Below are 461,373 nucleotides of genomic sequence, written 5' to 3'. Positions count from 1 at the left end.
GAAGGTCCGCCTCGTTCTGCTCGACAAAGAGTCGCCGAGCAAGCCCGTCGTCAAGGAAGTGAAAGAGCAGGAAGTGTACATGGGCGAAATTCCGCTCATGACGCCGACCGGCTCGTTCGTCATCAACGGTACCGAGCGCGTGATCGTGTCGCAGCTCCACCGTTCGCCTGGCGTGTTCTTCGAGCATGACAAGGGCAAGACCCACAGCTCGGGCAAGCTGCTGTTTTCGGCGCGCATCATCCCTTACCGTGGTTCGTGGCTCGACTTCGAATTCGACCCGAAGGACGTGCTGTATTTCCGCGTCGATCGTCGCCGCAAGATGCCGGTCACGATCCTGCTGAAGGCCATCGGGCTTTCGCCGGAACAGATCCTCGCGAACTTCTTCGTGTTCGACAACTTCGCGCTGATGAACGAAGGCGCGCAGATGGAATTCGTGCCTGAGCGTCTGCGCGGCGAAGTCGCCCGCTTCGACATTCAGGACCGCGAAGGCAACGTCATTGTCACGAAGGACAAGCGGATCAACGCGAAGCACATTCGCGACCTCGAGAACGCCAAGACGAAGTTCATCTCGGTGCCCGAGGAGTATTTGCTCGGCCGCGTGCTGGCGAAGAACGTGATCGACCCCGAGACCGGCGAAGTCATCGCGAACGCGAACGAGGAAATCACGGAATCCGTCCTCGAAAAGCTCCGCGAAGCCAAGGTCAAGGACATCCAGACGCTCTACACGAACGATCTGGATCAAGGCCCGTACATCTCGTCGACACTGCGCATCGACGAGACCGCCGACAAGATGGCCGCGCGCATCGCGATCTATCGCATGATGCGTCCGGGCGAACCGCCGACCGAAGAAGCAGTCGAGGCGCTGTTCAACCGTCTGTTCTACAGCGAAGACGCGTACGACCTGTCGAAGGTCGGCCGCATGAAGTTCAATCGCCGCGTGGGCCGCGATGAAATCATCGGACCGATGACGCTGCAGGACGACGACATCCTCGCGACGATCAAGATCCTGGTCGAGCTGCGCAACGGCAAGGGCGAAGTGGACGACATCGACCACTTGGGCAATCGCCGCGTGCGTTGCGTCGGCGAACTGGCCGAAAACCAGTTCCGCGCAGGTCTCGTGCGTGTGGAGCGTGCAGTCAAGGAACGCTTGGGCCAGGCCGAAAGCGAAAACCTGATGCCTCACGATCTGATCAACTCGAAGCCCATTTCGTCGGCAATTCGCGAGTTCTTCGGTTCGTCGCAGCTCTCGCAGTTCATGGACCAGACCAACCCGCTGTCGGAAATCACGCACAAGCGCCGTGTCTCCGCACTGGGCCCGGGCGGTCTGACGCGCGAGCGCGCGGGCTTCGAAGTCCGCGACGTGCATCCGACGCATTATGGCCGCGTGTGCCCGATCGAAACGCCGGAAGGTCCGAACATCGGTCTGATCAATTCCCTGGCGCTGTACGCGCACCTGAACGAATACGGCTTCCTCGAAACGCCGTATCGCAAGGTAGTGGACAGCAAGGTCACGGACCAGATCGACTATCTGTCGGCAATCGAAGAAGGCCGTTACGTGATCGCTCAGGCGAACGCGGCGGTGGCCGAAGACGGCACGTTGACCGACGAACTCGTGTCGTCGCGTGAAGCGGGCGAAACGCTGATGGTCACGCCGGATCGCATCCAGTACATGGACGTGGCGCCGTCGCAGATCGTGTCGGTGGCAGCATCGCTGATTCCGTTCCTCGAGCACGACGACGCGAACCGCGCGTTGATGGGCTCGAACATGCAGCGTCAGGCGGTGCCGTGTCTGCGTCCGGAGAAGCCGGTCGTCGGTACGGGCATCGAGCGTACGGTGGCGGTCGACTCGGGTACGACGGTTCAGGCAATGCGCGGCGGCGTCGTCGATTATGTCGACGCGGGCCGTATCGTCATTCGGGTGAACGACGACGAAGCCGTGGCCGGCGATGTCGGCGTGGACATCTACAACCTGATCAAGTACACGCGTTCGAACCAGAACACGAACATCAACCAGCGTCCGATCGTGAAGATGGGCGACAAGGTTGCGCGCGGCGACGTGCTGGCCGATGGCGCCTCGACGGACCTGGGCGAGCTCGCGCTCGGCCAGAACATGCTGGTCGCGTTCATGCCGTGGAACGGCTACAACTTCGAAGACTCGATCCTGATCTCGGAAAAAGTCGTGGCCGACGACCGTTACACGTCGATCCACATCGAAGAACTGAATGTGGTTGCTCGCGACACGAAGCTCGGACCGGAAGAAATCACGCGCGACATCTCGAACCTCGCAGAAGTGCAGCTTGGCCGTCTCGACGAGTCGGGCATCGTGTACATCGGCGCGGAAGTGGAAGCGGGCGACGTGCTGGTCGGCAAGGTCACGCCGAAGGGCGAGACGCAGCTGACGCCGGAAGAAAAGCTGCTGCGCGCGATCTTCGGCGAGAAGGCATCCGACGTGAAGGACACGTCGCTGCGCGTGCCGTCGGGCATGAGCGGCACGGTCATCGACGTCCAGGTGTTCACGCGCGAAGGCATCACGCGTGACAAGCGTGCGCAACAGATCATCGACGACGAACTGAAGCGCTATCGCCTCGACTTGAACGATCAGCTGCGTATCGTGGAAGGCGACGCGTTCCAGCGTCTCGCACGCATGCTGAACGGCAAGGTCGCGAACGGCGGTCCGAAGAAGCTCGCGAAGGGTACCAAGATCGACCTCGCGTACCTCGAAGATCTCGACCACTACCACTGGTTCGACATCCGCCTCGCGGACGAAGAAGCAGCGGCGCAGCTGGAGGCGATCAAGGACTCGATCGAGCAGAAGCGTCACCAGTTCGACCTCGCGTTCGAAGAGAAGCGCAAGAAGCTCACGCAAGGCGACGAACTGCCGCCGGGCGTGCTGAAGATGGTCAAGGTGTATCTCGCCGTGAAGCGTCGCCTGCAGCCTGGCGACAAGATGGCGGGCCGCCACGGTAACAAGGGTGTCGTGTCGAAGATCGTTCCGATCGAAGACATGCCGTACATGGCCGATGGCCGTCCGGCCGACGTCGTGCTGAATCCGCTCGGCGTTCCGTCGCGGATGAACGTGGGTCAGATTCTCGAAGTGCATCTGGGCTGGGCCGCGAAGGGTCTCGGCTGGCGCATCGGCGAGATGATGCAGCGTCAGGCGAAGATCGAAGAACTGCGCGTGTTCCTCACGCAGATCTACAACGAGTCGGGTCGCAAGGAAGAGCTGGAAAGCTTCTCCGACGACGAGATCCTCGAACTCGCGAAGAACCTGCGCGAAGGCGTGCCGTTCGCAACGCCGGTGTTCGACGGCGCCACGGAAGGCGAAATGGAGCGCGCGCTGGATCTGGCGTTCCCCGACGACATCGCTCAGAACCTGGGCATGAATGCGTCGAAGAACCAGGTCCAGTTGCACGACGGCCGCACGGGCGAGCCGTTCGAGCGCAAGGTCACGGTCGGCTACATGCACTACCTGAAGCTGCACCACCTGGTCGACGACAAGATGCACGCGCGTTCGACCGGCCCGTACTCGCTCGTCACGCAGCAGCCGCTGGGTGGTAAGGCGCAGTTCGGTGGTCAGCGCTTCGGTGAGATGGAAGTGTGGGCGCTCGAGGCGTACGGCGCGTCGTATGTGCTGCAGGAAATGCTGACGGTCAAGTCGGACGACGTGACAGGCCGGACGAAGGTTTATGAGAACCTGGTCAAGGGCGATCACGTGATCGACGCGGGCATGCCGGAATCCTTCAACGTGTTGGTGAAGGAAATCCGCTCGCTCGGTATCGATATCGATCTCGACCGCAACTAATCGGACTACGGAGAGAAAGCAATGAAAGCTCTGCTCGATCTATTCAAGCAAGTCCAACAAGAAGAAGTTTTTGATGCGATCAAGATCGGCCTCGCGTCGCCCGACAAGATCCGTTCGTGGTCGTTCGGCGAAGTGAAGAAGCCGGAGACCATCAACTACCGCACGTTCAAGCCGGAGCGGGATGGTCTGTTTTGCGCGAAGATTTTCGGGCCGATCAAGGACTACGAGTGCCTGTGCGGCAAGTACAAGCGCCTGAAGCACCGTGGCGTGATCTGTGAAAAGTGCGGCGTCGAAGTGACGCTGGCGAAGGTGCGCCGTGAGCGGATGGGCCACATCGAGCTGGCCTCGCCGGTCGCACACATCTGGTTCCTGAAGTCGCTGCCGTCGCGTCTAGGCATGGTGCTCGACATGACGCTGCGCGACATCGAGCGCGTGCTGTACTTCGAAGCCTACGTGGTCATCGATCCGGGCATGACGCCGCTGAAAGCGCGGCAGATCATGACCGAAGAGGATTACTACAACAAGGTCGAAGAGTACGGCGACGAATTCCGTGCCGAGATGGGCGCGGAAGGCGTGCGCGAGCTGCTGCGCGCGATCAACATCGACGAACAGGTCGAAACGCTCCGCACCGAACTCAAGAACACCGGTTCGGAAGCGAAGATCAAGAAGTACGCGAAGCGCCTGAAGGTGCTCGAGGCGTTCCAGCGTTCGGGCATCAAGCCTGACTGGATGGTGCTCGAAGTGCTGCCGGTGCTGCCGCCGGAACTGCGTCCGCTCGTGCCGCTGGACGGCGGCCGTTTCGCGACCTCGGACCTCAACGACCTGTATCGCCGCGTGATCAACCGTAACAACCGGTTGAAGCGTCTGCTCGAACTGAAGGCGCCTGAGATCATCGTCCGCAACGAAAAGCGGATGCTGCAGGAAGCCGTCGATTCGCTGCTCGACAACGGTCGTCGCGGCAAGGCCATGACCGGCGCGAACAAGCGTCCGCTGAAGTCGCTCGCCGACATGATCAAGGGCAAGGGCGGTCGTTTCCGTCAGAACCTGCTCGGTAAGCGTGTCGACTACTCGGGCCGTTCGGTCATCGTCGTGGGCCCGACGCTCAAGCTGCATCAGTGCGGCCTGCCGAAGCTGATGGCGCTCGAACTGTTCAAGCCTTTCATCTTCAACAAGCTGGAAGTGATGGGCGTCGCGACGACCATCAAGGCCGCGAAGAAGGAAGTCGAGAACCAGACGCCGGTGGTGTGGGACATCCTCGAAGAGGTGATCCGCGAGCATCCGGTCATGCTGAACCGCGCGCCGACGCTGCACCGTCTTGGCATTCAGGCTTTCGAGCCCGTGCTGATCGAAGGTAAGGCAATTCAGCTGCACCCGCTCGTTTGCGCGGCGTTCAACGCCGACTTCGACGGTGACCAGATGGCCGTGCACGTGCCGCTGTCGCTCGAAGCGCAGATGGAAGCGCGCACGCTCATGCTGGCGTCGAACAACGTCCTGTTCCCGGCCAACGGCGATCCGTCGATCGTGCCGTCGCAGGACATCGTGCTGGGCCTGTACTACGCGTCGCGTGAAGCAGTGAACGGCAAGGGCGAAGGCCTGACGTTCACGGGCGTGTCGGAAGTCATCCGCGCGTACGAGAACAAGGAAGTCGAGCTGGCTTCGCGCGTCAACGTCCGCATTACCGAAATGGTGGCGAACGAAGACCAGAGCGAAGGCGCGCCGAAGTTCGTGCCGAAGGTCACGCTGTACGCGACCACGGTCGGCCGTTCGATCCTGTCGGAAATTCTGCCGCCGGGGCTGCCGTTCTCGGTGCTGAACAAGCCGCTCAAGAAGAAGGAAATCTCGCGCCTGATCAACACGGCGTTCCGCAAGTGCGGTCTGCGCGAGACGGTGATTTTCGCCGACCAGCTGATGCAGATGGGTTTCCGCCTCGCAACGCGCGCCGGCATCTCGATTTGCGTGGACGACATGCTCGTGCCGCCGCAGAAAGAGACGATCGTCGGCGACGCCGCGAAGAAGGTGAAGGAGTACGACCGTCAGTACATGTCGGGTCTCGTCACCGCGCAGGAACGCTACAACAACGTGGTCGACATCTGGTCGGCGACGTCGGAAAGCGTCGGCAAGGCGATGATGGAGCAGCTCGCAACCGAGCCCGTGGTGGATCGCGAAGGCAAGGAAACGAAGCAGGAGTCGTTCAACTCCATCTACATGATGGCCGACTCTGGCGCGCGTGGCTCCGCCGTGCAGATTCGTCAGCTCGCCGGTATGCGTGGCCTGATGGCGAAGCCGGACGGCTCGATCATCGAAACGCCGATTACCGCGAACTTCCGCGAAGGCCTGAACGTGCTGCAGTACTTCATCTCGACGCACGGCGCACGTAAAGGTCTGGCGGATACGGCGCTGAAGACGGCGAACTCGGGTTACCTGACGCGTCGTCTCGTCGACGTGACGCAGGATCTCGTCGTGGTCGAAGACGATTGCGGTACGTCGAACGGCGTCGCGATGAAGGCGCTGGTCGAAGGCGGTGAAGTTGTCGAAGCGCTGCGTGACCGTATCCTCGGTCGCGTCGCGGTGGCGGACGTCGTCAATCCGGAAACGCAAGAGACGATGTACGCGTCGGGCGAACTGCTCGACGAAGACGCGGTGGAAGAGATCGAACGCCTCGGCATCGACGAAGTCCGCGTGCGCACGCCGCTGACCTGCGAAACGCGTTATGGCCTTTGCGCCGCGTGCTACGGCCGCGACCTGGGTCGTGGCTCGCGCGTGAACGTCGGCGAAGCGGTCGGTGTGATCGCGGCGCAGTCGATCGGCGAACCGGGCACGCAGCTCACGATGCGTACGTTCCACATCGGTGGTGCGGCATCGCGTGCGGCAGTGGCATCGACGGTCGAAGCGAAGTCGAACGGTACGGTGCGTTTCACGGCCACGATGCGCTACGTCACCAACGCGAAGGGCGAGCAGGTCGTCATCTCGCGTTCGGGCGAAGCGATCATCGCGGACGACTTCGGTCGCGAGCGTGAGCGTCACAAGGTGCCGTACGGTGCGACGCTGCTGCAGCTCGACGGCGCGCAGATCAAGGCCGGCGCGCAACTCGCGCAGTGGGACCCGCTGACGCGTCCGATCATCACCGAGTGGGGCGGTACGGTGAAGTTCGAGAACGTCGAAGAAGGCGTGACGGTTGCCAAGCAGATCGACGACGTGACCGGTCTTTCGACCCTCGTCGTGATCGATGCGAAGCGCCGCGGTTCGCAGGCCGGCAAGAGCGTGCGTCCGCAGGTCAAGCTGCTAGACGCGAACGGCGAGGAAGTGAAGATCCCGAACACCGAGCATTCGGTGCAGATCGGCTTCCAGGTCGGCGCACTGATCACCGTGAAGGATGGTCAGCAAGTGCAGGTCGGTGAAGTGCTCGCACGTATTCCGGTTGAAGCGCAGAAGACGCGCGACATTACCGGTGGTCTGCCGCGTGTGGCCGAACTGTTCGAAGCGCGCTCGCCGAAGGACGCCGGCATTCTGGCGGAAGTCACGGGCACGACGTCGTTCGGTAAGGACACGAAGGGCAAGCAGCGTCTCGTCATTACGGACCTCGAAGGCAATCAGCACGAGTTCCTGATCGCGAAGGAAAAGCAGGTGCTGGTGCACGATGGTCAGGTCGTCAACAAGGGCGAAATGATCGTCGACGGTCCTGCCGATCCGCACGACATCCTGCGTCTGCAGGGTATCGAGGCGCTGTCGCGCTACATCGTGGACGAAGTGCAGGACGTGTACCGTCTGCAAGGCGTGAAGATCAACGACAAGCACATCGAAGTGATCGTGCGTCAGATGCTGCGCCGTGTGCAGATCACCGACAACGGCGATACGCGCTTCATTCCGGGCGAACAAGTCGAGCGATCGGACATGCTCGACGAGAACGACCGCATGATCGCGGAAGACAAGCGTCCGGCGACCTACGAGAACGTGCTGCTGGGTATCACGAAGGCGTCGCTGTCGACGGATTCGTTCATCTCGGCGGCGTCGTTCCAGGAAACGACTCGCGTGCTGACCGAAGCCGCGATCATGGGCAAGCGCGACGATCTGCGCGGGCTGAAGGAAAACGTGATCGTCGGCCGTCTGATTCCGGCCGGTACGGGTCTCGCGTTCCACAAGGCGCGCAAGACGAAGGAGTCGGCGGATCGCGAACGCTTCGACCAGATCGCTGCCGAAGAGGCATTCGATTTCGGTACGCCGGAAGCACCGGCAACGGAGCAGCAGCCGCATACCAACGAGTAAGCGAGCCGCGTTTCTCGCAGCACCATCGAACCGCCCGGTACGCCGGGCGGTTTTTTTTGACCTCACGTTTCTCAGCGCATCTCGTCCGAATGGCCAACGTCGCGATCAACGCGTGTCGTTCGAGCGTGCGTTGATAAAATCGCGTATCCCTCCATGCCGCAGTTCGCGCCTCCCCCTATGACCCGTTCGCTCCAGATTCTCAATGAAGTTTTCGGCTATCCGGCGTTTCGCGGACAGCAGGCGGAGATCGTCGAGCACGTTGCCAACGGTGGCGATTCCCTGGTGCTCATGCCCACGGGCGGCGGTAAATCGCTGTGCTACCAGATTCCGTCGCTGGTGCGGAAGGAAGCGGGCTTCGGCGCGGGCATCGTCGTCTCGCCGCTGATCGCGCTGATGCAGGATCAGGTCGCGGCGCTCACCGAACTCGGCGTGCGTGCCGCATATCTCAATTCGACGCTGTCGGGCGCAGAAGCGGCCGCAACCGAGCGCGCGCTGCGCAACGGCGCGATCGACCTGCTCTATGTGGCGCCGGAGCGCCTGATGACGCCGCGCTTCCTCGACCTGCTCGAGAGTTCGCCGGTCGGCCTGTTCGCGATCGACGAGGCGCACTGCGTCTCCCAGTGGGGCCACGATTTCCGGCCCGAGTACATTCAGCTTTCGGTGTTGCACGAGCGGTTTCCGAACGTTCCGCGGATCGCGCTGACGGCGACGGCCGACGCGATCACGCGCGACGAGATCGTGCATCGGCTGGCGCTCGACGACGCGCGCATCTTCGTGTCGAGCTTCGACCGGCCGAATATCCGCTATCGGATCGTCGAAAAGGATAACGCGCGCTCGCAACTGCTCGACTTCATTCGCGCCGAACACACGAACAGCGACGGCACGACGGACGCGGGCGTGGTTTATTGCCTCTCGCGCCGCAAGGTGGAGGAAACCGCCGACTGGCTCAAAGGGCAGGGCGTTCGCGCGCTGCCCTACCACGCGGGCATGGAATTCGAAACGCGGCAGAGGCATCAGGAGATGTTCCAGCGCGAGGAAGGCATCGTGATGTGCGCGACGATCGCGTTCGGCATGGGCATCGACAAGCCGGATGTGCGTTTCGTCGCGCACCTGGATCTGCCGAAGAGCGTCGAGGGCTACTATCAGGAAACCGGGCGTGCCGGCCGCGATGGCATGCCCGCGAACGCATGGATGGCCTACGGCCTCGGCGATGTCGTGCAGCAACGCAAGATGATCGACGAGTCTGATGCCGACGACGCTCACAAGCGCGTTCAGGGCGGCAAGCTGGATGCACTCCTGGGCCTCTGCGAAGCTGCGACGTGCCGTCGCGTTCGCCTGCTCGCATACTTCGGCGAGACGAGCAAGCCATGCGGAAATTGCGATACCTGTCTGGAGCCGCCCGCGTCCTTCGATGCCACCCGCGAAGCGCAGATGGCGCTGTCGTGCGTCTACCGCGCACACAAGGCGAGTGGCTTCCATTTCGGCGCGGGGCATCTGATCGACATTCTGCGCGGGACGCGTAGCGAGAAGGTACTGCAGCGCGGCCACGAGAAGATCTCCACGTTCGGCGTCGGAGCAGCGCTGTCCGAGCAGGAATGGCGCGCGGTGTTCCGGCAACTCGTCGCGTTCGGCTATCTGGCCGTCGATCACGACGGCTTCGGCGCGCTCGTTCTCACCGACGCGAGCAAGCCCGTGCTGAAGGGCGAAGAGCGTGTCACGCTTCGCAAGTATGTGAAGCCGGTGCGCAATCGGCAATCATCGGGGCGCACCGGCGAACGCGCCGATCCGACGGCGGGCATGTCGCCCCGCGAAAAGGCGCGTTGGGATCGCTTGCGGACCTGGCGTGCCGAAACCGCCAAAAGCGACGGCGTGCCGGCGTATGTCATCTTCCACGACGCGACGCTCGCCGAAATCGCCCGCAGCGATCCCGATAGCATCGACGATCTGCGTCATATCCCCGGCATCGGCGTACGAAAACTCGAGCGTTTCGGTGACGAACTGCTGGACGTGGTCGGCGCGGACTAATGTTCTCGCGCCGCGCGGTGCATTAATTCACGCAACGTGTTGACCGGATTGGGATTTTCAGAATATCATGCTAGGTTCTCGTTCTTGGGTGATTTCGGACGCGGCCTAAAGCCGGTCAGTTCGGGCGAAGCCCTATACGAGAAGGTCAGACGCGCGGTTCTTGATGCTTTGCCCGTTCGGAATCGCGCCGATTTTGTTCATTTTTAGGATTAGACAATGCCAACCATCAATCAACTGGTTCGCAAAGGCCGCACGTCGGAAACGACGAAGAGCAAGTCGCCGGCCCTGCAGGACTGCCCGCAGCGTCGTGGCGTGTGCACGCGCGTGTACACCACGACGCCGAAGAAGCCGAACTCGGCACTTCGTAAGGTCGCCAAGGTGCGCCTGACGAACGGCTTCGAAGTCATTTCGTACATCGGTGGTGAAGGCCACAACCTGCAGGAACACTCGGTCGTGCTGATTCGCGGCGGCCGTGTCAAGGACTTGCCGGGTGTGCGTTACCACATGGTTCGCGGCTCGCTGGATACCCAGGGCGTCAAGGATCGTAAGCAGGCTCGCTCGAAGTACGGTGCGAAGCGTGCCAAGGCTGGCAAGTAATAGCCGGCTTTTGCAGTAGTTTGAGGTCGCCGCAAGGCGGTTAAGGCGGTGGTGCCGGAAGTGCCGGTGCTGTCGAGTAAGTGGTCACCCGGCCAAGCTGGTTTAGTCGAGAGATGGATCGGGTTAGTTGGTGGCCGCGGAGCGAAAGCGCTCCAACTGAAAAAGTAAAGGAAGAATCATGCCGCGTCGTCGCGAAGTCCCCAAGCGGGAAGTGTTGCCGGATCCGAAGTTCGGCAACGTAGATGTAGCCAAGTTCATGAACGTGCTGATGCTCTCCGGCAAGAAGTCGGTTGCCGAGCGTATCGTGTACGGCGCTTTTGAGCAGATCCAGACCAAGGGTGGCAAGGACCCGCTGGAAGTGTTCACGGTCGCGCTCAACAACGTGAAGCCGGTGGTCGAAGTGAAGAGCCGTCGCGTTGGTGGTGCGAACTATCAGGTTCCGGTCGAAGTGCGTCCCTCGCGTCGTATGGCATTGGCGATGCGTTGGTTGCGCGAAGCCGCGAAGAAGCGCAGCGAAAAGTCGATGGCCCTGCGCCTGGCAGGTGAGCTCTCCGAAGCGGCTGAAGGCCGCGGCGGCGCGATGAAGAAGCGCGACGAAGTTCACCGCATGGCAGAGGCCAACAAGGCATTCTCGCATTTCCGTTTCTAAGCTCCCGCTCGTAGGGCAAACGGAAAAATCAGGGCGGGTGCGCTTTTCGAGGCGCCTCGCCCGTTTGTGTTAGGGCGCTGCCGGCTCATAAACAATGATCCGGCGCGTCAACCGAATAAAGGATCCCAAGTGGCTCGCAAGACACCTATCGAGCGCTACCGCAACATCGGTATTAGCGCTCACATCGACGCCGGCAAGACGACGACGACCGAGCGCATCCTGTTCTACACGGGCGTGAACCACAAGATCGGTGAAGTTCACGACGGCGCAGCAACGATGGACTGGATGGAGCAGGAGCAGGAGCGCGGCATCACCATCACGTCGGCTGCTACCACGGCCTTCTGGAAGGGCATGGGCGGCAACTATCCCGAGCACCGCATCAACATCATCGACACCCCGGGGCACGTGGACTTCACGATCGAAGTGGAGCGCTCGATGCGCGTCCTCGACGGCGCGTGCATGGTCTACTGCGCGGTCGGCGGCGTGCAGCCGCAGTCGGAAACCGTGTGGCGTCAGGCGAACAAGTACAAGGTTCCCCGTCTCGCGTTCGTCAACAAGATGGACCGTACGGGCGCGAACTTCTTCAAGGTCTATGACCAGCTGAAGACGCGTCTGAAGGCGAACCCGGTTCCCGTCGTCGTGCCGATCGGCTCGGAAGAGAACTTCAAGGGCGTCGTCGATCTGCTGAAGATGAAGGCGATCATTTGGGACGAAGCGTCGCAAGGCACGAAGTTCGACTACGTCGACATCCCGGCTGAGCTCCTCGACTCGTGCAACGAGTGGCGCGAGAAGATGATCGAGTCGGCTGCTGAAGCCAGCGAAGAGCTGATGGAAAAGTACCTCGGCGGCGAAGAGCTGAGCGAAGCGGAAATCGTCAAGGCGATCCGCGACCGGACCATCGCGTGCGAAATCCAGCCGATGCTGTGCGGCACCGCGTTCAAGAACAAGGGCGTGCAGCGCATGCTCGACGCGGTCATCGACTTCCTGCCGTCGCCGGTCGACATTCCGCCGGTCACGGGTGAACTGGAAAGCGGCGAAAAGGCCGAGCGCCGCGCTGCCGACGACGAGAAGTTCTCGGCGCTGGCGTTCAAGATCATGACGGACCCGTTCGTCGGTCAGCTGATCTTCTTCCGCGTGTATTCGGGCATCGTGAATTCGGGTGACACCATCCTGAACGCGACCAAGGACAAGAAGGAACGTCTGGGTCGTATTCTGCAGATGCACGCGAACCAGCGCGAAGAAATCAAGGAAGTGCGCGCGGGCGACATCGCCGCAGCCGTCGGCCTGAAGGAAGCGACCACCGGCGACACGCTGTGCGATCCGCAAAGCCCGATCGTCCTGGAACGCATGATTTTCCCGGAACCGGTGATTTCGCAGGCAGTCGAGCCGAAGACGAAGGCTGACCAGGAAAAGATGGGCCTGGCGCTGAACCGTCTCGCGCAGGAAGACCCGTCGTTCCGCGTCCAGACGGACGAAGAATCGGGCCAGACCATCATTTCGGGCATGGGCGAGCTCCACCTCGAAATTCTGGTCGACCGGATGAAGCGCGAATTCAACGTGGAAGCGACCGTCGGGAAGCCGCAGGTTGCGTACCGCGAAACCATTCGCACGACGGCCGCCGATGTCGACGGCAAGTTCGTCAAGCAGTCGGGCGGTCGCGGCCAGTACGGTCACGCGGTCATCACGCTGGAGCCGAACGAGCAGGGCAAGGGCTACGAGTTCCTGGACGAGATCAAGGGCGGCGTGATTCCGCGCGAATACATCCCGGCCGTGGACAAGGGTATCCAGGAAACGCTGAAGTCGGGCGTGCTAGCTGGCTTCCCCGTCGTGGACGTGAAGGTTCACCTGACGTTCGGTTCGTACCACGACGTCGACTCGAACGAAAACGCGTTCCGCATGGCCGGCTCGATGGCCTTCAAGGAAGCAATGCGCAAGGCAAGCCCGGTCATCCTCGAACCGATGATGGCCGTGGAAGTCGAAACGCCGGAAGACTACATGGGCAACGTGATGGGCGACCTGTCGGGCCGTCGCGGTATCGTCCAGGGCATGGAAGACATGGTTGGCGGCGGCAAGATCGTGCGCGCCGAAGTGCCGCTGTCCGAAATGTTCGGCTATTCGACGTCGCTGCGGTCGCTGACGCAAGGCCGTGCTACGTACACGATGGAGTTCAAGCACTATGCTGAAGCTCCGCGTAACGTCGCCGACGCGATCATCAACGCCAAGGGTAAGTAATACCCGCAAGTCATTCGGCGCGAGCCACAAGCTTTAACCGACAAACAATCTTTGAACGAAGGTAATCATGGCAAAAGGTAAATTCGAGCGGACCAAGCCGCACGTGAACGTGGGCACGATCGGTCACGTTGACCACGGCAAGACCACGCTGACGGCAGCGATCACGACGGTGCTGACCAAGAAGTTCGGCGGCGAAGCGAAGGCATACGACCAGATCGATGCAGCGCCGGAAGAAAAGGCGCGTGGTATCACGATCAACACCGCGCACGTCGAGTACGAAACGGCTAACCGCCACTACGCACACGTCGATTGCCCGGGCCACGCCGACTACGTGAAGAACATGATCACGGGCGCAGCGCAGATGGACGGCGCGATCCTGGTGTGCTCGGCCGCTGACGGCCCGATGCCGCAAACGCGTGAGCACATCCTGCTGGCGCGTCAGGTCGGCGTGCCGTACATCATCGTGTTCCTGAACAAGTGCGACATGGTCGACGACGCCGAGCTGCTCGAGCTGGTCGAAATGGAAGTGCGCGAGCTGCTGTCGAAGTACGACTTCCCGGGCGACGACACCCCGATCGTCAAGGGTTCGGCGAAGCTGGCGCTGGAAGGCGACACGGGCGAGCTGGGCGAAGTGGCGATCATGAGCCTGGCCGACGCGCTGGACACCTACATCCCGACGCCGGAGCGCGCAGTCGACGGCTCGTTCCTGATGCCGGTGGAAGACGTGTTCTCGATCTCGGGTCGCGGCACGGTGGTGACGGGTCGCGTCGAGCGCGGCGTGGTGAAGGTCGGCGAGGAAATCGAAATCGTCGGTATCAAGCCGACGGTGAAGACCACCTGCACGGGCGTGGAAATGTTCCGCAAGCTGCTCGACCAGGGTCAGGCAGGCGACAACGTCGGTATTCTGCTGCGCGGCACGAAGCGTGAAGACGTCGAGCGTGGCCAGGTGCTGGCCAAGCCGGGTTCGATCACCCCGCACACGCACTTCACCGCTGAAGTTTACGTGCTGAGCAAGGACGAAGGCGGCCGTCACACGCCGTTCTTCAACAACTACCGTCCGCAGTTCTACTTCCGTACGACGGACGTGACGGGCTCGATCGAGCTGCCGAAGGACAAGGAAATGGTGATGCCGGGCGACAACGTGTCGATCACGGTCAAGCTGATCGCCCCGATCGCCATGGAAGAAGGTCTGCGCTTCGCTATCCGTGAAGGCGGCCGTACCGTCGGCGCAGGTGTCGTTGCGAAGATTATCGAGTAAAATCTCGGTCTTACTCGAAGTCGTAGTACAGAAGTAATGTGACCGGGGCCGGGTGTTCGCCCTCAGCGAATGCCCGGCCCCTCGCTCTTTTGCCAAATCGGCGGCGCAATACCGCCTCGCTCTTTTCTAAGGAATCGTCATGCAGAACCAGAAAATCCGCATTCGTCTGAAGGCTTTCGACTATCGCCTGATCGATCAATCGGCAGCCGAGATCGTCGATACGGCGAAGCGGACTGGCGCGATCGTCCGTGGCCCGGTGCCGCTGCCGACGCGTATTCAACGTTTTGACATTCTGCGTTCGCCGCACGTCAACAAGACGTCGCGCGACCAGCTCGAAATCCGTACGCACCAGCGCCTGATGGACATCGTCGATCCGACCGACAAGACGGTCAACGCGCTGATGAAGCTCGATCTGCCGGCCGGTGTGGACGTCGAAATCAAGCTGCAGTAAGCCTACAAAGCTCCGCCGGCGTGCCGGACGGAGCTAAGTCTTTGATTGCTTGCGGAAAACGAAAGGCCTTGTTATACTCCAAGGCTTTTCGCGCATTTGCGCAAAAAAGTCTGTCGGGTTTTCGGGCGTAAGTCACTTGAACGCGGCGGGCATTTTGTAATCAGCCCCGACCAATCGCAGTCGGGAATGGAGAAAACGATGAGCCTTGGACTCGTAGGTCGCAAGGTTGGCATGACCCGTATCTTCACGCCTGAGGGGGATTCGATCCCCGTCACCGTGCTGGACGTGTCGGACAACCGCGTGACGCAGATCAAGACCGTTGAAACGGATGGTTATACCGCCGTTCAGGTTGCATTCGGTACTCGCCGCGCATCGCGCGTGACGAAGCCGCTGGCGGGCCACCTCGCCAAAGCCGGCGTTCAAGCCGGTGAAATCCTCAAGGAATTCCATATCGACGCAGCCAAGGCAGGTGAACTGTCGAACGGCGCCGTCGTCGGTACGGACATTTTCGAAGTCGGCCAGAAGGTTGATGTGCAAGGCACGTCGATCGGTAAGGGCTACGCCGGTACCATCAAGCGCTACAACTTCGCCTCGGGCCGCGCAACGCACGGTAACTCGCGTTCGCACAACGTTCCGGGTTCGATCGGTATGGCGCAGGATCCGGGTCGGGTGTTCCCCGGCAAGCGCATGACGGGTCACCTCGGTGACGAAACCGTCACGGTCCAGAATCTCGAAATCGCCCGCATCGACGCTGAGCGCAATCTGCTGCTCGTTCGCGGTGCTGTTCCGGGTGCGAAGGGCGGCAAGGTCTTCGTGACCCCGGCTGTCAAGACGCGTGCTGTGAAAGGAGCGAAATAATGGAACTTAAGCTCCTGAATGCCAATGGTCAGGAAGGCGCTGGCGTGACCGCATCGGACGTCGTGTTCGGTCGCGATTACAACGAAGCCCTGATTCACCAGGTCGTGGTGGCTTATCAAGCCAACGCGCGCAGCGGCAACCGTGCTCAGAAGGACCGTGAGCAGGTCAAGCACACCACCAAGAAGCCGTGGCGTCAGAAGGGTACGGGCCGCGCTCGTGCCGGTATGTCGTCGAGCCCGTTGTGGCGTGGCGGTGGTCGCATTTTCCCGAACTCGCCGGAAGAAAACTTCTCGCACAAGGTCAACAAGAAGATGCATCGCGCAGGCCTCTGCTCGATCTTCTCGCAGTTGGCTCGCGAAGGCCGCATCTCGGTGGTCGAGGATCTCGCGCTCGAAGCGCCGAAGACCAAGCTGTTGGCCGAAAAATTCAAGGCGATGGGTCTCGACTCCGTGTTGGTCATCACCGATACGGTTGACGAAAACCTGTACCTCGCGTCGCGCAACCTGGCCCACGTGGCGGTTGTCGAGCCGCGTTACGCCGACCCGCTCTCGCTGATCTACTTCAAGAAGATTCTGATCACGAAGGCTGCGGTCGCTCAGATCGAGGAGTTGCTGTCATGAGCGAAGTTCGCAAAAACGATCATCGTTTGATGCAAGTTCTGCTCGCGCCGGTGATCTCCGAAAAGGCGACGCTGGTTGCCGACAAGAACGAACAAGTCGTGTTCGAAGTCGCGCCGGACGCCACGAAGCAGGAAGTCAAGGCTGCTGTCGAGCTGCTGTTCAAGGTCGAAGTCAATTCCGTCAACGTGCTCGTCACGAAGGGCAAAGCCAAGCGCTTTGGCCGCTTCAACGGCAAGCGCAAGGACGTGAAGAAGGCGTACGTCTGCCTGAAGCCCGGCCAGGAAATCAACTTTGAAGCGGAGGCCAAGTAATCATGGCAATCGTGAAAGTTAAGCCGACCTCGCCGGGTCGCCGCGCGATGGTCAAGATCGTCAACAAGGATCTGCATAAGGGCAAGCCGTTCGCAGCGCTGCTCGACTCGCAATCCAAGTCGGCGGGCCGTAACAACAACGGCCGTATCACCACGCGTCACCAGGGCGGTGGTCACAAGCAACACTACCGTATCGTCGATTTCCGTCGCAACAAGGACGGCATTCCGGCGAAGGTCGAGCGTCTCGAGTACGACCCGAACCGTAGCGCGAACATTGCGCTGGTTTTGTACGCAGACGGCGAGCGTCGCTACATCATTGCGCCGAAGGGCGTGACGGTTGGCACGCAGCTGATGTCCGGCTCGGAAGCGCCGATTCGCGCAGGCAACACCCTGCCGATCCGCAATATTCCGGTCGGTACGACGATCCACTGCATCGAAATGCTGCCGGGCAAGGGTGCGCAGATCGCGCGTTCGGCTGGTACGTCGGCCATGTTGCTGGCTCGCGAGGGCGTCTACGCACAGGTCCGCCTGCGCTCGGGCGAAATCCGCCGCGTGCACGTCGAGTGCCGTGCGACGATCGGTGAAGTGGGTAACGAAGAGCACAGCCTCCGTCAGATCGGTAAGGCCGGTGCGAACCGCTGGCGCGGTATTCGTCCGACGGTGCGCGGTGTTGCGATGAACCCGATCGATCACCCGCACGGTGGTGGTGAAGGCCGCACGGCTGCAGGTCGCGATCCGGTGAGCCCGTGGGGCACGCCGACGAAGGGCTACCGCACCCGCAGCAATAAGCGCACGACGACGATGATCGTCCAGCGCCGTCACAAGCGTTAAGGAGTAGGCAATGACACGTTCTGCTAAAAAAGGTCCGTTCTGCGACGCTCATTTGCTGAAGAAAGTTGAGGCGGCTGCGTCCACGCGTGACAAGAAGCCGATCAAGACCTGGTCGCGTCGTTCGACGATTCTGCCGGACTTCATCGGTCTGACGATCGCTGTTCACAACGGCCGTCAGCACGTTCCGGTGTACGTCACGGAAAACATGGTCGGCCACAAGCTTGGCGAGTTCGCACTGACCCGTACGTTCAAGGGTCACGCGGCCGACAAGAAGGCCAAGAAATAAGGGGCTATCAAGATGGAAGTGAAAGCAATTCATCGCGGTGCCCGCATCTCGGCGCAGAAAACGCGCCTTGTGGCTGACCAGATTCGTGGTTTGCCGGTTGACAAGGCGCTGAACGTTCTGACGTTCTCGCCAAAGAAGGCGGCGGGTATCGTCAAGAAGGTCGTGCTGTCTGCGATCGCGAATGCGGAACACAACGAAGGCGCCGATATCGACGAGCTCAAGATCACGAGCATCTACGTCGACAAGGCCGCTTCGCTGAAGCGTTTTACCGCGCGCGCAAAGGGTCGTGGTAACCGCATCGAGAAGCAATCCTGTCACATCACTGTGACGGTCGGGAATTAAGGAGCCATACGATGGGACAGAAAATTCATCCGACTGGCTTCCGTTTGGCCGTCAGCCGCAATTGGGCTTCGCGCTGGTACGCGAACAACAACAATTTCGCGGCGATGTTGCAGGAAGACATCGGTGTTCGTGACTACCTGAAGAAGAAGCTGAAGAACGCGTCCGTCGGCCGCGTGGTGATCGAGCGTCCTGCAAAGAACGCACGCATCACGATTTTCAGCTCGCGTCCGGGTGTCGTGATCGGCAAGAAGGGCGAAGACATCGAACTGCTGAAGTCCGAGCTGCAAAAGCGCATGGGCGTTCCGGTTCACGTCAACATCGAAGAAATCCGCAAGCCGGAAACCGATGCTCAACTGATCGCCGATTCCATCACGCAGCAGCTCGAGCGCCGGATCATGTTCCGCCGCGCGATGAAGCGTGCGATGCAAAACGCGATGCGTCTTGGCGCCCAAGGCATCAAGATCATGAGCGCGGGCCGTCTGAACGGTATCGAGATTGCACGTACCGAGTGGTATCGCGAAGGCCGCGTGCCCCTCCATACGCTGCGTGCCGATATCGACTACGCGACGTCGGAAGCGAAGACCACGTACGGCATCATCGGCGTGAAGGTGTGGGTCTACAAGGGCGACACCCTCGGTCGTAACGAAGCGCCGGTGGTGGAAGAAGTCGCGGAAGAGAAGCGTCCGCGTCGCAACGCACGTCCGGGTGGCGATCGCCGTCCGCGCCGTGACGGTGAAGGTGCGCCGGCTGGTGCACGCCGCGGCGGCCCCCGTCGTGGTGGCGCCGGTGGTGACGCGAAGAGTGGAGAATAACGATGCTGCAACCGAAACGCAGAAAGTATCGCAAAGAGCAGAAGGGTCGTAACACCGGCAAGGCGACGCGCGGCAACGCAGTGTCGTTCGGTGAATACGGTCTGAAGGCTATCGGTCGCGGCCGTTTGACCGCGCGTCAGATCGAAGCGGCGCGTCGTGCCATGACGCGTCACATCAAGCGTGGCGGCCGGATCTGGATCCGCATTTTCCCGGACAAGCCGATTTCGCAAAAGCCGGCTGAAGTACGTATGGGTAACGGTAAGGGCAACCCGGAGTACTACGTCGCGGAAATTCAACCGGGCAAGATGCTGTACGAAATGGACGGTGTCTCCGAAGAACTGGCGCGCGAAGCGTTCCGTCTGGCTGCAGCCAAGCTGCCGCTCAAGACGAACTTCGTCATCCGCCAGCTCGGCGCCTAAGGAGTAAACGATGAAGGCATCTGAACTTCACCAGAAGGACCAGGCCGCGCTCAACCAAGAGCTGTCGGACCTGCTTAAGGCGCAATTCGGCCTGCGCATGCAACTCGCGACCCAGCAGCTTACGAACACGAGCCAGCTGAAGAAGGTTCGTCGCGACATCGCACGTGTGCGGACTGTCCTGACTGAAAAGGCGAACCAGAAATGAACGATAGCGTAAAAACCTCGCTCAAGCGGACGCTGGTCGGCAAGGTCGTCAGCAACAAGATGGACAAGACGGTTACCGTGCTGGTCGAGCACCGCGTCAAGCACCCGATCTACGGCAAGTACGTCGTGCGTTCGAAGAAGTATCACGCGCATGACGACGCAAACACGTACAACGAGGGCGACCTCGTTGAAATCCAGGAAACGCGTCCGATTTCGAAGACGAAGGCCTGGGTTGTGTCGAAGTTGCTCGAAGCAGCTCGCGTGATCTGAAGTAGAAGTACCGCGACGCAGTAGGTCGTAAGTGTCGCAGTAAGTTTCGCTTGCAAGACCGAGATTATTTGCTATAATCTCGGTCTTCCCTCTTTGTGGGAGCCCCGTCGCGGGCGAAATTGGTGGGGGAAGCCGGTTCAGGCGCCAGCCTGTATCGACAGATTCACCGGATTGCGATGGCGGGTTTCGTCTGCCCTCGCTGCCTGTTCTAACCCAAGCAGCCGAATGGCTGACGGGACCAAGACTGACCGGATGTGCCATGGTGGTGCGACCGGATTAAGTTGGGAAAGATAAACCATGATCCAGACCGAAACTCGGCTTGAAGTGGCCGACAACACGGGTGCACGTGAAGTCATGTGCATCAAGGTGCTCGGCGGCTCGAAGCGTCGTTACGCTAGCATTGGCGACATCATCAAGGTGACCGTCAAGGAAGCGACGCCGCGCGGACGCGTGAAGAAGGGCGAAATTTATAACGCCGTGGTCGTTCGCACGGCCAAGGGCGTGCGTCGCCAGGATGGCTCGCTTATCAAGTTCGACGGCAATGCCGCCGTTCTTTTGAATACGAAGCTCGAGCCGATCGGCACGCGTATCTTCGGGCCGGTCACGCGTGAACTGCGTAGCGAACGATTCATGAAGATCGTTTCGCTCGCGCCGGAAGTGCTGTAAGGAGTCGCGATGAACAAGATTCGCAAGGGTGACGAAGTCATCGTCATCACCGGCAAGGACAAGGGCAAGCGCGGCACCGTGCTGGTCGTTGCGGAAGACCGTGTGACGGTCGAGGGTATCAACCTCGTCAAGAAGCACGTGAAGCCGAACCCGATGAAGGGAACGACGGGCGGTGTGGAAGCCAAGTCGATGCCGCTGCATATTTCGAACGTCGCACTGGTCGACGCGAATGGCAAGGCGTCGCGTGTTGGCATCAAGGTCGAAGACGGCAAGAAGGTTCGCTTCTTGAAGTCGACCGGCGCCACGCTTAACGCCTGATGCGGAGTTAAAAAATGGCTCGTCTGCAAGAAATTTACAAAGAGAAGGTTGTACCGGAACTCGTCGAAAAGTTCGGTTACAAGTCGGTCATGGAAGTGCCGCGCCTCACCAAGATCACCCTGAACATGGGTCTTGGCGAAGCCGTCGCTGACAAGAAGGTCCTTGAGCACGCCGTTGGCGACCTCACGAAGATCGCTGGCCAAAAGCCGGTTATCACCAAGTCGCGTAAGGCAATCGCTGGTTTCAAAATCCGCGAAGGCTACCCGATTGGCACGATGGTTACCCTGCGTGGCAATGCCATGTACGAATTCCTGGACCGTTTCGTGACAGTGGCGCTGCCTCGCGTGCGCGACTTCCGTGGCGTGTCGGGCAAGGCGTTCGACGGCCGTGGTAACTACAACATCGGTGTGAAAGAGCAGATCATTTTCCCCGAAATCGACTACGACAAGATCGACGCGCTGCGTGGGCTGAACATCAGCATCACGACGACTGCGAAGACCGACGAAGAAGCAAAGGCGCTGCTCGCCGGCTTCAAGTTCCCGTTCAGAAACTGAGGTTACCGTGGCTAAACTGGCACTGATCGAACGTGAAAAGAAGCGCGCGCGCCTGGCAGCCAAGTACGCTCCGAAGCGTGCTGAGCTGAAGGCTGTGATCGACGACGCAAGCAAGTCGGACGAAGAGCGTTACTTCGCCCGCCTGGCGCTGCAACAACTGCCGCGTAACTCGAACCCGACTCGCAAGCGTAACCGCTGCGCGATCACGGGCCGCCCGCGTGGCACGTTCCGCAAGTTCGGACTCGCGCGTAACAAGATTCGTGAAATCGCGTTCCGCGGCGAAATCCCTGGCCTCACCAAGGCGAGCTGGTAATAGGAGAAACATAAATGAGCATGAGTGATCCTATCGCCGATATGCTGACTCGCATCCGCAATGCGCAGATGGTCGAGAAGGTTTCGGTGACTATGCCCTCGTCGAAAGTCAAGGTTGCGATTGCGCAGGTTTTGAAGGACGAAGGTTATATCGACGACTTCGCAGTGAAGGCTGAAGGTGCGAAGACGGAATTGAATATCGCGTTGAAGTACTACGCTGGCCGTCCGGTTATCGAGCGCCTCGAGCGCGTTTCGAAGCCTGGTCTGCGCGTGTACCGCGGTCGCAACGACATCCCGCAGGTCATGAACGGCCTGGGCGTTGCAATCGTGTCGACGCCGAAGGGTGTGATGACCGACCGCAAGGCGCGCCAGAACGGCGTCGGCGGCGAAGTCATCTGCTACGTCGCTTAACGCCGAAGGGAGAGGAAACATGTCTCGAGTAGGTAAAAGCCCGATCGCGCTGCCGCAAGGCGCGGAAGTGGCCGTCAAGGGCGACGTCATCACCGTGAAGGGTCCGCTCGGCACGATTTCGCAAGCGGCCAATCCGCTCGTGAACGTGGCGAACGAGAACGGCACGCTGAACTTCGCGCCGGCTAACGAAAGCCGCGAAGCAAACGCGATGTCCGGCACGATGCGCGCCCTGGTGGCGAACATGGTGTTCGGCGTCACCAAGGGTTTCGAGCGCAAGCTGACGCTGGTTGGCGTTGGTTATCGTGCGCAAGCGCAAGGCGACAAGCTGAACCTGTCGCTGGGTTTCTCGCACCCGGTGGTGCACCAGATGCCGGAAGGCGTCAAGGCTGAAACCCCGTCGCAGACCGAAATCGTGATCAAGGGGATCGACAAGCAGAAAGTCGGACAAGTCGCTGCAGAAGTGCGCGGCTATCGTCCGCCGGAGCCCTACAAGGGCAAGGGCGTGCGCTATTCCGACGAGGTCGTGATCCTCAAAGAAACGAAGAAGAAGTAAGGGTGCGCAATCATGGATAAGACTCAATCTCGCCTGCGCCGCGCTCGTCAGACGCGTATCAAGATCGCTGAGCTGCAGGTCGCGCGTCTCGCCGTGCATCGCACGAATACGCACATCTACGCGCAAGTGTTCTCGGCATGCGGCACGAAAGTGCTGGCCAGCGCATCGACGCTGGAAGCCGAAGTTCGCGCTGAGCTGGCCGACAAGTCGGGCAAGGGCGGCAACATCAACGCTGCAACCCTGATCGGCAAGCGTATTGCCGAGAAGGCCAAGGCTGCCGGCATCGAATCCGTCGCCTTTGACCGCTCGGGTTTCCGCTACCACGGCCGCGTGAAAGCGCTGGCTGACGCGGCGCGCGAAGCCGGGCTCAAGTTCTAAGGGAAGAATTCGTCATGGCAAAGATGCAAGCGAAAGTTCAGGCTGACGAACGCGACGACGGCCTGCGCGAAAAGATGATTTCGGTCAACCGCGTGACCAAGGTCGTGAAGGGTGGCCGGATTCTCGGCTTCGCCGCACTGACCGTGGTTGGCGACGGTGATGGCCGCGTCGGCATGGGCAAGGGCAAGGCGAAGGAAGTTCCGGTTGCCGTTCAGAAGGCAATGGAACAAGCCCGCCGCAACATGTTCAAGGTGCCGCTCAAGAACGGTACGTTGCAACACGAAGTGCACGGCAAGCATGGCGCTTCCGCAGTCCTCCTCGCTCCGGCGAAGGATGGTACGGGCGTGATCGCCGGCGGTCCGATGCGCGCAGTGTTCGACGTGATGGGCGTGCAGAACGTGGTGGCCAAGAGCCACGGCTCGACGAACCCGTACAACCTCGTTCGTGCAACGCTCGACGGTCTGCGCAAGCAGTCGACCCCGGGCGACATCGCGGCGAAGCGCGGCAAGTCCGTCGAAGATATTTTGGGCTAAGCCTCGAGGTCATCATGTCTGAGAAAACTGTCAAGGTTCAGCTCGTCAAGAGCCTGATCGGGACTCGCGAAACGCACCGCGCGACGGTGCGTGGCCTCGGCCTGCGCCGCCTCAACTCGGTTAGCGAGCTGCAGGACACGCCGGCTGTGCGCGGGATGATCAACAAGGTCGCGTACCTCGTTAAGGTCATCGGCTAAGCGGCCGACCCACGGATCCAAGGAGTTGAACATGGAATTGAATAACCTGAAGCCGGCGGAAGGCGCGAAGCACGCTAAGCGTCGCGTCGGTCGCGGCATCGGTTCGGGCCTCGGCAAGACCGCAGGCCGCGGCCACAAGGGTCAGAAATCGCGTTCGGGCGGCTTCCACAAGGTTGGCTTCGAAGGCGGTCAGATGCCGCTGCAGCGTCGCCTGCCGAAGCGCGGCTTCACGTCGTTGACGAAGGAATTCGTCGGTGAAGTGCGCCTCGCTGATCTGGAAAAGCTGCCGGTCGACGAAATCGATCTCTTGGCGCTGAAGCAAGCGGGTCTGGTCGGCGAGCTCATCAAGAGCGCGAAGATCATCAAGACCGGCGAGATCACGCGCAAGGTCACGGTGAAGGGTCTGACGGCAACGAAGGGCGCCCGTGAGGCAATCGAAGCCGCTGGCGGCTCGTTCGCCGAGTAACGCGCTTTCGCCGTTACTAGCACTTGCATCGGAGAAGGTTCTTGGCTAACAGCCCGAGTCTCGCAAAACCCGGTCGAAGCGCGGCGAAATTTGGCGATCTGCGTCGGCGTGCAGTGTTTCTGCTGCTGGCGCTGGTCGTCTACCGCATTGGTGCGCACATTCCGGTCCCCGGCATCGATCCGGATCAACTGGCGAAGCTGTTCCAAAGCCAGTCGGGCGGCATCCTTGGCATGTTCAACATGTTCTCGGGTGGCGCGCTGTCGCGATTCACGATCTTTGCGCTGGGCATCATGCCCTACATTTCGGCGTCGATCATCATGCAGTTGCTGTCGATCGTATCGCCGCAAATGGAAGCATTGAAGAAGGAAGGGCAGGCGGGGCAACGGAAGATCACGCAGTACACGCGTATCTTCACCGTCGTGCTCGCGACCTTCCAGGCGTTCGGTATCGCGGTCGCGCTCGAGAATCAGCCCGCTCTGGTAGTCGATCCCGGCATGGTGTTCCGCCTGACGACGGTGGTGACGCTGGTGACGGGCACGATGTTCCTGATGTGGCTGGGTGAGCAAATCACGGAACGCGGTCTCGGCAACGGCATCTCGATCATCATCTTCGGTGGCATCGCGGCGGGCTTCCCGAACGCGATCGGCGGGTTGTTCGAGCTTGTCCGCACTGGTTCGATGAGCATCATCTCGGCGATCATCATCGTCGTGCTGATCGCGGCGGTCACGTATCTGGTCGTGTTCATCGAACGCGGTCAGCGCAAGATCCTCGTGAACTACGCGAAGCGCCAGGTCGGCAACAAGATTTACGGCGGACAGTCGTCTCATCTGCCGCTGAAGCTGAACATGTCGGGTGTGATTCCGCCGATCTTCGCGTCGTCGATCATCCTCTTCCCGGCAACCATCCTGAACTGGTTCAGTTCGGGTACGCGTACCGGCTGGTTCGCAAACACGCTGCACAGCGTGGCTGAGGCCATCAAGCCCGGTCAACCCGTGTACGTGCTGCTGTATGCGTTGGCGATTGTTTTCTTCTGCTTCTTCTACACCGCACTGGTGTTCAACAGCCGAGAAACCGCCGACAACTTGAAGAAGAGCGGTGCATTCGTTCCGGGTATCCGTCCGGGCGATCAGACTGCACGGTATATCGACCGCATCCTCACGCGTCTGACGCTGGCCGGTGCGATCTATATTGTGTTCGTGTGCCTGTTGCCTGAGTTTCTGGTGTTGCGCTGGAACGTGCCGTTCTATTTTGGTGGAACGTCGCTGCTGATCATTGTCGTCGTCACGATGGACTTCATGGCTCAGGTGCAGTCGTACGTCATGTCGCAACAATATGAGTCGCTGCTCAAGAAGGCAAACTTCAAGGGCGGCAACGTCCCGATGCGTTAATTTAGGACTATGGCCAAAGACGATGTAATCCAGATGCAGGGTGAGGTCATCGAAAACCTCCCCAACGCTACTTTCCGGGTGAAATTGGAAAATGGCCATGTCGTCCTGGGACACATTTCTGGAAAGATGCGGATGCACTATATCCGCATCCTGCCAGGCGACAAGGTTACGGTTGAATTGACGCCTTACGATCTGTCTCGTGCACGGATCGTATTCCGGGCGAAGTGATTTGAAAAAAGGGTAATATCATGAAAGTGATGGCATCGGTTAAGCGCATTTGCCGCAATTGCAAGATCATCAAGCGCAAGGGCGTTGTGCGCGTGATTTGCAGCTCTGATCCGCGCCACAAACAGCGTCAAGGCTGAACGCCGCGCTTTTGCTTGCGCTTTTTGTTTGAGGAAAAACAATGGCTCGTATCGCAGGGGTTAACATCCCGAATCACCAGCATACCGAGATCGGCCTGACGGCAATCTTCGGCATCGGACGCACGCGTTCGCGCGGCATTTGCATCGCTGCTGGTGTGGAATTTTCGAAGAAGGTCAAGGACCTCACCGACGCAGACCTCGAAAAGCTGCGTGACGAAGTGGGCAAGTTCATCGTCGAAGGCGACCTGCGCCGTGAAGTGACGATGAACATCAAGCGCCTGATGGACTTGGGTTGCTACCGCGGCATGCGTCATCGCAAGGGCCTGCCCCTGCGTGGCCAGCGTACGCGCACCAACGCCCGTACTCGCAAGGGTCCGCGTCGTGCAGCGCAATCGCTGAAGAAGTAAGCGGAACTGACAGTTACAGGAAAACGTAATGGCTAAGGCTTCGAACAACTCCGCGGCGCAACGCGTTCGCAAGAAGGTCAAGAAGAACGTCGCCGAGGGCGTGGTTCACGTTCACGCGTCGTTCAACAACACCATTATCACGATCACCGACCGTCAAGGTAACGCGCTGGCATGGGCGACCTCGGGTGGCCAGGGTTTCAAGGGCTCGCGCAAGTCAACGCCGTTTGCAGCTCAGGTCGCAGCGGAATCGGCTGGCCGCGTGGCAATGGAATACGGCGTGAAGAACCTCGAAGTGCGGATCAAGGGCCCTGGTCCTGGCCGTGAATCGGCGGTGCGCGCGTTGCATGGTCTTGGCATCAAGATCACCGCGATCTCCGACGTGACGCCGGTCCCGCACAACGGTTGCCGTCCGCCGAAGCGCCGCCGCATCTAAGGCGACGACGCGAGCGCATGTTCCTGCTGATGCGTAAGTATCGGCGGGTTTCGTGCGTGATGAATTTGACTAAGCCCACCGTTCGGCCCAAAGGGTTCGGACTAGCGCGAATGAAAGTTCGCGTGATTAATTTTTAAGGATTCAACGTGGCACGCTATACCGGTCCTAAAGCCAAGCTGTCCCGCCGTGAAGGCACCGACCTGTTCCTGAAGAGCGCACGCCGCTCGCTCGCCGACAAGTGCAAGCTCGACAGCAAGCCCGGCCAACACGGCCGTACCTCGGGCGCGCGTACGTCCGACTACGGCACCCAGTTGCGCGAAAAGCAAAAGGTGAAGCGTATTTACGGTGTGCTGGAGCGTCAGTTCCGCCGCTACTTCGCCGAAGCCGACCGCCGCAAGGGCCCGACGGGCGAAAACCTGCTGCAGTTGCTCGAGTCGCGTCTCGACAACGTCGTGTATCGCATGGGCTTCGGCTCGACGCGCGCTGAAGCGCGTCAGCTGGTCAGCCACAAGTCGATCATGGTGAACGGCCAGGTCGCGAACATCCCGTCGATGCAAGTCAAGTCGGGCGATGTCGTCTCCGTTCGCGAGCAGTCGCGCAAGCAGGCTCGTATCGTCGAGGCGCTGTCGCTGGCAGAGCAAGGCGGCATGCCGAACTGGGTGTCGGTCGATGCGAAGAAGTTCGAAGGAACGTTCAAGTCGATGCCGGAGCGCAGCGATATCGCTGGCGACATCAACGAAAGCCTGATCGTCGAATTGTATTCGCGTTAATCGCGCGGTAATCGGATTAGCAGCCGGGGAGCCTGATTGCTCGTGGCAAATCGGCGTCCTCGGCTGTTTAATTTTCAGGTTGTTACCGGTCAGCCTTATCGGTGTAACGAGCCGAGGGTATTGAAAAGGAAAACCTATGCAAACCAGTTTGTTGAAGCCCAAGATCATTGCAGTTGAATCGCTTGGCGAGAGCCATGCGAAAGTGGTTATGGAGCCGTTCGAACGCGGCTATGGCCACACCTTGGGTAACGCGCTTCGGCGCGTGCTGCTGTCGTCGATGGTGGGCTACGCGCCGACCGAAGTGACGATCGCAGGCGTCGTGCACGAATACTCGACGCTCGATGGTGTGCAAGAGGATGTAGTCAACCTGCTGTTGAACCTGAAGGGTGTCGTCTTCAAGCTGCACAACCGCGACGAAGTCACGGTGACGCTGCGCAAGGAAGGCGAAGGCGTGGTCACGGCCGGCGATATAGAACTCGCGCATGATTGCGAGGTCATCAACCCGGATCACGTGATTGCTCACCTGTCGAAGGGCGGCAAGCTCGACGTTCAGATCAAGATCGAAAAGGGCCGTGGTTACGTGCCCGGCAACGTGCGTCGTTATGGCGAAGAATCGGCGAAGATTATCGGCCGTATCGTGCTGGACGCGTCGTTCTCGCCGGTGCGCCGCGTGAGCTACGCCGTGGAAAGCGCGCGTGTCGAACAGCGTACCGACCTCGACAAGCTCGTGATGAACATCGAAACCAACGGTGTGATCTCGCCGGAAGAAGCGATCCGTCAATCGGCGCGCATTCTGGTTGATCAACTGTCGGTGTTCGCAGCGCTGGAAGGCACGGAAGCCGCAGCGGAAGCGCCGTCGCGCGCACCGCAGATCGATCCGATCCTGCTGCGCCCGGTGGACGATCTCGAACTCACGGTTCGTTCCGCGAACTGCCTGAAGGCCGAGAACATCTACTACATCGGCGATCTGATCCAGCGTACGGAGAACGAGCTGCTGAAGACTCCGAATCTCGGTCGCAAGTCGCTGAACGAGATCAAGGAAGTGTTGGCCTCGCGCGGTCTGACGCTTGGCATGAAGCTCGAGAACTGGCCGCCGGCCGGGTTGGACAAGTAAGGTGCTGTAACTGGCATAGACGCGGATTTTGCTTTAAAATCCGCGTCTTGCTTTTTCTTCGACCGGCCCGTGCGCAGCCATTTTCCGGCAACGCGCAATAGAAGAGCTGGATCAAAACTCGTTAAAGGAACTGAAAATGCGTCATAAGCACGGTTTGCGGAAACTGAACCGCACGAGCAGCCACCGCCTGGCAATGCTCCGCAATATGTCGAACTCGCTGATCGAGCACGAAGTCATCAAGACGACGCTGCCGAAGGCCAAGGAACTGCGCAAGGTCGTCGAGCCGCTGATCACGCTCGGCAAGAAGCCTTCGCTGGCAAACCGCCGTCTGGCGTTCAACCGCCTGCGCGATCGTGATTCCGTCGCGAAGCTGTTCGACGTCCTCGGCCCGCGTTACGCGAACCGTCCGGGTGGCTATCTGAGCATCCTGAAGTTTGGTTTCCGCGTCGGCGACAACGCTCCGATGGCGCTGGTCCAACTGATGGATCGCCCGGAAATCGAAGAAACCGAAGAAGTTCAAGAAGCGGAATAAGTTCGGTAAGCAGTTCAGCGAAAAGGCCAAGCGTTGCTTGGCCTTTTTGTTTTTGGGCTCGTGCGACCGCGTTTCGCGAACCGCCGGGGGCCACTCCCGAATGCTACGATATCAGCCGTAGTCCGCAATTTCTGGAGCCGTAGGTGAACGTTCCTGTCATTCTGATGTTGACGACGCTGCCCGACGCCGAATCGGCGGGCGCGCTCGCGCAAGCGGTTCTCGAGGCGCGACTGGCAGCCTGCGTGACCAAGCTGGGCGCGGTTGAGTCGCACTATCATTGGAGAGGCGTGCGCGAATCGGCGGAGGAAGTACAAGTGCTGCTCAAGACGAGCGTCGCGCGCAGCGAAGAATTGCAGCGCTTCGTCGAGGCGCGGCATCCGTATGAAACGCCCGAGATTCTCGTCTGGCAGGCGGACGCGTCGCCGCGTTACGGTCAGTGGGTCAATGCAGAAACGCAGCGTCATCTTCATGTTTGAGCTTTCCCGTAGCGCCGCGCTTCGTGTCTTCGGCGCGTTCGTCCTGTTGATGTTGTGCTGTGCCGTCATCGGTGCGGCGCGCGCAGACGACGAATTTCTCGATCCCGCCGCCGCTTTCAAGTTCAGCGCCTCCGAGCAGCCAGGCGAAGTCGACGTGCGATACAAGATTGCCGACGGCTATTACATGTACCGCGAGCGATTCGCCTTCGGGGTGAAGAGCGGCGACGCCACCATTGGCGCGGCGCAGTTGCCGGCCGGAAAAGTCCACTTCGATCAGACGTTCAACAAGGACGTTGAGACGTATCGCGGCGAACTGGTCATTCGTATCCCCGTCGCACAAGCCAAGGGGCCGTTCGAACTCGCGGTAACGTCGCAGGGTTGCGCTGAAAAGGGCATCTGCTATCCGCCGATGGAGCGCACGTATCGCGTGAAGGGCGCGGCGTTGCAAGCAGCGGGCGCGTCGCCTTCGACGCCCTCGGCCGCCGATGCATCCCTGTCATGGTTCGATCGCGCGACGAGCGCCGATTACGCCCAGTCCATGCTCGAAGGCGGCGGCTTCTTCGCAGTCGTGGGCCTGTATTTCGTCGCGGGGATGGTGTTGAGTCTGCTGCCGTGCTCATACCCGATGATCCCGATTCTGTCCGCGATCATCGTCGGCGAAGGTGCGCGCGTGACGCGCGCGCGCGGTTTTTCGCTTTCGGCGTGCTATGTCGTCGGCATGGCGCTCGTCTACACCGTGCTCGGTGTGGCGGCGGCGCTGGTCGGCCAGAGTCTCGGCGCCTGGCTGCAGAACCCGTGGGTGCTCGGGGCTTTCGGCGTGCTGCTCGCGGTCTTCGCTATCGCGCTGATTTCAGGTGTCGATATCGCGTTGCCCGAGCGGTGGCAGAGCAGCGTGAACGAGGCGTCGCAAAAGCGCCCCGGCGGCAAGTTCGCCGCGGTCGCCGCGATGGGCGCGTTGTCTGCGCTCGTCGTGGGCGCGTGCATGACGGCGCCCCTCTTCGCGGTGCTGGCGTTCATCGCGCATACCGGCGATGCGGTGCTTGGCGGCGCGGCGCTCTTTGCCATGGGCATCGGCCTCGGCGTGCCCTTGCTCGTCATCGGACTGGGCGCCGGCTCGATACTGCCGCGCGCAGGCGCCTGGATGGGCAGCGTGAAGGTGTTCTTCGGCGTCGTGCTGCTTGCTGCGGCGTTGTGGATCGTTTGGCCGGTAATCGGCGGCGTCGCGCGGATGTTGCTGAGTGCGCTGTGGCTGCTGATTGCCGCTGCGTCGCTCGGTGTGTTCGGGCGTGGCGCGGCAACGCCGGCAAATGTCTGGAAGCGCCTGGGACGCGGACTCGGCGCGGCGCTCGCCGTGTGGGCCGCGACGCTTCTCGTTGGCCTGGCGGCAGGCTCGACCGACCCGCTGCGTCCATTGGCGGTGCTGGCCTCGCGCAGCGGCGCATCCGGCGCGCAGGGTGCGCCGAACCAGGGCCCGGTCTTCGCCCCGGTGCGGACATCGGCTGAACTGGATTCGGCAGTAAAAGCGGCCGCGCGTCCCGCGATGCTCGATTTCTACGCAGACTGGTGCGTGTCCTGCAAGGAAATGGAGAGCCTGACGTTCTCGGATGCGCGCGTCCAGGCGCGACTCTCGCAGTTGAACTTGCTGCGTGCGGACGTCACCGCGAACAACGCCGACGATCAGTTCCTTCTCAAGCGCTTCAAGCTGTTCGGCCCGCCCGGCATCATCTTCTTCGATGAAAAGGGCAACGAGGTGGCGCGGGTCGTCGGTTATGAATCGGCGGACAAGTTTCTCAAGAGCCTCGACAAACTCAGTCCGTCGAATGGATAAAAAAGGGCGATGCCGCGAAGCATCGCCCTTTCTGCATCAGCCGCGCAGAACCTTACTTCGATGCCCGCAGAATGCGCGCCGCATCGAGCGCGAAGTAGGTCAACACGCCATCTGCGCCCGCGCGCTTGAACGCAAGCAACGATTCCATCATCGCCTTGTCGTGGTCGAGCCAGCCGTTCTGGGTGGCGGCCTTGATCATCGCGTATTCGCCGCTGACCTGATATGCGTACGTCGGGAAGCGGAACTCGTCCTTCACGCGCCGCACGATATCCAGATACGGCATGCCCGGCTTGACCATCACCATGTCTGCGCCTTCCTCGATGTCCATTCGCACTTCGCGCATCGCTTCATCGGAATTCGACGGGTCCATCTGGTAGGTCATCTTGTTGCCCTTGCCCAGATTCGCCGCCGAACCGACCGCGTCGCGGAACGGGCCGTAGAACGCGGACGCGTACTTCGCGGCATACGCCATGATGCGCGTGTGGATGTGGCCGTCGCTTTCGAGCATCTCGCGGATCGCGCCGATGCGGCCATCCATCATGTCCGACGGCGCGACGATATCCACGCCGGCTTCGGCCTGCGTGCGCGCCTGCTCGACGAGAATCTCGCTCGTTTCGTCGTTCTTCACGTAGCCTTCGTCATCCAGCACGCCGTCCTGGCCGTGGCTCGTGTAGGGGTCGAGCGCGACATCGGTGAGCACGCCGAGCGTCGGAAAATTCTTCTTGAGTTCGCGCACGGCGCGCGGAATCAAACCTTCGGGATTGGTCGCTTCGCGGCCATCGGGCGTCTTCAGCGACGGCTCGATCGCCGGAAACAGCGACATCACCGGCACGCCCAGTTCGACGCATTGTTCGGCGACCTTCATCAGCAGATCGACGGACGTGCGCTCGACGCCGGGCATCGACGGAATCGACTGCCGCTCATTCGTGCCTTCGACGATGAAAACCGGGTAGATCAGGTCGTTCGTGGTGAGGATGTTTTCGCGCATCATGCGGCGCGAGAAGTCATCGCGGCGCATGCGGCGCGGACGATGATGGGGATAGAAACTCATGACGTGACTCGATGTGATGTGCTTCGGAGGAAGATCGGAAACGTTGCTCGCGTGCGTGACAGCCCTATGCGACAAGCCCGTCCGCGTCGCGGTAACGTTTTGAGACAATGGTATATCATACCGATCGAGCAACGCGCTTGCGCCGCGCTCCCCGCTTCTCCTCCCTGAGCGGGCGCCAATCGTTATTCGATTAGGCTGTTGACCCGCCGTTATGCGGCGGGTTTTTTTATGCCGGCTCGCGCTCGAATTGCGATGGCGTCGGTCGCGTCGGTCACTCTGCCGCGTCGTCGGATGCGGCCTGCTCGGGGATCAGCCAGCTTTCGATCAGTTCATGCGCTTCGTCGAGACCCGTGCGCTTGAGCGCCGAGAAAAGCTGCACGCTGAGTTCGCCCCGATACCCCGCCGTCTTGTACTCACCGAACGCCTTCTGCGTCGATCGCAGTGCGTTAGTCATTTCCTGTCGCGTCAATTTGTCGCATTTTGTGAGGAGCGCGTGGATCGGCTTTCCGGTCGGCGCGAACCAGTTGACCATGATGCGGTCCAGTTCGGTCAACGGACGGCGCGAATCCATCATCAGGATCATGCCGCGTAGCTGCGCGCGGCTTTGCAGATAAGTGGAGAGCAATTGCTGCCAATGCGCCTTGGCCGCGCCCGGCACTTCTGCGTAGCCGTAGCCCGGCAAATCGACGAGATGCGCGGCAGGCTCATCCTTCGGGCCGACGGAGAAGTAATTGATATGCTGCGTGCGGCCCGGTGTCTTACTGGCGAACGCGAGCCGCTTCTGATTGCAGAGAATGTTGATCGCGGTCGATTTCCCCGCATTCGAGCGTCCGGCAAACGCGATTTCCGGCTGCGGCGTCGGCGGAAGGTCGCGCAGATGATTGACGGTGGTGAAGAAGCGAGCTTGATGGAGCAGAAATGACATTGGCGGGCGATCGAGAGAGAGGCGATGACTGAAGCCTTGAGAACCCCGGCAAATACTGGGCATGCCCCGACTGGCGTCTTTGCGTGTAGCGGGTTATTGTACAATACGACGGTTTCTTAATGACCCGCAGGGCGTAAGACCCAAGGCCGCAGGGGCCACCCATCAAGGAGCGAGACGGTTTTCAGGGCGTTCTTGACGCTCTTTCGTTCGGGTATCTTGCGGCATGTCCGGTTGCCGTCGTTTTTGCAGAACCTCACATTCTCACAAGACGAAAAACAGGGTACGCGAATGAACCGACTGTACAGGTCTCTGGTGGTGCTCAAGGCAGCGGCGGCTTTCGGTTTTGGTGCGAGTTTGAGTGGGTTCGGGGTATCGGTGAACGCGGCGGAGCCTGCTCAGCCGGCCAAGCCCGATGTGGCGAGAGGGCAGGCCATCGCCACGCAGGTCTGCGCCGCGTGTCACGCGGCGGACGGCAACAGCGCCGGCGCTGCGTTTCCGAAACTCGCGGGCCAGCACGCGGAATACATCGGCAAGCAGTTGAAGGACTACAAGACGCAGCCGGGCGCGAAAGCGCCGGCGCGCAACAATCCGATCATGACGGGCATCGCGAGCGCGCTGACGGATCAAGACATGGTCAACGTCGCCGCTTACTTCGCTTCGCAAAAGGCCAAGCCCAACTTCGCGCGTGACAAGAACACCGTCGCGCTCGGCCAGAAGATCTACCGTGGCGGCATCGCGGACAAAGGCGTACCGGCGTGCGCGGCGTGTCACGGGGCAACGGGCATGGGTATCCCGGTGCAATATCCGCGACTGTCGGGACAGTGGGGCGATTACACCGCCGCACAGTTGAACGCCTTCGCGCAGGGCACGCGCAACAACAGTGAGCCGATGCACGCCATCTCGTCTCGCCTCAACGATGCCGAGATGAAAGCGGTAGCGGATTACATCGCCGGATTGCATTAACGCAGCACGCAGCGTCCAGCGGTTCCCGCGAAGGAGCACGAAAGCGGGGAATCGCCCATACTACGATACGAAGCCGGCCCACGAAGGCCGGTGCGAGAACAAGAAAAGGGTGGGACGTCGGTCGGTCAGACCGTTGGCGTCTCCACCCTTTTTTGCTGTCAGCCGGAGTTTGAATGAGCGTCACCACATCGGGTATGCAGTCGAAGTCGAGCCGCCGCGTCATCAGGCATTTCGTCGAACTCGTCAGTTCGATGCGCTTCGCCATCGCCTTGCTGGTCGTGCTGGCGATCGCAAGCATCATCGGGACGGTGCTCACGCAAGACGACCCTTACCCGAACTACGTCAATCAGTTCGGCCCGTTCTGGGCGGACATCTTCCGGGGTCTGAGCCTCTACACCGTGTACAGCGCGTGGTGGTTCATGCTGATCCTGATCTTTCTCGTGATCTCGGTGTCGCTGTGCGTGTTGCGCAATGGCCCGAAGATGATTGCGGACATCAAGAGCTGGAAAGATCGCGTGCACGAAGGCAGCCTGCGCGCGTTTCATCACAAGGGCGAGTTCGTGGTCGCAGTGGATCGCGCGCAGACGGCCGCGACGCTCGAACGCCTGAGCGCGAAGATGGGCTACCGCTTCGTTCGGCGCGAGACGGACAACGGCGCGACGCTGATCGCGGGCAAGCGGGGCGCGCTCACCAAGATCGGCTATATCTCGGCGCATCTGGCGATCGTCGTCATCTGCATCGGCGGGCTGCTCGACAGCAACTTGCCGATCAAGCTGCAGATGTGGCTCTTCGACAAGACGCCGATCAACACCAATGCCGTCATCAACGACATTCCCGCCGAACATCGCCTGTCCACGTCGAACCCGACGTTCCGTGGCTATGCGTGGGTGCCGGAAGGCCAGTATGTCGGCACCGCGATTCTGAATCAGCAGGACGGCTCGATCATTCAGGACCTGCCGTTCTCGATCCAGCTCGACAAGTTCATCGTCGATTACTACTCGACCGGCATGCCGAAGCTTTTCGCGAGCGATATCGTCGTGATCGATCACAAGACCGGCAAGCGTATCCCGGCGCGCATCGAAGTGAACAAGCCGTTCACGTATGAAGGCGTGTCGATCTATCAGTCGAGCTTCCAGGACGGCGGCTCGAAGCTGGAAATGACCGCGTGGCCGATGGCCGGGGGCAGCGCGAAGACGGCGCCGGTCAACGGCGCCATCGGCGGCACGGCGCCCATCGGCGCGCAGTTCGCGGCAGCCAAAGGCGAAACCGTCGAGTTCACGGACTTCCGCGCGATCAACGTCGAAAACATGACGGACGGCAGCGGCACGCCGGACGCACGCGGCGTCGGCAAGAAGGACACACTGCGCGATGCGTTCGACGAGCGCCTGGGCTCCGGCGCGAAAACGTCGAAACCGACCGATTTGCGCAACGTCGGACCATCGGTGCAGTACAAGGTGCGCGGCACGGATGGCCAGGCGCGCGAATACAGCAACTACATGCTGCCGGTCGATGTCGGTGGCCAGCGAATGTTCCTCGCCGGCATGCGCACGAGCCCGAACGATTCGTTCCGCTATTTGCGCATTCCCGCCGACGAGCAAGGCTCGGTCAAGCAGTGGATGGAACTGCGCGCCGCGCTCGCGACGCCCGCGACGCGCGCCGAAGCGGCGCACCGCTTCGCGCTGCGCTCGGTGCCGCAGACGAATACGGACATGCAACAGCACCTCGAGGAAAGCGCGATCCGCGTGCTGAACCTCTTCGCCGGTGCAGACGAGAACGGCGCGGCGACGGCCAATCCGCAGATGATTGGCGGCTTTCAGAGCATTGCGGCGTTCATCGACCGTTCAGTGCCGAAGGGCGAACAGGAGAAAGCCGCGGGCCTCCTGATGCGCATGCTCGAAGGCGCGATGTGGGACGTCTGGCAGATTTCCCGCGAGCAGAACGGCCTGCCCGCCGCGAAGATCGACGAGAAAAGCACGGCGTTCGTTCAGGCGTCCATCAACGCGCTTTCCGACAGCTTTCTGTACGGTTCTCCCGTCTTCCTGCAACTGGATACCTTCAAGCAGATCCAGGCTTCGGTATTCCAGCTGACGCGCGCGCCGGGTAAAAAAGTGGTGTATCTTGGCAGCCTCCTGCTGGTGGTCGGCATTTTCGCGATGTTTTACGTGCGCGAACGCCGGCTCTGGTTCTGGCTCAAAGATACAGGGCAGGGCGGCGCGAACGTCCTGATGGCGATGTCCACCGCACGCCGCACGCTCGACTTCGAGAAGGAGTTCGAGCGCACGCGCGCGACGGTGGCGGCGGCGCTCGGCGCATCGCCGCTGGATCCCGCTGCGGCGAACGCGCCCGTCGCCGCCTCGTCGCAATCGACATCCGAAGCTGCCAGCTCGGAAGTTTCATCACGGTAAGATCATGGACCTCATACAGACTTCCTCCCACGCCTCCGCCAAGACGGAACGTCCGGCATCGGGCCTCCCCGACGCTCTCGTGTTCGACGATCGTCCGTTCTTCCGCAAGCTCGGCGCGCTCGACTGGCTTTTCGCCCTCGCGATGGTCGCGGGCGCGGGCTTCGCACTCAACCGCTATCACACGTACATGGATGTGTACGACATGGCGGTGCTGATCGGCGCGGTGCCCACGTTCGTCGTCCTCGGCTGGCGCTGGAAGCCGGTGCGCCTGCTGATCGCGTTCATCGCGGTGCTGGCGCTGTCGTCCATTCAGCTTTATCAGCACGACCTCGCGCGCGCGGACACCAATTTCTTCCTCAAGTATTTCCTGTCGAGCCAATCCGCCATTCTGTGGATGAGCGCGCTTTTCATTCTCGCGACGCTGTTCTACTGGATCGGCTTGCTGACGCGCTCGCAGACGGGCGGCGCGATCGGTTCGCGCATGACCTGGGTCGCGGTGCTGATGGGCTTCACCGGTCTCATGGTGCGCTGGTACGAGTCGTACATGATCGGCAGCGATGTCGGCCATATTCCGATTTCGAACCTGTACGAAGTGTTCGTGCTGTTCTGCCTGATTACGTCGCTGTTCTATCTCTATTACGAGCAGCATTACGCGACCCGCCAGATGGGCGCGTTCGTGTTGCTCGTGATCAGCGCAGCGGTCGGCTTCCTGATGTGGTATTCGATCGCCCGCGACGCGCAGCAGATTCAGCCGCTCGTCCCGGCGCTGCAGAGCTGGTGGATGAAGATCCACGTGCCGGCGAACTTCATCGGTTACGGCAGCTTTGCGCTCTCGGCGATGGTTGCCGTCGCGTATCTGGCGAAGCAGCGCGGCGTGTTCGCCGACCGCCTGCCGTCGCTCGAAGTGCTCGACGACGTCATGTACAAGTCGATCGCCGTCGGTTTCGCGTTCTTCACCATCGCCACGATTCTCGGCGCGCTGTGGGCGGCGGAAGCGTGGGGCGGCTACTGGAGCTGGGACCCGAAGGAAACGTGGGCGCTGATCGTCTGGCTGAACTATGCGGCCTGGCTGCACATGCGGCTGATGAAGGGACTGCGCGGCGCAGCGGCGGCATGGTGGGCGCTAACGGGCCTCGTCGTGACGACGTTCGCGTTCCTCGGCGTCAACATGTTCCTGTCCGGCTTGCACAGCTACGGCAAGCTCTGATCCGGCCGCATCGAAGGAAAAAACCGCCACGCATCGCGCTGGCGGTTTTTTTTCGTTCTAACGTGGAATACGGGCACCGGCCGTGCTGTTTGCACCGGTAAGCACCCATGCAAAAGGAGTCATCCTCATGTGGATCAAACGAAATGGCGCGCTTTACGGCGACGACATCGACAGCAGCGAGATCACGCCACGGCACGTGTTCGAAAATCGGCGGCGCGTGTTGCGCTCGATGGGCGCGCTCGCCGCGACGGGTCTCGCCGGCGCGAGCGGTATCGCTCACGCGACGCTGACGTCACCGGATGCCAAAGGACAGAAGCTGGCGGCAAAGACGAATGCGAAATTCGTCGCGCTCGACAAGCCGACGTCGCTCAAGGACATCACGACGTACAACAACTTCTACGAGTTCGGCACCGACAAGAGCGATCCGGCGCAGCACGCGGGCACGCTTCGTCCGCGGCCGTGGAAAGTGTCGGTCGAAGGCGCGATCAGGAACCCGAAGGTGTATGACATCGACGAACTGCTCAAGCTCGCGCCGCTCGAGGAACGCGTCTATCGGCTGCGCTGCGTCGAAGGCTGGTCGATGGCGATTCCGTGGATCGGCGTGTCGCTGTCGGAACTGATCAAGCGCGCGGAGCCGACGGGCAACGCGAAGTACGTGCAGTTCATCAGTCTTGCCGATTCCTCGCAGATGCCCGGACTCTCGACGCCGATCCTCGACTGGCCGTACTCCGAAGGACTGCGCATGGACGAGGCGATGAACCCGCTCACGCTCCTGACCTTCGGGCTGTACGGCGAAGTGCTGCCGAACCAGAACGGCGCGCCGGTGCGGATCATCGTGCCGTGGAAATACGGCTTCAAGAGCGCCAAGTCGCTGGTGAAAATCCGTTTCGTGGAGAAGCAGCCGCCGACGAGCTGGAACAGCTATGCGCCGAGCGAATACGGCTTTTATTCGAACGTGAATCCGAAGGTCGATCACCCGCGCTGGAGTCAGGCGACGGAGCGGCGCATCGGCGAGGACGGCTTCTTTTCGCCGAAGCGCAAGACGCTGATGTTCAACGGATACGGCGACCAGGTCGCGTCGTTGTATCAGGGCATGGACCTCAAGAAGAACTTCTGAATCATGCCGACCGCATCCGAAATAAAGCTGAAACGCGCAGCGGCCGCCGCGCCGCAGACTCGAAACTGGATCGCGCCCGCAAAGGTAGCGGTTTTCGTCGCGATGCTCTATCCGCTGGCGCGCATCGTCGTCCTCGGCTTGACGTCGGGGCTGGGCGCGAATCCGATCGAATTCATCACGCGTTCGACCGGGCTCTGGACGCTCGTCTATCTTTGCATCACGCTCGCCGTCACGCCGCTGCGCCGCCTGACGGGCGTGACCGCGCTCGTGCGCTTTCGCCGCATGATCGGGCTATACGCGTTCTTCTTTGCCGTCTTGCACTTCACGACGTACATCTGGTTCGACAAGTGGTTCGACCTCACGGAGGTGCTGAAGGACATCGGCAAGCGGCCGTTCATCACGGTCGGCTTCGCGGCGTTCCTGCTGCTGATTCCGCTCGCGGCGACTTCCCCCAAGGCGATGGTGAGACAGCTCGGCCGCCGGTGGCAAACGCTGCACCGAACGATCTATCTGATCGCGGCGCTCGCCATCCTGCATTTCTGGTGGATGAAAGCCGGCAAGCACGACTTCGAGCTGCCGAAGATTTACGGCGCAATCGTGATCGTGTTGTTGGGCTGGCGTCTGATTGCCTGGCTCCGGGCGAGATCCGCGCGCGCATGAAAAAAGGCGACGCTTGTTCGAGCGTCGCCTTCGTTCCTGGTCTACCGGGTAAAGAAGATCAGTCCGGCAGGATAGATTCCCCGGCGAACAGCGCTTTCACCGTTTCGCGCTCGCGCACGACGCAGACGCGCTCACCGTCCACCATGACCTCGGCGGCGCGCGGGCGGGTGTTGTAGTTGGAGCTCATCACGAAGCCGTACGCGCCCGCCGAGCAGATGGCGAGCAGATCACCCGGTTCGACGGCCAGATCGCGATCGCGCCCGAGCCAGTCGCCGCTTTCGCAGACCGGGCCGACCACGTCGTATCGGTGCGCGGCGGCATCGCGCTTCGCCACCGGCACGATGCGATGAAACGCCTCGTACATCGCGGGGCGCGCGAGATCGTTCATCGCGGCATCGACGATGGCGAAGTTCTTCTCCTCGCCCGGCTTCAGATATTCCACGCGCGTCAGCAACACTCCCGCATTGCCCACGAGCGAGCGCCCCGGCTCGAAATACACTTCGCGCTGACCGTGGCCGCGCTTCTCGATGTGATCGAGCAGTGTGCGCACGAAGTCGCCGATATCCGGCGGAGTCTCGTTGTCGTACGTGATGCCGAGACCGCCGCCGACATCCACGTGACGAATGCTCATGCCGTCCGCTTCGATCTGCGCGACGAGTTCGAGCAGCTTGTCGAGCGCGTCCAGATACGGGCTGATCTCCGTGATCTGCGAGCCGATGTGGCAGTCGATGCCGACGACGTCCAGATTCGCCATCGCGTGGGCGGCGCGGTAGGTCGCGCGCGCGTCGCTGAACGCCACACCGAACTTGTTCGACTTCAGCCCCGTGGAAATGTAGGGATGCGTCTTCGCGTCGACGTCCGGATTCACACGCAAGGAAACGGGTGCGCGCGTTCCGAGCGACTTCGCCACTTCATTCAACGCATGGAGTTCGGGAATCGATTCCACGTTGAAGCACTTCACGCCGGCCTCGAGTGCTTCGCGCATCTCGGCGGCCGTCTTGCCGACGCCCGAGAACACCGTGTTCTGTGCCTTGCCGCCTGCGGCGAGCACGCGCGCGAGTTCGCCCGACGACACGATATCGAAGCCCGCTCCGAGACGCGCGAACACGTTGAGGACGGCGAGATTGCTGTTGGCCTTCACCGCGACGTGCACGGTCGCGCGTCGGCCGGCGCACGCATCGGCGTAAGCGCGATAAGCGCGCGTCAGGGCATCGCGGGAATAGACGTAGAGCGGCGTGCCGAACTGCTGCGCGAGCGACGCGGCGGAAACGCCTTCGGCGTGGAGTGCGCCGTCAACATAATGGAATGCGGAATCACTCATGCGTGGGCGTGGGTGGAAACGGGTCGGGGATGCGCCGGAGGGCGCACAGGCTTGCTGTCAGTACGCGGACGAGGCCGCTTTCGGTGCGGCGGGCGTCGATTTCAGATTCGTCTCGGGCGCGAGCGAGAGCGCTTCGCCGGACGTATCGGGAATGTCGCCGGTGACGTCCGACGATGCGCGAGCCTTGCTTGCGCCAGATGCGGTTTCGTCGCTCGGAGTCACGTCGGAAGGCGGCGTATCCTGCAGGTTGTCAGGACGCTGCGGCATGGGAGGCACGACGGGAAGATAAAGCGGACCGCGTTGCCCACAACCGCCGAGCGTGACTGTCGCTGCGGCGCAAACGCTGACAGCCGCTACAATCGCGCTCATCCTGAAAACAACTCGCATGACCGTCCCTGTACATAGAATCGATGGAGTTTAGCATGACAGACCAGGAATACCTGACGTTGGCGGAGGCCGTGCTGACCGCGATCGAGCGCGATGTGGACACGGCCGAAGCCGACATCGAGTTCGAGCGAAGCGGCAACGTGCTGACGCTGGAATTCGAGAATCGCACGAAGGTGATCGTCAACTTGCAGCCGCCCAAGCACGAAATCTGGCTCGCGGCGAAGGCGGGCGGATTCCACTACAAATACGTCGATGGTCAGTGGCGCGACACCCGCGACGACAGCGAGTTCTTCGCTGCGCTGAGCAAGTATTCGACCGAGCAGGCAGGCGAGCCGATCTGCTTTTTAGCGTGACCGGCTCGTGAGGTGAGGGGAAAGCAGGCCGTGTGACGAAGGGTCACTGACCCTTGAACAGATTCATGATGTCCTGCTTTTCCTGCTCGCCGACATCGGGCGTCGGCGCGGTCACGCCGGACACGCCGTCGTGTGGCGGCGCCTGACTGACGCCGATCGTCGCGATGAAGCCGTGGCCCGGCGTCATGTCGTCGTAGTACAACTCGCCGCCGAGCGACTTCACATCGGGCGGCATCATCGGCTTGTACTCGGGCACGCCTTGCAGCGCGCGGCCCATGTACTCCATCCACACGGGCAGCGCGAGGCCGCCGCCGGTTTCCCGGTCGCCGAGGCTGCGCGGATTGTCGTAGCCGATCCAAGCAATTGCGACCAGCGAACGCTGATAACCGGCGAACCACGCGTCGCGCGAATCGTTGGTCGTGCCGGTCTTGCCGGCCAGGTCGCCGCGCTTCAGCTGATTCGTCTTCGCGGCCGTGCCGTGCTGCGCGACGCTTTGCAGCAGGCTGTTCATCACGTACGCGTTGCGCGGCGGGATGGCGAGCGGCGCGCTGTCCTGCGCGACGAGCGGCTGCGGATGCGACACCACCGCGCCGCGCGGATCGGTGATATCGGCGATCAGATACGGATTCACGCGATAGCCGCCGTTCGCAAAGACCGCGTAACCCGAAGCCATCTGCAGCGGCGTCACCAGACCCGCGCCGAGCGCCATCGGCAGATACGCCGGATGACGGTCGGCATCGAAGCCAAAGCGCGTGATGTACTGCTGCGCGTACTTCGTGCCGATGTTGTTCAGGATGCGGATCGACACCATGTTCTTCGACTTCTGCAGCGCGGTGCGCATGCTCATCGGGCCGTCGAAGCCGCCGCCGTAGTTCTTCGGCTCCCACGCCTGACCGCCCGTTTCGGCGGCGCTGAAGAAGAGCGGGCCGTCGTTGATGATCGTCGCCGGCGACAAACCCTTCTCGAGCGATGCCGAATAGATGAACGGCTTGAAGCTCGAGCCCGGCTGACGCCACGCCTGGGTGACGTGGTTGAACTTGTTCTTGTTGAAGTCGAACCCGCCGACGAGCGCGCGGATCGCGCCGTCCTGCGGCACGAGCGAAATCAACGCGCCTTCGACTTGCGGCAGTTGCGTGATGGACCAGTCGCCGTCGTCGCCTTTGACGAGACGCACGATCGCACCCGCACGAATGCGCTGGTTCGGCTGCGCGCGCGGGGAAAGCGCGTTCGCGACGAAGCGCAGATCGTTGCCGGTGATGGTGGCCACGTTGCCGTCGATGAAGCTCGCCTTCACTTCCTTGGGACTTGCCGACGTCACCACGGCCGCGACGATTTCGCCGTTGTCCGGATGCTCGGCGAGCGCGTCGTCGATGGCCTGCTCGCGGTCGTCCGGGTCCGACGGCAGGTCGATGAAGCCTTCCGGCCCGCGATACCCGTGACGCCGTTCGTAGTCCATCAGGCCCTTGCGCAGCGCGCGGTAGGCGGCGTCCTGGTCGGCGGAATCGATCGTCGTCACGACGTTCAGGCCGCGTGTATAGGCTTCTTCGCGATATTGCGCGTACATCATCTGACGCACCATTTCCGCGACGTATTCCGCGTGGACGCTGAACTCGCGCCCTTGTCCCTTCACGATGAGCGGCTGTTTCGCCGCCTGGTCGTACTCTTCCTGCGTGATGAAGTTCAGCTCGCGCATGCGCTGAAGGATGTACTCCTGCCGGACCTTCGCGCGCTTCGGATTCACGACCGGGTTATACGCCGACGGCGCCTTCGGCAGCCCCGCGAGCATCGCCGCTTCAGCAAGCGTGATGTCCTTCAGGTCCTTGCCGAAATAGACGCGCGCCGCGCTCGCGAAACCGTACGCACGCTGGCCGAGATAGATCTGATTCATGTACACCTCGAGAATCTGATCTTTCGTGAGCGCGCGCTCGATCTTGTAGGCGAGCAGCATCTCGTAGATCTTGCGCGTGTACGTCCTTTCGCTCGACAGGAAGAAGTTTCGCGCGACCTGCATGGTGATCGTGCTCGCGCCCTGCGATGCGTGTCCGTTCGAGAGTGCAACCGATCCCGCGCGCAGAATGCCCATGACATCGACGCCGCCGTGATCGTAGAAACGCGCGTCTTCGATTGCGAGCACGGCTTTCTTCAGGCGATCCGGCACGTCCTGAATACGCACGACGCTGCGGCGTTCCTCGCCGAATTCGCCGATCAGCACGTGATCCGCCGTGTAGATGCGCAGCGGCACTTTCGGCCGATAGTCGGTCAGCGCATCGAGCGAGGGCAGGTTCGGCATCGCGACGACGAGCGCATAGCCGAACACGAGCGCAATGCACACGATCAGCGCGAAAACGCTGACGAGAGAGCCTAGGAGGAGCCGCTTGAACCACGAGCGTCGAGGCTTTTTCTGGCCTTCGGGCGGCGTGGCCGGCGGATGAGTCGGGGAAGAGGATTGCATAGCACCACCAAAAACAGTCCCGGGATTATAGCCGTCCGGGTTTCGGGATTTTCCTAGGCACTCGGGCAACAGTCCGATGCATCCCGCGCCGTTTTCCTATCGCCAAGATACGCGCGATGCTCCGCGAAAACATCGTGTCATCGCTTGCGTTAGCCATTCGGCCGAATGTTCGCCGCGCGCCGCCTTCACGAGAATTCCTGCATCGAAAGCGCGCGAATGTTTCGGCGCGCGAGTGAAAGAAGGAGTGGACATGAAGAACGAAAGCGCCCTGCGCGGCACGGTACTGACGGCTACGCGCCGGTTCGCGGCGGGTATCGACGTGAGCGAGGACGCGGTGCGGCTCGCGGTTCTCAGCCGGCGGCTGAAGCGGGATTCGACCGTGTGCGTCGAGCATCTGGATGCGGTGCCGATAGCGGCCGGTGCGGTCGTCGGCGGCGATTTCGTCGATCGCGCCGCCGTCGCTGCGGCGCTGCGCGAAGCGGTCGAACGCATGCCGCAGAACGGCGCATGGCGTGCGCTGCGCTGCTCGATGGGGCTGCCGGCGTCGGCGACGCTCACGACGCGCGTTCCGCTCGCGCGGCTTATCGAAGCGCGTCAGACGGACGTGTCGGACATCGGCAGCGATCCGTGCGGCCTGCTGGAGCCGGCGGTGCTCGCCGAAGCCGAGCGCGCCGCGGGCATGGAGCGCGGCGCGCTCGCGGTCGACTGGTCCGTCGAGGCTCGCGACGACGGAAATGCGCACGTCACCATTGCCGCGACCGCGCGACGGCACGTCGAGGCGCGCGTCGAAACAGCGGCGTCGGCGGGCGTCGCGTTATGCGCCATCGACGGTGAGCCGGCTGCGGCTCTGCGTGCGATGCGTCATTCGGGCCGCGTCGAACTGGATGCCGACGCGCGCTATCTCGTCTGCTGGCTCGAAAGCTCGGGGCTGCACGGATGGGTCGTGAACGCCGGCGAGGTCGAGAGCGAAGCGCGTTATCCCGCGCCGGAATACGCGAGCATCACCGACGCGCTGTGCCATCTGGCGGGCGAGACGACGCCCGTCGATTGCGCGTACGTCGGCGGCCAGACGCAATTGCTGGCAAACGCGGGCCTTCCGCTGCCCGCGCTCGCCAGAATGTTCGGCTGTCCCGCGCTGCCGTTCGAATCCGCGCCGTATTGCAACGGCGCGTCGGACATCGATGCCGCGATGAAGCACTCGCCGCTCTTCGCCACCGCCTTCGGGCTCGCCTTGCGCGAGGTGCTGCAATGACGAGCGCCGCCATCGCCGACGGCTTCAATCTGCTGCCGCATCGGTCGCGCAAGCGTCGTGCGCTGCGGCGGCAGCGGCTCGCGATCCTGGCCGTCGCGAGTCTGGCCGGATGCGCGGATGTCGGAAGCGTCGCCGGCTGGGACGCGTTCGAACGCATGCGTCTCGATGACCGGCGTATCGCGCTGGACGCGACACTGCGCGCGTCGAACGCGGCACTGGACGAGCACGCGCGTCTGCTTCGCGTCGAGGCCGAGCGACGCCGGGCGCGTGAAGCCGCGCAACCGCTCGCCGTACCGCGCAACCGGTTTCTCGCGCTGCTGGAAGCGCTCGCCGATGCACCCCCGCGCACCGATGTCGTCTTGCAACGCGTTACGCAACGGGCCGACGAAGTCGAGCTCGCCGCGCTCGCGCCCGATTCGCAGACGGCGGCGCGCTGGCTCAAGAGGCTGGAGAACCTGCGCGGCGTGCAATCGGTGGAGGTCGTGGAGATGAAGCGGCGCGCGGAAACGAGGCCGTCCGTTAAGCGGGATGCCGTCGCGCCGGCGATCGATCGGTATGAATTCACGGCGCTCGTGCGCTATGAGGCGGCCGGGCAGAAGACTGTCGCGGCACCGGCCAAAGCGTCTGCGAAGGGGGAAGCCCCAATGAACTTCCGGACATCGAACAAAAGGAACCCGCAATGAACACGCTGACGATGACTCTCCCCGGGCGCGCGCGTCCCCGCGAACGCGGTCGCAAGCCGATCCTTCGACCGCTGCACGAGTGGTCGGCGCGCCGTACCGCTTTCACGGCGTTCGCGCTTTTCGCATGTGTCTTCCCGCTCGGCCTCGAAGGCTGGCTCGCGTCCGGCCTGAACCAGCGCGATGCGGCCCGCACCGCGCTCGCCGCCACCCAGCGCAAGGCCGACGATGCCCGCACGATCGTCGCGACACTGCCGGAACTGCGGGCGCGGGCCGCGGCCACCAGCCTGGCGCCGGCAACGTGGACCGCCGCCGATGCGCTCCACGCCGTGGCGGCACTCGCCGCGCAGAGCGGGTTGCGCGTGACGGAGATCGAACCGCAATCGGCGGCGAAAGGCCGTTCGCGCGATTCGGCGCAACCCGCAACCCCGCCCGCGACGCAACGCGCGCTGACTTTCCGCGCGGAGGGCGCGTTTCCCGAAGTGCGCCGCTTTCTGGAAGCGCTCGCCGGTCTGCCGCGCCTGATCGTGCCCGAGGCCGTGCAGATCAAGCGTCAGGCCGGCGCGGTGACGGTCGACGCGACGCTACGCATCCACGACACGCTGCCGGCCGTTCCGCTTTCGGAGCCCGCACGCACGAACGCGTTCATCGTCGATCCGTTCGGCAAGGACGGTGCAACCGGTCTCGCACGCGATGCGGGCATGCTGCTCGTCGGCACGATGGTGGCGCGCCATCGCGCGATGGCGCTCGTGCAGAGCGCGAAGAACGTCGAGCATTACGAACCGGGGCAGAAGATCGGCGACGAGCGGCTCGAGCGCGTGCAGCCCCGCGCGATACAGCTTGCAAGTGGCGAGGGCGCATCGCGCACGCTGACGTTCGCGGAGGATCGCAAGTGAGCAAGGCACTATGCATCTTCCGCGCGATGAGCTTCGCAGCGGTCATCGTCGCGCGTGCGGCAATCGCGGCGGAAGCCGGCGATGCGCCCGTCGCGCTATTGCCGCCGCTGCCCGCATCGCTCGACATCTTGCCGACGGACCAGTTCGCGCTCGAAAACGCGGTGCCGCTGGTGGCCCCGGCGCCCACGCCGACGCCATCGACGCCGCCGGAGGCGACGACTTCCGCGAACGCCGACAAGCCCGAGCCGCTCGAAGGACCGCCCGTGCCGCTGCGGCAACTCGAACGTCTCAGCGGGCAGAAGGCCGACGACGGCAAGCCGATCACGCTCGACCTGAAAAATGCGGACCTGAGCGCCGCGCTGCAGGGCTTCGCGCGCTTCACCGGCCTCAACATCATCGCGAGTGAGAAGGTGCGCGGGCAGGTATCGATCAATCTCGTCGCGGTGCCGTGGCGGCGCGCGTTCGACACGCTTCTCGAAGTCAACGGCCTCGCGATGGAGCAGCACGGCAACGTGATCTGGGTCGCGCCGCTCGCCGAACTGGCGGCGCGCGAGAAGCTGCGCTACGAGGCGCACGCCCGCGCAGCAGACCTCGAACCGCTCGCGAGCCGCACGTTCACGTTGCGGTATCCGCGCGCGGAAGACGTGCGCAAGCTGCTGACCGGCTCGGGCACGCAGCGCGTGCTGTCCAAGCGCGGCTCCGCCATGGCCGACACCCGGACCAATCTTCTCTTCGTCACCGATCTCGACGCTCGCGTGCAGCAGATCGCCGAACTCATCGCGTCGATCGACAGGCCGACGCCGCAAGTGATGATCGAAGCGCGAATCGTCGAGGGCGAGACGGGGCTTTCGCGCAATCTCGGCGTCAAACTGGGCGTCGCGCCGACCGGCGATTCGGCGCGCGGCGTCGCGGGCGGCAAGGACGGGGTGGTATACGATCTGTCGGCGCGGCCCGTCAACGGCTTCGACGCCGCGACCGCCGGGCTCACGCTCTTCGCCGCGCAAGCTACGCGGCTGCTCGATATCGAACTGAGCGCGCTCGAATCCGAAGGGCGGGGACAGATCGTTTCGCGACCGCGCGTCGTGACGGCGGATCGGGTGAAGGCGGTCGTCGAGCAGGGCACGGAGCTGCCGTATCAGGCGAAAGTCGGCAATGGCGTCTCGGGCGTGCAGTTTCGGCGCGCTGCGCTCAAACTGGAGGTCGAACCGCAAATCACGCCGCACGGGCATGTCATTCTCGATCTGGATGTCGCGAAAGACAGCGTCGGCGAGCAGACCGCGGCGGGACCCGCCATCAACACGAAGCACGTTCAGACGCGCGTGGAAGTCGAGGACGGCGGGACCGTTGCGATCGGCGGCATCTATTCAGAAGACGAACGGGTCGATGTCACCGGCGTGCCGGGCCTGTCGAAACTGCCGATCATCGGCTGGCTGTTCCGTCACGACGCGCGGCGCAAGTCGCAGAGCGAGCTGGTCATCCTGATCACGCCGCATGTGGTGGCGGCGAAGGGATGAGGCCGGGCGCGCGACTCGACAAAGCGGGCGGTTTGCCCTTAAGCTGCCGCACGAACAAATTGCATATCGTCAAAGGATCAAGGTTGCAGGAAGGGCACGCGAACGCGAACATCTTTTTCGTCGGACTCATGGGGGCGGGTAAAACCACCGTGGGCCGTGCGGTTGCGCGCCGTCTGCAGCGCTCGTTCATCGATTCCGATCTGGAGATCGAAGCGCGTACCGGCGCGCGCATCCCGGTGATATGGGAACTCGAAGGCGAGGACGGATTCCGCCAGCGCGAGGCGAATGTCATCGACGAGCTTTCGCAGAAGAGCGGCATCGTGCTCGCGACGGGCGGCGGCGCGGTGCTGCGGCAGGAGAATCGCGAACATCTGAGGAATCGCGGCATCGTCATCTATTTGCGCGCGAATCCGCACGACCTTTGGCAACGCACGCGCCGCGACAAGAACCGGCCGCTGCTTCAGACCGAAGACCCGCGCGGCAAGCTCGAAGCGCTCTTCAAAACGCGCGATCCGCTCTATCACGAGTGCGCGCATTTCGTCGTGGAGACCGGGCGGCCGACCGTCAACGCGCTCGTCAACATGGTCCTGATGCAACTGGAGGTGGCCGGCGTCATCAAGTCGGCCGAGTCATAATGTCCCCCATGATTACAGTCAACGTCGAACTGGGCGAGCGCGCCTATCCCATTCATATCGGTGCAGGGCTGATCGGGCGGACGGAGCTTTTTGCGCCGCATATCAAGGGCTCGTCGGTGGCCATCGTCACCAACACGACCGTCGATCCGCTCTATGGCGATACATTGCGCGCCGCGCTCGAACCGCTCGGCAAGAATGTGACGACCGTCGTCCTGCCCGATGGCGAAGCGCACAAGAACTGGGAAACGCTCAACATCATCTTCGACGCGCTCCTGACCGATCGCGCCGATCGCAAGACGACGCTCATCGCGCTCGGCGGCGGCGTCATCGGCGACATGACCGGTTTTGCAGCGGCGTGCTACATGCGCGGCGTGCCGTTCATCCAGGTGCCGACCACGCTCCTTTCGCAGGTGGATTCGTCGGTCGGCGGCAAGACGGGCATCAATCATCCGCTCGGCAAGAACATGATCGGCGCGTTCTATCAGCCGCAGGCCGTCATCGCGGATATCGGCGCGCTCGATACGCTGCCGAAGCGCGAACTGGCGGCGGGCATCGCGGAAGTCATCAAGACGGGCGCAATCGCCGATGCCGGATTCTTCGAGTGGATCGAAGCGAACATCGGCGCATTGAACAGCCGCGACGGAAACGCGCTCGCGCACGCGGTCAAACGCTCATGCGAAATCAAGGCGTCGGTCGTGGCATCGGACGAGCGCGAGGGCGGGCAACGCGCCATCCTCAATTTCGGCCACACGTTCGGTCACGCTATCGAAGCAGGCCTGGGCTACGGCGAATGGCTGCACGGCGAAGCGGTCGGCTGCGGGATGGTGATGGCCGCGGACTTGTCCGTGCGGCTCGGCAAGCTCGACGACGCCGCGCGCCAGCGGCTCGTGCGCGTCATCGAGGCGGCGAAGTTGCCGGTCGTCGGCCCGAAACTCGGCGATGACCGCTACGTCAACCTGATGAAAGTCAACAAGAAGGCCGAAGCCGGCGAGATCAAATTCATTCTGCTGACCCGCTTCGGCGCGACGGAGATCACGAGCGCGCCGGACCAGGCCGTGCGTGCGACGCTCGCAGCCAGCGTCTGAGCGACGCAGCAGCCGGAACCACGACGATGCGGAGGCAGCCGGTGAGCGAAACAGAAGTCGGATTCGGAGCGCCGTCGCAAGCGGCGCTGGAAGCCCATCTTGCGCCGTACGCGGCGCGTTCGTCGTCGTCGCGGGGGCGCCGTTATGCGGAACAGCCGCCCGCCGCGCGGACCGAGTTTCAGCGCGACCGCGATCGCATCGTCCATTCGACGGCCTTTCGCCGGCTCGAATACAAGACGCAGGTTTTCGTCAATCACGAAGGCGACCTGTTTCGCACGCGGCTGACGCACAGTCTGGAAGTGGCGCAGATCGCGCGTTCCATCGCACGTAATCTGCGGCTGAACGAAGACCTCGTCGAAGCGATATCGCTCGCGCACGATCTCGGACACACGCCTTTCGGCCACGCCGGTCAGGACGCGCTGCACGAGTGCATGCGCCATCACGGCGGCTTCGAGCACAATCTTCAAAGTCTCGCGGTTGTCGATCAACTCGAAGAACACTACGGCGCGTTCGACGGCCTGAACCTCTGCTTCGAAACGCGCGAAGGCATTCTCAAACATTGCTCGCGCGAAAACGCACGCAAGCTCGGCGATCTCGGTGAGCGCTTTCTCGCGGGCCGCCAGCCGTCGCTCGAAGCGCAGATCGCGAACGTCGCGGATGAAATCGCCTACAACAATCACGATGTCGACGATGGCCTGCGCTCCGGCCTGCTCACGCTCGATCAACTGTCCGAAGTCAGTCTCTGGCACACGCATTTCGATGCCGCGCGCGCGGAGTTTCCGGTCATCGAAGGCCGCAGGCTCATCCACGAGACCATACGCCGCATCATCAACACGCTGATCGTGGATCTGATCGAGACCACGAGCCGCAATCTCGCGCGCGTGGCCCCGGCGTCCGTCGAAGATGTGCGCAATGCGCCGCTGCTCGTCGCGCATAGCGATGAAGTCGCTGCGCAAGCCGCCGCGCTCAAGCGCTTTCTGTTCAAGAACCTGTATCGCCATTACCGCGTGATGCGCATGGCCAACAAGGCGAAGCGTGTCGTCACCGGCTTGTTCGACGCCTTCACCGACGACCCGCGCCTTCTGCCGCCCGCCTATCAGGCGCGGCTCGCCGTGGCGGAGGAGTCCGCGAACGACGCCGCCGCGCCGGGCCACGAGAGCACGCAGGCCCGGCTGATCGCGCACTACATCGCGGGCATGACCGATCGATACGCACTGAAGGAATACCAACGTCTGTTTGTCATCGACAACAACTAAGATCGCGCGTTTCAACGCGCGAATCTGCAAAAAGGAGACTCATCGATGAAATGCACGCCCTCGTTCCGCTCGATCACGGCTGCGGCCATTCTGGCGTTCGGCGCCAGCACCGCCGCCCACGCCGCGACCGAAATCCAGTTCTGGCACGCGATGGAAGCCGCCCTCGGCGAGCGCGTGAACGACATCGCGAAAGACTTCAACGCGTCACAGAGCGACTACACGATCGTTCCGGTGTTCAAGGGCACCTATGACCAGACGCTCGCGGCGGGCATCGCGGCGTATCGCAGCGGCAATGCGCCCGCGATCCTGCAAGTCTACGAAGTCGGCACCGCGACGATGATGCAGGCCAAGAAGGCCGTGCTCCCCGTCTCGGACGTGTTCAAGCAAGCGGGCGTGCCGCTCGACGAGAAGGCGTTCGTGCCGACCATCGCCGGCTATTACAGCGACGCGAAGACCGGTCATCTCATCTCGATGCCCTTCAACAGTTCCACGCCCGTCCTCTACTACAACAAGGATGCGTTCAAGAAGGCCGGCCTCGATCCGAATCAGCCGCCGAAGACTTGGGCCGATGTCGAAGCCGACGCGAAGAAGCTGAAGGCGGCGGGCTATTCGTGCGGCTATTCGTCGGGCTGGCAGAGCTGGATTCAGCTCGAGAACTACAGCGCGTGGCACGCGGCGCCGTTTGCATCGAAGAACAACGGCTTCGACGGGCTGGATGCAAAGCTCGAGTTCAACAAGCCGCTGCAGGTCGCGCACATCCAGTTCCTGCAGAAGATGGCGAAGGAAGGCACGTTCACTTACGTGGGGCGCAAGGACGAGCCGGTATCCAAGTTCTACAGCGGCGACTGCGGGATCATCACGAACTCGTCGGGCTCGCGTGCGACTATTCAGAAATACGCGAAGTTCGAGTACGGCGTCGGCATGATGCCTTACGACGCGAGCGTGAAGGGCGCGCCGCAGAACGCGATCATCGGCGGCGCGAGTCTGTGGGTGCTGTCGGGCAAGGACCCAGCCGTGTACAAGGGCGTCGCGAAGTTCCTCGCGTATCTGGCGACGCCGCAGGTCGCGGCCAAGTGGCATCAGGACACCGGTTATCTGCCGGTGACGACCGCCGCCTACGAGCTCACGCAAAAGCAGGGCTTCTACGACAAGAACCCCGGCGCGGATATCGCCATCAAGCAGATGCTGAACAAGCCGCCGCTTGCTTATACGAAGGGTTTGCGTCTCGGCAACATGCCGCAGATTCGCACCATCGTCGATGAAGAACTCGAGCAGGTCTGGGCCGAGAAGAAGACGCCGCAACAGGCGCTCGATTCTTCCGTACAGCGCGGCGACGAACTCCTGCGCCGCTTCGAAAAGAGCGGCGGCTAAGCGGCAAGCATTCAGCGCCAACGTCAGGCATGCGCCCGCGAAAAACGCGGGCGCCGTTCAGGACATACCAATGGAAAAACGGTCTCGTTTCGATACGAGCGTGTTGCCGTATCTGCTCGTCGCGCCTCAGCTCGCGATCACCGCGCTCTTCTTTCTCTGGCCCGCCGGCGAAGCGCTCTGGCAAGCGACGCAAAGTCAGGACGCGTTCGGTACGTCGAGCGAATTTGTCGGCTTCGCCAACTTCAGGCAGCTTTTCGCGGACCCGCTGTATCTGTCGTCGTTCAGTACGACGATGATCTTCTGCGCGCTGGTCACCGTGTCCGGGCTCGTCATCTCGCTGCTGCTCGCTGCGTGCGCGGATCGCGTGACGCGCGGAGCGAAGGCGTATCAGACGCTGCTCATCTGGCCGTATGCGGTCGCGCCGGCCATCGCGGCGGTGCTGTGGTCGTTTCTGTTCAATCCGAGCATCGGGCTCGTGACGTATGCGCTGGCGAAGCAGGGCATCGTGTGGAATCACGCGCTCAACGGTACGCAGGCGATGTTTCTCGTCGTGCTCGCGTCGGTGTGGAAGCAGGTCAGCTATAACTTCCTGTTCTTCTATGCCGGCCTGCAGGCGATACCGCAATCGCTGATCGAAGCCGCCGCGATCGATGGCGCCGGTCCCGTGCGGCGCTTCTTTGGCATCGCGTTGCCGCTGTTGTCGCCGACGAGCTTCTTCCTGCTCGTCGTGAATCTCGTCTACGCGTTCTTCGATACCTTCCCCGTCATCGATGCCGCCACCGGCGGCGGTCCCGCGCAATCCACCAAGACGCTCATCTACAAGATTTTCGCGGAAGGGTTCCAGGGGCTCGACATCGGCAGTTCCGGTGCGCAGTCGGTCGTGCTGATGGTGATCGTCGTCGCGCTGACCATCGTGCAATTCCGCTTTGTCGAACGCAGGGTGCAATACTCATGATCGAGAACCGTCGCGGCTTCGATATCTTTTGTCACGCAGTGCTGATTCTCGGCGTCGCGCTGATCGTTTTCCCGGTCTACGTCGCGTTCTGCGCGGCCACGATGAGCGCAAAGGAAGTGTTCAGCGTGCCGCTATCGCTGATTCCGAGCACGCATCTCTTCGAGAACATTGCGAACATCTGGACGCACGGCAGCGGCAATGCAGCGGCGCCTTTCGGACGCATGCTCATCAATAGCCTTGCGATGGCGCTGGTCATCTCCATCGGCAAGATCGCGGTGTCGATCATTTCGGCGTATGCGATCGTGTTCTTCCGCTTCCCGATGAAGAACCTTGCGTTCTGGCTCATCTTCGTCACGCTCATGCTGCCCGTCGAAGTGCGTATCTTTCCGACAGTGCAAGTCGTATCATCGATGCATCTCGCCAACACGTATGCCGGCCTCACGCTGCCGCTGATCGCATCCGCAACCGCGACTTTCCTGTTCCGGCAGTTCTTCATGACGCTGCCCGACGAACTGATGGAAGCGGCGCGCATCGACGGCGCGGGGCCGCTGCGCTTCTTCTGGGACGTGGTGCTGCCGCTGTCGAAGACGAACATCGCGGCGCTGTTCGTCATCACGTTCATCTACGGCTGGAACCAGTACCTCTGGCCGATTCTGATCACCAATCAACAGTCGCTGCAAACGGCGGTGGTCGGCATCAAGAGCATGATCGCCTCGGGCGATACCGCGACCGAATGGCATCTCGTGATGAGCGCGACGCTGCTCGCGATGCTGCCGCCGCTCGCCGTCGTGCTGACGATGCAGCGCTGGTTCGTGCGCGGTCTCGTGGACGCGGAAAAATAAAAATGGAGAGCAGGTATCAATGGCTGCGCTGACACTCAAAGGCGTCAAGAAGACATACGACGGCACGCAATACGTGCTTCATGGCATCGATGTATCGATCAACGATGGCGAGTTCGTCGTGATGGTCGGGCCATCCGGCTGCGGCAAGTCGACGCTACTGCGCATGGTGGCGGGACTGGAGAGCGTGTCGGAAGGCACGATCGAAATCGCGGGCAAGGTCGTGAACAAGCTGGAGCCGAAAGATCGCGATATTGCGATGGTCTTTCAGAATTACGCACTTTATCCGCACATGAGTGTCGCGCAAAATATGGCCTATGCGCTGAAGATCGGCGGAGTGGATCGCGGGACCATCCAGAGCCGCGTTGCGAATGCCGCGCGTATCCTCGAACTCGAGCATCTGCTGGCGCGCAAGCCGCGCGAGTTGTCGGGCGGACAGCGCCAGCGCGTTGCGATGGGGCGTGCAATCGTGCGTGAACCGGCGGTCTTTCTGTTCGACGAACCGCTGTCGAATCTCGACGCGAAACTGCGTGTGCAGATGCGCCTCGAGATTCAGCGCCTGCATGCGCGTCTCGCAACCACGAGCCTGTACGTGACGCATGACCAGATCGAAGCCATGACGCTCGCGCAGCGCGTGATCGTCATGAACAAGGGGCACGCGGAGCAGATCGGTGCGCCGACCGAAGTGTACGAACGGCCGGCTACGGTGTTCGTGGCGAGCTTCATCGGATCGCCGGCCATGAATCTGCTCGAAGGCAAGTTGTCCGAGGATGGTTCGGTGTTCGAAGTAGCGGGTGGCGGGCCGAAGCTGAGGGTCGCGGGCGCGAGCGGTATATCGCGTGCAATGTTCGGGCGCGAGTGGACCGTCGGTATCCGTCCCGAGCACCTGACGCCCGGCAGCCATGAGGCGACGCAAGCGGTGCTCGACGTGGATTCGGCGGAGTTGCTCGGCGCGGACAATCTCGCGCACGGCAAGTGGGGCAAGCATGACGTGGCGGCCCGCTTGCCGCACGCGCATCGGCCGGTGCGCGGCGAGAAGCTCGCGGTATCGGTGCCGGCGCGGCATCTGCATTTGTTCGATCCGGCTACCGGATTGCGCGCCAACTGAAGGAGCTTATGCGATGAGAACCTGGCCGTATCCCGCCATCGTCGCGCATCGCGGCGGCGGCAAGCTCGCGCCCGAGAACACGCTGGAAGGCATCGACACCGGCGCGCGTCTCGGCCTGAAGATGATCGAGTTCGATGCGAAGCTGTCGGCCGACAACGTCGTGTTCCTGCTGCATGACGACGATATCGACCGTACGTCGAACGGGCATGGCGCGGCCAAGTCGATGACCTATGCGCAGTTGCGCGCGCTCGACGCCGGTTCCTGGTTCGGCGAGGACTTCGCGGGCGCGCACATGCCGACGCTCGCCGAAGTGCGGGAGCGATGCGCGTCGCTGAACATGGCCGCGAACATCGAGATCAAGCCGTGTCCGGGGCGCGAAGTGGAAACAGGCGAATGCGTCGCGCGCGAGGCGGCGCGACTGTGGAACGACGCCGAGCCGGAGCCGCTGCTGTCGTCGTTCTCGTATGCGGCGCTGGAGGCGGCGCGCGATGCCGCGCCGAATCTCCCGCGCGGCATGTTGTACGAGCGCGTGCCCGCGGAGTGGCGCGCGCAGACGGCGGCGCTTGCGTGCGTGTCGCTGCACGCGGACCATCGTTCGCTGGACGAAACACGCGTGCGCGAAATCAAGGGCGCGGGCTTGCGCGTGCTCGCCTACACGGTGAACGATCCCGAGCGGGCGCGGTTGCTCGCGCAGTGGGGCGTCGATGCAATCTGCACGGATCGCATCGACGTCATCGGCGCGGACTTTCTGGAAGGCGCGTCGAGGTAAGACGCGCTAGCGGGCGCGCGAAAGAAGAATGCCCGCGACCAGCGCGAGACCGCCAACGATGGCAATGGTCTGCCAGGGCCTGTCGTGGACATAGGCGTCGGCGTCATCAAATGCGGCGGCGGCGCGTTCGCGGACCACGGCGGGTGTGGCGTTGAGGCGTGCGCGCGCGGAATCGATCTGATCGCCGATTCGCGAACGAAGCGCGGCGGCGTCAGCTGACGCGCCGTCCGATAGCATTCCTTCGAGTTCCGAAAGAAGGACGCGCAGTTCGGCGCCGATATCCTGGGCAGCTTCGCGGCCATGACGCGCCATGCGGCGTGCGCGGCGGCCCGTGGCGTTCCATGAATCTCCGATGGCGTCTCGCGTGTTAGGCAGTGCGTTCATAGATCGCTCCGTCGATGGATGAATCGTGGATGGACATACCCGCTTGCATCGCGGGGAAGGTGCTAAGAGCAAGTTGGGTGCCGGCGCATCGCGAGCCTGCCGTGCGGCGTCGGAACACGTAATAACTGCGGTGCCTCGCACCGGCGCGAGTCACATTTACAAGGGGCGTGTAAAAGCAAACGCCGCCATGCGATATCGCATGACGGCGCGTGCCGTGAGCTTGAACCAGTGAAACGCCGGCATGCGAATCAGAAGCGATAGCCGACGCGCAGATACGTCACGATCGGGTTGATCGTGATCTTTGCCTGCGATTGAACGTTGAGCGTACCGACCGGCGTCTGGGCTTGCGTGCTCAGCTTGGCGGTCGCCTTCAGCGGAATGAACGACACGGAGAAACCCGCGAACCAGTGTTCTGTGAAATTGTAGACAGCGCCGACGTTAAAGACCGGCGCCCACGAACTATCCGTATCAACGCTGGTCGGACCATGCAGAACGGAGCCTTCGAATGCGGCGTTGGTAATCTTCGCGTCGGTGAACCAGGTGCGCGTCACGCCCACGCCGACATACGGGCGAAACTTCGCCTGCGGTTCGTTAAAGAAGTATTTGAAGAGCAGCGTTGGGCTCCATTGCTTCGCGCTGCCGATCTTGCCGAACCGATCGAGCGTTCCTGTGCCGTTGAGATCGAACTCTGGCGGAATGCCCATCTCGAATTCGGCGGCGATGTGGTCGGTCGCGAAGTAGCCTACCGTGAAGCCGGCCGTATCCGAGCTGCTGATACCCGCGCCCGTACCCGGCACGCTGATATTGACGGGAGATCCGCCTACACTTGTTTCTTTGAGCGGACCGCTGCTGTCTTGTGGGGCGAGATGAAACCAGCCTGCAGTGGCATAAATGGACCCAGCCGACTGTGCATGTGCCGCGGTCGACACACACGCCAATGCTGCGATCCCCGTTACGACTTGTTTTATTTTCATTTGTGCTCCTCCAGAAAGCACGCCCATTATGAACACAACGTTTCAAAGTAACCATAGCGGCGCCGTAGAGCATTTTCCCTAGGATCGCAGCGGTTCCGGAGTCCCGTTGCACGGCGCTTGCATGCGCCTGTAACCCTGTAGCAGCGGCGTCTCCCGTCAGCCCCCGATCGGGGTAACACAAACGCGATCAACGGAATATCCAGAATGGCACGGCTTGCACGACTCTACGTTCCCGAACAGCCGCAGCATGTCATCCTGCGTGGTCTCGACCAGCAACCTGCCTTCGTCGACGACCAGGACTATCAGCTTTTCATCGACTGCTTGAGGACGGCTTCACGTGATCATCACCTTTCCATCCATGCCTATGCGTTGATGCCGCAGGCCGTGCATCTGCTCGTCACGCCGCGCGACGAAGCCAGTCTGCCCAAAGCGATGCAGGCCGTGGGGCGTCGTTACGTGGCGCACTTCAATCGGCGATACACGCGGCGTGGCACGCTGTGGGAGGGGCGGTACCGCGCGACGGTCATCGAAGGCGAGCGGTATTTCCTGCTCGCGACGCGAGTGGTCGAAACCGCGCCGGTTCGTGCGCAACTCGCTGCATCGCCGCAGGATTACAAGTGGTCGAGCTACCGGCATCACATCGGCGTGACGCTCGATGCGCTCATCACCGATCACCCGCTGTTCTGGTCGCTCGGCAATACGCCGTTCGAGCGTCAGCATGCGTACAAGGAACTGTGCGAGCAGCCGCTCGACGAGCGGGAGACCAACCGTCTGCTGCAAGCCACGCTCAAGGGCTGGGTGCTCGGCAGCGATGCGTACCGCGAATGGGCGTCGCGGGCGGCGAATCGGCGCGTGTCGCCATTGCCGCGCGGGCGCCCGCGTAAAGTGCGCGAAACGCCGCAGACGCAGTAACGGCGGGACTTTTCGCAGGAAGATTCGCAAGCAACGGCGCTTCGCATCTAGGGAGCGCCGTTTATTTTTGACCCGCATTGATGTGGCACTTATTTATTGGGCAGTTCTTGCACCATAACGATAATAGGTGCCAGATCATCAGTTTTTATTTGCCATCGTTTTGATTCGTCGCGTATATTTCGATTTCCGGCGGTTTTGCGGTGCAGCGCGTCAAATGCGCAACCCGCCTCGGTGCCCGAATCTGGACTGCGGGCAGCGGGCAACAAAAAAACGATTCAACGGCCGAGTCGGCCCCTCACAGCAGAGACGGTGTCCCCATGAACGATCATCAGCAGCCGGCAGCCGGTTCGCTTCCCGCCGCGCAGGGCATGTACGACCCTGCGAACGAACATGACGCTTGCGGCGTCGGCTTCGTCGCCCATATCAAGGGCAAGAAAAGCCACGAGATCATTCAGCAGGGTCTCAAGATCCTCGAGAACCTCGATCACCGGGGCGCGGTCGGCGCAGACCCGCTGATGGGCGACGGCGCGGGCATCCTGATTCAGGTGCCGGACGGCTTCTATCGCGAGGAGATGGCCAAGCAGGGCGTGACGCTGCCGCCGGCCGGCGAATACGGCGTCGGCATGATCTTCCTGCCGAAGGAACACGCGTCGCGTCTCGCGTGCGAGCAGGAACTGGAGCGCACGGTCAAGGCAGAGGGCCAGGTGGTGCTCGGCTGGCGCGACGTGCCGGTGGACGGCAACATGCCCATTTCCCCCGCCGTGAAGGCAAGCGAGCCGCTGATCCGCATGATCTTCATCGGGCGCGGCAAGGACATCGTCGTGACGGATGCGCTGGAGCGCAAGCTGTACATCATCCGCAAGACGGCGAGCCATCGCATTCAGGCGCTCAAGCTCAAGCACGGCAAGGAATATTTCGTACCGTCGATGTCCTCGCGCACGGTCGTCTACAAGGGTCTGCTGCTCGCCGGCCAAGTGGGCGTGTATTACCGCGATCTGCAGGACGAGCGCGTCGTGTCGGCGCTGGCGCTCGTGCATCAGCGCTTCTCGACCAACACGTTCCCGGCGTGGGAACTTGCGCACCCGTATCGCATGATCGCGCACAACGGTGAAATCAACACCGTGAAGGGCAACGTGAACTGGCTGAACGCCCGCACCGGCGCGATCGCCTCCTACGTGCTCGGCGACGATCTGCCGAAGCTCTGGCCGCTGATCTATCCGGGCCAGTCGGACACGGCTTCGTTCGACAACTGTCTCGAACTGCTCGTGATGGCAGGCTACCCGCTCGTCCACGCGATGATGATGATGATTCCCGAGGCATGGGAACAGCACACGCTGATGGACGAGAACCGCCGCGCGTTCTACGAATATCACGCGGCGATGATGGAGCCGTGGGACGGACCCGCCGCGATCGCGTTCACGGACGGCCGCCAGATCGGCGCAACGCTCGACCGCAACGGGCTGCGCCCGGCGCGTTACATCGTGACCGACGACGATCTCGTGATCCTCGCGTCGGAAGCGGGCGTGCTGCCGATTCCCGAATCGAAGATCGTCAAGAAGTGGCGTCTGCAGCCGGGCAAGATGTTCCTGATCGACATGGAGCAGGGCCGCATCATCGAGGACAAGGAGCTCAAGGACAACCTCGCGAACGCGAAGCCGTACAAGAGCTGGATCGACGCCGTGCGCATCAAGCTCGACGAGATCGAGCCGAAGGCCGAGGACGTCGAAACGCAGCGCCGCGAAGCCGCCGCGCTGCTCGACCGTCAACAGGCGTTCGGCTATACGCAGGAGGACGTGAAGTTCCTGATGGCGCCGATGGCGCAAGCGGGCGAAGAGGCCATCGGCTCGATGGGCAACGACTCGCCGCTTGCCGTGATGTCCAGCAAGAACAAGACGCTGTATCACTACTTCAAGCAGTTGTTCGCGCAAGTGACGAACCCGCCGATCGACCCGATCCGCGAAAACATGGTGATGTCGCTCGTCTCGTTCATCGGACCGAAGCCGAACCTGCTCGATACCATCAACATCAACCCGACGATGCGCCTCGAAGTGTCGCAGCCCGTGCTCGACTTCAAGGACATCGCGAAGATCCGCGCGATCGATACGTACACCGGCGGCAAGTTCCGCTCGTACGAACTGAGCATCTGCTATCCGGCTGCGTGGGGCAAGGAAGGCGTGGAAGCGCGCATCGCGTCGCTGTGCGCCGAAGCCGTCGATGCCGTGAAGTCCGGCTACAACATCCTGATCGTGTCGGACCGCAAGATGGACCGCGACAACGTCGCAATTCCGGCGCTGCTCGCCACGTCCGCGATCCACACGCATCTCGTGCAGCACGGCCTGCGCACGAGCACGGGTCTCGTCGTGGAGACGGGTTCGGCGCGTGAAACGCATCACTTCGCGCTGCTCGCGGGCTACGGCGCGGAAGCCGTTCACCCGTATCTCGCGCTGGAAACGCTCGCCAACATGGCCGAGGGGCTGAAGGGCGACCTGTCGGCGGACAAGGCCATCTACAACTTCACGAAGGCGGTCGGCAAGGGCCTGCACAAGGTGATGTCGAAGATGGGCATCTCGACGTACATGTCCTACACCGGCGCGCAGATTTTCGAGGCGGTCGGCTTGTCGTCGGATCTCGTGGAGAAGTACTTCAAGGGCACGGCGTCGAAGGTCGGTGGCATCGGCATCTTCGAGGTGGCGGAGGAAGCCATTCGCCTGCATCGCGATGCGTTCGGCGACAACCCCGTCCTCTCGACCATGCTCGACGCGGGCGGCGAATACGCGTACCGCGTGCGCGGCGAAGAACACATGTGGACGCCGGATGCGATCGCCAAGCTGCAGCACTCGGCGCGCAGCAACTCGTACCAGACGTACAAGGAATACGCGCACCTGATCAACGACCAGACCAAGCGTCACATGACGTTCCGCGGTCTGTTCGAGTTCAAGGTCGATCCGGCAAAGGCCATTCCGCTCGACGAAGTGGAGTCGGCAAAGGACATCGTCAAGCGTTTCGCGACCGGCGCAATGTCGCTCGGCTCGATCAGTACGGAAGCGCACGCCACGCTGGCGGTCGCGATGAACCGCATCGGCGGCAAGTCGAACACCGGCGAAGGCGGCGAGGACGAAACGCGTTATCGCAACGAGCTGCGCGGCATTCCGATCAAGAACGGCGACACGCTGCAATCGATCATCGGCAAGGAAGTCATCACCGACATTCCGCTGAAGGACGGCGATTCGCTGCGCTCGAAGATCAAGCAGGTCGCGTCGGGACGCTTCGGCGTGACGGCGGAATATCTGTCGTCGGCGGATCAGATTCAGATCAAGATGGCGCAGGGCGCGAAGCCCGGCGAAGGCGGCCAGTTGCCCGGCCACAAGGTGTCGGACTACATCGGCAAGCTGCGTTACTCGGTGCCGGGCGTGGGCCTCATTTCGCCGCCGCCGCACCACGACATCTATTCGATCGAAGACCTGGCGCAACTCATTCACGATCTGAAGAACGTGAATTCGTCGTCGAGCATTTCGGTGAAGCTCGTGTCCGAAGTGGGCGTCGGCACGGTCGCGGCGGGCGTTGCGAAGGCGAAGGCCGATCACGTCGTGATCGCCGGCCATGACGGCGGTACGGGCGCGTCGCCGCTGTCGTCGCTGAAGCACGCGGGTACGCCGTGGGAACTCGGTCTTGCCGAAACGCAGCAGACGCTGGTGCTGAACCGCCTGCGCGGCCGCATCCGCGTGCAGGCCGACGGCCAGATGAAGACCGGCCGCGACGTCGTGATCGGCGCGCTGCTCGGCGCCGACGAGTTCGGCTTCGCGACGGCGCCGCTCGTCGTCGAAGGCTGCATCATGATGCGCAAGTGCCATCTGAACACGTGCCCGGTCGGCGTCGCGACGCAAGATCCGGTGCTGCGCGCCAAGTTCACCGGCCAGCCTGAGCATGTCGTCAACTACTTCTTCTTCGTCGCCGAAGAAGTGCGCGAAATCATGGCGCAACTGGGCCTGCGCAGGTTCGACGACCTGATCGGCCGCGTCGATCTGCTCGACACGAAGAAGGGCGTCGAGCACTGGAAGGCGAAGGGCCTCGACTTCTCGCGCATCTTCTATCAGGTGCCGGTGGCGAGCGAAGTCGCGCGCAAGCATGAAGACGTGCAGGATCACGGTCTGGACAAGGCGCTCGATCACGTGCTGATCGAGAAGTCGAAGGCGGCGATCGAGAAGGGCGAGCATGTCTCGTTCATTCAGCCGGTGCGCAACGTGAACCGCACGGTCGGCGCCATGCTCTCCGGTCTCATCGCGAAGAAGTACGGCCATGACGGCCTGCCCGACGACACCATCCACATCCAGTTGAAGGGCACGGCGGGCCAGAGCTTCGGCGCGTTCCTCGCGAAGGGCGTGACGCTCGATCTCGTCGGCGACGGCAACGACTACGTCGGCAAGGGCCTGTCGGGTGGACGCATCATCATTCGCCCGACTAACGACTTCCGCGGCAAGTCCGAGGAAAACATCATCTGCGGCAACACGGTGATGTACGGCGCGATCGAAGGCGAATCGTATTTCCGCGGCGTCGCCGGCGAGCGCTTCTGCGTGCGTAACTCGGGCGCGAGGGCGGTCGTCGAGGGCACGGGCGATCACGGCTGCGAATACATGACGGGGGGCACGGTGGTCGTGCTCGGCGAGACGGGCCGCAATTTCGCGGCCGGCATGTCGGGCGGTATCGCGTTTGTGTACGACCCGGACGGCACGTTCGCCGCCAAGTGCAACAAGTCGATGGTCGCGCTCGATCCGGTCCTGCAGCAGGCCGAACAGGAGCGCACGGTGGATCGCGCGCTGTGGCACGCCGGCCAGACCGATGAAGCGCTGCTGAAGGGCCTCGTCGAGCGTCACTTCCAGTTCACGGGATCGCCGCGTGCGAAGGCGCTGCTCGAGAACTGGGATGCGTCGCGTCGTCAGTTCGTGAAGGTCTTCCCGACCGAATACAAGCGCGCGCTCGGCGAACTCGGCGCGAAGAAGGCGAAGGAAGCTCTGGCGGCCTGAAGCCCGACACACACAAAAGCAGGGCTCTCCGATGCGCGGCATCGGAGAGCGCGATCCTCACCAAATACAGAGAAAGAAATGGGCAAGGCAACCGGTTTTCTCGAGTTCGAACGCCGCCATGAGGCGTACGAAGCACCGCTGACCCGCGTCAAGCATTACAAGGAATTCGTCGCCGCACTGACCGATGACGACGCCAAGGTGCAGGGCGCGCGCTGCATGGACTGCGGCATTCCGTTCTGCAACAACGGCTGTCCGGTCAACAACATCATTCCGGACTTCAACGATCTCGTGTTCCGCCAGGACTGGAAGACCGCGATCGAAGTCCTGCATTCGACGAACAACTTCCCGGAGTTCACGGGCCGCATCTGTCCGGCGCCGTGCGAGGCGGCGTGCACGCTCGGCATCAACGAAGATCCGGTCGGCATCAAGTCGATCGAACGCAAGATCATCGACAAGGCGTGGGAAGAAGGCTGGGTCGCGCCGCAGCCGCCGAAGCACAAGACGGGCAGGAAGGTGGCCGTCGTCGGTTCAGGTCCTGCCGGTCTCGCCGTCGCGCAGCAACTGGCGCGCGCGGGGCATGACGTCGTCGTGTTCGAGAAGAACGATCGCATCGGCGGATTGCTGCGTTATGGCATCCCCGATTTCAAGCTGGAGAAGTGGCTGATCGACCGCCGCATGCGCCAGATGGAAGCGGAAGGCGTGTCGTTCCGCACGAACGTGTTCGTCGGCCGCGATCCGCTGCCGGCGCATATCGGCAATACGGCGAAGGAAAGCATCACGCCGGAAGAGTTGAAAGAGCAGTTCGATGCGGTCGTGATCGCGGGCGGTTCGGAAACGCCGCGCGATCTGCCGGTGCCGGGGCGCGAACTGGAAGGCATTTATTTCGCAATGGAATTTTTGCCGCAGCAGAACAAGGTCAATGCGGGCGACAAGCTCGCCGATCAATTGCTCGCGAAGGGCAAGCATGTCGTCGTGATCGGCGGCGGCGATACGGGTTCAGACTGCGTGGGCACATCCAATCGGCATGGCGCGAAGGACGTGACGCAGTTCGAGTTGCTCGCGCAGCCGCCCGAGGAAGAGAACAAGCCGCTCGTTTGGCCTTACTGGCCGATCAAGCTGCGCACCTCGTCGTCGCATGAAGAGGGCTGCGAGCGCGACTGGTCGGTGGCGACGAAGCGCTTCGAGGGCAAGAACGGCAAGGTCGAGAAGCTGATTGCGGCGCGCGTCGAGTGGAAGGGCGGGAAGATGGTCGAAGTGCCCGGCTCGGAGTTCGAGATGAAGGCGGACCTCGTGTTGCTCGCGATGGGCTTCACGCAGCCGCTGTCGCCGGTTCTGGAAGCGTTCGGCGTGGACAAGGATGCGCGCGGCAACGTGCGGGCATCGACGGAAGGCGACAAGGCGTATTACACGTCGGTGGACAAGGTGTTCACGGCGGGCGATATGCGGCGCGGACAGTCGCTCGTCGTGTGGGCGATTCGGGAAGGCCGCCAGTGCGCGCGATCGGTGGATGCCTATTTGATGGGGAGCAGTGAGTTGCCGCGGTAAGTTTGTGCCGGCGGAAAAGAAGGGCGGAAGGCCGTGAGGCTTTCCGCCTTTTTTTGTTTCTAAGCCACGCGCATGCGATGGCGGATCTTCTTGGCGAGCGCGGCTTCGGCGTCGATCGAATCGACCATGTCGTTGGCTGCGTTCATGAGGCGGCGAAGATCGATACTCGGGATAGCACGCGCATCCTGGAAAACGATGATCGAATCGAAGCGTTCGACGTACTGCTCGACGTGTTGCAGCACGATCGTAGCGACGCGGGCGCGTTCCGAATTGAGCACGCCGAAAACGAACAGCGGGGTTTGCGAGCCTTTCAGGAGGAAGTCGATGGGGTAGTCGGCGGCATCCGGTACTCCCGCGCAGATGTATCTCGGCACGACGTTAGCCTTGCCGACGATATCTCCGAGCCTGCGTTCCAGATCATCAAAAAATGTCGAGGCAACGCGCGGCTTGCTCCAACTCCTTAGATCACCCACGCGCAGTAGTGCTTGTCCGAAGCGCAGCAGCGAAAGGCCCAACTGCGCTTCGGCGGAATCCGCGACGACTTGGCCATCGTCAGCGAGGCGTGCGCCATACTCGGCTAGCGTCTGATCAAGCAACACGCGCCGGGGGCCGCGTAACAAAGCGGTTGCATCGGAATCGTAGGACATCCGCATGAACGTAGTGCCTGCGTCTTCGAGCCGCCAACCGCCCATGATTTGCCTTAACCACACGGTGATGTAATCACCGTCAGGTTCCATGAGGGGCATGCATAAGCGAATCGAATCACCGTCCGGGGCGACGTTGATTTCGGAGCACCATGACTCGCACAGCAGGCGCTTTACTGCAGCCGACGCGTCGTTGAGCATCTCAGAACTCTAATTGCGGTTGAAACGGATCGTAGGCTAGCGCAGCGACTCCGCAGTCGCGGCATAGGCATTCGAATGCGCCTTCCAGGGAATTGTAGGATGACATTGCTTCCGCGTAGCCATCGACATGATGTCCCGCTCGGATGTAGCGTTCCGTAGCTAAATGCCGATGGCAGCCGAGGGAAACTTTATTTCCTTCGATGATATTGCCATGCGCATGATAAGGGCCGTTGTAGCGAGCGAGGATGAGTGTTTCATCAGTTGGCCAGACACGGGCCAGGCCAACGGAGAATGCGCTCGGTCGAGTGGCGGACGACCGCAGGAACAGTCGATATAACTGAGTAGCGTCGCGCGCATCGTGCAGCGTGAAATTCTTCTCTTTGTGCCCGCCTTTGAAGACCCATCTCGCGCGTGGATTGGTGATGATCTTCGGAGCGCGTCGCATGGAATCCAGGTCGTGATCCGTTAAGAGTCGAGGGTCCATGAACTGTTGGGTATGAGGAGACGCGTCAGTCTATGACGATATGACGCGCTGCCGTTCAACCAGCCCAACAAATCAGAAAAACCGCACCTGCAATCGCGGGCGGATGCGGCATTCCCAACCCACCGACGCAGCGTCAAGCCTCCACCATCGCCCTCTCGATCTCGATCCGGTAATCATGAAACAGCGCCACCGATTCCCGGTGCGCGACGCTCAGAATCGCGGCCTTCGGCAGCCGATCGACGAGCGTGTTGTAGATATGCAGTTCGTTGTCCGCATCGAGCGCGCTGGTGGCTTCGTCGAGGAACACGAAATCCGGCTTGTGCAAGAGCACGCGCGCCGCGGCGAGCCGTTGCTGTTCGCCCGGCGACAGGCTCCGCGCCCAGTGCCCGCTCTCTTCCAGCCGATCCCCATATGCCTCGAGGTTGCACGCGCGCAGCACTTCGCGCGATTCCTCGTCGGTGAACGTGCCGCCCGGCGACGGATATGCCAGCGCCGCGCGCAGCGTGCCGATCGGCAGATAGCTTTGCTGCGGGACGAACATCATCTTCGCGTCGACGGGGGCGTCGATCGTGCCGTCGCCGAACGGCCAAAGGCCCGCGAGCGCGCGCATCAGCGTGCTCTTGCCCGACCCGGACGGCCCCACGACGAGCCATCGCGATCCCGGCTCCACCGATACATCCGCCACCCGCGACAGCGGCGTGCCGTTCGGCAACGCGAGCAGCAGGCCGGTCGTCGTCAAGGCTTCCGTGCTCGTGTAATGCAGATTGATGCCGCCGCGTTCCGTCGCGGGCGAGTTCTCCTCGCGGATGTGCGTCGAGCGCATCACGCGCTTGAATTCGCGCAGACGGTTGACGGTTGCGCGCCATTCGACCAGCGTCGAATAACTGTTGATGAACCACGAGAACGAATCGCTCACGGTGCCGAATGCCGACGATATCTGCATCAGCACGCCGAAGGAAAACGCGCCCGCGAAGTAGCGCGGCGCGGCCACCATGATCGGAAAAATGATCGCGATCTGGCCATAAAAACTCAGCACGAAGGTCATGCGCTTCGTGTACTTCATGATGAGCCACCAGTTATCGCGGATGCGCTGGAAGATGCTCTTCGCATTCGCGGTTTCGGTGGCGATGCCGTCGTAAAACGCGATCTGCTCGGCGTTCTCGCGCACGCGGATCAGCCCGAAACGGAAGTCCGCTTCCACCTTCTGCTGCTGATAATTGATCGACACGAGCGGATGCCCGACCTTCTGAATGATCAGCGAGCCGAGAATCGCATACAGCGCCGCCGCCCAGACCATATAGCCCGGAATCACGATGGGCGTGCCGCCGAGCGTCAGCGTCAGCGCGCCAGCGAGGGTCCAGAGGATGGTGATGAAGGTGACGAGCGTGACGAGCGTCGAAAGCAGATCGAGCGACAGCGTGAGCGTGGTCGTCGCGAACGATTGCAGGTCGTCGCTGATACGCTGGTCGGGGTTGTCGGCGAGACGGTCGCGCTCGATACGATAGAACGCGCGGTCGCCGAGCCATTGCTCGAGAAACCGGTTCGTGAGCCATTGCCGCCAGCGGAACGCGAGCATCTGGCGCAGATAGCGTCCGTAGACGGCGAGCAGAATATAAGCAAATGCAAGCCCGGTGAAGATCAGCAGCAGATGCGGAAAGTCGCGGACATTCTTGTTCTGCAGCGCGTTATAGAAGTCCGCGTTCCAGCTGTTGAGCCGCACGTTGATCCACACGACCGTCATGTTGATCGCGATGATCGCGACGAGCAGCCCCCACGCCACGCCTCGTTCTTCGGATATCCAGTACGGTTTGATGAGACTCCACGCCGAGACTTCGTCCGCCTTCTGTTGCGTGCTTTCCGGGTTTGAGTTGGCCATGACCTTTCTGCTTGTGCGCCGGCTTGCCGGCGGGTTGACACATGTCGCTGCGGGATCGGGCTGCCGCGATGTCGCGTGCAGCCCGATCCCAGCCTCGCAGATTGTTGAGACGTTCCCTTAACTGCCACTTAATACGGTGCGATCGTTCGATGAACTGCGTTCGGGGCATTGTGCCAGAGTGACGCAGCCGGCGATCAGGCGGCCAAGCGCGCGCGGGCAATCCCGGTTTGCAGCGGCTTCGGCTTTTATGCTCTAATGACTTCCGGCGAAACAGGGGTGCTTCGTGCGCGAGCGGTATCGAAAGTATCGAGCGCGGCGAGGCTGAGAGAGACCCTTTGCACCCGATCCGGGTAATACCGGCGAGGGAAGTTTCCGGAGAACGCGCGACTCCCGCGCCTTCCTCCAGTTTCTTCCAGTCCTCCTTTCCGCTCGGTGCGTCGTTCTCGCGCCGGGCCGGTCTCTCCGCTGTTTCGTCCTTGTTCGCGTGGATTCGCCTACGGCCGCTTCGTTGCGATGCGAAGACGCGTCCGTCGCCAAAGGAGACATCGGATAGTGATTAGCATCGATCAGACCGCAGCGAAGCCCGACTTCGCCGTGATCGGCGGCGGGCTCGTCGGACGGCTCGTCGCGTGGCAACTCGCGGGCGCGGGACACGGCGTTGCGCTGTACGAGCGCGGCGACGAGTCGGGCGCGCAGTCGGCAGCGTGGGTCGCCGCCGCGATGCTCGCGCCGCTCGCCGAAGCCACGAGCGCCGAGCCGCTGGTCGTCGAACTCGGCGCGGCGTCGCTCGCGCGATGGCCGGATCTCCTCGCGGCGCTGCCCGAGCCGGTCTTCTTCCAGCGCAACGGGACGCTCGTCGTCTGGCATGGCGCGGATCGCGCGGAAGCGCCGCTGTTCGAGCGCCGCTTGCGGGCGAACGCGCCCGCCGAATTGCTCGATGGCGGTTTCGTGAAGCTCGCCGGCGCGCAGGTCGCGAAGGCCGAACCCGCACTCGGCACGCGTTTCGCGCAGGGCTGGCTCCTGCCGCACGAAGGCCAGCTCGACAACCGTCAGGCGCTCGCGGCGCTCGCTGCGGGGCTGGCGGCGCGTGGCGTGCAGACGCACTGGAACACGCCCGTCGATGCGATGCCCGACGCGCGCTGGATCATCGATTGCCGCGGACTCGGCGGTAAGCCCGCGTGGCCCGCGCTGCGCGGTATCCGCGGCGAAGTGGCGCGCGTGCATGCGCCGGGCATCGGATTGACGCGGCCGGTCCGGCTGCTGCATCCGCGCTATCCGCTCTACATCGCGCCCAAAGAGAACGACCTCTACGTGATCGGCGCGACCGAAGTCGAAGGCGAGGACATGTCGCCCGTCAGCGTGCGATCGGCGCTTGAACTGCTGAGTGCCGCGTTCGCGGTTCATCCGGGATTCGGCGAGGCGCGCATTCTCGAACTGAACTCGCAATGCCGGCCGACGCTGCCGGATCATCGCCCGGCTATCGCGTGGGACGGGGCGCAGATCGTGCGCGTGAACGGGCTGTATCGGCACGGCTTCATGATCGCGCCCGAAGTCGCGGATTCCGCCTGCGCGCTCGCGGATGCGCTCGTCGGCGGAACCGTGCGCGACGCCGCCTCCTTCGACGACTTCCGCCGCCAGGCGCTATGGTCCGAGCTGCTGCACGGCGCCTTCGAGACGGCGACCGCGTGACCGAGATCAGAGAGAACGCATGAACATCCACATCAATCAGCGCGAGTTCACGTTGCCCGACACGGCGACCGTCACCGACGCGCTCGCCGCTTTCGGTGCGAAGCCGCCGTTCGCCGTCGCGCTGAACGGCCAGTTCGTCGCGCGTGGCGAGCACGGCACGAAGACGCTTTCCACGGGCGACAAGCTCGACATCGTTTCGCCCGTCGCGGGCGGCTGAGCGCATCACCAGAGGACGATCATGACCACACATCCCGCCGCCGATACCCTGACGCTGTACGGCCAGTCGTTTCCGAGCCGCGTGCTGCTCGGCACGTCGCGCTATCCGTCGCTGCAGTCGCTATCGGACTCCATCGACGCCGCGCGTCCCGGCATGGTGACCGTCGCGCTGCGCCGGCAGTCGGAGACCGGCGAGGCCGGCTTCTTCGACGTGCTCAAGCGCCACGGCGTCGCGCTGCTGCCGAACACGGCGGGCTGCCAGAGCGTCGATGAAGTGCTGACCACCGCGTACATGGCGCGTGAAGTGTTCGATACGCCGTGGATCAAGCTGGAACTGATCGGCGACGACTACACGCTGCAGCCGGACCCGATCGGTCTCGTCGAAGCCGCGGCAAAGCTTGTGCGCGACGGCTTCAAGGTGCTGCCGTACTGCACCGAAGACCTCGTGATCGGCCGGCGTCTGCTCGATGCCGGCTGCGAGGCGTTGATGCCGTGGGGCGCGCCCATCGGTACGGGCAAGGGCGTGACCAATCCGTATGGCTTGCGCACGCTGCGCGAGCGCTTGCCGGATGTGCCGCTGATCGTCGATGCCGGTCTCGGCGTGCCGTCGCATGCGTGTCAGGTGATGGAGTGGGGCTTCGACGGCGTGCTGCTGAATACAGCGGTCTCGCAGGCTACGTATCCGCCGCAGATGGCGCGCGCGTTCGCGATGGGCGTCGAGGCGGGACGCACGGCGTTTCTCGCCGGACCGATGGCCGAGCGCGACAGCGCGCACGCGAGCACGCCGGTCGTCGGCATGCCGTTCTGGCACCAGGACGGAGGTGCGGCATGAGCCTGCTCGGACGCGAAGTCTTCTGGCCGCCGGCGGACGAACTGGTCGAAGTTGCCGAGCGCATCCGCGCGCGACTGGGCGACTGGCCCGCCGCCGCGACCCGCTGGCGCATCTGTCTGACGCCGCCTGAATCGCCGGGTGCGCAGGATTTGGCCGTGTTCGCGGAAGCACATGACGTCGACGTCGAATCGCTCGAAGCGGGCGGCGCGGCGGTCGTGCAAGCGCACGGCGAACGCGTGACGCTCACGCGCGGCGGCGACCGCTTCGTGCTCGAAGGCGCGCGCTCCGACGACTGGCTCGCCGCGCTCGCTGCGTTTCTCGACTGCAACTTCGAACCGCACGATGCGCTCGTTCTCGCGCTCGCGTGGCGCAGCGGCGACGAGGCAAAGGCCGACGCATGGCCCGTCGATTTCGCGACGTTTCCGCGCGTCGGCGATCTGCCGCCCGCGCCGCAACCGGCGTTTCCCTCGTGCCCCGACAAGCTGGGGCTGTATCCCGTGCTGCCGAGCGCCGAATGGACGGAGCGCGTGCTCGACCTCGGCGTCGTCACCGCACAGTTGCGCCGCAAGAGCAACGACGCTGGCGACCTCGAGCGCGAGATCGAGCGTTCGGTCGCGGCGGGCCGGCGGCATCAGGCGCGGCTTTTCATCAACGATCACTGGCGCGCGGCGATTGCGGCGGGCGCATACGGCGTCCACCTCGGGCAGGAAGACGTGCAGACCGCCGATTTGAACGCAATCGCGCGGGGGGGATTGCGGCTCGGCCTTTCGACGCACGGCTATTACGAGATGCTGCGCGCGCTGCATTTCCGCCCGAGTTATCTGGCGCTCGGCGCCGTATTCCCGACGACGACCAAAGTGATGCCTACGAAGCCGCAAGGCCTCGCGCGCCTTCGCCGCTACGTGCAGTTGCTCGATGGCCGCGTGCCGCTCGTCGCGATCGGCGGTATCGACGGTCAGGTGATCGCCGACGTGCTCGCCACGGGCGTCGGCAGCGCGGCGGTCGTGCGTGCGGTCACGGAAGCGTCGGATACGGCTGCGGCGGTATCGTCGCTGCAACAGAAGTTTGCAAGTCAATGCTGACAGTTCTTAAAAAGCAAGGAGTGACGGCCTAGGGCGAAGCACCGATTGCACGCAGGCCCTATAATGCGGCGTTTTGCGTCAACGGAATTTCTTACCCAGTGCCAGCCTCTTCAGAGACTCTGCTAGAGCTTCGCGACGTCGACTTCGGTTACGGCGACCGGCTCGTCCTGTCGAACCTGAACATGCGATTCACGCGTGGGCAGGTGGTCGCGGTCATGGGCGGCTCCGGCTGCGGAAAAACCACGACGCTGCGGCTGGTCGGCGGTCTCGTCAGGGCGAGCCGCGGCCAAGTGCTGTACGGCGGCCAGGACGTCGGCGCGCAGACGCGCGACGGCCTCTACGCGCTGCGCCGCAAGATGGGCATGCTCTTTCAATTCGGCGCGCTGTTCACGGACCAGACCGTGTTCGAGAACGTCGCGTTCCCGCTGCGGGAGCACACCGATCTGCCGGAAGAACTCATCCGCGATCTCGTGCTGATGAAGCTGAACGCGGTCGGCTTGCGCGGCGCGCGCGATCTCGCGCCGTCGGAAATCTCGGGCGGCATGGCGCGTCGCGTCGCGCTTGCCCGCGCCATCGCGCTCGACCCCGAACTGATGATGTACGACGAGCCGTTCGCCGGTCTCGATCCCATCTCTCTCGGCATCACCGCCAAGCTGATCCGCACGATCAACGACGCGCTCGGCGCGACCTCCATCCTCGTCACGCACGACGTGCCCGAATCGTTTGCCATCGCGGATTACGTGTACTTCATCGCCAACGGCGGGATTCACGCGGAAGGCACGCCGGACCAGTTGCGCGCGTCGCAAGACCCGACGGTGCGCCAGTTCATCGACGGCACGCCGGACGGTCCTTTCAAGTTCCACTACGCGAGCCAGCCGCTCGCGGCGGATTTCGGCATCGGAGGCAAGGCATGATCAGCGCACTCGGACGCTGGGTGCTCGACGGCTTCGGCACCGCCGGCTACGCGACGCGCATGCTTGTGCGCCTCGTGCTCGAATTCTTCCCGCTGTTGCGCCGCCCGCGGCTTGTCACGAAACAGATCCATTTCGTCGGCAATTATTCGCTTGTCATCATCGCGGTGTCGGGCTTGTTCGTCGGCTTCGTGCTCGGGCTGCAGGGCTATTACACGCTGAATCGCTACGGCTCCGAGCAGGCGCTCGGGCTGCTCGTCGCGCTGTCGCTCGTGCGCGAGCTCGGGCCGGTCGTCACCGCGCTGCTGTTCGCGGGGCGCGCGGGCACGTCGCTCACCGCCGAAATCGGCTTGATGAAAGCGGGCGAGCAGCTAACGGCGATGGAAATGATGGCCGTCGACCCCATGAAAGTGGTGGTCGCGCCGCGCATGTGGGCGGGCATCATCGCCATGCCGGTGCTCGCGGCCATCTTTAGCGCGGTCGGCGTAATCGGCGGCTATGTGGTCGGCGTGCTGCTGATCGGCGTGGATTCCGGCGCGTTCTGGTCACAGATGCAAGGCGGCGTGGACGTGTGGCGCGATGTGGGCAACGGCGTCGTGAAAAGCGTCGTGTTCGGTTTCGCGGTGACGTTCATCGCGTTGTTCCAGGGCTACGAAGCCCGGCCGACGCCCGAAGGCGTCTCGCGCGCGACGACCAAGACGGTCGTGTACGCGTCGCTCGCGGTGCTCGGCCTCGATTTCCTGCTGACCGCGTTGATGTTCAGCTGATGGACCGGGCGCGAACGTCCGCTACGGCGTGGGCGTTGTGAAGGGCACAGACCGTCACGCGCGTTCCGCGACAAGATTTTCTTTGGAAAGACGATGAAAAAGACTGCTCTCGACTTTTGGGTCGGCCTCTTCGTGGTGCTCGGTTTCGTGGCGCTGCTGTTCCTCGCGCTGAAGGCCGGCAACATGAGTTCCCTGTCGTTCCAGCAAACCTATGCGGTGCGGCTCAAGTTCGACAACATCGGCGGGCTCAAGCCGCGCGCGCCCGTGAAAAGCGCGGGCGTGACGGTCGGGCGCGTCGGCTCGATCGGCTTCGATGCGAACACGTACCAGGCGGTCGTGACCATCGATATCGACAAGCAATATCAGTTTCCAAAGGACTCGTCCGCGAAGATCCTGACCTCCGGCCTGCTCGGCGAGCAGTACATCGGCCTGGAGCCGGGCGGTGACGACCAGATGCTCAAGAATGGCGACACGCTCACGATGACGCAATCGGCAGTCGTGCTTGAAAACCTGATCGGTCAATTCCTCTACAACAAGGCTGCGGATTCCGGCGCGTCGAAGTCGGCTGCACCGGCCGCGGCTGCGCCGGCGTTCCCGGGAGCGGCAAGCGCGATGGGCGCTGCGCCTGCACCGGCGGCATCGGCGGCGGGTGCGGCGTCGGACGCCGCCCAATAAGGAGAATCGTATGTACGCGATGGGGCTGCGGCGCGTGCTTGTCTCGGCGGCGGCGGTAACGCTCGCCGGCTGTGCGACGGTGACGACGCCGACCAAAGGCGATCCGTTCGAAAGCTACAACCGCACGATGTTCACGATCAACGACAAGGTCGATCAGGTCGCGCTGAAACCGGTTGCAAAGGCATACGTGTGGGCAGTTCCGGAGCCGGTGCGCAACAGCGTGACCAACTTCTTCTCGAATATCGGCGACGTCTACATCGCGGCGAACAACCTGATGCAGCTGAAGATCGCGGACGGTGTGTCGGACATCATGCGCGTCGCGATCAACACGGTGTTCGGCGTCGGCGGTCTGTTCGACGTCGCGACCGTCGCGAAGCTGCCGAAGCATGCGGGCGACTTCGGCCTGACGCTCGGGCATTACGGCGTGCCGCCCGGGCCGTACGTCGTGTTGCCGTTGCTTGGCCCGAGCACCGTGCGCGACACGAGCGGGCTCGTCGTCGACTATTTCGGCAATCCGCTCAGCTACGTCAGTCCGGATTCGGTGAGCTGGGCGCTGTACGGTGTGAATCTCGTTAATGTGCGAGCGAATTTGCTCGGCGCAACGGATGTCCTCGCGGACGCCGCGCTCGACAAGTACTCGTTCGTGCGTAACGCCTATTTGCAGCGACGCCAGTATCTGATCGGCGAAAGCATGGGCGCCGACGCGGATGCCGCACCGCCCGACTACGACGAAGCGCCGCTGCCGAGCTACGCCGAGCCGGACGGCACGGCAGGCGCCGTTGGCGCTGCCGGCGCGTCGGCGACGGCCGTTGCGCCTGCAGGGGCTGCGTCGGGCGCGGCTCCTGCTTCGGAAACCGCTGCGGCGCCGAACGCGGCCAGTTCGACGGGCAACACGACGGTGCCGGGCAATCAGTATGTCCCGCCGCGTGCTCCGCCGGGCTTCCCTTCGTTCCGCTTGCGCTAGGTGTATCGACGCTAACGCGCGGTAACAAAACCGACAGCATTTTTTACAGCTTGAGCTGCGTGTTCACTGAACTACGGTCACGTGAACGCGCTCAAACCCAAGCCACTTTTTGCAGGAACTGCGATGAAAAAACTCTTTTTGCTTCCCTTGTTTGCCATGTTCATGGCGTTCTGCGGCGCGGCCTCGGCGCAGACCGTCGATACCAACTCGCCCGACGGCATGATCAAGACCGTGACGCAGCAGGTTCTCGATCAGATCAAGACCGACCCGCAACTTCAGTCGGGCAACATTCAGCGCATCACCGAACTCGTCAACCAGAAGATCCTGCCGTACACGGACTTCACGCGCACGACGCGTCTCGTGATGGGCCGCAACTGGAATTCGGCCACGCCGGAACAGCAAAAGCAGATCGTCGAGCAATTCAAGATGCTGTTGATCCGCACGTACTCGGGCGCGCTCGGCCAAGTTCGCAACCAGACCATTCAGTACAAGCCGTTCCGGGCATCGCCGGAAGATACGGATGTCGTCGTTCGCTCCGTCGTGATGAACAACGGTTCGCCGGTGGAGCTGGACTATCGCCTGTACAAGACGCCCCAAGGCTGGCGCGTGTATGACATCAACGTGCTCGGCGCATGGCTGATCCAGGCATACCAGCAGCAGTTCAGCGAGCAGATTTCGCAGCACGGCGTCGATGGCCTGCTGCAGTTCCTGACGCAGCGTAACCAGCAACTGGCGAACGGCAAGGCTTCGTCGTGAGTTCACCCGGCACCGGCGGCCGTTTCCAGACGGCCGCAACGCTGACCCACGAGAGCGCAAAGTCCGCGCTCGAGTCGGGTCTTTCGCGCATCGCCGCGGGCGCGACGGAAGTCGATTGCGCGCCGTTGCGGCAGTTCGATTCGTCCGCGCTCGCCGTGCTGCTCGCATGGCAGCGCGCGGCCACCGCACGCGGCGCCGCGCTCGGTATCGTCAACACTCCCTCCGGGCTTGCCAGTCTCGCGCAAGCCTATGGCGTCGACACGCTGCTTACCTTCCGACATTGATCCTGTACTGACTTTCTTCAGCGGCGCGCTCATCGGGCGCCATTTCCGCCGCAAACAGGATCGTTCCGACGTCGGGTCAATCGGCTTTGCCCTATAATCAAACGTTTTTTCGGGCCGACACCCGGCTCCTTCCGAGCGAGCCCCGGTCCCGTCAAGCAACAAATCCGCCAATCGAGGCGCGGCCGCTGATGCACGCGCACTGTCAATGTCAGCCATAGAAATCCGAAACGTCAGGAAGCGCTACAAGGACCTCCAGGCGCTCAAGGGCGTGAGCCTCACGGTGGAAGAGGGCGAATTCTTCGGCCTGCTCGGGCCGAACGGCGCGGGCAAAACCACGTTGATCAGCATTCTCGCCGGGCTCGCGCGTGCCGACAGCGGCACGATCGCCGTGCGCGGCCATGATGTCGTCAGCGATTTCCGCGCGGCTCGGCGCGCGCTCGGCGTCGTTCCGCAGGAACTCGTGTTCGACCCGTTCTTCACGGTCCGCGAGTCTTTGCGCATTCAGTCCGGCTATTTCGGCTTGCGTAACAACGACGACTGGATCGACGAGGTCATGGCGAATCTCGATCTCACCGAAAAGGCCGATGTCAACACGCGCGCGCTGTCGGGCGGCATGAAGCGCCGCGTGCTGGTCGCGCAGGCGCTGGTGCATCGGCCGCCCGTGATCGTGCTGGACGAGCCGACGGCCGGCGTCGATGTCGAGTTGCGTCAAACGTTGTGGAAATTCATCTCGCGTCTGAACCGCGAAGGCCACACGATCGTTCTGACCACGCATTACCTCGAAGAAGCGGAATCGCTGTGCGACCGCCTCGCGATGCTTCGCCGCGGCGAAGTGGTCGCGCTGGAGCGCACGAGCACGCTGCTGCAGCGTTTCTCCGGCATGCAGCTCTATCTGCGTTTCTCGAGCGGCGTGTTGCCGGCCGAACTGCGTTCGCTGGAAGTCGATCCGCATGCCGTGGGAGGCGCGCAACATTTGCTGCGCCTGTCGAGCTACGACGAAGTCGAGCCGATTCTCGCAAAGTGCCGCGCGGCCGGTTGCACGTTCGATGAAATCGAAGTGCGCAAGGCCGATCTCGAAGATGTGTTCGTGCAGGTCATGAACGAGCCCGAAGTCGTCGAGGGCCTGTCATGAGCGGCTTTCGCACGTTGTTCTACAAGGAGCTGCTGCGCTTCTGGAAAGTGTCGTTCCAGACGGTGCTCGCGCCCATCGTGACCGCGCTGCTTTACCTGACCATCTTCGGCCACGCGCTGTCGGGCCACGTGCAGGTTTATCCTGGCGTCGGCTATACCAGCTTTCTCGTGCCGGGTCTCGTGATGATGAGCGTGCTGCAGAACGCGTTCGCGAACAGCTCGTCGTCGCTGATTCAATCGAAGATCACCGGCAATCTCGTCTTCGTGCTCCTGCCGCCCATCGCGCATTGGGAAATGTTCTTTGCATATGTGCTCGCGTCGGTCGTGCGCGGGTTGTGCGTCGGACTGGGCGTGTTCATCGTGACGATATGGTTCATCCCGATGTCTTTTTCCGCGCCGTTCTACATCATTGCGTTCGCGATGCTCGGTTCGGCGATCCTCGGCACGCTCGGCCTCATCGCCGGCATCTGGGCCGACAAGTTCGATCAGCTGGCCGCGTTCCAGAACTTCCTGATCATGCCGCTCACGTTTCTCTCCGGCGTGTTTTATTCAACGCATACGCTGCCGCCGGTGTGGCGCGCGGTGTCGCATCTAAACCCGTTCTTTTACATGATCGACGGTTTTCGCTACGGCTTCTTCGGCCTTTCCGATGTCAACCCGCTGGTGAGTCTCGGCATCGTCGGCGGCTTTCTGGCCGTGCTGGCGCTGATCGCCGTGCGTCTGCTCGCGAGTGGCTACAAGCTGCGTCACTAACTCATCTCAAGGACACGTTATGTTGCCGACTCCGGAGCAAGTGAAGGATTACATCGCTGGCGGCTTGCAGTGCCAGCATCTCGAAGTGGAAGGCGACGGTCAGCACTTCTTCGCGACGATCGTGAGCGATGCGTTCGTCGGCAAGCGGCTGATCGCGCGTCATCAACTGGTGTATGCAGCGCTCGGCGAGCGCATGCGCGAGGAGATTCATGCGCTCAGCATGAAGACCCTCACTCCCGACGAATGGAAATCGGCCTGATCCATCCGGCGAATCCAGGCAGGCCACAGTCACTCTCAGCAATACCGCAACACCCGGCATCACCCGGCAGGAAACAGTGCGAATCATTCAAGATAACCGCGGCGCCGAATCTGGCTCCGCAGCAGGACGCTCGGTCGAAGGACAAGCAACCATGGACAAACTGGTCATCACAGGGGGCGCGAAGCTCTCCGGCGAAATCACCGTATCGGGCGCGAAGAACGCGGCTTTGCCGATTCTGTGCGCGAGCCTTCTCACCGCCGAGGACGTCCAGCTGTCGAACGTTCCGAATCTGAAGGACGTGCGCACGACGCTCGAACTTCTGCGTCAGATGGGCGTGCAGTCGCAGGCGCTGAACGACGGTTGCGTGACGCTGAACGCATCGAAGGTCGACCAGCTCGTCGCGCCGTATGAGATGGTCAAGACCATGCGCGCGTCGATCCTCGTGCTCGGGCCGCTCGTCGCGCGTTTCGGCGAAGCGAAGGTGTCGCTGCCGGGCGGCTGCGCAATCGGCGCGCGTCCGGTTGACCAGCACATCAAGGGTCTGCAGGCGATGGGCGCCGAAATTAACATCGAGCACGGCTTCATCGAGGCGCGGGCGAAGCGGTTGAAGGGCGCGCGCATCATCACCGACATGATTACCGTCACCGGCACCGAAAACCTGCTGATGGCGGCGGTGCTCGCCGATGGCCAGACGGTCATCGAGAACGCGGCGCGCGAGCCCGAAGTCAGCGACCTGGCGAATCTGCTCGTCGCGATGGGCGCGAAGATCGACGGCATCGGCACCGACCGGCTGGTGATTCAGGGCGTCGAAAAGCTGCACGGCGCGAAGCATGCCGTGGTGCCGGACCGCATCGAAGCGGGCACTTTCCTGTGCGCGGTTGCTGCCGCCGGCGGCGATGTCACGCTGCGTCGCGTCACCCCGTCGCTGCTCGATGCGGTCACCGCAAAGCTGCGCGAGGCGGGCGTGTCGATCGAGGAAGGTGACGACTGGATGCGCGTTCGCATGGACAAGCGTCCGGACGCCGTGAACATTCGCACGTCCGAATACCCCGCGTTCCCGACCGACATGCAGGCGCAGTTCATGGCGCTCAACGCGATTGCAAACGGCACGTCGCAAGTCGTCGAGACCATTTTCGAGAATCGCTTCATGCACGTGCAGGAGCTGAATCGTCTGGGCGCGCGCATCACGATCGACGGCAACACGGCCCTTGTCGCCGGCGTCGAGCAACTGTCGGGCGCCAAGGTAATGGCCACCGATCTGCGCGCGTCGGCGAGTCTCGTGATCGCGGCGATGTGCGCGGACGGGGAAACGCTGATCGACCGCATCTACCATCTGGATCGCGGGTACGACCGCATGGAGTCGAAACTGACGGCCGTGGGCGCGAACGTTCGCCGCATCAAGGGCACCGGGAGCGAGCAATGAGTTCGCTGCCGCAGACATCGGCGTCGGTCGGCGCGAGCGCGCCCCTCACGCTCGCATTGTCGAAAGGGCGTATCTTCGAGGAAACGGTGCCGCTGCTCGCGGCAGCCGGCGTGCAGGTGGCCGAAGATCCGGAAAGCTCGCGCAAGCTGATTCTGCCGACGACCAATCCGAACCTGCGCGTCATCATCGTGCGCGCGACCGATGTCCCGACGTACGTCGAATACGGCGCGGCGGACTTCGGCGTGGCGGGCAAGGACGTGCTGATCGAACACGGCGGCAGCGGGCTGTATCAGCCGGTCGATCTCGATATCGCGCGCTGCCGGATGTCGGTCGCGGTCAAGGCCGGTTTCGACTACGCGAGCGCGGTGCGCCAGGGCGCGCGCCTGCGGGTTGCGACGAAGTACACGCAGACGGCGCGCGAGCACTTCGCCGCGAAGGGCGTGCACGTCGATCTGATCAAGCTGTACGGGTCGATGGAGCTCGCGCCGCTCGTCGGCCTGGCGGATGCGATCGTCGATCTGGTCAGTTCGGGCGGCACGCTGCGCGCCAACAATCTGGTCGAGGTCGAAGAGATCATGCAGATTTCGTCGCGCCTCGTCGTGAATCAGGCGGCGCTGAAGCTGAAGCGCGCGGCGCTCAAGCCGTATCTCGATGCGTTCGAGCGCGCCTCGGCAGGAACGAACAACTAGGGCGGCCGCATCGCGCGGTGCGCCACAGCACACGGAAACCAGCATGTCTATCAAGATTCGTAAGCTCGATTCCAGCACCGCCGGTTTTCAGAAGGCGCTGCGCGCGGTTCTCGCGTTCGAAGCGAGCGAGGACGAAGCCATCGAGCGCGCCGTCGCGCAGATTCTCGCGGACGTGAAATCGCGCGGCGACGCCGCCGTGCTCGAGTACACGAATAAGTTCGATCGCCTGAAAGCGGACAGCGTCGCGGCGCTGGAACTGCCTGCTTCGGAGATGGAAGCCGCGCTCGAAGGGCTCGAACCGAAGCGCCGCGCGGCGCTCGAAGCGGCGGCGGCGCGCGTGCGTGGCTATCACGAGAAGCAGCGCATCGAATGCGGAAGCCATAGCTGGCAATACACGGAAGCCGACGGCACCGTGCTCGGCCAGAAGGTCACGCCGCTCGATCGCGCCGGTATTTACGTGCCGGGCGGCAAGGCGGCGTATCCGTCGTCGGTGCTGATGAATGCGATTCCGGCGCGCGTCGCGGGCGTCAAGGAAATCGTGATGGTCGTGCCGACGCCCGACGGCGTGAAGAATCCGCTCGTGCTCGCGGCTGCGCTGCTCGGCGGTGTGGACCGCGTGTTCACGATCGGCGGCGCGCAGGCGGTCGGCGCGCTCGCGTACGGTACGGAATCCGTGCCGGCCGTCGAACAAGATTTGCGGGCCGGGCAACGCGTATGTCGCGTCGGCGAAGCGGCGGGTGTTCGGGACCGTGGGCATCGACATGATCGCGGGTCCGTCCGAAATTCTCGTGATCTGCGACGCCACCACCGACCCGCGCTGGGTCGCAATGGATCTGTTCTCGCAAGCCGAGCACGACGAGCTCGCGCAATCCATTCTGCTGTGCCCCGATGCGGCGTTCATTCAGCGCGTGGAAGACGCGATCGTCGAGTTGCTGCCCGCGATGCCGCGCCGCGACGTGATTCAGCGGTCGCTCGAGGATCGCGGCGCGCTCATCAAGGTGAAGGACATGGCCGAGGCGTGCGCGATCGCCAACGACATCGCGCCGGAGCACCTGGAAATCTCCGCGCTCGATCCGCATCAGTGGGCCGCGCAGATTCACAACGCCGGTGCGATGTTCCTCGGCCGTTACACGAGCGAAAGTCTCGGCGATTACTGCGCCGGGCCGAATCACGTGCTGCCGACTTCGCGGACTGCGCGTTTCTCGTCGCCGCTCGGCGTCTACGACTTCATGAAGCGTTCGAGCGTGATCGAAGTGAGCGCGGACGGGGCGCAGACCCTCGGAGAAATCGCGGCGGAACTGGCTTACGGCGAAGGCTTGCAGGCGCATGCGAAGAGCGCCGAATACCGAATGAAAAACCTCGGCTGAACCTTGCCGGTCCTATCGAACGAGGCGGCCCGAGAGCCGCCGGCGGCATCATGACGACACCACAAGACATCATTCGTCCCGACATCCTCGCGATGACGAGCTATCCGGTGCCCGATTCGTCGGGCCTCATCAAGCTCGACGCGATGGAGAATCCGTACACGCTTCCCGCCGATCTCGCGGAGCGCCTCGGCGCGCATCTCGCGAGCGTCGCGCTGAATCGCTATCCGGCGCCGCGTCCCGCGCATCTGCTCGCGAAGCTCAAGCGGACGATGCACGTGCCCGACGCCTGCGACGTGCTCCTCGGCAACGGCTCGGACGAACTGATCAGCATGATGTCGGTGGCGTGCGCGAGGCCGGGCGCGAAAGTCGTCGCGCCGGTGCCGGGTTTCGTCATGTATCAGATGTCGGCGGCGTTCGCGGGAATGGAGTTCGTCGGCGTGCCGCTCAACGCGGACTTCACGCTCGATGCGAACGCGCTCATCGCCGCCATCGAAGAACACGCCCCGGCGCTCGTCTATCTCGCGTATCCGAACAATCCGACCGGCACGCTCTACAGCGACGCCGACTTGGAACGCGTGATCGCGGCGGCAGGCCGGAGTCTCGTCGTGATCGACGAAGCGTATCAGCCGTTCGCGGAGAAGACGTGGATGCCCCGCGCGGCCGAGTTTGACAATGTCGTCGTGATGCGCACGGTGTCGAAGCTCGGGCTGGCGGGCATTCGCCTGGGCTACATGGCCGGGCGGCCCGAGTGGATCACGCAGTTCGACAAGGTGCGTCCGCCGTACAACATCAACGTGCTCACGCAAGCCACTGCCGATTTCCTGCTCGATCACCTCGATGTGCTCGACGCGCAGGCGGCTGCGCTGCGAGAAGCGCGCACGGAACTCGCACGCGAAGTGGCCGCATTGCCGGGCATGACGGTCTATCCGAGCGCGGGCAACTTTCTGCTCGTGCGCGTGCCGGACGCCGCGCTCGCGTTCGAAACGCTTCTGACGTCGCGGGTTTTGATAAAAAACGTGGGTAAAATGCACCCATTGCTTTCAAATTGCGTGCGATTGACGGTCGGAACCGCAGAAGAAAACGCGCACATGGTCGCCGCACTCAAGAAGCTCTCCACTTTCGATTAAGTCTCAAGGAAACACCATGCGCATTGCGGAAGTCGTTCGCAACACCAGCGAAACGCAGATCCGTGTGAAGCTCGATCTGGACGGCGCCGGCAAGCAGAAGCTCGCCACCGGCGTGCCGTTCCTCGATCACATGCTCGATCAGATCGCCCGTCACGGCCTGTTCGACCTCGAAATCGAAGCGCATGGCGACCTCCATATCGACGATCACCATACCGTCGAGGACACCGGCATCACGCTTGGGCAAGCTGTGGCGAAGGCCATCGGCGACCGCAAGGGAATCCGCCGCTACGGGCACTCGTACGTGCCGCTGGACGAAGCGCTCTCGCGCGTGGTCATCGACTTCTCAGGGCGGCCGGGGCTCGAATTCAACGTGCCGTTCACGCGGGCGCGCATCGGCAATTTCGATGTCGACCTCACCATCGAATTTTTCCGTGGCTTCGTGAATCATGCCGGCGTGACGCTGCATATCGACAACCTGCGCGGCATCAACGCGCACCATCAGGTCGAGACCGTGTTCAAGGCCTTCGGCCGCGCGCTTCGCATGGCCGTCGAACTCGACGAACGTGCGGCGGGGCAGATTCCATCGACCAAAGGCAGTCTCTGAACGCTGCATGCCGGTTCGGCGCGACCTCGCGTTCAACCCGGCTGGCCATCCGCGATGGATCTTTTCAAGTCGTTCATATCCTTGCTCGCGCTGATCAACCCGATCGGCGCGATACCGTTTTTTCTCAGCCTCACCGCGCAGCAGTCGGATGTGGAGAAGCGCAACACCATCCGCGTCGCGTGCATTTCGGTGTTCTGCGTGATCGCCGTGACCGCGCTGCTCGGACAGCAGATCATCGCGTTCTTCGGCATTTCGGTCGGATCGTTTGAAGTCGGCGGCGGCATCATCATGTTGCTGATGGCGATCAGCATGCTGAACGCGCAAGTCGGCAACGCGCGCTCGACGCCCGAAGAACGCATGGAAGCCGAGGAGCGCAACAGCATCGCCGTCGTGCCGCTCGCCATTCCGCTGCTGACCGGGCCGGGATCGATCAGCACGGTGATCGTCTACGCCGCCAACGCGCAGCACTGGTACGACCGCTTCGGGCTCGTCGTGCTGGGCGCGATCATCGCGGCGCTGTGCTTCGGCGCGCTGAATCTGGCCGAGCCGATTGCGCGCTGGGTCGGACGGACCGGCATCAATATCGGCACGCGTCTGATGGGATTGATGTTGTCGGCGCTGGCGGTGGAGTTCATCGTCAACGGATTGAAGGCCCTGTTGCCTACTTTGAAATGAAAACTTCAATTGCGATTGTTGATTACGGAATGGGCAACCTGCGCTCGGTGTATCAGGCGCTGAAGAAGGCCGCGCCGGACGCCGACGTGGCGATCGTCGACCAGCCGCAAGCCATTCATGCGGCCGATCGCATCGTGTTGCCGGGCCAGGGCGCCATGCGCGACTGCATGGCGCATCTCGGCGCATCGGGGCTGCAGGAAGCGGTGATGCAGGCGTCGCGCGAGAAGCCGATGCTCGGCGTCTGCGTCGGCGAGCAGATGCTTTTCGACTGGAGCGAGGAAGGCGATACGAAGGGTCTCGGGCTCTTTCCCGGCAAGGTGCTGCGCTTTCATCTGGAAGGCCGCGTGCAGGACGACGGCTCGCGCTTCAAGGTGCCGCAGATGGGCTGGAATCGCGTGCGTCAGACGCAGGCGCATCCGGTGTGGGACGGCATCGCGGATGGCGCGTTCTTCTACTTCGTGCACAGCTACCACGTAGTGCCCGACAATCCGGCGCATACGTCGGGCGAAACCGTCTACGGCGATGCCTTCACGTCCGCAGTCGCGCGCGACAACATCTTCGCGACGCAGTTTCACCCTGAAAAAAGCGCGGACGCGGGGCTGAGGCTGTATCGAAACTTCGTGCACTGGAATCCGTGAGACCTACCGCACGTTAGCCGTCCGGCCTATGCCGGCGGCCGACAGGATGCTGCAAGACTTGTACTACACTAGCGAGACGGCCCGGGCGGCCGTTCTCATCAATTTCATCCAGACACTACGCGATACCTATGCTGCTCATTCCGGCCATCGATCTTAAAGACGGTCAGTGCGTGCGCCTCAAGCAGGGCGATATGGACCAGGCGACCATTTTCTCGGAGGATCCGGCGGCGATGGCCCGGCATTGGGTCAACAAGGGCGCGCGCAGGCTGCACCTCGTCGATCTGAACGGGGCATTCGCGGGCAAGCCGAGAAACGGCGACGCCATCCGCGCGATCATCGAAGAAGTGGGCAGCGAGATCCCGGTGCAACTGGGCGGCGGCATTCGCGATCTGAACACGATCGAACGTTATCTGGACGATGGCCTCTCGTACGTGATCATCGGCACGGCGGCGGTGAAGAATCCCGGTTTCCTGCAGGACGCGTGCACCGCGTTCGCCGGGCACATCATCGTCGGCCTGGACGCGAAGGACGGCAAGGTCGCCACCGACGGCTGGAGCAAGCTGACCGGCCACGAAGTCGTGGACCTCGGCCGCAAGTTCGAGGACTACGGCTGCGAGTCCATCATCTATACCGACATCGGCCGCGACGGCATGCTTCAGGGCATCAACATCGACGCCACCGTGCGGCTCGCGCAAGCGGTAAAGATTCCGGTGATCGCGAGCGGCGGCTTGTCGAGCATCGCGGACATCGAGTCGCTGTGCGAAGTCGAGAGCGAAGGCATCGAAGGCGTGATTTGCGGGCGCGCGATCTACTCCGGCGATCTGGATTTCAACGCCGCGCAAACGCGCGCCGACGCGCTGCGAGAAGCGGACGACGCATAAATTCGGTGCTTCGCCTCTCGCGCGGACTTTGCAGCGCGCCGGGCGGCGCTGGCCGCCCTCACTTGTATCGAACCGGCAGTGGCAAGAACATGGCTCTCGCAAAACGCATCATCCCTTGTCTGGACGTAACCGCTGGGCGCGTCGTCAAGGGCGTCAACTTCGTGGAATTGCGCGACGCGGGCGATCCCGTCGAGATCGCGCGGCGCTATGACGATCAGGGTGCCGACGAACTCACGTTCCTCGACATCACCGCGACGTCCGATCAGCGCGATCTCATCCTGCCGATCATAGAGGCCGTCGCGTCGCAGGTCTTTATCCCGCTGACGGTCGGCGGCGGCGTGCGCGCGGTCGAGGACGTCCGGCGGCTGCTGAACGCGGGCGCGGACAAGATCAGCATGAATTCGTCTGCGGTGGCGAATCCGCAACTCGTGCGCGACGCGTCGGACAAGCATGGTTCGCAGTGCATCGTCGTCGCGATCGACGCGAAGCGCGTATCGGCGGAAGGCGAGCCGGCGCGCTGGGAAGTGTTCACGCACGGCGGCCGCAAGGCGACGGGCATCGGCGCCGTCGAATGGGCGCGCAAGATGGCCGAACTCGGCGCGGGCGAAATTCTGCTGACGAGCATGGATCGCGATGGCACGAAGGCCGGCTTCGATCTCGCGCTGACACGCGCCGTCTCGGACGCCGTGCCGGTCCCGGTGATCGCTTCGGGCGGCGTCGGCTCGCTGCAGCATCTGGCGGACGGTATCGTCGACGGTCACGCCGACGCGGTGCTCGCAGCGAGCATCTTCCACTATGGCGAGCACACGGTCGGTGAAGCGAAGCGCTTCATGGCCGGCCAGGGCATTTCGGTGAGGATCTGACTGTGACCGATCAAGCCAGCTGGCTGGACAGGGTGAAGTGGGACGCCAACGGGCTAGTCCCGGTTATTGCGCAAGAGGCGTCGACGAACGACGTCCTCATGTTCGCGTGGATGAATCGCGAGGCGCTTCTCAAGACCATCGAACTGAAACGCGCCGTGTATTTCTCGCGTTCGCGCCAGCGCTTGTGGTTCAAGGGCGAGGAATCGGGGCACGTACAGCTCGTCCATGACGTGCGTCTCGATTGCGACGAGGACGTCGTGCTGCTCAAAGTCGAGCAGGTTTCGGGCATTGCCTGTCACACGGGCCGCCACTCCTGTTTCTTCCAGAAATTCGAAGGAACGGCTGACAACGGCGAGTGGATCGCCGTCGAGCCGGTCCTGAAAGACCCAGAAAGCATCTATAAATGACGCAAGCCACCACGCTGGACACGCTGCTGCGCCTCGCCGCCGTCATCGACAGCCGCAAGGGCGGCGATCCGGAACAATCCTACGTTTCGCGACTCTTTCATAAAGGTGACGATGCGGTCCTGAAGAAGATCGGCGAGGAAGCGACGGAAGTCGTGCTCGCCGCAAAGGACGCGCGGCACGGCGGTGCGCCCAAGGCGCTCGTCGGCGAAGTCGCCGATTTGTGGTTCCACTGTCTCGTGATGCTGTCGCACTTCGACCTGAGCCCGGCCGACGTGGTCGCTGAACTTGAGCGGCGCGAAGGCTTGTCGGGTATCGAAGAGAAGGCGCTGCGCAAGTCGCGCGAGCGCGAGCGGAACGGCGGCTGACGAGGTTTCGCTCACTTTCTCGCGCACGCGTTGGAGGCAAGCATGAGAACGTCCGATCAGCCGTATCCGCCGACTGTATTCACCGACCCCGGCGAAGCGGAGCGCCTGCGCCGGCTGCGCACGCTGACCCACATCGTCTACGCGCTGTATGCGCTTTATTGGCTGACGGGCGGCTTGACCGTGCTCGTCGCGATCATCATCAACTACCTGAAGCGCGGCGATACGGTGGGCACGCCATACGAAGCGCACTTCACGTGGCAGATCCGCACGTTCTGGTGGGCGGTGCTCGGACACGTTATCGGCGCAGCGTTGCTGTTCGTCGGCATCGGCTTCGTCATCTTGTTTGCGGTCGGTATCTGGACCCTTTATCGCGTCATCAAGGGCTGGCTGTTCCTATACGAAAACAAAGCGATCGAACCGCGCGCGTGGTTCTGATCGGCAACGCCGGGTCTCCGGGCATTGGATATTCATGAGCCAAGACAACTGCATCTTCTGCAAGATCGCCTCGGGGCAGCTTCCGAGCACGAAGGTCTACGAAGACGACGAATTCGTCGCGTTCAACGACATCAATCCGGCGGCGCCGGTTCATGTGCTGGTCATCCCCCGCAAGCACATTGAAACACTTTCGGACTGCTCCGAAAGCGATGCGCCGTTGCTTGGTAGAATGGTGAGTCTCGTTGGCCGTCTGGCAAAAGACCTGGGCGTTTCCTACACAGGGGGCGACACCGGGTTCCGCACGGTCATCAACACCGGGCCGGGCGGCGGGCAGGAGGTGTATCACATTCATGCGCATCTCTTGGCCGGGGAGCGCCCTTGGCGGCGGATGGGCTGATACGGTTTCATCGGCGTGTCGGCTTTTCAACGCAATATTGGGCGCGGAAAATCGATATACGTAAGCTGAAGCGCCATCGCTTCGGCAGGGCCGCAGAGTCGGGCTTCCGTCGCGGAAAATGGCTTGGCGGTCGAACTAAGGAGAGTTTTCATTCATGGGTTCGTTGAGCATTTGGCATTGGTTGATCGTGTTGCTGATCGTGGCGCTCGTCTTCGGGACGAAGAAGTTGCGCAATATCGGCGGCGATCTGGGCGGCGCGGTGAAGGGCTTCAAGGAAGGCATGCGCGAAGGGGACAACCCCGCCTCGCCCGAACAACGTGAACTGCCGCGCAACGGCGCAGTGGACGTGGAAGCGAAGGACAAGACCCGTTCCGGCGACTACCGCTGATCGGGCCGCTGACCGCAACCATTCACTTCTTCGTCAATGCTCGATCTCGGTCTGACCAAAATGGCGCTCATCGGCGTCGTCGCGCTGGTGGTGCTCGGGCCGGAGCGGCTGCCCGGCGTGGCGCGCACGGCTGGTGCGCTCTTCGGCCGCGCGCAGCGATACATCAACGACGTGAAGTCGGAGGTGGCGCGCGAGATGGAGCTCGACGAGCTCAAAAAGATGCGCACGCAGTTCGAAACGGCGGCGTCGAACGTCGAGACGACGATTCACGACAATCTCAAGCGCCACGAATCGGAATTGAACGACGCCTGGAATCAGGGGACGTCGGTTTCACCGAGCATCGCGGGCGGTGAATCGCCGGCGGTGGACGACGGCGGTTCCGGCGAGCAATGGCCCGCCGCTACGCCAGCGCGGCTCAAGCGCAAGAACTGGCGTGTCAAGCAGAGCGCGGTTCCGAGCTGGTACAAGCGCACCACCGCGCGCCGCACGCGCGTGCAGTCGGGCGCGGCGCGCGTCGCGCGGCATACACCCGCCACCCTGCGGCGTCCGACCAAATTCTTCTGATACGGCCGCATTTCTTCCATCGATGACCCATACCGAGGGCCGGCGTGAGCGACCCGCAACAAAATAAAGACGAGCCCGTCGAAGAGACGTTCATTTCGCATCTGGTCGAACTGCGCGATCGCATCATCCGTGCGGGCGCCGCGGTCATCGTCGTATTCATTTCGCTCGTGTACTGGGCGCCCGATATCTTCAAGCTGCTCGCGCGACCGCTGATGCAGAACCTGCCGCGCGACGGCAAGATGATCGTCACGGACGTCACCGGCTCGTTCTTCGTGCCGATGAAAGTCACGATGCTCGTTGCGTTCGTCATTGCGCTGCCCATCGTGCTGTATCAGATCTGGGCGTTCGTCGCGCCCGGCCTGTATCAGCACGAGAAGAAGCTGGTCGGCCCGCTGGTTTTCAGCAGCTACACGCTGTTTCTTTGTGGAATGGCGTTCGCGTACTTCATCGTGTTCCCGACGATTTTCCGCGTGATGGCGCATTACAACGCGCCGCTCGGCGCCGAAATGACGACGGATATCGACAATTACCTGAGCTTCGTGCTGACGATGTTCATCGCGTTCGGCGTGACGTTCGAGGTGCCGATCGTCGTCGTGTTGCTTGCGCGCATGGGCGTAGTGTCGATTGCGAAGCTGAAGCAGATTCGCCCCTATGTGATCGTCGGCGCGTTCGTCATCTCGGCGGTGGTGACGCCGCCGGACGTGTTCTCGCAGCTGATTCTCGCAATTCCACTCGTCATTCTTTATGAGGCGGGGATCGTGGCGGCGCGTTTCGTTGTCGGCAAGGAATCGGTCAAGAGTGAGGAAGCAGCGGCGGACTAGTGCGGTCGCTCTGCGGCGGATTGTCGCGTCTCTGCTTCCGTCACACGTAAAAAAGGCAGATTCCGTTCAACGGAGCTGCCTTTTTCTGTTTCGGGCGCCGACGCATTACTCGTCGCCCTGATCGCCTTGATCCTCGTCGGGCATCTGCGGGGCGCGCGGCTGAGCGGGCCGCTTGCCGATGGTGACGCTGACGTCCAGTTCCCTGTTCTTGCGCATCAGGTGGACCTTTACCGCCGTGCCCGGCTTGATCTGCGCGACGACGTTGAGCAGGCGCGTGGTGTCGGTAATCGTGTCCTCGTTGATGCTGACCAGGATGTCGCCCGGCTTGATGCCCGCTCTGTCAGCAGGACCGCCTTGCAGCACGCCCGCGACAATCGCGCCCGACTTCTGGTCGAGCCCGAACGATTCCGCGATCTCCGGGGTGACGTCCTGTGGCTCGACGCCGATCCATCCGCGCGTGACCGTGCCCGTCGTGATGATGCTTTCGAGCACGCTGCGTGCCGTCGAAACGGGAATGGCGAAGCCGATGCCCAGCGAGCCGCCGCTTCGCGAATAAATTGCGGTGTTGATCCCGAGCAGGTTGCCGTCTACGTCGACGAGCGCACCGCCCGAATTGCCGGGGTTGATCGCCGCGTCGGTCTGGATGAAGTTTTCGAAGGTGTTGATGCCGAGGTGATTGCGCCCGAGCGCGCTGACGATGCCCATCGTTACCGTCTGACCGACGCCGAACGGATTGCCGATCGCCAGCACCACGTCGCCGACGTGCGCCTGATCCATCCGGCCGAGCGTGATCGTCGGCAGATTCGTCATGTTGATTTTCAGTACCGCGAGGTCGGTTTCAGGATCGACGCCGATCACCTTCGCGCTCGACGTGCGACCGTCCGCGAGCGCGACTTCGATCTGATCCGCACCGTCCACGACATGCTGGTTCGTTAGAATGTAGCCTTCCGAGCTGACGATCACCCCCGAGCCCAGATTCGATGCGGGCGGCTCGTCGCTCTTGCGCCGGTTCTTGTCGCCGAAGAAGTAGCGGAACAGCGGGTCTTTCGAGCGCGCGTCCGGCGGCAGATTGCCGTCCTTGCTGGAGAACACGTTGACGACCGCGGGCATGGCCTTTTGCGCGCCTTCGGCATAGGAAGACTGAAGCGGGCGCGAACCGATGCTCGGCGCCACTTCCTGCAGCGCGACGATCGGCTCGGCGAGTTGCTTGCCAAACTGGCCCTGACGTTGAAGCCACTGCGGTTTCAGGGTCGCGATGATAAACATCAGAGCCAAAAGCACGGTGACCGCTTGGGCAAAAAACAGCCAGAAGCGTCTAAGCATTTGAAGGGATAGAGGATTTCATGGATCGGATCGAACTCGAATTGTATCTGAACAATCTGCTGGAAATCGGCCGCTTCAAGGACTATTGCCCGAACGGCCTACAGGTCGAAGGGACTCGCCGTGTTCACAAAATCGCAACCGGCGTGACGGCGTCGCTGGCATTTCTCGAAGCCGCGCTGGACTGGGGCGCGGACACGGTGCTGGTTCATCATGGCTACTTCTGGCGCAACGAAGCGCCGCAGATAACGGGGCGAAAGCATCGGCGTCTGCGCACGCTGATCGCCAACGACGTCAATCTGTTCGCGTACCATCTTCCGCTCGATTCTCACCCGGAACTCGGCAACAACGCGCAACTGGGCGCACGGCTCGGTCTGATTGCGGATGGCCGTTTCGCCGATCAGGATCTCGGTTGGATCGCGCCGCTCACGATGCCGCTGTCGCTCGAGCATTTCACCGCGACCGTTGAAAATGCGCTCGGCCGAAAGCCGCTAGTATTCGGCGATTCGGACCGCGAACTGCGACGCGTCGCATGGTGCACCGGCGGCGCGCAGGGCTATTTCGAGCAAGCGGTTGCGGCCGGCGCGGATGTCTACGTGAGCGGCGAAGTCTCCGAGCAGACCATGCACATTGCGGCGGAGTCAGGCGTCGCGTACATCGCGGCGGGGCATCACGCCACTGAACGATATGGGGTGCAAGCGGTAGGCGCGCATCTGTCCGAGGAGTTCGATATCGAGCACTTGTTCATCGATATCGATAATCCGGTTTAATAGGCGTGCGGCCGATTTTGAAGGGCTGCGGGGCAGTCGGCTTCGGCTTAAAACATTGCTTCACGAGAACGTGCGAAAACGTGGGGAAAACCCGCAAGGCCTGTGACTTCGAGTGATTTTTACTGCGCGGGCCTTGTAAATGGCAACTCCATTCGCGCACACTAGCGGCGGAACACTGATGTGACGGTATAAATCCAACTCAGAAGTGGGGCGTGTGATGCGAGACAAGGACGATAACCGCGTCGACGGCGGCCGCCGTACCTGGCTGATTGCGACGACCGTAGCAGGTGGTTTCGGAGGTGTGGCAACCGTAGTGCCTTTCGTCAGTTCGTTTGCGCCATCGGAAAAGGCGAAAGCGGCGGGCGCGCCTGTCGAGGTCGATATCAGCGGGCTCAAGCCGGGCGAAATGATGACGGTCGCGTGGCGCGGCCGTCCGGTGTGGATCGTGAATCGCACCGACGAAATGCTGGCCGATATCAAGAAGGCCGACAGCGAAGTGGCAGACCCGAATTCCAAGATGGAATTCTCCATGCCGTTGCCGGAGTACTGCAACAACGAATATCGTTCGCGCGCGGATCACAAGAATATTCTCGTGACCGTCGCCGTGTGCACGCACCTCGGGTGCACGCCGACGCCGCGATTCACCGAAGGGCCTCAACCCAATCTCCCTGATAACTGGCCGGGCGGTTTTCTTTGCCCATGCCACGGCTCGACTTATGACCTGGCGGGCCGCGTCTTCAAGAACAAGCCTGCGCCGCAAAATCTGGACGTGCCTCCATACATGTTCACTTCGGCGACGCAACTCGTGATCGGCAAGGACGAAAAGGGAGAGGCTTAAATGGCGACCGCAGACAAGGATGTCGAAACGACGGGCCTCACGGGCTGGATCGACCGCCGGTTTCCGCTCACCGCGAGCTGGAAAAAGCACGTCTCGGAGTATTACGCGCCGAAGAACTTCAACTTCTGGTATTTCTTCGGCTCGCTTTCGCTGCTCGTGCTCGTCATTCAGATCGTGACGGGCATATTTCTCGTCATGAATTACAAGCCGGATGCGACGCTCGCTTTTGCATCGGTTGAATACATCATGCGGGAGGTGCCGTGGGGCTGGCTCATTCGGTACATGCATTCCACCGGCGCTTCCATGTTCTTCGTCGTCGTTTATCTGCACATGTTCCGCAGCCTGATTTATGGGTCATACAGGAAACCGCGCGAACTGGTATGGATTTTCGGCTGTGCTATTTTCCTGTGCCTGATGGCGGAGGCGTTCTTCGGGTATCTGCTGCCTTGGGGGCAAATGTCGTTCTGGGGCGCGCAGGTCATCGTGAATTTGTTTTCGGCCATTCCTTTCATCGGTCCGGATCTTTCGCTCTGGATTCGTGGCGATTATGTCGTGTCGGACGTCACGCTGAACCGCTTCTTCGCGTTTCACGTAATTGCGATTCCGCTCGTGCTGATCGGCTTGGTGGCGGCCCATCTGGTCGCGCTGCACGAGGTCGGATCCAATAATCCCGACGGCATCGAAATCAAGGCAAAGAAGGATGCGAACGGCATTCCGCTCGATGGCATTCCGTTTCATCCGTACTATTCGATCCATGACTTCTTCGGTGTCTGCGTATTTCTGCTGATTTCCGCGGCAATCATCTTCTTCGCCCCGGAAATGGGCGGATATTTCCTTGAAGCGAACAACTTCGTTCCGGCGAATCCGCTGCAGACGCCGCCAGAAATCGCGCCGGTCTGGTATTTCACTGCGTTCTACGCGATGCTCCGCGCGACCACCGATCCGTTCAAGATCGTCCTCATGATCGTGATCGCGCTGCTCGGTGTATTTGCGCTGTTGAGGGCTCGCGGAAAGTGGCGTATTGCGTTGCCGGTACTTGCGCTTGTCGTGATCGTGTTCATGGCGCTGACCGAGTCGAAATTCTGGGGCGTCGTGGTAATGGGCACCGCAGTCGTGTCGCTGTTTTTCCTGCCCTGGCTCGATCGCAGTCCGGTGAAATCCATTCGCTATCGGCCACTCTTCCACAAGGTTTTTTACGCGATCTTCGTGATCGCCTTTCTCGTGCTCGGCTTCCTGGGGACGAGGCCGCCATCGCCGGCGGGGACACTCATCGCACAGATTTGCGCACTGATTTATTTTGCGTTTTTCCTGGGCATGCCTTTCTGGACGCCGCGCGGCAGATTCAAGACGCCGCCCGAGCGAGTGAACTACAAACACCACTGAGCTCACGTCCGGAGATTACGCGATGAAAAAATGGCTCTCGATGATGGCGATGATCGGCGCCGCGATGTTCGCATTCGGCGGCGCGCCGGCCCACGCGGAAGAGGAGGCGGTCCTCGACCGGGCGCCGAATAACGCGGACAATTTTGCGTCGTTGCAGCATGGCGCTCAAATGTTTGTAAACTATTGCCTGAACTGCCACAGTGCGAACCTGATGCGCTACAACCGGCTGACCGATCTCGGCATCAGCCAGAAGGAGATTCAGGACAATCTGCTGTTCACAACGGACAAAATCGGCAACACGATGAGCATCGCGATGCGCCCGGACGACGCGAAAGCGTGGTTCGGCGCGTCGCCGCCCGATTTGTCGGTGGAGGCGAGGGCGCGTGGACGCGACTGGCTCTACACGTATATGCGCAGCTTCTACCGCGATCCGACGCGGCCGACCGGCTGGAATAACCGCGTGTACGAGAACGTCGGCATGCCCCACGTGCTGTGGACGCTGCAAGGCATCCGCGACGCCCGGTTCGCGACGGAAACGGACGAAAAGACCGGCGAAAAGGTAAAAAGATTCGTGGGTTACACTCAGGTGACGCCTGGCGCCATGTCAAACGTGGATTATGATTCAGCTGTGGCCGATCTGGTTTCGTACCTTTCGTGGATGTCCGAACCCGCCCAGCAAACCCGCAAGCGCCTCGGCGTCTGGGTCCTGCTGTTCCTGGCGCTCCTGAGCTTCCTCGCATGGCGTCTGAACGCGGCATACTGGAGAGATATCAAATAGCACGCCAATCGACGGCGTGGGTCGGTGCGACGGCGCTTCCGCCAGGGAGCCGCCTCGGCCGGCCCTTCGAGTTTACTGAAGGGACTTTAAAAACATGATGGTTCTGTATTCCGGCACTACTTGCCCGTTCTCCCAGCGCTGCCGGCTGGTGTTGTTCGAAAAGGGCATGGATTTCGAGATCCGCGACGTCGATCTGTTCAACAAGCCGGAAGACATCGCGGTGATGAACCCCTACGGACAGGTACCGATCCTCGTCGAGCGCGACCTGATTCTGTACGAGTCGAATATCATCAACGAATATATCGACGAGCGGTTTCCGCATCCTCAACTCATGCCGGCTGACCCGGTCCAGCGCGCGCGTGCGCGCCTGTTCCTGCTGAACTTCGAGAAAGAATTGTTCGTGCACGTCGGGACGCTGGAGAACGAAAAGGGCAAAGCGGCCGAGAAGAACCACGAGAAGGCGCGCAGCGCCATCCGTGATCGCCTCACTCAACTGGCGCCGATCTTCTTGAAGAACAAGTACATGCTGGGCGAAGAGTTCTCGATGCTGGACGTGGCGATCGCACCGCTGCTGTGGCGCCTGGATCACTATGGCATCGAACTGTCGAAGAATGCTGCGCCGTTGATGAAGTACGCCGAGCGGATTTTCAGCCGTCCGGCCTATATTGAAGCGCTGACGCCTTCCGAAAAGGTGATGCGTCGATAGTTTGCGAGAGCGGAGCACGGCGGCGCGAGTTCGCATGCCTTGCTCCGGCAGAGGAAAGTTGATGCAAGAAATTTCCACCAAGCCGTATCTGCTTCGCGCGCTCTACGAGTGGTGCACGGATAACGGCTTCACGGCACATATCGCCGTGCGGGTTGACGGGGCCACGCGCGTGCCGCGCCAGTTCGTTCGCAACGACGAGATCGTCCTGAACATCAGCTTCGAGGCGACGAGCCAGTTGCAGATGGGCAATGAATGGATCGAGTTCAGCGCACGATTCTCGGGCAAGTCGCACAAGATCGAGGTGCAGGTAGCCAACGTGCTCGCGATCTACGCGCGAGAGAACGGGCAGGGAATGGCGTTCCCGGTAGAACCGTCGCAGCATGCGGCAGAGCCAGCGCGGTCCGCGGAGCGTGAGGCGCGTCCGGCCGCCCCGGCGGCGGACGAGCGATCGGGTTCTGACGACGCTTCGGCGCCCGAGGAGCCGAGCGTCGGTTCAGCCGAAGATGAAGCTGCGAAATCTTCCACGAGATCGCACCTCAAAGTCGTCAAATGAAGTAGAATCTCGTCCTTCGCCGGCTTAGCTCATCTGGTAGAGCAGTTGATTTGTAATCATCAGGTGGCGGGTTCGAGTCCTGCAGCCGGCACCAAGACTAAGTTGACGGGTCGTGTGATGTCCGCACGGCCCGTTTGATTTCAAGGATCAAGTGTGATCCTGTCTTGGATGAGGTGCCGAAAGGCAAGTTGACAAGAAGCTTCAAAAACTTGTTGACAGACTTCGAAGCGATATTCATAATCTCGTTTCTCTGCTGCTGACGCAGCGACGCAAGACGAGGCAGGAAAGTCTCGCGAATGTTCTTTAAAAACTAACAGCCGATAAGTGTGGGCGCTTGATGGCGAGTGCGGTTCTGGTGCTTAGGTGCTGGAGCGACAAGCAAAAGTAATCAAGAGTCTCACACGAAGTATTAAGAGGAAGGTTTGTCTGTCTTCGGACGGATTAATCATCGTCAGTACGTTGAGTGAGCGACCGGTTTCTAACGGAACCGAAAAACAGTAACAGGTTTGAACTGAAGAGTTTGATCCTGGCTCAGATTGAACGCTGGCGGCATGCCTTACACATGCAAGTCGGACGGCAGCGCGGGCTTCGGCCTGGCGGCGAGTGGCGAACGGGTGAGTAATACATCGGAACGTGTCCTGTAGTGGGGGATAGCCCGGCGAAAGCCGGATTAATACCGCATACGATCTACGGAGGAAAGCGGGGGATCTTCGGACCTCGCGCTGCAGGGGCGGCCGATGGCAGATTAGCTAGTTGGTGGGGTAAAGGCCTACCAAGGCGACGATCTGTAGCTGGTCTGAGAGGACGACCAGCCACACTGGGACTGAGACACGGCCCAGACTCCTACGGGAGGCAGCAGTGGGGAATTTTGGACAATGGGGGCAACCCTGATCCAGCAATGCCGCGTGTGTGAAGAAGGCCTTCGGGTTGTAAAGCACTTTTGTCCGGAAAGAAAACTTCGTCCCTAATATGGATGGAGGATGACGGTACCGGAAGAATAAGCACCGGCTAACTACGTGCCAGCAGCCGCGGTAATACGTAGGGTGCGAGCGTTAATCGGAATTACTGGGCGTAAAGCGTGCGCAGGCGGTCTGTTAAGACCGATGTGAAATCCCCGGGCTTAACCTGGGAACTGCATTGGTGACTGGCAGGCTTTGAGTGTGGCAGAGGGAGGTAGAATTCCACGTGTAGCAGTGAAATGCGTAGAGATGTGGAGGAATACCGATGGCGAAGGCAGCCTCCTGGGCCAACACTGACGCTCATGCACGAAAGCGTGGGGAGCAAACAGGATTAGATACCCTGGTAGTCCACGCCCTAAACGATGTCAACTAGTTGTTGGGGATTCATTTCCTTAGTAACGTAGCTAACGCGTGAAGTTGACCGCCTGGGGAGTACGGTCGCAAGATTAAAACTCAAAGGAATTGACGGGGACCCGCACAAGCGGTGGATGATGTGGATTAATTCGATGCAACGCGAAAAACCTTACCTACCCTTGACATGGTCGGAACCCTGCTGAAAGGTGGGGGTGCTCGAAAGAGAACCGGCGCACAGGTGCTGCATGGCTGTCGTCAGCTCGTGTCGTGAGATGTTGGGTTAAGTCCCGCAACGAGCGCAACCCTTGTCCTTAGTTGCTACGCAAGAGCACTCTAAGGAGACTGCCGGTGACAAACCGGAGGAAGGTGGGGATGACGTCAAGTCCTCATGGCCCTTATGGGTAGGGCTTCACACGTCATACAATGGTCGGAACAGAGGGTTGCCAAGCCGCGAGGTGGAGCCAATCCCAGAAAACCGATCGTAGTCCGGATCGCAGTCTGCAACTCGACTGCGTGAAGCTGGAATCGCTAGTAATCGCGGATCAGCATGCCGCGGTGAATACGTTCCCGGGTCTTGTACACACCGCCCGTCACACCATGGGAGTGGGTTTCACCAGAAGTAGGTAGCCTAACCGCAAGGAGGGCGCTTACCACGGTGGGATTCATGACTGGGGTGAAGTCGTAACAAGGTAGCCGTATCGGAAGGTGCGGCTGGATCACCTCCTTTCTCGAGCTTCGCGCTTAAAGTTAAGCGCTCACGCTTATCGGCTGTCAGAAAGACAGGCTAAGGGTCTGTAGCTCAGTCGGTTAGAGCACCGTCTTGATAAGGCGGGGGTCGTTGGTTCGAATCCAACCAGACCCACCATCCGAATCAGGCGTGGCTGGGCAACACCTTAGTCAGGCCTCATCGGGGGATTAGCTCAGCTGGGAGAGCACCTGCTTTGCAAGCAGGGGGTCGTCGGTTCGATCCCGTCATCCTCCACCAATCCTCAATGCCTAGCGCTTCGGGTAAGCGTTAAGCATTGGCGATTGCTAGCCAGTTGATGTCGCAAGTATTGAAACACGCTTGTCGGCTAAACGTTCTTTAACAATCTGGAAGAAGTAGTAAAGAGAATCTGGGAAAGCGCTTAGAGATGGGCGCGAGTAGCAGGTTCAGGGTAGTGATTGTATCGAGTATGAAAAGTGATCTTAATGATGACTTGGAATACGGCACAACGCGAAAACTCAGCCTATGGCGGATGTGGCTCGATGAGAGACGCACTCGTTATAGGGTCAAGCGAACAAGTGCATGTGGTGGATGCCTTGGCGATCACAGGCGATGAAGGACGCGGTAGCCTGCGAAAAGCTTCGGGGAGCTGGCAAACGAGCATTGATCCGAAGATGTCCGAATGGGGAAACCCGGCCCGTATGGGTCACCCATGACTGAATACATAGGTCATGTGGAGCGAACGCGGTGAACTGAAACATCTAAGTAACCGCAGGAAAAGAAATCAACCGAGATTCCCAAAGTAGTGGCGAGCGAAATGGGAAGAGCCTGTACTCTTTATCTGCATTGTTAGCTGAACGCTCTGGAAAGTGCGGCCATAGCAGGTGATAGCCCTGTAAGCGAAAGCAGCGTGGAAGAACTAGGGGTACGACAAGTAGGGCGGGACACGTGAAATCCTGTCTGAAGATGGGGGGACCATCCTCCAAGGCTAAATACTCGTGATCGACCGATAGTGAACCAGTACCGTGAGGGAAAGGCGAAAAGAACCCCGGGAGGGGAGTGAAATAGATCCTGAAACCGCATGCATACAAACAGTCGGAGCCTCGCAAGGGGTGACGGCGTACCTTTTGTATAATGGGTCAGCGACTTACGTTCAGTAGCGAGCTTAACTGATTAAGGCAGGCGTAGCGAAAGCGAGTCCGAATAGGGCGATCAGTTGCTGGGCGTAGACCCGAAACCAAGTGATCTATCCATGGCCAGGTTGAAGGTGCGGTAACACGTACTGGAGGACCGAACCCACTAACGTTGAAAAGTTAGGGGATGAGCTGTGGATAGGGGTGAAAGGCTAAACAAACTTGGAAATAGCTGGTTCTCTCCGAAAACTATTTAGGTAGTGCCTCGTGTATCACCTTCGGGGGTAGAGCACTGTCATGGTTGTGGGGTCCATTGCGGATTACTACGCCATAGCAAACTCCGAATACCGAAGAGTGCAATCACGGGAGACAGACATCGGGTGCTAACGTCCGGTGTCAAGAGGGAAACAACCCAGACCGCCAGCTAAGGTCCCCAAGATTGGCTAAGTGGGAAACGAAGTGGGAAGGCTAAAACAGTCAGGAGGTTGGCTTAGAAGCAGCCACCCTTTAAAGAAAGCGTAATAGCTCACTGATCGAGTCGTCCTGCGCGGAAGATGTAACGGGGCTCAAGCCAGTCACCGAAGCTGCGGATGCGTACGCAAGTACGTGTGGTAGGAGAGCGTTCCGTAAGCCTGCGAAGGTGTGTCGAAAGGCATGCTGGAGGTATCGGAAGTGCGAATGCTGACATGAGTAGCGATAAAGGGGGTGAAAAGCCCCCTCGCCGTAAGCCCAAGGTTTCCTACGCAACGTTCATCGGCGTAGGGTGAGTCGGCCCCTAAGGCGAGGCAGAAATGCGTAGCTGATGGGAAGCAGGTCAATATTCCTGCACCATTGTTAGATGCGATGGGGGGACGGATCGCGGAAGGTTGTCCGGGTGTTGGACGTCCCGGTCGCTGCATTGGAGAAGGTGCTCAGGCAAATCCGGGCACAGGATTCAAGGGTGTGGCGCGAGCTTCTTCGGAAGCGAAGCAATTGGAAGTGGTTCCAAGAAAAGCCTCTAAGCTTCAGTCTAACGATGACCGTACCGCAAACCGACACAGGTGGGCGAGATGAGTATTCTAAGGCGCTTGAGAGAACTCGGGAGAAGGAACTCGGCAAATTGGTACCGTAACTTCGGGATAAGGTACGCCTCTGTAGCTTGACTGGCCTGCGCCAGAAGGGTGAAGAGGTTGCAATAAACTGGTGGCTGCGACTGTTTAATAAAAACACAGCACTCTGCAAACACGAAAGTGGACGTATAGGGTGTGACGCCTGCCCGGTGCCGGAAGATTAAATGATGGGGTGCAAGCTCTTGATTGAAGTCCCGGTAAACGGCGGCCGTAACTATAACGGTCCTAAGGTAGCGAAATTCCTTGTCGGGTAAGTTCCGACCTGCACGAATGGCGTAACGATGGCCACACTGTCTCCTCCCGAGACTCAGCGAAGTTGAAGTGTTTGTGATGATGCAATCTCCCCGCGGCTAGACGGAAAGACCCCATGAACCTTTACTGTAGCTTTGCATTGGACTTTGAACCGATCTGTGTAGGATAGGTGGGAGGCTATGAAACCGGAACGCCAGTTTCGGTGGAGCCGTCCTTGAAATACCACCCTGGTTTGTTTGAGGTTCTAACCTTGGTCCGTGATCCGGATCGGGGACAGTGCATGGTAGGCAGTTTGACTGGGGCGGTCTCCTCCCAAAGCGTAACGGAGGAGTACGAAGGTACGCTAGGTACGGTCGGAAATCGTGCTGATAGTGCAATGGCATAAGCGTGCTTAACTGCGAGACCGACAAGTCGAGCAGGTGCGAAAGCAGGTCATAGTGATCCGGTGGTTCTGTATGGAAGGGCCATCGCTCAACGGATAAAAGGTACTCTGGGGATAACAGGCTGATACCGCCCAAGAGTTCATATCGACGGCGGTGTTTGGCACCTCGATGTCGGCTCATCTCATCCTGGGGCTGTAGCCGGTCCCAAGGGTATGGCTGTTCGCCATTTAAAGAGGTACGTGAGCTGGGTTTAAAACGTCGTGAGACAGTTTGGTCCCTATCTGCCGTGGGCGTTGGATATTTGAAGGGGGCTGCTCCTAGTACGAGAGGACCGGAGTGGACGAACCTCTGGTGTACCGGTTGTCACGCCAGTGGCATCGCCGGGTAGCTATGTTCGGAAGAGATAACCGCTGAAAGCATCTAAGCGGGAAACTCGCCTTAAGATGAGATATCCCCGGGGCTTCGAGCCCCTTGAAGGGTCGTTCCAGACCAGGACGTTGATAGGTCAGGTGTGTAAGTGCAGTAATGCATTGAGCTAACTGATACTAATTGCCCGTAAGGCTTGATCCTATAACCAGTGTGTTTCGCAGTGAGTTAGCGCTTTAGCGCTTACTCAATGCAACCCCCGAAGGGGGCACGCCGGTTGAGTGACGCGACTGTGCCCAACAGTCACTACCGAATCTACTTCTTCCCAGATTGGTTGTGCCGTCCCCAACGCGCACAACAACAAGTCATGCCTGATGACCATAGCGAGTCGGTCCCACCCCTTCCCATCCCGAACAGGACCGTGAAACGACTCCACGCCGATGATAGTGCGGATCCCCGTGTGAAAGTAGGTAATCGTCAGGCTCCTCATGCCTTAAACAAAAACCCCACCCCTCAAAGGTGGGGTTTTTGCGTTTCAGCCGTGTTTCACGTAGAGGCCCGAGACATCAGCGCGTGATGGCCCGCGCGCTAAAATCCCCACTTCGTATTCCCGTTCGGCTGCTGCCATCGAGTTCCCATGCTACGTTTAAGCGAAATCAAGCTCCCGCTCGATCATCCTGATTCGGCCATCGAACCGGCTGTTGTCGCGCGTCTGGCAGAAATCGGTGTCGCTGCCGAGGAGCTCGTGCATTTCCACGTGTTCCGTCGCGCGCACGATGCCCGCAAGCGCGCCGATATCAAGCTCACGTACATCATCGATGTCACGCTGCAAGACGAGGCATCGGCGCTGGCGCGTCTGAAGGCTCACGCGCATCCGCATTGCGGCGTCACTCCCGACATGAGTTACCACTTCGTAACGAAGGCGCCCGAACGCTCGACGATGCTCCGCCCTGTCGTCATCGGGATGGGGCCCTGCGGGCTTTTCGCCGGCTTGATTCTGGCGCAGATGGGCTTCCGGCCGATCATCCTCGAGCGTGGAAAAGCCGTGCGTGAGCGGACGAAAGACACCTGGGGCCTTTGGCGACGCAACGAACTCAATCCCGAGTCGAACGTGCAGTTCGGCGAAGGCGGCGCCGGTACTTTCTCGGACGGCAAACTCTACAGCCAGATCAAGGACCCGAAGCACTACGGACGGAAGGTGCTCGACGAATTCGTGAAAGCCGGCGCGCCGGAGGACATCCTCTATCTGAGCCGGCCGCACATCGGCACATTCCGTCTCGTGAGCATGGTCGAGAAGATGCGCGCGACCATCCACCAGTTGGGCGGAGAAGTGCGATTTCAGCATCGCGTCGAGGATATCGATATAGACGACGGCAAAGTGCGCGGCCTGCGGCTGTCGACCGGCGAAGTGCTGCGCTGCGAACATGTCGTGCTCGCCGTCGGCCACAGCGCCCGCGATACCTTCGAGATGCTGCATGAGCGCGGCGTCTACATGGAAGCGAAGCCGTTTTCGCTCGGGTTCCGCATCGAGCATCCGCAGGGAGTAATCGACAGGGCGCGCTTCGGCAAGTTCGCCGGTCATGAGCGCCTGGGCGCCGCGGACTACAAGGTGGTGCACCACTGCAGCAACGGACGGGCAGTCTATAGCTTCTGCATGTGCCCGGGCGGGACGGTGGTAGCCGCTACATCGGAGGCGGGGCGCGTCGTCACCAACGGCATGAGCCAGTATTCGCGTGCCGAACGCAATGCGAACGCGGGCATCGTCGTTGGCATCACGCCAGAAGATTATCCGGGCGGCCCGCTGGCCGGCATCGCGTTTCAGAGAAAGTGGGAAGAGCGCGCGTTCGAGCTCGGCGGCGGTGATTACAGCGCGCCGGGGCAACTCGTCGGCGACTTCATCGCTGGGCGTGCGTTGACGTCGCTGGGTTCGGTAATGCCGTCGTATAAACCGGGCGTCAAGCCGACCGACCTGAGCACCGCGTTGCCCGACTACGTGATCGAGGCGATCCGCGAGGCGCTGCCCGAACTGGACAAGAAGATCCCGGGTTTCGCGATGCACGACGCCGTGCTGACCGGCGTCGAAACGCGCACATCGTCGCCACTGCGAGTGCGCCGCAACGACGACTACCAGAGCGTCAATGTCGATGGACTGTACCCGGCGGGCGAGGGCGCGGGCTATGCTGGCGGGATTTACTCGGCGGCGATCGATGGAATCGAGGTTGCCGAAGCTGTCGCGCTGAAGATGATGGCGGAATATTCGGCGACGGTCTGACCCGCGATACCCTGCACGGACGCTGTGAACGCATGTCGCTCGTCGCGACCGATTGAGGCGCGACATCGGCGATTACCTGCCGTCCATCCAGACCGACGGCGCACTGCGGATCCCGGCAACTCGGGCGGCCCGCTCATCAACTTAGCGGAGTGATCGGCATCAACTCGCAGATCTAAAGCCGCACCGGCGGTCTCACGGGCATCTCGTTCGCGTTTCCGATCGACGAAGCGATGCGCGTCGCCGATCAGTTGAAGACGTCGGGCAGATCGTGCGCGGGCGGATCGCGGTGGTTATCGTGAAGCGACGGAGGATGTCGCGGATTCGGTCCAGCGCCTTACGTTGGCCATGAAGCTAGCCGCCGCATCGCTCGCGTCAAGCACGATGCGATGCGACGTCTACGGTACGACAATCAATCAGGTCACCACGCCCACCTGCCACGGCACGAACTCGCTCTGCCCGTAACCGTTGAGCTCACTCTTCGACGCAACGCCCGACGCGCAATCCAGCATCATCTGGAAAATCTGCTCGCCGAGTTCGTCGATGCTCGCAGTACCATCGATCACGCCGCCGCAGTTGATGTCCATATCCTCTTCCTGGCGCTCCCACAACGCGGTGTTCGTCGCGAGCTTCAGTGAAGGGGAGGGCGCGCAGCCATAGGCCGAGCCGCGCCCTGTCGTGAAGCAGATAAGGTTCGCACCGGACGCGACCTGACCCGTCGCGGACATCGGATCGTAGCCCGGCGAGTCCATGAATACGAAACCCTTCGCGTGGATACGCTCGGCGTATTCATAGACTTCGACGAGATTCGTCGTGCCGCCCTTGGCAACCGCGCCCAGCGACTTCTCGAGAATCGTGGTCAGCCCGCCGACCTTGTTGCCCGCCGACGGATTGTTGTCCATGGCCGCGCCGTTGCGCGCGCAATACTCTTCCCACCACTTGATGCGCGTGAGCAGCTTTTCTCCGACTTCGCGGCTCACCGCACGGCGCGTTAGCAAATGCTCCGCTCCGTACACTTCCGGCGTCTCCGAAAGGATGGCCGTGCCGCCATGACTCACGAGCTTGTCGACGGCTGCGCCCAACGCGGGATTCGCCGAAATGCCCGAATAGCCATCCGAGCCGCCGCACTGCAGTCCCACGATCAGATGCGATGCAGGCACCGGCTCGCGCTGCACCCGATTCGCCTCCGCCAGCATTTCCTTGACCAGCGCGATGCCGCGTTCGATCGTCTTCTTCGTTCCGCCGCTGTCCTGAATCGTGAAGCTGCGCAGCCGCTCGCCGTCCTTCAGTCCACTGGATTCCAGCACGCCGGCAATCTGATTCGTCTCGCACCCCAAGCCGACGAAGAGCACCGAATGAAAGTTCGGATGCACCGCATATCCGGCCAGCGTGCGCCGCAGAATGCCGAGCCCTTCGCCCTGCATGTCGATACCGCATCCGAGACCGTGCGTCAGCGCGATCACGCCATCGACGTTCGGATAATCCGCGAGCGCTTCCGGATGCACATCGCGGCGGAAGTGATCCGCGATCGCGCGCGCGACGGTGGCCGAGCAGTTCACGCTCGTCAGCACGCCGATGAAATTGCGCGTCGCGACGCGCCCATCGTCGCGACGGATGCCCATGAACGTCGCGGGCTTGTTGACGACAGGCGTCGGGTGCTTGTCGACACCGAATTCGTGCTCGCGCGCGAAATCGGCCATCGACAGATTCTGCGTATGCACGTGCTGCCCGCGCGCGATCGCCTCTTTCGCCACACCGATTATCTGGTTGTAGCGCTTGACGGGCTCGCCCGCGGCGATCGCCCGCGTGGCGATCTTGTGGCCCGGCGGAATCAGCCCCGCGACGACCAGGTCCTCCGACGCGATGCGCGCGCCGGAGACAAGTTGCCGCGTCGCGATCACGACGTCGTCATTGGGGTGCAGCCGGATGACCGCATGGTCGGTGGATGTGGTGGACATGATGTTTTCTTAGATCGTGGACGGTGCGCGCTTTTCGGACAGCGAATCCTGCTCGGCTTTGTTGAGCGGTTCGATCTTGCCGACAATCACAAGATAGCTGAATGCGCCCAAAAAGCAGAAGCCGCCCGCCACGCACAGCGGAATGACAAACGAACCCTTGGTGATCGCCAGCATGACGCCGGTGAACGTCGTGATGACGATCCCCGCCAGGTTCGACGCGAAGTTCTGAATGCCGCCGATCGACGCAACGTGATCCGGCGTCGGCGCGACATCGCTCGGCAAGGACCAGATGCTTGCAGCAGCAAAGGCCAGCGAAGCGTAGGCGATGCCGAAGAACGCGAGCATCAGATAGGTATTCTCGGTGAACGCGCAAAGCGTGATGACCGACGAAAGCAGCATGCCGCCGACCATGCAGGTCTTGCGTGCGGCGGTCAGGCTCCAGCCGCGCTTGAAGAGCGAGTCCGACACCCAGCCGCCGAGCCAGCCGCCGGGAATCGACATCAGCGCGGGGATGGTGCCGAGCGTGCCAAGAGACTTCAGCGAGAAGCCGTGCGCCTGAACGAGATAGCTCGGGAACCACGTGATGAAGAAGTAGATCACGAAGTTGAGGCAGAAGAAGCCGAGCATCATGCCCCACAGCGTGCGGTACTTGAAAAGCGAAGCCCACGACACCTTGTTTCTCGGTGCGACGGGCGCCGGATCGACATCGACTTCGCCGGTCAGGTCACCCTTCGACTTGTTGCGATAGATGAGGAACCAGCCAAGAATCCACACGAAGCCGATCGCGCCGGTGATGATGAACGACGCTTCCCAGCCGAACGCGCTGATGATGAGCGCAACGACCGGGATCGACAGGGCCGAACCGACGCGCGAGCCGCTATCGAAGATACTCGTCGCGAACGCGCGCTGCGCCTTGGTGAACCATTGCGAGACCAGTTTCGCGCACGACGGATACGCGCCCGCTTCGCCGATGCCGAGCATCAGGCGGCAGCCGAACATGCCGGTGACGCTCGTCGCGACGGCGGTGAGGGCCGTAAACACCGACCACCAGCCGACCGCGAGCGGCAGCGCAATGCGCGCGCCGACGCGATCGACGAACCAGCCGAACGGCATCTGCATCAGCGCGTAGCTCCAGAAGAAGCCGCTCAGAATGAAGCCCATTTCTGCCGGGCCGATATTGAGCGCCTTCTCGATCTGCGGCGCGGCGACCGCGAGATTCGCCCGGTCGATGTAATTGATCGCGATGGCCAGAAAGGCCAGAAATATCACCACCCAACGCATTTTCCGCATCGTTTGTCTCCTCAGTGAAGCGGCACTTCGTTCATATGGCCCTTGCGCGTTCAAGACGCGGTGGGGCCGTGATTGCAAAAAACAATCCGTCGTGCGCGTTCCGCTTTCTAGGGCGGATTCGCGCGCCGGTTCAGCCGACGTCCGCGTTCAGCGCGTCGCGCAGCCGCTTTTGTCCGATGTCGAGCTTCAATTCACGAGCAAGATCGATGACAGGCTGAAAGCGCCGCATCTTCTTTTCTTCGTGATTGCGCGCGATGTCCGATAGCCGGTGCACGAGAAACGGGTTCTCGAAGCGATCGCGCACGCTCGCCAGGTATTCAGCCGCGACATCGTGCTGGCCGAGCGCCGTGAAGACCGGCAGGACTTCGTCGCGCCAGACGGCTTCGAGCGGCTCGCGGAAGGCGGGATCGCGCATCGCGTCGAGGACGGTCATATCGGCTGCGCCGTCGCGTGTGCGCCAGAACTCGGCGAGCATCGTGTGGCCGAGATTGAGCAGCAGCAGCTTGAGGCGTTCGTAATGCGCGAGATCGTCGGTCACGACGATGTCTTCGTGTTCGCACGGCAGCACCATGCCCGCCTGCCGTTCGATGGCCCAGAGCGCGTACGGCTCGGCGATCGCGCCGACCGGCAGGATCGGCTCCGAGACGATGCGGTCGACGAGCGAATTCACCCAGACGCAGTCGCTCGTCAGATAGCGGATAAACGCGTCGTCCGTCCGCCATTGACGAGCGATGCCCAGGACGAGATCGCGCAGCGTGTCGCCGTTGCGCGAAACGAGCTCGCACGGCAGCAGCGTGATCGGCGCGGCGCCGGCGCGAAAGCGCGCGTGCAGCAGAACCGCGAGCTTGGCTGCGAAGCCGCGCGGGGTCTGCTTTCCGTCGAGCAGATCGGCGGTGTCTTCGTCGAAGAGGGCGTAGCCGGCATCGGCCGTGTTGGAGACGATCACTTTTACATCGCGTTGAATCCGTTGCAGCAAGAGCGCCCAATCGTCGTTGGCGTGCAATGCTTCGGTGATCGAATCGCATTCGATCGTCATGTCGATGGTCTCATCACGACGGCGTCCGCGAATGCGGACCGGATAGCGGCCGGTTGCCTTCAGCGCGTCGGTGCGCGCGCGGCTGTCGGCGCTGGACGTGGTCTGCACGACGGTGATCTTGCCGAGCGCGGTGGCCGGATCGCGCCGCGCCGCTTGAGTGACGAAGAAGTCCACGTGCGCTTGCAAAAAGCGGCTCGTGCCGAACTGAAGGATCGGATTGCTCATGGTTGCGTCGCTCGGGGGCCGCTTCCGTCGCTACATGCAGACGGCGGCGAAGGTTGTATTGGGGCGCTTGTGATTGGAAACGGTTCCAACGCGACATAAAAAAATTCGGCCGCGTGGCCTTACCAGATTGCATACTAGTGGCTTGACTCGAAATTGGTCAAGCCACTTGTAAGCGTAAAAAACGGTTCGGACGCCCGGCCCACGGTGCGTCAACCCTTCGCCTGATTACAATCCACGTTTTCCCCGAGCCTTGAGGAGTCTGCCCGTGAGTGTCAAACCCGCCGAAACGCGCCGTCTCTACCTTCAGATCGCCGACAAACTGCGCGGCATGATCGGGCAAAAAGACTTCGCGCCGAACGGCCGGCTGCCATCGGAACGGGAACTGGCGCAGACGCTCGGCGTATCGCGGCCGTCCGTGCGGGAGGCGCTCGTCGCGCTCGAACTGGAGGGGCGCGTAGAGATTCGCATGGGTTCGGGCGTCTATATCTCCGCGACGCCCACGGCCAGGCCGCCAAGCAGTGAGGCGGAGCTTGGCGAGAGTCCCATCGAAATCATGAATGCGCGCAGCGTGATCGAAGGTGCGATTGCGGCGAGCGTCGCGCCGTTCGCCAAGCCGAAGGCACTGAAGGCGCTGCGAACCGTCTACGAAACGATGGCGCGCGAAGTGGAAAGCGGTCAGATACCGATGAGCGCGGATCGCGCCTTTCATATCACCATCGCGCAAATGTCCGGCAACGACGTACTGGTGCGCACCGTCGGCGCGCTGTACGACGAGCGGCACAGTCCGCTGTCATCGACGTTACGGGGACACTTCGAGGGGGAGGAAACGTGGGCGGCCGCGCTGACGGAGCATCGCGACATTCTCGAAGCGCTCGAAGCCCGCGACGCCGTGCAGGCTCAGGCTGCGATGCAGCGCCATATGCGAAATTCCGCCGCGCGGCTGATGACGCGGCGCAAAAGCTGAAGCCGGCGCGTCCTCGGAAGACGAACCGGCGTCCGGAATCCGGGCTTGTCAGCCCGGATAGGCTTCATCCACCTTCAGGCCGGCGAGCTTGAAAATCACCCGCAGCGTTTGCGGCGCGATCTCGCGGCGCGATGCGAGCGTCGTCAGCACGAAGTCCATCACCTTGGCGTACTTGAGCATCGTGAGACACGTCTCGATGTCGGTGGAGCCGTCACGCATCGACTCGGCGAGCCGCAACATCTCCACGGAAATCTCTCGGGCCATCTCGAGCTCGAGCTGCTGCTTTTCGCTCCACGCGGGCATCGCGGTCAGAGCCGCGAGCATCTCCTGAAACTGTTTCTCTGCTTTCTTGTCCGGGATCGCATCCATCGCCGTCCTCTCTTGATCATGGCGCCGGCGAGTCGCATCGCCGCGCTGTGCGTTAGGGTGTTACGTAACGGAACCGGACGCGGTGACGACGCAGGCGTGTCGAGACGCGGCTCGTTACTGACTATATGTTTCTGCGTGCTGCATCTGCGCGTGGCAGCCAGTGACCACACGTGCGTGCCGTCTGTTGCAATGGTCTCATTGTCAGACGATGCACGATCCGTTCCATGCGCTCGTTGTGACGCATAAGCCGATGATTCGATGGCCGGAACAAGAGCGTCTCTGCGCTTTTCGGTAAACTTCCTCTTTTGAGACGGCAGAACCAGCGGTTAGCGCACATTCAGCGCGAACATGCTCCGCTTTTTCATCAACCAGTCACTGATCACGATGGCCAAGAAGTCCCCCGCGTCGGTTCCCGGCACGTCCGAACCTTCGAACAAACATGAAATTCGTCCCGGTCAGTCGATCGAACTGCTGAAGGAATTGCACATCCTCACGCGCGACGGCAAGATGAACCAGGACAGCCGCCGCAAACTGAAGCAGGTCTATCACCTGTTTCAGTTCATCGAACCACTTCTATCCGATGTGCATCAGCACCAGGGTTCCGTATCGCTCGTCGATCACGGCGCGGGGAAGTCATACCTCGGGTTCATTCTCTACGATCTCTTCTTCAAGACTCTGCGCGATCGGTCACACATCTATGGCATAGAGACGCGTGAAGATCTGGTGAAAAAGTCGGAGGAATTGGCGAAACGGCTGGAATTCGACGGCATGTCGTTCCTGAATCTGTCGGTGGCCGAATCGATCGACTCGAATCTTCTTCCCGAGACGGTTGACATCGTCACCGCATTGCACGCCTGCAACACCGCAACCGACGACGCCATCCACTTCGCTCTGCAGAAGAAAGCGCAGTACATCGTGGTGGTGCCGTGCTGTCAGGCGGAAGTCGCGTCCGTGCTGCGCAAGAACAAGGGGCACTCGCTGTCGAAGAACGTGCTGACGGAGATGTGGCGGCATCCGCTGCACACGCGCGAGTTCGGCAGTCAGATCACGAACGTCCTGCGGTGCCTTCAACTCGAGTCGCACGGCTATCAGGTCAGCGTGACCGAACTGGTCGGATGGGAACATTCGATGAAGAACGAGCTCATCATCGCTCAGTTCAAGGACCTGCCGCGCGGCAGGCCGGCACAACGGCTATCGGAAGTGCTGGAAACGCTGGGCCTCGAAGAACTACGCGAGCGCTTCTTCGCGTAACCGTTCAACGTTTGTCCATCCAGGCCCTGAAGCCCTCGTGACCGAGGCGGCGCAGCGTTTCGATGTTGCGCTCATAGATATCGGCGGCGTCGGGAAACGCCGCGACCGCCCGATCGATGCTCGCCTCACGCAACAGATGGAAGATCGGATACGGCGCGCGATTCGTGTAGTTGTCGATATCGTCCGGCTCGGTGCCTTCGAACCGATAATGCGGATGGAAGCTCGCGATCTGCAATTCGCCCGCGAGCCCCATGTCGTTCAGCAGACGATCGGCAAAGAAGAGCGCGTCGTTGTAATCGATGAAGTCGGCGAAGGCGTGCGGCGTGATGAGGAGCGTCGTATCGACCGCTTCCGGATCGCTGTCACGCAGAAGACGCAGTTCGTCCGCCAGTTCGACCACGATGTCCTCCACGCCTCGCGCTTCGCTCACGACGTAGCGAATCTGTCCCTTCACATGGACGCTCTTGGCGAACGGGCAGAGATTGAGGCCGATTACCGCGCGCGTCAGCCAGTGTTGTGTGACCGCGATGACATCGTCGCGCGTGCTTGCATCCATCATGAGTTTTCCTGATTTCCTTGCTCGATGCGCTTCGACGCACATGCCGCATCGATGAGCGTGCGCGCGATGCGCGGCGCGGCGCACAGCGGCCCCGAGCCGGGGCCATAAGTCTGACTGGTCGCGTAGATGCCGTCGACCAGCAGCGCCAGCGATTCTGCCAGTTCCTGCGGATTATCCGCGCCCGCCGCCGCCGAGATTTCCACGAAGCGCGACATCACATAACCCTTGTTCTGGTCGACGAGTTGCCGCGCCGGATGCGCCGGATCGCCGAACTCGCACGCGATGTTGACGAACGGGCACCCGCGATAGTCCGGCGCCGACGCGCGCTTCACCAAATCTTCGAACGCCTGAACGAGTTGCTTCGCCGGCTCGCCGGGATGCTTCGCCACGCTCGCCTCGAAGCGGCGGCGAAAGCCGTCGTCCATGCGCTCAAGATACGCGACGACGAGTTCGTCCTTCGACGCGAACCGCCGATAGAGACTCATCTTGTTGACGCCCGCGCGCTCGACGACGGCATCGACGCCGACCGCGCGAACGCCTTCGCGGTAAAACAACTCCTGGGCTGCGTCGAGCAGTTGTTCCTGCGCGGTCGCGCCATCGGTGCGAACCTGGCGGCGACCCGTGGACTTGGGCTGATCGGCGGATGATCGTGTCAAAGCGCTTCCTCGAAATGTGCGTCGGCCTTGACATGTTACCGATCGGTAACTAAGCTCGCAACTCTGATGTGACAGAGCGGTCACGAATCTCCACGAAACATAACGAAACCGGAGCGGCGATGAATTGGGTTGCGAGACGGCTGAATGGCCGGATGCATTACGGGTGGATCGCGGTAGGCGTCGTATTTCTGGTTCTGCTCGCGGCGGCCGGCACGCGCGCGACGCCGAGCGTGATGATGCTTCCGCTCGAAAAGCAATTCGGCTGGTCGCGCGGCACGATCTCGCTCGCGATTTCGATCAATCTCGCGCTGTATGGCCTTACCGGCCCGTTCGCCGCCGCCGCGATGCAGCGTTTCGGGGTGCGGCCGACACTGCTTGCCGCGCTCGCGACGCTGGCTGCGGGCGTCGGCATTTCGTCGATGATGACCGCGCCGTGGCAGATGGTGATCGTGTGGGGCGTGATGGTCGGCGGTGCGACGGGCGTCGCGGCGCTGACGCTCTCGGCGACGGTGGTGAATCGCTGGTTCACGACGCATCGCGGTCTCGCGATGGGCATCCTCACCGCCAGTTCGGCGACCGGCCAGCTCGTGTTCCTGCCGTTCCTCGCGTCGCTTTCCGAGCATCACGGCTGGCGGCCGGTGGTGTTCGTCGTCGCGGCCGCAACGGCGCTTGTGTTGCCGCTCGTCGCGTGGCTCCTTCCGGAGCGTCCCGCGGATCTCGCGTTGCGTCCCGTCGGCGAAACGGCCGAAGCGCCGCCCGGCGCCGCGCCTACACAAAAAAATCCGATCAAGGTGGCGTTCGGCGCGCTCGGATCGGCGAGCAAGACGCGCGATTTCTGGCTGCTCTTCTTCAGCTTCTTCGTCTGCGGAGCGAGCACGAACGGCTACGTCGGCACGCACCTGATCGCGATGTGCTCGGATTACGGCATGACGCAAGTGCAGGGCGCGACGCTTCTCGCCGCAATGGGCATCTTCGATCTCTTCGGCACGACGCTCTCCGGCTGGCTCTCCGACCGCTTCAACGCGCGGGTGCTGCTGTTCTGGTACTACGGCTTGCGCGGCTTGTCGCTGATTTACTTGCCGTATGCGTTCGGCATCGATTTCTTCGGCCTGCCGCTCTTCGCGGTGTTCTACGGCCTCGACTGGATCGCCACCGTCCCGCCGACGGTGCGCCTCGCCACCGATGTCTACGGCAAGGAATCCGCGCCCATCGTATTCGGCTGGATCGTCGCGGGGCATCAGCTCGGCGCGGCGTTCGCGGCGCTCGGCGGCGGCATGTTGCGATCGAGCCTCGGGAGCTACACCGTCGCGACGATGATCTCGGGCGGCCTGTGCCTCGTCGCAGCCGTAGCGGTGCTGCGCATCAACCGGGCAGGACGGGCTGTCGGCGTGGCGGCCACCTGATGCCCACAGCCTTGTTCTATGCTTGTCGTCGGAGCGGCGCGCCGTTTGCCGAAGCGCGCCGCACGTCTTTCAACGAACGAGGACTGACGCCATGAGTGCGAAACCCGCTCCGACCGATGTTGACATCCACGAACTGATCGCCGGCCGATGGAGCCCGCGCGCGTATGCCGGGGAGCCCGTCGACCGTGCGCAGTTGCATCGGCTGCTGGAGGCGGCGCGCTGGGCGCCGTCTTCCAACAATCTGCAGCCGTGGCGGTTCATCGTTTTCGACCGTCATCGCGATGACGCCGCGTTCCAGCGCGCGTTCGCCACGCTCGCACCGTCCAACCAGACATGGAATGCAAACGTGCCGGTGCTGATCTGCGTCGCGGCGTTAACGCTCACGCCCAGAGGCGAGCCGAACCGCACGGCGGCTTATGACACCGGCGCCGCGGCGATGGCGCTCGTGCTTCAGGCACACGCGATGGGCCTCGCGACGCATCAGATGGGCGGCTTCGACCGCGACGCTTTCCGTGCCGCCTTCTCGATTCCCGAAGACGCGCAACTTGTCGCGATGATCGCAATCGGCCATCACGGCGACGCAAGCCAGCTCGACGACGCGTTGCGCGAGCGCGAAGCCGCGCCGCGAGCGCGTCGCGCCATCGGCGAGACGGCATTCGACGGCGCGTGGGGCAAGGCGTTCGACTGAGTGAGCGCCGGTCAGTGTTCGTCGGCGGCGGAAAGCGGACGCGCCACGTCTTCGAGCGATTTGCGCTCCGCCGCGACGCCCCAGATGCCGGCCACGACCGCCGCTGCCAGCATCAGCGCCGAGCCGATCAGATAGCCGGCGAAGACCGCGCTTCGCTCGTGCGTGTCGATCAGCCGCCCGAAGAGCGTCGGCCCGATGATCCCGCCGAGCGCGGTGCCAAATGCGTAGAAGACCGCGATCGCGAGTGCGCGGATCTCCAGCGGAAAGGTTTCGCTCACGGTCAGATACGCCGAACTCGCCGCCGCGGAGGCAAAGAAGAAAATCACCATCCACGCGATCGTCTGCGTCGTGACCGTGAGCAGGCCCTGCGTGAACATCCAGCCGCTCAGCGTCAGCAGCACGCCCGAGATGGCATACGTGAAAGCGATCATGCGACGCCGGCCCAGCACGTCGAACAAGCGGCCGAGCAGCAGCGGGCCGAGAAAGTTGCCGGCGGCGAACGGCAGCACGTACCAGCCGATGTGATCGCCCGGCACGTGGTAGAAGTCCGTCAGCACGAGCGCGTACGTGAAGAAGATCGCGTTGTAGAAGAACGCCTGCGCGGTCATCAACGTCAGCCCGACGAGCGAACGCCGCCGGTGCGCGTGGAAAAGCGTATGGGCGACTTCCGCGAGCGGCGTGTGGTCGCGCGCGCGCAGCCGTAGCGGCTTGACGGGCGCACGGGCAATTTCCACGCCTCGCTCCTGAAACTCCGCTTCGATTCCTTCGACGATCCTCCGTGCCTCGTCGGCCCGGTTATGCGTGATGAGCCAGCGCGGACTTTCGGGCACCCACATCCGCATGAAAAGCACCGTGAGCCCGAGCAGCGCGCCGATCAGGAAGCAGGCGCGCCAGCCCCAGTCGGACGGGAGCATCGCAGGATCGAGCAGCACGATCGACCCGGCAGCGCCGATGCCCGCGCCGACCCAGAACGTCCCGTTGATGGCAAGATCGGTCCAGCCGCGCAGCCGGGCGGGCGTGAACTCCTGGATCGTCGAGTTGATGGCCGTGTATTCGCCGCCGATGCCCGCGCCGGTCAGAAAACGAAACAGCACGAACGACGCGAGGTTCCAGGAGAACGCGGTTGCAGCGGTGGCGGCGACATAGAGGAAAAGGGTGATAAAAAATAGCTTGCGGCGGCCGAGCCGGTCCGTGAGCCAGCCGAAGCCGAGCGCGCCCAGCACCGCGCCCGCGATATACGCGCTCCCGGCAATGCCGACATCCGCGTTGGAGAACTGGAGCGCCGGACTCGTCTTCAGCGCGCTCGCGACCGCGCCTGCCAACGTCACTTCCAGGCCATCGAGCAACCAGGTGACGCCGAGCGCCATGACGATCAGCGTGTGGAAGCGTCCCCACGGCAGGCGGTCGAGCCGGCCGGGCAAATCGGTTTCGATGATGCCGGCCCGATCGCTCGATGCGGCTGCCGGCCGGTTGTCTTGCGGTGTGGTTGTCTCGTTCATGAAGTCGGGGCGTCCCCTTGTGAACTGCATGGCGGCGAGCAAGGTGCATTCCGCTCTGGTGAGAGGAATGCGGTCAGTTTATATTTATCTTGGCTGCGATTGATGCGTCTCTCCGAACGTGTTAAAAACGCCGTCCACGTTTTTGATATGCGGTGTCGCAGGCTGACGCCGCCGCGACTTCCATGACCTACTGCGCGATCGATTTCGGCACGTCGAATTCCGCCGTTGCCTTGCCCGACGGCCTGCGGATGCGGCTCGCGCCCGTCGAGGGCGACGCGACGACCCTGCCGACCGCCGTGTTCTTCAACACCGACGAGGACAACCAGTCGTATGGCCGCGCGGCGCTCGAGGCGTACATCGACGGCTTCGACGGCCGTCTGATGCGCTCGATGAAGAGCATTCTCGGCTCGCCCCTCGCGGAAAACGTCACCGATCTCGGCGACGGCTCCGCGATCAAGTACACCGATGTGATCACGCTGTTTTTGCAGCATCTGAAGCAAAAGGCGCAGGCGGTCGCCGCCGAACCGCTGACGCGCGCGGTGCTCGGCCGCCCTGTGTTTTTCGTCAACGACGATCCGCGCGCCGACCGCATGGCGCAGAACCAGCTCGAAGCGTGCGCGCACGCCGTCGGGTTCCGCGAGATCGAGTTCCAGTACGAACCGATCGCCGCCGCGTTCGACTACGAGGCGCGTCTCACGCAGGAAGGGCTGGTTCTCGTTGCCGACATCGGCGGGGGCACGTCGGACTTCTCGCTCGTGCGCGTCGGGCCTGAACGTGCGCGTCGTCTGGATCGGAAAAGCGATGTGCTCGCGCATCACGGCGTCCACGTGGCCGGAACCGATTTCGACCGGCGCGTCGAACTGGCGACCATTCTTCGCCAGCTCGGTTATCAGGCGCTCGATCCGCAGGGCCGCGAAGTGCCGAACCGCGTGTACTTCGACCTCGCGACCTGGCACTTGATCAACACGGTCTACGCGCCGAAGCGCGTCGGCGAATTACGGCTGATGCGCCATCTCTACGTCGAGCCGCGTCACCACGACCGGCTGATGCGCGTCGTCGATCGACGGCTCGGCCATGCGCTCACCGCGCACGCGGAGGAGGCGAAAATCGACGTATCGGCGGGCGGTGCGACCGAGATCGACATGGAGGAAATCGAGGAGGCGCTGCGCGTGCCGTTCGACGAGCAGCAATTGATCGATGCGGGCCAGGACGAAACGCGGCGCATCGTCGAGACCGCGCTCGAAACGGTGAAACGCGCGGGCGTCGGCCCGGCGGACGTGGGAGCGGTCTACTTCACCGGCGGCACGACCGGTCTGCGTTTTCTGTCGGATGCGCTGGCGGCGGCGTTTCCGGGCGCGCAGGCCGTGTTCGGCGACCGGCTGGCCAGCGTGGCGACGGGCCTCGGCATCTACGCGCAACGCGTATTCGCCTGAAGAAGGAAAGCGGCGGAAAACGGCGCTCCAATGCAAAAACCCCGCATACGCGGGGTTTTCTCTGAACTCAGCGGGCTTAGGCCGGCTTGATGTTCGCAGCTTGCTTGCCCTTCGGGCCAGTCTTCACTTCATAGGTAACCTTCTGGTTTTCCTGAAGCGTCTTGAAGCCTTCGATGCGGATTTCCGAGAAGTGCGCGAACAGGTCTTCGCCGCCGCCATCCGGGGTGATGAAGCCAAAGCCCTTTGCGTCATTGAACCACTTGACGGTACCGGTTTCCATATTACTTATTCCAAAAAATTTGATGATTAAGGCCGAAGCCAGGGGTGCATGAAAATCAAGGAAGGGGCAATGGGACCAACCGGAGTACCGTAATGGCGAACTACGAAAGAACCACTTCACTCGCCACTTGAAATCCTGCAAGAAGGTTTATACGGCGAAACCATTTCGCGGTCAAATAATATCCGACAACGCTGAGGGGGTTTTTGAGACAGTCCCCGAGCGCTCGCCCATATCCCGGTTCGTCGCTGGACTTTCGTCAGATGGTCTCCGAAAAAAGGTGTTTCCTGACAGCCTTGCACTGCATTAGAAAGGTGCAACCGTTAAACTACGCGCCTTCGTTAAGAAGAGTTGCACCAGCGTCGCTGGATCGCCGGATCGGTTGCCGGCATCCCGGCGGATGCGGCCGCTTAGCCGTGTTCGACTCGCGTGCGACGCGAGACATTGGAGAAGGATAGTGAAGAGTTCGATTCAAAGAAATATCGGGCCGTGGGCGCTGATGCTGACCGGTCTTGGGTCCATCATCGGTTCCGGGTGGCTGTTCGGAGCGTGGAAAGCATCGCAGATCGCCGGGCCCGCCGCGATTTGCGCCTGGGTGATCGGCGCGGTCGTCATCCTGGCTATCGCGCTGACCTACGCGGAACTGGGCGCCATGTTCCCGGAGTCCGGTGGCATGGTGCGCTACGCGCGCTACTCGCACGGCGCACTCGTCGGCTTTATCGCGGCGTGGGCCAACTGGATCGCGATCGTTTCCGTCATTCCGATCGAAGCGGAGGCGTCGATCCAGTACATGAGCACGTGGCCCTACGAATGGGCGCACGAGCTGTTCGTCAACGACACGCTGACGACGAGCGGCCTCGCGCTGTCCGCGTTGCTCGTCATCATTTACTTCATGCTGAACTACTGGGGCGTGAAGGTCTTCGCGCGCGCGAACACCGCCATCACGATCTTCAAGTTCCTGATTCCGGGCGCGACCATCGCCGGCCTCGTCTTCTCCGGCTTCCATGCCGAGAACTTCGGCACCGTGTCGAACTTCGCGCCGTACGGCTGGCCCGCAGTGCTGACAGCCGTCGCGACGAGCGGCATCGTGTTCAGCTTCAACGGCTTCCAGAGCCCGGTGAACCTGGCCGGTGAAGCGCGTCATCCGGCGCGCAGCGTGCCGTTCGCGGTCGTCGGATCGATTCTGATCGCGCTCGTGATCTACGTGCTGCTGCAAGTCGCGTACATCGGCGCGGTGAACCCGAACGACGTGGCGCTCGGCTGGAAGCACTTCCACTTCGCGTCGCCGTTCGCGGAACTGGCCATCGCGCTGAACCTGAACTGGCTGGCCGTCCTGCTTTACATCGACGCCTTTGTCAGCCCGAGCGGCACCGGCACGACTTATATGGCGACGACCACCCGCATGATCTACGCGATGGAGCGCAACAACACGATGCCGAAGATGTTCGGCAACGTGCATCCGTTCTACGGCGTGCCGCGTCAGGCGATGTGGTTCAACCTGATCGTCTCGTTCATCTTCATGTTCTTCTTCCGTGGCTGGGGCACGCTCGCCGCGGTCATCTCGGTGGCGACGGTCATTTCCTACCTGACCGGCCCGATCAGCCTGATGGCGCTGCGCCGCTCGGCGCCCGACCTGGATCGTCCGCTGACGCTGCCGCTGATGGGCGTGATCGCGCCGTTCGCGTTCGTGTGCGCGTCGCTCGTGCTGTACTGGGCGAAGTGGCCGCTGACGGGCGAGATCATTCTGCTGATGGTCGTCGCGCTGCCCGTGTACTTCTACTATCAGGGCAAGACGGGCTTTGCCGGCTGGAGCCGCGATCTCAAGGCGGCATGGTGGCTGATCGGCTATCTCCCGTCGATGGCGGTGATGTCGCTCGTCGGCAGCAAGGAATTCGGCGGAAGCGGGCTTCTTCCGTACGGCTGGGACATGGCCTGCGTGGCCGTGCTTTCGCTGATCTTCTATTACTGGGGCGTGCACACCGGGTATCGCACCGATTACCTCGATGAACGCGAGAGCCGCGACGACATTCTTCACGAAGTCGGCGCGTAAATCTCCGCTGCAATAGAACGAAGCCCGCCCGAGCGATCCGGCGGGCTTCTTCGTTTTGCGGCCCGAATCAGGCGTCCGCGAACACGTAGTTGGTCATCGCGAGGGCGCGCTGGAAAGTCCCGAGCGACTGAATCCCGAGCCGATAATCGTCCGACGCCGCACCGAGCGCGCCGAAGACCGGCAACAGATGCTCGTCCGTGGGATGCATCAGTGCCGCGTGCGGCGCGCGGGCGCGATAGTCGAGGAGGGCGTCGATATCGCGGGCGGCGAGCCGGGATTCGAACCAGTCGGTGAATTCGACGACGCGCGGATCGGCATCTTCGGGGCGCGCGCTGAAATCGGCCATGCGCAGGTTGTGCGTGATCTGCCCCGAACCGACGATCATCACGCCGTCGTCACGCAATTCGCGCAGCGCACGGCCGACGCGAAAGTGATGCGCGGCGTCCAGACGCGGTTGAATCGACAGTTGCGCGACGGGAACGTCCGCGTCGGGGAACATGAGCAGCAGCGGCACCCACGCGCCATGATCGAGCCCGTGAACCGTGGTCGCGCTCGCGATGCCGTGCTCGCAGAGCATCGCGGCGGCGCGTTTGGCGACATCCGGCGCGCCCGGCGCGGGATAGCGCAGTTCGTATAGCGCACGCGGAAATCCGTAGAAGTCGTGGATGGTGTCCGGGCGCTCCGCGATGCTCGCAGCCGGCTCCGCCGTGTTCCAGTGCGCGGACAACGTCAGAATCGCCCGTGGACGCGGCAGCGTCGCGGCGAGCGAGGCGAAACCGGCGGACGGCATCGATGGATCGATCGGCAGCGTCGGCGCGCCGTGCGAAATGAAGACAGTGGGCAGTCGGCTCATGGCGTCAATCCGAAAGTGATGCCATGCAATGTACGTCTTGCCACGGCGGTGATAAAGCGCACCGCTGGTAACGGATTATGTCCCGCCAGTTCGCAATCAGTCCACTTCGCCGCGCAGCCCTTGCCACGCAGCGGCGACCGATTGCGAAACGCCGAACAGGTCGATGACGCGCGCCACCGTGTGATCGACCATTTCGTCGATGCTCGCGGGCTTGTGATAGAACGCCGGCAGCGGCGGAAAGATCACGCCGCCCATTTCCGTCACGGCCGTCATGTTGCGCAGGTGCGCGAGGTTGAACGGCGTTTCGCGCACGAGCAGCACGAGCCGGCGACGCTCCTTGAGCACGACATCGGCGGCGCGGGTGATGAGGTTATCGGAGAGGCCGTGCGCAATGCTGGCGAGCGTGCGCATCGAGCAGGGCGCGACGATCATCCCGTCCGTCGCGAACGACCCGGACGCGATGCTCGCGCCGACATCGCGCACGTTGTGGACGACATCGGCGAGGGCGTGGACAGCGGATTTATCGAGTTCGAGTTCGTGCTGAATGTTCAGCCAGCCCGAGGCGGAGACGAGCAGATGCGTCTCGACGTTCGGCAATCGGCGCAGCGTCTCGAGCAGACGCACGCCGTAGATGGCGCCCGTTGCGCCGGTGATCGCGACGATGAGCCGTCGCTTCACGGCAGCGGGCGCATTCACTTCCAGCGGCTTCTGATGCGGCTCACGCAGCGGCGAACAGCTGCTGCAGTTCGCCTGACTGGTACATCTCCATCATGATGTCCGATCCGCCGATGAACTCGCCCTTTACATAGAGCTGCGGAATGGTCGGCCAGTTGGAGAATTCCTTGATGCCCTGGCGGATGCCTTCGTCTTCGAGGACGTTGACCGTCATGATCTGATCGACGCCGCACGCCTTCAGCACTTGAATGGCGCGGCCGGAGAAGCCGCACATCGGGAATTGCGCCGTGCCTTTCATGAAAAGGACGACCGGGTTTTGATCGACGATCTGCTTGATGCGTTCTTGCGTATCCATGGCGTTCCTGCGCTGTAATGTCGGTTGGACTCAGGTCTCGAAATGATAGCGGATTTCGCCCGCGCGGTTCGGTGCCCGCCTTCAGACGATGAACGTTCCGCCGCTCGTGCGTTCGATGCCCGCGAGGTCGCGCAGCGAACGAACATCGGTGAAGCCGCGTGCTGCGAGCAAATGGCGCACGGCGTCGGCCTGATCGTAGCCGTGCTCGATCCACAGCACGCCGTTGGGCGCGAGCAGCAACGGCGCTGTCTCGACGATGACGCGTATCGCAGAAAGGCCGTCGGCGTCGTCGGTGAGCGCGCCGCGCGGCTCGAACCGCAAGTCGCCTTGCGTCAGATGCGGATCGTCGCTGGCGATGTAGGGCGGGTTGCTCACGATGGCTTCGAAGCGCAGCGACCGGTCGATTTGCGCGGTCCAGTCGCTCTCGATGAACGTCACCGTGCGCGCCGGATCGAGCAGATTCCGCGCATTGCGCCGGGCGACGTCCAGCGCGGCGGGCGAGCGGTCGACGGCCCAGACGCGCGCATCGGGCCGGGCGTGAGCGATTGAAATTGCGATGGCCCCGGTGCCGGTGCCGAGGTCGAGCACGCGCGCGTTCGGCGTCCCGGCGATGGCGTCGAGCGCCGTTTCCACGAGGAGTTCGGTTTCCGGGCGAGGAATCAGCACGTCCGGCGAGACTTCGAATTCCAGACCGAAGAACTCGCGCTTGCCGGTCAGTTGCGCAATCGGCTCGCCGTTCAGGCGCCGCTGCGCCAGCGCCTCGAAGCGTTGCACGGCTTGCGGATCGAGCGGTTCGTCGTCGCGCGTGATGAGTTCCGTGCGCCGCCAGCCGAGCACATGTGTCAGCAGCACGCGTGTTTCCAGCGCGGGCAGCGACGAAGCGCGCTCCAATTGCGCGACCGTCGTCACTCGGCGTCCCCGAGCGCCGCGAGCTGCTCCGCCTGATGCTCGGAAACGAGCGCGCTGATCAGTTCGTCGAGATCGCCGTCCATGATGTATTCGAGCTTGTAGAGCGTGAGATTGATACGGTGATCCGTCATGCGCCCTTGCGGGAAGTTATAGGTGCGGATGCGTTCGGACCGGTCGCCCGAACCGATCAGGCTCTTGCGCGTTGCGGCTTCCTTCGCGTGCTGCTCGTGATACTGCTTGTCCTTGATGCGCGCGGCGAGCACTTTGAGCGCGCGATCCTTGTTCTTGTGCTGCGAGCGGTCGTCCTGACATTCGACGACGATGCCCGTCGGCAAGTGCGTCACGCGCACGGCCGAGTCCGTCTTGTTGATGTGCTGCCCGCCCGCGCCCGATGCACGGAACGTGTCGATGCGCAAATCCGCCGGATTGATCACGACTTCGCTGATTTCATCGGCTTCCGGCATCACGGCGACGGTACACGCCGACGTATGGATGCGTCCCTGCGTTTCGGTCGCCGGCACGCGCTGCACGCGGTGGCCGCCCGATTCGAACTTGAGCCGCGAATACGCGCCCTGACCCGCAAGCCGCACGATTACTTCCTTGTAGCCGCCGAGGTCGGACACGCTTTCGGACATCGTTTCGGCGGTCCAGCGGTTGCGTTCCGCGTAACGCAGATACATGCGCAGCAGATCGCCCGCGAACAACGCGGATTCGTCGCCGCCGGTGCCCGCGCGAATTTCGATGAAGATGTTGCGGTCGTCGTTCGGATCTTTCGGCAGCAGCATCGTCTGCAAGTCGCCTTCGATCTTCGCCATGCGCTCGCGCGCCTCGCCGATTTCCTCTTCGGCGAAATCGCGCATCGACGGATCGGAGAGCAGCTCTTGCGCGGTGGCTTCGTCGTTGAGCGCCTGACGCCAGAGCGCGTACTGATCGACGATCGGGCTGATTTCCGCGTGTTCGCGCGTGAGCTTGCGATACTGGTCCATATCGGACGTCACGTCTTCGCGGCTCAGCAGTTCATTGAGATCGACCTGCCGTTTTGCAAGCTGGTCGAGCTTGCTTTGCATGCTCGTTTTCATCGGGCGGGGATGGAGCGCTCGCTCCAGGAAAGACTGCAATCGGGCGCTGCCGCGCGCTTCGCGCGGAGCATTCGGGAATAGCAAACGGGACGCCGCTAACGGTCCGACGATTCGGACGACGATCCGTGGCGGTAGAAGCCGCTCATCAGGTCGATGAGCTGGTCGCGCTCCTCACGGCTCGCGCGGTTAAGCGCATGCGTGGGGCCGTGAATGAGCTTGTTCGTGAGCGATTGCGACAGCGCTTCGAGCACGGCGGCGGGGTCGTCGCCGCGCGCGAGCAGCTTGCGCGCGCGTTCGACTTCGGCGCGACGCAACGCATCCGCTTGCGTGTGCATGTGACGGATGACCGGCACGATGCTGCGCGCATCGAGCCACTGCATGAAATTCGCGACGCGCGTCTCGATGATGGCCTCGGCCTGCGCGACGGCAGCCTGCCGCGACGCATTGCCTTCGCGAACGATCGCGCCGAGGTCATCGACGGTATAGAGGAAGACGTCTTGCAGATTGCCGACTTCCGGCTCGATGTCGCGCGGCACGGCGAGATCGACCATGAAGATGGGCCGATGCCGGCGCGCCTTCACCGCGCGCTCGACCGCGCCGAGGCCGATGATCGGCAGCGTCGACGCCGTGCACGACACGATGATGTCGAACTCGTGCATGCGCGCGGGTAAGTCGGACAGCGGAATGGCCCGCCCATTGAAGCGTTCGGCGAGCTTCTCGCCGCGCTCGGCGGTGCGATTCGCGACGACGAGTTCACGCGGGCTCTGCGCGGCGAAGTGCGTCGCGCAGAGTTCGATCATTTCCCCCGCGCCGATGAAGAGCACGCGCTGGCTCGACACGTTCTCGAAGATGCGCTGCGCAAGCCTGACGGCGGCGGCGGCCATCGATACCGACTGCGCGCCGATTTCGGTGGTGGAGCGCACTTCCTTCGCGACCGCGAACGTGCGCTGGAACAACTGGTTCAGGTAGGTGCCGAGCGCGCCGGCTTCCGACGCCGTCCGCACGGCGTCCTTCATCTGGCCGACGATCTGCGTTTCGCCGAGGACCATGGAATCCAGTCCCGACGCGACGCGGAACGCGTGGCGTACCGCCTCCGATTGCGGCAGCGCATAGACGTGCGGCGCGAGCTCGGAAACGGGCAGATTGTGGTACTGCGACAGCCAGTGGACGGCGGCTTCGCGCGCGGCGGTGTCGTCGGTGGCGCAGTAGAGTTCGGTGCGGTTGCAGGTCAACAGGATGGCCGCTTCCGGCGATGCCTTGACCTTCGGGCCGAGCCAGACATCCTTCAATGCGGACAAAGCCGGCTTGATCTGTTCGAGCGGAAACGCCACGCGTTCGCGCAGAGCGACAGGCGCAGTGTGGTGGTTGATCCCGATCGTGAGGAGCTGCATGTAATTATGCGTGTGGCCTAAGCCGTTGGCCTTTCAGATAGCCCAATATTATAGCGTTTTACGAATCCCTTCATTCATACGCGGCATTCGGGGAGCGATCCGGCACCGCCGCGCGGCGTATGCGGCCAAAGCTGCTTTCGCCCGGCGCGGCAATCGACCGCACCGTGCGGTCAGGCGAAATACTTCGCAAGCTCCGCTGCTCGCGCTTCGAGTTTCGGCAGCGGCATATCGCGCGTTTCGGCTGCGGCTTGCCGGTTGCGTTCGGCGGCAATCAGCGCGTCGCGCCGGGAGGTGGAGTCGTGGTGAAGGTGGAAGAGCGCGGCGCGCGGTTCCTGAATGGAATGCCAGCGCACCCCGAGCCGGATGGCGCGGCTGAGAAAATCGTCGTCCTCGCCGCCCCAACCGGTGTATCGCGGATCGTATCCCCCAACGCGTACATAATCCGCGCGCTTGATGAGTACGATTGCGCCCGGCGTATTCTCGTACAGCATTTCCATTGCTTCCGGTAACGCTGTTTCCAGATACGGTTCGAATAACGCGTAATTGCCGGCGTCGATGAAATCTTTTCGAAGCGCGTTCGTGACGTTAAACACGCGCAGGAACGGGCACAATGCATCGCTGGATACGCCATTTTTAATTGCGTGAATGCAAAGCGGCAGATATTCGGGATTCGCAATCTTATCCGCATCGTGGAAACAGATCACCTCTCCCGTGCATAAGCGTGCGCCAAGGTTGCACAGTTTCGCTTTGGGAAAAGGGCCGTCGTCGTGAACGAAGACATGGCGGATTTTTTCATCGCCGAGGCCGGACCAGTGGAACGTCGGCGTGGCGTCGGCTTCCATCAGGTAGAGCGTGTAATCTGAATACGTCAGGTTCAAATGGCGGAGCACGCCGCGAAGATTTTCGCGCCGTTCCTGCGTCGAGCCGCGATAGGTCATGATCATCTCAAGACCGTGAAGGGAAATCAGCTTTTTTTCGCTCATGCGTCGCATCCGGGTAAAGCGAAGTCGAAAGAGTATGCCGCCAGACATATGATTGCCGGGCATATTTGCTCGGTGCACTTTATTAGACGCTAATCATTGACTGGCGATAGTGAAATCGAGTGTAACACTTGGGCATTGCGCCGATCTTAAGGATATTCTCAGTAGTCTTTGAGACAGTACAGCGTCTTATTCGCTTTTCGGGCCGCTTGCCATCGCTAACCTGGCCCCCTAAACTCATTCGTTTCGCCCCGGCGCCCTGCGCCGTTTCTGAATCGAAGCCAAATGGAGCGGCCGCCCGATGAGTTGGATCGGCATGGTTTTTCTAGGCGCGGTTATCGGCGCGGCGGGTTGGTGGCTCCATCCGCTGCGGCGCGCCGGACGTGTCGGGCAGGGCGCGGCAGGCCGCATATGGACCGCTGTCATTGCAGGCGTGCTGGCGGCCGTCATCGCGCGCATGTTCGGCAACGTCGTCGGTGTCTATCACGATGGCGATACCCTCGAGTGGTTCGCCTGCACGCTGTTCGCGCTGGTCGTCGTCACCGCGACCGTCGCACTGGCGGCGCGCCGCTGAAATCTCCCCCAACATCGCATCCATCCGGCATTCAAGGCAGGTCACTCATGAACGATCGCGTTGCACATTCCGCCACCCCCGACGCAGCCACATTCGCGCACCGCGTCGAGACCTTGCGCCGCCGCCTGGCCGCGGACCGGTTCGACGCGGTGCTCGTCCCGTCCGCCGATCCGCACCTGTCCGAGTATTTGCCGGAACGCTGGCAGGCGCGTCAGTGGCTGTCGGGTTTCACCGGCTCGGTCGGCACGCTCGTCGTGACGCAGGATTTCGCGGGCGTCTGGGTCGATAGCCGCTATTGGACGCAGGCGGAGACGCAACTCGCCGGGACCGGCATCGTCTTGATGAAGATGATGGGCGGGCAGCAGACCGCGCCGCACGTCGAATGGCTCGCGGAAAACGTGCCGTCGGGCGGCGTCGTCGTGGTCGATGGCGCGGTGCTCGGCGTCGCGGCGGCGCGCGCACTCGGCGATGCGCTCACCGCGCGAGGCATCGCGCTGCGCACGGATGTTAACGTGCTCGACGCAGTCTGGCCCGATCGCCCAGGCCTGCCGGACGCACCCGTGTACGAGCACGCCGCGCCGCACGCGAGCGTCGCCCGCGCCGACAAGCTCGCGAAGATCCGCGAGGCGATGCGTGCGAAAGACGCGCAGTGGCACTTCATCTCGACGCTCGACGACCTCGCGTGGCTCTTTAACCTGCGCGGCGGCGACGTGAGCTACAACCCGGTGTTCGTCGCGCATGCGCTCGTCGGTCTCGACGACGCCACGATTTTCGTCGCCGAGGGCAAGGTGCCGGACTCGCTGAAAGAGACGCTTTCGCGCGATGGCGTGCGCGTCGCGCCGTACGCGAGCGCGCCCGATGCGCTCGCCGCGTTGCCTGCCGGCGCGACGCTGCTGATCGATCCGCGCCGCATCACACATGGCCTGCTGGAGAAGGCGCCGTCCGGCGTGAAGATCGTCGAGACGGTGAATCCGTCGACGTTCGAGAAGTCGCGCAAGACGCCCGCCGAAGCCGAACACATTCGCTCGACGATGGAGCAGGACGGCGCCGCGCTCGCCGAATTTTTCGCGTGGTTCGAAGAAGCGCTGGGCCGTGAGCGCATCACGGAACTGACCATCGACGAAAAACTCACGGCGGCGCGCGCGCGTCGGCCGGGCTTCGTCAGCCTGAGCTTCGCGACGATCGCGGGCTTCAACGCGAACGGCGCGATGCCTCACTACCGCGCGACCGACGCGTCGCATTCGGTGATCGAAGGCAACGGGCTGCTTCTGATCGATTCCGGCGGGCAATATGTCAGCGGCACGACGGACATCACCCGCGTGGTGCCCATCGGCGAAATCACGGCGGAGCACAAGCGCGATTTCACGATCGTGCTGAAGGGCACCATGGCGCTGTCTCGCGCTCGTTTCCCGCGCGGCATCCGCTCGCCCATGCTCGATTCGATCGCGCGCGCGCCGATCTGGGAAGCGGGCGCGGACTACGGACACGGCACGGGCCACGGCGTCGGCTACTTTCTGAACGTGCACGAAGGACCACAAGTCATTTCCCACTACGCGCCCGCCGAGGCGTGGACGGCGATGGAAGAGGGCATGATCACGTCGATCGAGCCGGGGATTTATCGGCCGGGCAAGTGGGGCATTCGGATCGAAAATCTGGTGATGAACGAGAGCGCCGGCAAGACCGAGTTCGGCGATTTCCTGTCGTTCGAAACGCTGACGCTTTGCCCGATCGATACGCGCTGCATCGACCTTTCGCTGTTGCGCGACGACGAGCGCGCGTGGCTCAACGCGTATCACGAGACGGTGCGGCGGCGCGTGTCGCCGCATGTCGAGGGGGCGGCGAAGGCGTGGCTCGAGAAGCGGACGCAGGCGATCTGACACAGACAGGGAGCGACCAACGATGACCATCAAAGCAGTCGTATTCGATTTCGGCGGCGTGCTGATCGACTGGGACCGGGAGTATCTCTACCGGCAACTGATTCCGAACGAGACCGAGCGCCGCTGGTTTCTCGATAACGTCTGCAAGATGGATTGGGTCGTCCAGCAAGACGGCGGACAGAGCACCGAGGAAGGCACCGCCGAGCTCGTCGCGCTGTACCCGGAGCACGAAGCGCTGATTCGCGCGTTCTATGCGCGCTGGCATGAGATGGTGGCCGGCGTGCTGCAGGAGGGCGTGGCGCTGGTCGACCGTCTGGATGCGGCAGGCGTGCCGCTGTTCGGGCTGACGAACTGGTCAGCCGAGACGTTCCCCTACGCGTGGGAGCGCTTTGATGTGCTGCGCCGCTTCCGGGAAATCGTCGTGTCGGGACGCGTCGGCCTCGTCAAGCCGGATCCGCAAATCTTCGCGTTGATGCGCGCGGAAATCGAGAAGCATCTGCCGGGCGTCGAACCGCAAGAACTCGTGTTCATCGACGATAACCTGAAGAACGCGGAAGCCGCGACCGCGCTCGGCTGGCACGGCGTTCATTACACCGGCGCGCTCCATACGGAATCGAAGCTGCGCGCGCTGAACCTGCCCATCTGACAGCACGCGAACGGCACGCGCTACTGCGAGAGCAGATTCTTCAGCGCGTTGCCGATGCCCCGCACCGTATCGCCTGCGCCTTTCGCGACGCCTTCGGCGCTCACGCCCAGCGCCTTCGCGAACCCGGCCGCGAGCTTCCTGGACAGGCTCTCCGAGAGCGAGAATGTCGGATCGCGCAGATCCCCCTCGAGCACGAAATCGAGCTTGATCTCGTCCTTGCGATCTTTCAGCGCGGCGATGGCGGCTTTCGTCGGTATCGAGAGAAAGGTGTCGAGCGGACCGGCGCCGTCGCTGATCTGCAGGTGATTCAGCGTCAGGGAGCCGGGCGCGTGAATGCGGTAGTCGCGCACGCTGGCGTCGATCGTCATGTCGATGGTGCCGCCCGTCACTGCCGCCTTCGCGCCGGCTTTCTTCAGCAGGTAAGGATCGAGCGTCGAAATGTCGACGCTGCGCAGCGTCGCGCGCGTCTGCGAATCCTTGCTGGCGATCACCATCCAGCCGCCCCACGATACCGTGCCCGTGTGCGACGGACCTTTGATGGAGCCGGTCATCGAAAGGGACGTGCGTTCGGCGAGCGCCGGCAGATGCAGATGATCGATGGTCGCGCGTGCGTCGCTGATGAGCACCCGATACGGCGGCTGCTGAACCGATGCATCGAAGAATTCCATCGCGCCGCGTTCGAACGACACGCGGTCGATCAGCTTTTCTTCCTGCGCGGGGCGGGCGGTTTTGTCGGCGGGGCTGGCGTCGGCGGTGCGCGCGGTTTCCTTGAGACCGGGGAGGATGAGCACGCGGCCATCGGCGGCGCGCACGATCGACAGATAGTAGTTGTCGACGCTGACATTGCGCAGATGCACGCGATTCGACAGCGCCGCGCGCATATCGACATCGAGGACGATGCGCTCGGCGCGCATCGCGTCGGACGCCGGCCAGTCGTTCGGGCCGCGCAGCCGCACCCGCGTGAGCGTCACCTGGCCGAAGCCGACATCGATCTCGTCGACGGAACCGTTCGGCCCGAGCGTCTCGCGGATGCGCTCTTTCATCTGATGGGCGATGAAGAACCATCCGCCGATCGCCACGACGACGATCGCAATGACGATCCCCACTGCCCATCGCGCTCCCCGCCGCGCGCCCGATGCCGCCATGTGTTGCGTCTCCCCGTGCTAGCTCGTCGATTGGCGAAAGCCGCCGCGCAAAGAAAAAATGGCGACGTGCCCGAGACAGTCGCCATTTTTGTGCTTGATGTCCGTGCGCGCGCCCGCATTGAGCGCACTCCGGCGCCGGTCAGCGCGTGATCGGCTTGTAGCGCAGGCGCTTGGGTTTCGCGCCTTCTTCGCCGAGGCGCTTGCGCTTGTCGGCCTCGTACTCCTGGTAGTTGCCGTCGAAGAACTCGACGTGCGATTCGCCTTCGAACGCGAGAATGTGCGTGGCGATCCGGTCGAGGAACCAGCGGTCGTGCGAAATCACCATGACCGAGCCGGCGAATTCGAGCAGCGCGTCTTCGAGCGCGCGCAGCGTTTCGACGTCGAGGTCGTTCGACGGTTCGTCGAGCAGCAGCACGTTGCCGCCCGCGATCAGTGTCTTCGCGAGATGCAGACGTCCGCGCTCACCGCCCGACAGGTTGCCGACGAGCTTTTGCTGGTCGCTGCCTTTGAAATTGAAGCGGCCGATGTAGGCGCGCGACGGCGTTTCGTACTTGCCGACGGTGAGCACGTCGGCGCCGCCGGAGATTTCCTCGAAGACGGTCTTGTCGGCTGCGAGCGCGTCGCGGCTTTGATCGACATAGGCGAGCTTGACGGTCGGTCCCTTGATGATTTCGCCCGAATCCGGCTGCTCCTTGCCGGTCAGCATGCGGAACAAGGTGGACTTGCCCGCGCCGTTCGGCCCGATGATGCCGACGATCGCGCCGGCCGGAATCTTCATGCTGAGGTTGTCGATCAGCAGCCGATCGCCATACGCCTTGCTGACGTTCTTGAACTCGATGACTTCGTTGCCGAGCCGATCGCCGACAGGAATGAAGATTTCCTGCGTTTCGTTGCGCTTCTGATATTCCTGGCTGTTCAGTTCCTCGAAGCGTGCGATACGCGCCTTCGATTTCGCCTGACGTCCCTTCGGATTCTGGCGCACCCATTCGAGTTCTTTCTTGATGGCCTTTTGACGCGCGGATTCGCTCGCCTCTTCCTGCTTCAGGCGGTCTTCCTTCTGGTCGAGCCAGCTCGAATAATTGCCCTTCCACGGGATGCCGTGGCCGCGGTCGAGTTCCAGAATCCATTCCGCGGCGTTGTCGAGGAAGTAGCGATCGTGCGTGACTGCGACGACGGTGCCGGGGTAGCGTGTGAGGAACTGCTCGAGCCATTCGACGGATTCGGCGTCGAGGTGGTTGGTCGGTTCGTCGAGCAGCAGCATGTCGGGCTTTTGCAGCAGCAGCTTGCAGAGCGCGACGCGGCGTTTTTCGCCGCCCGAAAGATGTTCGATCTTCGCGTCCCAGGCGGGCAGGCGCAGCGCGTCGGCGGCGACTTCGAGTTGTTGCTCGGGGCTGCCGCCGTCGCTCGTGGCGAGGATGGCTTCGTATTTCGCCTGTTCGGCGGCGAGCTTGTCGAAGTCGGCGTCGGGTTCGGCGTAGGCGGCGTAGATTTCGTCGAGTTTCTTTTGAGCCTGGAAGACATCGCCGAGACCTTCCTCGACGGCCTGACGCACGGTCTGCTGCGGGTCGAGCTGCGGCTCCTGCGGCAGGTAGCCGATGTTGAGGTTCGGCATCGGCTGGGCTTCGCCTTCGATGTCCTTATCGACGCCGGCCATGATGCGGATGAGCGTCGACTTGCCGGAACCGTTCAGCCCGAGCAGGCCGATTTTCGCGCCGGGGAAGAACGAGAGCGAGATGTCTTTCAGGATCTGACGCTTCGGCGGGACGATCTTGCCGACGCGGTTCATGGTGAAGACGTATTGGGCCATGTGGATTGTCTGTGATCGTTTGAAGATGCGAACGCCGTGCGCGGGCGGCGCGTGAACCGGCGTTCGATGGATTCGTTCGCGCGGGATGGTGCGCGTGCCCGCTTCGCTGAACGGGGCGCGGCGGGGTCGTGTGTCATTGTACTTCGGGCTTGAGTCGGGTTATTGCCAGCCGTATCGCCCGCCATATTGCCACCGCGCGACGCCGCCGTGCCGCGAGCATGTGCCGCTGTGATGGCGGCTGAAGCTGTAGGTCCCGTCGCGACACTGGGCGCTCGCGCCTTCGGGGACGACGCCGGAGCGCGAGCGGGCGGGGGAGTGGATGATGTTGCCGTCGCGGTTCTTGTAGTGGCCGTGGTTGTCGAGGTCGGATTCGTTCGGTTGCTGCTGGTACGTGCCGTTGTAGTAGGCGTGGGCTGGAACGTGGGGTAAGACGCCGGTTGCCAGCGCGAGCGCGCAACCTAGCAGGAACGTGCGGATGCTTCTATGTCTCTTCATTTTGTTTTGGCCTCTCATTGTTCTTATCGGCGATCGTTCGCCATGCGCCGCTCATGAAAAAAGCGGAGTGCCATTTTTCAGGCGCTCCGCTTCTAGAAGCAAGGTGTTGTGACGACTCTTGACGCTTCTATCGATTCGTCGGTTTGCTACATGACGCTTCGTTGCTCCTAACAGCGTGAAGCGCTCAATGGAGGGCTGTTGTCAAAGGCTGCGTCGCGGATGGTTGCCTGGAATGATTCGTCGCGGCCATGGTCTTTTCCATCAGCGTGCAGAACGCATCCTGCGTTAAGTCAGGAAACAGCGAGGGCGAGTAGTGCATTCCGCACGAAATCTCTCTGTCCGCAGTCAATTGGGGAGAACGATAGTAAATTCGTTGCAACACATATTTTAAGCCTTCGTCTTTCGTCGCGAAACGAACGCGAATCAGTGGCGCATGGCGGCGCACGGCGGCAACGACTAAAAGCATCCGCGGAATAACGTGTATGTCGCTAAGTACGTTGAAGATGCGTGGACTGTGCGGCTTCAATACGCGACGGGCATGAGCACTGCCGTACAAGCATGCGAGAGCCAAGACGACGAGCGGATCGCTAGTGGGCAAACTGCATTCATGTGCGGATTGGATGATCCGGTTTTCTATTTTGTTTCTACCACGCTTTTCAACGCCCGTGGCGATCATTGGCGCTACGCACTGCAAGAAGCTGGATCGAGCTTCGCTTCTAAAATTAATGTTTCCAGCAAAGGCCTCTGCTAGCTCTTGTGATGCCACGTCAAGGTGGTCGGAGTCAGTGACGGCCAAGCGAAAGAATAGGCGAATAGCTTGGTATTCCTTTTTCTGCGTTACTTGCTTCTCTGTAACCGATTCAGGCTCGCCCAACTGTCCTTCGATAATTGAGAGTAACGGGCTTATGAGATTGCCCGGACGATCCAACTTGCGGGTCTTTCCGAGGTGCTCGATTTTTTTCTTCTCTGTCTGAACAATGCCGTTGTTGCCGTCCTTTATAAGCGACACAAGGCAGCGGTCGAGAAAGTAGACGTATCGAATCGATGGACACCTTTGCATGTCAGCCTCACAACGAAAAAGCGGAGTCCCTTTATCGCGGACTCCGCTCGGCGAGGCAAGCTGCGTTGACCGTTCTTGACGCTCACACGTTAAACAGAAAATTCATCACATCCCCATCCTGCACGACATACTCCTTCCCTTCCGCCCGCATCTTCCCGGCTTCCTTCGCGCCTTGTTCGCCCTTGTACGCGACATAATCATCGAACGAAATCGTCTGTGCGCGAATGAAGCCGCGTTCGAAGTCCGTATGGATCGCGCCCGCCGCCTGCGGCGCCGTATCGCCGATATGGATGGTCCACGCGCGCACTTCCTTCACGCCCGCCGTGAAATACGTCTGCAATCCCAGCAGCTTGAAACCCGCGCGAATCACGCGATTCAGCCCCGGCTCGTCCATGCCCATGTCAGCGAGGAAGTCCTGCTTGTCGGCGTCGTCGAGATCGGCGATTTCCGCTTCGATCGCCGCGCACACCGCCACCACCGGCGCATTTTCTGTTTCCGCATGCTTGCGCACGACGTCGAGATACGGATTGTTCTCGAAGCCATCGTCCTTGACGTTCGCGACATACATCGTCGGCTTCGCGGTGATCAGGCAGAACGGCTTGATAAGCGCCTGTTCATCTTCGTTCAGATTCAGGCCACGCACCGGCTTCGCCTGATCGAGCTGCGCGCGCACTTTCTCGAGCACCGCGACGAGCTTCGCCGCTTCTTTATCGTTGCCCGACTTCGCCGCCTTGGAATAACGCGTGAGCGCCTTCTCGACCGTCGCCAGATCGGCGAGCGCCAGTTCGGTGTTGATGACTTCGATATCCGCGATCGGATCGATCTTGCCCGCAACGTGAATCACGTTCTCGTCTTCGAAGCAGCGCACGACGTGCGTAATGGCATCCGTCTCGCGGATGTTCGCGAGAAACTGATTGCCGAGGCCTTCGCCCTTGCTCGCACCGGCGACCAGGCCCGCGATATCGACGAACTCGACGACCGCCGGCAGGATGCGCTCCGGCTTCACGATTTCCGCCAGCGCCGTCAGACGCGCGTCCGGCACTTCCACGACGCCGACGTTCGGCTCGATCGTGCAGAACGGATAGTTCTCGGCGGCAATCCCCGCCTTGGTCAGTGCATTGAAAAGTGTGGACTTGCCGACGTTAGGCAAGCCGACGATGCCGCATTGGAGGCTCATGGAATCCTTCGAACTGGTGAGACGGCGCTTCGTCGCGCGCATTCGCCAAACGATGCTCGCGAGGCGGCCAGAAATGCGCGCCAGCGCCGGGCCGCATCCGCAGCCGGGCAAACCGACATTGTACCGCCGCCCGGCATCGGGGTTTCCGCGCGATCCGCGTCAAAGCTGCGCCAAAACCCGCGCAACCCTCGCGGCTATAATGCCCCACATGACTTCGCATCCCTTGACCTATCACGCGGTCGTCGTCGGCGGCGGGCTCGTCGGCAAGACGGCTGCACTCGCGCTTGCCCAGTCCGGCCTGCGCACCGCGTTGCTCGCGCCGCAGGCAGCAGGCTTGCCGCCCGGCGCCATCTTCGATTCGCGCATCTACGCGCTGTCGTCCAGTTCACAGGAATTGCTCGAACGGCTGCGCGTCTGGCAGGCGCTCGACCGCTCGCGCCTCGGCCCCGTCTTCGACATGCGCGTGTTCGGCGACGCCCACGCGGAACTGCACTTCTCCGCTTTTCAGGCGTCGGTGCCGCAGCTCGCGTGGATCGCCGAATCGACATTAATCGAACAGGCGCTCGACGCCGCTTTGCGCTTCCAGCCGAGCCTTTCGTGGTTCGAAGCACGCGCGCAAGGCATGACCGTCGAAGAAGACGCGGCGTTCGTCACGCTGTCGAGCGGTGAAACGCTGCAGACCGATCTGATCGTCGGCGCGGACGGCGCGCATTCCTGGGTGCGCGCGCAGATGGGCGCGAAGATGGAGCGTCGCGACTATCGGCAAACGGGCGTCGTCGCGAACTTCAAGGCGGAACGGCCGCACGGCGAAACGGCGTATCAATGGTTCCGCGATACGGAAATCATCGCGTTGCTGCCGCTGCCGGGCGATTACGTGTCGCTCGTCTGGTCGGCGCGCACCGAGCATGCGGACGAACTCGTCGCGCTCGATCCGGCGCAGCTCGCCGCGCAAGTGGAACACGCATCGCAACACATGCTCGGCGCGCTCGATTGCGTGACGCCCGCGCGGGGCTTTCCGCTCGGCCTGCAGACGGTCGACCGGCTGATCGCGCCGCGTGTCGCGCTCGTCGGAGATGCCGCGCATCTCATTCATCCGCTGTGCGGCCAGGGCATGAATCTGGGTCTGCGCGATGTCGCCGCGCTCGCGGATGTCATCGCCAACAAGGAAGCGTTCCGCGACCTCGGGGATTCGATCCTGCTGCGCCGCTACGAACGCGCGCGCCGCGAAGATATTCAGAAGCTGGTGATCGTCACGGACGGCATGCAGCGCCTCTTCTCCGCGCCGGGCACGATCGCACGCGCGATCCGCAACACGGGCATGGCTTTCGTCGGGGCGCAGCCGCTCGCCAAGCGCTGGCTCGTCTCGGCGGCGCTCGGCTGAGCGGTCAACTCACATTCAGCGGGGCGCTCGACCACGTCGCCCCGCGTTCACGGGAAACGGCATGAAAACCACGCTTCGCCTGAGTCTCGCCGCGGTCACGACGCTGGCCGTGACGCTCGGCCTCGGCTGTTCGGCTCAGGCCGATCAAACCACCGACAAGCTCAAATCGACGCTCGAATCGCGCATGGGCGATTCGACCATCAAGAGCATCGAGAAAACGCCCGTTTTGGGCCTTTACGAAGTGAACCTTGGTTCCCAAATCATTTATAGCGATGCAGCCGGCAACTACGTGCTGCTCGGCGATCTCGTCGATACGCGCAACAGCAAGAACCTGACCGAAGCGCGGCTCGCGGAAACCAACAAGATCGATTTCGCGAAGCTGCCGTTCGAGAACGCGGTGAAGGTCGTGAAGGGCAACGGCAGCCGGAAGATCGCCGTGTTCTCCGACCCGAACTGTCCATACTGCAAGCAGCTCGAATCGACGCTGAAGTCGATCGATAACGTGACTGTCTACACGTTCCTGTATCCGGTGCTGTCGCCGGACTCCACGGCGAAGTCCAAGTCGATCTGGTGCGCGAAGGATCGCGCGATGAGCTGGGAAGGCTGGATGCTCGACCACAAGGCGCCGACGAGCGCCGCCGCCTGCGACACGACAGCCATCGACAAGAACCTCAAGCTCGGCCGTTCGATGAACATCACCGGCACGCCGACCGTGTTCCTCGCCGATGGCCGCCGTTTGCCGGGCGCGGTGCCTGCGGACCGGTTGGAGAAGGAATTGTCAACGGCACGCTGAAGGCGGTGTGATCGACGGGAAGGAGGCGCATCTGCGCCTCCTTTGGTTTTTCGGCCTGCCATTGCGCACGCGCGCCGTGCAGCCCCAAAAAGAACAAGGACTACGCGATGAATTCCCCGCTGCAACCGGTGCGCTACAGCATCGTGCCGAAGAACCCGGCCGCCCACGTTTTCGAAGTGACCCTCACCGTTGCGGAGCCGGACCCGGCCGGCCAGCGGTTCATGCTGCCGGTGTGGATTCCCGGCAGCTACATGATTCGCGAATTCGCGCGCAACATCGTGACGCTCCAGGCGTTCAACGCGGCGGGGCGGCGAATCGCAATCGAAAAGACCGACAAGCACGCATGGCAGGCCGCCCCGATCGATGGCCCGATCACGCTGCGCTACGAGGTCTACGCGTGGGACATGTCGGTGCGCGCCGCGCATCTGGACGACACCGTCGGCTTTTTCAACGGCACGAGCGTGTTCCTCGCGGTGGAAGGGCAATCGACTGCGCCTTGCATCGTCGATATTCAACCGCCCGCCGGCGGCGCACTTCGCAACTGGCGCGTGGCGACGGCGCTTGCCGAATCGCGTGGAACGAAGCGTTACGGCTTCGGCGCTTACGAGGCGGCGAACTACGACGAACTCGTCGATCATCCCGTCACGCTCGGCGAATTCGCGCTCGGCGGATTCACGGCGCATGGCGTGAAGCATGACATCGTGATTGCGGGACGCGTCGTCGGGCTAGACATGCAGCGGCTCGCCGTCGACCTGAAGCGCGTATGCGAGGCACAGATCGCGCTGTTCGAACCGCGCACGAAGAAAGCGCCGATGGACCGCTACGTGTTCATGACCGTCGCCGTCTCGGATGGCTACGGCGGCCTCGAGCATCGCGCATCGACGGCGCTGATCTGCAATCGCGGCGATCTGCCGGTGCAGGGCCGACCGGAAATGAGCGACGGCTATCGCACGTATCTCGGTTTGTGCAGCCACGAGTACTTCCATACGTGGAACGTGAAGCGCATCAAGCCGGCGGCGTTCGCGCCGTACGATCTGTCGCAGGAGAATTACACGTCGCTGCTGTGGCTCTTCGAAGGCTTCACGTCGTATTACGACGACCTCATGCTCGTGCGCAGCGGACTCATCAGCGCAAGCGACTATTTCTCGCTGCTCGGCAAGACTATCGGCGGCGTGCTGCGCGGCAGCGGCCGGCTGAAGCAATCCGTCGCGCAGAGTTCGTTCGATGCCTGGGTGAAGTACTACCGCGCCGACGAAAACGCGCCGAACGCGATCGTCAGCTATTACCAGAAGGGTTCACTGATCGCGCTCGCATTCGATCTGTCGATTCGCGCGCAAACCGGCAATCGGAAGTCGCTCGACGACGTGATGCGTCTGCTGTGGCAGCGCTACGGCCGCGACTTCTATAACGGCAAGGCGCGGGGCATCCGCGAGGGAGACGTCGAGGCGCTCTTCGCCGAAGCGACCGGCGCGGACTTGCGCACGCTGTTTCGCGACGGCGTGCGCGGCACTCGCGATCTGCCGCTCGACGTGCTGCTGGAGCCGTTCGGCATCGCACTTGCGCCCGACGTGGCGACCAACGGCACGGCCGGCAAGCCGTCGCTCGGCGCGCGCGTGCGAGGCGGCGCGGATTGCACGCTGGCGGTCGTTCACGACGGGGGCGCGGCGCAGAAAGCGGGGCTGTCGGCGGGCGACGTGCTCGTGGCGATCGATGGCCTGCGCGTCACCGGATCGAATCTGGATGCGCTGCTGGCGCGATATCTGCCGGGCGCGAAAGTCGAAATTCATGCGTTCCGACGCGATGAATTGCGTCGCACCGAGTTGCGGCTCGACGCGCCGGAAGTATCGCGTTACGTGCTGACCGCGATGGACGGACGCGGTCCGTCGAAGCAATGGCGCGAGCGCTGGCTGAGAGGTTGAACGCGAGGCTGAGGGCGATTGTTCTACCGGTGCAACGATCCTTCACGGTCGCGCGGCTTTTTCGCGGACGTCGAAAAACTGAGAATGCTTTCCAACGCGGGCGCTTCCGGCGCCCGGATTCATACAGGAAGGAAGACATCATGACGACGATTCTGCAAATCAACTCCGCTGCTCGTTCGCAAGGCGCTCAATCGACGCTGCTGGCCGACGAACTGACCGCAAAGCTGCAACAGAGCAATCCGGGCGCGAAGGTTGCCGTGCGCAATCTGCTTGCGGACAACCTCCCGCACCTCGACGATGCCACGCTCGGCGCGTTCTTCACGCCCGCCGATCAGCGCAGCGCGGAACAGGCGGCGATCGTCGCGAAGAGCGACGCGCTGATCGCGGAACTGCAAGCGGCGGATATCGTCGTGATCGCGGCGCCGCTGTACAACTTCGGCATTTCGTCGCAACTGAAGGCGTACTTCGACCAGATCGCTCGTGCGGGCATCACGTTCCGCTACACCGCGAACGGTCCCGAAGGATTGGTGACGGGCAAGAAGGTGTTCGTGGTGTCGGCGCGTGGCGGAAAGTATGTCGGCACGCCGCACGATTCGCAGACGCCGTATCTGCAGTCGTTCCTCGGCTTCCTCGGCATGACCGATGTGAACTTCATCTACGCGGAAGGCCTGAACATGGGCGCGGATGCGGCCGGTGCGGCGCTCGCGCAAGCACGCGAGGCGATTGCGGCGCTGTAAGCTGGCGATACGCCGGTGCATGAAAAAACCCGCTGGGTCTCGCGACCGCAGCGGGCTTTTTTGCGTCGATCACGTTCCCGGGTGCGCGGTGAAGATCCCCGCGATCAAGGCGCTGATACACGCGATGGCCGGCACAACGGCGATGGCTCGCATTGTCGAGTCTTGTGAACGCGCGGCCCATGTCGCCATTGCTATGGTCAAGACGAAGAAAACAGCGGCGGCCGGGAAAGCATAGCAGCTCAGAGACGCCAGATTGACTCGCCAAAGGTTCGTCAGAATCAAGTACGACACAGAAACTCCTCGAAGTGCCCGCACGTGACCTCGCAGCAGAGAGTCCGTGGAGAATGTCAAACGGCAGCGAATCTGTGCTGTTCGGCACACTGCTCGTGCGTTGAAGCTCACATGATAGTTCGTCATCCTTATATTGAAATTAAGCGCAGTTGATTCATTCTGTGCCAAAAGCCCGCGGGCGATTCAACGGAAAGAGCGCGCTGTCCTCCAGCCGCGTCCAAAAAAAACCCGCTGGGTCTCGCGACCGCAGCGGGTTTTTTTGCGTCGATTCCTTCAATCCGGCAGCCGCCAGTCGATCGGCTCCCGCCCTTGTTGCACGAGATACTCATTCGCGCGCACGAAATGCCCGCATCCGAGAAATCCGCGATGCGCCGACAGCGGCGAAGGATGCGGCGCTTCCAGTACGCAATGCGCCTTTCCCGTCCCTTCGATCAACCCGCGCTTCGCCTGGGCATGCGCGCCCCACAGCATAAAGACGAGGCCATCGTGCCGAAGCGCCATCTCGTGGATGAGCGTGTCGGTGCATTGCTCCCATCCGCGTTTCGCGTGACTGCCGGCTTTATCGCGCTCGACGGTCAGCGATGTGTTGAGCAACAGCACGCCTTGCTTCGCCCACGCATCGAGACAGCCGTGCGACGGCGCTGCAAAGCCGAGACTCGCGTGAATCTCCTTGAAGATGTTGCGCAGCGACGGCGGCGGGCGCACCGGCGCGGGCACCGAGAATGCAAGGCCGTGCGCCTGTGGCGCACCCTTGTCCTCGCCGTGGTACGGGTCCTGGCCGAGAACGATCACCTTGACGTCTTCGGGGCGCGTCAGGCGCAGCGCGCGGAAAACATCGGCGGGATAGACCGTCTTGCCCGTGGCGCGCTCCGCATCGACGAATTCGCATAGCGCCACATAGCGCGGGCTGTCGATGAACGCCTTCAGATGACGCCGCCAGTCGGCGGGCAGGGCGTCGAACTGGCTTTCGAGCGTAGTAAAGCCCGACGCGTCGGATGCGTCCGGTGCGGCTTCGGCTTCCCCGAAAAGAGACGGCTGACGATTCATGCTTCGGCGTCGTTGATATGAGTCTCTGGCCGCTCGCGCAGCCGATACCCGCGCTGCGCCTTGCTGACGTCCTCGGGATCGAGCGCCGGAAAGGCGCCGCGCAACTCGGCGGCAAGCGTTTCGAGCGCGCTTGCGTCGCCCGATTTCAGCTCGATCTCCAGTTCGCTGATCTCCGCGCGGCGCGGCTCGCCATCGACTTCCGCAGTGATCGCGCCGGAATCGAGCGCGACTTCGATCTGCGATCCTTCGCGCTCGACATCCCACACGATGCGCGTGAAATCGGTCCGAAACAGCGCGATGAGATCCGGCGCGGCGGCTTGCAATGCGTCGCGGGCGGCGTCGTCGTCGCAGGCGGCGAGAAGGGCATCGATTTCGAGCGCCTCGCCCAGGACCGGCAATTCCCATTCGTGCCGGCTATGCAATCCGGCCTTCGCTTCGCCGAGCGTCTTGTAGGTCTGCAGCCATTGCTCCGGCGTGCGGCGCAGGCGCAACGCGGACTTCGCCTTGGCGAGCGTCAGCGACGGCGTGTCGAAGTAGACATTGCCGAGCGTCATCGGCTTTCCCGCGCCGGTGCGTTCGTCGAAGAAACGTGCGACATCGTCTTGCGACGAAGGCGGCAGCGCCAGCTTGATTTCTCGTTCGATACCCACGATTGTGCCCGTCAGAAGAACATGCGGGCGAGTTCCGCGCCCGGATCGTCGGCGCGCATGAACGCTTCGCCCACGAGGAAGCTATGCACGTGCATCGCGCGCAGCCGCTCGACATCGACGCGCGACAGAATGCCCGACTCCGTCACGACGATACGATCATCCGGCACCGATTCGAGCATGCCGATGGTCGTGTCGATCGTCGTCTGAAACGTGCGCAGATTGCGGTTGTTGATGCCGATCAGCGGCGTCTTGAGCGTCAGCGCATTGCGCAGTTCGTCGGCGTCGTGCACTTCGACGAGCACCGCGAGCCCGAGCGAATGCGCATACGCTTCGAGGTCCTGCATCTGCGACAGTTCGAGCGCGGCGGCGATCAGCAGGATGCAGTCGGCGCCCATCGCGCGCGCTTCGATGATCTGATACGGATCGATGATGAAGTCTTTGCGCAGCACCGGCAGACTGCACGCGGCGCGCGCTTCTTCGAGATACGCGACGCTGCCCTTGAAGAACTGCACGTCGGTCAGCACGGACAGACACGCGGCGCCGCCTTGCTCATACGAACGGGCGATGTCGGCCGGCACGAAATGCTCGCGCAACACGCCCTTGGACGGACTCGCCTTCTTCACCTCGGCAATGACAGCAGCCTGATTCGCCGCGTGCTTCGCGCGCAAGGCGCCGACGAAATCGCGCAAGTCCCGCGCGCTGGCTTCGAGCTTCAGTTCTTCGAGCGGCGCGCTTTGTTCGGCGGCGCGGATTTCCTCGCGCTTGACCGCAATGATGCGATCCAGAATGTCACTCATGTCGGCTTCCGTTTAACTTTTGAACTGCTGCGTGAACTTGACCAGCGTCTCGACCTTCTCGCGCGCCGCGCCGCTCGCGATAGCCTCGCGCGCCGCAGCCATGCCATCCGCGATCGAATCGACGACATCTGCGGCATACAGCGCCGCGCCCGCGTTCATCGTAACGATTTCACGCGCGACGCCCGCCTTGTTGTTCAGCGCGCCGAGCAGCATGGCCTTCGATTCCTGCGCGTCCTGCACCTTCAGCGTGCGGTTCGACACCATCTGCAAGCCGAAGTCCTCGGGATGAATTTCGTACTCGGTCACTTCGCCGTTCCTCAGTTCGCCGACCTTGGTCGCGGCCCCCAGCGACACTTCGTCCATGCCGTCCTTGCCGTACACGACGAGCACGTGTTTCGCGCCGAGCCGCTGCATCACGCGGACCTGGATGCCGACGAGATCCTCGTGGAACACGCCCTGCAGCTGATTCGGCGCGCCCGCCGGATTCGTCAGCGGCCCGAGAATGTTGAAGATGGTCCGCACGCCGAGTTCGCGTCGCACCGGCGCGATGTTTTTCATCGCTGGATGATGATTCGGCGCGAACATGAAGCCCATGCCGGTTTCGTGAATCGATGCGGCCACCTGTTCAGGCGTCAGATCGATATTGACGCCGAGCGTTTCGAGCACGTCCGCGCTGCCCGACTTGCTCGACACGCCGCGGTTGCCGTGCTTGGCGACCTTCGCGCCGGCGGCCGCCGTGACGAACATCGACGCAGTGCTGATATTGAAGGTATGCGAGCCATCGCCGCCGGTGCCGACGATATCGACGAAATTGGAGTTGTCGTCAACTTCGACGTGATTGGCGAACTCGCGCATGACGGTGGCCGCCGCCGCGATTTCACCGATGGTTTCCTTCTTCACGCGCAAGCCGGTGATGATCGCGGCGGCCATCACGGGCGACATCTCGCCGCGCATGATCGTGCGCATCAGGTGCAGCATCTCGTCGTGGAATATCTCGCGATGCTCGATCGTGCGTTGCAGCGCTTCCTGTGCAGTGATGGTCATCGTTTCGCGCCCTTGCCTGCGGTAGTGTTTTTCACGAAGTTCTCGAGCAGGGCGTGACCGTGCTCGGAGAGAATCGATTCCGGATGAAACTGCACGCCTTCCACTTCCAGGTCCCTGTGCCGTACACCCATGATCTCGCCGTCCGGTGTCCACGCTGACACTTCCAGACAGTCGGGCAGAGCCTCACGTTCAATTGCAAGCGAGTGATAGCGCGTGACGTTGAAGTGTTTGGGCAGATCGGAGAACACGCCCTTACAGTCGGTTTCGATCTGGCTCACCTTGCCGTGCATGATGGTCTGCGCGCGCACGACGCGTCCGCCGAACGCCTCGCCGATCGCCTGGTGGCCGAGGCACACGCCGAGAATCGGCAGCTTGCCGGAGAACTCGCGCAGCACGTCGAGCGTGATGCCCGCGTGCTGCGGATTGCTCGGTCCCGGCGACAGGCAAATGCGGTCGGGTTCCAGCTTCGCGATGTCATCGAGCGTGATTTCGTCGTTACGATAGGTGCGCACGTCCTCGCCGAGCTCGCCGAAGTACTGGACCAGGTTATAGGTGAACGAGTCGTAGTTATCGATCATCAGCAGCATGGTCTTGTCTCCTCAGAAGTCGCTGTCGAGGCCGTCTTGCACTTGCTCGGCGGCGCGCAACACGGCGCGTGCCTTGTTTTCCGTCTCTTGCCATTCGGACTCGGGCACCGAATCGGCCACGACGCCCGCCGCCGCCTGAACATACAGATTGCCCTTGTTGATGAGGCCGGTGCGGATCGCGATCGCCAGATCCATCTCGCCGCTGAACGACAGATACCCGACCGCGCCACCATACAGTCCGCGCTTGACGGGCTCCAGTTCGTCGATCAGTTCCATCGCGCGCACTTTCGGCGCACCGGACAGCGTGCCGGCCGGGAACGTGGCGCGCAGCACGTCGAAGTTGTTCATGCCGGGCTTCAGCTTTCCTTCGACAGAACTCACGATGTGCTGAACGTGCGAGTATTTTTCGATGACCATCTTGTCCGTCACCGCGACCGAACCCGTCTGCGCGATGCGGCCCACGTCGTTGCGCGCGAGGTCGATCAGCATCACGTGTTCGGCGATTTCCTTCGGATCGTTCAGCAATTCGGTGGCGAGCTCGGCGTCGCGCTCGGGCGTGTTGCCGCGCGGACGCGTGCCGGCGAGCGGGCGAATCGTCACGATGCGATCCTCGGCGCGCTTCTCCTGCCGAACGAGAATTTCGGGCGACGCGCCGACCACGTGCACATCCCCGCCGAAGTTGTAGTAGTACATGTACGGCGACGGATTCAACGACCGCAGCGCGCGATACAGCGAGAGTGGATTGTCGCGGAACGGCTTGATGAGACGCTGGCCGACCTGCACCTGCATCAGTTCGCCCGCCGCGATATATTCCTTCGCGCGTCGCACGGCGTTCAGATAATCCTCTTTCGCGAACTCGCGATAGGTCTCCGTTCGCACGCTCGCGGAGGTCACCGGCGGCTGCACGGTCGCGCGCAGCCGGCCGCGCAGTTCGCGCAGACGATGCTTCGCCTTCGCGTAGGCTTCGGGCTTCGTGGGATCGGCGTAGACGATCAGATACAGCTTGCCCGCAAGGTTGTCGATGACCGCGACTTCCTCGGTCAGCAGCAACTGGATGTCGGGCAGGCCGAGGTCGTCGCGCGGGGCCGTGTCCGCCAGTTTTTTCTCGATGTAACGCACTGCGTCATAGCCGAAGTAACCGGCGAGACCGCCGCAAAAACGCGGCAAGCCCGGACGCAGCGCCACTTTGAAGCGCTTCTGGAATCGCTCGATGAACGCGAGCGGATCGCCTTCGTGGGTTTCCGTCACGGCGCCATCGGTGACGACTTGCGACACGCCGTTCTGCACACGCACCATCGTGCGCGCCGGCAAGCCGATGAACGAATAGCGCCCGAAACGCTCGCCGCCGACCACCGATTCGAGCAGGAACGAGTTCGCGCCATTGCGTTCAGGTTGCGCGAGCTTGAGGTAAAGCGAGAGCGGCGTTTCGAGATCGGCGAGCGCTTCGGCGATCAGCGGAATGCGGTTGTAGCCTTCATTGGCCAGCGATTGGAATTCGAGTTCGGTCATGTTGCGATCCTTGATCGACGCGCGCTTTCATCTGGAGATGCGGCATCGGGAAGAATTGGGGCGCTGCGATCGGCTTGTTTCTCGCGTTGTCGGCAGATGCGTGCGAGCCGCACGGATACGGTTCGGACGGCGATCGAACGCCTCGCGGCAGCGCGCGGCATGCGCCACATAGGACGCACGGCAACGCATGCCGAAGCACGGCTCGATGTACCAAATAACGGAAACGGCGCGGGGTTGCGCAGCGAAACAAAAAACGGATGCTGAAGCGAGTGCAGTCAGATGCGACATGGCTTCAGCGTACCTCGGGCGAGGTTAGCGCGACCAGCGACGCCAGGGCCAGGCTCCCCGGTCGATGCTGCTCAGACTCCGTTTTCTGTTGAGAAACATGAAAGATGGACTATTCAGTCAGGGTGGTGTCGGGCGGCGCCAGTGTCGCGGCGATCGCCATGGCTGCGGTTCGCAGCGTGGAAACTATACCATCGGATTTCACCGATTGCACTGCTTTCCCGTGGTTATAGCCATAGGGCACGGTAAGCGTGGCCATGCCGGCGGCGCGGCCCGCGAGCGCATCGTTCTCCGAATCGCCGACCGCGACGGTGTCGCGCGGCAGCACGTCGAGGCGTTCGCACGCGGCGAGCATCGGCAACGGATCGGGCTTCTTGAGCGCGACCGAATCGCCACCGAGAATCACCTTGAAATACTGCGCCACGCCAAAGTGCGACAGCAGTTCCACCGCAAAGCGATGCGGCTTGTTCGTCACGCACGCGAGCGCGATGCCGAGTTCGCGCATTGCTTCCAGACCTTCCTTCACGTCGGGAAAGAGCGTCGAATGCTTGCCGTTGATCTTCGCGTATTCGCTTTGATAGGTGGCGAGCGCGTCGTCGAATCGGGCGGTGGCCTGCGGGTGCGGCAGACGGGCGGCGAGCACGCTGCGGATCAGATTCTCCGAGCCCTTGCCGATGTAGCCGACGACTTCATCGCGCGTAACGAGCGGTTCCACGTCGATGTGCGCGAGCATGCCGTTGAGGGCGGCGACGAAGTCGTCGGCGGTATCCACCATGGTGCCGTCGAGGTCGATGATGGCCGCGCGGATGGGCCGGTTCGCAAAGGCGGGCAACGCCGCCTGGGTATCGCTCATTGTTGCGCTCCCGAATTCGCCAGTTCGACACGCATCGCGTCGATCACCTGCTTATAGTCAGGCTTGCCGAAGATGGCCGAGCCCGCGACGAACGTGTCCGCGCCGGCCGCGGCGATTTCCGCGATGTTGTCCACTTTCACGCCGCCGTCGATCTCGAGGTGGATGTGACGGCCCGTGCGCTCGCGGTAAGCGTCGATGCGCGCACGCGCTTCGCGCAGCTTGTGGAGCGCTTCGGGAATGAACGACTGGCCGCCGAAGCCCGGATTGACCGACATGATCAGAATGAGATCGAGCCGGTCCATTACGTGATCGAGATAATTCAACGGCGTTGCGGGATTGAACACGAGGCCCGCCTTGCAGCCGTGGTCGCGGATCAGCGACAGCGTGCGGTCGATGTGATCCGAACCTTCCGGATGAAAGCTGATCACATTGGCGCCGGCTTTCGCGAAATCGGGCACGATGCGATCGACGGGGCGCACCATCAGATGCACGTCGATAGGCACATCCACGTGCGGGCGGATGGCCTCGCAGACCATCGGGCCGATGGTGAGATTCGGCACGTAGTGGTTGTCCATTACGTCGAAGTGAATCCAGTCGGCTCCGGCGGCGACGACGTTGCGGACTTCCTCGCCGAGCCGGGAAAAATCCGCCGAAAGAATGCTGGGAGCGATGTGAAATTGCGCCATGAGCGTATCTGATAGAGAGGCCAGAGGACGTGAAAGCCTGGTGGCTCGCAGGCCAGCAGGCGCGAAGCGCGGTCAGCGTGCGGCCCCGAGTCCGAAGCCGTGATTCTAACCCGCGATTTTCCCGGCGTAATTCGGCCGAATGGCCAACCGAACGCTACTCGCTACGCTCCGCGCGCAGGATTGCGTGTTGCGGGCACGGGCTGCATCAAGCAGAATGCGTGACCAATAGCGGCACACTCGCTTGCTGTCTGCCGGCAGTGAAGCGACGAATTGACTTGGAACAACGATGAGCCAGTACGAATTCAGCGTGTCCGTCGAGACGCGATACCTGCCCGAACAGTCCGATCCGGACAGCCGCCAATATGCCTTCGCCTACACACTGACGATCCGCAACACCGGCGAGGTCGCGGCTCAGCTCATTTCGCGGCACTGGATCATTACCGACAGTGACAGCCACGTACAGGAAGTAAAGGGACTCGGCGTAATCGGGCAGCAGCCGCTCCTGCCGCCCGGCGAGCAGTTCGAATATACGAGCTGGGCGGTTATCGCGACGCCGGTCGGCACGATGCGCGGCGAATACTTCTGCGTCGCGGAAGACGGCGAGCGCTTCGAGGCGCCGATTGCTGAATTTGCGCTGCACATGCCGCGTACGTTGCATTGAGATTAACGGCGCCTGGCTGCGTCGTTCTCGCGGTTCCGGTGTTTCTTCTTGCCCGATGCCGTCCACGCGACGATGAAAATCAGCAAGGCAAGCGCCACGAGCGCCTCGAGCGCAAAAATCAGCATTGGATATTCGTCGAACAGATCAGACATGGCGGTTCCCATCAAGAACGAGCATTGTATGCGCAGTATCGTGCGAAGCGCCGCACGGGGAGCGGCGTGGGCCGCATCGATCGCAGCGGCCGTGCTGCTCGCCTCGTGCGGCGGCGGGAGTTATGTGAAGCCGGGCCCGAGCACGGCCGGCAGCACGCCCATCCAGACGGGGCAGCGCGCTTCGTCGCGGCTGACCGCTGTGAGCTGGCAACAGGTTCCCGGCTGGAACGACGATTCGCTGATCGGCGCGACCGCCGCGCTGCGTCAGAACTGCAGCCGGCTTGCGCGTCAAGCCAACTGGCAGAAGGCGTGCGCGGCAGCACAGCGTCTGGACGACCTCGACATGTCGGAGGCGCGCAGCTTCTTCGAGACGTATTTCACGCCGTTCCAGTTGGCCAACACCGACGGCACGCTCGACGGCCTCGTGACCGGCTACTACGAACCGCTGTTGCGCGGTTCACGCACGCGGCACGGTGTCTATCAGTATGCGTTGTATCGATGGCCGTATCGCTATAAGGCCGGCACGGCCCTGCCTGCCCGGGCTCAGCTCGAACGCTCTGGCGTGCTGAACGGCAACGAACTGGTCTGGGTCAACGATCCGATAGAAGCGTTCTTCCTGCAAGTGCAAGGCTCGGGACGCGTCGTCATGGAAGACGGCAGCGTGATGCGCGTGGGCTTCGGCGGGACCAATAATCAACCGTACCGGTCGATCGGCAAGGAATTGCTCGATCGTGGCGAACTGACGCCCGGGCAAGCGACGATGCAAGGCATCAAGGCGTGGGCGAAGGCCAATCCAGCGCGCGTCGATGCGCTCCTCGACGTGAATCCGCGCTTCGTGTTCTTCCGCGAAATGCCCGCCACCACGGCGCTGACGACGAGTCTCGGCGACGGCCCGGTCGGCGCGCTCGGGGTGCCGCTGACGCCCGAACGTTCGATCGCGGTCGATCCTTCCGCGATTCCGCTCGGCACGCCCGTGTTTCTGCAGACGACGCGCCCTCTCAGCAACCAGCCGATGAACCGGCTCGTCTTCGCTCAGGACACCGGCACCGCAATCAAGGGCGGCGTGCGCGCCGATTACTTCTGGGGCCTCGGCGACGATGCCGGCGATCTCGCGGGACGCATGAAGCAGGGCGGCCGGATGTGGCTGCTGATGCCCAATTCGTAGTCGCAAGACTTATGGCTTGAAGCTACGCTTGTCCACCACGCGCCGCGCTTTGCCGACAGAACGCTCGATGCCGTTCACCGGCAGCACGTTCACCACGGCGCTGACGCCGATCAGCGCCTTGATGTCGTAGGCGAGCGCAGTCCGGGCGCTGTCCAGCGCAGTCATGTCAGGCGCCGATTCGGGGCACGGCTCGCAGTTCAGCGTGAACACGTCGAGCGGACCGTCCTTCGTCAGCACGATCTGATAGTGCGGCGCGAGCACCGGCCGCTTCAGCAACAACTCCTCGATCTGCGTCGGGAAGACGTTGACGCCGCGCACGATCATCATGTCGTCCGAGCGGCCGGTGATCTTCTCCATGCGGCGCATCGTGCGCGCAGTGCCGGGCAAGAGGCGCGTGAGATCTCGCGTGCGATACCGGATGATCGGCAGCGCTTCTTTCGTTAGCGACGTGAACACCAGTTCGCCGAATTCGCCGTCCGGCAGCACTTCGCCGGTGTCGGGATCGATGATCTCGGGATAGAAGTGGTCTTCCCAGATCGTCGGGCCGTCCTTCGTCTCCGCGCACTCCGAAGCCACGCCCGGTCCCATCACTTCCGAAAGACCGTAGATGTCAACGGCATCGATGCCCATGCGCTGCTCGATTGCACGGCGCATGTCGTTCGTCCAGGGTTCCGCACCGAAGATGCCGATGCGCAGCGAACAGCTTGCCGGATCGACGCCTTGCCGCTCCAGCTCGTCAGCGATGGAGAGCATGTAGCTCGGCGTCACCATGATGATGTCGGGGCGGAAGTCCTGAATCAGTTGCACCTGCTTTTCGGTCTGTCCGCCGCCGAACGGGATGACGGTAAGGCCCGCGCGCTCCGCCCCGTAGTGCGCGCCGAGGCCGCCGGTGAACAGGCCGTAGCCGTAGCTCACGTGCACCTTGTCGCCGCGACGCGCGCCAGCCGCGCGGATCGAACGGGCGACCAGATCCGACCAGGTTTCGATGTCCTTCGCCGTATAACCGACGACGGTTGGCTTGCCCGTCGTGCCCGACGAAGCGTGGATGCGCGCGACCCGTTCCTGCGGCACGGCGAACATGCCGAACGGATAGTTGTCGCGAAGGTCCTTCTTCGTGGTGAACGGAAAGCGCGCGAGGTCGGCGAGCGACTGCACGTCGTCGGGATGCACGCCGGCTTCATCGAACTTGCGGCGATAGACAGGCGAATTGTCGTAGGCGTGCCTGAGCGTCCATTTCAGACGCTGCAACTGCAGCGCGACGAGTTCGTCGCGGCTCGCCTTCTCAATCGCTTCGAGCGGCAACGGTGTAGTCATCGATGTCTCCTTCATGCTCGCTATGCGTCGCGGTCGTCGCCGCGTTCGCGTGATCGATCGGTTCCGTTAAAGGGGAACCACGGCGCCTTTGATCTGGGCGGACTTGCCACGAAACATCGCGACGACTTCGCCTTCGCGATTCGTGACGCGGATATCGTAGATTCCGGTGCGCCCGCTCAATGTCTGCTCCACCGCCTCGGCGGTCAGGCGGTCGCCGCCGTGCACGGGGCGCAGGAATTCGATGGAACATCCCGCCGCCACGGTGCTGACATTGTAGGAGTTGCACGCGAAGGCGAACGCGGAGTCTGCCAGCGTGAACATCAGGCCGCCGTGGCAGATGGCGTGGCCGTTGAGAAAGTCCGGGCGCACGTTCATCGCGAGCCGCGCATAGCCGGGCCGCACTTCGACTAGCTCGATGCCCAGCGCGCGCGAGCAGGCATCCGCTTCATACATGGCCTTGGCCGTGGCTTCGGCGATTTGTTGAGGCGTCATGCGAGTCTCCCTGATGGTGTCAAAGCCCTTCGAAGCGCGGCGCGCGCTTTTCCTTGAATGCGGCGACGCCCTCGATGTAGTCGGGCGATGCGCCGAGTTCGCGCTGCAGGTCGCGTTCAAGGTCGAGCTGCGCATCGAATGTGCTGGTCGTGCTCGCACGCATGGCCTGTTTGATCGCGGCGATCGCACGCGCGGGCTGCTGCGCGAGTTGCGCGGCCAGTTGCGCGGCGGCGTGCGGCAACTCGGCATCGTCCACGACGCGCCAGACGATGCCCCACGCTTCGGCTTGCTCCGCGCCGAGCTTGTCGCCGGTCAGCGCCAGCCCCAGCGCACGCGCCTCACCGACGCGGCGCGGCAAGAGCCACGTCCCGCCCGAGTCCGGCACGAGGCCGATTTTCACGAACGCCTGAATGAAGCTCGCCGAACGTGCGGCGATGGTGATATCGCAAGCCATCGCCAGGTTGGCGCCCGCGCCGGCGGCTGTGCCATTGACCGCTGCGATGACGGGCAGCGGCATTGTCTGCAGGCGGCGCACGAGCGGATTGAAATGAGCGTCGATCAGTTCGCCGAGATCGGACATCGAACCGGGCGTGAAGTCCAGATCCGCGAGATCCTGACCGGCGCAGAACGCCCGTCCCGCACCGGTCAACACGATCGCGCGCGCGTTCGCTGCCTGGGCTCGATCGAGCGCCTCGCTCAATTGGCCATGCATCTCGCGAGTGAAACTATTCAGTTTGTCGGGCCGATTCAGAGTGATCGTCGCGACGCGCGTATCGCCATTGATTTGAAACAGAACAGACTGCTCGGGCATGGCATCTCCTTTGGCACGGGCCGCGTTCGGGTTCGTCAATTGGTGATGCTAGACGCGCGGCCCGATGCTTTCCATTCGGCCGAACGGCATAAGCCGATTGCACGAATTCGCGTTCTCGTCGTTTTGCTTATGCCGTCTGGCCGGCTTCCGCGAGCGCGGCCTTGGGCGCAACATGCACTCGGCTCTGAACGACGCGGAATCGATTCGCGACGAAGGCGGCATCGGCGAGAGCGGCGTTCGCGGCCGGGTTCGCGCCCGTGCCGTGAAAGTCGGAGAACGCTGCGGACTGGTTGACGAAGACACCGCCCGTCAAGTTGATCGAGAGCGCGACACCGCCGCGTATCGCGGCTTCGTGTGCGGACTCGATGACCGCGTCGTCCGTGCTGTAGACCGACAGCGTCAGCGCGCCGTGCTTTTGCGCGATGGAGCCGGCGAGGTCGAGCGACTGCGCCGTGGATTCGGTCGCGACGACGAACGCGATCGGGCCGAACCATTCTCTCGTGTACGTAGTTTCGTGAGTGCGTGCGTCGAGCTTGAGCAAGAGCGGTGTATGGACCCGCGCCTCGGGGAACGCGGGGTGCGTGAGCGTTTGGCTATCGACCAGCACCTCGCCGAGCCCGCGCGCTTCGGCGATTCGCGCCACGATGCCTTCGTTTTGGATCGCGCCGGTCAGCTCGACGGCGCGCGTGGCATCGGACGTAAGCTTCTCGACCGCGCCGGCGAGCGACGTCGCGACTTCGTCGAAGGTCAGCTGGCCGTCGGCGGTGCGGATGCCGTCGCGCGGCACGTAAATGTTTTGCGGCGCGGTGCACATCTGGCCGGAGTACAACGCGAGCGAGAACGCGATGTTGCGCGCGGCGGCTTTCATATCGTCGACGGAATCGATGACGATCTGATTCACGCCTGCTTTCTCGGTGAAGACCTGCGCCTGATGCGCGTTGCGCTCCAGCCAGGCGCCGTTCTGCGTGCTGCCCGTGAAATCGATCAGCTTGATCTCGGGACGCACGGCGAGTTGCTGAACGAGCGGGCCATCGTTCGGCTCGGTGGCGAGCAGCGTGACGATGTTGGGATCGAAGCCGGCTTCGCCCAACACTTCGCGAGCGATGCGCACTGTGATGGCGAGCGGCAGGATCGCGCCGGGATGCGGCTTGACGATGACGGTGTTGCCCGTGGCCAGATCGGCGAAGATGCCGGGATAACCGTTCCATGTCGGGAACGTGCAGCAGCCCAACACGAGACCGGCGCCGCGCGGGACGATGGTGAAGCGCTTCTGCATCGCGAGCGGCGGATTCTTGCCTTGCGGCTTTTCCCAGTGCGCTTCAGCCGGAATGCGGCGCAGCTGGTCCCAGGCATAGACGACGGCCTCGAGCGCGCGATCTTGCGCATGCGGGCCGCCGGCCTGGAAGGCCATCATGAACGCCTGGCCGGTCGTGTGCATCACGCTGTAGGCGATCTCGAAGCTCGCGCGATTCAGCCGCGCCAGGACCTCGAGGCTGACGCCGACCCAGGCTTGCGGGCCGGCGGCGCGCCACTGCTTTTGAGCGTCAAGCGAGGCACGGACGAGAACGTCCGGGTCCGCCTTCGGATACTTGATGTCGAGCGAGATGCCGAAGGGCGACCGCTCGGCGCCGACGGTTTCGCCCGTCGATGGTTGATCGATTTCGAAGGTCTTGCCCAGATGTGCCTTGAACGCCGCTTCGCCGTCCGCGCTGGCTGTTTCCCCGTACACTTTGGGACTCGGCATTTCGACAAACGGGCTCCAATAGCCGCGTGTTTCGATAGCGGAGAGCGCTTTGTCGAGCATCGCTTCGTGCTTCGTGAACAGGGAATGTGTCATGGTCGCGAGAGAGGATTGGTGGACGGTGCCGATCGATTAATTGACCGACCGGTTGGTTGGTGATGGTAGCATTATCGAGATGATGTACAAGATGGTCTTTCACTAGGACTTACCAGAGGATCGCCAGGAGGAGCGAATGACTTACGAGAACGTGCTGGTAGAGACACGCGGACGGGTCGGACTGATCACGCTGAATCGGCCGAAGGCGCTGAATGCGCTCAACGATGCGCTGATGGACGAACTGGGTACAGCGCTGAAGGCCTTCGACGCGGACGAGAACATCGGCGCGATCGTACTGACTGGCAGCGAGAAGGCGTTTGCGGCGGGCGCGGACATCGGCATGATGGCCGGCTACTCCTATATGGACGTCTATAAAGGCGACTACATCACGCGCAACTGGGAGACCATCCGCTCGATCCGGAAGCCGGTCATCGCTGCGGTGGCGGGCTTCGCGCTCGGAGGCGGCTGCGAGCTGGCCATGATGTGCGACATCGTCATCGCGGCCGACACGGCGAAGTTCGGACAGCCGGAGATCAAGCTCGGCGTGATTCCTGGCGCGGGTGGTACGCAACGCTTGCCTCGAGCGGTGTCGAAGGCGAAGGCGATGGATATGTGCCTGACCGCGCGCATGATGGACGCTGCGGAAGCCGAGCGGGCCGGACTGGTGTCGCGCATCGTTGCGGCGGATCGTTTGCTCGATGAGGCCGTGGAAGCGGGGACTATCATCGCCGGCTTCTCGTTGCCCGCGGTCATGATGGCCAAAGAGGCGGTCAATCGCGCATACGAAACGACGTTGGCGGAAGGCGTCCATTTCGAGCGGCGTCTGTTCCATTCCCTCTTCGCAACGGAAGATCAAAAGGAGGGGATGACGGCGTTTGTCGAGAAGCGAAAGCCGATTTTCAAGCACCGTTAATCGCAGCAAAGAAATCCCTTGCATATTGCCTCGGCGCTAACTAGAATTCCGTTCCTTCGCGATTCACTGAACGCGAAGGAAGCGGGATGAGGCGGTTTGGAAGGGCGCGGGAGAGTGGCGGTAGAAGGTCTCCAGCGCAGTCAGCAAGTAAAGCGATTCAAAAACTTGTTGACAGACTTCGAAGCGATGTTCATAATCTCGTTTCTCTGCTGCTGACGCAGCGACGCAAGACGAAGCAGGGTGGTCTGGCGAATGTTCTTTAAAAACTAACAGCCGATAAGTGTGGGCGCTTGATGGCGAGTGCGGTTCTGGTGCTTAGGTGCTGGAGCGACAAGCAAAAGTAATCAAGAGTCTCACACGAAGTATTAAGAGGAAGGTTTGTCTGTCTTCGGACGGATTAATCATCGTCAGTACGTTGAGTGAGCGACCGGTTTCTAACGGAACCGAAAAACAGTAACAGGTTTGAACTGAAGAGTTTGATCCTGGCTCAGATTGAACGCTGGCGGCATGCCTTACACATGCAAGTCGGACGGCAGCGCGGGCTTCGGCCTGGCGGCGAGTGGCGAACGGGTGAGTAATACATCGGAACGTGTCCTGTAGTGGGGGATAGCCCGGCGAAAGCCGGATTAATACCGCATACGATCTACGGAGGAAAGCGGGGGATCTTCGGACCTCGCGCTGCAGGGGCGGCCGATGGCAGATTAGCTAGTTGGTGGGGTAAAGGCCTACCAAGGCGACGATCTGTAGCTGGTCTGAGAGGACGACCAGCCACACTGGGACTGAGACACGGCCCAGACTCCTACGGGAGGCAGCAGTGGGGAATTTTGGACAATGGGGGCAACCCTGATCCAGCAATGCCGCGTGTGTGAAGAAGGCCTTCGGGTTGTAAAGCACTTTTGTCCGGAAAGAAAACTTCGTCCCTAATATGGATGGAGGATGACGGTACCGGAAGAATAAGCACCGGCTAACTACGTGCCAGCAGCCGCGGTAATACGTAGGGTGCGAGCGTTAATCGGAATTACTGGGCGTAAAGCGTGCGCAGGCGGTCTGTTAAGACCGATGTGAAATCCCCGGGCTTAACCTGGGAACTGCATTGGTGACTGGCAGGCTTTGAGTGTGGCAGAGGGAGGTAGAATTCCACGTGTAGCAGTGAAATGCGTAGAGATGTGGAGGAATACCGATGGCGAAGGCAGCCTCCTGGGCCAACACTGACGCTCATGCACGAAAGCGTGGGGAGCAAACAGGATTAGATACCCTGGTAGTCCACGCCCTAAACGATGTCAACTAGTTGTTGGGGATTCATTTCCTTAGTAACGTAGCTAACGCGTGAAGTTGACCGCCTGGGGAGTACGGTCGCAAGATTAAAACTCAAAGGAATTGACGGGGACCCGCACAAGCGGTGGATGATGTGGATTAATTCGATGCAACGCGAAAAACCTTACCTACCCTTGACATGGTCGGAACCCTGCTGAAAGGTGGGGGTGCTCGAAAGAGAACCGGCGCACAGGTGCTGCATGGCTGTCGTCAGCTCGTGTCGTGAGATGTTGGGTTAAGTCCCGCAACGAGCGCAACCCTTGTCCTTAGTTGCTACGCAAGAGCACTCTAAGGAGACTGCCGGTGACAAACCGGAGGAAGGTGGGGATGACGTCAAGTCCTCATGGCCCTTATGGGTAGGGCTTCACACGTCATACAATGGTCGGAACAGAGGGTTGCCAAGCCGCGAGGTGGAGCCAATCCCAGAAAACCGATCGTAGTCCGGATCGCAGTCTGCAACTCGACTGCGTGAAGCTGGAATCGCTAGTAATCGCGGATCAGCATGCCGCGGTGAATACGTTCCCGGGTCTTGTACACACCGCCCGTCACACCATGGGAGTGGGTTTCACCAGAAGTAGGTAGCCTAACCGCAAGGAGGGCGCTTACCACGGTGGGATTCATGACTGGGGTGAAGTCGTAACAAGGTAGCCGTATCGGAAGGTGCGGCTGGATCACCTCCTTTCTCGAGCTTCGCGCTTAAAGTTAAGCGCTCACGCTTATCGGCTGTCAGAAAGACAGGCTAAGGGTCTGTAGCTCAGTCGGTTAGAGCACCGTCTTGATAAGGCGGGGGTCGTTGGTTCGAATCCAACCAGACCCACCATCCGAATCAGGCGTGGCTGGGCAACACCTTAGTCAGGCCTCATCGGGGGATTAGCTCAGCTGGGAGAGCACCTGCTTTGCAAGCAGGGGGTCGTCGGTTCGATCCCGTCATCCTCCACCAATCCTCAATGCCTAGCGCTTCGGGTAAGCGTTAAGCATTGGCGATTGCTAGCCAGTTGATGTCGCAAGTATTGAAACACGCTTGTCGGCTAAACGTTCTTTAACAATCTGGAAGAAGTAGTAAAGAGAATCTGGGAAAGCGCTTAGAGATGGGCGCGAGTAGCAGGTTCAGGGTAGTGATTGTATCGAGTATGAAAAGTGATCTTAATGATGACTTGGAATACGGCACAACGCGAAAACTCAGCCTATGGCGGATGTGGCTCGATGAGAGACGCACTCGTTATAGGGTCAAGCGAACAAGTGCATGTGGTGGATGCCTTGGCGATCACAGGCGATGAAGGACGCGGTAGCCTGCGAAAAGCTTCGGGGAGCTGGCAAACGAGCATTGATCCGAAGATGTCCGAATGGGGAAACCCGGCCCGTATGGGTCACCCATGACTGAATACATAGGTCATGTGGAGCGAACGCGGTGAACTGAAACATCTAAGTAACCGCAGGAAAAGAAATCAACCGAGATTCCCAAAGTAGTGGCGAGCGAAATGGGAAGAGCCTGTACTCTTTATCTGCATTGTTAGCTGAACGCTCTGGAAAGTGCGGCCATAGCAGGTGATAGCCCTGTAAGCGAAAGCAGCGTGGAAGAACTAGGGGTACGACAAGTAGGGCGGGACACGTGAAATCCTGTCTGAAGATGGGGGGACCATCCTCCAAGGCTAAATACTCGTGATCGACCGATAGTGAACCAGTACCGTGAGGGAAAGGCGAAAAGAACCCCGGGAGGGGAGTGAAATAGATCCTGAAACCGCATGCATACAAACAGTCGGAGCCTCGCAAGGGGTGACGGCGTACCTTTTGTATAATGGGTCAGCGACTTACGTTCAGTAGCGAGCTTAACTGATTAAGGCAGGCGTAGCGAAAGCGAGTCCGAATAGGGCGATCAGTTGCTGGGCGTAGACCCGAAACCAAGTGATCTATCCATGGCCAGGTTGAAGGTGCGGTAACACGTACTGGAGGACCGAACCCACTAACGTTGAAAAGTTAGGGGATGAGCTGTGGATAGGGGTGAAAGGCTAAACAAACTTGGAAATAGCTGGTTCTCTCCGAAAACTATTTAGGTAGTGCCTCGTGTATCACCTTCGGGGGTAGAGCACTGTCATGGTTGTGGGGTCCATTGCGGATTACTACGCCATAGCAAACTCCGAATACCGAAGAGTGCAATCACGGGAGACAGACATCGGGTGCTAACGTCCGGTGTCAAGAGGGAAACAACCCAGACCGCCAGCTAAGGTCCCCAAGATTGGCTAAGTGGGAAACGAAGTGGGAAGGCTAAAACAGTCAGGAGGTTGGCTTAGAAGCAGCCACCCTTTAAAGAAAGCGTAATAGCTCACTGATCGAGTCGTCCTGCGCGGAAGATGTAACGGGGCTCAAGCCAGTCACCGAAGCTGCGGATGCGTACGCAAGTACGTGTGGTAGGAGAGCGTTCCGTAAGCCTGCGAAGGTGTGTCGAAAGGCATGCTGGAGGTATCGGAAGTGCGAATGCTGACATGAGTAGCGATAAAGGGGGTGAAAAGCCCCCTCGCCGTAAGCCCAAGGTTTCCTACGCAACGTTCATCGGCGTAGGGTGAGTCGGCCCCTAAGGCGAGGCAGAAATGCGTAGCTGATGGGAAGCAGGTCAATATTCCTGCACCATTGTTAGATGCGATGGGGGGACGGATCGCGGAAGGTTGTCCGGGTGTTGGACGTCCCGGTCGCTGCATTGGAGAAGGTGCTCAGGCAAATCCGGGCACAGGATTCAAGGGTGTGGCGCGAGCTTCTTCGGAAGCGAAGCAATTGGAAGTGGTTCCAAGAAAAGCCTCTAAGCTTCAGTCTAACGATGACCGTACCGCAAACCGACACAGGTGGGCGAGATGAGTATTCTAAGGCGCTTGAGAGAACTCGGGAGAAGGAACTCGGCAAATTGGTACCGTAACTTCGGGATAAGGTACGCCTCTGTAGCTTGACTGGCCTGCGCCAGAAGGGTGAAGAGGTTGCAATAAACTGGTGGCTGCGACTGTTTAATAAAAACACAGCACTCTGCAAACACGAAAGTGGACGTATAGGGTGTGACGCCTGCCCGGTGCCGGAAGATTAAATGATGGGGTGCAAGCTCTTGATTGAAGTCCCGGTAAACGGCGGCCGTAACTATAACGGTCCTAAGGTAGCGAAATTCCTTGTCGGGTAAGTTCCGACCTGCACGAATGGCGTAACGATGGCCACACTGTCTCCTCCCGAGACTCAGCGAAGTTGAAGTGTTTGTGATGATGCAATCTCCCCGCGGCTAGACGGAAAGACCCCATGAACCTTTACTGTAGCTTTGCATTGGACTTTGAACCGATCTGTGTAGGATAGGTGGGAGGCTATGAAACCGGAACGCCAGTTTCGGTGGAGCCGTCCTTGAAATACCACCCTGGTTTGTTTGAGGTTCTAACCTTGGTCCGTGATCCGGATCGGGGACAGTGCATGGTAGGCAGTTTGACTGGGGCGGTCTCCTCCCAAAGCGTAACGGAGGAGTACGAAGGTACGCTAGGTACGGTCGGAAATCGTGCTGATAGTGCAATGGCATAAGCGTGCTTAACTGCGAGACCGACAAGTCGAGCAGGTGCGAAAGCAGGTCATAGTGATCCGGTGGTTCTGTATGGAAGGGCCATCGCTCAACGGATAAAAGGTACTCTGGGGATAACAGGCTGATACCGCCCAAGAGTTCATATCGACGGCGGTGTTTGGCACCTCGATGTCGGCTCATCTCATCCTGGGGCTGTAGCCGGTCCCAAGGGTATGGCTGTTCGCCATTTAAAGAGGTACGTGAGCTGGGTTTAAAACGTCGTGAGACAGTTTGGTCCCTATCTGCCGTGGGCGTTGGATATTTGAAGGGGGCTGCTCCTAGTACGAGAGGACCGGAGTGGACGAACCTCTGGTGTACCGGTTGTCACGCCAGTGGCATCGCCGGGTAGCTATGTTCGGAAGAGATAACCGCTGAAAGCATCTAAGCGGGAAACTCGCCTTAAGATGAGATATCCCCGGGGCTTCGAGCCCCTTGAAGGGTCGTTCCAGACCAGGACGTTGATAGGTCAGGTGTGTAAGTGCAGTAATGCATTGAGCTAACTGATACTAATTGCCCGTAAGGCTTGATCCTATAACCAGTGTGTTTCGCAGTGAGTTAGCGCTTTAGCGCTTACTCAATGCAACCCCCGAAGGGGGCACGCCGGTTGAGTGACGCGACTGTGCCCAACAGTCACTACCGAATCTACTTCTTCCCAGATTGGTTGTGCCGTCCCCAACGCGCACAACAACAAGTCATGCCTGATGACCATAGCGAGTCGGTCCCACCCCTTCCCATCCCGAACAGGACCGTGAAACGACTCCACGCCGATGATAGTGCGGATCCCCGTGTGAAAGTAGGTAATCGTCAGGCTCCTCATGCCTTAAACAAAAACCCCACCCCTTAAAGGTGGGGTTTTTGCGTTTGGGCGCACTTCAGCACGCAGCGTCTTCAAGCGCTGCGCGCTGCCTCAATCAGCGCTGAGGCAAAAATTGCTCTGCCAGTCGCACCCAGTACGATGATCCCACTGACAACAACGCGTCATTGAAGTCGTAGCTGGCGTTGTGCAGCATGCAAGGCCCTGCGCCATGTCCGTGGTCTCGGTGCCCGCCATCGCCGTTGCCCAGAAACGCGTAGCATCCCGGTTTCTCGAGCAGCATGAACGAGAAGTCCTCAGCGCCCATCGTCGGCTCCACTGAACTATCGACCTTATCTGCTCCCACCACCTGGGCCATCACTCGCGCGGCAAACTGCGCCTGTTCTGCGTCGTTGATCGTCGGCGGATAGTTCCGGTGAAAGAGCACTTCTGCTTCGCAGTCGTAGGCGGAAGCCGTTGCCTCCACAATTTTCCGCATCCGCGCTTCGATCAAATCGAGCGTCTCCACGGTAAACGTCCGAACTGTCCCGCCTAACCATGCCTGGTCGGGGACTACGTTCGCAGCCTCTCCCGCATGAATCTGCGTGACGGAAAGCACTGCCGTATCCAACGGCTTCTTGTTGCGCGTGATGATGCTTTGCAACGCATTCGCGATCTGGACAGCTGTGAACACCGGATCGCGACCGTTATGCGGTAGTGCCGCGTGCGAGCCGGTTCCGTTGATGTTGATGCGAAACTCATTACTCGATGCCATGATCGGGCCCTCGGTCACCCCAAAGTGACCAGCCGCGATGCCCGGCCAATTGTGAATGCCGAACACCGCATCGACGGGAAAGCGCGTGAAGAGTCCATCGTCGATCATGGCTTTTGCGCCCGCACCGCCTTCCTCCGCCGGCTGGAAGATGAATACGATCGTCCCATCGAACGTTCCATGTTCGGCCAGGTATTTGGCGGCGCCGAGCAGCATCGCGGTATGGCCGTCGTGGCCACAGGCGTGCATCCGCCCTGCGTGCGTGGATCGATGTTCGAATGTGTTCACTTCCTGGATGGGCAACGCGTCCATGTCGGCGCGCAATCCGATGGACGCGCTACTCGATCCGCGTTTCAAGATGCCGACGACGCCAGTCTTACCCACGCCGCGATGCACGGCGATGCCCCACCGTTCGAGACTTTCAGCCACGAGCTTGGCGGTGCCGACTTCTTCGTATCGCAACTCGGGATGAGCATGGATCGTTCGTCGGAGGGCCTTGATTTCATCGTGAGATGCTTCGATTTCAGGGATCAAACTCATTTGAACTGCTCTCTCGTTGATATTCGGATCGCGCGGATTGACACGCGGCATGACTCATTCTACGCCGCCACTATTTGCTCGATCGGACAGTCGATCGCATAGCCGGCGTAATAGAATTCGTTCATCTGCCGCCGCCCGTTTCTCTGACTGACCGGACTTTTCGATGAACGCTCCCGCCGAGTTTGCACGCGCCGTATGCCCGCATGATTGTCCCGATACCTGCGCGATGCGCGTCACCGTGCAGAACGGCAAGGCCATCAAAATCAGCGGAGATCCCGATCACCCCCCGACGCAGGGCGTCCTCTGCACGAAGGTCACGCGATACGCCGAGCGCACGCATCACAAGGATCGTCTGGTTACGCCATTGCGGCGCGTCGGACCCAAGGGCGCAGGAAAATTCGAAGCGATCGGCTGGGACGAAGCGCTGCGCATCGCTGCTGACCGGCTGCAGCCGATCGCGCGTCGCGCGCCGGAAGCGATTCTGCCGTATAGCTATGCAGGCACGATGGGCCTCGTGCAGGGCGAAAGCATCGCAGCGCGCTTCTTCAACGTGCTCGGCGCATCGCGTCTGGACCGCACGATCTGCGCCGCCGCCGGCGCGGCCGGCCTGCGTTATACCTATGGCGCGAGCGTCGGCATGCACGTCGACTTTTTCGAGGAAAGCGAACTGATTCTGATCTGGGGCGCGAACCCGATCGCATCGAGCCTGCATTTCTGGACGCGCGCGCAGGAGGCAAAGCGGCGCGGCGCGAAGCTCATCGCGATCGATCCGTACAAGTCGCTGACCGCCGAAAAGTGCCATCAGCACATCGCGTTGCGGCCGGGCACGGACGCGGCGCTCGCGCTCGGCATGATGCACGTGCTCATTCGCGAAGGCTTGGTCGACCGGCACTATGTCGATGCCCACACGCTGGGCTTCGATGAACTCGCGGAGCGGGCGGCCCTGTATCCGCCGTCGCGTGCTGCCGCGATATGCGGTATCGACGAGCAAGTGATCGTCGAGCTTGCGCGCGCCTTCGGGTCCGCGAAGAAAGCCGCGATCCGTCTCAACTACGGCATGCAGCGTGTGCGCGGCGGCGGCAACGCGGTGCGGGCGATTGCTTGCCTGCCGTCGTTGACCGGCGCCTGGCGCGAACGGTCCGGCGGGCTGCTGCTGTCGTCGTCCGGCTGGGCGCCGACGCACAGTGCCGCGCTTCAGCGGCCGGACTTGCTGCCGAAAGGATCGACGCTGCCGCGCCTCGTGAACATGAACGCCATCGGGGATGCCTTGCTGCATCCCGGCGACGAGAGTTTCGGCCCGAAAATCGAAGCGCTGATCGTCTACAACTCGAATCCCGTAGCGGTCGCGCCGGATTCCGCGAGAGTCGCGGCGGGCTTTGCGCGCGAGGATCTGTTCACCATTGTGCTGGAACACTTCCAGACAGATACCGCCGATTACGCCGACCTCATCTTCCCCGCGACCACGCAGCTCGAGCATCTCGACGTCCACCAGTCATACGGGCACACGCATGTCATGGCCAATCTGCCTGCCATCGCGCCTGTCGGAGAATCGCGGCCGAACACGGATTTCTTCCGGGGGCTCGCGCGCGCCATGGGTTTGACTGAACCAGCGCTCTTCGAGACCGACGAGCAAATCGCATCGAAGGCGTTCCGCTGGGATCATCCGACGCTGCAAGACAAGAACTGGGACGCGCTCAAATCTTCTGGCTGGATCAAGCTCGATTTGCCCGATGCACCGTTCGCCAATGGCGGCTTCCGCACGCCGTCGGGCAAGTGCGAGTTTTACAGCAAGCGCCTGAAGGACGAGGGCCGCGACCCGCTACCGGATTACATCCCGCCGTACGAGTCCGCTGAAGCCGCGCCCGAACTGGCCGCCCGCTATCCGCTCGCGATGATCTCGCCGCCCGCGCGCAACTTCCTCAACAGCAGTTTCGTGAACATCGAGAGCCTGCGTGCCACGGAGCGCGAGCCGCATCTCGATATCCATCCGCAGGACGCTGCCGAGCGCGGCATCGCCGATGGCATGCAGGTCCGCATCTTCAATGATCGCGGCTCGATGCAGGCGCGCGCGCGCGTGACGGAGCGCGCGCGTGAAGGCGTCGTGGTCGGTTTGTCGATCTGGTGGAAAAAGTTGTCCCCCGATGGCTGCAACGCCAATCAAGTAACGAGCCAGGCACTGACCGATCTGGGGGGATCGGCGACGTTCTACGATTGCCTGGTGGAAGTGGAGTCATTGCATTGAGAAGTCTGAAGCACACGGGTTCGCACGAGCCTGGAATGCGGCGTCTAACCGGATTGTCGGCAGCGGGGCGAGCGGCTAGCATCTCGTTTTCGCACGACCATTCGAAAATCAAATAAAGGAGACGCCGTATGGAGAAACTTTGGCTGAAATCGTATCCGGCCGGCGTGCCTGCGGAGATCGACGCGTCGGCGTATCGGTCGGTGTCTCAACTGCTCGAGGATAGCTTCCGCAAGAACCGCGATCGCCGAGCGTTCGTTTGCATGGGGCGGGCAATCACGTATCGCGAGCTCGACGACATGTCGAAGAAGCTTGCAGCGTGGTTCCAGCACAAGGGGCTGAAGCCCGGCGCGCGCGTCGCGCTGATGATGCCCAACGTGTTGCAGTACCCCGTCGCGATCGCCGCCGTGCTGCGGGCGGGCTACATCGTCGTCAACGTGAATCCGCTGTACACGCCGCGTGAACTCGAGCATCAGCTTCGGGACAGCGGCGCGGAAGTCATCGTCATTCTCGAAAACTTCGCCGTGACTCTGCAGGCCGTGATCGCGAATACGGCGATCAAACATGTCGTCGTCGCGGCGATGGGCGACCTCATGGGCGTGAAAGGGCTCGCGGTCAATTTCGTCGTGCGCCGGATGAAGAAGATGGTGCCCGAGTGGAATCTGCCCGGCAGCATCCGCTTCAACCAGGCTCTCGTCGAAGGCGGCGGACAAACGCTCGCGCCCGTCGAACAGACGCCGGAAGACGTCGCGTTTCTTCAATACACGGGCGGCACGACCGGCGTGGCGAAGGGCGCGACGCTCACGCACCGCAACCTGATCGCCAATGTCCTGCAATCCGAAGTGTGGCTGGAGCCGGCGCGCAAGCAGCGGCCTGACATCGACCAGTTCGTGTGCGTGGTGGCGCTGCCGCTGTATCACATCTTCGCGCTGACGGTGTGCGGCATGCTCACCATCCGTACCGGCGGCCTCGGCGTGCTGATTCCGAATCCGCGCGACGTCGCCGGCATGATCAAGGAGTTGAAGGGCGTTCAGATCAACACGTTCCCTGCGGTCAACACGCTGTATAACGCGATGCTGAACCATCCCGATTTCAGCAAGCTCGATTTCTCCAAGCTCATCGCTGCGAACGGCGGCGGCATGGCGGTGCAGGAGGCCGTCGCGAAGCGCTGGTTTGCGGTGACGGGCGTACCGATCGTCGAAGGTTACGGTTTATCGGAGACGTCGCCCTGCGTGACCTGCAATCCGGTGACGGCCACGGAGTACACCGGCACCATCGGCTTGCCGTTGCCATCGACGGAGATCTCCATCCGCGACGACGACAACCACGAAGTGCCGCTCGGCGAGGCAGGCGAAATCTGCATCCGCGGGCCGCAAGTGATGGCGGGCTACTGGAATCGCCCCGACGAAACCGCCAAGGTGATGACGCCCGACGGCTTCTTCCGATCCGGCGACGTCGGCGTATTCGACGAGCGCGGTTACGTGAAGATCGTCGATCGGAAGAAGGACATGATTCTCGTGTCCGGCTTCAACGTCTATCCGAACGAGATCGAAGACGTGGTTGCGATGCTCCCCGGCGTTTTCGAGGTCGCGGCGGTCGGCGTCAAGGACGACAACTCTGGCGAGGCGGTGAAACTCTTCATCGTGCGCAAGGACGAGAGCCTGACCGAAGCGGATGTCATGGCGCATTGCCGGGAGCGTCTGACGGGCTACAAGCGTCCGCGCATCATCGAGTTTCGCAGTGACCTGCCGAAGAGCAACGTCGGCAAGATCCTGCGGCGGGAGTTGCGCGACGGGACTGTCTGAAGCGCGCGTTATCACGTATAGAGAAGCCTTCGTGTCCGTGGCCGGACGCGAAGGCTTCTCCTTTATGAAGAGCGCGGACGCAAAAAAAGGCGCCCGAAGGCGCCTTTAGTCGATACCGCATTGTTACGTGCTTCTTAGAACTTGTGGCGGATGCCGACGATCGCAGCAACCTGATTCGACGTCAACGACGGCGACAGGCCGTTGATGTTCGCGACAGCGGCAGTGCGCGTCGAGTCGGTGCCCGATGCGTGCTGGTAGATACCGTCGATATACACGTCCGTGCGCTTCGACAGGAAGTAGTCGGCGCCCAGCATGCCCTGATGGTACTTGGCGTTGGTCAGGCCGTAACCCTTCGTGTAGTCGTAAGCCGCGCCGACCAGCAGCGCCGGGGTCAACTGATACTTGAAGTTGATTTCGGCGTTGTGGAACTTGCCCGAACCGCCGGTGTAGCCAGCCGGATTCAGACCCGTGCCCGGCTCCGTGCCGACATCCTTGAATTGCGTATTGCTATACGTCGCGCCGACGGTCGCTGCGCCGAACGTGTAAGCCGCGCCCGCCGAGATCACTTGTTGCGTGTGAGCCGAAGCGAAGCCCGAGTACACGCGGCTGCCCGTCATGTTCGAACCCGTCGTGCTCGAGGCCGGCGTGTTGCCGAAGAACGAGAAGTTCGGATCCTTGACGTTCAAATAGCCCGCGCCCAACTGCAGCGGACCACGCGAGTAGCCGAGGCCGACCGACCAGATCTGGTTGCGGTTGAACTGACCAGCGACACCGCCCAGGCTGTACAAACCGCCGAACGTGAAGCCCGCGTAATTCGCGCTCGTGAACTTGATCGCGTTGTTCACGCGATTCGAGTTGTTCATGTTGTCGAGGTCGCCCGGGTGCGCGCCGAAGTACGTTGCCCACTGGCTGCCGACTTCGAATGCGCCGGTGAAGTCGACCACGGAGTCGTACTGGCGACCCAGCGTGACCGTGCCGAACTGAGCCGTCGACAGACCGACATACGCCTGGCGGCCGAACTCGGCGCCGCCCTGACCCAGACGGCCGTTGAACACGTTAAAGCCGTTTTCCAACACGAACAGTGCCTTCAGACCGCCACCGAGGTCTTCCGTGCCACGCAGGCCCCAACGGCTGCCCTGCACGTTGCCGCTGTTCAGCGCGTACAGCTTCTGGCCGGCGCTGTTGTTGCTATAGAGGAAGCCCGCGTCGATGATGCCGTACAGCGTCACGCTGCTCTGCGCATGTGCGGCGCCAGCGAAGACGCCCAATGCTGCCAGAGCGAGAAGCGACTTTTTCATTGAATAGATCTCCAAGGATGTTCTGCAACTTGTTTTGGCAAGGTCACTGTTCTAGCGCCAGTGTGTTGACGGTCCCTGCCGGAATACTTCTTTACGAAGTTGACACGTAATGTAGCAAACACGTCCTGATCGGCGGAAGGAAAAGGGGGCCGCGTCAGCCGCTCGTGTGACGTTTTTGCAACATGCGCTAAAATCTTGGTTTTTCAGCATTTTCACGAGTCGTGTTTGCCCTAATTACAAAAAATGGCGCTTGCGAACGGGCAAATTCGCATCGCCGACCAGAGAGAATAGGGCTTGCTAACCATGGGCGGTGGCGCTGCTGCCGAAGCACGAACACGAACAAAGAGGTGAGAACATGACGCTCGATGAAATCATTAGCGAGTTCGATCGGGGCTTGCGTTCCATGGTCGGCGTGAGCCGCATGTCGCGGCCCATTCCCGAATCGATCCCTGCGGGCCGGGTGGAAGGCGCTTCTCTCGCGGCGGAGCCGGAACTCACGGAAAAGGAAAAGGCGCACTCGGCGGGGCTGATGCGCGTGAACCACGTTGGCGAAGTCTGCGCTCAGGCGTTGTATCAGGCGCAAAAGCTCGCGACGAATTCTCCGACGCTCAAAGCGAGCTTCGAGCAGGCGGCTCGCGAAGAAGAAGACCATCTCGCATGGACTGCGCAACGCCTCAAAGACCTGGACTCACGCCCGAGCCTGCTCAACCCGCTCTGGTATGCGGGTGCGCTCGCGATCGGCTTTGCAGCGGGGCGCTTCGGTGACCGCGCGAGCCTCGGCTTCATGGCCGAAACCGAGCGACAGGTCGAGCAGCATCTCGACGGTCACATGCGTACCTTGCCGGCGACGGACTTCGCTTCGCGCGCGATCGTCGAGCAAATGCGGCAGGACGAAAGCGCACATGCTGCGGCCGCCATCGGCGCGGGCGGAAGCGAAATGCCGTTTCCGGTGCGGGCGCTCATGCGGGCGGCATCGAAAGTCATGACACGCACCGCTTACTACATCTGATCGGCAGCGGAACGCCGGTGGCCGTGCATCGCAACGAGAGCGGCCATCGAGCCGCGCCCCATTCGTCACACGATGGGCGCACAGAAACCGTTACATTTCACGTCTCTTTCCGGTCGAATTCAGACTTTACCTTCACATCCCGCACTAGCCCTCTAATTTCAAACGAATTTCTTCTCCTCTCGCGCTTCAAGATGTTGCGCTAAGTCCTTGTTCTAACGAGCAAAACCTTCCTGAAAAAATCCGTCGCGTCTTGACCGAGGAAATCCGTTCCTCTAAAGTGGGAGACAGTGTGAGAAAGTGGTTCTTTGTGTGATTGTGGACCCACTTTCGGGAGGTTTGCGGCGGGAGTGGCGTCATCGTGAACGTCGTCAGCTTTGCTGGACCAGCGACACAGACGGTGAGCCGGTCGATAACGGGGAGAAGGGCGAGTGTTCCAAGGGGCGTCGGCGCTGACGCTCGATGCGAAAGGGCGGATGTCGGTTCCGTCTCGCTATCGCGAAGCGCTGCAAGGGCAGGCAGAAGGCCGGGTGACGCTCACGAAGAGCCCGGATGGATGCCTGTTGCTCTTTCCTCGTCCCGAATGGGAAGTCTTTCGCGCCAAGGTCGCCGCGCTCCCCATGGAGGCGATGTGGTGGCGGCGCATCTTTCTCGGTAACGCAATGGATGTCGAACTCGACAGCGCCGGGCGCGTGCTGGTGTCGCCCGAGCTTCGTGCTGCCGCGTCGCTCGAAAAAGAAGTGACGCTGCTCGGCATGGGCGCGCACTTCGAATTGTGGGATTCACAGACATATGCCGCGAAGGAAGCCGCGGCGATGGCGCAGGGCATGCCCGAGGCGCTGAAGAACTTCACTTTCTGACGCGGCGCTCAACAACATGGCACCTGCGATGGGAAATGAACTGCAGCATCGCACGGTGCTGCTCAACGAAGCGGTAGACGGACTGATCACGCGCGCGGACGGCATCTATATGGATGGCACCTTCGGGCGCGGCGGTCATAGCCGGGCAATCTTGCAGCGTCTGGGGGAATCGGGGCGGCTCATCGCTTTCGATAAAGACCCGCTCGCAATCGCCACGGCGCAACAGATTCACGATTCGCGTTTTTCGATCGTGCACGACAGCTTTGCGTCGATGCGCGATGCGGCGAGCGAACGCGGAGTGCAGAAGGTGTCTGGCGTGCTGCTGGACCTCGGTGTGTCGTCGCCCCAGGTGGACGATCCCGAGCGCGGCTTCAGCTTCCGGGCGGAAGGCCCGCTCGACATGAGAATGGACCCGACTCGCGGCGAGTCGGCGGCCGAGTGGCTCGCGCGGGCCACGGTGCAGGAATTGACAGAGGTGATCAGAGATTATGGGGAAGAACGGTTTGCTTTTCAGATTGCAAAGGCGCTTGTTGCTCGCCGGGCAGAGTCCGACCGTCTTGGGCCTCTCGTCAGCACGCGCGAGCTTGCCGAAATCGTGGGTCACGTCGTCAAGACCCGTGAAAAGGGCAAGGACCCGGCAACCCGCACCTTTCAGGCTATACGGATTCACATCAATCAAGAGCTTGCGGAGCTGCAGGTAGTCCTCGAGTCGGCACTTTCGATGTTGGAGCAAGGGGGGCGGCTGGTCGTGATCAGCTTTCATTCGCTCGAAGACCGGATCGTCAAACGGTTCATGCAGGCGCAATCGAGCGCGCCGGCGGTGGACCGTCGCTTGCCGATCCGCGCGGTCGATCTGCCGAGTCCGCCTTTGCGGATCGTCGGCCGCGTGTTTCCGAGTGACACCGAAGTCGCCGACAACCCGCGCGCACGGTCCGCGGTCATGCGCATCGCGGAGCGCATCGCGCCATGAACCGCCTCAACATCTTCCTGTTGATGATCGTGCTCGGGTGCGCGCTGTCGGTCGTCAGCGCCACCAACAAGCAGCGGCAGGTGTTCATCGAACTGCAGCGGGCGCAATCGCAGGAACGCCAGCTTCAACAGGATTTCGCCCAGTTTCAGTATCAGCAGAGCGCGTTGTCGAAGACTTCGCGCATCGAGCAGTTGGCCACTAACTCACTGAAGATGCAGCCCGTGACGACCGGCCGCACGCAATATCTCACTTACGATCCGGCGACCGCCAAGGCCGCCGATGCGCCCATGCCGCCGCCGCTGCCCGCCTCGGCGCCGTCCGCTCGCGGAGCGAAACGATGAAGAAATCCGCGAAACAAAAGGACGTCGCCTACACGCCGAACCCGATCCTCGCCGTGCGCCTGCCGATGTGGCGCTCGAAGTTCGTCGTGTTCCTGCTGTTCATGGCGTTCGTCGCACTGGCTGCGCGCGCATTCTGGATCCAGGGCCCCGGCAACGCGTTCTTCAAGAAGCAGGGCGAAAACCGCTATCAGCGCACGCTCGAATTGCCCGCCACGCGCGGCCAGATTACCGATCGCAACGGCCTCGTGCTGGCCACGAGTCTGCCCGTGAAGGCCATCTGGGCCATTCCCGAAACGGTGCCGGACGACCTCGGCGCGGACAAGCTGGCCGAACTGGCGAAACTGCTCGACATGTCGCAGAAAGACCTGCGCGCAAAGCTGTCGATGGACAAGACCTTCGTCTACGTCAAGCGTCAGGTGCCGCTCGAAGTCGCGCAGAAGGTAGCGGCGCTCGACATCCCCGGCATTTATTCGCGCGGGGAATACAAGCGCTTCTATCCGGAAGGTGAAATCACCGCGCACCTGATCGGCTTTACTAATATTGAAGACAAGGGTCAGGAAGGCGTCGAACTCGGCGATCAGAGCGTCCTCGCCGGCACGCCGGGCATGCGCCGCGTGATCAAGGATCGCATGGGCCATATCGTCGAGGACGTCGACGAACAAGTGGTGCCGCATAACGGCAAGGACGTCGAACTCTCGATCGACAGCAAGATTCAGTACATCGCGTACACGAACCTGAAAGCCGCCGTCGAGAAGTCGAAAGCGAAGGCGGGCGCGGCCATCGTCATCGATACGAAGACGGGCGAAGTGCTCGCGCTCGTCAACTATCCCACCTACAACCCGAATGACCGCTCGCGCATGACGGGCGAGCAGTTGCGCAATCGCATTCTCACGGACACTTTCGAGCCGGGCTCGATCATGAAGCCGTTCACCGTTTCGCTCGCGCTCGACCTGCATCGCGTGTCGCCGAACACGCTGGTCGAAACAGGCGGCGGCGTGTTCGTGCTCGACGGCGCGCGCATCACGGACGACGCCGGCTTCGGCACCCTGACGGTCGGCGGCGTGATTCAGAAGTCGAGCAATATCGGCGCGACCAAAATTGCGATGCAATTGCGGCCCGAAGAAATGTGGAACATGTACACGAGCATCGGGCTCGGTCAGGCGCCGAAAGTCGGTTTTCCGGGCGCGGTGACCGGGCGTTTGCGGCCGTGGAAGAGCTGGCGGCGTATCGAGCAGGCAACGATGTCCTACGGTTACGGCCTGTCCGCGTCGCTATTCCAGCTCGCTCGCGCTTACACGGCGATCGCGCATGACGGCTCGGTTCTGCCGGTGTCCATCTTCCGCACGGAGGGCGACCAGCCGCCGGTCGGTCAGCAGGTCTTTTCGCCGACCACCGCACGTGAAGTGCGCGCAATGCTCGAAACCGTCGTGTCGAAGAACGGGACGTCGCCGGATGCGGCGGTGCCGGGCTATCGCGTCGGCGGCAAGTCGGGTACGGCGTACAAGCACGCGGGCCGGGGCTATGACAAGTCGAAGTACCGCGCGTCGTTCGTCGGCATGGCGCCGATGCCGAATCCGCGCATCGTCGTGGCCGTATCGGTCGACGAGCCGACGGCCGGCAGCCACTTCGGCGGACAGGTGTCGGGGCCGGTGTTCTCCGGCATCGTCGGCGATACCTTGCGCGCGCTGAATGTGCCGCCCGACATGCCGGTCAAGCAGATGGTGGTGACGGACGAATCCGGCTCCGCGCCGCAATCCGGGGCGCAGCCGGCGAACACCAACAATGCGAACACGGCGAAGAAGGTCGCCGTGTCGAGCAACACGAAGACTCATCCGGGAGTCGTGCGATGAGCGCGGCCCGACAAAGCAAGATGCAGAAGGACGTTTCGAACGCCGTTGATTGGCTGCGCGCGCATGCGCGGCCGGAGGCCCAGTTACATGCCGACACGCGCTCGCTGAAAAGCGGCGACGTGTTTTTCGCCTATGCGGTCGATGGCGCGGACAACCGCGCGTATATCGACGCCGCGTTGAGCGCGGGCGCGGCGGCCGCGCTGTATCAGCCGGAGAACTTCGCGGGAAAGCCGGACGCATCGAAGACGCTCGCCGTCGCCGCGCTGAACGAACTCGCCGGTCCGATCGCGTCCGCGTGGTATGGCGAGCCGACCGCGTCCATGCTGACCGTCGGCGTGACGGGCACCAACGGCAAGACATCGTGCAGCCAGTGGATCGCCACTGCGCTGACCGCGCTCGGCCGCCCATGCGCGATTGTCGGGACGCTCGGCATCGGCATGCCGGGCAAGCTCGTGCATACCGGCTTCACGACACCGGACGCGCCGCAACTCCAGCGCAGTCTCGCGCAGTTGAAGAGCCAGGGCGCGGAAGCCGTCGCGATGGAAGTGTCGTCGCATGCGCTGCATCAGGGGCGCGTGAACGGCACGGATTTCGACATCGCCATCTTCACGAACCTGACGCAGGACCATCTCGACTACCACGGCACGTTCGAAGCCTATGAAGCGGCCAAGGCGCGCCTCTTTGCATGGCCGTCGCTGAAGACGGCGATCGTCAATCGCGACGATGCCGCCGGTCAGCGCCTGATCGCATCGTTGCGCGGCAAGGTCCGCACGATTGCATACGGCGTCGAAATGCTGGCCGATGCCGCGCCGAGCGCCGACGCGATGCTGCTCGCTACCCAGGTCCGTGCGACGGTCACCGGCACCGCGTTTCATCTCTCGTCCGACTGGGGCGAAGCAGAAGTCGAGGTCGGCACGCTCGGCACATTCAACGTCAGCAACCTGCTCGCGGTGCTCGGCGTGCTGCTCGAAGTAGGGGTTCCGTTCGATGCCGCCATCGCGCGCATTGCGAAGCTCGAGTCGGTCAACGGGCGCATGGAGCGTCTCGGCGGCCGCCTGCAAAACGACGAGCCGCTCGTCGTGATCGACTACGCGCACACGCCCGACGCGCTCGACAAGACGCTCGCTGCGCTTCTCCCGATCGCGGATGCGCGGGGCGGCGAGCTCGTCTGCATGTTCGGATGCGGCGGCGACCGCGACGCGACGAAGCGTCCGCTGATGGGCGAGATCGCGGAACGTCTCGCCGATCAGGTCGTCATCACGAGCGACAACCCGCGCAGCGAAGATCCGCTCGGCATCATCGATCAAATCGCCGCCGGCATGAAGGACGCAGCGAAGGCGCGGCGCATCGAAGACCGTGCGAGCGCGATCCTGCAGGCCGTGCGATCGGCGGCGCGCGAGGATGTCGTCGTGCTGGCCGGTAAGGGGCACGAAGCCACACAGGAAATCATGGGCAAGAAGCGCGCGTTCTCCGATCAGGACCACGCGCGCCTCGCGCTCGCAGCACGCGCGACGCAGCGCGGAGGCACGGAATGACCATGTTCAGCTTGCGCGAAGCGGCCGCGCTGATTCCCGGCGCGACGTTCATCGGCGATGAGAGCATTGCGATCGAACGCGTCGTGACGGATAGCCGCGCCATTCAGGCGGGCGATCTTTTCGTCGCGGTGAAGGGCGATCGCTTCGATGCGCATGATTTTCTGGATCAGGTTGCGAAGAGCGGCGCGGCTGCGGCGCTCGTGTCGCGTGAGCTGCGCAATTCGGATGCCTGGCCGCTTCCTGTCATCAAGGTAAAGGACACGCGCGCGGCGCTCGGTGCGCTGGCGCACGGCTGGCGCAAGCGCTACATGATGCCGCTCGTCGCCGTCACGGGCAGCAACGGCAAGACGACGGTGAAGGAAATGATCGCGTCGATCTTCGCGGCGGCTGTCGGCGAAGAAGCGCGCCTCGCGACGGCGGGCAACTTCAATAACGACATCGGCTTGCCGCTCACGCTGTTTCGCCTGAGCGCGGCGCACGAACTGGCCGTGGTCGAACTCGGCATGAATCATCCGGGCGAAACGGCTGAACTCGGCAAGATCGCGGCGCCGACCGTCGCGGTCGTCAACAACGCGCAGCGCGAGCATCAGGAATTCATGGCGACGGTCGAAGCCGTCGCGCTCGAACACGCTTCGGTCATCCATGCGCTCGGCGAAACCGGCACCGCCGTCTTTCCCGCCGACGACCATTACGCGAGCATCTGGCGCGTCGCCGCGACCGGCAATCCGATCATGGACTTCGCGCTCACGAGCGACGAATCGAAAGCCGCCGTCACCGGCACGGTCAGCGGCACGACGGTGCATGTGCGCTCGCCGCAAGGCGTGATCGACGTGACGCTGGCCGTGCTCGGCGAACACAACGCGCGCAATGCGCTGGCGGCAACGGCTGCGGCGCTTGCTGCCGGCGTTTCGCTCGACGCAATCAGGCGCGGCCTCGAAGCATTCCAGCCGGTGAAGGGCCGCCTGCAGGTCAAGCGCGCGGTGATCGGCGCACTGGCCGGCGCGACCGTCATCGACGATACGTACAACTCCAATCCCGACTCCATGCGCGCGGCCATCGACGTCCTCGCGGCGCAAGCCTCGCCGCGCGTGCTCGTGATGGGCGACATGGGCGAAGTCGGCGAAGAAGGGCCGGCGTTTCATCGCGAGGTCGGCGCTTATGCGGCGCAACGCGGCATCGATGCGCTCTTCGCCCTCGGCGACGCCAGCCGCGATTCGGTGAACGCATTCAACGCAACGGCATCGAAGCAGACCGGCGCGCATTTCGACGATGTCGCCGCGCTTGTCGAAGCACTCGAACAGGCCGGGTTCGGACCCGGCGCAACGTATCTCGCCAAAGGCTCGCGCTTCATGAAGATGGAACGCGTGGTTGACGCCCTGACGAGCCCACACCAACCCGCCGCGGGCGCTGCGCCCGCTGCACACTGACTCACTGAAAGAGAAGGCCCAGCATGCTACTCGCACTCGCGCAATGGCTTCAGAATGACGCCAGCTTCATGCGCGTGTTCACCTACATTACTTTCCGCGCCGTGGGAGCCACGGCGACGGCGTTGTTGATCGGTCTGGTCTGCGGCCCGTGGGTGATCCGCAAACTGACCGCGATGAAAGTCGGCCAGGCCGTTCGCAAGGACGGTCCGCAGACGCACCTCGTCAAGTCGGGCACGCCGACCATGGGCGGCGTGCTCATTCTCATCGGCATCGCGGTATCGACGCTGCTTTGGGCCGACCTCACGAATCGCTTCGTGTGGATCGTCATGCTCGTCACGTTCGGCTACGGCGTGATCGGCTGGGTGGACGACTATCGCAAGGTCGTGCACAAGGACCCGCGCGGCATGTCGTCGCGCGAGAAGTATTTCTGGCAATCGGTGATCGGCATTTTCGCGGCGGTTTATCTCGCGTTCAGCGTATCGGAAGCGAACAACGCGCGCGTGTTCGATCTCTTCATGGCGTGGGTGCGCAGCGGCCTCTCGATGGGCCTGCCCGCACGTGCCGACCTCATGCTGCCCTTCCTCAAGTCGATCACGTATCCGCTCGGCGTGTGGGGCTTCATCGCGATGACGTACTTCGTGATCGTCGGGTCGAGCAATGCGGTCAACCTCACCGATGGCCTCGACGGTCTCGTCATCATGCCGGTCGTGCTCGTGGGCGCGTCGCTCGGCGCGTTCGCCTACGTGATGGGCAGCTCGGTCTACTCGAAGTATCTGCTGTTCCCGCACATTCCCGGCGCGGGCGAACTGCTGATCTTCTGCTCGGCGATGGGCGGCGCGGGCCTCGCCTTCCTCTGGTACAACACGCACCCCGCGCAGGTCTTCATGGGCGATGTCGGCGCGCTTGCGCTCGGCGGCGCGCTCGGCACGATCGCGGTCATCGTGCGTCAGGAAATCGTGCTGTTCATCATGGGCGGCATCTTCGTCGCGGAGACGCTCTCGGTGATGCTGCAGGTTTTCTGGTTCAAGTTCACGAAGCGCCGGTATGGCGAGGGCCGCCGTTTCTTCAAGATGGCGCCGCTGCATCACCACTACGAACTGTCCGGCTGGACGGAAACGCAAGTGGTGGTGCGCTTCTGGATCATCACGTTGATGCTGTGTCTGTTTGGCTTGTCGACGCTGAAATTGCGTTGATTTCCGGGCATCCGAAAGTTCGTCTGTTTCTGGTCTAGTTCAAAGGTAAAGCGATGTTTGGCGAGAAGTTTTCCGGTCGGCAAGGTCCGATGGTGCTCGTGCTGGGGCTCGGTGAATCCGGCCTCGCGATGGCGCGCTGGTGCGCCAGGCACGGCTGCCGGCTGCGGATCGCCGATACGCGCGAGAATCCGCCGAACCTGTCCGAATTGGTCATCCATAACATCGATGCGGACTTCGTCGGTGGCACGTTCACGACGGAACTGCTCGACGGCGGCATCGAACTCGTCGCGGTAAGTCCGGGCCTGTCGCCGCTCGCGCCGGATCTCGCGCCGCTCGTCGCCGCCGCGAAGGAACGCGGCATCGCCGTGTGGGGCGAACTCGAACTCTTCGCGCAGGCGCTCGCGGGACTCGCCGTGAACGGCTATCAACCGAAGGTGCTCGCGATCACCGGCACCAACGGCAAGACCACGACGACCGCGCTGACCGGCCTGTTGTGCGAGCGTGCGGGCAAGCGCGTGGCGGTGGCGGGCAACATCAGCCCGGCGATGCTCGACAAGCTCGCCGAAGCCATCGATCAAACTGCGTTGCCCGACGTATGGGTGCTCGAGTTGTCGAGCTTCCAGCTGGAGACCGCGCACACCTTCGAGCCGGACGCCGCCGCGGTGCTCAACATCACACAAGATCATCTCGACTGGCACGGCGGCCTCGATGCCTACGCCGCCGCGAAAGGCCGCATCTTCGGCCCGCGCACCACACGCGTGCTGAATCGCGACGACGCCCGCACGATGGCGCTCGCCGTCAATGTTGCGCAGGACCGCGTCGTGACTTTCGGCCTCGATGAGCCGTCGAAGCTCGGCGACTACGGCTTGCTGCGCGACAACGGCATCGCGTGGCTTGCGGAAGCCATCGATCGCGACGCGGCCAGCGAACCCGCGCCGTCGCGCCGTCGCAGGCAGGAAACAGCCGCGCCGAACGTCGTCGCCAAGCGCCTGATGCCGTCCGACGCGCTGCGCATTCGCGGCTTGCACAACGCAGCCAACGCGCTCGCCGCCCTGGCGCTCGCGCGTGCCATCGGCCTTCCGCTCGCCGCGCTGCTGCACGGCTTGCGCGAGTACCGGGGCGAGCCGCATCGCGTGGAAGTGATCGCTCAGATCGACGGCGTGGATTATGTCGACGACAGCAAGGGCACCAACGTCGGCGCAACCGTCGCCGCGCTCGATGGCCTCGCCCAGCGCGTCGTGCTGATCGCCGGCGGCGACGGCAAGGGGCAGGACTTCTCGCCGCTCGAAGCGCCGGTCGCGCGCTGGGCTCGCGCGGTGATGCTGATCGGCCGTGACGCGCCGCGCATCCGCGAGACGCTCGCATCGACGGGCGTCGCGCTCGAAGATCATGCGACGCTCGAAGCCGCGACGCAGGCCGCCGCGCGCATCGCTGAACCTGGCGACGCCGTGTTGCTGTCGCCCGCGTGCGCGAGCCTCGACATGTTCAAGAACTATGCACACCGCGCGGACGTGTTTCGCAGCGCGGTCGAAGATATCGCCGCAGCGCGGGGAGTGATGCTATGAGCTGGTCGGAACGCTTCGGATCGAAACTGACCGGCCAGCGCAACGCGGTCGCGAACGACTCGCTCGCCGGACGCGCGGGCGCGAGCGCGCGCGTCGGGCGCACGGAGAGCGCGGGCGGCATTTCGAGCGCGGTCAACGGTGTGCGTCCCGCTCGCTCCCGCATGCTCGACTACGATCATTCGCTGCTCTGGGTGACGATCGCGCTGCTCGGCCTCGGCATCGTGATGGTGTATTCGGCATCGATCGCCATGCCCGATTCGCCGAAGTACGCGCAGTATCGCGATTACCACTTTCTCGTGCGTCACCTCATCTCGATCACGACGGCGCTCGTCGGCGCGGTCATCGCATTCAAGATTCCGGTGAAGACGTGGGAGAAGTACGCGCCGAAGCTGTTCCTGCTCGCGCTCGTGCTGCTGGTCATCGTATTGATTCCGCACGTTGGCAAGGGCGTGAACGGCGCGCGCCGCTGGATTCCGCTCGGCATCACGAACATGCAGCCGTCGGAAATCATGAAGCTCGCGGTCACGATCTACGCCGCGAACTACACGGTCCGCAAGCAGGAGTTCATGCACAGCTTCGGCAAGGGCTTCCTGCCGATGGCCGTCGCCGTCGGCGCCGTCGGCGCGCTGCTGCTGCTCGAACCGGACATGGGCGCGTTCATGGTGATCGCCGCGATCGCAATGGGCGTGCTGTTTCTCGGCGGCGTGAACGGCAAGCTGTTCGGCGGTCTCGTTCTGACGGCGGTAGGCACGTTCGCCATGCTCGTGTGGCTGTCGCCGTGGCGTCGCGAGCGCATCTTTGCTTATCTCGATCCGTGGGACGACCGCTACGCGCAAGGCAAGGCGTATCAACTGACGCACTCGCTCATCGCGTTCGGGCGCGGCGAATGGTTCGGCGTCGGCCTGGGCGGCAGCGTCGAAAAGCTCAACTATCTGCCGGAAGCGCATACCGACTTCATCCTTGCGGTGATCGGCGAAGAACTGGGTTTCGTCGGCGTCATCTGCGTGATTCTGCTGTTCTACTGGATCGTGCGCCGCGCGTTCGAAATTGGCCGTCAGGCGCTCGCCCTCGATCGCACGTTCGCGGGCCTGATGGCGAAGGGCGTGGGCATCTGGTTCGGCGCGCAGACCTTCATCAACATGGGCGTGAACCTCGGCCTCTTGCCGACCAAAGGTCTCACGCTGCCGCTCGTGTCCTACGGCGGCTCGGGCATTTTGCTGAACTGCGTCGCGCTGGCGGTGTTGCTGCGAGTGGATTACGAGAACCGGGTCTTGATGCGCGGAGGAAAGGTATGACCGCGCAGAACACCCGCACGCTGATGGTCATGGCCGGCGGCACCGGCGGCCACGTGTTTCCGGGGCTGGCCGTCGCGCACTGGATGCAGGCGCGCGGATGGCGCGTCGTGTGGCTCGGCAACGCGAACGGCATGGAAGCGACGCTCGTCCCGAAGCACGGCATTCCGATGGAATCCGTGCGTTTCGGCGGTGTGCGCGGCAAGGGCATCAAGACCAAGCTGATGCTGCCCGTCAACCTGCTGCGCGCGTGTTCGCAGAGTCTGCGCGTGCTGCGCGAAGTGAAGCCCGATGTCGTGCTCGGCATGGGCGGTTACATCACATTTCCGGCGGGCGTGATGACCCGGCTCGCAGGTTGTCCGCTCGTGCTGCACGAACAGAACTCCATCGCCGGTCTCGCGAACAAGGTGCTCGCGCATCTCGCGAAGCGCGTGCTCGTCGCGTTCCCGAATGCGCTGCCCAATGCCGAATGGACCGGCAATCCGATTCGTGCGGAACTTAACCAGACATTGCCGCCCAAAGAACGCTACGCCGCGCGCTCGGGCAAGCTGAATGTGCTCGTGGTCGGCGGAAGCCTGGGCGCTGCCGCGCTCAACGAAACGGTGCCGAAAGCGCTTGCGTTGCTTGCGGCCGATGTTCGTCCGCGCATCGTGCATCAGGCAGGTGCGAAGCATATCGAAGCATTGGAAGCGAACTATGCGGCAGCGGGTCTGCAGCGCGGCGAAGACTTGCAGCTCGTGCCCTTCATCGAGGACATGGCGAGCGCCTACGCATCCGCCGATCTCGTGATCTGCCGCTCGGGCGCGATGACGGTATCGGAAATCGCGGCGGTCGGCGTGGCGGCGCTCTTCGTGCCGTTCCCGTTCGCCGTCGACGATCACCAGACGACCAACGGCGCCTTCCTTGCGAAGAACGGCGCCGCGGAATTGATACAACAACGCGATTTGTCGGCGGAAAGACTCGCCGGCTGGTTGCGCGCGCAGTCGCGGGAGACGCTCGCCGAAATGGCCGTGCGCTCGCGCGCGCTGGCGAAGCCGGACGCGACCGAACGGGTCGCAAGCATTTGCGCCGACGTCGCCGGCGCGCGTTTGAGCGCGCAAGCTCGGGAGGCACATTAGGACCATGAAACACATCGTCAAGCACATTCACTTCGTCGGTATCGGCGGAGCGGGGATGAGCGGCATCGCAGAAGTGCTGCTCAACCTCGGATATCAGGTCAGCGGTTCGGACCTCTCGCAGAACGCGGTCACTGAGCGGCTGCGTGCGCTCGGCGCGCGCGTCGAGATCGGGCATCGCGAAGAGAACATCGAAGGCGCGAACGCGGTCGTCGTGTCAACGGCTGTCCGCCCCGACAATCCGGAAGTGCTCGCCGCGCGCCATCGCCGTGTGCCGATCGTGCCGCGCGCCGTGATGCTCGCCGAACTCATGCGCCTGAAACAGGGCATCGCCATTGCCGGCACGCACGGCAAGACCACGACCACGTCGCTCGTCGCGAGCGTGCTCGCCGCGGGCGGGCTCGATCCGACCTTCGTGATCGGCGGGCGTCTCATCAGCGCGGGCGCGAACGCGCGGCTCGGCACGGGCGACTTCATCGTCGCGGAAGCGGACGAGTCCGATGCGTCGTTCCTGAACCTCTTTCCGGTGATCGAAGTCATCACGAACATCGACGCCGATCACATGGACACCTACGGCCACGACTTCGCGCGGCTCAAGCAGGCGTTCATCGAGTTCACGCATCGCCTGCCGTTCTATGGCATTGCGGTGCTGTGCGTCGACGACCCGAACGTGCGCGAAATCCTGCCGTTCGTGTCGAAGCCGATCATCCGCTATGGCATCGGCGCCGAGGCGCAAGTGCGCGCGGTGAACGTCGAGGCGCGCGGCGGCTGCATGCATTTCACGACGATGCGCGAAGATGCGCCGCCGCTCGATATCGTGCTGAATCTGCCGGGTCTGCATAACGTGCAGAACGCGCTCGCGGCCATTGCCATTGCGACTGAACTCGAAGTCGCGGATGCCGATATCCAGAGGGCGCTCGCCGATTTCAACGGTGTCGGCCGGCGCTTCCAGCGATACGGCGAAGTGAAGGCCGCCGACAGCGAAGGCGCGTACACGCTGATCGACGATTACGGTCATCACCCGGTCGAAATGGCCGCGACGATCGCGGCGGCGCGCGGCGCGTTTCCCGAGCGGCGTCTCGTGCTCGCATTCCAGCCGCACCGCTATACCCGTACGCGCGACTGCTTCGAGGACTTCGTGAAGGTGCTCTCGACGGTCGACGCCCTCGTGCTCACCGATGTCTACGCGGCCGGCGAAGCGCCGATCGTGGCCGCCGACGGCCGCGCGCTCGCGCGTGCGATTCGCGTCGCCGGGAAGGTCGAGCCGGTGTTCGTCGAAACGGTGGATGAAGTGCCCGACGCGCTGACGACGATCGCGCGCAACGGCGACGTAGTGATCACGATGGGCGCGGGTTCCATCGGCGGCGTATGCGGACGGCTCGCGCAGAGCCAGCCGCAGTGATGACAGCAATGAGCAACGCAATGAGCAACACAGTGAACAACATCGATCCGAAAGTCTTCGGCAAAGTGGCCGTGCTTCTCGGCGGCAATTCCGCTGAGCGCGAGGTCTCGCTCAATTCCGGCCGGCTCGTGCTCGAAGGGCTGCGCGAGGCCGGCGTGGACGCGCATCCGTTCGATCCCGCCGAGCGTCCGCTTTCGGATCTCAAGGCGGATGGTTTCGAGCGCGCGTTCATCGCGCTGCACGGCGGCTATGGCGAGAACGGCCAGTTGCAGGGCGCGCTCGACTTCTACGGCATCCGGTACACCGGCAGCGGCGTGCTCGGTTCCGCGCTCGGCATGGACAAGCTGCGCACGAAGCTCGTGTGGCAGCAGACCGGCATCCCGACGCCGCCGTTCGAGACCGTCGTGCGCGGCGACGACTATGCCTCGCGCGCGCAGGACATCGTCGCGAAGCTCGGCCTGCCGCTCTTCGTGAAGCCGGCGAGCGAAGGGTCGAGCGTCGCGGTCATCAAGGTGAAGAACGCGGAATCGCTCGTGCCGGCGCTGGAGCAGGCCGCGCAGTTCGACAAGATCGTGATCGTCGAGAAGAGCATCGAGGGCGGCGGCGAGTACACGTGCTGCATCGCGGGCGATCTCGACCTGCCGGTCATCCGCATCATTCCGGCGGGCGAGTTCTACGACTACCACGCCAAGTATGTCGCCGACGACACGCAATACCTGATTCCCTGTGGCCTGACGGACGCGGAAGAAACGCGCATGAAGCAGTTGACGCAGCGCGCGTTCGACATGCTCGGCTGCACCGACTGGGGCCGCGCCGATTTCATGCTGGACGCGGACGGCAACCCGTACTTCCTCGAAGTGAACACCGCGCCCGGCATGACGGATCACTCGCTGCCGCCCAAGGCCGCGCGGGCGGTCGGCATCAGCTACAAGGATCTGGTGGTGAAGGTGTTGTCGCTCACGCTCGCGAGCTAACGAAGGATCAACGGACAAGACGAAGCACAAGCCATGTGGAACAACGTTCGCCAGATGAACCTCGCCGCAAGCGCGCTGCACGCCATGCTCGTGCTGATGCTGCTGTGCGCGGCGGGCGTATGGGCGATCCAGCGTCCCGAGTTCCGCCTGCGCGAGATTCAGATCGACGGCGACACCCAGCACATCAATACGCCGACGGTGCGCGCGAGCGTGGTCGGACATTTGACGGGCAACTTCTTCACTGTCGATCTCGATACCGCGCGCACCGCCTTCGAACAGATGCCGTGGGTGCGTCATGCGAGCGTGCGCCGCGTATGGCCGAACGCCATCGCGGTGACGCTCGAGGAGTACAAGCCGCTCGGCACGTGGGGCAACGATCAATTGGTGAGCATCGACGGCGAACTCTTCACCGCGAATCAGGGCGAGCTCGACGACGACCTGCCCGCATTCGACGGTCCGGAAGGCACCGCGAAGGAAGTCGTCGCGCGGTATCACGATTTTCAGAAGTGGTTCGCGCCGCTCGATGCGCAGCCGGAGGAAGTGACGCTGTCGCCGCGCTTCGCGTGGACGGTGAAGCTCTCCAACGGCACGCAGATCGAGCTTGGGCGCGAGCGCAATCAGGACACGCTGTTCGACCGCTGCAAGCGGTTCGTCGCATCGTGGCCCTCCGTTACGGGGCGGTGGGGCAAGGAGATCGAATATGCGGATTTGCGTTACCCGAATGGCTTCGCGATACGCGCCGCCAGCATGCGCTTCATCAACGACACCGATAAGGCCAAGAAGTAAGCAGACATCACAGGCATGAGCACGCTATGAGCAAAGACTACAAAGACCTGCTGGTTTCCCTCGACATCGGAACGTCGAAGGTGGTCGCGATCGTCGCCGAATTGAAGGGCGAGGGCCACTACGAGGTGATCGGACTCGGTCAGAGCGACTCGAAGGGGTTGAAGAAGGGCGTCGTGGTCAATATCGAGGCCACGGTGCAGTCCATCCAGCGCGCGCTCGAGGAAGCCGAGCTGATGGCGGATTGCAAGATCACCAACGTCTTCACCGGCATCGCGGGCAGCCACATTCGCAGCTTCAATTCGAGCGGGATGGTCGCGATCAAGGACAAGGAGGTCACGCAGACCGACGTCGCGCGCGTGATCGAGACGGCCAAGGCCATCAACATCCCGACCGATCAGCAGGTGCTGCATATCCTGACGCAGGAATTCATCATCGACGGGCAGGAGGACGTGCGCGAGCCCATCGGCATGAGCGGCATCCGCCTGGAAGTGAAGGTGCATATCGTGACGGGCGCGGTGAGCGCGGCGCAGAACATCGTCAAGTGCGTGCGCCGCTGCGGGCTCGAAGTGAACGACCTCATTCTGCAGCCGCTCGCGTCGTCGCTCGCGGTGCTGACCGAGGACGAGAAGGAACTGGGCGTCGTGCTCGTCGATATCGGCGGCGGCACGACCGACATCGCCATCTTCAGCGAAGGCGCGATCCGTCATACCGCCGTGATCCCGATCGCGGGCGACCAGATCACGAGCGATGTCGCGATGGCGCTTCGCACGCCGACGCCCGACGCGGAAGACATCAAGGTGAGCTACGGGATCGCGAAGCAGGCGCTCGCCGATCCGGACGAAATGATCGAAGTGCCGGGCCTCGGCGAACGCGGTCCGCGCACGCTGTCGCGTCAGGCGCTGGCGGCCGTGGTGGAGCCGCGCGTCGAGGAGCTGTTCTCGCTCGTGCAGCAGGTCGTGCGCGAATCCGGTTACGAAGAGCTGCTGTCGAGCGGCGTCGTGCTGACCGGCGGCGCGGCAATGATGCCCGGCATGGTCGAACTCGGCGAAGACATCTTCCTGAAGCCGGTACGCATCGGCGTGCCGGAATACGCCGGCGGTCTCGCGGATGTCGTGCGCAACCCGCGCTATTCGACCGCGATGGGCCTGCTCGCCGAAGGACGCTCGCAGCGCATGCGCGGCCGCAAGGTCGCGGTGCAGAACGGATCGATGGGACAAGTGCTCACGCGCATGAAGGACTGGTTTCTGGGGAACTTCTAAAGCCCCAGCGCAGCACAGCAGTACGAACAAATTGATGTAAGCAGTGAATATAATTCGCGCCGGTACCGGCGGCTAGCGCGCGGGGAGAGATTGCCCGATCTCTCACCGGATAACGCCGATCTTCATTCTTGACGGAGGCAACATGGATTTCGAAATGCTGGAAACGGAAACCAACGGAACGATCATCAAGGTGGTCGGAGTTGGCGGTGCGGGCGGCAACGCCGTTCAGCACATGATCAACCGGGGTGTGCAGGGCGTCGACTTCATCGTGATGAACACCGACGCGCAGGCGCTGGCCCGCTCGCGCGCGCCGGCGGTTCTGCAGTTGGGCATGACCGGCCTCGGCGCAGGCGCCAAGCCGGAAAAGGGTAAGGAAGCGGCGGAAGATGCACGCGAGCGCATCGCCGACGCGCTGCGTGGCGCCCACATGGTGTTCATCACCGCGGGCATGGGTGGCGGCACGGGCACGGGCGCGGCGCCGGTCGTCGCGCAGATCGCGAAGGAAATGGGCATTCTGACGGTCGGCGTCGTCAGCAAGCCGTTCGAGTTCGAAGGCGGCCGCCGCATGCGCGTCGCTGAAGCCGGCTCGCAGCAACTGGAAGATCACGTCGACTCGCTGATCGTCGTGCTGAACGACAAGCTCTTCGATGTGATGGGCGACGACGCTGAAATGGACAAGTGCTTCCAGTGCGCCGACGACGTGCTGAACAACGCTGTCGCGGGCATCGCTGAAATCATCAATGTCGATGGTCTCGTCAACGTCGACTTCGAAGACGTGAAGACCGTGATGGGCGAGCAGGGCAAGGCGATGATGGGCACGGCGACGGTCGCCGGCGTCGATCGCGCGCGCCTCGCGGCTGAACAGGCCGTGGCGAGCCCGCTGCTCGAAGGCGTGGATCTGTCGGGTGCGCGCGGCGTGCTGGTGAACATCACGTCGAGCCGTTCGCTGCGTCTGTCGGAAACGCGCGAAGTGATGAACACGATCAAATCGTACGCAGCCGACGACGCCACGGTCATCTTCGGCGCCGTGTACGACGACGCAATGGGCGACGCCCTGCGCGTGACGGTCGTTGCGACGGGCCTCGGCCGCGCAGCGAAGAAGCAGCAGCAAGCACCGATGACCCTGTTGCGCACGGGCACCGACAATCAGCCGGTCGCCCACGCAGCACATGGCAACTACGCGCCGCAGCACGGCCAGACGACGGATTACGGTCAACTGGATACGCCGGCAGTGTGGCGTTCGACGCGTGAAACTGCGGCATCGCATGTGCAGGCATTGCAGGAAAAGGGCGTCGACACGTACGACATCCCGGCATTCCTGCGCAAGCAAGCGGACTGACAGGCCCACGCCTTTCGGTTGCTGGCGCCAGCAGTGCAGCCACCGCAGGCTCGTCTGGCGTGAGGCGGCGATGAAGGTTTCGCGTGGGGCAGCTGTCCAAGGCCGCGTCGAATTCGGACGCCAGGCCGTGGCCAGCCGCCCGCGAATTTGCCGAAGGGCAAATGAAACCGGCACCGTCGAAGCACGCACCGGCGGCACTGCGGAACAATGAGCGCCAAGGATGTCCGGGCACTGACGAGGGAAGGACCGAGCATGATCGAAGTGGGTGAAACGTTGCCTGATGCGCGTCTCTTCGAGTTCATCGAAGAGGCGAGCGAGGGCTGCGCTGTGGGACCGAACGGGTTCTCGGCGCGCGAGCGGGCCGAAGGCAGGCGCGTGGTGATCTTCGGATTGCCGGGCGCGTTCACGCCGACGTGCTCCGCCAGACACGTCCCGGGCTACGTCGACGCAGCGGAGGAGTTATTCGCCGCGGGCATCGACGAAATCTGGTGCGTTTCCGTCAACGACGCGTTCGTCATGAACGCGTGGGGACGCGATCTTCAAACCGCGGGCAAGGTGAAGATGATTGCGGACGGCAACGCGCGTTTCACTCAGGCACTCGGACTGGATCAGGATTTGGCCGAGCGTGGCATGGGAATCCGTTCCCGGCGCTACGCGATGGTGGTCGACAACGGCGTGGTCAAGACGCTCGCGGTCGAAGCGCCCGGCAAGTTCGAAGTCAGCGACGCCCGAAGCATCCTGGCGACGTTGAGCTGATCGCAGCGGCGTCGCGTCGCGTGTCGTTGTAGGCGCGCAACGCTGAAAGACGTCCTCGCAATCGGCAACAACTTAGGGCCGATGACCGGAAATGCCTCCATTCCGGCCATCGGCCCGTTTCACTTGACTCGCCGGGCGTCGCGGCGTAACACAGGGAAACAGTTGATACCTCTTGGTTTGGGACGGAAGGTTCCGAATCGAGTATACTTCGTTCTATTAGAATTCTGCGTGCGATTAATTCCTTTTATCGGGAACGCTATCGGACTAAAAATCATGTTGAAGCAGCGAACAATCAAGACCGTCGTCAAAACCGTGGGAATCGGGCTTCATTCCGGCCGAAAGGTCGATCTGACGCTGCGACCGGCGCCGGCTGGAACGGGTATCGTCTTCGCGCGGGTTGACCTGCCGCAGCCGGTGGACATTCCGGCGTCCGCCATGGCGATCGGCGATACGCGGCTCGCGTCGGTGTTGCAGAAGGACGGCGCCCGCGTGTTGACCATCGAGCATCTGATGTCGGCGTGCGCGGGTCTCGGCATCGACAATCTCTACGTCGATGTGACCGCCGAAGAAATCCCGATCATGGACGGCAGCGCTGCTTCCTTCGTGTTTCTGATTCAGTCGGCAGGTATCGAAGAGCAGAACGCGCCGAAGAAGTTCATCAAGGTGACGAAGCCCGTCGAAGTCCGCGACGGCGACAAATTCGCGCGTCTCGAGCCGTATTTCGGGTTCAAGCTGAGCTTCACCATCGACTTCCGTCATCCCGCCGTGGACAAGACGGGCCAGGCGCTGGAAGTGGATTTCGCGACGACGTCCTATGTCCGCGAAATCGCTCGCGCGCGCACGTTCGGTTTCGCGCATGAAGTGGAGATGATGCGCGAACTGGGTCTTGCGCGCGGCGGCAGCATGGACAACGCGATCGTGCTCGACGAATACCGCATTCTGAACAACGACGGCCTGCGCTACGACGACGAGTTCGTGAAGCACAAGATGCTCGACGCGATCGGCGACCTCTACGTGGTGGGGCATCCGCTGCTGGCGTCGTACAAGGCGTACAAGGGCGGCCACGCAATGAACAACATGCTGCTGCGCGAGTTGCTGGCGAACGAGGACGCTTATGAAATCGTCACGTTCGACGACACGCAGAAAGCGCCGCGCGGTTTCGGGTTCGATACGCAAACCGCATTCGCCTGATCATCGGCAGCAGGTCTGCAGGGCAATGTGAGCGGCAGGGAAAGCGCCGCTCATTTTTTTTGTCCGCGCCCCTGATGGCGTGCGGCCATGCGCGCGAGCGCTTCCTGCAACGGCGAAGGCGCGAGCGTCTCGGCCAGCTCATGCAACGCCGATGCCCCCGCCGCCGACATGCGCGCCTGCTTCGGCGGCGCGGCTTCCTTCACTGCTTGCGGCCGCACGCGGATTTTGAGCGAATCGACCGCCCATCCGCGCTGCTGCAAATCGGCAAGCAAACGTGGCTCGATATGGCGCAGACGCGCCGCCAGTGCGTTGTGCGCGGCGAAGAGCGCGAGCACGCCGTCCTTGATGAAGCCGGGCTCGATGTTCGCCGCGAGGTAGTCGGGAAGGAGCGCGGTGAGATCACGCTGGAGCGCCGCCATCTGCTCGACGCCGGCGCGCAGCGCGCGAAACGCGTCGGTCCGATCCAGCACGTCGGCGACGGCTTGCGGCCGGCGCGGATCGAACCGCTTCGGCGCGTACCTTGAATTTGTAGAAAAACGGCTCATTTTTTGATCGACGGACGCCTGACGCGACGCATCGATTGTACCGCGAGGCTGCCGCGCGGCACGCCCGGATGCCTTGTGCGGAGGCCCGCGCGGCCAAGCTTTCAGGCGGTTGACTGTCGCGTGCCGCCGACGTCCGCAAGCCCACGCCAACGCAAGATGTGCTTGACTCGCGTGCTAAAATTCCCGATTCGGTGCGACACGCACACTCGTGTCCGGCCGCCCCACGACAAGGGGCATCGACCGTCGGAAATCAGTTGGGGTCGCGGTCCCGGCTGCTCTGCTGACCATAGTGCTGGCACCTTGAGGCCAGCAATTTGTAGTGAAGCGATACTCGGAGGAGTAACACTGGGTATCGCCATAGGCGATCTCTGGTGCTGCATTCGCTGGAGTTCGCATTGCATTAACTCGGTTACCACCGAGTTCCGCCCTGTCAGCGGCTTCAACTCCGCTGCCAAGCGGATTGTTGTTTGCAAGTCCCAAGCCACAAGCTCAGGGATTCGCTAGCGGTACGAGTGGACAACTCGATGTGTCATTGTTCAAACCGACGCAGCACTGATCGGTTAGTGAACCTGTTATACGACTAGCAGTAGCCTAGGAGGACATGCGTCACTGGTAACGGTGGGGTGTGAAGCTTCTCTGACAATGTAGCCTCCCGGATGTTTCGGGCACACCGGTCCGTGAGGAGGGGTGTGGTACTCCTAGCAGCACTGGGGTACGGAGCTAGGCTGACTGATAGGGTTAACGCAAGTGAACTGCTGATAAACCTCGTTAGAATTGAGGTGCCTAAGCTGCTGTGTGGCACTGACCAAAAGGTATGCGGCCGGCTGTCTCGCTCGAATCTCGGGACACGTCGTCGTTGGGCCGTCGGGGAATAGGCAGAACCTAAGTCAGTCGTGTGACGCATCGGGAACGTGGTAAGCCCGTATTGTTGCCGGGGCTGTTGCCCGGCAGGCGAACCGTGAGGAACGCTGTTGATGGTGCGGGTATGGGAGGACGGAGCAAGCGAACGTCGGGCTGTAATGGCCCGGATAGGAGTTGAGACATTACTCCACGCGAAAGCGGGCAGACTTCCGTCTGGTCTACCGTCGCAAGACGGCTGGCTAACCCTCTGGTACTTGGTTAGATGCGGGCGCATGCGCCTGTATTGATATGTCTGTTCGAGACGTGGGTGCATGCACTCACGTTGAGTTCTGTTGTTCCCCAGCGGGGTGTATCTGCCCCGCTGGGGGAGATGCGCCTTCTGCCGGGGTCTAACCCAAGGTAGGAGAGCAGCATGAGAGTATCGAGTCGAACGACTGGGTCTGCGCTTTCCCACGTCCCAGACAACTGGCACGCTATAGACTGGCGGGTCGTTGAACGGAATGTGAGAGGGATTCAGATTCGAATTGCGAAGGCGACGCGGGAAGGTGACTGGCGCAGGGTGAAGGCCCTGCAACGGATGCTGACTCGCACGTTGTCCGCAAAGCTGTCTGCGGTACGACGTGTTACACAGAACCAAGGTGCGCGAACGGCAGGAGTCGATCGCGAACTGTGGGATTCGCCCGAGAGCCGATGGGAAGCTGTCGGCAGGTTGAAGCGGCGCGGATATAAGGCACTGCCGTTACGGAGAGTCTATATCCCCAAGGCCAATGGGAAAGAACGCCCTCTGGGCATTCCGACCATGCGGGACAGGGCGATGCAAGCCTTGTATCTGTTGGCTTTGGAGCCTGTAGCGGAGTCGAAGGGCGATCCGAACTCATATGGGTTCCGAAGAAACCGCTCTACGGCCGATGCTATGGGTCAACTTCGTGTGTGCCTTTCTCGCGAGGTTTCCGCCTCGTGGATACTGGAGGCAGATATAGAAGGCTTCTTCGATCACATCAACCATGATTGGCTGATCGCGAATGTCCCGATGGACACGAGCATCCTGCGGAAGTGGTTGAAGGCTGGCCTGATTTATCAAGGCCAGTTTCAGGCGACAGAGGCCGGTACGCCACAGGGAGGGATTATCTCCCCGACTTTGGCTAACATTACGCTGGACGGGTTGGAGGACGGTCTGACGACGCACCTACGTGCAAAGTTGGGCAAGACGAAGGCTCGAACGCTGAAGGTGAATGTGGTGCGGTACGCGGATGATTTTGTGATTACTGGTAACTCCTGCGAGTTGCTGGCACAAGACGTCCGGCCTTGGGTGGAAGGATTCCTCGCTCAGCGCGGACTGCGACTATCCGAGCAGAAAACGCGCATCACCCACATTGCCGATGGGTTCGATTTCCTCGGTTGGAACTTTCGGAAGTACAACGGAAAGTACCTGCCGAAACCTAGCAAAAAGAACGCGCAAGCTTTCTATCGCAAGGTGGCGGAAACGATCAGCGGCAACAAAACGGTGTCACAGGCGGATCTAATCCGGCTGTTGAACCCGATGTTGCGGGGATGGGCTCAGTATCATCGGGTCGTCTCGGCTAAGAAGGCGTACAGCCGCATGGAGCATCTGGTTTTTCGGAAGCTTTGGTGGTGGTCCCGCAGGCGACATCCACGCAAGAGTGCCGGATGGGTGAGAAGGAAGTACTTCCATACATCAGGCACCCGGCAGTGGGTCTTTGCTTGCCGTACGCCGTCTGATGACGGTAAGTGGGAGTTGAGTGAGTTGTTCGCACTCAGCGCAATGAGCATCAAACACCACACCAAGATCCAGGGGGACTACAACCCCTTTGATCCCACGTGGGAAGTATATGGCGAGCGCCTGCGACAGACGCGTATGTGGGAATCAATGCGCTACCGTAAGCAGTGGGCGACGCTATATATGTCGCAGGGCGGGCTTTGCGCGCACTGTGGTGGTGCCCTGACGGACGAGACAGGTTGGCACGAACATCATCTGCAATACCGGATGCATGGCGGTTCCGACGCGTTGTCCAACAGGGTTCTGCTCCATCCATTCTGTCATCAACGGGTGCACGCAGGTAACTTGGTAGTAACTAAGCCGGTTCTGGCGTAAGTCGGAACTTTGTTCGTAGATTTGAGCCGTATGCGGGGAAACTCGCACGTACGGTTCTCGGGGGGCCCGATCTTCGTAAGAAGGTCGGGCTACCCGACATTTCACCCAATGGACTTAAGTCGCCGAGGCCTTCCGAGCCCGGACGCAGCTTACCCTGTCGTCCATCCGAAGCCGCGACGCAGACACTGATCCGATGACGACCGGTTTCCTTCAGAAGATTTTTGGCAGCCGCAATCAGCGGCTGGTCAAGCAGTATCAAAAGACCGTTGCGGCGATCAATGCCCTCGAGCCGACCGTCGAGAAGTATTCGGACGATCAGCTGCGCGCGAAGACGGACGAGTTTCGCAAGCGTGTCGCTGGCGGCGAATCGCTCGACGTGCTTCTCCCGGAAGCGTTCGCCGTCTGTCGCGAAGCGAGCCGGCGCGTCCTGAAAATGCGCCACTTCGACGTCCAGCTGATCGGCGGCATGGTCCTGCATTACGGCAAGATCGCTGAAATGCGCACCGGCGAGGGCAAGACACTCGTCGCCACGCTCGCGGCGTATCTGAACGCGCTGTCGGGCCGTGGCGTGCACGTGGTGACGGTGAACGACTACCTCGCCCAGCGCGACGCCGAATGGATGGCTCGCCTGTACAACTTCCTCGGGCTCTCGTGCGGCGTGAACTTGTCGCAGATGCAGCATGCGCAGAAGCAGGAAGCCTACGCGGCGGACATCACCTACGGCACGAACAACGAATTCGGCTTCGACTATCTGCGCGACAACATGGTCTACGAGACCGACGCGCGCGTGCAGCGGCCGCTCAACTTCGCGATCGTTGACGAAGTGGATTCGATCCTCATTGACGAAGCGCGTACCCCGCTCATCATCTCCGGCCAGGCCGAAGACCACACCGACCTGTACGTGCGCATGAACGCGCTGCCGCCGCTGCTCGAACTGCAGATCGGCGAAGAAAAGGCGGACGGCACGGGCGTCGAGAAGCCGGGCGACTACACGCTCGACGAGAAAGCGCGCCAGGTGTTCCTGACCGAATCGGGCCACGAGAAGGCGGAGCGGCTGCTCGTCGAGTGGGGCTTGATCGGCGAGGGGGAAAGCCTCTACGCGCCGCAGAACATCACGCTGATGCATCACATCTATGCCGCGCTGCGCGCGCATACGCTTTTCCATCGCGATCAGCATTACGTGGTGCAGAGCGGCGAAGTCGTGATCGTCGATGAATTCACGGGCCGCATGATGACCGGCCGCCGCTGGTCGGACGGCTTGCATCAGGCGGTCGAAGCGAAGGAGCACGTGCAGATTCAGGCGGAGAACCAGACGCTCGCCTCGATCACGCTGCAGAACTACTTCCGCATGTACGCGAAGCTGTCCGGCATGACCGGCACGGCGGACACCGAAGCGTACGAGTTCCAGGAAATCTACGGCCTGGAAACGGTCGTGATCCCGACCAACCGTCCGCCGAAGCGCGTCGACAAGCAGGACCAGATCTACAAGACATCGAAGGAACGCTACGACGCGGTCATTCGCGACATCCGCGATTGCGTGGAACGCGGCCAGCCGACGCTCGTCGGCACCACGTCGATCGAAGCGTCGGAGTTGCTGTCCGGCTTGCTGACGCAGGCAGGCGTGCGTCACGAAGTGCTCAACGCGAAGCAGCACGCGCGGGAAGCGGCGATCGTCGCGGAAGCGGGCCGGCCGGGCGTCGTGACCATCGCGACGAACATGGCGGGTCGCGGCACGGACATCGTGCTCGGCGGCAACGTCGAGAAGCAGGCGTCGTTCATCGAGGCGGATCTTTCGATTCCCGAGGACGAAAAAGCCGCGCGCATCCAGAAGCTGCACGACGAATGGCAGGCGCTGCACGACCACGTGAAGGCGGCGGGCGGGCTGCATATCATCGGCACGGAGCGTCACGAATCGCGCCGTATCGACAACCAGCTGCGCGGCCGTGCGGGCCGTCAGGGCGACCCGGGCTCGTCGCGTTTCTATCTGTCGCTGGACGATCCGCTTCTGCGCATCTTCGCGGGTGACCGCGTCCGCGCGATCATGGATCGCCTGAAGATGCCGGAAGGCGAGCCGATCGAAGCGGGCATGGTCACACGTTCGATCGAAGGCGCGCAGCGCAAGGTCGAAGCGCGCAACTTCGATATCCGCAAGCAACTGCTCGAATACGACGACGTCGCGAATGATCAGCGAAAGGTCATCTATCAGCAGCGCAACGAGCTGCTCGAAGCGAACGACGTGCAGGAAACCATCGCCGCGATGCGTCAGGGCGTGATTGGCGATCTCGTTCGCACGTTCGTTCCGGCGGGCAGTATCGAGGAGCAGTGGGACGCGCCGGAACTCGAGGAAGTGCTGCGCAACGAGTGGTCGCTGGACCTGGCCATTCAGGAGATGATCAACGAGTCGAATTCCATCGACGCCGAGGAAATCTGCGAAGCCGTGCTGTCCGCCGCCGACGAAGCGTACGAGGCGAAGGTCGCACTGGTCGGCCGCGAATCGTTCAGCGCGTTCGAGCGCTCGATCATGCTGCAGACGCTCGACAGCCGCTGGCGCGAGCACCTCGCCGCGCTGGATCACCTGCGTCAGGGCATCCACCTGCGCGGCTATGCGCAGAAGAATCCGAAGCAGGAATACAAGCGCGAGGCATTCGAACTGTTCGCCGCGATGCTCGACGCCGTGAAGCAGGAAGTCACGCGCGTCGTGATGAACGTGCAGATCCAGTCGCCGGAACAACTGGAAGAAGCCGCCGAGCAGTACGAGGAGAGGGGCAGCCATCTGGAGAACGTGTCGTTCACGCACGCGGACTTCAATGCGCCCGCCGCGCCGACCGCGACGCCGGCAGCCGCCGCCGCGACCGCCACGGCGCAGATGGTCAATCAGGCGATGGCCACGAACGACGACATCACCGTCGCCACGCGCCCGTCCGACGAGGTGCCGAAGGTTGGCCGCAACGACCCGTGCCCGTGCGGCAGCGGGAAGAAGTACAAGAACTGTCACGGAAAGCTGGCATAAGGGCTTTCTGATCGACGAACGGACGAGCGACGCAGCAATGCGTCGTTTGTCTTTGCAGGTCTCAATCGGGCCGCGCGGCGCGCCCGAGCGTTTCACGGCGCCGTCCAGAGGTTCATCGCTTCAGACGGCGTCAGTCTTTCACAGCGTGCCGGCGCATCGGGTCGGCACTCGCCACCATCAGCGAGTCGCGAACATGGCTGTCAACTTCCCCTCGATCGATCCCGCCGCGCTGCATCCCGTTGCAGGCGTCACGCTAGGCTGGGCCGAAGCGAACATCCGCAAGCCCAATCGCAAGGACGTGCTCGTGATTCGCGTCAACGAAAACGCGACCGTCGCGGGCGTGTTCACGCAGAACCGCTTCTGCGCCGCGCCGGTGACGGTGTGCCGCGAGCATCTCGACGCAGTGCGCGCCGGCGGCAAGGGCATTCGCGCGCTGGTCGTCAACACGGGCAACGCCAACGCGGGCACCGGCGCACCGGGCCTGACCCACGCACGCGAAACCTGCGCGGAACTCGCGCGGCTCGCGGGCGTCGACGCCCAGCAGATCCTGCCCTTCTCGACGGGCGTGATTCTCGAACCGCTGCCGATCGATCGCCTGAAAGCCGGCCTGCCCGCCGCGCTCGCGAACCAGCAGGCCGCGCACTGGTTCGACGCCGCGCAGGCCATCATGACGACCGACACGCTGCCGAAGGCGTCGTCGCGGCAAGTGCAGATCGACGGTCACACGGTCACGCTCTCCGGCATCAGCAAGGGCGCGGGCATGATCAAGCCGAACATGGCGACGATGCTCGGCTTCCTCGCTTTCGATGCCGCCGTCGCGCAGCCGGTGCTCGACGAGCTCGTGAAGCACGTGGCGGATCGCTCGTTCAACTGCATCACCATCGACGGCGATACGTCCACGAACGATTCGTTCATCCTCATCGCATCGGGTAAATCGAGCCTGCCCGCGATCACGTCAACGGATGCGCCGGCCTACGCCGCGCTGCGCGACGCAGTGACGGCTGTGGCGCAGGAACTCGCGCAACTGATCGTGCGCGATGGCGAAGGCGCGACGAAGTTCATGACGATCACGGTCGAAGGCGGCAAGGATGTCGCGGAATGCCGGCAGATCGCCTACGCGATCGGCCATTCGCCGCTCGTGAAAACCGCGTTCTACGCGTCCGATCCGAACCTTGGCCGCATCCTCGCGGCCATCGGTTATGCGGGCGTGACGGACCTCGACGTCGGCAAAATCGATCTTTATCTCGACGATGTGCTCGTCGCGAAGGCGGGCGGGCGCAATCCCGACTACCGCGAAGAAGACGGCCAGCGCGTGATGAAGAAGAGCGAAATCGCGATTCGCGTCGTGCTCGGCCGTGGCAACGCGCAGGCGACCGTCTGGACCTGCGACCTCTCGCACGATTACGTCAGCATCAACGCCGACTACCGCTCGTAACGCGCGCTGAACCGGCGCGCAAAGAAACCGACATGGACAAACTCGAACAATTTCTCACGCGCGCCGAAGCGGTTCTGGCACGCATCGAAGGCATGCTGCCGCCTGCAACGCCCGATATCGACTGGCAATCCGCAGTGGCGTTTCGCTGGCGCAAGCGGCAGGGACGCGGCTTTCTGCAGCCGGTGCCCGCCATCTCCCACATTTCGCTCGACGACCTCCAGAACATCGATCGTCAGAAAGCGCTCATCGAGCAGAACACGCGGCAGTTCGTGAACAAGCTGCCTGCGAACAACGTCCTGCTGACGGGCGCGCGCGGAACGGGCAAGTCGTCGCTCATCAAGGCGTGCCTGAACGCGTACGCGAAGGACGGCCTGCGCCTGATCGAAGTCGACAAGGACGACCTGCACGATCTCGGCGACATCGTCGATCTGATCTCGACGCGGCCCGAGCGCTTCATCGTCTTCTGCGACGATTTGTCGTTCGAGGAAGGGGAATCGGGCTACAAGGCGCTGAAGGTTGCGCTCGACGGATCGGTGGCCGCGCAGTCGGACAACGTGCTGATCTACGCGACGTCCAATCGCCGCCATCTGTTGCCCGAATACATGAGCGACAACGAGTCGTACAAGCACATGCCCGATGGCGAGATTCATCCGGGCGAAGTCGTCGAAGAGAAGATTTCGTTGTCCGAGCGTTTCGGGCTGTGGGTGAGTTTCTATCCGTTCAAGCAGGACGACTATCTGACGATCGTCGGCCACTGGCTCAGGCACTTCGGATGCGATGCGGCCGAAATCGAGAGTGCACGCGGCGATGCGCTCGTCTGGGCGCTGGAGCGCGGTTCACGTTCTGGCCGCGTGGCGTGGCAGTTCGCGCGCGACTGGTCGGGCCGCAAGCAATGAGCGGCATGAAGGATGCGCGAACCGACATCGCACCCGATGGCCGCAAGGTGACCGAAGTGGCCGTCGGCGTGATGGTTCAGCCGGACGGCCGATATCTGCTCGCGCAGCGGCCCCACGGCAAGCCGTACGAGGGCTACTGGGAATTTCCGGGCGGCAAGCTGGAAGCAGGCGAGAGCGTCGAAGCGGCGCTCGCACGCGAGTTGCACGAGGAACTGGGCATCGATGTCTACGCGTGCGAACTGTGGCGCACGCTGGAACACGACTATCCGCACGCGTACGTGCGTCTTTTCTTCTGCAAGGTGACGGGCTGGACGGGGACGCCGCTTGGCCGCGAGGGGCAGGCAATCGCGTGGCAGGCGCTCCCGGTGGACGTCGCACCGCTCTTGCCCGCCGCGATTCCGGTGCTGGAATGGCTCGCGGCGGAAGCGGGGCAATGAACCGGCGAAGCGTCTAGTTAAGGCCGCCGTGCGAGTCGTCGTCCGGCGGCGTTTCCTGCGAGTTGCCCGCAACCTTGTATTTTTCCGCTGCCCAGGCGCCGAAATCGATTTGCTTGCAGCGCTCGGAGCAAAACGGACGAAAGCGGTTTTCCGGGACCCAGCGCACTTCCTTCGCGCAGGTTGGACATTTGACGACAGTGGTCATGACGGTAAGGCGTGGCTGGTTGAGCCGGCGTTTGATCGACAGTCGACTATATAAGGCCGAACCGCCCGGTTCAAAGGCTGCAAAGCGTCAGATGAAAGGGAACGTCAACATCGACGGGGCGCGGTTTCAAATCGCCGTCCTGCACGGTGAAACGCACCCACAACATGTACTTGTTGGCGCTCGCTTCAGGAATGACGCGCACTTCGGGCGATACGCGCACCTGCATCAACTGGTACGTGCGGCCTGAAAGCATCTGCTGATAGCTGCCCTGCATCGCCATGACTTTCGACGCCTGCCCCGACTCGCGGGCGAGCCGAAGGACGATGGAGGCGGCGTCGCGCAGGGCTAGCATCGGCATGACCCAGCTTGCGATGTCCTGACGGCGCTGCTCCACGGGCAACTGCTGCCACGCGTAATACGACGGCAGATCGAACTTGCAGGTGCCGCCGGGGATGATCGTGCGGCTGCGGATGCTCGCAAGCCATTCGTTGTCCGCAAGATGCTGGCCGGTCTTGCCGTGCATGTCGCCGAGACCGGCGAGCGTTTGTTCGATTTCGCCGAGGACGGCTTCCAGCGCCTCCTGCTCGATGCCCGGATTGCCGCGAAACGGCGCGAGCGTCTGACGCTGACGCTCCAGTTCCTTCATCAGGTCGGCTTTGAGATCCGTGCGCCCCGCGACTTCCGCGATTTCGAAGAGCGTTGTCAGCGCCACGTGATGCTCCCGGGGATCTTCCTGCGTCAGGAAGAACGTGAAGCGCTCGAACAAGTCTTCGAGACGCAGCAGCGTCCGAATCCGCTCGTTGAAGGGATACTCGTAAAGGATCAAGCGCTCGCCTCGGCGTGGGTCGGTTGCTTCCGTGAGCGGAAGTCAGCACATTCTAATGCCGCATGCTAACCCTAGCAAATCGAGCCACATTCTCACCGCCGTTACCGCTTTTTGAGCCGATATTTGCAGCTTCTCGATGTCTGGCGCTCGAAAACCGTCACCCGGCGAGCTTCGAATAAAGCGCGTGAAGTTCGTCGACGCGATGGGCAAGCGTTTCGAGCGTGGCGGCATCGTCGTTCAGCACGATGTCATCCGCCGCCGCGAGCCGCGTTTCGCGGGAGGCCTGCTTTGCGATGATCGCGAGCACCTGCTCGCGCGGAAAGCCGTTGCGCCGCATGACGCGCGCAATTTGCGTCTCGACCGGACAATCGACGACGAGCACGCGTGACACTCGCGAAGCCCAATTCCCTGATTCGACGAGTAACGGCACCACGACGATGTGGTACGCGCCGCCCGCTTCGGACCGCTGGCGCTCCGTTTCCGCGCGTATCAGCGGATGCAGGATGCCTTCGAGGCGCGCTTTCGCGGTGTCGTCGGTGAAGACGAGTCCGCGCATTTTCGCGCGATCCAGCGAGCCGTCGGGCGCGACGAAGTCACTGCCGAACTCGCTTGCAATTATCGGCATCGCAACGCCGCGCGGCGCCGTGACCTGATGCGCGATGATGTCCGTATCGATCAGCGGGATGCCGCGCGCGGCGAACAGGTCCGCGACCGTGCTCTTGCCGCTGCCGATACCGCCCGTCAGCCCGATGCTGAACATCCGCTGCTCCTTGTCTTCATCCGAATAATGCATAAAGCGGCGTGCCGACGAAAAGCGTGATCGCTCCGCCCGCCGCGAGGAACGGACCGAACGGCAACGGCTCCTCGAAGCGCATGCGGCCCCGCCACGTCGCGAGAATACCGAAGACCGCGCCCGCCACCGCCGAGATCAGGACCACTTGCGCGAGCGCGGCCCAGCCGAGCCACGCGCCGATTGCGGCCAGCAGCTTGAAGTCGCCGTAGCCCATGCCCTCGACGCCGCGCGCCAGCTTGAAGATCCAGTAGACGCACCACAGAAAGAGATAGCCCGCGATCGCGCCGGTGACCGCATCGTGGAGGGTCGCGAATCCGCCTTCACCCAGATTGACGATGAAGCCGGCCCACAGGAGCGGCAACGTCAGCACGTCGGGCAGATAGCGCGTGTCGTAATCGATGAGGCTTGCGGCCAGCAGCGCCGCGCAGAGGCCGAACGCGGCAAGCGCCGGCCAGTCCGGGCCGTAGGCGTAAAGCGAGAGCGCGGCGAGGGCGGCGGTCGCCAGCTCGATCAGCGGATAGCGCGGGCTCACGCGCGCGCCGCACGACGAGCATCGGCCTCTGAGCGCGAGATAGCTGAAGACCGGCACGTTCTCCCAGGCACGCAGCACATGCCCGCAATGGGGACACGCGCTGCGCGGCACTGCGAGATTGAAGCGCTCGGGGTAGGCGTCGGCGGGTGCTTTGGGGGCATCGGGCACGGCGGCGTCGAACTCCGCGCGCCACGCGCGTTCCAGCATCACCGGCAAGCGATGCACGACGACCGTCAGGAAGCTGCCGATCACGAGCCCGAACACGACGGCGAACACATACTGCGCGACGACCGGCAAAGCCGCGAACGGCGCCAGGTAATCGCTCGCGTGATGCGCGGCGGAGGGATCGAACGGAGGCTGCATGATAGGGATGCGATGTCTTTGGCCCGCGATGCTACACCACGTTGCCGAGCTGGATGATCGGAAGATACATCGCGATGACGAGACCGCCCACGAGCGCGCCCAGCACGGCGATGACGAGCGGCTCGCACAGGCTCGCGAATGCGCCGATGCGTTCGTCCACCTGACGATCGGCGAGTGTGGCGAGATCGAGCAGCATCGCATCGAGCGAGCCGGATTCTTCCGCGACCGCGATCGGCTGCACGACGTCTTGCGGAAAGCAGTCGAGCGCGCGCATCGCGGAGGCCAGGCGTTCTCCGTTGCGCAGCCGCGCCGCTATCTCGACGGTCGCGCGGTCGAATACCTGATTGCCGGTGGCGTGCGCGAGAGAATCGAACGCGTCGGAGAGCGGCGTGCCGGCCGCCAGCAGGGTGCCGAGCGCACGGCTCCATCGGGCGACGGTGAGCGAGCGCAGCAGGGCGCCGACGATCGGCAGCTTCAGCGCGATGCGGTCCGCGGTTTCGCGCGCGCGAGCGGACCGCCTGAGCCACCGCGCGCCGAAAAGCACCGCGCAGGCGGAGACGGCCGCGAACCCCATGCCATGACGCGCGACGGCATCGGACAACGCGAGCACGAAGCGCGTCGGCGCGGGCAGCGCGGCGCCGAAGCCATCGAAAATCGTCTTGAACGTCGGCACCACGCCGATCAGCAAGGCCGCCGTGATCGCCAGCGACAGCAGCAGCACCATCACCGGATAGGCGAGCGCGGCGCGCAGCTTCGCGCGCTGCGCGCTGGCGCGGTCGTGATCGTCGGCGAGTCGCGCGAGGACGGCGGGCAACGCGCCGGCCACTTCGCCGACCGCGACGAGCTGGCAATAAAGCGCGCCGAAAGCCGCCGGATGACGCGCGAGCGCCGCCGAGAACGGCACGCCGCGCGTGATGTCGCGCCCAAGAGAACGCACGATGCGCGAAAGACCGCGACGGCCGCCCGCATTGCCGAGCATGTCGAGCGTGCTTGCAAGCGGCAGCCCCGCGCGCAACAAACCCGCAAGCTGACGCGTGAAAACGCCGACATCCGCGGACGATGCCTTCGGCGGCGGTGCGTCGCCTAGTGTCTCGAGTTCGAGGACGATCACGCCGTCGCGTCGCAAGGACGCGCGGGCCGAAGCCGGATCGGCGGCAATCAGCTTGCCGCTCTTGCGCACGCCTTCCGCGTCGATGCCTCGCCAGCCGAAGCGCAGTTCCGATGATCCGTGCGCGCTCATGCGATCTCCGTCGCGTTCAACGGCTTCCGCGACGCTCGTGACGCCTTCGCGCACGCGTGCAAACGCGGCGTCGCGCAGCGCCGGCATGCCTTCCGATTGCGCTAGCCGCGCGATTGCATGCGTCGCCGATCGACCGACGATGAGCTCGCGCATCGCATCGGATACCGGCATCAACTGATGCACGCCGATCCGCCCGCGATACCCGATGCCATGACACGCCGGGCATCCGCGCGGCTCGAACGGCCGCACGCCGTTGTCGAGCGTGAGCGCCGACGGCGTGCGGCACACTTCGCATAGCTTGCGCACGAGCCGTTGCGCGGTGACGAGTCTCAGCGCCGACGCGAGGTTGTACGGCGCGACGCCGATATCGATGAGACGCGCGATGGCGGCAGGCGCGTCGTTCGTGTGAAGCGTGGACAGCACGAGATGGCCGGTCTGCGCGGCCTTTACCGCGACATCGGCGGTCTCGGCATCGCGGATTTCGCCGACCATGATGACATCGGGGTCCTGCCGCATGAACGCGCGCAACGCCACGGCGAAGCTCAGGCCGGCCTTTTCGCGCACGCTGACTTGATTGATGCCGGCGAGCTGGATTTCGGCTGGATCTTCGACCGAGCAGATGTTGCGCGCGTCGGCGTTGAGCATCTGCAGGAAGCAATAGAGGGATAAGGTCTTGCCGCTCCCCGTCGGTCCGGTGACGAGCACGAGGCCGTGCGGCGCGCGAATCGCCGATTCGACGATGCGGCTTTGCCCTTCGTTCAGCCCCAGCGCGCCGAGCGAAAGGTCGGGCGGCAAGGCGTCCAGCCGACGCAGCACGAGCTTTTCGCCGAAGAGCGTCGGCAGGGAATTCACGCGATAGTCGCCGATCTGTCCGCCGCCAAGCGCAAGCCGCAGCCGGCCGTCCTGCGGCACGCGGCGCTCGGCGATATCCATACGCGCCAGCACTTTGATGCGTGTCACGAACGCGTCGCGCAGATGCGGCGGCGGGCGGCGCAGCACGTGCAACGCGCCGTCGACGCGCAGCCGAATGCGCCATTCGTGCTCGGACGGTTCGACGTGGATATCGGACGCGCCGCGCTCGGCGGCTTCACGCAGGGTGTTCGCGAGCAGCGAGACGGCGGGCGTATCGGAATCGGATGCAGTGTCGAGGGCGGAGATCATGGGGCGATGGTGGCGATGACGATGATCCGATCATCCCGCGCCCGCTTGCCCGCGCCTACTCGTCCGAATGGCTAACGCAGCCCGCGCTTGGCCAGCGTCTGCGGGCGGAAGATTTTGACGGTGCGGATCGCCTGATCGTCGCTGCGCAGGACTTCGAAATGAACGCCCGCAATACGCACCGATACGTCGCCGTCCGGAATATCTTCGAGCGTTTCGAGGATGAGACCGTTCAGCGTCTTCGGCCCGTCGGTCGGCAAGCTGATCTTCAGCCAGCGATTCAATTCACGCAGCGGCATGCTGCCCGCGACGATACATTCGCCGTTCTCGTCCCAGCCGCGCGAACCGGCGCTGCGCGGAATCGTCGTCGTGAACTCGCCGATCAGTTCCTCGATGATGTCTTCCGGCGTGACGAGGCCCTGCAACTCACCGTATTCGTCGACCACGATGGCAATGCGGTGGCCGCTCTCCTGAAAATATTGAAGCTGCTGGAACACCGGCGTACCGGCGGGCACGAAGTAAGGTTCCGTGAGCAATTCGCGCAGCGTTTCGCGCTCGAGTTCCTGGTTATGCAGCGCCGACAGCGTCTTGCGCACGTGCAGGATGCCGAGCACGCGGTCGATGTCGCCCTGATAAACGACGAGCTTGTTGTGATAGCAGGTTTCGAGTTGATGCAGGATCTGGTCGAACGGCGCGTCGAAGTCGAGTGCTTCGATGCGGCGGCGGGGGATCATTACGTCGTCGACGGAAATGTTCTCAAGGTCGAACAGATTCAGCAGGATGCTGCGGTGCTTGGTCGGCATGAAGCTGCCCGTTTCCAGCACGATAGTGCGCAGTTCTTCCGGCGACAGACGCTGGTCTCGGCCGCCTTTCGTATTGATGTGCAGCGCGCCGAGAATGGCGTTGGCAAAAAGATTGACGAACCACACCAGTGGCCGCGCGATGCGCATGAGCGGCGCGAGCACGAGACTCGCCGGAAGCGCGACCTTCTCCGGATACGTCGCGCCGACGATTTTCGGCGCGATTTCCGCGAACACGATAATCAGAAACGCGATGACGCCCGTCGTGACCGACAACACGATGTTATTGTGCCCGAACGTGTGCAGTGCGATGGATGTCGTGAGCACCGGGATGATCGTGTTGATCAGGTTGTTGCCGATCAGAATGACGGAAAGCAGCTGGTCGGTCTTCGCAAGCAGCCCCTGCGTGGTGCGCGCGCGCAGCGATCCCTGACTAGCCAGATACTTCAGCCGATGGCGATTGAGCGCCATCATCGACGTTTCGGAGATCGAGAAGAAACCGGAAAGGATGAGAAGCAGAAAGATGGCGCTGATTTGCGCCCATAAGGGAAGGTTGTCCACGCGGTGGTCGAGTAGAAGCGATGATGAAGGGACTATAGCAGACGGCTTTCCCGCTCCGCCCCGCGCCGTTTAGCTTGAGAGCCTTGCGCAGCGGCGGGCTGAAAAGAAAAAACCCGCATGGCGGACCATGCGGGTTTTTGCAATTCTGGTCGGGGTGAGAGGATTCGAACCTCCGGCCTCTACGTCCCGAACGTAGCGCTCTACCAGGCTAAGCTACACCCCGAATTAACTTAACTAGACGTTTTGCGCGTTGAAGTCTCGTTTAAGACTGTCTCGCCGTCGAGTAAGAACATAATTCTAGCAGGCTATCTTTGAAAATGGAACTGGGAAACGAAGAAATTGCATCGGCGGCGGCTTGTGCTTCATTTCGCGCGCATTGCAACGTGTGATCCAGCGCGCCCGACGTGGTGATTGCATGGAAGATGGTGTCGAAGCGATCCGTGCCGCCTTGCTCGATGGCTTCGCGCGCGAGCGTCGCCTGTTCGGGCGTGCCGTGTTCCATCAGATAGATGAGCGGCAGCGTGGGCTTGCCTTCGCGCAGGTCGTCGCCGGCGTTCTTGCCCATCGATTCGGGCGTGCCGGTGTAATCGAGCCAGTCGTCCATGATCTGGAACGCGGTGCCGATGCGCCGGCCGAACTCCGCCGCAGCCGCTTCGGTGCGCGCATCCGCGCCGGACAGCACCGCGCCGAGTTGCGCCGCCGCCTCGAAGAGCTTCGCCGTCTTGTAGCGGATGACCTGCATGTAACGCGCTTCGTCGACGTCCGGGTCGTGCATGTTCAGAAGCTGCAGCACTTCGCCTTCCGAAATGATGTTGGTGGCGACAGACAGAATCTCCATCACGCGCATCTTGCCGACGCTCACCATCATCTCGAACGAGCGAGAGTAAAGGAAATCGCCGACCAGCACGCTCGCCGCGTTGCCGAACAGCGCGTTGGCGGTCTTGCGGCCACGGCGCAGATCGGACTCGTCGACGACATCGTCGTGCAGCAGCGTCGCGGTGTGGATGAATTCCACCACCGCCGCGAGTTCATGGCGATGCCCGGTCGTATCGCCAAGCGCGCCCGCAACCAGCAGCAACAACGCCGGACGCAGCCGCTTGCCGCCCGCGCCGATGATGTACTCGGAAATCTGATTGATGAGCATCACTTCTGATGCCAGGCGCTGCCGGATGACGCGGTTGACCTGCTGCATGTCCTCGGCGATCGGGGCAAGCAGTGCGGCGGCGTCGGGGGAAGAAGTGGCGGTGGACGACATGATCGGCAAATAAGGTAATGCGGCGGATTATAAGGCGAATCGGTGCGGCGACGGGTCCCGCGGCGCGCGATGGTTGCGTGGACGGGCGCAATCGCGATCGGATCGGCGAGAAATCGCCGAAGATCGGACACGGATGCCGCACACCGGGAACATGCGGCAAATGTCAATGCCTTTTGACGTGCTGCCTAACCCTATGTATAATCTCGTGTTTTCCGCGCGTGGTGCGTGGAAAAACGAAATTCTGAGTGAGGTTCTCAATGTACGCGGTCATAAAAACCGGCGGCAAGCAGTATAAGGTTGCCGTTGGCGAAAAATTGAAAGTAGAACAGATACCGGCAGACATTGACGCTGAAATCACGCTCGACCAGGTTCTCGCAGTAGGCGAAGGTGAATCGATTCAGTTCGGTACGCCGCTGGTCAGTGGGGCTTCCGTCAAGGCTACCGTCGTGTCCCAGGGTCGTCACAAGAAAGTGACCATCTTCAAGATGCGCCGCCGGAAGCACTACCAAAAGCACGCTGGCCATCGCCAGAACTACACCGAACTGCGCATCGACGCGATCAACGCTTAACGCGTCGCGCATAACGGTAAAGGAGCTATAGCAAATGGCACACAAAAAAGCAGGCGGGTCTTCCCGCAACGGCCGCGACTCGGAATCGAAGCGCCTCGGCGTGAAGGTTTACGGCGGCCAGGCAATCAACGCGGGCGGCATCATCGTTCGCCAGCGCGGCACGCGCATGCACCCGGGTGAAAACGTCGGCATCGGCAAGGACCACACGCTGTTCGCGCTGACCGATGGCCACGTCCAGTTCACGACGAAGGGCGCAGCGAAGAAGCACACGGTCGTCGTCGTCCCGGCAGCGTAAATAGTACGCACGGGCTTCAGGACCGCAAAAGGCCCCGCGAAGTTCGCGGGGCCTTTTGCATTGGTGCGCGCAAAACGCCGCACCGAGAGAATTCACGGTTATCGATGACCGGCAGCCGCCGGTCACGGCAAAATAGCGTGTCGGCTGCAGCCAGGGCGTTCTCGCCGGGCCAGCCTCATCGCTTGGAAACACGGGACGGAGCAACGCATGAAGTTCATTGACGAAGCGAGGATCGAAGTCATCGCCGGCGACGGGGGAGATGGCAGCGCGTCGATGCGCCGCGAAAAGTTCGTCCCGTTCGGCGGGCCGGACGGCGGCGACGGCGGGCGCGGCGGCAGCGTGTACGCGGTCGCGGATCGCAACATCAACACGCTGATCGACTACCGGTTCGCGAAAAAGCATCAGGCGCGCAACGGCGAAAACGGCCGCGGGTCGGACTGCTACGGCAAAGGCGGCGAAGACATCACGCTGCGCATGCCGGTCGGAACCATCATCTCGGACCAGGAAACCGGCGAAATCATCGCTGATCTGACCGAGCACAATCAACAAGTCCTGATCGCGCAGGGCGGCGCGGGCGGCCTCGGCAACCTGCATTTCAAATCGAGCACGAACCGCGCGCCGCGTCAGAAGACCGACGGCAAGCCGGGCGAGCGCCGCATGCTCAAGCTCGAACTGAAGGTGCTCGCGGATGTCGGCTTGCTCGGCATGCCGAACGCGGGAAAATCCACGTTTATTTCGTCAGTGTCGAACGCGCGGCCCAAGATCGCCGATTACCCGTTCACGACGCTCGCGCCGAATCTCGGCGTGGTGCGCGTCGGGCCGAGCAAGAGCTTCGTGATCGCGGACATTCCGGGGCTGATCGAAGGCGCGGCGGAAGGCGCGGGGCTGGGTCATCGCTTCCTGCGGCACTTGCAGCGCACCGGCGTGCTGCTGCATCTGGTCGACCTTGCTCCGTTCGATGAAAATGTCGATCCCGTCGCCGATGCGAAAGCGATCGTCGGCGAGCTGCGCAAGTACGACGAGGCGCTTTATGAAAAGCCGCGCTGGCTCGTGCTGAACAAGCTCGACATGGTGCCCGAGGAGGAGCGCGGGGCGCGCGTGAAAGACTTCATCGAGCGTTTCGAATGGGAAGGCCCGGTCTATGAAATCTCCGCGCTGACCGGCCAGGGCTGCGAGGCGCTCACGTACGCCATCTTCGATTACATCTCGCAGCATTCCGACGCCTCCCGCGCGGCCGAAGCCGAAGACCTTGCCGCCGACGTCCGCTTTCGTGACGACGCCGCGAGCAAAGAAGCCAACGAGTAAAGAAGCGACCTGCTGAAACGGGCCGCGACACCCGAGGAGAAAGCGCACGATGCGTTCGGTCATCGCCGCTGCGAAGCGAATCGTAGTGAAAGTGGGGTCCAGTCTCGTCACCAACGACGGGCGCGGACTGGATCACGCGGCCATCGCGCGTTGGGCGTCGCAGATCGCGGCGTTGCGCGAGCAGGGCAAGGAAGTCGTGCTCGTCAGTTCGGGCGCGATTGCGGAGGGCATTCACCGACTCGGCTGGAGCAAGCGGCCGCGCGTAATCGACGAGCTTCAGGCCGCCGCCGCAGTCGGGCAGATGGGGCTCGCGCAGGTCTACGAAAGCAGCTTCGGCGCGCACGGCATCCGCACCGCGCAGATTCTGCTCACGCATGCCGATCTCGCCGATCGCGAGCGTTACCTGAACGCGCGCTCCACGCTTTTGACGCTGCTTCGGCTCGGCGCGGTGCCGATCATCAACGAGAACGACACCGTCATCACCGACGAAATCAAGTTCGGCGACAACGACACGCTCGGCGCGCTCGTGGCGAATCTGATCGAAGGCGATGCGCTCGTGATCCTCACCGATCAGCGCGGCCTTTTCACCGCCGATCCGCGTAAGGACCCGAACGCGACGCTCGTGGAGCAGGCCGATGCCGGCACGCCCGAACTCGAGCAGATGGCCGGCGGCGCGGGCTCGAGCCTCGGGCGCGGCGGCATGCTGACCAAGATTCTCGCGGCCAAGCGTGCGGCGCATAGCGGCGCGAACACCGTGATTGCGAGCGGACGGGAAGCCGATGTGCTGACGCGCCTCGCGTCAGGCGAGATGATCGGCACGCAACTCATCGCACGCACCGCGCGCATCGCGGCGCGCAAACAGTGGATGGCCGATCACCTGCAGGTGCGCGGGCATGTGGTCATCGACAACGGCGCCGTGCAGAAGCTCACCGCCGACGGAAAGAGCTTGCTGCCGATCGGCGTCGTCAACGTGAAGGGCGCGTTCGATCGCGGGGAAGTGATCGCATGCGTCAACGATCAGGGACAGGAAGTCGCGCGCGGCATCACCAATTACAGTAGTTCGGAAGCGCGGCTGATCCATCGGCGGCCGAGCGGCGAGATCGAGACGGTGCTCGGCTATATGCTCGAACCGGAACTGATCCATCGCGACAATCTGGTGCTCGTCTGAACCGCGAAGCCATGAAAGAATGCCCGTTGAGCCGAAAGGCCAGCGGGCTTTTAACTATGCAAACGAAACGACGAAAACCTCAGCGCAGATTGATCGAACGCTGCGTGCGCTTGTACTGAATGTTCTCGACGATCTGCTTCGCATTGCCGACAGGCAGCTTGCTCGTGCAGAAATAATCCTGATAGAGCGCCGCCTGATACGCGTTCAGTTCGCCGTTTTCGATGCGCCGGAAATCGAACGTGGCGCCGCGATCCCAGCCGGTCTGCGTGTCGTCGATGCTCGCGTAGCGCCGCCATTCGTACGTATCGCAACGGATGCCTTCGTAGTTGACGTTGCGCGCGCCGCCCGGACTCGTCACGACGACGACGTATCGCACCACGCCGTCACTGCCGACGCTGAGCGAAGTCTTGTCGATGGCGAACGTCAGAGGAGTGTTCTGCGAAACGTCGAACGGCAGCAGGCTGGACGTTTGCGGCAGCGGCGGCAACGTATCGACCTTGTTCTCGACCCATTCCGACTTCCGGTCGAGCAGATACGTGAACACGCTGTCATCCTGGTTGGACGCAGACGGAGCTTTGGAACTGGAACAGCCGGCGAGCGCGGCCAACACGGCCACGGCTACCGCAGATGAGACGATGACTTTCAATTCGATGTTCCCGGAAGACGGATGCGCGGACGGCGAAGCGCCCGGCGCGGCGAGCCATGCTCGCGTGCCGGGTTCTACGAAGTGCCGAGTGTCAAAATGAACGAAGAGCGGCGCCGGTCATTCGCACGATGCACGCGTGGCGATGATCCGCACTTCTTCGCTGATCGTGCATTCTGCCTGAACCGCAGCGCCAGCGGCGGTTACGGCAGGTGCTTCGATCGTCATCGTCTGGACGACGCGTGGATAGCGCGGCCCGTGATGCGCGGCGCGATCGCCGCGAGAGTTGGTTCTCCGCAAGAAGCGGGAAAGCTCGGTGAGAGCAAGTTGATAAACGTCGCGCTTGAACTCGATGACCGCATCCAGGGGCACCCAGTACTCGTTCCAGCGCCAAGCATCGAATTCCGGATGGTCCGTCGCGCGCAGGCAAATGTCACAGTCGCGTCCCACCATGCGCAGCAGAAACCATATCTGTTTCTGACCGCGATAATGTCCGCGCACTTCGCGCTTGATGAACTTATCCGGCACCTCATAACGCAGCCAGTCGCGCGTGCGACCGACAACTTTCACGTGTTCAGGCAGCAGGCCGGTTTCTTCGTGTAACTCCCGATACATTGCTTGCACGGGGGTTTCGCCGTATTTGATACCCCCTTGCGGAAACTGCCAGGAATGTTCACGCAGCCGCTTGCCCCAAAACACTTCGTTGCGCGCGTTCAAGAGGATGATGCCGACGTTCGGGCGAAAGCCTTCACGATCCAGCATACAACCACCTTCGAATCCTTTAAAATTGCTTTGATTATAAACAGATAACGGACCCGGCGCATCGGTTTCAACCCGTGGCGGCGGCAGCGTTCCGAGGCAGAAATGCCGCGCGAGTGCCAGGAATCTTTGCCAGGCAACGAGGAAGGCGGCAGAATCTTCTCCTTGTCGGCCAGGATTCAGCGCGTGCGGTACACGAAGGCCGTCCACGCGAAGCCGTCCACCGTTCCGTCGTTCACACGTCTCGCCAGCCTCGTAGCCGCATGCTTTCGAGGCGCGCGCCGCTTTTGGAAAATTCTTGAATGAAAGCATCCCGTTTCTTCATCGGCACCCTGAAGGAAGCCCCCGCCGACGCCGAGATCGTCAGTCACAAGCTGATGATGCGCGCCGGCATGATCCGTCGCGTCGCGGGCGGTATCTACGATTACATGCCGATCGGCCTGCGCTCCATTCGCAAGGTCGAAGCCATCGTGCGTGAAGAGATGAACCGCGCGGGCGCGCTCGAATTGCTGATGCCCGCCGTGCAGCCCGCCGAACTGTGGCAGGAATCGGGCCGCTGGGAGCAATACGGTCCTGAGTTGCTGCGCATCAAGGATCGCCACGAGCGCGATTTCGTGGTCGGGCCGACGCACGAAGAAGTGGTGACGGACATCGCGCGCCGCGAGATCAAGAGCTATCGCCAGTTGCCGGTCAACTTCTATCAGATTCAAACGAAGTTCCGCGATGAAATCCGTCCGCGTTTCGGCGTGATGCGCGGCCGCGAGTTCATCATGAAGGACGCGTATTCGTTCGATAAGGACAGCGCCGGCCTCGCCGAGTCGTATCGCAAGATGTACGACGCGTACGTGCGAATCTTCACGCGCATCGGCCTCGAGTTCCGTGCGGTTGCGGCGGACAACGGTTCGATCGGCGGCAGCGGCTCGCACGAATTCCACGTGATCGCCGAAACGGGCGAGGACGACATCGCGTATTGCCCGACCTCTGATTTCGCGGCGAACGTCGAAGCTGCCGACGCGCTGCCGCTGATCGCGCAACGCGCCGCGCCTGCCGAAGAACTGAAGAAGACGCCCACGCCGGGCAAGGCGAAGTGCGAGGCGGTCGCCGAGCATCTGAACATTCCGCTCGAAAAGACCATCAAGTCGATCATCCTCGCCACCGACAACGAAGGCGCGGAACCGACCATCTGGTTGCTGATGCTGCGTGGCGATCATTCGCTGAACGACATCAAGGTCAACAAGCTGCCGGGCCTCGCGGGCTATCGCTTTGCGACTGAAGCGGAGATCGTCGAATGGTTCGGCACGCCGCCGGGCTATCTCGGGCCGATCGGCACGAAGAAGCCGGTGCGCGTGATCGCCGACCGCACGGTGGCGAACATGAGCGATTTCGTTGTCGGCACGAACGAAGTCGATTACCACACGACCGGCGTGAACTGGGGCCGCGATCTGCCGGAGCCTGAGGTCGCGGATATCCGCAATGTCGTCGCGGGCGATCCTTCGCCGGATGGCAAGGGAACGCTGGAAATCTGCCGCGGCATCGAGGTCGGCCACGTGTTTCAGCTCGGCACGAAGTATTCGGATTCCATGGGCGCGACCTATCTCGACGAGAACGGCAAGCCCGCTCCGATGCTGATGGGCTGCTACGGCATCGGCGTGACGCGCGTGCTGGGCGCGGCGATCGAGCAGAACTTCGATGACAAGGGCATCATCTGGCCCGAATCCATCGCACCGTTCGAAGTGGTGATCTGCCCGATGGGCTACGACCGCAGCGACGCCGTGCGCGAGCAGGCCGACAAGCTGTACGCCACGCTGCTGGAAGCGGGCGTCGACGTAATTCTCGACGATCGCGGCGAGCGTCCCGGCGTGATGTTCGCCGACTGGGAACTGATCGGCGTGCCGCATCGCATCGTGATCGGCGATCGCGGGCTGAAGGAAGGCAAGCTCGAATATCAGGGCCGCCGCGACACCGAAGCCACGCTGCTGCCGGTGGATGAGGCTGCGGGCGTCGTGACAGACAAGGTGCGGGCCGCGCTCGCGAAGTAATGCAGTACAACTTTCTGTCTGCGACGGTCCTGCTGCTGCTGATCACCGATCCGCTCGGCAACATCCCGATCTTCATCAACGCGCTGCGGGGCGTCGCCATCGAGCGGCGCCGCGTGGTGATTCTGCGCGAAGTGGCGATCGCGTTCGGCATCCTGCTGTTGTTCATGCTGGCCGGCGATCACTTCTTGCGCGCGATGCATCTGACGGACTTGTCGTTGCGAATCGGCGGCGGCATTGTGTTATTTCTGATCGCGCTCCGGATGATCTTCCCGCACCCGGATGGCCCGATGGGCGGCGACTCGCGCGGCGGCGAGCCTTTGATCGTGCCGCTCGCCATTCCCGCGCTCGCCGGGCCGTCGGCGCTCGCCACGGTGATGCTGCTGACATCGCAGGCGCCGGGGAAGATGCTCGAATGGATCGGCGCGCTGACCGTCACGATGGTCGTCTGCGCGGTCGTGCTGATTCTTGCGGAGAAAATACAGCAGTGGCTCGGCGAGCGTGCGGTGACGGCGTTCGAGCGGTTGATGGGCCTCGTGCTCGTGGCAATTTCCGTCGAGATGATTCTGACCGGGATACGGGCGTTCGTGCATCAGCTATGAAAAAAGCGGCCTCGGCCGCTTTTTTCTTGTCGCGAGAAAAGGCTCACGCTCCTTCGGTCAACGCCCGGATGGTCGGCAAGTTGCGCCAGTAACCCTTCGCATCCATGCCGCAACCGAACACATACCGATCGGGCACTTCGAACCCGCAAAAGTCCGGGCGCAGCGGCTTCGCCTTCGGGATGATCTTCTCGCACAGCACCGCCGACAGGAACTGTTTCGCGCCCATCGCCATGATGCGATCCCGGATGGCGGCCATCGTTTCGCCTTCGTCGAGGATGTCGTCGAGCACGAGCACCACGCGATCCTTCACCGATTCCGCCGGCGCCACGCGCCATTGCATTTCGCTGCCGCCCTTGATGGCGTTGCGATAGCGCGTCAGATGGATGTAGTCGAACTCGAGCGGGAAGTCGAGATGCGGCAGCAGCATGCCGGTGAACACGGCCGCGCCCCCCATGACCGAGAGCACGAGCGGAAAGTCTTCGCTCGTCGCCGCCTTGATGGCCGCAGCCATGCGTTCGATCGATGCGTTGACTTCGTCCGCCGAAACGATCTCTTCGGAGTGGCTGTAGATATGGAGGGCTTCTTCGCGATTCATAGGAAAGCGGGGGAGGCTGATTGCTTGCTGTGGAGAAAAACGGCGGCGCGGACCTTATCATAAACCCGCGCGAAAGCCACGCGGGTCTAGTGCAACGCGATCAACGCATGCCCGGCATCATGCCCTTCATGCCGCGCATCATCTTCTGCAGGTTGCCGCCCTTGAGCTTCTTCATCATGCCGCGCATCTGCTCGTACTGATTCAGCATGCGGTTCACTTCCTGCACATGGACGCCCGCGCCCGCCGCGATACGACGCTTGCGCGCGGCCTTGATCAGCTCCGGCTTCGCGCGCTCTTGCAGCGTCATCGAATTGATGATGCCTTCCATGCGGCGCATCTGCTTCTCGGCGTTGTTCATGTCCGCGCCTTGCGCGGCCTGCTGGAACTGCGCAGGCAGCTTGTCCATCAGCGACGAAAGACCGCCCATCTTCTTCATCTGCGACAGTTGCGCCTTGAAGTCGTTCAAATCGAAGTCGCCGCCTTTCTTGACCTTGTCGGCGAGCTTCTGCGCGGCAGCGGTATCCACGCCACGCTGCGCTTCTTCGACGAGCGCGAGAATGTCGCCCATGCCGAGGATCCGGTTCGCCATGCGATCCGGGTGGAAGACTTCGAGGCCATCGAGCTTTTCGGCGACGCCCACGAATTTGATCGGCTTGCCCGTGACATGGCGCACCGAAAGGGCCGCGCCGCCGCGCGAATCGCCGTCGAGCTTGGTCAGCACCACGCCCGTCAGCGGCAGCGCGTCGTTGAATGCCTTGGCGGTGTTGACGGCGTCCTGACCGAGCATCGCATCGACGACGAAGAGGGTTTCGGCGGGCTTCAGCAGCGTATGAAGCTGAGTGATCTCGTTCATCATCGCTTCGTCGATGCCGAGACGGCCGGCCGTATCGACGATCACGACATCGTGATAATGCCGCTTCGCCCAGTCGATCGCCGCGCGCGCGATGTCCGCCGGCTTCTGATCCGGCTCCGACGGGAAGAAGTCCGCGCCGACCTGCTCGGTGACCGTCTGCAACTGGCGGATAGCGGCGGGGCGGTACACGTTAACGGAAACCGTCAGCACCTTCTTCTTCTGCTTCTCGCGCAGCAGCTTGGCGAGCTTGCCGGTGGTCGTTGTTTTACCCGCGCCCTGCAGGCCGGCCATGAGGATGACCGCGGGCGGCGTGACGGCGAGATTGAGTTCGGCCGCCTTGCCTTCGTAGTCGCCGCCGATGACCGCAGTGAGCTCGCGCTGCACGACGCCGACGAGCGCCTGACCCGGCGACAGGCTCGAGAGCACTTCCTCGCCGAGCGCCTTTTCCTTCACCTTTGCGATGAACTCGCGCACGACCGGCAGCGCCACGTCGGCTTCGAGCAGCGCGAGGCGCACTTCGCGCAGCATTTCCTGCGTGTTGGCCTCGGTGAGCCGGGCCTCGCCGCGCAGCGTCTTGACGACGCGCGCCATCCGTTGAGTGAGGTTGTCGAGCATGGGGAATGTAGAGAATGCGGCCCTTGTTTACCTGCGGCGTGAGAGCGGCTTCGCGGCGATGCGCTTTATTCCGGCGCAAGGGGGAAGACGTCGCGGGTTCGGGGCCTAGTGTAAACTTCGAACATGGATATTGTACTGTATGCCCTCACTGCGCTTCTCTACGGCGGACTGGCCGTGGCGGGCTGGCGCGCGCATCGTCATACGGGCGTCGAGCCGGCATTGGCGGGCGTGCCTGCGGGCGTCGGTGCGCCGCCTGCGCCTGCATCGAAAGCGTCCGGCATGAGCGGCGTCGGGCGCGCTCTATTATCAATAGCGTTGCTCGTGCACGGCCTCTTGCTGCACACGACCATCTTCCCGCAGAACGCGATGGTGTTCGGCTTTGCGTTCGCGCTCTCCGCGATGTTCTGGCTCGGCGCGGGCATCTACTGGATCGAGAGCTTCTTCTTTCCGCTCGACGGCTTGCGCCTGCTCGTGCTGCCGCTTGCGTGCGTCGCGTCGCTGTTGCCGCTCGTGTTCGGCGGCGTGCGCGTGCTGTCGTATTCCGCAGCGCCGATGTTCAAGCTGCACTTTCTGATCGCCAACATCGCGTACGGACTGTTCGCCATCGCCGCGCTGCACGCCATCCTGATGCTGATGCTCGAACGCCGCCTGCAGCGCATGCGCGGCCTCGCGATGCGTCACTCCGGCAACAACGGCTGGCTCGCGAGCTGGCTCGACACCTTGCCGCCGCTGCTGACGCTCGAGAAGCTGCTGTTCCGGCTGATCGGCGCGGGCTTCCTGCTGCTGACGCTCACGCTCGTCTCGGGGATCGCGTTCAACGAGCAACTGGTTGATCGCGCGCTGAGCTTCGATCACAAGACCGTGTTCGCTTTCCTGTCCTGGCTGATGTTCGGCGCGCTGCTGACCGCGCGGCGCATCTCCGGCTGGCGCGGGCGCGCGGCGCTTCGCTGGGTGCTCGCATCGTTCGTGGCATTGCTGCTCGCGTATGTCGGCAGCCGGTTCGTGTTCGAAGTGCTGCTGCATCGCGCGGTCATCTGAGCGCGTGATTCGACCTTTCTAGCCGATGCGAAACTTCATTCTTCTAATCGTCCTCTTCTTCGTCACGCAGTGGCTCCTGAAGAAGCTGCGCCGTGCCAACGAGCGCGCGCAATCGGGCGCGACGGGCTCCGCCGGTTCCACGAACTCGACGCGCGGCCGCAATGGCGCCGCCGCGACCGATGCCCCGCAACTCGCCGACCCGCTCATCCGCTGCGCGCAATGCGGCGTGCATACGCCACGCAGCGAATCCATCGTGGTGGCGGGGGAGCGCTTCTGCAGCAACGACCACGCACGCCGTCACGCCGCACGTCCGACAGGCCGCGACGCACGATAAGCACGGTGGCTTCCACCATCGGTCAAGCGCGATCGATTGAGATCCTCGGATCGCTCGCCAGCGTGCGTCGCCCACATCCATTTCTCCGATTCAGCTCCGCATCGAAGCAACCGGCGAGCCACCGCTGAGCGCCGCGTAAGGTCTTTCTCGCGGCGATGCAGCAGCGTGACGCGCAAGCCCTTGCCGTGCTTTGGCGCAGCAGAAGTCAACCCCGCGCACGCGTTTCCTCAGCAAAAAAACCTTTTTGAGACCGTGCGAAGTTCCACTATACTTGGTGCCGACAGACGTACTTTGCACTATATCTTGTGTTGTCGAGGCGGCGCCCGCTCCCACGAGCCGGCGCCGTTGGCTTTCCGGTGCAAGAGAAGTTCGGCTGGCGCCGGGCGGTTCCCGGGCTTCGGGGCATACGCGAAGCGCGCCGAGCGCCGGCGAGCAGCATCGTGAGGAAGCAGGCAAGAGAACGCGAGTCGCGTTGACCGATAACCGCGCGCCAACGCGGGTCCCGCACGCGGCGCCAAGAACATGCGGGCCGTCATCGCCGGGAATCGCGTTCAGAGTCGGCTTCACGGCTGGAATTCACAGCCCGGCTTCACCGAAAAAAATCCGCGCGCCGCGCGCGGGACAAGGGATAAATTTGCGGATCATCCGCACCATTCGAACACCAGGAGTTTTGCACATGCAAACCACCGAAAACGCCACGTCTTCCTTCGAAGGCGCATCCGCACAGCCGGCAGGCGGTGCGCAGGTTCCGGGCGCGCAAGCGCTCGCGCCCAACACGACGTTTGCCGACTACAAGGTCATCCGTCGCAACGGAAGCGTGGTGTCGTTCGAGCCGTCGAAGATTTCCATCGCCGTGACGAAGGCGTTCATCGCCGTCAATGGCGGGCAGGGCGCGGCTTCGGCACGCGTGCGCGAGCTCGTCGAGCAACTGACGCAGGCGGTCGTTCGCGCGCTCGTGCGCAGCCGTCCGCACGGCGGCACGTTCCACATCGAAGACATTCAGGATCAGGTCGAACTCGCGCTGATGCGCGGCGGCGAGCACAACGTCGCGCGCGCCTACGTGCTGTATCGCGAGAAGCGCACCCAGCAGCGGTCGCAAGAACGTTCGGCCGCGCAGAACGCGCAGTCGCCCGAAGGCGGCGTCATCAACGTGACGGACAACGGCGTCACGCGCCCGCTCGATATGGAAGCGCTGAAGGCGCTGATCGTGTCCGCATGCGCGAATCTGGGCGATGCGGTGTCCGCTGATCCGATCGTCGCCGAAACGGTGAAGAACCTGTACGACGGCGTGCCGATGAGCCAGGTCTACGACTCGGCCATTCTCGCGGCCCGCACGATGATCGAAAAGGACCCGGCGTACAGCCAGGTCACGGCGCGCATCCTGCTGCACACGATCCGCCGCGAAATCCTCGAAGAAGAAGTGACGCAGGCCGAAATGGGCGAGCGTTACGCGGAATACTTCCCGCAGTTCATCAAGCGCGGCGTCGAAGCCGGCCTGCTCGACGAGAAGCTGCAACAGTTCGACCTGAAGCGTCTGGGCGCCGCGCTCGACCAGAACCGCGACCTGCAGTTCGGCTATCTCGGCCTGCAGACGCTGTACGACCGCTACTTCCTGCACGTTGACGGCACGCGCATCGAGTTGCCGCAGGCGTTCTTCATGCGCGTCGCGATGGGTCTGTCGCTCAACGAAATCGACCGTGAAGCGCGTGCGATCGAGTTCTACAACGTGCTGTCGTCGTTCGACTTCATGTCGTCGACGCCGACGCTGTTCAACTCGGGCACGCATCGCTCGCAGTTGTCGTCGTGCTATCTGACGACCGTCGCCGACGACCTCGACGGCATCTACGAAGCGCTGAAGGAAAACGCGCTGCTCTCGAAGTTCGCGGGCGGCCTCGGCAACGACTGGACGCGCGTGCGTGCGCTCGGCTCGCACATCAAGGGCACGAATGGCAAGTCGCAGGGCGTCGTGCCGTTTCTGAAGGTGGTGAACGACACGGCCGTCGCCGTGAATCAGGGTGGCAAGCGCAAGGGCGCGGTGTGCGCGTACCTGGAGACGTGGCACCTGGACATCGAGGAATTCCTCGAGCTGCGCAAGAACACGGGCGATGACCGCCGCCGCACGCACGACATGAACACGGCGAACTGGATTCCCGACCTGTTCATGAAGCGCGTCCACGAAGGCGGCGACTGGACGCTGTTCTCGCCGGCCACGTGCCCGGACCTGCACGATCTGTTCGGCGCGGAGTTCGAGAAGGCGTACACGGCTTACGAAGACAAGGCGGCGCGCGGCGAGATCAAGCTGTTCAAGAAGGTGCCGGCGGCGCAATTGTGGCGCAAGATGCTGGGCATGCTGTTCGAGACGGGCCACCCGTGGATCACGTTCAAGGACCCGTGCAACGTGCGTTCGCCGCAGCAGCACGTGGGCGTCGTTCACTCGTCCAACCTGTGCACGGAAATCACGCTGAACACGAGCGACAGCGAAATCGCCGTGTGCAACCTGGGTTCGGTGAACCTCGTCGCGCACCTGACGAAGCAGGCCGACGGCACGCTCGCGCTGGATCATGCGAAGCTGAAGCGCACGATCAGCGTCGCCATGCGCATGCTCGACAACGTCATCGACATCAATTACTACGCGGTGGCGAAGGCGCGCAATTCGAACCTGAAGCATCGTCCGGTGGGCATGGGCATCATGGGCTTCCAGGACTGCCTGCACTTGCTGCGCACGCCGTACGCGTCTGCGGATGCGGTGGAGTTCGCGGATCGTTCGATGGAAGCTGTCTGCTACTACGCGTATTACGCGTCGACGGAACTGGCGGAAGAGCGCGGCCGTTATGCGACGTATCGCGGCTCGCTGTGGGATCGCGGCATTCTTCCGCAGGACACGATCAAGCTGCTCGCCGAGGCGCGCGGCGGTTACGTCGAAGTGGATTCGACCGAGACGATGGACTGGTTGACGCTGCGTTCGCGCATCGCGACGCACGGCATGCGCAATTCGAACTGCGTGGCGATTGCCCCGACGGCGACGATCTCGAACATTATCGGCGTGTCGGCGTGTATCGAGCCGACGTTCCAGAATTTGTATGTGAAGTCGAATCTGTCGGGCGAATTCACGGTCGTCAACGACTACCTGGTGCGTGATCTGAAGGCGCGCGGCCTGTGGGATGAGGTGATGGTGTCGGACCTGAAGTACTTCGACGGCACCTTGTCGCGTATCGACCGCATTCCGGCGGACCTTCGCGCGATCTACGCGACGGCGTTCGAAGTGGATCCGAAGTGGCTGGTGGAAGCGGCGTCGCGCCGTCAGAAGTGGATCGATCAGGCGCAGTCGCTGAACATCTATATGGCGGGCGCGTCGGGCAAGAAGCTGGACGAGGTCTATAAGCTCGCGTGGCTGCGTGGTCTGAAGACGACGTATTACCTTCGTACGATGGCGGCGACGCACGTCGAGAAGTCGACCGTTGCACACGGTGCGCTCAATGCGGTTCCGTCTTCGGGTTCTGATGGTGGGTTCGGTGCTTCGGGTGCTTCGGGTGGCTCTTCGGCGGCGAGCGGCGCCGCGGGCGGTGGGTTCAATGCGGCATCTGCTTCGGCGGCGGCTGCGCCGGAAGCCGATGGGCCGGTTTGCATGATGCGTCCGGGGGACCCCGGGTTTGATGAGTGTGAGGCCTGTCAGTAAGGGTTTCTAGCTCGGCGCTACCGAGGGCGTTGCTCTCGGGGCGGTTAGGCCGGTCACCGTGGTTTCTTTTCCCCCGGGGGAATAGGGCTTCGGTGCCGGTCTTTTCTTTTGTCGGTCTTGTCGTTTGCGTCGTTAAACAAGCTCACCGAAAGACGACGCATCCCCCGAACCGCGCGAGCACCGAAACCCATTCATCCCCGCGTCCCACGCGAAATCTCATGTCCCGCATCCCGCGCGAGCCGCGCACTGACCGGCATCGAGAGAAACGAAAACAGACCCACAACCAGAAACGCAGGCCAGAAGTCCGACCACCGCACGGAAGCGTGCCCATTGAGATACTGCGAAAGCTCGAGCGTGATGCCCGCGATCGTCACCCCAAGCCCCAGCGAAACCTGCTGCACGAAACTGGCGAGGCTCGTCGCCCGCCCGACATCGCGCGTCTCGATCTCCGCATAAGCGAGCGAGTTGAGCGAAGTGAACTGCAGCGCAGGAAAGAACCCGCCGAGCAGCACAACCGCCCAGATGACCCACGTCGGGGTGCCGGGAAAGAACGCGCCGCACGCAGCGATTGCGATCCCCGACAACGCCGCGTTATAAAGCAACGTCTGCCGAAAGCCGAAGCGATGCAACACCCGCGACGCCAGCGATCGCATGAACATGCCGCCGAACGCAGAAGCACACGTGATCGCGCCGGACTTGAACGCCGTCATGCCAAGCCCTTCCTGCAGCGCGAGGGGCAGCAGAAACGGCACCGCGCCCAGCCCGATGCGAAAGAGCGAGCCGCCCCCGACGCTCGCCTGAAACGTCGGGACGCGAAAGAAGCGCAAGTCGAGCAACGGCCGCTCGGCGCGTCGCGCGTGCAGGATGTACAGCACGACCATCAGCGCGCCCAGCACGCACATCGCGTACGCGACGCTCGGCGGCACCAGCTCGCCGCCGACGAGCGACAGCCCGAGCATCAATAACACGCCCGCGCTCGCCGAAAGAAAGAAGCCGAACCAGTCGAGCCGCCCGGGATGCTCCTCGCGCGTGTCGGCGATGTATCGATTGGTCAGGTAGATGCCGGCGATGCCGATAGGAATGTTGATGAAGAAGATCAGGCGCCAGTGCAGATACGTCGTAATGAAGCCGCCAAGCAGCGGACCGGCCGCAGGTCCGAGCATTGCAGGCACCGACAGATAGTTCATCGCGCGAATGAACTCCGAGCGACGCACCGAGCGAAAGATGATGATGCGTCCGACAGGCACCATCATCGCGCCGCCGACGCCTTGTATGAAACGCGCGACAGTGAACGTGCCGAGCGATGTTGACGCCGCGCACAGCAACGACCCGACGACGAAGATGCCGATGGCCGTGCGGAATACGACGCGTGCGCCGAACCGGTCCGCAACCCAGCCGCAGATGGGAATGAACACGCCCAGGCCGAGCACATAACTCGTGACCGCAATCTTGAGTGTGACGGGATCGCGTCCGAACGCTCGAGCCATTTCGGGAATCGCAGTGACGATGACGTTGGCGTCGACGCTTTCCATGAACATCGCACATGCGACGATGAGAGGGGCAATGAAAGCTTTGACGGCGAGCGGCATCAGAGAACGCGATCATCATGGCGGGAGGAGCGGCGATTATGGCACCGATGTGGAGCACATGCCGACGGTCACCGACGCGCTATGTGACGCGATGAACATACACGAGGAGTGAAGAAGCGATGGACCCGCAAGACCTGCAACGTCTCGTCACGCAGACGATGCCCTACGGCAAGTACAAGGACCGGCTCCTCGCCGACTTGCCCGGACACTATCTCGCATGGTTCGCGCGTGAGGGTTTTCCTCAAGGCAAGCTCGGCGCGTTGCTCGCACTCATGCACGAGATCGATCACAACAACCTGCGCTCACTGCTCGATCCACTGCGGCGATGATGCTTTTTTCGCACTTGCGCGGCGCCCCTATAGGTTGTATGAGATGGGCGCAGCGGACACAATATCTTGTAGCGAACGCGCCGAAAATGCTAAACTTCGGCAACGAAATCGACGCGGTGGAAACGCACCAGGCGGCGTCCATCAGCGAGTCGAAAGTGTCGTCGGTGCGCGCGAGATGCATACGAAGATCGCGCGTATCAGTGCCGCTTCATCGTCAATGACATCGCATTCGAGATCGCATGAGTCGCATCGAGTTCACGCGTGTCGAAGATCCATGCGAGTCATCGAACGCCGTACATCGGCACGTGCTGCGTCTGCGTTCACACCACAGCTTCGAAGCATCGATGCAACGCAGCGCAGAAGGTATCGAAGCACTCGATGACAGTCAGTCAGGACCGCTTCACACCTGTCTCATCGATGCCCGCATCACGCGTCACACACGAAGCGAAGAGCCAAGTGTTGTATGCAGGTAGCAACGCTGAATCCAAATCGCTGGAAAACGAGAATTTTCATGAGCAAGCTCTTTTATCGCTCATGAAAAGATGGTACAAACCGATCTAAATTGATGGTGAGAATTTATGCTCAACTGGGATGACGAGAACACGACCGTAGCTCCCTCGAGCGCTTCGCAACAGAACTCGTTGCGCAACGCTCAAGGCACGACTTTCGGTACGCAAGCAGCGCATGCTGCAGCTCATCAAGCCGCCCATCAGACTGCTCAGGCGAACAACATCTTCTCCGATGGCTTCGTTCCCCCCGCAGCCGCCACGCCCTCCGCTGGCGCCATCGCCGCGCAGAGCGAAGCGCGTGTCAACGTCGCAGACAAGCGCATCATCAACGGCAAGACCGACGTCAACCAACTGGTCCCGTTCAAGTACAAGTGGGCGTGGGAAAAGTACCTCGCCGGCTGCGCGAATCACTGGATGCCGCAGGAAGTGAACATGTCGCGAGACATCGCCCTGTGGAAAGACCCGAACGGCCTGTCGGATGACGAGCGTCGCATCGTCAAGCGCAACCTCGGCTTCTTCGTGACGGCGGACTCGCTCGCCGCGAACAACATCGTGCTCGGCACGTATCGTCACATCACCGCTCCCGAGTGTCGCCAGTTCCTGCTGCGCCAGGCGTTCGAAGAGGCGATCCATACGCATGCGTATCAGTACATCGTCGAATCGCTCGGTCTCGACGAAAGCGAGATCTTCAACGCGTATCACGAAGTCAAGTCCATCCGGGACAAGGACGAGTTCCTCATCCCGTTCATCCAGACGTTGACCGATCCCGCGTTCACCACCGGCACGCTGGAAGCGGACCAGAAATTGCTCAAGTCGTTGATCGTGTTCGCCTGCATCATGGAAGGGCTGTTCTTCTATGTGGGCTTCACGCAGATTCTGGCGCTGGGTCGCCAGAACAAGATGACGGGCGCGGCGGAGCAGTACCAGTACATCCTCCGCGATGAATCGATGCACTGCAATTTCGGCATCGACCTCATCAACCAGATCAAGCTCGAAGAGCCGCAACTGTGGACCGCCGACTTCAAGGCGGAGATTCGCGAGCTCTTCAAGCAGGCTGTTGATCTCGAATATCGCTACGCTGAAGACACCATGCCGCGCGGGGTTCTCGGCCTGAATGCGTCGATGTTCAAGAGTTACCTGCGCTTCATCTGCAATCGGCGTTGCCAGCAGATTGGCCTGGACCCGCTCTACCCGAACGAGGAAAACCCGTTCCCGTGGATGAGCGAAATGATCGACTTGAAGAAGGAACGCAACTTCTTCGAGACACGCGTGATTGAGTATCAAACCGGCGGCGCGCTGACCTGGGAATAACAACGAGCCCAGGACGTGTTGCAGACGAAATCGATGGGACGGGCAGGCAGCGGCGTGACACTCACGCGCGCCTGACCGACAAGGTTTAGGAGAACGGTCGCCTGATGCAAAGTGCGCCTACTGACTTAACGGAGCAAGTGATCCGATTGGAAGACAGGCGTTTTGCGTTCCCTTCATTGGGATGGGCAAACTTCCCCCCGGAAAACGCCAGCGGCAAGCTCGCTGGCTCGATCAAGCGATGGGCAGCGCTGCGTATGCGCGCTGACTTTATTTGGCGCGCGGTGCCTCGGGGCACGGCGCGCCTTGCCGTATTCATTAGCGTAAGCAGGTGGGATCAGCGTACGCCGATGAATAATCCGCTTCGTAGCGTGTGCCCTGAGAGCCTCCACGCGGGAAGCGGGTTTTGACGAAGGGTGTTGTTTGAACTGACTCTCATCTGAAAACCTGAAGGAGAAAAATCATGGCAGTTGCCAAGAAGAAACCCGCCGCGAAGAAGGCCGCAGCAAAGAAAGTCACCGCCAAGAAGGCAGCCGCTCCGGCGAAGAAGGTAGCAGCGAAGAAGGTTGCCACCAAGAAGGTCGCTGCGAAGAAAGTCGCGGTGAAGACGGTTGCCGCCAAGAAGGCAGCGCCGGCCAAGAAGGCAGCAGCGAAGAAGGTCGCGACCAAGAAAGTAGCGGCGAAGAAGGTTGCAGCGAAGAAGGCGCCGGCGAAGAAGGCCGCAGCCAAGAAAGTCGCTGCCAAGAAGGCGCCTGCCAAGAAGGCCGCAGCCAAGAAAGTCGCGACCAAGAAAGTAGCGACGAAGAAGGCCGCAGCGAAGAAGGCGCCTGCGAAGAAGGCTGCCGCCAAGAAGGCGCCTGCGAAGAAAGCGGCCGCCAAGAAGGCTGCCGCCAAAAAGGCCCCCGCCAAGAAGGCTGCTGCGAAGAAGGCCCCTGCGAAGAAGGCGTCGGCGAAAACCGCCTCTGCCCCTGCCGCGCCTGCTGCTCCTGCGCCCGCTTCGACGTCGGCGTCGGCGCCTGCTCCGGCAGCGAAGAAAGCTGCACCCGCAGCGAAGAAGGCTCCGGCCAAGAAGGCCGCTGCCGCCAAGAAGACGACGGCTGCTGCTCCCGCAACGACGGCAACGACTGTCTCGACGCCCGCTCCGGCCGCTCCGGCTGCAGCGGTCAAGACGGCGCTGAACCCGGCGGCAGCATGGCCGTTCCCGACGGGCAGCCGTCCGTAAGTCTCGGCGCAAGCAGGACGCATCATCGCGGCACACTTCGATGTGCCTTAGGACCGGGTAGGGCTACCCGGCCTCAACCCGTCGCGGGGGAAACCCGGCGGCGGGTCTTTCGTTTATGGGGCACTCAGCGAGTTGCCCGCACACCCAGGCGATCGGCAGACAAAAAGCGCATGCCTCTTTCGATGCATGCGCTTTTCTTGTTGGCCGAAGCGTCGCTATGGATTCTTCGGCTGAATGCGTCCGTGCTTGCTTAGTGCGTCACGCGCGTCACGCCGCCGCTCGACAACAGGCGAACGCGCTCGCCAGCTTGAAACACTTCGCCGTTCGATGTCTGCGTGATCGCGCGAAGATCGCCGTTGTCGAGGCGCACGGTGATCTCGAGCCCGTTCTTCGTTGCGACGCTGTTCTCGACCGCGTTACCCGCGACCGCGCCCGCCAGGCCGCCGATGATGCCCGCGATGATCGACCCGTTGCCGCCGCCGATGGCGCTGCCCGCCGCGACGCCGCCGAGCGCGCCGCCACCGATTGCGCCGAGACCGGTCGGCTGCCCGTTGTTCGAACTGATCTTCACGCCGCGCACGCTTTCGACGGTCGCCATGCGCACCGTTTCCTCGCGCTGCGCCTGCGACGCCGTATAGACGTCCGGCGAACTGCTGTTATAGGCGCAGCCCGTCAGCGCCACTGAGCCGATGAGCGCTGCTGCCAGCACGATGCGACTTACCGTTTTCATCCCTTCACTCCCTTCTTCCACTCGCTCACGACAGGCTGGTTCCGAATGCCTGCTTGAAACGCTCTTCGATTTCGGCGCGCGTCGGCGCATAGGTTTGCGGGCCCTGATGTTCGATCTTCAACGCACCCATCAGACTCGCGAGACGCCCCGTCTTTTCCCAGCCAAGATTGTTCTCGATGCCGTACAGCAGGCCGCCGCGGAACGCGTCGCCACAACCGGTCGGATCGATTACCTGACGCGCCTTCGCAACCGGCACGTCGAGCACGCCGCCTTCATGATAAATCTGGGCGCCATGCTCGCCGCGCGTCACGACAAGCGCATCGACACGGCTCTTGATGTCTTCTATCGACCAGCCGGTCTTGTTGCTCAACAACTTGGCTTCGTAATCGTTGACCGCCACGTATTTGGCAAGTTCAATCATGCGACAGAGTTCTACACCTTCAAGGATAGGCAAACCCTGACCCGGATCGAAGACGAACGGCACGCCCGCAGCCGCGAATTGCGCTGCGTGTTCGCGCATGCCGTCGGCGCCGTCCGGCGCCACGATGCCGAGCGTGATGCCCTGCGCTTCGTCGGCGCGGTTGAGGTGCGATTCCATCATCGCGCCGGGGTGGAACGCGGTGATCTGATTGTTCGCGAGATCGGTCGTGATGAAGCATTGCGCCGAATGCTGACCGGGCAGCACGCGCACATATTCTTTCGACAGACCGAGCGCGTCGAGGCGATCGATGTAGAGCTGCGCGTCCGCTTCGCCGAGCGTCGCCATGATCTTCGGATCGCCGCCGAGCAGTTTCAGCGCATACGCGATGTTGCCCGCGCAGCCGCCGAAGTTGCGCCGCATCGTCGGGACCAGGAAGCTGATGTTCAGCATGTGCACCTGATCCGGCAGGATGTGGTCGCCGAAGCGGCCCTGGAAGGTCATGATGTTGTCGTAGGCGAGCGAGCCGCAGATGAGCGTAGCCAAGGCGAACGTCCTTTAAGTTGGGATGCCGAGCAAGAAAATGCGCATACGGCGCGCGGCGGCGGCCTTTCGGCTCGGAGCGGCAGCCGCGCCCCGTATGCGCGGACCGCCAGAAGCGGTCCGGGTCGTGCAGCTTACTTCAGCGCCGACAGCGCCGCATCGTAGTTCGGCTCGTCCTTGATTTCCGGCACGAGTTCCGCATGCAGCACCTTGTTGCTTTCATCGAGCACGACGACAGCGCGCGCCGTCAGTCCCTTGAGCGGGCCGCTCGTGACATCGACGCCATACGCCTGCGCGAATTCACGGCCACGGAACGTCGACGCCGTCACCACGTTGGCGAGCCCCTCCGTCGTGCAGAAGCGCTTGGCGGCGAACGGCAGATCGCCCGACACGACGAGCACGACGGTGTTGTCGAGCTTGCCGGCGGATTCGTTGAACTTGCGCGTGGAGGTGGCGCAAGTGGGGGTGTCGAGGCTCGGCACGATGTTCAGCACCTTGCGCTTGCCGGCGAAGCTCGCGAGCGTGATGTCGCCGAGGTCCGTGCCGACGAGCGTGAACTCGGGGGCCTGCTGTCCTGCGCTCGGAAACGTGCCGCTGACTTCGATGGGATTGCCGCCGAGGGTAACTTGACTCATGTTGCGCTCCAGAGAGATGTCAGATGCTGACGGGAAGATGCACTTGGCGTTAGCGCGATTCAGCGGACAGGACGTGGACGCCCGTCGCGCGATCGCGCCATCACGGATAGAAGACCTGAACGCGGTAATTCGCGGCGACGGCATCGCCGGTATCGAGCCGCACGACGACCGGCTGCGCGCTTTGCGGCGGAAGGCCGATGGCGAATATCGTACCCGGTCGCGCGTAATCCTGCGGCCAGAGCACGCGGCGGATGGCGACATCGCTTTTATCGTCGAGCAGCGTGAGTTCGAGCGCCGGATAGGCGAGGGGAACGTCGGCGCGATTGCGCAGCATCAGCTTGAGTTCGAGCTTGTGCGGACCGTTGACCTGACGCAGCCCCGAACTCTCGATCTGCAGTCCCGCGATATAGCGCGGCGGCGAGAACGTGCAGCCGACTTCGGTGCAGATATCGGCGTAGAGCGCGCGCGTGCCGGGCATGTAGACCATCACCGCTTCGCGCTGCCACCACGCGAGCTGCATGAGAAACATCACCGCGAGCACCGCGGCAAGCAGGTAGCCGGCGATCAGCACGCCTTTCCGCCCGCGCTTGGGCGGCTGCGCGGCGGGACGCGGCTCGCGCATCACGGGAAACGCTTCGTTCGCGCTCGGCGCATGAGCCGCGCCCGGTTGGGACGGCCTCGTGCCGAAGCCCGGCTCGTCGTCGTGCCAGGCGGGCGTGGGCTCGACCGGTGGTGCCGGACGGGCAGGCGGCGTATCCGCCTGGCGATGCCCGGGGCCGATGAACGGCTCCGCGCGGTCGTCGACAGGATTCACGAAGCGCGTCGGCGGCGGTTCGGCACGCGGCGGCGCCGGCTGGGCGCGATCGCCGTCTGGCGCCTTCACCCGAACGAAGGGTTTGCGCCGGTCGTCCGCCGGAGGCTCGACAGCCGGTTCGTTGGCTGCATCTTTTCGAACCGGTCTCGCCGATGCCGCAGCGAATGCCGGCGGCTTCGCTTGGAGCGTAGGGTCGTCGTCTTCGGGGGATGAAGTCCGCTTGCCGAGTTCCAGCGTGCGGGGCACGGCGAGCGTGGGCGGCTCGTGATCGGCTTCGCTCGTCGGCGCAGTGAACGTGGACGGCCCGACCGCGACTTCATCGTCGACGATGGCGGCGTGCTGCGCTTCGTCTGCTGCCGCGGCGTCGTCCGGAAGCTCGAACGTGTGATGCGCGGCGTCGAAGACTTCCTGACAGTGGCCGCAACGCACACGGCCATCATGCGGTGCGACCAGATGCGGGTCGAGCCTGAATACGGTTTCGCAGTGAGGGCAGCGGGTTGCGAGCGCCATTTCTAATGCCATTGGCCTCGCGGCCGCGTCGTGAACGATGGCGCTATTCTAAAGGCTTTCGCGGCGCGTTCCGGCGAGGCACACCCAGCCTTCGTGCTCGCGCCAGACGGCGATGTCGATCCATCGCGCGTAGACCGCCGCGACTTCGTCGGCCTGTCGAGCGAGGATGCCCGACAGCGCGATGCGCCCGCCCGGTTTCACCTTCGCGGAGAGCATCGACGCCATCAGCTTGAGCGGATTGGAAAGAATGTTCGCAACGACGATATCGAACTCGCCGGCGGGGCATTCGTCGGGCAGGCCGTAGGCGACATCGGCGTGGTTGCGTTCGCTGTTCTGGCGCGCGGATTCGACCGCCTGGGGATCGATGTCGATGCCGTGGACCGGATCGGCGCCGCACTTCTTCGCAAGAATGGCGAGGATGCCCGAGCCGCAGCCGTAGTCGAGCAGCGACTGCCCCGGCTTCACCGATTGCTCGAGCCATTCCATGCACAGGCGGGTGGTCGGATGGCTGCCCGTGCCGAACGCGAGGCCGGGGTCGAGTTCGAGGACGAGCGCGGACGGATCGGGCGCGTCATGCCACGACGGCACGACCCAGATGCGCTCGCCGATCGGAATCGGATCGAACTGCGCCTGCGTCAGGCGCACCCAGTCCTGTTCTTCCACGACGCGCACCGAGAACGCAGGCGTCGCGTTCAGGCCGATTTCGTTTGCGGCCGCCGCGAGCAGCACGGCGGGATCGGCGTCTTCGGCCAGCAGCGCGACGACGCGCGAACGCTTCCACGCGCTGCGCTCCGGCGTGAGGCCGGGCTCGCCGAATAGCGGCTGCTCGTCGGGCGTATCGGCGTCGGCGTCTTCGACCGATACCGACAGCGCGCCGATGTCCAGCAGCGCGTCCGACAACGCTTCCGCGTGCTCGCGGTCCAGCTCGGCGATCAGTTCCCGGTAACTCATGCTCGTGTCTCTATCCGACTCAGGACTCTTCCGCCACCGCCGCCTGACGCGCGGCCAGCTTGTTCTCGAGGTAGTGGATGCTCGTGCCGCCCTCGACGAACTTGGCGTCGATCATCAACTCGCGATGCAGCGGGATGTTGGTCGAAATGCCCTCGACGACCATTTCCGACAGCGCGATGCGCATGCGGTTGATGGCCTGCTCGCGCGTCGCGCCGTAGGCGATCAGCTTGCCGATCATCGAATCGTAGTTCGGCGGGACGAAGTAGCCGTTGTACGCGTGCGAGTCGACGCGGATGCCCGGCCCGCCCGGCGCATGCCACGACGTGATGCGTCCCGGCGACGGCGTGAACTTGAACGCGTCTTCGGCATTCACACGGCACTCGATGGCATGGCCGCGGAACTGAATGTCCTTCTGGCGGAACGCGAGCTTCTCGCCGGCGGCGATACGAATCTGCTCCTGCACGATATCGACGCCCGTGATCAGCTCCGTCACCGGATGCTCGACCTGCACGCGCGTGTTCATTTCGATGAAGTAGAACTCGTTGTTCTCGTACAGGAATTCGAACGTGCCTGCGCCGAGATAGCCCATCTTCTTGCATGCGTCGGCGCAGCGATCGCCGATTCGGTCGATCAGCCGCCGCGCGATACCCGGCGCGGGTGCTTCCTCGATGACCTTCTGGTGACGGCGCTGCATCGAGCAATCGCGCTCGCCGAGCCAGATCGCGTTGCGGAACGAGTCCGACAGCACCTGAATCTCGATATGCCGCGGGTTCTCCAGGAATTTCTCCATGTAGACCTGCGGATTGCCGAACGCGCGGCCCGCTTCTTCGCGCGTCATGTTGACCGCGTTGACGAGCGCTGCTTCCGTATGCACGACGCGCATGCCGCGTCCGCCGCCGCCGCCCGCCGCCTTGATGATGACCGGATAGCCGATCGCGCGGGCAATCTTCACGATCTCCTTCGGATCGTCCGGCAACGCGCCTTCCGAGCCCGGCACGCACGGCACGCCGGTCTTGATCATCGTCTGCTTGGCGGTGACCTTGTCGCCCATGAGGCGGATGGTTTCGGGGCGCGGCCCGATAAACGTGAAGCCCGACTGCTCGACGCGCTCGGCGAAGTCGGCGTTCTCGGAGAGGAAGCCGTAGCCGGGGTGGATGGCTTCGGCGTCGGTGACTTCAGCGGCGCTGATGAGCGCCGGCATGTTCAGATACGACAGGTTCGACGGCGCCGGTCCGATACACACGGCTTCGTCGGCGAGCTTGACGTACTTGGCTTCCTTGTCGGCTTCCGAATAGACGACGACGGTCTTGACGCCCAGTTCGCGGCACGCGCGCTGGATGCGAAGCGCGATTTCGCCGCGGTTCGCAATGAGGATTTTTTCAAACATGGCTGTGGGTCGGCTCATCAACGGGCACGCGCGAGCGGCCCTCGGGATTCGAATCGGCGGCGCGCGCTTGCACGAGTCATGCTGAAGCGCGCGCCGGCGCGGTGCAGCCGGCAGACGGAGCGACGCCCCGGCGCACGGCCCGACGCGCTTAGTCGCCGATCACGAAGAGCGGCTGGCCATACTCGACCGCCTGACCGTTCTCGACGAGGATTTCCTTCACGACGCCGGACTTGTCCGCTTCGATCTCGTTCAGGAGTTTCATGGCTTCGATGATGCAGATGGTCTGGCCTTCCTTGACCGTATCGCCGACCTGGACGAACGGATCCGCACCCGGCGACGGCGCGCGATAGAACGAGCCGACCATCGGCGACGTCACGATGTGGCCCTGCGGCGCGGAAGCCGCCGGCGTCGCTGCGCCCGCGCTCGCGCCGGCATCGACGCCCGCGGAAATGCTCGGCGCGGACTGCGTCTGAGCCTGCGGCGCGTACTGCTGCGGCGCCTGCATGTAGACCGGTGCTGCGTTCTTGACGATGCGAACCTTGCCTTCGCCCTCCGTCACTTCCAGCTCCGAGATGCCGGATTCCGAGACGAGGTCGATCAGCGTTTTCAGTTTACGAAGGTCCATCGAAAAATCCCCTTTCAATACTTGGAGACCGGGACTGCCCGGTGCTTGACTTGATTTGTGGGTGTATGACGTCAGCCGCGAGCCGGCGCGAGCGGCCCGCTGGCGCGCGCATGCATTCGGCGCATCGGTGCGCCCGCCCATGCGCGGGCTGCAAAATCGGCGGAGTCGATCGGCACGCGGAGAACGCTCGCACGGAACGTCATGGCGTGATCGCCTGGAAGCGCGCGCCCGAACGGCACGCGAGCAGTCTCATTTCGCGCGGCGCGGCGGCACGGCCCGTTCGATCGGGCATCGGCTGGTTCAGCTGCGTGGCTTTGCGGCGCCGGCGGAATGATCATGGTCGCTTCGGTTGTGCGGAATTCGGCGCACTTTAGCGCCGTTTAGAGAATGTTGTCTAGTTTTGCCGTGCAAGCGCCAAAATCGGGACGGGAGTATTTACCGGCAATGTCGCTACCGAAGGACGAAGTTCCCGCAAAAGCACGCTAAGTTGCTGCTTACTTATCGTAAAGGCGAGGCATCAGGTGGCGATTTTTTACAGCGCGTCCAGCGTTCGCTTGAGTTCCGCTTCGTTCACTTCGCCGAGTTTTGTCGCCCGGACAGCGCCCTTCGAGTCGATGACGACGGTAAATGGCAGTCCACCCGCGTTATTGCCGAAACCCCGCGCAAGATCCGCGCCGCCGAAACCGGTCACGTAGACGGGGTAATCGACCGGGACTTTCTTCAGGAAGTCGTTGACGTTCTTCTCGCTGTCGACGCCGAGCCCGATGAACGTGACACCCTTCTTTTGATATTCGCGTTGCAGCGCGGAGAGCGTCGGCATTTCCTTCACGCACGGGCCGCACCACGATGCCCAGAAGTTGACGACGACCGGCTTGCCCTTGAAAGCCGCGAGCGGCTGCGACGTGCCGGCGGCGGCGGGCGGCGTCGCCTGCCACAATTGTTCGACGGCGTTGCCGCTCGGCTGCGTGGCGGCTTCCGTATCGACGCCGGAAAAGTAATGGCCCGCGTAGAAGCCGCCGACGGTCGCGGCGATCGCAACCGCGAGGGCCGCCAGGATGCGTTTGCTGTTCATGGACGTGAGAGCGTGTTGAAGTTTCAGCCGCCGACTTCGAGCGGCGGACGACCGGAATGGCCGGGATCGTCGAGCAGGGCGCGCACGGCCGCCGCGTTCGCTCGTGCGAGCCGTCCGCGTCCGTCGGCACGCACCGCGCCGCGCAGATCGTTGCTTCCGTAGAGTGCGATATGCACGCCGATCGGCTCCTCGCCGCGTTCGCGATGCAGGAAGCTGAGCGTTTCCACATAGCCGCGCCCCGCGAAGTGACGCGTTTCGGAGACGTCGTACTGAATGTTGGCGTTGAGCAGATAAATGGCGACTTCCTTCGGGTTGTCGCAGAAGCATTGCAGATGGATATCCGAATGCTCGCCCGCCGTGCCGTTGAGCACCGCGCCGGTCAGATACGGATCGAAGGGCTTGAGCCGCTCCATCCAGTCGAGCGCCACCTCGCGCATGCGGCGCAGGACGGCGGGCTGGCTGTCGCTCTGGAAAATCGCCTGGTACTCGCGGATTTCCTCTTCGATCTGATCGTTGTCGGGTAGGAATTCGCCGCCGATTTTCGCCTCGCCGACGACCTGCCGCGCCGCCTTGCGCTTCGCGGTGGAGTAGTCGAGGCCATCTTCGGCGATCATTCTCGCTGCTGCGATCGCGATTTCCTCGCGCACGCGCTGCGGATCGAAGTGTGATTTGCGGACCATTGGGGAATCATACTAGATAACGCCTGGCGGCCTTTGCGGCTCGCGGGCGCGCCGTCAGGCGGCCGGCGCGCTCGGTTACAATATGCGCCTCCAGGCGCGTTCCTGCACGGGCTTTCCGTCCGCGCGCCGTTCGTCTTTTCTGCACTTCATCGCCTGCGCGGCGCAACACGGTTTATGCACATCCATATCCTCGGCATCTGCGGCACCTTCATGGGCGGTCTCGCCGTCCTGGCTCGCGAGGCGGGCCACAAGGTCACGGGCTGCGACGCGGGCGTCTATCCGCCGATGAGCACGCAGCTCGAAGCGCAGGGTATCGAACTGATCGAGGGCTATGGCGTCGAGCAACTCTCGCTGGAACCGGATCTCTTCGTCGTCGGCAATGTGGTGTCGCGCGGCAATCCGCTGATGGAAGCCATCCTGGATCGCGGCCTGCCGTACACGTCCGGCCCGCAATGGCTCGGCGAGCACGTGCTGGCGGGCAAGTGGGTGCTCGCGGTCGCGGGCACGCACGGCAAGACCACGACGAGCTCAATGCTCGCGTGGCTGCTCGAAGACGCCGGCATGAACCCCGGCTTTCTGATCGGCGGCGTGCCGCTCAACTTCGGCATCTCCGCCCGTCTGACCGATTCCAGCTTCTTCGTCATCGAAGCCGACGAGTACGACACCGCGTTCTGCGACAAGCGTTCCAAGTTCGTCCATTACCGGCCGCGCACGGCCGTGCTCAATAACCTCGAGTTCGATCACGCTGATATCTTCCCCGATCTCGCCGCCATCGAAACGCAATTCCATCATCTCGTCCGCACGGTGCCGGGCGTCGGGCGCATCGTGTCGAACGGGCGCGAGGCGGCGCTCGAACGCGTCCTGTCGCGCGGATGCTGGTCGGGCGTCGAGCGTTTCGGCGTCGAAGGGGGATGGCAGGCGCTGCCCGCCCGCGACGGCGAACCCGTCGACGAGCAGTTCGCGGTCTACTGGGAAGGCGAGCGGCAGGGCGTCGTCGAGTGGCAGGTGCAGGGCGAGCACAATCGCATGAACGCGCTCGCGGCGATTGCGGCGGCGCGCTCGGTCGGCGTCCCGGCGGCGCAGTCGGTCAAGTCGCTGGCGGGTTTTCGCAACGTCAAGCGGCGCATGGAAGTGAAGGGCAGCGTCGAGGGCGTCACCGTCTACGATGACTTCGCGCATCATCCGACCGCCATCGAAACCACCGTCGCGGGCTTGCGCACGCGCATCGGCGATGCGGGCCACGCGCGTATCCTCGCCGTGCTCGAGCCGCGCTCGAACACGATGAAGCTCGGCACGATGAAAGCGCAGCTGCCCGCGAGCCTCGCCGGCGCGGATCTCGTGTTCGGCTACGGCGCGCGCGATGGCCGCGACAAGCTCGGCTGGGACCTGGCCGAAGCCTTGTCGCCGCTCGGCGACCGGGCGCAGGCCTTCAATGAAATCGAGCCGCTGGTGAAAGCGGTCGTAGGTGCGGCGCGCCCCGGTGACCACGTGCTCGTGATGAGCAACGGCGGTTTCGGCGGCGTACATCAGAAACTGCTCGATGCGCTGTCGGCGCGTCCGGGTCCGGGGACAACCGCAAGAGGCCCCGCGTGATTCTCTACCTGCACGGCTTTCGCTCGTCTCCCCAATCGTTCAAGGCGCGCATGATGCGCGCGCGCCTCGCGGAACTCGGCCGGCTGAGCGAATGGCAGTGCCCGGTGTTGCCGGTTTCCCCGTGCGACGCCATCGCGCTCGCGGAGTCCATCGGCGGCGCGGCGCAGCGGGACGATGTCACCGTCGTCGGCAGTTCGCTCGGCGGCTACTACGCCACCTATCTCGCCGAGAAACACGGCTGGCGCGCGGTGCTGCTGAATCCCGCCGTCATGCCCGACGTCGATCTCAGTGCGTATCTCGGCGAACAGCCGTTGTGGCACGGCGGCGGCACCATCACCGTGCTGCCGCGTCATCTGGACGAGCTTCGCGCGCTTCATGTCGATGCCGTCACGCGCCCCGAGCGCTATTTCCTGATTGCGGCGACCGGCGACGAAGTGCTCGACTATCGCGCGATGCTTGCGCACTATCCCGGCGTGCGCACGACGCTGATCGAAGGCAGCGATCATGCGATCAGCGACTTCGCCGACCATCTCGCCGATGTGCTCGCGTTCTGCGATCAGGCGCCGCGCGCCGCGCTGGCTCCCGCAGCTGCGTGATGCCCCATTCATACGCTGGCGCGCCCGCTGCGCGCCGGTCCACCGTCTTACGAGAGTATTGAGTGAACGTTTTCTTCGAGGAATCGGGTAGTTTCAAGGCCGGCTCGGTCTTGTCGAAACAGGGCGACGCGTTTCAGGTCGAGTTGCCGGGCGGACGCCGCGCCAAGGTCCGCGCGAAGGACGTGCTGATCGAGTTCGAAAAGCCCGCCGCGGGCGATCTGATGCAGGAAGCCGACGCCATCGCACAGGAGATCGACCTCGATTTCCTGTGGGAATGCGCGCCCGACGAGGAGTTTCCGTTCGCCGCGCTCGGCGCGGACTATTTCGGCGACAAGTTCGGCCCCGCCGAACGCGCCGCGCTCGTGCTGCGCATGCACGGCTCGCCGGTCTATTTCCGCCGCAAGGGGCGCGGGCAGTATCAGCGCGCGCCGCAGGAACAGTTGCAGATGGCGCTCGCGTCGCTGGAACGCAAGCGTCAGCAAGCGCTCGTGCAGGCCGGTTACGAAGAGGAACTGAAGGCGGGCAAGCTGCCCGAGGCGCTGAAGGGCAAGGCCATCGGCCTCTTGACGAAGCCGGACAAAAACTCGATCGAGTACAAGGCGCTCGAAGCCGCCGCCGCGGCGCGCGGCATTTCGCAGGCGCGGCTGATGCTCGAATGCGGCGGCATTCCGTCCGCGCGTGCGCTGCACGAGGCGCGTTTCCTGTCGGAGTACTTTCCGCACGGCGTCGGCTTTCCGGCGGTGCAGCCCGCGCCGCTGCCGGATGACCTGCCCGAAGCGCATGTGCAGGCGTTCTCCATCGATGACGTCACGACCACCGAAATCGACGACGCCTTCTCCGTCGAGCATCTTGCGGACGGGCGCCTGCGCATCGGTATCCACATCGCGGCCCCGGCGCTCGGCATCGCGCGCGGCGACACGGTCGATTCCATCGCGCGCAGCCGTCTGTTGACGGTCTACATGCCGGGCGACAAGATCACGATGCTGCCCGACAACGTCGTCGAGGTGTTCACGCTGGGCGAGGGCGGACTGCGTCCGGCGCTGTCGCTCTACATCATCGTGAATCGCGAGACGCAGGATATCGTCGCCACCGAAACGCGCGCCGAACGCGTGTTCGTGAAAAGCAATCTGCGGCACAACCATCTGGACGAGCACGTCACCGAGGAGAGCCTTGCCGCCGGCACAGGCGATTATCCGCACAAGGAAGACATCGCGGCGCTGTGGCCGCTCGCGCAGTCGCTCTTCGAGAAGCGTCAGCAGGCGCGCGCCACCTACGGCCTCAAGCGCGAAGTGCAGCGCAACAACGACTTCAACTTCTACGTCGAGGGCGAGCACATCACGATCACGCCGCGCCGCCGCGGATCGCCGCTCGATCTGATCGTCGCCGAGCTGGCCATTCTGGCGAATTCGTCGTGGGGCGCGTTTCTCAACGATCACGGCGTGCCGGGCATCTATCGCTCGCAGCGCGGTTTCGGCGGTCCCGGCCCGAAGCGCACGCGCATGCAGACGACGCCCGCGCCGCACGAAGGTCTCGGCGTTGCGCAATATGCGTGGAGCACGTCGCCGCTGCGCCGTTATGTCGACCTCGTCAATCAGTGGCAATTGCTCGCGTGCGTGCAGCACGGCGTCACCGCGAAGCTGGCCGCGCCGTTCAAGCCGAAGGATGCGGACTTGTTCGCGGTCGTGCAGGGCTTCGACGATACCTACAGCGCCTACGCCGATCACCAGCGCCGCATGGAGTATTTCTGGTGCCTGCGCTGGCTGAAGCAGGAGAACAAGCGGCACGTGCCGGCGTCGGTGGTGAAGGACGATCTCGTGCGTCTGGAAGAGATTCCGCTGATCCTGCACGTGCCCGGCCTCGGCGTGCATGCGCGCGGCACGCGGGTGATGCTCGAAGTCGTATCGATCGATGAACTGACCGTCGAAGCGTCGTGCCGCCTGCTGCACGTGATCGACGCGCCGTCCGCGAGCGCGCCCGTCGAGGAAGAAGAAGCCGAAGAAGAAATCATCGAGGCCGACGATCTCAGCGCCGAAAGCGAAGCCGAAGCGCAAGCGGAAGCTTCTGCCGAGCCGCAAGCATCAGCACCGGATTCCACGGAGCCGACGCAATGACCCAGCCTGCGCAAGCCGACCGCTATGCGGTCATCGGGAACCCCGTCGAGCACAGCAAATCGCCGTGGATTCACGCGCGTTTCGCCGGGCAAACGGGCGAGCCGGTCGAATACGGCCGCATTCTCGGGCCGCTCGGCGGTTTCGAGGCAGCGGTGAAAAGCTTCATCGCGTCGGGCGGGCGTGGCATGAACGTGACCGTCCCGTTCAAGCTCGACGCCCACGCTTTCGCCGATTCGCTCTCGCCGCGCGCGGCGGCGGCCGGCGCGGTGAACACGCTGTCGTTCAGCGACGACGGCGTGCGCGGCGACAACACCGATGGCGTCGGCCTCGTGCGAGACATCGAAGTGAATCTGGGCGTGAGTCTCGAAGGCGCGCGGATTTTGCTGCTGGGCGCGGGCGGCGCGGCGCGCGGCGTCGTGTTGCCGATTTTCGACCGGAAACCGGCTGCCCTCGTCATCGTCAATCGGACGGCGGCGAAGGCGCGCGAACTCGTCGCTCAGTTCGCAGCACGCGCGGAGGAAACCGGCGTAAGCCTTACCGGCGGCGGCGCGGACAGCGCCGATAACGCGCGTTACGACGTAGTCATCAACGCGACGGCCGGCAGTCTCGACGCCGCGCTCCCCGAATGCGACGACGCCGCGTTCGGCGCCGGCACGCTCGCCTACGACATGATGTACGGCCCGAAGCCCACTGTCTTCATGGAGCACGCGGAGCGCCTCGGCGCACGTGCCGCCGATGGTCTCGGCATGCTCGTCGAGCAGGCGGCCGAGTCGTTTTTCATCTGGCGCGGCGTGCGTCCGGACGGCGGCGCGGTGTTGCGCGAATTGCGCCACACGCTCGCGGCCAAAGCCTGATGACCACCGCGCCGGCCTCGAACCGCACGTCGCCGCGCTCGCGGCAGACGCGCCCAGCCGTGCGCCTCGGCCCCGCGCGATGGATCGCCTACGGCATATCGGTGTTCGTCATCGCGGCAATCGCGACGCAGCTCTACTTTTTCGCGCAAGTCGGCGTGTGGACGGTGCTGAATCCCGGTTCGACCGCGTTCATGCGCGCCGACGCGTGGGCGCTCGCGAAAGCCCGCCCCGGCACGCCGCTGCAACGGACGTGGGTGCCTTACGACCAGATATCGCGGAATCTGAAGCGCGCGATCATCGCGTCCGAAGATGCGAACTTCGTCAACAACAACGGCTATGAGACCGACGCCATCCTGCAGGCGTGGGAGAAAAACAAGGCGCGCGGAAGGATCGTCGCGGGTGGATCGACCATTTCGCAGCAGCTCGCGCGCAACCTGTTCCTGTCGCGCGAGAAAAGCTATCTGCGCAAGGCGCAGGAACTCGTCATCACGTGGATGCTCGAGTTCTGGATGGACAAGCAGCGCATCTTCGAGATCTATCTGAATTCGGTCGAATGGGGCAACGGCGTCTACGGCGCGGAAGCGGCGGCGCAGTATTACTACAAGACATCGGCGGCGAAGCTGACGGCCGGGCAAAGCGCGCGCCTCGCCGTGATGCTGCCGCGCCCCAAGTACTTCGACGATCATCGGAACTCGTCGTATCTCGCGGCGCGATCGCGCGTCATCGCGCGACGGATGGGCGCCGCCGAACTGCCCGAGTGATATTTAGTTGGCGTCGCTAAACATCGCAAAGCCCTGATCCGTCAGGGCTTTTTCTTTTTCCGGCGGCTTTCGGCTGTCAGCCGCGGTCCCAGTATGTGAACGAGACGATCACATATTGAATTATCGAGATAGCCGGAACTACAATCCGTGCAGGCTTTCGATGGAAGCGCCACGAAGCCCGCGCGCATGCACCGCTGACATGCGCGCATAAAAACAAATTCGGAGACACGTCATGCACTCGATCGCTCGCCCGCGCTCGCGGATTGCGTTGCACGATTCATCGGTTTTCCGCGCCGGCACGCGCCGGCCCGTCCAGGCGTCGCGGCTTTCGCGCGTTGCATGATTCGCGAGGGCGAGCCGACATGAGCGATCAGTCCACCAGCGCGACTCGCGCGCGCAGCAGCGCGAGCGGCCCACAGAATACCCCGCCGCACGGCCGCGATCCCGATGCCATCGCGCTGCCGAGCGCGCTCGTCGATATCACGCCGCAGCAGGCCGGCACGCAGACGCTTTTGCGCGGCCTCGCGATCCTCGAAGCCGCCGCGAACGGCGCGCGCGATCTGCGCTCGTTCAGCGCCGCGCTCGGCACGACGCGCAGCACGACGCACCGGCTCGTCAGCTCGCTCGTGCAGGCGCGCTACCTGCGGCAAGTGCAGGGCGGCTATCTACTCGGGCCGAAGCTGATCGAACTCGGCACCATCGCGCTGGAGCAGATGCCGCTGACCACCGTTGCGCGGCCGTATCTGCAGGCGCTTGCGCAGCATACGCAGGACACGATCCATCTCGGCGTGCGCGATGGCGACGACGTGCTCTACATCGACAAGATTCCCGGCACGCGCGGACTGGAGATGCGCTCGCGCGTCGGGCACCGGATGCCGCTCGCGTCGACGGGCATCGGCAAGGCGATGATGCTCGATCTCGAAAGCAACGCGTGGAAGAAGCTGCTGGAGGCGTCGCATCGCGCGCTCGCCCGCACGAGCTTCAAGCCGGATAACCGGCCGGACGTCGGCACGTTCGTGCAGCGCATGACGCGCTATTCGCAAGGCGGCTACACGTTCGACCTGGAAGAGAACGAAGCGTCGATTCGCTGCGTCGCCGCACCCGTGCGCGATGCGTCCGGGGCGATCGTCGCGGCGCTCTCGGTGGCGAGCACCATTCCGTATATGCCCGAGGAGCGCATGGAAGAACTGATTCCGATCGTGCAGCAGGAAGCCCGCGCGATTTCTTCCGAACTCGGCTGGCGCGCGCCGCAAGCCAGCCGCAGGATCAAGCGATGACCGCGCCTCCTGTTGCACCCGCGCTCGTCGCGCTCGACTGGGGCACGACCTCGCTGCGCGCCTATCTGCTCGGCGCGGACGGCGTCGCGCTCGACACCCGCGCATCGCCGGCAGGGATCATGAATCTGCCCGCGGGCGGCTTCGAGCAGGCGTTCGAAGAAACCTGCGGCGCGTGGCTCGACGCGCATCCCGCATTGCCGGTACTGGCGGCGGGCATGGTCGGCAGCGCGCAGGGCTGGGCGGAAGCGCCTTACGTGGACACGCCCGCCGATGCCGATGCGCTCGTCGCAGGCATCGTCGCCATCGAGACGGCGCGCGGCGCGACCGTGCGTATCGTGCCGGGCGTGCTCGAACGGGGCGTGCTGCCGAACGTCATGCGCGGCGAGGAAACGCAGATCGTCGGCGCGTTGGCGAGCGATGCATCGCTGAACGCGGAAGGCGGCGTGCTGATCGGCCTGCCAGGGACGCACGCGAAATGGGCGTTCGTGCAGGCGGGGCGCATCGAGCGCTTTTACACGTTCATGACGGGCGAAGTGTTCGGCGCGCTGCGCGACCACACGATTCTCGGCCGCACGATGCAGCAGGGCGCGGCGGCGGACGCATCGGCATTCGAGCGCGGCGTCGATACGGCACGCGATGCCGGTCATCCCGGCGTGCTCGCGACCATCTTCAGCACGCGCACGCTCGGTCTCACCGCGCAATTAACCCCGGCGCAACAGCCGGATTATCTGTCGGGCCTTCTGATCGGCCACGAACTGCGCGGCCTGTCGGAAGTGCTCGCGCGCGATCAGTCGTCGCTCGCGGGCCGGACGCTGCGGCTCATCGGCAACGAGACGCTTTGCGACCGCTATCGCGCGGCGCTCGCGCGCTTCGGCTGTCACGATGCCGCAACCGTCGCGAACGCCACCGAGCAGGGCCTATACCGAATCGCCGTGCAAGCCGGGCTCGTGCCAGCGCCCGCGCGCGCGGCCTGAGCAGCACGAGAAGGAGTCACGACGATGCAGCCACCCATCAATCTCCCCGCGCCGTATCAGATGCACGACGGTCTCGCGAAGGCGTTCGCCGCGTGTCCGCTGATCGCGATCCTGCGCGGCGTCACGCCCGCCGATGCCGCCGAGCACGGCCGCGCGCTCTATGAAGCGGGCTTTCGCATCGTCGAAGTGCCGCTCAACTCGCCGCAGCCGTTCGACAGCATCGCGGCGATCCGTCAGGCGTTGCCGGCCGATGCCATCGTCGGCGCGGGAACGGTGCTGCATCCGGGCTATGTCGACGACGTGAAGGCCGCCGGCGGCGAACTGATCGTGATGCCGCACAGCGACGGCGATGTCGTCCGCGCCGCCAAGGCGCTCGGGCTCGCGTGCGCGCCGGGCGTCGCCACGCCGAACGAAGGTTTCATCGCGCTGAAGAACGGCGCGGACGTGCTGAAGATGTTCCCCGCCGAACAGCTCGGCCCCACGGTCGTGAAGGCGTGGCGCGCGGTCATCGCGAAGGACGTGCCGCTCGTGCCGGTCGGCGGAATTTCGCCGGACAACATGGGGCCGTTCCTGACGGCGGGCGCGAACGGCTTCGGCCTCGGCTCCGCGCTCTACAAGCCGGGCCAGGGCGTGAAGGTGACGGCGCTTCATGCGAAGGCATTCGTCGGCGGGCTCGCCATCGCGAAAGGTGAGAAACGATGAACCGACTCGCCGGCAAGGTCGCGATCATCACGGGCGCGGGGCGCGGCATCGGTGCGGCGATCGCGCTGGCGTTCGCGCGCGAAGGCGCGGCGGTCGCGCTGGCGGAGCTGGACATCGAAACGGCAAAGGCGACGGCTGCGCGCATCGGACAGGAGACCGGCGCGGAACAGGTGCTGGCGGTGCCGACGGACGTGACGCAAAGCGCATCGGTGAAGGAAGCCGTCGCGGAAGCGGAAGCGCGGCTCGGCCCCGTCGACGTGCTCGTGAACAACGCCGGCATCAACGTGTTCTGCGATCCGCTCACGATGACCGACGACGACTGGCGCCGCTGCTTCGCTGTCGACCTCGACGGTGTCTGGAACGGCTGTCGCGCCGTGTTGCCGGGCATGGTGGCGCGCGGGCGGGGCAGCATCGTGAATATCGCGTCGACGCATGCGTTCAAGATTATCCCCGGCTGCTTTCCGTATCCGGTGGCCAAGCATGGCGTGATCGGCCTCACGCGTGCGCTCGGCATCGAATACGCGCCGAACAACGTGCGCGTGAACGCGATCGCGCCGGGTTACATCGAGACGCAGCTGACGCTCGACTGGTGGAACGAGCAGCCGGATCCCGCCGCCGCGCGGCAGGCGACGCTCGACCTGCAGCCGATGAAGCGCATCGGCCAGCCGCACGAAGTGGCGATGACGGCGGTGTTCCTCGCATCGGATGAAGCGCCGTTCATCAACGCGAGCTGCATCACCGTGGATGGCGGCCGCTCGGCGCTCTATCACGACTAGAACATGAAGAATGACGCACTCGCCGCGGTGCGGCAAAGGCGCTGACGCGCAAGTTGGATGTCGCGATGCGACGGCGGCACGAAAGTAACCAGCAGTCACGAGCAATAACAAGCAGCCACACACACCTTCGTAACGGCCCGTCACGCGGGCTTTTTGAGACAACGGGTAAAAACTCGGGAGACACAAGATGAAACGCAGACTGTTCCTCACGCTGATCGCCACCGCTGCCGCCACGAGCGCCACGATGATCGCCGCGCCCGTCGCGCAGGCCGCCGATGAAGTCAAGATCGGCTTTCTCGTAAAGCAGCCGGAAGAGCCGTGGTTCCAGGACGAATGGAAGTTCGCCGAGGCGGCCGCGAAGAACAAGGGCTTCACGCTCGTGAAGATCGGCGCGCCGTCGGGCGAAAAGGTGATGAGCGCCATCGACAACCTCGCCGCGCAAAAGGCGCAGGGCTTCATCATCTGCACGCCGGACGTGAAGCTCGGACCGGGCATCGTCGCGAAGGCGAAGGCCGACAAACTGAAGATGATGACCGTCAACGACCGCCTGGTCGATGGCTCCGGCAAGCCGATCGAGTCCGTGCCGCACATGGGCATCTCCGCGTACAACATCGGCAAGCAGGTCGGCGACGGCATCGCCGCCGAGATCAAGAAGCGCGGCTGGGACATGAAGGAAGTCGGCGCCATCGACGTGACCTACGAGCAGTTGCCGACCGCGCACGACCGCACGGCCGGCGCCACCGATGCGCTCGTCGCCGCTGGCTTTCCGAAGGCGAACATCATCGCCGCGCCGCAAGCGAAGACCGACACCGAGAACGCGTTCAACGCCGCGAACATCGCGCTCACGAAGAACCCGCAGTTCAAGCACTGGGTTGCGTATGCGCTGAACGACGAAGGCGTGCTCGGCGCGGTGCGCGCGGCGGAAGGCCGTGGCTTCAAGGCCGACAACATGATCGGCATCGGCATCGGCGGGTCGGATTCTGCGCTCAACGAGTTCAAGAAGCCGCAGCCGACGGGCTTCTTCGGCACCGTCATCATCAGCCCGAAGCGTCACGGCGAAGAGACGTCCGAACTGATGTACGCGTGGATCAAGGACGGCAAGACGCCGCCGATGCTCACGCTCACGACCGGCATGCTCGCCACGCGTGACAACGTGGCGTCGGTGCGTCAGCAGATGGGCCTGGCGTCGAACTAAGTCTTTTTCGCGGCAAGCGGGCCGCGCGTGCGGTCCGCTGAAAAACAGGAGGCGATGTGTCAGCGACGCTGCGTTTTGACAATATCGGCAAGGTGTTTCCAGGCGTGCGTGCGCTCGACGGCGTGTCGTTCGACGTCAATGCCGGCGAAGTTCACGGTTTGATGGGCGAGAACGGCGCGGGCAAATCGACCTTGCTGAAGATTCTCGGCGGCGAGTATCAGCCCGATTCGGGGCGCGTGCTCATCGACGAAAGGGAAGTGCATTTCGGGAGCGCGGCGGCATCGATTGCGTCGGGCATCGCGGTGATTCATCAGGAATTGCAGTACGTGCCGGACCTCACCGTGTCCGAGAACCTGCTGCTCGGCGCGTTGCCGAACCGGCTCGGCTGGGTCAACAAGAGCGCCGCGAAAAAGCACGTGCGCGAGCGGCTCGCAGCGATGGGCGTCGATCTCGATCCGAACGCGAAGCTGCGCAAGCTCTCCATCGCGCAGCGGCAGATGGTCGAAATCTGCAAGGCGCTGCTGCGCAACGCGCGCGTGATCGCGCTCGACGAGCCGACGTCGTCGCTGTCGCATCGCGAGACGGAGGTGCTCTTCAAGCTCGTGCGCGACCTGAAGGCCGACAAGCGCGCGCTCATCTACATTTCGCATCGCATGGACGAGATTTACGAGCTGTGCGATGCCTGCACGATTTTCCGCGACGGCCGCAAGATCGCATCGCACACGCGGCTCGCCGAAGTGCCGCGCGATACGCTCGTGCAGGAAATGGTCGGCCGCGAAATCAGCGACATCTACAACTACCGTGCGCGTCCCATCGGCGATGTGCGCTTCGCGGTGAGCAATCTTCAGGGCGATGCGCTTTCCGCACCGGCGAACTTCGAAGTGCGGCGCGGCGAGATCGTCGGGTTCTTCGGACTCGTCGGCGCGGGCCGCAGCGAACTGATGCATCTGGTCTACGGCGCGGACAAGAAAAAGGACGGCACGATCCGCCTCGACGGCCAGCCGATCAAGGTCCGCAACACCGGCGAGGCGATCCGTCACGGCATCGTGCTGTGTCCGGAGGATCGCAAGGAGGAGGGCATCGTCGCAATGGCGACGGTCGCGGAGAACATCAACATTTCGTGCCGGCGGCATTACCTGCGAGCGGGGCTGTTCCTCGATCGCAAGAAGGAGGCGCAGACGGCGGATCGCTTCATCCAATTGCTGAAGATCAAGACGCCGAGCCGCAGGCAGCGCATTCGTTTTCTGTCGGGCGGCAACCAGCAGAAGGCGATTCTGTCGCGCTGGCTCGCGGAGCCGGACCTGAAAGTCGTGATTCTCGATGAACCGACGCGCGGCATCGACGTGGGCGCGAAGCACGAAATCTATAACGTCATCTATCAACTGGCGGAGCGCGGCTGCGCGATCGTGATGATCTCCTCCGAACTGCCGGAAGTGCTGGGCGTGTCGGACCGGATCGTCGTGATGCGGCAGGGGCGCATCGCGGGCGAATTGCCGCGCGGTGAGGCCAACGAACAGTCGGTGCTGAATCTTGCGTTGCCGCAAGCCGAGACGGTCGCCAAGGCCGCGTGAAGGAACAAAAGGGACGAAAGGGAAAGAGGAGCGATAAATGGAAGCCAGAGAAAACATTGCGGTCGAAGCGGTAGCCAACGCGCTGATCCCGCAAAAGAACGACAAGCAGAAGTGGTGGCAGCAGGTCACGGAATACAGCCTCATCGTGATCTTCATCGTGATGTTCGCCACGATGTCGCTGACGGTCGATCATTTCTTCTCGATCGAGAACATGCTCGGCCTCGCGCTGTCGATCTCGCAGATCGGCATGGTCGCCTGCACGATGATGTTCTGCCTCGCCTCGCGCGACTTCGACCTGTCGGTGGGATCGACGATCGCGTTCGCCGGCGTGCTCTGCGCGATGGTGCTGAACGCGACGAACAACACGTTCATCGCGATCATCGCGGCGGTGGCGGCAGGTTCGGTGATCGGCTTCGTGAACGGCGCCGTGATCGCTTACCTGCGCATCAACGCGCTGATCACCACGCTCGCGACGATGGAAATCGTGCGCGGCCTCGGCTTCATCGTGTCGCACGGTCAGGCGGTGGGCGTGTCGTCGGATACGTTCATCGAACTCGGCGGCCTCTCGATGCTCGGCATTTCGCTGCCCATCTGGGTCACGCTCGCGTGCTTCGTCGTGTTCGGCGTCTTGCTGAACCAGACCGTGTACGGGCGCAATACGCTCGCCATCGGCGGCAATCCGGAAGCGTCGCGGCTCGCGGGCATCAACGTGGAACGCACGCGCGTGTGGATTTTCCTGATTCAGGGCGCGGTGACGGCGCTTGCCGGCGTTATCCTTGCTTCGCGCATCACGTCGGGGCAGCCGAACGCGGCTCAAGGCTTCGAACTCAACGTGATTTCGGCGTGCGTGCTCGGCGGCGTGTCGCTGCTCGGCGGGCGCGCGACGATCTCGGGCGTCGTGATCGGCGTGCTCATCATGGGCACCGTCGAGAACGTGATGAACCTGCTCAACATCGACGCGTTCTATCAGTACCTCGTGCGCGGCGCGATCCTGCTCGCCGCGGTGTTGCTCGACCAGTTGAAGAACCGCGGATCGCGGGATTAATCGGGGAGAGATATGGCAATCGACAGCAAACTCGCACGCTATCCGAGCCTTGCCGGCAAGACGGTGCTCATCACGGGCGGCGCGACCGGTATCGGCGCGGGCTTCGTTGAGCACTTCGTCGATCAGGGCGCGAAGGTCGCGTTCTTCGATATCGACACCGCCGCGGGCGAAGCGCTCGCGGACCAGCTTGGCGCATCGGCGGGCGCGGACCGCGTGCGTCCGATGTTCCTGCGCGTCGATCTCACCGACATCGACGCGTTGCGCCAGGGCATCGCCGATGTGCGCAGCGCGCTCGGACCGATCGGCGTGCTCGTCAACAATGCGGCCAACGATCAGCGCCACGCGATCGCGGACGTGACGCCCGAGTACTACGACGCGTGCATCGCGGTGAACATCCGCCATCAGTTCTTCGCGGCGCAGGCGGTCATCGAGGACATGAAGCAACTCGGCGGCGGCTCGATCATCAATCTCGGCTCCGTGAGCTGGATGCTGAAGAACAGCGGCATGCCGGTGTATCTGTCCGCGAAATCGGCGGTGCAGGGCCTGACACGCGGCCTCGCGCGCGATGTCGGCAAGTTCGGCATCCGCGTGAATACGCTCGTGCCGGGCTGGGTGCTCACCGAAAAGCAGAAGCGCCTCTGGTACGACGAGGCCGGCAAGATCGCGCTCAAGCAAGGGCAGTGCATCGACGGCGAACTGCTGCCGCATCACCTCGCGCGCGCGGCGCTCTTTCTCGCTTCCGACGACAGCAGCATGATGACGGCGCAAGACATGATCGTGGATGCGGGGTGGTCCTGATGAGTGGAATCGCTGCGCAACTGTTGATCGACAGCCGATGCACGCTCGGCGAAGGCGCGACGTGGTGCGCCGCGAGCGGGCGCTTCTGGTGGACCGACATCGAGGGCAAGCGCCTGCTGCGCCACGACCCGCGCGACGGCCAGACCGATTCGTTCGCGATGCCCGAGCGCCTTGCGTGCTTCGCGCTGTGCGCCGATCCGGGCGTGCTGTTGCTCGGTCTCGCGTCGCGGCTCGCGTTCTTCGAGATGGCGTCGGGGAGGATCGAGACGATCGTCGAAGTCGAAGCGCATCTGCCGACGCGCCTCAACGATGGCCGCTGCGATCGGCAAGGGCGTTTCGTGTTCGGCACCAAGCACGATGTCGATGACGCCGAGCCGATCGGCGGCTTTTATCGGCTGAACCTCGACTTGTCGCTGGAACGTCTGCCGCTCGGTGATTTCGCAATCAACAACAGCACCGCGTTCAGCCCCGACGGCGCGACGATGTACTACTGCGATACGCCGACGCGTCGGATTCGCGCGTGCGATTATCCGGGCTTCGGCAATCAGCGCGTGTTCGTCGAATTGACGGACGACACGGGCTTCCCCGACGGCTCGACGGTCGATGCCGACGGCGGTCTCTGGAACGCGCAATGGGCCGGCCGGCGCGTCGTGCGTTATGCGCCCGATGGCCGCGAGACGGCGCGCATCGCGGTGCCGAGCGCGCAGCCGAGTTGCGTTGCGTTCGGCGGGGCATCGCTCGATACGCTCTTCATCACGACCGCGCGCGCCGGCCTCGGCGAAGACGCGCTCAACGCCGATCCGCACGCGGGCGGCATTTTCACCGCGCAGCCCGGCGTGCGCGGCATCGCGGAACCGGTGTTCGCCGGCAAACGGAACGGATAAAACGAGGCGGCGCGCGATGACGCGCCGCCCGCTCTGGCCCCGGCGACGCCGGGTCGGTCGCCTCTCGATGGAGCACGAGTCATGACTGTTGCGCGCACGGAGCAAGGGCTGAAATCCGCATCGACGACATCCACCGCGCAGGCGAACGCACGCCGCTCGCGTCTCGCCGCCGCCGCCGAACCGCCGATCCGGCCCGGCCCCAGCACCGCCGTCGTGGCGATCGGCGGCGCGTGCGTCGAAGGCTGCATCACGCTGGCGAACGCGCACTTGCGGCTCGATGTCGCGCCGGCGCTCGGCGGCGGCATCACGCGCTTCGACTGGCGTCACGAAGGCGCGCTCGTGCCGATTTTCCGCCCGTGCGCGAATCCCGGTCCCGGCACCGATCCGAACGACCTCGCGTGCTATCCGCTGCTGCCGTATTCCAACCGCATCGGCAACGGCCACTTTCAGTTCGCGGGACGCGCGATCGACGTGCCGCGCAATCGCCCCGGCGAACCGCTGCCGCTGCATGGCGACGGCTGGCTCGGCGCGTGGCAAGTCGAGGAGGAAGCGGCCACGCGCGTGCGCCTCACGCTCGATCGCCGCGACGGCAGGCCGTATTCGTTTCACGCGGGACAGATCTACGCGCTCGAAGACGCGACGCTCGTCGTCACGCTCGACGTGCGCAATACCGGCAATGAAGCGCTGCCCTTCGGTCTCGGGCTGCATCCGTTCCTGATGCGCGAAGCGGATACCGAGCTTTCGGCCGCGGCGGGCGGCCTCTGGCTCTGCGGCGACGACTGGCTTCCCGTGCGTCATGTTCCCGCGCCGCCCGCGTGGCAGTTCGGCGTCGCCTATCCGATGCCATCGGAGATGGTCAACAACGCGTTCACCGGCTGGAGCGGACGCACGAGCGTGCTGTGGCCGAAGCGGCGCCTCTCGCTGACCATCGCTGCCGATACCGATTACTACGTGCTCTACGCACCGCCCGGCGAGGACTTCTTCTGCTTCGAGCCGGTCGATCACCCGATCAACGCGGTGAACTTGCCTGGCGGCGGCGAGGCCAACGGGATGACCGTGCTCGCGCCCGGCGAGCGGCTCGCGCGTGAGTTCCGGTTCACGGTCGAGCGCACCGGGGAAGCCGCGCGCCGTGCGAGGCCGCGCACCCGCGCAGGGACGAAAGCGCGAGGCCGCGCGGCGCCTGCCCGTTGAGTCGGTCCGGGACGCGACGCCCGCGCAAGATAAAATGCGTGGCACCGACGTTCACCGACTCTTCCCATGTCCTTCATTCAATCGCTCAACGCCGCGTGGTCGCGGACTCAATCGCTCCTGTGCGTCGGCCTCGATCCCGAGCCGTCGAAGTTTCCGGGCGCGCTCAACGGGCGTCCCGACGCGATCTTCGAGTTCTGCAAGAACATCGTCGACGCCACCGCGCCGTATGCGTCGTCGTTCAAGCCGCAGATCGCGTACTTCGCCGCGCATCGGGCGGAAGACCAGCTCGAAGCACTGATCGCGCATATCCATGAAAAGCACGCCGGCATTCCGGTGATCCTCGATGCGAAGCGCGGCGATATCGGCAGCACGGCGGAGCAGTATGCGCGTGAAGCGTTCGAGCGCTATTGCGCCGATGCGGTCACGGTGAATCCGTACATGGGCTTCGATTCCATCGAGCCGTATCTCGCGCATGAAGGCAAGGGCGTGATCGTGCTGTGCCGCACGTCGAACGCGGGCGGCTCGGACCTGCAATTCTTGACGACGGTCGATGGCCTGCCGCTGTATCAGGTCGTCGCGAAGCTCGCGGCGACGAAGTGGAACGACAACGGCCAGCTCGGGCTCGTCGTCGGGGCGACGTTTCCGAAGGAGATCGAAGCGGTGCGGGGCATCGTCGGCGACATGCCGTTGCTGATTCCGGGCATCGGCGCGCAGGGCGGGGACGTTGAAGCCACCGTGCGCGCCGGGCGCACCGCGAACGGCACGGGCATGCTCATCAACTCGTCGCGCGCAATCATCTACGCCGGCAAGGGCGACGACTACGCGAGCGCAGCGGCCGGGGCGGCGAAGAAGACGCGCGATACGATCAACGAATATCGGTGAGCATGCGCGCTCACGCGTCGGGTATCGGCGTGAAAAGCGCCTGAATGTCCTCTTCCGAGAAGCGGGCCACCGCGCCCGCATCTTCCGACAGGATGCCCGCCGCGAGCGCGGCTTTCTTGTCCTGCATCGCCAGAATCTTCTCTTCGATGCTGCCCGACGCCACCAGCTTGTAGACGAACACCGGCTTGTCCTGCCCGATGCGATGCGCGCGGTCCGTCGCCTGATTTTCGGCGGCCGGGTTCCACCACGGATCGTAGTGAATGACGGTATCGGCGGCGGTCAGGTTCAGGCCGACGCCGCCCGCCTTCAAGCTGATCAGGAAAACCGGCGCTTCGCCCGACTGGAACGCGCGCACGGGCGCGGCGCGATCGGCGGTATCGCCCGTCAGCGTGACATAGGCGATGCCGGCTTCGTCGAGCGCCGCAGCGATGATCCCGAGCATGCCGGTGAACTGGGAGAAGACCAGCACGCGCCGGCCTTCCTCGATCAGCGCGGGCAGCATCTCCATCAACAGCGCGAGCTTCGCCGATTGCTTCACCTGCTTCGCGCCCGCGAGCTTGACGAGCGATGGATCGCAGCACACCTGCCGCAGCTTCAGCAGCGCGTCGAGCATCAGGATATGACTGCGCGCGAAACCCTGTTTCGCGATGGCCTCGCGCACTTTCTGCTGCATCGCCGAGCGCACGGTTTCATAGAGATCGCGTTGCGCGCCTTCGAGATCGACCGTTCGCACGATGGTCGTCTTGGCGGGCAGTTCGGTCGCCACTTCGTCCTTGCGACGGCGCAGCATGAACGGCCGCACGCGCCGCGCGAGCAGATCGCGGCGCGCCTGATCGTTCTGCTTTTCGATGGGCTTGCGCCAGCGGCTCGCGAAATCCTTTTGCGTGCCGAGGAAGCCGGGCAGCAGGAAGTCGAACTGCGACCATAGCTCGCCCAGGTGATTTTCGAGCGGCGTGCCGGTGAGACACAGCCGGTGACGCGCGTCGATCGTGCGGATGATCGCCGCCGCCTTGCTCGATGCGTTCTTCACGTATTGCGCTTCGTCGAGAATCAGCACGTGATATGCGTTGAGCGCGAGGGCTTCGTGATCGCGCCACAGCAGCGGATAAGTGGTGATGACGACATCGTGCTCCGCGATGCTCGCGAAACGCTGCTGCCGCTGCGGTCCTTGCAGATTCAGCAGCCTGAGCGTCGGCGCAAACCGGCGCGCCTCGTCCTGCCAGTTGTTGACGAGCGTCGTCGGAACCACGATCAGCGCCGGACGGTCGAGCCGGCCCGCCTCATTCTCCACGAGGATGTGCGCGAGCGTCTGCACGGTCTTGCCGAGGCCCATGTCGTCGGCGAGGATGCCGGCGAGATCGTGCTCCCGCAGGAATTGCATCCATTCGAGCCCTTCGCGCTGATAGTCGCGCAGACTGGCTTTCAGGCTCTTCGGCGCTTTGATCTTGCGCGGGCCGCGCGCGCCTTGCAGCCGTCGCGCGAGTTCGAGCACGGATGTGTCGCCGTGAAATTGCCAGCGCAGCGTTTCGTCGTGTCCGGTGAGGCGGCCGGCTTCGAGCGGCGGCAAGCGCAAGGGCTCGCTCACGTCGGGCGTGCGGCCGTCGAAGAGGTCGATCAACGTCTTCACGAGCGGCTTAAGCCGCGCCGCGCGCAGCCTGACGCGCCGGCCTTCGTCGGTGCGGAATTGAATCGGCTCGGCGTCGTCGATGGCGTCCATGCCGCCGTTCAGCCAGCGCGAGTCGCGCTGCAGCAGTTCAGCCAGCAGCGGTTCGAGACGGACGGGCCGCTGTTCCACCGTGATGCCGAGTTTCAGGTCGAACCAGCCGGCATCGCTGGCGCGCGCGACGGCATCGATGGCTTCCACTTCGATTGCATCGAAGCGCGAGTTGCGCGCAATAACCACGAGCCAGCCGGCGTCACGAAGCGCGGGAACGTGCGTATCGAGGAACGGCTGCCATCCGTCGCGATCGGCCATGATGAAGCCGCCTTCGTAACGCGAATCTTCATGGCGTCCCGACGCGGTGGTGATCGGCTGCAGACCTGCATCGATCAGGCGACGGATGCAGTCTTGCTCCAGACCGGCGCGGCGCGCGACCTGGACGAGTTCGTCGTCGGCTGTGCGGACGAGCACTTCCGTCGCGTCGGATGGAATCACGATGCCGCCGTAATCGAAGCCGAGCGACGCCACGTCGATTTCGATGGCCGGCGCATTGAGCTTGCGCGGCGGCTCGAGCGTGAAGGTGTCGAGCGTGAGCACCGGCGCCGGCGTGACGTCGATGACGCGCAGTCCCGATCGTGCATCCGCAGGCGGCGCGGGAAACGCGGGCGCGAACTCGCTCAACGATGCGCGCACGACAGCGCTTTCGCGCGCGGTCAGCGGCGGCATGTCGAGATAATCGGAGAGCAGCGTTTCGGGGATGGGCGCGTCGATGGCGCCGGTTTCGTTCGCGAGGGCATCGATGTACCACAGCGGCTCGGTGCGCAGCAGGACGTCGGCATCGGGATCGAGCCCGAGCAGCGCCTGGACACGGTCGCCGTCGCACGGCATCCATTCGATCGCGGCGCGGCGGCGCGCGCCTTCGGACAGGGGCGTGTCGAGTCTCATCGACCGCGTGTCGGCTTCGAAGTAAAGCCGGCCGGTCGCGAGCATCATCTTCCAGATGAGCGCGCCCTTGGGTCCGGTCAGCGAGTAATGTCCGGCCGAATAGGTGCGTTCGGTTCTGAGCGCGCGAAGGATCGCGTCATCGTCGGGCGTCACGAACTTCGGCGGGTTCTGCCAGGCCTGATAGTTCGGAGACCAGCTTTCGGTCGCGCGGATCGCGCCATCGACGCCCAGCCGCGCCTTGAACGTGACGAGTTCGATCACGCCAGGTTCGAGCGCCGCGGGCGCGAGCACATAAAGGATTCGATGCACCGCGCCGCTCGCGGGCTTGCGCGCGGTTTCCTGCGCCACTTGCACGCGCTGGGCTTCTTCGACTTTCGCGCGAAAGGCCGACAGCCACTGTTCGACTTCCGGTCGCACGCCCTTTCTGGCTGCCCGCTCCCGATGTTCGATGGTCGCAAGCAGCGTGGCCGCGATGTGCTTGCACCCGTAGATGACAGGACAACTGCACGATCCATGCGGCTTGCCGCTGTGAAACACGATCTCGACGACGTAAGGAATCGATTCGGTGCCTTGCACGCGAGCCACGATGGCGCCGCCGCTCACGCGGATATGCGAGACCGCGCCGACATAGCCAAGCGCCTTGTCGAATGTGGCGCGGCCCATCCATTTGGCTATTTGTTCTTCAGTGCAGGCGGGCCAGCCGGCCGATTCGTGTCGCGTCTGATTCATGAACTCACTCTGCTCGGTTCATCGCTCGCGGCGTTGCAGAAACTCCAGCAAGCCTCTTAGCGCATGCGCGGCCGCCTGCGTGCGGACCTGTTCGCGATCGCCCTTGAAGTGCTGCGTTTCGAACGCCGTATGCAGCCGGTTGCTCCACGCGAAGCAGACAGTGCCGACCGGCTTTGCGTCGCTGCCGCCTGCGGGGCCCGCCACGCCGGTGATCGACACCGATACCTGCGCGCGGCTGTTGCGCAGCGCGCCTTCGGCCATCGCTTTCGCGACCGGCTCACTGACTGCGCCGTGCTGGTCGATCAGCGCGGCCGGCACGCCGATCATCTCCGTTTTCGCCAGGTTCGAATACGTGACGAAACCGCGCTCGAACCACGCGCTGCTGCCCGAAATATCCGTGATCGCCGCCGCGACCATGCCGCCCGTGCACGATTCGGCGGTGGCGAGCGTCAGCCGTTCGTCGCGCAGCTTGTTGCTGGCGCGGATCGCGAGTTGGTGAACGACGGTATCGGTTGGCATGGCGTGTCTCGCAGGCGAGGAAGGAGTTGGGAAGCCGGGAGCGTCAGGCGGTCATGCGCCACAGGGCGATCACGAGCAACGTGAAGAATGCCGCGACGATGTCATCGAACATGATGCCGAAGCCGCCTTTCAGACGGCGATCGAAATAGCGGATGGGCGGCGGCTTCACCATGTCGAAGAAGCGAAATACGATGAACGCCCACAACTGGCCGGTGAACGTGACGGGTGTGACGAAGAGCAGCACCAGCCAGAACGCGATGATCTCGTCCCACACCACCGCCGACGGATCCGCGACGCCCATCTTCTTCGCCGTGAAGCTGCAGAACCAGCATCCCGCGATGAAGCCCACGAGGATCAGCGCGCCCCATTCCGCGACCGTCAGATGCCGGTTGAACGCAACGAACGACGCCCATGCGAACAGCGTCCCGACGGTGCCCGGCGCGATGGGCGACAGCCCGCTGCCGAAGCCGAGCGAAAGGATGTGCACCGGATGATCGAGCATGAAGCGCGCGGTCGCCTTGCGCGGCGCCGGGCGCGGACGGTCGGACGCGTTCGCGAGAGTCGGGTCAGTCTGCATGAAAGTGGTCGAAGCCTTGCAACGTCAAAGAAAGCGGGGCGCCGGCGCTGTCGCGCCACGCGATTTCCGGCAGGCCGGAAGATTCGATTTTACCGATGCGGGTCAGCGGCACGCCCACGCGTTCGCCGATACGCGCGATTGCTTCGCGTGCGGCTGACGGCGCGGTGAAGCAAAGCTCGTAGTCGTCGCCGCCGGCGAGCGTGCATTGGCGGCGCGCGGTGTTCGGCATGGCGCGCACGGCGTCGGAACAGGGGACGGCGTCGGCATTCACGGTGGCGCGCACGTTCGAGCGCTTCAGGATATGCATCAGGTCGCCGGCGAGGCCATCGGAGATATCGAGGGCCGCGTGCGCGACGCCGCCGAGCGCCATGCCGAGCGCAACCCGTGGTTCGGGGCGTTCGAGCGCGCGCTTCCATGCCGATGCCGCGCCTTCCGGCGCCTGCCATTCGCCGAGCATCGCGCCGAGGCCCGCGCGGGCGTCGCCGAGCGCGCCGGAAACGTAGATGTCGTCGCCCGGTTGTGCTGCGTCGCGGCGCAGCGCCGCGCGATGCGACACGTCGCCGAAAACCGTGATGCAGATGTTCAGCGGTCCGCTCGTCGTGTCGCCGCCGATCAGCGCGCAGCCGAACCGGTCGGCCAGCGCGAACATGCCGTCGCTGAACGCTTCGAGCCACGCTTCATCGGCGCGCGGCAACGCGAGCGCGAGCGTGAACGCGTGCGGCTTCGCGCCCATCGCGGCAAGGTCCGACAGATTGACGGCGAGCGCCTTGTGCCCGAGCGCTTGGGGGTCCACATCGGGGAAGAAGTGGCGGCCTTCGACCAGCATGTCCGTCGAAATCGCGAACTGGTGGCCGGCAGGCGGGGCGATGAGCGCGCAGTCGTCGCCGATACCGAGCGGGGCGTCGCCCTGACGTGACGCGGGCGCTTTCGCGCGGCGCGCGAAGAAACGATCGATCAAAGAAAACTCGGAGAGCATCGTCGGCGGATGAGTCATGTTTTGTGCGCTGCAATAACGGAACGGCGGGAACGTCAGCGCGGGAATACGGACGATCGGAATGCGCCGCCTTGTCTCGAAAAAACAGGGCGATGCGCTGCGAGCCTTGTCACGCCGGGCGATCAGACGTTTCGCGGTCACGGCACTTATAGCCGAAATGCGCGGACTGTCCTCCCGAAACCGTAAGGGTTTGGCGCTACAATGCGTTCGAATCTCTATTCTAATTCCCGCACTTTCAGCTCGCCTTATGACGACTCCCGCCAATACGAAGTTGCGCGAAGCCGCGCTCGATTATCACGAGTTCCCGACCCCCGGGAAGATCGCGATCGCCCCGACGAAGCAGATGATCAACCAGCGCGATCTCGCGCTCGCGTATTCGCCGGGCGTTGCGTTCGCATGCGAGGAGATCGTCGCGGACCCGCTGAACGCCGCGCGCTTCACCGCGCGCAGCAACCTCGTCGGCGTGGTGACCAACGGCACGGCGGTGCTCGGGCTCGGCAATATCGGGCCGCTGGCGTCGAAGCCGGTCATGGAAGGCAAGGCGGTGCTGTTCAAGAAGTTCGCCGGCATCGACGTCTTCGATATCGAACTGAACGAAACCGATCCCCACAAGCTCGTCGACGTGATCGCCGCGCTGGAACCGACTTTCGGCGGCATCAATCTGGAAGACATCAAGGCGCCGGATTGCTTTATCGTCGAACGCGAAGCGCGCAAGCGCATGAAGATTCCGGTCTTTCACGACGACCAGCACGGCACGGCCATCGTCGTCGCGGCGGCGGTCACCAACGGGCTGAAGGTGGTCGGCAAGAACATCGGCGAAGTGAAGCTCGTCGCGTCCGGCGCGGGCGCGGCGGCGCTCGCGTGTCTCGATCTGCTCGTCGACCTCGGCATGAAGCTCGAGAACATCTTCGTGACGGACCTGGCCGGCGTGGTCTACAAGGGCCGCGTCGAACTGATGGACCCGGACAAGGAGCGCTTCGCCCGCGAAACGAGCGCGCGCACGCTCGCTGAAGTCATCGAAGGCGCGGACGTGTTCCTCGGCTTGTCGGCGGGCGGCGTGCTGAAGCAGGACATGGTGAAGGGCATGGCCGCGAAGCCGCTGATTCTCGCGCTCGCCAATCCGACGCCGGAAATCCTGCCGGAACTCGCGCTCGAAGTGCGCCCCGACGCGGTGCTCGCAACCGGCCGCACGGACTATCCGAATCAGGTCAACAACGTCCTGTGCTTCCCGTTCATCTTCCGCGGCGCGCTCGATGCAGGCGCGACCACCATCACCAAGGAGATGGAGATCGCGGCGGTGAACGCGATCGCCGAACTGGCGCGCCAGGAACAGAGTGATATCGTCGCAACGGCCTATGGCATTCAGGATTTGTCGTTCGGTCCGGAATATCTGATTCCGAAGCCGTTCGATCCGCGTCTCATCGTGAAGATCGCGCCGGCGGTGGCGAAGGCCGCGATGGAATCCGGCGTGGCGACGCGTCCGATCGAGGACATGGACGCCTACGAACAGCATTTGCAGCAGTTTGTGTATCACAGCGGCACGACGATGAAGCCCGTGTTCCAGCTCGCGCGCAGCGTGGAGCCGGAGAAAAAGCGCATCGTGTTCGCGGAAGGCGAAGAGGAGCGCGTGCTGCGCGCGGTGCAGATCGCCGTCGACGAAAAGATCGCCAGACCGATTCTCATCGGCCGTCCGGCGGTTATCGCGCAGCGCATCACGAAGTTCGGCCTGCGCCTTACGCCGGGCGTGGACTTCACCGTCGTCGATACGGATCACGACGAGCGCTACCGCGATTTCTGGCAGACCTATTACTCGATGATGGCGCGCAAGGGCATCAGCCAGCAGATGGCGAAGCTCGAAATGCGCCGCCGCACGACGCTGATCGGCTCCATGCTCGTCAAGAAGGGCGAAGCGGACGGCATGATCTGCGGCACGGTGAGCACCACGCATCGTCATCTGCACTTCATCGATCAGGTGATCGGCAAGAAGGACGGCTGCAACGTGTACGCGGCGATGAACGCGCTCGTGCTGCCGGGCCGCCAGATTTTTATCGTGGATACGCACGTCAACGTCGACCCGACGCCCGAACAGCTTGCTGAAATCACGATTCTCGCGGCAGAGGAAGTCAAGCGCTTCGGCATCGTGCCGAAGATCGCGCTGCTGTCGCATTCGAACTTCGGCACCAGCAACGCGCCGACCGCGCAGAAGATGCGCGACGTGCTGGCCATCCTGAAAGAGCGCGCGCCCGACCTCGACGTGGACGGTGAGATGCACGGCGACGTCGCGCTCGACGCCCGCTTGCGCCGCGAAGTGCTGCCCGAATCGACGCTCGAAGGCGACGCGAACCTGCTGATCCTGCCCAACATCGATGCAGCGAACATCTCGTACAACCTGCTCAAGACAGCGGCCGGCAACAACATCGCGATCGGGCCGATCCTCCTCGGCGCGGCGAAGCCGGTGCACGTGCTGACGGCGTCGGCGACGGTGCGACGGATCGTCAACATGACAGCCCTACTGGTGGCGGACACGACGGCGACGCGTTAAGCGCCTGGCTCGGGCATCACGCAAGCAACGCGGCAGGAGTTATCCTGCCGCGTTTTTCTTTGGGCGAAAAAAAAGCGTGCCGGTGCGGGCACGCTTGGGGCAGAAGCAAGGGGTTGCCGCCCAAATGCAGAGCAATCGCGATGAGGCTCACCGCGCGAAACTGGCGACAGGTGAGGCAACCCGTCCAGAGGTTTCAATCCCTACGGCGATTATTTTTAACTTGTTTGGTTGAAAACACACTCGGACGAAGGCTAAAAATCCCTGCCTTTTCTCCGGCTTCCAAGCGTGCCGGCGTCGAAGTTGAGAAAAAATTTCCGAAATTCGGCGGAACGTTGCTTCGCCCTGTCATTAGCGATACCCTTATATCTTTCTTGGTCGTCGAATTTCGGGTCAACGCGGGGATAATCGTTTCGTGAAGCGTGCATCGGCGTTCGTTTGTATCGTCGCTCTCGGCATCGTTCTGAGCGGTTGCGGCAAGGACGAATCGCACGGCGACGCGGCTTCGAGGCCAACGCCCGCGCCAACGTTCGCGGAGCCGTCGAGCCAAGGGCAGCCGCCAGGTGCGGCAAGCGCCTCTTCGAACGGCGAGCGGCCCGCTGTCACCGAGGCGCGCGGCGATGGTCTCGGAACCATCAGCGTCGCGCAGTTGCCGAGGCAGGCGGTGCAGACGTTGCGGCTGATCGAAGCGGGCGGCCCGTTTCCTTACGAGAAGGACGGCGTCGTGTTCGGCAATCGCGAGCGTCTGCTGCCGCGGCATCCACGCGGCTACTACCACGAATACACAGTCCCCACGCCGCGCGCGCGGGATCGCGGTGCGCGCCGGATCGTATGCGGTGGACCGAAGCGGCAGACAGACGATTGCTACTACTCGGACGACCACTACGCCAGTTTTAAACGCATTGCGGGATAACTAGGGATTAACGGCATGAGCGACAACATCTACGCGCACGACAACGGCGTCGCGAGTGATCTTTTCGCCACCGGCGATGGCAACCTGTTCCAGCGAGTATTGCGGCTACGGATGACAGAACACGACAACAGACCCGATGACGAGCCCAATTTGCCGCACAACACGGAGGCGGGCGGGCATCCTCAGGAGGAACCGGAGTCTCTTTTCTCGACGGTGCGGCCGAATATCGTGCAGTCCATACGCGCGTTCCGCGTGCAGGAACTCGCCGACGAGGCCACCCGGCTCGGTCAGCATTTTCTCTATGCGTACCTCGGCCAGGCGCAAAGCAAACAGGAAGTGCTGGAGACGATCGCGCTGTCTTTTCTCTTCCCGAAGCACTTCGGCAAGAACTATGACGCGCTCTATGACTGCCTGACCGACCTCGTCCACAAGGCGGGTTCGCAGCCCGGCTTCGTGATCGTGCTGGAGCAACTGCCGATCGCGCAGAAATTCGACAAGGAAGGGCGCGAGACGCTGCTCGACGTCTTCCGCGACGCGGCCGAATTCTGGGCCGAGCGGCGCGTGGCGTTCCGCGTGTTTTATTCGTTCGTCTGACGTTCCGGCGTCAGATGCAAGACAGCCCGATGAGCACGCTCATCGGGCTGTTTTCATTGGAGCGGCGGAAAACACGTCACCAGCCGCCCCAGCGTGCCGCGAGCGCGGCCAGCACCGCGATGCCCGCCGTTTCGGTGCGCAGCACGCGCGGCCCGAGCCCGAGCGCTGAAAATCCCGCCTCCGCAATTTGGGTTTCCTCTTTCGGCGAGAAGCCCGCTTCCGGACCGATCACCAGCATCACGCGACCGCGCGGCGGTTCCGCGGGCAGCGCGGCGAACGAGACTTCGGCGCGCGGCGACAGCAGCAGGCGCAAATCGCCATCCGATGCAGCGGGCAAATCCGCGAGCCATGCGGAAAGATCGCGCGGCGGCGCGACGTCCGGCACGCGATTGCGGCCGCATTGCTCGCACGCGGCGCGCACGAGCGCCTGCCAGTGCGCCTGACGCCGCACCGCGCGTTCGCCAGTGAGCCGCACCACGCCGCGCTCCGCCGTCAGCGGTTCGATGCCCGAGACGCCCAGCTCGACCGACTTTTCGATGAGCCAGTCCATCTTGTCGCCGCCCGCCACGCCCTGCGCCAGCGTCACGCGATACGGCGGCTCGGCTTCGCGCTCGCTATGCGTATCGATACGAACGAGCGCCGTCTTTTTTGCGATATCGACGAGCACGCCGTGATGCTCGCCACCCGTGCCGTTGAAAAGCGTGATCGCGTCGCCGGGCGAGAGGCGCAGCACCTGCACGTGGCGCACGACATCGTCTGGAAGGGAAAGGGTTTGGCCCGCCGTGAGCGCGCCGTCAACATGGAAACGTGGCATGAGAGGCTGACGAACCGTTCAAGTCAGATGCCGCGCAATCGCCCAGCGATAACCGTCCGGATCTTCGATCTGCGCGAAACGGTCGCCCCAGAACTGATCCTGCGGCTCGATCAGCGGCTTCGCGCCGACCGCGAGCGCCTGCGCGAACGTAGCGTTGACGTCGTCGACATAGAGATAGAAGGACTGTGGCGCCATCTGGCCCGCGCTCTTCGGCGTGCGTGCCTGCGACCCGTAGGCGCCTTCAGGCGCGAACATGACGATCAACTGCCCGCGATACGTCATCTCGACGTGGATGATCGTGCCGTCGTCGTCGACGCTGTCGCGCACGACGAAGCCGAGCGCCTTCTCGTAGAAGCCGATGCTCACGCGCGCGTCCTGCACGGTGAGATAGGGCGTCAACCAGGGGACGTCGGCGGGGCGGGGATCGGTCATCGAAAGCACTCCTTCAAGCTTCGGTTGCTCAGGCAATTGACGGGCATTTTGCCACGAGGCGCTAAGGCGGCGGGGCGCGCAGCCTTCGCCGGCTGTGTCCGATGCACGCCGAATGCCCGCCCGAACTGCCGGGCAGCGCACGTTCAGCGCGCCGCCGCACGCCTGTCGATCGGACCGGTCTGTTAGAATGACCGACTCCCGATCCTCGTCGTTTCTCGTCGTTCCGGTCTTGAAAACGTGGCGTGTTCATGGTGTGCGCATGATGTGCTGCGAGGCCGGCGTCCGGTGCGAAAGCATCGGCTGAAGGTATGCGGCAAGAAGCACCGTGGATCATTTCTGCACCTGCCCCAAAGCTCTCGTAGCCGCCGACACCCGACATGACGATCCCGACTTCCAGCCCGACCGCCCTCATGGCCAACGCAATCCGCGCGCTCGCCATGGACGCCGTTCAACAGGCCAATTCCGGCCATCCCGGCATGCCGATGGGCATGGCTGAAATCGGCGTCGCGCTGTGGTCGCGCCATCTGAAGCACAATCCGGCGAATCCGCACTGGTTCGATCGCGATCGTTTCGTGCTCTCGAACGGCCACGGCTCCATGCTGCTGTACGCGTTGCTGCACCTCACCGGCTACGACCTGCCGATGAGCGAGCTCAAGAACTTCCGCCAGTTGCATTCGAAGACGCCGGGTCATCCCGAAGTAGGTATCACGCCGGGCGTCGAGACGACCACCGGGCCGCTCGGCCAGGGCGTCGGCAACGCGGTCGGCATGGCGCTCGCGGAAGCGCTGCTCGCCGCCGAATTCAACAAGGCCGACGCGAAAATCGTCGATCACTACACCTACGTCTTCCTCGGCGACGGCTGCCTGATGGAAGGCATCTCGCACGAAGCCTGCTCGCTCGCGGGCACGCTCAAGCTGAACAAGCTGATCGCGCTCTACGACGACAACGGCATTTCCATCGACGGCCATGTCGAGCACTGGTTCCACGACGACACCCCGAAGCGCTTCGAAGCGTACGGCTGGAACGTGATTCGCGCCGTGGACGGCCATGACGTCGATGCGGTCGATGCCGCCATCGCGCAGGCAAAGAAGTCCGACAAGCCGACGCTGATCTGCTGCCGCACGGTCATCGGCAAGGGCGCGCCGACCAAGGCGGGCGGTCACGATGCGCACGGCGCGCCGCTCGGCGGCGACGAAATCGCGGCGACGCGCGCGGCGATCGGCTGGAGCTTCGAGCCGTTCGTGATCCCGCAGGAAGTCTACGCGGCGTGGGACGGCAAGGAGCAGGGCCAGCGCGCGGAAAGCGACTGGAACAAGGCGTTCGAAGCCTATCGCGCGAAGTACGCACAGCAAGCCGACGAATTCGCGCGCCGCATGAAGGGCGAACTGCCGGCGGACTGGAAAGAGAGCGCAGCGAAGATCATCGAAGACGCGAATCAGCGTGCCGAAACGGTCGCGACGCGCAAGGCATCGCAGCAGGCCATCGAAGGTCTCGCGGCCGCGTTGCCGGAACTGCTCGGCGGTTCGGCCGACCTGACGGGCTCGAACCTGACCAACTGGAAGGCGTCGAAAGCGGTGCGCGCCGCCGGCGATGCCGAAAACGCGAACGCGGGCCACGCCGGCATCCAGTGGGGCAATCACATCAATTACGGCGTGCGCGAATTCGGCATGTCGGCGGCAATCAACGGCATCGCGCTGCATGGCGGCTTCCGTCCGTTCGGCGGCACGTTCCTGACGTTCTCGGACTACAGCCGCAACGCGCTGCGCGTCGCCGCGCTGATGAAGTCGCGCTCGATCTTCGTGTTCACGCACGATTCCATCGGCCTCGGCGAAGACGGCCCGACGCACCAGTCGGTCGAGCACGTTTCCAGCCTGCGCCTGATTCCGCAACTGCAGACGTGGCGTCCGGCGGACACCGTCGAAACGGCGGTGGCGTGGACGCACGCGATCGAGCACGAAGGCCCGTCGACGCTGATTTTCAGCCGTCAGAACCTGCAGTTCTCGCCGCGCAACGACGTCCAGATCGCGAACATCGCGAAGGGCGGCTATGTGCTGCGCGACTGGAACGACGACATTCCCGCGCGCAAGATCATCCTTATCGCGACCGGCTCGGAAGTGCAGCTCGCGATGCAGGCGGTCGAGGCGCTGGCGAAGGAAGGCATCGGCGCGCGCGTCGTTTCCATGCCCTGCACCAACGTATTCGACAAGCAGGACGCCGAGTACCGCGAGCGCGTGCTGCCGAAGGGCGTGGCGCGCGTCGCGATCGAGGCCGGTGTGACGGAATTCTGGCGCAAGTACGTCGGCCTGGAGGGCGGCGTGGTGGGCATCGACACGTTCGGCGAATCCGCGCCGGCCGGTGAGCTGTTCAAGCATTTCGGCTTCACGGTGGAGAACGTCGTCGGGACGGCGAAGGCCGTTCTGGCCGCGTGAGACCGCGTCAGCGAGCAAGGTTTTTTTAAGCCAAGGAGATAGACCATGACGATTCGCGTTGCAATCAACGGCTACGGCCGGATCGGCCGCAACACGCTGCGCGCCTTGTATGAAAACGGCAAGAAGCACGACATCGAGATCGTCGCCATCAACGATCTCGGCGATGCCAAGACCAATGCGCACCTCACGCAATACGACACCGCGCACGGCAAGTTCCCGGGCCAGGTGTCGGTGGATGGCGATTACCTCGTCGTCAACGGCGACCGCATCCGCGTGCTGGCGAACCGCAACCCGGCCGAACTGCCGTGGGGCGAGCTGAACGTTGACGTGGTGATGGAGTGCACCGGCTTCTTCACGACGAAGGAAAAGGCGAGCGCGCACATCAAGGGCGGCGCGAAGAAGGTCATCATCTCCGCGCCGGGCGGCAAGGACGTGGACGCGACCATCGTGTACGGCGTGAATCACAACGTGCTGAAGGCATCGGACACGGTCATCTCGAACGCATCGTGCACGACGAACTGCCTTGCGCCGCTCGTCAAGCCGCTGAACGACAAGATCGGCCTCGTCAACGGCCTGATGACCACCATCCACGCCTACACGAACGATCAGGTCCTGACCGACGTGTACCACGAAGACCTGCGCCGCGCGCGCTCGGCCACGCACAGCCAGATCCCGACGAAGACGGGCGCGGCATCGGCGGTCGGCCTCGTGCTGCCGGAACTGAACGGCAAGCTGGACGGTTACGCGATCCGCGTGCCGACCATCAACGTGTCGGTGGTCGATCTGTCGTTCATCGCCGCGCGCGACACGACGGTCGAAGAAGTCAACAAGATCATGAAGGAAGCGGCCGAAGGCGAGCTGAAGGGCATCCTCGGCTACAACGACGCGCCGCTCGTCTCTGTCGACTTCAACCACAACCCGGCATCGTTGACGTTCGATTCGACGCTGACGAAGGTGTCGGGCCGTCTCGTGAAGGTGTCGAGCTGGTACGACAACGAGTGGGGCTTCTCGAACCGCATGCTGGATACGGCCGTCGCGCTCGCGAACGCCAAGTAAGCGCTCGAATCCGGTAGCTGTATGCCGTAAAGACAAAGCCGCTCCTGAGAGCGGCTTTGTCTTTTCTTGCGCGCGGTGCGTTGCCCGGACTACGCCAGCTTCTCGCGCAGGAACGAGACGATGAACGGCGTCGCCACGGCCGCCACGCTTGACGCCGTTGCGGGGTCGAGACCGATACGCGCCGCAAGTATTTCCGCGACGCGGCCCGTCATGATCCCTTCGCCGCCCCCTGCGAGCGATTTCAGGAAACCGTCGCCGCGCAAAAGCCCGGTGGCGAAAGCCGCGAAGAAGCTCTTGCCCGCGTGTTCGCCGAGCATGCTTTGGCCATGTTCTTCGGCATGCGCATGTGCGGACTCTGCCGCCGCCCCCAGAATCTGCAGGCTGTTTTCTGCGCTGAATCCCTGGTTGTTCAGCGCTTGCGCCGCCTGAGCGCCTTGCGCCGACGACAGGAATTGGGACACGAGTTGTTGCACGTCCATCGACGTTACTCCTTGAGGTCCGATTCTTGAGCGGCGCAGCGCGGGCCCGGCATCGGCGCGGGCGTCCTGCGTTCGAGCGCCGCCGCTATGACCGCAATCGGTGCGCGGAGTGCCGTCGACGGAAGGCTTTGCACCGAATGTTGCAGACTGCGTACGGACGAAACAAAACCGCCGTCCATCGAAGCCGATGGACGGCGGCCATGTTCGAACCGTGCAGCGCGCCGACAAGCGGCGCATCGAGCTCAATGCTTGCGGTGCGGGCAGTTTTCCTTCGTGCAGGCGCCGTAAAGCGCGAGCGCATGCTCATGCAGCTTGAAGCCGCGCTCTTTCGCGATCGATTGCTGGCGTCGTTCGATTTCGGCGTCGAAGAATTCTTCGACGCGGCCGCAGTCGATGCACACGAGGTGATCGTGATGCGAGCCTTCGTTCAGTTCGAACACGGCCTTGCCCGATTCGAAATTGCTCCGCGACAGAAGGCCCGCCTGTTCGAACTGCGTCAGCACCCGGTAAACCGTGGCGAGCCCGATGTCCAGTTCTTCGCTGAGCAGGCTGCGGTACACGTCCTCAGCGGTCAGATGGCGCACCGGACTGTGCTGGAAGATCTCCAGAATCTTGAGGCGGGGCAGGGTCGCCTTGAGCCCGATATTTTTGAGATCGGCGGGATTGGTCATGGCTAGGCATCCCTAGAGTACAATTCAAGGTTCCCATAGTAATGCGTTTTTCTGAATCCTGACATCCGAGCGGCACCGGGTGAGAAGCTGAAAGAGGAGCGCGGCCTTCTGGCGCTGTGCGCGAAAGGTGAAATGTTCTCAAAATTTTTATCGAATTGCAGGGAGAGCCGTCGCATGCGGGGAACCATCATCGCAGCAACCCTCGCCGCGTTGCTCGCGGGTTGCTCGACGTACGACAGCGTCACGCAGAAGATCGCGCAAAGCATCACGCCGTATCGCATCACGGTCGTGCAGGGCAACTTCGTATCGCAGGAAGCAGCAAGCCAGATGCAGGTCGGCATGTCGCGCGATCAGGTCCGCGCGCTGCTCGGCACGCCGCTGCTGACCGACATGTTCCACGCGGACCGCTGGGACTACGTCTTCTACTTTAAGCGCGGCTCGGCGTCGGTCGTCCAGCAGCGCGACTTCGTCGTGAACTTCGCGAGCGATCGCGTCGTGAGCTGGTCGGGCGGAGAGAATCTGCCGTCGAACCTGGAACTGCTCGCTGAAATAGACGGCGACAAGGGCCGGAAGGTCGCGAAGCCGGTGGCGGTCGCGGCGGCATCGGGGGCGGCGGCTGCATCGGCGGCAACGGTCACTGCGCCGGCCGGCGAGCCGTCCACGCAGCCGAACCCCTCGGCCGCGTTCGCCGGCGATGCCAACCAGCAAGCCGCGCAGGCCGCCAATCGCGCAACCGCGCAGGTCGAAATGCCGACGGGCCGCACGCAATCGTCGGTGCGCGCCAACGTGCCGCAAACCGCCGGCGCAGCGCCGGGTGCGGGCAGTCAGGGCGGTAATTCGCAGATTCAACTGCAACGCAAGCCGCAGACGATCAACATTCCGGACAGCAGCGCAGTCGGTCCGGCGAGCACGTCGCCCACGCCTGCCAATGCGGGCGGACAAGCGCAGTTCACGATGCCCCAGTAATGCGGGCAAGCTGATCGGGAGGCGCGGCTTCGCGTTTCCCCGCCCGATTCCGCGCCGCGCGGTCCGTTGCGGCGCACATCACCCCGCCGCGCGCATTGCCGCGCGGTCCAACACGAGACAGCCATGAAGATCGCCATTGCCGGGGCGTCGGGCCGCATGGGCCGGATGCTGATCGAAACCGTTCTCAACGATTCCAATGCGCAACTCGTCGGCGCGCTCGACCGTCCGGGCGTCGAACAGCTCGGTCAGGACGCCGGCGCGTTTCTCGGCAAGAACACGGGCGTCAAGCTGACCGACGACATCGAGCGCGTGTTCGCCGATGCCGACTACCTGATCGACTTCACGCGTCCCGAAGGCACGCTCGCGCATCTCGAGGCGGCGCTGCGCCACAACGTGAAGATGGTCATCGGCACGACGGGCTTTTCGGACGAGCAGAAGGCGCAACTGAAGCAGGCGGGCGAGAGGATCGGCGTGGTGTTCGCGCCGAACATGAGCGTCGGCGTGAACGTCACGCTGAAGCTGCTCGAATATGCGGCGAAGCATTTCGCGCAAGGCTACGACATCGAGGTCATCGAGGCGCATCACCGGCACAAGGTCGACGCGCCGTCCGGCACCGCGCTCGCAATGGGCGAGGTCGTCGCGAAGGCGCTCGGCCGCGATCTGAAAGACTGCGCCGTCTACGCGCGCGAAGGCGTGACCGGCGAGCGCGATCCGTTGACCATCGGTTTCTCGGCGATTCGTGGCGGGGATATCGTCGGGGATCACACGGTGCTGTTCGCGGGCATCGGCGAGCGCGTCGAGATCACGCATAAGTCGGCGAGCCGGTTGTCGTATGCGCAGGGCGCGTTGCGCGCAGTGCAGTTCCTCGAATCGCACGAGACCGGCTTCTTCGATATGCAGGACGTGCTCGGCCTGCGCTGATCGACCTGGCTCGGCGTCGGTCGGCGCAAGCGACTTTCGCGGCACAGCGGGGCATGCGCTGCGCACGCGATCCGGCTCGATCATCTGCACATGCCGTTCCCGGCCGTCACCGCGACGGCATCCCAGCGCATTCATCGTTGCACGGCCACGCCCGTCAACCGCCCGGCGCCCGTCCCGAACGAAGCGCCGCTCCGACCGCAAACGCTCGCGCGCAAGGCTTGACCGCCGATCCGCGCGCGCCAGTACGAACGAACCCGACGGTATAATCGCCCTTTGCCCGTCCGGTGCGCCCGCAAGGTCGGGCAGCCCGCATTCCCGACGAAGACCGAAGTCGAAAGCGAACGCCACGCGGCAACGCGTGCGCAGCCGTGGCAGTTGCCGAGGTCCGTTCCCAGCATTCGCTCCAAGCCAGACACACACCATGCACGATAAATACGTACCCGCCGACGTCGAATCCGCCGCGCAGAGCAACTGGCGCGCGAACGACGTCTACCGGACGACCGAGACGTTGACTAAACCCAAGTTCTATTGCGTCTCGATGCTGCCGTATCCGTCGGGCAAGCTGCACATGGGCCACGTGCGCAACTACACGATCAACGACGTGATGTACCGCTATCTGCGCATGAACGGTCACAACACGCTGATGCCGATGGGCTGGGACGCGTTCGGCATGCCCGCCGAGAATGCAGCGATGGCGAACGGCGTGCCGCCCGCGAAGTGGACCTACGACAACATCGCGTACATGAAGAAGCAGATGCAGTCGATGGGCCTCGCCATCGACTGGTCGCGCGAAGTCGCCACCTGCTCGCCCGAGTACTACAAGTGGAACCAGTGGCTGTTCCTGAAGATGCTGGAGAAGGGCATCGCGTACAAGAAGACGGGCACGGTGAACTGGGACCCGATCGATCAGACGGTGCTCGCGAACGAGCAAGTTATCGACGGGCGCGGCTGGCGCTCGGGCGCGCTCGTGGAAAAGCGCGAAATCCCGATGTACTACCTGCGCATCACCGATTACGCGGATCAATTGCTCGACGATCTCGAAGGCCTCGGCTGGCCCGAGCGCGTCAAGATCATGCAGCAGAACTGGATCGGCAAGAGCTTCGGCGTGAACTTTGGGTTCCCGTACGAAATCGACGGCGAATCCAAGCTCTTGCGCGTGTTCACCACGCGCGCCGACACGATCATGGGCGTCACCTTCGCGGCGATCGCGGCGGAGCATCCGCTCGCCACGCGTCTTGCGCGCGACAATGCCGAGTTGCAGGCGTTCATCGAGGAATGCAAGCGCGGCGGCGTTGCCGAAGCAGATGTCGCCACGATGGAAAAGAAGGGCCTGCCCACGGGCTTCTTCATCACGCATCCGCTGACGGACGAGAAAGTGGAAGTGTGGATCGGCAACTACGTGCTGATGTCCTACGGCGAGGGCGCGGTGATGGGCGTGCCGTCGCACGATGAGCGCGACTTCGCGTTCGCGAAAAAATACGGCCTGGCCATCAAACAGGTCGTTGCCGTCGAAGGCAAGACGTACTCGACCGACGCGTGGGAAGAGTGGTACGGCGACAAGACCGCGGGCCGCCTCATCAACAGCGGCAAGTACGACGGCATGACGACGGAACAAGCCATTGACGCGATCGCCGCCGATCTGAAGGCAAAGGGCTTCGGCGACAAGCAGATCACATGGCGTCTGCGCGACTGGGGCATTTCGCGCCAGCGCTACTGGGGCACGCCGATCCCGATCATTCACTGCCCGAGCTGCGGCGACGTGCCGGTGCCCGAGGAGGATTTGCCCGTCGTGCTGCCGGAAGACCTCGTGCCGGACGGCACGGGCAATCCGCTCGCGAAGTCGGAAGCATTCCTGAACTGCACGTGCCCGAAGTGCGGCGCGGCGGCGAAGCGCGAAACCGACACGATGGACACCTTCGTCGATTCATCCTGGTACTTCTCGCGCTACAGCGCGCCGGACGCCGCGACGATGGTCGACGAGCGCACCGACTACTGGATGCCGATGGACCAGTACATCGGCGGGATCGAGCACGCGATCCTTCACCTCTTGTACTCGCGTTTCTGGACGAAAGTCATGCGCGACATGGGCCTCGTCAAGTTCGGCGAGCCGGCGAAGAACCTGCTCACGCAGGGCATGGTGCTCAACGAGACGTTCTATCGCGAAGACGCGAGCGGCAAGAAGACCTGGTACAACCCGCTCGACGTCACGGTGTCGCACGACGACAAGGGCCGCCCGGTCGGCGCGACGCTCATCGCCGACGGTCAGCCGGTCGTGCTCGGCGGCGTCGAGAAGATGTCGAAGTCGAAGAACAATGGCGTCGATCCGCAGACGCTCATCGATCAGTACGGCGCGGATACGGCGCGTCTCTTCGTGATGTTCGCCGCGCCGCCGGAGCAATCGCTCGAATGGTCGGGCGCGGGCGTGGAAGGCGCGAGCCGCTTCCTGCGCCGCGTGTGGCACTTTGGTCACGACAACGCCGATGCGCTGCGCCAGCACGGCAAGCTCGATGCATCGACGCTCAGCGACGCCGACAAGACGCTGCGCCGCGAAATCTACAGCGTGCTCAAGCAAGCGGATTTCGACTACGGCCGTCTGCAGTACAACACGGTCGTGTCCGCCGCGATGAAGATGCTCAACGCGCTGGAAGGCGCGAAGAACAGCAGCGCCGGCGTGCTGAACGAAACCTTCGGCGTGCTGCTGCGCGTGCTGTATCCGGTCGTGCCGCATATCACGTTCCAGTTGTGGACGGAGCTCGGCTATGCGGATGTCTTCGGTCCGCTGCTCGACGCGCCCTGGCCGAAGGTCGACGAAGCCGCGCTCGAACAATCGGAAATCGAGCTCGTGCTGCAGGTGAACGGCAAGGTGCGCGGCGCGCTGACGGTGCCGAAGGCGGCATCGCGCGAGGACATCGAAAAAGCCGCCGTGGCGCACGAGATGTTCGAGAAGTTCGCGGAGGGCCGCGCGCCGAAGAAGGTCGTCGTGGTGCCGGGGCGTCTCGTGAACGTCGTCGTCTGATGGCTGAAGCCAGGGGAGTGAGTGTGACGGAGACTTCTACGCCGCGAGCCCGCATGCGCCGGCGCTCGTTTCTCGCGCTTCTGGGCGGGGCTGTCGCGCTGTCCGCGTGCGGCTTCCAGTTGCGCGGCCAGCAGGACTACGCGTTCAAGCGCCTCGCGGTTTCTGGCGGCGCGCCGCAGATGGTCGCGCGCCTCGAACGCCTGGTGCAGGGCGGCAGCGACACGGTGATCGTCAAGGGCTGGGAAAAGCCCGACGCCACGCTCTTTCTTTCCGAAGGGCAGGGCCTGGGTACGCTGAGCCTGAACTCGCAGGGCGTCGTGCAGGAATACGAGCTGACTTACAGCCTGGCTTACTCGCTGATCGGCGCGGACGGGACGGTGCTGATTCCGCAAAGCGTGATCGCGCTGAACCGCGCGATGACCTATAGCGACCAGTACACGCTCGCCAAGTCGCAGGAAGCAACACTGCTCTACAACGACATGCGGATCGACGCGGTCGATCAGCTGACACGCCGCCTCGCGGTCGTCCGTTCACTGCATCCGTCGCCGAGCGAGCAGACGCCGGGCATCGCGCCGCGTGCGCCGCTGCCGACGCCGCCGCTCTGATCGCGGGCGGTCATCGGTCTATCGTTCATCATGCAACTGAAGCTCGATGCGCTCGAAGCGCACCTCGCCAAAGGCCTGAAGGGGCTCTACGTCGTATATGGCGACGAGCACCTGCTCGCGCAGGAAGCGTGCGACCGCATCCGGGCGACGGCGCGTGCGGCCGGCTTCACCGATCGCACGGTGTTTACCGTCGAGCGCGGGTTCGACTGGAGCGCGCTCATCGGGGCGACGCAGTCGATGTCGCTGTTCGGCGACCGTCAGTTGATCGAGCTGCGCATTCCCACGGGCAAGCCGGGCAAGGAAGGCGCGGAAGCGCTGAAGATGCTCGCCGCCGCCGACAACCCCGACGTCGTCACGCTCGTCACCCTGCCGCGTCTCGATTCGGCGACGCAGAAATCCGCGTGGTTCACGGCGCTGAGCGGCCCCGGCGTCGCGCTGAAGATCGATCCGGTCGAGCGCGCGCAATTGCCGATGTGGGTCGGCCAGCGCTTGTCGCAGCAAGGCCAGCGCGTTGCGCCGGGCGAGGAAGGGCGGCGCGCGCTGGTTTTCATCGCGGAGAGAGTCGAGGGCAATTTGCTCGCCGCCCATCAGGAAATTCAGAAGCTCGGCTTGCTCTATCCGCAAGGCGTGCTGAGCTTCGAGCAGATCCATGACGCCGTGCTGAACGTGGCGCGCTACGACGTCTTCAAGCTCAACGAGGCGATGCTCACCGGCGATGTCGGCCGCCTGTCGCGTATCCTCGACGGCCTCAAGGGCGAGGGCGAAGCGGCGGTGCTCGTGCTGTGGGCGCTCGTCGAAGAAGTGCGGACGCTGCTGCGCATCAAGCGTGGCGTGGCGTCCGGCAAGCCGCTCGCGACGCTGCTGCGCGAGAACCGCGTGTGGGGTCCGCGCGAACGGCTGATCGGACCGGCGCTTTCGCGCGTGACGGAAGAGGCGCTCGAAAAGGCGCTGTCGCTGGCGGCGCGGCTGGATCGGCAAGTCAAGGGACTCTCGGGCAGCGCGGGCAAACGCGGCAGCGAACCGCCGCCCGATCCGTGGGCCGGCATGTTCGAGCTCGCGATGGCTGTCGCGCAGGGCGGCCCGCCATCGAAATCTGCGGCGGCCGCCCCGGCACGACCGCGTCGCTGAACGCTTCACGGCTTAGAATGAGTGTTTCAGCGTTCGGCCTTCATGCGCCGGATGCGCTTTTCCATCGCGCTGATGCCACGCCTCAGCGACGCCGCGCGAGGCGCGGAACCGGCAGACGGAATGACCCAGATGAACATCGACCAATACATGACCGACCTCGGCCGCCGCGCCCGTGCGGCGTCGCGCGCGATGGCGCGGGCGTCGACGGCGGCGAAGAACGAGGCGCTCGTCGCGGTGGCGAATGCGATCGAGCGCGAACGCGATGCGCTGAAAACAGCCAATGCGCGCGACCTCGCGCGGGCGCGCGAGAAGGGCCACGACGCGGCGTTCATCGACCGCCTCACGCTCTCCGACAAGGCGCTGAACACGATGATCGAAGGCTTGCGGCAAGTCGCGTCGCTGGCGGATCCGATCGGTGAAATCAGCGGGCTGAAGTATCGGCCGACCGGCATCCAGGTCGGCCAGATGCGCGTTCCGCTCGGCGTGATCGGCATCATCTACGAATCGCGGCCCAACGTGACCATCGACGCCGCGGCGCTCTGCCTCAAGTCCGGTAACGCGACAATTCTGCGCGGCGGTTCGGAGGCGCTCGAATGCAACACGGCGCTGGCAAAGCTGATCGGCGAGGGGCTGCAGGCGGCCGGGCTGCCGCAGGACGCGGTGCAGGTCGTCGAGACGGCGGATCGCGCGGCGGTCGGCACGCTCATTACCATGACCGAGTTCGTGGACGTCATCGTGCCGCGCGGCGGCAAGAGCCTGATCGCGCGGCTGATGGAGGAATCGCGCGTGCCGATGATCAAGCATCTCGACGGCATCTGCCACGTGTACGTCGATGACCGCGCCGATCTGACGAAAGCGGCGGCAATCTGCGACAACGCGAAGACGCATCGTTACGGCACATGCAACACGATGGAAACGCTGCTGGTCGCGCGGGGCATCGCAGGCGAAGCGCTGCCGTTGCTGGCGCGCGCGTTCCAGGCGAAGGACGTGGAATTGCGTGTGGACGCCGAAGCGCGCGCGGTGCTGGAAGCCTCGCAAATCGGCTCGCTGGTGGACGCGACGGAAGCCGATTGGAGCACGGAATATCTGGCGCCGGTGCTGGCCGTGAAGATCGTCGGCGACATGGACGAAGCCATCGCGCACATCAACGCCTACGGGTCGCATCACACGGACGCGATCGTCACCGAAGATCACGACCGCGCAATGCGCTTCCTCCGCGAAGTGGATTCCGCGAGCGTGATGGTCAACGCATCGACGCGTTTCGCCGACGGCTTCGAATTCGGTCTCGGCGCGGAAATCGGCATCTCGAACGACAAGCTGCACGCGCGCGGGCCGGTCGGGCTCGAAGGGCTGACATCGCTGAAATATGTCGTGCTCGGGCACGGCGAAGTGCGGCAGTAAGGCAAGCGATGCTCTGGATCAAATCGCTGCATATCGTGCTGATCGCGTCGTGGTTTGCCGGACTGTTCTATCTGCCGCGCATCTTCGTCAACCTCGCGATGGAGAAAGACGCCGCTGCAACCGCCCGTCTGCTGCTGATGGCAAGAAAGCTGTTTCGCTTCATGACCTTCATCGCGGTGCCCGCGCTGGCCTGCGGGCTGTGGCTGTGGCTCGGCGTCGGCATCGGACGCGGACAGGGCTGGCTGCATGCCAAGCTCGCAATCGTCGTGCTGCTTATCGTTTATCACGGTTATTGCGGGCGACTGCTGCGCACGTTTGCGCGCGGCGAGAACACGCGCTCGGACAAGTGGTATCGCCTGTACAACGAGCTGCCCGTGCTCGGGCTGCTCGGCGCGACCCTGCTCGTGGTGATCAAGCCCTTCTAGGAGACGCGTGTTCGGCCTTCTGCTTCTCGACGAGGCCGAGCACCATCTCGCCAAAGACTTCGGGGCGTCCTTCGAAGAAGCGTTGCACGACGTTCTTCTCGAGCATGTACCTGCGCAGGGATTCGCGTTCCTCCCGATTGTTCGCGAGCCTCACTGCGGCTTCGACGTATTCCTCTTTCGTATCCGCCACCAGCCAGCCGGGCATGTAGGCGCGCATGAACATCGCGCCGTCGATGCGCTCGAACACCTCCCGCCCGGTCTTGCAGACCCCCGGCAGTCCGACCGTGAAGGCATCCACGATGCCGTTCGTGTTGCCGAACGGGAAAGGGCTCAGGAACATGTCCATGTCGTTCAGCATTCGCATGTAATCGGGATACGGGTGGAATCCGTGAATGGTGAATGCCCCGTCTGGAATCATCTCGGCCAGCACGCGCTGAAGATGATTGAGTGCCAGGACGTCGCCGGCGCTGTCGAAAAAGTGCAATTGGACGTGCGGAGCGCATCGGGCGATCTGTCCGCAGGCTTCGATGAAGCGCGGGTTCAGTTTCATCAGGCTCGACGCGATCGCGACATGCAAGCACGCCGGATCGCGCGGGCGACGCGCGCCGATCGGCTCCAGCCTCGCCGACGGCGCGTAGGGCTGTCCGTCCTTCGGCAACAGCAAGAGCTTCTCGCTGAAGCATGATGCATCGCCGACATAATCCTCCTCGACGCTCACGTAATCGATGCAGTCCGAGCGCGTCGTGGCTGGGTGCCCGAGGCCGGCGATCTGCAGCGGCGCGATTCGCAGATTCGACATGAAGATGCTCATTGCGCTCATGCCGACGCTCGGCATATAAAACACGTCCGGCCGCTCTGACAGCGCGAAATCGCGAATTACGCCGACACTCGCCGGCACGTTTCCGCTTTCGGGCAACTCGTAGACGCGATCGAACACGCGCCGTTCTTCATCGCCGATAGCGCTGGCGGAACAGAGGGCGACGGTCTCGAAACGTTCACGAGCGGCAATCAACGTGCGAGAGTGCGTGGGGACGATCGAGTGTCCGCCCGTGAACGCTTCCGGAAAAACGAGCATCAGCGGCCGCTTGCGGGCCGGGCCGTCCGGCGGGCTGGCGGGGAGGTTCGTGAGTCCATACTCTGCCAGCTTGTTACGGACGAGCACGTTGATGCTTCGTTTGACATCGTGCCGCCGCAGAACATCGCCGTAGCTGCAATGCATATAGAGCGCCCACGTCGCGGCGACATCCACTTCGAGCAGGTTGACGATTTCCGACATTGCATCCGGCAACCATTCGAGCATGGCGTTGCGACGCGCGTACGCCCGTTCGCTGCCGGGATACGATTCCGCGGCGATCGCCATGCCGAGTGTGGCTGCTGCGCGGTGGTCGAAATTCCACATCTGCGCGAGATCGAGCGGCAAGTCCCACTCGGAACTGAAGACGAGCGTGAGCTTTCGCGCGGCATCTTCGGGAGCGCGCGAGCGTTCGTTTTGAATCGATGCGATCAGCGAACGCGCGACGCCTTCGCCGTTCCGTTGCACATCGGCCGTGAAGATCCGCCAGATAAGCGCGCGCAACGGCAGCAACCTCTGCCAGCGTGCATCCGTCAGCGTGAATTCGGGATGCGCGAACATCGCCGAGAGCGCGGCCGCCGCGCGGCTGACGAACCGATGGAAGCGCTCGCCGTCCTGAGGCGGCGCCGCCATCAGTTCCGCCGGATCAATGAATGGCTTCTTTCGAAGCACTGCCTGCAATTCGAAAACGAGGCTGATCGCTTCATCGAACTGTTTGTCATGAACGCGCGATTCAAGCCGTTCCAGCGAAAAAGCGTGACTCATTTCGATACCCGGCCGCCTGTTGCGTGTGGCATGTGACTGTTGCATGCGATTCGGCGCCCGTTCGCACCGCGGCGGCTTCGAATCGTTGTCCGTGGGATTATCAACCGCCGACTCGCCGGCTTTCCAGCACGTCCTTCGCTTCAGCCAGTTTTTCGGCCAGTTGCGGCCCGCGCGCGAGCGCGAGCCCCACCGCGAGAATGTCGCCAATGGCCAGATGCGAAACGCGCGATGTCATCGGCGAAAAAATGTCCGTGTCCTCATCGACGTTCGCAAAAAGCCCCACCGTCGCGATGCGCGCGAGCGGCGAGTTGCCGTGCGTGATCGCGATGACCTTCGCGCCGCCGTTGAGCGCGGACTTGCACGCGTCGAGAATGTCCTTCGTGCGTCCCGTGTTGGAAATCGCGACGACGACATCTCCTTCGCGCAACAATGCAGCCGACGTCGTGTACGTGTGCGGATCGGCGTAGGCGACCGACGGCACGCCGAGGCGGAAGAATTTGTGCTGCACGTCGAGCGCGGCGATGCCCGAGCCGCCCGCGCCATAGAACTCGATTCGGCGAGCGTCCGACAGGATTGCGATCGCCGCCGCGACGCTGTCCGACGACAGGCTGTTGCGCACGGCAATCAGCGCGCCGATGGTCCGGTCCAGCACCTTCGCGGCGACACCCGCAGCGGGTTCGTCGCTACGTACGTCGCGGTAAACCGTGGGAACGTCTCCTGCGACGCTCTGCGCGAGCCGAATCTTGAATTCGCGGAAGCCCGAGAAGCCGAGCGCCTGACAGAACCGAGCGATGGTCGGCTGGCTGACGCCGACGCGCGCGGCGAAGTCCGTCATCGACAGGTCGAGCACTTCGCGCGGCGCTTCGAGCACGTAATCGGCCAGCTTGCGCTCGGAGGGGCGCAACTGCTCGCGCATCGCTTCGACTTGGGACAGCAACATCGTAAAACTCGCCTATGCTGGAAATTGGAGCGACTATAGCGGATGGCTGTGCGTGTACAAATACTACATGACGCGTGGAGGCGATCTAAGGGATTTTCCGGAAGGCGCATCGTATGGAGCAGGTCGCCATGCGACCGCTTAACGAGGCTGGCTCGGTCCGCGTTGTCATCATGTAGTTTTTCTACTAACATTCGCCAGACGGCACTGACAATAAAATGACGCAGCCGCCGTTCCTCGCGATGTCCAACCCCCCAACTCGACGGCAGGCGCGCCGGAGTGAGACGAAGGAGTGTCAATGATTTCCCCGCATCCGCAACTCAGGAAAGTCACCGACCGCGTGATCGAGCGCAGTAAAGCGACGCGCGCGGCGTATCTCGCGCGCATCGACGCCGCGCACGGCAAGTTTCCGGCGCGCGGCGCGCTGTCCTGCGCGAACCTCGCACACGGTTTCGCGGGCCTCGAAGGTCAGGAGAAGTTCGCGATCAAGGCGGTGCGCGAGCCGAACATCGGCATCGTGTCGTCGTATAACGAGATGCTTTCGGCGCACGCGCCGTACAGGAGCTTTCCGGACATCATCAAGCAGGCTGCGCGCGAACACGGCGGTATCGCCCAGTTCGCGGGCGGCGTCCCAGCCATGTGCGACGGCATCACGCAAGGCAACGCGGGCATGGAGCTGTCGCTGTTCTCGCGCGAAGTCATCGCGATGAGTACGGCCGTCGCGCTGACGCACAACATGTTCGACGCGGCGCTGTGTCTCGGCGTTTGCGACAAGATCGTGCCGGGACTCGCCATCGGCGCTTTGCAGTTCGGCCATCTGCCGACCATCTTCGTTCCCGCCGGTCCGATGACGAGCGGCCTCACCAACGACGAAAAAGCGAAGGTGCGGCAGGAATTCGCGACGGGCAAGTGCGACCGCAACGCGCTGCTCGAAGCCGAGGCCGCTGCGTATCACGGCCACGGCACCTGCACGTTCTACGGCACGGCCAACAGCAATCAGATGCTGATGGAAGTCATGGGCCTGCATCTTCCCAGCGCGGCCTTCGTGCATCCGCACACGCCGCTGCGCGATGCACTCACCGCCGAAGCCGCGCGCCGCGTGCTCGATATCACGCTCGAGCGCGGCAATTACACGCCGATTGGCCACGTGGTGGACGAGAAGGCGATCGTGAACGGCATCGTCGCGCTGCTGGCGACGGGCGGATCGACGAATCACACGCTGCATCTGGTGGCGATTGCGCGGGCTGCGGGCATCGTCATCGACTGGAACGATTTCGACGAACTGTCTCAGGCCGTGCCGCTGCTAGCGAAAATCTACCCGAACGGCAAAGCCGATGTGAACCACTTCCACGCGGCGGGCGGCGTGGCGTTTCTGGTGCGCAATCTGCTCGAAGGCGGCCTGCTGCATGAGGACGTGCAGACGGTGGTCGGGCGGGGGCTGTCGCTCTACACGAAGGAGCCGAAGCTCATCGAGGGCAAGCTGCAATGGGTTGACGGCGCCGCTGAAAGTCACGACACGAAGGTGCTGCGCGGTATCGGCGAGCCGTTCCAGCCGGACGGTGGCCTGCGGCTGATGCAAGGCAAGCTCGGGCGCGGCGTCATCAAGATTTCGGCGGTCGCGCCGGAACATCGCGTGGTGAAGGCGCCGGCTATCGTATTCAATTCGCAGGAAGAAGTGCAGGCTGCGTTCGACAAGGGCGAACTGAAGCGTGATTTCGTCGCGGTCGTGCGCTTTCAGGGCGCGCGCGCGAACGGAATGCCGGAGCTGCATCGGTTGACGCCGCTTCTCGGGGTGTTGCAGGATCAGGGTTTTCATGTCGCGCTCGTGACGGACGGCCGCATGTCCGGCGCGTCGGGCAAGGTGCCGGCGGTCATCCACGTTTCGCCCGAGGCGCTGCTGCAAGGTCCGCTCGGCAAGGTTCGCACAGGCGACATGCTCGTGATCGACGCCCCGGCGGGCGTCCTCGACATCGACATCGACGCGAACGAGTGGGCGTCGCGCGAAGTCGCCGCGCCGGTGAATCAGGCGGAGAACGAGGCCGGCTTCGGGCGTGAGCTGTTCGGCGTGTTCCGTCGCGCCGCGTCGCCGGCCGAAGAGGGCGCATCCGTCTTCGGCGCGATGATCGGCGAGACGGCGGCATCGACGCACGACGAGGCTTCGCATCATTCCCATGCCGCGCAACATGCCTCCCGCGCGCCGGCTTCCGTGTGACGCCCGGGCGCAAGGAGAGCGGCCAACCCCACACGAACCCGCGGACCGACGCGTAGTCGCCCGCATACAACAGGAGTCGCATCAATGAAAACGGTGAGCGAAATCGTGCGCCTGGGACCGGTGATTCCGGTGCTGGCTTTCGATTCGGTGGAGCAGGGCGAACAGGTATCGCGCGCGTTGCACGCGGGCGGCGTGAAGGTGCTGGAAATCACGCTGCGCACGGCGGCGGGCATCGGGGCCATCGAGCGCGCGAGCCAGCTCGCGGAGGATATCGTCGTGGGCGTCGGCACCATCACCAAGCCGGAGCACTGCGAGCAGGCCAGGAAGGCGGGCGCGAAGTTCGGCGTGTCGCCCGGTCTGACGAAGGACATGCACCAGGCCGCGCAAGACGCCGGGCTGCCGCTGTTGCCGGGCGTGATGACGCCGAGCGACATCATCAGCGCGATGGAACTCGGATATGAAATCGTCAAGTTCTTCCCGGCGCAGCAGGCGGGCGGCATTCCGATGCTGCAGGCGTTCCACGGGCCGTTTCCGAATCTGAAGTTCTGTCCGACGGGCGGCATCACGGCGGAGACCGCGTCGAGCTTTCTCGCGCAGCCGAACGTCGTTTGCGTCGGCGGTTCCTGGCTCACGCCGAAGGCAGCGGTCAACGCTCAGAACTGGGAAGAAGTCACGCGGCTCGCGCGTGCCGCCAGCGAACTGGCGCAGTTGAAGTAACTCCTCTCAGGCACGCGGCCTTCTGCGCCGCGCGCCTTTTTCTCCTGCAGTGCCGTCTGGCGCTTCCGGCGATACCATCACGAAGCCGCACCCATCGCATTCTCTCTTTCGCGACCGAAGGCTCCAGTCCTTCAGGACGCACGTCTCAAAATGGCCTGCTTTTCGCGTCGAGAAATAAAATAAGAAAACGACGAATCATAAATTCAGTAAGAAATATCCGGTTCGACTGAGCGATAAGAACAATCTCATTAAATCTCCGTTTGCTGTTAATTCTGGACGTTCTTCTATATATTCAAGCTCATACCGTTTAGTGAAGCACGTCGCGCTCGTTGGCAGAGACGTTACTATCCGTCCCCGTGTCGAAGGCGCCGCTGGCTCGGGCTCCGGCCAATACACCGTGCTTTCATTTCACCTCGCGCAATTCTGTTTATTCGGGAAATCAATTCGGTGGCTATTCGAATCGGAATTACAGTCGTAACGCATCAAGGGCAAAACATCTGGCAGAACGGTCTGGGCCAGAATGTGGTCTTCCTTGCGGAGGCGCTTCAGAAGCTGCCTTTCGTTGAAACAATTTCACTGATCGATGTCGGCGATCAAAACGCGTTGCCTCCGCAAGTCGATATGGCGGCGAAGGGCTTGCGCATCATGCGTACGCAGGATGCCACGGACGCTGTCGATGTCGTCTTCGAAATGGGCGGCACGCTGGACACGCAGTGGCTCGATCTCATGCGAGCCCGAGGCAAGAAAGTCGTCTTCTATTGTTGCGGCCAACCGTACGTGGGCCTCGTCGAGCCGCCGGTTTTCGAGAAGCCGGTCCATACCATCCGGCCGGACCGCTACGACGAAATCTGGCTGATGCACAAAGACCGCCTCTCGATTCCGATGATGCGTACGCTGCATCGCTGCGACGTCCATCTGATTCCGTTCATCTGGCACCCGCAGTTTCTCGAAAACCGCATCGCGGAAGTCAACGAGCACGGTCTGCAATTCGGCTACCAGCCGCGTACCGACGCGTCGATGAAACGGGATCAGAAACCGCAGGGCTTTCGCGTGGGGATATTCGAACCGAACATTTCGGTTGTCAAAGCGTCGAGCATTCCCATGTTGATCTGCGAAGAGGCATACCGCGCCGATCAGTCGAGCGTTTCGGCCATGCACGCGCTTAATACGCTGCACATGAAGGATCACCCGACGCTCGTTCACCTGGCCAATTCACTCGATGTCGTGAAGGCAGGCAAGGCCACGTTTCATGGCCGCCATGACATCGCTGGCTTCATGGCGCAGTTTGCCGACGCGGTCGTGTCGCACCAATGGGGCAACGACCAGAACTATCTGTATCCCGACGCGCTGTACGGCGGCTATCCGCTGATACACAACTCGCCGTGGCTCGACGCCGGTTACTACTACCCCAATTTCGATGCTCAGGAGGGCGGGCGCCAGTTGCTGCGCGCCACTCGTGAGCACGATGCGTCGCTTGCCGATTATCGGGCGCGGGCGCAGCGAGTCATCGACTCAGTGAATCCATTCAATCAAGCGAATCTCGATATTTTCGCGGATCGGTTGCTGCATGTTTGTAATAACGGCGAGGCGAAAGTCGGCGTATGACGAACCAATCGAAATCCCGTATGCCGGAACGGATCAATGTCGGCGTGTCCATCTTCATCCGCAAGGGCGAGCAGTCGCTGTGGGAGAACGGCATCTTCCAGAATTGCCTGTACCTCGTAATGCTGCTCAAGCGTTCGCCGCGCGTTAAAGCCACGTATCTCGTGATGGGCGGCGGCGATGGCGGCCCGCAGGACGCCGAGCGCTTTCTCCAGGATTCGCCAGCGCCGCTGATCGACATGGAAACCGCGTTGCCGAAGCTCGACGTGATGATCGAAATGAGCGCGCAGCTCAATCGTGAATGGTCGATCAAGTTCAAGGAGCGTGGCGGAAAGATCATCACGATGCGCGTCGGCAATGACTATGTCATCGATATCGAGCGCATGATCTTCAATCTGCAGCACGCGCTCCTGATCTCGGGCGCGCCTTACGACGAAGTGTGGACGCTTCCCGAGTACGAGAACAGCTGCGCGCCATACTTCGAAACGCTGTTCCGCGCGCCGGTCAAGCTGATGCCTCACCTGTGGAGTCCGGTGGTTCTGGACCGCGAAGCCGCGAAGCTGCCGGACGGCAGAAAGTTCGGCTATGAGCCTGGCCGTCCCGCTGGCGCATCGGCATCTTCGAGCCGAACGTCTGCATGGTCAAGACCAGCTTTATCCCGATGCTTTGCTGCGAGGCGGCGCATCGCGAGAACCCGGACATGATCGAGCGCATGTACGCGTTCAACACCTTCAAGCTGAAGGAGCATGTGGCTTTCGCGGGGTTCGCACAGAGCCTCAACCTCGTGAAACACGGGCTCGGCTCCTTCGAGGGACGTTTCCCATTCGCGCAGATCGTGCCGGCGTCGGTGGACGCAGTGGTCTGCCATCACTGGGAGAACCCCCAGAACTACGTGTATTACGAGGCGCTGTACGGCGGCTATCCGCTCGTTCACAACTCGCATCTGATTGGCGACTGCGGCTATCGATATCACGATTTCGACTGTGAAGAGGGTGGCAGGGCATTGCGACGCGCATTCGCCACGCACGACGAGAACCTCGACAGTTATCGCGCGACCGCAAAAGCGTTCCTGCATACGCTCGATCCGGAAAACGAGCAGAACGTGCGGATCTACACGCAAGCACTCGAAGCGGTCTACGCGAGAAGATGACGACGGACTCAAGGTCTTTGAGTCGAAGTATTGGAGTATTGAGCGATGAAAAAGCTACGCATCGGCATCACAATCGGGCTGCATCACGAAGCCGAAACGTTATGGAATAACGGCATCAAGCAGAATGCAGTGTTTCTGGCCGAGGCACTTAAGAACTGTCCGAATGTGGCGAGCGTCTCGCTCGTGAATACCACGCATGTCCCTATCACGGACAAACTGCCCTGGGATTTGAAAAGATGGCCCACGGTCACGTTCGATGACATCAAGGACAACGTCGATGTGCTGATCGAACTCGGGGGACAGATCGATCCCGCAGCGACGGACTACCTCAAGCAGCGCGCAGCACGGCTCGTGTCTTACTGCTGCGGGTTCGAATACGTGCATGCGATGGAGTCGGTCATTTTCTGCAAGCCGAGTTTCGGCGAGCACTTGTTCGTCAACCAGCGGTACGACGCCATCCGGATGATTCCGCAGGTTGCGAACATCAGTCAGGGTTATTTCGAAGTGCTGCGCCGTCAGACCGCGCAAGTGGTGCCGTTTATCTGGAGCCCCATTTTCCTGAACGCGCGCACCGCAGCCCTGCCGCACTCGGGCGAATATCAGCGCCGCGCCGGCCCTCGCCGGCTGAGCGTGATGGAGCCGAATATCAACGTCGTCAAGTTCTGTCTCTATCCGACGATGATCGCGGAACTGGCGTACCGGGCGCGGCCGGACGCCATCGAGTTGCTGCAGGTGACGAACGCGCAGCATCTCGCCATCGACTGCAAGGAATTCATCTCGCTGATGAATCAGCTCGACATCGTGCGGCAGCATAAAGCTGTTTTCTTGGGCCGCTTCGATACGCCGACCTTTCTGGCTGAGCGCACGGACATTGTCGTTTCGCACCAGTGGGAAAATCCGCTGAACTACTTCTATGTGGAAGTGTGCTGGCAGGGCTATCCGCTCGTTCACAACGCGACATTGTGTCCCGATCTCGGTTATTACTATCAGGCCAACGACCTGAACGAGGGCGCGCGCAGGCTGCTCCAGGCGGTCGAAGAACACGACGTGCAACTGGAGCAATATCGCGAAAAGCAGCGTCCGAGAATCGCTCGCTTTCTCCCGGAAAGTGATGCCTTGATCCGCGACTATTCAACTTTGCTGGACTCTTTGCTGCAAAGACCCATTCGTTAATCTTTTTCCGCATTTTCAGCTAATCAGAATTGACGGGCGGTCCTTTGGACCGCCCGTTCTCATTTGCGTGGGACCATATTTTTTCGGCGCGGTCTCCGGACGCGTCGCGCGCTTCCACTTGTATGGCCGACAGATTCAGTCGTTGCTCGACTTGCTTCTCCTTCCATATAAAACCATCAAATGAAATGCGAATTTTCCTCAAAAAGACGAAAACCCGATTTCGTATTTCGCCACCGAGTTTCCTTCTTTTTAGGACGTGTCCGCTTCATCGCTGGCAGATGGACGAATATTCTATGCCGTGGTCAGAAGGTCTTTCCTTTTTGTTTTTTGTAAAAGACGCTCGTTTTTTGGGTCAATTCGGTTTATGAACAAGTCATACCGCAGTATTTGGAATGAGAAAGTAGGGACGTTCGTCGCCGTCGCGGAAACCGCGATGGCGCGAGGAAAGAGGAGCACCGAGGGAACGACGCCTGGTTCAGACGCGGACGGAGAAACTTCGGCGCAACTCGGTCGGCAGCGTTCCGTTTCCGCCATGGGCCCGCTTGCAGCGGGCGTAGGCGCGTCTGTCGCAATGCTGTTGGGTGGTATGCCGAGCGCCTGGGCGGCGCCAAGTATTGCAACTTGCACCCCCACCAACGCCTACTACTTCACGAACGCTGGCGGAAGTATTCAGGGGATTGCTAGTGGCAACGCAACCTATAACCAGATCTGCGGAACGTCTGGTCCCTTGTCGACCTCGGTCTCCACGGGCAACGAGCATCAACTCGCTGTCGACGAGCGTCAACTCGCTGTCGGCGTCGACCTCGACGGGCATCAGCTCGCTGTCGACCGGTATGAACTCGCTGTCGGCTTCGATCTCGACGGGCATCAACTCGCTGTCGACCGGTATGAACTCGCTGTCGGCTTCGACTTCGACGGGCATCAACTCGCTGTCGACCGGTATGAACTCGCTGTCGGCTTCGACCTCGACGAGCATCAACTCGCTGTCGACGGGCATGGACGCGCTGGCCGCCGCGGTCCAAAACGTGGAAGCTGTTGACAGTCCGCTGTTCAAGGCCGATGGCATTCGCACAGACTTAGCTGGAATCAACGAGATGTCGAAACTTCTTATTGCGGTAATCGTCGCCGCCGGGCTGGCGTCGGCCTGCACAACCGATACGAGCATGACCTATACGGCTCGAAAGCTGGATATCGCCGGGCAGCAGCAATCCGCCTATCGCGTGACGTGCTCGGGCGTATTCGAGTCGCAGAAATCGTGTATGTCGAAGGCTTCGCAGATCTGCAAAGATCGGCAGGTCATCGCTGTCCAGGCCTTGGACAATCCTCAGCTCAGGCCGGGCGGAAGCAGCGCACGCCAATTCGATTTCGCATGCGGCGGCTGACACCATCTGAGCTGGCGGCCTGAGGCCTCACAATGAATCGAGCCATCGCGGCTCGCGCTGTACGCAAGAAACCGATGTTCAATCGAACATCGGTTTTTTTCATTGGTGTCCCGCTTGCACGCACGCCCCGCACTGCGCGAATGGCCGCGGGAAACCGTGTTTCTCCGCGATTGTTCTCGCTTGCAAGTAGAATTCCGTTGCCCGGTGTCATGCGTGCGCTGACGCCACGTTTGCGGCGTCGCAGTGTCAACGGTCAATGCACACATAGCCCACAGAATTCTCAACAAAATCAAGGAGGCGTCATGCCAGCCGTCCACGGGAGCATGTTGCTGCTCTACGCGGTGATCGCGATCGCGGTTCTGATCCTGATGATTACCCGCTTCAAGGTTTATCCGTTTCTCGTTCTTCTGATCGTTTCCCTGTTGCTCGGCCTCGCCGTCGGCATGCCGATGGACAAGATCGTCAAGGCGTTCGAAACAGGTAATGGCAATACGCTCGGACACATTGCCGTCGTTGTCGGTCTGGGAACGATGCTCGGCAAGATGATGGCCGAATCCGGCGGCGCCGAGCGGATCGCCAATACGCTCATCAATCTGTTCGGTGAGAAGAACATCCATTGGGCGATGATGGTCGTTGCGATCATCGTCGGCTTGCCGGTGTTCTTCGAAGTCGGCTTCGTGCTGCTGATTCCGATCGCGTTCAACGTCGCGCGCCGCACCGGGAAGTCGCTGCTGGTGATCGGATTGCCGATGGTCGCCGGTCTTTCCGTCGTGCACGGCCTGATTCCGCCGCACCCCGCCGCGCTGCTCGCAGTCCAGGCGTATCACGCGGATATCGGCAAGACGATCGCCTACGGCCTGATCATCGGTGTGCCGACGGCCATCGTCGCAGGGCCGCTCTTCGCTTTGTTGATCCACCGATACATCAAGCTGCCGGACGCGAACGCGCTGGCCGACCAGTTCGTGCAGAAGCACGGCGACAGCGCGGCGAAGCGCGAACTGCCGAGTTTCGGCATCACGCTGTTCACGATTCTGTTGCCGGTTATCCTGATGCTGATCGGGAGCTGGGCCGACCTCGTCTTCACGCCGAAAACGCTGCCGAACGATCTGCTGCGCTTCATCGGGCAGTCGGATATCGCGCTGTTGATCGCGGTCCTGGTCAGCTTCTGGACCTTCGGCGCGAAGCAAGGCTTCAATCGCGAGCAGATTCAGAAGTTCTGCGGCGACTGTCTGGCGCCGATCGCCGGCATTACGCTGATCGTCGGCGCCGGCGGCGGCTTCGGGCAAGTGCTTCGTGACAGCGGAATCTCACAGCAGATCGTCGCGACGGCAACGCAGGCGAGCCTGTCGCCGCTGTTGCTCGGCTGGTTCGTCGCCGCGCTGATCCGCCTCGCAACCGGCTCGGCCACGGTCGCGATGACGACCGCGTGCGGCATCGTCGCGCCGATCGCATCGGCGGCGGGCGGCCATGTCAGCCCGGAACTGCTCGTGCTCGCGACAGGCTCGGGTTCGCTGATCTTCTCGCACGTGAACGACGGCGGCTTCTGGCTGATCAAAGAGTATTTCGGGATGACGGTGGGGCAGACGTTCAAGACGTGGTCGCTGCTCGAAACCATCATCTCGCTCATGGGACTGGGGTTGACCCTCGCAATGTCGACGGTCGTGTAAGGAGAATTCGATGATTCTGATCGCGATGGGCGTCTCGGGCGCCGGCAAGTCTCTGATCGGTGAATTGCTGGCGGAACGCCTGCACTGTCCGTTCACCGACGGCGACGCTTTTCACAGCGCCGCGAACAAGGAGAAGATGCATCACGGCATCCCTCTGACCGATGAAGACCGCTGGCCGTGGCTCAAGACGATCCGCGCGGCGATCGAGGAAAAGCAGCGGGCAGGGGAGACGGCCGTCTTCACGTGCTCGTCGCTGAAGCGCTCGTATCGTGACGTGCTGCGCGCCGGCGACCAGGACGTGTGCTTCATCTATCTCAAAGGCACGATGGACGTGTTGCGCGAACGTCTCGGCCACCGCACCGGCCATTTCTTCGATCCGTCGCTGCTGCAAAGCCAGCTTGATACGCTCGAGGAACCGGGCGAGGACGAAGCGATCACGGAGAGCATCGAGCTCACGCCCGAGCAGATCGTCGATAACGTGATGGAAAAGCTGAAGACGCGGTAGAAAGCAAAAAGCCCCGAGAAATTCGGGGCTTTTTGCTTCACGCGACGTTCGAAGCGATTTCAGGCGATGCGCTTCGCCAGTTCGACCGCTTTGCCGATATACGTTGCCGGCGTCATATCGAGCAGCAACTGCTTTGCATCGGCCGGAATCGCGAGGCCGTTGATGAACGCCTGCAACGCATCGCGCGTGATGCCCTTGCCGCGTGTCAGTTCCTTCAATTGCTCATACGGATTCTCGATGCCATAGCGGCGCATCACCGTCTGAACCGGCTCCGCGAGCACTTCCCAGCAATTGTCGAGATCTTCGTTCAGGCGCGCTGCATTCACTTCGAGCTTGTCCAGACCGCGGATCAGCGCGTCGTAAGCCAGCAGCGAATAGCCGAACGCCACGCCGATGTTGCGCAGCACGGTCGAGTCCGTCAGATCGCGTTGCCAGCGCGAAATCGGCAGCTTGTCGGCGAGATGGCGCAGCGTCGCATTGGCGAGGCCCAGGTTCCCCTCCGAGTTTTCGAAGTCGATCGGGTTGACCTTGTGCGGCATCGTCAACGAGCCGATTTCGCCTGCCTTCGTGCGTTGCTTGAAGTAGCCGAGCGAAATATAGCCCCACACGTCGCGGTCGAGGTCGAGCAGGATGGTGTTCGCGCGCGCGACGGCATCGAACAGTTCGGCCATGTAATCGTGCGGCTCGATCTGGATCGTGTACGGATTGAACGTAAGCTTCAGCCGGTTCTCGACGACATCCTTCGAGAACGCTTCCCAGTCGAACTCCGGATATGCCGACAGATGCGCGTTGTAGTTGCCGACTGCGCCGTTCATCTTGCCGAGCAGCGGCACGTGCGCGACGCGCTCGATCGCCCGCGACAGACGCGCCGCGACGTTGGCGATTTCCTTGCCGAGCGTCGTCGGGCTGGCAGGCTGACCGTGCGTGCGGGAAAGCATCGGCTGTTCGGCGTGCGTGTGCGCGAGCTTCACGAGACGCTCGTGCACGGAACGCAGCGCCGGCAGCATTACGCGCTCACGCGCGCCCGCGAGCATCAGTCCGTGCGACGTGTTGTTGATGTCTTCCGACGTGCACGCGAAGTGGATGAACTCGCTCGCGCGCTCCAGTTCCGGCTGGCCCTTGACCGATTCCTTGAGCCAGTATTCGACCGCCTTCACGTCGTGGTTCGTGACGCGCTCGATATCCTTGATGCGCGCCGCGTCGTGTGCGGTGAAGCGCTCGGCCAGTGCCAGCAGGAACTGCTCCGAGGCATCAGAGAAGCGCGGCACTTCCGCGAAGCCGGCGCGCGACAACGCGATCAGCCAGTGAATCTCGACCGTCACGCGATGGCGCATGAAAGCGGCTTCGGAAAGCCAGTCACGCAGAGCTTCGGTCTTAGCGGCGTAACGGCCGTCGAGCGGCGAAAGCGCGGTGAGCGCAAAGAGGGTATCGGGACGGGTATCGGACATGATGGCGTGTCGGCTGCCGCTTGCGGCTGGAAGGAAAAGACGGGAGAACCGCGCATTTTACCATCGGATGCGTCCCAATCCGGGCCGCGTCCGCGTCCGCGTCAGCCCTGGCGCAGTTCCTGGTCGAGCGCCTGAAGTTGCGCCGGCGTGCCGACGTTTTCCCAGCGGCCCGTGTACAGCTCGCCGGTTGCCCGTCCGCCACCGATGGTCTCGCGGTAGTAAGGCGTCAACGCGCGCCGCGTGCCGGGCGCGAGATCGCGGAACATGCGCGTGTCGTACACGCCGATGTTGCCGAACGTGAAGCATGGCTCGCCGTCGAGCGCGAGCCTTCCGTCGATCAACGCGAAATCGCCTTTCGGATGAAACGGCGGATTCGGCACCATGACGAGGTGCATGCCGGGCGTCGCATCTGAAGCGAGCGAATTCGCGCGCTCGCGCAAGGTGGCGTAGTCGAAGTCGCAGAACACGTCGCCGCTGACCGCGATGAACACGCCGGAGCCGAGCAGCGGCCGTGCCTGCGCGATGCCGCCCGCCGTCTCCAGCGCTTCGCTTTCCGGCGAATAACGAAGTTCGACGCCCCAGCGTGAGCCGTCGCCGAGCGCGGCTTCGATCTGCTCACCGAGCCAGGCGTGATTGACGACGATGCTTTCGATGCCCGCCGCCGAAAGCCGCTCGATCTGCCAGACGATGAGCGGTTTGCCGCCCGCTTCGAGCAGCGGTTTGGGGCAGGTATCGGTGAGCGGGCGCATGCGTTCGCCGCGGCCGGCGGCGAAGATCATCGCCGTTTTCAAAGCGTGCGTCATCGTGAACTCAGAAGGTGTAGCCGACTTCGACCGCGCGGCCTTCCAGCGAATCGAGCAGGCGTGCGAACGGCCACAGCGGCGCATAGCGTTCGGCGACCTTGCGCGCATAGCCGAGGAAACGCGGCAGGTCCGCAAGATAGCGCGGCTTGCCATCGCGATAATGAATGCGCGCAAACAGCCCGATGATCTTGATGTGCCGCTGCAGGCCCATCCATTCGAGTTGCCGGTAGAACTCGCCGAAATCGGGATCGACGGGAAGCCCCGTTTTTTTCGCGCGCTCCCAGTAATACGCGATGCAATCGAGCTGGAACTCCTCGTCCCAGCTAATGAATGCGTCGCGCACGAGCGAGGCCATGTCGTAGGTGATCGGCCCGTACACCGCATCCTGGAAATCCAGCACGCCGGGATTCGGTTCGCACACCATCAGATTGCGAGGCATGAAGTCGCGCAGCATGAAGGTCTGCGGCTGCGCGAGCGCGCTTTGCACGAGCAGCGCGAATGTGTCGTCGAGCGTCTTGCGCTCGTCGGCGGTAACTTCGCGGCCCAGATGGCGGCCAATGAACCACTCGGGCATCAACTCCATCTCGCGGCGCAGGAACGCTTCGTCGAACGGCGGCAGGACGCCTTCGCGCGCGGTCTGCTGGAAGCGGATCAGCGTGTCGATGGCTGCGCGCATCAGCGGGCGCGCGTTCTTTTCGTCGAGTGCGGAAATATAAGTGGTCGTGCCGAGATCGGTGACGAGCATGAAGCCGGCGTCGAAATCGGCTTCGAGAATCTTCGGCACATGCACGTTGGCCGCTTCGAGCAGCCCTGCGACCTGCACGAACTCGCGGCACTTTTCGGGCGGCGGCGCATCGACGGCGATCACCGTGCCGCCATGCTCCGATTCACTCGTGAGCCGGAAATACCGGCGAAAGCTCGCATCGGCGGAGGCGGGCGCGAGCGTGGCAAGGTCGAGCCGATAGCGGTCGGCGTAAGTCTGAAGCCAGGAACGGAGTTGATCGAGGCGGGCGTCGGCGGGAATGTGCGTCATAAATTCGAGAGGCAAAACATCTTGCCATATAATACCCCACGACTTTTTTAAGCGATCCTTGAGCTAGCTGTTCGCGCCTGGCGCCAGGCGCCGACGACCGTGCCGCGTCAACGTCCGATCGAGTGTCGTCCCTGCATGGCCACGGACCGTCGAGTTCGATCACGGCATTGACGCGGGCGAAGCGCGGCCGCTCACGCGGCGGCATCGGGCGCGTGACGCGAAAGGAATCGAACCGCCACCCATACATGCCGCCACGACAGTTTCCCGTATCGAAGATCCAGGGCGATGCTCAGCCACGCAGGCGGCGGCTCGTCGCCGCGCTGCTATCCGTTCCGGGCCTGATGCCCGCTCTCGCGCACGCACAACTCGTCGGCCCCGCTGCCGACGCGCAGCCGCTCGACGGTCCCGGCAGCCTGCGTCTCGCGCCGCAATTGCTCGAACGCCCGCTGAAAAGCGGCCAGCAGCCCACGACCTTTCTGCTCGGCGACAAGACCACCGGCACGTCGGACGAAGACATGGCCGCGAAGGGCGCGGCCGAAGTGCGCCGCTCGGTCACGGTCATCAAGGGCGATGCGCTTCATTACGATCAGGATACGGACATGGCCGATGCTTTCGGCAATGTCAGGCTGATCAACAACGGCGTGTCGTTCGTGGGACCGGAAGCGCACCTCAAGGTGGGTTCGAACGAAGGGTTCATGACGAACCCGAAGTACCACTTCAATCTGACGGGCGGCTCGGGCAGCGCGGAACGCATCGACCTGATCGATAACGAGCGGGCCCGCGTGGATCACGGCACGTACACCGCCTGCCAGTGCGAAGCGGACCCGTCGTGGTACATCAAGGGTTCGTCGTTCGATTTCGATACCGGCTCAGAAGAGGGCGTCGCGCATAACGGCGTGCTGTTCTTCCAGGGCGTGCCGGTGTTCGCGAGCCCGTGGCTCTCGTTTCCGCTGACGGGCGATCGCCGCAGCGGTCTCTTGCCGCCGACGTTCTCGCTCAGCTCGACGACCGGCTTCGAAGCGACGATCCCGTATTACTTCAACATCGCGCCGAACCGCGATCTGACGATCACGCCGCGCATCATGTCCCGGCGGGGCGTGCTGGGCGAGGCGAATTATCGTTATCTGTCGCCCACGTATTCGGGCACGCTTACGGTCAACTATCTGCCGAACGACCGCGAGACGCATACGAACCGCTATGCGATCTTCTGGCAGCATCGCCAGAACCTGGGCGGCGGGTTCGGCGCGTACGTGAATTACAACAAGGTCTCCGACGATCAATATCCGGAAGACCTCGGCAACGCGTCGAATCAGTTCCTGAACGGCACGCAACTGCTGTATCAGCAGGAAGCGGGGCTCACGTACAACAACGGCCCGTGGTCCGTGCTCGCACGCGAACAACGCTGGCAGACATTGCAGCCGTCCATTCCGCCGTACGCGCGCGAACCGCAGTTGAACGTGCAGTACAACAAGTACAACGTCGGTGGTTTCGACTACGGCGCGGAAGCGGATTTCACGCGCTTCACGATCACGCAGGAAGGCGCGACCGACGGTCAGCGCATGTACTTCAACCCGTACCTGAGCTACGGGATCAACGCGCCGGGCTATTTTTTCACGCCGAAGGTGCAATGGCACTTCGCGTCGTACGACCTGAGCCACATTGCGACCGGACCGGTTCCGGGGCAGCCGCTCACGCCGGCGAATCAGCCGAAGAACTTCACCGAATCGATCCCGACGTTGAGCCTCGACACCGGCCTCGTGTTCGACCGTTCGGTGCGGCTTTTCGGGCAGGACTACATTCAGACGCTGGAGCCGCGGCTCTACTATGTCTATACGCCGTATCGCAATCAGGACTTCGCGCCGATCTTCGATACCGCCGAAGCCGACTTCGGGCTCGCCGAAATCTATACGCCGAACACGTTCGTCGGCAACGACCGCATCGCGGATGCGAACCGTCTGACGGCGGGCCTGACGACGCGCTTCATCAATCCGGCGACGGGCGATGAGCGCGCGCGTTTCGTGATCGCGCAGCAGTACTATTTCACGAGCCAGCGCGTCACGATCTCGCAGGATCAGCCGATCAACGAGGCCAAGCACTCGGACCTCATCGCCGGCGCGGCAATCAAGCTGGGCGCGGGTTTCGCCTCGGAAACGGCGTTCCAATATAATGTCGACAACAACCAGCTCGTGCGTTCGAGCATCGGTTTCGCGTACAGCCCGGCCGCGCGCAAGGTGATCAACGTCGGCTACCGGTACACGCGCTCGAACCAGACCACGCTGGTGAACGAGCCGATCAACCAGCTTCTCGTGTCCGGCGAATGGCCGCTGACGAATCGCCTGTATGCCGTGGCGCGTGTCAATTATGATCTCGCAAGCCACCGTCTCGTCAACGGCCTCGTGGGCTTCCAGTACGATGCCGACTGCTGGGCGTTCGGCTTCGGCGCGCAGCGTTACGCGAACGGCGTGAACACGAGCGGTCAGCCTTCGTCCGGCACGCGCGTGCTTGCGCAGATCACGTTCAAGGGCTTGTCCAAGGTCAACAACGGTCTCGTCAGCGCGTTCCGCGCCAGCGTGCAGGGTTACCAGCCGCCGCCGCCGTCGGCTCCGCCGCTCGCTCGCTTCAGCGACTACGAGTGAGGCGGGAAGCAGGCGTTCTCTGACAGCATCCCCGTTCGCCGCCCGAGCACACGCGAGCGCACGAATGGGTCAAGTGTGGATTTGATGGAGTATCTGTGGCAAACATGAAACTGTTTCGATCGACGGCAATGGCCGCCGCCGCGCTCACCGCGGCGCTGATGGTGAGTTCGCCGGCCGGTGCGCAGGCGTTGTCGAATCGCAATGTGCAGATCGCGGATTCCGTCGTCGCGGTCGTCAATGACGGCGTCATCACGCAGCGCGAACTGGAAGAGCGCACGAGCCTGATCGCGCAGCGGCTCAAGCAGCAAAACGCGCCGGTCCCGCCCGTCGAACAGATGCGTCAGCAGGTGCTCGACCAGATGGTGCTCGAGCGCATCCAGTTGCAGCGGGCGAAGGAAGACGGCATCGTGATCGACGACGCCACCGTCAACCGCACGCTGCAGCGCCTCGCGCAGCAGAACCAGATGACGCTCGACGTCTACCGCTCGCGCATCGAGGCGCAAGGCGTGCCCTGGGCCACGTTCATGCGCGACGCGCGCACGGAACTGACGCTCTCGAAGCTGCGCGAGAAGGAAGTCGACAGCAAGGTCACCGTGTCCGATGGCGAAGTGGCGAACTACATCGCAAGCCAGCGCGGGCCGGGCTCGCGCAACGCGAGCGATCTTCACCTCCAGCACATCATGTTCAAGCTGGCTCCGGACGCGCCGCAGTCGGAAGTCGCCGCCGTCCAGAGCAAGGCCGACGCCGTGCTCAAGCAGGCGCAGGCGGGCGAAGACTTCGCGAAGCTGGCGAAGCAGAACTCGCAGGACACCGACGCCGCCAAGGGCGGCGATCTCGGCTTCCGCGCGCCGGGCACGTTGCCGGCGGGCATCGTCTCGTCGGTGTCGACGCTGCGTCCGGGCCAGGTCGTGCCGACGCTCCTGCGCACCGATGGCGGTTTCGAGATCATCAAGCTCGTCGATCGCCGCGCGAGCCAGGGCACCGCAGCCGATGCGCCGAAGCTGGTTCAGACGCACGTGCGTCACATCCTGCTGCGCGTGTCGGACGGCATGTCGGAAGCGTCGGCGCGCCAGAAGCTGCTCGATATCAAGCAGCAAGTCGCGTCGGGCGGCGACTTCGCGAACTTCGCCCGCACGTATTCGCAAGACGGGTCGGCATCGCAGGGCGGCGACCTCGGCTGGATCAGCCCGGGCGAAACCGTTCCTGAGTTCGAGCGCGCGATGAACAACCTGCAGGACGGCGCGGTCAGCGATCCCGTGCGCAGCGAGTACGGCTATCACCTGATCCAGGTGCTGAGCCGCCGCGAGGCCGAAGGATCGGCGACGCAACAGCTCGACATCGCGCGTCAGGCGATCGGTCAGCGCAAGGCCGAGCAGGCGTACTCCGACTGGTTGCGTGAACTGCGCGACACCGCCTACGTGCAATACAAAGGCATCGCTGCGCAGGAAGCGCAGCAATAAGCCCGATGAACGCCGCCGCGCATCCGGACGAAACCGCCGCCGTCACCGTCGCGATCACGACGGGCGAGCCGGCGGGCGTCGGTCCCGAACTCACGGCGGTGGCGCTTCGCGAAGCGCGATCGCGCTGGCCGTCGGTGCGATTCGTCGTGCTCGGCGACCGCGCATTGCTCGAAGCGCGGGCGGGCGGCGCCTGGCCCGCGAGCGGCGAGCCGGTCGAGATCGAGCATCATGCGCTCGCAGCGCCGGCACAGGCGGGCAAGCTCGATGCCGCCAACGGACGCTACGTGCTCGGCTTGCTCGATGCCGCCATCGACGGCGCTGTTGCGGGCCGCTTCGACGCCATCGTCACCGCGCCGCTGCAAAAGAGCACGATCAACGATGCCGGCGTGCCTTTCACCGGCCACACCGAATATCTCGCTGAGCGCACGAACACGCCGCGCGTCGTGATGATGCTCGCCGGCACGGGCCAGCGCCCGCTGCGCGTCGCGCTCGCCACGACGCATCTGCCGCTCAAGGACGTTTCCGCCGCAATCACCGTCGACGGACTGGTCGATACGCTGCGCATCATCCATCACGACCTGCGCGCGCATTTCGGCCTCGCCGCGCCGCGCATTCTCGTGACCGGCCTGAATCCGCACGCGGGGGAGAACGGCTATCTGGGCCGCGAGGAAATCGACGTCATCGCGCCTGCGCTGGAACGCGCCCGCGCGCTCGGCATCGATGCGCCGGGCCCTTATCCCGCCGACACGCTATTTCAGCCGCGTTATCTGAAAGACGCCGATTGCGTGCTCGCGATGTTCCACGATCAAGGCCTGCCGGTGCTCAAGTACGCGACGTTCGGCGAGGGCATCAACGTGACGCTCGGCTTGCCGATCATCCGCACGTCGGTGGATCACGGCACCGCGCTCGATCTCGCCGGCACCGGGCGCGCGGACGCGGGCAGCTTGATCGCCGCGATCGACGCCGCCGTCACGATGGCGCGTCACAAGCGCGGCGTCTGACCGCACGCGCATTCATTCCAACGAGTATGTCCACCAAACACCAAGGCCACCTCGCGCGCAAGCGCTTCGGCCAGAACTTTCTCGTCAACCAGGGCGTGATCGATTCCATCGTCGATGCCATCGCGCCGAAGCGCGGCGAGCGCATGGTCGAGATCGGCCCGGGGCTTGCCGCGCTGACCGAGCCGCTGATCGAGCGCCTGTCCACGCCGGAATCGCCGCTGCATGCGGTGGAACTGGACCGCGATCTGATCGGCCGCCTGGAAAAGCGCTTCGGCGACAAGCTCGTCGTGCATTCCGCCGATGCGCTCGACTTCGACTTCGGCTCCCTCGCGCTCGACGGCGACAAGCCGACGCTGCGCATCGTCGGCAATCTGCCGTACAACATTTCGAGCCCGCTGCTGTTCCACCTGACGGCGTTCGCGCCGAAGGTCATCGATCAGCACTTCATGCTTCAGGACGAAGTCGTCGAGCGCATGATCGCGGAGCCGGCGAGCAAGGACTACGGCCGCCTGTCGGTGATGCTGCAGTACCGCTACGTGATGGACAAGCTGATCGACGTGCCGCCTGAATCGTTCAACCCGCCGCCGAAAGTGAACTCGGCGATTGTCCGCATGATTCCGTTCGCGCCGCATGAATTGCCGGCCGTGAACGACGCAGTGCTGAGCGACGTGGTCAAGGCTGCGTTCGCCCAGCGCCGCAAGGTGCTGCGCAACAATCTGTCCGCGTATCGCGACCGGATCGACTTCGACGGGCTCGGATTCGATCTCGCGCGCCGCGCCGAAGAAGTGCCGGTCGCGGAATTCGTTGCGCTTGCGCAGGCCGTGGAGCGTGCGTAGCCGCGCTCATCGTGGCCGCCCGGCGCGGGAAGCATCGGCGAGCCGGGTCATCAGCCGGTCGAGCCGCATCCGCTGATCGCGCTGCAGGCCGTGCGTCGCGCTGACCTGCTGCACGCGCGTGCGCCAGTACGTCTGGCCGAACAGCGAATTCGCGCCTTCAGCCGACAGCACGCGTTCCAGATGAACGATGGCGGCATCGACGGTATGCGTGGTGTAGGGACTTGTCATCGGTAGACCTCGCTTCGTGTTGATGTTCGACGATTGTCCGTTTGTGCAGGGACACATCGCGTCTCTTACCGATGCCGTTATGCGCGTTCGATCGAGACGCGAGCTGTCCTGACTGCGTGCAAGCATCGTCGTCCGGATGCATCGAGCGCGACACCAACACTCAAGGGGAAGACAACGCGATGCGCTTCATCCACGCGGCCGACATTCATCTCGACAGCCCGCTGCACGGCCTGTCCGCCTACGCCGACGCACCCGCCGACATGCTGCGCAACGCGACGCGCGAGGCGTTCTCGAAGCTCGTGTCGATTGCCATCGACGAGCAGGTGGATTTCATGGTCATCGCCGGCGATCTTTACGACGGCACCTGGCGCGATCACAACACCGGCATCTTCTTCTGCAAGGAGATGGGCAAGCTGCGCCGCGCGAACATTCCCGTCTACGTGCTCTACGGCAATCACGACGCCGAAAGCGAGATGACGAGTCAGCTTCGATTGCCCGACAACGTTCACACGTTTTCGACGAGAAAGCCGCAGACCTATCGCATCGACGCGCTCAAGGTCGCGCTGCACGGTCACAGCTTCAAGGACAAGGCGGTGACGGCGAACCTGGCGAGCGCGTATCCGTCGCCGGTGGACGGGTACTTCAACATCGGCGTGCTGCATACGGCGCTCGAAGGATCGGCGGCGCATGCGAACTACGCGCCGTGTACCGTCGCCGAACTGCATGCGCGCGAGTATCAGTACTGGGCGCTCGGTCACGTGCACGAATTCGCGATGTGGGACGAGTCGTCAACAATCGTATTTCCCGGCAATCTGCAAGGGCGCAACATTCGCGAGACGGGCAGGCGCGGCGCGGTCATCGTGAACGTGTCCGAATCGGAGGAAGTGAGCGTCGAGCGGCTTTTCATCGACGTATTGCGCTGGGAATCCGTCACGATCGATGCATCCGACCTGCCCACGCTCGATGAAGTCGCGCGCGCGGCGGGGCGTGCGCTCGAAGCGCTGATCGAACAGGCCGAGCGGCCGGTGCCGCACGCGGTGCGCGTGACGATCACCGGCGCGACGAAGGCGCACGGCGAACTCTTCGCCAACGCGACGCAACTGCGCGCCGAAGTGCTCGCGCAGATCGCGGCGATCAGCCACGACAGCCTGTGGCTCGAGAAAGTGAAAGTGGCGACGCAGCCGATCGCGCGCGATCTCGGAGCATCGAACGCAGACGGCGCCGCCGATGCGCTCGCCGACCTTCACGGCCTTTTGATCGAAGCCGAATCCGATCCCGAATTCCTCGCGATGCTGAAAGAGCGGCTGATCACGCTGGCGTCGCAGGCGCCGGCCGAATTGCAGAAGTCCGTGCCCGAACTCGAATACGTGCGCGACGGCGATCTCGCAAAGCTCGTGAGCGAAGTGCGCTCCGGTCTCATCGCGCAACTCGCGGACGCGGAGTAACGCATGCGCATCAGTCAGCTCGATCTCATCCGCTACGGCAAGTTCACGGACCATGCCGTCGAGTTTCCATCGGCGGAGCAGGACTTTCATTTCGTCGTCGGCCCGAATGAAGCCGGTAAATCGACAATCAAAACGGCCATTTCCGAACTGCTCTTCGGCATGCCGCATAGCTCGTCGCTTGCGTTTCAGCATCCGCAGAGCGATCTGCGGCTCGGCGCAAAGCTCCAGAAGGACGGAGCGGGCATTGCGTTTCATCGCACGAAGAGCCGCAAGTCGCCGCTCGTCACGCCCAATGGCGACGCGCTCACCGCCGACGCGCTCGCGCCTTTTCTCGGCACCGCCGACAAGAGCTTCTTCGAGCAGATGTATTGCCTCGATCACACCGCGCTGATCCGTGGCGGCCAGAGCATCCTCGATGCGTCGAGCGATGTCGGCCAGGTACTGTTCCAGTCGGCGGCGGGCATCGCGAGCCTCGGCGAAGTGCGCCAGCGCCTTGCGGACGAAGCCGACAGCCTCTGGGCGAAGCGCAAGTCCGGCGAGCGCGCGTATTACATCGGCCTCAAGCAATACGAAGAAGCGAGCGCCGAATTGAAGACCGCGAGCGTGCGTACCGCGCAGTGGCGTCGCGCGCACGGCGCGGTCGAAGACGTGCAGGAGCGCAGTCGCGAGCAGGAAATGCGTCGCGCCGAACTCGAAGCGAAGCGGGCGCGGCTCGAACGCATCCGTCGCGTTGCGCCGTATCTGAACGTGTGGCGCGAGAAGTCGGCGGAACTCAACAAACTGGGCGATACGGCCGATCTTCCCGCCAACGCCGAAGCCACGTTGCAGAACGCGCTGACACGCCTCGCCTCCGCGCAGACCGCGTTCGATCTGCACGCGAACGACGTCGAGCAATTAAAGAAGGAGTTGGGCGAGATTCGCATCGATGAGACACTGCTCGCAGTCGAAGCGGACATTCGCGCGCTCGAAGCGACGCGGCATCAGTGCGCGAATCACGCCGACGAGATCGCGCGGCTCGAACAGGATGTCGCCGCGCGTCTGCGGCAGATCGCGCAAGACTGCGCGCAGCTCGGCTGGCCGCAGGACGAAGCCGGCGCGCGCCGCTCGCTGCCGGGGCCGCTCGCGTTGCAGGCGGTGTCGAGCCTCATGCTCGAACGGGGCGAGCTCGAGCTTGCCGCGCGCCATGCGCTGCAGGCGGTGGAAGAAGGGATCGCCGAAATCGCTGCGCTCGAAGCGCGCCTCGCGGCAAGCACAAACACGGACGTGGCGCCCGGCTTGCGCGCGGCCGTGCGTGCCGCCCAGAAATATCGCGATACCGACGCAACGCAGCGCCGCCTCGACGATGCCCGCCGCGAGGCCGAACACGCGCTGCAAGCGGGGCTGGCATCGCTCGGCAAGTGGACGCGCCCGCTCGCCGAATTGCAGGCGATGACCTTGCCCGCGGCCGAACGCATCGCGGCGATGCGCGATGAGCGGCAATCGCTCGCGTCGCGGGTCGCAGTGGCCGTCGATCGCCTGAAGGAAGCGCAAGACGCGCTCGACGACACGCGAACGGAACTCGGCGACTTCGTGGAGACGCATCGCGTCGTGACCGGCGACGAAGTGCGCGATGCACGCGGCGCGCGCGACGCGGCATGGCTCGCGATCCGGTCGGGCGAAGTGACGCTTCCGAGCGGCGCGCCGGCGTTCGAAACCGCAATGCGCACGGCGGACGAGTTCGCCGACCGGCAGCTCGGTTCGGTCGGCCAGTCGACGCAATTGGCCGCGCTCAAGCGCCGCGTATCCGCCGACGAACAGGCCGTCGAGCGCCGCCGGCAGGCCGAACGCGACGCGACGGCCGCGCTCGAAGCGTTCGACGCATTGTGGCGCACGCTCGCCGTGCAATCGCAGATTGCGGACATGGCGCTCGACGACGTTCCATCGTGGCTCACGCGCCGCGAACAGGCGCTGGCCGCGTCGCAAACACTGGACAGGCACACGGCCGAGCTCGCCCGCGAATCCGCCGATGCCGCCGCGCGTCGCGACGACCTCGCGCGCCAGCTTGCGGATGCGAACGTCGCCATCGATACGTCCGCGCGACTCGACACGCTGTGCGACATCGCGGAAACGCACATCAGCGCAATCGATGCGGCGGCGCTCACGCGTCGGCATGTCAGCGGGCAACTGGACACGGCGCGCGCCGAGAGCGTCGCCCGCCAGTCCACGGCGAAGGCCGCGCATGAAGCGTTCGCGCGCTGGCAAGGCGAATGGTCGGCGGCGGTCGGGAAGGCGGGCGTCGCCGTTGCGGCGGATTCCCAGTCGGCGGCGGAAACGGCCATCGGCATCGTGAAGAGAATCGGCGAGCAGCTCGCGCAAGTGGATGCGATACGCGCCGGTCAGATCGACGTGATGCGTGCGTCGCTGGCGGCGTTGGCGTCGAACGCGGTAGGACTGGCGGGACAGGTCGACAGCGAGCTCGCCACGCTCGAAGCGCACGGAATCTCGCTCGAATTGTCAACGCGCCTCGACAGCGCCTGCGCCGCGCGCGCGGAAGCCGAGCGCATCGCGAAGGAACTCGCGGCGGCGAACGGGCAGATGAGCGCGGCGAAAGCCGGTGTGGAGGAAGCGCGCGCGAGCCTGCGGCCGCTTTACGCACTCGCGGGCGTCGATACGCCGGATCAACTCGCGGCGCGCATCGCGAGGTCCACGCGTAGGCGCGAACTGACCGCGGCCGTCAACGATGCGCGCGATGCGTTCATCAAGGGCGGCGACGGGCTGACGCTCGACGTGCTCATCGCGGAGGTGGAGGGCGCGGACATCGCCAGCGTCGAGGCGGAGCTTTCGTTGATCGGCGGGGCGCTGAACGAGTCGGTGAACGCATCGACCAAACTCGCCGCCGAGCTGGCCGCCGCGAAGCGCGAACTCGATGCCATTTCCGGCGAAGCGAACGCCGCGCGCGCCGAGGCGAAACGCCAGGAAGCGCTGTCCGCAATGGCCGATGCAGCCGAGCGCTTCGTCAAGGTCGAGACGGCGTCAACGCTGCTGAAATGGGCGATCGACCGATACCGCGAACGCCGGCAAGGCCCGATGCTCTCGCGTGCGAGCGCCATCTTTTCCGAGCTGACGCTGGGCGCGTTCGCGCGGCTCGTCGTCGATTACGATCGCCAGCCGATGGCGCTGGCCGCCGTGAGAGCGGCGAGCGGCGAGCATGTCGAAATCGGCGGCATGAGCGAGGGCACGCGGGATCAGTTGTATCTCGCGCTGCGGCTCGCGGCGCTCGAGGAGCACGGCGAGAAGGCATTGGCGTTGCCGTTCGTCGCGGACGATCTCTTCATCAATTTCGACGATGCCCGTGCCCGCGCCGGTCTGCGCGTGCTCGCGCATCTGGCGAAGCGCACGCAGGTGATCTTCCTGAGCCACCACGATCATCTCGTCGGCATGGTGCGCGACGTGTTCGGGCCGCAGGTCAACGTGCGCTACATGAGCTGATCGAGGCGCAGCAGCGTTTCCTTTGCGCCGCCCGCAATGCCGACGCCCACGCCCGGCGCAATGCCGTGCTCGCGCGGATTGATGCGGATCACGCGCGGGCCGTGGCGCTCGCTGAAGCGTCGGACGGTCGGCAATGCGCGGCCCGCGCCCATCTCGACGACCACGAGCCGCGTCACGCCCTGAAGCCATGCGGCTAGCCTCTGCTCCTGACGGGCGGCGTGCGTGTCGATCCAGTTCCAGTCGCCGAACATCAGGATATTCGGACGCGCGATGCGCCCGCAATGCGGACACATCGGCGGCGAGTTGACGAGCTCGCAGCGCGTCTCATCGACGACAGGATGGAAAGCGTCGGCGGGCCAGATATCGCCGGTGCAGGCATCGATGCATTGCATCGCGTGAATCGAGCCGTGGCATTCCGCGACGCGTTCCGGTGCGAAGCCCGCGCGCTGGAACTGGCCGTCCACATTGCTCGTGAACACGAACGCGCCGCGAGGCATTTGCGCGGCCCATCGCCGGAGCACGTGAAAGCCGCCGTGCGGCTGCGTCGCGCGATAGAGCGCGAGCCGATGCCCGTAAAAGCCCCACGTCAGCCGCGGATGCCGCGTGAAACCTGCAGGATTGGCCATTTGTTCGAACGAGAACCCGTGATGCCGCAATGCCGGATAAGCGCGCCAGAAGCCTTCGGGTCCGCGAAAATCCGGCAGGCCGGAATCGACGCCCATGCCCGCGCCTGCGGTGATGAGCAGGCCATCGGCATCGCGCAGCCAGCCTGCGGCTTGCTGGAGTTCGGGTTCGTCGCTCATGCGTAACGCTTCGCGAGCTTCAGATAATCGTCGGCGAACTCGTCGCGCAATGAACGCGGCGCGAGAATCTCGACGCCCGCGCCGAGCGCGCGCAGCCACCATCGCAGCTTGAGACTGGGCGTGACCGTGCCGGTCACTTTCATGCGGCCATCGGGCAGCGTGTCGATATGCTGATCCTTCGACATCGGCGATTCGCGCAACTGATTGCCCGCGCTTCCTTCGAAGGCAAGTTCCAGCCGTACGGGCGGCTCGGGCAGGAAGTCGAATGCCTGTTGCGTCTCGATGTATTTGCGCAGCTTGAAGTCTTCGGGATAGACGAACGGCTCGCCGGACTCCGTCACCGAACGAATGCGGTCCAGCCGATACAGCGCGCGCGCCGCTTCCGTTTCGCCCTGCTCGATGCGCGGTGCGCGGCCCGGGTCCTGCGCAACCATGTACATGACGCCCGCCGACTCGACGAGCGCGAGCGGCCAAAGACGCCTCGTCTTCTGATCGGCGCTTCCTTCGCCCTTGTAGGCAGGGCGATACTGCACGAGCAGTTCGCGTTCGAAGAACGTCGCGGTGGCGACCGTGTTGAAGATGTCCGGGCGCAGCTTCGGGCGGATCAGCGTGAAAGCGCCATCGACGGAATCGATCTTGTCCGCCCACGCGCGATAGATCCGGCTATCCGCTTTCTCTTGCGACAGCCGCGCTTCGGCAGCCTGGAACAGCGGGTCGATGTCTTTGGTCACGGCGTTCGGCAGCTTGTTGCCGGCGAAGCGCTGAAGGATGTGAAACGCGACGGCCTCCGACGCGCTCATCAACCCGACGCCTTCCTGCAGCCCGTGCAGCCACGGCTTGCGCTGCCACAGCAGTTCGCGGCCGTTGATCGTCGAGATGACGCGCGACTCTGCTTCCAGTGCGGTGAGATGGCGCTGCACCTTCTTCGTGTATCCGACGCGATGCCCGCGCTCCTCGAGCCGCCGGCGCACTTCGGGCGTCAACAGCCAGGCGACGGCGTCGCGTTCCGTCGGCAGCACGCGGAGAATGGCTTCGTCGAGGCTGGAGGTCATGATGATCGAGCGGGAAAGTTATGGCTCGATTATAGGGAGGATCGGGACAGAGAGTGTCCCGAAGCGGCGGCGGGAAATTAATGCGGAGGACTATGCGAATGCGGCAGCAAAGCGGCGCACCAAAAGAAAAAGGGCTGCGCGATTGCGCAGCCCTTCTTGATTCTTTGGTAGGCCGTACTGGATTCGAACCAGTGACCAACGGATTAAAAGTCCGCTGCTCTACCAGCTGAGCTAACGACCCGAAAGAGGCGAAATTATAATCGGCGATTTCCGATGCTGTCAACCGATCTTGCCTATTATCGATAAGAGAAACGCCCGAGGCATGCACGTCTGCGGGCGCCCTCATCGAGAGGCGCGAGAGCCGAAGCTCCGCTTACTTCACTTGCGACATCTTGGTTTGCGCGGACTGCGCGACTTCGGTGCCCGAATACTGCGAGATGATCTGTTGAAGCGTCTGCTTTGCAGCCGCTTTCTGACCCTGCTCGATCTGGTTATTCGCGATTGCAAGCAACGCTTCGGGTGCTCGCGGATGCGTCGGATACGTCTTCACCAGGTTCTGCCAGATCGCGGTCGATCCCTTGTAGTCGCGCTGCGCATACAACGCATTGCCGAGCCAGTACTGCGCGGTCGGCTGATACGGGCTCTGCGGATACTTCGTCACGAACGCCTTGAACGACGCTGCGGCGCTCTTGTAGTCACCGTTACGGAACTGAGTCAACGCCGCGTTGAACGCTTCCGTCTCGCCGGGCTCGACCGAACCGGTCACGCCGTCGATCGTCTGCTGCTGCGGCTCGAACTTCTTCATGCGCGTGTCGAGATCGGCGTAATAGTCCTTCTGCTGCTTTTGCAGCGTCGCGACCTGATTCGCCAGATCCTCGTTCTGGCCGCGAAGCGTGGCGACCTGCTGATTCAACTGGTCGATACGGTTGGACTGATCGAGGATCGTGCGCTGCGCAGCCGACAACTGATTGGCGAGGCCATCGGTCTTCGTGCGCAGATCGAGCACGGCCTTGCGCGCTTCGTTGTCGTCGAAGACGCCGGCGTGCGCGGGCACGCCCGACATCACCGAACCGACGACGCACGCGGCTGCGGCGACCCGCAGCAAGGGAAAGCGATACAACATAGGGCGACTCACCCGTGACTGGTTACGTTACTGAGAGTACTGCGATTACTGCTGGTACACGAGATCCGCGCGGCGGTTCTGCGCGTACGACGACTCGTCGTGGCCCGTCGCCATCGGCTTTTCCTTGCCGAGGCTCACGGCTTCCATCTGCGAATCGGCCACGCCCATCAGCGACATTGCACGACGCACGGCTTCCGCACGCTTCTGGCCCAGCGCGAGGTTGTACTCGCTCGTGCCGCGTTCGTCGGTGTTGCCCTGAATCAGGACGTGACGCTCCGGATGGCTTTTCAGGTACGACGAGTGTTGCTGCAGCAGCGGCTGATAGTCGTCCTTCACGGCGTAGCTGTCGAAGTCGAAATAGATGCTGCGCTTGGCGAGCGGGCTGTTCGGATCGTTCAGCGGGTCGACATTGACCGTCTGGACGTCACGCGGATTCGGCTGCGCCGTGCCCGCACCCTTGTTTGCGCCTTCATCGAGCTTCACCCCCGAGTGACACGCCGCCAATGCGCCGACCATCGCAACTGCCAGGCCGATACGAAGTTTCGACATCATGGTACCTCTCCTTGTGTTGTAGCTGAACGTTGTAGGTGAAACGTTGTTGCTGGACTTATTGCATGAACGGACCCCAGGACGGCTCGCGCACCGCACCGCCCTGTACGGACAAGACTTGCCGCGTGCGACCATCGGTCAACACGGCTGCCAACACGCCACGTCCGTTCACTTGGGTGGCGTAGAGGATGTACTGACCATTCGCCGCGAAGCTCGGCGATTCGTCATGCGTCGTGTCGGTGAGGCCCGTCGCCGTGCCGGACGCGAGGTCCTGCAGATACAGCTTGAAGCCGCCGCCAGTGCGCGAAATGTACGCGAGTTGCTTGCCGTCCGGGCTCACGCGCGGGCTCGTGTTGTAGCTCCCCGCAAACGTGACCCGCTGGGCCGCGCCGGCGCTTTCCCCCGCCGCCGGCATCTTGTAGACCTGCGGTTGGCCGCCGCGGTCGCTCGTGAAGTAGATCGAGCTGCCATCGGGCGAGTAGGCCGGCTCGGTATCGATGGAACTCCCTTGTGTCAGACGGCGCAGGCCCGAGCCGTCCGCGTTGACTTCGAAAATCTGCGTATTGCCGGTGCGCGACAGCGCGACCGCGAGCTTGCGGCCGTCCGGCGACCACGCCGGCGCACTGTTGTTACCCTTTTGATTCGATACGACCACGCGACGTCCCGTCGGCAGATCGTGGATGTAGACCACCGGCTTCTTGCGCTCGAACGACACGTACGCCACCTTCGTGCCGTCAGGCGACCACGCCGGCGAGATGATCGGTTCCGGGCTGGAGAGGGCGATCTTCGCGTCCTGGCCGTCCGAGTCCGAAATCTGCAACTGATAACGTCCGCCCGTCTGGATGACGTATGACAGACGCGTCGCAAACACGCCGCGGCCGCCGAGCAGCTTGGCGTAGATGTAATCCGCGATCTTGTGCGCGCTCATGCGCAGGCCGCTTTCGGCGCTGACGAGCGACAGCCCGCCGAGATTCTGCTGCTTGACCGTGTCGTAGAGACGGAAGCGCACTTCGTATTGTCCGTTCGACAGCCGCGTGACGCTGCCGGACACGAACGCATCCGCGCCCTTGGCTTTCCATGCGCCGAGATCGACGGAATCGGTCTCCGAAACCGGCGTGCCGCCCGCGTCGATGTTCGTGAACTTGCCGCTTCTCTGCAGGTCCTGACGAATGATCGCGCTGACTTGCTGCGGCGAGTTCGCCTCGTTGGCGAAATTGGCCGTCGCGATCGGGAACTGGGTCGAACCGACGCCGGTGACGAGCACGTTCAACTGGGCGTGTGCGGCAGTGCCGGCTGCGATCAGGCAGGATGCGACCAGCGTTCTCAGGCCAAGCTTCGTCATCAAACTCATGCTGTTTAGGTTCCGAAAAAAGCGTTTTCAAGTGTCTGGGGAATGCAGAAACAGACCCCCGGTTGCACGATTCGTTCCCACGCGGCCACGAGCCTCGCGGCCGCCCGATCAGCCTCCGGCCGGACGCAGCGTGATCGTGAAACGGTCGGGCGCCTTGCCGTCGATGTCGACCGGCATCGGGTCCGAACTCTGCACTGCACGCAGCGCCGCGTTGTCCCACTGCTCGTTGCCGCTCGAACGCGTGATCGATGCGGACAGCAAGGTGCCGGAAGGGGAGCAGCGCACTGCCACCACGGTCTCGAGGCCAGCCGTTTCTCCGCCCCAGCGGATGTTCGGCCGCACGCGCCGCTGCACCTTCTCCGCATAGCCCGGCGACGTGGCGTTGCCGCCCGCGCCCCGGCCGGTGCCGCTTTTCGCGAGCCCTTCGCCGCTCGTTCCCGTGCCGCCGCCCAACTGTCCCTGCAACTGCGCGAGGCGAGCCTTGCGTTCTTGATCGACCTTCGCCTTCGCTTCGGCATCGGCCTTTGCCTTCGCGGCGGCCTTCGCCTTTGCTTCGGCATCGGCTTTCGCCTTGGCCTGCGCGTCGGCTTTGGCTTTTGCTTCCTTTGCTTCCTTCTGTTCCTTCAACTGCTCGGCCTTCTGTGCTTCGGCCTGTTGCTCCTGGCGTTCCTTGTCTTGCTGCGCCTTCTGCTGTTGCTTTTGCAGATCGGCCTGACGCTGCTTCTCGATCTGCTTCTGCTTGTCCTGCATCGCCTTTTGCGCGGCCGCAGCGGCAGCGGCCTGAGCGGCCAGCAGCTGCTGACGCTTCGCCTCGGCTTCCTCGCGCGCCTCTTGCTGACGGCGCTGCTCGGCGAGTTGCGCCTCACGCGCGGCGGCTTCCTGCTGCTTGCGCTTCTTTTCCTGCAACGCGATGTCCGCTTCCTCGTCCTTCGCGGGCGGTGGCGCGGGCTGCACCTTGACCGGCGCAGGCGGCGGGGGAGCGGGACGCGGCGTCGGCGCGGCCATGTCCGGGATATCGGTCCAGATTTCCGCTTCTGCACCCGCTGGTGTGTTGTTCTGCCAGTTGATGCCGTGATAAAGCAGCCAGCCGAGCAGCAGATGCATCACCGCGGCGAGCGCGAACGCCTTGCCCGTGCCGCGCTCGCGCGGCGGGCGAACGGGCCTCGCGGAACGGGGACGCGCCGGTTGAGGCTGACTGGTGCGACGATCGATCATTGCGATTTGACGAGCAATCCGACGCGCTTCACGCCGCGCGCCTTCATATCCGACATCACGTTCATGACGGCCTCGTATCTGACCGTCTTATCGGCCGCGATCACGACGGGCTGATCCGGATGCAGTTCCTGCCGGTTGAGCACGAAGCTGTTCAGATCGGCCATCGTCATCTTCTGCTCTTGCGTCGCGCCGCCTTCTTCCTTGTAGCGCACGTTCATGCTGCCGTCGGCCTTGATGTTGATGACGAGCGGCGGCTGCTGTTCTTGCGGCTGCGCGTTGCCGACCGTCGGCAGATTGATGATCGACGGCGACACGAGCGGCGCGGTCACCATGAAGATGACGAGCAGCACGAGCATCACGTCGATGTACGGCACGACGTTAATGTCGGCCATCGCGCGGCGTGAGCCGCCGCGCATGCTGGAACGAATCGGGCCTGCCATCGCGGACTCCTGTTAGTGCGCCTGGCGCTGCAAGATGTTCGAGAACTCTTCGATGAAGGTCTCGAAGCGGATCGCCAGGCGATCGATGTCATGCGAATAGCGGTTGTACGCGACGACCGCCGGAATTGCGGCGAAGAGGCCGATCGCGGTGGCGACGAGCGCCTCGGCGATGCCCGGCGCGACGTTCGCGAGCGTCGCCTGCTGCACGTTGGCGAGACCGCGGAACGAATTCATGATGCCCCACACCGTGCCGAACAGACCGATATACGGACTGACCGAGCCGACCGACGCGAGAAACGCGAGATTGGCTTCGAGCACGTCCATTTCGCGCTGAAACGCGGCGCGCATCGCGCGGCGCGAACCGTCGAGGATCGCGCCCGGATCGGTGATGCGGCGCTCTTTGCCCTTCAGGAATTCGCGCATGCCGGATTCGAAGATACGCTCCAGCGCACCGATGGTGTGGCGATTGTTCGCCGCGCTCTGATACAGCGCCTGCAGATCCCCGCCCGACCAGAAATCGCGTTCGAAACGCTCGGTTTGCGCGCGCGCACGGCGAATGGCGAACCACTTGCGGAAGATGAAGGTCCACGAAAGAAGCGATAAAAGCAGCAACAACGCCATCACGGCCTGAGCGAGGACGCTCGCGTGGACGACGAGTGAAACGATCGACAAGTCTTGTGTATTGTTCATAGAGGTCTGCTGTTGCGTCCCGGAAAAGGCGCCGGGTCAGAAGCGCATCACGCTTTCGTAAATCAGGGGTGAGTAAAACGAAAGCCGCGTGGCGGCCGGCTCGTTTTCGATTGTCTTTACCTGGCTAAGCACGGCTCGGTCCGCTTTCGGGCGGCAAGGGCTGTTCGGCGATCGCGATATTCGCATGCGGACCGCGTTTCAATCCGTCGAGCACCGGTTCGGGAATGCCGGCGGGCCGCATCGACGCGCGATTCACCGAAGCCACGCGGATATCACCGGTTGCGAGCAGAACGCCGTCGCGCCACGCTTCCTGATGAAAATCCACCGATGCACGCCCGAGCCGCTCGATGCGGCTGACCACGCGAATCACATCGTCGAGCCGCGCGGGCGCCGAATAATCGACGGACGTCCGCTTCACGACGAACACGACGCCGTCGGAATCCGCGAGACGCTGCTGGTCGATGCCGCACGCGCGCAGCCATTCGGTGCGCGCACGCTCGAAGAACTTCAGGTAGTTCGCATAGAAAACGATGCCGCCGGCGTCGGTGTCCTCGTAATACACGCGAATCGGCCATTCGAAAATCAACGGATTGCTCACAACGGATCGCTCACCTTTGCGCCATCCTGCTCGCGCCGGGGCCGATCGGCCCACTATGGCTTGCTTTTTGACAAATATTCATCGGCGGCATTTTACCGGAACCCGCTGCGCGCCCGCCAAATCCTCAGGCACTTTGCAGCGTCAGCCGCGGTGAATTTGCAACGGTCCGAACGTTTGCGCGACGGGCATCAGTTCGATCGCGTTGATATTCACGTGAGCGGGGCGCGTGGCGATCCAGTAGATGGAATCGGCGATATCTTCGGCTGTGAGCGGCTGCACGTCCTTATAGACGGCTGCTGCTTTCTCGTCGTTGCCCTTGAAGCGCACGTTGGAGAACTCCGTGCCGCCGCAGAGGCCGGGCTCGATGTCGGTGACGCGCAGCGCCGTGCCCGCGAGGTCGGCGCGCAGGTTCAGACTGAACTGGCGCACGAACGCTTTGGTCGCGCCGTAGACGTTGCCGCCGGGGTAGGGGTATGTCGCCGCGACCGATCCGATGTTGAAGACGTGTCCGCGATTGCGTTCGACCATGCCCGGCAGGACGGCGTGCGTAACCGCGACGAGACCCGCGCAGTTCGTGTCGATCATGTTCTGCCAGTCCTCGAGGTTCGCGCGCTGCGCAGGTTCGAGACCGAGCGCGAGACCCGCGTTGTTCACGAGTACGTCGATCTGTGCGAACGCCTCCGGCAGCGACGCCACCGCGTTCCTGACGGCATTGCCGTCGCGCACATCGAGTTCGATGGGCAGCAGGGCATCGCCGAGTTCCTGCGATAGCGCGACGAGCCGCTCTTTGCGCCGCGCCGCCGCGATCACGCGATGGCCGCCTTTGACGAAAGTGCGCGCGATAGCAGCGCCGAAGCCGGCGGATGCGCCGGTGACGAAGACGATCATGGTCGAACTCCGGTTCGATAGGAGCGATAGACGGAACCGGGCCGCGTGGGGACACGCGTCCGGCAACGGCGCAAAGGGTACTTCCATTGATGCGCCGCGGCAAGTAACTGCGGGTGCGAACGATCGTGCTCCGGACGGCAGCACGAGAGCTTGGGAGCCGCATGCCCATTGGCCGGGCGGCCGGTTGCCTAAAGCCCGGACGCCCATTAAACTACAACGCTCAAACCCCGCGTGACTGGCGATAGAATCTTCGGATTCAAGGTGGAACGACCCACTAGGAAGCGCGGAGCGTCGTTTTGCCGTTCGCCTGGGCAGCTGAGATCCGCGCGCCGTCGCTGCGTTGCCGGTGGCTGTCCGTTCCGCGAAACCGGAGTCTTCCCCCATCCGTCGCGTCATGGCACAACCGGTGTCCAGCGTCTTCCGCGTTTGCGTGAAGGGCGCTCCTTCATGCGCGGTCCAGTCAACCTGTTCTGATTTCACGGAAAACGTATGTTCGACAGAGCCGAAAGTACCCTTGCCAAGGTCGATCCCGAATTGCTCAAGGCGATCGAGCAGGAAAACCGGCGCCAGGAAGATCACATCGAACTGATCGCGTCGGAAAACTACACCTCGCCGGCCGTGATGGCCGCGCAGGGCTCGCAACTCACGAACAAGTACGCCGAAGGCTATCCGGGCAAGCGCTATTACGGCGGTTGCGAGTACGTGGATATCGTCGAGCAACTGGCGATCGACCGCGTGAAGCAACTGTTCGGCGCGCAAGCCGCGAACGTGCAGCCGAACTCCGGCTCGCAGGCGAACCAGGGCGTGTTCTTCGCGATGCTCAAGCCCGGCGACACCATCATGGGCATGAGCCTCGCCGAAGGCGGCCACCTGACGCACGGATCGCCCGTCAACATGTCGGGCAAGTGGTTCAACGTGGTGAGCTACGGTCTGAATGAAGCCGAAGACATCGACTATGAAAAGACCGAAGCGCTCGCCAGGCAACACAAGCCGAAGCTGATCGTGGCGGGCGCGTCGGCGTTTGCGCTGCGCATCGACTTCGAGCGGCTGTCGCAGATCGCGAAGAGCGTCGGCGCGTACTTCATGGTCGATATGGCGCACTACGCGGGTCTGGTTGCCGCGGGGCTCTATCCGAACCCGGTGCCGCACGCGGACTTCGTCACGACGACCACGCACAAGAGCCTGCGCGGCCCGCGCGGCGGCGTCATTCTGATGAAGGCCGAGTTCGAGAAGCAGATCAATTCGGCGATTTTCCCCGGCATTCAGGGCGGTCCGCTGATGCACGTCATCGCGGCGAAGGCCGTCGCGTTCAAGGAAGCGCTCGCGCCCGAGTTCAGGACGTATCAGCAAGCCGTGATCGACAATGCGCGCGTGCTGGCCGAAACGCTGGTCAAGCGTGGACTGCGCATCGTGTCGGGCCGCACCGAAAGCCACGTCATGCTCGTCGATCTGCGCGCGAAGAAGATCACCGGCAAGGCTGCGGAAGCGGCGCTCGGCAACGCGCACATCACGGTCAACAAGAACGCGATTCCGAACGACCCGGAAAAGCCGTTCGTCACGAGCGGCGTGCGTCTGGGCTCGCCCGCGATGACCACGCGCGGCTTCGGCACGAAGGAAGCGGAGATCGTCGGCAATCTGATTGCGGATGTGCTCGACAATCCGGAAGACGAGGCAACGCTCGATCGCGTGCGCGCGCAAGTGGGCGAGCTGACCAAGCGCTTCCCGGTCTACCGTTAATTCGCGAGACGTACGCCAATGCGCTGCCCGTTCTGCCGACACGAAGACACTCAGGTCGTGGACTCTCGCGTGTCGGAGGACGGCGCGGCCATTCGGCGGCGGCGGCGCTGTCCCGCGTGCGACAAGCGTTTCACCACGTATGAGCGCGTCGAACTGGCGCTGCCGTCGGTCGTCAAGAAGGACGGCAGCCGCACGGAGTTCGACCGTCGCAAGATTGTCGCGAGCATGAAGCTCGCATTGCGCAAGCGTCCGGTTGCGGCCGACGCCATCGATGCCGCCGTCGCGCGCATCGAATATCAATTGCTGGGTAGCGGCGAGCGCGAAGTGCAGAGCGAGCGGCTCGGCGAACTCGTGATGAACGAGCTTCGCCAACTCGATACCATCGCGTACGTGCGCTTCGCATCCGTGTATAAGCGCTTCGAAGACGTCTCCGAATTCGAAGACGTGCTCGACGAATTCCGCCGCGCCGCGCCCAAGAAGTCTGCTTCGCGCAAGCGCTGATCCTCGTTTCATCCTTCCCCCCGAGCCGTTTCCTGTTTCCCGAAACCCTCGCGTAGTCTGCCGGGGGCAAAGCCGCGCGAACACTAGGCCGTTCGGCTAATGGCGGCGCGTCTTGCTTCCCGATAGATTCGACCTTCGTTCAACTCGATCGATAAGGGATGCAGATGAACCGCAAATCCATCGCGGGGTTCACGCTCGTCGAACTTTGCGTCGTGCTCGCCGTCATGGCGATTCTCGCGACCTTCGCCACGCCCTCGTTTTTCGCCTGGCAGACGCGCGACCAGGTCGATGCCCGCGCGCGCTCGCTGTTCTCGACGCTCTCGCTTGCCCGCGCCGAATCGTTGCGCCGGGGCGCGCGCATCACGCTATGCCGCATCGACGCCGCGCGGCACTGCCTCGCGTCGGGAAAAAGCTGCGATAACGGCGTCACGGACTGGTCGTGCGGCTGGGCGCTCTTTGTCGATCGCGACGGCGTGCCCGCGCTGTTGCGCGCCGAACCTGCCGTATCGTCGATTTCGATTGCCGGCGCGGCCACCGATCTCTCATTCACGCCGCCTGCCGGGCAGGTCATCGGTGGCTTTCGCAGCTTCGATTTCGCCCCGCGCGGCGCGGATGCCGCGTCGAATACGGCGGCTCGGCGCTGCATCCGGCTCGCAGCAGGCGGACGTCCGCGCATGACGGCGAGTAGCTGCGGGGCATCGGCATGAAGACGCATCAAGCTGGCGATTCGTTGCTCGAAGTCATGATCGCGCTGTCGATTACCGCGATTACTGCGCTCGGCTTCATCGCGCTGCAAAGCGAGCTTGCACGCGGCGAGCGGTCGGCGCTGATGCGCGAGCGTGCCGCGCTCATCGCGGATTCAGTTGTCGAAGGCATTCGCAGCGACGCGGATCGCGCGTCGGTCGTGTCGCAGTGGCAGGCGAGGGCGGCGGCGATGCTTCCGGATGCCGATGTCACCGTGCAAGACCGCGCCGATGGCGTGCGCGTCGCGACCGTGAGCTGGCGCGCGGACGATCGCACCGATCCTTGTCCCGAGCCGCAGGCGAAGCCGCGCGCGTCGTGCATCGTCGTGGCGTTTGCGCGATGAGTAAGCGTCCCTTCACCACGCGCGGCCATACGCTGCTCGAACTCACGATTGCGCTCGCGCTCGGGCTGCTGATCGTGGTGGCGGCGCTATCGTTATATCGCGGGCAGCGTGCTGCTTTCGAGCGTGCCGCCGATACCGCCCGCATCCACGACGGCGCCGTCGCCGCACTCGAACTCATCGCGCAGCATGTGCAGATGGCGGGCTTCGCATCCACCCGCGCCGATGCGCCGCTGTTCGGCTGCGTGCAAGGCCGCGTAGTCGGCGCGGACACGGCGGCGTCGTGCGAATCGCTGGCGAGCCGCTCGGACGGCCTGCAAGTTCGATACGCGGCGGACGCCGTATCCACGTGGCCCGCATCGACGGGCGCGCCGACCGACTGCCTGGGCCAGGCCGTCGCCGACGACTACGTCACCAATCGCTTCTACGCTAAAGGGGGCACGTCGGCCGGCGAGCCGGAACTGTACTGCGAGGGCGGCGGCAAGCAGGCGCAGCCGCTGGTCGAGGGCATCGAACGCGTGCGAATCCAGTATTGGCTGACCGACGCGCCCAGCGCCGTCGATGCCTCGGCGATTCCGCGCGACCGATGGCCCGAAGTCCATGCAATCGACCTGTGCGTGCTCGTGCGCGGCTTCGTCACGCTGAGCAGTCCGAGGACGAGCTACGTCGATTGCAGCGGCGCGAGCGTCATTGCCGATGACGGCCGCACGCGACAGGCCTTCTGGCGGCACGTCGCGATACGCAACGCGACGGCGAGCAGTCGAGGTCCGGCATGACGCAGCGATCCAAGTCTCGCGGGGCGGTCCTGCCGATCGTGTTGCTGCTGGCCGGGACGATGCTGGTCACGGCAAGCGCATGGCTGCAGACATCGCTCGTCGCGGCGCGCACGACGATGGCCGCCCGCGAACGCATCCAGGCGTTTCATGCGGCGGACAGCGCGCTTTTGCGTTGCAGCCGCATGCTTTCGGCGGCGTTGCCCGGGACGGGATCGCCGAATCAGGAGCCGGCTCGCTGGCGGCTCAGGGCGTCGTTCGAAGGTGCGTCTGCGGTGGCGATTGCGCCGTTCATCGCGTGGCCTTACGCGATGCGCGCGCCGCAATGTCTGATCGAAGCGTGGACGCGCTCGGGTCAATCCTCGTCGGCGTCGTATCTCGTTACAGCGCGCGGTTTCGGCGCGCAGCCGCAGTCCGAAGCCTGGCTTCAGATGCGAATCGATTCAGCGGACGGCATCGTCACCCAACACTGGCGGCGCGTCGTCGCCAAGCCATTCTGAGGACCTTTGCAATGAAGAACCGGCATCGGATACACGCGGGTTTCAGCCTTCTCGAACTGATGATCGCGCTCGGCGTGGCGGCGATCATCGCGACATTCGGGCTTCCGGCGTATCGGACGCATGTCGCGAAGACGCACCGGCTCGATGCGGCGGCGGCGCTTCAGCGCGCGGTGCAGTTCATCGAAACGGCGCGGCTTGCGCAAACCGGGACGGACTCGATTGCGCTGAGCGCCGGTCTGGATCAGGCGCCGTCAACCGGAACGCCGGTGTATCGGCTCGCGCTGCTGCCGGAATCGGCGACGAACGGCGGCTACGCAATCGAAGCCGTGCCCGTCGCATCCGGCGTCATGCAGAACGACGCATGCGGCGTCTTCGTCATCGACGCCACCGGGCTTAGGTCTAATCGGCTAGCCGACGCCCCCGCCCCGCTCGATGCGGCGAAGTCGTCAGCGTGCTGGACGGGGAAGGGATGATGCGCCTAGAAAACGGTCGGATCGACAGCGTTCGTCAACGTTTCCGTGTTCGTCGCCTTCATCTGCTGATAGATGCGCCATGCTTCCCACGCGGCGAGCCCGAGACCGCCCCACTTGAGCAGCGGCTTCGCGCCGCGCAGCACCGTGTTGCGTACCGGGCGCGTCAGCAAGAGCGAAGCGAGCGAGCCGACCACCGGATACTGTTTGAACAGGAACCCGAACTTTCCGCCGGCCGGGCCGCGGCCGCTCATCATCGCATTGAGCGAAGCGAGCAAACTGCCCATGCCGCCTCCCGCTGCGCCGCGCCTCACCGAGCGGCGCCCGGATCGTCTGCCCGACACCATCAGCCCGATAAGAGGCAAATGCGCGACGGACTCGCGCAGATCGTTCGTCGCCTGGCGCAGCTCCATGCGCTCGACATCGGCGCGAGCAAGCAGCAGTTCCTTGCGCAGCGTGCGCATGTGCGGCGTGCGAAGCTGTTGCTGCACTTCGCGCTTCCCTGCCTTGTTGGTGTCGTCGTGTTGGCTCATGGTCGAACGGGCATGTGTGATTCAGCGTGGACGGGAATTCGTGCGCGTTCCGGATCAGTCGAAGATGTCGCGATCCTTGCGGAACTGATCGAGCGTGTCGTCGAACAGATGCGGCGCACTGCGCAGCTTGCCGCGCGCGCTCAGGCCGCAAATGATCGCGATGACCGCATACAGCAAGGTAATGCCGCCGAGCGCCTGCCAGCGATAGGTGTCCCAAAAGAAAATGGCGATGAGCACCGTCAGGGAAATCAGCGCCATCATGGCGAGCAGCATCGCGGCAAGCCCGAGAAAGAGCACGCCGATCAGCCGTTCTTTCTCTTCTTGCAGTTCGATGCCGATCAGCTCGAGTCGCGTTTCGAAGATCGCGAAAACCGAACTCACGATGCGGCGCAAGGGTCCTTGGGAGGAGTCGCGCGGAAGCCGTTCTGTCGTCATGGTTTGGGTGCGGGGGCGCGTTGGTTGCGGCTTTCATGGTCCCGGCCGGTGCACGAGGCAGCCGGCCGGCGCGAGTGTCGAGCCGCGTACCCGGGCAGGGCGTTCGCGGTTCGGCCTGAGGCGATCCGTCCTGGCCAGTCCGGATCGCGTCGGTTACCCCATTAGCAAGCGACGGGCCATTGGTTCGGAAACACGGCGCCTGCCGAACGGGGTCCGCCTGAAACGCTTAACGGCGATTGATAAGGAGACCGATGACCATGCCGACGCCGGCCGCGATTCCGATGGACGCCCACGGATGCTCGTGCACGTAATCATCGGTGGCGCGCGCAGCCTTCTTGCCGCGTTCGATCACGACGACTTGCGCATCGGCGGCTTTCTCTCTGGCTTGCTTGAGGCGCGACATCGCGGTTTCACGCAACTCGGAGGCGCGCTCACCCGTTGCGGCGGCGGCTTGCTTGAGAAGGTCTTCGGCGTCAGCGAGAACGCTTTTGATGTCCGACATGAATTGCTCCTTATTGATTTCTGACATTAAAGGCTCCAATCGGTAAGGCTACGGGAATCGTAACCAAAGATGCCATCGCTGACGAGGAGGCTTGGTTGCAGCGCCGAACGTCTGCAGGTTTCGTTCCTGCCCTGTTTTACGGAAAGAGGAAATGAACGGCGCCCACGTTTGTCCAACGTCCGACACTGTTGCATCATGGAGACGATCTGACCCGTAAAAGTTTCAGCGGCCTATCGAAAGTTACAAAAGGCTCACCGGGGGAACGTCAGAAAAACGCCTGAATGCCCGTCTGCGCGCGTCCAAGAATGAGCGCGTGGATATCGTGCGTGCCCTCGTAGGTATTCACGACTTCGAGATTGACGAGATGCCGCGCGACGCCGAACTCATCCGAGATGCCGTTGCCGCCCAGCATGTCGCGCGCGAGGCGCGCGATGTCGAGCGCCTTCCCGCATGAGTTGCGCTTCATGATCGATGTGATCTCGACTGCCGCCGTACCCTCGTCCTTCATCCGGCCGAGCCGCAGCACGCCTTGCAGCCCGAGCGTGATTTCGGTCTGCATATCCGCGAGCTTCTTCTGGATCAACTGGTTCGCGGCGAGCGGACGCCCGAACTGCTTGCGGTCGAGCGTGTATTGCCGCGCGGTGTGCCAGCAGGCCTCCGCTGCGCCGAGGGCGCCCCACGAGATGCCGTAGCGCGCCGAGTTGAGGCACGTGAACGGCCCTTTCAACCCGCGCACGTTCGGCAGCAGGTTGTCTTCCGGGACGAAGACATCTTCCATCACGATTTCACCCGTGATCGACGCTCGCAAGCCGACCTTGCCGTGTATCGCGGGCGCCGATAGCCCCTTCCAGCCCTTCTCCAGGATGAAGCCGCGAATGTCGTTACGGCCGTCTTCCTCCAGCTTTGCCCAGACGACGAACACATCCGCGATCGGCGAATTCGAGATCCACATTTTCGTGCCCGAGAGGGAATAGCCGTCCTGCACCTTCTTCGCGCGCGTGGTCATGCTCGCGGGGTCGGAGCCGGCGTTCGGCTCGGTCAGGCCGAAGCAGCCGATCCACTCGCCGCGCGCCAGCTTCGGCAGGTACTTTTCCTTCTGCGCGTCGCTGCCGAACGCATGGATCGGCACCATGACGAGCGACGATTGCACCGACATCATCGACCGGTAGCCAGAATCGACGCGCTCCACTTCCCTCGCGATCAGCCCGTAGCTGACGTAGTTGAGCCCCGGTCCGCCATATTGCTCGGGAATCGTCGGCCCGAGCAGGCCGAGTTCGCCCATCTCGCGGAAGATCGCCGGATCGGTCTTCTCGTCGCGAAACGCCTGCGTCACGCGCGGCTGAAGCTTGTCCTGCGCGTAGGCGCGCGCGGCGTCGCGCACCATGCGCTCGTCTTCGCTCAATTGCTGATCCAGCAGCAGCGGGTCTTCCCAGTTGAATCGGGCGGCGTCGGCCATGCGGGTTCTCCTGTCATGTGATGTCGATGCATCGCAGATCCGCACGCGACGATGCTTGACGCGCGTTCCGCTGTGCGAAACAATGTTCTGCATTCCATTCCGAGTTTAGCATTCGATGAAACCCGCCAACAGTCGCGAGTCGCCCGCGAGTGCGTCGCGCCGGCCTGAGCACGCTGGCATCGACGAGCGCAAATTCGTCGTCGCGCTCGCACGCGGTCTCGACATATTGCGCGCATTCCGGCCCGGCGAAACGCTGCTCGGCAATCGCGATTTCGTGCAACGCACCGGCTTGCCCAAGGCCACCGTCAACCGCCTCGCCTATACGCTCGCGACGCTCGGCTACTTGCGCTTCGACGAAGCCGCCGGCAAGTACGCGCTCGACACCGGCGTGCTCTCGCTGGGCTTCGCGTTGCTCGCCGGCGCGGACACGCTCGAACTCGCGCGCCCGCACATGCGCGCCCTGGCGCGAGAGATCGGCGCGGCGGTATCGCTCGGATGCCGCGACGGACTCGACATGATCTATCTGGAAACCATCCGCAGCGAGACGGCGCTGACGCTCGGCCTCGCGCCCGGCTCGCGCCTGTCGATGTTGACGAGTTCGATGGGCCGCGCCTATCTCGCCGCGCAGGAACCGGCGGCGCGCAAGGCGTTACTCGAAGAGCTGGGAAAGGAGGAGGGCGCGGAACGAGTCGAGGCGGCGGCGCGCGCCATCGGCGACTACGCGCGGGATGGCTGCTGCTATTCGTTCCGGGAGTGGCACGACGACGTGAACGCCATCGCCGCGCCGTTCCGCGATGTGCGCAATGGCCGATGGCTCGTGTTGAGCAGCAGCGGACCGGCATCGTCGATGGACGAAGCGTATTTCCGTGACATCATCGGCCCGAAGCTGAAGGCGCTGGCCGCGCGCCTGGCATAGGGCAAAGCGACGATCAGAGCACGGTCCGGACGTGCCAAAGCTCCGGAAACAGCACGACATCGAGCATCTTGCGCAGATAGGACGCGCCCGCCGTGCCGCCCGTGCCCTGCTTGAAACCGATGATCCGCTCGACCGTCGTCACATGGCGGAAGCGCCATTGCCGGAACGCGTCTTCGAGGTCAACGAGTTCCTCGGCCATCTCGTACAGTTCCCAGTGTTGGGAAGGATTGCGATACACCGCGAGCCACGCCGCTTCGACGGAGGCATCGTGCGTCGTCGGCTGCGTCCATTCGCGGTCGAGCCGCTCCGGCGCAATGTCGAAACCGCGTCGCGCGAGCAGGCGGATGACTTCGTCGTAAAACGAAGGCGACTCCAGCGTCTCGCGCACCTGTTCGAGAATCTCCGGCCGATGCGCGTGCGGCTTCAGCATCTGCACGTTCTTGTTGCCGAGCAGAAACTCGATCTGCCGATACTGATGCGACTGGAACCCCGACGACGCGCCGAGATAAGGCCGCATCGCAGTGTATTCGGAAGGCGTCATCGTCGCGAGGACGTTCCACGCTTGCACGAGTTGCTCGAAGATTCGCGATACGCGCGCGAGCATCTTGAACGCGGGCGGCAATTCATCGCGATGAACGGAAGCCAGCGCCGCGCGCAATTCGTAGAGCGCGAGCTTCATCCAGAGCTCGCTCGTCTGATGTTGCACGATGAACAGCATCTCGTTGTGATCCGGCGAGAGCGGATGCTGTGCCGCGAGGATCGAATCGAGGCCGAGATAATCGCCGTAGCTCATCGTGTCGGAGAAATCGAGCCTGGCGTCGTGCCAGCCTTCCTTGTCTTTTTGGGCCATTTCCGCTGCTTCCGTCGATACTGCCGCGCCATGCCCGAACGGACAACCTTTGACTTCGCTCATGTTCTCGATCCTCACGTCACCGATGCCCGCTCGGCGAATTCCGGCGCGCGCCAGCTTTCGGTCGCGAGCACGTCGCGCAGCACTTCGACGGCGTCCCACACATCGACGAAGCGCGTGTACAGCGGGGTGAAGCCGAAGCGCAGAATGCGCGGCTCCCGATAATCGCCGATCACGCCCCGCGCGATCAGCGCCTGCATCACTTCATAGCCGTGCGGATGCTCGAAGCTCACCTGCGAGCCGCGCTGCGCGTGATCGCGAGGCGTGGCGAGCGTCAGCGGAAAGCCAGCGCAGCGCGATTCGACGAGCGCGATGAACGCATCCGCGAGCGCGAGCGACTTGCGCCGCAGCGTCTGCATGTCGGTCTGAAGGAAGACATCGAGGCCGCATTCGACGAGCGACATCGAGACGATCGGCTGCGTGCCGCAGAGAAAGCGCGCGATGCCGTCGTCCGGGCGATACACCGGGTCCATTTCGAACGGCTTCTTGTGCCCCCACCATCCGGACAGTGGTTGTGAGAACGCGTTCTGATGCCGCTTCGGCACCCACACGAAACCGGGCGAACCGGGGCCGCCGTTCAGATACTTGTACGTGCAGCCGACCGCATAGTCCGCGCCGACGCCATTCAGATCGACCGGCACCGCGCCTGCCGAATGCGCGAGATCCCAGACCGCGAGCGCGCCCGCGCGATGAATCGTCTCGGTGAGCGCGGCCATATCGTGCATGGCGCCGGTGCGGTAATTGACGTGCGTGATCATCGCGATGGCGGTGTGCTCGTCGATGGCGGCGGGCAAGCTGGCGGCGTCATCGACGAGACGCAGTTCATAGCCGCGATCCAATTGCTCGATCAACCCCTGCGCGATGTAGAGATCGCTCGGAAAGTTCGAACGTTCGGAGACGATCACCCGGCGCTTCGGATCGCGCTCGTTGGCGAGCTTCAGCGCGGCCGACAGCACCTTGAACAGGTTCGATGAAATCGTGTCCGTGACGACGACTTCGTCTTCGCCTGCACCGATCAGCGGCGCGAGCTTGTTGCCGAGGCGCTTGGGCAGCGCGAACCAGCCTGCGGCGTTCCAGCTTCGGATCAGCCCGTCGCCCCATTCCGCGCCGATCACACTGGCGGCGCGCGCGGCCGCTGCCCTCGGCGGCACGCCGAGCGAATTGCCGTCGAGATAAATCACGCCGTCGGCGAGCGCGAACTGCTTGCGCAGCGGGGCGAGCGGGTCGTCGCGGTCGAGCGTGGCGGCATCGTCACGATGTTTCATCGAAAAGTCCATGTGTTGGCGGATCATCAGGAAAGAGTGCGGAGCACGGCGCGCACGGGGCTTGCATCGAGCGTCGTGAACTTGAGCGGCAGCGCGATGAGTTCGTAATCGCCGGGCGCGACGGCATCGAGCACGAGGCCTTCGAGGATCGCCATGCGATTCGCGCGGATGCGGCGGTGCGCGTCCATTGTTTTCGACTCCTGCGGATCGAGCGAAGGCGTGTCGATGCCGACGAGGTGCACGCCTTTCGCCGCCAGCAAGTCGATGGTTTCGGGCGCGACCGCGCAGAACGCGCTGTCCCACGCGTCGAGCGGCGCACGGTCGTAGGTGCGCAGCAGCACGCGCGGCGGGGTGTCGTCGAGATAAGCGGCGATCATGTCCGGCGTCACGAGCGGCGTCGCGCCGATGCAGTGCACGACGCGGCACGCGCCGATATACGTATCGAGCGCGACCTCGCCGATCGGCGCGCCGTCGGCGGCGTAGTGGAGCGGTGCGTCGGCGTGGGTGCCGGTGTGCGGTGAAAGCGTGAGACGCGCGACGTTGACGGGCGACCCCGCTTCCATCCGCCAGACGCGCTCGATGCCGACCGGCGTATCGCCCGGCCAGACCGGGGCGCCCTTGGCGACCGGCGCGGAGATGTCGAAAAGCGTCATGGGACGGCCTAGCAGAAAGTGTGGATATGCGTCAAATCATAGCCGTCCGAAACGGAATAGTGATTGCGAAATTACCACCCGAAAACGCTCTGACTAGAACATAATTCGATGAAACGGGCTAGGAGACTCAAAAGTGACTGGATTCACGCTCGATGCAACGGATTGCCGAATTCTGGCGGTACTGCAGGAAGATGGACGGATCAGCAACCTGGACCTGGCGGAGCGCATCTCGCTCTCACCGTCGGCCTGCCTGCGCCGGATGCGGCTGCTCGAAGAGGAAGGGGTCATCGCGAGTTATCGGGCGTGCCTCGACCGCGAGCGGCTGGGCATCGAACTGGAGGCGTTCGTCCACGTTTCGATGCGCAACGATCAGGAGAACTGGCACGAGAAGTTCGCGGCGGCCGTGCGCGAATGGCCGGAGGTCGTCGGCGCGTTCGTCGTCACCGGCGACACGCATTACGTGCTGCGCGTGCTCGCGCACAACCTCAAGCACTACTCCGATTTCATCCTGACGAAGCTGTACAAGGCGCCGGGCGTGATCGACATTCGTTCGAACATCGTGCTGCAGACAATGAAGGACGACGCGGGCGTGCCGGTCGCGTTGATCGACCAGCCGGCGCGCAGTACGCCGCACGCCTGAGCTTCGCCGCTGCCGCTTATTCGAGCGGTCCGACCGTGTGGAATCCCCCCGCCTGAAAGACGAGCGGCGCGATCTCCGACGCGGTCTCGTGCACGCCGCAGCGTTCCACTTCGCCGACGAAAATGACGTGGTCGCCTTCGTCGTAGCGGCTGCGGTTGTGGCATTCGAACCAGGCGAGCGCGCCGTCGAGCACGGGCATGCCGGTGTCGCCCGCGGCGTGCGAGACGCCGGCGAAGCGGTCGCCCTTGACCGTCGCGAAGCGCCGGCAAAGGTCGATCTGCGAGGCGGCCAGCACGTTCACCACGTAATGGCTATTCGCGCGGAACACCGGCATCGACGCCGAGCGCGTCGCGAGACTCCACAGCACGAGCGGCGGATCGAGCGAAACCGAATTGAACGAACTCGCGGTGATGCCGATCAGCTGGCCGGAATCCGTGCGCGTCGTGATGACGGTCACGCCGGTCGCGAACTGGCCGAGCGCGGCGCGAAAGGCTGTCGGGTCGAAATTCGGGGCTTTGGCGCGTGTCATTTGGCAACTGGGCGGGCGAATGTACGGTCGAGTATGTCGTGTGCAACCGAGCCGGCCGCGCGTCGCGCATGAGTCGGAACGACTTTTTCTGAAGGCATAAAAAAGCTGTAGATTTGTGTCGATTCTAGCGGAATCGGACGCAGCAAGCCGCCATAAGCCAGTACGGACAGTGTGGGCGACGCCGCTTTGCAATCGCGGTTAAGCTCGTCGTCATTGAATAGCGGCCGCGCGCAACCATATGAGTGGTCCGCGGCCCGGCCGCATGCATTGAGAGGAGCCAAGCATGACTCAGCAGAACGCGCAGGGGAGACGCGAAACCGCGACGCTCGGCGGCGGTTGTTTCTGGTGCACCGAAGCCGTGTTTCTCGCGGTCGAAGGCGTGCATTCCGTGGAATCCGGCTATGCGGGCGGGCAGGTGGTGAATCCGTCGTACGAGCAGGTCTGCGAAGGCGATACGGGCCACGCGGAAGTGGTCAGGGTCGTATTCGATCCGGATGTCATTGGCTATCGCGAGATTCTGGAGATTTTCTTTGCGACGCACGATCCGACGCAGCTCAATCGCCAGGGCAACGATGTCGGCACGCAGTATCGCTCGGCCGTGTTCACGCATTCGGACGGACAGCGCAAGACCGCGCTCGACGTGATAGACGAGTTGCAGCGCGAGGACGTGTACGGTGGCAAGATCGTCACCGAAGTCACGCCGCTCGCGGACGACTACTATCCCGCCGAGGCGTATCACCAGAACTTCTTCGCGCAGCATCCGAATCAGGGTTATTGCGCGGCGGTGGTCGGGCCGAAGGTGGCGAAGTTCCGCAAGAAGTTCGCGCATCGGCTGAAGGCGTGACTGGCCTGACGCCGCGTTAGTTCGACCGCGCGCGCTCGCATTCTTCGGCGATGCCGCGCGCAAGCTCGAAACACGTGAGCGGCGCGGAGCCTTCCGCCTTGTTGTTCGCGGCGATCACGACCGGCTGGCCCGCGATGGCGTATTGCGCGGCCAGTTCGGCGAGCGCCTGCCGCGTGTCGAGGTCTTCGTCAACGATTCTGTCGAACGGCTCGTACTTCGCCTTCGCCTGTTCGTACTTGAAGCCGCTGTGCAGGCTCCAGCGCACCACGAGCGGTCCCGTCTTTTCTTCATCCAGCAGCGCGAGCGCCTTCGCTTGCCGGCGCACATCCGGCATCCGCGCATGCACGCCGATGCAGTACCGCACGTTCGATTCGCGCAACGTGCGAATGAAGCGGGGCGTGAGCATGACCGCGTCGCGAAGTTCGGCGGCATAGCAGGCATCGCCTGCGAGCGGAGGCAGCGCGGCGAGGAAGGTCGCGAGCCGATCGGTGAAACGCGACGGCTCGACGATCATCGCGTCCGGCAGCGGCGGAATCTGAAACACGAGCGCGCCGGCCTTCGCACCCAGCCCGCCGATGCACGGCGTCACGAACTCGTCGATAGCGATGCGCGCGTCGAGAAAGGCGGGATTGTCGGCGCCGGGCGCGCCCCGTTCGCCGCGCACGAAGGCGTCGGTGACGGAGGCGGGCGCCTTCACGATGAAGCGAAAATGCTCCGGCACCTGCGATGCATAGCGCGCATATTCGGCGAGCGACAGCGGCGCGTAGAAGGAGCGGTCGATCGACACGGTCTTCAGCAGCGGATGCGCGGCGTAGGCGGCGAGGCCGTCGCGGGACAGTCTGGTGTTCGAATAGTCATCGCCATAGACGATGCCGCGCCAGCCCGGAAACGACCACGTCGATGTGCCCAGATGCACGGCTGATGGCAGCCGCCGCGCGAGCGCTTCGAGTTCCGGCCGGGGAGCCGCGGCCTGCACGCCACGCTTCTTCGCGGCGACAGCAGGCGCGGGCGCGTCACAACCGAACAGATCGAACTGTTCGTCGTCGTCCGCGCCTGCGCCGATCAGCGTTTCTTCGTGGTTCAGAGCGGCTTCTCGTAGATGTACCGCCGTGACCACGGCAGCGTCTTCGCGCTACGTCCGGCCTTGCGGCAGACGACCTGGTAGATCGAGACGTCGTCGTTTTCGAACGCATACGCGCAACCCGCCAGATAGACGCGCCAGATACGGAACTTCTCGTCATCGACGAGCTTTCTCGCTTCTTCCGCATGCGCCTCGAAATTGTCGGCCCACAGGTCGAGCGTATGGGCGTAATGACGCCGCAGGCTCTCGACATCCACGGCCTCCAGCCCGCCGCGCTGCATGCTTTCGAGTGCGAGGCTGATATGCGGCAGCTCGCCGTCCGGAAACACGTACTTGTCGATGAACTCGCCGCCGCCCAGCGATGTCTCGCCGCTATCGGCATCGGACGAGGTGATGCCGTGATTCATCGCCACGCCGTCATCGACGAGCAGCTCACGAATGCGCGCGAAGTAGTCCGGAAGATTCTTGCGCCCGACATGCTCGAACATGCCGACGCTCGTGATGCGGTCGAACTGTCCCGGCACATCGCGATAATCCTGTATCCGGATCTCGATCTGATCTTCGAGACCGGCATCCTTCACGCGCTGCGTCGCGAGCTTGTACTGGTTTTCCGACAACGTGACGCCCACGCATTTCGCGCCGAACTTCTGCGCCGCGCGAATGACGAGCGCGCCCCAGCCGCAGCCGATATCGAGCAGGCGGTGGCCCGGCTGCACCTGAATCTTGGTGAGAATGTGGTCGATTTTCTTGAGTTGCGCCGTGGCGAGGTCTTCGTCGCCATTCTCGAAATATGCGCAGGAGTACACCATGTTCTTGTCGAGCCAGAGCTGGTAGAACTCGTTCGACACGTCGTAGTGATACTGGATGGCTTTCTTGTCGGACGCCTTCGAGTGATTGAAGTAGCGTCGCACGCGGGCGAGCTTCCCGGCGCTGGTGACGGTGCTCTTCGCGAGCGAATAGCCGATGTCGATGATGTCCGAGAGCTTGCCCTCGATATCGATCTTGCCCTTCACGTACGCCTCACCGAGATTGTCGAGGCTCGGCTCCAGCAGGTAGGGCAGTGCGGTCGCGCTCTTCACGTGCAGCGTCACCTGAGGGGCGGCGAAGCTGCCGAAGTCGTGCTGCTGTCCGTCCCACAGCACGAGGCGCGCGGGCAAGTTGGCCCTTTCGCGCACCTCGTCAACCCATTGCGTCAGCTTCTTCTCCCAGAACATGCTTGTTTCTCCGCGCTAAGAAAATCCAAGGTGAAGGCTCGCGCCTCCATGTTCGTTGCCGCGTGTTGCGCCGGCCGGGCCTGCTGCGCCGCCTGCCGGCGTGCTTGTCTTATGGTGCGAGCCGCGTGATGCGCCACGGGCCGCCGGCGCTGTCGCGCGTATAGACGATGCGGTCATGCAGCCGCGACGGCCGGCCCTGCCAGAACTCGATCGTCTCGGGCACGAGCCGGTAGCCGCCCCAGTGCGGCGGTCTCGGCGGCGCGTCGCCGTATCGCGCGGTCATCTCGCGCTCGCGCGCTTCGAGCGTTTCACGGCTGTCGAGCGGCTGGCTCTGGTCCGATGCCCACGCTCCGATGCGCGAGCCGAGCGGACGCGATGCGTAATAGGCGTCGCTTTCTTCGTCGCTCGTTTTCACGACCGTGCCCTCGATGCGCACCTGGCGCTCGAGTTCGATCCAGTGAAACAGCAGACTTGCCGCAGGATTCCCGGCGAGTTCGCGGCCCTTGCGGCTATCGTAATTGGTGAAAAAAACGAAGCCGCGCTCGTCAACGCCCTTGATCAGCACGATGCGCGCGGACGGGCGGCCTCGTGCGTCAACGGTGGCGAGCGTCATCGCGTTGGGTTCGGGCAGTCTGGCGTCGAGCGCCTGGGCGAACCAGGTCTCGAACTGGCGCACCGGGTTGGGATCGACGTCGGCGGCGTCCAGCGCGCCGCGCGAATAGTTCTTACGAAGGTCTGCTAAGGTCGTCATTTTTATGCAAACGCTACAGTCGCGTCAGTATAGCCAAGGTGATACGTTCTTGCCCCGATTACGCCGGGCCTGCAATGACCGGCGTCAAGGCATCCAATTCTGAAGACACATTCCTTCGATGACATCGGGCGCGGCTATCACGGCTTCGGTATCGATAAGGCAGAATACGCAATTCGGCCGTACTTTGCATGAACGGGCTGCGAACTTTTGTGCATCGACAGCCGCCTGTAAGCCTTGACGGGCGGGCGTTTGCGTCCGTCACCCAATTTCCGCGAACGCCATGACCTCACCTGATCCCGCCGCCACGCTGCCCGTCGAAGACTCCGCCGACCGCGAGCGGCGTTTCGGCGGCATCGCGCGTTTGTATGGCGGCGGTGCGCTCGCCGCATTCGAACGCGCGCATGTCGCGGTCATCGGCATCGGCGGCGTGGGGTCGTGGGTGGCCGAGGCGCTGGCCCGCAGCGCGGTCGGCACGCTGACGCTGATCGACCTCGACAACGTCGCCGAAAGCAACACGAATCGGCAGATTCACGCGCTCGACGGCAACTACGGCAAGGCGAAGGTCGGCGCGATGGCCGAGCGCATCGCGCTGATCGATCCCGCGTGCGATGTGCGGCAGGTCGAGGATTTCGTGGAGCCCGGCAACTTCGATGCAACGCTCGGCGGCGGTTTCGACTTCATCGTCGATGCGATCGACAGCGTGCGCACCAAGACCGCGCTGATTGCGTGGTGCGTGGCGCGCAAGCAGCCGCTCATCACGGTCGGCGGCGCGGGCGGACAACTCGATCCGACGCGCATTCGCATCGACGATCTCGCGCTCACCATTCAGGACCCGTTGCTGTCCAAGGTGCGCGGCCAGTTGCGCAAGCAGCACGGCTTCCCGCGCGGGCCGAAGTCGCGCTTCAAGGTGAGCGCGGTGTATTCGGACGAGCCGCTCATTTACCCCGACGCTCCCGCTTGCGATATCAGCGAGGGCGCGGAGCATCTGGAGACGGGCGCGAACTACGCGGGGCCGGTCGGGCTCAACTGCGCGGGGTTCGGATCGAGTGTTTGCGTGACCGCGAGTTTCGGCTTTGCGGCGGCGGCGTTCGTGCTCAGGGAACTGGCGAAGCGCGCGGCGTGATCGCGAACTCGAATGCAAAAACGGCCAGCTTTTTTAGCTGGCCGTTTGCGTTTCACTCGCGCGTCAGTTGATCGCGGCACTCAACCTGCGCCGCCAGTGCGACACGAGATCGGGCTGATTCGACGCCAGTTCGAACACCGACAGCATCGTCTTGCGTCCGACATCGTCCATGAAGGCGCGGTCGCGCTCGACGATCGCCAGCAGATGCTCGAGCGCGCCTGAATAGTCGCGGCCCGCGATCAGCCGGTTCGCGAGCGCAAAGCGTGCGTCGAGATCGTCGGGATTGGCGTTCACCGCGTCGATCAGCGCGTCGGCGGGCGGGAGTTCCGCTGCCGCTTCGGCGGCGTCGATTTCCGTTTTCAGCGCGTTGTAGCGTGCGTCGATGCCTTGCGTCGTCTTGGGCGAAAGCAGCTTGTCCTCGTCCTTCGCTTCGTCGATACGCCGCTCCGCGAGCAGCCATTCGATCAGGTCGAGGCGCGCGTCGTCGTAACCGGGATCGAGCGCGAGCGCCGCCTTGATGCGGTCGATCGCTTCCTTGCGCTGGCCTGTCGCCCACGCATTGTGCGCGGCGCGGCGTTCGGCATCCGCACCGTCCGGCACGAGCTTGTCGAGGAACGCGCGCAACTGGCCTTCAGGCAGCACGCCGATGAACTGATCGACCGGCCGTCCGTCCGCGAACGCGATCACGTGCGGAATGCTGCGCACCTGAAAGTGCCCGGCAAGCTCCTGATTCTCGTCCACGTTCACCTTGACGAGCTTCCATTTACCGCCGGCTTCCGCCTCGAGCTTTTCCAGCATCGGGCCGAGCGTCTTGCAGGGACCGCACCAGGGGGCCCAGAAATCAACGAGGACCGGCGCGAGCATCGACGCGTTGATGACATCGTTCTCGAATGTGGCAAGGGTTGTGTCCATGCGTTTTCTCCTCATGCTTGCGATTGGTCTCGACATCCTAGTTGGGGACGCGCGGCGGATGTCTCAATGGGGCAAGTCTCAATGGTTCATGCTTCCGGCGCGCGCGCTTCGCGGCGCGGCGGCGGCAACGGGATGAACTCGGTCTCTCCGGGAACCTCGCCCATGCGCTGCTCGCTCCAGGCGAGCTTGGCGGCTTCTATCTTGTCCCGCGAACTGGACACGAAGTTCCATTCGATGAAGCGCGTGCCGTCGAGCGGCGCGCCGCCGAGCAGCATCACGACTGCGCCGCTCGTGCTCGTCAGCTGCACGGCCGCGCCGGACGTCAGCACGGACATCTGCTGCGGCGGAACGGCGACGCCGTCGACCGACAGATCGCCATCGACGAGATAGACGCCGCGTTCCTCGTGCTCCGCGTCGAGCGTGAGCTCGCTGCCCGGCGCAAAGTGCGCGGCGACATAGAGCGTCGGCGAGAACGTGCGCGTCGGGGCTGTCGCGCCGAACGCGGTGCCCGCGATCACGCGCAAGGTGACGCCGCCGCGCTCGATCTGGGGCAGCGTGGCGGCCGCGTGGTGCTCGAACGACGGCTCGACTTCCTCGCTCGCGACCGGCAGCGCGACCCACGTCTGAATGCCGTGCATCGTCTGGCCGCTCGCGCGCTCTTCGTCGGGCGTGCGTTCCGAATGGACGATGCCGCGCCCCGCGGTCATCCAGTTGACGTCGCCGGGAACGATTTTCTGCACGGAACCGACGCTGTCGCGATGCATGATCGCGCCGTCGAACAGATACGTGACGGTGGCCAGTCCGATATGCGGATGCGGCCGCACGTCGAGGCCCTTGCCGGGCACGAGGGTTGCGGGTCCGATGTGGTCGAAAAAGATGAAAGGTCCGACGGTGCGCGCAGCGAGCGCGGGAAGCACGCGTCTCACCAAGAGACCGCCGACGTCGTGTTGATGAGGTTTCAACTGCGCGCGAATCGTCGAGGACATGCCGGTTCACCGAAGAATGGCGGCGCCGGAATGGCGCACCTGAATCGCCGATTCTACCGGTGGCCGGGAAGCCGCGCATTGCCCGGCGTTCCAGGCGTGCGCCACACCTTTCGAAGTTCCGTGCGGTCCTGACCGGCCGCGCTTTTTGAAGCTGCGTGCAGGTCGCGCAATCTTGATAGGAGAGGGAAACAATGAGCAAGAACAAGCTGTTGATCGCCATCACCGCGGGCCTTTTCACTGCAACGGCCGCCACGGGCGCGTTCGCACAGACCTCGTCGGGCAACTCGTCGGCTGCAATGGGCGGCGACACTTCGACGGCCACCCAGGGCGACGCATCGGCGGGAACGGGTTCGACCGTCACCACGACCAAGAAGCACCACAAGGCGCGCAAGCACGGCACGCAGTCGTCGGCGGCGACCAAGAAGACGCCGGAAGCCGAAACGGGCAACAACTCGGCAACCGAGTCCGGCCAGAGCAAGTAAGGGCTTTTTCGTCTGAGAAGGCTGCGAGCGCCCGCGCCGTCAGGCGGTGCGGGCGCTTTTCGCATGGGTCCCGCCAATTCCGCACCGACCGCAGGTTTTCACAATCCGTTGCGCGCGCCCTTCGCTACACTCGTCCGATTGCGCATGAGGCGCACCGAACGAGGGGAACGGCGATGTCGCCCAGAGATTTGCTGATTGCAACGGTGGTCATTTTTGCGTGGGGCGTGAACTTCGTCGTCATCAAGCTGGGGCTGCATGGCGTCCCGCCGATGCTGCTCGGCGCGCTTCGTTTTGCGCTCGCGGCATTGCCCGCATTCTTCGTGAAGCGCCCGCAGATTCCGCTGCGATGGCTATTCGCCTACGGTCTCACCATCTCGCTCGGGCAATTCGCGCTGCTTTTCTATGGCATGTCCGTCGGGATGCCGGCGGGCCTCGCGTCGCTCGTGCTTCAGGCGCAGGCGTTCTTCACGCTGATCTTCGCCGCGATGTTTCTCGGCGAGCGCATCCGCGCGGCGAACGTGATCGGCCTCTTGATCGCGGCGGCGGGACTCGCGCTCATCGGCATGCACGGCGGCCAGGCGATGACGCTCACCGGCTTTCTCTTCACCCTCGGCGCAGCATCGATGTGGGCGCTCGGCAATGTCGCGACGAAGCGCATGGGCAAGGTGGACTTGCTGTCGCTCGTGGTGTGGGCGAGCCTGATTCCGCCCCTGCCCTTCCTCGTGCTGTCGCTGATCTTCGAAGGCCCGGCGCGCATCGAGTCGAGTCTCGCGTCGATTCCGCTCGTGTCGGTGCTGGCGGTCTGTTATCTCGCGTTCATCGCGACGCTCGTCGGCTACAGCCTGTGGGGCAAGCTGCTCGCGCGCTATCCGGCGGGGCACGTCGCGCCGTTCTCACTGCTCGTGCCGGTCATCGGGCTCGCGTCGGCGGCGCTGTTTCTCGACGAAGGAATGACTGCGATGGAAATCGCCGGCGCGTCGCTCGTGATGGCGGGGCTGGCGGTCAACGTGTTCGGCGGGCGGATCGTGCAGCGGTTCGCGTCGGCGGCGCGGTAGTCGTCAGGCGGGCGCACGGATGCGCCCGTCATCGACCGCAACCCACCGCGCGTCAGGTCATGCGGCTCTTCGCGAGCGGCGGATTCGCGGCGAAATACCGCTTGATGCCCTTCATGATCGCGTTGGCCATCTTGTCGCGATAGGCGTCGTCGTTCAGGCGCGCTTCCTCGTCCGGATTGCTGATGAACGCCGTTTCGACGAGGATCGACGGAATATCCGGCGCTTTCAGCACAGCGAATCCTGCCTGCTCGACCGATCCCTTGTGCAGCTTGTTGATGCCGCCGATCTCGTTCAGCACGAAGCTGCCGTAACGCATGGAGTCGCGGATTTGCGCGGTCGTCAACATGTCGAAGAGGGCGCGGCTCACGCTCGCGTCCTGCGTCTTCACGTTGATGCCGCCAACCTGGTCCGACGCGTTCTCCTTGGTCGCCATCCAGCGCGCCGCCGCGCTCGATGCGCCATGCTCCGACAGCGCGAACACCGACGAGCCGCGCGCCGACGGCGTGGTGAACGCGTCCGCGTGAATCGAGACGAACAGGTCCGCGCCTACACGCTGCGCCTTCTGCACGCGTACGTTCAGCGGCACGAAAAAGTCGGCATCGCGGGTCATCATCGCGCGCATGTTCGGCTGGGCGTCGATCTTCGCGCGCAGTTTCTTCGCGATATCCAGCGCGATATGCTTCTCGTATGTGCCGTTGCCGCCGATCGCGCCGGGGTCCTCGCCGCCGTGTCCCGGATCGATGGCCACGGTCAGAAGGCGCGTGGTGCCGGAGCGGTCCTGCTTCGGTGCGGAGAACGCGTACTGGTCGTTGTCGTCGTCGTCCTTCTTCGCGATGACCGGCGGCGCGACGCGCGGCTTCGGCATGGAGGGCGCGGGTTTAGGCGCGGCCGCTTGCGTGTCGTTGGACATATCGCCCTGCGCGTACTTCTGGAAGAACTCGTCGGTCGAATCCTCCGCGAGCGGTTTCTGCGTGGTCGCGGGACCGGAGAGCGTGGCGGGCGGCGGCGTGGACGGATTCGGATTGGCGCGGTCGAACGCTTCCTGCTTGCGCTCGGTCTGGGCGAGCAACTCCATCAGCGGATCGGGCGCGACGGCCGGGTACAGGTCGAACACGAGCCGGTACTTGTAACTGCCGATCGGCCCGAGCGTGAACACCTGCGGCTTCACGGAGCCCTTCAGATCGAACACCATCCGCACGACATGCGGCTGATACTGACCGACGCGCACCGCCTGGATCTGCGGATCGTTCGGCGTGATCTTCGAGACGAGCTCGCGCAACGCCTGATCGAGATCGATGCCGTTCAGATCGACGACGAGCCTGTCCGGCCCCTGAAGCAACTGGTTGCTGTTCGTAAGCGGCTGATCCGATTCGATGGTCACGCGCGTGTAATCGCGCGCCGGCCACACCCGCACGCCGAGCACGGAGCTCGCGTGCGCGAGCTTCGGCCCGACCAGCGCGAGCACGAGCGTCGATGCGCCCGCGCGCAGCACCTGGCGCCGGCGCCAGTTGTGCGGCGCGCTTGCGCTCGATTCGATCGATTGGAACGGCTTGATCAGCATCTTTCGAGACATGTCTTTCCTGTTTCGCTAAACGCCCGCGCGGTCAGCACGCGGCCTTCTTCGTTCGCCTGCGTCGTTTCTGCTCGCGCGATGCCGTTGTCCGGCAGCGTCAGCGAGAAAACGAGGTCCGGCACGCCGAGCAAGCCGCCCGCTTGCTGCGGCCATTCGACGAGGCACAACGCGCCCCGGTCGAAGTACTCGCGAAATCCGGCGTCGGCCCATTCGGCCGGATCGGCGAAGCGATAGAGATCGAAGTGATACACGTCGAGCGGGCCGCCTGGCGCATCGAGCGAATACGGCTCGACGAGTGTGTACGTGGGACTCTTCACGCGGCCCGCATGACCGAGTGCGCGCAGCGTTGCGCGCACGAGCGTGGTCTTGCCCGCGCCGAGGTCGCCGACCAACTGGACTTGCAAGCCGTGAAATGGTTCAGACGAGGCCGAAGCCCGCGTCTCGCCGATGGCGCGTGCGAAGCGCTCGCCGAACGCGAGCGTCGCGGCTTCGTCGCGCAATTCGAAGCGGCGTTCCATGAGCGCGGCGGGTGAATCGGATGTCGATGGTGCGGGGCTTTCGGGCATTGCTCGTAAAATGTCGTGATGAACCGATTGCCGGAACACTCCGATGAAGTCACGACCGCGGCGAGCGACGCCGCCGTCGGGCCGCGCGCCTTGCATCGCCTGGAAAGCGACGAGGCCGCGCTGGCTGAACTCGCGCAGCGCATCAAGGCGTGGGGGCGCGAGCTGGGATTCGGTGCGGTCGGCATCAGCGATACCGACCTGACGGACGCCGAGGAGGGCCTCGCCAGTTGGCTCGAAGCAGGCTATCACGGCGAGATGGATTATATGGCCAAACATGGGATGAAACGCGCGAGGCCGGCCGAGCTTGTGGCCGGCACGCGACGAGTCATCACCGCGCGCATGGCCTATCTGCCCGCCGCGACGCTTGCTTCGACTGGCGATGAAAGTGTCGCGACAGCGGACGGTCAGAAGAACGACTGGCGCGCGATCGAATGGAAACGGCTCGCGCAGCCCGCGCAGGCCAACGTATCCATCTACGCGCGCGGCCGCGATTATCACAAGGTCATGCGCAACCGCCTGCAGCAGTTGGCCGAGCGCATCGAAGAGGAAATCGGCGCGTTCGGACATCGCGCGTTCACGGATTCGGCGCCGGTGCTCGAAGTCGCGCTTGCGCAGAAGGCGGGCAACGGCTGGCGCGGCAAGCACACGCTGCTGCTCGATCGCGATGCCGGTTCGCTGTTCTTTCTCGGCGAGATTTACGTCGATCTGCCGCTGCCCGTCGATCCCGAACCCGAGCACGACGGCGCGCATTGCGGGCAATGCACGCGCTGCATCGGCGCGTGTCCGACCGGGGCGATCATCGGGCCGTATCGCGTGGATGCGCGGCGCTGCATATCGTATCTGACGATCGAGTTGCACGGCAGCATCCCGGAAGACATGCGGCCGCTGATCGGCAATCGCGTGTACGGCTGCGACGATTGCCAGCTCGTCTGTCCGTGGAACAAGTTCGCGCAGGCCGCGCCGGTCGCGGACTTCGACGTGCGGCATGGGCTCGATCGCGCGACGCTCGTCGAACTGTTCACGTGGAGCGCCGATGACTTCGACACGCGCATGCAGGGCAGCGCGATCCGGCGCATCGGTCACGAGCGATGGCTGCGCAATATCGCCGTGGCGATGGGCAACGCGTTGCGCGATGCTGCGCTCGATGCGCGGGACCGCCAGGCGATCGTCGGGGCGTTGCTTGCACGCGCGGACGATGACTCCGAACTCGTGCGCGAACACGTGCGCTGGGCGCTCGCGCAAGGAGACAAGCATGAATGATGCGCCATTCGACGCGGTCATCGGCGCGCCGTTCGGCAAGGTCGGCATCCGCGCCGACGATGCCTTCGTGCGCGAGATCGTCTATCTGCCGCACGACACGCCGAACGTCGATCCGGTGAACGCGCTCGCACAGGAAGCCGCGACGCAGATTCGCCGTTACTTCGATGCATCTGCGGTGCGTTTCGATCTTCCGCTCGCCATCGGCGGCACCGCCTTTCAGCAGCGCGTGTGGCGCGGCATCGGCGCAATCGCGGCGGGACAGGTCTGGACGTACGGGCAGCTTGCGCGCGAAATCGGCAGCGTGCCGCGCGCGGTCGGGCAAGCGTGCGGCTCCAATCCGCTGCCGATCGTGATACCGTGCCACCGGGTCGTGGGCTCGGGCGGAATCGGCGGATTCGCGCATCATCCCGGCGACGGCTTTTATCGTGACGTGAAGCGCTGGCTGCTGGCGCATGAAGGTGTATCGATCGGATGACGAGCGCAATCACTGAAGAACTGCAAACGCCTGAACTGATCGCGAGCAGCGATGCGATCGATCTCTTCTGCGATGCCTTGTGGCTCGAGCACGGGCTCGCGAAAAACTCACTCGATGCCTATCGGCGCGACTTGCGGCTCTTCGCCGAATGGCTCGCGAAGACGCGCGGCGCATCCATCGACGCCGCCAGCGAAGCCGACATGAACGGCTACATGGCCGCGCGCCGCGGCGACAAGGCGACCTCCGCGAACCGGCGGCTTTCGGTGTTCCGCCGCTACTACGCGTGGGCGATGCGTGAACATCGCGCGAGCGCCGACCCCACGCTCAAGCTGCGGTCGGCCAAGCAGCCGCCGCGCTTTCCGTCGACGCTCAACGAAGCGCAAGTGGAAGCGCTGCTCGGCGCGCCCGATATCGACACGCCGCTCGGCCTGCGCGATCGCACGATGCTCGAACTGATGTACGCGAGCGGCCTGCGCGTGACCGAACTCGTCACGCTGAAGACCGTCGAGCTGGGTCTCAACGAGGGTGTCGTCCGCGTGATGGGCAAGGGCTCGAAGGAGCGCCTCGTGCCGTTCGGCGAAGAGGCGCACGGCTGGATCGCGCGATATCTGCGCGAATCGCGTCCGGCGCTGCTCGGCGCGCGCGCCGCCGATGCGCTCTTCGTCACCGCGCGCGGCGAAGGCATGACGCGCCAGCAGTTCTGGAACATCATCAAGCGCCATGCGCTGAACGGCGGCGTGCACGCGCCGCTGTCGCCGCACACGCTGCGTCACGCGTTCGCGACGCATCTGCTCAATCACGGCGCGGATTTGCGCGTGGTCCAACTGCTGCTCGGCCACTCCGACATTTCGACGACGCAGATCTACACGCACGTGGCGCGCGAGCGGCTGCAGAAGCTGCATCGCGAGCATCATCCGCGCGGCTAGGCTCAGATTTCCGCGCCGCGCATGAGCCCCCGCGCGATGATCACCTGCTGAATCTGCGACGTGCCTTCGTAAAGCCGGAAGAGCCGCACGTCGCGATAAAACCGCTCGATGCCGTACTCCGCGATGTACCCCGCGCCGCCATGCACCTGCACCGCGCGGTCCGCGACGCGCCCGCACATTTCGGTGGCGAAGTACTTCGCGCACGACGCCTCGATGGAGACATCGCGGCCCTCGTCGCGGCGGCGCGCGGCATCGAGCACCATGCATTCGGCGGCGTAGAGCTCGGCCTTGCTGTCGGCGAGCATGCCCTGGACGAGCTGGAATTCCGCAATGGGCTGGCCGAACTGGCGGCGCTCCATCGCGTAGGCGAGGGCGTCGCGCAACATGCGCTTCGCCGCGCCCACGGCGATTGCCGAGATGTGAATGCGTCCCTTGTCGAGCGTCTTCATCGCCGTCCTGAAGCCGACGCCTTCCACTCCGCCGATCAGTTGCTTCGCCGGCACGCGGCAGTTCTCGAAGACGACATCGCTCGTGTGCGCGCCGCGCTGGCCCATCTTGCGATCGGGCTTGCCGAGCGCGAGCCCCGGCGTGTCTCGCTCGACGATGAACGCAGAAATTCCGCTCGCGCCCTTCGCATCGCTCGTGCGGGCCATCACCGTGTAGATGCCGGCTTCCGGCGCGTTCGTGATGTAGCGCTTGGTGCCGTTCAACACGTAGGCGTCGCCGTCCTTTCTCGCGGTCGTCCTGAGCGACGCGGCATCCGAGCCGGAATCCGGCTCCGTCAGGCAGAACGAGCCGATCAGTTCTCCGGCCGCGAGCTTCGGCAGATAGTGCGCCTTCTGTTCGTCCGTGCCGTCGAGCAGAATGCCGATCGAGCCGATGCCGTTGTTGGTCCCGATCACCGAGCGAAACGCCGGCGATGTCTGGCCCAGTTCGAACGCAATGCGTACTTCCTCTTCCATCGTGAGACCGAGCCCGCCGTACTCCTCGGGTATCGTGAGCCCGAACATGCCGATGTCCCGCATTGCGTCGATGACATCGGCGGGGATGGCGTCGGTTTCATCGACTTCGCTTTCGCGCGGCACGAGCTTTTCGCGAACGAACCGGCGGATGGTGCCTTCAAGCAGCGTTTGCGTTTCGGTGTCGCGGATCATGGCGATGCCCTCCTGGCGAACGATCGTACGACACCCGCGCGCATTCGACCACCTGGCCGAAAGGCCGATGGTGAGCCGCCGGGCGCGCCGCTACAATGCGTCCATGTCGAAATCCAAACACGTGTCCGAAACGCCCGCGACGCAATTCCTGCGCCGTCACAAGGTGGCGTTCGGCGAGCACCCTTACGATTACGTCGAACACGGCGGCACCGAAGAGTCCGCGCGGCAACTCGGCGTGGATGAGCATTGCGTCGTCAAGACGCTCGTGATGGAAGACGAGCACGCGAAGCCGCTCATCGTGCTGATGCACGGCGACCGCACCGTGTCCACCAAGAACCTGGCGCGCCAGACGGGCGCGAAGCGCATCGAGCCGTGCAAGCCCGACGTGGCGAACCGGCATTCGGGCTATCTCGTCGGCGGGACGTCGCCGTTCGGCACGAAGAAAGCGATGCCCGTGTACGTCGAATCGAGCATCCTCGAACTTGGCACCATCTATCTGAACGGCGGGCGGCGCGGGTATCTCGTGAGCCTCGATCCGGCGGTGCTCACCGCACTGCTCGATGCAAAGCCCGTGCAGTGCGCGAGCGTCGATTAGAATGCTGACCGCGCTTTTCAAGACACAAGAGACAACATGATTTATCTGATCGTCGCCGTCGCGTCCTATCTGATCGGCTCGATTTCGTTCGCCGTCGTCGTGAGCCGTGCGATGGGCCTTGCCGATCCGCGTTCCTACGGCTCCGGCAATCCCGGCGCGACCAACGTGCTGCGCACCGGCAACAAGCGCGCGGCGATCCTGACGCTTCTCGGCGATGCGTTCAAGGGCTGGCTGCCCGTGTGGCTCGTCGGGCATTTCGGCGCGGGTTACGGCCTCGATGCGACCGGGCTTGCCACGGTCGTCGCGCTGTCCGCGATTGCCGTGTTCCTCGGGCATCTGTACCCGGTGTTCTTCCGCTTCCAGGGCGGCAAGGGCGTCGCGACGGCGGCGGGCGTGCTGCTCGCGGTTCATCCGGTGCTCGGGCTCGCGACGCTGCTGACCTGGTTGATCATCGCGTTCTTCTTCCGCTATTCGTCGCTCGCGGCGCTCGTCGCGGCCGTGTTCGCGCCGCTGTTTCAGGCGTTTCTGTTCGGGCCGAGCCGCGTCTCGCTCGCCGTGCTGGCGATGAGCGTGCTGCTCGTCTGGCGGCATCGCGCGAACATTTCGAAGCTGATCGCGGGCAAGGAAAGCCGGATCGGCGACAAGAAAAAGCCGGCGGCCACCGAATAAAAAAGCCGTTCCGCATTGCGCGGAACGGCTTTCTTCTTTGATGCGCAGCGAACCCGCTTAGTCGCGGAAGTTGTTGAAGTCGAGCGGCGTGTCCGTCACGTCCTTCTTCAAAAGCGCGATGGTGCTTTGCAAGTCGTCGCGCTTCGCGCCGGTCACGCGCACGGCGTCGCCCTGAATGCTCGCCTGCACCTTGATCTTGCTGTCCTTCACCATCTTGACGATCTTCTTCGCGAGATCGCCCGAGACGCCTTTCTTGATCGTGACGACCTGCTTCAGCTTGTCGCCGCCAATCTTCTCCTGCTTGCCGTAGTCGAGGAACCGCACGTCGACGCCGCGCTTCGCCAGCTTCGACAGCAGCACGTCCTTGACCTGGCCGAGCTTGAAGTCGTCATCGGCGTAGAGCGTCAGTTCGCGCTCCTTCTGCTCGACGCGTGAATCGGAACCCTTGAAGTCGAAGCGCGTCGAGATTTCCTTGTTGGACTGCTCGATGGCGTTCTTCACTTCGATCATGTTTGCTTCGCTGACGACGTCAAACGATGGCATCTGTTTTTCCCCTTGCTTGAGGCGAGCGCCCGGGAGCGGCTCGCGCAATCGCTATAATCACGGACCTGACGTCATTCTACCGACGCGCCTTGAATTTCCCCAAGACTGCGCGCGTTTCCCGGCTTCTCCACGCGGTATCCCATGCCCCACGCTCAACTACTCGCGGATTACTCCCTGCGGCCGCACAACACATTCGGCTTCGACGTGCGTGCGCGTCACGCGATGCGAATCGACAGCGTCGATGCCGCCGCCGCACTGGCGCACGATGCGCGCATCGCCGGCCTGCCGAAGCTCGTGCTGGGCGGCGGCAGCAATATCGTGCTGACGCGCGATTTCGACGGCGTCGCGCTGATCGTCGGCATCATGGGAAAACGCGTGATCGGCGAGGACGGCGACGCGTGGCTCGTCGAAGCGGGCGCGGGTGAGAACTGGCACGAGTTCGTCGCGTGGACGCTCGCACACGGCATGCCGGGCCTCGAAAACCTCGCGCTCATTCCGGGCACGGTCGGCGCGGCGCCCATTCAGAACATCGGCGCGTATGGCCTCGAAATGGGCGAGCGGTTTGAACGCCTTCACGCGATTGAACTCGCGACCGGCGCGCACGCCGAATTCGACCGCGACGCGTGCGCGTTCGGCTATCGCGACAGCTTCTTCAAGCGGGCGGGGCGCGGGCAATTCGTGATTACGTCGGTCGTCTTCCGGCTGCCGAAAGCGTGGACGTCGCGCGCCGATTACGCCGATGTCGCTCGCGCGCTGGAAGGCGCATCGACTTGCGACGCGCAGGCCATCTTCGATGCGGTCATCGCCGTGCGTCGCGCGAAGCTGCCCGACTGGACCGTGCTGGGTAACGCGGGGAGCTTCTTCAAGAACCCGGTCGTCAGCGCGGATGCGTTCGAATCGCTGCAATCGCGCGAGCCGGGCATCGTGTCGTACCGTCAGGCCGATGGTCAGGTGAAGCTCGCCGCCGGGTGGCTGATCGACCGTTGCGGGTGGAAAGGGCGCGGCATCGGCGGGGCTGCGGTGCACGAGCGGCAGGCGCTCGTGCTCGTGAATCGCGGCAATGCAACCGGTGCGCAAGTGATCGAACTCGCCGAAGCGATCAAGCGCGATGTGCTCGCGCGCTTCGGCGTGGAACTGGAGATGGAGCCGGTCTGCTTCTGAGCCCGGGGTTCTCGCCGGAGCCTGCGGCTCAGTGGTTCAGCTTGCCGAGCAGCAGATATTCCATGAGCGCCTTCTGCACGTGCAGGCGATTTTCCGCCTCGTCCCAGACCACGCTCTGCGGGCCGTCGATGACGTCCGCGCTCACTTCCTCTCCGCGATGCGCGGGCAGGCAATGCATGAAAAGCGCATCGGGATGGGCGCGCGCCATCATCTCTGCATCGACACAATAGTCGGCGAACGCCTTCATGCGCGCCTCGTTTTCCGCTTCGAAGCCCATGCTGGTCCAGACGTCCGTCGTCACGAGGTCCGCGCCCTGACAGGCTTCGTTCGGGTCGTCGAATTCCTCGTAGAACGGCGCGCTATCCGCCGATACCAGCGCGCGATCCAGCTTGTAGCCTTGCGGCGTCGACAGGCGCAGTTTGAAGCCGAGAATCTGCGCGGCTTCGATCCACGTGTACAGCATGTTGTTGGCGTCGCCGACCCACGCGACGGTCTTGCCGTGAATCGGCCCGCGATGTTCGTAGTACGTGAAGATATCGGCGAGCACCTGGCACGGATGGTACTCGTTGGTCAGCCCATTGATGACCGGCACGCGCGAACTCTCGGCAAAACGCCGGATGATGTCCTGCCCGAACGTGCGGATCATGATGATGTCCACCATGCGCGAGATGACCTGCGCCGAATCCTCGATCGGCTCGCCCCGGCCGAGTTGCGTGTCGCGCGTGTTCATGAACACCGCGTGGCCGCCGAGCTGGAAGATGCCGGCTTCGAACGACAGGCGCGTGCGCGTCGAACTTTTCTCGAAGATCATCGCGAGCGTGCGATCGTGCAGCGGATGGTACGTCTCGTAGTTCTTGAACTTGCGCTTCAGGATGCGGGCGCGTTCGAGCACGTACTCGTAGTCGTCGAGCGAAAAATCCTTGAACTGCAGATAGTGGCGAATTTTCTTGGCGGTCATGAAAACGCAAGCGGCGGCTTCGAACCGGCTGCGCACCCTGAATAACGAGCGTCGCCAGACCGGGCGGCGCCGCCGTCGGAGTGGGTATCGCGTTCGAGCATAAAGGATTTTGCGAACTTTTACGAGGCTCGCCGAAAGGCGGATGTTCGTGCGACACGTCCGGCGCACGGGGCTTTCCGCCGGGTTTGTGCCGGTTCCCGCACGCGTGTGCGCTGCGGAAAAGAGGGGGCTGCGGTATAATCGCTGCCGCTTGTTTCATCAACTCTGCAACACTCAGTAACGGCTCAGCAGCGGCTCAGCAGCGGCTCAGCACCGGCTCAACACCGTTTCTCGCGCTCAGCCGGCGACACTCGCAAGAGGTCCGCTGCATTCCCTCGGCACATGCGAATCCGCCGTGCTGCCGAGTCCGCCATCGTGCCGCGGGCGTGAACGGTCTTCTTCGGGCTGTATCGCAAAGCATCGCCCGGCGTCATTGCGTGCGGGCCGCGCGGGTCCCGCGTCGAGCGTGTGCATTCGCCGGTGCCGCCACCGGCCGACAAAAGGTAAGGCTACATGGCTGAATCATCCCCGACCCAGTACTTCATTCAAGGCATTACCAAGAACGGGCGAAAGTTTCGCCCGAGCGACTGGTCGGAGCGCCTGTGCGGTGTCATGTCGGCGTATGGTCCGAAAGCGAAGGGGCCGAATGCGCGCCTGCAGTATTCCATCTACGTGCGCCCGACGATGATCGGCGACATCAAGGTCGTCATTCTCGATTCACGCCTGCGCGAAATTGAGCCGATGGCTTTCGACTTCGTGCTGAACTTCGCGAAGGACAACGACCTGCAGGTGACGGAAGCGTGCGAATTGCCGCCGCATCACGGCACGCAGACCGCGACGCCGCCGAAAGCCTGATCGAAAGGCTCGGACGGACGCAAAAAAGCCCGCGAAAGCGGGCTTTTTCGTTACTGCGCAGCGGAAACAGGAAGCCGTTCCGGCGAACGCCCCGCGATGGAGGCATGCGCCGGACGCGAGCCGGAATTACTGGGCTGCGGGAGCCTGCAGACCCTTGATGGCTGCAGCCAGGCGGCTCTTGTGACGAGCGGCCTTGTTCTTGTGGACGATCTTCTTGTCCGCGATGATGTCGATCGTCTTGACCGACGACTTGAACACTTCGGCAGCCTTGGCTTGGTCGCCGGCATCGATTGCCTTGCGAACTGCCTTGATGGCCGTGCGGAACTTCGAGCGCAGCGCCGAGTTGTGCGAGTTGGCTTTGGCGGCCTGACGGGCGCGCTTGCGAGCTTGTGCGGTATTTGCCATGACGGTTCCTTGTCCTGTTTCTGCTGTTACTTGCCGGAGCGGCTTCACCGGTTGGCCGGCGGTGGCCGGAAGCGGTGAACGATGCGCGCTGCCTTGATCTGAAATCCGGGGAACGATTGCCCCGAAACGTTAAAGCGGTACTGAAACGATACCCGTACGGCCTTGCGAGACCGTGAAGGCACCTCGCGTTCGACACAAAATGGCCGAAACGGAGCTTCGGAACCCGCGATTATAGCAAGCCAATACGAGATGTGACAAGCGCGGACTATCTTCGCGGCAGTGTCCCCGCCCGGCGACGGATTGGTGCAATCCGTCAAACTCGCGGACTCGCACGCCAGCGTTGCGGGGGAGGGTCATGCGTGGCCCGTATAATAAGCGCCCCATGAATCTATTCCGAGCCCTCCTGACGGTCAGCGGCTTCACGCTGCTGTCGCGCGTGACCGGCCTGATCCGCGAAACGCTGATCGCCCGTGCCTTCGGCGCCAGTCTCTACACCGACGCGTTCTACGTCGCGTTCCGCATTCCGAACCTGCTGCGGCGCCTGTCCGCGGAAGGCGCGTTCGCGCAGGCGTTCGTGCCGATCCTCGCCGAGTTCAAGAACAGCAAGGGTCACGACCCGACCAAGGCGCTCGTCGACGCGATGTTGACCGTGCTGACATGGGGCCTCGTCGTGCTGTCGCTCGTAGGCATGGCGGGCGCGAGCTGGGTCGTGTTCGCGGTCGCGTCGGGGCTGAAGCACGATGGCGGCGCTTATCCGCTCGCCGTCGAGATGACGCGCATCATGTTCCCGTACATCGTCTTCATCTCGATGACGACGCTCGCCTCGGGCGTGCTCAACACGTACAAGCAGTTCTCGCTGCCGGCTTTCGCGCCGGTGCTGCTCAACGTGGCGTTCATCGTCGCGGCCGTGTTCGTCGCGCCGCACCTGAAGATGCCGGTCTACGCGCTCGCCTATGCGGTGATCGCGGGCGGCGTGCTGCAATTGCTCGTGCAACTGCCGGGGCTCAGGAAGATCGACATGATGCCGCACGTCGGGCTCAACTTCCGCCGCGCGCTGGCGCATCCCGGCGTGAAGCGCGTGCTCGCGAAGATGGTGCCCGCGACGTTCGCGGTGTCCGTCGGGCAGCTGAGTCTCATCATCAACACGAACATCGCGTCGAATATCGGGCAGGGCGCGGTGTCGTGGATCAACTATGCCGACCGGCTGATGGAATTCCCGACCGCGCTGCTCGGCGCGGCGCTCGGCACCATCCTCCTGCCGAGTCTGTCGAAGGCGCACGTCGATGCCGACGCCGTCGAATATTCGGCGCTCCTCGACTGGGGCCTGCGCATCACCTTTCTGCTCGCCGCGCCGAGCGCGGTCGCGCTGTTTTTCTTCGCGCAGCCGCTCACCGCGACGCTTTTCCACTACGGCAAGTTCGACGGTCATTCGGTCGTGATGGTCGGACGCGCGCTGTCGGCGTACGGCATCGGGCTGATCGGCCTGATTCTGATCAAGATCCTCGCGCCCGGTTTCTACGCGAAGCAGGACATCAAGACGCCGGTGAAGATCGCCATCGGCGTGCTGATCATGACGCAGGTCAGCAATTACATCTTCGTGCCGATCTTCTCGCACGCGGGGCTCACGCTGTCGATCGGCCTCGGCGCGCTCGCCAACGCGTTCCTGCTGTTCGTGGGCCTGCGCCGCCGCGAGATTTACCGGCCGTCGCCGGGCTGGATGCGCTTTTTCGTGCAGTTGACCGGCGCGTGTCTCGTGCTCGCGGGCGCAATGCATTGGGTGTCGCTGAACTTCGACTGGATCGGCATGCGCGCGACGCCGTTTGCACGAATCGTGCTGCTCGGAGCAAGCCTGGTTCTGTTCGCGGCGCTATATTTCGGTATTCTGTCCGGGATGGGCTTCAAGTACGCCTATTTCAAGAGACGCACGCTTTGATGACAACGACGCGCATCCTCGACTACTTCTCCTCGCTGATGGCGGACGACGAAAGTCTGCCGCTCACGGAGGCCGCTTTGTCGCTGGCGCAGGATGCGTATCCCGACCTCGACATGCAGGCGGTGCTTGCGGAGATGGACGAACTGGTCGTCCGGGCCCGCCGCCGCATGCCTGACGACGCCGATATCCGTCAGAAAGTCGACGCGCTCAACCGTTATTTCTTCCGCGAGCTGGGCTTCTCCAGCAATCTGAACGATTACTACGACCCGGACAACAGCCATCTGAACGCGGTGTTGCGCCGTCGCCGCGGCATTCCTATCTCGCTTGCGGTGATTTATCTGGAAATGGCCGAGCAGCTTGGCCTGCCGGTGCGCGGCGTGTCGTTTCCGGGTCATTTCCTGTTACGCGTCACGACGCCCGACAGCGATCTGATGCTCGACCCGACGACGGGGCAGACGCTTTCCGAAGCGCAGATGGTGGAAATGCTCGAGCCGTATGTGCAGCGCGCGGGCGAATCCATCGGCAGCGCGTTGCGCGTGCTGCTGCAGCCGGCGACGCGCCGCGAGATCGTCGCGCGGATGCTGCGCAATCTGAAGAGCATCTACCTGCAGACGGAGCGCTGGCAGCGCCTGCTCGCCGTGCAGCAGCGGCTCGTGATCGTGCTGCCCGGCAGCATCGAGGAAGTGCGCGACCGCGGGTTCGCGTATGCCCGGCTCGATTATCTGCGGCCGGCGCTCGAAGACCTCGCGCGATATCTCGAAGACCGCCCCGACGCGGAAGACGCGACCATCGTCGAATCGGAGCTGCACGAGCTTCGCCAGCGCGCGCAGCACGACGACGACTGACACGCCTTCGGCTTACTTCGGCTGCATGCGGATCGCGCCGTCCAGGCGGATCACTTCACCGTTGAGCATCGGATTGTCGAAGATCTGCTTCACGAGCATCGCGTATTCGTCCGGCTTGCCGAGCCGCGGCGGGAACGGGACCATCGCGCCGAGCGCATCCTGCACGTCCTGCGGCATGCCGAGCAGCATTGGCGTCTCGAAGATGCCCGGCGCAATCGTCATCACGCGGATGCCGCTCCTCGACAGATCGCGCGCGATGGGCAGCGTCATGCCGACGACCCCGCTTTTCGACGCCGCATAGGCCGCCTGGCCGATCTGCCCGTCATACGCCGCCACCGATGCCGTGTTCACGATCACGCCGCGCTCGCCCGCGCCGTTCGGCTCGTTCTTCGACATCACGTTGGCCGCGAGCCGGATCATGTTGAAGGTGCCGATCAAATTCACCGCGACGACCTTGCTGAACAGGTCGAGCGGATGAGGCCCGTCGCGTCCGACCGTCTTCGATGCTGGCGCGATGCCCGCGCAGTTCACGAGTCCGCGCAGCGTGCCGAGTTTCGTCGCGGCATCGACGGCTTGCTGCGCGTCGTTTTCCTGGCTCACGTCGCACTTCACGAATTCGCCGGCCAGTTCGCGCGCGAGGGCGACGCCCGCTTCCTCGTTCATGTCGGCAAGCACGACTTTGCCGCCGTTCGCCGCGACGAGACGCGCCGTGGCCGCGCCCAGGCCCGACGCGCCGCCGGTAATCAGAACGACGTTGTCTTTCATCTCCATGTTTCGTCTCCTTTAGTAGCTATCGTGTCGAGTGTAGCGAATCGAGGCGTAAAAAAACCCGCTCGTTCCGGAGCGGGTTTTCGATGGCTTGCGTGCGGCGTTTTACTTCAACGCATCGAACACGCGCGCGCGGATTTCATCGACGGAACCGAGGCCCGAAATCCTGCGATATTCCGGCGCCTTCAGCCCGTTCGATGGACCGGTCCTGGCCCAGTCGTTGTAATAGGCGATCAGCGGCTTGGTTTGCGCGTCGTACACGTCGAGACGCTTCTTCACGGTCTCTTCCTTGTCGTCCTCGCGCTGAATCAGCGGCTCGCCGGTGATGTCGTCGAGCATGTCGTTCTTCGGCGGATTGAACTTGACGTGATACGTACGGCCCGACGCCGAATGCACGCGGCGTCCGCTCATGCGGGCGATAATTTCATCGAATGGGACATCGATCTCGAGCACGAAGTCGATCACGACGCCGGCGTTTTTCATCGCTTCCGCTTGCGGAATGGTGCGCGGGAAACCGTCGAACAGATAGCCGTTCGCGCAGTCGCTTTCGAGCAGACGTTCCTTCACGAGATTGATGATGAGTTCGTCCGGCACCAGTTCACCCGCGTCCATGAAGCGCTTGGCCTCGACGCCGAGCGGCGAGCCCGCCTTGACGGCCGCGCGCAGCATGTCGCCGGTGGAAATCTGCGGGATGCCGAATTTTTCCTTGATGAAGTTTGCCTGGGTGCCCTTGCCCGCGCCGGGCGCGCCCAACAGGATCAAACGCATGGTGATATCTCCGAATCGTCTAGAAACCGCTCGACGCGAGCCCATGACATTCGCAGCCGACGCCCGTGCGGCGTCGACGACAGGGCGGCGCGGCCGATTCGAAAGGCGGCGCGGCACCCGCGGACAGCGGCGCAACGTTGAGCGTGGCGCTGACCGGGAGGCTCGCGCAATCGCTTGATTATGCCACGGCTCATTACGATCGCGGCCTTAATAGCGACTATGGAAACCGCTATGACGCCCGCCGCGCGGGCGTTTGGCGGGGTTTACACCGGTTGTGCGGCGCTTTCAGTTCGCGCCGGAGAAGAGCGCCTGAACGCGCGCAAGATCGGCGGGCGTATCGACGCCGGGCGGCGGCGCGTCATGCGTGACGCGGACCGCGATGCGTTCGCCGTGCCACATCGCACGCAGTTGTTCGAGCGCTTCGGCGGCTTCGATGGGCGCTTGCGCGAGCTTCGGGAAGCCGCGCAGGAACTTGGCGCGATAAGCGTATAGGCCAATATGTCGCAGCACGTTTTCGGAAACGGCTGGTTGCGCCGATAGCGCGGCGACGTCGGGCCAGTTCGGCTGCCACGCGTCGCGGGCCCAGGGAATCGGTGCGCGCGAAAAGTAGAGCGCGACGCTCTTCGCATCGAGCACGACTTTCACGACGTTCGGGTTGAACACGTCCGCGGGATCGTGGATCGGATGCGCGGCGGTCGCGATCGCGCATTCGCCGTGCGCCGCGAGATGCGCGGCCATATCTCGCACGAGTTGCGGATCGACGAGCGGTTCGTCGCCCTGCACGTTGACGACGATCGCGTCGTCGTCCCAGTTCAGGCGCGTGGCGACTTCGGCGAGGCGGTCGGTGCCGGTCGGATGATCTGCGCGCGTGAGCATCACTTCGATGCCGTGATCGCGCGCCGCTTCGACGACGCGGTCGGAGTCCGTCGCGATGAGCACCTGGCTCGCGCCCGATTCGCGCGCACGCTCGGCGACGCGCACGACCATCGGCTTGCCGCCGAGATCGGCGAGCGGCTTGTTCGGCAACCGCGTGGACGCGAGGCGCGCGGGAATGACGGCGATGAACGGCACGGACATGGCGATGACCCGATGACTATTACGCGTCGCCGACCGGCTTCAGCGGCTCGACGGGCGTGCCTTCGACCGTCTGGCGGGCTTCGTTGACGAGCATCACCGGAATACCGTCGCGGATCGGATAGGCGAGCTTGTCCGCGTTGCAGACGAGTTCCTGCGCCGCGCGGTCGTAGTTGAGCGGACCCTTGCAGATCGGGCAGACGAGGATTTCAAGCAGACGTGCGTCCACGGAGTTTCTCCACAACGAGAGCGATGAGGCGAGGCCTGAGCACGGCCTGCACGGGAACGACCCAGATGCGCGCATCGCGCCAGGCCCCGAATTTTACTGCATCCTTCTCGGTGATCAGAATCGCGTCGGCCTCCACGGCGGCGAACGGATTCTCGCGATACGAGTAGTGGTCCGGAAACGCGCGCGTCGCGGGCGCGATGCCCGCCGCGCGCAGCGTCGCGAAGAATCGCTCGGGCGAGCCGATGCCCGCTGCCGCGACCACTTTCTCGCCCGCGAAGGCGGCGAGCGGACGGCGCATCGCGGGGTCGTCGAGCAGCCACGCGTCGCCCGATTCGAGTTCGAGCGCGAAGGTGTTCGGCCACGGCGGAAGCGTGCGTTCGTAGGGGCTGTTGATGAGCGTCGCATCGCGATGACGCGACATCGGCTCGCGCAACGGCCCGGCCGGCAGCAGAAAGCCGTTGCCGCCCAGTCGGTCGTCGAATACGACGAGTTCGAACGCGCGCGCGAGGCGATAGTGCTGCAGGCCGTCGTCGCTGACGAGCACATCGACGTTGGGATGCGCTTGCAAAAGCGCTCGCGCCGCCGCGACGCGGTCCGGGCAGACGAACACCGGCGCATGCGTGCGCCTCGCGATCAGAAGCGGCTCGTCGCCGACCTCGGCAGCGGCGCTCGTCGGCGTCACGCTCGTCGCTTGCCGGACCTTCGCGCCGTATCCGCGCGAAACGACGCCCGGCTGGAAGCCCGCCGCCCGCAGCGCTTCGACGAGCGCGATCACCGTCGGCGTCTTGCCGGTCCCGCCGACGGTCACGTTCCCGACGACGACCACCGGCACGCCGACATCGACACGCTTCATCCAGCCGAGCGCGTAGAACGCGCGGCGCGTCGCGGCGATTGCGCCGAAGATGCACGCGAAGGGCGTCAGCGCCCACGCGACCGGGCCGCGCCGGCGCCACTCGCGGGCCAGAAAGTTTTCGATCGGCGGCTTGAAGTCAGACATGGACCGCCCTTGCATCGGAATGCGGCAAAGACGTCGGATACGGCAGGGCGCGCAACGGCAACTCCTTCGATGTCGGTCTCTCGTTGAACGGTTGGACCGGCGCGGCTCGTCCAAAGGTCCAGCCAGAGGAGGGCGCGCCGGTGCACGAACCCGGCACTCTATCGCGCGAGCGGGCCGTGCGCCAGTCGCCGCTGCGCGCCAGCCGGCTGTGGATAACTCTGTGAAGAACTTGCGCCGGAAGACGCGCGAATCCGCTTCGGGCAAGAGTTGCTTCGGCAGAATTCTTCGGCAGTGAGATTTAATCCATTTGAATCAATCACTTGCGACGAACTCATCGGCCTCTCGCGGCGGTTGTGGTCGTAGTCCGGTAAGTCTTCCTGTGTGGACACTTGTTACACTCGCACGCATCTGTCCGGACGCCAGCCTCGGCCCGGCGCGTTTTTATCGACTTGCAGCCATGACTCCCGACTCTTTGCCGACGCAAGGCGGCGACGCCGTCATTCCCGTTTCCGTCCTCAATCGCGCAATCGGCACGATGCTCGAACGGTCGTTTCCGCTCGTATGGGTGTCGGGCGAAGTGTCGAACTTCACGCGGGCGGCGAGCGGCCACTGGTACTTCTCGATCAAGGATGCCAATGCGCAGATGCGCTGCGTGATGTTTCGCAGCCGCGCGCAGTACGCCGAATTCACCCCGCGCGAAGGCGACAAGATCGAAGTCCGCGCCCTTGTGACGATGTACGAGCCGCGCGGCGAATTGCAGTTGAGCGTCGAAGCCGTGCGGCGAACCGGACAGGGCCGTCTCTACGAAGCGTTTCTCCGGCTCAAGGCGCAGCTCGAAAGCGAAGGACTCTTCGCCGCCGAGCGCAAGCGCAAGCTGCCGACGCATCCGCGCGGCATCGGCATCGTCACGTCGCTGCAGGCGGCCGCTTTGCGCGATGTGCTCACCACGCTCGCACGCCGCGCGCCGCATGTGCCGGTGATCGTGTATCCGGCGCCGGTGCAGGGCGCGGGCGTCGGCGCGAAGCTCGCGGCGATGGTCGAAGCCGCGAACGCTCGCCGTGAAGCCGATGCCATCGACGTGCTGATCGTGTGCCGTGGCGGCGGCTCCATCGAAGATCTGTGGGCGTTCAATGAAGAGGTGCTCGCGCGCGCGATTGCCGCAAGCAAGGTGCCGGTGGTGAGCGGCGTCGGTCACGAGACGGATTTCACGATCGCCGATTTCGCCGCCGATGTCCGCGCGCCCACGCCGACCGGCGCGGCGGAGCTCGTCAGCCCGCAGCGCGTGCTGCTGCTGCAGGAGCTGGATCATCGGCATGCGGCGCTCGCGCGCGGCTTCGGCCGGTCGATGGAACGCCGCGAGCAGCAGCTCGACTGGCTCGCGCGCCGGCTCGTGAGTCCGGCGGAGCGCCTTGCGCGGCAGCGCGTGCATCTGCGGCAACTGGCGAGCCGGCTCGCTGCGGCGGGCGGACGCCCCGTGCGCGATGCCCGCGCGCATTTTGCGCTCGTGCAGTATCGATGGGCGCGCCGTCGTCCGGATGTCGCTGCGCAAAGCGAGCATGTCTTGCGGCTGGCGGGGCGTCTCAAGAGCGCGAGCGAGCGCCGTCGCGAGCGCGAGAAAGCGTGTTTGTCGGAACTGTCGGCGCGGCTGCAAGTGCTTAGTCCGCAGCGCACGCTCGAGCGCGGCTATGCCGCATTGATCGATGCGCAAACCGGCCGCGCGCTGCGTGCGCCGAATGCGCTGAAGCCGAAGCGGCCGCTGACGGTGCACCTCGCGCAAGGATCGGCCGATGTGTTGCTCGCCGATGTCCAGCCGCGTCTGTCCGACGAATTCTGAAGCGGGCGCGGCGCATTTTTGACGTGCCGATGCCGATGTCGGCACATTGTCGCGAGCACTTTTTACGCCGCTTTTAGCGGTATGAAAGCGATCTTCCTCATAAAGGCGGGCGGTTTGCGGGGTTATCCCAACTCGCCTACAATCCATTGCTCCACTGCTTCACTCCTCACAGTCCCACAATTCACATAGAAAGGAAGCTCGCAATCATGGAACATACGCTCCCGCCGCTGCCGTTCGACAAGAACGCGCTCGCTCCGCACATGTCGGAAGAAACGCTCGAGTATCACTATGGCAAGCACCACCAGACCTATGTGACGAAGCTCAACGAGCTGATCAAGGGCACTGAATTCGAGAACCTGTCGCTCGAAGAGATCGTGAAGAAGTCGTCGGGCGGCGTGTTCAACAACTCGGCTCAGACGTGGAACCACACGTTCTTCTGGAACAGCCTGTCGCCGAACGGCGGCGGTGCTCCGACCGGCGCGCTGGCTGACGCGATCAACGCGAAGTACGGCTCGTTCGACAAGTTCAAGGAAGAGTTCGCGAAGGTCGCCGTGGGCACGTTCGGCTCGGGCTGGACCTGGCTCGTGAAGAAGACCGACGGCACGCTCGACATCGTTTCGACGAGCAACGCCGCCACGCCGCTGACCACCGACAGCAAGCCGCTCGTCACGCTGGACGTGTGGGAGCATGCGTACTACATCGACTATCGCAATGCGCGTCCGAAGTTCATCGAAGCATTCTGGAACATCGTGAACTGGGACTTCGCCGCGAAGAATTTCGGCGCCTGAGTTCGCTGCATCGTCGATGCACAACCGGCTTCGCGACAATGCCGGTCGATGCGAAAAAGCCCTCCGCGCGAGGGCTTTTTTGCGTCCGTTCGACGCGCGGCACGCTCCGGCCGAGCGATTAAAATAGCGTTCTCACGGGAACGCAATCGCATCATGAAACGCTTCGCAGCCTTATGCCTGACAGCCTGGCCGGCCGCCGCGCTGCTCTATTTCGGCCGGCATTCGGCCGCCTTTATCGTGCTGTCGGGCGTGCTCGTGCTGGCCGGGTTCGACCTGCTGCGGCCGGAGTCAAACGAGAGCGCGTAAGTCATCGCTTCTTCGCACCGCATGCGCCCGACATTGCTTCGGACAGCTTGCGTTGAGATCAACCCCGCCTCGGCGCGGCTTCCCAGTTGATATCGACGCACAGCACCTGCAAGCCAAACGGCGTCTGCGCTGCGATCGACGCCGTCACGCACAAGTGCGCCTCATTGATCGACAGGTACGGCGCCGTGAGATGCACACGCCCCGGCGCGCGCAGCGCCTCGATGAAGTACGGCCGGCGTTCCCAGCTCGCGCCTTCGGAATGCAGCAGCGGACTGAAGCGCTTCGCGCGTTGCGATGTCCGCACGACCGGCACGACGTTATCGCCGATCTGCCGCCCGGCGTGATCGAGCAGGAAGCAGCGCGCCGTATCGGCGAGTTGCAGCAATTCGCTCGTCGCGGCAATCAGCGTTTCGCCTTCCATCAGCTTGACGGCCGCACGCTCGAGCCCGCTTACGTACGGCTCGAGACGCGTCGCCTGTGCGCGCTCGCGAGCGACGACGCGTTCCCGCGATGCGGCCGACAGCGCGTCCATCGCGCTTGCCGCGACTTGCGGATGCACCGCCTCGACGCTCGGCTGCGCGAAGTACGCGCCCTGCACGAAATCGACGTTGCATTCGAGCGCGATCAACGCGTCGCGTTCGGTGCTGAGGCCGCCCATCAGCACCAGTTGCCCCGATTCATGCAGCAGCGACACGAGCCGCGGCAGCACGCGTTCGATATGCGAATGCTCGGTCGCCTGCTGAAGGATGCAGCGGTCGAGCGTCACGATATCGGGCCGCAGATGCCACACGCGATCGATATTCGAATGCTTCACGCCGAAGCCATCGAGCGCGATCACGAAGCCGGACTTGCGCAGCGAATCGACGATGTCCGTGAAGCGCGTCGTCTCGCCGCCCGCCTGCTCGGGCACTTCGAGCACGACACGCTGCGGCGGCAAGCCGATGTCCTTGAGCGCGGCGAGGAGCGCGTCGCCATAGCTCGTGTCCATCAGCGCGGCGGGATGCAGGCTCAGGAAGAGCCATTCGTCGTGGCTATCGAACGCGTTGAAGTTGCCCAGATGGAGCGATTCCGCGAGCCGCCCGAGTTCGAGCAGATCGCCGCGCCGCGCCGCCTGCGTGAACACTTCATGCGACGGCACATGGCGATGCGCTTCATCGCGCGCGCGCAGCGACGCGTGATAACCGATCGCCCGCCTGTGCGACACGGAGAACACCGGCTGAAACACGCTGAAGACCGTGTATTCGCCGTACAGCACCGTGCGACGCGAACCGTCGTCGCCTGCAACCGGGCGCGGCGGCTGGAAGCGGGGAGGGTCGATATCAACCATGCTCATGGTCTGGGCGTGCGCGAAAATCGGCTTATTGAGATAACGGCAGTCTACAAGATCGGGCGTTCGACCGTTCGAGCAAAAAACATGCAAATCGCTCGAACCGCCTGTTTGATGCGCAGGCGATGAACGGGGCGTCAAGCGAGCGTCGCGTCGCGGTGCGGCCGGCACCGGCGCGGTGCGCGGCGCACCTTCAGTTCGATTCCGACGGGTCCGGCTTCCTCGCCGTGCCACGCACTTCCGGCGCGAGCTGCCCGAAGATCCACGCGGTCGCCGCCGTGATCACGCCGACGCAGAGAAACGTCGCGTGGAAGGCGGGCAGGGAGTTCGTCTCGGTGACGCGCGGCAGAAGCCCTGTGAACGTCGACAGTATCGCGCCGGCGACGGTCACGCCGAGACTCATCGACAACATCTGCACGAGCGAGAACAGGCTGTTGCCGCTGCTCGCGCCGCCGGTGCCGAGGTCTTTCAGCGTGAGCGTGTTCATCGCGGTGAACTGCATCGAATTGACGGCGCCGAAGACGGCCAGTTGCGCGACGCGCAGCCAGAGCGGCTGATGTGCGCTCGTCAGCGCGAAACTCGCCATCATCAGGCCGACGAGCACCGTGTTCACCACCAGCACCGGCCGATAACCGAAGCGCTCGATCAGCCGCGTCACGAGCCGCTTGCTCAGCATGCCGGCGGCGGCGACGGGCAGCATCATCAGACCGGCCTGGAACGCGGTATAGCCGAGGCTCACTTGGAGCAGCAGCGGAATCAGATAAGGCATCGCGCCGCTGCCGATGCGCGCGAACAGGTTGCCCAGCAAGCCGACGCTGAACGTGTGGATCTTGAAGAGATCGAGCGAGAAGATCGGCTGCGGGACGCGCGTCGCGTGCAGGCCATAAGCGATGAAGCAGCCGAAGCTCAATATCAGCAGCACGAGCACGATGGCGTGTTGCAGGCCGAGATCGGCGAGGCCATCGAGCGAGATGGTCAGCGCGACCATGCCGACCGCGAGCAGCAGATAGCCCGCGAGATCGAAGCGCGGCGTCGCGGGATTGCGGCTGTCGGGCATATACATGTTCGTCGCGATGCAGCCGACGATGCCCACCGGCACGTTGATCAGAAAGATCCAGTGCCATGACGCGATCTGCACGAGCCAGCCGCCGAGCGTCGGTCCGATGAGCGGCCCGATCAGCCCGGGAATCGCGACGAACGCGAGTGCGGACAGATAGCGTTCGGCCGGGAACACGCGCAGCACGGCGAGCCGTCCGACGGGCAGCAGCATGGCGCCGCCCACGCCCTGCACGACGCGATAGGCGACGAGCGCCTGCAGCGATTGCGCATTCGCGCACAGCAGCGAGCCGATGGTGAACACGAGGATCGCGCTGAAGAACACGCGCTTGGTGCCGAGCTTGTCCGCGAGCCAGCCGGATACGGGAATCATCATCGCCATCGTGAGCGAGTACGCGATCACGACGCCCTGCATGCGCAGCGGCGCTTCGCCGAGACTTCTGGCCATCGCGGGCAGCGCGGTGTTGACGATGGTCGAATCGAGCGTCTGCATGAAGAAGCCCGTCGCCACGAGCCACAGCATGATGGAGAGCGATCGATCGTCTGGCTGCGCTGTGGCGGTATCGGTCATGGGCGGGCGGCGTTATTTGCGCAGTTCGGCGACGAAGTCGTAATAGTCGTTGCGACAGTACGTATCGGTGAGCTCGATGGCGCGCTGATCCGCGGTATAGCCGACGCGCGTGATCAGCAAGAGCGCGTCGTGTGGCGCGATGCTCATCTGTTCAGCAATCTCCGGACTCGCGTTGACCGCGCGAAAGTGCTGAAGCGCGCGAACGATCGACAGGCCGCGCGTATCGAGATAACTGTAGAGCGAATCGCCGATGGAAAGCGGATCGGGGACGAGCGAGGCGGGGAAGGTGGAGTTCTCGACGGCCATCACGGTGTCGTCGGCGAGACGCAGGCGCTTGAGGCGCGTGACGGCGGCGGAAGGCGACAGCCCGAGCTGAATGACTTCTTCGCGATTGGCCGGCTCGATGGTGCGCGATAGCCACTTGGAACTCGGTTGAAATCCGCGTCGCCGAAGCATTTCGGAAAAGCTCGACAGACGCGAGAGCGGGTCTTCATAACGCGGCTTGATGAAGCTGCCCGCGCCTTGTTCGCGGCGAATCAGCCCTTGTTCGACGAGCAGCGCGATGGCTTTTCTCGACGTGATCCGCGACACCCCGAGCGCCTCGGACAGCACGCGCTCGGAGGGCAACGCTTCGCCGGCGTTCCAGCGGTTCTCGTGAATGGCGTTGGCGAGCTTGCGGGCGAGTTGGAGATAAAGCGGCGTGTCGCTGTCCGGGTCCGGGCGCAAGTCGCGCCAGCGGTCTTCTGCGGTCGAGTTCATAAATCGGACGCTGAGGGCTAAGCGGGGATTTTAAGACAAACGGTGGAGACGAAGGGGCGGGCACTTTCGCGGTCTGTCAACGGATGCGTGCGACACGCGCATCGGCGAAGAGAGTGACATCAGCAACATGCAGGCGCGTTTGCGATGCTGTCAGGAGTGAGCGCGCACAGCTGGCCGCATACTGTTGACCGAGGAGGACATCGCCGGTTATCGCGATGCCCGCCTGCAGAAAGCCGGTGATGATCCCATTTGCACAGAGCACGCGATCGGGGTGATTCACGCGTGCGCGACAGTCACATCAACGGCAGCGCGTCACCAATGAAAATCAAGCCCTGGCCGCCCCGCCGACACCTCGCTCCGCCCGCATATACAGCGCGGCCGACAACGCCACCGCCATCGCCGCCGCGACGGCCGCGAACAGAAACACCGATCCATACCCGAACTCGCCCGCCACATATCCGGCGAGCGGCCCGGTCAATCCGAGCGACAAGTCGAGGAACACGGAGTAAGCCGACAGCGCCGCGCCCCGGCTCGCGGGCGGCACGAGGCTGACCGCTTCGACGCCCAGCGCCGGGAACACGAGCGCGAAGCCGCATCCCGTCAACGCCGCGCCCGCCAGCGCGAACGTCGGGTCCGCCGACAGCCACAGCATCAAGAGCCCCGCGCATTCGAGCGCGAACGATACGATCGCCACCCGGAACCCGCCGTACGATTTGATCGTGTTCGCGAACAGCAGCCGGGCGCCGACGAACGTCGTGCCGAACACCGTCAGCGACAGCGCCGCGTTCGGCCAGTGATGCGCCGCGTAGAACAGGGTGATGAACGTCGCGATCGACCCGAATCCAGCCGATCCCAGCGCGAGCCCGAACCCGTACGGCAGCACGCGGAAGAAGACGCTGCGATACGACATCCGCTCGCCATGCACGACCGGCACGCTCGCCATGCGCGTCGCGAGCCAGTAGCCGAGAGCGCCGAGCGCAATCACGATCAGCGCAAGCGCGCCGAAGCCCAGCGAATGATCGATGGCGACGCCCAGCGGCGCGCCGATCGCCAGCGCACCGTAAGTGGCGATGCCGTTCCACGAAATCACCTTCGCGTTGTTCGCGACGCCCACGCGTCCGATGCCCCACGTGATCGATCCCGTCCCGACCCAGCTTTCCCCGAAGCCCAGCACGAGCCGCGCGATCACCAGCAGCACGAGACTCACCGCATGCCATTGCGCCGCGAGCGCCGAGCCGAGCAACAGGACGCCGCTTGCCGCGCATGCCGCCAGCCCGTAGAGGACCGTCTTCTTCGGCCCGAGCGTGTCGGCGGTGCGGCCCGCGAGCGGCCGGGACACGAGCGTCGCGAAGTACTGCACGCTGATCGCCGCGCCCGCCATCACCGAGCCATAGCCGAGGTCCGTATGCACGAAGCCGGGCAGCACGGCGAGCGGAATGCCGATCGTCAGATAGCAAAGAAACGTGTACAGCACGACCGAAACGATTCGGAGGGTGACGGCCAGATCGCTTTGCGGAGCGGCAGCAGTGCAGGAGTCGGAGGACATAGGGAAAATGCGGGGTTGAACTCGGCGGGAAGGCGTGATTCTCCCATATGTTGCGGCGCAACGTCGCGCCCCTTTTGTAACCGTTCAGTCCAAATCGTCATCGCGGACGCTCGTGTGAATTTCGCTCGCACCTTGCTGCGTAAGGCTTTGGCGACTCATCGCGACACCAATATGTCGTTCATGCAATGCCGGCTATGGGTCGCGCATTTTGGCGGTGATAGGTTTCGAAGCATCGAGGCGATCGGACCAATCTGAAAATGAGTCCGCCGACCTCATCGCCACCGGCTGCGCACCCCGCGCAACCAGCAAGAAGCATCGAAGCCCCGCGAGACACGATTCCATGAGCGAGCCCATCCGTTTCTATCATCGCAACGCCATCCGCGAAGTCAGCGGCGCGTCGACGACGCGCACCGTCCTGCAATACCTGCGCGAAGACGCGCGCTGCACCGGCACGAAGGAAGGCTGTGCCGAGGGCGATTGCGGCGCGTGCACGGTCGTCGTCGGGGAACCGGACGGCGCGGGCGGCGTCGCGTTGAAGGCGGTCAATGCGTGCGTGCAGTTCTTGCCGACGCTCGATGGCCGCGCGCTGTTCACCGTCGAAGACCTGCGCCAGCCGGATGGCTCGCTGCATCCGGTGCAGCAGGCGCTTGTCGATTGCCACGGATCGCAATGTGGCTTCTGCACGCCGGGCTTCGCAATGTCGATGTTCGCGCTCTACGAAAAGCACGGCCATGCAAGCGCGAATTGCGCGCACAAGTCGATGCCGTCGCGACAGGAAATCAGCGACGCGCTGACGGGCAATCTGTGCCGCTGCACGGGGTATCGGCCGATCATCGACGCCGCCGAGCGCATGTTCGATCATGCGCCGCTCGCGCCGCTCGATGTTGAATCGCTGGCAAAGACGCTCGCGACGCTTCAGCGCGACGACACCTTCCATTACGAGCACGCGGGCCGGCAGTTCGACGCCCCGCGCACGCTCGAAGCGCTCGCCAGGCTCAAGGCGGACAAGCCGAACGCGCGCCTGCTCGCGGGCAGCACGGACGTCGGTTTATGGGTCACGAAGCAGTTGCGCGATCTCGGCGACGTCATCTACATCGGCCAGATCGAGGCGATGAAGCGCGTGGAGACGACGGAAGGGTGGATCGAGATCGGCGCGGGCGTGACGGTCGAGCGCGCGTATGCGGAACTCGTGAAGACGTATCCCGAACTCGAGGAAATGTGGCTGCGCTTCGCGTCGTTGCCGATTCGCAATGCCGGCACGCTCGGCGGCAACGTGGCGAACGGCTCGCCCATCGGCGATTCGATGCCCGGACTCATCGCACTGAACGCGCGCGTCGTGCTGGCGAGCATCGACGGGACGCGCGAGATGCCGCTCGAAGACCTGTACGTCGCGTATCAGAAGAAGGACATGGCCGAGCATGAATTCGTCGCCGCCATCAAGGTGCCGACGCGCACGGGCAAGCGGGCGAATTTGCGCTTTCGGACCTACAAGCTCTCGAAGCGCTTCGATTGCGATATCTCCGCCGTTTGCGCCGCGTTCGCCTATATCGCCGATGGCGACGTGATTCGCGAGCCACGCATCGCGTTCGGCGGCATGGCCGCGACGCCGAAGCGTGCCGCGCGCGCCGAAGCCGCGCTCGCCGATGTGCAATGGCATGAAGCCACCGCTCGAGCCGCGATGCGCGCGCTCGCCGACGACTACGCGCCGCTCACCGACATGCGTGCATCGAGCGGCTATCGGATGGATACGGCGAAGAGCCTGTTGTATCGCTTCTGGCTGGAGACGCGCCCGCACGATCCGCTTGCGAAATCGAAGCTGGATGTGCGCGCGATCGAACTCGTCGAAGTGAAGTGAGGATATCGAAATGAATCAGCAAGCCGAAGCCTTTCTCGCCGAAGCGCAATCCGCAGCCGACGCCGCCGACGATTTCAAGCAGGTGCATGTATCGCGTCCGCATGAATCGGCTCATCTGCATGTAAGCGGACGCGCGAGTTACACCGACGATATCCCGCTTGTCGCGGGCACGCTGCACGCCGCGCTGGGTCTCAGTCCGAAGGCGCACGCGAAGATCGTCTCGATGAACTTCGACGCGGTGCGCGCGACCCCGGGCGTCGTCGCCGTCTTCACCGCCGACGATATTCCGGGCGTCAACGATTGCGGTCCGATCATCCATGATGATCCGATTCTCGCGCCGGGCGTCGTGCAATACGTCGGCCAGCCGATGTTCATCGTCGTCGCGACGTCGCACGATACGGCGCGGCTCGCGGCGCGCCGCGCGGAGATCGCGTTCGAAGACTTGCCCGCGGTGCTGACCGCTGAAGATGCGCGGCGCGCGCAGTCGTATGTGCTCAATCGGCTGAAGCTCTCGCGCGGCGACGCGGCGAGTCACATGTCCAGGGCCGCGCATCAAGAACGCGGCGCGATGAAGCTCGGCGGCCAGGAGCAGTTCTACCTCGAAGGACAGATTGCCTACGCCGTGCCGAAGGACGACGACGGCATGCATGTCTACTGTTCGACGCAGCATCCGACGGAGATGCAGCATCTCGTCGCGCATGTGCTCGGCGTGCAGTCGCATCACGTGCTCGTCGAGTGCCGGCGCATGGGCGGCGGCTTCGGCGGCAAGGAATCGCAATCGGGCCTGTTCGCGTGCTGCGCGTCGCTGGCGGCGTGGAAGCTGCTGTGTCCGGTCAAGCTGCGCCCCGACCGCGACGACGACATGATGATCACCGGCAAGCGCCACGACTTCGTGTACGACTTCGAAGTCGGGTATGACGATGACGGCGTGATCGAAGGCGTCGCCGTCGACATGACATCGCGCTGCGGCTTTTCCGCCGATTTGTCCGGGCCGGTGATGACGCGCGCCGTCTGCCACTTCGACAACGCGTACTGGCTGCCGCACGTGGCGATCGAAGGCTATTGCGGCAAGACGAACACGCAGTCGAACACCGCGTTTCGCGGCTTCGGCGGGCCGCAGGGCGCGTTCGGGATCGAGTACATCATCGACAATATTGCGCGTTCGGTCGGCCGCGACTCGCTCGATGTGCGCCTCGCGAATCTCTACGGCAAGACGGAGAACAACCGCACGCCGTATGGGCAGACGGTCGAGGACAACGTGCTGCACGAGTTGATTGGCGAGCTCGCGGCGACGAGCGAGTATCGACGCCGGCGTGAAGCGGTGCGCGAATTCAATTCGAACAACGAAGTACTCAAGAAGGGTCTCGCGCTCACACCGGTGAAGTTCGGCATCGCGTTCAATGTGACGCACTTCAATCAGGCTGGCGCGCTGGTGCATATCTATACGGACGGCTCCATTCTCGTGAATCACGGCGGCACGGAGATGGGGCAGGGCCTCAACACGAAGGTTGCGCAAGTGGTGGCGCACGAGCTTGGGATCGACTTCGGCCGCGTGCGCGTGACCGCGACGGATACGAGCAAGGTGGCGAATACATCGGCCACGGCGGCATCGACGGGAACGGATCTCAACGGCAAGGCCGCGCAGGATGCGGCGCGTCAGTTGCGCGAGCGGCTTGCGTCGTTTGCGGCGGAGAAGTTCGGTGCGGGTACGGTATCGGCGGCGGACGTGCGGTTCGCGAACGACCGCGTGATCGTCGGCGATGACGCGATTCCGTTCGGCGAAGTCGTCGCGAAGGCGTATCTCGCGCGCGTGCAGTTGTGGTCCGATGGCTTCTACGCGACGCCGAAGCTCCACTGGGATCAGGCGACGATGCAGGGCCGTCCGTTCTTCTATTACTCGTATGGCGCGGCGGTGTCGGAAGTGGTGATCGATACGCTCACTGGCGAGATGCGCGTGCTGCGCGCGGATGCGTTGCATGACGTCGGGGCATCGCTGAATCCGGCGCTGGACATCGGGCAAGTGGAAGGCGCGTTCGTGCAGGGCATGGGCTGGCTCACGACCGAGGAACTCTGGTGGAACGATAACGGCAAGCTGATGACGCACGCGCCGTCCACGTACAAGATTCCGACCGTCAACGACATGCCCGCGGATTTCCGCGTGTCGCTTTTCAGGAACCGGAACGCGGAGGACAGCATTCATCGCTCGAAGGCGGTCGGCGAGCCGCCGCTCTTGCTGCCGTTCTCGGTGTTCTTCGCGATTCGCGATGCGGTGTCGGCTGTCGGCGATCACAAGGTGAACCCGCCGTTGAACGCCCCGGCCACGGCCGAGGAGATTCTGCGCGCGGTGAATGCGGTGAGGAGCGCGCGGTCATGATGCATGTCGTTCTCTTCGGAGCGGGCCACGTGGGTCACGCGCTTGCCGACGTGCTCGGCATGCTGCCGTGCGTCGTGCAATGGGTCGATGCGCGCGACGAACTGTTCCCCGATGAAGTGCCCGCCAACGTGCAGATCGAAGCGACGGATGCGCCTGAAGCGATCGTCGATGCAGCGCCGGCAGGGGCGTATTTCATCGTGATGACGCACGATCATTCGCTCGACTTCGCGCTGACGCAGCGGATCATGCGGCGGCGCGACTTCGCTTACTTGGGGCTTATCGGTTCGAAGACGAAGCGGGTCAAGTTCGAGCGGAGGCTCGTCGAGAGAGGGTTGGCGCCGGAGCGGTTGCAGGAGATGACGTGCCCGATCGGCGTCGAAGGAATCGCCGACAAAGCGCCGCCTGCGATCGCGCTGGCGGTGGCGGCGGAGGTGTTGAGGGTGCGGGAACTAAACGCGAGTTGCGATTCGCGTACGCAGGCCGCAATGGCCAATGCTGTCTGACCTTGATCGGACCATGAGGCAGTCAACCTGGCTTCGCACGAAGCCATCAGGCGTCTCTACCACTTCAAGCTGATTTAAGAGATATCGCCTGTAGTCCGGTCATTTCGATCCTTATCATGTCGCCCGATGTGCAGTGTGCGCTTTGTTTCAAGAGCGCCAAATGCATCGGGCGAGTAAGCGCATTCGCGCATACATGAGGATCGAAAATGAGTCACGAGTCTGAAGCAGCAACGTCATCTCTAGGTAAGCGTAGGGTTCATCGACGAACGGTTGTCTCGCTCTTAGAGAGCAAGGCGATAGTCGGCAAGACGCCAACGCACTTCGCCGTCAGGATCTCGGAATTCGGAGGCAAGTGATGGGCAGACACGATTTGCGAGAACTCGATAAACCCATAGCTTCGGCTCTGTGGATCATCAATGCGAGCGGTTCCGACAGTTCTTGGGACTCAACGTCTAAACGCGAGCAAGCGGCGCGAGAGTTCGCTGACCTTGTCAAGAGGCGCGTCATCGCTGCACTACACGATTACCTTTTGTCGCACGGCGTCTATGTACGTAGACAAGAGCTTGGCAAAGCGCTGGTTCTCGAGGAATGCCGAACTCTTCTTCAGGAACTCTCACTGCAGTTCGATTCTGTGGGAAAGGCTATTGGCCTCGCGCAAGACCTTGGATCGATATCTCTTGGCGAAAAAGAAAAAGCGATGGCGGCACTCTATGAGATCGAGTCGCGCTTCGCCGAAGCAAAAGGTCAACGCGGAGAACTCAAATCGGGTGCAGTGTCCCTGCAGAGGAACATCAAAGCCTGGCCGACGCCGCCATCCTTCATCGGGGCCTTTTGCCTTGCATTACTTGGATGCGCATTCCTAGTCGCGCGAAGCTATCCGTTTGGACTTGTTCTTATCGCAATAGCTTCATGGCTCGGTTTTCGCCGGCCCAGACAATTTGAAACGACGAAGCGAGAAGTCATCGGTCGGATAAGTGCCGCGGAACAGGCCTTCGATTCACTAGTCACGCAGGAGATCTCGCCACGCTCGACTCTGTCTAATACACAGGACATGACTAGAGCGAAGGCCGTCATTCTGAGCGCCATCATTGCAGTCGTCGCATTGGCTGCTGCGTCGTATGGCGTCTTCAACAAACCACCAGGCGATCAAGCGACTAACTTAACGAGCGCCGCGCACGACGATCTGCAACGGCACGGCACCGCTGATGAAAGAGCCTTGGAACGTTCAGTCTCCAACTTTTCGTGGCTCGTTGGAAAAATGCCTTGGGGCGTTGTGAAAGACAAGCGTTTCCGGTCTGCGTTCAACCACGTTCCGGCTAATGAATGGAAGACAATCGCTGATCGTTTGGCCGTCACCGATGCAGGTGGCATTCAGTTCAGGAATGGCTACTACTTCGCTGAGGGCTGCAAAGCTCACTTTTGCGGTTCCGACTTGGCAGCCTTTGCAATCAACGCAGCTACAGGACGAGGTATCGTGATCTATAAAGCTGCATGGGATCAACCCGCAGGCAAAAGCGTGACACGCAGATTTCTATGGCCTGACACGCCCATCGAACTCACGCCGCTGGCGGAGTGGGCAACTTCCAACGGCTTGTAGATGGTCAGACTGTGAGCGGCGCGAACCCTGCCGCTCACCCCACCGCACCCCCCACCCGATACCTCCCCGGCGCCACCCCATAAACCTCCTTGAACCGCTTGGAGAAAGCCGCCTCCGACTGATACCCCACGTCAGCCGCGACATCCGCGATGCTCTTCGTCGTGCGCGCGAGCATCGAGCTTGCGAGTTGCATCCGCACATGACTCAACAGCGCGAGCGGCGGCGTCTCCGAGTGCGCCGAAAACGCGCGCATGAACGTCGCGCGCGACATCGCCGCTTCCTTCGCCAGCATCTCGACGGTCCACGGCTCGGCGGGGCGCTCGAGCATCGCGATCACCGATGCGCCCAATCGCCGGTTCGCAAGCAGCCCGAGCACGCCCGCGAGCGTCGGCTGCCCGGCGAGCCATGCACGCAGCAGCATCGTGAATAGCGCCGTGGAAAGCGCCGCCACGATCGACGGCGCGCCGAGCTGCGCTTCCTCCGCTTCGCGTCGCATGCCGCCGACGAGCGGCGCAAGATACGGCGCCGACGCGCTCGTGAACGACACGTGCACGACATCCGGCAACACATCGATCAGCAGCGCGCGCGGCGCATACAGAAAGCGTCCACACAGCAGATCGAGCGCGGGCGCCTGTTCGCCGCAATTGCTCCGCACGATGACTGCGCCGTTGTCGCGCGCCTGCATCGCGTCGAGCCGGGAATCAGCGTCGCCATCGATGGAGAGCACGTGTGCATCGCCGCGAGGCAGGAACAGAATATCGCCTGCCTTCAGCACAATCGGCGCGTGACCCTCGCGCAACACGCGGCACGCGCCGCTCAACACGACGTGATACACCGCTTCGCCAGCGGGCGCGGGCGCATGATCGACTTCGAGCGGGCCGCTCAGCAGACAGCGCAAATCGAGCGCGCCTGAAAGATGCGCCAGTTGGATCAAACGGTCGAGAGCGTCCATATCGTGACAGCGATGTCATTTGGAAACCGCGATTGCGAACTCCTCACCGACGACGGCCTTCCGGTTCGTCAGCGAATCCGACACGCGCGACATCAGCGTGCGCAGCCACGCGATATCGGTCGATTCATCCGGCTGCGGCTGTGAAAGCTGATAACACTTGATGCGCGGAAACGGCACCGGCGAATCGAGCACGGCGAGCGGGAGCATCGCCGCGTAATGCTGCGCGAAGCGGCGCGGCGCAGTGAAGATCAGGTCCGACTGCAACAGCACCTGCGGCACCAGCCCGAAGTACGGAATCGTCGTGACGATACGGCGCCGGATGCCCGCCCGCGCGAGACCGATATCGATCGGATGACGCTTCGCGCCGCTATACGGCGTCGGCGCGAGATGGGCGGCGAGCGCGTAGCGTTCGGCGGTCAGCGGCTCGCGCGCGAGCGGATGATTCGCGCGCATCAGGCACACGAAGACATCGGTGAAAAGATCGTGGCGTTCGAAGCGCGGTTCGGGCTTCGTCCAGTTCGCGACCATCAGATCGATCTCGCCTTCGTCGAGCGCGCGTTCGTGATCGCGCATTGGATTCAGCGATTCAATCTCAAGCCGCGCATTCGGCGCGGCATCGCGGAAAGCGGCGACGAGCGTCGGCATGAAGAAATCGTTCAGGTAGTCCGGCGCGGCGATGCGAAAGGTGCGGCGGGAACTGGCGGCATCGAAATCGCCGTGCGGCGTCGCGACGAATTCGACTTCGCGCAACGCACGCTGCGCCGGCGCGAGCAGCGTCTCGCCATATTCGGTCGGCACCATGCCCTGCTTGCCGCGCACCAGGATCGGATCGCCGAGAATCTCGCGCAGGCGGCGCAGCGCGGTGCTGATCGCCGGCTGCGTCTGATTGAGCCGCTGCGCGGTCTGCGTGACGCTGCGCTCCAGAAGCAGCGTGCGCAACACGCGGATGAGCCAGATGTCGAGGGAATCGGCGGGATCGTTCATGGCCTGGGGCAAGAGAGCGGATGACGCGGCGCGCGCGTCGTCATCACGTGCGCCACGCCGCAACCGAAGTTAACCGCGTTCCGATTTTTGACGCCATAGCGCACGCCCTATGCGCGGCATCGGCTCACTGCGTACTGCCGCGCTATGCGCCCATTTCCGCCGCGTTGCCGAAGTCCGCTTCCTTCGGCGCCATCGGCAGATTGCTGATGCGCTTCACTTCCGCGGCGTCGAGCCAGTTCGGGGAGCGCGCGACGTACAGCACCATCGGCAGCGTGTCTTCGCCCCAGAAGATCTGGTCGTTGACGATGAACGTCGGCACGCCGAACACGCCCATCTCCACGGCGCGGTCGTTGTTGTCGCGCAGTTTCGCCTTGAGGTCTTCATCGTCGATGCGCGATTCCGCCTCCGGCATGCCGACGTGCTCGCACAGCGCGCGAAAGCCTTCCGGCGTCGACGGATCGCGTCCTTCGCGCCAGATGAAGCGGAAGATGTCGCGCACGACGGCGATATCGCCGTTCGCGAGCACCGCGAGCCGCAAGGCCTTCACCGGATCGAACGGATGCGCCGGCGGCATCCGGAACGGAATGCCGAGCTGTTCGGCGCGGAAAAGCGCGTGCCGGTACGTGAAGACGCGCTTGGACGGAATCGTTGCGGCGTGCGGCTGCTTCCAGCGGTCGAGCAGCTTGAGCAACTGCACGGGGACGAGCTCGAACGGAATGTCGGGCCACTTCTCGTGTTGCTCGAGGAGCAGGTACGAGAACGGCGAGATGAAATCGAAGAAAAAATACGGCCGGCCGTCAGCGGCCGAATGCGGGGCACTCATGTCGTTTCTCCTTGCTTTTGGCGCGCCTGGCGCTGGCCTCGTGCTCATCGCTGATTGCATCGCGCGCGTATCGCCAGCATGGTCAGTTGTCGTCAGGCGCGGGCGTCGTGTCCTGCATTCTTCGTGGCCAAAAAAGCGCCGCGTGTCCTTCCGGCCGCATCCACCTTCCACGACCGAATGATTCGATATTACGTGCTGCCTTGCTCCGTGTCTGCACGCGACGCAGTCCCCGATGCCGCGAAGCGCTCGCGCGGCCGATCCGCGTCCGCACCGTTCGCGGCGATGGGAGCGACGGCCGCTTGCGCGAGCCGCTGCCGCACGAAGCCGATGTGTTCGCGCAGCACATAGAACTGATCGGCGAACGCGAGCGGCATCTTCATGCGGTTGACCGCCGATTCGATCGCGTCGATGCGGTCGAGCAGAGCGTCGCGCTGCGCCGTGTCGGGGCCGCTGATCGCTTCCCGTTCGATTGCAATCAACGCGCCATACCAGCGATAGATGCGCGATTTGACGCGCCACCGGTACAGGCCGGGCACGAGGCGCAGAGCCGGAATCAGCACGACGATCAGCGGCACCAGCACGACCAGCACGCGATCCGCGAGGCTCGCCACCCAGAAGGGCAACGTGCGGTACAGAAAACTCTTGCCCGACTTGTAATACCGCTCGGCGTTGTCGCTGATGCGGAATTCGTGGACCAGCGGCGCGGGAAACTCGTTCGCCCGCTGCAAAAGGCCGGCGCGGCTGTGGACTTCGCGCGCGGCCTCGATCAGCAGGTCCGACAGCGCCGGATGCAGGCTGTCGCGCGCGACGAGTTCGGCGGTCGGCGCGACCATGTGGACGGGATGCGGCGGCAGGTTCGACGCGAGATCGAACGCGCCCATCGGCAGCTCGATTTCCGTCAGATACGGGAAGCGGCGCGCGTAGGCGTCGGCCTGGGCGAAATCCATGAAGCGGATGCCGGGCGTGCGCAGGAGCTTCGCCATCGTCGGCGGCTGCGCGGAATCGCCGGTGAGGAAGACGGCGTCGATCTGACCGTCTTCGAGCGCACGAGCGGCCGTATCGCCGGCGAGCGGCAGCAGCGGGGTATCGCCCGCGGGCTCGATGCCGTTCGCCTTCAGCAGCGTCAGCGCAAGCAGGCGCGTGCCGCTGCCTTCCGCGCCGATCGCGAGGCGCTTGCCCTTCAGCTGGGACAATCGCGACACCGGCGCGCCGCGATAAAACACCGCGAGCGGCACATAGGACACGCTGCCGAGCGATTCGAGATCGTCATGCGTCGCGCCCGGCCTCGTCATGCCGCCCTGCACGAAGCCGACATCGACGCCCGAATCCGGATCGGAGAGCCGCGTGAGGTTGTCGAACGAGCCTTGCGTTTCGAGCACGTCGAGCGTCACGCGATTGCGCGCGAGGATCGCCTTGTACTTTTGCGCGCTGTTCCAGAACGAACTGCCCTTGGGACCGGCGGCGATGGTTAGCGTGCTTGGCGGCGCGGGCTGGATCAGGCGCACGGCGAAATACAGCGCGACGATGGCCACGAGCACGATCGGGCCGAAGGTCATCGCCAGATCGCGCCAGGAAATCGCGACGAAGCGCGCGACGATCTTCGGTGGCGGCCGGCGTCGCGGGCTGGTAGCGGTGTCGGAGGCTGCGGGTTCCTTGTCCGCGTCGGGCTGAGTCATATCGATGCTTCGAGTCAATTTCGTGCCGAGAGCTTACCCGAACGTGCGGCGCGGGAGTCTCACGCATTCGGTCATCCGAATGTGACATGCGTATGGACGCGCCCGGCGCTTTGTCCACCCTCGTTGCGTGCGCCCGATAGAACCGCGCGACGCGTCGTTAAATGCTTTGCGCTAATGGCCGCGCTGGGCTAAATTGACGTTCGCCGCCGTACGATAAGAATTATCTGTCCGAAACCCGATAGTTGGGCATTCCGGGCATGCGCCGCACCGACTGGCGCAGACCGCGCATCGAGCGTGCGCCGTGCGGCAGGACATCCATAGACGAGCCGAGGGCCATCGAGCCCGAATCGATCGGCCGGGTTTTCGTTTCTTCGCCAGCCTCTCGCAGCACCGCATCACAGCATCGCGGCCTCTTCGCCGTGCAATCGTCAGCGCGTTCGCGTCGACGATTCGCGCGGCCACGATCGCCCGATGCCGTCGCCCCTTGCCGGGCGATGCGATCCGGTTTGATGTGCAAACGAGCGAAGTAGCATAGTGCGAAGTCAACAAGCGAAACAAAAGGAGAAACCATGAAAGTTGTCGATCTGTTGAAGGCTCTGGGCGTCGTGGTCTGCGTGGCGGTGGCGTCGAGCGCCTACGCCCAGTCGAGCGATGCGGCGGCCACCATGAGCACCGAAGCCAGCGCGCCGACCAAGGCGCAGAAATCCGCGACCAAGAAGACCGATCGCTCGCTCGGCTATGCCGTGCGCCGCGCGCTGTCGAAAGCGCAAGGTTTCGACGTGTCGAACGTGTTCGTGCGTGCGCGCAGCGGTGCCGTCACGCTGACGGGCACGGTGCCGGAAGGCGCGCAGATCGCGCAGGCGGAAGAAGTGACGAAGGGCGTCTCGGGCGTGAAGTCCGTGTCGAACAAACTCACGCTGAGCCCGCAGAACGGCGGGAAATAAGCGTCGCATTCCGGCGGGCAGCCGCCGGGAGAAGTGCAACGGGCTCCGGTTTGTCGCCGGAGCCCGTTGTCGTTCGTGCCTTGTATTCGATCGATGCCGACGCTCAGTGCGCCACCGCCGATGCCGCATCGGCCGCCGACGCCGCGACGGGATTGGCGGTTGCCGTCGCCGCTGCCTGCGCCTGACGTTTCGTCTCGGCGGCGGCATCGGACGCCTGAATCGCCGTGGCGGCTGCGGCGGGCGCCTGCACGACGATCGGCGTCGGCGTGAGTTCCGGCGAAGTCAGTATCAACGACGGCGCGAGCGGCTTGCTCTCGACTTCGTCGGCTGCGACGGGCGAACTGCGCGGCACCGTCCTCAGATAGTGGCCCATCAGATTGAAGAAGCGGTCGTAGAACTTGCCCGCCGGCACGGTTTCGCTCGAAATCTTGACCATTGCGTCGCTATTCGAGCGGATCGGCAACGAAAGCGAGCCGAGCACGCTCAGGCCGACGCTCGCGGACGTATCGCTCTTCTTGAGCGCATAGCCGTCCTGCACGGCGTTCACATAGGCGATGCTCTGATTGGCTGTGTTCTCGCCCGGCGTGCAGACGACGTGAAACGAGACGACGACGTGCGTCTCGGCGTTCGGCTGGAAATTCTTGGTGGCGTCGACGGTATCGGGCTGAGCCATCGTCGTGAGGAAGCCTTGCGACAGCAGCGCGCGGCGGGCCGCTTCGCAAGTTTCCTTCACGGTGGCGTCGAAGTTATGCGCGTAGGGACTCGCGCCGGAACTGAACAGCTCCTGCTGATAGCTGGGGGTGGTGGCGGCACGACCGCCGCAGGCGGCGAGGGCGAGAAGACCGAGGGAAACGAAGGCGAGGCGCAACGACGAGATAGGCATGGGCGGCGGCGAAAACGAAATGTGTGACAACGGCAGACACAAATTGTAGTGCCGTCGGACTGGCCGATGAAAAAGCAAAATCCGAAATCGTTGTGAAATCCGTGGCTTACAGTTAGCGGACCCGCGCAAAGCCTGCACGGGCGGGGCTTTCGGGAAGTTCCGGAAAGCGAAAAAGCCCGGCTATGAGCCGGGCTTCGCTGGCGGCAAACCGCCTGTCCACTTACGGGCGATCGTAGCCGACTGCGTCGACAGCGCTCACCGCGCGTCCCGATGCGAACGCGCCATCCGTTGCACCGCCGAACGACGACTCCGCGACGCCTTGCTGCGCGTTGACGCGAGCCTGCGCGGCTTGAATGTTGACGGGGTAGGTAGCGTGGTCGCTCGCCGGGTTGTAGCCGGCGCGCTCCAGTTGGACGAGTTGCGCTCTAACTTCGGCGCGAGTGAGGGCGCCGTTATTCTGCGCTTGAGCAAGAGCAGGAACCGCCAAAGCAGACGCAATAACGATGGCAGGAACGATCGACTTGAACATGATGAACTCTCCGCGATTTGATTCAGGGAACGTTGCTGGCGGGAAGGTGTTTGCCCGCTGCTTCGTCGTTGAGAGGCAGTGTAGGCGTGTCGTCTCTGAGTAGAAACCCTGATGCGGCCAAATCAGTTTTGTCGAAACTGCATTAATTTGATCAATCGGGTCGCGGCTGTCGATTGATTTTCATCTCATGGATTCCCGCTCACGAACTTCCGGCGAGGCCCTTCGCTCGCCGTTCGTCACGAGACGCGCGTTGATCCTGATGGCCATAAGACAGATGCCGGTCCATGCGGGCAAGCGGACCCGCTGTCTAAAGCAAAGTAACGTGCAAACGGCCGAAATGCGGATGACAGCTGCCTGAGAACCCCAGACGCACGAACGTCCGCAAAGGCCGACCCGCCGGCGCAGGGTGTCGGACAGGTCCCGGCCAATTGCGGTCGGTCAGTCTCGCCTCACCGACGCCGTTCGAATGACTGGTTCTCTCTCGGACCTGCCAAATCACAGCACTCAACGATAGAGGCGACGCGGGAATGCAGGACGGCAGATCAGCGCGGTTCGAGAAGCCCTCTCCGAAGAGCGAATCGGTTTAGTCCGCGCCGACACGCCAACACCGATCGTGATCGGTTCGTTCATGCTGTCACGCCAGCGCTCCAGCGTCTCTTTTGCCATCCGCCATATAGCTTCCATCTTCATCCATATGGCCCTCGGGCAAGTGCGATCAAGACGGCAAGCATAAGATCCTCTGCGGAGCGACATAAAGCGTGCTCAAACCTGGCACGATCGATTCCGCGGTGACGGTGATCCTACTTGCGCCCCGACGGTAAAACGCAAGGATCGATCCAAAACTTAATAAAGCCAGCGTATCGATCCGTCGTGCGATGGCGTGCTTCACCGTCAATTGGGGACACAGTGCCCATTGGGTTCGACTGGGCTCCTGCAGTTTTACGGCGCAACGGTTTGAAACTGGTTGGTCAATAGTGCACCGTTAAGGTTCGTGCGGTGACTCCGCTTCATTGGTGAGCTTGCCTAGGGCCGGGCCCGTCAGAACGGCTGCATTCATACTCGCGCCTGGGCTCCGCAATTCGAGACGGAACATGTCGGGCACTGATTTAGCGAGCACACCTTTCCAGGACGTTGTCTCGCGAACGGCGAAATGTTCCTGCGCGTGCGGTGTTGCATTCGTGTCTCGTGTCATTCATGTCTCGACCGGCACGACGTCAGGTTGACGATGCGCGAGGCGCCTTCTGACCCGCCGTGACAGGCGCCGTCTCGGACATTGCAGCAATAATCACGCGCCCCTTGTACCGGGGGCGCATAATGAGCTTGCGCATGCTCAAGGAAGTCTGATGAACGCAAATGAAGAAGGTGCCGTGCACCGTGGGCTTCGAGGCTTTACGCACTTGATCGAAGAAATGGGCGCGCATCGCTCGAAGGAAAAAGCGCGCGAAACGGTGCGGACGCTACGATCCGTCGCCGGTGTCAAAGGTTGTCGTACGGGCAATGAAATAAGTACGCTACCGCCGAGTGCCTAGGCGATGACCACGACCGACCTGAATTGCGTGTCGCAGTCGCAGTCCTAGCGCTCATCGTCCCAATGCCAGCTCATCTGCTTGGCTTTGCGGAATGCCACCGAAACAAGCGAGACGAAAGCTGCGCAGGGCTTTGGTAGGTGCCTCGCATCATGTTTGACTTGGCGTTGCTAAGAGGCCTGCTGGTCCCATGGCTCTCAGCGTGGGAAGTGTGACGCCGGCACGGCAACTACTGAAAGGTGCATCAATGATAGCGATGACGGTCATTATGTTGGTCCTTGGTGCATGGCTCATCTTGTATCTCGCTAACGAGAACAACAACGACAGCATTCCGCGGGAAACACGGGAACGCGAACCTAGAGATTCGTACGAAGACCTCTAGGAGACGCCTAAACGGCTTAACGAGCTGAGTGGTCAACTGGTCAACCGTCCGAGCTACAACCATCATGCTTTTCGGCGGGACGATTGCCGCAACGGCACGTGCGTCGGCGTTACGGCTTGGGGCTGCAACGGCTCACGGCCGGCTTCCGCATGTCAAGAGGCGATTGATAATCGCTTCGTCATGAGGGCGCAATTACCGCCACAGTTCCACTGAGAATCGACCAGAAAAGCATTGACAAGGCCACGCCAGCCCTATATTGTGAAAAATGAAATATTCAAGAAGCTCGATTGCTGATCACCATTATCCGCGTCCTCGGCGCGGTACTCGTTGTCCTCTCTTCTTCCTTGAAGTTTTTGTCGCTCCGCACGCGAGCTCTCATTTTTTCAAGGAATTCTAATGGATACCGGTACAGTTAAGTGGTTCAACGATAGCAAGGGCTTCGGTTTCATCACCCCTGATGCTGGTGGGGACGATCTTTTTGCTCACTTCTCGGAAGTTAAAGGCGACGGCTTCAAGACGCTCGCGGAAAATCAGAAAGTAAGCTACGAGACAAAGCGCGGCCCGAAAGGCATGCAAGCCGCGAATATCTCGCCGCGGTAACGCAGTTTCAAGGGCCGGTCTACCGGCCCTTTTTCTGTCGGTACAGTCAACACCGGCGCGGCGCGACTTGCCGCGATCGCTTCGGCGCGCTTTAACGGAACCTCTCGGTCCGATGCGTCAGACCATATAGTCAGCTCGTCCTGCCAGTCATCTCTTTCCCGGGAATCGGGGGTCAACTACCGGTGATGGGATCGTCGGGTCATAGCTGTTTGCCGGCAAGGTAACGCGCAGTACTACGGCGGTCTGCTATAAGTCGATATACGCGACCGTTTCGGCGGCTGAACAGAGCCAGCGCCAGCCCACATGTCATCGCTAGCGATCAAGGGAGCGTGGCTATGAGCGGGTCTGCCGCAGTCTGCGACCTCATCAACGATTGCCCTTTCGGCCTTCAAGGATTAAAGCAGAGCGACTCCTGCAAAGCGGGCGATAGCGTTGGGTCGACAACGTCTGTACTCCTAGCGACTGCATGATCGGTGTCCCCACCGTTGCAACGCGCTGAATGATCCCACCAACCTATCGCAGGCACAGGCCCCGGAGGGCAAATGTATCCTTTACTAGAGTTTCTTTCGACACTTCCGCAGTTCCACGCAGATCGTGCTCGGAGCGAAGTGGTCCACATTGGCACCGGGTGCACTTTATCGCGTAGGGACAGCTACGGGCCCGAGGTGGATCCAGTACTTCTCGCTCGGTGGCCGGGGCAACCGCTAGGCGACGCCTGCACCATTGACGGACTCGATGCTGTGAACTTCTATATGCGTGAAGCGCGTAGCATGGGCGCCGAGATCGGCCTGCTGAACCGAGCGATCGGTGTACTCGATCGATCGATGGGCGGTGAGACGCTTTTTTCGAAATCGATCTACGTTTCGCCGGCGCGTGCGACCGACGACAGTTGAAGGCCGGCGCTATCGACATCATATGCATCGCTCGAGCTCGCGCCCGGTGGCAGTCACCACACCACACTGGACTGCATCCGTGATAGGCCCGTGCAGTAAAGCCTGTACGGAGGCGCGCGCGAAGTGCGCGCGGATAGTCCAGTATATTTCAAGCAACTCGCGGCTATGCTCGTCGAGTGGGGACATACCCTGAGGATTGACATGGCGACAGAAGAAAACGTACTCGCTACCTTTGAGCAGTTCAACGTTGAGGGAAGAGACTACGTCACGTTGAATGACGCGTGCAACGGACTCGCGCAGTGGCTGGCGTCGGCGTGGGATCGTCTAGAGGAAGGAGACGCCCAAGTTCTGGTGGCCGTCGGTGCCACGTTGTGGCGAGAGGGCTATTCCCAGAGGTAGTCTCCGTAGTTGTTCGGCAGTTGCCGACGTCAGCTGGCGGCACCGTTTCACGACAATGCAGGCTGCTCGGGCTGCGGCATGCCATCTCGACGGGGCGCACGTCCGTTGCATCCTGAGTTTGCGTTCAGACAGGGTGAGTTCCGTGAACGCGCAGAAACCGTAGCGGAACATTCACTGTCTCGGAAGCTCATAAGGAACGGTCGATCGAGGTCGGCGGATAGCGGGGCGGGTTCGGGATCCGTCAGACGAGCGTGGCAGTCGATTAGCGATAGCCTTTTGCCAAGCGGAGTCACGTAGATCGTATCCTTCCCGGGCGCAACCGATTCGGTGACGTGCCCAACTGGTAAGCAGGTAATCTGCAGAGTACGTCGGGCGCCTGGCTATGGTTTGATCCGGTGGCAGCTGAATTAACGGGCTTACTTAAGCATTCTTCGTAAGTCCGAAGAGGCGCCTGTCTATCCCAATGGAGCGCCTATGTACCGGATCATTCCATTCCGCGGCTTCGCCACGTCAGCCTGGCGGTGTCAGCCGAAAACATGTATGACGTGACGTTTCAAATCAAAGGCGGCTTACTGGTATAGCGCGCTTCCTTTCAACATCAGCCCAAGTTGTGCGCTCAAAGTTAGCTATACAAAGTCTGGGAAGCGGGTAGGATGGGACGTGCAGGCTGGACCGAATGCCGCTTTGGGTTCCAGCAGTCCTTCGACGATACTACCGAAGTCCGTCGTGCATCGGAGGCCGTGCAACCCGATCAATCTCTCAGTACTACCGAAGCTGCTTTGCACACAGTCTACTTTGGCGCCTGAACGGCTCGAGGGCTCACTCATGACAGTCAATTTCCGCTTATATCGTGGGCTGGAAATCTATCCGCTCGTCTTTCCACGCCAACCGACCTTGTCCGGTCACGGTCACAACTATGAGGACGGATTCGATGCCGCCGTGCGTATTAAAGAGCCGGAAGCGGAAGACGGTCAGTCGCGCAGTTGCGTGTTCAGGCTCCCCGCCCAAAGCGGGTACCAGAGCGCGGGCGATGCACGGCGCGCCTGCACGGCGTATGCAGAGCAAGTGATCGACACTTGCCCAACGAGCCGCGCGTTTTTCGGCGCGCAAACAAACCATCGCGTGCGGAGAAGGAGCGACCCAGCAGGATGCAACGACCCAAGCGCCCCAGCCTTTCAAACAGGTCGATAGAACAGTTGAAGATCATGCAAACGAGTCCGACGAGCTTTCGCATTGACCCGACGCCTCGAAGGGCAGACGGAGAGTACATGGCGCACCCACGCATCAGCGGTAACGCCGCGGATGGCAGCCTGACCGACGTGTTTATTAGCGGTGACCTCGGGGGCTTCGACCTTCGCGCAGATGCCGTCGAATTTGCGACCAAGTGGGCGCAAGAGTGGCTTGCGACACGCTTCGGTTGATGCGAGCGGCCCGCGCGCCCCTTACGGCGGCACACTGCGCCGTGCCGTCGGTCTGCGCTGGTTGCCGGCCATTCCTCGACGGCTTCGAGGTCGTTCAACAAATGCGCTAACGCACCGGTACAGACTTTCCGGTTATCGTTGTGACCACCCCAACAGCCGATGAAGAAGTTGCCCGCGCGCGAGATTCGTCGAAGTGGTCAAGAAGCATTCATGGAATCGGTAGTTGCGGTCCTGAAGGTTCCTGTATGTAGATACTTGAGTACGCGTGGTGGCGCATGCATGACTACTATCCCAAAGGTTGCGTAGACCATCTGATGCTGACTCATGTTAGTGTCCGAAGACGAAAGGGAGGCTTTCATGCACCGAACGATCGCATACCGCGGCTTCGAAATTCAGATCGAACTGACTTCGGCTGCTGACGAAAACACCTTTGACGTGACCGTTCAGATAAGAGGCACCACGAACCTAGAAGTGCTCGGTGCGCGGGGAGGCCGCATCCCGTTGCGCAACGGACCTTTCACTGAGCGTTGGGCCTATCTGGTGGCCGAAATTGCCGGCCAAGCTGCAATCGACGTGTTACTCGGTCCCGTCGATTGACTGCATGTTTGTTTCCCGACGCACTACACGCAGTAATTTGTTGGTGGACCGCGCCTAAACCGGCAAGAAAGCGCCCTTCCAGGATTCCGCTCAGCAACGACAGTAGGCAACTGTCTTTTGCCGAGAGCATGAGCCCGGTAGTGGGAAGCACCCTTATTGCCTTGTGCCGTAATGCTTCTCTGAATACCCGCCCCAACGGCACCTGCAATCAGCGAATCACGGAGGATCCTGGATCTATGAAACTTCGCGTCGGATACGAACTGTCGTACGAGTGCCTGCAGCCCACGCCGATGATGCTGATGCTGAACACGCATTTTTCGCATGCCGAAGATGTCGTTGTGGCGGATCTCCTCGTCGCCGATCCGCCGGTGCCGATAAGGCAATATCGCGATTTGTTCGGCAACCTATGCAGTCGAATCGTGGCACCTGTCGGACGTGTGGCATTGAGCACCACAGCGCTGCTGAATGTGTCAGATTCCATGGAGACGCGGCCCACCGAGGGGTGGGCCCATCCGGTCGAGCAGTTGCCCGACAATACGCTGACTTTTCTATTGGGCAGCCGCTATTGCGAAACCGATCTACTCGTCGAGATCGCGTGGCAGATTTTCGGCCAGTGCGCGCCGGGTCGCGAGACTGTTCTTGCAATCTGCGACTTTGTGCACCAACACATCGAATTTGATTACGGGCACGCGCGGCCGACTAAAACTGCGTGGGACGTGTACCGCGAACGAAAAGGCGTCTGCCGTGATTTCGCGCACCTAGGCGTCACCCTATGCCGGGCGATGAATATTCCGGCGCGCTATTGTACGGGCTATATCAGCGATGTCGGCTTGCCGCCCGTTACGGCACCGATGGATTTTGCGGGATGGTTTGAAGCGTACGTAGGCGGTAGCTGGCAGACGTTCGATCCGCGAAACAACGCGCCGCGTATTGGACGTGTTTTGATGGCATACGGGCGCGATGCCGCCGATGTAGCAATCAGCAATGCATTCGGGGCCGCCGTGCTAACGCACTTCAAGGTGCACTGCGACCAGGAATGACCGAGCCACGCCCCTCGGAGACTGAGCCGGCGCGGTAATGTACGGATAAGATGCATCGCGGCAATGTCGCGGTTCCGAGCGAAGGGTCTATTGAGTGGAGCTGAGCGTTGCGGCCCGACGCGTGAGACTGTTCAAAGCATTGAGGTATCTCCAGCGGCCGCTTTGGAGAAGGGTGAGTGCCCTGGTGGGTCGGAAATCCGACTCACTGACCGCAATCTGCTGACCGGTCGATCGGGGCCGAACATTGACCACATCTCAAGCGCAAAATCGATCTCCCTTCGTTGAAGAGGAGATTGTTATGGAACCGCTTAATTCTTCCGGCGCTCGTCGGGTGCCGTGGAACAAGGGGAGGCTGACCGGCCAGAAGCCTCCGCCGAAGCTTCGAGAGATCTGGGCAATTCGAACGAAGCTGCAGATGTCATCCAACGCTCGCGAGTTGGCGATGTTCAATCTCGCGATCGACAGTAAGCTTCGAGCGTGCGATCTGACGCGCTTGCAGGTGCAGGACGTCTGCATCGGAGGTCACGTTGTAGGGCGCGCGACTTTCATGCAGCAGAAAACGCATCGACCAGTGCAGTTCGAAATCACAGAGCAGACTCGTCAGAGTGTCTCCGCTTGGATTTCGGCGCGGCGATTGAAGCCTGCCGACTATTTGTTTCCAAGTCAACTGCATGCCTCAGCGCACGTGTCGACGCGCCAGTATGCGCGCATCGTTCATCGGTGGGTCGCGTCGATCGGTCTCGATGACACCGCTTACGGTACGCACACCCTGCGTCGAACGAAAGCGTCGTTGATGTATCGACGCACCAAGAACTTGCGCGCGGTGCAGTTGCTTTTGGGCCATGCAAGAATTGAAAGCACCGTGCGGTACCTCGGGATCCAGGTAGACGATGCACTGGAAATGGCTGAACAAACCGAAGTGTGATCGCCGGTGGCCGGCGAGCGTGCGCTTGTCGGCCACGAAGAGACGTTCGCTCGCGGCCTCGACCGTAAGCGCCTCATCTCGACCGTTCTCTTGCCGGCGGTGAGTAGAGGTAATGTGGTTCTCACCAAATTTTTTAGCGGGAACCGAAGTGGGAATTGCGGTTAAGATGACAATCGGCTCGCTCGCTCAGTCTCAAGATCGCCATACATTGGACAGACTTGGATGGTCATCGGCACGATCCCCAGTGATCTACAGAGTTCCCCCACGCAATCACCCTCATGCCCCACGCGCGTAGGAATGAGGAACTGGCCTCGCCAAGTCGCTTACGAAAAGCCTTTCGGACAAGCGTCTTATTCATACCCATATCGTTGTACCGAAAAAAACCGCCCCGTCAGTTCGGCTGCGAGTTTGTTTTTGGCCCGCATGTTTGCAGCAAGAGGAGTAGGGCGTTGATGTCAACCGGCTTGACGAAGTGATGATCGAATCCTGCTGTCTGCGCTTTCAAACGGTCTTCGGCCTGGCCGTAGCCGGTGATCGCAATCAAAACGGGTGTCTTCTGCCCTTTGCTGCGAAGACGCCCCGCCAACTCATAACCGTCCATCTCGGGCAGACCAATATCAAGCAAAGCTACGTCGGCGTTAAAGCTCGACGACCGCTCCAACGCTTCGTTGGATGCATAGCATACGCAGCTCAAGTGGCCCTCCGCCTCGCAAACCAGCGAGAGCGAATCCGCCGCGTCCCGGTTGTCGTCCACAATCAAAATACGAAGGGAGACCGGTCGGTGCGCAGATGCGTCTCGTGTTTCAGTGGCGTGTGACGGCTGCACCTGCGGGCTCATTCGTGGGAAACGTAGCGTGACGGTAGTGCCCCTCCCTGGTCCGGCGCTTTCGATATGAATGGAACCCTCGTGCATTTTGACTAGCTTGCGCACCAAGGATAGGCCGATGCCCAGGCCGCCCTTTGCTCGATCAAGGGTGCGCTCGCCCTGCGAAAACAGGTCGAAGATCCTGGGAAGCAGGTCGGGCGAGATGCCCGCGCCAGTGTCTGCGATTACGACGCTGACGAATTGCTGGTCCGCCGACGCGTGGATCCCAATGAGTCCTCCTTCCGGCGTGTATTTGCAAGCATTGTTTAAGATATTGACGAGGATTTGCGCCATACGGGTCGCATCTCCGCAGACCCAGACGGTGTCTCTAGGAACATCGACGGTCAAAGTCTGCTTTTGCTCTTGCACTTGGGGCGCGACCGATTCCACGGCGCCATAGACGACTGTGCCGATCAAGATTGGCTCGCGTTTCAAAACAATACGACCTTGGGTGATGCGCGAAACCTCAAGGAGGTCGTCAACGAGCCTGGTCAAGTGGCTGATCTGCCGATCCATGGTCGCTATCAGTTCTTGAGGATCGCCTGCGGATGAACCGCGGCGAAGTAGCGTTACTACGGTCCTAAGTGGAGCGAGAGGGTTCCGCAGTTCATGGGCAAGCATGGCCAGAAATTCGTCTTTACGCCGATCTGCGTCAAGCAGGGCGAGCTCCATGCGTTTTCGCGCACTTGTGTCGGACACGCTGGCAACGATGACATCAGCGCTACCGTCCTGTCCCCGTTGAAGCGCGGCGCTCCCGTTCATCCAGTGCTCCTCTCCGGAAACAAGCACGCGCACTTCGAAGCTGACGGAATCCTCCTGGTTCGCCGTCAGCCGCGTAATCGCTTGTTCGAGCACCGGTCGATCTTCCGCGCGAACGTGGGCCATCGCGTCGGCGTAGGACATTTCCGTGTTCGACGTCGGACTTGCCACGGACCCACCTCGGCTTGGCGCTTCGATGGAAAGGACATAACTTCCGAGATCGAGCGTGACGATCGTTATGCTTGCAGCCTTGGTCGCCACCGCCAGCCGAATGTTGCGCGCGTCGCTGATCGCTTGAGCTCGGCGCCGCTCGGTAACATCAATGGTCGTGCCGAACCATTCGTGCAGCCCGCCGCGTTCATCGCATAACGGCACAGCCCTCGCGTACATCGTCCGATATGCGCCATCCTGCCTGCGCATCCGGAAAGTGGTGTCGCGCGGTCCGAGCTCACGCAGCGCCTGTCGCCATGTCTTGCTGAGACTATCGCGGTCCGCAGGATGCACAAGGTCCATCCATCCGTGCCCAACAAGGCGGTCGGTCGGTAAGCCAGTGAAAGATTCCCACTCGCCCTCGATGGGCTGCATTTCTCCGTTGCCGTCGGCGGACCAAACCAGCGCACCGGCCGCTCGCGCCAACTCACGGTAGCGCCGCTCGCTTTGGCGAACGCTTGCCTCCGCCGCGCGGACGGCCGAAATGTCGAAGGTCACCCCAAAGACCAGCGAAACAGCGGACTCCGATTGCGCTTGAGCGTGAGCACGCATCCGTAACCACTTCGTCGCGCCACTATCGGTGGAAATCGGGAAGTCCACTTCGAAGGGGGCGCCTCGTGCGATCCCGGCAGTGACCTCGTCCGAGAATCGTTCACGGTCATCCGAACGCACCTTTTGCCATAGCAGACTGAGCGGCACTGTCCGCTCCGCCTCCTCAATGTTGTACAGGCGGCAGACGACAGGCGTTACGCGGGCTGTGCCCGTTCCAAGGTCCCATTCCCATGCGCCGATCTGGGCCGCCTCAAAAGCCGACAGCAACCGCGCTTCGCTTTGTTCGTAGAGTTGCCACGCCAGTTTGCACTCGTGGACGTCAACAGCAACGACCGAAACCGTTGCATTCGTTCCTTCGGCACCATCGGCCAACTGCAAGTGCAGGCAATGCCACCGTAATTCGCCATCGTGCCGGCGCAAACGCGCGTGGACGTCTAGTCCAAGCCGGTCGCGGCTGAGTGTGAACAAAGCGGACTCGACCGCGGCCACGTCGTCCAACGCCAACAACTGGTACCACGAACCCGCCTCGGTAAGCCCTAGGCCACTATAGAGCCGTGCCCATCGATTTATGTAAGTGAGTTTACCGGTGCTGTCAACCGTCCACACCAGCAGCGAAATAGAATCGATGACTCGGGGGATCGGCATATACATGCGCTCCAAAATACCTGCAGCGGCCGTCAACTCGCTGCAACCGAGGCAACGAACGACGTTTGCAGAGACTTGCTGCGTTGCCGGCAACCTGCATCTAGGTAGTGCCCGCTGACGAAATCCGAACCAGGTCTGAGTTCATGAGGTTAGGACATCAATTTAATGTCAAGCAAAACCCAGGTGACGGCGGTTGGAAGTGCACGAGAGTCGCTAGGTACGCACGAACGTTGTGACCTTTCCGGTGGCGAAGCGAAACTCTTCCGGCATGCTTTCTTGCCGGTACGGAAGGCGCTGGTTCAGTAGAGCCTGCCGCATTGGCTTCCGTTCAGGCAAGTGTGAAGCTGAGGGGTTGCTGGATGGAGCCGACACCATGCCAATGAGGATCGTGCGCCGCAATAATGTTCTCCTCGACGAAGGATGCCGCAGCGACCGAGGCCTTTATCGGACCACGATGCTGTGTTTGGATACTTCTCGAATCATCGGCGACACGTAGAGCCTTTTTAGCAATCCCCAACCTCGCGAGCAGCAGCAAGGGCAAAGAACGCCGAGCGCGTCAAACTGCGCCTTTTCGCGCACGCATCGACTTGGCGCAAGAGTGTGTCAGGCAGGCTGAACTGCACGCTTACAGCCTTAGATGTGACCTTGACTAGGTTGATCTCGACATACATCCAAATGCCGTTTCCATCGTCCATTGCTAATGATTGGAGTTCCGACACGCTGCCGGTCGGACCAGGTATGAGCTGCTCGCTGCGGTCGTACGCCAGTTCCACCGCGCTTTGGGCGTTTGACCGGAGTTCTTCGAGCGTAGCGCCACGAGCGAAGGCTAACGGTAGATCAGCAAAGCTAGCGCGGAAACCGTTACTGCCGTCACGGTGCACATAAAGCGGATATTGCATGTCCTGCTCCATCGGGACCGCCGCAGTCAACCGGTGTCATAGTTCGGTCGGCCGCAGCGACTTTCCCACTAAAGAGGTCGTCGCCTTATCACACTGGGCGGGTCGATGGCGGCCACCTTGGTGGCGGAAATGCCGCATCGAGAACCGTTGCTCAAGGCCACGCCGTCACTGCGTTGGAATGGATGCCCGTCATTCAACCCAATGCGGACCCGTTGATGAGACGCTCGAGAATGCTTATCTTGGCCTCTCACGATGCGCTCAATGCCTGCTGAAAGCAAATTAAATCGTGATGCAAAACAACGTTCACCGGCGTGGTGCTGCTCGGTGAGATACTGGTACCGACTGACACTGTACTGGCAAGGTGTCTGGGTATGCGCTTTGGTGAGAGGTGTGTTCGGGCGCCGGGCGCCGGGCGTCGGCAGACGAGACAGCGTAAAGATCGCTGTCGCTAGGACTTCCGCTCCCGGCGATAGTCCAATCCCCGGACGCCGGTCACGCGATCAGGCTAACCGTGATGTTCGTCGAAAAACCGCCATGACTAACGGGACGAGCCATCGTCGATTAAAGATCGGCATACTGGTAACAGTCCCACGGTGAGTTGGAAGAGTGGTAGCGCGAGATCTTCCATCCGGACCGGAACATCTGCATAAGGCAATCAGTTAGGTGCATTACCCACCGATTGCGGAGTGTCATCTGCGTCATATGAGACGTACCGCAGAGCTGGTTAAAGGACACGCGGTTCGTGCCTGGAGCATGCGACCAACGAGACGCTAGCCGCCGACATACTCGTGAATACGGCCGTCGCCCCTGGGAGCTTTCCTCGTCGTCGATACTTAGCGGCGGTTTCAGCAAGAAGTGAAACCTCATGGGCACCGCCGCGTTCACGGTCGCATAGAGCTAGTTTGAGTGGCTAACCATTGCCGTATATGTCCAAGCCATTTCCTGAAAGGACCACCTTGCTTTGTCGCGGCCAGCCGCTTGTCGCCATCACCGGACAACGCCATGCCATCATCGTTCGCATTCGCTGCCGCCTGCCTGTTCCTCCTGCTTTCCACCAGCTCTTCGGCATCTACCTGTTCATCGATCATGATGTTCACCCATAAAACTTCGTACTTCGCCTGGAAACTGGTTCACGGCGGCTCAGAAGATAGACGGACAGCTCAATCTAGCTCGACGTCTGTCGTCATCCGTGAAGAGCTCTTCAGCCTGACGTACCAGACACCGCTCATCGTCTCGCCCTGCAATGTCAGACCAGGTGTATGCGCAATGCCCGGCGTCGGAGACGCAGAAGTGATCGATTCTCGTCTCCGGCGACGGACACAACGGGCGCCTTGAAAGTCGCCGTATTTGAGATGGCCTATGCGCTCAGATAATTCGCCGCGGACTCGCCCGCCTCCGCTAAACGCTAACCGGCGCCGCCTTCATTAGGAAGCGCATCGACAGGAGCCTTCTGTGTTCCTCGCAGGCGATCGGACTGCGTTCCCCTCCGTCCGGGAAGTCTATCCACAATACCTAACCAAGTCGGCACCGAGGCGCTATACGTATTGCACGGCGCGGCCAGCCAGGATTCAAAGGTCGCTAACGTCCGCGCCGTCGATTTTGCCGTCGATGATGTTTTCGCCTCGCGTCCACGCCGCCCGCCGGGCTGCACCGAAGTCCGAAAAGGGGACCGTCAGCGCGAGTTGGAACACTCGGCTCGCGCCGGCTGCGCCGTCCGGTTCCCGACGGCACAAGCGCACGGCGACGTCATAGCCTTCGGCATAGCGAGAATGTCGATCAAACGTTGCAAAGGTGCGTTCAAACACTAGAGGATGCAGTTCGAAGCCCTTATAGATGCGAGGGGTGAGGGGCACGATTTTCTCCAAAGGGCGTTCATCACCACACACTTGAGTCAACGGGAGGCTCTATGCGGTGAATGATCCAGTGCCGTGGTTTCGCAATTCACGGGAAAAATTGCAGTCACGATGTCTTAATGTGACTTCGCGTCAAAGGCGGCAACAACGTTTATGCTTAGAGCAAGGGGACGGCACATAGAGGCGCGAGGGCCGGGTCGCCGGGAATACTTAGTAGCTCAAGTTGCCGGTCAGGCCGCGATCGGCGTATTGCTGGCCCCGGCAAACTAATTCCGTCTCGCAGGCCGGAGAGAACAAAGCACGCTGAACAATGCCGCTGGGTCGTTAAATCTCGGTGGTGTTCATTAAACGCTCCGACCTTGACGCACGCCCAAGTTTTTCCAAGCGTTTGTCTCGACGGGTCTCCAGGCTGGTTGCCACCGCTAACGCCGCGTCGCAACAGAACCCACTGTACACCTTCTGCAACCGATGTACAGGAATTTCGGAGGACGAAGGGAGGCGCAGTCGCACTGGCTTCATGTGAAGTCTGCGGGACCTTTCGATGGCAATGTAAGAGCAACTCTGTGCGCCCGTTGGACTGCCAGTTGCGGCCATTGCGGAACGGGCCGCGCGGAAGATGGCTATGGGTTCGGCTCCAATCGGCCAACGTAGGGCGGGAGCCGGCCATGAGCCGTCGTTCGCCATGAACGTCAATTAGTCAATCAAGCGGCCGTTGTGCGATGGTTAGCTGACGCCTGCAATGGCGTCCATTGCTGTCTTCGACCGCAGCCCGAGTCGTCTCCCCCGAAATCGGCGGAAAAAGCAAGGCTTTTGGAGGCGCGCTCCAACTGGGACTTCTTCTAGCGATAACAGCTGCACTTTCTGATGTTGAAATGCGAGGCGGCCGGCCTCGCCGTCTACGATGCCGAAACGCCGTATTCTTCTAGGGAGTAAGCGTGTCGTTCTCTCGCGAAAGCGATGAATCCAGTCTCGCACTGCGAGCGACAGCGAGCCGGTCACGCTCGACTTCGCCCGCGAGACGGCCGATATCCTCGTTAATGCGCCTACTGGCATCAAACTCAAAGAGACGCTACCCGCGCCGCATTTCGACCCTTTCAACCTTGGGAAAAGCATCCCTGATTAGCGCGACCGCGTCTTCTTCGGGCAAGATTCGTGCGTTGCCAAGCAGTTTTCCCAGGCTATGCGTTGACAACATGTAAGCGATAGCGAAAATACCCGAAACAAGAATTTCATACGGGGATTTAGTGAAGAAACTCGCTGCTAACGTCGCCACGGCCAGCTTGCTCGCATCAACGATCGCTTTGGCGGCCTGCTCAATAGATCCCGTGAAGAAGGAAAGCGAACTGGTTTATTCGGACGTGGTTGTCGCTGCTACACCCGAGAAAGTCATGCGATCGCTGCAAGACAGGCAGCGGCGATGCGGTTCTCTGCTTGGCGCGCTCACTGCCAGCGGATCTTATATGCCGAATGAAGTTGACCAGGTTTTAGATGTGCAAGCGTTTATCCCCCATGCGGGCCAGGTAGGGATGGCGCGGATTCGCATGTCGTCGACCGCGGCAGGAACGCTGGTTCGCGTCGGTGTGCCGCCTAAAGATGTCGGTGGAAGTCCCCAAAGGAAGATTTCGGCTCTTGCTGCCGACCCTTCACTGCCGTGTGATTACTGAAGTGTTAGAGATATCCCCGCTTCAATCGAACTACCGCTAGTGCCTGCAATCGAGCCAATCCGCATTGCTCGAAGGCACGAATTCATTCTCTAATTCTCCGCGGTCTGACGAACGGTTGCGACAGTAGATGGCTTCAACGACGTCTTTCGCATGTCCAGACTAGCAACCTGTGCTCGCGGTGCGCGCGTTTCTTGACCTACTACAATGACGGACCACGAGCATGAAGATGACCCTGTTCGCCCTGCTGGCGACCCTGTTCGCAACCGCCGCCCACGCCGAGATCATGATGTACATGAACAACGAGGCGGGCGGGTTGCTTCAGTTTTCGGACATGCCCTGTTCGAACCTCACGGAACTCCCAAAGCTGCAACAGATGAAGGGGTTCATAGCCATCAGCCTCGGCGCGAATGGCAAGGCTGAGTTGGTGGCGTGCTACGAGTACACGGAGCCGACCTATCATACGGTGTGGAGTAATGGCGAGGCTCGCTGGTATCGGCAAGACGCGCTCACCCTTACGGCGGCCGGCAAGCGCGTTTTGAAAGCGTACAACGACTCGCTCAACAAGACCTCGACTACCGGTCTATAACAACGCCACTGACAACTGGAATCGTATCCGGTCTTCGACCCGGAGTGTTCCCTTGGCACCCCGCGCGGGGTACCCGAGGTGGCCGGCACCCCCAAAAACAGGTGCTGACCGACATCAGTCGTAGTCGTGTTTCCCGCTACGCACCGGCACCTTCGCCCAACTGAAAGTATTGCCGAAGTCGAAGAGCCGCTGTACTGAGGAAAAATGCCCGTCAGAAAACGGGCGTTTGCGGAAAGCGCTATTTGTTGTCAGGCACGTTCGCTTGAGCGGTTTGCTGGGCATTGATGCCCGCTGCAGGCGCTGGCTGAGTCGGCGTAGCTGTCGGCGCCCCTTCCGCCTTCTTGGGTGCTTCGATTATGGTTTTCAGCCCCATGGAAACGGTAATGAGCGGCGGGTAGTCATATGCTGCGCCCGATGCCATGTCAACGCCTGCCCCGATCACGCCACCGAAAAGAATGTTTCCAAAGGCCATTCCTTTCGTACTTGACTGCACAGCGGCGAGGCCGGGGTCAAGTCCATCCTTTTCGCACTTAACGTTGAGCTCACCATACGCGCGATGGACGGTCACCGTGCCCGGAGTCTTGACGAACCATACCCCTTTGTCATTCTCTAATTTGCACGAGGCGCCAGATACGTCGTTACCCGCTTGCATCGTCTGAATCGACAGGACTTGGCTTGTCCCGCCAACGATGGACGCGCATCCCGACAATGCAGCGACAGAAACTAATGCTCCGACAGCCAAAATTCTCATGATTCCCCTCGTCGTTGTAGTTTTCGACGGCAGATGCCGTCGAGCGGGTTTACGGCGAGGACGACTGGAACTTTACGGTTATTAAAGCACTGACTTGGTGGAGGCCCCGCACCGTAGCGGACGGGAGCGCGAATGCGTCACGACGCCGAGAAGCGTCACGGACCAGTGCACGCAGCGCTTTTTGAAGGCGGTGAAATCTAGCGTGCTCGCGCCGTGCGATCTCAGCGGCCGCCGTGTCCCCGTCGGACGAAGCGCGCGCAGCCAGGTTCGATGCGATCAGGAGCCTCGACTACGAGATCGAGCATCTTGAGTGCGTTCTCGCCGGCGACGCGGCGAACTACCTATTCGGTCGAATTTATTGGTGCAACCGTGTCGTTAAGGCGCGCGCCACGCCCGGGCTAGTTCCATCACAACGTTCACGACTCGAACCGCTGTTGTCGCGCATGACCGATCACGCAACTCGCCCGGGCTAGTACACCTTCCCGCTCGTGAATATGCTCAAGCCGGTGAGCGCTTCATGCCGCTGTCGGCTTCAGGTCCTCGACGACGGCCTGCAGTAGACCCTGCACGCACACGCGGCTCACGTCGCATTTCGAGCGTCGCCAACGAACGAATCGTTCTATAACCTCGAAAAAACATTACGACCGGATTCAGTTCGTGCTAGCCGCGCCGTTAAAGAGATGCTGCAAGTTGTGCGACGTTTTCTTGCCGAGGTAAGGTTGCGTTGCCTGCTCGAATTAGCGGCGCTTCAAGAGAAGATACTTCGGACACCCCGCGAGGACGTTGGAAACGACGCGAGACGCATCTTGGGAAAGAATAACTAGGTCGGTATGAGCGACGTTCCGCGTATAGCCAGATTGGAGACGTCAGGCGAGTCGTTGGACCTCCGACTCGCCCTGCAGGGATCGCTATCAGTCGGCGACGCTTTCATCGGCGTGTACGATGACAGAGACTTCCTGCGATATGCAAACGACGCGTTCCTGCGGGCGTTTGAGCTCCAGGCTGGCGAGGTCGCTACCTTCTCGAGCATCATTCGAGACGCCGCCCGTCAGAAGAAGGGTGTGCGCATAGAAGCCGGAGACCCGCTCGGATTCATCGCTGATGTGCAGGTGCGGCGGCGGTTGTTAGCCCATCCACCGCGCCAGCGTACGTTTCCCGTCGATTTCGTCGACGGGCGTTGGTTCTGGTGCACTGAGACCTTGCTCGTCAACCGGTGGATCGTTCTATCAGGGACGGACATCACCTTGCTCAAGACGACCGAGCGTCAGCTGGAAGGTGAGCGCGATCGGGCCTTGTTGATGAGTGGCGTCGACGAACTGACAGGTCTTCCCAACCGACGTTCCGCACTGGCGAGGCTCGACAAGCTGTTGACGAGGGCCGTTGCGGGCGACGCGTCCTGTTGTGTTGGCCTACTCGACCTCGACCGTTTTAAGGCTATCAACGACACGCACGGCCATGCGGCGGGCGACGCTGCGCTATGTCAGTTCGCACGCTACTGTGCGACGTCGCTGATGAGGCAGGCCTTCATCAGCCGCCTAGGCGGCGAAGAGTTCCTTATTCTTTTCCACGGCATCAGCAGCCAAGAGGCGAAGGTCGAACTGGAACGGATTCTGTCTTCCATTCCGCTGATACCGTTGGCAAAGCCATCGGGCGCTACACTGAAGCTGTCCTTCTCCGCAGGACTTGCTGAGGCCAGAAGCGGGGACTGGCGAGAGGACGTCCTATCGCAGGCCGACAAGGCGCTGTATGCGGCGAAGCAAGCGGGCCGCGGCCGAATCGAGATATTTCAGCCTTCAGCACGCGAGTCCGTGTGAGTACGGACAGATAGGCAGCAGCAGAGCGAGCGACGTCGCAGCTCCCGACGGGATAAGAGCGACGGTCGTCTATCGTCGCGGTACGGCGCACAACCACCGTTGCACGGAGAGCAGCGACCTCGACCGTCGAGGGGTTGCCAGACCGGCCCCGGCCAGGAGCGGGGCGGTCGTGATCCGTTCGTCAAAGTCCGCTCACGGCGGATGAGCCGTCCTAGGAGCGAAGGTGATTCCGTCTCGCTGTAGGCCGTGTAAGTGGCCATATGAGGTTTTCTGCAATCGAGTCATCCAGGCGTGGGAGGGCAGACGATGATGGCCAATTCGGATTGCAGCGCGCGGCATGGTTTGAAAAACAACCTGTCGTTCATGGCGTTGTAGTATCGACCAGACGGCGGTGCCACGCGCGTTGTGCTGCGAAGTCGGCCATCCCCGCGTCGTCCTTGAAATAGACGACTCGTTTGGGAACATGGAGCACGCCGCACTGGTCGAAATAAGCCGCCACGGACCGATAGACGGAAATATCTTCGCGCCGATTTACATCGCCCAGAATCGGACTGGGACTAAGTAGCAAGCCGCATCGGCCGCCTTCAATCTCGTCGATGGTCACCCCACGCGGCAGGGCTTCTCGCAATCCTTCTACGCCGCGCACCGCTTCGGTGAGCCGAGGTCCCAGGAAGGTGTACCAGTAAGCTCCGCCGGCCAGGTCGCCGATGTCCCAGCCGATCGTGCGAGGTTCCGCGATGTCAACCGTGAGATAGCGCCGGGCAAGTCTCTGAAGACGCCGGGAGTCGCCGCCTACGATGGCCGGACTCACGTAGCCGAACGAGAACGGAAGACATTTCACGATGTCGAACGTGAGGGCGGCCAGATTTATCCGATTTTCGAGCCAATAGGCTCTCGGCACCCAGCATTGGAAAGATGACGCGATTACATCCTGACCGGCGCGCATATTGCCGGCGTAGCGAAGGTAAAAGTCCGCGGCGCCCCGACCCTGTCCACGCAAGACCACATCCGCGTTGAGTGTGTCCGCGAAGTGGCCCCATTGATCCTCGAGGCGCTTGGCGAGATTTTGTTCCCGCAGATCGCGCCATTCCCCTTCAGCGTCTGCAAAGAAACGAAGCGCATCCACAGAGACGAGATCGGCGAATGCGTGTACGGCGTGCTCGACCTGACGTCCTACGTCCGGATGGCCGTGTCTCAGGTAGAACACGATCTTCATCACATAGCGAACCAGATGATCTCCATCTGCGTCCGTGATGTCGAGACCGCTTTGCGCATTATCCATAGTGTTGCTCCAATCGACGTGCTACGCGTCGGCACAGTCCTTTCCTTGCGGATGGATCGGAATGCATTCTGAACCGCAGACATCCTCGTATATTTCGTCTTGCCTCATGCCGTGATAACGGCCGTTTGGCGGCACCCGGCAACCGGGCGCTGCGGATGGCTGTCCGTTCCGACTGAGCGCAATTTGTGACACCCAACGACCAGCGTTCTGAACCCGCTCCATCGCATACGCGTAGAGAGGGAAAGTGGGCGTGTGGTCGTTCTTCGATTTGGGCGGACAGCTGGTTTTAAAGTCGAAGACAGCAGAACAGTTAGGCGGCGTACCGACGATGACGTCAGGCTTGATGCCCCCGGTTCGTTTGCCGACGCTGTTAAGGACGTCGATCGGTTGCTCTGCCTTGACGTCGTCGCTAAAGGTTCCATTATTCTTTCGTTCGTTGACTTTCCGCTCTGCACACTCCGACTTCGCGGTTCCCATCTGTACGCGATTCGACGTAGGTCGTCCTTCCTTATCGACGGTCATCCTGTCACACCAGTTGCTGCTGTGGGGGTCGCCACCTTTCTGCTGCGCTTTTTGATTCTCTTCGGCCTCGCATTCCTTAATGATCTTGCACAGTTCCTTGCGCAGGTCGTCGAGGCTGAGGTCATCATGATCGGCGCCCGACATGCTCGCGCCGGTGTTGGGCGGTGCCCCCCCTGGGCCGCAGTTGTTTAGCATGGGGTCGCCAAGCAGGTGAACGTTCTTCCCTTCGATTTTCACGGTCATCGAACCGGGAGCGATGAACTTCGCCGGTCCGTGAGTATTAGCCGAGAGCAAACCGCCGCCGGTGCCCTTGCTGGCAATGTCACCGATGCTCTCGAATGTGGCGCCTCGAATGGCGACGATATGTCCTTCGATCAACACGGTGACCGAGAAGCCCTCCGGCGAAAGCTCCGACTTCGCCGTGTTGGGCAGCGCCGTCGGGACAAAAGGCGCCGGGGGTCCCGGCATCTTGCATACGTTCGGTAGCGTCACCTTGGCGACCGTTCTGCTACCCTTTGTGACCGGAGTCTTCGGTGGATGTATGCCAACGCTAGCCATCGCTCATCCTAATTCAACAACGCCTCGTGTCGAGAAGCGCGGCGGCGCGCAAGCCGCTTTCGGAACTTGCCCATATCAGCGTGCGTGGACCGCTGGCGCAACCTCGGCGCGCCGCATGACAGGCCAGCATTACGAAAAGTGGTCCGGACGCCGCACCCATGTCTCCCCAACAATCCGCCGGTGAGCCGTACGCCGCCGGATCGTCGAAATACTGCGACAGTCGCAAGCATGCAAAACCCCATTCTTCGGAGCGGTAGCGTTCGCCGTTAATGTCGCAGAAAATTGCGTTGATCCTTTCCTGAGGCAACTGCGGCTGGCCGATGACGCCCCTGATAACCGAAGTCAACCCGATGCCGAGGCAGAGTTCCGGTCCTTTGATAACTGCGGGCTCATTACCGAGCGCGGCCGCGACGATGCGACCCAACGCTTCGGCGTGCCACCGCGCGCATGCCTCGCGGCTCATGAGCAGGCAAAACCCCGCGCCTTCGCCGGGTACGAAGGCCGAACGCGCAAGTGCGCCGGCCAGTTGCAAGTTGTCGTCGAGCCATTCCATCGTGTCGGGATGAAAGTAGCTGTCTACGCCGCCGACGAGGCATGCGTCGAGCGTCCCCTTCCTGATTTTCTCGGCTGCAGACCAGAGAGCTGATAATCCGGCAGCGTGACCATGCGGAAAGAGATCGATTTCCGGGAAGTAGATGGGCAAGCTCGAGCCAGCCTGTTGCAATCCGAGACGGATTGCCTCCGCGTCATGCATCGTGAATCCCGGGCGGACCTCGGGAAGCCCGAGGTAGAGCGGCACGCCCGATCGTGTAGTAGGTTGGCCCGTGAGCGGCTCGCAGACTTCCCGCAGCGCGGGTATCGCGAGAGCAAGAAAGCGGTCCGGGCCCGTCATGTCCGGGTCGATTTCGCTGTCGAGCGCGCCGATCATGGGGTTGCCCGCCCGGTCAATCATGAACGGATGCTCGCGCACACCGCTTATTCTCCCGCGGTACGCCGCTGCGCTCGCTGCGCAATGCAGGCCGATCGGGGTACGCGCGCCGGTCGCGACGACATCAACGGAGCGAGACGTCGTCATGAAATCATCTCCTTCTCGCGTACGACTGTCTTCTCGAGATATTCCACATTCGTGCGGCAATCGAGCGACGTCTGCCAGACCATGATCACACGAGGATGATCCGGCTCAATGATGACCGTGGCCAGGCGGCTCCGATGCGCTTCGGCGTGCGTCGCGATTTGGGTGCTGAAAGTCAGATAGACGCGAGGCAGATCGAAGCTCAGCCGCCCTGAGGGCGTGAGATTAACGAGTACGACAGGTTCGCGGCCGGTCAGGTGGTTGACCGGCCGTTGGTCGGGGGGCGCAGAAAGCAGCGAGCGGGAATCCCAATCCGCGGGCAAAAGAGGAGCCCGGCTGTCTCGCCATATTTCGTCGTAGGTGCCGGCATATTCCCGACGCGGCGACCAAAAGCTGTCTATTGCGCCGAAGCAGGCCGGTCCCCTATGTTCGACGTCCCCGTCGGGGTATTCCAAGTTTGCGAGCGCCTGACCTTTCCGGTGGTCCGGCACAGCGCATACGCCACGGCCAACCGGATTACGCGCGTCCATGCAATGGTTTCGCACATCGTCACTCGTGCGGTCGTAGCCGCCGAATGCGCGTTCATAGATGATCGGAACGGAAAGGACGGGCCGGGCTTCAGACGGCCTCGCTCCAAAAAGTCCGCATACCCATTCGCGTTCGCCTCGGACTCTCAACACTTTCCGAATGGCCCCTACCCGAAGTCCGACGAGAAAATCGCTGCTCCAGCGCCCGTGCGGGGCATACGCGGTTCCGTTGAGGAGAATATCCGTCGTTGGTTTTGGCGCGACGAGGTCGGCGTCGTAGCGAAGGCTGGAGAGGCCCGGCTCGCCTCGATATTCAGGCAGCAAGAGCGGGTCGAGCTGCTCGTCGGCGAGAACGGTCGTGCCATCCGATTTGATCTCGTAAGTCGCCTTGACCACGACGATCCATTGATGGATGCCTTCTTTGTTCCTCACCCATGTTTTCCCGACCTTGTATGGCGTGTCGTTGTGAACCGTCCACATAGCCGCTCCTGTGAGGGGACATGTCCGAAGACGAATCAAAAGGCGTCGCTTTGAAGTCCACGTGTGGCGGCGCTGTCGGGGTCGAGAAGACTCATTCGCCGGAAACATGCCGACGTCATACCGCGCCGCGTCGCGAATGACAGCAATGCGGCGCGCTGCAGCCGCGCAGCGGACGAACAGCGAGCGTCGGCTTTGGGTCGCGTAGCGACGTTCGATCCATCGAATCCGCACATCATGACGCTCCCAATTCTCGAATGAGGCCGACTGCGTTGGAATTACCTTCATATCTTTGATGGCAAACGTCAACGGATGAGACGGCTCGAGGAAGGGTAAACACCTAACTTTGAAGGAACAACTTTTCGCGTGGGCGAGTCGGTTCATTTTGGTTCTTCAGCGGGTCCGGACGCAGTGACGGCCTAGGCTGGGAGTCGCGTCCCACCATCCTAAGCCGCTGATCTTGCGAAAGATCTTGCGCCGTAAGTAACGGGTGCTCGCGGTTTAGCGGTTCAACGCTCGACGAACGTCGTTCAATGTAGGGTGAACTTCGACATCCGGGATTCCCGTCCCTCGCCTCCTTGAAATTGTCAAATGCGGTCCATATAATTGGCACTCACTGCACGAGAGTGCTAACAAGATTTCCGTCCGAAGGGTTCTGCCCCGAAAGACGGGCTTTCCCGCGTTTTCAGTCTCAATCTAGAGAGGAGTGTGTATGAACCTTCGTCCTTTGCACGATCGCGTCATCGTCAAACGTCTGGACCAGGAAACCAAGACCGCATCGGGCATCGTGATCCCGGAAGCAGCGGCAGAGAAGCCGGATCAAGGCGAAGTCCTGGCCGTCGGCCCGGGCAAGCGCGATGACAAGGGCACGCAAAACGCCCTCGACGTGAAGGTGGGCGACCGCGTGCTTTTCGGCAAGTACGCCGGCCAGACCGTCAAGGTCAACGGGCAGGAACTGCTCGTCATGCGCGAAGAGGACATCATGGCCGTGCTGGTCAACAAGTAAGCATCCTTCCTGTTAGCCGGGCATCGCGCCGACTGGGCGGCGAGGCCGGCACACTGAACCGAATCAAGGAGTCTGGATATGGCAGCTAAAGAAGTTACTTTTGGCGATTCCGCACGCGCCAAGATGGTCGAAGGCGTGAACATCCTGGCCAACGCGGTCAAGGTCACGCTGGGCCCGAAGGGCCGCAATGTCGTGCTTGAGCGTTCGTTCGGCGGCCCGACGGTCACCAAGGACGGTGTCTCGGTCGCGAAGGAAATCGAGCTGAAGGACAAGCTCCAGAACATGGGCGCGCAGATGGTCAAGGAAGTGGCTTCCAAGACCAGCGACAACGCCGGCGACGGAACCACGACCGCTACGGTCCTGGCGCAATCCATCGTTCGCGAAGGCATGAAGTACGTCGCATCGGGCATGAACCCGATGGACCTGAAGCGCGGTATCGACAAGGCGGTTGCCGCGGCAATCGAAGAACTGCGCAAGATCAGCAAGCCCTGCACGACGAACAAGGAAATCGCGCAAGTCGGCTCGATCTCTGCAAACAGCGACACGTCGATCGGCGAGCGCATCGCTGAAGCGATGGACAAGGTCGGCAAGGAAGGCGTCATCACCGTCGAAGACGGCAAGTCGCTGCAAGACGAGCTGGACGTCGTCGAAGGCATGCAGTTCGACCGCGGCTACCTGTCGCCGTACTTCATCAACAACCCGGACAAGCAAGTCGCCGTTCTGGAAAACCCGTTCGTGCTGCTGCACGACAAGAAGGTCTCCAACATCCGCGATCTGCTGCCGGTGCTGGAACAAGTCGCGAAGGCTGGCCGTCCGCTGCTGATCATCGCTGAAGACGTCGAAGGCGAAGCGCTGGCTACGCTGGTCGTCAACAACATCCGCGGCATTTTGAAGACCGTCGCCGTCAAGGCTCCGGGCTTCGGCGACCGTCGCAAGGCCATGCTGGAAGACATCGCGATCCTGACCGGCGGTCAGGTCATCGCTGAAGAAACCGGCCTGACGCTCGAGAAGGCAACGCTGGCTGAACTGGGCCAGGCGAAGCGCATCGAAGTGGGCAAGGAAAACACGACGATCATCGACGGCGCTGGCGAAGCAGTGAACATCGAAGCTCGCGTGAAGCAAGTGCGCAAGCAGATCGAAGAAGCGACCTCGGACTACGACCGTGAAAAGCTGCAAGAGCGCGTGGCCAAGCTGGCCGGCGGCGTTGCGGTGATCAAGGTCGGTGCTGCGACCGAAGTCGAAATGAAGGAAAAGAAGGCACGTGTCGAAGACGCACTGCACGCAACGCGTGCAGCCGTGGAAGAAGGCATCGTGGCGGGCGGCGGTGTCGCGCTGATCCGTGCTCGCCGTGCGATCGACGGCCTGAAGGGCGCGAACGCCGATCAGGACGCAGGTATCAAGATCGTCCTGCGTGCAATGGAAGAGCCGCTGCGCCAGATCGTCACGAACGGCGGCGAAGAGGCATCTGTCGTGGTGGCGGCTGTTGCTCAGGGTTCGGGCAACTACGGCTACAACGCGGCAACCGGCGAGTACGGTGACCTGGTGGAAGCCGGTGTCGTCAACCCGACCAAGGTAACGCGCACGGCGCTGCAAAACGCGGCATCGGTGGCAGGCCTGCTGCTGACGACCGACGCAGCCGTCGCCGAACTGCCGAAGGAAGATGCTCCGATGCCTGGCGGCATGCCCGGCGGCATGGGCGGCATGGGCATGGATATGTAACTCGGCGTCAAAGCCAGGTTACATCGACGCGAGCTTCGAAAGAGGCTCGCGTCATGCCAAAAGAAAACCCGCAGCAATGCGGGTTTTTTTCGTCTATCGAGAACGCGGTCTTACTTGTTCATCTGCTCACGCAAGTTCTGCGCGGCCGCTTTGTAGTCGTAGGTCGGATAGAACTCGGTGGTGTATCCACCCCACGCAGTCGTTTCGATGGCGCGATTCACTTCGCGCAGCCGCTCGGCGGGCACGCGCAGCGTGACCACCTGACCGATGCCCATCATCACGTACCACGACACCACTTCGATTCCCGGCGGCGGGAACGTCTTGAAGAAGCCTTGCTCCTTCAACTGTTCGTTGATTTTCGGCAGCGGCTTCGACTGATCGTGCTTCAGGAAGATGGTCAGCAGGAAAGTGCCGTCGCCTGCCGGAGTCGCGGGTGGAGGCGGCGGCGCGGCGGTCTGCGCCTGAACCGGCAACGCGATATGAAGCAGCGAAGCGAACATCGTGGCCTCAACGAGGCGTGCGATCCGTCGTGCCGGTTTGTGCATCGGGCATGCTCCTGTCGATGAGTTCAGCGATGATGAATCCGCAACCGTTCCATCAGATGCAGCGCATTGGGCTGCGCGTTGCCTAGCGTGGTGTTGTCGAAGATGCACCAGACTTCGGCGCTTTTCTTTGCGCGGGCATGCAGGGTATGCGCGAGATGGTCGAGGTACGTGTAGTCGTAGGAAGACTTGTAGAGCTCGGGCGACCCGTGCAGCCGAACATAGACGAGCGATGCGTCCGCGCGATGCTTGATCTCGCAGTCATCGGGAATCGGATCGGCGTCAACATAAGCGATGTGATGCGCTTTCAGAAGCGCCGCCGCGTCCGCGGTGAACCACGTCGGATGCCGCGCCTCGCACGCCACCGGCAATTTCGTGCGCTCGCGCAGCGCGCCGAAGAACGCGTCGGCCAGATCGTGCTCGAACGGCAGGCTCGGCGGCAGTTGCGTGAGCCAGCAGCCGAGCTTGTCGCCGAGCCGGCCGGCGGCAAGCAGGAAATCATCGATGAGGGCCTGCGTTTCGACGAGCCGAGCGTCGTGGGTAATCGCCTTTGGCAGCTTCACCGAGAAGCGAAACGATTCCGGCACGCTTTGCGCCCACTTCTCGTACGTTTGCTCACGATGCGGCTTGTAGAAGCTGGAATTGATTTCGACGCAGGTAAGCACGCGCCCGTAGCGTTCGAGGTGCGAGCCTTCGCCGGGGAAACTCGCGGAGACCGCGCTCGTCAGTGACCAGCCCGCGCAGCCGATGCGAATCGCGCCTTGCGGCCCGGGCTTGTGCAAATGGGGCAATCGATACGGCATGCGTTCGCGAAGCCTCCCTGATGTGGTCTCCGGCTACCTCAATTCACCGCTTCTCTTCAGTGCCGCGCTTCTCCCGGCAGCCCGGCCGATTCGTCGGGCAGCGCCGATGTGTCGCTTTCGTCTTCCGCGTCGTTGGAGCGCGCCCAGAAGAACCGGTCCGGCAAATACGCGCCCATTCCCGGTCGAAACGCCGCGCGCGCCGCCTGAAACACGTATTCCTGCGCCTCGCGGGCGGCTTCTGCCGGCTCCTGGCCGTTCGCCAGCAGCGCCGCGACAGCTGCGCCCAAAGTATCCGTCAGCCCCATCACGCGATTCAGCCCGCGATCCCACAGGTCCTGCCGCACCTGGCCTTCCTCGCTATAGAGCGTGTTCACGTGCCGATGCGTGCCCGTTTCCATCGCCAGAACATATTCGCAGCCTTGCGACAGAATATGAGAGATGGCGGAATCGAGCGTCGGCGCTTCTGCGTCGCTGTCGGGCTGGGCGAGCTGCAAGAGCGTGGCGTGATCGGCGATCAGCATGGTCGTTTGCGGCACGAGCAGATCGGCGAGCGATTCGCGCAACTCGTCGGCGGACAGCACGTGTTCGTCGTCGAGCGTGAAATCGGGCGCGAGGATCAGCGGGACGTCGTCGTAGTCGGATACCACTTCGGCGATCGCCGAAACGACTTCCGCCCGCGTCGCCGCGCCGATCTTGAACGCGGCGACCGGCATATCCTCGAGCAACATGCGCGCCTGCGTGGCGACGGTGTCGGGATCGAGACCGGTCACTTCATCGCAGGTGGCGGAGTCCCGCACGGCATAGCCCGTCAGAACGGTGGCGCCGTGGCAGCCCATGCTCGCGAGCGTCAGCATGTCGGCCTGAATGCCGGAGCCGCCCGTCGGGTCCGAAAGGCCGAAAGTCAGAACGATCGGTGGTGAATCGCCGGTCATGGCAAAAGCGGACATGTTGGATTGATTGACACGATTGGCATGATTGGGACGGATCGGGTCGTGGAATGCGTTGTTATGGTGCGCGCCACCCCGTGAAATTCGATTATGCGGCCTATTGTCGCCCGCCTGTCGCCCGGAGCGATGCATTTTCCGCCGGACGGCGCGCGGCGGTCCCGCTATTCGGGAGAACGGCGGCGGGCGGGCGCCTTGCTAGGCATCCACCCGGCAACACGGTACCATCATGTCCTAATTTCAATCGACCAATCGACGCGGCATAAGTATGGAATACAGAAGCTGGATGTGCCTGATCTGCGGCTGGATCTACGACGAAGAGGCGGGATTGCCCGAAGAGGGCATCGCGCCGGGCACGCGCTGGGAAGACGTTCCGATCAACTGGACCTGTCCCGAATGCGGAGCCCGCAAGGAAGATTTCGAGATGGTCCAGATCTGATCCGCATGCTTTCCCGCGCCGCATGGCTGACGTCATGCGGCGCGTGTTTTTTGCGGCCTGCGTTTCAGTGCGGAAGCCGTCGGCCTCGGCCCGCTCTTTGGCTCAGCTGGACAGCCGTTTCCGCGGCTGCTCGCGCAGTCGCGTTTAAAGGCATACGCTTCCAGAGGGCGGGATGCGACGACTCCCGTCGCAGGCCCTTCGATGATGTAGTTTCACCGCGCGCCGGCGCATCGCCGCGCACGCGGTCCGGCTTGTGAGCGCCCGTTATGACCTCTCGTCCCGATCTACCCGTTCTGATGGAAGCCCTGCCCAATCCGCGCGGCGGCTCTGTGCGACTCGCCGAAATGGCGATCGCGGATGCGCTGCACGCTTTCCAGCGGCAGGGCGAGACGGCGGCCGCGCTGAAGCGCGCGATCGCCGCGCTCAATTCCGCCGGATGGCTGCCGGCGCAGCGCTTCGCCGAAGCGCTCGCGCTCGTTGCGCCCATCGGCGACGAATCCGAGCCGACGCGCCAGCGCATCGCGGACGCGCTGCTCGCGTTCGGCATGGCGGTCGATCGTCACAACCTGCGCGAACTGGCGTGTTCGACGGAACTCTTCGATCACTATCGCGGGTTGCACGCGCTCCTTGCGGCCCACACGCGCATCGCACCGGTTTCCTACGACGACCTCGCGCTCGCGGGCCGCGCGATCGCTCCCGCGACGCTGCGGGGCGTCGCCTCGGAGAGGCTGGCGCGCGTGCGGGCGCACTACGAGCAAACGCTGCTCACGCTGTTGCGCGCGCCCGCCGACCAGCCGCAGGCCGGCACCGACGAAGCCTTCGCGCGCCTCGACGCCTGCCTCGCGGACCTCGCCGGCCCCGATCCGTACGATTTCTGGCGGCTCGCGTCGTCAACGGTGCGCGCGTTGCGCTCGCGCGGCGGCGCGTCCGGCTACGCCGACGCCAAACGTCTCTACGCGCGATTCAATCTCGTGCTGGCCGATCAGGCGCACGCGTCCTCGTATGCGCCGCGTTCGCTCGTGCGCGCGACGCTCGCGCTGCTGTGGCGCGATTTCGCGCTCTACGGCGCGACGCCCGAGCACGCCGAGCACGTCGACGTGCTGCGCGACTACGGCCTGACGGTGGCGTGGCACGTCGCGGCGACGCCCGCATCGGAGGCGGCGTGGGAGCAGGGCGCGGCGCAGGCGAGCGAAGACAACACGCGCGATGCGCCGACCCGCGACCTCGGCGTGCTGCGCATCAACGCGGCGGCATACGAAGTCTTCCTGCAAAGCGCGGAGGCGGCGATAGAAGGGCTCGTCGAACGCGGGTCGCAGGCGAGCGAAACCGGCGCGGTCAACGCTTCTTCCGCGCTGCACGCGGCGGATGCCGCCCATCGTCTCGGCGCGGCGGCGTGCGCGCTCGGGCTGGGCCACGTCGCGTTGCTGGCCGATACGCTCGGCCTCGCGTGGCGGCGCATCGCGCATCAGGGCGACGGCGCTGCCGCGCAGGGCGATGCCAGCGCACTCGACGCCGCTATTCCCGAACGCGCTGCACAAACGCTGCGCTCGATGCTGCATCAGGCCGCGGCGGGCATCGCGCCGTCGGAAGGCCGTCCGTCGATCGTTGCGCTCACCGCGATGATCGAGCGGCCCGCGACGGTCATCCGCTAGGCGTCGTCGTCTTCGATGCCGGGCGGCGCCGCGCGTTTGGCTGGCCCGCGCACGACGTCATAGCGCAAGAGCGTGCGTTTGCGGGCGGCATCGTGATCGACGATAGGCGGCGGATAGTCCGCCCCGAGCGCGATCTTCGCCGCCTTCAGCGCGTCGGGCTTCGCGAGCCACGGCGCGTGGATGTCGCGGTCGGACAGCGCCGCGAGTTCCGGCACGTAATGGCGGATGAACTTGCCCGCCGCGTCGAATTTCCGCGACTGCGTGATCGGATTGAAGATGCGGAAGTACGGCTGCGCGTCGCATCCGCTGGAGGCGGCCCACTGCCATCCGCCATTGTTCGACGACAACTCGAAATCGTTGAGTTGCGCCTCGAAGTACGCCTCGCCGCGCCGCCAGTCGATCCCGAGATCCTTCGACAGAAAGCTCGCCGTCACCATGCGCAGTCGGTTGTGCATGTAGCCCGATGTGTTGAGCTGGCGCATCGCGGCATCCACGAGCGGATAACCCGTCTGCCCCGCGCACCACGCGGCGAAATGCGCGTCGGCGGCATCGCCCGTTTCCCATTCGATGCGATCGTATTCCGGCTTGAACGCGCGATGATCGCCCGGCACGCCCACGCGCGGAAAGTGATGCAGCACGCCGAAGTAGAAGTCCCGCCAGATGAGTTCGGACAGCCACGTCGCCGCGCCCCGGTCGCCGTGGCGCTGGGCATCGTGCGCGACACGGGCGAGCGCGCGAATCGACACCGTGCCGTGACGCAGATGCACGCCGAGATAACTCGGGCCTTGCTGCGCGGGGAAATCGCGGGCGTGATCGTAGTCGGTCATGCGGTCGCGGAAGTCGTCGAAAAGTTCGAACGCGCCGCTCGTGCCGGGCGGAAAAGCCGGCGCGTGAGCGTCCGGAAAACCGAGTTCGGCGAGCGATGGAATGCGGCTGTCCGTGGTCGGCTTGGCGAGCGCCTGTAAGTGATCCTCGGACCCGTACGGCGCCAGCGCGTCCGGCGTCAGCGTTTCGAGCCACTTGCGCTTGTACGGCGTGAACACCGTGTAGGGCTTGCCCGCGCCGGTCAGGACGTCGTCGTGATCGAAGATCGCCTGATCCTTGAACGTGAAGAACGGGACGCCCGCGCTCGCGAGTGTCTCGGCGATGGCATCGTCGCGCGCTTTCGCGGACGGCTCGTAATCGCGGTTCGCGAAAACTGCGCTCGCACCGCACTCGCGCGCGAGCGCGGGGATGTCGTGGACCGGCACGCCGTGACGCACGATGAGCGCGCCGCCCGCATCGCGCAACGTGCGATCGAGCTCGACGATGCTCGCATGAATGAACGCCACGCGACGGTCGTTTCGAGCGAGCGGAGCGAGTATTTCCCGGTCGAAAACGAACGCGCACAGCACGCGGCGGCAGCGTGTAAGCGCGTGATAGAGTGCAACATTGTCCGTCGCGCGCAGGTCCCGCCTGAACCACATCAGACCCAGATCAAAGTCGGCCATCCGGCAGCGCCTTTGTTAAAATCCTGAATTATGTCCAAGACTTCCGATCGCATCAATTTGACGAACCAGTTCCTGATCGCCATGCCCTCCATGGCCGATCCGACGTTTTCGGGAACGGTGGTCTACCTTTGCGATCACACCGATCGCGGTGCGCTGGGTCTCGTCATCAACAGGCCGACTGACATCGACCTTCAATCGCTTTTCAATCGCATCGACCTCAAGCTGGAAATCGAACCGCTCGTGCACTTGCCCGTCTATTTCGGCGGCCCGGTGCAGACCGAGCGCGGCTTCGTGCTGCACGAAGCGGGCGAGGGCGAGCCATATAGCTCGTCGATGAGCGTCCCCGGCGGCCTTGCTATGACCACGTCGAAAGACGTGCTCGAAGCGGTCGCGAGCGGCAAGGGCCCCGAGCGCTTTCTGCTGACGCTCGGCCATGCCGGCTGGGGCGCGGGCCAGCTCGAAGAGGAAATCTCGAAGAACGGCTGGCTGACCGTCGAAGCCGATCCGCGCATCATCTTCGAAGTGCCCGCAGAAGACCGGCTGGAGGCGGCGCTGTCGCTGCTCGGCGTGTCGCGCTCGATGCTGTCGGGCGAAGCAGGGCACGCATGAGCCGCGAAGCCACGCTGCTGGCGTTCGATTACGGCGAGAAACGCATTGGTGTCGCCGTCGGCAATACGCTGACGCGCAACGCACGCGCGCTGGTCGTGGTGGAGAACCGCGACCGCGAGTATCGCTTTCAGGAAGTGGGCAAGCTGCTCGGCGAATGGAAGCCCGATGCGGTCGTCGTCGGCATGCCGATGCATCCCGATGGCACGCCGCACGAAATGAGCGCGCTGGCGAAGCGCTTTGGCAATCAGGTGAACGGCCGGTTCAACGTGCCGGTGCAATGGGTCGATGAACGCTATTCGTCCGTCGACGCGAAAGCCGATCTTCGCAAGCGCGGCGTGCGCCCGAATGCGCGCGGCCGCTTCGACGCCATCGACGCCGAAGCCGCCCGCGTCATCCTTCAACAATATCTCGACGGACTTCCCGACGATCATGAGTTCCATTGACGCCGAGGCGCTTTATCGCACGCTCGTCGAACAGATTCGCGCGGCTTATGGCCCATTGCTCGCGGCCGAAGACGGCGCGGTGCTCGCGGGCGTCTATAGCGGCGGCGCGTGGCTGGCCGAGCGGCTCGCGAAAGACCTGAACGCGCCGCACTTCGGCGTGGTGAACGTGGCGCTGCATCGCGACGACTACGCGAAGAAGGGCCTGCACAGCCAGGCGAGCCCGACCTCGCTGCCATTCGATGTGAACGGCCGGCGCATCGTGCTGGTGGACGACGTGCTGTCCACGGGCCGCACCGTGCGCGCGGCCATCAACGAGCTTTACGATTACGGCCGCCCGGCGTCGATCGATCTGGCCGTGCTCGCCGACCGCGGCGGGCGCGAAATGCCGATCGCGGCGCGCTTCACCGGAGGCAGCGTCGACGTGCCTGCGGGCGAGGACCTCGTGCTCGCGCGCCAGAACGACGACACCTTCGCCTTCACGACCGAACCGCGCGCGCAGTGACGCGCGGCGGGGCGCGGGTTGTACGCCGGCCCGCGTTCACAAGCCTCCATCTTCGAAAGAAACACCTGGGATCACTATGAACACCGCCACCCAGAGCGCAGCCGAGACGGGCGCGCAGGAATCTGACAAATTCCGCTACGGCTTCTTGAAGGGCAATCCTCAACTCACGAAGAACGGCGAGTTGAAGCACCTTCTGACCATCGAAGGCTTGCCGCGCTCGATCGTCACCCACATTCTCGATACCGCCGAGCAGTTCGTCAGCGTGACCGACCGCGAAGTGAAGAAGGTGCCGCTTCTGCGCGGCAAATCGGTGTTCAACCTCTTCTTCGAGAACTCGACGCGCACGCGCACCACGTTCGAAATCGCCGCCAAACGGCTGTCGGCGGACGTGCTCAATCTAAACATCAATGCGTCGTCGACGAGCAAGGGCGAATCGCTGCTCGATACGATCAACAACCTCTCCGCGATGCACGCCGACATGTTCGTCGTGCGCCACGCGTCGAGCGGGGCGCCGTATCTGATCGCCGAACATTGCGCGCCGCACGTGCATGTCATCAATGCGGGCGATGGCCGTCACGCGCATCCGACGCAAGGCCTGCTCGACATGTACACGATCCGCCATTACAAGCGCGACTTCACGAAGCTGCGCGTGGCGATCGTCGGCGACATTCTGCATTCGCGCGTCGCGCGCTCGGACATTCACGCGCTGACCACGCTGGGCGTGCCGGAAGTGCGCGCCATCGGTCCGCGCACGCTCTTGCCGGGCAATCTCGATCAAATGGGCGTGCACGTCTATCACAACCTGGACGAAGGCTTGAAGGGCGTCGACGTCATCATCATGCTGCGCCTGCAGAACGAGCGGATGAGCGGCGCACTCTTGCCGTCCGCGCAGGAGTATTTCAAGAGCTGGGGCCTGACGCCCGAGCGGCTCGCGCTCGCCGCGCCCGATGCGATCGTCATGCATCCGGGGCCGATGAATCGCGGCGTGGAAATCGATTCGCAAGTGGCCGACGGCCCGCAGTCGGTGATTCTGAATCAGGTGACGTTTGGCATCGCCGTGCGCATGGCGGTGATGGGCATCGTGGCCGGCAACAGCGATTAACGAAAACGACATGAAGATCCAGATTCAAGGCGGCACGATCATTGATCCGGCTGCGGGCACCGAAGCGCGCAAGGACGTATTCATCGCAGCGGGCAGGATCGTCGCGATCGGCGACGCGCCCGCCGATTTCAATGCGGCAAAAGTCATCGATGCGACGGGCCTGTATGTGGCGCCCGGCTTCGTCGATTTGTCGGCGCGGCTGCGCGAGCCTGGCTTCGAGCACAAGGCGACGCTCGAATCCGAAATGGCTGCGGCGATGGCCGGTGGCGTGACGAGCCTCGTCTGCCCGCCCGACACCGATCCGACGCTCGACGAGCCGGGCCTCGTCGAAATGCTCAAGTTCCGCGCGCAGAAGCTGCATCAGGCGCATGTGTATCCGCTGGGCGCGCTGACGGTCGGGCTGAAGGGCGAGACCATCACCGAGATGGTGGAGCTGACGGAAGCGGGCTGCATCGGCTTCTCGCAGGCGGATAACCCGATCGTCGATACGCGCACGCTGCTGCGCGCGCTGCAGTACGCAACGACGTACGGCTATACCGTGTGGCTGCGCCCGCAAGACGCCTACATGGCGCGTGGCGGCGTGGCGGCGAGCGGCGCGCTGGCGTCGCGGCTCGGGTTGTCGGGCGTGCCGGTGTCGGCGGAAACCATCGCGCTGCATACGATTTTCGAACTGATGCGCGTGACCGGCGCGCGGGTGCATCTGTCGCATCTGTCGTCGGCGGCGGGCGTGGCGCTCGTGCGTGCGGCGAAGGCGGAAGGGCTCGCCGTTTCGTGCGACGTGACGATCAACCACGTGCATCTGACGGACCTCGACATCGGCTATTTCGATTCGCAGTTCCGCCTCGATCCGCCGCTGCGCCAGCAACGCGATCGTGAAGCAATCCGCGCCGGGCTGGAAGACGGCACGATCGACGCGATCTGCTCCGACCACACGCCGCTCGACGACGACGAGAAGCTGCTGCCGTTCGCCGAAGCGACGCCCGGCGCGACGGGCCTGGAGCTGCTGCTCTCGCTGACGGTGAAGTGGGCGCGCGACGCGAACGTGCCGCTCGCGAAGGCGCTCGCGCGCATCACGGCAGCTCCCGCCGATGTGCTGAAGCTGCCCGCCGGACGCATCGCGACGGGCGCGCTCGCGGACGTCTGCGTGTTCGATGCCGATGCGTCATGGCGCGTCGATCCGGCGAAGCTCAAAAGCCAGGGCCGCAACTCGCCGTTCCTCGGTTACGAACTGCCGGCTCGCGTGCGCGCGACGATCGTCGGCGGACATCTGGCCTTCGAGACGCGCTGATTCATGGCGTTCGTGTTGCGCAAGGCGCGCCTTGCGGTGCATTTGTTGTATGGCGCGTGGATCGTGGCGCGGCGGTTTCCGCGCGCATCCGCGAGCGAACGCATGGCGATGAATCGCGCGTGGTCGCTGGAAATGCTGCGGCTCGCGGGCATGAAGCTCGTCGTGCATAACGACGACGCGCGGCTCGATGCGGGCGTGCTGGTCGTCGGCAATCATGTTTCGTGGATCGATATTTACGTGATCAACGCGTGGCGGCCGACGCCGTTCGTGTCCAAGGCCGAGATCCGCAAGTGGCCGGTGGTCGGGTGGCTCGCGCATCAGCTTGGAACCGTGTTCGTGCAGCGCGAGAAGCGCAGCGACGCCAAGCGGATCATGCATGAGCTTGCTGATCGGCTGCAGGCCGGCGAAATAATGTGCGTGTTTCCCGAAGGCACCACGAGCGATGGCGCTTCACTGCTGCCGTTTCACGCGAACATGTTTCAGGCGGCGGTGTCGGCGTCATGTCCGGTGCAGCCTGTCTGCCTGATGTACGAAGATGCGCGCGGCATTCAGACGACCGCGCCCGCGTATATCGGCGAAATGTCGCTGAACGATTCCCTCGATGCGCTGCTGCGCGGTGGACCGGTTACCGCGCATCTCTACGTCTGCGATCCGCTCGCGCCAGGCACCGACAGGCGGCTGCTCGCGAGCGAGGCGCAGGCGGCGGTTCAGACGGCGCTCGATCGCATGCGCGGGGCCCCGGCCGTCGTCATGGAAACGCCGGTCGTTCGACCCGTTATTTCTTCATCGCACAACTCACCTGCGTAAGCACGCGCTCGGCGGGATGTTTCGTCAGCAGCACCGCCGACAGCTTGTTGCCCCAGACACACCCGGAATCGAGACACAGCACGTCGTCGCGGACCATGAGGCCGAGCGCGGCCCAGTGTCCGAAGACGATGGTCGCGTCCCGCGTGCGGCGGTCGGGCACGTCGAACCACGGCATATAACCGGGCGGGGCGGCATCGGGGCCGCCGTTGTTGGCGAACTCCATCGCGCCTTCAGCCGTGCAAAAACGGATACGCGTCAGCGCGTTGTACGTCACGCGCAAGCGATCCATGCCCTTAAGCGAATCTTCCCAGCGATGCGGCTCGTTGCCGTATAGCTCGGCCAGCGTCGATTTCCAGTTCGGCGCGCGCAATGCGGTTTCCAGTTCGTGTGCGAGTTCGAGCGTCATCGTCACGTCCCATTGCGGCACGACGCCCGCGTGAACCATCAGCGCGCCGTTCTCGTAATGCGCGACGGGCTTGTGGCGCACCCATTCGATCAGGTCATCGACGTCGGGCGCGGCGAGGATATCGTCGAGCGTGTCGCCTTTCTTCGGCTTGCGCAGGCCGGCCGCGACGGACAGCAAATTCAGGTCGTGGTTGCCGAGCACGACGGTCGCGCGCGGGCCGAGCGCGATCACCTCGCGCAGCGTTTCCAGCGATTTCGGCCCCCGATTGATGAGATCGCCCGCGAACCAGAGCGGCGTTTCGGGTGACGGCGCGGCTTTCTTCAGCAGGCGATGAAACGGATCGCAGCAGCCTTGAAGGTCGCCGAAAACCAGCGGGGCGGGGACGGCGGGCGTTGCGGGGGCGAGAGAGTGAGGTGCGTCGGTCATTGATTGTTTTCTGCGTTGTGCACGTGGGGCGTATCGGCGGTGTCGGGCTTATCGGGCAAAAGCGTGAATCACGTCGCACGAATTTATTGCAAGTTGTTATCGAACAAGCGATGCATCGGGCGTCCCCGCAAATGTCGACCGCATAGGCCGTCCTGTCCGAATCCTAGCTGTATCAAGTTGTTAGCCGTGTAGTTTTTGCACTTCGTGGCTTTATAATCGACGTTTAATCGGACGGCGGTCGCGGTGATTCGAATCAGTCACACGTTCCGTATCCAACGCGGCATTCACGTTCCGTACGCAATTTTTTCCACACATGCGAGTGTGTTCGGTTTCATTCTGACTGAACGCAGCCAAAAGGGTATTCATGATTCTCGTGACGGGCGGCGCCGGTTTTATCGGCGCCAATTTTGTTCTTGACTGGCTCGAAGGCTCCGATGAACCCGTGCTCAACGTCGACAAGCTGACGTACGCGGGCAATCTCGGCACCCTGCAATCGCTGAAAGACGATGCCCGTCACGTGTTCGCGCGCGCGGACATCTGCGACCGCGCGGCGATGGACGAACTGTTCGCCAGGCACAAGCCGCGCGCGGTCGTCCACTTCGCGGCGGAAAGCCACGTCAACCGCTCGATTCACGGTCCCGCCGATTTCGTGCAAACGAACGTCGTCGGCACCTTCACGTTGCTCGAAGCTGCGCGCACGTACTGGAACGCGCTCCCCGACGCCGAGAAGCAAGCCTTCCGCTTTCTGCACGTTTCGACGGACGAGGTGTTCGGCTCCCTCTCCGCTACCGATCCGCAATTCTCCGAAACGACGGCATACGCGCCGAACAGCCCGTACTCTGCAACGAAGGCGGGCTCGGATCATCTGGTGCGCGCCTATCACCACACTTACGGCCTCCCGGTTCTCACGACGAACTGCTCGAACAACTACGGCCCGTACCAGTTCCCGGAGAAGCTGATCCCGCTGATGATCGCGAACGCGCTTGCGGGCAAGCCGCTGCCGGTGTACGGCGACGGCCAGAACGTGCGCGACTGGCTGTATGTCGGCGACCATTGCGCGGCCATCCGCGAAGTGCTCGTCAAGGGCAAGCTCGGCGAGACGTACAACGTCGGCGGCTGGAACGAGAAGAAGAACCTCGAAGTCGTTCATACGCTGTGCGATCTGCTCGACGAGAAGAAGCCGAAGGCCAGCGGTTCGTATCGCGATCAGATTACCTATGTGACCGACCGCCCTGGCCATGACCGCCGTTACGCCATCGACGCGCGCAAGCTCGAGCGCGAACTCGGCTGGAAGCCGGCGGAAACGTTCGAAACCGGCTTGGCGAAGACCGTTCAGTGGTACCTCGACAATCAGGCGTGGGCCGACGAAGTCGCTTCCGGTGAATACCGCAAGTGGGTCGAAACAAACTACGCGCAGCGGGCATAAGGAGCGGGGCATGGCGCGCAAAGGCATTATTCTCGCCGGCGGTTCCGGCACGCGGCTCTATCCGATCACGCACGCGGTATCGAAGCAATTGCTGCCGGTGTACGACAAGCCGATGATCTACTATCCGCTGTCGACGCTGATGATCGCAGGCATTCGTGACGTGCTGGTGATTTCGACGCCGCAGGACACGCCGCGCTTCGAGTCGATGCTCGGCGACGGCAGCCAGTGGGGCATGAACATCCGGTACGCGGTGCAGCCGTCGCCGGATGGGCTCGCGCAGGCGTTCATCATCGGCAAGGAGTTCGTGGGCAACGATCCCTCTGCGCTGATTCTCGGCGACAACATCTTCTACGGCCACGATCTCGCGAAGCAGCTCGAAAGCGCCGATGCACGTTCCGACTGCGCGACGGTTTTTGCCTATCACGTGCATGATCCGGAGCGTTACGGCGTCGTGGAGTTCGACGGGAGTTTCCGCGCGCTGTCCATCGAAGAGAAGCCGGCGAAGCCGCGCTCGAACTACGCGGTGACGGGGCTGTACTTTTACGACAACCAGGTGTGCGACATCGCGGCGGACATCAAGCCGTCGTCGCGCGGTGAACTCGAAATCACGGATGTCAACTCGCGCTATCTCCAGCAAAAGAAGCTGAACGTGGAGATCATGGGCCGCGGCTATGCATGGCTCGACACGGGCACGCACGATTCGCTGATCGAAGCGGCAACCTTCATTGCCACCCTGCAGAAGCGGCAGGGCCTCGTGGTGGCGTGCCCCGAAGAGATCGCGTACCGCAAGCACTGGATCGATGAAGAGCAACTGCTTGCGCTCGCGAAGCCGCTCGCGAAGAACGGATACGGTCAATATTTGCTCAATCTTCCGAAGGACCAAGTCGCATGGCCATCCAGGTAACGGCAACGGCGTTGCCAGAAGTGAAGATCATCGAACCAAAAGTGTTCGGTGATGCGCGCGGCTTCTTCTACGAGAGCTTCAATGCGCGTGAGTTCGCCGAGCATGTGGAAGCAGGTATCGAATTCGTGCAGGACAACCATTCGCGTTCCGCGAAGGGCGTGCTGCGCGGGCTGCATTATCAGATTCAGCATGCGCAGGGGAAGCTCGTGCGCGTGGTCGAGGGCGAAGTGTTCGATGTCGCCGTGGACATTCGCAAGAGCTCGCCGAACTTCGGAAAGTGGGTCGGCGTGCATCTGTCGGAGGAGAATCATCGGCAGTTGTGGGTGCCGCCGGGGTTTGCGCACGGGTTCGTCGTGTTGTCCGAGTCGGCGCAGTTTCTTTATAAGACGACGGATTGCTGGTATCCGGAGTTCGAGCGCAGCCTGCTCTGGAGCGATGCCGGCATCGGCATCGAGTGGCCGATCGACTTCGAACCGATGCTGGCGGCGAAAGATGCGGCGGGCAAGCGGCTGGCGGAAGCCGAGGTGTTCGCATGAGCGAGCGCACGATTCTGCTGACTGGCGTGAATGGTCAGGTGGGGTTCGAACTGGCGCGAACGCTGCAAGGGCTGGGTCGCGTGGTGGCCGTCGATCGCAGCCGTCTCGACCTCGGTAATCTGGATCAGGTTCGGCAAGTCGTGCACGAGGTAAAGCCGTCGCTGATCGTCAATCCCGCTGCATACACGGCGGTCGACAAAGCCGAAAGCGACGCCGATGCGGCAATGCGCATCAACGGCGAAGCGCCCGGCGTGCTGGCGGAAGAAGCGAAGCGCCTGAACGCCGCGCTTATTCACTACTCGACGGACTATGTCTTCGATGGCACGAAGGAAGGCGCTTACGTCGAAGACGACGCGGTGAATCCGCAGAACGTGTACGGCAAAAGCAAGCTGGCCGGCGAGCAGGCAATCGCGGAGTCGGGTTGCGACCACCTGATCTTTCGCACGAGCTGGGTGTACGGCGGGCACGGCAAGAACTTTCTTCTCACGATGCTGCGGCTCGGCGCCGAACGCGACGAACTCGGCGTGGTCGCCGACCAGACCGGCGCGCCGACCTGGGCGAACACCATCGCGACGCTGACCGCGCATGTCGTGTCGCAGAGCATGAGCGCCGATCATGACTGGTGGAAGAAGAAGTCCGGTGTCTATCACCTGACCGCGTCCGGTTCGACGTCCTGGCACGGCTTCGCCCAAGCGATCTTCGAAAAGTCTTCGCTGGCGAAGAAGCCGGTCGTGAAGCCGATTCCGGCATCGGCCTATCCGACGCCGGCGAAGCGTCCCGCAAACTCGCGCATGTCGCAACGCAAGCTCTTCGACACATTCGGCATCGAGGCGCCCGATTGGGCCGACGCGCTCGATCTCTGCATGAGGGGACTGTGAGCACCGGGAGTAGCGTGCAACGCCCCGGCTCCGTGGTGGTTTTTTATAATCCGGACGCGGCGTGCATCGAGCGTGCGAACCGTCTGGCGAAGCACACCCGTTGCGTGGTCGTCGACAACACGCCGGGCGTCGATCGCGTCGACGGACTCGATGCCGACGTGCGCTATCTGCCCAACCGCGACAATCTCGGTATCGCGACGGCGCTGAATCAGGGCATCGAACTGCTCTTGCGCGAAGGCTGCCGCGTCGCGCTTTTTTTCGACCAGGACAGCGAACCCACGCTCGAGCATCTGCAGGCCTTGCCGGCATTGCTCACCGAATGGGTCGCGGCAGGAGAGAAAATCGCGATCGTCGGTCCGGCCTACGACGATCCGCGCCTCGGCGGAGTCGCGCCCTTCGTGCGCTTCAGACCATTCAAGCTCGCGCGCGTGCCCGCCGAAGGCGCGCGTCCCGTGGACGCGGACTTTCTCATCACGTCCGGCTCGTGCCTGAATCTGGCTTGCTGGAACGTCGTGGGTCCAATGGAAGACGACCTGTTCATCGACTTCGTCGATCTTGAATGGTGCGTGCGGGCCAAGCGCGCGGGATATCGTCTGGTCGGCGTTCCGTGGATCACAATGGCCCACGAACTGGGCGGCGAGCCCGTGCGGGTGTTGGGGCGCACGTATCCCATGCACAGTCCCGTTCGTCATTACTATTTGTTCCGCAACGCCATTGCGTTGATCGGCCGGGGATACGTGCCGTGGTCCTGGAAATCGACGGAACTGCTCAAGTTGCCGTTCCGCCTGCTCATCTATTCGATGATGCCCACGGCGCGCCGTCTGCATGTCTCAATGGCGCTGCGCGGTCTTCTGGACGGACTGCGTGGCCGCCTCGGAAGGCTATAGCGCGGTGACATCGCCCCCGAAACGCCGGCCCTCCAAACTGCCAGAGGCAAGTACCAAGATGCAACACGATTTCAAGACGACAGTTCGACACGACGCGGAGCGCGAGCCGGTCCGCGCGGGCGGCGAACCGTCTTCGTTCGACTGGCAAGAGCGTTGTGCCGTGCTCGAGAAGGAACTGAAGAATACGCGGGCGGACGCAAGGGAACTGTCGTCGCTGCGGAATCGCGTATTGCAGCTCGAAACGGAACTCGCGGCATTGCGCGGTTCCACCTCATGGAGAATGACCGCGCCATTGCGCTCGACAGTGAGCGCTGGCAACGCAGTCCGCCTGGCGTCGGCCACGATGTCGCGACAGGTTCAGTCGCGCGGCGGCGTCGTGCCGGCGGCGCAGTACTACTTGTCCGTTCTCAAGCGCGAAGGCATGCCCGGAATCATGGCTCGCCTGCGCCGCCTTCAGAGCGGAGCGGGATTCGCCGATGGACCGCCCCGTGACGAGGTTTATCACGAGTGGATCGAACGCTACGATTCGATCACGCCGGAGAAGCGCCAGCAGGTGTTGCAGGACATCGAAAGACTTCCGCGCCGCCCGACATTCTCGATCGTGGTTCCCACTTACAACAGCAGCGAGCCGTTTCTGCGCGAGATGATCGCGTCGGTGCGGGAACAGATCTATCCCGACTGGGAACTCTGCATCGCAGACGATGCCTCCACCGATCCGCGCGTGCGCGAAGTGTTGAGCGAGGCAGCGGCGCAGGACAGCCGGATCAAGCTCGTGTTCCGCGACACCAATGGTCATATCTCAGCGGCGAGCAACAGCGCGCTCGAACTGGCGACGGGCGAATTCGTCGTCCTGCTGGACCACGACGACGTCATTCCTCCGCATGCGCTTTACATGGTCGCGGTGTATATCGGTCGCTATCCCGCGAGCCGCATGCTCTACAGTGACGAAGACAAGCTGAACGAGGCGGGCAAGCGCACGACGCCGTATTTCAAGAGCGACTGGAACCCGCAAATGTTCCTGACGCAGAACATGTTCTCGCATCTGGGCGTCTTCGAGACGGCGCTCGTACGCGAGGCAGGCGGCTTTCGCAAGGGCTACGAAGGCAGCCAGGACTACGACCTGGCGCTGCGCTGCATCGAGATCGCGGGTCACGATCAGGTCGTCCATATTCCGCACGTGCTCTATCACTGGCGCATCGTGCCGGGCAGCACGGCGGGTAGCGGCTCCGAGAAGCCCTACGCGCTTATGGCCGCCAAGCGGGCCGTCGAAGATCATCTGACGCGCAGCGGGATCGATGCATTCGTCGATCAGCCATACGAATCGCTCGGCATCTTGCGCGTACGTTATGGACTCGCGCAGCGTCCGCTCGTCTCTATCGTCATTCCCACGCGCGACGGGCTGGCGCTCACCAAGCAGTGCATCGACAGCGTGCTCGCCAAGACGCTCTATCGCGAATACGAGATCATCGTGGTCGATAACGGCAGCGTGAAGCCGGAGACGCTCGCTTATTTCGACGAGATCGCCAGCACAAAGGGCATTCGCGTGATTCGCGACGACGCGCCCTTCAACTTCTCGGCGCTCAACAATCGCGCCGTACGCGAGGCGAAGGGCGAGTTCGTGTGCCTGCTGAACAACGACATCGAGGTGATCTCGCCCGACTGGCTGAACGAGATGGTCAGCATCGCCGCACAGCCCGGCGTCGGCGCCGTGGGTGCGTGCCTGTGGTACCCGAACGACATGCTTCAGCATGGCGGCGTGCTGATCGGTCTTGGCGGGGTTGCCGGGCACATGCATCACATGATGAAGCGCGGTCTGTTCGGTTACTTCGGCCGCGCGGTGGCCATGCAGAATCTGTCGGCGGTCACGGCAGCCTGTCTCGTCGTCAGGAAATCCGTCTATGAAGAAGTCGGCGGCCTGAATGAAGAACTGGCGGTCGCGTTCAACGATGTGGATTTCTGCCTGCGTCTTCTCAAGGCGGGCTATCGCAACGTCTGGACGCCGCACGCGGAGCTCTACCATCACGAGTCGGCGACACGCGGTTCCGACATGGATGCGGACAAGTATCAGCGCTTCCTGGGAGAAGTTCGCTGGATGGAAAGAGAGTGGGACGGGTGGCTGGAAAATGATCCGGCGTACAACCCGAATCTTTCGCTCAGCACCAAGGTCTTGCCCTTCACGCTGGCGTCTCCGCCGCGCGTCGGACAGTTCGAGTGACGATCTGCGCGGTCCGGAGACGGGCTATGCGCATGTTAAAATGTCCAGTTAATTTCTAAACCGAACCGCTGGGCGCGCGGTCATTGGCAAGATGTTTTCTTGCGATTCGCGTGCTCCGGGAAGGTCTCCTGCAGGAAACTCTCGATGCAACTTTCAGTCTGGCGGCACCGAGCGCTGTTATGGGATTTCGTGCGCCGCGATCTTGCAACCAAGTTTCGCGGCTCGGCGCTCGGGTCGATCTGGATGCTCGTGACGCCGATCCTTACGCTCATCGTCTATTTCTTCGTTTTTAGCGTGGTGTTCAAGGCGCGCTGGTCGTCCGGCACGTCGGGCAGCAAGGAGTCGGCGCTGATTCTCTTCGCCGGGCTCATTACATATACCTTCTTTTCCGAATGCTTCTTGCGCGCGCCGGTGTTGATGCGCGAGAACCCGAATTTCATCAAGAAGGTCGTGTTTCCGCTCGAGATCCTGCCCATGGCGATCACGCTGTCGGCGCTCGTGAATGCGTCGATCGGCTATGGCCTGCTGCTTTTGTTTCATCTTGTCTTCGTCGGTCTTCCGCCAGTCTCGGCGCTTGCGCTGCCAATCGTGCTGCTGCCGTTCATGTTTGCAGTGCTCGGCGTGAGTTATCTTTTCGCGTCGCTCGGCGTGTATCTGCCCGACATCAAGCTCGCGGTGCCGCCCATAACCATGGCGCTCATGTATCTGAGCCCGATCTTTTACCCGATCGATATGGTGCCCGAGGCGCTTCGCGCACTCGTGAGCTGGAATCCGTTCACGCCAATTCTCGAGAATGTGCGGCATGTATTCTTCTTCGGCACGTGGCCTGACTGGACGGGCTATCTGATTCAGATTGTGGCTTCGCTCGCATTCCTGCGAGTCTGCTACTGGTTCTTCGACAAATCGAAGAAGGGCTTTCCTGACGTTCTCTGATCGAGAAGCCAGAACCGGCGCGGACAAATGCCGGCGGGACAACACAAAGCGCGCAGTCGGTTAATCACAATGAACACAACGAGAGTAAAAGCAGGCATCGTCATCGTCACGTACAACTCGGCAGAGGTGTTCGCGCTGGCGCTCGACAGCCTTCTCGGTACTGCAAGCGATACGGCGTTCGACGTCGCGGTCATCGACAACGCTTCGGCCCCCGCGCAACGCGAGGCTTCCCGGCGGGTGTTCGATCAGGCCGTGAGCCGCGGGCTTTCCGGGGTCTATTTCCAGCAGGAAAAGAACCTGGGCTTTTCCGGCGGCAACAACATCGGCATCGAGCACTTTCTCGCCGATAAGGACATCACGCACATCTGTCTGCTCAACAGCGACGTGATCGTGACGGATCACTGGCTCGACTATCTGATCGAAGACGACAAGGACGCGATCGGCCCGCTCACCAATGCGTCGAACAACGAGCAGGGTATTCCCGTCGGCTACCATCTCGGCGACCGCAACAACCTGGGCGCGGGAAGCGCCGCGCTCGACCTGCCCGCGCTCGACCGCTTTGCCAAAGAACGGCGCGAGGCGTGGCTCGGCGACGTCGTCGAAAGCGATTTCCTGAGCTACTATTGCGTTCTGTTCACGCGGCGCGTCATTGAAAAACTCGGGCTGCTGGACACCCGGTTCTTCCCGGGCGCCTATGAGGACGACGACTATTGCCTTCGCACGCTCGAGCACGGCTTCAAGATGCATGTCGCGCGAGATGTGTACCTGCATCACTGGGGCTCCGCGTCGTTCGGCAAGCTCGACGCGCTCGAAGCACAAGGCTTCGCGGCCGAAAACCGACGCCGCTTCGAAGAGAAGTATGGCCGCGCGTGGCAGGATCGCACTTACCTGTCCGTGACCGCGTGGAAACAGGACTCGCTTTTCGCCATCGCCCAGCCGGCGCATCCGCCGCTGCACGTTGAAACGCATCGGCTCTACGCGCAGCAGCTAAGCAAGCTCGTCGATGGGCTCGAAGCCTATCGCACGCATCTTCTGCACGAAATCAAGACGCGCCGTTCGGTTGAAAAGCGCGATCTGCGCTCGATCGTGTTCGGTCAGTACGAAGACGAGGAGGCAACGCCGCGCTCGCTCATTCCGGTGATCGAATCGATTTCGTCGGAGGTGCGGCAATTCCTCGCCGACCAGAACGAAGTCGCCACGCCGGACGTGGTTCAGCGTTTGAAGACGCGCTTCGAGAGTCTCGAGCGCGAGGTCGATGCGCTCGTCTCCGAGACCAAGGCGCTGCTCGCGCAACTCGACGCCATGCCGACGCTCGAGCCGAAAGCATCGGACGGACTCATGAACCGCCTCACGGCGAGAGTGGCCCGCGCGGCCCGGTTCCCGAGTTCCCGGGTGAGCCGTATCGCGCGATGGCTGGAGTTTGCGGATCTGTTCTTCGGTGGCAACGGCATCATGTTCGTGGCGCCGTATCCGACGAAGGCGCGGGAGCGCGACGGCTATTTCCAGCGCGTCAAGGCAATCGATTCGCTGTTCCCGTCGCGCCGCCGCGTGTATTGCGACGTGCGCGAGGCCGCTGCCGGCCCCAAGCCTTTCATCGAACGCGCGGGACGCAGCGCCTGGGTGCTCAATATCGCTGATGAATCCCGCGTGCAGCGGCTCGCTGCATGCCTGCTTGCGTGGCGCTTCAAGCGGGTCTATTTCCATAGCGTGCTGCGCATGCCCAACGCGCTCGGACGTGCGCTGCGGCGCGTGCCGGGAATCAAATGGGTGCTCGACGTCCACGGCGTCGTGCCCGAAGAGTTCCGCATGCACAACGACTTTTACTCGGCGCGCATCCACGATGATTGCGAGCGCTGCGCAGTCGAGCGCGCGTCGAACGTGATCGTCGTTTCGCAAGCGATGGGCAACTATCTGTCGCACAAGTATCGCGATCTTCTGAAGGCCAACGTCATCGTCCTGCCGATCTTCGCGGTCGACGAGGGCAGCCATGCTTCGCGCGCCTACCGGGACGGCAAGCCGACGGTGATCTATGCCGGGGGCACGCAGAAATGGCAGAACCTGCCGGCAATGATGAACGTCGTGCGCGAAGGCATCGATCTGGCGGACTGGTGGATCTACACGCCGGACGTCGAGCAGATGCGCAGCGCAGCCGCGGCCGAGATCGTGCATCACCCCAACTTTCATGTGTCGAGCGCGACGCGCGCCGAGCTGAACGGCATCTATCAGCAGTGCCACTTCGGCTTCATTCTGCGCGACGACATGGTCGTGAACAACGTGTCGTGTCCGACGAAGCTGATCGAGTATCTTGCGTTCGGCATCGTGCCCATCGTCGATACACCGAACATCGGCGACTTCAACACGTACGGCATGCGTTATGTGACCGCTTCGGATTTCGCCGCCGGGAAATTCCCCGGTGAGCGGGAAAGAATGGACATGGCGCGTCACAACATGAGCATCTGCGAGCGGCTCGTCGAGCAAAAAGCGAGCGGCGAGCAGCAGCTCACGGCCGCGTTCGCCTGAGAGTCGTGAGCGAGAACATCAATCGGGGCAGGAGTTTCAAGAGAGAGTGGCTTTGGACGATCTAGCTATTCATGTTCGCAATCTGAGCAAGCGCTACGAACTGTACGCGAAGCCCCAGCATCGTCTGCTGCAGATGCTGTTTCGCGGCCGCAAGCAGTTCTTCGGCGAGTTCTGGCCGTTGCGGGATATTTCGTTCGACGTGAAGAAGGGCGAGGCGGTCGGCATCGTCGGGCGCAACGGCGCGGGCAAATCGACGCTCTTGCAACTCATCGCCGGCGTGCTTCAACCGACGCAGGGCGACGTGTCCGTGCATGGCCGGGTCGCGGCGCTGCTCGAACTGGGCAGCGGCTTCAATCCCGAATTCACGGGACGCGAGAACGCCTATTTGAACGGGTCCATCCTCGGTCTGACGCGCGCGGAAATGGATGCCGCGATGCCCGAGATCATCCGGTTCGCGGCGATCGGCGAGTTCTTCGATCAGCCGGTGAAGCACTATTCCAGCGGCATGATGGTCCGCGTCGCGTTCGCCGTGCAGGTTCAGTTGAATCCCGACGTGCTGATCGTGGACGAGGCGCTCGCCGTCGGCGACGCGCTGTTCCAGAAGCGCTGCTACCAGCGGATTCGCGAACTGCGCGACCGCGGCGTTGCCATTCTGTTCGTGTCGCACGATATCGAATCGGTCAGAACCTTCACCGATCGCGCCATTCTGCTCGACAAAGGCAGGCTCGCGGTCGTCGGTCCTTCGTCGGAAGTCGTGCTCGCCTATCGCAAGCTGCTTCACGACGAGGAGAACCGCGCGAAGCAGAGCGAGATCGACGAGCACAAGGCGGCGACGAAGGCAAAAGCCGCCGCCGAAGCGACGCAGCCTGCCCCGGTTCCGGCGCTTGCCGGGACGCAGTCCGCCGATGCCGCGTCGGCTGCATCGGCTGCATCGGCTGCGTCGGCTGCATCGGCGATCAGCACGGCCGCCGAAAAGGTGATGGACGAACCGCACGAACAGAACAAGTTCGAATTCGGCACGCTCGAAGCGATGATCACGGACGTCACCGTGCTCGACGAGAAAGGCGAATCGTCGTCGACTTTCTATACCGGCGACACGATCAAGGTGATGGTCAGGTTCCAGATTCGCGAGGACATGGACAAGCTGTACGTCAACCTGCGCATTCGGAACAAGGAAGGCATCAAGATGTACTCATGGGGTACGTTCAACCAGGACGCCGAAATGTTGGCGGCAGGGCGCGACGGCTTCATTTTCTGGAACCGGAAGTTTCGCGCGGGCGAGGAGCACACCGTCGTGTTCACCATGGACGGCTGCGCGCTCGGCGAGAATTTCTACGAAGTGCAGGCCTCCCTGATCCATCAGCAATCGATGAACTTCTCCGATCAAGCCATCCTGCACTGGATCGACGAAGCCGCGTTCTTCATGGTCCGCGCGCGCGTGGACACCCATTTTTTCGGCGGCGTGTGCGACCTGCATATGCGTGCCGAACTGCAATCGAATGCGGGCAGCAGCAGTGCTAAGCCCGGCGCCGAGGCATCGCGCGCCTGAGCGCGCCCATGAACGGTCCGGGCCGCGCGGAGGTCCGGACACATCTCTACTTCCGCGTTGCAGAACGTGAAGCGAACGTATGTCTGAAGAGTTACTGGCCTTTCTCCGTCAATGCCTGATCTGTTTCGGGCATTGCCGGGTCCTGTATGTGGGCGACGGATTGCCCGGGGCGCTGCGTGCGCTGCTGGACGCCGGCTGCGATGCATACGGCCTCGCACTCGACGAAGACGAAGCGCGCGATGCAGCACCGCAGTTCCCGCCCGGCCGTGTGCTTCGCGCGAATGATGCCGGCGCATTGCCGGAAGGTGTGTCGGCCGACCAGTTCGATGCACTGATCGTCGCCCGATCCGCTGTCGCGCATTCCGAGGCGAGCGAAGGCAGCGAAGAAAGCGACGCGCGCGATCTTGCGGCGACACGCCTGCTCGCGCAGCCTTTCCGGCAAATCGCAATGCTCGGCCCGGCGCACAAGGCCGCCGGTGACGTCAACCGTATTGCGTATCGCCGGCATGCGCGCACAAAAGCGGCGTGGTGGTCGCAGCCGTTGCCACCGGCGAGCAATCGCGCGTCCGTGTTCTTCGAGCGCATGCCCTCGGGCGTCGTGGACGAACAGGAAATCGCGCCGCCGCAGGACATTCTCGCGCAGGCGAACTCCGCGTGGCCGACCGCTTTCGGCGATACCGTCGAGGCATGCGCATTCGTCCGTATCGGCGATATCGTGCTTGTGCTAGATTCGAGCGTGGGCAGCGGAGCGCGTGTCGTCGCGCAAAACAGCGCCGCGCGCGCTGTCGTCGGATTGGAGCCGGGCGAGGCGAGCCTCGCATACGCGCGCTCCCGCTATGGCGTCAACGAACACGTGTCCTTCTTCGCAGACGCCGCTTCCCGGCCTGATTGCGCTGCGTCGGTCGATGTCCTGATGGCGCTCGATGCAACAGCCTTTCCCGCTGATGTGTTGCATGGCGAGATAGCGCGCGTTCGTCCGGGCGGACGCGTGATATTCGGCGTATCGCGTGCGCAAGCCGAGGCCCTGGAACAGGAAGGCGGCGCGTCGCCGCGCGCCTGGCTGCATCGCGTGTGCGGGCCGCAGGCGGAGGGCTTGCTCGCGGAGCGCGCGTTCGTGTCGTCGGCGTTGCGGGGCGGCGATCCGGGTCGTACATGGACCGAGGCGGGCTTCGACGAGCCCGCGAATATCGACGGCACGCTCATCGTCATCGCAATGCGCGACCCGCTCGCCGGCCGCGCGTCGGACTACGTCGAAACGACGTTCGCAACCGTCGACGCGCCGGATTTCCACGTGCTCGCCGATAACCGGGCCATGGAGAACCCGTGGCTGTTCAAGAGCATGATCGCGATCGGCATGCGCCTCACGAACAACGAGTCGCTCGACGCGCTGAATGCACAGGTCATGGCAAGCTCGCCTCGCGGCAGCGCGGATTTCGGCGCGGCGCTGTGCGGCCACGCGTACCGCGTGCTCGGCCATGCGAGGTCGGAGCAGGAGATGCGCGCTTGTCTCACCGACATTCGCGAGTACGTCGCGGCAGCCGGCGGATCGGCGCATCAGTTGCGATGGAAGGTATCGTTGAGCTTCGTCGCCGCGCGGCTCGCGCAGCGGCTCGGCGATCTCGCGGCTGCCGAAGACTGGGCGCTCCGCTGCGCGGCAATGAACCCGATGCCCTTCAGCCCGCTGCTCGGCACGAAAGTCGTAGGGGCGCTGGATCTGGCTGCCACCTTCGCGCTCGTCCGGGGCGACCGGCAAGCCGCCCGCGAGCGGCTCAAGCAGGGCGTTGAGACGGTGCGCCGTCTTTTGTCGGGCGACTGGCTCAATATTCTCGGCAACATCGAGAAGCCGCTCAGTTTCGGCTTGCCCGAAGTATCGCAACTTGCCGAAGCCGGTGCGCGCTGTGCCTATCTGCTGAACCATCTCGACGACGCCGATTCGCGTCCCGGATTCGTATGGCACGAGCATCGCGGCTACTACGAGCGCATTCTCGACGAGAGAAACACGAGGGTGAACCTGCTGACGGCCGGACACGCGGTGCTCGCGAATAACGCGGTTCGCCTCGAAGCGGAGGTGAGCCGGCGCGAAGCCGAGCGCCTGCGGCTCGAAGCGACGATCGCGGAAAGCATCGCCGAACGTCAACGGCTCGAAGGCGTGATCGGCGAACTGAACGAGAATCGGCAGAGACTCGAGGCGCTCGTCGGCGAAATTAACAGTGACCGCGCGCGGCTCGATCAGGCGGTCGCGCAGAAAGAACAAGAGCGGATAAGACTCACGGAGATGGTGGAGACCCTGAGCGAGCAGCAGGCGGCGCTCACTCGGGAAAAAACCGGCGCCAATACTGTCGTCAGCCATCTGGCGCACGAGCAACCGAGAGGACTTACCTTGAGCAGAACCTGGAATGCGATAAAGCGCAGGCTCAACCGCGTTGCGGGAAGGCACGCCGCAGCGGCGGAAGAAGGGCTGCCCGCGATCGCTCCCGGAGCCCGGCGCACGCCAGGCGCGCCGGTCTCGATCGACGACATTGTCGCGCCGTGGCTGGCCTCGTCCGGACTCGGCGCGCATCCGTGGCGATGCACGGACCGCGCGGCGCGGCAACTGGGCGTGCAAGCGGCCGAGCGGCTCGCGGCGAGCGACGCCGACGCGCGTCTCGTGATCGTGTCCGCGCCGGAACTGAAAACGTCGCCGCGCGATGAAACACGACTCGTCGTCGCGCTCTTCGACGACACCGACGACGCTTATGCGCTGCGCAACGAGGTCTATGACAAGGTCGATCTCTGCATTGCGCTCGGCCCGCGCGTGTACGAACGACTTGCGCTGTTGCATCCGTTGGTCGCGCGAGCCGACGGCGCCGCGCTCGACGTGGCCCGCCGCTTCGCCAGCGCCGCCGGTGGCGAAGCGCTCCGCGTGCCCGTATTCGCGAGCGACTTGCAGGGCGCTCCGGTGGTGCTGCTGCAGGTGGACAGTTTCATGGTCGGCGGTCTGGAGCGCGTGGTGTTCGATCTGCTCGACACGCTCGCTGCCGCCGGATTCCGGCCGATGCTCGGCGTGACCGGCGACATCGCGCCCGAAGCGGAAGCCGAACTGAAAGCGCGCCGCTTTGCTTACGTGAGGCTGCCGTCGCATCCCAAGGCGCTGCGCCGGCTCTTGAAAGAGCACGAAGTGGCGCTCGTCAATGCGCATTATTCGCTGACGCTCGCGGAAGTTTGCGCGTCGCTCGGCATTCCGTTCGTGCAGACCGTCCACAACATGTACCAGTGGCTCGACGAGCCGAACAAGCAGAAGTGGCGTCAGGCCGACCAGATCACCGACTGCTACGTCTGCGTGTCGGCCAACGTCGCCATGTTCGCGGACTCGAACCTGCGCCTTGCGGCCGAACGCATGCTCGTGATTCCGAACGGCTGTGACTCCGCGGGCCGGGTGCCGCTCGCGACGCCCGAGCGCGACCCCGAACTCCGCGCCGAACTCGGCGTGCCGCAAGACAGCCCGGTGTTCGTCAATGTCGCGTCGATCAATCCGGTGAAGGGACAGGGCTTGCTGATCGAGGCGTTCGCCATCGCGCATGCCGCGCGTCCGGACATTCGCCTCGTCATACTCGGCAAGCACGCCGACGCGAGCTACGCGCAGCGCCTGCGCGAGAAGATCGAGCGACACGGCTTGCAGGATGCGGTGCTGATGCCCGGCTACCGGTCCGACGTGCATCGCTTCGTCGATCTCGCGCGGGCGGTTGTCATGCCGTCGTTCACCGAGGGCTGGAGCCTCGCGATCTCCGAAGCGGTGCAGCGCCATGCGCCGGTCATCGCGACGAACGTCGGCGGAGCGCGCGAGCAACTCGTCGATGAAGCCAGCACGGTGATCGACGCCTATCGCACCGACTGGGCGAGCCTCGACGGTCCGCAGTTCTACGCGGCGATCGCCAATGAGGACACGTTGCACGCCGTGCGCGATCAACTGGCCGCGGCGCTTCTCGCGCATGCGGACCGGCCGCTGCGCACCGCGCGCGACGCGTTGCAGCGGTCATACACGTCGATGACGCCGGCGCAGGCCTACGAACGGCACGCGGAAGTCTTCAAGGCCTTGCTGTACCGCAAGTCGGCGACTCCGATACGTTACGCGTCGTACCGGCCGCAGCGCCAGAGCCGCTATCTGTCGAACGTCTGAGGCGGACTGTTTCGCGCAACACGTCGATAGCGGCGCACACAAGATGACAGGTATGCAGGCGGAGCCCTTTGTCCCCGAGGTCTCGCGCCTGCTCGATGACGAGCGCGCCTACCGGGCGATGTCGGCGCGAGAAAACCCGTTCGGCGAGGGAACCGCAGGCCAGCAGGTCGTTCCGGTGCTGCGCGCTTGCCCGACCGGTGAGCGCAACCGCCCGATTACGAGCGGCTCTTGCCCGGCCGATACACCCACAGTCTCGCGCTCGCGAAGTTGACGAACATGCCGGCGACAGAACCGATCGCGACCGCGACAAGCGGTCCCGTTCCTGAATGCGGCAGCATCTTCATCGCGAGCACATAGGCGCCGTAGTTGCACACGCCGCCGAACATCATCGCGAGCAGGTATTCGTACCATTCGCGCCACGCTGAATGCCGGTGCCCCGTCGTGAACGTAAAGCGGCGATTGATCCGCCATGTCACGAACGCCGCGCAAAGAAACGAGATCAGCCGGCCGATATATGGTCCCGTGCCGAGCGCGAGCATCGCGTACAGCGCGCCGGAATCGACCAGAAAGCCGATTGCCCCGGCTATCGCAAAGCGGATGAACTGACGCATCTCAGCGCGGCTGCCGGCCCACGGCGGGCACCGACAGATAGGCGAAATGCTTGGCCTCGTTGCGCCCGCGCGTGACCGTGTCCAGAACGATCCCGCAAGTCAGCAGAATGGCGCCGAAGATCATGAGACCGCTGCTGAGAATCACCGTGGGCACGCGCGGGACCAGGCCCGTTTCGAAGAAAGTTTCGAACACCGGAATGGCCATGCCGACGGAGAGCAACGCGCACAAGAAAAAGCCAGTCGAGAAGAAGGCGAGCGGCTTCTCGGTCTTGAACAGCTTGAGGATGGTCATCAAAATCCGGAAGCCGTCGCGGTACGTATTGAGCTTGCTTTCCGAGCCCTCCAGACGCGACTTGTAACTGGTTTCCCGTTCAGCCACCGGCATTCTCAGGCTCAGCGCGTGAACCGCCAGTTCGGTTTCGATTTCGAAGCCTGCGGAGTGAGCCGGGAAACTTTTCGCGTAGCGGCGCGAGAAAACGCGATAACCCGAAAGCATGTCGCGAAAGGTCTTGCCGAAAATGGTGGCGGCACAGCGCGTGAGCAGGACGTTGCCAAAGCGATGGCCCAGCCGATAGGCGGTTTCTTCATCGCTCAGACGCGAGCCCACGACCATGTCGAGGTGTTTCTCGACCAGCAGTTCGACGAGCGCGGGCGCGGCGAACGCGTCATAGGTCGCGTCGCCGTCGACCATGACATAAACGTCGGCTTCGACATCGGCGAACATTCTGCGCACCACGTTGCCCTTCCCCTGAAGCGGCACCGCGATCACTTCCGCGCCCGCCTCACGCGCCACGCGAGCGGTGTGGTCCGACGAATTGTTGTCGAATGCGTAGATCTCGGCCGTCGGAAGGCTCTGCCTGAAGTCACGTACCACGGTCGCGATGGCGGCTTGCTCGTTATAGCAAGGAATGACGACCGCGATGCGCGGGAAATGTTTTTCGCCTATGTCCATTCGCGGGATTATTGCATACCGCACACGCGATTATTGCGGCTGCCGGTGACTGCGCGCCGCGAAAGAAGTGAACGCGATTGCGAACAGAATCCAGCCGATCACGAACGCGGCCCACGCCCAGCCGATGAACGGCGGCGCGAATTCGAAGCGGATGGTCGAGCGTCCGGCCGGCAGTGCGATGCGCTGGAATATCTCGCCGGTCTGCGCGATCGGCGTTGCTTCGCCGTTCACGGTCGCGCGCCAGCCTCGCATGAAGAGTTCGAGGCGCGTCACGGACGAGGCGGCGGTGCAGTCGGCTTCGACGCTGTTGCGTGTGTCGGCGACCAGAGTGCATCCCGGCGCGCTGAAATAAGGCGCGGGATTCGCGAGTTCGAAGACGCGCATGACCTTGTCGCTGAAGACCTCTCGCAACGCCGGTTGCGGCGTTTCATCGACGTAGTGCGCGAGCGACGCGAACGCTGGCTGACCGGGCGATTCCTTCGGCGCGAGCACATAGCGGACGCCGACGCGCCGGTAGGCATCGAGATTGGCGATCAACTGATCGGCGGCCGATGGCCCCGCAGAATCCTGACGGCTGCTGCCGGTGAAGAGAATGGGCGGCGCATTGCTGTCGAGATGGCGCTCGACGTAGTCGGTCCAGATGCGCGGAATGGGCAGGTCGTTGTGATTGATCGAAGCGATGCCGAAATACGCGCCGTAGTTCGGCTGCACAGGCCCCAGCGTCACGAATCGCTGAAAGCCGAGGTTTGCTTGAAGGTAATGCACGCCGTCGAGCGCGACGGCGCCGCGCGACGGCGTGCTGAGCGTCGGAATCGCGAAGCAGACGACGGCCTCCAGCACGAGCAGCGCGGCAAGCGCGCGGCGCCGGGTCTCGCCGGAGCGGGAGCGCCACGCGAGCGCGGCCATCGCCAGCAAAACGACGGCGAGGAAGATCGCATTGCCGAGCGCGAGCCGGCCATGAAGACTCAAGCCATGCCGATGCGTCGTCCAGATCGCGGCGATGACCGCGAGGGCGACGAGCGCGACGGCGATTCTGAGCGCGCGCGATGCTCCGTCGCGGGAAAGATCAGTGAGCGCGAACGCGGCGAGCACGCACAGGCTGAACTCCCACGACGGCGGAAGATAGCGAAAGTAAGCCGCGAGCTTCAATCCCGGGACGATCTTCACGATCAGCCCCGAACCCGGAAAGCCGTACGAGATGCCGATGGTCACCAGCACCCAGACCACGAGCATGATTCGCAAGCCGCGAAAGGTTCGGCCCGCAGCCCCGGCGAGCGCGAGCGCGACCAGTGCGCAACCGGCGTAGCCGCCGACGGCGCCCCAGAAACCCGCATGTTCGGAAAGCTGAAAGATCGCGCCGAACGCATAGGGCGCGAGCAGGCCGACGAGGAAGCCGGGGCTCAGATGAACGGACTCGAACCCGGTGCCTTCGTGTCCGCCCGTGTTGGCGAGCGGCAGAAAATCGAAGAAGGGAACGAGAACGGGCGCGCTGATCGCGAGCGCGGCGATTCCGCCGATCACCACGCGCCGCAGAAAGAGCCAGCGCTCCGCGTAGGGCAGGGCAGCGGTTCGCACCAGCGTCCAGGCGAGGATCAGCAGGCCATTCAGATAGGCGACCTCGGGAAAACCGGCGTAGAGCGAGGCGGCGAGGCCGATCGTCAGGAATGCGTGGCCACCGGCTTTCGCGCGCGCGACGCGCTCACGCAGGATCTCGATGCCGAGCAGCGTGAGGGGTAGGAAGGGAATCGGATTGATGACCGCGTTCGCGAGCCACGCGAACGTGCCGTTGAATTCGAAGGCGAGCGCGGCGGCGACGGCCGCGAGCTTCGAACAGCCGATCCTGCGCAGCAGTTGCCACGTGGCGACGCCCGAGATGACTTGCAGCGCGATATGCATGTACAACTGGCCGCTTTTCAGCACCAGCAGCCAGGTCAGCGGAAAGAGCGCTGCAGCCTGCATCTCCCCGACGAGCGGCGTGCCCACGCCCTCGAAATGATTCCACCACGGAATGTGCCCGCTCAGGACATCGAGCGCGGCGCGGTGACCCAGCGCGTGGCTCGTGAACGCGATGTTCGGGTCGATGGTGGGAAACGGCGGGAAGCCGCCGAGCGGGCCTGCGCGCAGGCCGTCTGCGAGGCCGGCGTAGAGCAGCGTCGGATCGGCGAGAAGCAGGTCGAATAGCTGCGGCGCGCGCACGAGAACGGGGGCGAGCACCAGCACGCCGACGCATAGCAATGTGTATTTGAGACGGTCGGCGGATTCGTCGATGTTGGTGCTGGGCATGGTTGACGCAGTCGGGATGTTTCGGGGCAGGCGATCCTAGCATTCCGACAGGCGAGCGGGGCTACTTTGGCATCGTGATCCCGGTGACGGTGAGCGTCGAGCTTCGCTGACCGATGGTCACGCGCACCACGTCGGAAGCGGAGCATTCGCGGTCGGTGTAATAGAAGAATCGACGTTTATGGTTGTCGCCATAGTCGACGAGCCAGAATGCGTTGCCATGTCCGAGGAAGGTCCAGAACGGCGCGATGCTGGCGTTGTCCGACGGCCTGTCCGGGGCGAAGCAGAACGTCGTGTCCTTGTTGATGGGGACGTTCTTGATCGCCTGTTGGGCATCGCGAATGCCCGCTCCGTACGGAGACAGCATGAAGTTGTCACGCGTCGGCGCGCCGTTCTCCAGAGAATAAAACATGAGACACACGGTCAGCGCCGACAGCACCCAGGTTCTTCGTTCCCGGGCGAGAAAGACGGGCGCGGCGAAGTTGCTGAACAGCATGAGCGCCAGCATGAGATAAGGGATCGCCAGATAGCCGAGCGTGCGCTGCGCGCCGAGAAAGAAGAGCATGCCGAAGGCAGTGGCGAAACCACCGGCGAGCGGAAGAGTGAGCATGTAGTTCCGTCTCACGTTGGCGAGCGTCAACGCCAGAATCGCGGCGAACAATAGCCGATACCAGGAGCCGATCATTCCTTCGCGCAGGAGGCCGTCATAAAAGCGCGCGCGCGCAATGGAGTGACTCAGTGACAGGTCGAGTTTGTAGTGAACGTTCGCGCTGTGCGAGATGGCGAGTGACCACGCAAGCGTGCACGCGATCAACAGGACGATGACCGTGACGAGCGGGACGAAGCGCTTCACGGGTGCACGGCAATGACGCAGAGCGACGTGAATACCGACGAAGACCAGCGCGAAGAGGGACGATACGTTCGAAAACATCGCCAGGACATAGATCAGCACGGCGCGCACGATACGGGGATTGCCCGCGTTGATTCCGCGTACGGTCGAGAAGATGAACCAGAACGAGAACAGGTGGGCAATGGTGTGTTGCGAATTCGAAATCCACGACGCATGCGGCACGGTCGCCGGCATGTAGAAGTAGATCATGGCGGCAACCGCGGCTATCCACGGATCGAGGTCGAATTCGCGCAGCGTGCGGTAGATCAGCACGCAGACGCCGGCGATCACCACGAGGTTGAGGTAGAAATAGTTGCTGCTGTCCCAGCCCAGCAGATGTGATGTCAAAAAGAAATAGAGGTCCCGCGTGACGGGCCGACCGAAGTTGACCGCTGGGTCGAACAGTTCGGACAGGTTGAGCGTCGAGTAGTGCGGCCAGAATTCGAAGTCGTCTTGAAAGAAGTAAGAGCGGCTGATGATGGTGACGTAAGCCGCGAGGACTAGCACGCAAATGCCGGCACTTGCATAGCAAAGCGATTTTCTGAATCTGTCGAACAGTGACGTGTATCCCAACTCCTATCTCCTTCCGCAGTGGCGCGTGCCCGAGCGTTTGTTTCGCGGCGTCATCCAGAATCAATGCGACCATTCGCCCGTTTGCACGCTCCGCGTCACGCTCTATTGAGCGCGCTGGACAAGGTGCGGGCGCTTCTGTCACAGTGATTAGTTTAGCAAGCGCCCAAGGGAATGTACGATGGCGTGAGTTTCCTTCAAAACGCGCGAGACCGCCACCATACAGACATGCAAACGAAAGGGCGAATCGATTCTCTTGACGGCCTGCGCGGATGGGCCGCGTTGGTGGTCGTTTTCTACCATCTGCTGCCTGCGTTCCTGATCCCCGAGGCGAAGCAGCCGAAGTGGATCATCTTTCCGACCGACGGTGCGCTCGCCGTCTATGTATTCTTCGTCGTCTCCGGATTCTCACTCGCCATCGGCTATGTGCGAACAGGGGATAGGCGCGTGCTGTTGACGCTCGCGGTGCGGCGCTATCTCAGGTTGAGCATTCCCGTTCTCGTGTCCTGCTTCCTGACTTACCTGATGATGTCGGCGAACCTGAATAACGCACCGCATGCGGCGCAGCTACTGGGCCGAACCAATTGGCCGGCGAAGTCGTTCCAATTCCAGGAGTCGCTGCGGGGCGTGTTCGAATTCGCGGCTTTCGGCGTGTACTTCGATTACGTTCCCGCGCTTAGCTACAATCCCGTGCTGTGGACGATGAGCGTCGAAATGGCGGGCAGCTTCATCGTATTCGCATTGCTCGCGTTGCTCGGGACCTCGCGACTCAGATGGCCTCTGTTCGCGGCTCTGTGGCTCGCCTTCTCGGTTGTGCAAAGTCCTTTTTCGGCATTCATTGCGGGCGTCGCCATGGCGGAGATGCATGACAGCCCGTTCATGATCCGCGTCCGCATGACGAAATGGTCCGTGTTCGGCGGCATGGCAATCGTGGTTTGCGTTGCATATGTGGCGACTTTCCATCGCTACCTCTACGCACACACAACAGCCCTTTCCGTTTTAGGGGCAGCCCTGGTCATGGCGTTTTGCACGAGCGAGCGGCTAGCCGAATGGTTGTCCACACGCGTCTCGCGATTCATGGGTGCAATATCGTTTCCGCTGTATCTCACGCACATACCGGTTATTTGTACGGTCGGCGCGATGCTATGGCTGCATCTGCGCGACGATGAAGTGAAAGCCATCGTTGTCACGACCGCGGTCGTCGTTCCGCTCTGCCTTGCGCTTGCGTGGTTGTTTTCGCCGGTCGAGCGCTTCGCCGTTTCATCCAGCAGACGTTTCTCTCGCGCCGTGCTTTCTCGAACAATCTCTGGACGAGCACCGTGATTTTCTTCGAGCGCGCGCAGTGACTGTGGCGCGATCACCTTTGCATCATCAACCGGACTAGAAATGCAGGTAGCGTTGCTTTACACGTTGTTCGCCGCCATCGCCACAGCCGCCAACATCGGCGCGCAGGATCTCACCGCGCGCCTCTACAGCGGCCCGGGGCACATCGTGTTGTCGGTGTTCATGGGCACGGGCGTCGGCCTCGTCGTCAAATACGTGCTCGACAAGAAGTGGATCTTCCGCTTCAAGGCGGAGAACGCGCGTCACGACGCGACCATGTTCACGCTCTACGTGACAATGGGGCTCGTCACGACCGCGATCTTCTGGGGCGTGGAGTTCGCTTTCAACCACATCTTCGGCACGGCCGCGATGCGCTATGTGGGTGCCTGCATCGGACTCGCCATCGGCTATGTCATCAAGTACCGCCTCGACGAGCGCTACGTCTTCCGAACTTTCGCCTGAAGCGACGCGCGTCTGCACACGCGGCGGAAGGCGCGATCAGCGGGCAGGCGTCACCGTCGTATGCCAGGGTCCACCGGGGGCTGCCTGGATGAGATACGTGCCGTTGGGTTGAAGCGTTATCTGCGAGGGCATCGAAGGCGCTCGGAAGCGCGTCGCGCCGTTAGCGAACAGCAGCACGAGAAGCGCGACTGCCGCATAACGCGATCGCCTCGACGGAGCCTTCGCGGCGGCGATTGCAAGGGCCCAGATACCCAGCACGAAAGGCATGAACGTGTATCTGGCGACGCCATCGTAAAACCATTGCACCGGGACCGTGGGGGCGTCGTTTCTCACTACGCCGAGCATCCAGAGGACCACGGCCGTGCCCAGCAAGACGATATTGACCGCACGCCAACGTCGCGCGGGTGACAGCACGCAGGCCAGGACCAGAACTGTGGTAACCAGGGCCGCGTACATCATGGGATGACTCGTTTTAGGAAGAACTTGCGGGATGAAGAAAAGCTCCATCACGAAGTTCGCGAGAAGCGCCTCCATCCACGCGTAGTGAATGTATTCCGCGAACGGATGCCGCGGGTGGCGGTCGTTCGCAAATGCATAGATCGCCAGTTGTGCGAGTCCCGCCAGAAGTACGAGCACGAACGGCGCGACGCGTCGGAGGCCGTCCGTGCGTCGGAACGCCACGATGGCGCCAACGGCCGAGAGAGGAACGAGGATGGCGCTGAAAGGTCCGGTGAGAGACAGAACAATGAAGATGGCGCATCGCGCAGGCAGATAGTCGTTACGCTCACGTCCCAGCGTGTCCAGCAACATAGCCATCAGTAATGGTCCCAGCGTCCACTGCAGATTCGTGAGATTCAGCCAGCTTTCTCCGGTGTGCGGCAATAGAACCGGCGCTAACGCGATCACGAATGCGGCGAGGCGCGGGACATATCGATTGGCTATGACGTAAAGATAGCTGCAGACGAGTGCCGTGACGACCGCGCACGACCACGCGAGAACGACTGCGATTGCCAGCGGATCTCGGGAGAAGGTGCGGTAGGCAAAGACGATCAGTCGCGGGACGACGTGAAGGTATCCCGCGTACGGCATCAGAATGGAATGTGCTCCGAGCTTGTATGCCTGGCCGATGAACACGGTGGCGTCTTCGGCCCAAAGATAGCCTTGCTGCAGCCTCTCCGGCATTCTGAAGAGCAGCACAACGACGGCAATGACGAACGTCAGCACGACGTCGTACGCAAGCGAGTGAGGCGTGCGTTCGCTCTCGCTCGTCGCCGCGCTACGGTTTTCATCCGAGAATTTTTCCATCGCTTTCACCGGCATGGGTGTCGGGTCCGCCATGAATGACGCGCTCGGCACGAACGGGATCTTGCGCTTCTCGGCGGAGAAGATACGTCACGGCGGCGCTCTCGCAACGCGTGAAGATCCGGCGATCCCGCGTGCAGGAGGGCGCGAACGCGTACCGCCACCTGTTTCCCTCGCGCTCTCAAAGCGACGCCCGCTTGAACAGAAACCGCGGTACGTTGCGGATAATAAGCATGATGCCCCACCAGAACCACGGCGTATAAAGCACGTCCTTCTTTCTCTCGACCGCACGCACGATGTCCTTCGCCACCTTCTCCGGCGTCGCGACGAGCGGGCCGGGCAGCGGCAGGCCCTGAGTCATCGGCGTGCTGACGAAGCCCGGCTTGATGTCGACGACATGCACGCCGGCCTTGAAAAGCCGCGCGCGCAGGCCTTCGAGAAACGCCTGCAGCGCGGCCTTGGCGCTGCCGTACAGATAATTCGACGGCCGCCCGCGGTCGCCCGCCACCGATGAGATCACCGCGAGCGTGCCGTGCCGCTGCGCCTCCAGCTGGTTCGCAATCGGCGTGAGCAGCGCGATCAGCGAGAGCGCGTTGGTGTAGAACTCGCGCACCGCGACGGCCGGATCGTTCTGGCACGCGGCCTGATCCGGCAGCGTGCCGGACGCGACCAGCACGATATCGATGGAATCTATCTGCGCCGCGCAGGCCGCGAGCATCGTGGCATGATCTTCGAGCCTGTCGATATCCAGCCGATGCATGCTCGCCGCAGCCGCGCCGCGCGCGGTGAGATCGGCCGCGACCTGCTCCATGCGTTCATGATTGCGCGCGACGAGAAAGAAGCGCGCGCCGTTGGTGGCCCATTCGCGGGCGCAGGCGATGGCAATGGCGGACGTGGCGCCTATGATGACGATGTTCTTCATGTGCCGATCATTCGCTTCCAGAAATGCGACAGCATGGCCGGATCGCGAAGCGATTCGAGTTGCTGCCATTGAGGGTAGGCTGCGCGGAAATCGGCGGCCGACATGTGCGAGTCCTTGGCCGGATAGATGCGGCCACCGGCTTCGTGCACGACGGCGTCGAGCGCGGCGAATAGCTGCGAGTGGCGAACTTCGTGTTGTGGAAAGTCCAGCGCGAGCGAGGTGCCTTCCATCGGAAAGGACAACAGGCCGGGCGAGGCAACGCTGCCGCAGCGTTTGAGCACCGCGAGGAACGAGCCGGCGCCGCTCGATGAAATGCGGTCGAGCATTGCGCGTATTACGTCGGGCGCGTCGGCGGCCGGCACCACGCACTGGTACTGCTGAAATCCCGACGGCCCATAGATGCGGTTCCATTCGAGCAGGCTGTCGAGCGGATAGAAATAGCCGTCATAGCCGACGCGCGAAATCTCGACCGGCTTGCGCTGCCTGCGGTAATACAGTTCATTGAACGCGCGAAGCGTGAGACCGTTGATGAGCGACACCGGCGGCGTGAACGGCACCGTATGCTTCTCGCGCAACTCGACATCGAGCGAGCCGTGGATCGCGTGATCGCCCGCCATGAAGATGCCGCGCCCGAGCGATGGCCCGCGACTCGCGCAATCCACCCACGCGACGCAGTATTCATGTTTCGCGTCGTATTCCTCGGAGAGATCGAAGAACTCGTCGAGCTTGCCGAAGCGGATGCTCGTCACGTCGATGAGACTCGTGCGGATCGGCATCAGCGTGAATTCGGCCCACAGGATGAGCCCGGTCAGCCCGAGCCCGCCGATGGTCGCGCTGAACATCTCCGGGTTCGATTCTCGCGAACATTCCATCAGCGTGCCGTCGCTGCGCGCGAGGCCGAACGCGCGCACGTGACGCCCGAACGTGCCGCGCACGTGATGATTCTTGCCGTGCACGTCGTTGGCGATGGCGCCGCCGAGCGTGACGTATTTCGTGCCCGGCGTGACGGGCAGCATCCAGCCGCGCGGCACGGCGAGCGCGAGGATCTGTTCGAAGGTGATGCCCGGCTCGGCGCGCAGGATGCCGCGCGTCCAGTCGGCGGCGATCAGCCGGTCGAGCGCGAGCGTCTGAAACACATGCCCGGAAGAGGCGAGACAGCTATCGCCGTAACTGCGGCCGTTGCCGAATGCGAGCGTCGTTCCGTGAGCGCGCTGCACGTCGCGCCATTGCGCGGGCGCCGCATCGCGCCAGTAAGCGGCGTGCGGCTCTTGCGGCTGGCGCGGATAACGGCCCCACGACAGAAGTTGGGCCATTGGTTACGTCGCGAGCCAGAACACGAAGCCGCACAACGCGGCGATCAGCAAACTCGTGCGATCGCGCGCCGCGAACACGATGGGATCGTCGTGCATGACCCCCCGATGCGCGATGATCCACGTGCGGCTGATCCAGTAGAGCATCAACGGGCAGGTGAGCCAGATTAACTCGGGATGGCGATACAGCGCAGCGGTGCGCTCGTCCTGGATATACAGCGCGAGGACGAGCACGGAGATGTAACCGGACGACGTGCCGAGCGACGATACGACCGAGAGGTCGCTCGACAGATAGCCGCGTCCACGTGTCTTTTCCCGTCCCGACTGCGCCGTGAGACACAACTCCGTGTAGCGCTTGACGAGCGCGAGACTCAGGAAGAAGAACATCGAGAACGCCAGCAGCCAGAACGTCAGGCGCACGCCCGCCGCGGCCGCCCCCGCGATGATGCGCGTGGTATAGAGCGCCGCGAGCACGACGACATCGACCATCACGCGCCGCTTCAGAAACAGCGAGTAGGCGAGTGTCAGCACGTAGTACGCCACGAGAACTGCAACGAAGCGCCACGGCAGGAAGACCAGCGCGATCGTGAAGGAGGCGGCGAGCAGCACCGGGCAGACGGTCGCCCCGAGAAGCAGGGGCAACGTGCCGGCCGCGAGCGGACGCTTGCGCTTCACCGGATGGTGGCGGTCGTCCTGAAGATCGAGAAGATCGTTGAGCAGGTAGACGCTGGACGCGCATAGCCCGAACGCGAGAAAGCCAGTCACGGCCAGCGCGATCAACCGTGGCGCGTCGAGGTGATGCCCGGCAAGCAGCGGCACGAAGATCAGCAGGTTCTTCAGCCACTGATGCAGACGCAGCGCCTTGGCCCACACCCTGAGCGAAGGCGGCGAGCCTTCAAAAGTGCGTTCGACATTGTTATTGCGGCTGGCCGCGCGCACGACGCCCGCATGCGGATTGACGACGTAAGCCCGGTCCGCGGCCTCCCATACGGCGATATCGTCATGCGAATTGCCGACGTAATCGAAGCCGCGCACGCCGTACTCCGCAACGAGCCGGTCGCGCTTCCTGTGCGACGAGAGGTTCGTGTGCTCGTCCGTCGCGAACACGCGGTCGAAAATGCCGAGATGCTCCGCGATGCAATGGGCGAAGGACTCGTGGCTCGCGGTGGCAAGTGCTATGGAGCGGCCGGCGGCGCGCATTTCCTTGAGCCAGCGAACGACTTCGGCGTTGTAAGGCAAGGTCGACACGTCGATCGATACATGCTCGGCGAGCCGTGCCTTCAACGCGGGTTTTCCGCCGCTGGAGAGCCATTGCAGGGGCTTATAGAATTGCTGCGGGAATTTACGCACGAAGGCGAGCCCGCTTTCTACCAGAATATCAGAGTGAATTAGTGTGCCGTCGAGATCGACAACGATCGGCTTGCTCATGCGTCATTCGGAACGGTTGATGGTCAGCCTGCGCCGATGGCAAGGCGTCGTTCCGCAAATGTGTCGGATACGCCCTCTAGCGGCGAAATCTAACACAATTCGTGTCTTTTTCGCCAGATTGCCGCTTGCGCACCGTGAAGGCATCGTGCAAGCCCCCGTTGATCGGGCGAGAAGCGCGTCATACGCGCTCGTGAAGATGGGGAGTCCTTTAGTTCCCGGGAGCGGCGAGGTTATAATGTCCGGCTCGCGGCAACAAATTTCAAGCAGTCCCCGCGAAGTGCCGTCGCGCGGCGAGGGTAATCCTACATTATGAGCTTTACGTACAAACATAACGGCCGCGAAGAAAGGAATCGTCGTGGATAGACGCAAAATCATCGTCACGGTTGGCACCCGTCCGGAAGCGGTCAAGATGGCGCCGCTCATCAAACGGCTTCAACAGGAAGAGTGGGCAGAGTGCCGTGTACTCGCGACGGCGCAGCATCGCGGCATGCTCGACCAGGTGCTCCGCTTGTTCGAGATCGAGGCGGACATCGACCTCGATATTATGCAGCCGAACCAGTCGCTGCCGACTTTGACATCGCGGCTCATCACGCGTCTGGACGAAGTGCTGGAGGCCGAGAAGCCGGATGTGCTGCTTGCGCAAGGCGACACGACAACCGTGCTTACCGCCGCCCTCGCTTGCTTCTACCGGCGCATTCCGTTCGGACACGTGGAAGCGGGCCTGCGAACCGGTGATCTCTCCAATCCGTTCCCGGAGGAGATGAACCGGGTAGTGGCGAGCCGCCTCTCGCGCTGGCACTTCGCGCCCACGCAGAGCTCGAGGGACAATCTGCTCAAGGAAGGCATCGAAGGTTCCTCCATCTACGTGACCGGCAACACCGTCATCGATGCGTTGTTCGAAGTCGCGGAGCGTTGCGACGACGCGTCCCCTTATCACGGGGACAGACGGCTCATTCTCGTGACCTCGCATCGCCGCGAGAACTTCGGCGAGGCTTTCGGAAATATCCTACGCGCCGTCAAGCACGTCGCCGACAACAATCCCGACGTCCACATTCTTTACCCGGTGCATCCGAATCCCAACGTCCGCGACGCCGCCTACCGGCATCTCAGCGGGCACGAGCGCATCACGCTGTGCGAACCGCTCGACTATCTTCCGTTCGTCGCGGCGATGAAGCAGGCATATCTGATCCTGACCGACTCGGGCGGCGTGCAGGAAGAGGCGCCGGCGCTGGCCAAGCCGGTTTTGGTGATGCGCCGGGAAACGGAGCGTCCCGAGGCCGTCACGCATGAAGTCGTGAAGCTCGTCGGTACGGACTTCGACGACATCGTCGGCAACGTGGAACTGCTGCTGAACGATCCGCAAGAGTACAAGCGCATGGCTCGCGGCGTGTCGCCGTATGGCGATGGCCTCGCGTCCGGGCGGATCGTGGATGTGCTGAAGGCTCACTTCGGCGTGTAAGCGCCAGTCAAGGTCTGCGGCGTGCCGAAGGTCTGAAGGCAGATGGACCGGGAAAGCCTGGTGATGACACGCTGCCCGACCGGACGTTCCGATAAACTGCAAGACCCGCCGGGTGCGGCTCGCGGAAGGCGAGCGCGCCGCGCCCGCTGGATTGGTCGATCGGCAATTCGAGGCTGACCTGCGAATCAGCTCCGGAGTTCGAATGCGCCTGCGTTCTCCTGATCGATGCGTTCGCCCGTCGCGTCGTTGATTAACACGTCACCTCGTCGATGACCACGGACCTGTTGCTGCGCGCACCCAAGCAGATGCGGTACGCTCGCTGACCGGCCGGGAACGGAACTTTGATACGCCACTCCGTTTCGGACGCCCGGTACGTCATTCTCCGGTATAGCGAGCGTTTGGCCGAAGCGGACCGGAGCCGTCCTTCGGCTTCCATGACGACACCCACGATCAGACGTTGCCCGAAACGATCAACGGTCTGTACGAGACACAAGACGGAACCGACTCGTCGGCGCGCTTCATGGAGCACGAGGGAATCCGTCGAATCGGCGACGCTGGAACGGGTGGCCTGTTCCGTCGTACGATCGCAGGCCGCCGCAAGTCCCAATTCGGTCACTAAGGATGCAGTTGAACTCTGATTACGCCAACGCAAGCTCAGCTGGATTCATCAGCGTATCTGTCGTCGTCTATCGGCCACACCGTCAACTTCTCGAACGCACGCTTCATACGCTCGATACAGCGATGGATCACTGGTGCGTCGCGAACGACGTCGAGGCCGCGCCGCTCTACATCGTCAACAACGGCACCGACGAACCCATCGACTGGTCGAGCCTGACCGGCAACGCCCGCCTGCAAACGAGCGTCATCGAAGGCCAGGGCAACGTCGGCTACGGCCGCGGCCACAATCTGGCCATCGAACGCACATCGAGCCGTTACCATCTGATCCTGAACCCGACATCGAGCTGGCAGCGACGCGCTCGCCCAAGCGATCGCCTTCATGGACGCCCATCCCGAAGTCGGCCTGCTTTCCCCGCAGATCGTGGAAGACGACGGCAGCCAGCAATACCTTTGCCGCCGCTATCCCGCGCTCGCCGATTTCTTCATCCGCGGCTTCCTGCCGCGAAGCCTGCGCAATCCGTTCCAGAACCGCCTAGCGCGATACGAAATGCGCGACGTCATAGGTGACAAGGCAATCGTCTGGGACCCGCCTATCGTCAGCGGCTGCTTCATGCTTTTCCGCACCGAGGTCCTCAAGAAGCTCAACGGTTTCGACCCGCGCTATTTTCTCTACTTCGAAAACTACGACCTCAGCCTGCGCGCGCACGACGTCGCTCGCGTGGCCTACGTGCCGTCCGTGCGCGTCCTGCAAGAAGGCGCTCGCATACATTGGCGGGTTGTACCGCACCACGGCTTGCCGACATAGATTTCGTCGAATGGCACGTCGTGTTGACGAAGCCATTCAACGGCGATCGGCAACGTGTTTGCATTGATCTTGCCGATGTTGCCTTCGTACTTGCGCATCGAGCGGCTGGTGCAGACGACGATCGTAAAGCCGTCGCGCCTGTAGGGGCGTAGCTGGTCGATCACGGCGTCATTGGGTATCGCGTGCGCATAGCCATCGGGTGCACCCGTGGTGATCGTATGGTCGAGATCCACTATGAGTCTCTTCACCGTCGGCCCCTTATCGTCCTGAAGTGCAGATCCATACGGGCAATCAGCCCACGTCGCGCCGGTCGATTTCGATCACCCTGCCATGCTCTAGACGCAGAAGCGATTGCAGTAGGTGCGGATTAGTTCATGATCGTGTGAAGCGAAAACCAAAATGCCAACACTGCTGATAAGACGAGACATAGGTTCCTTCGCTCGCTCTTGGAACTCGGCAGTACCTGCGCCGAAGACTTCATCGACGAGCAGAATGTCGGGGCGCGTAGACGTCGCCACTGCAAACATGAGACGCGTCGCCATCCCTGACGAATACATTACGCACGGGTAATTGCAGGAAGTTGCCGAGCTGCGTAAACTGCCCGATCTCGCTGATACGCTCTTTCGTTTCTGCGATGCTCATGCCTAATGCAATGCATCATTAAATTGGCACCCCGAGTGTGTTTAGATAGCGGTCATGGGCAAAATGAATCTGACCGAGACCGAGACCGAGACCGAGACCGAGACCGAGACCGAGACCGAGACCGAGCAACTGTTGTCGGCGGCGCGCAGCCGAACAGTACGTGCGGCGGACGTACGACGCGCGAAGTTGATCTTGATGCTCGAGGACGGCGAATCGCGCGACAGCACCATGCGCACACTAGGTTGCGACTCGCGCTTCATCGCGCGCTGGTCCGGGCGCTTTCTTAGTGAGCGACTGGTCGGAATGTACGCCGGGCACCCCGGGCGCGCTCCCAAGCAGCCGCCAGCCAAACTTGAGGCGCGGGTGCTCAGCCGCACCCTCAAGCACAAACCCGCCGACGGCTCGGCACACTGGAGCAGCTATAAACTGCGGCAGGACTCGGCGACGTGTCGGTCTCGGCCGTGCAGCGTATTTGGCGCAAGCACGGCATCAAGCCGCAACAACTTGAGCGCCATATGGTCTCTACGACCTGGACTTCGAGGCTAAAGCAGCCGACGTGATCGGGCTTTACCTAAACCCGCCGGCGCACGCAGCAGTGTTCTGCGTCGATGAGAAGACCGCGATCCAGGCAATTGACCGCAAGGACCGGATGCTGCCGCTGTCGCCGGGGCGCGCCGAGAGTCATGGCTTCGAGTACAAGCGCAATGGCACGCTCAGCCTGTTCGCCGCGTTCAATACTGCGACCGGCGAGGTGCTGGGCAAAACGGCGGCAAGCCACACCAGCGAACAGTTTGTGGCGTTCCTAACCGACGTCGTGGCCAGCCAACCCAAACGCAGAGAAATCCACGTCATCTGCGACAACGTTAGCAGCCATAAGACGGAGCGGGTGGCCATATTCGTCAACGCGCATCGCAACGTACGTGTGCACTTCACGCCGACTTACTCGTCGTGGCTGAACCAAGTGGAAAACTGGTTCTCGCGCATCCAGCGTGATGTGATTGCCTGCGGCATCTTCACTTCAGTGAAAGACTTGGATCGCAAACTTATGCACTACATCCGCGAACACAACAAAAATCCGAAGCCGATTAAATGGAAGTATGACGATCCTTCGCGCCGGATCCGCCCGGTGCCGAATCACTGACGCAGTCGACTAGCAGGACGCCCATGCGGGTGACGTTCTCGTAGCCGCTCAATTCGAGGTCGATGCCCGCGCCCAGTTCAAGCACCGTCGCGGTTCTGCCGCGGCGCCTGACTGCGCCGTGCGTCGGTTTGTACACGCCTGCCATCGTCCGCAGCATCGTGCTCTTGCCCGCCCCGTTGTGTCCGATTAGCCCGACCGCATCGCCCTCGCGGAACTCGAAGCTCACGTCGTCGAGTGCGGTCACCACTTGTATGCGTCCAGACTCCGCATCAAGTCTGCCGCCGGTACTGATGCGCACGAGGTTGTTCCGAAGCGATTTCGTTCGATTGTTGTGAACCGGGTAGCGCACGGTCACTCTGTCAAATTGCAGATGCGTCATCGTTAGATCCAGAACGCAATGCGCGAGTGAACGCGATGGAACACGACCAGTACCACGCTCCACCCAACGACCGCCATACCGATGCTTGTCCAGACGATGAAGCCTGGCGGGATCGTGCCGAGAAGCGGATAGCGCAGCAACTCGATCAGGTGCGATAGCGGGTTGAACCAAAGAAGGTGCCGGGTCATCGGCAGAAAATTCGGCCGGTGCATCACTGGGCTCAGGAACATGAGGAGCGGCATCACGGCGGCCACGAGATATTCGAGGTCGCGAATACGCGCGCCGAGAATGTTGGGCAGGAACGCGATCCACGCAAGGTTGGCAGTGACGAGCATCAGGCAAGGTATGAAGAGCAGCGTCGGCCATCCGACGTGCACGTTCATCAGAACGGCGACAACGACGAATACAGGCGCGGTATGAAGTAAATTGATGAAGTGCTTGGTCACCATCTGCGCGGGATGAAGCGATAGCGGCACTTCCATATTCCGGATGATGCCCGCCTGACGATTCAAAGTCGTCGGTGCCTCTGTGATGCAGCCCGAGAGAAACTGCCAGACAATTAGCCCGCTCGTCAGCGCAGGGACGAACGTGGCTCTGACCAGATGGAAGAGCTCGCTCCAGATGTACCCGAGGCCTGCGGTGCCCAGCAGCGTGCCAAGCGTCAGCCGTAAAGGACCCAAGATCGTCCGCTTGTAGCGCGGTCGAACGTCGCTCCATGCCATGAAAAGGACGACGCGGGCAGCGTTAAGCGTTTGCTGAAGTCGCTAACAATAGTCGCGGACGGTTGCACGTCCGTTCTGTAGGTGTCAGCGTTGTCAGTGGCTGTCATCGGTCGCAGGTATCCTTCTAGTGAATCAGTTGGCGCTGCAACGCTGAGAGGTAGTGTTCGAAGCTGAAGCGCGTCTCGCGGATTTTTAATTGGTAACCGACTCGGCAATCGGCGTGGCTAACCGTCCGCGACATGGAGAGGCCGTTTAGTCTGCCCATCGGTCCGCACGGCCTGGTGCTCTCACGCACCCGTCGAGGTCGGTATGTAGAAAGGCGGCGACCTCGTACGCCGAGGAAACGGCTGACGTGAGAATGCTCGCACCAACAACGAGAAAGAAAAAGCGGGGCGTTCGCCCGCAGGGCCGCCTTGACGCTATAAAAGCCGACGTGACGGTAGCATGGCGTGGCACACGCACGATTCCCTTTAGTAAGTGCTAACCGCACCAATATCGGCTCGTTGCACGCACGTGGGACGCTCGACCCACGATGAATGGCTTTAAGTCAGGGACATTGGCCGCCTGGCACAGTCGAGAACAAGCCCACCAATGGTTGTTGAAAGCTTGCCGTCGCCGAAATGGTGTCCCAGAACGCGGCCAGACGGGGAACGGGAACTCAAATCGCCGTTCTATCGCCGACGTGCAACCCCCGCTCATGCCGACCTAGTGAAAAGTATCGGCGCGCTCACGGTCGCTTACCACGAATCTGGTGCGCTGTGCAGCGGAAAGAGATACGTTTTTGTACTTCTTTCCTCAGATTGGGTTATATCATGATATTTCCTCCGGGCACTGTGGGACAAGTTCGCGCCTCACGAAGTGCTTTTACCGCGTGCTGCTCACACTAACCTGCGGGAATGTTCAGAAGCTGCAGACTGCACTTCAGAGCGTGCAGTTGCCTTATGCTTTCTCCAAGGTCAACCGCTAAACTAATCCTCTGTAATAACATGCTGTACGCCGGGAACGACCATGCGGCAACAGGCTAGCTTTCGAAGAGATCGTCGGAGGCCGCGAGCACCGCAGCCGGGCCATGCTCGGGAGCGTATTCACGTAGCACCGTGAACAACTGGACGGGGCTGGAGCCCGATGTACCGATTGTTCGCGCAATATCAATAACCACGCAGGTGCCCGGCAGCGCCGGTCGCGACGAAGGCTGCACGCAAGGCACCTATCGGCGATGCATCGGTATCGAAAGCAAAGCGGCAGCCCTTCCCGGATGAAGGACGTGTGTGCGCTTATTGGTCGAAAGGGGTATCGAAATCGCGAGCTTTCCACCGCCAAATCGGCGCTAAGAAGCGCAACATCCTAGTCACCTATCCGCGTTCCAACGCATCGACCTTAGTGCAACGCACTACATTTCTGTTCGCACAGCGTCCGACGGACGCTACCTTCTTCGCCCGCGCAGTGATCCTGCGATTTGACCATGTGCGCCGTGCCGGAAACTGAGTCCTCCGACAACGGCGTCAACATTGGCTTTGCAAGCAGAACGCAGTTTCCCATCGTCTGAGAACAACTTCGCACGGACAGTGCGAACGTCCTATGCCTTTCGTCGAGGGCGACTCTCGCCAAGCTTGATTCGCGCGGTTCCAAATCGAGGCGACCGTGATGAACAAGCTCGCAAGACGGGAAATCACTTGCACCCTGTGTGCGGATTTCTATATCCCATTCTGTCGGCTCGCGCTGCCGATACCAAAAAGCGCAAAAGGAATTGCTTGGCTCGACGGGCTTACGCCTGCGGTCAAGTAGCCATGCATCGGTTCGTCCGGCGCATGGATCATCAGGCGGCAGTGCTTCCCTGCGCCGGGTGAATCGAAAATCTGATCTCTAAGATCCCGGAAAGCAATGCGTGCAGTATTCCAACAACCCGGGACGTTCTTCTGATAGGTGAGAACGTCGCTTTTGATGCGACGGTCATGAAGATCCAATTCAACTTTTTACCCCTGTTGGACAATGCAGGGCTGCCTCAGCGGCTCACCAAAGAGCTCGCCGAACTCTTCAATCGGCACCTATCGAAACCCCACAGCACGACGCGCGTCACGTCGAACGCAATCTCCATCAAGACGCAGACCTATCGCGTACGGCATCTGATCGCCGGCTTTCGCGAACTGCGAAAGGGCGGCTTCGCGCTACAGTCGCCTTGGAACCTTTCCGAAAAGCACATCGCGTTTCTCGTGAAGCTTTGGGTCGCGGAAAAAGATCAGGCGCCCGGCACGGTCGAAAACAAACTGACCTACTGGCGCACGCTCGCCGCCTGGATGAAAAAGCACCAGCTCGTGGGCACCGTCGATGACTACATCAAACGCCCCGACGGTTATCGCCGCTATTACGTGGCGCAAGAAGATAAGTCGTGGGAAGCGGCTAACGTTGACGTCAACGAGGTGGTCTCCCGGCTCTGCGAGCATGATCGGTGGGTCGCCATTCAAGTCGAATTGCAAGCGACGTTCGGCTTGCGCGCCCAAGAAAGCATGCTTCTGCGTCCACTGCAATGCCTGCGCGTTTCGGGCCACCTGCACGTCATCGATGGTACGAAGGGCGGCAGGCCCCGGCTCGTGCCGATCGATGCTGAATGGCAATACGAAGTCCTCATCCGTGCAGCGAGGCTCGCGAATCCGCGCACCGGTTCAATGATTCCGGAGCCATGGTCGCTCAAGCGGTGGTACCGCCATTTCTATCACGTCCTCCAGAAAGAGGGCATCACGCGTAGTGGCTTGGGCGTCACGGTTCACGGACTGCGCCACGCTTACCTGCAGAAGATGTACGAGGCTATAACGGAGGTGCCGGCACCGATCAAGCTGCCTGATCATCGGCCCGATCCGGAACTTCATCAAAGGGCCATGCAACAGTTGGTCGAAGCCGCGGGGCATAGTCTTGCAGCGAAGGCGACGGCCTACATCTCGACCTTCGCGACGGCGGAGCGCCTGTCGCGACCTGTCGCGACTTTCGAGCAGGCGATCGCGGCTCTTGATGCGGCGAACGGCGTCAAATCAGAGGCGGCAAAGCGCCTGAAAATCTCACGGCAGGCGCTCTATCGGATACTCGCAAAAGGCGGCCCGTTGGCAACTGTAACGCCTGCAAACGCCGTCGAAAGGGAAGCATCGCCAACATCCGCGCCCAACGAGGTCCTCGAAGGTTCACCGTTGGCTCTGACGATCAACGACGCCACACCGGACCAGCTTTCACTGCTTGCCGAATAGGGCTACCGTCGCCATCCGACGACTTCGCAGTCGTCATCATCGGCGACGGCTTCCGGGGCTGAGACGGAGTTGAGGGTTGACGGTGGTCACGATGAAAGGTAATCAGCACGATACTATGCGCAAGCAAGGGAGAAGCGAAGAAGCCGCGCCCGTGGTCACGCCTGCTTCGGTCGTCGTCTTTCGCGGTAGTCTCGGGCGTGACATCACCGCACTCGTCGCAGTTTCGATGGGCTGCCGGCTCGCGCGATTGCATGGTCGTGCTCTTACCTCGAGACGCCGGAAACTGCTTCCAACTGTCAGGAAGGTCGAAGATAACGAGGCCGCTGCTTTTTCGGATCACCGCCCCTGAGGACTTGAGCCGCCTGCAACGCTGAACAAAGCGCGCTTGCCACTGACGATCACCTTGGCGCGGCGAAGCATAAGTAGGTCGTTGTTTCCCATACAAAAAACCGCTACGGCGCAGTGTTACATTTGGCAAAAATTGCTGAAAGTAACACCGTCCCCCAGCGCTCGCTCGTGCGACTTTGTAAGCTCCTGTGCTCTGGGCGGCGGAAAGACGCTAAAAAACTGTGTCTTTCCGGGGAATGGACTTCATCATGATAATTCCACTTTTTGCGCTGACGTCCGACAGGTCTCGAGCAACACGGCATAGCGGTCCGGGGTGCTACCGCATCCGATTCGCCTTGCCGATGCACTAGTCGAGCTTCAAGATTGCGGTGTCGCCCGTGAGCGGACGCGAGCGTTGCAAGGCGCCAGTTTGCGTGCGTATTCGATCTATTGCGATCTTTGTGCGATTGGTATGACCAAGACAATATCGCAATATCATCCGTTTTTCCGCTTAAAATCAGCCGGTTGCCTGCCGGTCCGACTGAGAAAAATGCGCTACATCATGATGAAGTCCCGCTGACTTTTTAGGCAAAGTACCGATTATCGCGAGCGACACGGGGCGAGCCTCATAGAAGCATCGACGGTCGCTGGATTGGCCCACAACCAAGTACCGCACGCTTTCGATAGACCTCGCCGACGTTCATCGGCTGCGCGAACGGTTCGCTCAGACGGAGAAGGGGAGAGAAGGCGGTCAACGCCCCCAGCTCGGTCAAGGTCGGTAAGCCGGGGCAGCGCTCGCGCCTTGTCTGCAACAGCGGACAGCTACCGTACCGCGCGATACGAGAGTTTGTCGCAATGTCTGCGAGACACCCCTCGTACCGTGCTGCCCTCATGAGCACAACAGCCAGAGGCTGGCACGTCGCGGTCAGCTTTGCGTTCCGCCTAAGCTCAGGAAGTCTCAGAGACTAACAAAGACCACTTGGATGAAGCGCGTCATCTTACGGCTTCTGTTGCCTGCAGAAAGCTCGTAACAGGCCGTTATTACGATCTTTGCTATCGGCTGTGTGTATGCGATGAAACTGAGGCGCGGCGAAAGGAGAGCAAGATGATTGGAAAAAAAAGGGCGTATCGGTTCCTCAGCCGCCGCAGTTGCTGGCGACTAGCGATGCTTTACCGAGAGGGACTTGCTGATGGGAGATGGACGACGCAACTTGGCGCACTCAGTACGCTCGGCGTAAGCCAAGGCGACTTATCGTTGGCGCTGCAGCTTGAGAAATTGCCGGAACCGATCGTTGATCTTTTTGAAGATCGCATTGAGATCAGCAGCCACACCGTTCGTGTTATTCGCCACACGATCATCCACGACGGTCTGAGCACCGTGCTTAGTCGTGTGCAGCGTAGTGGCGTTCCTAGTAAGACCCTGTCGAACAAGGGAGTGTTGCGTGTCATAAAGGGCCAAGCGTTGGGGTCAAAGAAGATGCTGCGTCGGTCGGGACAAGATCTAGAGAAGATCGTTGCCCGGCCGCTGGATCTGCCCGCGCACATCGCTGAGCGGTATTACCTCGGCGTAAAGCAGGGGGAATGGGACAGTTTCAGTGCCTGCGCGAAAGCACTGCACATATCCCGGCGAAACATAAGCGACGCCGTTGCGATCAGCGAGCTGCCGGTTTCCATTCGCCATCTTTTCGGTGTGCAAGCGCTTACACTCTGCGTCGGGCGAAAGCTTCTCGCGCTTAAGCGCGAACTGGGGATCGACGAACTGCTGTTGCGGGCACTGTGTAAGGAATCGATGTTAGATGTGGTCGGCCGAACAGCCGACAACATCTTGCTAGAACTGAACGATGAGGATATTAGGCCTTTGGACCTCAGGCGGGTGCGCATCAAGAAGGGACGCGGTTCAAATCGGCTCGTCATCGAATGTAAAGATGCCGCACTGCTTTTTAGGTACCGGCATGAGATGGAAGGAGCGATCCACAAGGTGCTTAGAAGGCGTCTCCGCGATCCGGAATCCTTTGAAGTCATCCGCGACTCGTTGGGCACGCGGCGGTCAGTTCTTCCTCGTTGAGGCGGCTTGCAGAGCATGTATCGGCCGCGTTCATCTAAATCGGCGTCGACCGATGCACAAGGTCACGTCCTGTCGGTGGGTGGGACTCGCGCCACTGACCTTGGCCAGCGCGCGCAGTTGCTGTTGAAACGGCGACCGCCCTTAGCGTTAGGTCAAGTAGCGAACTCTGATTGGACAGCGCCAAGCAGCACGGCCGGTTTACCGACAACCATCTTGGCCGGTCGACCGGGATGATTGTCGGTCGTTATCCGGTCATGGTTGTCGCTCCTTGTTGATGTGCGTCGCTGGAGGATTGTCGGCGCCGGTTGTTCTGTTTGTCGCTGGCTGCGCGACGACGGTAGCTTTCGACGTTCATCTCGAAGATCGTCGAATGGTGGACGAGTCGGTCGATCGCAGCGACAGTCATGCCGGGATCCGGAAACACGTTATTCCATCCCGAGAAGGGCTGGTTGGCCGTGATCAGAAGGCTGCGGCGCTCGTATCTTTCGGCGATCAGCTAGAACAGGACGCTTGTTTCGGCCTGGTCCTTACGGGCGTACGACAGGTCGTCGAGGATGATCAGGTCGAAGCGGTCGAGCTTGGCAAGAGCTGAAGGCAACTGCAGGCTCTGGCGCGCAGCCTGCAGCTTCTGTACGAGCTCGCTCGTACGCGTGAACAGCACCCGGTAGCCGGCGTCAATCAACGCGTGTCCGATGGCCGAACCTAGATGATCTCGTACCGACTGTCAATGCGTGTTCGCAACGTCTTAGCGCGACTCTACGCCGGTTCTGGCATAGGCTGGTTGCGGCGAGACTGGCGGACCTCGATCGGCACTTTAAATTGCGCAGCAACGATACGTTTGCCTTCTTGGACGGTAATCGAGTTACCGTCCTGATCTCGGAGCACATATGGCTCACCGGTCTTCAGCACGGGGTAGATCCGGTTGATCAAACGTGTAGCAACAGCGCAGAGGGCCTGTTTGTGGTGATGCCCTTTGTTCACCATAAGACGCCAGTACACAGCGGCAAGGTCGGGATCAATCTTGCGCGCAACGTCGGCGGCGATATACAGCGCCCGCTTGACGCGATCGCTTCCGCTTTTTGTCAACCTCTGCCCGGGCTTATCTAGGCCGCCCGACGAATTTCTGGTCGGGAACATGCCGCAGAAGCCTCGGATGTGATCCTCGTTACGGAAGCGTTTTGCGTAGCCGAGCACGCCGATGAGCAAGGGAGCCAGGGTCGCACCAATGCCAGGGATCGATCGAAGTGCGTTGGACGGATGCACGCGCTGATAGATTTGCTCCACCTCGCGCTCGATCGCGCTCACGTGACGATCCCATAATCGCAAACGTTCGACCTCCTGTGCCACCTCAAATTGCAAAGCGACGAAATCGACGCTATCACCATGGAGTTCAATGGTTTCCTCGGCAGCAGACTTAAGTTTCTCGACCAGCGAATCAATAAAGGGGCCGCTCTTGGGATGATTGCCTGATGCGTGTCGCGCCAAGAATCGAGCAAGCACGTCACGTCGCATAGCGACAACCTTGCGAGGATCGAATAGCTCGTCGAGAATTGCCAATGTGAGTTGCGTCACCGTGTCGGGTAACACAGGCTCAAGTGCTGGGCAGGCCCATCGGATCAGGTCAAGAACGCGGCGCCGCGCGGAACATACCAGCTCCTGATAGCGGTGACGCTGTTTAGTCAGTCGTTGCAGAGAATGTTGCTCGGGCACTGGCACATGAACTGGATCAAGGCCACGACCACCAAAGCCGGGTATTGCGCCTAACACATGCGCATCGGCCGCATCAGTCTTGGCATGCTCGCTAAGGTATTTGCGCAACGCCTTCACGCGTTGCCCCTTGACTCGAATGACCTTAATTCCGGCACGCTGCAGCCAGTTTGCCACCGGAAACCATGCCATGCCGGTCGGTTCCATTACTGCGGTGATCAGCGTGTCCGCACTGACACCGTTCTTGACGGCTGACACGAAACGCCTGAGATCGGTTGACGTCAAACGGAAGCGGATCGGTTTGCCAATCGCACGTCCATCATCGAAGATTTGCGCGACCTGTACTGCGCTGATTGCCAGATCGATGCCAACAGTTCGGTGATGCACCGGTGCATTGTTAATAGAAGCCATGAGTCATTGTTCTCCTTTTAACGAATCAGAGGGCTCGTTGCTGGGCAGCACTGCCAGGTGTTTCATTCGTGGCCGCTTGAACTTTGCTGATTCATGCGCCACCATCTCGTTACTCTTGCCTGCGCCAGCCCGAACCCGGCAACCATGGGCTTCACATCGTCGGGACGAACTCTGCGGGCTCTCCCACGTTCTTAAGGTCGCTGGGCTCGGTGCCCGCAGGCAAGGGTATCAGCGAGTGTTCGGGCGGAGTTGAATCGTGAGTAAATCGACAGGAGCTCGGCCTCATACTCTTGGCCCTCGGCGTTCGCTCTGCACCCAGATTCAAATACGAAACTATTGAATCTGAGGGTGCGAAGGTTGACCCGCGATCACTTCGTCGAGGCGTCTTGAAGCCCCATCATCGACTTGCCCCTCGGCGTCAACCCCGCACTGCTATAGATACCTGACTCTTGCCGGCCCCAGGCGGACCAAACAGGAGCGCCGTGGCACCTTTCTCAAGCCACGAATCGCCGGTCGCGAGCGCCATGACGTGTGCCTTTGAAACCATCGGCACCATGCTGAAGTCGAAGGTCGCAAGCGTCTTGGTCGGGTCCAGATGCGACTCGGCACGATGGCGTTCAATGCGCCGTTTGGCCCGCTCGGCCAGTTCGTGTTCGAGCAATGCGCCGATCAAGCGTGTGGCCTGCCAGCCTTCCTTGTCGGAGCGCTCCGCAAACTCGGGCCAAAGGCGGGCGATGGTCGGCAGGCGCAGTTCATTGAGCATCAAGGCAAGACGGCCGGCATCGTAAGCATGCGTGCTCATGCGACCTCCTTGTCGAGCAGGTCGTCATAGCTGCTTGCGGGTGGCATCTCGACATTGACGTTTGGGCAATCGGCGTGACGCGGCGCGAACTCCTCGCGTAGAGCCTTCAGATCAGGCAGCTTGCCGTCAACCAGCAACGCGTTGAGGTGCGCGGCCAGCACGGCCTCGACGCCATCGAGCGCGGCGAGTTCAAGCAATCCAACGATGACTTTGCACGCCTCGCGTTGCGTCAGTCTCGCCTCCAGCTGTTCCCAAGTCCGGCGATAGGCCTCGCGCGGAAACAGCTCGTCTCGAAACGCAAGCCCCTTGAATGCCTGCGGCTTGCGTTTGAGGCTCTCAATGAAGTGTCGGTAATCAAGTGCGCGGCGGTTGTCGCCGGCACGCGAACCTCGCGAGGTGCTATGCACCAGCGCGCCTGACAGATAGCAGTCGAGCCGGTCACCATACACGCGCACCTTCAGACGATGACCGATCAGGCGCGACGGCGCGCTGTACAGAATGCCGCGTATGGTGAAGGTACTGCAGCGTGTAACGCGCGCTTCTTCCTCGACGAAGTCGGTCGTGCGCCTTAACGGGAGATCCATGAGCTGTTGGCGCTCAAGGCGGAACGCCGCTGCGTTACGCCGGTTGCGACGCATGACGACCTCGCGCAGAAACTCATCATAGGCCGCACGATCAACGAAGTCCCGATGGCCGCGCAACATCAACGCTTGGTCGACAGCTTCCTTCAAATAGCGATGCGATGACTCCACGCTACCGTTCTCGTGGCCCAAGCCGCGATTGTTGCGCGTCCCGTTCATGCGGTAGTGCTCGAGCAGCGCCGCATAGCGCACTGTGAAGTCGTCTTTATCCGCGAGGTTTCTGAACGCCGCCGACAGACTGTCGGTGCGATGCTCGCGCGGACATCCCCCGGCCTGCCATAGTGCATTTTGCAATCCCATGGACAGTGCTTCGAAGCTCTCGCCGCCTTCAACGACATTAGCGTATTCCCAGCGCGAGAACGCGAGCACGAAGTGGTACAGCCGGTGTTCGAATGGCACGCCAGCGATCGTCACTCCCAGTTCGGCCATGTCGGTGAAGTCGGACAGGCCGCGTGCGCCAGGCTCATGCAACTGCGGGAAAAAGACTTCCTTCGGTGGACCGGACATCGCCCTCCAGTGCCGAATGCGCCGCTCCAGTGTGCGACGTGTGCTATCCGGATACTGCCCGGGATGATCCTCCTGCAGCTTGCGCAGAATGGTGATCGCCTGAAGTTGTGGCGCGTTCGCAAGCATCGGAACGACTTCGGTGTCCCAGACGTCGGCGAAGGGATCGGGACGGGAACGCCAGTAACGACGGGGTTTCTGTGATGGCAGGGTGGTGTCACGTTCGATGCGCCTTGCGCTGCGGACACTGATGCCCGCCTTGGCGGCGGCGATCTCCTGCGAGTGATGTTTGCGTTTGGACATGTAGAGGCGAACCTGTTGGTCGGTAATGCGGGTTCCAGACATGTAGCTGATCGCTTTCTTGTTCGATCAGCCATCGTAGAACCCGGCCGACTCGGCGCCGCCGGTGATGCGTCGTCTTCGGCGGCTACGCCGCCTTCGACTCCTCATCACCGGCCAAAACCTTCGCCGCTACACCGGCCAACATGATTGTCGCCCTCCACTCTGATCGCGCGTCGCCCTTGAGCAGCCAATCTTCGCCCTCCTGATAACGTCGTAACTATTTGCGAAGTGTTGGTCCTGAGATGCCACACCGCGCGCAATCGAGACGGCGTTGCCGGTCTCGTGCGATGCATAGAAGCATAGCCTCTATCCGCACTCGTTCCGGGGCGAGCGAGCATATTTTGGAAGGGTCGGGTCGCGGGCAACGAGTAGCAAACAAAGCATGGGTGGCCACCACTTATCGAATAGTCCTGCCTACCGTCTTCCAACGACCGATGATGGCGCCACCGAACCGGTATGCGTTTTCCCTCAGAGCAAGTCCCGTCGCAGCCAGCGCCCACCGCAAACCGGCGTGCCTCCCGCTCGGTTCCGTGATGGAGTCAGGGCAGAGTGCCTCGCCATCTTGGCGAGGTCGTGAAGGCGTCGTTGGTCCCACCGCCGAATTCGTTGCGCCTACGTCGTGGTCAAGGACGACTGATGAAATAGACGCGGCGGTCTCACGCGGCAAGGAAACTCCTTCTACGCCATAGTTTCGCGCCTCTGTGACGGTCAGAACCATTTGGGCGGAGGGGCTCACGGCCGACGAATCGTCGGCTACGCATCTATAAGCCAACTGCCTTTGATCTTGGTCCACAATGCCTGTCCCCGAGGCGGGGCCACCGGGCATAGAAGGAAACGATTCCGGCTCAGCTCCCGAGTGGGTCGGCCTGGGTACAACACTGCTGCCTGCTATGACTGCGGCCGCAGCAGGCGAAACCTGAGTGGTCACTATTCTGTTGCGCAGCGCGTCCTCGGCGAGCCGTCTGAGCAGCCCTGCTCGTTGCCTTGGATTCGAGACGGCCGACAGGGCGCGATAAAGCTCTGGCGTGACAAACCCGCTAATTGTTATCTTGATTTGCAATGAACTCGTCATGTAGTCGTTCCGTCGTTTCGATCATTCTTATGCACCAGCGTTTCCCTCGCCCGACGCGGCGAAGAAACCGCTCGGGTAGAAGGCAGGGATTCGCTCGCCATAACGTTAATTCTTCGGTTCCTCGGAGCTGAAGGCCCATGCTCACCTCCGAGATAGACAGCCGCCCTGCCAGCGATTACACGGCGTTAACAATCTACGACCCGTTCGCGTTCCCTATTCCTAACAGCTGCTCGGTAACAGCTTCGGATTTGGCGGCTTCGGCGAGAGCTTGTTTCAAGCCTGTCGTCGACTTCCTGTTTCCTGAGGCGATATAGGCAACTAGGATCGACTGCTCGCCTCCACTGTACCGGCCAACAGGCGCACCCAAGCAAGCAAAAGCTTCGCAAATTGGGGTAGCTTTCGACTCTTTGGTCTCTCCAAACTACCAAGTTCGGTTTCAGATGTTCGCCGGCGGTGGTGCAGGACGTGAATTCGTAAAGGTCTCGTGAGTTCCGTGCTAAGAGCTGACGCCGACCACAGACCTCATACAACGACCGCTGCTTCGGTCTATCGCCAAGCCGTCGCGGCGCCTTGACATCTTTATATGCCAGGCATGCTGGATTTGTCCCAACCAGATTATTTCAGACATGCCAATAACGAAACTTCTGTGCTGCGCGCATTCGTGCCAACGAGCAAGACTCTCCGATAGTCGCGGTTCGAGGGAACACCCGTCGGGAGGATTACGCACCCGCACGCCAGTGCGTGCAGCGCCCGGGCACTCCCTCCGACAAGGCCTAGCACGATCAACAGGTCCTTCTGCCGTCAGCGTACCGTCTCCTACGGTGCGTCTGCCCGCGCGGTGCGCGGACGCCGAAATCAGACATCTTGAAGCGGTGATTCGCCACGTCGTTAGCACTCACGGCCCGTCTCTACCTGCGTACCTGCCTCAGTCTTATTGGCTCGCACGGCTCGAGCGAATCAAGCAAAAGACTTACCTCATTCCAACTCAGCAGCAACGCATCGCGGCATTGCGAAGGTTGCTGCTGGAGAGCAAGCCCCACGAGTGTCAGTGCGCGTAGGTTCCCCCGGCGGTGTTTTCGTAGCGCAACCTACTCACCTTCTTATTCGCCTATTGCCGCTCGCCTCACTCAATGACGCTCGGTCGAGCTATACCGACAGAGGTGGCGGCGCGATAGGCGGCCTGACTTGCAAATGAGATCGCCGTGGCATGCGATGACTTTTCTTGGAAGTCCATCCCATGAACGAAAGCCGAGGGACCAAATGAGAAAGCACAATCAAGACGGAATACCGACGCACGACCTACCAAACGAGACGGTCAGCGGCGCCGACGATAGCTTCAGCCATTCCAGCAGGACAAGAAAAGAGGCGACCAACGGAGCGAAAAACCGTCCACGCGTGAGCCGCGCGTTGCTGATGCGCATTGCGCCGATCTTTCAGCATGCGTGCGATGGCCGGGCGCATGTGCGCCATTCAATCGAACTCGAACATGCACCGGGCACCAAGAACCCGACAACACAGGTTGATTGCCTCGCGATCACACCGTTTGGCGTGTTCGTCGTGAACCACTTCCTCTGGATAGGCCTAGTCAAACCGGGAACCAACGAAGATGAACTTGCCGTCGTCGATGACCGCGGCGACGTGACGATTCATACGTCGCCGCTGCGCCGTGCGAAGCCGGCCGTGCGTCATTTGCGCTTGGTGCTGTCTCAACACGAATGTCCGGTCGAGAGTATCGCCGTTCTAGGCGAGGCGGGCGGCAGCCTGCATCCGACCGTGCCGGAAGGCGTCTTAACCTTGCCAGACTTGCACTACTTCGTGCGCACGAGGTTGAACCGCTTCCGCGCAACGCACCGGCGCTATTTAGAGGTGGACAACCTCGCTTCCCATATCGACTGGCTTTGCTCTCGCGGGCGCTCGCGTCCGTGATACCGGTACCCGGAATCGCTGTTTCGTTTATAGCAGCGTGCCCGCCACGTGAAACCCGAGCCAACCCTCGAAAGTTGCCCGTGGCGCGGCGTCGGGCCAACCGAGCTCTATCGCCCTCGAACGGCAACCGCCGCTCGAGCCGCCCGCTCCGTGACATCAATATCCACCATCAAACTGGAAAGACGCCGTTTTTACGAAGCTTTCCAACGGAAACCGTCCAATGGGCGCGCTATATTGGTTGGACCCACCGCGTATCTACGCATCGACCTTAGCTAAGCGCACGGCTGACGCGCGCTTGCCATTTCTTTTATACCTGGCCTCTCCGGGAAATCGCAGTCCGGGCTCCCGCACGAGTTCATCGAGCGATCAGCCACCGTTTTCCATCGTTGTATCCGAGCGCTGGTCCCCAGTCGCGTCGTCATTCCTGTTTCCGTGCAAGACAAGCGCGCTTCCTGCCGGAAGCAAGCCGTTGTCTCGCACCAACACAGTTTTCTGTTCGACGGCCACGCCTGCGTACGTGTAGTCGCGGGACGTTGCTCGTCATCCGTTTTCAGCATCTCGCCGCCACGCTGGTTCGCTGCACTTATGCGTCGCGCACGATCCACCGCTGACCTATTTCACCACCGTAGTCTGGCCTGGCAAACCGCCGAAGGCCGCTACTTTCTTAGCCAAGGAGGCTTTATGAAACTCGCCGTACTAGAAGTCCGCTATGCAGGCGGCTTGATCCTGACCGACCGCGTTGTCGTTCAGCCGTCATTCCGCATTATGCTGCCGCCGCGCTTGAGCGCGATGCTTACCGAACTCGAAAAGACAGAGCGCCGCACGTCGATTCACGTTTCGGTAGACGGCGTCATTTATCGCGTGACAGGTGCGCCGGACGGCGAACTTGCCGTGGGGGGCAAGCTACCTTTCGGTGAGCGTCTGGTCACGACGCTGAAAAGCGTCGCAACTCCCAATCGAGCTCAACGGCGACTCAACCGGCGCTTCGCCCATATGCTGAGTGCCTTTTCTTTGATAGGCGCGTGCTACCTCGTTCAGTCAAGCAAGGACTGGGACGCAGGTCTCGTCGTTGAAATCGCGTTGCTTTGCGTCACGTCCGCTGCTCTGTTCGTCATCGGACATATGTGCTTTCCCGGTGATCACGAATCGACGTGACGATGATGCTGAAGCTTGCCTTATCGGCTCGCTCTTAGCAGTGGTTCGGCCGTTCGTCGACGCGACGTTGGTTTCAATGTCGATCGACGCTGTTTGTGCAGACCACGCCGCTTGGCGTGGTTGCCTCATTAACGACTGATAATTCCGCTCGCGCCACTTACGGGTCCAATCAATCGGGCACTGACATCTTGCTTAAATCTGCGGGCGTCATAGCCGTCGGCCCCTGCGCCGCAGTGCGCCCTTGGTTGCTCCAGCGAAGGATTCTTCTAAACGTCAATCTCTAAGGTGTTGTCCAGCCTCGGTCGTCGGCGTACTTAAACCGGGATGCTCTGCTTTGCCCGGCCTACGAGGGCAAGGATTAGAAGATCGACGCACATTGAGATGCAACGGCGAGGGTGCCTCCGGTGCCCACGTCGTTCCTTGACGAGCGGCGTCCATTTCCAACGGGGCGCTCACCACCGTCACCGCTACCACAACCGAACCGCAGCGACGCGACCCTACCGTGGAAACAGTATCGCGCGGGAAAGAAGGCGCCGGGCTAGCTCGATCGCTTCGAAAGACGCGAGCCGAGGCTTCGCCAAGCGAGCCGTCGCCCGCAATCTATGGTACCCGACTCGCGATTTCCTGACGGAATAAACGCGGATAGATTCCAGGATTGACTCGCCGGCGTAAAGGAAAAGAAGGGGCACAAGACCATCGCGTCATCGCGCGGTCTTCACTGTGTCGCACAAACGAACAAGGAGGGACAAGATGGCTGCAAGAATGTGGGTGGCTACAACAATGGATGGGCGGGAAGTCTCCGCCGAGACGATCGGTTCTCTTCAAGAGCCTCCGCCGTTGAGATGTGTGTACTGCATGGCGCCCGTCAGTTTCGTTCCGCACCACGCACGCGAGAGTCGGGGCAAAGCCTACTCGGTCAAGGCGTATTTTCGCTTGTTTCCAAAGGTGGCCCATAACGAGGACTGCGTGTTCAATGTCGAGGAGCAACTGAAAGTCATTGCGCGTCGTTCGTTTGGTCTTTTGCAGGCCATCGAACAAGGACAATATCGTTTTCGTCTGCTCGCAATCGCTGATATACGCGACATAGACACGCATCTAAAGCGTTCAAAGATATCTCGCAAGGCCGATATTGCAGGAGACGACAGTGCGTTCCTTTCAAGCGACTCCCGCTGCTTTCTGTCTGCGTACATTAACGCGGCGAAGCGAGTTATAGAACTTCGAAGTTTGTGTGCGAGCAATTCCGGTGTTAGGGACCGTCTCGAATTCGTCTTCAATGGCATGTCAGTGAATTGGGAGGATTTCTATTACGAGGAAGCGCGATTTCTCGCAGCCTATCGTTGGCTCGGTATGACTGCAACTTCTTTTCCAGTCGCGCTGGTGGGCACGGTAGCCAATATTGAGACTATCGAGAGACGTGGTCGAACGTTGTATGTTTTGCATATGAAGTCGTCTGCAGCGCACTCATATTCTCGTGACCCGATGGTAGGAGAACTCGCGCACGCGACGGTATGGACCAATCAAGCTGAATGGTTGCATTCGCTCAAGGGAAACGACACTGTGCTTGTTTTCGGCCATTGGCGCCATGCGACAGTCAATACAGTTACCACCTTTGCACGCAAGGGCGATAGCAAGTTTCGCAAATTTCTTGAACGGCAGTTGTCAATCTGGCTACACGTGAAGTCTCAGATATCCCGGGTGATTGCTAGTGGGTGATGGCGTCGCCGTTAGGCAATGCTGCTTACGTGGCGTGTGCTCTTGAATAGCGATCGTTCCGGGTGTAGCGCCGCGCGTTCCGCGCCATCGATAGGTCTGGTATGGCGCTCACGGCAGTCAGGCTCAAAGAATTTTCGCTGCGCTGGCTCACTGTGCGCTTCGGTCCTGGGATATCGCTAGAAAAGATTGAATCGGTCCTGACCGAGTAGAGAGCTGATCGGTGGCGTCCGCGCGGACGTATCCTCAGTCGCTCCTTCTTTTCGTTGGGGGCTGCCAGTCATAGCACGCGTGTGTCCAGCAGCACTCAGGCTCCGCAGGCCCTCGCGGAAGCAGAATCCAGAGTCGGAGGCGCATTGACTGGACGGATTTGCGCTGCACGCTTTTCAAGAAGAGCAAAGAGAGGGCGCCGCTGCGGCGTTAAACGCTGACGACAACGGCGCATGTCCGCGTTGTTGATTGCCTGAGTTTTTTGATGCCCCAGTGATGGAGTCATTGTGCGTGCGATTTCATCGTGAAAGGGGAAGCGAGGCGTAGGGTCACCGCACGGAGCTACTTTGTAATAGAAGCTCAGGCATCTTGCTGGTCCCGGGAGATTCGAATTTCTACCGCGAAAAGAATGACCGGGAAATGCCAGGTGTATTGCTCGCTGTGATCGACAACAAAGAATCCGAAAAAGAAATGACGTTCAAGCAGCGAGTACGTCGAGGGAATTAGTGCGTCAAACCTTGTTTCGGCGCCATCACAACAGCTGGGCCGCCTATTTAGAATCTTTCCTCCCACATCGGAGCTCCGATGCAGACGTCGTTCTTTCAACGGGATGGTGACGCAGTGAGAGTCGCGTTATGCCAATCAGAGAGAGCAGACCGTGCGCTTGCCATAGCCGCAACCTTCATACGCTGCATGCTCCCAAGCATCTGCTCCGCGGAAGATTGACTAACATTTAAAAGAGCGTCGAGACGGGCACCTTGTGGGAAATACCGAGATTCGCAGGTCTCGACAGAGACGGCGCGTCCATCCCGCCGACACTAGCCGCGTTCGATTATTTCCTACGCACGGCCCATTTCTGGGAAAATGTCGGCTGCGTCGTCCGACAGTAGGGGGCGCGTTCGGAACTCGGTCGCTAAGGATGCAGTTGAACTCCCAATACGCCAGCGCAAGCTCAGCTCAATTGATAAGCGTATCCCTCGTTGTTTACCGGCCGCATCGGCAGCTTCTTGAACGCACGCTGATTACGCTCGATAACGCGTTGCATCGTTTGTTTCCCGCCGATGTCAGCGTCTCTGCGCCACTGTATCTGATCAACAACGGAACGGACGAAGGGTTCAACCTGTCCGAGGTTGCCTGCGAAACGGCGCTTCAGACGCACGTCATCGAAGGCCATGGCAACGTCGGCTACGGCCGCGGTCACAACCTGGCCATCGAGCTCACGTCGACCCGTTACCATCTGATCCTGAACCCCGACATCGAACTGGACGGCGACGCGCTAACCCACGCGCTCGCCTTTATGGACGTTCACCCGGAAGTCGGCCTGCTATCGCCGCAGATCGTCGAAGACGACGGCAGCCGGCAATATCTCTGCCGCCGCTACCCCACGGTCTTCGACCTCTTCGTTCGGGGCTTCCTCCCGAGAAGCCTGAAGAAGCCGTTCGAACCGCGACTAGCAAGATACGAAATGCGCGACGTCATCAACGATAAAGAAATCGTCTGGGACCCGCCCATCGTCAGCGGCTGCTTCATGCTTTTCCGTACCGAAGTGCTCAAAAAGCTGAACGGTTTCGACCCGCGCTATTTCCTCTACTTCGAAGACTACGACCTGAGCCTTCGCGCTCATGAAGTCGCGCGCGTCGCCTACGTCCCCTCGGTTCGCGTCATGCATCACGGCGGCGACGCGGCAGGCAAGGGCTGGACCCACATCAAGCTCTTCATCGCATCGGCGTACAAGTTCTTCAACCGATTCGGCTGGAAATGGTTATGAGTGAGCGCATCGGCATCACGGGGGCGAGCGGTTTCGTCGGACGAGCGCTCACACGCGCCTTGCTCGATGCGGGTAAGGAACCGCTCGGCATCGTTCGCCACGGCGCGGGCCCGCATACAGTTCAAATAAAGTCACTCGATGCGCTCACCCCCGCCGTGTTCGAAGGCTGCACATCGGTGATCCACCTGGCAGCGCGCGTCCACGTAATGAACGACGCCGCCGCCGATCCGCTCGCCGCCTTCCGCGCGATCAACGTCAACGGCGCGCTCAGAACCGCCGACGCCGCCCGCCGCGCCGGCGCGACGCGCTTCGTCTTCGTGAGCAGCATCAAGGCGCTCGCGGAACTCGACGACGGCCGCCCGTTGACCGAAACCGACGAACGCCGCCCGCCCGACCCCTACGGCGTATCGAAAGCCGAAGCCGAAGTCATGCTGCAGGAATTCGGCGCAAGGACGGGGATGGAAATCGTCATCGTGCGCCCGCCGCTCGTCTACGGTCCCGAAGTCCGCGCGAACTTCCTCGCGCTGATGCGCGCGATCGCCAAAGGCATACCAATGCCCATCGGCGCAGTCACCGCACGCCGCAGCCTCGTCTACGTCGGTAACCTCGCAAACGCGCTCGTCGAATGCGCGACACATCCGCGCGCCGCGAACCAGCTCTTCCACGTCACCGATGGCGAAGATCCCGGCGTCGCCGAACTCGCGCGCAGGCTCGGGCATCATCTGAAACGCCCGGCGCGTCTGTTGCCGGTGCCCGTCGGCTTGCTGAAAGCGGCGGGGCGGCTCACCGGCAAGACGCCGCAGATCGAACGCCTGACCGGCAGCCTGCAAGTCGATTCGTCCTACATTCGCGATGTGCTAGGCTGGCGGCCTCCAAGCTCGCTGGATGCGGGCCTGGCCGCCACCGCCGGTTGGTTCCTGGCCGAGAACAAGTGGACGATCTAACGTCCCGTAACAACCGAATGGCGGCGGTAACACGCGGATGATCCGGAAACGCGCATCATCCGCTGGTCAAAAGAACATAAACGTAGGCAATGCCCGGGAAATGAGTGCGCAGTTGTCCCCTTTCGTCGTCGATTCGCCGTGGATCGCCGCTGCGTGTGTCGCGGCCGCATCCCTGGCGATCTGCGCGCTGATTCTCTTCGTCCTGTTGCGCACAGGCCTCGCCTGGCGTCTCGCCACCGACATTCCGAACGACCGTTCGCTGCACACGCGCCCGACGCCGCGCGTCGGCGGATGGGGCATCGTGCCGGTCACCGTCATCGCGATGCTGTCGCTCACGCGCTCGATGTGGCTCGCCGCG

The 461,373-nt window shown here is 62.7% G+C and carries 417 protein-coding genes, 7 tRNA genes, 6 rRNA genes, 8 pseudogenes and 2 riboswitches (2 of these 440 cut by a window edge); of the genes and pseudogenes, 278 read left to right on the top strand and 160 right to left on the bottom strand.

Features of this window, described 5'->3' with window-relative positions; all coding sequences use genetic code 11:
• From rpoB to dsbD, 38 genes are all read left to right on the top strand, one after another.
• A protein-coding gene (gene rpoB, locus P9255_RS17955; RefSeq protein ID WP_309763883.1) for a DNA-directed RNA polymerase subunit beta crosses the window boundary here: on the top strand, window positions 1–3,802 show its 3' portion. The gene continues 305 nt to the left of window position 1, outside the view; 3,802 of the gene's 4,107 nt are visible here — the last part of the coding sequence; its start codon lies off the left edge, out of view; it ends in the stop codon at window positions 3,800–3,802.
• 21 nt (window positions 3,803–3,823) lie between these two features.
• Window positions 3,824–8,065 (top strand): DNA-directed RNA polymerase subunit beta', encoded by a 4,242-nt coding sequence (gene rpoC, locus P9255_RS17950; protein WP_309763884.1) that lies wholly within the window; start codon window positions 3,824–3,826, stop codon window positions 8,063–8,065.
• Between the two features lie 177 nt (window positions 8,066–8,242).
• A complete protein-coding gene (recQ, locus tag P9255_RS17945; protein ID WP_309763885.1) occupies window positions 8,243–10,090 on the top strand; it encodes a DNA helicase RecQ in 1,848 nt (615 codons plus the stop codon).
• Window positions 10,091–10,306: 216 nt separating this feature from the next.
• Window positions 10,307–10,687, top strand: coding sequence for a 30S ribosomal protein S12 (gene rpsL, locus P9255_RS17940; RefSeq protein WP_006053290.1), 381 nt, complete (start codon window positions 10,307–10,309; stop codon window positions 10,685–10,687).
• Between the two features lie 178 nt (window positions 10,688–10,865).
• On the top strand, window positions 10,866–11,336 hold the full coding sequence (rpsG, locus tag P9255_RS17935) for a 30S ribosomal protein S7 (RefSeq protein ID WP_006053291.1): 471 nt from the start codon (window positions 10,866–10,868) through the stop codon (window positions 11,334–11,336).
• A gap of 129 nt (window positions 11,337–11,465) precedes the next feature.
• Window positions 11,466–13,568, top strand: coding sequence for an elongation factor G (gene fusA / locus P9255_RS17930; RefSeq protein WP_309763886.1), 2,103 nt, complete (start codon window positions 11,466–11,468; stop codon window positions 13,566–13,568).
• Window positions 13,569–13,635: 67 nt separating this feature from the next.
• Window positions 13,636–14,826 (top strand): elongation factor Tu, encoded by a 1,191-nt coding sequence (gene tuf / locus P9255_RS17925; RefSeq protein WP_309763880.1) that lies wholly within the window; start codon window positions 13,636–13,638, stop codon window positions 14,824–14,826.
• Window positions 14,827–14,965: 139 nt separating this feature from the next.
• Complete coding sequence (rpsJ, locus tag P9255_RS17920; RefSeq protein WP_309790190.1) at window positions 14,966–15,277, top strand: 30S ribosomal protein S10; 312 nt, start codon at window positions 14,966–14,968, stop codon at window positions 15,275–15,277.
• 198 nt (window positions 15,278–15,475) lie between these two features.
• Window positions 15,476–16,135, top strand: a complete 660-nt coding sequence (gene rplC, locus P9255_RS17915; RefSeq protein ID WP_040050487.1) for a 50S ribosomal protein L3 — start codon at window positions 15,476–15,478, stop codon at window positions 16,133–16,135.
• Complete coding sequence (rplD, locus tag P9255_RS17910; RefSeq protein WP_035967598.1) at window positions 16,135–16,755, top strand: 50S ribosomal protein L4; 621 nt, start codon at window positions 16,135–16,137, stop codon at window positions 16,753–16,755. Before rplC ends, rplD begins: the two co-directional genes overlap by 1 nt.
• Window positions 16,752–17,066, top strand: coding sequence for a 50S ribosomal protein L23 (gene rplW / locus P9255_RS17905; protein ID WP_035967599.1), 315 nt, complete (start codon window positions 16,752–16,754; stop codon window positions 17,064–17,066). Before rplD ends, rplW begins: the two co-directional genes overlap by 4 nt.
• Window positions 17,067–17,068: 2 nt before the next feature.
• Entirely contained in the window at window positions 17,069–17,896 is an 828-nt protein-coding gene (gene rplB / locus P9255_RS17900; RefSeq protein ID WP_309763887.1) for a 50S ribosomal protein L2, read from the top strand.
• A gap of 10 nt (window positions 17,897–17,906) precedes the next feature.
• Window positions 17,907–18,182, top strand: coding sequence for a 30S ribosomal protein S19 (rpsS, locus tag P9255_RS17895; RefSeq protein WP_008343850.1), 276 nt, complete (start codon window positions 17,907–17,909; stop codon window positions 18,180–18,182).
• 12 nt (window positions 18,183–18,194) lie between these two features.
• On the top strand, window positions 18,195–18,524 hold the full coding sequence (gene rplV, locus P9255_RS17890; RefSeq protein ID WP_007730533.1) for a 50S ribosomal protein L22: 330 nt from the start codon (window positions 18,195–18,197) through the stop codon (window positions 18,522–18,524).
• 11 nt (window positions 18,525–18,535) lie between these two features.
• Window positions 18,536–19,336: a 30S ribosomal protein S3 gene (gene rpsC, locus P9255_RS17885; protein WP_309763888.1), complete on the top strand. Its 801-nt coding sequence runs from the start codon at window positions 18,536–18,538 to the stop codon at window positions 19,334–19,336.
• 2 nt (window positions 19,337–19,338) lie between these two features.
• Window positions 19,339–19,755 carry a 50S ribosomal protein L16 gene (gene rplP, locus P9255_RS17880; RefSeq protein WP_035967605.1) on the top strand — a complete coding sequence of 139 codons (417 nt, stop codon included), beginning with the start codon at window positions 19,339–19,341 and terminating at the stop codon, window positions 19,753–19,755.
• A gap of 10 nt (window positions 19,756–19,765) precedes the next feature.
• Window positions 19,766–19,960 (top strand): 50S ribosomal protein L29, encoded by a 195-nt coding sequence (gene rpmC / locus P9255_RS17875; protein WP_035967606.1) that lies wholly within the window; start codon window positions 19,766–19,768, stop codon window positions 19,958–19,960.
• Window positions 19,957–20,229 (top strand): 30S ribosomal protein S17, encoded by a 273-nt coding sequence (gene rpsQ / locus P9255_RS17870; protein ID WP_035933074.1) that lies wholly within the window; start codon window positions 19,957–19,959, stop codon window positions 20,227–20,229. Before rpmC ends, rpsQ begins: the two co-directional genes overlap by 4 nt.
• Before the next feature lie 297 nt (window positions 20,230–20,526).
• Window positions 20,527–20,895 carry a 50S ribosomal protein L14 gene (rplN, locus tag P9255_RS17865; RefSeq protein WP_006998478.1) on the top strand — a complete coding sequence of 123 codons (369 nt, stop codon included), beginning with the start codon at window positions 20,527–20,529 and terminating at the stop codon, window positions 20,893–20,895.
• Between the two features lie 9 nt (window positions 20,896–20,904).
• Entirely contained in the window at window positions 20,905–21,213 is a 309-nt protein-coding gene (gene rplX, locus P9255_RS17860; RefSeq protein ID WP_309763889.1) for a 50S ribosomal protein L24, read from the top strand.
• Between the two features lie 14 nt (window positions 21,214–21,227).
• The gene (gene rplE, locus P9255_RS17855) at window positions 21,228–21,767 is read left to right on the top strand and encodes a 50S ribosomal protein L5 (RefSeq protein WP_061138390.1); all 540 of its coding nucleotides are present in this window, start codon (window positions 21,228–21,230) and stop codon (window positions 21,765–21,767) included.
• 7 nt (window positions 21,768–21,774) lie between these two features.
• Window positions 21,775–22,080: a 30S ribosomal protein S14 gene (gene rpsN / locus P9255_RS17850; protein ID WP_061126156.1), complete on the top strand. Its 306-nt coding sequence runs from the start codon at window positions 21,775–21,777 to the stop codon at window positions 22,078–22,080.
• Window positions 22,081–22,094: 14 nt separating this feature from the next.
• A complete protein-coding gene (gene rpsH / locus P9255_RS17845; protein ID WP_035967610.1) occupies window positions 22,095–22,490 on the top strand; it encodes a 30S ribosomal protein S8 in 396 nt (131 codons plus the stop codon).
• Between the two features lie 19 nt (window positions 22,491–22,509).
• A complete protein-coding gene (gene rplF / locus P9255_RS17840; protein WP_309763890.1) occupies window positions 22,510–23,043 on the top strand; it encodes a 50S ribosomal protein L6 in 534 nt (177 codons plus the stop codon).
• A 12-nt stretch (window positions 23,044–23,055) separates the two neighbouring features.
• Entirely contained in the window at window positions 23,056–23,421 is a 366-nt protein-coding gene (rplR, locus tag P9255_RS17835; RefSeq protein WP_035967614.1) for a 50S ribosomal protein L18, read from the top strand.
• Between the two features lie 14 nt (window positions 23,422–23,435).
• Window positions 23,436–23,954: a 30S ribosomal protein S5 gene (rpsE, locus tag P9255_RS17830; RefSeq protein WP_244793886.1), complete on the top strand. Its 519-nt coding sequence runs from the start codon at window positions 23,436–23,438 to the stop codon at window positions 23,952–23,954.
• Window positions 23,955–23,968: 14 nt separating this feature from the next.
• A complete protein-coding gene (gene rpmD, locus P9255_RS17825; protein WP_035967615.1) occupies window positions 23,969–24,151 on the top strand; it encodes a 50S ribosomal protein L30 in 183 nt (60 codons plus the stop codon).
• Window positions 24,152–24,182: 31 nt separating this feature from the next.
• Entirely contained in the window at window positions 24,183–24,617 is a 435-nt protein-coding gene (gene rplO, locus P9255_RS17820; RefSeq protein WP_008343934.1) for a 50S ribosomal protein L15, read from the top strand.
• A gap of 41 nt (window positions 24,618–24,658) precedes the next feature.
• Window positions 24,659–26,005, top strand: coding sequence for a preprotein translocase subunit SecY (gene secY, locus P9255_RS17815; protein WP_309763891.1), 1,347 nt, complete (start codon window positions 24,659–24,661; stop codon window positions 26,003–26,005).
• Window positions 26,006–26,014: 9 nt separating this feature from the next.
• A complete protein-coding gene (gene infA / locus P9255_RS17810; RefSeq protein ID WP_004521905.1) occupies window positions 26,015–26,233 on the top strand; it encodes a translation initiation factor IF-1 in 219 nt (72 codons plus the stop codon).
• A 20-nt stretch (window positions 26,234–26,253) separates the two neighbouring features.
• Complete coding sequence (rpmJ, locus tag P9255_RS17805; protein WP_004199844.1) at window positions 26,254–26,370, top strand: 50S ribosomal protein L36; 117 nt, start codon at window positions 26,254–26,256, stop codon at window positions 26,368–26,370.
• Between the two features lie 41 nt (window positions 26,371–26,411).
• Window positions 26,412–26,777 (top strand): 30S ribosomal protein S13, encoded by a 366-nt coding sequence (rpsM, locus tag P9255_RS17800; protein WP_309763892.1) that lies wholly within the window; start codon window positions 26,412–26,414, stop codon window positions 26,775–26,777.
• Between the two features lie 28 nt (window positions 26,778–26,805).
• The gene (gene rpsK, locus P9255_RS17795; RefSeq protein ID WP_006052224.1) at window positions 26,806–27,210 is read left to right on the top strand and encodes a 30S ribosomal protein S11; all 405 of its coding nucleotides are present in this window, start codon (window positions 26,806–26,808) and stop codon (window positions 27,208–27,210) included.
• A 146-nt stretch (window positions 27,211–27,356) separates the two neighbouring features.
• Window positions 27,357–27,980 carry a 30S ribosomal protein S4 gene (rpsD, locus tag P9255_RS17790; RefSeq protein ID WP_309790189.1) on the top strand — a complete coding sequence of 208 codons (624 nt, stop codon included), beginning with the start codon at window positions 27,357–27,359 and terminating at the stop codon, window positions 27,978–27,980.
• Between the two features lie 136 nt (window positions 27,981–28,116).
• Window positions 28,117–29,094 (top strand): DNA-directed RNA polymerase subunit alpha, encoded by a 978-nt coding sequence (locus tag P9255_RS17785; protein WP_040050462.1) that lies wholly within the window; start codon window positions 28,117–28,119, stop codon window positions 29,092–29,094.
• A gap of 136 nt (window positions 29,095–29,230) precedes the next feature.
• Complete coding sequence (rplQ, locus tag P9255_RS17780; RefSeq protein ID WP_309763894.1) at window positions 29,231–29,626, top strand: 50S ribosomal protein L17; 396 nt, start codon at window positions 29,231–29,233, stop codon at window positions 29,624–29,626.
• A gap of 164 nt (window positions 29,627–29,790) precedes the next feature.
• Window positions 29,791–30,102 (top strand): divalent-cation tolerance protein CutA, encoded by a 312-nt coding sequence (cutA, locus tag P9255_RS17775; protein WP_309765392.1) that lies wholly within the window; start codon window positions 29,791–29,793, stop codon window positions 30,100–30,102.
• Entirely contained in the window at window positions 30,095–31,930 is a 1,836-nt protein-coding gene (dsbD, locus tag P9255_RS17770) for a protein-disulfide reductase DsbD (protein ID WP_309763895.1), read from the top strand. The genes cutA and dsbD overlap by 8 nt, the downstream gene beginning before the upstream one ends.
• A gap of 52 nt (window positions 31,931–31,982) precedes the next feature.
• Here dsbD and hemB read toward each other — a convergent pair whose 3' ends face one another.
• Together hemB and yihA are read right to left on the bottom strand one after the other, a co-directional pair.
• The gene (gene hemB, locus P9255_RS17765; RefSeq protein ID WP_309763896.1) at window positions 31,983–32,981 is read right to left on the bottom strand and encodes a porphobilinogen synthase; all 999 of its coding nucleotides are present in this window, start codon (window positions 32,979–32,981) and stop codon (window positions 31,983–31,985) included.
• Between the two features lie 271 nt (window positions 32,982–33,252).
• The gene (gene yihA / locus P9255_RS17760; protein ID WP_309790188.1) at window positions 33,253–33,906 is read right to left on the bottom strand and encodes a ribosome biogenesis GTP-binding protein YihA/YsxC; all 654 of its coding nucleotides are present in this window, start codon (window positions 33,904–33,906) and stop codon (window positions 33,253–33,255) included.
• A gap of 288 nt (window positions 33,907–34,194) precedes the next feature.
• On the opposite strand from yihA, the gene P9255_RS17755 reads away from it, so the two are divergent.
• The 5 genes from P9255_RS17755 (at window position 34,195) to msrQ (ending at window position 40,258) form a co-directional block, all read left to right on the top strand.
• On the top strand, window positions 34,195–34,869 hold the full coding sequence (locus P9255_RS17755; protein WP_309790187.1) for a c-type cytochrome: 675 nt from the start codon (window positions 34,195–34,197) through the stop codon (window positions 34,867–34,869).
• Between the two features lie 173 nt (window positions 34,870–35,042).
• Window positions 35,043–37,274 (top strand): cytochrome c biogenesis protein ResB, encoded by a 2,232-nt coding sequence (locus P9255_RS17750; protein WP_309790186.1) that lies wholly within the window; start codon window positions 35,043–35,045, stop codon window positions 37,272–37,274.
• Between the two features lie 4 nt (window positions 37,275–37,278).
• Window positions 37,279–38,481 (top strand): c-type cytochrome biogenesis protein CcsB, encoded by a 1,203-nt coding sequence (ccsB, locus tag P9255_RS17745; protein ID WP_309763900.1) that lies wholly within the window; start codon window positions 37,279–37,281, stop codon window positions 38,479–38,481.
• A gap of 127 nt (window positions 38,482–38,608) precedes the next feature.
• Window positions 38,609–39,598 (top strand): protein-methionine-sulfoxide reductase catalytic subunit MsrP, encoded by a 990-nt coding sequence (gene msrP / locus P9255_RS17740; RefSeq protein ID WP_309763901.1) that lies wholly within the window; start codon window positions 38,609–38,611, stop codon window positions 39,596–39,598.
• A 3-nt stretch (window positions 39,599–39,601) separates the two neighbouring features.
• Complete coding sequence (msrQ, locus tag P9255_RS17735) at window positions 39,602–40,258, top strand: protein-methionine-sulfoxide reductase heme-binding subunit MsrQ (RefSeq protein WP_309763902.1); 657 nt, start codon at window positions 39,602–39,604, stop codon at window positions 40,256–40,258.
• 58 nt (window positions 40,259–40,316) lie between these two features.
• Here the strand turns inward: msrQ and lysA are convergent, their stop codons facing one another.
• Entirely contained in the window at window positions 40,317–41,579 is a 1,263-nt protein-coding gene (gene lysA / locus P9255_RS17730) for a diaminopimelate decarboxylase (RefSeq protein WP_309763903.1), read from the bottom strand.
• Between the two features lie 57 nt (window positions 41,580–41,636).
• On the bottom strand, window positions 41,637–41,966 hold the full coding sequence (locus tag P9255_RS17725; protein ID WP_309763904.1) for an LPS translocon maturation chaperone LptM: 330 nt from the start codon (window positions 41,964–41,966) through the stop codon (window positions 41,637–41,639).
• A gap of 35 nt (window positions 41,967–42,001) precedes the next feature.
• Between P9255_RS17725 and cyaY the strand changes: the two genes are divergently transcribed.
• Window positions 42,002–42,319 carry an iron donor protein CyaY gene (gene cyaY / locus P9255_RS17720; protein ID WP_309763905.1) on the top strand — a complete coding sequence of 106 codons (318 nt, stop codon included), beginning with the start codon at window positions 42,002–42,004 and terminating at the stop codon, window positions 42,317–42,319.
• Between the two features lie 43 nt (window positions 42,320–42,362).
• Here the strand turns inward: cyaY and P9255_RS17715 are convergent, their stop codons facing one another.
• Window positions 42,363–44,771, bottom strand: a complete 2,409-nt coding sequence (locus P9255_RS17715) for a penicillin-binding protein 1A (RefSeq protein ID WP_309763906.1) — start codon at window positions 44,769–44,771, stop codon at window positions 42,363–42,365.
• Between the two features lie 250 nt (window positions 44,772–45,021).
• Between P9255_RS17715 and pilM the strand changes: the two genes are divergently transcribed.
• The 12 genes from pilM (at window position 45,022) to ugpQ (ending at window position 57,131) form a co-directional block, all read left to right on the top strand.
• Window positions 45,022–46,023, top strand: a complete 1,002-nt coding sequence (gene pilM, locus P9255_RS17710) for a pilus assembly protein PilM (protein WP_309763907.1) — start codon at window positions 45,022–45,024, stop codon at window positions 46,021–46,023.
• Complete coding sequence (locus tag P9255_RS17705) at window positions 46,020–46,706, top strand: PilN domain-containing protein (protein WP_309790185.1); 687 nt, start codon at window positions 46,020–46,022, stop codon at window positions 46,704–46,706. The genes pilM and P9255_RS17705 overlap by 4 nt, the downstream gene beginning before the upstream one ends.
• Window positions 46,703–47,599, top strand: a complete 897-nt coding sequence (locus P9255_RS17700) for a hypothetical protein (RefSeq protein ID WP_309763909.1) — start codon at window positions 46,703–46,705, stop codon at window positions 47,597–47,599. Before P9255_RS17705 ends, P9255_RS17700 begins: the two co-directional genes overlap by 4 nt.
• A gap of 26 nt (window positions 47,600–47,625) precedes the next feature.
• Window positions 47,626–49,113 carry a type IV pilus secretin PilQ gene (locus P9255_RS17695; protein WP_309790771.1) on the top strand — a complete coding sequence of 496 codons (1,488 nt, stop codon included), beginning with the start codon at window positions 47,626–47,628 and terminating at the stop codon, window positions 49,111–49,113.
• A gap of 83 nt (window positions 49,114–49,196) precedes the next feature.
• Window positions 49,197–49,748, top strand: a complete 552-nt coding sequence (gene aroK, locus P9255_RS17690) for a shikimate kinase AroK (protein WP_309763910.1) — start codon at window positions 49,197–49,199, stop codon at window positions 49,746–49,748.
• A gap of 8 nt (window positions 49,749–49,756) precedes the next feature.
• Window positions 49,757–50,833 carry a 3-dehydroquinate synthase gene (aroB, locus tag P9255_RS17685; RefSeq protein ID WP_309790184.1) on the top strand — a complete coding sequence of 359 codons (1,077 nt, stop codon included), beginning with the start codon at window positions 49,757–49,759 and terminating at the stop codon, window positions 50,831–50,833.
• A 41-nt stretch (window positions 50,834–50,874) separates the two neighbouring features.
• On the top strand, window positions 50,875–52,089 hold the full coding sequence (locus tag P9255_RS17680) for a deoxyguanosinetriphosphate triphosphohydrolase (RefSeq protein WP_309763911.1): 1,215 nt from the start codon (window positions 50,875–50,877) through the stop codon (window positions 52,087–52,089).
• A 45-nt stretch (window positions 52,090–52,134) separates the two neighbouring features.
• Window positions 52,135–53,460: a sn-glycerol-3-phosphate ABC transporter substrate-binding protein UgpB gene (gene ugpB / locus P9255_RS17675; RefSeq protein WP_309790183.1), complete on the top strand. Its 1,326-nt coding sequence runs from the start codon at window positions 52,135–52,137 to the stop codon at window positions 53,458–53,460.
• Window positions 53,461–53,530: 70 nt separating this feature from the next.
• A complete protein-coding gene (gene ugpA / locus P9255_RS17670) occupies window positions 53,531–54,415 on the top strand; it encodes a sn-glycerol-3-phosphate ABC transporter permease UgpA (protein ID WP_035967648.1) in 885 nt (294 codons plus the stop codon).
• Complete coding sequence (gene ugpE / locus P9255_RS17665; protein WP_309790182.1) at window positions 54,412–55,257, top strand: sn-glycerol-3-phosphate ABC transporter permease UgpE; 846 nt, start codon at window positions 54,412–54,414, stop codon at window positions 55,255–55,257. Before ugpA ends, ugpE begins: the two co-directional genes overlap by 4 nt.
• 19 nt (window positions 55,258–55,276) lie before the next feature.
• Window positions 55,277–56,362 (top strand): sn-glycerol-3-phosphate import ATP-binding protein UgpC, encoded by a 1,086-nt coding sequence (locus tag P9255_RS17660; RefSeq protein WP_309763914.1) that lies wholly within the window; start codon window positions 55,277–55,279, stop codon window positions 56,360–56,362.
• A 13-nt stretch (window positions 56,363–56,375) separates the two neighbouring features.
• A complete protein-coding gene (gene ugpQ, locus P9255_RS17655; RefSeq protein WP_309763915.1) occupies window positions 56,376–57,131 on the top strand; it encodes a glycerophosphodiester phosphodiesterase in 756 nt (251 codons plus the stop codon).
• Between the two features lie 6 nt (window positions 57,132–57,137).
• On the opposite strand, the gene P9255_RS17650 is transcribed toward ugpQ, so the two are convergent.
• Window positions 57,138–57,515, bottom strand: coding sequence for a DUF883 family protein (locus P9255_RS17650; protein ID WP_309763916.1), 378 nt, complete (start codon window positions 57,513–57,515; stop codon window positions 57,138–57,140).
• Window positions 57,516–57,763: 248 nt separating this feature from the next.
• A complete protein-coding gene (locus P9255_RS17645; protein WP_309763917.1) occupies window positions 57,764–58,489 on the bottom strand; it encodes an OmpW family outer membrane protein in 726 nt (241 codons plus the stop codon).
• Window positions 58,490–58,693: 204 nt separating this feature from the next.
• Between P9255_RS17645 and P9255_RS17640 the strand changes: the two genes are divergently transcribed.
• The 3 genes from P9255_RS17640 (at window position 58,694) to P9255_RS17630 (ending at window position 65,967) form a co-directional block, all read left to right on the top strand.
• Complete coding sequence (locus P9255_RS17640; protein WP_309763918.1) at window positions 58,694–59,401, top strand: transposase; 708 nt, start codon at window positions 58,694–58,696, stop codon at window positions 59,399–59,401.
• Window positions 59,402–59,718: 317 nt separating this feature from the next.
• Window positions 59,719–64,422, top strand: a complete 4,704-nt coding sequence (locus P9255_RS17635) for a glutamate synthase-related protein (protein ID WP_309763919.1) — start codon at window positions 59,719–59,721, stop codon at window positions 64,420–64,422.
• Between the two features lie 78 nt (window positions 64,423–64,500).
• Complete coding sequence (locus P9255_RS17630; RefSeq protein WP_309763920.1) at window positions 64,501–65,967, top strand: glutamate synthase subunit beta; 1,467 nt, start codon at window positions 64,501–64,503, stop codon at window positions 65,965–65,967.
• 59 nt (window positions 65,968–66,026) lie between these two features.
• Here the strand turns inward: P9255_RS17630 and P9255_RS17625 are convergent, their stop codons facing one another.
• The 3 genes from P9255_RS17625 to P9255_RS17615 form a co-directional block, all read right to left on the bottom strand.
• Window positions 66,027–66,812, bottom strand: a complete 786-nt coding sequence (locus P9255_RS17625; RefSeq protein WP_309763921.1) for a DUF1828 domain-containing protein — start codon at window positions 66,810–66,812, stop codon at window positions 66,027–66,029.
• Window position 66,813: 1 nt separating this feature from the next.
• Window positions 66,814–67,296: a hypothetical protein gene (locus P9255_RS17620; RefSeq protein ID WP_309790181.1), complete on the bottom strand. Its 483-nt coding sequence runs from the start codon at window positions 67,294–67,296 to the stop codon at window positions 66,814–66,816.
• Between the two features lie 133 nt (window positions 67,297–67,429).
• Window positions 67,430–69,172, bottom strand: a complete 1,743-nt coding sequence (locus P9255_RS17615) for an ABC transporter ATP-binding protein/permease (RefSeq protein WP_309763923.1) — start codon at window positions 69,170–69,172, stop codon at window positions 67,430–67,432.
• Between the two features lie 262 nt (window positions 69,173–69,434).
• Window positions 69,435–69,557: riboswitch (TPP riboswitch) on the top strand.
• Between the two features lie 128 nt (window positions 69,558–69,685).
• On the opposite strand from P9255_RS17615, the gene P9255_RS17610 reads away from it, so the two are divergent.
• The 29 genes and pseudogenes from P9255_RS17610 (at window position 69,686) to tatC (ending at window position 91,135) form a co-directional block, all read left to right on the top strand.
• The gene (locus P9255_RS17610; protein WP_404980367.1) at window positions 69,686–70,861 is read left to right on the top strand and encodes an FAD-dependent oxidoreductase; all 1,176 of its coding nucleotides are present in this window, start codon (window positions 69,686–69,688) and stop codon (window positions 70,859–70,861) included.
• A gap of 19 nt (window positions 70,862–70,880) precedes the next feature.
• Window positions 70,881–71,078, top strand: coding sequence for a sulfur carrier protein ThiS (gene thiS, locus P9255_RS17605; protein ID WP_309763925.1), 198 nt, complete (start codon window positions 70,881–70,883; stop codon window positions 71,076–71,078).
• Between the two features lie 21 nt (window positions 71,079–71,099).
• Window positions 71,100–71,909: a thiazole synthase gene (locus P9255_RS17600; protein WP_309763926.1), complete on the top strand. Its 810-nt coding sequence runs from the start codon at window positions 71,100–71,102 to the stop codon at window positions 71,907–71,909.
• The gene (gene thiE / locus P9255_RS17595; RefSeq protein ID WP_309763927.1) at window positions 71,906–72,991 is read left to right on the top strand and encodes a thiamine phosphate synthase; all 1,086 of its coding nucleotides are present in this window, start codon (window positions 71,906–71,908) and stop codon (window positions 72,989–72,991) included. The genes P9255_RS17600 and thiE overlap by 4 nt, the downstream gene beginning before the upstream one ends.
• A gap of 98 nt (window positions 72,992–73,089) precedes the next feature.
• On the top strand, window positions 73,090–73,905 hold the full coding sequence (locus P9255_RS17590) for an ABC transporter ATP-binding protein (protein ID WP_309790180.1): 816 nt from the start codon (window positions 73,090–73,092) through the stop codon (window positions 73,903–73,905).
• A complete protein-coding gene (mlaE, locus tag P9255_RS17585) occupies window positions 73,902–74,669 on the top strand; it encodes a lipid asymmetry maintenance ABC transporter permease subunit MlaE (protein WP_309763929.1) in 768 nt (255 codons plus the stop codon). The genes P9255_RS17590 and mlaE overlap by 4 nt, the downstream gene beginning before the upstream one ends.
• Window positions 74,670–74,762: 93 nt before the next feature.
• Window positions 74,763–75,344 carry an outer membrane lipid asymmetry maintenance protein MlaD gene (gene mlaD, locus P9255_RS17580; RefSeq protein ID WP_309763930.1) on the top strand — a complete coding sequence of 194 codons (582 nt, stop codon included), beginning with the start codon at window positions 74,763–74,765 and terminating at the stop codon, window positions 75,342–75,344.
• Window positions 75,345–75,354: 10 nt separating this feature from the next.
• Window positions 75,355–76,308 carry a VacJ family lipoprotein gene (locus P9255_RS17575; RefSeq protein WP_309763931.1) on the top strand — a complete coding sequence of 318 codons (954 nt, stop codon included), beginning with the start codon at window positions 75,355–75,357 and terminating at the stop codon, window positions 76,306–76,308.
• A gap of 123 nt (window positions 76,309–76,431) precedes the next feature.
• Window positions 76,432–77,064, top strand: a complete 633-nt coding sequence (locus P9255_RS17570) for an ABC transporter substrate-binding protein (protein ID WP_309763932.1) — start codon at window positions 76,432–76,434, stop codon at window positions 77,062–77,064.
• On the top strand, window positions 77,061–77,348 hold the full coding sequence (locus P9255_RS17565; RefSeq protein WP_309763933.1) for an STAS domain-containing protein: 288 nt from the start codon (window positions 77,061–77,063) through the stop codon (window positions 77,346–77,348). The genes P9255_RS17570 and P9255_RS17565 overlap by 4 nt, the downstream gene beginning before the upstream one ends.
• A 205-nt stretch (window positions 77,349–77,553) precedes the next feature.
• The gene (locus tag P9255_RS17560) at window positions 77,554–78,480 is read left to right on the top strand and encodes an ABC transporter ATP-binding protein (RefSeq protein WP_309763934.1); all 927 of its coding nucleotides are present in this window, start codon (window positions 77,554–77,556) and stop codon (window positions 78,478–78,480) included.
• Window positions 78,477–79,232 (top strand): ABC transporter permease, encoded by a 756-nt coding sequence (locus P9255_RS17555; RefSeq protein ID WP_309763935.1) that lies wholly within the window; start codon window positions 78,477–78,479, stop codon window positions 79,230–79,232. The genes P9255_RS17560 and P9255_RS17555 overlap by 4 nt, the downstream gene beginning before the upstream one ends.
• Window positions 79,233–79,251: 19 nt before the next feature.
• A complete protein-coding gene (locus P9255_RS17550; RefSeq protein ID WP_035967676.1) occupies window positions 79,252–79,491 on the top strand; it encodes a BolA family protein in 240 nt (79 codons plus the stop codon).
• 151 nt (window positions 79,492–79,642) lie between these two features.
• Window positions 79,643–80,914, top strand: a complete 1,272-nt coding sequence (gene murA / locus P9255_RS17545; RefSeq protein WP_309763936.1) for a UDP-N-acetylglucosamine 1-carboxyvinyltransferase — start codon at window positions 79,643–79,645, stop codon at window positions 80,912–80,914.
• The gene (gene hisG, locus P9255_RS17540; RefSeq protein ID WP_309763937.1) at window positions 80,911–81,603 is read left to right on the top strand and encodes an ATP phosphoribosyltransferase; all 693 of its coding nucleotides are present in this window, start codon (window positions 80,911–80,913) and stop codon (window positions 81,601–81,603) included. The genes murA and hisG overlap by 4 nt, the downstream gene beginning before the upstream one ends.
• A gap of 43 nt (window positions 81,604–81,646) precedes the next feature.
• A pseudogene (gene hisD / locus P9255_RS17535) lies at window positions 81,647–82,970 on the top strand (histidinol dehydrogenase).
• Between the two features lie 50 nt (window positions 82,971–83,020).
• A complete protein-coding gene (hisC, locus tag P9255_RS17530) occupies window positions 83,021–84,097 on the top strand; it encodes a histidinol-phosphate transaminase (protein WP_309763939.1) in 1,077 nt (358 codons plus the stop codon).
• Window positions 84,098–84,113: 16 nt separating this feature from the next.
• Window positions 84,114–84,701 (top strand): imidazoleglycerol-phosphate dehydratase HisB, encoded by a 588-nt coding sequence (hisB, locus tag P9255_RS17525; protein WP_035967682.1) that lies wholly within the window; start codon window positions 84,114–84,116, stop codon window positions 84,699–84,701.
• A 54-nt stretch (window positions 84,702–84,755) separates the two neighbouring features.
• On the top strand, window positions 84,756–85,376 hold the full coding sequence (locus P9255_RS17520; RefSeq protein ID WP_309790179.1) for a YchE family NAAT transporter: 621 nt from the start codon (window positions 84,756–84,758) through the stop codon (window positions 85,374–85,376).
• Window positions 85,373–86,014 (top strand): imidazole glycerol phosphate synthase subunit HisH, encoded by a 642-nt coding sequence (gene hisH, locus P9255_RS17515; protein WP_309763941.1) that lies wholly within the window; start codon window positions 85,373–85,375, stop codon window positions 86,012–86,014. The genes P9255_RS17520 and hisH overlap by 4 nt, the downstream gene beginning before the upstream one ends.
• A gap of 128 nt (window positions 86,015–86,142) precedes the next feature.
• On the top strand, window positions 86,143–86,895 hold the full coding sequence (gene hisA / locus P9255_RS17510; RefSeq protein ID WP_309790178.1) for a 1-(5-phosphoribosyl)-5-[(5-phosphoribosylamino)methylideneamino]imidazole-4-carboxamide isomerase: 753 nt from the start codon (window positions 86,143–86,145) through the stop codon (window positions 86,893–86,895).
• Between the two features lie 89 nt (window positions 86,896–86,984).
• Entirely contained in the window at window positions 86,985–87,758 is a 774-nt protein-coding gene (gene hisF / locus P9255_RS17505) for an imidazole glycerol phosphate synthase subunit HisF (RefSeq protein WP_309790177.1), read from the top strand.
• A 2-nt stretch (window positions 87,759–87,760) separates the two neighbouring features.
• Window positions 87,761–88,165, top strand: coding sequence for a phosphoribosyl-AMP cyclohydrolase (hisI, locus tag P9255_RS17500; RefSeq protein WP_404980366.1), 405 nt, complete (start codon window positions 87,761–87,763; stop codon window positions 88,163–88,165).
• Window positions 88,162–88,530: a phosphoribosyl-ATP diphosphatase gene (locus P9255_RS17495; RefSeq protein WP_309763943.1), complete on the top strand. Its 369-nt coding sequence runs from the start codon at window positions 88,162–88,164 to the stop codon at window positions 88,528–88,530. The genes hisI and P9255_RS17495 overlap by 4 nt, the downstream gene beginning before the upstream one ends.
• Before the next feature lie 42 nt (window positions 88,531–88,572).
• Window positions 88,573–88,965, top strand: coding sequence for a hypothetical protein (locus P9255_RS17490; RefSeq protein ID WP_309763944.1), 393 nt, complete (start codon window positions 88,573–88,575; stop codon window positions 88,963–88,965).
• 34 nt (window positions 88,966–88,999) lie between these two features.
• Window positions 89,000–89,362, top strand: coding sequence for a histidine triad nucleotide-binding protein (locus P9255_RS17485; protein ID WP_309763945.1), 363 nt, complete (start codon window positions 89,000–89,002; stop codon window positions 89,360–89,362).
• Between the two features lie 154 nt (window positions 89,363–89,516).
• Window positions 89,517–89,750, top strand: a complete 234-nt coding sequence (gene tatA / locus P9255_RS17480; RefSeq protein ID WP_244793922.1) for a Sec-independent protein translocase subunit TatA — start codon at window positions 89,517–89,519, stop codon at window positions 89,748–89,750.
• A gap of 36 nt (window positions 89,751–89,786) precedes the next feature.
• On the top strand, window positions 89,787–90,314 hold the full coding sequence (gene tatB / locus P9255_RS17475) for a Sec-independent protein translocase protein TatB (protein WP_309763946.1): 528 nt from the start codon (window positions 89,787–89,789) through the stop codon (window positions 90,312–90,314).
• Window positions 90,315–90,358: 44 nt separating this feature from the next.
• Window positions 90,359–91,135, top strand: coding sequence for a twin-arginine translocase subunit TatC (gene tatC / locus P9255_RS17470; protein ID WP_309763947.1), 777 nt, complete (start codon window positions 90,359–90,361; stop codon window positions 91,133–91,135).
• 105 nt (window positions 91,136–91,240) lie between these two features.
• Here the strand turns inward: tatC and P9255_RS17465 are convergent, their stop codons facing one another.
• Window positions 91,241–92,458, bottom strand: a complete 1,218-nt coding sequence (locus tag P9255_RS17465) for a Do family serine endopeptidase (RefSeq protein WP_309763948.1) — start codon at window positions 92,456–92,458, stop codon at window positions 91,241–91,243.
• A 20-nt stretch (window positions 92,459–92,478) separates the two neighbouring features.
• Here P9255_RS17465 and P9255_RS17460 point away from each other — a divergent pair, with 20 nt between their 5' ends.
• The 14 genes and pseudogenes from P9255_RS17460 to P9255_RS17395 all read left to right on the top strand — a co-directional run.
• Window positions 92,479–93,225, top strand: a complete 747-nt coding sequence (locus tag P9255_RS17460) for a Nif3-like dinuclear metal center hexameric protein (protein ID WP_309790176.1) — start codon at window positions 92,479–92,481, stop codon at window positions 93,223–93,225.
• Window positions 93,226–93,442: 217 nt separating this feature from the next.
• Window positions 93,443–94,063, top strand: a complete 621-nt coding sequence (gene petA / locus P9255_RS17455; protein ID WP_035967706.1) for a ubiquinol-cytochrome c reductase iron-sulfur subunit — start codon at window positions 93,443–93,445, stop codon at window positions 94,061–94,063.
• Window positions 94,064–95,446 (top strand): cytochrome bc complex cytochrome b subunit, encoded by a 1,383-nt coding sequence (locus tag P9255_RS17450; RefSeq protein WP_309790175.1) that lies wholly within the window; start codon window positions 94,064–94,066, stop codon window positions 95,444–95,446. It abuts the gene before it with no gap.
• Between the two features lie 22 nt (window positions 95,447–95,468).
• A complete protein-coding gene (locus P9255_RS17445) occupies window positions 95,469–96,224 on the top strand; it encodes a cytochrome c1 (RefSeq protein WP_309763952.1) in 756 nt (251 codons plus the stop codon).
• 94 nt (window positions 96,225–96,318) lie between these two features.
• A complete protein-coding gene (locus P9255_RS17440; protein WP_008344155.1) occupies window positions 96,319–96,930 on the top strand; it encodes a glutathione S-transferase N-terminal domain-containing protein in 612 nt (203 codons plus the stop codon).
• A 61-nt stretch (window positions 96,931–96,991) separates the two neighbouring features.
• Window positions 96,992–97,483, top strand: coding sequence for a ClpXP protease specificity-enhancing factor (locus P9255_RS17435; RefSeq protein WP_309790174.1), 492 nt, complete (start codon window positions 96,992–96,994; stop codon window positions 97,481–97,483).
• 18 nt (window positions 97,484–97,501) lie between these two features.
• A tRNA-Thr gene (locus P9255_RS17430) sits at window positions 97,502–97,577 on the top strand.
• Between the two features lie 414 nt (window positions 97,578–97,991).
• Window positions 97,992–99,523 (top strand): 16S ribosomal RNA (locus P9255_RS17425).
• Window positions 99,524–99,584: 61 nt separating this feature from the next.
• Window positions 99,585–99,661: transfer RNA gene (locus P9255_RS17420), tRNA-Ile, on the top strand.
• Between the two features lie 44 nt (window positions 99,662–99,705).
• Window positions 99,706–99,781: transfer RNA gene (locus P9255_RS17415), tRNA-Ala, on the top strand.
• A 285-nt stretch (window positions 99,782–100,066) separates the two neighbouring features.
• Window positions 100,067–102,949: ribosomal RNA gene (locus P9255_RS17410) — 23S ribosomal RNA — on the top strand.
• Window positions 102,950–103,115: 166 nt separating this feature from the next.
• A 5S ribosomal RNA gene (gene rrf / locus P9255_RS17405) occupies window positions 103,116–103,228 on the top strand.
• The 16S, 23S and 5S rRNA genes sit together here with 3 tRNA genes alongside, the layout of an rRNA operon.
• Before the next feature lie 154 nt (window positions 103,229–103,382).
• Window positions 103,383–105,017 carry an NAD(P)/FAD-dependent oxidoreductase gene (locus P9255_RS17400; protein WP_309790173.1) on the top strand — a complete coding sequence of 545 codons (1,635 nt, stop codon included), beginning with the start codon at window positions 103,383–103,385 and terminating at the stop codon, window positions 105,015–105,017.
• Window positions 105,018–105,075: 58 nt separating this feature from the next.
• A pseudogene (locus P9255_RS17395) lies at window positions 105,076–105,395 on the top strand (trypsin-like serine protease); the annotation flags it as partial.
• Window positions 105,396–105,430: 35 nt separating this feature from the next.
• Here P9255_RS17395 and P9255_RS17390 read toward each other — a convergent pair.
• The 3 genes from P9255_RS17390 to P9255_RS17380 all read right to left on the bottom strand — a co-directional run bounded on the left by P9255_RS17390 (window position 105,431) and on the right by P9255_RS17380 (window position 109,523).
• Window positions 105,431–106,972: an altronate dehydratase family protein gene (locus tag P9255_RS17390; protein ID WP_309790172.1), complete on the bottom strand. Its 1,542-nt coding sequence runs from the start codon at window positions 106,970–106,972 to the stop codon at window positions 105,431–105,433.
• Between the two features lie 9 nt (window positions 106,973–106,981).
• Window positions 106,982–108,262 carry an MFS transporter gene (locus P9255_RS17385; RefSeq protein WP_309763955.1) on the bottom strand — a complete coding sequence of 427 codons (1,281 nt, stop codon included), beginning with the start codon at window positions 108,260–108,262 and terminating at the stop codon, window positions 106,982–106,984.
• A 130-nt stretch (window positions 108,263–108,392) separates the two neighbouring features.
• Window positions 108,393–109,523 (bottom strand): mannitol dehydrogenase family protein, encoded by a 1,131-nt coding sequence (locus tag P9255_RS17380; RefSeq protein WP_309763956.1) that lies wholly within the window; start codon window positions 109,521–109,523, stop codon window positions 108,393–108,395.
• Between the two features lie 265 nt (window positions 109,524–109,788).
• On the opposite strand from P9255_RS17380, the gene P9255_RS17375 reads away from it, so the two are divergent.
• Window positions 109,789–110,487, top strand: coding sequence for a FadR/GntR family transcriptional regulator (locus P9255_RS17375; protein ID WP_309763957.1), 699 nt, complete (start codon window positions 109,789–109,791; stop codon window positions 110,485–110,487).
• Between the two features lie 48 nt (window positions 110,488–110,535).
• Here the strand turns inward: P9255_RS17375 and P9255_RS17370 are convergent, their stop codons facing one another.
• Complete coding sequence (locus P9255_RS17370) at window positions 110,536–110,856, bottom strand: hypothetical protein (protein WP_008344375.1); 321 nt, start codon at window positions 110,854–110,856, stop codon at window positions 110,536–110,538.
• A 384-nt stretch (window positions 110,857–111,240) separates the two neighbouring features.
• Between P9255_RS17370 and P9255_RS17365 the strand changes: the two genes are divergently transcribed.
• The gene (locus tag P9255_RS17365) at window positions 111,241–112,107 is read left to right on the top strand and encodes an SAM-dependent methyltransferase (RefSeq protein WP_309765397.1); all 867 of its coding nucleotides are present in this window, start codon (window positions 111,241–111,243) and stop codon (window positions 112,105–112,107) included.
• Between the two features lie 4 nt (window positions 112,108–112,111).
• Here P9255_RS17365 and P9255_RS17360 read toward each other — a convergent pair whose 3' ends face one another.
• The gene (locus P9255_RS17360) at window positions 112,112–112,666 is read right to left on the bottom strand and encodes a DUF1415 domain-containing protein (RefSeq protein ID WP_309763958.1); all 555 of its coding nucleotides are present in this window, start codon (window positions 112,664–112,666) and stop codon (window positions 112,112–112,114) included.
• The gene (locus tag P9255_RS17355) at window positions 112,663–113,322 is read right to left on the bottom strand and encodes a TetR/AcrR family transcriptional regulator (protein WP_309763959.1); all 660 of its coding nucleotides are present in this window, start codon (window positions 113,320–113,322) and stop codon (window positions 112,663–112,665) included. The genes P9255_RS17360 and P9255_RS17355 overlap by 4 nt, the downstream gene beginning before the upstream one ends.
• 119 nt (window positions 113,323–113,441) lie before the next feature.
• Here P9255_RS17355 and P9255_RS17350 point away from each other — a divergent pair, with 119 nt between their 5' ends.
• Together P9255_RS17350 and P9255_RS17345 are read left to right on the top strand one after the other, a co-directional pair.
• Window positions 113,442–114,725, top strand: a complete 1,284-nt coding sequence (locus tag P9255_RS17350) for an MFS transporter (protein ID WP_309763960.1) — start codon at window positions 113,442–113,444, stop codon at window positions 114,723–114,725.
• Window positions 114,726–114,816: 91 nt separating this feature from the next.
• Window positions 114,817–115,413: a nitroreductase family protein gene (locus tag P9255_RS17345; RefSeq protein ID WP_309790171.1), complete on the top strand. Its 597-nt coding sequence runs from the start codon at window positions 114,817–114,819 to the stop codon at window positions 115,411–115,413.
• Between the two features lie 11 nt (window positions 115,414–115,424).
• Here the strand turns inward: P9255_RS17345 and P9255_RS17340 are convergent, their stop codons facing one another.
• Complete coding sequence (locus P9255_RS17340) at window positions 115,425–116,912, bottom strand: MFS transporter (protein ID WP_309763962.1); 1,488 nt, start codon at window positions 116,910–116,912, stop codon at window positions 115,425–115,427.
• 182 nt (window positions 116,913–117,094) lie between these two features.
• Here P9255_RS17340 and P9255_RS17335 point away from each other — a divergent pair, with 182 nt between their 5' ends.
• Complete coding sequence (locus P9255_RS17335) at window positions 117,095–118,345, top strand: Hsp70 family protein (RefSeq protein WP_309790170.1); 1,251 nt, start codon at window positions 117,095–117,097, stop codon at window positions 118,343–118,345.
• Between the two features lie 76 nt (window positions 118,346–118,421).
• On the opposite strand, the gene P9255_RS17330 is transcribed toward P9255_RS17335, so the two are convergent.
• A complete protein-coding gene (locus tag P9255_RS17330; RefSeq protein ID WP_016346375.1) occupies window positions 118,422–118,625 on the bottom strand; it encodes a cold-shock protein in 204 nt (67 codons plus the stop codon).
• Between the two features lie 454 nt (window positions 118,626–119,079).
• On the opposite strand from P9255_RS17330, the gene P9255_RS17325 reads away from it, so the two are divergent.
• On the top strand, window positions 119,080–120,672 hold the full coding sequence (locus P9255_RS17325; RefSeq protein WP_309763964.1) for an APC family permease: 1,593 nt from the start codon (window positions 119,080–119,082) through the stop codon (window positions 120,670–120,672).
• A gap of 67 nt (window positions 120,673–120,739) precedes the next feature.
• Here P9255_RS17325 and P9255_RS17320 read toward each other — a convergent pair whose 3' ends face one another.
• From P9255_RS17320 to P9255_RS17290, 7 genes are all read right to left on the bottom strand, one after another.
• Complete coding sequence (locus P9255_RS17320; protein ID WP_309790169.1) at window positions 120,740–121,525, bottom strand: class III extradiol ring-cleavage dioxygenase; 786 nt, start codon at window positions 121,523–121,525, stop codon at window positions 120,740–120,742.
• Window positions 121,526–121,621: 96 nt separating this feature from the next.
• Entirely contained in the window at window positions 121,622–122,221 is a 600-nt protein-coding gene (locus P9255_RS17315) for a UbiX family flavin prenyltransferase (protein WP_309763966.1), read from the bottom strand.
• 22 nt (window positions 122,222–122,243) lie between these two features.
• Entirely contained in the window at window positions 122,244–122,555 is a 312-nt protein-coding gene (gene grxD, locus P9255_RS17310; protein ID WP_035970186.1) for a Grx4 family monothiol glutaredoxin, read from the bottom strand.
• Window positions 122,556–122,636: 81 nt separating this feature from the next.
• Entirely contained in the window at window positions 122,637–123,464 is an 828-nt protein-coding gene (gene prmC, locus P9255_RS17305) for a peptide chain release factor N(5)-glutamine methyltransferase (protein WP_309763967.1), read from the bottom strand.
• A complete protein-coding gene (gene prfA, locus P9255_RS17300; protein WP_309763968.1) occupies window positions 123,461–124,543 on the bottom strand; it encodes a peptide chain release factor 1 in 1,083 nt (360 codons plus the stop codon). Before prfA ends, prmC begins: the two co-directional genes overlap by 4 nt.
• A gap of 95 nt (window positions 124,544–124,638) precedes the next feature.
• On the bottom strand, window positions 124,639–125,934 hold the full coding sequence (gene hemA / locus P9255_RS17295) for a glutamyl-tRNA reductase (RefSeq protein ID WP_309790168.1): 1,296 nt from the start codon (window positions 125,932–125,934) through the stop codon (window positions 124,639–124,641).
• Between the two features lie 170 nt (window positions 125,935–126,104).
• Window positions 126,105–126,917 (bottom strand): galactosyltransferase-related protein, encoded by an 813-nt coding sequence (locus P9255_RS17290; RefSeq protein ID WP_309763970.1) that lies wholly within the window; start codon window positions 126,915–126,917, stop codon window positions 126,105–126,107.
• 298 nt (window positions 126,918–127,215) lie between these two features.
• On the opposite strand from P9255_RS17290, the gene P9255_RS17285 reads away from it, so the two are divergent.
• From P9255_RS17285 to P9255_RS17275, 3 genes are read left to right on the top strand one after another with little or no spacing between them, the layout of a single operon-like run.
• On the top strand, window positions 127,216–127,488 hold the full coding sequence (locus P9255_RS17285) for a hypothetical protein (RefSeq protein WP_309790167.1): 273 nt from the start codon (window positions 127,216–127,218) through the stop codon (window positions 127,486–127,488).
• Between the two features lie 47 nt (window positions 127,489–127,535).
• Window positions 127,536–129,365, top strand: coding sequence for an aminopeptidase P family protein (locus P9255_RS17280; protein ID WP_309790166.1), 1,830 nt, complete (start codon window positions 127,536–127,538; stop codon window positions 129,363–129,365).
• A gap of 22 nt (window positions 129,366–129,387) precedes the next feature.
• Complete coding sequence (locus P9255_RS17275; protein WP_309763973.1) at window positions 129,388–130,011, top strand: HAD family phosphatase; 624 nt, start codon at window positions 129,388–129,390, stop codon at window positions 130,009–130,011.
• Window positions 130,012–130,031: 20 nt separating this feature from the next.
• Here P9255_RS17275 and P9255_RS17270 read toward each other — a convergent pair whose 3' ends face one another.
• The 5 genes from P9255_RS17270 to ychF form a co-directional block, all read right to left on the bottom strand.
• The gene (locus tag P9255_RS17270; RefSeq protein ID WP_309763974.1) at window positions 130,032–131,156 is read right to left on the bottom strand and encodes a DUF748 domain-containing protein; all 1,125 of its coding nucleotides are present in this window, start codon (window positions 131,154–131,156) and stop codon (window positions 130,032–130,034) included.
• A gap of 139 nt (window positions 131,157–131,295) precedes the next feature.
• On the bottom strand, window positions 131,296–132,963 hold the full coding sequence (gene ettA, locus P9255_RS17265) for an energy-dependent translational throttle protein EttA (protein ID WP_309763975.1): 1,668 nt from the start codon (window positions 132,961–132,963) through the stop codon (window positions 131,296–131,298).
• A 159-nt stretch (window positions 132,964–133,122) separates the two neighbouring features.
• Window positions 133,123–133,458 carry a DUF3761 domain-containing protein gene (locus P9255_RS17260; protein ID WP_309763976.1) on the bottom strand — a complete coding sequence of 112 codons (336 nt, stop codon included), beginning with the start codon at window positions 133,456–133,458 and terminating at the stop codon, window positions 133,123–133,125.
• 184 nt (window positions 133,459–133,642) lie between these two features.
• Window positions 133,643–134,467, bottom strand: coding sequence for a hypothetical protein (locus P9255_RS17255; RefSeq protein ID WP_309763977.1), 825 nt, complete (start codon window positions 134,465–134,467; stop codon window positions 133,643–133,645).
• Between the two features lie 133 nt (window positions 134,468–134,600).
• Complete coding sequence (gene ychF, locus P9255_RS17250; protein WP_309790165.1) at window positions 134,601–135,695, bottom strand: redox-regulated ATPase YchF; 1,095 nt, start codon at window positions 135,693–135,695, stop codon at window positions 134,601–134,603.
• Window positions 135,696–135,894: 199 nt separating this feature from the next.
• On the opposite strand from ychF, the gene P9255_RS17245 reads away from it, so the two are divergent.
• The 5 genes from P9255_RS17245 (at window position 135,895) to P9255_RS17225 (ending at window position 140,760) form a co-directional block, all read left to right on the top strand.
• Window positions 135,895–137,076 carry a UbiH/UbiF family hydroxylase gene (locus P9255_RS17245; RefSeq protein ID WP_404980365.1) on the top strand — a complete coding sequence of 394 codons (1,182 nt, stop codon included), beginning with the start codon at window positions 135,895–135,897 and terminating at the stop codon, window positions 137,074–137,076.
• A 61-nt stretch (window positions 137,077–137,137) separates the two neighbouring features.
• Window positions 137,138–137,869 carry a DsbC family protein gene (locus tag P9255_RS17240; RefSeq protein WP_309790164.1) on the top strand — a complete coding sequence of 244 codons (732 nt, stop codon included), beginning with the start codon at window positions 137,138–137,140 and terminating at the stop codon, window positions 137,867–137,869.
• A 119-nt stretch (window positions 137,870–137,988) separates the two neighbouring features.
• Window positions 137,989–139,788 carry a PDZ domain-containing protein gene (locus tag P9255_RS17235; protein WP_309765398.1) on the top strand — a complete coding sequence of 600 codons (1,800 nt, stop codon included), beginning with the start codon at window positions 137,989–137,991 and terminating at the stop codon, window positions 139,786–139,788.
• Window positions 139,789–139,928: 140 nt separating this feature from the next.
• The gene (locus P9255_RS17230) at window positions 139,929–140,525 is read left to right on the top strand and encodes an NAD(P)H-dependent oxidoreductase (protein WP_309763981.1); all 597 of its coding nucleotides are present in this window, start codon (window positions 139,929–139,931) and stop codon (window positions 140,523–140,525) included.
• Window positions 140,526–140,544: 19 nt separating this feature from the next.
• A complete protein-coding gene (locus P9255_RS17225) occupies window positions 140,545–140,760 on the top strand; it encodes a hypothetical protein (protein WP_309763982.1) in 216 nt (71 codons plus the stop codon).
• Between the two features lie 329 nt (window positions 140,761–141,089).
• Here P9255_RS17225 and P9255_RS17220 read toward each other — a convergent pair whose 3' ends face one another.
• The 8 genes from P9255_RS17220 to rpe all read right to left on the bottom strand — a co-directional run bounded on the left by P9255_RS17220 (window position 141,090) and on the right by rpe (window position 148,274).
• The gene (locus P9255_RS17220; RefSeq protein ID WP_309763983.1) at window positions 141,090–141,863 is read right to left on the bottom strand and encodes a uracil-DNA glycosylase; all 774 of its coding nucleotides are present in this window, start codon (window positions 141,861–141,863) and stop codon (window positions 141,090–141,092) included.
• Window positions 141,860–142,513: a CYTH domain-containing protein gene (locus P9255_RS17215; protein ID WP_309763984.1), complete on the bottom strand. Its 654-nt coding sequence runs from the start codon at window positions 142,511–142,513 to the stop codon at window positions 141,860–141,862. The genes P9255_RS17220 and P9255_RS17215 overlap by 4 nt, the downstream gene beginning before the upstream one ends.
• 11 nt (window positions 142,514–142,524) lie before the next feature.
• On the bottom strand, window positions 142,525–143,310 hold the full coding sequence (trpC, locus tag P9255_RS17210) for an indole-3-glycerol phosphate synthase TrpC (protein WP_309763985.1): 786 nt from the start codon (window positions 143,308–143,310) through the stop codon (window positions 142,525–142,527).
• A gap of 12 nt (window positions 143,311–143,322) precedes the next feature.
• Window positions 143,323–144,354: an anthranilate phosphoribosyltransferase gene (gene trpD / locus P9255_RS17205; RefSeq protein WP_309790163.1), complete on the bottom strand. Its 1,032-nt coding sequence runs from the start codon at window positions 144,352–144,354 to the stop codon at window positions 143,323–143,325.
• The gene (locus P9255_RS17200) at window positions 144,351–144,941 is read right to left on the bottom strand and encodes an aminodeoxychorismate/anthranilate synthase component II (RefSeq protein WP_309790162.1); all 591 of its coding nucleotides are present in this window, start codon (window positions 144,939–144,941) and stop codon (window positions 144,351–144,353) included. The genes trpD and P9255_RS17200 overlap by 4 nt, the downstream gene beginning before the upstream one ends.
• A 12-nt stretch (window positions 144,942–144,953) precedes the next feature.
• Entirely contained in the window at window positions 144,954–146,450 is a 1,497-nt protein-coding gene (gene trpE / locus P9255_RS17195; RefSeq protein ID WP_309763988.1) for an anthranilate synthase component I, read from the bottom strand.
• A 397-nt stretch (window positions 146,451–146,847) separates the two neighbouring features.
• Window positions 146,848–147,588, bottom strand: coding sequence for a phosphoglycolate phosphatase (gph, locus tag P9255_RS17190; RefSeq protein WP_309790161.1), 741 nt, complete (start codon window positions 147,586–147,588; stop codon window positions 146,848–146,850).
• Window positions 147,585–148,274: a ribulose-phosphate 3-epimerase gene (rpe, locus tag P9255_RS17185; RefSeq protein WP_244793950.1), complete on the bottom strand. Its 690-nt coding sequence runs from the start codon at window positions 148,272–148,274 to the stop codon at window positions 147,585–147,587. The genes gph and rpe overlap by 4 nt, the downstream gene beginning before the upstream one ends.
• Window positions 148,275–148,560: 286 nt before the next feature.
• On the opposite strand from rpe, the gene apaG reads away from it, so the two are divergent.
• The gene (gene apaG / locus P9255_RS17180) at window positions 148,561–148,935 is read left to right on the top strand and encodes a Co2+/Mg2+ efflux protein ApaG (protein WP_309763990.1); all 375 of its coding nucleotides are present in this window, start codon (window positions 148,561–148,563) and stop codon (window positions 148,933–148,935) included.
• Between the two features lie 72 nt (window positions 148,936–149,007).
• On the top strand, window positions 149,008–150,252 hold the full coding sequence (locus P9255_RS17175; protein ID WP_309790160.1) for an MltA domain-containing protein: 1,245 nt from the start codon (window positions 149,008–149,010) through the stop codon (window positions 150,250–150,252).
• A gap of 9 nt (window positions 150,253–150,261) precedes the next feature.
• On the opposite strand, the gene paaK is transcribed toward P9255_RS17175, so the two are convergent.
• The 4 genes from paaK to paaN form a co-directional block, all read right to left on the bottom strand.
• A complete protein-coding gene (gene paaK, locus P9255_RS17170; protein ID WP_309790159.1) occupies window positions 150,262–151,566 on the bottom strand; it encodes a phenylacetate--CoA ligase PaaK in 1,305 nt (434 codons plus the stop codon).
• 66 nt (window positions 151,567–151,632) lie between these two features.
• On the bottom strand, window positions 151,633–152,058 hold the full coding sequence (paaI, locus tag P9255_RS17165) for a hydroxyphenylacetyl-CoA thioesterase PaaI (RefSeq protein ID WP_309763993.1): 426 nt from the start codon (window positions 152,056–152,058) through the stop codon (window positions 151,633–151,635).
• Window positions 152,059–152,077: 19 nt separating this feature from the next.
• On the bottom strand, window positions 152,078–152,869 hold the full coding sequence (gene paaG / locus P9255_RS17160) for a 2-(1,2-epoxy-1,2-dihydrophenyl)acetyl-CoA isomerase PaaG (RefSeq protein WP_309763994.1): 792 nt from the start codon (window positions 152,867–152,869) through the stop codon (window positions 152,078–152,080).
• Between the two features lie 127 nt (window positions 152,870–152,996).
• A complete protein-coding gene (gene paaN / locus P9255_RS17155; RefSeq protein ID WP_309763995.1) occupies window positions 152,997–154,706 on the bottom strand; it encodes a phenylacetic acid degradation protein PaaN in 1,710 nt (569 codons plus the stop codon).
• A gap of 136 nt (window positions 154,707–154,842) precedes the next feature.
• Between paaN and P9255_RS17150 the strand changes: the two genes are divergently transcribed.
• The 6 genes from P9255_RS17150 to rrf (P9255_RS17125) all read left to right on the top strand — a co-directional run bounded on the left by P9255_RS17150 (window position 154,843) and on the right by rrf (P9255_RS17125) (window position 161,320).
• A complete protein-coding gene (locus P9255_RS17150; RefSeq protein ID WP_309763996.1) occupies window positions 154,843–155,619 on the top strand; it encodes an enoyl-CoA hydratase in 777 nt (258 codons plus the stop codon).
• Window positions 155,620–156,083: 464 nt separating this feature from the next.
• Window positions 156,084–157,615, top strand: a 16S ribosomal RNA gene (locus tag P9255_RS17145).
• Window positions 157,616–157,676: 61 nt separating this feature from the next.
• Window positions 157,677–157,753 (top strand) — tRNA-Ile (locus P9255_RS17140).
• Window positions 157,754–157,797: 44 nt separating this feature from the next.
• Window positions 157,798–157,873 (top strand) — tRNA-Ala (locus P9255_RS17135).
• 285 nt (window positions 157,874–158,158) lie between these two features.
• Window positions 158,159–161,041 (top strand): 23S ribosomal RNA (locus P9255_RS17130).
• A gap of 166 nt (window positions 161,042–161,207) precedes the next feature.
• Window positions 161,208–161,320, top strand: a 5S ribosomal RNA gene (gene rrf, locus P9255_RS17125).
• Between the two features lie 101 nt (window positions 161,321–161,421).
• Here rrf (P9255_RS17125) and P9255_RS17120 read toward each other — a convergent pair.
• Complete coding sequence (locus P9255_RS17120) at window positions 161,422–162,615, bottom strand: M20 aminoacylase family protein (RefSeq protein WP_309765399.1); 1,194 nt, start codon at window positions 162,613–162,615, stop codon at window positions 161,422–161,424.
• A gap of 163 nt (window positions 162,616–162,778) precedes the next feature.
• On the opposite strand from P9255_RS17120, the gene P9255_RS17115 reads away from it, so the two are divergent.
• Together P9255_RS17115 and P9255_RS17110 are read left to right on the top strand one after the other, a co-directional pair.
• Window positions 162,779–164,857, top strand: coding sequence for a molybdopterin oxidoreductase family protein (locus P9255_RS17115; protein WP_309763997.1), 2,079 nt, complete (start codon window positions 162,779–162,781; stop codon window positions 164,855–164,857).
• Window positions 164,858–164,985: 128 nt separating this feature from the next.
• Window positions 164,986–166,659, top strand: coding sequence for a long-chain fatty acid--CoA ligase (locus P9255_RS17110; RefSeq protein ID WP_309763998.1), 1,674 nt, complete (start codon window positions 164,986–164,988; stop codon window positions 166,657–166,659).
• A gap of 134 nt (window positions 166,660–166,793) precedes the next feature.
• Here P9255_RS17110 and P9255_RS17105 read toward each other — a convergent pair whose 3' ends face one another.
• Window positions 166,794–167,957, bottom strand: coding sequence for a porin (locus P9255_RS17105; RefSeq protein WP_309790158.1), 1,164 nt, complete (start codon window positions 167,955–167,957; stop codon window positions 166,794–166,796).
• Window positions 167,958–168,312: 355 nt separating this feature from the next.
• Between P9255_RS17105 and coq7 the strand changes: the two genes are divergently transcribed.
• From coq7 to lpxC, 18 genes are all read left to right on the top strand, one after another.
• Window positions 168,313–168,966 (top strand): 2-polyprenyl-3-methyl-6-methoxy-1,4-benzoquinone monooxygenase, encoded by a 654-nt coding sequence (coq7, locus tag P9255_RS17100; RefSeq protein WP_309790157.1) that lies wholly within the window; start codon window positions 168,313–168,315, stop codon window positions 168,964–168,966.
• Window positions 168,967–169,394: 428 nt separating this feature from the next.
• Window positions 169,395–169,823, top strand: coding sequence for a division/cell wall cluster transcriptional repressor MraZ (mraZ, locus tag P9255_RS17095; protein WP_061121473.1), 429 nt, complete (start codon window positions 169,395–169,397; stop codon window positions 169,821–169,823).
• Between the two features lie 16 nt (window positions 169,824–169,839).
• Window positions 169,840–170,793 carry a 16S rRNA (cytosine(1402)-N(4))-methyltransferase RsmH gene (rsmH, locus tag P9255_RS17090; protein ID WP_309764001.1) on the top strand — a complete coding sequence of 318 codons (954 nt, stop codon included), beginning with the start codon at window positions 169,840–169,842 and terminating at the stop codon, window positions 170,791–170,793.
• Window positions 170,790–171,134: a cell division protein FtsL gene (gene ftsL / locus P9255_RS17085; protein ID WP_309790156.1), complete on the top strand. Its 345-nt coding sequence runs from the start codon at window positions 170,790–170,792 to the stop codon at window positions 171,132–171,134. Before rsmH ends, ftsL begins: the two co-directional genes overlap by 4 nt.
• Window positions 171,131–172,984, top strand: coding sequence for a penicillin-binding protein 2 (locus P9255_RS17080; RefSeq protein ID WP_309764003.1), 1,854 nt, complete (start codon window positions 171,131–171,133; stop codon window positions 172,982–172,984). Before ftsL ends, P9255_RS17080 begins: the two co-directional genes overlap by 4 nt.
• Window positions 172,981–174,519, top strand: a complete 1,539-nt coding sequence (locus P9255_RS17075) for a UDP-N-acetylmuramoyl-L-alanyl-D-glutamate--2,6-diaminopimelate ligase (protein ID WP_309790155.1) — start codon at window positions 172,981–172,983, stop codon at window positions 174,517–174,519. Before P9255_RS17080 ends, P9255_RS17075 begins: the two co-directional genes overlap by 4 nt.
• Window positions 174,516–175,946: a UDP-N-acetylmuramoyl-tripeptide--D-alanyl-D-alanine ligase gene (gene murF / locus P9255_RS17070; protein WP_309764005.1), complete on the top strand. Its 1,431-nt coding sequence runs from the start codon at window positions 174,516–174,518 to the stop codon at window positions 175,944–175,946. Before P9255_RS17075 ends, murF begins: the two co-directional genes overlap by 4 nt.
• Window positions 175,947–175,969: 23 nt before the next feature.
• Window positions 175,970–177,139 (top strand): phospho-N-acetylmuramoyl-pentapeptide-transferase, encoded by a 1,170-nt coding sequence (gene mraY / locus P9255_RS17065; RefSeq protein ID WP_309764006.1) that lies wholly within the window; start codon window positions 175,970–175,972, stop codon window positions 177,137–177,139.
• Between the two features lie 53 nt (window positions 177,140–177,192).
• Window positions 177,193–178,704: a UDP-N-acetylmuramoyl-L-alanine--D-glutamate ligase gene (murD, locus tag P9255_RS17060; protein WP_309764007.1), complete on the top strand. Its 1,512-nt coding sequence runs from the start codon at window positions 177,193–177,195 to the stop codon at window positions 178,702–178,704.
• Window positions 178,701–179,999 (top strand): putative lipid II flippase FtsW, encoded by a 1,299-nt coding sequence (gene ftsW / locus P9255_RS17055; RefSeq protein ID WP_309764008.1) that lies wholly within the window; start codon window positions 178,701–178,703, stop codon window positions 179,997–179,999. The genes murD and ftsW overlap by 4 nt, the downstream gene beginning before the upstream one ends.
• A complete protein-coding gene (gene murG / locus P9255_RS17050; protein WP_309790154.1) occupies window positions 179,996–181,114 on the top strand; it encodes an undecaprenyldiphospho-muramoylpentapeptide beta-N-acetylglucosaminyltransferase in 1,119 nt (372 codons plus the stop codon). The genes ftsW and murG overlap by 4 nt, the downstream gene beginning before the upstream one ends.
• 4 nt (window positions 181,115–181,118) lie before the next feature.
• Window positions 181,119–182,513 (top strand): UDP-N-acetylmuramate--L-alanine ligase, encoded by a 1,395-nt coding sequence (murC, locus tag P9255_RS17045; protein ID WP_309790153.1) that lies wholly within the window; start codon window positions 181,119–181,121, stop codon window positions 182,511–182,513.
• Window positions 182,514–182,545: 32 nt separating this feature from the next.
• The gene (locus P9255_RS17040; protein WP_309790770.1) at window positions 182,546–183,487 is read left to right on the top strand and encodes a D-alanine--D-alanine ligase; all 942 of its coding nucleotides are present in this window, start codon (window positions 182,546–182,548) and stop codon (window positions 183,485–183,487) included.
• Window positions 183,488–183,520: 33 nt separating this feature from the next.
• Entirely contained in the window at window positions 183,521–184,273 is a 753-nt protein-coding gene (locus tag P9255_RS17035) for a cell division protein FtsQ/DivIB (protein ID WP_309790152.1), read from the top strand.
• A gap of 26 nt (window positions 184,274–184,299) precedes the next feature.
• Window positions 184,300–185,532 (top strand): cell division protein FtsA, encoded by a 1,233-nt coding sequence (gene ftsA, locus P9255_RS17030; RefSeq protein WP_035966862.1) that lies wholly within the window; start codon window positions 184,300–184,302, stop codon window positions 185,530–185,532.
• Between the two features lie 142 nt (window positions 185,533–185,674).
• Window positions 185,675–186,871: a cell division protein FtsZ gene (gene ftsZ / locus P9255_RS17025; RefSeq protein ID WP_309764012.1), complete on the top strand. Its 1,197-nt coding sequence runs from the start codon at window positions 185,675–185,677 to the stop codon at window positions 186,869–186,871.
• 252 nt (window positions 186,872–187,123) lie between these two features.
• The gene (locus P9255_RS17020; RefSeq protein ID WP_309790151.1) at window positions 187,124–187,627 is read left to right on the top strand and encodes a peroxiredoxin; all 504 of its coding nucleotides are present in this window, start codon (window positions 187,124–187,126) and stop codon (window positions 187,625–187,627) included.
• Between the two features lie 273 nt (window positions 187,628–187,900).
• Window positions 187,901–188,818, top strand: a complete 918-nt coding sequence (gene lpxC, locus P9255_RS17015) for a UDP-3-O-acyl-N-acetylglucosamine deacetylase (protein ID WP_309790150.1) — start codon at window positions 187,901–187,903, stop codon at window positions 188,816–188,818.
• Between the two features lie 50 nt (window positions 188,819–188,868).
• Here lpxC and P9255_RS17010 read toward each other — a convergent pair whose 3' ends face one another.
• Entirely contained in the window at window positions 188,869–189,363 is a 495-nt protein-coding gene (locus tag P9255_RS17010; protein WP_309790149.1) for a DUF721 domain-containing protein, read from the bottom strand.
• 1,273 nt (window positions 189,364–190,636) lie between these two features.
• On the opposite strand from P9255_RS17010, the gene ltrA reads away from it, so the two are divergent.
• From ltrA to P9255_RS16985, 5 genes are all read left to right on the top strand, one after another.
• A complete protein-coding gene (gene ltrA, locus P9255_RS17005; protein WP_309764016.1) occupies window positions 190,637–192,337 on the top strand; it encodes a group II intron reverse transcriptase/maturase in 1,701 nt (566 codons plus the stop codon).
• A gap of 193 nt (window positions 192,338–192,530) precedes the next feature.
• Window positions 192,531–195,347 carry a preprotein translocase subunit SecA gene (secA, locus tag P9255_RS17000; RefSeq protein ID WP_309790148.1) on the top strand — a complete coding sequence of 939 codons (2,817 nt, stop codon included), beginning with the start codon at window positions 192,531–192,533 and terminating at the stop codon, window positions 195,345–195,347.
• A 193-nt stretch (window positions 195,348–195,540) separates the two neighbouring features.
• Window positions 195,541–196,782, top strand: coding sequence for a bifunctional glutamate N-acetyltransferase/amino-acid acetyltransferase ArgJ (gene argJ, locus P9255_RS16995; protein ID WP_309790147.1), 1,242 nt, complete (start codon window positions 195,541–195,543; stop codon window positions 196,780–196,782).
• A gap of 32 nt (window positions 196,783–196,814) precedes the next feature.
• Window positions 196,815–197,678: an ATP-binding protein gene (locus P9255_RS16990; protein WP_309790146.1), complete on the top strand. Its 864-nt coding sequence runs from the start codon at window positions 196,815–196,817 to the stop codon at window positions 197,676–197,678.
• Window positions 197,679–197,683: 5 nt separating this feature from the next.
• Window positions 197,684–198,115, top strand: coding sequence for an NUDIX domain-containing protein (locus P9255_RS16985; RefSeq protein WP_309790145.1), 432 nt, complete (start codon window positions 197,684–197,686; stop codon window positions 198,113–198,115).
• Between the two features lie 13 nt (window positions 198,116–198,128).
• Here the strand turns inward: P9255_RS16985 and P9255_RS16980 are convergent, their stop codons facing one another.
• The 9 genes and pseudogenes from P9255_RS16980 to P9255_RS16940 all read right to left on the bottom strand — a co-directional run bounded on the left by P9255_RS16980 (window position 198,129) and on the right by P9255_RS16940 (window position 205,848).
• The gene (locus tag P9255_RS16980; protein ID WP_309790144.1) at window positions 198,129–198,320 is read right to left on the bottom strand and encodes a DNA gyrase inhibitor YacG; all 192 of its coding nucleotides are present in this window, start codon (window positions 198,318–198,320) and stop codon (window positions 198,129–198,131) included.
• Window positions 198,321–198,390: 70 nt separating this feature from the next.
• The gene (zapD, locus tag P9255_RS16975) at window positions 198,391–199,146 is read right to left on the bottom strand and encodes a cell division protein ZapD (RefSeq protein ID WP_309764022.1); all 756 of its coding nucleotides are present in this window, start codon (window positions 199,144–199,146) and stop codon (window positions 198,391–198,393) included.
• Window positions 199,147–199,303: 157 nt separating this feature from the next.
• Window positions 199,304–199,906, bottom strand: a complete 603-nt coding sequence (gene coaE / locus P9255_RS16970; RefSeq protein WP_309790143.1) for a dephospho-CoA kinase — start codon at window positions 199,904–199,906, stop codon at window positions 199,304–199,306.
• Between the two features lie 16 nt (window positions 199,907–199,922).
• Window positions 199,923–200,834 (bottom strand): A24 family peptidase, encoded by a 912-nt coding sequence (locus P9255_RS16965; RefSeq protein WP_309764024.1) that lies wholly within the window; start codon window positions 200,832–200,834, stop codon window positions 199,923–199,925.
• Window positions 200,835–200,865: 31 nt separating this feature from the next.
• Entirely contained in the window at window positions 200,866–202,074 is a 1,209-nt protein-coding gene (locus P9255_RS16960; protein WP_309790142.1) for a type II secretion system F family protein, read from the bottom strand.
• Window positions 202,071–203,235: pseudogene (locus P9255_RS16955) on the bottom strand (GspE/PulE family protein). The gene P9255_RS16960 and the pseudogene P9255_RS16955 overlap by 4 nt, the downstream one beginning before the upstream one ends.
• A 71-nt stretch (window positions 203,236–203,306) precedes the next feature.
• Entirely contained in the window at window positions 203,307–204,593 is a 1,287-nt protein-coding gene (locus P9255_RS16950) for an HlyC/CorC family transporter (RefSeq protein ID WP_309764027.1), read from the bottom strand.
• A gap of 146 nt (window positions 204,594–204,739) precedes the next feature.
• A tRNA-Pro gene (locus P9255_RS16945) sits at window positions 204,740–204,816 on the bottom strand.
• 39 nt (window positions 204,817–204,855) lie between these two features.
• On the bottom strand, window positions 204,856–205,848 hold the full coding sequence (locus P9255_RS16940; RefSeq protein ID WP_309764028.1) for a polyprenyl synthetase family protein: 993 nt from the start codon (window positions 205,846–205,848) through the stop codon (window positions 204,856–204,858).
• A 257-nt stretch (window positions 205,849–206,105) separates the two neighbouring features.
• On the opposite strand from P9255_RS16940, the gene rplU reads away from it, so the two are divergent.
• The 4 genes from rplU (at window position 206,106) to proB (ending at window position 209,185) form a co-directional block, all read left to right on the top strand.
• Window positions 206,106–206,417, top strand: a complete 312-nt coding sequence (gene rplU / locus P9255_RS16935; RefSeq protein ID WP_008342953.1) for a 50S ribosomal protein L21 — start codon at window positions 206,106–206,108, stop codon at window positions 206,415–206,417.
• Window positions 206,418–206,451: 34 nt separating this feature from the next.
• Window positions 206,452–206,712 carry a 50S ribosomal protein L27 gene (gene rpmA, locus P9255_RS16930; RefSeq protein WP_035966833.1) on the top strand — a complete coding sequence of 87 codons (261 nt, stop codon included), beginning with the start codon at window positions 206,452–206,454 and terminating at the stop codon, window positions 206,710–206,712.
• A gap of 207 nt (window positions 206,713–206,919) precedes the next feature.
• Window positions 206,920–208,017 (top strand): Obg family GTPase CgtA, encoded by a 1,098-nt coding sequence (gene cgtA, locus P9255_RS16925; RefSeq protein WP_309764030.1) that lies wholly within the window; start codon window positions 206,920–206,922, stop codon window positions 208,015–208,017.
• 49 nt (window positions 208,018–208,066) lie between these two features.
• Window positions 208,067–209,185, top strand: a complete 1,119-nt coding sequence (proB, locus tag P9255_RS16920; RefSeq protein ID WP_309790141.1) for a glutamate 5-kinase — start codon at window positions 208,067–208,069, stop codon at window positions 209,183–209,185.
• A gap of 79 nt (window positions 209,186–209,264) precedes the next feature.
• On the opposite strand, the gene P9255_RS16915 is transcribed toward proB, so the two are convergent.
• Entirely contained in the window at window positions 209,265–209,837 is a 573-nt protein-coding gene (locus tag P9255_RS16915; protein ID WP_404980439.1) for a CNP1-like family protein, read from the bottom strand.
• Between the two features lie 111 nt (window positions 209,838–209,948).
• Window positions 209,949–210,590 (bottom strand): RNA pyrophosphohydrolase, encoded by a 642-nt coding sequence (locus P9255_RS16910; RefSeq protein WP_309765402.1) that lies wholly within the window; start codon window positions 210,588–210,590, stop codon window positions 209,949–209,951.
• Between the two features lie 299 nt (window positions 210,591–210,889).
• Between P9255_RS16910 and P9255_RS16905 the strand changes: the two genes are divergently transcribed.
• Both P9255_RS16905 and P9255_RS16900 read left to right on the top strand, forming a co-directional pair.
• On the top strand, window positions 210,890–212,626 hold the full coding sequence (locus P9255_RS16905) for a proline--tRNA ligase (protein ID WP_309790139.1): 1,737 nt from the start codon (window positions 210,890–210,892) through the stop codon (window positions 212,624–212,626).
• Entirely contained in the window at window positions 212,626–213,225 is a 600-nt protein-coding gene (locus P9255_RS16900; protein WP_309764034.1) for a MarC family protein, read from the top strand. Before P9255_RS16905 ends, P9255_RS16900 begins: the two co-directional genes overlap by 1 nt.
• A 43-nt stretch (window positions 213,226–213,268) precedes the next feature.
• Here P9255_RS16900 and P9255_RS16895 read toward each other — a convergent pair whose 3' ends face one another.
• Complete coding sequence (locus tag P9255_RS16895; RefSeq protein ID WP_309764035.1) at window positions 213,269–213,820, bottom strand: hypoxanthine-guanine phosphoribosyltransferase; 552 nt, start codon at window positions 213,818–213,820, stop codon at window positions 213,269–213,271.
• A gap of 100 nt (window positions 213,821–213,920) precedes the next feature.
• Window positions 213,921–215,288: a signal recognition particle protein gene (gene ffh / locus P9255_RS16890; RefSeq protein ID WP_309790138.1), complete on the bottom strand. Its 1,368-nt coding sequence runs from the start codon at window positions 215,286–215,288 to the stop codon at window positions 213,921–213,923.
• 123 nt (window positions 215,289–215,411) lie between these two features.
• On the opposite strand from ffh, the gene P9255_RS16885 reads away from it, so the two are divergent.
• The 3 genes from P9255_RS16885 (at window position 215,412) to P9255_RS16875 (ending at window position 220,336) form a co-directional block, all read left to right on the top strand.
• Window positions 215,412–216,326 carry a cytochrome c biogenesis protein CcsA gene (locus tag P9255_RS16885; protein ID WP_309790137.1) on the top strand — a complete coding sequence of 305 codons (915 nt, stop codon included), beginning with the start codon at window positions 215,412–215,414 and terminating at the stop codon, window positions 216,324–216,326.
• A 25-nt stretch (window positions 216,327–216,351) separates the two neighbouring features.
• Window positions 216,352–216,660, top strand: a complete 309-nt coding sequence (locus P9255_RS16880) for a PP0621 family protein (protein ID WP_309764038.1) — start codon at window positions 216,352–216,354, stop codon at window positions 216,658–216,660.
• Window positions 216,661–217,336: 676 nt separating this feature from the next.
• Complete coding sequence (locus tag P9255_RS16875) at window positions 217,337–220,336, top strand: ribonucleoside-diphosphate reductase subunit alpha (protein ID WP_309790136.1); 3,000 nt, start codon at window positions 217,337–217,339, stop codon at window positions 220,334–220,336.
• A gap of 191 nt (window positions 220,337–220,527) precedes the next feature.
• On the opposite strand, the gene P9255_RS16870 is transcribed toward P9255_RS16875, so the two are convergent.
• Window positions 220,528–221,925 carry an MFS transporter gene (locus P9255_RS16870; RefSeq protein ID WP_309764040.1) on the bottom strand — a complete coding sequence of 466 codons (1,398 nt, stop codon included), beginning with the start codon at window positions 221,923–221,925 and terminating at the stop codon, window positions 220,528–220,530.
• Between P9255_RS16870 and P9255_RS16865 the strand changes: the two genes are divergently transcribed.
• The 5 genes and pseudogenes from P9255_RS16865 to P9255_RS16845 all read left to right on the top strand — a co-directional run bounded on the left by P9255_RS16865 (window position 221,900) and on the right by P9255_RS16845 (window position 225,293).
• Window positions 221,900–222,037, top strand: coding sequence for a hypothetical protein (locus tag P9255_RS16865; protein WP_309765498.1), 138 nt, complete (start codon window positions 221,900–221,902; stop codon window positions 222,035–222,037). The genes P9255_RS16870 and P9255_RS16865 overlap by 26 nt on opposite strands.
• A gap of 7 nt (window positions 222,038–222,044) precedes the next feature.
• Window positions 222,045–222,254: a DUF3820 family protein gene (locus tag P9255_RS16860; RefSeq protein ID WP_309764041.1), complete on the top strand. Its 210-nt coding sequence runs from the start codon at window positions 222,045–222,047 to the stop codon at window positions 222,252–222,254.
• Between the two features lie 578 nt (window positions 222,255–222,832).
• Window positions 222,833–224,074, top strand: a complete 1,242-nt coding sequence (locus P9255_RS16855) for a ribonucleotide-diphosphate reductase subunit beta (RefSeq protein WP_309764042.1) — start codon at window positions 222,833–222,835, stop codon at window positions 224,072–224,074.
• A gap of 104 nt (window positions 224,075–224,178) precedes the next feature.
• Window positions 224,179–224,503: pseudogene (locus tag P9255_RS16850) on the top strand (hypothetical protein).
• A 31-nt stretch (window positions 224,504–224,534) separates the two neighbouring features.
• Window positions 224,535–225,293: a histone H1-like DNA-binding protein gene (locus P9255_RS16845; RefSeq protein ID WP_309790135.1), complete on the top strand. Its 759-nt coding sequence runs from the start codon at window positions 224,535–224,537 to the stop codon at window positions 225,291–225,293.
• Window positions 225,294–225,543: 250 nt separating this feature from the next.
• Here P9255_RS16845 and P9255_RS16840 read toward each other — a convergent pair whose 3' ends face one another.
• The 9 genes from P9255_RS16840 to P9255_RS16800 all read right to left on the bottom strand — a co-directional run bounded on the left by P9255_RS16840 (window position 225,544) and on the right by P9255_RS16800 (window position 233,658).
• Entirely contained in the window at window positions 225,544–226,023 is a 480-nt protein-coding gene (locus tag P9255_RS16840; RefSeq protein ID WP_244815181.1) for a hypothetical protein, read from the bottom strand.
• A gap of 25 nt (window positions 226,024–226,048) precedes the next feature.
• Window positions 226,049–226,987: a carbohydrate kinase family protein gene (locus tag P9255_RS16835; RefSeq protein WP_309790134.1), complete on the bottom strand. Its 939-nt coding sequence runs from the start codon at window positions 226,985–226,987 to the stop codon at window positions 226,049–226,051.
• Window positions 226,988–227,118: 131 nt separating this feature from the next.
• Window positions 227,119–227,619, bottom strand: a complete 501-nt coding sequence (gene tpx, locus P9255_RS16830) for a thiol peroxidase (RefSeq protein WP_309764046.1) — start codon at window positions 227,617–227,619, stop codon at window positions 227,119–227,121.
• Between the two features lie 100 nt (window positions 227,620–227,719).
• Window positions 227,720–228,943, bottom strand: a complete 1,224-nt coding sequence (locus tag P9255_RS16825) for a DUF3426 domain-containing protein (protein ID WP_309790133.1) — start codon at window positions 228,941–228,943, stop codon at window positions 227,720–227,722.
• A 48-nt stretch (window positions 228,944–228,991) separates the two neighbouring features.
• Window positions 228,992–229,894, bottom strand: coding sequence for a 50S ribosomal protein L11 methyltransferase (prmA, locus tag P9255_RS16820; protein ID WP_309764048.1), 903 nt, complete (start codon window positions 229,892–229,894; stop codon window positions 228,992–228,994).
• Window positions 229,895–229,913: 19 nt separating this feature from the next.
• Window positions 229,914–231,281, bottom strand: a complete 1,368-nt coding sequence (gene accC / locus P9255_RS16815) for an acetyl-CoA carboxylase biotin carboxylase subunit (protein ID WP_309764049.1) — start codon at window positions 231,279–231,281, stop codon at window positions 229,914–229,916.
• Between the two features lie 148 nt (window positions 231,282–231,429).
• Window positions 231,430–231,906 (bottom strand): acetyl-CoA carboxylase biotin carboxyl carrier protein, encoded by a 477-nt coding sequence (gene accB, locus P9255_RS16810; RefSeq protein ID WP_309764050.1) that lies wholly within the window; start codon window positions 231,904–231,906, stop codon window positions 231,430–231,432.
• Window positions 231,907–232,438: 532 nt separating this feature from the next.
• The gene (locus tag P9255_RS16805; protein ID WP_309764051.1) at window positions 232,439–232,978 is read right to left on the bottom strand and encodes a TlpA disulfide reductase family protein; all 540 of its coding nucleotides are present in this window, start codon (window positions 232,976–232,978) and stop codon (window positions 232,439–232,441) included.
• Between the two features lie 23 nt (window positions 232,979–233,001).
• On the bottom strand, window positions 233,002–233,658 hold the full coding sequence (locus tag P9255_RS16800) for a UDP-N-acetylmuramate--alanine ligase (protein WP_309764052.1): 657 nt from the start codon (window positions 233,656–233,658) through the stop codon (window positions 233,002–233,004).
• A 174-nt stretch (window positions 233,659–233,832) separates the two neighbouring features.
• Here P9255_RS16800 and mpl point away from each other — a divergent pair, with 174 nt between their 5' ends.
• The 16 genes from mpl (at window position 233,833) to pyrF (ending at window position 250,868) form a co-directional block, all read left to right on the top strand.
• Window positions 233,833–235,251 carry a UDP-N-acetylmuramate:L-alanyl-gamma-D-glutamyl-meso-diaminopimelate ligase gene (mpl, locus tag P9255_RS16795; RefSeq protein ID WP_309764053.1) on the top strand — a complete coding sequence of 473 codons (1,419 nt, stop codon included), beginning with the start codon at window positions 233,833–233,835 and terminating at the stop codon, window positions 235,249–235,251.
• Window positions 235,248–235,847 (top strand): YqiA/YcfP family alpha/beta fold hydrolase, encoded by a 600-nt coding sequence (locus tag P9255_RS16790; protein WP_309790132.1) that lies wholly within the window; start codon window positions 235,248–235,250, stop codon window positions 235,845–235,847. The genes mpl and P9255_RS16790 overlap by 4 nt, the downstream gene beginning before the upstream one ends.
• Window positions 235,848–235,909: 62 nt before the next feature.
• Entirely contained in the window at window positions 235,910–237,958 is a 2,049-nt protein-coding gene (locus tag P9255_RS16785; protein WP_309790131.1) for an RNB domain-containing ribonuclease, read from the top strand.
• Entirely contained in the window at window positions 237,955–238,812 is an 858-nt protein-coding gene (gene aroE, locus P9255_RS16780; protein WP_309790130.1) for a shikimate dehydrogenase, read from the top strand. Before P9255_RS16785 ends, aroE begins: the two co-directional genes overlap by 4 nt.
• Window positions 238,812–239,573, top strand: a complete 762-nt coding sequence (gene mtgA / locus P9255_RS16775; RefSeq protein ID WP_309790129.1) for a monofunctional biosynthetic peptidoglycan transglycosylase — start codon at window positions 238,812–238,814, stop codon at window positions 239,571–239,573. Before aroE ends, mtgA begins: the two co-directional genes overlap by 1 nt.
• A gap of 362 nt (window positions 239,574–239,935) precedes the next feature.
• Window positions 239,936–240,850: an IclR family transcriptional regulator gene (locus tag P9255_RS16770; RefSeq protein WP_309764058.1), complete on the top strand. Its 915-nt coding sequence runs from the start codon at window positions 239,936–239,938 to the stop codon at window positions 240,848–240,850.
• Window positions 240,847–241,824, top strand: coding sequence for a 2-dehydro-3-deoxygalactonokinase (locus tag P9255_RS16765; protein WP_309790128.1), 978 nt, complete (start codon window positions 240,847–240,849; stop codon window positions 241,822–241,824). The genes P9255_RS16770 and P9255_RS16765 overlap by 4 nt, the downstream gene beginning before the upstream one ends.
• 24 nt (window positions 241,825–241,848) lie before the next feature.
• Window positions 241,849–242,526, top strand: a complete 678-nt coding sequence (locus P9255_RS16760; protein WP_309764060.1) for a 2-dehydro-3-deoxy-6-phosphogalactonate aldolase — start codon at window positions 241,849–241,851, stop codon at window positions 242,524–242,526.
• Complete coding sequence (locus P9255_RS16755) at window positions 242,523–243,302, top strand: SDR family oxidoreductase (RefSeq protein ID WP_309764061.1); 780 nt, start codon at window positions 242,523–242,525, stop codon at window positions 243,300–243,302. Before P9255_RS16760 ends, P9255_RS16755 begins: the two co-directional genes overlap by 4 nt.
• 187 nt (window positions 243,303–243,489) lie before the next feature.
• Complete coding sequence (locus P9255_RS16750; protein ID WP_309790127.1) at window positions 243,490–244,497, top strand: arabinose ABC transporter substrate-binding protein; 1,008 nt, start codon at window positions 243,490–243,492, stop codon at window positions 244,495–244,497.
• 56 nt (window positions 244,498–244,553) lie between these two features.
• On the top strand, window positions 244,554–246,068 hold the full coding sequence (araG, locus tag P9255_RS16745; protein ID WP_309764063.1) for an L-arabinose ABC transporter ATP-binding protein AraG: 1,515 nt from the start codon (window positions 244,554–244,556) through the stop codon (window positions 246,066–246,068).
• Between the two features lie 37 nt (window positions 246,069–246,105).
• Complete coding sequence (araH, locus tag P9255_RS16740) at window positions 246,106–247,113, top strand: L-arabinose ABC transporter permease AraH (protein WP_309764064.1); 1,008 nt, start codon at window positions 246,106–246,108, stop codon at window positions 247,111–247,113.
• 12 nt (window positions 247,114–247,125) lie between these two features.
• A complete protein-coding gene (locus P9255_RS16735) occupies window positions 247,126–247,911 on the top strand; it encodes an SDR family oxidoreductase (protein ID WP_309764065.1) in 786 nt (261 codons plus the stop codon).
• Window positions 247,911–248,795 carry an SMP-30/gluconolactonase/LRE family protein gene (locus tag P9255_RS16730; RefSeq protein ID WP_309764066.1) on the top strand — a complete coding sequence of 295 codons (885 nt, stop codon included), beginning with the start codon at window positions 247,911–247,913 and terminating at the stop codon, window positions 248,793–248,795. The genes P9255_RS16735 and P9255_RS16730 overlap by 1 nt, the downstream gene beginning before the upstream one ends.
• Before the next feature lie 81 nt (window positions 248,796–248,876).
• Window positions 248,877–249,986 (top strand): aldose 1-epimerase, encoded by a 1,110-nt coding sequence (locus P9255_RS16725; RefSeq protein WP_309764067.1) that lies wholly within the window; start codon window positions 248,877–248,879, stop codon window positions 249,984–249,986.
• Between the two features lie 66 nt (window positions 249,987–250,052).
• Window positions 250,053–250,868: an orotidine-5'-phosphate decarboxylase gene (pyrF, locus tag P9255_RS16720; RefSeq protein WP_309790126.1), complete on the top strand. Its 816-nt coding sequence runs from the start codon at window positions 250,053–250,055 to the stop codon at window positions 250,866–250,868.
• Between the two features lie 10 nt (window positions 250,869–250,878).
• Here pyrF and P9255_RS16715 read toward each other — a convergent pair whose 3' ends face one another.
• From P9255_RS16715 to thiL, 4 genes are read right to left on the bottom strand one after another with little or no spacing between them, the layout of a single operon-like run.
• Window positions 250,879–254,202 (bottom strand): DEAD/DEAH box helicase, encoded by a 3,324-nt coding sequence (locus tag P9255_RS16715; RefSeq protein ID WP_309790125.1) that lies wholly within the window; start codon window positions 254,200–254,202, stop codon window positions 250,879–250,881.
• Between the two features lie 18 nt (window positions 254,203–254,220).
• Window positions 254,221–254,721 (bottom strand): CinA family protein, encoded by a 501-nt coding sequence (locus tag P9255_RS16710; RefSeq protein WP_309764070.1) that lies wholly within the window; start codon window positions 254,719–254,721, stop codon window positions 254,221–254,223.
• 43 nt (window positions 254,722–254,764) lie between these two features.
• Entirely contained in the window at window positions 254,765–255,298 is a 534-nt protein-coding gene (locus tag P9255_RS16705; RefSeq protein ID WP_309790124.1) for a phosphatidylglycerophosphatase A, read from the bottom strand.
• The gene (gene thiL / locus P9255_RS16700; protein ID WP_309790769.1) at window positions 255,288–256,274 is read right to left on the bottom strand and encodes a thiamine-phosphate kinase; all 987 of its coding nucleotides are present in this window, start codon (window positions 256,272–256,274) and stop codon (window positions 255,288–255,290) included. The genes P9255_RS16705 and thiL overlap by 11 nt, the downstream gene beginning before the upstream one ends.
• A gap of 265 nt (window positions 256,275–256,539) precedes the next feature.
• Here thiL and P9255_RS16695 point away from each other — a divergent pair, with 265 nt between their 5' ends.
• The 3 genes from P9255_RS16695 to P9255_RS16685 all read left to right on the top strand — a co-directional run bounded on the left by P9255_RS16695 (window position 256,540) and on the right by P9255_RS16685 (window position 260,338).
• Complete coding sequence (locus P9255_RS16695; protein WP_309764072.1) at window positions 256,540–258,834, top strand: NADP-dependent malic enzyme; 2,295 nt, start codon at window positions 256,540–256,542, stop codon at window positions 258,832–258,834.
• Between the two features lie 412 nt (window positions 258,835–259,246).
• Window positions 259,247–259,744 (top strand): ribonuclease, encoded by a 498-nt coding sequence (locus tag P9255_RS16690; protein ID WP_404980364.1) that lies wholly within the window; start codon window positions 259,247–259,249, stop codon window positions 259,742–259,744.
• A 15-nt stretch (window positions 259,745–259,759) separates the two neighbouring features.
• Entirely contained in the window at window positions 259,760–260,338 is a 579-nt protein-coding gene (locus tag P9255_RS16685) for a barstar family protein (RefSeq protein ID WP_309790123.1), read from the top strand.
• Window positions 260,339–260,414: 76 nt separating this feature from the next.
• Here the strand turns inward: P9255_RS16685 and P9255_RS16680 are convergent, their stop codons facing one another.
• Together P9255_RS16680 and P9255_RS16675 are read right to left on the bottom strand one after the other, a co-directional pair.
• A complete protein-coding gene (locus P9255_RS16680) occupies window positions 260,415–261,152 on the bottom strand; it encodes a 16S rRNA (uracil(1498)-N(3))-methyltransferase (protein ID WP_309790122.1) in 738 nt (245 codons plus the stop codon).
• Window positions 261,153–261,170: 18 nt separating this feature from the next.
• A complete protein-coding gene (locus tag P9255_RS16675) occupies window positions 261,171–261,584 on the bottom strand; it encodes a VOC family protein (protein WP_309790121.1) in 414 nt (137 codons plus the stop codon).
• A gap of 377 nt (window positions 261,585–261,961) precedes the next feature.
• On the opposite strand from P9255_RS16675, the gene tkt reads away from it, so the two are divergent.
• Window positions 261,962–264,013: a transketolase gene (gene tkt / locus P9255_RS16670; protein ID WP_309790120.1), complete on the top strand. Its 2,052-nt coding sequence runs from the start codon at window positions 261,962–261,964 to the stop codon at window positions 264,011–264,013.
• 45 nt (window positions 264,014–264,058) lie between these two features.
• Complete coding sequence (gene gap, locus P9255_RS16665; RefSeq protein ID WP_309790119.1) at window positions 264,059–265,069, top strand: type I glyceraldehyde-3-phosphate dehydrogenase; 1,011 nt, start codon at window positions 264,059–264,061, stop codon at window positions 265,067–265,069.
• A gap of 89 nt (window positions 265,070–265,158) precedes the next feature.
• Here gap and P9255_RS16660 read toward each other — a convergent pair whose 3' ends face one another.
• Entirely contained in the window at window positions 265,159–265,548 is a 390-nt protein-coding gene (locus P9255_RS16660) for a hypothetical protein (protein ID WP_309790118.1), read from the bottom strand.
• A gap of 242 nt (window positions 265,549–265,790) precedes the next feature.
• Window positions 265,791–266,219 carry a ferric iron uptake transcriptional regulator gene (gene fur, locus P9255_RS16655; RefSeq protein ID WP_309764079.1) on the bottom strand — a complete coding sequence of 143 codons (429 nt, stop codon included), beginning with the start codon at window positions 266,217–266,219 and terminating at the stop codon, window positions 265,791–265,793.
• 174 nt (window positions 266,220–266,393) lie between these two features.
• On the opposite strand from fur, the gene P9255_RS16650 reads away from it, so the two are divergent.
• The 7 genes from P9255_RS16650 to P9255_RS16620 all read left to right on the top strand — a co-directional run bounded on the left by P9255_RS16650 (window position 266,394) and on the right by P9255_RS16620 (window position 274,681).
• The gene (locus tag P9255_RS16650; protein ID WP_309764080.1) at window positions 266,394–267,185 is read left to right on the top strand and encodes an outer membrane protein assembly factor BamE; all 792 of its coding nucleotides are present in this window, start codon (window positions 266,394–266,396) and stop codon (window positions 267,183–267,185) included.
• A 123-nt stretch (window positions 267,186–267,308) separates the two neighbouring features.
• A complete protein-coding gene (dapB, locus tag P9255_RS16645; RefSeq protein WP_309790117.1) occupies window positions 267,309–268,106 on the top strand; it encodes a 4-hydroxy-tetrahydrodipicolinate reductase in 798 nt (265 codons plus the stop codon).
• Window positions 268,107–268,527: 421 nt separating this feature from the next.
• Entirely contained in the window at window positions 268,528–271,122 is a 2,595-nt protein-coding gene (gene leuS, locus P9255_RS16640) for a leucine--tRNA ligase (protein ID WP_309790116.1), read from the top strand.
• A 53-nt stretch (window positions 271,123–271,175) separates the two neighbouring features.
• Window positions 271,176–271,727 carry an LPS assembly lipoprotein LptE gene (lptE, locus tag P9255_RS16635; protein WP_309765405.1) on the top strand — a complete coding sequence of 184 codons (552 nt, stop codon included), beginning with the start codon at window positions 271,176–271,178 and terminating at the stop codon, window positions 271,725–271,727.
• 30 nt (window positions 271,728–271,757) lie between these two features.
• Window positions 271,758–272,855 (top strand): DNA polymerase III subunit delta, encoded by a 1,098-nt coding sequence (holA, locus tag P9255_RS16630; protein ID WP_309790115.1) that lies wholly within the window; start codon window positions 271,758–271,760, stop codon window positions 272,853–272,855.
• Between the two features lie 129 nt (window positions 272,856–272,984).
• The gene (locus tag P9255_RS16625; protein WP_309790114.1) at window positions 272,985–274,256 is read left to right on the top strand and encodes a glutamate-5-semialdehyde dehydrogenase; all 1,272 of its coding nucleotides are present in this window, start codon (window positions 272,985–272,987) and stop codon (window positions 274,254–274,256) included.
• Window positions 274,257–274,264: 8 nt separating this feature from the next.
• Complete coding sequence (locus P9255_RS16620; RefSeq protein ID WP_309764085.1) at window positions 274,265–274,681, top strand: CopD family protein; 417 nt, start codon at window positions 274,265–274,267, stop codon at window positions 274,679–274,681.
• Here the strand turns inward: P9255_RS16620 and P9255_RS16615 are convergent.
• The gene (locus P9255_RS16615; protein ID WP_309790113.1) at window positions 274,668–276,563 is read right to left on the bottom strand and encodes a glycosyl transferase family 1; all 1,896 of its coding nucleotides are present in this window, start codon (window positions 276,561–276,563) and stop codon (window positions 274,668–274,670) included. The genes P9255_RS16620 and P9255_RS16615 overlap by 14 nt on opposite strands.
• 55 nt (window positions 276,564–276,618) lie before the next feature.
• A complete protein-coding gene (locus P9255_RS16610) occupies window positions 276,619–277,458 on the bottom strand; it encodes a MurR/RpiR family transcriptional regulator (RefSeq protein ID WP_309790112.1) in 840 nt (279 codons plus the stop codon).
• 295 nt (window positions 277,459–277,753) lie between these two features.
• Between P9255_RS16610 and edd the strand changes: the two genes are divergently transcribed.
• The 9 genes and pseudogenes from edd to P9255_RS16565 all read left to right on the top strand — a co-directional run bounded on the left by edd (window position 277,754) and on the right by P9255_RS16565 (window position 287,863).
• On the top strand, window positions 277,754–279,667 hold the full coding sequence (gene edd / locus P9255_RS16605; protein ID WP_309764089.1) for a phosphogluconate dehydratase: 1,914 nt from the start codon (window positions 277,754–277,756) through the stop codon (window positions 279,665–279,667).
• An 84-nt stretch (window positions 279,668–279,751) separates the two neighbouring features.
• A complete protein-coding gene (gene eda, locus P9255_RS16600; RefSeq protein WP_309790111.1) occupies window positions 279,752–280,384 on the top strand; it encodes a bifunctional 4-hydroxy-2-oxoglutarate aldolase/2-dehydro-3-deoxy-phosphogluconate aldolase in 633 nt (210 codons plus the stop codon).
• 447 nt (window positions 280,385–280,831) lie between these two features.
• A complete protein-coding gene (locus P9255_RS16595) occupies window positions 280,832–281,989 on the top strand; it encodes a DUF2827 domain-containing protein (RefSeq protein ID WP_404980363.1) in 1,158 nt (385 codons plus the stop codon).
• Window positions 281,986–283,136, top strand: a pseudogene (locus tag P9255_RS16590) (DUF2827 domain-containing protein). The gene P9255_RS16595 and the pseudogene P9255_RS16590 overlap by 4 nt, the downstream one beginning before the upstream one ends.
• 45 nt (window positions 283,137–283,181) lie before the next feature.
• Window positions 283,182–284,309: a DUF2827 domain-containing protein gene (locus P9255_RS16585; protein WP_309790110.1), complete on the top strand. Its 1,128-nt coding sequence runs from the start codon at window positions 283,182–283,184 to the stop codon at window positions 284,307–284,309.
• 364 nt (window positions 284,310–284,673) lie between these two features.
• Window positions 284,674–284,772 (top strand): annotated as a pseudogene (locus P9255_RS16580) (ESPR domain-containing protein); the annotation flags it as partial.
• 370 nt (window positions 284,773–285,142) lie between these two features.
• Window positions 285,143–285,691 carry a hypothetical protein gene (locus P9255_RS16575; RefSeq protein WP_309790811.1) on the top strand — a complete coding sequence of 183 codons (549 nt, stop codon included), beginning with the start codon at window positions 285,143–285,145 and terminating at the stop codon, window positions 285,689–285,691.
• Between the two features lie 302 nt (window positions 285,692–285,993).
• Window positions 285,994–287,358, top strand: a complete 1,365-nt coding sequence (locus tag P9255_RS16570; protein WP_309790109.1) for a GntP family permease — start codon at window positions 285,994–285,996, stop codon at window positions 287,356–287,358.
• Window positions 287,359–287,368: 10 nt separating this feature from the next.
• Window positions 287,369–287,863 (top strand): gluconokinase, encoded by a 495-nt coding sequence (locus P9255_RS16565; RefSeq protein WP_309764098.1) that lies wholly within the window; start codon window positions 287,369–287,371, stop codon window positions 287,861–287,863.
• Between the two features lie 59 nt (window positions 287,864–287,922).
• Here P9255_RS16565 and purB read toward each other — a convergent pair whose 3' ends face one another.
• From purB to P9255_RS16550, 3 genes are all read right to left on the bottom strand, one after another.
• Window positions 287,923–289,311, bottom strand: coding sequence for an adenylosuccinate lyase (gene purB / locus P9255_RS16560; protein WP_309790108.1), 1,389 nt, complete (start codon window positions 289,309–289,311; stop codon window positions 287,923–287,925).
• Window positions 289,312–289,412: 101 nt separating this feature from the next.
• Window positions 289,413–290,114, bottom strand: coding sequence for an N-acetylmuramate alpha-1-phosphate uridylyltransferase MurU (gene murU / locus P9255_RS16555; RefSeq protein WP_309790107.1), 702 nt, complete (start codon window positions 290,112–290,114; stop codon window positions 289,413–289,415).
• A 7-nt stretch (window positions 290,115–290,121) separates the two neighbouring features.
• Window positions 290,122–291,147, bottom strand: a complete 1,026-nt coding sequence (locus P9255_RS16550) for a phosphotransferase (RefSeq protein WP_309790106.1) — start codon at window positions 291,145–291,147, stop codon at window positions 290,122–290,124.
• 245 nt (window positions 291,148–291,392) lie between these two features.
• Between P9255_RS16550 and P9255_RS16545 the strand changes: the two genes are divergently transcribed.
• From P9255_RS16545 to rsmA, 4 genes are all read left to right on the top strand, one after another.
• Entirely contained in the window at window positions 291,393–293,783 is a 2,391-nt protein-coding gene (locus tag P9255_RS16545; protein ID WP_309790767.1) for an LPS-assembly protein LptD, read from the top strand.
• Between the two features lie 95 nt (window positions 293,784–293,878).
• Window positions 293,879–295,243, top strand: a complete 1,365-nt coding sequence (locus P9255_RS16540; protein ID WP_404980362.1) for a peptidylprolyl isomerase — start codon at window positions 293,879–293,881, stop codon at window positions 295,241–295,243.
• 5 nt (window positions 295,244–295,248) lie between these two features.
• Complete coding sequence (gene pdxA, locus P9255_RS16535) at window positions 295,249–296,244, top strand: 4-hydroxythreonine-4-phosphate dehydrogenase PdxA (RefSeq protein WP_309790104.1); 996 nt, start codon at window positions 295,249–295,251, stop codon at window positions 296,242–296,244.
• Window positions 296,245–296,270: 26 nt separating this feature from the next.
• Complete coding sequence (gene rsmA, locus P9255_RS16530) at window positions 296,271–297,080, top strand: 16S rRNA (adenine(1518)-N(6)/adenine(1519)-N(6))-dimethyltransferase RsmA (protein ID WP_309790103.1); 810 nt, start codon at window positions 296,271–296,273, stop codon at window positions 297,078–297,080.
• 6 nt (window positions 297,081–297,086) lie between these two features.
• Here rsmA and P9255_RS16525 read toward each other — a convergent pair whose 3' ends face one another.
• Complete coding sequence (locus P9255_RS16525; protein ID WP_309790102.1) at window positions 297,087–297,308, bottom strand: hypothetical protein; 222 nt, start codon at window positions 297,306–297,308, stop codon at window positions 297,087–297,089.
• Between the two features lie 179 nt (window positions 297,309–297,487).
• On the opposite strand from P9255_RS16525, the gene P9255_RS16520 reads away from it, so the two are divergent.
• Together P9255_RS16520 and P9255_RS16515 are read left to right on the top strand one after the other, a co-directional pair.
• A complete protein-coding gene (locus P9255_RS16520) occupies window positions 297,488–298,753 on the top strand; it encodes a DNA repair exonuclease (protein ID WP_309790766.1) in 1,266 nt (421 codons plus the stop codon).
• Window positions 298,754–298,756: 3 nt separating this feature from the next.
• Window positions 298,757–302,221, top strand: a complete 3,465-nt coding sequence (locus tag P9255_RS16515) for an AAA family ATPase (RefSeq protein ID WP_309790101.1) — start codon at window positions 298,757–298,759, stop codon at window positions 302,219–302,221.
• Here the strand turns inward: P9255_RS16515 and P9255_RS16510 are convergent.
• The 11 genes from P9255_RS16510 to P9255_RS16460 all read right to left on the bottom strand — a co-directional run bounded on the left by P9255_RS16510 (window position 302,209) and on the right by P9255_RS16460 (window position 310,930).
• A complete protein-coding gene (locus P9255_RS16510) occupies window positions 302,209–303,024 on the bottom strand; it encodes a Sir2 family NAD-dependent protein deacetylase (RefSeq protein WP_309790100.1) in 816 nt (271 codons plus the stop codon). The genes P9255_RS16515 and P9255_RS16510 overlap by 13 nt on opposite strands.
• Window positions 303,021–304,076, bottom strand: coding sequence for a WYL domain-containing protein (locus P9255_RS16505; protein WP_309790099.1), 1,056 nt, complete (start codon window positions 304,074–304,076; stop codon window positions 303,021–303,023). Before P9255_RS16505 ends, P9255_RS16510 begins: the two co-directional genes overlap by 4 nt.
• A 165-nt stretch (window positions 304,077–304,241) precedes the next feature.
• A tRNA-Lys gene (locus tag P9255_RS16500) sits at window positions 304,242–304,317 on the bottom strand.
• Window positions 304,318–304,449: 132 nt separating this feature from the next.
• Window positions 304,450–305,199 (bottom strand): tol-pal system protein YbgF, encoded by a 750-nt coding sequence (gene ybgF, locus P9255_RS16495; protein WP_309790098.1) that lies wholly within the window; start codon window positions 305,197–305,199, stop codon window positions 304,450–304,452.
• A 45-nt stretch (window positions 305,200–305,244) separates the two neighbouring features.
• Window positions 305,245–305,751, bottom strand: coding sequence for a peptidoglycan-associated lipoprotein Pal (gene pal / locus P9255_RS16490; protein ID WP_309764110.1), 507 nt, complete (start codon window positions 305,749–305,751; stop codon window positions 305,245–305,247).
• A gap of 55 nt (window positions 305,752–305,806) precedes the next feature.
• The gene (tolB, locus tag P9255_RS16485; RefSeq protein ID WP_309790097.1) at window positions 305,807–307,099 is read right to left on the bottom strand and encodes a Tol-Pal system beta propeller repeat protein TolB; all 1,293 of its coding nucleotides are present in this window, start codon (window positions 307,097–307,099) and stop codon (window positions 305,807–305,809) included.
• A gap of 108 nt (window positions 307,100–307,207) precedes the next feature.
• A complete protein-coding gene (gene tolA, locus P9255_RS16480; RefSeq protein ID WP_309790096.1) occupies window positions 307,208–308,314 on the bottom strand; it encodes a cell envelope integrity protein TolA in 1,107 nt (368 codons plus the stop codon).
• Window positions 308,311–308,754 (bottom strand): protein TolR, encoded by a 444-nt coding sequence (tolR, locus tag P9255_RS16475; protein WP_309764113.1) that lies wholly within the window; start codon window positions 308,752–308,754, stop codon window positions 308,311–308,313. The genes tolA and tolR overlap by 4 nt, the downstream gene beginning before the upstream one ends.
• A gap of 12 nt (window positions 308,755–308,766) precedes the next feature.
• Entirely contained in the window at window positions 308,767–309,444 is a 678-nt protein-coding gene (tolQ, locus tag P9255_RS16470; RefSeq protein ID WP_309764114.1) for a protein TolQ, read from the bottom strand.
• 124 nt (window positions 309,445–309,568) lie between these two features.
• Window positions 309,569–310,042 carry a tol-pal system-associated acyl-CoA thioesterase gene (gene ybgC / locus P9255_RS16465; protein WP_309790095.1) on the bottom strand — a complete coding sequence of 158 codons (474 nt, stop codon included), beginning with the start codon at window positions 310,040–310,042 and terminating at the stop codon, window positions 309,569–309,571.
• A gap of 141 nt (window positions 310,043–310,183) precedes the next feature.
• Entirely contained in the window at window positions 310,184–310,930 is a 747-nt protein-coding gene (locus P9255_RS16460) for an SDR family NAD(P)-dependent oxidoreductase (RefSeq protein WP_309790094.1), read from the bottom strand.
• Window positions 310,931–311,151: 221 nt separating this feature from the next.
• Window positions 311,152–311,250, top strand: a riboswitch (ZMP/ZTP riboswitch).
• A 169-nt stretch (window positions 311,251–311,419) separates the two neighbouring features.
• Between P9255_RS16460 and glyA the strand changes: the two genes are divergently transcribed.
• The 7 genes from glyA (at window position 311,420) to P9255_RS16425 (ending at window position 315,998) form a co-directional block, all read left to right on the top strand.
• Entirely contained in the window at window positions 311,420–312,667 is a 1,248-nt protein-coding gene (gene glyA / locus P9255_RS16455; protein ID WP_309790093.1) for a serine hydroxymethyltransferase, read from the top strand.
• An 18-nt stretch (window positions 312,668–312,685) separates the two neighbouring features.
• On the top strand, window positions 312,686–313,168 hold the full coding sequence (gene nrdR, locus P9255_RS16450) for a transcriptional regulator NrdR (protein ID WP_035967852.1): 483 nt from the start codon (window positions 312,686–312,688) through the stop codon (window positions 313,166–313,168).
• A gap of 158 nt (window positions 313,169–313,326) precedes the next feature.
• Entirely contained in the window at window positions 313,327–313,875 is a 549-nt protein-coding gene (locus P9255_RS16445; RefSeq protein WP_309790092.1) for a GspH/FimT family pseudopilin, read from the top strand.
• Entirely contained in the window at window positions 313,872–314,255 is a 384-nt protein-coding gene (locus tag P9255_RS16440; protein WP_309790091.1) for a prepilin-type cleavage/methylation domain-containing protein, read from the top strand. The genes P9255_RS16445 and P9255_RS16440 overlap by 4 nt, the downstream gene beginning before the upstream one ends.
• On the top strand, window positions 314,252–315,028 hold the full coding sequence (locus P9255_RS16435) for a PilW family protein (protein WP_309790090.1): 777 nt from the start codon (window positions 314,252–314,254) through the stop codon (window positions 315,026–315,028). Before P9255_RS16440 ends, P9255_RS16435 begins: the two co-directional genes overlap by 4 nt.
• Window positions 315,025–315,525: a hypothetical protein gene (locus P9255_RS16430; protein WP_309790089.1), complete on the top strand. Its 501-nt coding sequence runs from the start codon at window positions 315,025–315,027 to the stop codon at window positions 315,523–315,525. The genes P9255_RS16435 and P9255_RS16430 overlap by 4 nt, the downstream gene beginning before the upstream one ends.
• A gap of 11 nt (window positions 315,526–315,536) precedes the next feature.
• Complete coding sequence (locus P9255_RS16425; RefSeq protein ID WP_309790088.1) at window positions 315,537–315,998, top strand: type IV pilin protein; 462 nt, start codon at window positions 315,537–315,539, stop codon at window positions 315,996–315,998.
• Window positions 315,999–316,003: 5 nt separating this feature from the next.
• Here P9255_RS16425 and P9255_RS16420 read toward each other — a convergent pair whose 3' ends face one another.
• The 4 genes from P9255_RS16420 to P9255_RS16405 all read right to left on the bottom strand — a co-directional run bounded on the left by P9255_RS16420 (window position 316,004) and on the right by P9255_RS16405 (window position 318,921).
• Window positions 316,004–316,528 carry a DUF3318 domain-containing protein gene (locus tag P9255_RS16420; protein ID WP_309790087.1) on the bottom strand — a complete coding sequence of 175 codons (525 nt, stop codon included), beginning with the start codon at window positions 316,526–316,528 and terminating at the stop codon, window positions 316,004–316,006.
• Between the two features lie 54 nt (window positions 316,529–316,582).
• On the bottom strand, window positions 316,583–316,963 hold the full coding sequence (locus P9255_RS16415) for a phage holin family protein (protein ID WP_035967860.1): 381 nt from the start codon (window positions 316,961–316,963) through the stop codon (window positions 316,583–316,585).
• 226 nt (window positions 316,964–317,189) lie between these two features.
• Complete coding sequence (locus P9255_RS16410) at window positions 317,190–317,492, bottom strand: YqjD family protein (RefSeq protein WP_309764124.1); 303 nt, start codon at window positions 317,490–317,492, stop codon at window positions 317,190–317,192.
• Window positions 317,493–317,730: 238 nt separating this feature from the next.
• On the bottom strand, window positions 317,731–318,921 hold the full coding sequence (locus tag P9255_RS16405) for an acyl-CoA dehydrogenase (RefSeq protein WP_309790086.1): 1,191 nt from the start codon (window positions 318,919–318,921) through the stop codon (window positions 317,731–317,733).
• 115 nt (window positions 318,922–319,036) lie between these two features.
• Between P9255_RS16405 and P9255_RS16400 the strand changes: the two genes are divergently transcribed.
• Window positions 319,037–319,837, top strand: coding sequence for an IclR family transcriptional regulator (locus P9255_RS16400; RefSeq protein ID WP_309790085.1), 801 nt, complete (start codon window positions 319,037–319,039; stop codon window positions 319,835–319,837).
• Between the two features lie 13 nt (window positions 319,838–319,850).
• Here P9255_RS16400 and kynA read toward each other — a convergent pair whose 3' ends face one another.
• Genes kynA through kynB form a run of 3 tightly spaced genes read right to left on the bottom strand, consistent with a single transcriptional unit; the run spans window position 319,851 to window position 322,665 of the window.
• Complete coding sequence (kynA, locus tag P9255_RS16395; RefSeq protein ID WP_309790084.1) at window positions 319,851–320,750, bottom strand: tryptophan 2,3-dioxygenase; 900 nt, start codon at window positions 320,748–320,750, stop codon at window positions 319,851–319,853.
• Window positions 320,751–320,761: 11 nt separating this feature from the next.
• Complete coding sequence (gene kynU / locus P9255_RS16390) at window positions 320,762–322,012, bottom strand: kynureninase (RefSeq protein WP_309790083.1); 1,251 nt, start codon at window positions 322,010–322,012, stop codon at window positions 320,762–320,764.
• 26 nt (window positions 322,013–322,038) lie between these two features.
• The gene (gene kynB, locus P9255_RS16385; protein WP_309790082.1) at window positions 322,039–322,665 is read right to left on the bottom strand and encodes an arylformamidase; all 627 of its coding nucleotides are present in this window, start codon (window positions 322,663–322,665) and stop codon (window positions 322,039–322,041) included.
• A gap of 133 nt (window positions 322,666–322,798) precedes the next feature.
• Here kynB and P9255_RS16380 point away from each other — a divergent pair, with 133 nt between their 5' ends.
• A complete protein-coding gene (locus P9255_RS16380) occupies window positions 322,799–323,305 on the top strand; it encodes an Lrp/AsnC family transcriptional regulator (RefSeq protein WP_309764131.1) in 507 nt (168 codons plus the stop codon).
• Between the two features lie 16 nt (window positions 323,306–323,321).
• Here the strand turns inward: P9255_RS16380 and P9255_RS16375 are convergent, their stop codons facing one another.
• Window positions 323,322–323,834 carry a flavin reductase family protein gene (locus P9255_RS16375; RefSeq protein WP_309790081.1) on the bottom strand — a complete coding sequence of 171 codons (513 nt, stop codon included), beginning with the start codon at window positions 323,832–323,834 and terminating at the stop codon, window positions 323,322–323,324.
• Between the two features lie 283 nt (window positions 323,835–324,117).
• Between P9255_RS16375 and msrA the strand changes: the two genes are divergently transcribed.
• Complete coding sequence (gene msrA / locus P9255_RS16370; RefSeq protein WP_309790080.1) at window positions 324,118–324,678, top strand: peptide-methionine (S)-S-oxide reductase MsrA; 561 nt, start codon at window positions 324,118–324,120, stop codon at window positions 324,676–324,678.
• 16 nt (window positions 324,679–324,694) lie between these two features.
• Here the strand turns inward: msrA and P9255_RS16365 are convergent, their stop codons facing one another.
• The 3 genes from P9255_RS16365 to pdxH form a co-directional block, all read right to left on the bottom strand.
• Window positions 324,695–325,705, bottom strand: coding sequence for a DUF72 domain-containing protein (locus P9255_RS16365; RefSeq protein ID WP_309790765.1), 1,011 nt, complete (start codon window positions 325,703–325,705; stop codon window positions 324,695–324,697).
• A 53-nt stretch (window positions 325,706–325,758) separates the two neighbouring features.
• Window positions 325,759–326,973, bottom strand: coding sequence for a cyclopropane-fatty-acyl-phospholipid synthase family protein (locus P9255_RS16360; protein WP_309764134.1), 1,215 nt, complete (start codon window positions 326,971–326,973; stop codon window positions 325,759–325,761).
• 109 nt (window positions 326,974–327,082) lie between these two features.
• Complete coding sequence (gene pdxH / locus P9255_RS16355) at window positions 327,083–327,724, bottom strand: pyridoxamine 5'-phosphate oxidase (RefSeq protein ID WP_309764135.1); 642 nt, start codon at window positions 327,722–327,724, stop codon at window positions 327,083–327,085.
• Between the two features lie 280 nt (window positions 327,725–328,004).
• Here pdxH and P9255_RS16350 point away from each other — a divergent pair, with 280 nt between their 5' ends.
• A complete protein-coding gene (locus P9255_RS16350; protein WP_309790079.1) occupies window positions 328,005–328,847 on the top strand; it encodes a tRNA threonylcarbamoyladenosine dehydratase in 843 nt (280 codons plus the stop codon).
• Window positions 328,848–328,910: 63 nt separating this feature from the next.
• Here P9255_RS16350 and trxA read toward each other — a convergent pair whose 3' ends face one another.
• Together trxA and P9255_RS16340 are read right to left on the bottom strand one after the other, a co-directional pair.
• Window positions 328,911–329,759 carry a thioredoxin gene (trxA, locus tag P9255_RS16345; RefSeq protein WP_309764137.1) on the bottom strand — a complete coding sequence of 283 codons (849 nt, stop codon included), beginning with the start codon at window positions 329,757–329,759 and terminating at the stop codon, window positions 328,911–328,913.
• Between the two features lie 86 nt (window positions 329,760–329,845).
• Entirely contained in the window at window positions 329,846–330,745 is a 900-nt protein-coding gene (locus tag P9255_RS16340; protein WP_309790078.1) for a pirin family protein, read from the bottom strand.
• 191 nt (window positions 330,746–330,936) lie between these two features.
• Here P9255_RS16340 and P9255_RS16335 point away from each other — a divergent pair, with 191 nt between their 5' ends.
• Window positions 330,937–331,227, top strand: coding sequence for a hypothetical protein (locus tag P9255_RS16335; RefSeq protein WP_309790077.1), 291 nt, complete (start codon window positions 330,937–330,939; stop codon window positions 331,225–331,227).
• 173 nt (window positions 331,228–331,400) lie between these two features.
• Window positions 331,401–332,282: an EamA family transporter gene (locus tag P9255_RS16330; protein ID WP_309790076.1), complete on the top strand. Its 882-nt coding sequence runs from the start codon at window positions 331,401–331,403 to the stop codon at window positions 332,280–332,282.
• A 52-nt stretch (window positions 332,283–332,334) separates the two neighbouring features.
• On the opposite strand, the gene P9255_RS16325 is transcribed toward P9255_RS16330, so the two are convergent.
• Window positions 332,335–333,855: an N-acetylmuramoyl-L-alanine amidase gene (locus P9255_RS16325; RefSeq protein ID WP_309790074.1), complete on the bottom strand. Its 1,521-nt coding sequence runs from the start codon at window positions 333,853–333,855 to the stop codon at window positions 332,335–332,337.
• On the bottom strand, window positions 333,837–334,421 hold the full coding sequence (gene tsaE / locus P9255_RS16320) for a tRNA (adenosine(37)-N6)-threonylcarbamoyltransferase complex ATPase subunit type 1 TsaE (protein ID WP_309790073.1): 585 nt from the start codon (window positions 334,419–334,421) through the stop codon (window positions 333,837–333,839). Before tsaE ends, P9255_RS16325 begins: the two co-directional genes overlap by 19 nt.
• A gap of 18 nt (window positions 334,422–334,439) precedes the next feature.
• On the opposite strand from tsaE, the gene queG reads away from it, so the two are divergent.
• The 3 genes from queG to xerD are packed head-to-tail and all read left to right on the top strand — an operon-like array spanning window position 334,440 to window position 337,082.
• Window positions 334,440–335,681 carry a tRNA epoxyqueuosine(34) reductase QueG gene (gene queG, locus P9255_RS16315; protein ID WP_309790072.1) on the top strand — a complete coding sequence of 414 codons (1,242 nt, stop codon included), beginning with the start codon at window positions 334,440–334,442 and terminating at the stop codon, window positions 335,679–335,681.
• Complete coding sequence (locus tag P9255_RS16310; RefSeq protein ID WP_309790071.1) at window positions 335,674–336,156, top strand: methylated-DNA--[protein]-cysteine S-methyltransferase; 483 nt, start codon at window positions 335,674–335,676, stop codon at window positions 336,154–336,156. The genes queG and P9255_RS16310 overlap by 8 nt, the downstream gene beginning before the upstream one ends.
• Window positions 336,153–337,082, top strand: coding sequence for a site-specific tyrosine recombinase XerD (gene xerD / locus P9255_RS16305; RefSeq protein WP_309764146.1), 930 nt, complete (start codon window positions 336,153–336,155; stop codon window positions 337,080–337,082). The genes P9255_RS16310 and xerD overlap by 4 nt, the downstream gene beginning before the upstream one ends.
• A 2-nt stretch (window positions 337,083–337,084) precedes the next feature.
• Here the strand turns inward: xerD and P9255_RS16300 are convergent, their stop codons facing one another.
• Complete coding sequence (locus P9255_RS16300; RefSeq protein WP_309790070.1) at window positions 337,085–338,236, bottom strand: acyl-CoA dehydrogenase family protein; 1,152 nt, start codon at window positions 338,234–338,236, stop codon at window positions 337,085–337,087.
• Between the two features lie 103 nt (window positions 338,237–338,339).
• Between P9255_RS16300 and ybaK the strand changes: the two genes are divergently transcribed.
• The gene (gene ybaK, locus P9255_RS16295) at window positions 338,340–338,831 is read left to right on the top strand and encodes a Cys-tRNA(Pro) deacylase (RefSeq protein WP_309790069.1); all 492 of its coding nucleotides are present in this window, start codon (window positions 338,340–338,342) and stop codon (window positions 338,829–338,831) included.
• Between the two features lie 36 nt (window positions 338,832–338,867).
• Window positions 338,868–339,500 (top strand): glycerol-3-phosphate 1-O-acyltransferase PlsY, encoded by a 633-nt coding sequence (gene plsY / locus P9255_RS16290; protein WP_309790068.1) that lies wholly within the window; start codon window positions 338,868–338,870, stop codon window positions 339,498–339,500.
• Between the two features lie 57 nt (window positions 339,501–339,557).
• On the opposite strand, the gene P9255_RS16285 is transcribed toward plsY, so the two are convergent.
• The gene (locus P9255_RS16285; protein WP_309764150.1) at window positions 339,558–340,043 is read right to left on the bottom strand and encodes a YajQ family cyclic di-GMP-binding protein; all 486 of its coding nucleotides are present in this window, start codon (window positions 340,041–340,043) and stop codon (window positions 339,558–339,560) included.
• 141 nt (window positions 340,044–340,184) lie between these two features.
• On the opposite strand from P9255_RS16285, the gene murB reads away from it, so the two are divergent.
• Entirely contained in the window at window positions 340,185–341,204 is a 1,020-nt protein-coding gene (gene murB / locus P9255_RS16280) for a UDP-N-acetylmuramate dehydrogenase (RefSeq protein ID WP_309790067.1), read from the top strand.
• 28 nt (window positions 341,205–341,232) lie between these two features.
• Here the strand turns inward: murB and argF are convergent, their stop codons facing one another.
• On the bottom strand, window positions 341,233–342,162 hold the full coding sequence (argF, locus tag P9255_RS16275; RefSeq protein ID WP_309790066.1) for an ornithine carbamoyltransferase: 930 nt from the start codon (window positions 342,160–342,162) through the stop codon (window positions 341,233–341,235).
• Between the two features lie 552 nt (window positions 342,163–342,714).
• Here argF and P9255_RS16270 point away from each other — a divergent pair.
• On the top strand, window positions 342,715–343,056 hold the full coding sequence (locus tag P9255_RS16270) for a DUF3579 domain-containing protein (RefSeq protein WP_309790065.1): 342 nt from the start codon (window positions 342,715–342,717) through the stop codon (window positions 343,054–343,056).
• A gap of 126 nt (window positions 343,057–343,182) precedes the next feature.
• Here the strand turns inward: P9255_RS16270 and rpsT are convergent, their stop codons facing one another.
• Window positions 343,183–343,461, bottom strand: a complete 279-nt coding sequence (rpsT, locus tag P9255_RS16265) for a 30S ribosomal protein S20 (protein WP_309764154.1) — start codon at window positions 343,459–343,461, stop codon at window positions 343,183–343,185.
• A gap of 382 nt (window positions 343,462–343,843) precedes the next feature.
• Here rpsT and murJ point away from each other — a divergent pair, with 382 nt between their 5' ends.
• Both murJ and P9255_RS16255 read left to right on the top strand, forming a co-directional pair.
• A complete protein-coding gene (gene murJ / locus P9255_RS16260) occupies window positions 343,844–345,394 on the top strand; it encodes a murein biosynthesis integral membrane protein MurJ (RefSeq protein ID WP_309790064.1) in 1,551 nt (516 codons plus the stop codon).
• Window positions 345,394–346,239: a SirB1 family protein gene (locus P9255_RS16255; RefSeq protein ID WP_309790063.1), complete on the top strand. Its 846-nt coding sequence runs from the start codon at window positions 345,394–345,396 to the stop codon at window positions 346,237–346,239. Before murJ ends, P9255_RS16255 begins: the two co-directional genes overlap by 1 nt.
• A gap of 12 nt (window positions 346,240–346,251) precedes the next feature.
• Here the strand turns inward: P9255_RS16255 and P9255_RS16250 are convergent, their stop codons facing one another.
• The 5 genes from P9255_RS16250 to lpxK form a co-directional block, all read right to left on the bottom strand.
• Complete coding sequence (locus tag P9255_RS16250; protein ID WP_309764157.1) at window positions 346,252–347,010, bottom strand: 3-hydroxyacyl-CoA dehydrogenase; 759 nt, start codon at window positions 347,008–347,010, stop codon at window positions 346,252–346,254.
• Window positions 347,011–347,112: 102 nt separating this feature from the next.
• A complete protein-coding gene (gene adk, locus P9255_RS16245; RefSeq protein ID WP_309764158.1) occupies window positions 347,113–347,775 on the bottom strand; it encodes an adenylate kinase in 663 nt (220 codons plus the stop codon).
• A 285-nt stretch (window positions 347,776–348,060) separates the two neighbouring features.
• Window positions 348,061–348,852 (bottom strand): 3-deoxy-manno-octulosonate cytidylyltransferase, encoded by a 792-nt coding sequence (kdsB, locus tag P9255_RS16240; protein WP_309790062.1) that lies wholly within the window; start codon window positions 348,850–348,852, stop codon window positions 348,061–348,063.
• Between the two features lie 19 nt (window positions 348,853–348,871).
• The gene (locus P9255_RS16235; protein ID WP_309790061.1) at window positions 348,872–349,078 is read right to left on the bottom strand and encodes a Trm112 family protein; all 207 of its coding nucleotides are present in this window, start codon (window positions 349,076–349,078) and stop codon (window positions 348,872–348,874) included.
• Entirely contained in the window at window positions 349,059–350,075 is a 1,017-nt protein-coding gene (gene lpxK / locus P9255_RS16230) for a tetraacyldisaccharide 4'-kinase (RefSeq protein ID WP_309790060.1), read from the bottom strand. The genes P9255_RS16235 and lpxK overlap by 20 nt, the downstream gene beginning before the upstream one ends.
• Window positions 350,076–350,532: 457 nt before the next feature.
• Here lpxK and xseA point away from each other — a divergent pair, with 457 nt between their 5' ends.
• From xseA to P9255_RS16215, 3 genes are all read left to right on the top strand, one after another.
• On the top strand, window positions 350,533–351,909 hold the full coding sequence (xseA, locus tag P9255_RS16225) for an exodeoxyribonuclease VII large subunit (RefSeq protein ID WP_309790059.1): 1,377 nt from the start codon (window positions 350,533–350,535) through the stop codon (window positions 351,907–351,909).
• Window positions 351,910–352,115: 206 nt separating this feature from the next.
• Window positions 352,116–352,697, top strand: coding sequence for a Fe-Mn family superoxide dismutase (locus P9255_RS16220; protein ID WP_309764163.1), 582 nt, complete (start codon window positions 352,116–352,118; stop codon window positions 352,695–352,697).
• Between the two features lie 153 nt (window positions 352,698–352,850).
• Entirely contained in the window at window positions 352,851–353,003 is a 153-nt protein-coding gene (locus P9255_RS16215; protein WP_309764164.1) for a hypothetical protein, read from the top strand.
• 58 nt (window positions 353,004–353,061) lie between these two features.
• Here the strand turns inward: P9255_RS16215 and P9255_RS16210 are convergent, their stop codons facing one another.
• The 5 genes from P9255_RS16210 to P9255_RS16190 all read right to left on the bottom strand — a co-directional run bounded on the left by P9255_RS16210 (window position 353,062) and on the right by P9255_RS16190 (window position 358,262).
• Window positions 353,062–354,336, bottom strand: a complete 1,275-nt coding sequence (locus P9255_RS16210; RefSeq protein ID WP_309790058.1) for an EAL domain-containing protein — start codon at window positions 354,334–354,336, stop codon at window positions 353,062–353,064.
• 187 nt (window positions 354,337–354,523) lie between these two features.
• The gene (gene mdtD / locus P9255_RS16205; protein ID WP_309790057.1) at window positions 354,524–355,957 is read right to left on the bottom strand and encodes a multidrug transporter subunit MdtD; all 1,434 of its coding nucleotides are present in this window, start codon (window positions 355,955–355,957) and stop codon (window positions 354,524–354,526) included.
• A 12-nt stretch (window positions 355,958–355,969) separates the two neighbouring features.
• Window positions 355,970–356,716 (bottom strand): GntR family transcriptional regulator, encoded by a 747-nt coding sequence (locus P9255_RS16200; RefSeq protein ID WP_309764167.1) that lies wholly within the window; start codon window positions 356,714–356,716, stop codon window positions 355,970–355,972.
• A 76-nt stretch (window positions 356,717–356,792) separates the two neighbouring features.
• On the bottom strand, window positions 356,793–356,996 hold the full coding sequence (locus tag P9255_RS16195; protein WP_309790056.1) for a hypothetical protein: 204 nt from the start codon (window positions 356,994–356,996) through the stop codon (window positions 356,793–356,795).
• 45 nt (window positions 356,997–357,041) lie between these two features.
• Entirely contained in the window at window positions 357,042–358,262 is a 1,221-nt protein-coding gene (locus P9255_RS16190) for an MFS transporter (RefSeq protein WP_309790055.1), read from the bottom strand.
• 340 nt (window positions 358,263–358,602) lie between these two features.
• On the opposite strand from P9255_RS16190, the gene xdhA reads away from it, so the two are divergent.
• From xdhA to P9255_RS16170, 4 genes are all read left to right on the top strand, one after another.
• Window positions 358,603–360,117 (top strand): xanthine dehydrogenase small subunit, encoded by a 1,515-nt coding sequence (gene xdhA, locus P9255_RS16185; RefSeq protein WP_309790054.1) that lies wholly within the window; start codon window positions 358,603–358,605, stop codon window positions 360,115–360,117.
• Between the two features lie 10 nt (window positions 360,118–360,127).
• Entirely contained in the window at window positions 360,128–362,491 is a 2,364-nt protein-coding gene (gene xdhB / locus P9255_RS16180) for a xanthine dehydrogenase molybdopterin binding subunit (protein ID WP_309790053.1), read from the top strand.
• The gene (gene xdhC / locus P9255_RS16175; RefSeq protein ID WP_309790051.1) at window positions 362,488–362,994 is read left to right on the top strand and encodes a xanthine dehydrogenase accessory protein XdhC; all 507 of its coding nucleotides are present in this window, start codon (window positions 362,488–362,490) and stop codon (window positions 362,992–362,994) included. Before xdhB ends, xdhC begins: the two co-directional genes overlap by 4 nt.
• 355 nt (window positions 362,995–363,349) lie before the next feature.
• A complete protein-coding gene (locus tag P9255_RS16170) occupies window positions 363,350–364,591 on the top strand; it encodes a hypothetical protein (RefSeq protein ID WP_309790050.1) in 1,242 nt (413 codons plus the stop codon).
• A gap of 34 nt (window positions 364,592–364,625) precedes the next feature.
• Here P9255_RS16170 and P9255_RS16165 read toward each other — a convergent pair whose 3' ends face one another.
• The 5 genes from P9255_RS16165 to P9255_RS16145 form a co-directional block, all read right to left on the bottom strand.
• Window positions 364,626–365,543: an AraC family transcriptional regulator gene (locus P9255_RS16165; RefSeq protein ID WP_309790049.1), complete on the bottom strand. Its 918-nt coding sequence runs from the start codon at window positions 365,541–365,543 to the stop codon at window positions 364,626–364,628.
• A 15-nt stretch (window positions 365,544–365,558) separates the two neighbouring features.
• Window positions 365,559–366,527, bottom strand: a complete 969-nt coding sequence (locus P9255_RS16160; RefSeq protein WP_309764174.1) for a LysR family transcriptional regulator — start codon at window positions 366,525–366,527, stop codon at window positions 365,559–365,561.
• 142 nt (window positions 366,528–366,669) lie between these two features.
• Window positions 366,670–367,350: a 2-hydroxychromene-2-carboxylate isomerase gene (locus tag P9255_RS16155; protein WP_309764175.1), complete on the bottom strand. Its 681-nt coding sequence runs from the start codon at window positions 367,348–367,350 to the stop codon at window positions 366,670–366,672.
• A gap of 188 nt (window positions 367,351–367,538) precedes the next feature.
• Window positions 367,539–369,026: a TAXI family TRAP transporter solute-binding subunit gene (locus P9255_RS16150; RefSeq protein ID WP_309790048.1), complete on the bottom strand. Its 1,488-nt coding sequence runs from the start codon at window positions 369,024–369,026 to the stop codon at window positions 367,539–367,541.
• 220 nt (window positions 369,027–369,246) lie between these two features.
• On the bottom strand, window positions 369,247–369,597 hold the full coding sequence (locus P9255_RS16145; RefSeq protein ID WP_309790047.1) for a hypothetical protein: 351 nt from the start codon (window positions 369,595–369,597) through the stop codon (window positions 369,247–369,249).
• Between P9255_RS16145 and P9255_RS16140 the strand changes: the two genes are divergently transcribed.
• Window positions 369,596–369,970 (top strand): BON domain-containing protein, encoded by a 375-nt coding sequence (locus P9255_RS16140; protein ID WP_309790046.1) that lies wholly within the window; start codon window positions 369,596–369,598, stop codon window positions 369,968–369,970. The two genes, P9255_RS16145 and P9255_RS16140, sit on opposite strands and share 2 nt — an antisense overlap.
• Before the next feature lie 103 nt (window positions 369,971–370,073).
• On the opposite strand, the gene P9255_RS16135 is transcribed toward P9255_RS16140, so the two are convergent.
• From P9255_RS16135 to P9255_RS16125, 3 genes are all read right to left on the bottom strand, one after another.
• Window positions 370,074–370,853 carry a DUF2242 domain-containing protein gene (locus P9255_RS16135; protein ID WP_309790045.1) on the bottom strand — a complete coding sequence of 260 codons (780 nt, stop codon included), beginning with the start codon at window positions 370,851–370,853 and terminating at the stop codon, window positions 370,074–370,076.
• A 220-nt stretch (window positions 370,854–371,073) separates the two neighbouring features.
• Window positions 371,074–371,382: a DUF4148 domain-containing protein gene (locus tag P9255_RS16130; protein ID WP_309764180.1), complete on the bottom strand. Its 309-nt coding sequence runs from the start codon at window positions 371,380–371,382 to the stop codon at window positions 371,074–371,076.
• Between the two features lie 504 nt (window positions 371,383–371,886).
• Window positions 371,887–372,072 (bottom strand): hypothetical protein, encoded by a 186-nt coding sequence (locus tag P9255_RS16125; RefSeq protein WP_309790044.1) that lies wholly within the window; start codon window positions 372,070–372,072, stop codon window positions 371,887–371,889.
• Between the two features lie 1,614 nt (window positions 372,073–373,686).
• On the opposite strand from P9255_RS16125, the gene P9255_RS16120 reads away from it, so the two are divergent.
• The 6 genes from P9255_RS16120 (at window position 373,687) to P9255_RS16095 (ending at window position 379,165) form a co-directional block, all read left to right on the top strand.
• Window positions 373,687–373,890 carry a cold-shock protein gene (locus tag P9255_RS16120; RefSeq protein ID WP_309764181.1) on the top strand — a complete coding sequence of 68 codons (204 nt, stop codon included), beginning with the start codon at window positions 373,687–373,689 and terminating at the stop codon, window positions 373,888–373,890.
• Between the two features lie 770 nt (window positions 373,891–374,660).
• A complete protein-coding gene (locus P9255_RS16115; RefSeq protein WP_309790043.1) occupies window positions 374,661–374,783 on the top strand; it encodes a hypothetical protein in 123 nt (40 codons plus the stop codon).
• Between the two features lie 1,604 nt (window positions 374,784–376,387).
• Window positions 376,388–376,603: a hypothetical protein gene (locus P9255_RS16110; protein WP_309790764.1), complete on the top strand. Its 216-nt coding sequence runs from the start codon at window positions 376,388–376,390 to the stop codon at window positions 376,601–376,603.
• Between the two features lie 357 nt (window positions 376,604–376,960).
• Window positions 376,961–377,200, top strand: coding sequence for a hypothetical protein (locus P9255_RS16105; RefSeq protein ID WP_309790041.1), 240 nt, complete (start codon window positions 376,961–376,963; stop codon window positions 377,198–377,200).
• Between the two features lie 236 nt (window positions 377,201–377,436).
• The gene (locus P9255_RS16100; RefSeq protein ID WP_309764184.1) at window positions 377,437–378,240 is read left to right on the top strand and encodes a transglutaminase family protein; all 804 of its coding nucleotides are present in this window, start codon (window positions 377,437–377,439) and stop codon (window positions 378,238–378,240) included.
• A 298-nt stretch (window positions 378,241–378,538) separates the two neighbouring features.
• Window positions 378,539–379,165 (top strand): tyrosine-type recombinase/integrase, encoded by a 627-nt coding sequence (locus P9255_RS16095; protein WP_309790040.1) that lies wholly within the window; start codon window positions 378,539–378,541, stop codon window positions 379,163–379,165.
• Window positions 379,166–379,556: 391 nt separating this feature from the next.
• Here P9255_RS16095 and P9255_RS16090 read toward each other — a convergent pair whose 3' ends face one another.
• The 4 genes from P9255_RS16090 to P9255_RS16075 form a co-directional block, all read right to left on the bottom strand.
• The gene (locus P9255_RS16090) at window positions 379,557–382,202 is read right to left on the bottom strand and encodes a PAS domain S-box protein (RefSeq protein WP_309790039.1); all 2,646 of its coding nucleotides are present in this window, start codon (window positions 382,200–382,202) and stop codon (window positions 379,557–379,559) included.
• A gap of 497 nt (window positions 382,203–382,699) precedes the next feature.
• Entirely contained in the window at window positions 382,700–383,095 is a 396-nt protein-coding gene (locus P9255_RS16085; protein WP_309764187.1) for a type II toxin-antitoxin system HicB family antitoxin, read from the bottom strand.
• 881 nt (window positions 383,096–383,976) lie between these two features.
• Complete coding sequence (locus P9255_RS16080; RefSeq protein ID WP_309790763.1) at window positions 383,977–384,183, bottom strand: hypothetical protein; 207 nt, start codon at window positions 384,181–384,183, stop codon at window positions 383,977–383,979.
• Between the two features lie 480 nt (window positions 384,184–384,663).
• Complete coding sequence (locus P9255_RS16075; protein WP_309765410.1) at window positions 384,664–384,951, bottom strand: hypothetical protein; 288 nt, start codon at window positions 384,949–384,951, stop codon at window positions 384,664–384,666.
• Between the two features lie 1,241 nt (window positions 384,952–386,192).
• On the opposite strand from P9255_RS16075, the gene P9255_RS16070 reads away from it, so the two are divergent.
• The gene (locus P9255_RS16070; protein WP_309790038.1) at window positions 386,193–386,612 is read left to right on the top strand and encodes a hypothetical protein; all 420 of its coding nucleotides are present in this window, start codon (window positions 386,193–386,195) and stop codon (window positions 386,610–386,612) included.
• A 220-nt stretch (window positions 386,613–386,832) separates the two neighbouring features.
• The gene (locus P9255_RS16065; RefSeq protein ID WP_309790037.1) at window positions 386,833–387,198 is read left to right on the top strand and encodes a hypothetical protein; all 366 of its coding nucleotides are present in this window, start codon (window positions 386,833–386,835) and stop codon (window positions 387,196–387,198) included.
• A gap of 238 nt (window positions 387,199–387,436) precedes the next feature.
• Here the strand turns inward: P9255_RS16065 and P9255_RS16060 are convergent, their stop codons facing one another.
• Window positions 387,437–387,949 carry a hypothetical protein gene (locus P9255_RS16060; RefSeq protein ID WP_309790036.1) on the bottom strand — a complete coding sequence of 171 codons (513 nt, stop codon included), beginning with the start codon at window positions 387,947–387,949 and terminating at the stop codon, window positions 387,437–387,439.
• A gap of 878 nt (window positions 387,950–388,827) precedes the next feature.
• On the opposite strand from P9255_RS16060, the gene P9255_RS16055 reads away from it, so the two are divergent.
• Complete coding sequence (locus P9255_RS16055; protein WP_309790035.1) at window positions 388,828–389,763, top strand: GGDEF domain-containing protein; 936 nt, start codon at window positions 388,828–388,830, stop codon at window positions 389,761–389,763.
• A gap of 361 nt (window positions 389,764–390,124) precedes the next feature.
• Here the strand turns inward: P9255_RS16055 and P9255_RS16050 are convergent, their stop codons facing one another.
• Genes P9255_RS16050 through P9255_RS16035 form a run of 4 tightly spaced genes read right to left on the bottom strand, consistent with a single transcriptional unit; the run spans window position 390,125 to window position 394,204 of the window.
• On the bottom strand, window positions 390,125–391,045 hold the full coding sequence (locus P9255_RS16050; protein ID WP_309790034.1) for a type VI immunity family protein: 921 nt from the start codon (window positions 391,043–391,045) through the stop codon (window positions 390,125–390,127).
• A 21-nt stretch (window positions 391,046–391,066) separates the two neighbouring features.
• Window positions 391,067–392,125, bottom strand: a complete 1,059-nt coding sequence (locus P9255_RS16045) for a PAAR-like domain-containing protein (protein ID WP_309790033.1) — start codon at window positions 392,123–392,125, stop codon at window positions 391,067–391,069.
• Between the two features lie 13 nt (window positions 392,126–392,138).
• Window positions 392,139–393,200, bottom strand: coding sequence for a beta-ketoacyl synthase N-terminal-like domain-containing protein (locus P9255_RS16040; protein ID WP_309790032.1), 1,062 nt, complete (start codon window positions 393,198–393,200; stop codon window positions 392,139–392,141).
• Entirely contained in the window at window positions 393,197–394,204 is a 1,008-nt protein-coding gene (locus P9255_RS16035) for a DUF2169 domain-containing protein (RefSeq protein ID WP_309790031.1), read from the bottom strand. Before P9255_RS16035 ends, P9255_RS16040 begins: the two co-directional genes overlap by 4 nt.
• Window positions 394,205–394,913: 709 nt before the next feature.
• Here P9255_RS16035 and P9255_RS16030 point away from each other — a divergent pair.
• Window positions 394,914–395,207, top strand: coding sequence for a co-chaperone GroES (locus P9255_RS16030; protein WP_309790030.1), 294 nt, complete (start codon window positions 394,914–394,916; stop codon window positions 395,205–395,207).
• Window positions 395,208–395,285: 78 nt separating this feature from the next.
• Window positions 395,286–396,926 carry a chaperonin GroEL gene (gene groL, locus P9255_RS16025; RefSeq protein ID WP_309790029.1) on the top strand — a complete coding sequence of 547 codons (1,641 nt, stop codon included), beginning with the start codon at window positions 395,286–395,288 and terminating at the stop codon, window positions 396,924–396,926.
• 110 nt (window positions 396,927–397,036) lie between these two features.
• Here the strand turns inward: groL and P9255_RS16020 are convergent, their stop codons facing one another.
• Genes P9255_RS16020 through P9255_RS16010 form a run of 3 tightly spaced genes read right to left on the bottom strand, consistent with a single transcriptional unit; the run spans window position 397,037 to window position 399,203 of the window.
• Entirely contained in the window at window positions 397,037–397,471 is a 435-nt protein-coding gene (locus P9255_RS16020; protein ID WP_309764193.1) for a hypothetical protein, read from the bottom strand.
• Between the two features lie 23 nt (window positions 397,472–397,494).
• Entirely contained in the window at window positions 397,495–398,271 is a 777-nt protein-coding gene (locus P9255_RS16015; protein ID WP_309764194.1) for a DUF72 domain-containing protein, read from the bottom strand.
• 56 nt (window positions 398,272–398,327) lie between these two features.
• Complete coding sequence (locus P9255_RS16010) at window positions 398,328–399,203, bottom strand: hydroxymethylpyrimidine/phosphomethylpyrimidine kinase (RefSeq protein WP_309765411.1); 876 nt, start codon at window positions 399,201–399,203, stop codon at window positions 398,328–398,330.
• A 280-nt stretch (window positions 399,204–399,483) separates the two neighbouring features.
• Between P9255_RS16010 and P9255_RS16005 the strand changes: the two genes are divergently transcribed.
• Complete coding sequence (locus P9255_RS16005) at window positions 399,484–399,654, top strand: rubredoxin (RefSeq protein WP_025527884.1); 171 nt, start codon at window positions 399,484–399,486, stop codon at window positions 399,652–399,654.
• A gap of 266 nt (window positions 399,655–399,920) precedes the next feature.
• Window positions 399,921–401,306 (top strand): hypothetical protein, encoded by a 1,386-nt coding sequence (locus P9255_RS16000; protein WP_309790028.1) that lies wholly within the window; start codon window positions 399,921–399,923, stop codon window positions 401,304–401,306.
• Here P9255_RS16000 and P9255_RS15995 read toward each other — a convergent pair.
• Entirely contained in the window at window positions 401,303–402,796 is a 1,494-nt protein-coding gene (locus tag P9255_RS15995; protein ID WP_309790027.1) for a deoxyribodipyrimidine photo-lyase, read from the bottom strand. The genes P9255_RS16000 and P9255_RS15995 overlap by 4 nt on opposite strands.
• Before the next feature lie 30 nt (window positions 402,797–402,826).
• On the opposite strand from P9255_RS15995, the gene P9255_RS15990 reads away from it, so the two are divergent.
• The 6 genes from P9255_RS15990 to P9255_RS15965 all read left to right on the top strand — a co-directional run bounded on the left by P9255_RS15990 (window position 402,827) and on the right by P9255_RS15965 (window position 407,547).
• A complete protein-coding gene (locus tag P9255_RS15990; protein WP_040050817.1) occupies window positions 402,827–403,405 on the top strand; it encodes a YqgE/AlgH family protein in 579 nt (192 codons plus the stop codon).
• On the top strand, window positions 403,402–403,848 hold the full coding sequence (ruvX, locus tag P9255_RS15985) for a Holliday junction resolvase RuvX (protein ID WP_309790026.1): 447 nt from the start codon (window positions 403,402–403,404) through the stop codon (window positions 403,846–403,848). The genes P9255_RS15990 and ruvX overlap by 4 nt, the downstream gene beginning before the upstream one ends.
• A complete protein-coding gene (gene pyrR / locus P9255_RS15980) occupies window positions 403,835–404,350 on the top strand; it encodes a bifunctional pyr operon transcriptional regulator/uracil phosphoribosyltransferase PyrR (RefSeq protein ID WP_309790025.1) in 516 nt (171 codons plus the stop codon). Before ruvX ends, pyrR begins: the two co-directional genes overlap by 14 nt.
• Window positions 404,351–404,426: 76 nt before the next feature.
• Entirely contained in the window at window positions 404,427–405,452 is a 1,026-nt protein-coding gene (locus P9255_RS15975) for an aspartate carbamoyltransferase catalytic subunit (protein WP_309764199.1), read from the top strand.
• A gap of 10 nt (window positions 405,453–405,462) precedes the next feature.
• Window positions 405,463–406,740 carry a dihydroorotase gene (locus tag P9255_RS15970; RefSeq protein ID WP_309790024.1) on the top strand — a complete coding sequence of 426 codons (1,278 nt, stop codon included), beginning with the start codon at window positions 405,463–405,465 and terminating at the stop codon, window positions 406,738–406,740.
• A 3-nt stretch (window positions 406,741–406,743) separates the two neighbouring features.
• Entirely contained in the window at window positions 406,744–407,547 is an 804-nt protein-coding gene (locus tag P9255_RS15965; RefSeq protein WP_309790023.1) for a lysophospholipid acyltransferase family protein, read from the top strand.
• Here the strand turns inward: P9255_RS15965 and P9255_RS15960 are convergent.
• The gene (locus P9255_RS15960; RefSeq protein ID WP_309764202.1) at window positions 407,516–408,379 is read right to left on the bottom strand and encodes a symmetrical bis(5'-nucleosyl)-tetraphosphatase; all 864 of its coding nucleotides are present in this window, start codon (window positions 408,377–408,379) and stop codon (window positions 407,516–407,518) included. The two genes, P9255_RS15965 and P9255_RS15960, sit on opposite strands and share 32 nt — an antisense overlap.
• A gap of 364 nt (window positions 408,380–408,743) precedes the next feature.
• On the opposite strand from P9255_RS15960, the gene rfbB reads away from it, so the two are divergent.
• The 10 genes from rfbB to P9255_RS15910 all read left to right on the top strand — a co-directional run bounded on the left by rfbB (window position 408,744) and on the right by P9255_RS15910 (window position 424,383).
• A complete protein-coding gene (rfbB, locus tag P9255_RS15955) occupies window positions 408,744–409,805 on the top strand; it encodes a dTDP-glucose 4,6-dehydratase (protein WP_309790022.1) in 1,062 nt (353 codons plus the stop codon).
• A 10-nt stretch (window positions 409,806–409,815) separates the two neighbouring features.
• On the top strand, window positions 409,816–410,709 hold the full coding sequence (gene rfbA / locus P9255_RS15950) for a glucose-1-phosphate thymidylyltransferase RfbA (protein ID WP_309764204.1): 894 nt from the start codon (window positions 409,816–409,818) through the stop codon (window positions 410,707–410,709).
• Window positions 410,694–411,245 carry a dTDP-4-dehydrorhamnose 3,5-epimerase gene (gene rfbC / locus P9255_RS15945; protein ID WP_309764205.1) on the top strand — a complete coding sequence of 184 codons (552 nt, stop codon included), beginning with the start codon at window positions 410,694–410,696 and terminating at the stop codon, window positions 411,243–411,245. Before rfbA ends, rfbC begins: the two co-directional genes overlap by 16 nt.
• Window positions 411,242–412,123 (top strand): dTDP-4-dehydrorhamnose reductase, encoded by an 882-nt coding sequence (rfbD, locus tag P9255_RS15940; RefSeq protein ID WP_309790020.1) that lies wholly within the window; start codon window positions 411,242–411,244, stop codon window positions 412,121–412,123. Before rfbC ends, rfbD begins: the two co-directional genes overlap by 4 nt.
• The gene (locus P9255_RS15935; protein ID WP_309790019.1) at window positions 412,120–413,010 is read left to right on the top strand and encodes a glycosyltransferase family 2 protein; all 891 of its coding nucleotides are present in this window, start codon (window positions 412,120–412,122) and stop codon (window positions 413,008–413,010) included. The genes rfbD and P9255_RS15935 overlap by 4 nt, the downstream gene beginning before the upstream one ends.
• Before the next feature lie 280 nt (window positions 413,011–413,290).
• On the top strand, window positions 413,291–415,225 hold the full coding sequence (locus P9255_RS15930) for a glycosyltransferase family 2 protein (protein WP_309765412.1): 1,935 nt from the start codon (window positions 413,291–413,293) through the stop codon (window positions 415,223–415,225).
• Window positions 415,226–415,369: 144 nt separating this feature from the next.
• Window positions 415,370–416,158 carry an ABC transporter permease gene (locus P9255_RS15925; RefSeq protein ID WP_309764208.1) on the top strand — a complete coding sequence of 263 codons (789 nt, stop codon included), beginning with the start codon at window positions 415,370–415,372 and terminating at the stop codon, window positions 416,156–416,158.
• 69 nt (window positions 416,159–416,227) lie between these two features.
• Window positions 416,228–418,678, top strand: a complete 2,451-nt coding sequence (locus P9255_RS15920) for a glycosyltransferase (RefSeq protein ID WP_309764209.1) — start codon at window positions 416,228–416,230, stop codon at window positions 418,676–418,678.
• 52 nt (window positions 418,679–418,730) lie between these two features.
• Window positions 418,731–420,227: an ABC transporter ATP-binding protein gene (locus P9255_RS15915; protein ID WP_404980361.1), complete on the top strand. Its 1,497-nt coding sequence runs from the start codon at window positions 418,731–418,733 to the stop codon at window positions 420,225–420,227.
• 79 nt (window positions 420,228–420,306) lie between these two features.
• Window positions 420,307–424,383 (top strand): glycosyltransferase, encoded by a 4,077-nt coding sequence (locus P9255_RS15910; RefSeq protein ID WP_309790018.1) that lies wholly within the window; start codon window positions 420,307–420,309, stop codon window positions 424,381–424,383.
• A gap of 215 nt (window positions 424,384–424,598) precedes the next feature.
• Here the strand turns inward: P9255_RS15910 and P9255_RS15905 are convergent, their stop codons facing one another.
• The 4 genes from P9255_RS15905 to P9255_RS15890 all read right to left on the bottom strand — a co-directional run bounded on the left by P9255_RS15905 (window position 424,599) and on the right by P9255_RS15890 (window position 429,622).
• Window positions 424,599–424,994, bottom strand: a complete 396-nt coding sequence (locus tag P9255_RS15905) for a GtrA family protein (RefSeq protein WP_309764212.1) — start codon at window positions 424,992–424,994, stop codon at window positions 424,599–424,601.
• Between the two features lies 1 nt (window position 424,995).
• Window positions 424,996–425,946, bottom strand: coding sequence for a glycosyltransferase family 2 protein (locus tag P9255_RS15900; protein ID WP_309764213.1), 951 nt, complete (start codon window positions 425,944–425,946; stop codon window positions 424,996–424,998).
• A 30-nt stretch (window positions 425,947–425,976) separates the two neighbouring features.
• Window positions 425,977–428,229 (bottom strand): hypothetical protein, encoded by a 2,253-nt coding sequence (locus tag P9255_RS15895; RefSeq protein ID WP_309790017.1) that lies wholly within the window; start codon window positions 428,227–428,229, stop codon window positions 425,977–425,979.
• A 61-nt stretch (window positions 428,230–428,290) separates the two neighbouring features.
• Window positions 428,291–429,622: a hypothetical protein gene (locus tag P9255_RS15890; protein WP_309790016.1), complete on the bottom strand. Its 1,332-nt coding sequence runs from the start codon at window positions 429,620–429,622 to the stop codon at window positions 428,291–428,293.
• Window positions 429,623–429,913: 291 nt separating this feature from the next.
• Between P9255_RS15890 and P9255_RS15885 the strand changes: the two genes are divergently transcribed.
• Entirely contained in the window at window positions 429,914–431,008 is a 1,095-nt protein-coding gene (locus P9255_RS15885) for an acyltransferase (protein ID WP_309764217.1), read from the top strand.
• A 63-nt stretch (window positions 431,009–431,071) separates the two neighbouring features.
• On the top strand, window positions 431,072–431,470 hold the full coding sequence (locus tag P9255_RS15880; protein WP_309764218.1) for a GtrA family protein: 399 nt from the start codon (window positions 431,072–431,074) through the stop codon (window positions 431,468–431,470).
• A gap of 36 nt (window positions 431,471–431,506) precedes the next feature.
• On the opposite strand, the gene P9255_RS15875 is transcribed toward P9255_RS15880, so the two are convergent.
• From P9255_RS15875 to P9255_RS15860, 4 genes are all read right to left on the bottom strand, one after another.
• Complete coding sequence (locus P9255_RS15875) at window positions 431,507–432,808, bottom strand: hypothetical protein (protein WP_309764219.1); 1,302 nt, start codon at window positions 432,806–432,808, stop codon at window positions 431,507–431,509.
• 145 nt (window positions 432,809–432,953) lie between these two features.
• Window positions 432,954–433,694: an SDR family oxidoreductase gene (locus P9255_RS15870; protein ID WP_309764220.1), complete on the bottom strand. Its 741-nt coding sequence runs from the start codon at window positions 433,692–433,694 to the stop codon at window positions 432,954–432,956.
• A complete protein-coding gene (locus P9255_RS15865; RefSeq protein WP_309764221.1) occupies window positions 433,691–435,007 on the bottom strand; it encodes an FAD-binding oxidoreductase in 1,317 nt (438 codons plus the stop codon). The genes P9255_RS15870 and P9255_RS15865 overlap by 4 nt, the downstream gene beginning before the upstream one ends.
• Before the next feature lie 3 nt (window positions 435,008–435,010).
• Window positions 435,011–436,432 carry a UbiA family prenyltransferase gene (locus P9255_RS15860; protein WP_309764222.1) on the bottom strand — a complete coding sequence of 474 codons (1,422 nt, stop codon included), beginning with the start codon at window positions 436,430–436,432 and terminating at the stop codon, window positions 435,011–435,013.
• A gap of 355 nt (window positions 436,433–436,787) precedes the next feature.
• On the opposite strand from P9255_RS15860, the gene wecB reads away from it, so the two are divergent.
• Window positions 436,788–437,891 carry a non-hydrolyzing UDP-N-acetylglucosamine 2-epimerase gene (wecB, locus tag P9255_RS15855; RefSeq protein ID WP_309764224.1) on the top strand — a complete coding sequence of 368 codons (1,104 nt, stop codon included), beginning with the start codon at window positions 436,788–436,790 and terminating at the stop codon, window positions 437,889–437,891.
• 654 nt (window positions 437,892–438,545) lie between these two features.
• Here the strand turns inward: wecB and P9255_RS27325 are convergent.
• Window positions 438,546–438,890, bottom strand: coding sequence for a hypothetical protein (locus P9255_RS27325; RefSeq protein ID WP_404980360.1), 345 nt, complete (start codon window positions 438,888–438,890; stop codon window positions 438,546–438,548).
• 40 nt (window positions 438,891–438,930) lie between these two features.
• On the opposite strand from P9255_RS27325, the gene P9255_RS27320 reads away from it, so the two are divergent.
• Complete coding sequence (locus tag P9255_RS27320; protein WP_404980359.1) at window positions 438,931–439,314, top strand: hypothetical protein; 384 nt, start codon at window positions 438,931–438,933, stop codon at window positions 439,312–439,314.
• Window positions 439,315–440,010: 696 nt separating this feature from the next.
• Window positions 440,011–441,097 (top strand): annotated as a pseudogene (locus tag P9255_RS15845) (IS630 family transposase).
• Here P9255_RS15845 and P9255_RS15840 read toward each other — a convergent pair.
• Together P9255_RS15840 and P9255_RS15835 are read right to left on the bottom strand one after the other, a co-directional pair.
• Complete coding sequence (locus P9255_RS15840) at window positions 441,042–441,476, bottom strand: ATP-binding cassette domain-containing protein (RefSeq protein ID WP_309764225.1); 435 nt, start codon at window positions 441,474–441,476, stop codon at window positions 441,042–441,044. The pseudogene P9255_RS15845 and the gene P9255_RS15840 overlap by 56 nt on opposite strands.
• 2 nt (window positions 441,477–441,478) lie before the next feature.
• On the bottom strand, window positions 441,479–442,198 hold the full coding sequence (locus P9255_RS15835; protein ID WP_309764226.1) for an ABC transporter permease: 720 nt from the start codon (window positions 442,196–442,198) through the stop codon (window positions 441,479–441,481).
• 1,952 nt (window positions 442,199–444,150) lie between these two features.
• Here P9255_RS15835 and P9255_RS15830 point away from each other — a divergent pair.
• Entirely contained in the window at window positions 444,151–445,431 is a 1,281-nt protein-coding gene (locus tag P9255_RS15830) for an integrase domain-containing protein (protein WP_309764227.1), read from the top strand.
• Window positions 445,432–446,863: 1,432 nt separating this feature from the next.
• On the top strand, window positions 446,864–447,823 hold the full coding sequence (locus tag P9255_RS15825; protein ID WP_309790015.1) for a hypothetical protein: 960 nt from the start codon (window positions 446,864–446,866) through the stop codon (window positions 447,821–447,823).
• A 244-nt stretch (window positions 447,824–448,067) separates the two neighbouring features.
• Here P9255_RS15825 and P9255_RS15820 read toward each other — a convergent pair.
• The 4 genes and pseudogenes from P9255_RS15820 to istA form a co-directional block, all read right to left on the bottom strand.
• Window positions 448,068–448,538, bottom strand: a pseudogene (locus P9255_RS15820) (ATP-binding protein); the annotation flags it as partial.
• Between the two features lie 41 nt (window positions 448,539–448,579).
• Entirely contained in the window at window positions 448,580–449,941 is a 1,362-nt protein-coding gene (locus P9255_RS15815; RefSeq protein ID WP_309764229.1) for an IS110 family transposase, read from the bottom strand.
• A gap of 418 nt (window positions 449,942–450,359) precedes the next feature.
• On the bottom strand, window positions 450,360–450,743 hold the full coding sequence (locus P9255_RS15810; protein ID WP_309764230.1) for an ATP-binding protein: 384 nt from the start codon (window positions 450,741–450,743) through the stop codon (window positions 450,360–450,362).
• Window positions 450,740–452,191, bottom strand: a complete 1,452-nt coding sequence (gene istA / locus P9255_RS15805; protein ID WP_404980358.1) for an IS21 family transposase — start codon at window positions 452,189–452,191, stop codon at window positions 450,740–450,742. The genes P9255_RS15810 and istA overlap by 4 nt, the downstream gene beginning before the upstream one ends.
• A gap of 2,371 nt (window positions 452,192–454,562) precedes the next feature.
• On the opposite strand from istA, the gene P9255_RS15800 reads away from it, so the two are divergent.
• The 6 genes from P9255_RS15800 to P9255_RS15775 all read left to right on the top strand — a co-directional run.
• Window positions 454,563–455,228 (top strand): nuclease-related domain-containing protein, encoded by a 666-nt coding sequence (locus P9255_RS15800; RefSeq protein WP_309790013.1) that lies wholly within the window; start codon window positions 454,563–454,565, stop codon window positions 455,226–455,228.
• Between the two features lie 681 nt (window positions 455,229–455,909).
• Window positions 455,910–456,383, top strand: a complete 474-nt coding sequence (locus tag P9255_RS15795) for a hypothetical protein (protein ID WP_309790012.1) — start codon at window positions 455,910–455,912, stop codon at window positions 456,381–456,383.
• A 750-nt stretch (window positions 456,384–457,133) separates the two neighbouring features.
• Entirely contained in the window at window positions 457,134–458,096 is a 963-nt protein-coding gene (locus P9255_RS15790) for a hypothetical protein (RefSeq protein WP_309790011.1), read from the top strand.
• Between the two features lie 1,126 nt (window positions 458,097–459,222).
• Window positions 459,223–460,071: a glycosyltransferase family 2 protein gene (locus P9255_RS15785; RefSeq protein WP_309764235.1), complete on the top strand. Its 849-nt coding sequence runs from the start codon at window positions 459,223–459,225 to the stop codon at window positions 460,069–460,071.
• Window positions 460,068–461,015, top strand: coding sequence for an SDR family oxidoreductase (locus tag P9255_RS15780; RefSeq protein WP_309790010.1), 948 nt, complete (start codon window positions 460,068–460,070; stop codon window positions 461,013–461,015). The genes P9255_RS15785 and P9255_RS15780 overlap by 4 nt, the downstream gene beginning before the upstream one ends.
• Before the next feature lie 100 nt (window positions 461,016–461,115).
• Window positions 461,116–461,373, top strand: partial view of an MraY family glycosyltransferase gene (locus P9255_RS15775; RefSeq protein WP_404980357.1) — the beginning only. It continues 792 nt past the right edge of the window; 258 of the gene's 1,050 nt are visible here — the first part of the coding sequence; it begins with the start codon at window positions 461,116–461,118; its stop codon lies off the right edge, out of view.

This window comes from Caballeronia sp. LZ019 (assembly GCF_031450825.1).
Taxonomy (GTDB): domain Bacteria; phylum Pseudomonadota; class Gammaproteobacteria; order Burkholderiales; family Burkholderiaceae; genus Caballeronia.
Note: the sequence above shows the minus strand (reverse complement) of the source record. Positions and strands in the feature narration are given on the sequence as shown.

Coding starts and splice junctions, on each gene's coding strand:
- rpsG (WP_006053291.1), top strand. CDS start 10,866: ATGCCGCGTCGTCGCGAAGTCCCCAAGCGGGAAGTGTTGCCGGATCCG.
- P9255_RS16840 (WP_244815181.1), bottom strand. CDS start 226,023: ATGAAAACGGTAAGTCGCATCGTGCTGGCAGCAGCGCTCATCGGCTCA.
- P9255_RS16430 (WP_309790089.1), top strand. CDS start 315,025: ATGACGCAGCGATCCAAGTCTCGCGGGGCGGTCCTGCCGATCGTGTTG.
- P9255_RS15880 (WP_309764218.1), top strand. CDS start 431,072: ATGCAGGTAGCGTTGCTTTACACGTTGTTCGCCGCCATCGCCACAGCC.
- infA (WP_004521905.1), top strand. CDS start 26,015: ATGGCCAAAGACGATGTAATCCAGATGCAGGGTGAGGTCATCGAAAAC.
- prfA (WP_309763968.1), bottom strand. CDS start 124,543: ATGAAAACGAGCATGCAAAGCAAGCTCGACCAGCTTGCAAAACGGCAG.
- ugpQ (WP_309763915.1), top strand. CDS start 56,376: ATGAGAACCTGGCCGTATCCCGCCATCGTCGCGCATCGCGGCGGCGGC.
- msrQ (WP_309763902.1), top strand. CDS start 39,602: ATGCCGACCGCATCCGAAATAAAGCTGAAACGCGCAGCGGCCGCCGCG.
- P9255_RS17340 (WP_309763962.1), bottom strand. CDS start 116,912: ATGAACGAGACAACCACACCGCAAGACAACCGGCCGGCAGCCGCATCG.
- P9255_RS16150 (WP_309790048.1), bottom strand. CDS start 369,026: ATGACTCAGCCCGACGCGGACAAGGAACCCGCAGCCTCCGACACCGCT.
- P9255_RS16585 (WP_309790110.1), top strand. CDS start 283,182: ATGAAAAAGCTACGCATCGGCATCACAATCGGGCTGCATCACGAAGCC.
- xseA (WP_309790059.1), top strand. CDS start 350,533: ATGACTCCCGACTCTTTGCCGACGCAAGGCGGCGACGCCGTCATTCCC.
- P9255_RS15965 (WP_309790023.1), top strand. CDS start 406,744: ATGGCGTTCGTGTTGCGCAAGGCGCGCCTTGCGGTGCATTTGTTGTAT.
- rsmA (WP_309790103.1), top strand. CDS start 296,271: ATGTCCACCAAACACCAAGGCCACCTCGCGCGCAAGCGCTTCGGCCAG.
- P9255_RS16765 (WP_309790128.1), top strand. CDS start 240,847: ATGACCGCGCCTCCTGTTGCACCCGCGCTCGTCGCGCTCGACTGGGGC.
- P9255_RS16900 (WP_309764034.1), top strand. CDS start 212,626: ATGCAGTACAACTTTCTGTCTGCGACGGTCCTGCTGCTGCTGATCACC.
- P9255_RS27325 (WP_404980360.1), bottom strand. CDS start 438,890: ATGAAGGCGATCGCTTGGGCGAGCGCGTCGCTGCCAGCTCGATGTCGG.
- P9255_RS17645 (WP_309763917.1), bottom strand. CDS start 58,489: ATGAAAATAAAACAAGTCGTAACGGGGATCGCAGCATTGGCGTGTGTG.
- P9255_RS16625 (WP_309790114.1), top strand. CDS start 272,985: ATGAACATCGACCAATACATGACCGACCTCGGCCGCCGCGCCCGTGCG.
- P9255_RS17150 (WP_309763996.1), top strand. CDS start 154,843: ATGACTTACGAGAACGTGCTGGTAGAGACACGCGGACGGGTCGGACTG.
- P9255_RS17785 (WP_040050462.1), top strand. CDS start 28,117: ATGCAAACCAGTTTGTTGAAGCCCAAGATCATTGCAGTTGAATCGCTT.
- kynB (WP_309790082.1), bottom strand. CDS start 322,665: ATGACGCTTTTCGACATCTCCGCGCCGGTCGCCAAGGGCGCCCCGGTC.
- P9255_RS17020 (WP_309790151.1), top strand. CDS start 187,124: ATGATCGAAGTGGGTGAAACGTTGCCTGATGCGCGTCTCTTCGAGTTC.
- P9255_RS15785 (WP_309764235.1), top strand. CDS start 459,223: ATGCAGTTGAACTCCCAATACGCCAGCGCAAGCTCAGCTCAATTGATA.
- P9255_RS17725 (WP_309763904.1), bottom strand. CDS start 41,966: ATGCGAGTTGTTTTCAGGATGAGCGCGATTGTAGCGGCTGTCAGCGTT.
- hisG (WP_309763937.1), top strand. CDS start 80,911: ATGAGTTCGCTGCCGCAGACATCGGCGTCGGTCGGCGCGAGCGCGCCC.
- P9255_RS16000 (WP_309790028.1), top strand. CDS start 399,921: ATGACCTCTCGTCCCGATCTACCCGTTCTGATGGAAGCCCTGCCCAAT.
- ffh (WP_309790138.1), bottom strand. CDS start 215,288: ATGCTCGACAACCTCACTCAACGGATGGCGCGCGTCGTCAAGACGCTG.
- P9255_RS15925 (WP_309764208.1), top strand. CDS start 415,370: ATGCAACTTTCAGTCTGGCGGCACCGAGCGCTGTTATGGGATTTCGTG.
- P9255_RS16190 (WP_309790055.1), bottom strand. CDS start 358,262: ATGTCCTCCGACTCCTGCACTGCTGCCGCTCCGCAAAGCGATCTGGCC.
- cyaY (WP_309763905.1), top strand. CDS start 42,002: ATGACAGACCAGGAATACCTGACGTTGGCGGAGGCCGTGCTGACCGCG.
- P9255_RS16940 (WP_309764028.1), bottom strand. CDS start 205,848: ATGTCGTCCACCGCCACTTCTTCCCCCGACGCCGCCGCACTGCTTGCC.
- P9255_RS16855 (WP_309764042.1), top strand. CDS start 222,833: ATGCTCAACTGGGATGACGAGAACACGACCGTAGCTCCCTCGAGCGCT.
- P9255_RS16525 (WP_309790102.1), bottom strand. CDS start 297,308: ATGACAAGTCCCTACACCACGCATACCGTCGATGCCGCCATCGTTCAT.
- P9255_RS16705 (WP_309790124.1), bottom strand. CDS start 255,298: ATGCAGACTGACCCGACTCTCGCGAACGCGTCCGACCGTCCGCGCCCG.
- P9255_RS17075 (WP_309790155.1), top strand. CDS start 172,981: ATGAGCGCGGCCCGACAAAGCAAGATGCAGAAGGACGTTTCGAACGCC.
- tkt (WP_309790120.1), top strand. CDS start 261,962: ATGACGATCCCGACTTCCAGCCCGACCGCCCTCATGGCCAACGCAATC.
- ftsL (WP_309790156.1), top strand. CDS start 170,790: ATGAACCGCCTCAACATCTTCCTGTTGATGATCGTGCTCGGGTGCGCG.
- murC (WP_309790153.1), top strand. CDS start 181,119: ATGAAACACATCGTCAAGCACATTCACTTCGTCGGTATCGGCGGAGCG.
- xdhA (WP_309790054.1), top strand. CDS start 358,603: ATGAGCGAGCCCATCCGTTTCTATCATCGCAACGCCATCCGCGAAGTC.
- P9255_RS16140 (WP_309790046.1), top strand. CDS start 369,596: ATGAAAGTTGTCGATCTGTTGAAGGCTCTGGGCGTCGTGGTCTGCGTG.
- P9255_RS16030 (WP_309790030.1), top strand. CDS start 394,914: ATGAACCTTCGTCCTTTGCACGATCGCGTCATCGTCAAACGTCTGGAC.
- P9255_RS17115 (WP_309763997.1), top strand. CDS start 162,779: ATGAACGCTCCCGCCGAGTTTGCACGCGCCGTATGCCCGCATGATTGT.
- proB (WP_309790141.1), top strand. CDS start 208,067: ATGCGTTCGGTCATCGCCGCTGCGAAGCGAATCGTAGTGAAAGTGGGG.
- P9255_RS17610 (WP_404980367.1), top strand. CDS start 69,686: ATGCGAAGACGCGTCCGTCGCCAAAGGAGACATCGGATAGTGATTAGC.
- P9255_RS17320 (WP_309790169.1), bottom strand. CDS start 121,525: ATGAGCCGACTGCCCACTGTCTTCATTTCGCACGGCGCGCCGACGCTG.
- P9255_RS15970 (WP_309790024.1), top strand. CDS start 405,463: ATGAAGATCCAGATTCAAGGCGGCACGATCATTGATCCGGCTGCGGGC.
- P9255_RS16120 (WP_309764181.1), top strand. CDS start 373,687: ATGGATACCGGTACAGTTAAGTGGTTCAACGATAGCAAGGGCTTCGGT.
- murD (WP_309764007.1), top strand. CDS start 177,193: ATGTTTGGCGAGAAGTTTTCCGGTCGGCAAGGTCCGATGGTGCTCGTG.
- P9255_RS17385 (WP_309763955.1), bottom strand. CDS start 108,262: ATGCGGAAAATGCGTTGGGTGGTGATATTTCTGGCCTTTCTGGCCATC.
- rplE (WP_061138390.1), top strand. CDS start 21,228: ATGGCTCGTCTGCAAGAAATTTACAAAGAGAAGGTTGTACCGGAACTC.
- leuS (WP_309790116.1), top strand. CDS start 268,528: ATGCACGATAAATACGTACCCGCCGACGTCGAATCCGCCGCGCAGAGC.
- P9255_RS15875 (WP_309764219.1), bottom strand. CDS start 432,808: ATGGCGGACCCGACACCCATGCCGGTGAAAGCGATGGAAAAATTCTCG.
- P9255_RS15870 (WP_309764220.1), bottom strand. CDS start 433,694: ATGAAGAACATCGTCATCATAGGCGCCACGTCCGCCATTGCCATCGCC.
- pal (WP_309764110.1), bottom strand. CDS start 305,751: ATGATGTCGAAACTTCGTATCGGCCTGGCAGTTGCGATGGTCGGCGCA.
- P9255_RS16770 (WP_309764058.1), top strand. CDS start 239,936: ATGAGCGATCAGTCCACCAGCGCGACTCGCGCGCGCAGCAGCGCGAGC.
- rfbD (WP_309790020.1), top strand. CDS start 411,242: ATGAGCGAGCGCACGATTCTGCTGACTGGCGTGAATGGTCAGGTGGGG.
- rplV (WP_007730533.1), top strand. CDS start 18,195: ATGGAAGTGAAAGCAATTCATCGCGGTGCCCGCATCTCGGCGCAGAAA.
- rplD (WP_035967598.1), top strand. CDS start 16,135: ATGGAACTTAAGCTCCTGAATGCCAATGGTCAGGAAGGCGCTGGCGTG.
- P9255_RS16410 (WP_309764124.1), bottom strand. CDS start 317,492: ATGTCAGAAATCAATAAGGAGCAATTCATGTCGGACATCAAAAGCGTT.
- apaG (WP_309763990.1), top strand. CDS start 148,561: ATGAGCCAGTACGAATTCAGCGTGTCCGTCGAGACGCGATACCTGCCC.
- P9255_RS15910 (WP_309790018.1), top strand. CDS start 420,307: ATGTCTGAAGAGTTACTGGCCTTTCTCCGTCAATGCCTGATCTGTTTC.
- P9255_RS17550 (WP_035967676.1), top strand. CDS start 79,252: ATGTTGCCGACTCCGGAGCAAGTGAAGGATTACATCGCTGGCGGCTTG.
- P9255_RS16885 (WP_309790137.1), top strand. CDS start 215,412: ATGGATATTGTACTGTATGCCCTCACTGCGCTTCTCTACGGCGGACTG.
- P9255_RS17380 (WP_309763956.1), bottom strand. CDS start 109,523: ATGAGCAATCCGATCCTTCAGTTCGGCACGAGCCGCTTTTTGCAAGCG.
- P9255_RS17555 (WP_309763935.1), top strand. CDS start 78,477: ATGAGCGGCTTTCGCACGTTGTTCTACAAGGAGCTGCTGCGCTTCTGG.
- P9255_RS16035 (WP_309790031.1), bottom strand. CDS start 394,204: ATGTGGACGGTTCACAACGACACGCCATACAAGGTCGGGAAAACATGG.
- grxD (WP_035970186.1), bottom strand. CDS start 122,555: ATGGATACGCAAGAACGCATCAAGCAGATCGTCGATCAAAACCCGGTC.
- cutA (WP_309765392.1), top strand. CDS start 29,791: ATGTTGACGACGCTGCCCGACGCCGAATCGGCGGGCGCGCTCGCGCAA.
- P9255_RS16990 (WP_309790146.1), top strand. CDS start 196,815: ATGGACAAACTCGAACAATTTCTCACGCGCGCCGAAGCGGTTCTGGCA.
- P9255_RS16860 (WP_309764041.1), top strand. CDS start 222,045: ATGGACCCGCAAGACCTGCAACGTCTCGTCACGCAGACGATGCCCTAC.
- gph (WP_309790161.1), bottom strand. CDS start 147,588: ATGAGCGATACCCAGGCGGCGTTGCCCGCCTTTGCGAACCGGCCCATC.
- mdtD (WP_309790057.1), bottom strand. CDS start 355,957: ATGACCGATACCGCCACAGCGCAGCCAGACGATCGATCGCTCTCCATC.
- murF (WP_309764005.1), top strand. CDS start 174,516: ATGACCATGTTCAGCTTGCGCGAAGCGGCCGCGCTGATTCCCGGCGCG.
- xdhC (WP_309790051.1), top strand. CDS start 362,488: ATGATGCATGTCGTTCTCTTCGGAGCGGGCCACGTGGGTCACGCGCTT.
- P9255_RS17010 (WP_309790149.1), bottom strand. CDS start 189,363: ATGAGCCGTTTTTCTACAAATTCAAGGTACGCGCCGAAGCGGTTCGAT.
- gap (WP_309790119.1), top strand. CDS start 264,059: ATGACGATTCGCGTTGCAATCAACGGCTACGGCCGGATCGGCCGCAAC.
- rplB (WP_309763887.1), top strand. CDS start 17,069: ATGGCAATCGTGAAAGTTAAGCCGACCTCGCCGGGTCGCCGCGCGATG.
- fur (WP_309764079.1), bottom strand. CDS start 266,219: ATGACCAATCCCGCCGATCTCAAAAATATCGGGCTCAAGGCGACCCTG.
- P9255_RS17290 (WP_309763970.1), bottom strand. CDS start 126,917: ATGAGCGAAAAAAAGCTGATTTCCCTTCACGGTCTTGAGATGATCATG.
- xdhB (WP_309790053.1), top strand. CDS start 360,128: ATGAATCAGCAAGCCGAAGCCTTTCTCGCCGAAGCGCAATCCGCAGCC.
- rpoC (WP_309763884.1), top strand. CDS start 3,824: ATGAAAGCTCTGCTCGATCTATTCAAGCAAGTCCAACAAGAAGAAGTT.
- P9255_RS16335 (WP_309790077.1), top strand. CDS start 330,937: ATGAGCAAGAACAAGCTGTTGATCGCCATCACCGCGGGCCTTTTCACT.
- nrdR (WP_035967852.1), top strand. CDS start 312,686: ATGCGCTGCCCGTTCTGCCGACACGAAGACACTCAGGTCGTGGACTCT.
- P9255_RS16675 (WP_309790121.1), bottom strand. CDS start 261,584: ATGACCGATCCCCGCCCCGCCGACGTCCCCTGGTTGACGCCCTATCTC.
- P9255_RS17350 (WP_309763960.1), top strand. CDS start 113,442: ATGAATTGGGTTGCGAGACGGCTGAATGGCCGGATGCATTACGGGTGG.
- P9255_RS16985 (WP_309790145.1), top strand. CDS start 197,684: ATGAAGGATGCGCGAACCGACATCGCACCCGATGGCCGCAAGGTGACC.
- aroE (WP_309790130.1), top strand. CDS start 237,955: ATGACCCAGCCTGCGCAAGCCGACCGCTATGCGGTCATCGGGAACCCC.
- P9255_RS16255 (WP_309790063.1), top strand. CDS start 345,394: ATGACAACGACGCGCATCCTCGACTACTTCTCCTCGCTGATGGCGGAC.
- P9255_RS16145 (WP_309790047.1), bottom strand. CDS start 369,597: ATGGTTTCTCCTTTTGTTTCGCTTGTTGACTTCGCACTATGCTACTTC.
- rplU (WP_008342953.1), top strand. CDS start 206,106: ATGTACGCGGTCATAAAAACCGGCGGCAAGCAGTATAAGGTTGCCGTT.
- P9255_RS16170 (WP_309790050.1), top strand. CDS start 363,350: ATGGGCAGACACGATTTGCGAGAACTCGATAAACCCATAGCTTCGGCT.
- P9255_RS17445 (WP_309763952.1), top strand. CDS start 95,469: ATGAAAAAATGGCTCTCGATGATGGCGATGATCGGCGCCGCGATGTTC.
- P9255_RS15900 (WP_309764213.1), bottom strand. CDS start 425,946: ATGGACATAGGCGAAAAACATTTCCCGCGCATCGCGGTCGTCATTCCT.
- P9255_RS15920 (WP_309764209.1), top strand. CDS start 416,228: ATGAACACAACGAGAGTAAAAGCAGGCATCGTCATCGTCACGTACAAC.
- P9255_RS16980 (WP_309790144.1), bottom strand. CDS start 198,320: ATGACCACTGTCGTCAAATGTCCAACCTGCGCGAAGGAAGTGCGCTGG.
- P9255_RS16610 (WP_309790112.1), bottom strand. CDS start 277,458: ATGTTGCTGTCCCAAGTCGAAGCGATGCGCGAGCAGTTGCGCCCCTCC.
- ltrA (WP_309764016.1), top strand. CDS start 190,637: ATGAGAGTATCGAGTCGAACGACTGGGTCTGCGCTTTCCCACGTCCCA.
- P9255_RS16420 (WP_309790087.1), bottom strand. CDS start 316,528: ATGAGCCAACACGACGACACCAACAAGGCAGGGAAGCGCGAAGTGCAG.
- P9255_RS16130 (WP_309764180.1), bottom strand. CDS start 371,382: ATGTTCAAGTCGATCGTTCCTGCCATCGTTATTGCGTCTGCTTTGGCG.
- P9255_RS16040 (WP_309790032.1), bottom strand. CDS start 393,200: ATGACGACGTCTCGCTCCGTTGATGTCGTCGCGACCGGCGCGCGTACC.
- P9255_RS17275 (WP_309763973.1), top strand. CDS start 129,388: ATGACCATCAAAGCAGTCGTATTCGATTTCGGCGGCGTGCTGATCGAC.
- P9255_RS16220 (WP_309764163.1), top strand. CDS start 352,116: ATGGAACATACGCTCCCGCCGCTGCCGTTCGACAAGAACGCGCTCGCT.
- mraY (WP_309764006.1), top strand. CDS start 175,970: ATGCTACTCGCACTCGCGCAATGGCTTCAGAATGACGCCAGCTTCATG.
- rsmH (WP_309764001.1), top strand. CDS start 169,840: ATGGCACCTGCGATGGGAAATGAACTGCAGCATCGCACGGTGCTGCTC.
- P9255_RS17120 (WP_309765399.1), bottom strand. CDS start 162,615: ATGAGTTTGATCCCTGAAATCGAAGCATCTCACGATGAAATCAAGGCC.
- mpl (WP_309764053.1), top strand. CDS start 233,833: ATGCACATCCATATCCTCGGCATCTGCGGCACCTTCATGGGCGGTCTC.
- P9255_RS16440 (WP_309790091.1), top strand. CDS start 313,872: ATGAAGACGCATCAAGCTGGCGATTCGTTGCTCGAAGTCATGATCGCG.
- coq7 (WP_309790157.1), top strand. CDS start 168,313: ATGACGCTCGATGAAATCATTAGCGAGTTCGATCGGGGCTTGCGTTCC.
- P9255_RS16250 (WP_309764157.1), bottom strand. CDS start 347,010: ATGGAGATGAAAGACAACGTCGTTCTGATTACCGGCGGCGCGTCGGGC.
- P9255_RS15810 (WP_309764230.1), bottom strand. CDS start 450,743: ATGAGCACGCATGCTTACGATGCCGGCCGTCTTGCCTTGATGCTCAAT.
- trxA (WP_309764137.1), bottom strand. CDS start 329,759: ATGGACACAACCCTTGCCACATTCGAGAACGATGTCATCAACGCGTCG.
- P9255_RS17435 (WP_309790174.1), top strand. CDS start 96,992: ATGCAAGAAATTTCCACCAAGCCGTATCTGCTTCGCGCGCTCTACGAG.
- P9255_RS17640 (WP_309763918.1), top strand. CDS start 58,694: ATGGCACGGCTTGCACGACTCTACGTTCCCGAACAGCCGCAGCATGTC.
- P9255_RS16965 (WP_309764024.1), bottom strand. CDS start 200,834: ATGCAGCCTCCGTTCGATCCCTCCGCCGCGCATCACGCGAGCGATTAC.
- rpsJ (WP_309790190.1), top strand. CDS start 14,966: ATGCAGAACCAGAAAATCCGCATTCGTCTGAAGGCTTTCGACTATCGC.
- msrA (WP_309790080.1), top strand. CDS start 324,118: ATGACTCAGCAGAACGCGCAGGGGAGACGCGAAACCGCGACGCTCGGC.
- tatB (WP_309763946.1), top strand. CDS start 89,787: ATGCTCGATCTCGGTCTGACCAAAATGGCGCTCATCGGCGTCGTCGCG.
- rpsH (WP_035967610.1), top strand. CDS start 22,095: ATGAGCATGAGTGATCCTATCGCCGATATGCTGACTCGCATCCGCAAT.
- P9255_RS17105 (WP_309790158.1), bottom strand. CDS start 167,957: ATGAAAAAGTCGCTTCTCGCTCTGGCAGCATTGGGCGTCTTCGCTGGC.
- P9255_RS16680 (WP_309790122.1), bottom strand. CDS start 261,152: ATGCCACGTTTCCATGTTGACGGCGCGCTCACGGCGGGCCAAACCCTT.
- P9255_RS17080 (WP_309764003.1), top strand. CDS start 171,131: ATGAAGAAATCCGCGAAACAAAAGGACGTCGCCTACACGCCGAACCCG.
- P9255_RS16160 (WP_309764174.1), bottom strand. CDS start 366,527: ATGAACGATCCCGCCGATTCCCTCGACATCTGGCTCATCCGCGTGTTG.
- pyrF (WP_309790126.1), top strand. CDS start 250,053: ATGTCCTTCATTCAATCGCTCAACGCCGCGTGGTCGCGGACTCAATCG.
- paaI (WP_309763993.1), bottom strand. CDS start 152,058: ATGACGCCTCAACAAATCGCCGAAGCCACGGCCAAGGCCATGTATGAA.
- P9255_RS16870 (WP_309764040.1), bottom strand. CDS start 221,925: ATGCCGCTCGCCGTCAAAGCTTTCATTGCCCCTCTCATCGTCGCATGT.
- P9255_RS15995 (WP_309790027.1), bottom strand. CDS start 402,796: ATGGCCGACTTTGATCTGGGTCTGATGTGGTTCAGGCGGGACCTGCGC.
- P9255_RS16360 (WP_309764134.1), bottom strand. CDS start 326,973: ATGTTCTGGGAGAAGAAGCTGACGCAATGGGTTGACGAGGTGCGCGAA.
- P9255_RS16880 (WP_309764038.1), top strand. CDS start 216,352: ATGCGAAACTTCATTCTTCTAATCGTCCTCTTCTTCGTCACGCAGTGG.
- P9255_RS17225 (WP_309763982.1), top strand. CDS start 140,545: ATGAAAAAACCCGCTGGGTCTCGCGACCGCAGCGGGCTTTTTTGCGTC.
- ugpA (WP_035967648.1), top strand. CDS start 53,531: ATGGAAAAACGGTCTCGTTTCGATACGAGCGTGTTGCCGTATCTGCTC.
- P9255_RS16200 (WP_309764167.1), bottom strand. CDS start 356,716: ATGAACTCGACCGCAGAAGACCGCTGGCGCGACTTGCGCCCGGACCCG.
- P9255_RS16730 (WP_309764066.1), top strand. CDS start 247,911: ATGAGTGGAATCGCTGCGCAACTGTTGATCGACAGCCGATGCACGCTC.
- kynA (WP_309790084.1), bottom strand. CDS start 320,750: ATGAGCGAAGTCAAAGGTTGTCCGTTCGGGCATGGCGCGGCAGTATCG.
- P9255_RS17485 (WP_309763945.1), top strand. CDS start 89,000: ATGAGCCAAGACAACTGCATCTTCTGCAAGATCGCCTCGGGGCAGCTT.
- murU (WP_309790107.1), bottom strand. CDS start 290,114: ATGACGCACGCTTTGAAAACGGCGATGATCTTCGCCGCCGGCCGCGGC.
- P9255_RS15790 (WP_309790011.1), top strand. CDS start 457,134: ATGGCTGCAAGAATGTGGGTGGCTACAACAATGGATGGGCGGGAAGTC.
- ftsZ (WP_309764012.1), top strand. CDS start 185,675: ATGGATTTCGAAATGCTGGAAACGGAAACCAACGGAACGATCATCAAG.
- P9255_RS17560 (WP_309763934.1), top strand. CDS start 77,554: ATGTCAGCCATAGAAATCCGAAACGTCAGGAAGCGCTACAAGGACCTC.
- rpsC (WP_309763888.1), top strand. CDS start 18,536: ATGGGACAGAAAATTCATCCGACTGGCTTCCGTTTGGCCGTCAGCCGC.
- P9255_RS16695 (WP_309764072.1), top strand. CDS start 256,540: ATGACGACTCCCGCCAATACGAAGTTGCGCGAAGCCGCGCTCGATTAT.
- P9255_RS15860 (WP_309764222.1), bottom strand. CDS start 436,432: ATGAGCAAGCCGATCGTTGTCGATCTCGACGGCACACTAATTCACTCT.
- rplX (WP_309763889.1), top strand. CDS start 20,905: ATGAACAAGATTCGCAAGGGTGACGAAGTCATCGTCATCACCGGCAAG.
- kdsB (WP_309790062.1), bottom strand. CDS start 348,852: ATGTCCGTGCCGTTCATCGCCGTCATTCCCGCGCGCCTCGCGTCCACG.
- tsaE (WP_309790073.1), bottom strand. CDS start 334,421: ATGCCCGAAAGCCCCGCACCATCGACATCCGATTCACCCGCCGCGCTC.
- trpD (WP_309790163.1), bottom strand. CDS start 144,354: ATGACCATCACTGCACAGGAAGCGCTGCAACGCACGATCGAGCATCGC.
- rpsK (WP_006052224.1), top strand. CDS start 26,806: ATGGCTAAGGCTTCGAACAACTCCGCGGCGCAACGCGTTCGCAAGAAG.
- P9255_RS16865 (WP_309765498.1), top strand. CDS start 221,900: ATGAAAGCTTTGACGGCGAGCGGCATCAGAGAACGCGATCATCATGGC.
- P9255_RS16050 (WP_309790034.1), bottom strand. CDS start 391,045: ATGGATAATGCGCAAAGCGGTCTCGACATCACGGACGCAGATGGAGAT.
- ugpE (WP_309790182.1), top strand. CDS start 54,412: ATGATCGAGAACCGTCGCGGCTTCGATATCTTTTGTCACGCAGTGCTG.
- P9255_RS16080 (WP_309790763.1), bottom strand. CDS start 384,183: ATGATCGATGAACAGGTAGATGCCGAAGAGCTGGTGGAAAGCAGGAGG.
- ugpB (WP_309790183.1), top strand. CDS start 52,135: ATGAAATGCACGCCCTCGTTCCGCTCGATCACGGCTGCGGCCATTCTG.
- P9255_RS17345 (WP_309790171.1), top strand. CDS start 114,817: ATGAGTGCGAAACCCGCTCCGACCGATGTTGACATCCACGAACTGATC.
- P9255_RS17490 (WP_309763944.1), top strand. CDS start 88,573: ATGAGAACGTCCGATCAGCCGTATCCGCCGACTGTATTCACCGACCCC.
- pyrR (WP_309790025.1), top strand. CDS start 403,835: ATGAGTTCCATTGACGCCGAGGCGCTTTATCGCACGCTCGTCGAACAG.
- lpxC (WP_309790150.1), top strand. CDS start 187,901: ATGTTGAAGCAGCGAACAATCAAGACCGTCGTCAAAACCGTGGGAATC.
- P9255_RS15930 (WP_309765412.1), top strand. CDS start 413,291: ATGACCGCGCCATTGCGCTCGACAGTGAGCGCTGGCAACGCAGTCCGC.
- rfbB (WP_309790022.1), top strand. CDS start 408,744: ATGATTCTCGTGACGGGCGGCGCCGGTTTTATCGGCGCCAATTTTGTT.
- rpmJ (WP_004199844.1), top strand. CDS start 26,254: ATGAAAGTGATGGCATCGGTTAAGCGCATTTGCCGCAATTGCAAGATC.
- P9255_RS16650 (WP_309764080.1), top strand. CDS start 266,394: ATGCGGGGAACCATCATCGCAGCAACCCTCGCCGCGTTGCTCGCGGGT.
- P9255_RS16090 (WP_309790039.1), bottom strand. CDS start 382,202: ATGTATATGCCGATCCCCCGAGTCATCGATTCTATTTCGCTGCTGGTG.
- rfbA (WP_309764204.1), top strand. CDS start 409,816: ATGGCGCGCAAAGGCATTATTCTCGCCGGCGGTTCCGGCACGCGGCTC.
- P9255_RS16905 (WP_309790139.1), top strand. CDS start 210,890: ATGAAAGCATCCCGTTTCTTCATCGGCACCCTGAAGGAAGCCCCCGCC.
- tolQ (WP_309764114.1), bottom strand. CDS start 309,444: ATGAACAATACACAAGACTTGTCGATCGTTTCACTCGTCGTCCACGCG.
- P9255_RS15795 (WP_309790012.1), top strand. CDS start 455,910: ATGAAACTCGCCGTACTAGAAGTCCGCTATGCAGGCGGCTTGATCCTG.
- P9255_RS16020 (WP_309764193.1), bottom strand. CDS start 397,471: ATGCACAAACCGGCACGACGGATCGCACGCCTCGTTGAGGCCACGATG.
- accB (WP_309764050.1), bottom strand. CDS start 231,906: ATGGACCTTCGTAAACTGAAAACGCTGATCGACCTCGTCTCGGAATCC.
- ychF (WP_309790165.1), bottom strand. CDS start 135,695: ATGAGCCTCCAATGCGGCATCGTCGGCTTGCCTAACGTCGGCAAGTCC.
- rplF (WP_309763890.1), top strand. CDS start 22,510: ATGTCTCGAGTAGGTAAAAGCCCGATCGCGCTGCCGCAAGGCGCGGAA.
- P9255_RS15825 (WP_309790015.1), top strand. CDS start 446,864: ATGATTGGAAAAAAAAGGGCGTATCGGTTCCTCAGCCGCCGCAGTTGC.
- coaE (WP_309790143.1), bottom strand. CDS start 199,906: ATGTTCAGCATCGGGCTGACGGGCGGTATCGGCAGCGGCAAGAGCACG.
- P9255_RS16505 (WP_309790099.1), bottom strand. CDS start 304,076: ATGACCTCCAGCCTCGACGAAGCCATTCTCCGCGTGCTGCCGACGGAA.
- lpxK (WP_309790060.1), bottom strand. CDS start 350,075: ATGTCTGACTTCAAGCCGCCGATCGAAAACTTTCTGGCCCGCGAGTGG.
- tuf (WP_309763880.1), top strand. CDS start 13,636: ATGGCAAAAGGTAAATTCGAGCGGACCAAGCCGCACGTGAACGTGGGC.
- P9255_RS17440 (WP_008344155.1), top strand. CDS start 96,319: ATGATGGTTCTGTATTCCGGCACTACTTGCCCGTTCTCCCAGCGCTGC.
- P9255_RS16800 (WP_309764052.1), bottom strand. CDS start 233,658: ATGGTCCGCAAATCACACTTCGATCCGCAGCGCGTGCGCGAGGAAATC.
- P9255_RS17280 (WP_309790166.1), top strand. CDS start 127,536: ATGAACGATCGCGTTGCACATTCCGCCACCCCCGACGCAGCCACATTC.
- P9255_RS16435 (WP_309790090.1), top strand. CDS start 314,252: ATGAGTAAGCGTCCCTTCACCACGCGCGGCCATACGCTGCTCGAACTC.
- rpsM (WP_309763892.1), top strand. CDS start 26,412: ATGGCTCGTATCGCAGGGGTTAACATCCCGAATCACCAGCATACCGAG.
- yihA (WP_309790188.1), bottom strand. CDS start 33,906: ATGTCATTTCTGCTCCATCAAGCTCGCTTCTTCACCACCGTCAATCAT.
- P9255_RS16065 (WP_309790037.1), top strand. CDS start 386,833: ATGAAGATGACCCTGTTCGCCCTGCTGGCGACCCTGTTCGCAACCGCC.
- tpx (WP_309764046.1), bottom strand. CDS start 227,619: ATGAGTCAAGTTACCCTCGGCGGCAATCCCATCGAAGTCAGCGGCACG.
- murJ (WP_309790064.1), top strand. CDS start 343,844: ATGAATCTATTCCGAGCCCTCCTGACGGTCAGCGGCTTCACGCTGCTG.
- hisC (WP_309763939.1), top strand. CDS start 83,021: ATGACGACACCACAAGACATCATTCGTCCCGACATCCTCGCGATGACG.
- thiL (WP_309790769.1), bottom strand. CDS start 256,274: ATGCTCTCCGAGTTTTCTTTGATCGATCGTTTCTTCGCGCGCCGCGCG.
- petA (WP_035967706.1), top strand. CDS start 93,443: ATGCGAGACAAGGACGATAACCGCGTCGACGGCGGCCGCCGTACCTGG.
- P9255_RS15990 (WP_040050817.1), top strand. CDS start 402,827: ATGTCCAAGACTTCCGATCGCATCAATTTGACGAACCAGTTCCTGATC.
- P9255_RS17220 (WP_309763983.1), bottom strand. CDS start 141,863: ATGAATCGTCAGCCGTCTCTTTTCGGGGAAGCCGAAGCCGCACCGGAC.
- ccsB (WP_309763900.1), top strand. CDS start 37,279: ATGGACCTCATACAGACTTCCTCCCACGCCTCCGCCAAGACGGAACGT.
- paaK (WP_309790159.1), bottom strand. CDS start 151,566: ATGACTACACCGTTGCCGCTCGAAGCGATTGAGAAGGCGAGCCGCGAC.
- P9255_RS17575 (WP_309763931.1), top strand. CDS start 75,355: ATGTACGCGATGGGGCTGCGGCGCGTGCTTGTCTCGGCGGCGGCGGTA.
- mtgA (WP_309790129.1), top strand. CDS start 238,812: ATGACCACCGCGCCGGCCTCGAACCGCACGTCGCCGCGCTCGCGGCAG.
- P9255_RS16045 (WP_309790033.1), bottom strand. CDS start 392,125: ATGGCTAGCGTTGGCATACATCCACCGAAGACTCCGGTCACAAAGGGT.
- P9255_RS16085 (WP_309764187.1), bottom strand. CDS start 383,095: ATGCAATATCCGCTTTATGTGCACCGTGACGGCAGTAACGGTTTCCGC.
- eda (WP_309790111.1), top strand. CDS start 279,752: ATGAAAACGGTGAGCGAAATCGTGCGCCTGGGACCGGTGATTCCGGTG.
- recQ (WP_309763885.1), top strand. CDS start 8,243: ATGACCCGTTCGCTCCAGATTCTCAATGAAGTTTTCGGCTATCCGGCG.
- tolB (WP_309790097.1), bottom strand. CDS start 307,099: ATGAGTTTGATGACGAAGCTTGGCCTGAGAACGCTGGTCGCATCCTGC.
- queG (WP_309790072.1), top strand. CDS start 334,440: ATGAACCGATTGCCGGAACACTCCGATGAAGTCACGACCGCGGCGAGC.
- mlaE (WP_309763929.1), top strand. CDS start 73,902: ATGATCAGCGCACTCGGACGCTGGGTGCTCGACGGCTTCGGCACCGCC.
- P9255_RS17695 (WP_309790771.1), top strand. CDS start 47,626: ATGAGCTTCGCAGCGGTCATCGTCGCGCGTGCGGCAATCGCGGCGGAA.
- P9255_RS16010 (WP_309765411.1), bottom strand. CDS start 399,203: ATGACCGGCGATTCACCACCGATCGTTCTGACTTTCGGCCTTTCGGAC.
- P9255_RS16215 (WP_309764164.1), top strand. CDS start 352,851: ATGAAACGCTTCGCAGCCTTATGCCTGACAGCCTGGCCGGCCGCCGCG.
- thiS (WP_309763925.1), top strand. CDS start 70,881: ATGAACATCCACATCAATCAGCGCGAGTTCACGTTGCCCGACACGGCG.
- P9255_RS16550 (WP_309790106.1), bottom strand. CDS start 291,147: ATGACGCACATTCCCGCCGACGCCCGCCTCGATCAACTCCGTTCCTGG.
- ettA (WP_309763975.1), bottom strand. CDS start 132,963: ATGGCCCAATACGTCTTCACCATGAACCGCGTCGGCAAGATCGTCCCG.
- P9255_RS17110 (WP_309763998.1), top strand. CDS start 164,986: ATGGAGAAACTTTGGCTGAAATCGTATCCGGCCGGCGTGCCTGCGGAG.
- P9255_RS15800 (WP_309790013.1), top strand. CDS start 454,563: ATGAGAAAGCACAATCAAGACGGAATACCGACGCACGACCTACCAAAC.
- P9255_RS16300 (WP_309790070.1), bottom strand. CDS start 338,236: ATGATCCGCGACACCGAAACGCAAACGCTGCTTGAAGGCACCATCCGC.
- P9255_RS16620 (WP_309764085.1), top strand. CDS start 274,265: ATGCTCTGGATCAAATCGCTGCATATCGTGCTGATCGCGTCGTGGTTT.
- P9255_RS16350 (WP_309790079.1), top strand. CDS start 328,005: ATGACCTCACCTGATCCCGCCGCCACGCTGCCCGTCGAAGACTCCGCC.
- P9255_RS17660 (WP_309763914.1), top strand. CDS start 55,277: ATGGCTGCGCTGACACTCAAAGGCGTCAAGAAGACATACGACGGCACG.
- P9255_RS17600 (WP_309763926.1), top strand. CDS start 71,100: ATGACCACACATCCCGCCGCCGATACCCTGACGCTGTACGGCCAGTCG.
- rpsT (WP_309764154.1), bottom strand. CDS start 343,461: ATGGCAAATACCGCACAAGCTCGCAAGCGCGCCCGTCAGGCCGCCAAA.
- ruvX (WP_309790026.1), top strand. CDS start 403,402: ATGAGCCGCGAAGCCACGCTGCTGGCGTTCGATTACGGCGAGAAACGC.
- P9255_RS16310 (WP_309790071.1), top strand. CDS start 335,674: ATGAATGATGCGCCATTCGACGCGGTCATCGGCGCGCCGTTCGGCAAG.
- murA (WP_309763936.1), top strand. CDS start 79,643: ATGGACAAACTGGTCATCACAGGGGGCGCGAAGCTCTCCGGCGAAATC.
- P9255_RS16910 (WP_309765402.1), bottom strand. CDS start 210,590: ATGCTGGATCGTGAAGGCTTTCGCCCGAACGTCGGCATCATCCTCTTG.
- P9255_RS16685 (WP_309790123.1), top strand. CDS start 259,760: ATGAGCGACAACATCTACGCGCACGACAACGGCGTCGCGAGTGATCTT.
- accC (WP_309764049.1), bottom strand. CDS start 231,281: ATGTTTGAAAAAATCCTCATTGCGAACCGCGGCGAAATCGCGCTTCGC.
- P9255_RS16005 (WP_025527884.1), top strand. CDS start 399,484: ATGGAATACAGAAGCTGGATGTGCCTGATCTGCGGCTGGATCTACGAC.
- tolR (WP_309764113.1), bottom strand. CDS start 308,754: ATGGCAGGCCCGATTCGTTCCAGCATGCGCGGCGGCTCACGCCGCGCG.
- argJ (WP_309790147.1), top strand. CDS start 195,541: ATGGCTGTCAACTTCCCCTCGATCGATCCCGCCGCGCTGCATCCCGTT.
- lysA (WP_309763903.1), bottom strand. CDS start 41,579: ATGAGTGATTCCGCATTCCATTATGTTGACGGCGCACTCCACGCCGAA.
- P9255_RS16270 (WP_309790065.1), top strand. CDS start 342,715: ATGGCTGAATCATCCCCGACCCAGTACTTCATTCAAGGCATTACCAAG.
- P9255_RS16445 (WP_309790092.1), top strand. CDS start 313,327: ATGCAGATGAACCGCAAATCCATCGCGGGGTTCACGCTCGTCGAACTT.
- pdxA (WP_309790104.1), top strand. CDS start 295,249: ATGAACGCCGCCGCGCATCCGGACGAAACCGCCGCCGTCACCGTCGCG.
- P9255_RS17240 (WP_309790164.1), top strand. CDS start 137,138: ATGAAAACCACGCTTCGCCTGAGTCTCGCCGCGGTCACGACGCTGGCC.
- araH (WP_309764064.1), top strand. CDS start 246,106: ATGGAAGCCAGAGAAAACATTGCGGTCGAAGCGGTAGCCAACGCGCTG.
- rfbC (WP_309764205.1), top strand. CDS start 410,694: ATGGCCATCCAGGTAACGGCAACGGCGTTGCCAGAAGTGAAGATCATC.
- rplR (WP_035967614.1), top strand. CDS start 23,056: ATGGATAAGACTCAATCTCGCCTGCGCCGCGCTCGTCAGACGCGTATC.
- hisA (WP_309790178.1), top strand. CDS start 86,143: ATGCTGCTCATTCCGGCCATCGATCTTAAAGACGGTCAGTGCGTGCGC.
- P9255_RS17635 (WP_309763919.1), top strand. CDS start 59,719: ATGAACGATCATCAGCAGCCGGCAGCCGGTTCGCTTCCCGCCGCGCAG.
- rpmC (WP_035967606.1), top strand. CDS start 19,766: ATGAAGGCATCTGAACTTCACCAGAAGGACCAGGCCGCGCTCAACCAA.
- rplC (WP_040050487.1), top strand. CDS start 15,476: ATGAGCCTTGGACTCGTAGGTCGCAAGGTTGGCATGACCCGTATCTTC.
- ftsW (WP_309764008.1), top strand. CDS start 178,701: ATGAGCTGGTCGGAACGCTTCGGATCGAAACTGACCGGCCAGCGCAAC.
- P9255_RS16895 (WP_309764035.1), bottom strand. CDS start 213,820: ATGAATCGCGAAGAAGCCCTCCATATCTACAGCCACTCCGAAGAGATC.
- ybaK (WP_309790069.1), top strand. CDS start 338,340: ATGTCGAAATCCAAACACGTGTCCGAAACGCCCGCGACGCAATTCCTG.
- rpsL (WP_006053290.1), top strand. CDS start 10,307: ATGCCAACCATCAATCAACTGGTTCGCAAAGGCCGCACGTCGGAAACG.
- P9255_RS16325 (WP_309790074.1), bottom strand. CDS start 333,855: ATGTCTCGAAAGATGCTGATCAAGCCGTTCCAATCGATCGAATCGAGC.
- P9255_RS17230 (WP_309763981.1), top strand. CDS start 139,929: ATGACGACGATTCTGCAAATCAACTCCGCTGCTCGTTCGCAAGGCGCT.
- xerD (WP_309764146.1), top strand. CDS start 336,153: ATGACGAGCGCAATCACTGAAGAACTGCAAACGCCTGAACTGATCGCG.
- paaN (WP_309763995.1), bottom strand. CDS start 154,706: ATGACACATTCCCTGTTCACGAAGCACGAAGCGATGCTCGACAAAGCG.
- mlaD (WP_309763930.1), top strand. CDS start 74,763: ATGAAAAAGACTGCTCTCGACTTTTGGGTCGGCCTCTTCGTGGTGCTC.
- P9255_RS16735 (WP_309764065.1), top strand. CDS start 247,126: ATGGCAATCGACAGCAAACTCGCACGCTATCCGAGCCTTGCCGGCAAG.
- istA (WP_404980358.1), bottom strand. CDS start 452,191: ATGTCCAAACGCAAACATCACTCGCAGGAGATCGCCGCCGCCAAGGCG.
- P9255_RS17285 (WP_309790167.1), top strand. CDS start 127,216: ATGAGTTGGATCGGCATGGTTTTTCTAGGCGCGGTTATCGGCGCGGCG.
- P9255_RS16100 (WP_309764184.1), top strand. CDS start 377,437: ATGAAACTTCGCGTCGGATACGAACTGTCGTACGAGTGCCTGCAGCCC.
- P9255_RS17495 (WP_309763943.1), top strand. CDS start 88,162: ATGACGCAAGCCACCACGCTGGACACGCTGCTGCGCCTCGCCGCCGTC.
- P9255_RS17450 (WP_309790175.1), top strand. CDS start 94,064: ATGGCGACCGCAGACAAGGATGTCGAAACGACGGGCCTCACGGGCTGG.
- P9255_RS17520 (WP_309790179.1), top strand. CDS start 84,756: ATGGATCTTTTCAAGTCGTTCATATCCTTGCTCGCGCTGATCAACCCG.
- glyA (WP_309790093.1), top strand. CDS start 311,420: ATGTTCGACAGAGCCGAAAGTACCCTTGCCAAGGTCGATCCCGAATTG.
- adk (WP_309764158.1), bottom strand. CDS start 347,775: ATGCGTTTGATCCTGTTGGGCGCGCCCGGCGCGGGCAAGGGCACCCAG.
- murG (WP_309790154.1), top strand. CDS start 179,996: ATGACCGCGCAGAACACCCGCACGCTGATGGTCATGGCCGGCGGCACC.
- P9255_RS16755 (WP_309764061.1), top strand. CDS start 242,523: ATGAACCGACTCGCCGGCAAGGTCGCGATCATCACGGGCGCGGGGCGC.
- P9255_RS16510 (WP_309790100.1), bottom strand. CDS start 303,024: ATGAGCGACGAACCCGAACTCCAGCAAGCCGCAGGCTGGCTGCGCGAT.
- P9255_RS16750 (WP_309790127.1), top strand. CDS start 243,490: ATGAAACGCAGACTGTTCCTCACGCTGATCGCCACCGCTGCCGCCACG.
- P9255_RS16710 (WP_309764070.1), bottom strand. CDS start 254,721: ATGCCAACCGATACCGTCGTTCACCAACTCGCGATCCGCGCCAGCAAC.
- cgtA (WP_309764030.1), top strand. CDS start 206,920: ATGAAGTTCATTGACGAAGCGAGGATCGAAGTCATCGCCGGCGACGGG.
- paaG (WP_309763994.1), bottom strand. CDS start 152,869: ATGCCCGAGCAGTCTGTTCTGTTTCAAATCAATGGCGATACGCGCGTC.
- rplP (WP_035967605.1), top strand. CDS start 19,339: ATGCTGCAACCGAAACGCAGAAAGTATCGCAAAGAGCAGAAGGGTCGT.
- rpsQ (WP_035933074.1), top strand. CDS start 19,957: ATGAACGATAGCGTAAAAACCTCGCTCAAGCGGACGCTGGTCGGCAAG.
- P9255_RS16105 (WP_309790041.1), top strand. CDS start 376,961: ATGCACCGAACGATCGCATACCGCGGCTTCGAAATTCAGATCGAACTG.
- P9255_RS17175 (WP_309790160.1), top strand. CDS start 149,008: ATGAAAATCAGCAAGGCAAGCGCCACGAGCGCCTCGAGCGCAAAAATC.
- P9255_RS16425 (WP_309790088.1), top strand. CDS start 315,537: ATGAAGAACCGGCATCGGATACACGCGGGTTTCAGCCTTCTCGAACTG.
- P9255_RS16875 (WP_309790136.1), top strand. CDS start 217,337: ATGCAAACCACCGAAAACGCCACGTCTTCCTTCGAAGGCGCATCCGCA.
- P9255_RS17620 (WP_309790181.1), bottom strand. CDS start 67,296: ATGGACCCTCGACTCTTAACGGATCACGACCTGGATTCCATGCGACGC.
- P9255_RS17615 (WP_309763923.1), bottom strand. CDS start 69,172: ATGGCCAACTCAAACCCGGAAAGCACGCAACAGAAGGCGGACGAAGTC.
- P9255_RS17365 (WP_309765397.1), top strand. CDS start 111,241: ATGGCCAAGAAGTCCCCCGCGTCGGTTCCCGGCACGTCCGAACCTTCG.
- P9255_RS15885 (WP_309764217.1), top strand. CDS start 429,914: ATGCAAACGAAAGGGCGAATCGATTCTCTTGACGGCCTGCGCGGATGG.
- rpsS (WP_008343850.1), top strand. CDS start 17,907: ATGACACGTTCTGCTAAAAAAGGTCCGTTCTGCGACGCTCATTTGCTG.
- P9255_RS15840 (WP_309764225.1), bottom strand. CDS start 441,476: ATGACGCATCTGCAATTTGACAGAGTGACCGTGCGCTACCCGGTTCAC.
- P9255_RS16825 (WP_309790133.1), bottom strand. CDS start 228,943: ATGGCGCTCGCAACCCGCTGCCCTCACTGCGAAACCGTATTCAGGCTC.
- P9255_RS16615 (WP_309790113.1), bottom strand. CDS start 276,563: ATGCAACAGTCACATGCCACACGCAACAGGCGGCCGGGTATCGAAATG.
- secA (WP_309790148.1), top strand. CDS start 192,531: ATGACGACCGGTTTCCTTCAGAAGATTTTTGGCAGCCGCAATCAGCGG.
- P9255_RS16095 (WP_309790040.1), top strand. CDS start 378,539: ATGGAACCGCTTAATTCTTCCGGCGCTCGTCGGGTGCCGTGGAACAAG.
- P9255_RS17465 (WP_309763948.1), bottom strand. CDS start 92,458: ATGCTTAGACGCTTCTGGCTGTTTTTTGCCCAAGCGGTCACCGTGCTT.
- ybgF (WP_309790098.1), bottom strand. CDS start 305,199: ATGTTGTATCGCTTTCCCTTGCTGCGGGTCGCCGCAGCCGCGTGCGTC.
- P9255_RS15895 (WP_309790017.1), bottom strand. CDS start 428,229: ATGCCCAGCACCAACATCGACGAATCCGCCGACCGTCTCAAATACACA.
- P9255_RS16725 (WP_309764067.1), top strand. CDS start 248,877: ATGACTGTTGCGCGCACGGAGCAAGGGCTGAAATCCGCATCGACGACA.
- P9255_RS17700 (WP_309763909.1), top strand. CDS start 46,703: ATGAACACGCTGACGATGACTCTCCCCGGGCGCGCGCGTCCCCGCGAA.
- P9255_RS17335 (WP_309790170.1), top strand. CDS start 117,095: ATGACCTACTGCGCGATCGATTTCGGCACGTCGAATTCCGCCGTTGCC.
- P9255_RS16845 (WP_309790135.1), top strand. CDS start 224,535: ATGGCAGTTGCCAAGAAGAAACCCGCCGCGAAGAAGGCCGCAGCAAAG.
- P9255_RS17400 (WP_309790173.1), top strand. CDS start 103,383: ATGCTACGTTTAAGCGAAATCAAGCTCCCGCTCGATCATCCTGATTCG.
- rplO (WP_008343934.1), top strand. CDS start 24,183: ATGGAATTGAATAACCTGAAGCCGGCGGAAGGCGCGAAGCACGCTAAG.
- murB (WP_309790067.1), top strand. CDS start 340,185: ATGCCCCACGCTCAACTACTCGCGGATTACTCCCTGCGGCCGCACAAC.
- P9255_RS15960 (WP_309764202.1), bottom strand. CDS start 408,379: ATGACCGACGCACCTCACTCTCTCGCCCCCGCAACGCCCGCCGTCCCC.
- P9255_RS16375 (WP_309790081.1), bottom strand. CDS start 323,834: ATGACACGCGCCAAAGCCCCGAATTTCGACCCGACAGCCTTTCGCGCC.
- P9255_RS16565 (WP_309764098.1), top strand. CDS start 287,369: ATGATTCTGATCGCGATGGGCGTCTCGGGCGCCGGCAAGTCTCTGATC.
- P9255_RS15830 (WP_309764227.1), top strand. CDS start 444,151: ATGAAGATCCAATTCAACTTTTTACCCCTGTTGGACAATGCAGGGCTG.
- ftsA (WP_035966862.1), top strand. CDS start 184,300: ATGAGCAAAGACTACAAAGACCTGCTGGTTTCCCTCGACATCGGAACG.
- P9255_RS17260 (WP_309763976.1), bottom strand. CDS start 133,458: ATGAAGAGACATAGAAGCATCCGCACGTTCCTGCTAGGTTGCGCGCTC.
- P9255_RS17630 (WP_309763920.1), top strand. CDS start 64,501: ATGGGCAAGGCAACCGGTTTTCTCGAGTTCGAACGCCGCCATGAGGCG.
- P9255_RS16210 (WP_309790058.1), bottom strand. CDS start 354,336: ATGAGCATGGTTGATATCGACCCTCCCCGCTTCCAGCCGCCGCGCCCG.
- msrP (WP_309763901.1), top strand. CDS start 38,609: ATGTGGATCAAACGAAATGGCGCGCTTTACGGCGACGACATCGACAGC.
- rplN (WP_006998478.1), top strand. CDS start 20,527: ATGATCCAGACCGAAACTCGGCTTGAAGTGGCCGACAACACGGGTGCA.
- holA (WP_309790115.1), top strand. CDS start 271,758: ATGCAACTGAAGCTCGATGCGCTCGAAGCGCACCTCGCCAAAGGCCTG.
- P9255_RS16515 (WP_309790101.1), top strand. CDS start 298,757: ATGCGCATCAGTCAGCTCGATCTCATCCGCTACGGCAAGTTCACGGAC.
- pilM (WP_309763907.1), top strand. CDS start 45,022: ATGAAGAACGAAAGCGCCCTGCGCGGCACGGTACTGACGGCTACGCGC.
- P9255_RS16400 (WP_309790085.1), top strand. CDS start 319,037: ATGAAACCCGCCAACAGTCGCGAGTCGCCCGCGAGTGCGTCGCGCCGG.
- P9255_RS17035 (WP_309790152.1), top strand. CDS start 183,521: ATGTGGAACAACGTTCGCCAGATGAACCTCGCCGCAAGCGCGCTGCAC.
- P9255_RS16715 (WP_309790125.1), bottom strand. CDS start 254,202: ATGAATCAGACGCGACACGAATCGGCCGGCTGGCCCGCCTGCACTGAA.
- P9255_RS16415 (WP_035967860.1), bottom strand. CDS start 316,963: ATGACGACAGAACGGCTTCCGCGCGACTCCTCCCAAGGACCCTTGCGC.
- pdxH (WP_309764135.1), bottom strand. CDS start 327,724: ATGACGACCTTAGCAGACCTTCGTAAGAACTATTCGCGCGGCGCGCTG.
- P9255_RS16570 (WP_309790109.1), top strand. CDS start 285,994: ATGCCAGCCGTCCACGGGAGCATGTTGCTGCTCTACGCGGTGATCGCG.
- P9255_RS17360 (WP_309763958.1), bottom strand. CDS start 112,666: ATGATGGATGCAAGCACGCGCGACGATGTCATCGCGGTCACACAACAC.
- P9255_RS17570 (WP_309763932.1), top strand. CDS start 76,432: ATGAAAAAACTCTTTTTGCTTCCCTTGTTTGCCATGTTCATGGCGTTC.
- P9255_RS15905 (WP_309764212.1), bottom strand. CDS start 424,994: ATGCGTCAGTTCATCCGCTTTGCGATAGCCGGGGCAATCGGCTTTCTG.
- P9255_RS17705 (WP_309790185.1), top strand. CDS start 46,020: ATGACGAGCGCCGCCATCGCCGACGGCTTCAATCTGCTGCCGCATCGG.
- P9255_RS16405 (WP_309790086.1), bottom strand. CDS start 318,921: ATGGCCGACGCCGCCCGATTCAACTGGGAAGACCCGCTGCTGCTGGAT.
- P9255_RS17200 (WP_309790162.1), bottom strand. CDS start 144,941: ATGCTGCTGATGATCGATAACTACGACTCGTTCACCTATAACCTGGTC.
- rplW (WP_035967599.1), top strand. CDS start 16,752: ATGAGCGAAGTTCGCAAAAACGATCATCGTTTGATGCAAGTTCTGCTC.
- P9255_RS16285 (WP_309764150.1), bottom strand. CDS start 340,043: ATGCCATCGTTTGACGTCGTCAGCGAAGCAAACATGATCGAAGTGAAG.
- argF (WP_309790066.1), bottom strand. CDS start 342,162: ATGACCGCCAAGAAAATTCGCCACTATCTGCAGTTCAAGGATTTTTCG.
- P9255_RS16805 (WP_309764051.1), bottom strand. CDS start 232,978: ATGAACAGCAAACGCATCCTGGCGGCCCTCGCGGTTGCGATCGCCGCG.
- groL (WP_309790029.1), top strand. CDS start 395,286: ATGGCAGCTAAAGAAGTTACTTTTGGCGATTCCGCACGCGCCAAGATG.
- thiE (WP_309763927.1), top strand. CDS start 71,906: ATGAGCCTGCTCGGACGCGAAGTCTTCTGGCCGCCGGCGGACGAACTG.
- hemA (WP_309790168.1), bottom strand. CDS start 125,934: ATGCAGCTCCTCACGATCGGGATCAACCACCACACTGCGCCTGTCGCT.
- P9255_RS16760 (WP_309764060.1), top strand. CDS start 241,849: ATGCAGCCACCCATCAATCTCCCCGCGCCGTATCAGATGCACGACGGT.
- P9255_RS17715 (WP_309763906.1), bottom strand. CDS start 44,771: ATGCAATCCTCTTCCCCGACTCATCCGCCGGCCACGCCGCCCGAAGGC.
- P9255_RS15780 (WP_309790010.1), top strand. CDS start 460,068: ATGAGTGAGCGCATCGGCATCACGGGGGCGAGCGGTTTCGTCGGACGA.
- P9255_RS17750 (WP_309790186.1), top strand. CDS start 35,043: ATGAGCGTCACCACATCGGGTATGCAGTCGAAGTCGAGCCGCCGCGTC.
- purB (WP_309790108.1), bottom strand. CDS start 289,311: ATGTCCGATACCCGTCCCGATACCCTCTTTGCGCTCACCGCGCTTTCG.
- hisF (WP_309790177.1), top strand. CDS start 86,985: ATGGCTCTCGCAAAACGCATCATCCCTTGTCTGGACGTAACCGCTGGG.
- P9255_RS17650 (WP_309763916.1), bottom strand. CDS start 57,515: ATGAACGCACTGCCTAACACGCGAGACGCCATCGGAGATTCATGGAAC.
- tatA (WP_244793922.1), top strand. CDS start 89,517: ATGGGTTCGTTGAGCATTTGGCATTGGTTGATCGTGTTGCTGATCGTG.
- rpsE (WP_244793886.1), top strand. CDS start 23,436: ATGGCAAAGATGCAAGCGAAAGTTCAGGCTGACGAACGCGACGACGGC.
- P9255_RS17370 (WP_008344375.1), bottom strand. CDS start 110,856: ATGGATGCGATCCCGGACAAGAAAGCAGAGAAACAGTTTCAGGAGATG.
- rpe (WP_244793950.1), bottom strand. CDS start 148,274: ATGGCGCAATTTCACATCGCTCCCAGCATTCTTTCGGCGGATTTTTCC.
- P9255_RS16660 (WP_309790118.1), bottom strand. CDS start 265,548: ATGGACGTGCAACAACTCGTGTCCCAATTCCTGTCGTCGGCGCAAGGC.
- P9255_RS16155 (WP_309764175.1), bottom strand. CDS start 367,350: ATGAGTGCCCCGCATTCGGCCGCTGACGGCCGGCCGTATTTTTTCTTC.
- P9255_RS16520 (WP_309790766.1), top strand. CDS start 297,488: ATGCGCTTCATCCACGCGGCCGACATTCATCTCGACAGCCCGCTGCAC.
- kynU (WP_309790083.1), bottom strand. CDS start 322,012: ATGAAACATCGTGACGATGCCGCCACGCTCGACCGCGACGACCCGCTC.
- P9255_RS17460 (WP_309790176.1), top strand. CDS start 92,479: ATGGATCGGATCGAACTCGAATTGTATCTGAACAATCTGCTGGAAATC.
- P9255_RS16340 (WP_309790078.1), bottom strand. CDS start 330,745: ATGTCCTCGACGATTCGCGCGCAGTTGAAACCTCATCAACACGACGTC.
- P9255_RS17755 (WP_309790187.1), top strand. CDS start 34,195: ATGAACCGACTGTACAGGTCTCTGGTGGTGCTCAAGGCAGCGGCGGCT.
- tolA (WP_309790096.1), bottom strand. CDS start 308,314: ATGATCGATCGTCGCACCAGTCAGCCTCAACCGGCGCGTCCCCGTTCC.
- P9255_RS16460 (WP_309790094.1), bottom strand. CDS start 310,930: ATGATCGTCTTCGTCACCGGCGCATCCGCCGGCTTCGGCGCTGCTATC.
- dsbD (WP_309763895.1), top strand. CDS start 30,095: ATGTTTGAGCTTTCCCGTAGCGCCGCGCTTCGTGTCTTCGGCGCGTTC.
- edd (WP_309764089.1), top strand. CDS start 277,754: ATGATTTCCCCGCATCCGCAACTCAGGAAAGTCACCGACCGCGTGATC.
- P9255_RS16545 (WP_309790767.1), top strand. CDS start 291,393: ATGCCGCCACGACAGTTTCCCGTATCGAAGATCCAGGGCGATGCTCAG.
- trpC (WP_309763985.1), bottom strand. CDS start 143,310: ATGAGTGACATTCTGGATCGCATCATTGCGGTCAAGCGCGAGGAAATC.
- P9255_RS15865 (WP_309764221.1), bottom strand. CDS start 435,007: ATGGCCCAACTTCTGTCGTGGGGCCGTTATCCGCGCCAGCCGCAAGAG.
- trpE (WP_309763988.1), bottom strand. CDS start 146,450: ATGACCGAACTCGAATTCCAATCGCTGGCCAATGAAGGCTACAACCGC.
- P9255_RS17270 (WP_309763974.1), bottom strand. CDS start 131,156: ATGGCGGCATCGGGCGCGCGGCGGGGAGCGCGATGGGCAGTGGGGATC.
- dapB (WP_309790117.1), top strand. CDS start 267,309: ATGAAGATCGCCATTGCCGGGGCGTCGGGCCGCATGGGCCGGATGCTG.
- P9255_RS17245 (WP_404980365.1), top strand. CDS start 135,895: ATGCCCCACATGACTTCGCATCCCTTGACCTATCACGCGGTCGTCGTC.
- P9255_RS17330 (WP_016346375.1), bottom strand. CDS start 118,625: ATGGAAACCGGTACCGTCAAGTGGTTCAATGACGCAAAGGGCTTTGGC.
- P9255_RS16125 (WP_309790044.1), bottom strand. CDS start 372,072: ATGAAGATGGAAGCTATATGGCGGATGGCAAAAGAGACGCTGGAGCGC.
- P9255_RS16165 (WP_309790049.1), bottom strand. CDS start 365,543: ATGGACGCTCTCGACCGTTTGATCCAACTGGCGCATCTTTCAGGCGCG.
- P9255_RS16330 (WP_309790076.1), top strand. CDS start 331,401: ATGTCGCCCAGAGATTTGCTGATTGCAACGGTGGTCATTTTTGCGTGG.
- P9255_RS16135 (WP_309790045.1), bottom strand. CDS start 370,853: ATGCCTATCTCGTCGTTGCGCCTCGCCTTCGTTTCCCTCGGTCTTCTC.
- rpmD (WP_035967615.1), top strand. CDS start 23,969: ATGTCTGAGAAAACTGTCAAGGTTCAGCTCGTCAAGAGCCTGATCGGG.
- P9255_RS15835 (WP_309764226.1), bottom strand. CDS start 442,198: ATGGCATGGAGCGACGTTCGACCGCGCTACAAGCGGACGATCTTGGGT.
- P9255_RS17390 (WP_309790172.1), bottom strand. CDS start 106,972: ATGTCCACCACATCCACCGACCATGCGGTCATCCGGCTGCACCCCAAT.
- P9255_RS16110 (WP_309790764.1), top strand. CDS start 376,388: ATGCAAACGAGTCCGACGAGCTTTCGCATTGACCCGACGCCTCGAAGG.
- P9255_RS15815 (WP_309764229.1), bottom strand. CDS start 449,941: ATGGCTTCTATTAACAATGCACCGGTGCATCACCGAACTGTTGGCATC.
- rplQ (WP_309763894.1), top strand. CDS start 29,231: ATGCGTCATAAGCACGGTTTGCGGAAACTGAACCGCACGAGCAGCCAC.
- P9255_RS16960 (WP_309790142.1), bottom strand. CDS start 202,074: ATGAGCGCGCACGGATCATCGGAACTGCGCTTCGGCTGGCGAGGCATC.
- P9255_RS16575 (WP_309790811.1), top strand. CDS start 285,143: ATGAACTCGCTGTCGGCTTCGATCTCGACGGGCATCAACTCGCTGTCG.
- lptE (WP_309765405.1), top strand. CDS start 271,176: ATGCGCCGGCGCTCGTTTCTCGCGCTTCTGGGCGGGGCTGTCGCGCTG.
- hisH (WP_309763941.1), top strand. CDS start 85,373: ATGAAAACTTCAATTGCGATTGTTGATTACGGAATGGGCAACCTGCGC.
- hemB (WP_309763896.1), bottom strand. CDS start 32,981: ATGAGTTTCTATCCCCATCATCGTCCGCGCCGCATGCGCCGCGATGAC.
- P9255_RS17625 (WP_309763921.1), bottom strand. CDS start 66,812: ATGCTCAACGACGCGTCGGCTGCAGTAAAGCGCCTGCTGTGCGAGTCA.
- P9255_RS15975 (WP_309764199.1), top strand. CDS start 404,427: ATGAACACCGCCACCCAGAGCGCAGCCGAGACGGGCGCGCAGGAATCT.
- P9255_RS16060 (WP_309790036.1), bottom strand. CDS start 387,949: ATGAGAATTTTGGCTGTCGGAGCATTAGTTTCTGTCGCTGCATTGTCG.
- prmA (WP_309764048.1), bottom strand. CDS start 229,894: ATGAGTTACCGGGAACTGATCGCCGAGCTGGACCGCGAGCACGCGGAA.
- P9255_RS16115 (WP_309790043.1), top strand. CDS start 374,661: ATGGGCGCCGAGATCGGCCTGCTGAACCGAGCGATCGGTGTACTCGAT.
- aroB (WP_309790184.1), top strand. CDS start 49,757: ATGATTACAGTCAACGTCGAACTGGGCGAGCGCGCCTATCCCATTCAT.
- P9255_RS16015 (WP_309764194.1), bottom strand. CDS start 398,271: ATGCCGTATCGATTGCCCCATTTGCACAAGCCCGGGCCGCAAGGCGCG.
- plsY (WP_309790068.1), top strand. CDS start 338,868: ATGATTTATCTGATCGTCGCCGTCGCGTCCTATCTGATCGGCTCGATT.
- rpmA (WP_035966833.1), top strand. CDS start 206,452: ATGGCACACAAAAAAGCAGGCGGGTCTTCCCGCAACGGCCGCGACTCG.
- hisB (WP_035967682.1), top strand. CDS start 84,114: ATGCGCATTGCGGAAGTCGTTCGCAACACCAGCGAAACGCAGATCCGT.